The organism is Paraburkholderia sp. JPY419, assembly GCF_050435705.1.
Taxonomy (GTDB): Bacteria; Pseudomonadota; Gammaproteobacteria; order Burkholderiales; family Burkholderiaceae; genus Paraburkholderia; species Paraburkholderia youngii.
This window is the reverse complement of sequence record NZ_JBNDKV010000002.1, coordinates 1-461373: the sequence shown is the minus strand read 5'-3', so window position 1 is coordinate 461373 and position 461373 is coordinate 1. Positions and strand designations below refer to the sequence as shown.

The window sequence follows — 461373 nt, the reverse complement described above, 5'->3', positions numbered from 1 at the left end:
AATCTCGCCTACCAAGTATCGCAGCTGCCCGCGTGGGGCACCGCCCGCGCCGATATGCCCCTCACCATTGAGGTCTCGCAAGCATGACCGTGTTTTCCGTTCGATCTTCTTTTCACCGCGCGGCCGCGTGCGTGGCTGCGGCATTGGCTTGTGCGCTATCTGGGTGCGCGATGATCCACCATGACGGGAAACCGTTTTCGATGATCGCCCCGCAGCAGATCCGCACCGCCGACGACATCCATCTGGCCCGCGATGGCTGGCCACAGGCGCAGTGGTGGAGCGTGTATAACGATCCGCAACTCGATTCGCTGATCGACCGCGCACTGGCGGCCTCACCGACGATCCTGGCCGCCCGCACGCGCGTCGCGCAGGCGAAGTCGGATATCGACCTGGTCCGTGCCGGCACGAATCTGCAGACCACGGCGCTCGCCGCGGTGGATCGACAGCGTGTGTCGTCCAACGGGTTCCTTGGCGCGTACTCGACTGATCAACCGCTGATCGGTGCGACCGGACCGTGGTACACGGAAGGTATCGTCGGACTCGGCGCAAGCCTCGACGTGGATATCTGGGGCAAGCAACGCGCGCAGGTGGAAGCCGCAATCGGCGTGCACAATGCGCGGCTCGCCGAAGTCGCCGCAGTTGAACTCGAAATTTCCACGGATGTCGCGCAGCTCTATTACGGTATTCAGACGACCTATCAGTTGATCGCGCTGCTGCAACAGCTGCACGACGTCGCCGCGTTCGTCGAGGACGCGCATGCCGCTCGAGCCGAGCGCGGGCTGGAGCCGGACACGCAGACCGAGATCGCGCGCGCGCAACGGCTCGCCATCGAGCGGGAGATGGTTGCAGCGCGAGGCCGGGTCACGCAGCTGCGCGAATCGTTGCGCGCGCTCGTCGGTGCGGGCCCCGACGATCTCGTCGAGATCAAGCCGGTGGCGCTGCCGCAGTCGCAGGAGCAACTGCCCTCGACGCTGTCGTACGAGCTGCTCGCGCGGCGTCCTGATTTGCAGGCGATGCGATGGTACGTGCAGGCGTCATTCGACAAGATCGACGCCGCGAAAGCCGCGTTCTATCCGAGTTTTGATATCAAGGCGTTCTTCGGCGTCAACGCGCTGCATCTTGCCGATCTGTTCACGCACGCGAGTCAGCAGATCAATCTGGTTCCTGGCCTGTATCTGCCGATCTTCGACGGCGGCCGGCTGAACGGGAACCTCGGTGCGGCGCGCACCGCGAGCAATGCGTTGATCGCCCAATACAACCAGGCGGTGCTCAATGCCGTGCGCGACGTTGCGGTGACGGGAAGCCGGCTCAGCGAGCTCGACGACGAGGCGGGGCTGCAGTCGCAGAAGATCGATGCCGAATCTTTCGCCGAGGCGAGCGCGCGGGCCCACTATGAGCACGGCCTCGGGAGCAGGCTAAGCGCGATCGAAGCGCATCAGCCGGTGCTGCTGGACCGGATTTCGCTGCTGGAGATCGATGGCCAGCGCTTGAGCCAGGACATCGCGATGTCGAAGGCGCTCGGCGGAGGCTATCGCGACGAGTCGCTTACAGCGGCGCGGGAACCCCGATGATGAATACCGCAGACAACGACACGCTTGCGGCCCCGCCGGCCGAGCCGGCCTCGATCAGGCAGTTCTCGTTGATCTTTCGGGTGCACGCGTCGGTGAAGCGGCAGGTCAACCAACATCTGCTCTCGACGCTCGCCATCACCTACTCGCAGGCTAGCGCGCTCGTGCTATTGACGCGAGGCAGCGAGGTCTCCTGTCAGGACCTCGCCGCGCTGCTGGGATGCGGGACGAGCCGGATATCGCGCTTGATGCAGGAACTGGAAAACCGGCAGCTCGTCGCACGCAGCCGCTGCCGCGTCGATCGACGCGAGCTGCGGTTGGCCCTGACCGCGGAGGGCGCCGCGCTTGCGGCGCGCGTGCCGGCCGTGATGCTCGATGCCGAGCGCGCGCTACTGCGGGTGCTGCCCCACGAAGAGCGCCGCATGTTGAGCAGGTTGCTATTGCGTGTCGTGACCAACTGCGAGCGGTCAGCCCAATGAACGCCGGCGGACCTGGTGGGGAGACGGCTCAACCGTCGCGCCGGTCGTCGTTGGCCCTGAGTTCGAGACCCATGCGGCGCGAAAACGGAACGCGCGGGCGGCGGGACACACGACGCACAGGCACTGCGCAGGTGCGGATCAATTGATGGGTGATCCAAAGGCGTCCCTGTCGATCTTGCCGGATCGCATCATCTACACCGCGCCAGGTATCACGGCGAAGGCGACGTCCCGCCCGGCGATGGTGGTGGTCGTCGGTACGCGGGGCGCGGTGCGGCTCCAAACGGCAGACGAAACCCATACAGCGCGGGTCATACTCGTCGCCCCGAACGTTGTGCGCTCGATCGAAGCTCGTGACGTGGGGCTGTACAGCATCCAGCTGGACGCGGCGAGCGCGCTCGGCCAAAGTTTGTTCAAGAACGTGTTGCGAGGAAAGCGGGTCGTCGACGTTTCGGACCGGGCGGACGGGTCTGTCATGCGAATCGCTGAAGCGGCTCAGAATCAAACACAGGAATGCGAAGCGATGCGCGCGGGTTCACAGCGAATGTTGGACGCGCTGTTCGTACAAGCGGCGAGATCGCAATCGACCGATGCGCGTGTCGACGCGGTGGCCTGCTGGCTTCGCACGCACCTTCCGCTGCGCACGGAGCCGGCGCGATTGGCCGGTCTCTGTGGCCTTTCGGAGAGCCGCCTTGCCCATCTTTTTGCGCAAGCGACCGGAAGTGCGATGCGCGAGTATCTGCTCTGGACCAAGATGCGCAAGGCAGCAGAGATGTTTGCCGCAGGCTCGACGCTGACGGAGATCGCCCATTCGACGGGTTTCGCCGATCTCGCGCATCTGACCAGGACGTTCAAGCGGTACTTCGACCTTACTCCTTCATTTCTCTCCAATCCTGGCCTCGTGCGCGTGCAGGTCAGCAGGGAACTCGTCGGCGGCGGGAAGCCACCGCGCTCGCGCATTGCCAGCAAGCCCCCCGCGCATGACGACGATGGCTCTGTCGCGGACGCCATCGATCGTCCTCCGAAGCCGTTCGTCAGCCGGTAGCGCTGCGAAACGGACGGCGCGCACTGCGTCGGTCGCCCACCCAAGCCACGCTTCCATCACCTTTCGAACCGCTCCCTGCCGCGAGATTCAACGTCGCGCCGCATTGCCATGCTTCTGCGGCGCTCTCTCGACACAGAAGGGTTTTCCCGAACGAGAAACGGCAGTTTCGTTCAAGACGCTGCATGCATGCTCCTACACAATCAGGACTAAGGAAGGCGGCTATTTACACACGCATTGCAACACAAAGCGATTTCGTAGCTGTTTCACTGAAAATCGCGGGACAAATAACTCGAAACTAAATTAGAGGGTGACAAATCGTGAGACGAGGCCATTTCATCGCCGTTGCAAGTGTAGTCGTGGCAAGCGCGAGCGCTCATGCGCAATCCGCCGGAAGCAATGTCGTGGGGGCAGGCTGGCTGCGCCTGGCACCACAAACCTCGAGCGATCCACTCGAGGTCGGAGGACAGGCCGTACCGAACACGGGTGCGAGTGTGGACAACGCAGATACCGTCGGCATTACGTTTACCCATTTCTTTACCGATAACATCGCATTGGAAACGGTGCTCGGTATCCCGCCGAAATTCAAGTTTTATGGGACCGGCGCGCTGGAGGCCCCATCTATCAATCCTCTTGGGGACGTCAGACAGTGGAGCCCGACGCTATTGCTGAAATACTATTTCCTGTCTGCGCAGTCGAGATGGCGTCCTTATGCCGGTTTGGGCGTCAGCTATATCTGGTTCACCAATGCCCATGTGAGTCCCGCTTTTCAGCAATCGCTAAGCCAGCAATTCACCAATGGCCAGAGCGCGTCGTTACCGACCAGTGCCCATGTCGATAGCGAGTGGTCGCCGGTCTTCAATGCCGGGGTCACCTTGAATTTCAGCGAGCATTGGTCGGGCGTTCTTTCGTTTTCCTATCTGCCGTTCGGAACCAAGGCCAACTTGACCACCACGCTTCCTCGCGGCGGAACCGTTCACAGTGTGGCAAAGGTCACTCTTGATCCGCTGGTGACGCTTGTGTCAGTCAATTATCGGTTTTGAGCGCCGGTGACGGTTGCCGCGGCCTTGTGGGATAGAACGTCAGACAGGCCGTTGCGACGTCATTGCGTCGCGCGGCCCTGATCGGGGGCTGGAAAATTCGTTGTAGCTGTAGGTGTTCGTCCAGACAGTACTCGAGTCTGTTCTGCTCCACCAACGAACCGGTGCTGATTTCAACCGGGCGCACAGTGTGCGACCTGGCTTTACGGGCCTGTGCTTGGCCGCCCCTTACCACGACTTCAGGAGACACCCATGCAAGACGCCGTGCGCAATTCGACGCCATTTCCCTACGCCTATCCGCTGCTGATCAAGCAGTTGCTGCACACGTCGTTCGTTCAGGCGCCGAACCAGGAAATCGTCTACCGCGGCGAGTTGCGGCTAACCTACACGGCGCTGCGCGAGCGCATTGCGCGGCTCGCAAGCGGCCTGCACGCTCTGGGCGTTCGCCTCGGCACTACCGTTGCCGTGATGGATTGGGATAGCCATCGTTATCTGGAATCGTACTTTGCGGTGCCGATGATGGGCGCCGTGCTCCAGACGGTCAACGTGCGGCTCTCGCAAGCGGAGATCGCCTACACGATCAATCACGCGCGCGCCGAAGTGCTGATCGTTCACTCTGACTTCCTGCCCGTCGTGGAAGCCATCAAGGACCAGCTGGAAACCGTTCGGACGTTCATTCCTATCGACGAACCGGACAGCGAAGCGTTGGCGGAAACGATCGCGTTCGTAACCGACTACGAGGCAATGCTCGCCGCAAGCGCGTCCACGTATGACTTCCCCGACTTCGACGAGAACACTCGCGCCACCACTTTCTATACGACGGGCACGACGGGCTTGCCGAAGGGCGTGTACTTCTCGCACCGTCAACTGGTTCTGCACACCGTCACGCTGATGGCGGCTCTGGCGAGCCCCGTGTCTGGCCAGCGCTTCCATCGCGGGGACGTGTACATGCCGGTCACGCCGATGTTCCATGTGCACGCGTGGGGCATGCCGTACATCGCGACGGCGCTCGGCGTAAAGCAGGTTTATCCGGGACGGTATGCGCCCGAGCGTCTCATACAACTGGTTCGCGACGAGGGCGTCACGTTCTCGCACTGCGTCAGCACGCTGCTGCACATGATGCTCTCGTGCGACGAAGCAAAACATGTGGATCTAAGCCGATGGAAGATCGTAATCGGCGGAGGCGCGCTGCCGCATGGTCTTGCGCGCGCCGCGCTCGACCGCGGCATCGACGTGTTCGCCGGCTATGGCATGTCGGAGACCTGCCCCGTGCTGAGCCTCGCGCAATTGCCGCCGCGCACGGAGCCACTCGATCTCGACGAAGAAGTGCGCCTGCGCTGCAAGACGGGCTTTCCGGTTCCGCTCGTCGACCTGCGCATCGTGAACGAACACATGCAGGAGGTCGCGCACGACGGCAAGGCGTATGGCGAGATCGTTGTGCGTACGCCGTGGCTCACTCAGGGCTATCTGAACAACGCGGAGGCCTCCGAGCAGTTGTGGGCTGGCGGCTTTCTGCACACACAGGACATCGCGAATATCGACGAGACGGGCAACGTCCAGATTACCGATCGCATCAAAGATGTCATCAAGTCGGGCGGCGAATGGATATCTTCGCTTGAAATCGAAAGCCTGATTTCCCTGCACCCGGGCGTTGCCGAAGTGGCTGTGATTGGCATCAAGGACGACAAGTGGGGCGAGCGTCCCGTCGCGCTGGTCGTGCCGAAAAAGGACGCGCCGCTGAGCGAAGTCGATGTCAAGGAGCACGTGATGGGATTCAGCAAAACAGGGCAGATCTCGAAGTACGCGGTGCCGCAAATCGTCAGGTTCGTCGACGAGTTGCAGAAAACGAGTGTCGGCAAGTTGAACAAGAAGTGGTTGCGCGAACAGTTTTCCTGACTTGTTGCATCTGAAGGAGCATGCACGATGAACCTCAACGAATACAGCATTGCCACGCTCGAAAGCTTTGTCGGCCGCGAACTGGGCGTGTCGGATTGGCTCGCCGTCGATCAAGGGCGTATCGACGCGTTTGCTGCCTGCACCGGCGACCGGCAATGGATACACGTCGATGTCGAGCGGGCGAAACGCGAGAGCCCGTTCGGCGGCACGATTGCGCACGGCTATCTGACGCTGTCGCTGCTCGCGTCCCTGGCGATCGAGATCGGACTGATTCCAGACGACGCATCCGCGGGCCTGAACTACGGACTGGACAGGGTGCGCTTCATGACGCCCGTCAAGGCGGGGTCGCGCGTTCGAAGCCGCGTGACGCTGATGTCGGCGGAAAAAAAGCCAGGCGATCGGATCATCATTAAAACGGTGAACGAGTTGCAGATCGAGGGCGAGGCCAAACCGGCGCTGATCGCCGAGTCACTCGTCATGCTCGCGGCGTAACGCGATGTGATACCCAAGGAGGGGGCGGAGGATGGCGGCAATAGGGAAAATCAAGATGAGGAGTACAGAGGAAGCCTCGGTCCGCAACACGCGGGCGAACGATGCCGCAGCGTTGGCGGCGAACGGCACGCCGGGTCCGAATCCGTTCGTCGGGCTGCGTCCGTGCGACATTCTGGCAACGGTGCAGCAGGTCTGCGCTCAGGCGCTGCGTCAGCCTTCACTCGTGCTTGAGCAGGAAGCGGCGCTCGTGCGCGATCTGATGGAGGTATTCGACGGCAGCGCGGATTGCAAACCGCCAAAAAGCGATAGGCGCTTCAGCGATCCGGCGTGGCGCGACATGCCGATATACCGGATGACGATGCAAGGTTACGTCACATGGTGCAACGCATTGACAGGATTCGTAGACCGTTCCGCCCTCGACGCGAAATCGAAGGATCGAGCGCAATTCGTGCTATCGCTCTTCACCGATGCCGTATCGCCGACCAACACCCTTCTCGGCAACCCGGCGGCGCTGAAGAAAGTGATGGATTCCGGCGGCGCGAGCCTGCTTGGAGGTCTGCGCAATCTCGTGATGGATATACTGCAAAACCAGGGTATGCCCGCGCAGGTGAACAAGACGGCGTTCAAGGTGGGCGAGAACCTCGGCACCTCGCCGGGCGCGGTGGTGTTTCGCAACGAAGTACTCGAACTGATCCAGTACGCGCCCGCGACGGAGCGGGTATTCGCCCGTGCGCAACTGATCGTGCCGCCACAGATCAATAAGTTTTATGTGTTCGATCTGTCCGACGGCAAGAGCATCGTCGACTATCTCGTGAAAAGCGAATTCCAGGTGTTCGTCGTGAGCTGGCGCAATCCGACTGCGGAGCAAAGCCACTGGGATCTCGATACCTACGTGGCCGCGTTACTCGAAGCGATCGCGGCGGTGCGCGAAATCACCGGCCATGACGATGTCAATCTGCACGGCGCGTGCTCGGGCGCGATGACAATTTCTGCGCTGCTTGGTCATCTCGCGAGCCGCGGCGACACGAGCGTCCATTCCGCGACGCTGATGGTCGCAGTGCTCGACAACACGGCGGACTCGCAGATCGGTCTGTTCGCGACGCCGGAAATGATTGCGGCCGCGAAGCAGAACAGTACCTCGAAAGGCGTGCTGGCCGGCGAGGAAATGGGCCGCGTGTTCGCGTGGATGCGGTCCAACGATCTCGTCTGGCACTACTGGGTCAACAACTATCTGCTCGGCAAGGCGCCGCCCGCGTTCGACATCCTGTACTGGAACAACGACGCGACCCGTCTGCCCGCGCGTCTTCATGGGCAACTGCTCGACATCTTCACGGGCAACCTGTTCAGCAAGCCCGGTGCGCTGAGCGTGCTAGGTACGCCGATCGACCTGTCTGAAGTCACGTGCGAGAAATATGTCGTGGCAGGCATGACCGATCACATCACGCCGTGGAAGGGCGTCTACAACACCGCGCGCGCTTTCGGCGGCACGACCCGCTTCGTGCTGAGTTCGGCCGGGCATATCCAGAGCCTGATCAATCCGCCCGGCAACCCTAAGGCGCAGTTTTTCCTCAATCCTGATCTGCACACGGATGCTGACTCATGGCTGGCGAACGCCGTGGCCGAGAAGGATTCCTGGTGGGACGACTGGCGCAAGTGGCTCGCAGGTCAATCGGGCGAGCGCCGCGTAGCACCGGGTGCCGTCGGTAGCGCGCGGAATCCATCTGGCGCGAAGGCACCGGGAACCTACGTAGTGGAAGCATGACGTTCACCATTTTCTTCAACGCAGTCACTATGGAGTCACGACGATGGCATCGACCAGCACGACCAACACGGCCAACCCGATCAGCACGGACAGCACGACCAACCTCACGGGCACGACGAGCATCTTCGGCGAGTACGCAAAGCTCATCGGACAGTTCAAGCTGCCCATCCTCGATGTCAACGCGATTCTCGAATCCCGCAGCAAGGACATCGACGCAATCGCCGAAGCCCACACTACCTCGCTTGCAGGCGTGCGGTCGCTCGCGCAGAAGCAACTAGAGATCGTTCGCACGACGCTCGGCGCGGTGCAGGCGTTGTTCGCTCCCGTGACGCAGTCCGGCGAGCAGCCCATCACCAGCAGGGGAGAGAACGCCAGGCAGACGCTGCATAAAGCGCTCGTCGAGGTTAAGGATCTCGCGGACACGGCTTATCGCGCGCAGTCGGACGCCCTCGCCGTAGTGACCAAACGCGCGGCCGAGGATGTCGAAGAGCTGAAGGCGCGGCTTCTGCCGAAGAAGAAGTAACGCAACGCAGCGCGTGCGGCACGCCGGGGAATGCAAACCCATCCAGAAGAACTTTTGGAAGCCGGAAATGTACATGAGCCCTGAGTCTGACTGCCGCATGCAAATCCGGCTGTTCGATCTGGATGGCCAGACCTTGCGCGTCGCAACGTGGCAGGGCAGCGACGCATCGCCGCCGCTGCTCATTTTCAACGGTATCGGCGCGAATCTCGAACTGGTTGAACCGTTCGTCGCTGCGCTCGACGATGTGAGCGTGATCATCTTCGACGTGCCGGGCGTCGGCGGTTCGCCGACGCCCGTCGTGCCGTACCGCTTTTCGACGTTGTCGGCGTTGACCGACAAGCTGCTGTCGCGTCTCGGCTACGACGGCGAAGTCGATGTGCTCGGCGTATCGTGGGGCGGCGCGCTGGCGCAGCATTTCGCGCATCTGTATCCGCGCCGCTGCCGGCGCCTAGTTCTGGCGGCCACTTCGCCCGGAGTACTGATGGTACCGGGCAAGCTTTCCGTGCTGACGAAGATGATCAGGCCGCGCCGCTACACCGATCCCACCTACATGCAGGAAGTCGGGGCGGACCTCTACGGCGGCGCATACCGGCGCGACGCGTCACTGCTCGAGGCGCACAGCCGGCACATGCAGCCGCCGCGTGGACGTGGCTACCTGTATCAGTTGTTTGCCGTTTCGGGCTGGACGAGCCTGCCGTGGCTCGGCACGTTACGCCAGACGACGCTGGTGATGCATGGCAACGACGACCCGATCGTGCCGCTGATCAACGCGAAGATTCTCGCGGCACGTATCCGTCAAGCGACGCTCTATGTGATCGACGACGGCCACCTGTTTCTGATCTCGCGTGCGAACGAAGTTGCGCCAGTCGTGCACCGGTTCCTGCGGCAGGAGACGCGTTGAGTCTCTCCGGCGGCGGCGACGGCACGCGGCCGGCAACGGGCGATGCACGCGAAGACGACAAGGTTCATGGCCTCGCTCGCATGCGGCGGAGTGCGTCGGCGCTGCTCCTACTGATGAGCGTATTGCTGCTCGCATGTGTGGCGTGGCAGGGCGATCACGCGTGGGTTGCGTGGCCGCGCGCGTTCGCTGAGGCGGGGATGGCGGGCGCGATCGCGGACTGGTATGCCGTGGTCGCGCTGTTTCGCCACCCGTTGGGCTTGCGGCTGCCCCATACGGCGATCATTCCGAAGAGCCAGCCGCGCATTGCGGAGAGCCTCGGCGGTTTCGTAGAAGAGCATTTTCTGCAGCCGGAGCTGATCATCGCCAGATTGCGCGGTCATAATGCGGCGCAGGCGCTCGCGCGCTGGCTGGCGCAGTCGGAAAACAGCCGCGGCCTCGCTGACGTGGTGGCGGATTCGCTGGGGAGGCTTATCGACGGCATGGAGGAAGCGCAGATCGCGTGGCTGTTCGAGCGCATCGTCGCGCCGCAGTTGCGCACGCTCGATGTCGCGCGCGTGGCGGGCGACGCGCTCGATGTGCTGACGCAAGGCGACCGGCATCGGCCTCTGCTCGACCACGGACTCGCGGCGTTTGAAAAGTGGCTGACGTCGAACACCGACATGATAAAGGCCAAGTTCAGCGAGGCGTCAAGGTATACGCCCGCGCCGTTGGACGCTTACATCGTGCGCAAGTTCATCGAAGGCATCCTCGCGCTGCTGCACGAGGTGGCGGCGAACCACGAGCACGCGCTGCGCCGCCAATTCGACGAGGCCTTGCAAACGCTGATCGTGCAGTTGCGAACATCGGCGGCGCATCGCCGGTTCGGCAAGTCGCTGCTGCGCGACTGCATTCGACTTTTTGGCCGGGCCGGCGGCTATCGCGGGCTGCTCGACTGGCTGCGCACGCGCATGGTCGCCGACCTCGGCCGCGAGCAGTCGGCTGTGCGCGACGTGCTCGCGCGCACGCTGATGTCGCTCGGCAGGCGCATCGCCCGCGAGCCTGCGATGCAGCGCCAGCTCAACGTGTGGTGGCTCGAGCTAGCGCGTGAACTCGTCACGCGCTATCGGCATTTGTTATCCGCACTCATCACCGAAGTCGTCAAAAGCTGGAACGCGGGCGAAGTCAGCCGCAAAATTGAAATCGAAATCGGTCGGGAACTGCAATGCGTGCGCATCAACGGAACGTTTGTTGGCGGTGTGGTCGGTGTGCTGATTCATGCGGTAACGCTTGTCGCCTGAGGCGACGCCGTATCAATCGGCCGCCACCGCCTGGTCGTTCCGGCGCAGCCAGACGATAGCGAGAACAGTACGGCGGCGCACTGCGAGATAGTCGTTGTGACGGTTTCCGACGCATCGCAACGCGAACGTCAGCGACGCGACGGCTTCCTCTGTACGGTTCCGTGGCATCGCCAGCGACGCCACTGCGATGGCGCGGAACGTTTCGATCTCCGGCGAGGGCTGTTTCGATGCGGCGGTGCGCGAGCCAGTCAGTCGATTCAGTTGCGTGACGCTTGACGCAGCTTCCGTCACCTGCCTTCCCTCAGATAAAAGGCGGGGGCGCCCGACCTGGACGCCCGAAATCAGTCCGTCCCAGCGGCGCGTGGGCGAGGCTCTCCGCATGATCGAGCAACGTGTAAGCTTGCTCGATGTTCCCCGCTGGCGATGTGCACGGGCACCCGACAGGCGAAGAACGTGCTGTCGAGAAGAACTGCGAGGTCAATCACTGGTATTAGGTCGACCGGGAGATTGGGCCTCGTCGAGCCGTCCCTGTTCGTAGCGGATATGTGCAATCACTGCATGCACAGCGCGGCCGCGATGGGCTATGACACGAATGCCGCTCGGCGAGCCGAATAGACTCGGTGAACTAGCGTCCCGCAAGCAAAAAATGCATCTGCTGCATCTCAGCTTGACTCAGCAAACAGAGCCGGTAGACAGACGCGAACACATTGCGCTGATCTTCCTCGATCCAATCAGGAATCCACAGCGTCGAGTACAGCCCTTCGAGGTTGCCTGCTTTTAACGCTTTCAATCTCGTCAAGCATCTAGCCGCCAACGAGCGACATCCGGACCGTAGGATAGGCCTTGCCGGAGCCGCTCTTGCGTCTATCGTCACGAAGCTCCGAGTATCGATCCATGCGGCGATGCCATTCAACGCGAATGGCGTTGGAGATTTCCTCTACGCAGACCGCGTCCGACAGCCATGGCTTGAGGTCCATGCCGTGCGTCGCGAACAGGCAGTTGTACATTTGACCGTCGGCTGACGCGCGAACCCGGGAACACGAGCCGCAGAATGGACTGGACATGCTCGAGACGAAACCCACCTCGCCTTTGCCGTCGGCGTACTTGTAGCTGACAGCTGTGTCATTAGCGCGGCGAGGCGGCGTGGAAACCAGGGGGAAGGCCGACTCGACGATTTCTCTCGCCTCGTCGCTGGTTAGCACTTTAGATTTCGCCCACGCGCTTGCACCGCCGACGTCCATGTACTCAATGAACCTCACAATGACTCCCGTCCCCCGGAAGCGACGAGCGATTGGCAATATCTGACTTTCATTCACACCGCGCTCGATCACTGCATTGACCTTGACCGGCGCCAGACCGGCCGCCAAGGCGGCGTCGATGCCGTCCAGGACCCGGGTCACCGGAAAGCGGACACCGCTCATGCGCCTGAAAATGGCGTCATCGACACTGTCCAGACTGACCGTCACGCGCGAGAGCCCCGCATTCCGCAGTGCGCGCGCCCTGACGCCCAGGAGCGAACCGTTCGTCGTCAGGGCCACTTCGACCGGTTTCCCGCTTGTCGTCTTGAGTGTTGCCAGCTTTTCAATCAACGTTTCCAGGTTGCGTCGCAAAAGCGGCTCGCCGCCAGTGATCCGAATCTTCTCGACGCCGAGCGAGGTGAACGCTTTCGCCATTTTCACCATCTGTTCAAAAGACAAGAGTGCAGACGATGAAAGAAACGGATAGTCGTTGCCGAACACTTCCTTTGGCATGCAGTAAGCGCAGCGGAAATTGCATTGGTCGATAACCGACAAGCGCAAATCCCGAAGCGGACGGCCGAGGCCATCGCGAGTGTCGGCACGAGGTTCGATCGGCCCTTGGCTTTGGGCCGCGGTGCCGGCTGATGGTGCGTATTCGCTGACGCTCACGACGTGTTCCTTTAACTTGTACGGAATGACCACTGCACGAGTGCTGCGCGAGCAACGATCCATCGCTGGGTCGGAGCGGGCGCGACAAGTGCGTCGACGAAAGGATAGGGCATCCGCGCTGGCGACATGCGCACAGACAGCCTCCGCTCGCGGGAGCACAGTTCGGCGAGGAGGGCGTTATGTCAGGTGCGCGGTGAGCGAACAGGCGACGAGTCGCGCGCCGACGCGATCCCGCAGCACCTTCGAGCCATCCCGAAAAAACAAAAGTGTGTTGTCTACGTGGGCGTTCTTGAGAACTGGGGTTTGCCCTTAATCTACGTTGATCGAAATCACGCTGCCGAGCGGCTTGGCGACGCGAATACGGTCCCCTGCCGTGTTTGCTGTGAAGCAAGCGGCGGCTCGCATCAAGGAGATGATCTTGTCTAAAGCACTGAGCGAAAACACCGGGACCGCCGGGCGCATCGCAGACCACCCGGTCTGCTCCGCAGAGACATTGTGCGTTGGCGTTGTCGGGCTTGGTCGCATGGGAGCCGCGTTTGCTTCCAATCTGATCCGGGACGGCTTCAAGACGGTCGTGTTCGACCGGGATGCGCAAAAGGCGCAAACGCTTGCGCAAGGCCGCGCCGTCGCGGCGGGAAGCTATGAGGCGCTCGCCAATTGCGACGTCGTGGTAAGCATGGTTTCGGACGACGCCGCAATCCGGTCGGTTGCCGAACGACTGTCAGGTGTTCTGGCGACGAACGCGGTGCATGTCTCGATGAGCACGATCAGTCCCGACGCCGCTCGCGAGGCCGCGCACCTCCACTATTCTGTCGGTCAAGGCTATCTTTCAGCGCCGGTCCTGGGAAACCCGGACCTCGCCGCTGCTCGCAAGTTATATATCCTCGCTGCCGGTGCATCCGAGACTATCGCGAGGTGTATGCCGATTCTTGAGCGCCTTGGGCAGCGGGTGTTCGTGCTCGGCGAGGCGCCTGAGTTGGCCAACACGTTCAAGCTGGCCGGTAATGTGCTGACGGCGTCGACGATGCAAAGCATGGGCGAGGTCCTCGCGTTCCTCCGGAAGGCTGGCGTCGACCCGCATGTCGCCTTCTCGGTGCTGACCGAATCGATGTTCGACGGCAAGGTGCACAAGGCCTATGGCGGCAAGATCGTGAATCAGCGCTATGCACCACCCGGAATGACGGTGCCGCTCGCGGTGAAGGACCTGCGTCTTGCGCTCACGGAAGCGGAAACGCTTCGCACTCCGATGCCGATCGCCAGTGTCGTGCGTGACCGTTTGGTCGCTGCCTCCGCGCGGGGGTGGGACGATCTCGACTGGTCCGTGCTTGGCAAGCTCGCTGCCTTCAGCGCAGGCCTGTAGAGTTGGCATAAGGCGGCCGCATAGTTGCACGACGGATTCAGGGACGCTTTGAGCATCGAGTACTGATCCGATCCGCCTCCATTTTTTCCCAAGACTTGAGCCAATGAACGACACGATGACATCGACGGCCAGCTATGAATCGCGCGCGGGGACGCTCTGGATCTGTGTGATTTGTGGATGGATTTACGACGAGTCTGTAGGCGTGCCGGAAGACGGTATCCCTGCGGGAACCGCGTGGCGTGACGTGCCCCATGACTGGGTCTGCCCGCTCTGCCGCGCGGGTAAAGACCAGTTCGCGATGGTGCAACTCTGATGTGGCGGCGCCGGATGCACGGCGCGCCGGAGGATTTGCGCATCTACGCTTTTTCCATATTTCGCTCTCGCCCCCTCAACCCTGTTGTGGTTCTTGACCCGACGCATGGCTCCGGGGAGAACCCTTGAAATTTGATCGGCGGATGCGCGGTGACGTCGCATTCCATTTGAAGCCATTGTTGAAGCATAACGTTTCGGCGCGCAGCGCGAGCTTGGTCATGGTCCTCATATCGACCGCGTTTGCCGCATTGGTAGCGCGCCCGTTCTGGATACAGCTGATTTCGAACGCCTCACACGAGGAGGGTGACGCCAGGGGGCAGCACGTGCTCGCGGTGCCGGCCGCATCGGGGCAGAGCACCCATCGCAATCGATCGGTACTGGCCGCGAGTCTTCCTGGCAAGGCGATCTTTTCGATCCGACACAGATCGTTTCAGACGTCGATTTCCGCATGAAGCAGGTAAAGTACACTGAGGTGACATCCGCTCATCGCGGCTGGCTTCGTCGATTGTTGAGCGCCCACGAGATTGCCGCACTGTTAATGCTCGCTTGTGGACCAGTCGATTCGACCGCCGCCACGGCTGACTTTCTCGCTCTGCAAGAGGTCGGCCTCGTCAGCATGGTCAATGAACGATTTTCGCTTACCGATGCGGGCAGTACCTATCTGCACCTTCTTCGAGAACGTCGCTGATCACGCAACACGCGATTCAAAGCGTGCCGACGCGAATGTCGGCCGGGCCGCAAAAGCGCGGAACACACCGTCCGATGGCGGACGCCGACCTCGATTCCACCGCCCACTGCTTGATCGGTCCGATCGCACTCGCCGCGAAGAACTCCGGGACAGATCTGCGATAGCGTTGTCCGCGTTACTGTGGACCTTGACCATCCTGGCGGCGAGAGCGCGCAACACCTTTGGCCGTATGGTCGCCGGCGCGCATCAACGAACACTCAGACCATGTGCTAATCCGGTTCGGGGGCAGAAGTGGACGCTCCGGTGGCGCAGGCTGTCGCGGCGTGTCGCGGCGCGGCAAAGTCAGGCAGGACCTGTGGGCGTTGCGCGCCGCTACCGGGGCGCAGTCGAATGCGCTGTCGCCCCGAATGTCGGGTTCGTGGAGTCGCGCTTGTCAATTTCGAATACCGCCACCGAGTGACGTAATACGCGCGCCTGCTCGGCCATCGATTGCGCTGCGGCCGCGGCTTCTTCAACCAGCGCGGCGTTCTGCTGAGTGACTTGATCCATCAGACTAACCGCCTGATTCACCTGTTCGATACCGGTGCTTTGCTCGTGGGACGCCGCTGAGATTTCACTGATGATGTCATTCACGCGCTTTACCGACTGAACGGCCTCGTGGATCGTGCCGCCGGCTTGCTCGACGAGTTGCGACCCGGCAGTTACGCGCCCCTCGGATTCGTTAATCATGTCCTTGATCTCCCGAGCGGCCGTCGCGCTGCGTTGCGCGAGCGTACGTACTTCGCCCGCCACCACGGCGAAGCCTCGACCCTGCTCTCCGGCACGGGCTGCCTCGACCGCCGCGTTGAGCGCGAGGATGTTGGTTTGAAACGCGATGCCTTCGATGACGCTGACGATCTCAGCGATCTTGGCAGAGCTGTCGGATATCTGTCGCATGGTCTCAACCACGCGGCTGACCTGCTCTCCGCCGCGCTGCGCGATCCCCGATGCATTGCTGGCGAGAGCGCTGGCCTGCTGGGCGTTGTCCGCGTTCTGACGGACCGCCGCGGTTAGCTCTTCCATGCTCGAAGCCGTTTCCTCCAAAGAGGCGGCTTGTTCTTCGGTGCGCTGCGACAGATCGGCATTTCCCGCCGCGACCTGCTGGGTAGCGGAGGAAATCGACGCGCTTGCGTGCTTGACGCCCGCGACGATGATTGCCAACTGGCCGATCGCATGATTCACCGACCGGGCCAGATCGCCGAGCTCGCCGTGACTACGCGCGTCTATCTGTACTCGCAGGTCGCCACGCGCCAAGGCATTGGCACCATCGACCACACCCTGCAACGGACGGACGATCGAACGGGTTACCAGCGCGCAAAGTATCAGCGTCACGGCCAGCGCCAGCGCCGCGGCTCCCCACATCAGCGCACGCGCCTCGTCATACGCGGCGCCGCTGTCCCTCGCGGAGGCATCCATGACGCTCTGAGCTTGACGCTGTAATTCGTCTTGATGTTCGATCAAGGCATTGCGCAGCGGCATGGCTGTCAGAAGCGCCGCCCGCGCCGCATTAGTGTCATGCGCCGCCAATTGCGCGTAGGCGGGCCTCATCGCTTGCTGGTAGAGCGCATTCGCCTGCAGCACGCCGTCGAACAAAGCTCTGCCCTTCGCAGTGGTGAGTAGGCGAGCGATAGCCTCATAGATCGAATCGCTCTCAGCGGCGAGAGCCTGGGCCTGTTCGAGCGCGGCTTGTTGGGCTTCGGGCGTTGGTTCCTCGAGCGCGAAGTAGGCCAACGCTGCTGCTCGCAGCGTCGCAACCTGAAGCTGGTTCACAAGTTTCAGTTGCTCAGCACGAACGTCGACTATGTCTTGCGTGGTCGCATTCAAACGTGCCATCTGCAGGTTAGCGGTCAAGCAGATGGCCAACAGGAAAGCCAGCACAACAACGAACGTTGCCATCAGTCGTGCACCAATCTTCATCTTCATGCTTCTAACCTTTTTGCGTGGGGAGACAGGCTGGCGAGCCTGCGTCGATCCCCTTGTGAGATCGACAGGCCCGAGGGGAGTCTCTTTAACCGCGCAGGATGCTGGCCACGCCCCTGTTCGTTAGGAAACAAATCACCTTGGACTATCGAAGCCTTGGTTATCTCGAATGTCGGCTTAGGCCGCGCAAAGAGCATGGCAAAAAATGCAAAACAGTTTTGTAAAAAGAGGCCACGCGTCGGTGGCATCCGTTGCGCCTGGAACAGCTGTGACTGGCCGTGTTTTCCTTCGAAGGTAAGCGAAGGGGCGGCACGCTGGAGGTTGGCGATGCGGCGTTGTGCGCTGAGTTCTTGGTGCCCACAGAAAGCTGAGGATTCCACGTGGGCAATCCAGGCGAAGAGGGGTGACCGCAATTGTTGTGTTGCGTTGTTGCTGCGCAATCGCAATCACAATCGCGAGCAGGGGCGTTGCAGCCGTAGCCAGGAACGCTGCGTGACATGCCGTTGCGGCGCATGCGAAGCGCTCTCACGAACGAAGCCAGCGGTGCAATGCTCGCGTACACATGATGCCGCGCGGACGCGAGCGCCGGGATGTCTGGTGGCGCAGTGCAGCTAGCGCTTGCGCCGCTTTTTGATCCGCCGCCGTTCCTCCAGGAAAAAACGCAGACCTCCCAGTTGCTGCTCGAAGTAGCCGCCGGTCGCCATCGATTCCGGCGCGCGCCGGTCGCCGGTAGGCGGATATTCGTTGGAAAAGTCCGCGGTGCCGAACATCATGTCCCAGACCGGGAACACGGCGCCGTAATTGCACGAGTTCCGTCCGGCGGCGCGCAGACCGTGGTGCAGTCGGTGAAAGCGCGGCGATACGAGCAGACGGTCGCCAAGCCAGCCGAACGAGAGCTTGATATTGGCGTGACTGAGGCTTTCGATGAAGCGCATGAACAGGAACAGCAGCGGGAACTGCAGCGGCGGGATGCCGATTGCGAGTCCGACAACGCCGAACCAGATACCGGCGACCAGATCGTCCAGAACATGGTTGCGGTCGTCGGACCAGAAACTCATCTGACGCTGCGCGTGGTGCAATGCATGCAGCGCATAGGCGCTGCGGAACATGTGCGAAATGCGGTGACGCCAGTAGTCGGCGCAGTCGAGAATGAGCGCATATGCGACGAAGGTGGCTACAGGATGCCCAAGCAGCGGCGGAACGAGCATCTCCAGCGTCGGTGGAATATAGCCGTGCGCTACCACGAAGCCATTGACCCACACCTGCAGTTGGTAGAACAGCAGGAAGCTGAACACGGGAAGAATACCGACCCGGTTGAACACGGTATATAGCGCGTCGATCAGCACTGTCTTGCGGTCGTCCCATCGTTCGATCGGAAACAGCGCTTCAAGCGGCCAGCACACCGCGTAGGTAACGACCACCGCGAAAAAGCCGTACACGCCGATGAGCGCCCAATCGAACGACAGCTCTTCCCACTCCATCCAACCGAAGTGGTAGAGGACCGGAAGAATGAGATAGGTGTCGATGCCGCCGGCAAGCATGCTGAACCACCGGTCGAGAAATATCAGCACGGGGCGCCCTACAGAAGTTCGGCCGAAACGTAACCCGGATGGCTCAGTTGCGTGGAGAGAAAAATGCCGTGCGGCGAGCGGCCGACGTCGATGGTGTCGTAGTGACCGGTGTCTGGATCGAGAACGCCAACCTGCTCGCGGAATCGCAGGGTAACCCAGATCTTGCCGTCCGGGGCAATGCTGAGGTCGTCGGGGCCTCCGGCGTGGAGCGGATAAGTGCGGCGTAGCTCCAGCGTAGCCGCGTCGAGCGCCGCGAGGGAACCGCCCACGCGGTTGGTGACATATAGCGTCTTGCGATCGGGAGTCAGAAAGAGGTTGTGCGGACCGATTCCGGTCTTGATGCGCCGCAGGACCGCGCCCGTGACCGGATCGACTTCGGCCACGTGATCCGCGCCCATCACGCAGACCAGCACCTTGCCGTTGTGCCACAGCACGCCCGCAGGAGTCGAGCCGAGTTTCGACTTCCACCGGATCGTCATGGTCTGCAGGTCGAACGATACGAGCGTGCTCGACTCCTGCATCGAATTGAAGCTCCAGCGCGAGTCGGGCGAGAAGTCGAGATGGCTCGGCATTTCCCCCGGAGAAAAGCGCTTGGCCAGCGTCAGGTCGTCCGCGCGATAGATGTCCACGTAGTTGATTCGCAGTGCGTTGATGACGAGGTAACGGCGGTCAGGTGTAAAGCCGAGCTGATACGGGTCGGCGATCTTCTTGTGTCCCAGTGACGTGCCAGTGCGCGGATCGACAATGAACAGCGCGTTGCCGCTGGCGTCCGCAATGTAGAGCTTGCTCCTGTCCGGGGACAGCGCCCAATGACTCGGTTCGCGCATCGTGGGCAGCGTGCGGATTACCGCGCGCGAGGCCATGTCGATTACCGACACGCTCGCCTCCCCCGAATTCATCACGATCGCGAGCGATTGCGGCTCGGCGTTGGCTTTCGCGCTGCGCAGAGACAACCACGGCGCAAGGCCTAGACTGAGGGGAAGGGCGAGACTTTGGCCCAGCAAGGTGCGACGTGAAGTTCTCATGGAAGCTGTAAAGAATTGATCAGCGATAGCGGCGAGATCGCGTTCGGCGGCGGTTCTCGAACGCTGTGTGTTTTCGCACCGCGAGCTGCCGCACATCGGCCTTGCCTGGAAGCGGTGCAGCGTGGCGGCGCGGGCCGTTGATGTGCAAAGCCTGCGCCTTCAGTCCACGCGCACGCCTGAAGGCGTTGCTCCATGTGATGCCATGGTTCAGCGCGACGCCCGTGGGAGACTGCTGATTCGACTATACGATCAACGGTCGCACGCCAGAATTGCGCCGCGCGCAAATGAGCTTTGCGCCAAAGGGATAGCTCGTGGCGGCGCGCGTCGTACAATGCGCTGGCATGCAAGCAGGCAGCATTGCGTGCGTCCTTTTCTTCCTGGAGCGCCGACCAATGGATTATTTCTCCGCGATGCGTGCCTTCTGCTGTGCCGCGGAGGAAGGCAGCATGAGCAAGGCCGCAGCCAAAATCTCCGTCAAGACGTCGACGGTTTCCCGGTACATGACAGATCTCGAGAGGGATCTGACCATCGCGCTTTTCAACCGCTCCACACGGGGACTGGTCCTGACCGAGGCGGGGCGTGTGTTCTACGAACAGGCCGTGCAGGTGTTGAAAAATCTCGAAGACGCACGAGCCGTCACGGCGGCGCTCAACGCTTCGCCACGTGGCTTGTTGCGCGTGACGATGCCCGCCTCGTTCGGCAGGCGTCATGTGATGCGCCATCTTCCGGAGTTTATGGAGCGATTTCCGGAGATCGATGTCGATGCAAGCTTGACCGACGATGTCGTCAACGTCATCGACTCCGGCGTCGATCTGGCAATTCGGATCGGCGCGTTGCCGGACTCTCAACTGATGGCCCGGCGGCTTGCGCCCCACCGGCGCGTGATCTGCGCGAGCCCTGACTACGTCGCCCGGCACGGCGCGCCGGCTACCCCTGGCGAACTCGCCGGTCACGCCGCGGTGCGCTTTTCGCTCGCCGCAGACGACCGATGGGTGTTCGTCCACCGGTCCGCAGCGGCGGATCCGGCAACCGTGACGGTGCGTCTGCAGGGACGCGTCCGCGCGGACGACACCGATGCGCTGCTCGACCTGGCGATTGCGGGCTGCGGCATCGCGTTTCTGCCTTCGTGGGCGATCGGCGAGGCCGTGCGCTCCGGCGCGCTCAGCCAACTGCTGCCCGAGTGGGAGCCACAACCCAAAGCCGCCATGCCGGCGATCTGGGCGGTCTATCCGCCGAAAAAGACCGTATCTACCAAGGTGCGCGCCTTTATCGACTTCTACGCCGAATTGTTCGGCCGGGAAGGATACTGGGACTTCTGAGCGCCATGCTCCCGCGTGTCGCGGTCGCTGACGCGGCAGACAGGCGAAGCCGTCTCTGCGTGCAACGGCCCGCGCGTGGCAAGCCGCACCCTGTGTATTCCGGTGATCAATGCTCCCGCCTTTCGGCCTCGGGTTGGCTATTGCCTCCTGCTGCCGTGGCCCGCTGCTGTTCAACGTGGAGAATTAACACACTTGCTGCGACGAGCGCTATGCCTGCGGTAGTCGTCAGCAACTGCTGCCAGCCATCGGCCATTCCACGTAATATCAGATCGCGCGCGAGGGACGCCATGGCGATGTACAGCGGGAACCGGACTGGCAACTGACCGAGCCGAAGATACCGCACATCCATCGCGAGCACTTCCAGATAGAGGAACATCAACAGCAGATCTGTCAGTGACACGTCACCGGCGCGAATGATTTTCCAGGCCTCTTGTCCGATAGCATAGGCAGTGGCGAGACCGATGATGACGAGACCGAGCAGTTCAATGACACACAGGAAGCCTCCGAAACGCCGGCGCACGCTTTCGGCTGCGCTCTCGATCAAGTTGTGGCGGTTCTTTGTCACAGTCATATGTCAGGTATCAATAACGCAGCAGGCGGATGCCACCGCGTCTTTATCAGCTTTCCTCGACGACAACGGATGCCGAATGGACTCAATCCGTTCAGCTTACCCGCGTGCCTTTGAACCTAAGGTGCACAGTTCTGTGTATGTGTGGAAGGCACAGCCCCTCGCAATTGCGCTCGGGCGGCGCCACGCGTGGTTCCGAAAGCTGCTCGAATCGAATCTAAAAGAATGCGAACGGCTTTCCCGCATCATCGAGAACGCTAAATTTCTTGCACGCTCGAAGCACCCGCACGACGCCGGGCTATTGAGCGCCTCTTCCACTGCTTCTTTCGTGCCGACGTTTGCCGGCAGAACGAATCGCGCACTGGCGCTTCGGCCGGGGTGGGGCTCCGGAGGTTCGCGCGGCCAAAGGCGTTGCACCTTGGGCGTCCAAAGACGCGCGGGCGATGCTAGTGTGCATCTCCTCGAGGCGCTGGGCGGCGAGCCGTCGCCCGGCGATCTGCTCTTCGTTGCGCTCGTTCGCCAGTGCGATACGCTGGGCTGTCACCGCGTCAAGATAGTTCACCGCGCCTGCCACCTAGCAATTGGTCATGAGCTTCAGCAAGAGTTGTGCGGCGGCCGTTGCGCGTTGCTGGCTTTTGGCTTCGTCGGCTAACGTGTTCAGCGCGCTCACCGGTCGGGGCGTCTCGGGTGGGAGGGCCCACCCCAATATGCAAAACACATTTGCGCAACCGGGATTGCCAATTGCCGAACGACGGACCGCACATTTCGGCGAAGTGTCCGCCCCTCGCGCCCGTGCGGCTTGGCAGGCCGCGTGCAAATGACGCTGCGAGACCCGTCGCCGGTTCGCCGACTGACAAGGATCAACGCGCTCGGGTTTCCACTCGTATCTCCCCCAAATCTGACTGCCTAATATTTGGTCGGGTGGTCGACCAGTCGACCAAAATACAAGAATCCAATTAGCCGAACCGCGACGGAAGACGCCGTTGCCGGGAATGGAGGAGACGTTATGTCACTGCAGACGTGGTCAATTTCGGATGGCTCGAGAGGGCGGCTTCGCCGGGTGGTGGGGGATGCGCCATGACCTACCGGTACGACGAAAAGATTGACGGCCCGCTGCCGTTGATCGATAAGGCGGCCCTCGTGGTTGGACTGCGCACCGCGGTTCCTCACATGGAGTTGCTGCATGCGCGCGAGGATCTCAGGCCCTTCGAATGCGACGGACTTTCAGCCTATCGTTGCACCCCGCAGGTTGTTGCGCTGCCTGACAGCGTGGAGCAGGTCGAGGCGCTCCTGAAGTACGCACACCGGCACGGGGTTCCCGTCGTTGCGCGCGGAGCTGGCACAGGCCTTTCCGGTGGCGCGATGCCACTGGAGCGGGGCATCCTGCTCGTGATGGCGCGATTCAATCGGATTCTCGACATCGACGTGGCGGCGCTCACTGCGCGGGTGCAGCCCGGAGTGCGCAATCTCGCCATTTCGCAGGCAGCTGCTCCGCACGGGCTCTATTACGCGCCTGATCCATCGTCACAGATCGCGTGTTCGATCGGCGGAAACGTCGCGGAAAACGCCGGCGGTGTCCACTGCCTGAAATACGGCCTGACCGTCCATAACATCGTGAAGGTCGAAGTCCTGACCATCGAAGGAGAGCGCCTCACACTCGGTGCCGACGCACTCGACGCGCCGGGCTTCGACCTGCTCGCTCTATTCACCGGCTCGGAGGGCATGCTCGGCATTGTCACCGAAGTGACCGTCAGACTCTTGCCAAAGGTTCAAGCCGCGAAGGTCCTGCTCGCGAGCTTCGACGACGTCGCCCGCGCCGGCGCGGCAGTCGCGAAGATCATTGGCGAAGGGATCATCCCCGGTGGCCTGGAGATGATGGACAACCTCTCGATCCGAGCCGCCGAAGACTTTGTGAAGGCGGGATACCCGGTCGACGCCGAGGCGATCCTGCTCTGTGAACTGGACGGGGTACAAAGCGACGTCGACGAGGACGTTGCACACGTCGATGCGATCCTGCGCGAAGCCGGAGCCACCGATGTGCGGCATGCGCGCGACGAGGGCGAGCGTCTGAAGTTCTGGGCTGGGCGTAAAAACGCATTTCCGGCGGTGGGACGTATTTCGCCAGATTACTACTGCATGGATGGCACGATTCCTCGCCGCGAATTGCCGCGCGTGCTGCAGGGAATCGCCGATCTTTCTGCTGAATTTGGCTTGCGCGTTGCCAACGTTTTTCATGCAGGCGACGGCAACATGCATCCGCTCATTCTCTTCGATGCAAACCTACCCGGGGAAATGGACCGCGCGGAAGCGCTTGGTGGCCGAATTCTCGAATTGTGCGTGGCTGTCGGTGGCAGCATCACGGGAGAGCACGGCGTCGGGCGCGAGAAGATCAACCAGATGTGCTCGCAGTTCAACCACGACGAGCTGCGGTTCTTTCACGCGGTAAAGACCGCATTCGATTCCCATGGTCTGCTTAACCCGGGCAAGAACATCCCGACGTTGCATCGCTGTGCCGAGTTCGGCGCCATGCACGTGCATTTCGGCAGGTTACCGTTTCCCGAACTGGAGCGATTTTGATGCGACAAGACTCTCAAGCTCACGACCACAGCGCAGTGCTGATCGAGCAGGTTTGCGAGGCCATCGCAGCGAGAGCGCCGCTTTTCATTCGCGGGTGGAGGGAGCAAACCGTTTCCGGGCCGGCAAGTCGATGCGGCGCCGATCGACACGCGGGCGCATCGTGGCATCGTGAACTATGATCCGACCGAACTCGTCATCACGGTGCGTGCGGGTACGCCGGTCAGCGAACTCGATGACGTGCTCGACGACTCTGGCCAGATGCTGCCGTGCGAGGTCGCGAGCTTCGGCGGGGCCGCGACCGTTGGTGGCATGGTCGCGAGCGGGCTTGCCGGACCGCGCAGACCGTGGGTAGGCTCAGTGCGCGACTTCGTGCTCGGCTGCCGCCTGATTACGGGGCAAGGACGGCATTTGCGATTCGGCGGCGAGGTAATGAAAAACGTAGCGGGCTACGATGTTTCCCGACTCGTGACGGGTAGCTTCGGGTGCCTCGGACTGTTGACCGAAGTATCGTTGAAGGTACTGCCGAAGCCGCGCGCGACGCGACATATTGAAGTCGACATGCCCGCGGCAGCGGCCTTGACCCAACTGGCCGCGTGGCGGCGGGCTGGGCTGCCGATCGCCGGCGCATGCCACGATGGCGCGACCCTCCATCTTCGTCTCGAGGGAGGCGTGGAATCCGTGCGTGGCGCGCACGCGCGCATCGGAGGCGCTGGCACCGACTCAACGTTCTGGCGCGCGCTTCGGGAGCAGCGCTTGTCTTTTTTCGACGATGCGCGCCCGCTATGGCGTCTTTCCGTGCCCCCGACGGCACCGCTCATCGAACTGCCGGGCCCCTGCCTGATCGACTGGGGCGGCGCACAGCGCTGGCTGAAGAGTGACGCGTCCGCGAAGGTGGTGCGCGAGTTGGCGCAGCGTCTTGGCGGCCATGCAACTGGATTTTCCGCCGTCGCCAGCGGCGAAGCGTTTCATCCGCTGCCCGCTGCGCTGATGCGCTATCACCGTGCGCTCAAGCAGCAGCTCGATCCATACGCGATCTTCAATCCCGGCCGCCTCTACGCGGATTTCTGAACGTCAACGCACCTACGCTATGCAAACGAACCTCAGTACCGAAGCAAAGACGCTCGCGCGCGCCGATGAAGCAGAGTCGATTCTGCGCTCCTGCGTGCACTGCGGCTTTTGCAATGCAACCTGTCCGACGTACCAGTTGCTTGGCAACGAGCTCGACGGTCCACGCGGAAGGATCTATTTGATCAAGCAGGTGCTCGAAGGCGAGCCCGTCAGCGAGACCACACAACTGCATCTGGATCGCTGCCTCAGTTGCCGCAACTGCGAGACGACGTGTCCGTCGGGCGTGAAGTATCACACGCTGCTCGATATCGGGCGGGCGGAAGTCGAGCGGCGCGTCGCTCGGCCCGCGAAGGAACGCCTGTTACGTGACGGGCTGCGGCAGCTGATACCCCGGGCCTCGCTGTTTGCGACCGCGCTCAAAGCGGGGCGTGCGCTCAAACCGCTGATGCCGGAAGCGCTGCGGCAGAAGATTCCGGGACCTCAGGTGAAGGCGAAAGCGCGTCCGGCAGTTCGCCATGCGAGGCGCATGCTTTTGGTTGAAGGTTGCGTGCAGCCGTCGCTTTCGCCGAACACGAACGCTGCGGCCGCCCGTGTACTCGACAGGCTGGGCATTAGTGTGACTGCGGTTGCGCAGGCCGGCTGCTGTGGTGCGACCGACTATCACCTTGGCGCGCACGAAACGGGTCTGAACCGGGCGCGCCGCAATATCGACGCCTGGTGGCCCGCGATCACGGCCGGCGCCGAAGCGATCGTAGTGCCGGCAAGCGGCTGCGGTGCATACATCGAGGAATACGGGGACATGCTCAAGCACGATCAGGTCTACGCGCAGAGGGCCCGGCACGTGAGTTCTCTCGCACGCGATCTGGTCGAAGTGCTGAGTGCCGAGCCGCTCGAGACTCTCACTCGGCAGGTAGGACACGGACCGAGTCGTATTGCGTTTCATTGCCCCTGCACGCTCCAGCATGCGCAGAAGCTTGGAGGCGCGGTCGAAGCAGTGCTGCGTCGGCTGGGCTTCGATCTCACCGCTGTCGCGGATGCGCACCTTTGTTGCGGATCGGCCGGCACGTACTCGATCACTCAGCCGGAACTGGCACGCAGACTGCGCGACAACAAGCTCGCCGCTCTCGAAGTGGGCGGCCCGGACGCGATCGTGACCGCGAATATCGGATGCCAGACCCACCTTAATAGCGCGGGCCGCAAGCAGGTGCAACACTGGATCGAACTGGTGGAAGAGGGCTTGGATCAGTCCGCCTGAGCCCTGCAGGCTTAAAACGGAGGCCGCCACAGACTTTTCGGCGCGCGGCGCCTGCTGATGCGCAGCAAGCGAATCGCACGCGTGACAGGACCGGCAGCCTTATACGCCCTACGCGATCGTCAACGGCGCCCCGTCAATTCACACGGCCCGGTAGAACAGGCCAAGGAGACAAAATGAATCCGGCAACGGCATTACCCTCGGGTGCGGTCTTCGCACAGCCTCTCGCGCCAGTGGCGCACTCGCTACTCTTGTCGTTTCTGGTTGCAGCCGTCACCGATCGGGGTTGCGCTCGTCATGCTGGGTGTACTCCGGCGCCCAGCGTGGCAGGCCTCGATCGCGGGCCTGATCTGCGGGCTCGCGATTGCCGTCGGTATCTGGGGCATGCCCGTCGGGCTCGCGCTTAACGCGGTCGCGGCCGGCATGGCGCTCGCCCTGATGCCTGTGATGTGGATCGTCTTCACCGCGCTCCTGCTTTACAACATTGCCGTGAGGTCGGGCCGCTTCGACGAGTTCCGTCAGTGGATGCTCGATCATCTGCCCGACGACAGGCGCCTTGTGCTGCTCGTCGTCGCGTTCTCGTTCGGTTGCTTGCTCGAAGGGATCTCTGGATTCGGCACTCCCGTGGCGATTACCAGTGCACTGCTTGTGGGCCTTGGCTTCCCGGCACTTGAGGCACTCAGCTTCACACTCATCTTCAACACTGCACCGGTGGCTTTCGGCGCACTCGGAGTGCCGATAACGGTGCTCGGTGCGGTGACATCGCTTCACGCCGGAACGCTCGGTGCGATGGTGGGGCGGCAATTGCCGTTCTTCGCGTTCCTGCTGCCGTTCTACGTGATCTCGATCTATGGCGGCGTACGCTCGATCCCGAAACTGTGGCCCGCGCTCGTCGTCTCGGGCGGCAGCTTCGCGCTTACACAGTTTGTAACGTCCAACTACCTGGGATACCAGTTGACGGACGTGCTGTCGTCGCTCACGTCGCTAATTTTGACCATTGGGTTCCTCAAGGTCTGGCGGCCGCAGCGCGACCCTGCTTTTGCGATGTCGCGTCCAGGGACGTATGCACACGGCACCGAGCGCCCCGGCTACGGCGGCTGGATGCCGTGGATCGTCGTATCGGTCGTGGTGATCGTCTGGGTGCACGCGCAGATTGCGTCGATCGGCGAGGCAAAGGTGCAATGGCCGGGCTTGCACAATAGCGTGTTCGTAACGCTGTATCACAAGCCCTACGCTGCGGTGTGGGACGTGCAGCCGCTCGGTACCGGCACGGCAATTCTGGTCGCCGCCATTATTACGGGCCTGTGGACCCGCGTCGGTATCGCCGGCTTTTTTGGCTGCGTGGCGAAGACCTGGAGGCAGACCCGCATCGCTATCGCAACCGTGATGATGATCGTCGGCCTTGCCTATCTGCTCAACTATTCGGGCATGAGCTATACGTTAGGGATGGGCGTCGCATCTACCGGTGTGCTGTTTCCGCTGGTATCGGCGTCGCTAGGGTGGGTGGCGGTGTTCCTCTCCGGCAGCGACACATCGGGTAACGCGCTATTTGGCAATCTGCAGGTTGTGGCGGCGAAACAGCTTGACCTTAGCCCGGTTCTGATGGCGGCAACCAACTCATCGGGCGGCGTCATGGGCAAGATGATCTCGCCGCAGAACATCGCGACGGGCGTGTCGACGACCGAGCTAAAAGGTCAGGAAGGAATTGTGTTCGCGCGGACCTTCGGGCACAGCATACTGTTGACGCTATTGCTCGGCGTCCTCGTCCTTCTGCAACAGCACGTCCTAACATGGATGATTCCCGCGCTGCCACACTGATGGCCGACTGGGCGCGAAAAACCGCGCCCCCACTAGCGGGTGGCGTTCTCACGGATGAACGACAGGTGCGTGACCAAAGCGTTGCGGGCGGCGACGGGATCGTGCTGCTGGATTGCGTCGTAGATGCGCCGATGCTGGTTCATCAGATGGGAGAGATCCGCATCGTGCTTTTCGAAAGCTGAATAGGTTTCCTCGATGGACCGCTGCACGAGGTTGTGCAGTCCGTGCATCACATGAATGAGCACGATGTTGTGTGTCGCCTCTGCGATCTGAAGGTGAAACGTCGCATCGAGTAAAGGCAGGGAAGGCTGGCCCGGCACGACGGCGTAGGGATTGTCCTGCTGAAAAGCGGCGTCCAGTGCGTCTAGCGCCGACTTGATTTTCTTGATGTCGGACTTCGTGGCCCGCACCGCAGCCAGTTCGGCGGCAATGGCTTCCAGGCCGCCGCGCATCTCGAGAATGTCACCGGCCGCCTTGCGGTGGCGCGCCATCAGATGGGCGAGAGGCTCCGCGATCAGCGGGGCGCTCGGGTCGGCAATCACGTAGCCGCCCCCCGTTTTCGCCCGGAGCAGCTTGCTGCCTTCGAGTCGCAGCAGCGCTTCGCGCAACGACGGTCGTGAGACATTGAGCTGCTGCGCGAGATCGCGCTCCGAAGGCAGTGATTCTCCCCCGCGCAGTTTGCCGTCGACGATCAGCTGTTCGAGCTGCTGGCAAATGGCATCGGACAGCCGGAACCGCGTCGGGGGAACAATAGGGGTGTAAGACATGAGCCTCTTTTCCTCTTCTCGCCTTTGGTTATGAGTCTGCAGCGTTGACTGACCGGTACTACGGCCGTGTAGTCCAAGATTCTCACACAAAATCCGCAATGGGACGGAAGGGCGCTTTGCTGTCGAATGAGAAGAGGCCAAGTCAGTTGTTCGCGCGCGTGAATATGGTGCGCAAGGCGCCATTAAACGTTGAAAGGGCCAGCGAAATTAGCATGGTGCCGTGAGAAGAGTAGCCACTGCGCGAACGATCGCGGAGCCGGAGCGGATCGGTGATTCCGAGGCGTCGAACTATAAATACAGGGCACCCGTTGATTTTGGGGTTTGACGAAACTCACGCTGAGACTAGTGTCATGTGCATATTTAACGGACTGAGTCAGGTGAGACGATCGCTTCCCCATCTTTTCGTTCGTCGTCTTTGCGACGCAATATCCAGAGCTGCGCTAACTGCTGCAGAACCTCGTATTCGATGGGCCTGAGCGGCGAATGGCGTATAACTGGCTGCTGAGCGGGACTCCCGCGGCCTTTAGCACGGACCTGTTCGATCGCGCGCGACAGTGCATGTTGGAAAGTCGCATTTTTCTTTGCGAATACAGGCGAGTTCTGGATTACGGCCCCTGCACCCAATAGCCGTCGCAACAGCGATAGCGTCAAGGTGAGGTCGAGTCTCTGATGGCTTCGCATTGACAAGTTGAACCGGCACATCGTTTCCGCGTCTGAGCTGGCAAGGCCGGCTTCGCGCCGCAAAACTTCACTGTCGGCGGCACTAGCGGATGATAGGCAGGCAGCGGCGAGGTACGCAAGGTTCGCTTCGATGGCACGATCGACCGCGTCCAACAACTTTTCGCGGTCTCCGATCGATCGAATCAGCCAGGTTGCCAACAGTGCTGCCAGACAGCCGAGCAGGTTGTTCCCGAGTCGATCGACCGCGTACATCAATTCATTTGCAGGCTTTGCAAAATCGGCGACGAGAACGAACGACGGTGTCAGGAATACGACGTACAGGCTGTAGCTGACTCTGCGGAGTCCCATCGTTAAGCAGATCAGGGGGAACACGACAAGGGAAATGGCGACGGGACTGTGGATCGCCAGGCCAATCGCCGCGGCTAGCAATGCACCCGCGGCGCTGCCGGCTGCCCGCTCCATACTCCTCGTCATGGTCATTCCGCCCGCGGGCTGAAGGACGAATAGCGTCGCCATCGTCGCCCAGTAGCCGAAAGGTATATGGAGACTTCGCACGACTACGAAGGCGGATGTAGTGGCAAAGCAAAGGCGGGCTGCATGCCGCAGACCAACCGAGTTTGGGTGAAGATTGGCGCGCAGCGTTTGCAGCGCGTCGTGCGTCGTTTTTAGCGCCGTACGCCACCAGTTCATCTCTTCCAACGCCGACGGCATCGGCGGCACAAGACTCGATACACCCGTTGAAATGAAGCGGATCGTCAACGTCTGATCCAGCGCGCCTTCGATGCGACGTGCAATGAGAGGCAATCGCGCGCGCAACTCATGGGGAAACGGCGTGACAGGCTTCTCGACCCGTTCGGCGATTCGCGCAAGCAGGCCGGCCAACGCAGCAATGCACCGTACAACCCGAGCGGTGCGCTCAGCCAGGGTCTGATGGTCGGATTCATCCGGTACGCGGCCGTTTTCGAGGGCAGTGGAGATCACGATGAGACTCACGAGGATCCATTCAGCGTCGTCGAGTGCGAGCAGCAGATCGCCCAGCAGTTGACGCCCTTCCAACCGCAACGGTGGCGGCCCGATCAGCGCGCCGCGAGCCGCTTCGAGCGACTGTCTGACCTGTGTCCGGAACTCTGTCGTGCAGAGAGTCCAGTCCTCCTGTGTCGCGCCCGGTCTCGTAGCAAGCGCTGCGATGTCGCGAGCCGCGGCAGAAAGACGCTGATAGACGAGCCGTACAGCATAACGGCTCGCTATGGACGGGTGGATGCGCCAGACGCTAAAGCTGAGAAAGGTCGCCAGCAGGCAGCCGGCGAGATAGATGCCCAGCAGCGATACTCCTTGATGAAGACTGCTGATCGGAGTATCGACCATGACGATACATGTGGTCGCGCTAACCAGCGCAACCTGATAGGCAGCGGGTGCCCAGATCGAGGCGAGGCCAGCGCACAACGACACCACCAGCACGGCGGCACACGCGGCGCTAAAACCAGCCGCAGACGCGAGTGCGGTAAGGCCACCCATCACGGTGGAAATCACGGCAAAGCCAAACATCGAGGCAAAACGCCGACGGGGCGATCCGCCGGCATCTGCGAGGCACGTCCAGAACGCGCCGATCGCTGCCCAGGAAAAAAGGCGGTTCTGGAGCAACTCTCCGACGACGAGCATCGCTGTTGCCGCGCAAGCCGCCCTCATGCCTTCAGATAAGCTCGCTTCCTCCATGGCGAAGGAAACCATCCAGGAGGGTCGCCGCCGTGCTAAGTCCCGAAGGAAAGACCGGCACTGACCCGTTAGTCGGTGAAGCTTGGAAAAGATCATTGTGCCCTCTACTTCGCTCCCGCCAGAACAGTTCGTCGTTCCACCTGCTCGGCGAGTCAATCCGAAGCAATTCTATCCACCGACGCGCGCGTTTGGGCGTACAGACTAGCGATACACAGAGCGGTACAGCGATTGACGAGCATTGCACTGCAACGGCCCGAGTATTGCCGTCCGCTTCATGCACGCATATGCGCGACGTGCCAAAGCGGAGCCGCAGACTATCAACCCGCGGGCCGCAGCATGCCCATCGCGGCAATGGAGAGTTGCAGGTTCGGTACTTCCGCGCGATGCGCGAGACGCCTGTCCTGCGCGAATTCGACGCTACATTTTCAATCCAGCGTTGGCACTGCGCAGGTCGAATGCGAGCGTCGGCAGGGAGGACGGTTATGCCCTTTACGCAAAGGTGATTTCGAGCGAGCGTAGTTCCGCATAGCAAGGTGCAACGCCTATAGTTTGCGTCAACGCTGCCGGCAAAGGTTGGTTGCGGCCGACGACAGCGGTAGCGCCCTTCAAGCAACGCACCTAATTTTTTGGAGAATCCTATGCTTGACAAGACCTCTATTGCGACGCTCAGTCTCCAGGACGACGAAGTCACGCGTGACGCGGAGTATTTCGAATACACGTCCTCTGCAAACCCGATCGGAGCGAAGCTGATTTCGCGCGTGCCGTATCGCACGTTCCTGAACTCGCTCTACGATGACGGCCCTACCCGTATCGTGCCGCTGGACCTTTCGTCCGAACTCGGCGTCGATTATCCGGCTACGGGTCCGGGCTTGATGGCCAGCTTCGTGCGCATTGTCGCAGGCGAAAAGGTGTCCGTGAACCCAAACGCGACCTCACAGGTGTTTTACGTGCTGGAAGGACACGGCACGGTCGCACAGAACGGCACGGCGTTCAGCTTCGGCACCGGCGATTTCTTCTCGCTTCCGGGTGGCGGCGAGGTTGTGATTTCGGCCGAGGGCACCGCACGTCTGTATTACGTCAACGACGGCCCTCTGCTTTCGTATCTGGGCGCCGACTTCTCGCGTGCGCGTTTCACCCCGACGCTGTATCCGGTGGCGCGTGCGAAGGAAGAGCTCGACAAGGTTTCGAACGCGCCGGGTGCAGCTCAACGCAACCGCGTAAGCATCCTTCTCGGTAACGCGCACTTTCCGCAGACTCGCACGGTGACGCATTCGATGTGGGCCATGTTCGGTGTCGTTGCACCGAAGACGATGCAAAAGCCGCATCGCCATCAGTCGATCGCGCTCGATTTCATCCCCAACTGCAAGCCGGGTGTCTATACGCTCGTCGGCACGGAACTGGATGCCAATGGCGACATCGTCGACCCAGTGCGCGTGGACTGGACGCCGGGCATGGCCTTCGTCACGCCCCCTGGCTACTGGCACGCGCACTTCAACGAGTCCGACGAAGCCGCGCACGTTATCCCGCTTCAAGATGCTGGCCTGCAGACTTATCTGCGGTCTCTCGACATCCAGTTCGCGCGATAAACGCGAGGCGGACGGTCCGCCGGTGGCGGCAGAACGTCGCAGTGCTCGACGGACCGACAGAACAGAGATATTCAACGGTAGCGATGCCGCGCTCAGCCTTCGTCCACGCGAGAGCGCGGTGCATTTAATCCGCAGCGTGCCGACGCGGCGGATTCGCGCTTGTCTGTCGCAAAGCAGCCCCCAAGGCGCGCGTCGTCATCTTTCGCATGACGCGACAAAATTGCGTGAAAAGGCGGTTATCAAATGGTTCTGTTCCGGGAGCCGGGTCGCTCCATGTGCGCTTACAACGAAAACTCTCACTGCTTTCCTGCCAGCAACATGTCACTGGTGTTGACCGCTCCTGCCGCAAGTGAGAGTCCCTGTGTGCTTCGTAAATGACCCGTCGCGTAACTTTCAATGAAAGCCCGGTCCTGAAGGCCTCCAACCACCGAGGCAGATCCACGGTCGTAATGGCCTTGATAACGATCGGTTTCGCTGCGTGCATCGCACGTGCCCTTTGGATTCAGGTGCTCGATAGTCGCTTCTACCAATCGAAAGGAGACGAGCGTGTCGACCATGTCATCGACCTGCAGACCGATCGAGGCCGAATCGTCGACCGCAACGGTCGCGTGCTGGCTACGAGCGTCCCAACGATGGCAGTGTGGGCGGACGCAAGCGGGATTCCGGACAATGTGCAGCCAGGCAAGCTCGCCATGCTCGCGCAATTGCTAGGAATATCAGATCAGCAACTGAACACTCAAATTGAAAGCGACAAGACGTTCGTCTATCTGAAGCATCAGATATCGCGAGACGTCGCCCGTCAGGTCGAAGCACTCGCCATCCCAGGTATTTATGAGCTGCCCGAATATAAGCGCGTGTACCCGGAAGGTGCAGTTACCGCTCAGGTGGTCGGTTTCACGGATACGGAGGGCCGGGGCGAGGAGGGTGTTGAACTCGGAGCACAAAGTGAGCTCAACTCGGTGGACGGGAGAGAACTTGTCGTGCGCGATCGGGTCGGCCATATCGTGAGTGACCTCGGGAGCGTAAAGAGTCCTCAACATGGGGCGGATATCGAGCTCGCGCTTGACCGCAGCATCCAGTACATCGCTTACGGGGCCCTCCGGGACGCAGTCACTTCGAGCCATGCAGAAAGCGGATCCGCGATCGTGGTTGACGGACACTCCGGAGAAGTTCTCGCGCTAGCAAATTACCCGAGCTACGATCCCAACGACAGGTCGGCCCTGCGCGGCCCCGCGTTGCGCAACCGCGCCGTGACCGACGTATTCGAACCGGGCTCAATCATGAAGCCTCTAACCGTATCGCTCGCGCTCGACCTGGGTCGGCTTACGCCCAGTTCGATTGTCGAAACCGACGGGCGATTTTCGCTTGACGGCGCGGTTATCACTGACGATGCGAACTTCGGTACGCTTACTGTCGCCCAGGTCATCCAGAAGTCCAGCAACATTGGCGCATCGAAGATTGCCCTGACGATGAAGCCCGAGGAAATGTGGGGGCTTTACTCGGCATTGGGTTTTGGCCGGCAGCCCAAGCTTGGCTTTCCAGGCGCGGCTGCCGGCATCGTGAGACCATGGAGTAAATGGCGGCGAATCGAACAGGCGACGATGTCTTACGGCTACGGCGTCTCGATGTCACTCGTCCAGCTTGCGGAGGCATACACGGTGTTCGCCAACAATGGTCGGCTCGTCCCGCTTACGCTATACAAACGGGATGGTTCGACTGTGGCGGGCACACAGGTATTCACGCAACGGACCACCGACCAAATGCGGGCGATGCTGGAGAGCGTCGTTTCCAAGGGTGGTACTGCGCCGGACGCACAGGTGCCTGGCTATAGCGTGGGCGGTAAAACGGGCACGGCCTACACTGCGACGCGGCACGGCTACGAGCGGAACGCCTACCGTGCATCGTTCGTGGGGATCATTCCGATCCGGAGCCCGAGGCTCGTGATCGCTGTATCTGTAGACAAGCCCCAAGGAGCCAAGCATTTCGGCGGTGACGTGTCCGGGCCGGCGTTCGCCCGGATCGCATATGCAGCGATGCATGAACTTGGCGTGCCACCCGACATGCCCATGCCAGATGCCAAGGACGGCCCAACTGTGAGCGGAGACTTCCGTTAGACCTCGAGGACGCGTTGCCGCAGGTCGATTCGATCGCGAACGCAGATGAGAGGCGTCACATGGGCGCCAGTGTGCCCGAAGTGAACCGGGATGATGTGGCCATAGCAGGGCGTCCGGCAGAATGTACGCAAAGAGATAGAGAACTGCATTGTTTCGTATCGAGTCGCGGCGAGGTGCCTTCGATGAGCAGCGGTTCGTCAAGTGTTATCAAGCTAACCTCTCGACTGATGTGTAAGTCCCTTCGCTGCGACCCAGAGAAATGAACGGTGTCTTTTACCGCGGGCCACGATGGACTGAAGCCGGTCTTGCGTTCGTGACACTTGGACGTCTCACCACATTCGATCCGCTGGGATGATACCAGGCTCATCCTGCATGCGACTTACGCCGTATTGAAGATTGAGAACACGCCCCATCGAACGGATCGGTTGCGTGGATCAACCCGGCACTTTGACTGGCATGTTCCATTCGAAATCCGTGCGCATCATGCTGCGTCGCTTAACCATTGTTGGAGCTACTGAACTGCGGCCCACTTCGCCGTTGCAAGCGCGACCGACACGGCTAGTACAACTTCCTCAGCGCATGCCCTGGAGACGTATGGTGTGAGCATGATGCTCTGCTTTGAAAAAGCGTTGGCAGGCTGGTTGTAAGGACCAGATGTCGATCTAACCGCCAGTGACAGGGGGAAAGAACGCAATTTCGCTGTCTTCGCATACGAGGAAACTTCCTATCACAGTTTGGTGGTTGACGGCGGCGCGGACGGGCCGGCCCTCGCGCAATGCATCTGCTGTTCGTGCGTCGCGCGAGGCTAGCATCGATCGGAGGGCATCGACGGTGAGATGCGGCACTTCGACCACGACGATTTCCTCGCTGATGCCGAGTTGCTCGCGAATGCTCGCGAAGTATTTGATGTTGAGCTTCATCTGTGTTTTCCGTTGCCGTGCGTGCAATGGGACTCGGGGCTCAGCCCCACCGCAGCATCGCCTGTTCGTCGCTTCGTCTCGCTTCTACCCAATCGGACCCGCCGTCTCGCCGATGCTCTTTTTTCCAAAACGGGGCGTGCATCTTCAGAAAGTCCATGACAAACTCACACGCTTCAAACGCGGCGGCCCGGTGCGGCGCTGCTACGACGACCAGTACAACTGCGTCGCCCAGCATAATGCGTCCGGTCCGGTGGACTACTTTTACTGCATCGACTTTCCAGCGAGCAATAGCCTCTTCGACGATGCCCCAGAGCGACTGCTCGGTCATGCCGGGGTAGTGCTCCAATTCCAGTGCGACGACGTCGTCCGAATCGCCGTTATTGCGCACAACGCCGATGAAGTTGACGATGGCACCGACGTCCGGGTTGCGCATGATGGGCGCGATTTCCGTCTGGACGGCGATAGGCTGCTGCTGCACTCGTACTTCGAAGCCCGCCGCTATGCCGGCGCCTGCCGTTGCGTGTTCGTCATCGCTATGGGAATACCGAGTGGACGGTTGGACGGATGACGCGGGGATGAGGGCCGACATGACCATTTCTCCGATATTCGTTTGAAAAGCGTATGTAATAGCTCAACGCTCCACGAGCGACATGCGTACCGTCTGATGTGCTTTTCCTAAGCCCGCTTGTGTCGCATGGCGCTCTGCGCAGATACATTTGGTAGGGTGCAGCAGGGGCGGAGCGCCCTTTCATCATTGGTACGCGCGAGGCACAGTCGTCCGCGTATCGCTTCGCGAGTGCTAGTGCTTGACAGGCACGACCTTGCCGCGGAAGAGGTGGTACTGGTAAAGGTTGTAGCCGATCATAATCGGGAACACCATGCCGATCCCAAGCAGCATGAATGCAAGCGTCGGGCTGTCCGAGGCTGCGGCGTCAACTGTCAATTTGCCCGGCACGATGTAAGGGAACAGGCTGATCGCGAGCCCGACGAACGAGATCACGAAAAGCAGCGTCGAGCCGATGAATGGGCCGCTCTCGCCGCGCATATGAATCGAATAAAGGACGTAGACGAATGCCAAGGCCGCGAAAACCGCAAGTGCGATCAGCAGACTGAAAACTGCGTGTTCATGCCAGCGCGTCACGCCGACCGGACTGACCTTGAATGTTGCCAACGACACGATGAGCGCTGCGACGACTGTCGCGAATGCGGCGGCAGTAGCTTCGCGTCGGGCGGAGCTTTGAATCGCACCGGTCGTCTTTTTCACGACCCACGTGGCACCGAGCAGGCAATAGCCGGATACGACGCCGATCGCGGTCACGGCGACGAAGCCGAGGCTCGAGAGGCCGGGCACGAACCCGGTGAGGACCTTGCCGAGCACGATGCCCTGAGAGATTGCCGCGAGGAGGCTACCGATCCCGAATACCCGGTCCCATACCGTCTTGCTCGAGTGAGCTGCGTGCCGGAATTCGATGGCGGCGCCACGCATGATAAAGCTTGCGATCAGGACCATCACAGGGACGTAGAGGTCCGTGAGGATCATCGCGTAGGCCGACGGGAATGCGCCGAAGAGGGCGCCGCCGAGCGCGACTAGCCAGGTCTCGTTTGCGTCCCAGACGTGACCTATGGACTGGATCATGAGATCACGGTCGTGTTCCTTGCGGCGCAGCAGCGTGAGGATGCCCAAGCCGAGATCGAAACCGTCGGTTACCACGTAAAGCATGAGCATGAGGCCAATCAGCCCAAACCATGCCTGATTTAGCAATTCCTGTGTCGATGCGGATGGCATACTGAAATCCTGTGTTCAAATGAGAATCGGTGGATGCGTTGAAAATCAATATTCGACTGTGTGCGCGACTACATGGCGCTGTGACTCGACCGGTGGCATCAGTGTCAAGTCCGGCCCTTGACGTAGCCAGCGGCGCGCGAAGATGAAAAACGACGTAATCAGCACGACGTAGAAGACCCCGAACATGCTCATGCTGGCCGAGATTTGGCCGGCAGGAATGGCTGAGGCTGCGTGGTCGGTGCGAAGCAGGCCGTAGACGATCCACGGTTGGCGCCCCACTTCACGGACGATCCAGCCGCACTCGACCGCAATGTACGGCAGCGGGATCGCGAGCACCCATGCCAGCAGCAGCTTGCGTCGGGCGAGCAGAGCATCGATGTTGCCGCGCGACTTGCGCAACGCGTAGACCGTCCAGAATGCCAGCACCATGAAAAGGAACCCGATGCCGGCCATCACGCGGAATGTGTAGTACAGCAGCGGAATCATCGGTGGCCGGTTCTCGACGGGAATGTCCTTCAGACCGGTCACCTGGCCGTGGAGGCTGTGCTTGGCGAGAAGACTCAGTGCACCCGGCACTTCGAGCGACCAGTCGTTGCGCTGCTTGGCGGCGTCCGGCCACGCGAGCAACGACCAGTTGGCGCCCGTGCCAGGCGCATTCGTTTCCCAGTGGCCTTCGATTGCTGCGCCCTTGGCCGGCTGCGTGGCGAAGACGTCTACGCCGCTGGAGTCGCCGAGCCAGATCTGGACCGGCGCGACAACGGCCAGAATCAGCAGAGCGAGCTTGAACGAACGGACGAAGAACGCGGGATTACGGCGCTTCAGCAGGAAGTAAGCAGAAATTCCGGCGACAACGACAAGGCCTGTTTCGAGCGCGGCAAACCACATATGCGACACACCCCACGCCATATCGGGATTGAAAATCGCTTTCACGTAGTCGGTGACGACGAGCTTGCCGTCGACCACAGCCACGCCGTCCGGAGTTTGCAGCCATGAGTTCGCCACCATGATCCAGAACGCCGAAAGGGACGAGCCGAGCGCGACCATTGCCGTGGCGAAAAGGTGCACGCCCTTCGGCACACGGTTCCACCCGAGCATCATGACGCCGACGAAGCCGGCCTCCAGCATGAAGGCCATGGCGCCTTCAAAGCCCAGGATGTTGCCGAAGAACTGGCCGGTGTACTCGGAGAAAGGACCCCAGTTCGTGCCGAACTGGAATTCCATCGGGATGCCACTCACAACGCCGACCGCAAAGTTGAGGAGCAGCAGCTTGCTCCAGAATCGCGCGTGGCGATACCAGTCGACATTGCTGGTCCTGACCCACAGGATTTCGACGACTAGCAGGAACGCGGAAAGACTTATCGTGAGAATAGGCCACAGTATATGAAATATTGCGGTCTGCGCGAACTGGCCGCGCGCCAGGTCTAAGGCTTCGACAGACATGAATGATCACCAGGCAGGTTACAAGGGAGGATGCGCCTGGCAGGAGGCGCAACCCGGTTCCTCAGTTGAGAATCAGAATGCGGGCAGGACCGGCGGCTCCGAGGAGCGGTGAAGTAGCACGGGAATCGACTTGGACGTCGGCGTGTTGCAGACGTCGCCCACGCTCGACAGCGGCACGAGCGGGTTGGTTTCCGGGTAGTACGCGCCGATGCAGCCTCGCGGAATGTCGTATTCGACCAGGCGGAAGTGCTCGGCGCGCCGCTCCTGGTTATCGTCCCAGACGGTGGTCAGGTCGACCCAATCGCCGTTGCTGAACCCCAGCATTTCGATGTCGGCGGGATTGATGAAGACGACCCGCCGTTGGCCGAATACACCGCGGTATCGGTCATCGAGGGCGTAGATGGTCGTGTTGTACTGATCGTGCGAGCGCGTCGTCATGAGCGTCATCAGCCGGTCGCCATGAAGCGCCTTGGCGCGGGCGATAGGCGTGTCTCGCTGCACCTCGTGCACGATGAAGTTTGCTTTTCCGGTAGACGTCTTCCAGTCGCGCTCGCGCGAGGCCACACGCAGGTGGAAACCGCCAGGCTGCGCGACGCGCTCGTTGTATTGATCAAAGCCGTCGATCACCTGCTCGATGGCGTCGCGAATCTTCGCGTAGTCGGCGGCGTAGGCGAGCCAGTCGACTTTCGCGTTTCCGAGCGTCGCGTGAGCGATATTGGCCACGATGGCCGTCTCGGACATCAGATTCGGCGAGGCCCGCTTGTTCATGCCGTACGAGATGTGGACCATGCTCATAGAGTCCTCGACCGTGATGCCTTGGGCAACGCCGTTTTGTACGTCGATTTCGGTGCGCCCGAGAGTCGGCAGGATCAGCGCATCCGAGCCGTGCACAAGATGACTACGGTTGAGCTTTGTCGTGATATGCACGGTCAGATTGCACGAACGCAGCGCGTCGAACGTGCGCGGCGTGTCGGGAGTCGCCATGGCGAAATTGCCGCCGAGGCCCAGAAAGACCTTCACATGGCCATCGATCATGTGCTCCACGGTTTCGACTACGTCAAGACCATGTTCGCGAGGCGGATCGAAGTCGAAAACCATTCCGAGCCTGTCAAGAAAGGCTTTCGTGGGCTTTTCCTCGATGCCCACGGTACGGTTGCCCTGCACATTCGAATGGCCACGAACCGGGCAAAGGCCGGCACCTTCACGACCGATATTGCCGCGCATCATCAGCAAATTCGACAGCATATGCACGGTCTGCACTGAATGCTTGTGCTGCGTGATACCCATCCCCCACGTCGCAATGACGCGCTTTCCGTTGGCGTAGATGCGCGCAAGTCCCTCGATCTCTTCACGCGCAACGCCGGATTCGGTCTCCAGCAGCGACCAGGATTCGTTGCGCAGGTCGTCTGCGAACGCGCTGAAGCCTTGCGTATGCTGGCTGATGAACTCGAAGTCGAGGAGCCGTTCCATACCGTTCTCGAGTGCCTTGTCATCTAGTTCGATGAGGTGCTTGGCCACTCCCTTGATCAACGCGAAATCCCCACCCAGCTTGGGCTGAATGAACGTCGAGGCGATCTTTGTGCTGCTCAACGTCAGCATTTCGGCGGGGTGCTGAGGACTCGTGAAACGTTCGAGACCGCGCTCGCGCAGCGGGTTCACCGAGACGATGGTGGCACCCCGCCGCGACGCTTCGCGCAGTTCACCGAGCATACGTGGGTGATTGGTCGCGGGATTCTGGCCGAAGATGATGATTGTGTCGGCGAGTTCGAAATCGTCAAGCGTGACGGTACCTTTACCGATGCCAACGGTAGACGGCAGGCCGCGGCTCGTCGCCTCGTGGCACATGTTCGAGCAGTCGGGGAAGTTGTTCGTCCCGTACATGCGCACAAACAACTGGTAGAGAAACGCCGCTTCATTGCTCGCGCGTCCAGATGTGTAGAACGCCGCCTGGTCGGGAGAGTCGAGTTGCGTCAGGTGCCTGGCGATCAGTGCGAAAGCGTCGTGCCACGCGATGGGCTTGTAGCGGTCGGTGAAGGCGTCGTACACCATTGGATCGGTTAGCCGGCCGTGCTGTTCGAGCTCGTAGTCTGTCTGCTTCATCAGCGATTCGACGGTATGCTCCTCGAAGAACGCCGGTGTAACGCGCTTCGTGGTCGACTCGGCCGCGACTGCTTTAACGCCGTTCTCGCAGAACTCAAAAGTCGACGCGTGCTGACGGTCGGGCCACGCACAACCGGGGCAGTCGAAGCCATCCGGCTGGTTTTGTTTGAACAGCGTGCGGTAGTTGCCACCTGAAACACGTTCTTTAATCAGGTTGATTGCGACATACTTGAGTGCCCCCCAACCCGCGGCGGGGTGATGGTATGCCTCGATTTTTCCCTTTGCCTTTGACTTGCTCATAACCGTGGTTCCGTTGACTTAGCGCGGCAACCTGTGTCGATACCAGACGGCCCGCGCACTGCGTGTAGTTGCGTAAAGAGTAAAAGCAAACGCCGGGTTCAAAGGCACACAGAATCCGGCTACTTGCTGAAGTACAGTTCCAACCGCGGCAACGCGTTTGAGCATCTGTGCTGCATATGCGCTTCTAAAAATCACGAAAATAGACCCGTACTAACGCTCGCGGAAGGTAATGATGTTGTGATCGCCAAGATGTGTACCGCTCGGGTGAGCCGGGTGCCGTCGGTCAGGCGGCCGAGCCAATGGCGCCGCATTAGCATCACCACAGTAGCGCGCCTGTGCCGTGCCAAAGCCGTGCCCGAAGGCCGGCCGCGTTTGCTTAGTGACCAGTCTGTGCAGGGCGATGGCAAGCGCCGGATGGACGAATCATGCCCAACGCGCGGATCGCCGTATCAGCTTCTGTCGACGTGAGCCGTGCCGCTCCGCACACGCTGGGAAGCTGGCCGGACGCCTAGTCAAGATGGTGGGCTATCCGTACATGTTAGGTTCTACTGATTTTCGTCTCGGCTTGTGCGGCCCAATAACTCCAACCCTTGCTCGTTCAGCGTGATCCCGACGATACGCGAAGGAAGCCGACATTCGTCGATTGCCCCCGAGTCAATCAGTGCGCGCAGATAGCGTCGGACGGTGGCGGTCGGCAACCGCGTGTGCTCGGCGAGCCAAGCCGCGGTGACGGCTGTTTCGGGCCGCAACGGACGCACCTGTCTTTCAGCGAGCGCGGTGAGAATGATGTCGACGATCATGTCGCTCACCCGCGGTGAGGGCGGGGTTCCATCAGGTTGCAATTAGGCAGACCTCTGTGTGACGTGTGGCGGGTGCGGTGCGCGATCGACATCAGGTAGCGAGCTATTGTCAGCGACGCAGAATACTTCGCCACCGATCTGCGCCGCATGCACAGTTCGCTGATTCGGTGCGAAGTACAGTGCAACCCGACATCGCATGCACGAGTGGTGGGCGATGCACGCGATCACGAACCGGACAGAGTCGCGTTCGGCGTCACGTATTCGACGAAGCCGTCGCCGCGACAAAAGCTGAGCAGTCGAATGCCCGCGCGCTGCGCTACCGAGATCGCAAGCGAGGTCGGCGCGGAAATGGTCGCAAGCGTTGAAATCTGGAAACGCGCCGCCTTGCGAACGAGCTCGTAGCTTGCCCGACTTGAGAGAAACACGAAACCGGCGAGAGTATCAGCGCGCTCGCGTGCAAGGTATCCGATCAACTTGTCGAGTGCATTGTGGCGCCCGACATCTTCGAAGACCCGAAGAAGTGCACCGTCCGTGCTGCACCATGCCGCTGCGTGGGCACCTCCCGTTTCGCGCATCAGTCTCTGGTGCGCAGGCAAGTGATGCGCAGCGCGACTTACGGCTCTGGCCGCAATATAGTGTGCTGCGCTGGCCTCGTGCAAACGATCCGGATAAAGGTCGAGCAGTTGGATGCTTTCGATACCGCATACGCCGCAACCGGAACGACCCGCAAGCGCGCGCCGCTTGCCTTTCAGCGCCATGAAGGCCTGTTGTGAGATGGTCAGACGCACCTCGGCACTGTCGGGATGTATCACCGCCTCCGAATCGAAAACGTCTGACGCGCGCTCAACGATCCCCTCGCTCAATGCGAATCCCAGAGCGAACAGTTCGAGATCGGTTGGGGTCGCCATCATGACCGCATGAGATATTCCGTTAAAAACGAGCGCCACCGGCAGTTCTTCGACAACGACGTCAGTGCTTCCGCGCGCATCCTCGCGGGTGTGCCTGACAATGGAGCGAGCGACGCTGCCCGTGGTTTCGATGCCTGAAGGTTGACACATATCGCTGTTCCTGACGCGTGACGTTAGCTGAGTTCGTAAAACCGGCCCGGCTGCAGGGCGGGCGGCACATCTTCGCCACACAGTTCGCAGACTGAGCGCTCGATATTGCGAGTCATCGCGTCGAGCGCCAGGCCATTAGGCGACAGGGCGAATGGATCGGAGATTTCTCTGGCGATGGCCTCCAGCGCGATCAGGGTGTAAGAAACGAATACACAGATGAGTGGTGTGGCAAAACCGATCGAGTCGATGAGCCCGAACGGCAGCAGAGCGCAGTAAGCATAGACTGTCCGATGGAGGAGTACCCCGTACGCAAACGGAATCGGTGTCGCGTGAATGCGCTCGCAGCCGCCCACGGCCGCGCCCAGATCGTTCAGTTGTTTGTCCATCACCCACAACAGCGTGTCTGGCAGCGTTCCTGCGCGATTGAGTGCGGCGATGCGATGACGGGCTTCATCCAGCAGTACGATCGGCGTGAATGTCAGGCCATGATAGTTCCGCGCCAGCCCGGGTCCCAACAATCTTTCGATATCGGCTGATGGCTCAGTATGACGAAGCTGATGCTTCAGTGCATACGCGAACGCAATCAGCAAGCGCGAAATATCTTGGCGGTCGAGCGGCCGCGCGTCGTCGGATGCATATCGATTGACCTGCGAAGTGAGGTTACGTGCTGCGATAAGTACCCGTCCCCAAAGGTGCCTCGCCTCCCAATAGCGCTCATAGCTGGCATTGTTTCTAAACGCGAGGAAGATCGCAAGCGCGATGCCGCAAAGTGTGAAAGGCGTCGTGTTGAGCGGAATCTTCTCGCCGAGAATACGTCCATGGGTATACATGGCGAGCGCACTCACCAGGGCAAGAAATGTCAGTTGCGGAATGATTTCCTTAAGGACGGATCCGTGCCATACGAAAAGCATGCGAAACCAGTTAGGTGGGGGGCGGACGATCATTACGAAGAAATCACTATGGGCCCGGGAGGGTGTTGCACCTTCATCGTAGTGGCGGATAGAAGCGTTGGCTCGTGTCCGACTGCGCGCGTCTGCGTCCTTCTGCCGGTTGGGAGCGGCAAGATTAGCTCAACCGGCTAATGCGCCGAATGCACACTTCGGCGCCTGAACGTGGAGCACAGTTTTTCAGTGCGCCGCGTCTTTGTCGGGCTCCGGCCGTTGACCGAGGGCTGTACAGCCGGGCTGGTAAAGACGATGAAAGCAAGGACTTTGTACGATTTCAATGACCGCGCCGCGGTGTCAATCGATCTATGTCACCGTGGCGCGCTGACGCCGGGCTCAGCAACAGCGTGCTGAATTCGTGGATGCGGATGTCGGGCTGGGAAGCCAGTGTCCGGCCTCCCTTTCGACATTTGGGTTGCTTGACGTGTCTTCTCGTTCGATGCTCCCGGGCACGGACGAGGAATGGCTGTGTCGCGATGGTGGAATAAGGACGAGTAAGCCCACGTTACGATGACGATTACTTACATCACCAGTGAACAGAACTGTGCGGCAACTATTCGATTGGTGTCGTCGTCTTTCATTTGCCCTTTGCGGAACATGTGCATGATTTCGATACCGGCGAGGATGATGCGCACTCACCGGAAATCCTTGAATCCCCTCATCGGTTTGATGATGCGCTTGGTGGCACGATGGTCCTGCTCCATGAGGTTGTTCAGGTACTTGTTCTGTCGCATCCTGCTCGGTGTGGGTCGCTCCGCATTGAGCGCCTCGAGCGCAGCCAGATTGGCGCCCGCTCTTGTCGACGGTAATCGTTTCGGGCTCACCGTCGTCCCGCTGCGTGCGCATCGCGACAAGGCCGCCGCGCAGCGTTACTTCGAGAAGGCTATTGCGCAAGTCGACCGTGTTACCTGCCTTCTCGACGGCGCGGTACAGGTACTTCCATTGGCCCTTGACCTTCACATAGGTCTCATCCATGCGCCCGTTCCTGCCAACCGGGCGTATGCGTTTGCGAAATGCCTTGTCGAACAACGGGACGAGGTAGATAACAAGGTTGTAATGGACCGGACCGCGTGCGGTAACGGGGCGCCTGCTACCCTCGCACCGCTTTCTGGACTACCGGTTTTGAACAATGCGAACACCACATAAAGGACTACGTGCAGCGAACAAGCATAGCGGCAGCCGATCGGTTCCTCGCGGTGGAACTGGCCCACAGCATAGTGGCGTTGTAGAGGTGCCGCTGCACAATAACCGCCCGCGCATTCTTGGGGCGGAGTCGTGAGTCAGCTCGCTTCGATACGCATCTTTGCCAAAGTAGCGGAGCGTCTGAACTTTGCCGAAGCGGCAAAGCACATGGGCGTGTCGGCATCCGTCGTCACGCGCAGCGTTGCAAAACTCGAACAGCGCCTCGGCGTACGCCTGATCAATCGGACGACCCGCCGTGTCTCCCTTACCGACACCGGCCAGCTGTACTACAAGCGATGCGTGGAATTGATCGGGCTGCTCGACATCATGGATGAATTTGTCACCTCGGCAAGCAACGAACCTGCAAAATTGTTGAAGATTGCAGCGTCATCGGCTTACGCCAACTCGGATCTCCCCGAAGTGCTCGCCGCCTATCGTCAACGGGAACCGCACACGAGTTTTGAGCTGACGGTGTTCGAAGACATGACTGACATCACAGTCGCGGACTTCGATGTCTGCTTTACCGCGGAACGCCGGTTGCGCGACTCTTCGCTAATCTGCCGCGCGCTCGCGCAGGCTCGCGATGTGATTGTTGCAAGTCCCGACTATCTCTGCCGGCGAGGAACTCCTCATACCCCGGCTGAACTGGCCGCTCATGACATTCTCCTCGTTTCGGATGCGCCAAGTCGCTACTGGGAATTTCGCAGCACATCAGGTACGCACCGCGTAGTTGTTCGACCTGCCTTAAACACGCAAAGCCCAGCTTTGATAAAGCGCGCAGCACTGGCCGGCTTAGGAATCGCCCGATTGTCGATCTCGCTGATAAAAGAGGAGCTCGATAGCGGCATGCTCAAAATTCTGGTGCACGACGCGGAGCTCTGTGGGGACGAGCGTACGTTTTGGATCCTGTACCCGGGACAGCTCTATATGGCTACTGCAGTACGTGGCTTCATTGATTTTGTTGTGGATCGCTACCGCAAAAACAACTAGGGACGCAAGTCCATGACGTCAATGCCGTTGCGATTCATGCAACATGGAACCGGTCAATACTGAATTGCTGTGCCGGTGATTTTTGTTGGTCCTAAAGTGCGGTGGACCGATGCCGCCTATCCCATGTTGAAAACTTTCACTCAACAAACTTGGGGAAATCGGCTCGGAAATTACATACATTTAGGATACGTTTATCTATGAAAAGAATCGTTACCGCCGGAACGGTGTTTGGTCTCGTCATTGCCCCTGTTGCAGCCCTCGCGCAAAACAGCGTGACCTTGTACGGTGTGATTGATGAAGGTCTGAACTACACTAACAATTCCGGAGGTCATTCGGCAGTACAATTGGAGAGCGGCTTCGCGCAAGGCAGCCGCTGGGGCATTAAGGGTTCTGAAGATCTGGGCGGCGGTACCAAGGCAATTTTCCAACTGGAGAATGGGTTCGATGTGAACTCCGGCGCGCTGGGCCAAAGCGGTCGCATGTTTGGCAGGCAAGCGTACGTTGGTATCGCTTCGGAAACGCTCGGTTCGTTGACGATGGGCAGACAGTACGACTCTGTCGTTGACTATCTCGCGCCGCTTACGGCCAACGGTAACTGGGCCGGCTATCTAATGTCGCACCCCTACGACAATGACAACACCGACAACTCGTTTCGCCTGAATAACAGCATCAAGTATTCCAGCAAAACCTATGGCGGGCTCTCGTTTGGTGGTCTCTATGGCTTTAGCAATCAGGCCGGCGGCTTTGCGAACAACCGCGCGTACAGCCTCGGCGCCCAATATGTAGGCGGTCCTGTAACGATTGCTGCGGCATTCATGCAGATCAATCAACCGGGTAGCACGGCGGGTGGCTCGCTCGCGACCGACGATACTGCCTTCTTTGCGAACCGCGAGCAAGTTTGGGGCGCCGGTATCAACTATACGGTCGGCTCGGCGCTTCTTGGTTTTGTTTATAGCCACACGAGCTTGAACGATGCGACGGGTTCAGCCTATGTCGGCAATTTCGCTAACACGGCCAGCAGCCTAAAGTTTGACAACTTCGAGGTGAATGCGAAGTATCAGATAGTAAAAAACGCCTTCGTTGGCGCGATGTATAACTACACCCTCGGTCACTTCCAAAGTGCCGCCGGCGATTCGACACCGAAATGGCATCAGATCGGCCTGATGGCTGACTACAATCTGTCGGTGCGCACCGACGTGTACATCCAAGGCATGTACCAGCATACGGCGGGTGGTAATGCAGTGGCCGCGCCGCTCAACACAGCTTTCATTACTGGCGCAGACTCGCCGTCTACGACGGCCAACCAGTTTATCGCTCGAATCGGAATGCGTCATCAGTTCTAAGCTGTCATGGAACGTGCCGCACGTTCAGTCGTGCGGCATGACGCATAACAAGTTACTGTTTTCTTTGGCGCGTGCAAGTCGAAGGCGCGTCGATTGGTTTCGCAGTCCGGACAGCGATCCCTTTTCGATGTGGTCGCGGACAACACATTCACGGAACGGCAAATAATTGCGGCTATGTGTCCCATGCGGTGACTTTTCGACATAGCCTGCATTACCGCCAACCTTGTTAATGCCGTTCGGTTTGAAGACTCACGCACTGTCACACACAACTGAACGAGTCACTAAATCAAGTGACAAGTCTGCATCAACCTCACCTACGACGAGCGCGCCCACGTTGACGTTGCGCACGGTGATGACGCCGTCGAACGGGGCCGTCGGATGGCGACGCCCGAGAGCAGGAACATCTGCACGAACACGATACAGATGGAGAGGGTCGAGACGAAAGTCGGCACGGCGATCTCGCTCGAGCGTTGAGAAAATTCGCGTGCTTATGTGGAAGTCCCGTATAAATGGCCTATTGAGTGAAGGCAAGGAACCAAGCGGGGCAAGCGCCGGAAATCCGGCGCTAGATCTGGTTTGGAAACCAAGCGGATTAGTCACTTGAGGGTGTACGTCAACGTGCCATACCCAAGTTGGTCGAAGCCACCGTTGGCCGAAGCATAATCGCCGCCGCCTTCCGGGCGCACACGCTGCGCATATGCGGCAACGCTCCGTGCCTTGAGCTTCTTAAGCGGTACATAGTGGTTGTAGAGTTCCCAGATTGGCCGCGTATCGCCTCTCGATGCGGACGTAATCAAACGCTGTGTCGCGAGGCTGTCGGAATACAAGGTATATGGCACTCTTGACCAAGTTTATATTGCGTGGCGTATTCAGGTCCCTTCAGCAGGCCGTCGCGAACTCGATCGGATTGCGCCGAATCCAACGCAGGATCGTCGTGTGAGCGAGCGACAACCCTCGCTCAACCATCATCTTCAACCATCATCTCGACGAGATCGGGCCCCCGAATTGGTCAGCCCCCGCCACTCTCACCGATTCGTAGGGTCGCTATATGAACCACATCCCCCGGGGCGTGTACGTTACTTCGATTGGATGCGTGGACACCGCAACGTTCCCGGACACATTTTCTGTCTGTTTCGATCATAGGCAAAGCGCGACAGGCGCGTGATAGTTCCCACGGAGAGACGGTTGGCGCATGTAGTACGCGAGATATCGTCGTGCCTTGGGCGTGAAGACGATGCGGGAGCGGTTCCCGGGATTCGGGTGATCCGTTTGTGCCAACCCCGAAGGATAATTGCGTGATCCAGAGACACTGGATCGATGCAGAGAGCAGCGTGGCTCCGCTGTGCATCGGCGGCGGCAAGAGTGTGGCGCTCGCGCCAACCTAACGTGATCGAAGCGCGGCTTGCCCGGAGCTGCATACGTTTGCGATGATTCGCGAGCCGCGAGTCAGGCATACGTTTTCAGGCGCCAGCAGGAAGGTGCCATTTTTGGCCGACGTGTGCAAGGTTTCCGGATCAACCAGAGGCATTGAAGCGCGGCGGTGACGGATGCGACTGCTCTCGTTGGCTGGTCGCGTCGAATTTTTTATATGCGGTTCACTCTCGCAGGTATAAACGATGACTAAGCGAATTGCATTGGTGACGGGCGGAATGGGCGGTCTCGGTGAGGCCATCAGCGTACGGCTGTACGACGCAGGCTATACGGTAGTCGTCACGCACTCGCCGGATAACGCAGGCGCAGAGGACTGGCTGGCCAGAATGAGGGAGACAGGACGCGCTTTCCACGCCTATTCCATCGACGTGGCCGACTACGATTCGTGCCAGCGCGGTGCGCAGAAGATCAAGAACGAAGTCGGTCCCGTCGACATTCTGGTCAACAATGCCGGCATTACGCGGGACATGACCTTCAAGAAGATGGAGAAGGTCAATTGGGATGCGGTCCTGCGCACCAATTTGGATTCGGTCTTCAACATCTCGAAGCCGCTGTGCGACGCGATGGTCGAGCATGGCTGGGGCCGCATCATCAATATTTCGTCGGTGAACGGCTCCAAGGGCGCCGTGGGCCAGACCAACTATGCGGCGGCGAAGGCCGGCCTGCACGGTTTCACGAAGTCGCTCGCACTGGAAGTCGCTCGCAAGGGCGTGACGGTGAACACGATTTCGCCGGGCTATCTCGCGACGAAGATGGTCACCGCCATTCCGCAGGAGATTCTTGACACGAAGATCCTGCCGCAGATCCCGATGGGCCGTCTTGGCAATCCGGACGAAGTTGCCGCGCTGATCCTGTTCATGTGCTCGGACGACGCGGGCTTCGTGACTGGCGCGAACATCCCCATTAATGGCGGCCAGCATATGCAATAAGCACGGATGTCCGGCCTGGGTGTCGGAGACGACTTCCAGGCCACCTTTCCAGGGTCTTGCATATCCGTACGAGTTCGCGAGGTTTCCGTGCGCGTTGCGTGGTCACACAGCCACGGTTGTGGATTTGAGGAATGGAACAGGTCAAGTATGGATCAGGTATGGATTGGTCTGGCGATCGGCACATCGACACTCGCCGTTGCGCTTCCGATGGTGCTGGCTCACTACCGGCGCGAAAGACATCGAGCGAGGGTACTTGGCATTCGCAGGCTGGGATATGTGGCTCGCCCTGAGAATGGTGCGAGCGTCGCCACTGGCACCGGCCGGCGCGGAACGGCCCAACCTGACGGGCAGTGCGGCGCGCCAGGGCCTCGTGCCCGGGAGATGATAGCGACTGCGCCGGAGGACGCGTGTCCTCCCGCGGAGTGAACGGGGCCGTACGACTGGAAGTGCACGCAGGCCAGCGCGCTTACCGGGCGGTGCGGTTCGCCCAATGTGGCGGGATGATGAATTGCACCACCAGCCCTGAACCAGGGCACGCATTCCTGTTTGACAATCTTCAATAAAAACAATGACAGCTCATGAGCAGAAGGCGCTGGCCGTCGGCCAGCGGCAACTCAATGTCCGCGCGGAGATCCACAACATGAGGGTTGCCGCGCTGTGGCAAGTGCTCATGCCGATCGCGGGCGAGATCCGGCACGTGAAGATCTCGACCGGACAGGCTCGCGACCATGCCGATTTCACCGTCTCTTTTGGAGCGATCCCCTTGGCGGCGCTGCACACGATCGCGGCCCGGCTGGGCGAGATGACGTGGGTGACGGGCACGACGGTGACGCCAGGCTAATTGCCCGTGCAAACGACGTTTCCTGCGTACCACTCCGCACCTCGACCGGTGTGCAGGGATGCCAATTGATCAACGAGGCAAGGGTTTTCATGAGCAAACAGTTTAAGCAAAGCGCGCTCGCGTATCCCCGGAATCCCAAGCCCGGCAAGACTTCGTCACGCCCACCAAACCGCTCTACAACCAGCTCGATCTTTCGCTCGCGCGTTCGCCAGGCGTCGCCGCGGCCTGTGAGGCGATCCATGCCGATCCGCTCGACGCGCAGAAGTACACCTCACGCAGCAATCTCGTGGGCGTCGTGACCAAAGGCACGGCCGGGCTCGGTCTCGGCAACATCGGCCCGCTCGCGGCCACGCCGGTGATGGAAGGCAAGGGCTGCCTCTTCAAAAAGTTCGCCGGCATCGACGAGTTCGACATCGGGCTTTGGAGACCGATCCAGACAAGCTCGTCGAAGCCAACGCCATGCTCGAGCCGACCCTCGGCGGCATCACCTCGGAGACATTAAGGCATCTTCCGGCACTTGCGCAGCTTCTGCACGATGTAGAAGCACTCGGGCTTACGCCATCGGATTATCTGCTGTATTGCGCATCGACATGTGCTTCCGTCTGCTGATCGAAGTCGATCTGCCGGTGGACAAGGTCGCGCGGCGTTGCGGGCTCGCCAAGCTATTCCGCAGGCTTCTCTCGACCACGTCCACCGAATATCGTGCAAACGAGCGCCGCAGGTTTGCGGGAGAGCTGCCATCTTAACTTCGATCAGTTTTTCTCCAACTGGGCACGGCTGCTGAAGGTCTTGGCGTGATGTTGGCGTCTCTGCCGCTCATTGAACGCGAGATCGCAACAGGGCGCCTCGTGTGTCCGATATCAGGGCCGGTGTTGTGCGGACCCGATTACGTGCTTGTCGTGAACCGTGATCGCGCCGAGGATGACGCGGTTATTGCGTTCAAAAAGTGGATCATGGCGACGGCGGCGCAAAATCCGGTACAGCCGGCCCGAAGCGAACCGACTTGAAAAGGTCATCGAACTGTGCCGTTCACGAAGCGATCGCGGCACCAGCTTTGACGGCGATGGCCCTGAGGGTTTGCGAGCGGGCCTCATGGCCGCTTTGGTATTCTTTGCGGTGATCTGTGCTGCGATCGCGGTGCAGTCACGCAACAGCATGATGACCCACAATTATCGCCCGATGCCACGGCCGCTCTTGCGCTTCGCATGAAAATGCCAATCTTCCGCGATGACCCTGTTAATTGACCACACATGGGTAGTCTGGGCACACCAGGCGGCGAGCGCTGCGGCGAGTCCTTACAAGCCCCGTGGCACTGAGGCGGTCGATCCCAGCGCCGTGCTTGCGAAGCTGCCTGCACCATAGCGGTTCCTTGCTTCACCGGGCTGGAATGCCGCATCGAGGAACGTTTGGGCGCCCGGCAAATACACGGTTCGAGGCGCTTCTGTCGCTGGAGGACTGACGGGTTCGCGCGCGCCATCGCTTAGGGTGCGTGACGGCATCATGTAGCGACGCCCCAGCCTGACGACCTCAGCGCCCTGGTCATCGGCGCTTGACCTCAACGATTCATCGAGACCGACATTGGGAGCCCCTGCAGCGGTGCCGGCGCCGATGGTGGCGACGACCAGGATCGCTTTCAACAGAAGTTTGCCGCGCGATTGCGTTTCGGTTTTGCTGTTCATTTTTGGCTTCATCGTCGGGTCAAACGGGAAACAGGTTATTACGCGGGTAACTGCGTTGTGTGCAAGCGCGTGCCAGTACATTCTCCTCGACACGACACCGGGACATAGTCATTTTTTTATCGCCTGAATCTGATTCCATCTTGAGTCGCTGAGCCATCAGAAACCCATATGCAGCGATACTCAGCATGGCGAGGTGGTGAAAGCCATCTCAGCCACGCCCTTCGTAGTGACCGAGCCCGAACTCCTGTTTGAGGTCCTGATAAGGCGCGACGTATCGACGAAGCCGTCGCCGGGGCAGAAGCTGAGCAGGCGGATGCCAGCCCGTTGGGCGACCTGGATGGCGAGAGAGGTGGGCGCGGAAATCGTTGCCAACGCGGGCACGTGCATGCGGGCCGCCTTGCGAACCAGTTCGAAGCTTGCGCGGCTCGAAAGGAACAGGAAACCGGAAGCCGTATCGGTCCGAGTGCGGGCAAGCCAGCCAATCAATTTTGTCGAGCGCATTGTGACGCCCGACGTCCTCGAAAACATGCAACGGTTCGCCAGCACGGCTACACCATGCGGCCGCGTGGATGCCTCCGGTCTCGCGCATCAGGGTCTGGTGCGCGGGCAACTCGGCCACGGCGCGGGCGACGGCTCGGGCTGCAATGGGTGTCCCGGTCAGGGGCATGCATATGGGTTCTGGATGGAGGTCGAGCAGCGCGATGCTTTCGGTGCCGCAGACGCCACGTCCTGAACGGCCGGCGAGTGCCCGGCGCCTGTTCTTGAGGACCATGAATGCCTCTTGCGACACGGACAGATTAACTTCAATGCTATCACGATGGGTGACCGCTTCCATATCGAACACGTCGGATGCGCGTTCGACGATCCCCTCGCTCAGGGCGAAGCCAAGCGCGAATAGTTCGAGATCGATTGGCGTCGCCATCATGACCGCGTGGGAAATTCCGTTGAAGACGAGGGCGACCGGGATCTCCTCGACAACGCGATCGACACTCGTCGTAGTCGTGCCTTGCCTATGGCGCACTCTCCTGCACGGCAGGCTACCGGTACTTTCCGCGATCGAATTCTCGGACACTAGACGCTCTCCATTAGCTAAGCCCGTAGAACGGGGCAGGTTGAATTGGCGGCGGCACGTTGTTGCTGAACTTTTCGAGCACGGCGCCGGGGCGCTCTTCGCCCTGCAAGCGGACTGGGCAGAACGTTACGTGCGATCGCCGGGCCGTGTGAGGCACAGCTGGGCGAGTTCGAGCAGAGCACAGTTCCAGGCGTAGTTGGCGTTACACCGCCGCGCCTTCGGTCACGGCACTGTTGGGCACGGTACTGATGTCGGCGCGGCCACGTTGATCACGACACTACGTGCTCAATGGAATGGAGCACGTCCAGTACGAGTTCAAGCATTCTTCGTTGTTCCAGTACCTGCCTGGTGGCATCAAGATGGCGCATATGATCGCCGAAAGACAACGGCGCCGGACAGATTCCCATAGAGCTGTTCTACTTGTTGTCACGATAAGTAGTCCTGTTCATATTAAACCTTGTTCAAGCTTCGACCGTTGTCGCGACAAAGCCCCGCTTCACCATGGCAGGGGTCCCCCCACGCTGTCATCGTTTCATAGGCCGGGGCGGTGGCAAGGGCCTGGTAGCGCCCGGGGCCGCTGCACCGCGGCATTCACGGCGAGATGGCGGGTCCGGCCGGCGGGAGGAGCGGGGACGTCGGACAGGCGCCGCCCCTTACGGCGGCGCTTCCTTTCCTCGATTGTGGCGCACTTCGCTCGGGCTCTTGCCGGTCCAACGCTTGAAGGCGTGCCGGAAACTCACCGCATCGCTGAAGCTCAGGGCTTGAGCGATATCTTCGATGCTTAGCGTGGTCGTGTCGAGGTAATCGATTGCAAGCGCCTTGCGCACATGCATGAGAAGTTCACTGTACGACGTGCCCGCAGCATCGAGTTTCCGGTGCAGCGTGCGCGCGCTCATGCACAGGCCCTCGGCGATTGCCTCGATTTCGGGAAACCGCCCTGGGGTCCGCGTCAATTCCTCGTAAACGCGCCGTGTGATCGCAGACTGAGTGCGGCGTTCTTCGAGCAGTTGCGCGCACTGCGACGATACCTGCGCGGCCGTGATCGGGTGGGCGAGCTGCGGCGCGCGCGACAGCCACGCCGCCGGGTAGCTCAGCACGTTAGCCGGTTGGTCGAACGCGACCGGGCACTCGAGCGCCTGGGACAGCAGCGCCGCATGCGCCGGTTGATCTCTAGAGAATTGTGCACGCGCTGGCACGCACCATCCCCCCATGACGTCCTTGATGACGGTCACGTGTACCGCAAACTGCAGGTCGATCAGGAATTGATGCAGCGACGTGTCGAGTTCCGGCAACATGACCTCTTCGCGGGAGGGAAAGAACCAAGAAGCCGTGTCACCCTGTTTGGCCCAGCGAATGTCGAGCATGCCGTTGGCGAGCTGATGAAACTTGACCGCTGAATCAAAGGCCTGAGCCATGGTTTCGGAGCATAGCATCGCGTAGCCAAGCATCCCGTAGCTTGAGGCGTGCAGCAGGCACCCCACCCGCACACCAAGGTCGGAATGGGCATGGAGACGGACTGCGTTTCGCGCCGCCGTCAGGAACTGCAGGGAGGACGTGAGTGCGAAGGGATCGACGATCGCCTCGGGATCGAGGCCCGTACCCGCGAGTATCGCATTCGCGTCCAGCCCCAATTTCGAAGCAGCATCAATCAAGGCGACGAGCTTCGACGGCGAGAAGCGTTTTGCGGACAGCGTCGGAGGCTGCGAGGCGGCAGATAGTCGGGCGGCGGTGGAATGCGTTGCCGTGGTTTTCAGAGTTGCTTTGCGCTGCATGACGAGTCCGATTCGATGCCGGTTCCAGGAATGTGATTGTGCACCCCGAGTGTGGCGTTGCAGGATCGCAGCCATGCCCGGGGGCGTGTACGTCACTTCGACCAGGCACTTGTGCGGCGCAACATTCCCGGGCAGAGTTTATGTCTGTTTCGATCATAGGCAAAGCGTGACAGGCGCGTGATAGTTCCCGTGGAGAGACGGGGTTGGCGCATGTAGTGCGCGAGACACCGTCGCGCCTGCGGCGTGGAGACGATCCGGGAGCGGTTCCCGTGATTCGGATGAACCGTTTACGCCAACCCGGGAAGGATAATTACATGATCAAGAGACACTGGATCGCGTCGTTCGGCTTGCTTCCCGCCGAGATCGACGCCGATCGATACCCCTGCGTGATGTCAACCCCGCATTCCAGCGGGGATCGAGCCTACAGTTGACCCAAGGCGAAATGGCGGGGTTGCCAACCAATGTGAATGTCAATAGTAAGTGGTCGCCCGTTCTCAACGGGGGCATGGATATAGCCTTGGACCGCCTGGGGTAAGCGCTTGAGGTCGAGTGCATTCTTCATGCACTCCAGGATAGCGAACTGCGGCGCGCCGCGGGTTTACGTACTTTCGCAAACGGCGCGCCTGCCGTTGTTTACGTGCAACGTACCGGGCTAGCTGGCGCGCTCGTAATGCCGTGTAGGATGACGGCGAAGCGCGTCGATGTCGATGCCATCGAGCGGCCAGTGGAGCTGCTGTGTGGTCAGCTCGATCACTTCGTGATCGCGTCGCGGCCACACGAAACGGTCCTGCTTGAGCCGGCGCAACAACAGCCAGAAGCCCGTGCGCTCGTACAACAGGAGCTTGATCCGGTTGCATTTACGGTTGCGAAACGCGTACACGGCGCGCGCGAGCGGATCCAGTCGCATTGAATTCTCAACCAGGGCGGCAAGGGTATTGATACCGCACCGGAAGTCGATCGGCTCGCGATGCAGATAGACCCGCAGGTCTTCAGCGAAGCGCAGCATCACCGGCTCCTCAATGCGTCGATCATCGCTGTGAGCAGCGCCGTATCCTGTTGCGTACATGGAAGTTCAAGACTCACCCCGTTGGGCAACTGCGCGACCAGGCGTGATGGCAACGGCGGACGCTGCGAGGCACGCGTCACTTCACGCGCTCGGGGCATTGGCGTCACAGCCCCAGACGCAGGCGGTCTCGAATCCGCGCGCACCGTGTATGGATCTGTGCCGAGTTCACGTCGTCCTGCGCCGACAGTTGCGCCGGGGCGGGGGTGGCAATGGGTAGAGTGCAGATCAGGGCTGTCGTGACGGCAGCGCGAATAAGCGTGGTATGCATGAGAACCTCCGTTACAGTTAGGTGAGAGGCTGAGCCTCTCCTTGCCCTGTACGCAGGCGCGCGTACATTGGATGCATTTTCCTGACGCGTCGAAACGTTGGGTGACTCGACAAGTTCAGGCTCGTTCCAAAGGTCATGCATCGACCTCGGCGACAGGGGAAGAGCGGGCAGACAACGGGCAGCACGTCAAGCGGCACGGGCGACGTAATTGCGGCCGCTCAAGTTGTCTCGGGTAGGCCCCCGCTGCGAAGCGCTGTCTAAGGTTGTCATGTGGCTCACTCCTCGAGTGCTTCACTCGTACGCTCGCAGCCGTTGGTCGGTGCTCTCACGCTTACAGTAAGTCGAGGGCAGGGACGTTGTCGTCGGAAATGAAGGTATTGTTCGCTGCCATGCCGTGTAAGCTTTTCAACTTCAAGAGGTCGGCTATATAGCAGAGGTCGCATTGTAGTTGTGTACCGCGTGCGGCGCCCGAAACCGGCGCAAGCCTATCCTGCCGTACCTCATTTTTAATGTCGTTTTTTATTTACCGCCTAAGCACTTTCTGCGAGGTCGGCCGGGAATATCCGTGAAGCGGCCAGATGCGTTCGCGGGATGCAACCCCTTAGTTGGCTGGTCTTCCTTTGCTCGTCCGCGCATCGTATCTCACGGTGGGGGCTGCCGATTGATCGAGTCTGCATACTGGGCAGGTCGATTTCTGCGACGTGATCCGGTCCACGGTCGATACCTGAATTTCATATGTCTGCGGGGGCTGTGGCTGGAGTCGGCAATCGCATGCGCTGAATCGTTGAGGTCAATTTCGCTTCGCGCGACTGTTGATCTCACAAAATCTGCCGGCTCTTTTCCCGAAGTATGTCGGCAGGGCAACCGGGAGTTCGTGGGGTAGGGGATATAGTCTCCGAGACTATCTGTCTCTGTCGGCTCGCAGCTCTATGGTTCGCATCCTGATGGCCAAACGATTCAGCCGGTTGCCTGTGATCGTTCTGGGCCCGCGCCGTCGTGAAGTCTCCTTCGCTACACTTTCCGGACAACAGCCCGGTCCGCTGCTCGTGCCAAACGTGTCCAAAATATTTCTTTTATTCCAACGCGATCCGTCTGATTCCTTGACGTTCCGATAGCGAAAATCCGGCCAAAAGCAGGTGTTGACGAGATCTTCCTGAGTGAACAAGATGGGATAAAGAGAGCAAGACGGAGCGAGCCATGCCAGTTGCGAAAAGCTATACCCGGGCGCAATGGGATGAGCTTGTCCGCACTTTGGAATCACTGCCGGTCAAGCCAGAGGCCGAGCAGCGCGTCTCTATTACCGATGCGATGAAAGAGATGCGTCTGGTAATCGGTGCGGTGAGGAAGAAGGGATATACGCTGGAAGAGATCGTTGAACATGCACGGAAGAAGGGCGTTGATTTTAGCGTTGGCTCTGTCAAGTACGCCTTATACCCATCGAAGAAAGACAAACCAGCTCGACATTCTGCAAAGGAATCGGCACCAGACAATGCCGCGCCATCGCCTCGTACGAAGAAGGCAAGCAAGGACGATGTACCGCGCGCGGAGGCTGTCAGAGAAAATCAGAAGCAGGATGGGGGAGAGATTGTCAGTAGGCCGGGAAGCATGGTGATGCGTGACGCGTTCTCATTCGAGATCAGGCCTGACACCGAGAACCTTTAGAGGATTCAAATGGACATGACGACTTACCCCATCTATCTCGTCGGTGGTAGCAAGGGCGGCGTGGGCAAGAGCTTTGTTGCGCTCGCGCTGGCCGATTATCTGCTCCGGCGGGATATTCATGCGGCGCTGGTGGAAACGGATACCGCCAACCCGGACGTGATGAAAGCAGTGCAGGATGAGATGCGTTGCATCGCCTATAACCTGGACGATGCAGACGGCTGGATCGGCCTCGTCAATTTCTGCGATGAGCAACGGGACGCGGCGATCGTTGTGAACACTGCGGCGCGGAGCCAGACCGGAGTTGAGCAGTTCGGCGCGACACTTGCCGGTGCGCTTGGCGAGCTTCGGCGCCGGCTTGTTGTCCTGTGGGTGATTAACCGGCAACGCGACAGCCTCGAACTGCTGAGCGCTTTCAGCGAGACGTTCCCGGACGCGGTAACGAATGTTGTGCGTAATGGCTACTTCGGTCCGGCGGACAAGTTCACGCTGTATCAGGGATCGCAGCTTCGCCGTTCCGTCGAATCGCGCGGTCACTCACTGGACTTTCCCGATCTTGCAGATCGGGTTGCGGACGAGCTTCGCAGTCAGCGCATGTCAATCCGCAAGGCGGCGGCGACGATGCATATCGGTGAACGGGTCGAGCTATTGCGCTGGCGTTCGTTGTGCGATGCCATGTTCGCGAAGGTAACGGTCGATGGATAACAGGGAGGGCAGGCCGGTCGATACGCTTGCCTGTCTGTTTCTCGACGTCACGGGTGAATTGCCCGATGACACCAGTGTCCTGAGAATGCGACGGGTGTCCGGCGCACTCAACCTGCGCGACAACGATGCACTGTGGTCCGTGCTGGTCATGCTTGAACATTACGGGCGGCTCTATGAGGCCATGCCGGAACGGATCCGGCAGGCGGGCACGGGCAGTTTCGATGCCGTGCGGGCCGAAGCACGCGCGGCGACGGATGCGCTGATGGAGCAGCATCGCGATGCGCTTGCCCGCTGCAAGGCCACGATCGAACTGGCGGAGCAAATGACCGCCGAGCACGAAGCGCGCTACCGGGCTGCGGTTGCCGCGCTGAACGACGAGGCGCTGGCTACACTCACGAAGCGGGCAGCGAACCACATTGCCCGCGTTGCTGGTAACCGGCTCGTGGGGGCGACGACTGTCGCCGTACGTGAGCAGCAGAAACGGATCGATGTCGCGCTCACGTCATTCGGGCACGTCGCCACGCGGCGACTCGTGCGGGCATGCTATGGGCTGGTCGTCGGTGGGCTCATAGTGATGCTGGCGGCGGCGGGTGCGGGCGCGCTGGCCGGATGGTGGGCAGGCGTGCATTGGGGGCGGGCGGAGGGCTCGCCGTCTGCCCGCTCGGATTACACGTCGTTTGTGTCACCTTCCATGAAGTCAGTGGCGTGACGAAGCACGTTTGCTGCCGTGTCGTTCTGGTCGAAGGCAATCATCGGTGCCCGGTGGCCTTAATCTTCGGCGCGGGCCAAGGGCCATGTGGTAGTGCTGGCCTTCGTTGTATTGCAGATCGGTGGCTTCAACGAAAGTCAGGTAGAGGTCGGGCGAGCCTTCGGCATTTGTGGCGAGCACGGTCATGCGGATGCGGTTGGCCATGATGGGTTTCTCCAGTTCAGTCCGGCAGGCGGCGGATACGGGCTTGCCGCCTGCTTCGCCTCGTTGCCTGGGCGAGGGGTTGCATTACGTCGCGAGCGGGCGGGATTGCGTGCCATTCATGCTGTCCGAAGCCGGGAAAGGCCACGGCGTCAGCGGACTACCGGCGGCGGGCGCAGCTCCTGCGTCGGTGGGTGTGTCGTTGACGTGTTCTGTGCCGTTACTTGCATCCGGTTCCGCACCGGGGGCCTCGCCTTCCGGCGTTTCGTCCGCGCCGTCTCCGGTGTCCGCGTCGTCGCTGTCGGTTCCATCCGCGTCGTCACGGTTTTCCCATGACGATATGGCCGGGAATTCACGATCGGTGAGGATTTCCGGGAGCCGTGTGTCACGAACGCAGACGATAAGCCTGCGGTGCTGTACTGAAGATGGGAGAAGGCCTCCCGAAGTCGGCTTTCAGGAGCAGGCTTCAAACCGCCCGGTGCTGCTGCGCCCAAAAGGCGTGGTGGTGAGCGACCGTGGAAAAGTCATCCGGAGAGGGTGGCAGGTACGTGTTGAGAAGATGAGCGAAAGCAAACCGTCCGATGACGCATCGTTAGAAATCTAAGGTACTGCCAAAACTGGAGCAGGGCTCCCGCTCCAGGATCAGTCGGGACGTCACCTGATTACGGACCCGATGGCAGTCGGTGTATAGGCGGCATGAGCTCAGCACAGGCTTCGGTACGGAACGTGAGAACCTTGTCCTGAATGTGAAGGGAAATGACAAATGGCAGACACCATGAGGAAGAATACCGATGTCAGGGCAAGGGGCGGAGTTGCCCGTAGTAGCGTTGAAGCTCTTGTAATGAGAGCGGAGCGAAGGGGCAACGTTACCCAGTTGACGAAGGTTGCCAACCTGCATCTGCGGGGATGAGCGGCATGAAATCAACAAAACCGCATGAGATTGCGAAGCGCACGGTGTGGGAGGCCTATCAACTGGTAAGGGCCAACCGCGGAGCTGCTGGTGTGGACGATGAAACGATCGCCATGTTTGAGCAGAACCTGTCGAGGAATCTGTACAAGCTGTGGAACCGGATGTCGTCGGGGTCTTATTTCCCGCCGCCCGTGAAGCAGGTTGAGATACCCAAGGCAAAGGGCGGAACCAGGAAACTGGGGGTGCCTACCGTGTCGGATCGAGTTGCTCAAACTGCCGTCAAGCTGATGATTGAACCGATTCTGGATCCGCTATTCCATGAAGATTCATATGGATACCGGCCGGGTAAATCGGCGAAACAGGCGATCGCGGTAACGCGTGAGCGTTGCTGGCGATATGACTGGGTTGTCGAGTTTGATATCAAGGCAGCGTTCGATCAGATCGATCATACGTTGCTGATGAAGGCGGTGAGGCAGCACATTCGGGAGGACTGGATGCTGCTGTACATCGAGCGGTGGCTGACTGCGCCGTTTGAAACAGCAGAGGAGGTTGTGCCTCGCACATGCGGAACACCGCAGGGCGGGGTAATCAGTCCGATCCTGATGAACCTGTTCATGCATTACGCATTTGACAGCTGGATGAAGCGTGAATATCCACGCTCGCCGTTTGCACGCTACGCCGATGACGCGTTGGTTCACTGCCGAACTCGGGCGCAGGCGGAAGTCGTGATGCAGGCTATCGCATCACGGCTTCAGGCATGTGGACTGACGATGCATCCGGAGAAATCGAAGGTAGTGTATTGCAGGGATAGCAATCGCACCGGACAGTATCCGAACGTGCAGTTTACGTTTCTGGGATTTACGTTTCGTCCGCGGGCGGCGGTGAATAAACACGGTCGGCGGTTCACGAATTTCTTGCCGGCGGTGAGTAATGACGCGCTGACACGGATGAGACAGAAGGTGCGAAGCTGGCGGCTACATCGACGGACGTCGGTGACGCTGAACGATCTCGCAGAGCAATGTAACGCGACGATACGCGGGTGGTGGAATTACTATGGGGCATTCTATCGGACGGCCATGCACAAGCTCTCGGTCTATCTGGATTTGAGGCTGGAGCAATGGGCCAGACGCAAATACAAGAAGCTGTCGCAGCGCAAGCGGCGCAGCGTGCTCTGGCTCAGCAAGATGAAAAGAATTTCTCCGCTATTGTTCTACCACTGGCGAATTGTTCGTCGTGCGGTTGGGTAACGGGAATTGATATGAACGCGTCCCGCCCGTGAAACGTCAGCAAACCAAGATCGCCCCTCGCGAACTGACCGTATCAAAGGGCCAAAATGGAACATGATTGAGGTCCGCATAGGCATACCGGAGATCCAGCATGAATCACACAGCGGTGGGCGTGGATATCGCCAAGAACGTGTTCCAGCTGCATTACATCGATCCAGCTACCGGCGAGATCGTAAACAAGCCGATCAAACGGGCGAAGTTTCTTGAGTTCTTTGCAAACCGCGAGCCCTGCTTGATCGGGATGGAAGCGTGTGGCGGTGCGCACCATTGGGCGAGACAGCTCACGAAATTGGGGCACGAGGTGAAACTCATGCCGGGCAAGTTCGCGAAGGCATTCAATATCGGAAACAAGAAGGATGCAGCCGATGCGCGTGCAATATGGCTGGCCGTGCAGCAGCCGAGTAAGCCGGTCGCAGTGAAGACAGAGATGCAGCAGGCGATGCTCGCATTGCACCGGATGCGTGAGCAGCTCGTGAAGTTCCGGACCATGCAGATCAACGGCCTGCGCGGTCTATTGACAGAGTATGGTGAAGTGATGGGCAAAGGGCGTGCTGCTCTCGATAAAGCAATACCGCAAGTACTCGGTCGCGTTGCAGAGCGCCTGCCTGCGGTCGTAATTGACACGCTTCGCGAACAGTGGAGTGGGCTCACGAAGCTCGATGAACAAGTAGCCAGTATTGAACGCCGGATGCGCGAGTGGAAAAAAGAGGATCCGCAAGTGCAGGCCATTGGCCAGATTCCTGGTGTCGGGCTGCTGACGTCTACCGCGGCCGTCGCAACGATGGGTGATGCAAAGGCATTCAGGTCCGGTCGCGAGTTTGCCGCGTGTATCGGGATTGTGCCAAAGCAGAGCGGCACGGGTGGCAAGGTGAACCTGCTCGGCATATCGAAGCGTGGCGACACATACTTGCGCGGGCTGCTGATTCACGGTGCACGCAGTGTCTTGTCGAATTCAAAGAACCCCGGCGAGTGGGTCGAGCAGATGATGAAGCGACGGCCGAAGAACGTCGTGATCGTTGCGCTTGCCAACAAGATGGCGCGCACGATCTGGGCAATGCTGGCTCATGATCGACCGTACCAGAAGGAGTATGTGAGCGTAAAGCCGGCCTGAACGGCTCGCACGCTGCAGGAGTCGTCCCAGGAGATCAACGTTTAAGACAAGGACAGGGTGAACGTCGAAAGGTTGCGCAGCAACGAGTGTGATGACAAACCAGGTAGGACCCGGACTCGCTGAACCTGTATACGGCTCCGAGCTTCGAGCTCGCGACAGGAATGAGGTGCGAGTCAGCGGATTTCATAGAGGCCCGCAGCAAAATTACCGGCTGCAACAAGGCCGGATAGAGAGCTGCAGCCCACCCTGCCAGTCAGACCACGCGAAAGCTGTTGCAAAGCGGGACGCGTTCATAGAGAGCCGTATGAGGCGAGAGCTTCACGTACGGTTCTGGGAGAGCCTCGGGGTGCAACTCCCCGGGGCTACTCACCATGCTGCCTTTGCGAGCCGAAGCTCCGCTGCTGCTGCCGCGTCTGCTTTCTTCATCTTTTCGAGGTCGATTGCGGCCTTGGGTGACACGGCGGCGGACACGACTTCCGCGATACGCGCCTTGCTGACATGATCGAAATACGTCGCACGCGTCGCTGTCCAGTACCGGGTCATGTCCAGGTTCAGCGCACTTGCTAGCGTGTTGATCGCAAGCGGCTTTTCCTCGGCCCCGATTCCGTCGAGCAGGGTGCCGGTGCAGAACGCGAGCAGGTCGAGCAGCGTCGTGCCGGGATCCTGTTCGATCAGCCACGGCAGAAGGTTGCCCCGCTTTACGGGCAGTTCCGCAATCCAGCGCGCCCGCTGCGTTTCGATGGCATTCCATGCGGGGCTGGCGGACAGGTCGTCGGCCGCGCGCAGCAGGCTGTCGTGGTTGTTCTCGCCGGACAGTGCGAAATAACTGCGTGAGGACGCGTGCCCGCAGTGCTCGGGCAGTGCCTTTGGAACCAGGTGGTGCAGCAGGGCGGCGAGCGCTACAGTGGGCTGCGCGACCAGTTCCGCGTGGACGGCAGCGGTGCGGTGTGCCGTGAGCCGCTGGCAGAGTTTCGCGCTGTGGACGGGTTTGACTTTCACAACCTTCGCGCATACGGTATCCGGGCCTTCGGCTGTGGCGGTGCCAGTTGTGGTCGCGCCTGCCGCGTCGAGCGCGGCGCTATTCTCGCGTCGCACGAGGCCGCGTTCGATGACGAGTTCGCCCTGCGGCCCGACGATCACTAATGCACCCGCTTCGGCCATGTGCTGCGCGTCCCATACGAGCGTGCGGCTTTCGAGTGCGATGATCGCGGCATTGACCTGCTCCATTTCGTCGTTGAGCCGGTCGGCTTCCTCGTAGGCATCTTCGTCGCCCTCCGACAGTGCTTCGATCTTTTCAGCCAGTTCGTCCTGCTGCGCGGTGAAGGCGTCCATTTCGCGCTGTTCGTCGTCGGTGTATTGGCGCTGCACCGGGCGCAGCCTGCCGTGGCGGTTCAGTTCGGCAAAATCGCGTTCGACTCGCGTTTCCGTCCAGCCCCATCCCTCGGCCTGGACTTCGGCTGCAGCAGCGTCGAGCTTTTGCGCGACGAGCTTCTGCAGCAGTTCCGCATCGGCGATATAACCGGCGTTCTCGTCGTCGCTGAACAGGTCGCGACGCACGTAGCCGCCCGCTGCTTCATAGGCGGCGAGGCCAACAAAGCGTACGAGACGGCTACGGCTCGCGTCGATCTCGGCGCGCGTGATCGACTGCCGCAGGTAGTTCGGCTGACGTTGCCACTCGTTTGCGTCGAACCATATTTTTTCCTGCGTTTCGTGGTCGTCTGCGAGGGCGAGCGCAGCAAGCTGATCAAGCGTGATTGCGTCGTCGCGCAGCAGCGTGAGCAGTTTGGGCGACACGTTAGCGAGCCTCATGCGACGCTTGACCGTGAGTGGCGAGGCAGAGAACAGCGCCGCGATGTAATCGACACTGCGGCCTTCCTCAGCGAGCATCCGGTACGCGCGCAGCACGTCGAACGGGTCGAGTCCTTCGCGTTCGCTGTTCTCGATCAGCGAAATGGCGAGGGCTTCGCCTTCGCTGACGATCCGCACCGGCACCGGATAGTCCGCCGCGATATGGTTCTGCTCGTAAAGCAGGTCGAGCGCGGCTTTGCGACGCTGGCCCGCGCAGACCCCATACCGGCGCTGTTTGCCCCGCGATCCCTTCATCTCATGGACGACGAGGTTTTGCAGCAGACCCTTTGCCCGGATGCTCGCGGCAAGCGCCGGAATGTTCGAGAGCGGTTTCGTGCGGGCGTTGAGCGGCGAGGGCCGCAGGCTGGAATACGCCACGGTGGCGACCAGCTGTTCGTTGCCGAAGTTGGTTTCGAGCGGCGAAACGGTTTCGTCAGTGGTTGCCGCAGGGGTTTCGACTTGAGATTGCATGACTGACTCCAGAAAATTAGAAAGAAGGTTCCGGGACGGGTCCTGCCGGATTCCATCAGGACGTAACCTGGCTAGGAGTCCTGATGGAACGAGGTGGGGGGACGTTGCCGTCCCTGAGGCGCTTATGCTTTCATCTGGCGCATGGCGTCAGCGAGCATCCACAGCGCGCGGTTGAGCTTCACGTTCTGGTCGATGCCGGTGATCGGGCGAGTCGACATGGCGCGTCCGCTGCGCGAGCGTCCATGCAGCCCGCCCTTCGTGAGGTTTTCCTGCACGCGGTTGAATACGGTCCACAGGTCGTCGCGGCGATCCTCGAAACGGCGCGGTACCAGTAGCTGGCTTTCGGTGACGGGGGCCAGTGCCTCGGCATCGGTCGGGTCGTAGCGCAGCGCAAGGGCGGAACGGGCGAATGCAGCGCGCATGCTGTCCTTCTGCTCGCGGATCAGGTCGAAGCCGTCGAGCACGTCGAAAGCGCCATTGACTACGTTCTGGATGACGTTGCCTTTGTGTGGCACGCGGATATCGGCGATGTTCTCGCCCGCGACCATGCCGTTCTGGCAGACAAACCGGAAGGTGCCTGCCAGCATCTGGTAACTGCTGGTGCCGTCGTGCGAGTTCAGCAGCACGATTTCGTCGGCTTCCTCGCCGGTGATCTGGTCGGCGTGGCGAAGCCGCAGCATGTGTTTTGTGAACTCGCGCTTGCCCTGATCGCGAACACGGGTCTGGCAGATCATGAACGGCTGAAACCCTTCGTTGCGCAGACCGCGCAGGACGTCGATGGTGGGAATGTAGGTGTAGCGTTCGGAACGGCTTTCGTGTTTGCCGTCCGCGAAGATGGAAGGGGCAACGTGGCGAATCTGGTCGTCCGAAAGCGGCGAGTCAGCGCGCAGCATCGGGGAGCCGTAATGGAAAGAGGAAGCGAGTTGCATGGCAGTCTCCACAGTCAAGGTTGAGGACCTGAACCGGGCGATGGAATGTGGTTTGCCCTTGCGGCTGGACACTTTCCGGTGGAACTCGGGGTTGGCTTTGCTGCCGCCTGGCTCCCGGATTCCCGCCCGTGCGACTCGAGGAGCCGATAGCGGGCAGGCGTCAAGGAAAAGGGCGAGGGAGGGGTGCGGGCAACACGGTCCCTCGCCCCTTGATGCGTGGCCGCTATCGGCTACGGTCGCGGGTCAAGGGCGGGAAGCTGGGAGCCAGGTGCATGCCATGCCGTGAGTTGACCGGGCATTAAGGTGTGGTTCTAAGGGCATAGCCGTGAAGGTCGCCCCTCGATAGAAGGCGACGCGGTTGACTGTTGTGCCTTCAATTGCTGACCGACCATCGGCGCAATCGGGTGATTAACGATCGTGCGCGAGTGCAGGCCAAAATACCCCTGTCCTCCTCGGACTGACGGCAGTCCTGCAGCCTTCCGCTTCCACGGCCGCGCGGCCGCCGGCCTCTCTTAGCGAAAGGATCGGGAACTTGCCGACATCGTGACGCGGGGCGGGTTTTCTTTAGGTTTGTTCGACGCCTGCCCATGTCCGCAGGCTCGCGAGCACGCGTCAGTGCATGCGGGCAGGCGTTGGACAAACCAGAAGGGAGGAAACCGCGGAGTGCTCCGATGCGCTCGAGGTTGTGACGGTTATGGTGATTGATAGCCCGCAGTGTTCAGGGGCGTCGCCCGATGAGCGCTCGGACCGTCTGGCAGATGGGCCGTGACGCGGTGACGAAGCGGCGCAGTCGTGCAATCTGGCAGACGGAGCAGTTGTGTGTGAGTCTGCGCGAAGTGCCAGGCGCAAACGTCCACCCGCGGGCCGCATTGCCACCGGGCCGATGGCCGGGTCGCACGTTCAGGAACAGTTGTCTTCATGGCATGCTCCGGGGCGTGGGTGGCGCGCGAATCGGCGCGGTCCGCGCAAGGATATCGGTGATGATCATCGGGGCGCCGCAGTGCCGGCAGATGAAGGCCGGTCTCGTTTCGATGACCGTGTCTTCGGGTGATGCGCTGATCTCTGGCGTGACGTGCAGCAGTTCACGCACCTTCGCGAGACTGGCGCGGCGCACCGGGTTCGCAAGCAGTCCATAGTGACGGATGCGGTGGAAACCACCGGGCAGCACATGCAGCAGGAAGCGGCGCATGAACTCGCCGGCTTCCAGCGTCATGGTCTTGTAGCGGGTGCGCCCCTTCGCACGATAGTCCTTCCAGCGGAACGTCACGCCGCGCTCATCGAACGCAAGCAGGCGCTGGCTGGAGATCGCCACACGGTGGGTATAGCGTGAGAGATACGCGAGTACCGCTTCGGGGCCCGCGAAGGGACGTTTGGCATACACGACCCATTCGCAGGCACGCAGCGGCGCAAGCCACCGCGCAAAGTCAGCCGGGTCGGCGAGTCCGGCACACTCACCGAAGAACTGCAACCGGCCACACTGGTGTGCCTCCGTCAGCGCTTCGAGGAAGCGCCTGCGAAACAGGCGTGGGAGCACGCGCACCGGCAGGAAGAAGCCAGGGCGGCAGGCAATCCACCGCTCGCCATCCGGTGACAGACCGCCACCGGGAACGATACCGTGCACGTGGGGATGATGCGTGAGCGCCGAGCCCCAGGTGTGCAGCACGAGCGTGGCACCGATCTGCGCACCGAGGTGCCGGGTATCAGCGGCGATCGTGCGCAGCGTCTCGGCGGCGATGTCGAACAGCAGTCCGTAGATGACCTGCTTGTTGTACCAGGCGATGGCGCCGACCGGTGCGGGTAAGCGTGAACACGACGTGGAAGTATTCGACGGGCAGCAGGTCGGTCTGGCGTGCCTCGAGCCAGCGGCGTGCGGCACTGCCTTCCTCATCAATCTCCACGTCGGACGCTCCCCGATTCAAGGGGATCAGATGCGCGCGCCACTTTTCATAGTTAGCGTTTACTTCGACGGTGATTCGGGTAGCATCGCTTGTGATCTCGTCACGCAATGCGACGAACTGCGGCCAAAGACCTTTCAATACATGTTCTAGCCAGTTGTCGCTTCCGACATGCCAGTTGGGTACTGCAACTGTGGCTAAAGCAACCTTCTTGCGAAATTCGTCCAAACCATCACCAATAATCAACGCCATGGAACTCCTCGGATCCGATGCCGGACGTCCCCTTTCTTTAAAAATATCGACGTCCACTTCGTGAAAGTCTTAGCCCCCGATATTTCCAGAGACTGCGATTATTTTCGCCAGCGCCTTACTCGAATCTCATTGAGCTTCGACTCTTTCGAAATCTGATCAAGCGCGGCGGTCACGGTGCCTGCTATCGGTTGTGTTTCCGCGCCGCGCATGTGCGCCGCGCGGTACAGGTGATCGATCAGCACTCGCAGAGTGTCGCCCTGATGTTCCCTGAACAATGCGGAGAGGTCATCGGGTGAAGCTTTCAACAGTGACTCTTCCATTCTGTCGTTCCACCCCTTTTCCTCGATCAATAGCATTGCCGCGGACGCCAAATCAAGCGCGCCTTCTTCCACTGTCAACTCTTCCGCGAACCTCCTCTTGAGCGTTTCGTCGTCTACGTCCCGGGACCAGGGCGAGTCGTCGATCCTGAACAGTCCCGGACGGCCTGCGTTGAGTTCCACGTACTTGTCAATCACGGCATCTGCCTCATTGTTAAAGCCGAGTTCGCGAAGCAGCTTGACTGTACTGTTCAAGTTAAGGGGCGATATAACCGTCGCAGCAACCTCGACAGCGTTCACAAACGCGTGCATTAGATCCTCGGCGGTGCCGTCAATTCGGTCGTGAAATATCTTCCACGCCTCAGTAAAGACATCGTCTAACCTTGCTCTGTCAGCAACTGCGTCTAAAGCCTGCGCCTGTTTTGCAAGCTCCGATCCATGCGCGTAACCGTTCTTCAAAATGCACAGCACTTCCATGTCGAACTCGTCGCAAGCTAAAAATCCGCATCCGTGCAGCTTCTCGCGCCACGTCTCCTCGATTGTGTCCTTGCCTACGCCCATGGCGATTGAGTACCAGTTGTAGCTGATGACCTGTTCAGCCGTCGGAAAGCCAATGCCCTGCTCGTATAGTGTTCCGGCGAACACTGCTACGGCGATAGCGGCCTGCTGCTTTACCGCGTCCGTGCAGTTGGGTATCACGTTTTGCACAGTCCGCAGTCCATTCGCGATCTTCTGGACGGTTCGGATATTGTTGATGCCGAGCGTTTCGACGCAGGGGATCGCGAAGTCTCGCAACGGAGTACCAACGGGCAAACCGAGTTCAACGGCTTCGCTCGCGGTGGTCACGAACGCAAGCTTTTTGTCCACGACCTTTTCGCTGGCCTTCTCATACTGCTTTGCACGGTCGCCTAGCTGCGCTTCGTTGAAAAGTAGAATGACCTTGCACTGAGACTCGACCTTAAGTTCTGAAACGAGACCCATCAATTCATCCATCGCGATGCCCGAACCAAGCCGCTCTATGTCATCAATACAAATGACAGTCTTGCTGATTAGTGAGACAGCAATTGTTTCGAGCAGAACCGTGACCTGCTTTCCGCCATAAGGGATTTTCTCGGACAGCGTCGTAATCGTTTTCCAGATAGCATGTCCGCGACCTTTGGCGAGAACATGCTCGGTGCCATCAACGACCTTTCCAAGCTTGTCACGATGCACGGGGAAGCGCCTTGTTTTTATAAGTATCATGGAGCGCAGGTCGCCTATAGACTTTGCGCCGAACGCCGAAACGTACGAATATCGCTTTAACGATTCGCTGCCGGCGTACGACTGGACCAAAGACTGAAGCGCAAACGTTTTGCCTACTCCCCATTTACCACTTATCGCAAGGACTTCTGGTTTTGTACTGTCAAGAAATTCGTTGATTACGCCTTCGATCACGGCCCTGGTCATTTGTTGTTTTCCTAGTTTCTGATTGGTCTGGTGATCAGATATTAGCGCAAGCTACGCATTCAAGAATCGCTCGTCTTTGTCCAATTCTTTTCTCACGCAGTGAGCCTGTCAATTGTGAAAACCAGCTTCAGCGAGCCTCTGTGAGAATTAGTTGGCGAACGCAAATGATAGTCGAGTATCTTGGCTAAGACGTTGGCCGCCCGCAATAGGCATCCAAAGCCGGGCGGAGCGTCGTTACCTCAGGGGGTAACGCAACCGAGATAATTCACCACGGTTTCTCGCGATCTTTATTTTTCATTAACCGCGTAAGCACTTGCTCCATGCAGAACGTGGCTAGCTGTTGACTTAATTTGAATGCCTGCCACAGGTCATTAAGCATGAAGTCTGTGGCCTGATATCTCACCTCGATACTAGGAAAAATATGGAGATCAGACACCGAAATGGGCATCTTCTCCGGTGCGAGGCAATCGGCGACGGCTTCGAATGTTGAGGGTAATCCGTGGTTGTATGGCTTGCGCTTCAACTGACGTTCGTCGATCCCTCGGACGACATTCAATACAGCCTTCAACGAGAGCTCCACCACGTGGCGGCAGTCCTCGATTGCCTTCATATTTTCCGCCAACAGCAGAGAGGTCGCAGAAAGTAGATGACGGTCGGCGGCGGCTAGGAATTCGCAGTACAGGGGGGACTCTCCGTCGCCTTTGATCCTCTCCAATTTCTCGATGCTTACGAAGAAGTTGTAGGCCGCAGTGAAGTGCTGGAAGTATTCCTCAAAGCCCACCGCATCCCTCGCTAGACGCTCGCGCAGCGCCGACGGCATCCCACGAATCTGCTTCAGTGGCTCGATCCGGACAGATCCATAGACAAGAGGCAGGGAGATTTCCCAGAAACTCAGATCGAAGAAGCAAACCGATTGCCTGAATGGTTGCTGCACATGCTTCCCGTACTGAGTGTTTTTGGCGAACCACTCACCAATAACCCGGGTCGCCTCACCCCCAAGGCCGATGCTCTGATTAGACTCGATACACCATAGCCGGTAAGCCTCCATCGGCCGGCGGGCTGGAAGCATGCCATCCCGAGACAGCCTCTCGTTGGTTTCATCTAACCAATGCTCGGATGGCAGCCGAAACGAAGCGCTCTCAAACTCGAACATCTCCTTTTTCCTCTCGCATAAGTAGGTAAGCTTTCCGATCGGAAAATTTATCTGAAAACGGGGAGCCGCTAATCAGGTTCAACGGATAACGGATGAGGCATCGTTTTTTGTGCGTTGTGCAGCTAGTGAGGAAAGTGTTCAACACACCTTGTAGCTGGCCTTCAACTCGCGTATCAACACGCCAAATGCCGCACCGACGTTTCCACTTGGGAATGGAACATAGACCACACCAGATAGGTTCGTGGGGATGGTGACGCCCTCTTCATGCAGAACACAAACGCGAGACCTACCGTACTTAGCTTGGAAAAAAGCCTATCTCGTGCATGACGCGTTCTCGCGCACACGCGCCTTGCCAGCGTCATCCATGTCGTCACCAGTCATCACGATCACAGCGCTATCGCATGAAGACGCGTTGCGCTCCAGTTTCTCGATGATTGTCTGCCCGGCGCTCGGCTCTTGCGCTAGCTCAAGCGTAGCGAGGCCGATGTCCTTCTCGATGTATGCCTGCACCTCGCGCCAGTCGTTTGCGCGACCGTGCGATATGAAAACGCGCTTTGGTTCAGCGGCGGGCTGCGCCGCCGCAGGCTGCGATAGCTCACTGTTCGACCTAATCTCAAACACTTGGTCGATGTCGCGCCCAAGCTGTTCGATCTGTTCACGGCCGTATACGTACTGCGTCTGCCCGCTCACATACACCTGAAGCGTTGGCTCTACGGCTATCTGCTGGAAGTCACCGTAGAGGTCCGCCAGCAGTTCTCTCAGGCGCTCGATGATGTTGGCAGTCTGGTTGAAGTAGTGGCCAACTGCCGTAGGGGCGAACTGCGTGCGCGGCATGCCGGGCTGTCTTGGATGGCTTACAACTCGCTCGGTCAGCAGTCCAGTAACCACCTTGCGCACCCCAGCAAGCTTCGCCATTGCAGCTTTAACGTCATCCATTTCCGGCCTCGTGTTGGTTTAGTCATCGCATGTTACCGACTATTCAACCGCCTTGGCACGACTATGACGTTTCGACTTCTTCTAGTAATACCCGTATCTGGCTAGCGTTACCGTGGAAAATTCTTGCAATCCATGCTTTTTGCATATGGCATTGACCGGTCGAGGCCGTGTGAAAACGCAGGCTCAACGCGGAGTTCGAAAAAGGCGACCCTCCAGATCGCGCTGTGTTGGCTTGGCGGTGCGTTGGGAAGGGTAAAGCGACACCCGAAAACCGAGTACTTTTACGTTTCCACACGGCCTCGGCCAGGTTCGGCCACCGACTGCTTATCCCAGTCTGACATCCCAATGGCAATTGATGCTCAGGTAACCGACGTTCGCGTATGGGATTCCCGTGCGCATGGACCCACATCGGCCTGCCAGTTTCCCTCAACATCGATGCGAAAGGGGACTCTGGCCGCCGTATACCTGCGCTACAATCCTCCACTCACAAATTGATGCTAATAAGAGCACGCGACGGGGATATTGCTATGGCGGTGAAAGTCACTATAACGAAGTTGAAGTCGATTAAAAACCTTGTCTTCGATGTGCCTTCGAAAGGTGCATTCGTCATTACAGGGGCGAATGGGTGCGGCAAGACCTCGCTACTGACTGTGTTACACCGCATGGGGGCCTCGAACGCGTACCAACTTGGGCTGCCGGGGGGGAAGGCCTCGACTGGAATTGATGGCATCGCTGATACAACAATCGCATATGACATCAACAATAAGTCTGTTTCTTACCGCTATAACCGAATGCGATGGTCGGCAACACCACGTTCGAACTCGAAGCTAGTGCAAAACGCATTCTCAGAGGTTCTTTTTCTTAAAGCAGACGCATCCCGCGTAGAACCAACGCAAGAAGAACTGAAAGGAGTCAGAAAGCTGCCTGCTGATGAGCAACTTCGCAGATTTATGAACGCAGTTTTTGACACTGACAAGTTTGACAATCTGCACAAAATTAACCTGCGAGGCCGTGGCTTAGTTGCTCACCTTGTCGATAAGTCTTTGCCTGCAGACAAAAAGAAATCGTGGTATTCCGAGAAGACTTTCAGTTTGGGCGAACTGTGTGTCATGCGTCTCGGACAAAAATTGCTGGCCATGAAAAACGGTGGCCTGTACATTGTCGACGAATTTGAGATGGCGCTCCACCCGGCGGCCCAAATCAGATTATTTCAGCAGATCGAGACCTTGGCTAAGGAGGCGCCGTGTACGGTCCTTGTGTCGACACACTCTTCAAGCCTGATCAAAAGTGTAGGCCGAAAGAATATCATCTATCTCGAGAACGATGCGGGTGAAGTTACGATTCACCGCAACGTCTACCCGACCTACGCGTTGCAACATCTTGCGCTCGACGAGGAAAATGCTCCGGACAGGTTGATTTTTGTAGAGGACATATCTGCGAAGCAGTGTGTAGATGAACTGTGGAAGCGCCATCTTGCTTCCATTGAGGAAAACGGAAACAAAAGCCTGCCAACTGTGCAGACGGCGGTTATTGGTGGTTACAAGGAAGTGCTAAGGTTTTTGGATCGAAGCAAGTCTTTCGTCCCAGCGCTTACGAGAAGAATGGCTGCGATTGACGAGGACTCAAAAGAGGCTTGCCTACCGCCGGTAGTTGAGACCGGCGCTGCCATACCTGAGCTGACTGTGCCGCAGAAACTCTACAAAGATCAAAATCAGCACGTTGTGTTCTTGCCATGGACTCCAGAAAATGGATTGTGTGACCTCATCGCAAGCGACGTCGGAAAACATCGTCAGGGTATTCAAAATTTCACTGGTGCAGCCAATCTGATTCTCCCATTGGAAGTTGTGCGAGCCCATGTCGCGGAAGAAGGTAAGAAACGCCGAGACAAATGCAAGGAAACAGTTCACAACATCGCGGAGCAAATCGCTCAGAAGATGGCTTGGTCCCATGAGCGCGCACATGATGCATTGATGGGATATCTCGTACATGAGTGGTTCAAAGGTAATCACGATGAGGCACGAGCATTGTGCGGCAGACTATTCAGCTGAACGGGATGAGGTAGTGGCCGACCGCCGTGCTTCCATATCGGCCGCACGCGACAGGCTGCGTCGGACGGCCGAAATGGTTCGAGAGTACGCATTCGCTCACATTGAACGAGACATTCCCGATCGCGCAGATTCGAACGACAGGAAAGGGGACTGAAGCGGCCTCACAAACAGCGATGCCTGAACGTCAGCTCAGGCCGAACTCCGCTCCTTCAGACCCGAGGCCCCGGGCAGCCGCCCCTCACGTTGAACCATACACGTGACGGCGGAGGGAGGGCTCCTGCTGATCGGCAATGGTCCAAAAGGTCGCAATCAGGCGCCCATCTGTGCCGCCAGGAGGCCGTGCTCAGACATCGGCGTGCGCTAGACGACATCCCGATGCACGGAAATGACATGTGTACTGGGCACGGATGTCGTCGGTGATCACGCCATCGACTGACAGATCGTAGTCGATGAAGAGTTCCTCCCCGGGTGCGATAGCGGCGAGTGCGTGAATGAACACCCGCTCGCCCGTCTCGATGGCTTCTCAGTTAGGGGAGCAGGCATGATTCAGGAAGCGGGCGCTGTTGCCACCCCGGGTGCCGTCGATCACACGCCCATCAGACAGACAGAACACGAACGTGTGGCCAGCCGCGGAGCGTTGGCGGGCGGCGGCGCGCCGCCAGCTGGTCAATTCCCCCTCGTACTCGATGACCGGCACGCCTGCGGCGATTGGCTGTAGCGCGAACAGTCCCATGCCATGGACGGGAGAACGTCGTGCGGTGATGCGTCGCAATCGCATGGTGTCGCTTCCTTCAAGTGCATCGCTCTTGTGTGTGAAGTGTTAGGGCGTTGCGAGCATATCGCCACGGTCGCTACCGTTCAATGTCTTGTTCAAAAGTGCAACTAACAGTCAAAGTCACCCGGCGTCGAACTCGGGCTTCCCCCTAAAACGAGCTCACAAAAGACGCATAGCAGCCGCCAAAACCTTACGAGACCAGCGACCGATTTGGCCTAGTCAAACGCATACGCCTGTCGGCAGGTTTTTGCAGGAAGCGACGGCCGGGGAGTAAGACAAATGTGCGCGAGTTATCAAAAATCCTAGTGAACTCCGCTCGAGTGTTCGGAACCGATCATCGTCGTAAAGGGACATTGCGATAAGCTCGGCTCTTACTACGGGAGTTCGACGGCCTCTCGCGTCGGGCGATCTAAAAAAAGACAACAAACACCAATGATCCGTCTATGGAAACGCCTGTGGCGGCGGCTGCTGGGTGCCGGTCGCGGCGGAAAACCGCCTGTCGCGATCGAACAATTCGTCGTCGAAGGCATCGCGCAGGAACTGAACCTGCGCGGTGAAGCGCGGCGTCTGGCAGAAGCCGGCTCGTCCGTGATGCTTGGTTCCGGCGTCGAAGCGTCCATTGTTGCTCGCGTCGATAAGGGCCGTCACGTGCGCATCGAAGACGCTGCACGCCGGGCAATCTACCTCGGCGAGCAGTTCGCCTCATATGACGTGACACCACTCGTGGAAGACGCACTGCAATCCGAGACGACGTTCGCCGTTAAAGCCGACGTCCTTCTCGACTAGGCACGTCCGGCGCTGAACCTGCTGAGCGACCGCGCGAGCCGCGCCGAGGCCGACCTGCAGAGCTTCCGGGACAAGCATGGCATTACGCGGGCCGCCAAGTATCCAAAGGGCGGCCAGAAAGCGCTGCACTGTGTTCTCATTCTCGTTCTGGTCACGGTCGAGGCCGTCCTCAATTCATCATTTTTCGCGACCGGGCTCGACACGGGCTTGATCGGCGGGTTTCTTCAGGCCGCGGCGCTGGCATTGCTAAATGTGGGTGTGGCGTTTGTGTTCGGTCGTACGCTCATTCGCAACGTGTTTCATCGTAAGGCCGGTCGCAAGCTCGTCGGCATTGCTTCCTTGGTGGCCGCATTGCTTTCGATGTTGTGCGTAAGCTTCGCGATCGCGCACCTTCGCGGCGCGCTGATTGCCGATCTGCCCTCTCCCGAGAAGGCAGCATTGGTTGCATTGTTGCAGACTCCGTTCGGTCTCGACGATATTCAGTCATGGGGGCTCGTCTGCGTCAGCCTGTTCTTCGCAAGCTTCGCACTGTTCGAAGGACTGCGGATGGACGATCGTTATCCCGGCTATGGCAAGCTCGATCGCGACTTTCTTACGGCGAAGATCGCATATGAAACCCGCCTCTCGGCGGTGCGTCGCAAGATCGAAGAGATCAAACGCGGCGTGACAGACGCACTGGACAAGGCCGCGAGCGAGGCAAAGGCCAACGTTCTTTACCAGGACGTAAACGTCGAGGAACGGAAGTTGGCACAGCATCAACTCGACGTCGCCCTGGCCGAGGCGACGCAATGCAAGGAAGCACTCTTGCGCCTGTTTCAGGCGGAACTACACATGCACTGGAAGGGCATCGCAGCGTTGCCTGATTTTCCGCCGTTGCCGGAGTTCAAGGACATTCCTCTGCCCGACTTCCGCATTGCCGAATGTCAGGCGACGTGCGCGGTGCAGCATGCTCGCGTCGAGGAACTGCTTGCTGCCCAGCCCGCGATCAAGGCGGGGATCCAGAAAGCTTTCGTCAAGAAGTCGGACGGCCTCCGGCCAATCGACGAACAGTTCCGTGCATCGGTCACTGCCGCACGCGCGACTGCTGTGGAGGCTGCCGCATGAAGAACGATCTGTTCGCGCTAGAAGAATCCAGCGGGCGAAGCTATCTTTGGGCCGCGCTCGGCGGGCTCTTTGTCATTGGCGTAATAGCCGCCGCAGCGGCCTGGGTGCTTTTGCGTCCCGCTGGACTGGACAAGCGGTTCTGCCCCGCGAGCGGGCCGGCGGGGCAGATTGTGTTGCTCGTCGACAGAACAGATCCGCTCAGCTTCACGCAGAAGCAAGCCTTCGAAGGACTGCTGGACCGGCTCGTCGCGCGCCGTGTGCCCGCGGGCTACCTGCTTTCGGTATTCGTGCTCGGCGAAGACTATAAGTCGACGCCGAAGCCGGTTTTCAGCCAGTGCAATCCCGGCGACGGAGACGACGCCAGCGAATTTACGGCGAACAAGGCACATCTGAAGAAGCGATTCGAAACGAGCTTCCGCAATCCGATGCTTATGCTCGCCGATCAGTTGCAGACTACGAAGTCGGCGAAGTATTCGCCAATCTTCGAGATGCTCGATATGACCTCGATCAACGGATTTAGAAAGGAAGATGTCAAGGGTCCGCGCAAGTTGATTATCGTATCTGACATGCTGCACAACACACCCGAGTTTTCGATGTATCGCGGGACGCCTGAATTCACGTCGTTTCATGAATCCGATTACGGCCGGAAGATGAGCACGAATCTCAATGGCGTCGACGTCGAACTTAACTATCTGATCAACACACCGCGCCTGCAAACGCGCCGCAACCTGAAGTTCTGGGAAGACTATTTCGCTTCGACCGGTGCGCGCATCGTCGCCGTCACACCTCTGGAGGGCTGATACGATGGACCGTCTCACCGCCGTGCGCGCGCGAAATTTGTTCGCTGTTGCGCTTGTGGTCAAGCTCGCGTCTTCTGCGCTGGGTTGGTATTTGCATTCGCCGTGGATCCTCGGGCTCGCAGTTCCGATCGCCATCATGCTGATCTACGTTCTGATCGGCGTGATCAACCCCGATCCGGCGCTGACACCCGAGAAATTCGCCGACAGTTGCTATTACCTCGGCTTCATCTTCACGATCACGTCGATCATCTTCAGTCTGTTCGACCTGCCCAACATTGGCACGCAGATGTCCGCCATCGCTGTCCGCCTCGGCGCCGCCATGACGAGCACGGTGCTCGGACTTGCCGTGCGTGTTGTGCTCGTCAGCTTTCGGCTGGACATGGACGATGCGATGAAGCTCGCCGAAAACAAGGTCGTCGATGCCACGCATCAGCTTCGAGACCAACTGACGATCGTGCTGGAGAAGCTTCGTGTATTCGAGCGGCAAGTGGACGATACGACGACACAATCCGTCGCCCGCGTCGCGTCTGGCATCGAAGACTTATCGAAATCGTATGGCACGAAGCTGGCGGAATTTTTTGAGCGGCTTATCGACGCGCATACGAAGGCATTCGCACGATCGCAAGAAGACCTACAGGAGTCGAGTGGCAGGCTTACGCGTCTCTTCGATAACTATTCGCTCGGTATGCTGCAGAACATTCAGGGCATAGAGGACCGAGTGATGCAGTTCGCAGATGCTGTAGAGGCGCGTCTCGAACGCACGACATTTCCGGATGACTACTTTGCCCAGGGACTCGCTGAACCGGTGAAGAAGCTCGGAGATGCGGCAGAGAATGTCGCGCGACAAATCGCCGCGGTATCGGGCGAGCTTGATATCGCCCTCGTATCGACACGTGGCTTTAACGCTTCCGTGACGTCGCTCAGCGGCGATGCGCAGTCCGCCGCCGACGTGTTCAGGCAATTGACGCGCGTGCAGCGAAGCATGTTGGACGAGTCGAAGACTCACATCGCCGCGCTCGACGCCACGCAAAAAGCCCTTTCCGCATTGCATGCGAGCGTCGGCGAGCACAAGGGCGCGACGTGGGCCGCCGTACAGATGCTCGCCGAACATGCAACGCGCATGGAACGAGTCGCCGCCGTGCTTCAAGGTGTCGACCAGTCCATCGGATTGGCAGCGCGCGACTGGAAGGTGGAGCGAGAAGCGCTCAAGGCAGCATGCACGGGCGCCGCGGAGGACGCCATACTCACGGTGACAGAGCGGATGGATGATCTCGTGCACGACGTGCAGAATCTCGTCGCGCAAATATCGAAGCTGGCGCTCCCGGCGGCGCAAGATGCGGACGCGCCGGCGCGACACATTGCGATGGGGGGCGTGGCGCGCGCGAACGGACATGCGCCGGAGATCACGCTGCTCAACGGCGCGGCTTCCACCTGAGAAACCCGGGGACATTGCCGTGCGGGCCAAATCCGATCAGATCTTCCAGTTATCGCTGACCGAGATCGCATTCACACTTGCCTTCATTCTGATGCTGTTGCTGGGCTACATGCTCGTCCAGGCGGACGAGCACGCAGCAAAACTGCAGCTTTCTCTCGATCGATTCGGGCAACTCGACTTGCATCGCAAAGCCTTCGACGAAGCACGCAAGAACTTGAGCGAGGCGCTCTCGAAATCGGGCGTGAAGCCCGACGACGTAATTACGTCTCTCGTTGCTGAATCGAAGCTGATCGATGAACGCGAGGCGCTGAAGAGGCAAGTCGACGAGTTGGACAAGGAGCTGAGCGCGCTGACCGAAGTGAAGAAGACGCTCGACGCTGCACAGGACAAGGCTGCGGTCAGAGACGACGCGCGCCAGGCTGTGACCGACGCGCTCGCGTTGAAGGCGAGTCTCGAAAAGCAGATTGGCGATAAGGATGTCGCCAGCGAAGCCACGGCCGCCGTCACGCTCAAGAAGGAAATTGAAAAGCAGCTTCAGGAGCAGTTGGGGGAGTCTTATGCCTCAGTCGAGCAGCAGACGCTTGCCCGTGATCTCGTAGCGGCGCGAAAAGAAATGATCGGCGCACAAGTTAGCAGTGGCGGCGTGATCCGCGTGACAAAGGAGAACGCTGATCTTCGCGGTCAGGTTGCATTTCTCAAAGCGCGGCTCGACGCGCGCGGCGGACGCGACTATCCGCCTTGCTGGGCCGATGAGCAGACTGGAAAGGTCGAGTTCCTGTTCACCATCGAGATCGGTACGGACGGCCTGCGCGTCACACCTGCGTGGCCGGAAAAGCGCCAGTCCGATGCGATGGCATTGCCGGGGGCGTCACGCTTCAAGGAGCCTATGACGGCGTCGCTCACACAGTTTTCATCGGAGATGCAAGGAATCGATCGTATCAGCAAAGAAAAGAACTGCCGGCACTACGTGTACATCAAGAACCGCGTAACCGACCTCGGCTTGTTCAATCGCTCGCGATACGCCATTGAAAACTTCTTCTACAAGCTGGAATTGCGTAGCTAATCCCGGGCTTTCTTCGGAATCGCGTGGCTTGTATGTGATTTGTCTCTACGTTGGACCTGGGCGTGGGTCCGGTTGGACGCAACAGATCGGGAAGAAAGCGGAGCTGACTCTGCAAGACCATTGAAGTTTCTCGATGGCGGATCAGGGAAGTCACTCGGACGGCAGATGCAAGACACTAACTCGAAGAAATCTTAGCGATTTTCATCGCGACGTTTACCAAGCGGAAAGACACCTATGTCTTCGACGGCACGTTTCTGGTGGATGGGGAGAGCGGATGTGATTTCGACGGTTGATCGATTTCGTACCGTGCCATAAAAACAGACCAGGCTTCGAGCAACGTGAACGAAACCGATCCGCATGTGTCGATCGCTTTGATCAATGGCGGCCGTCTCGGACTGTGTATCCGACGCTTCGACGAGCTGCAACGGCGTCAGCGGCTGCATTTGCCCAATGCGGCGACCTGTTGGGATTATGCTTCACTGATCGATGTCGTTCTCATGGACAGCGACTCAGACGCATTTCGCTTCACTGGAAAAACGGTTGCGCAGTGGATGGCGGGGCTGCGCAAGCACAGCACGTCGGAATATGAGCGTTTTCGCAGACGCTACGAATCCACCGTCAATCGACATTTGGCTGCCCTGTCGCGGCGGCCGCGTGACCCCGACAACCACTACTGTGTCGAGCTGAGGGTGCCGCCGCTACGCTCGTCATTGCCAGGACTGATCCGGCTGACGGGCCTGATGCGAGCGAGCGTCAACCAGTGGTTGTCGACGCTGCGTTCTCTCACCTCGAGAGGCCTCAAGCCAGAAGAACTCGAGATGTCCGGCGTGCTCGCGGCTCTGCGCAGCAGACCCGGCGCGGATATGGTGACGCAGGCTCAAATACTTCAGATGATAGACCTGTCGCAGGTCGTCCCGAAGTTCGCTTGCGAGTCTCGCTTCGGCTTCATTGCTCGGTCAGGGTGGAAAGAGGAGTGTCGCAGAATCCCCGAGAGGGAACACAGACGCCGGCGTCTTCTCGGTGAAGGAGTCGACGCACGACATCTCATTCGTTTCCGCCATCGCTCGCTCGGCTGGTCTGTTGTGCATACGCGATACAGCGACTTGGTAACCGAACGCACCTTCTGGTGGAGCGTCCTCGACGAGAACGGGCAGTTCATTGAACAACCGGTGCCCGGGTTCCAAAGCGCCGAGGATGCGATGGCATTCGCCGAAGGTCAGATGAACAAGACGTTCGCTCTATGGGGCAAGGATCAGGCGTTAACGAAGTGGGAGCGGTATTCCCTTCCGGGCGGCGATGACTACCTGGAGGTACTGCTACAGCTCGACGACTGGCCTTACACCTATCGACCACGTCACTATCGCACGCGGAATGTCCTCGTCCACGTCAGGACCAGTGTGCGTCACACTCAGGAAGGTCGGCGAGTACTCTTTCTCGACGAGATTCAAAGTGACTGGCATGCTGACCTGCACGCGGAGGCGAGAGGTGAGGTGTCCGAGCCTCGGCGACCGTCTACGCCCGGGGCTCCGTTCCGGAAGGAATGGCCACTGTTGTCAATGAAACTCATGATTTGGTGGGCGCAGCGTTTGGGGGTCGACGGGTTGGCTTGGGCTTCTGCTGATCTGCAGCTAAGCCGTTGGGGAAAATACGGTCCGCCGGAGATTCTCTATAGAAAGGTGCTTCCCAACGCTGCGCGTTTGCTTGCAACAACACTGTCTCTTACGTTTGACCAGGCAACCTTGTCTGTGAGGGATAGCAAACGTCGGGTCGAGTCGGGTCGCCGCGGATGGGAGGTGCGCAATTGCGACGACGTTCCGGTAACCAAGCCCTTTCGAACCCGCGCTCAAGCCGAGCACTTTGCGGACCTTATCGGCGAATTTTTCGTCATTGACGTGCCCGTATTGTGGATAAATCAGTTGCCGCAGATTTGCTCCATTCCACTTTACGGACTTGGGACAGCCGAAGCTTGGTTGGCTTCTGGCAGCGATCGCTAGTTCCCTTGGCCGGTTGGGCAGTGCATTAAGTTCGGTGGCTTACTGTCCTCCAACTGGAGCAACGCCACCGTTCAAACTCCTCGCGGCTCTTGCGTCAACAAAGTTGACCATAGCCGCCGTAGGCCGAAGGTCCCGCCAGTGGCAGCTCTGGCCGACCAGCCGCCGGCCGGCTCAGTAAGGCAGTTGTGGCCTGACGGTATCGCTGACGGTATCGGCGGGCGCTATGGGAGCCGAATCAGGCCCAGCCTTGGGTTTGCGGCGGGTGGTTGTTAATTGAGTGGGGATCCGCGGCCGGCCATCGGTGTGCGCATTCGTGAGCGACATATCGTGCGAACCGCGGTGTCAATCGACTGCGCCACCTGCCGGCGTTGTTCTGCATAGTCCGTCGATATAGTCCGCCCACTCTTGCATCACGCGGCGACGATCGTCGTCGAAAGTTGTTCTGTCATAGGCCTTCTGTACGTCGCCTCGTTTTGCATGTGCGAGTTGCGCTTCGAGGACGTCGATGTCGATGCCGAGTCGCTCCCGGCCAACGGTCCGCAGCATGCCCCGGAATCCGTGCGTTGCGTGCTTTCCTTTGAATCCCATCTCGCGCAGAGCCTTGCTTAACGCGTCTCGATGCAAATGCGGCGTTTTCTGGCGAGCCGGAGATGGAAACACATAGTGTCCGCGGCCTGTGAGCGACTGCAAGTCGCTGAGCAACGTAACCGCTTGCTTAGGTAAGGGCACAATATGGTCGTGGCGCATCTTCATCCGCACGGCCAGAACATGCCATTCGCCCGCTTTCAGGTCAATTTCGTCCCACGGTGCGGCTGCGATCACCCCGGGGCGTAAGCCCGTGAGCATGGTCAGTTTCAGTGCGGCCCTGGTGATCGGCGACTTATAGGTATTGATAGCTTGCACCAGAGGGACGATATCCGTGGGTTTCGTAATCGCCGGGATGTGGCCTTTCTCGTGTCGCGGGATGACGCCGCGCAGCGACAACGGAACACCGTCCTCCCGCAGGCTATAGTGGATCGCGTACGTCACGATGCCGCCCACGTATTGGCGTGCCTTGGTTGCGAGGTTGGGGGCATGCTCCGCTATTGCTTCCAACACCGGTTTGACTTCCGATGTCGCGAGCGTCGAAATGGGCTTGTTGCGTAGTGGCGGGATCAGGTATTGCCGAACTACGAACTCCGCTTTGCGGTAAGTCTCGTCGGCCCACTCCTTGCGCTTGAACGCGAGCCAATTCTCCGCGACTAGATGGAACGCCCCTTCAGCGGCGCGTTTGCGTGCAGCGGCTTCGGCGCTGCGGTGCTCGACCGGATCAGTACCATCACGCACGAGACTACGCGTGATCGCAGCTGACTTGCGCGCGTCGACGAGTGCAACTTCGGGATACGGACCAAGGCTGAGAAAGTTCTCCTTCCCGGTACTTGGGCGGCGATAACGGAGCAGCCACGTTTTGCTTCCGTCCGGCCAGATGCGTAAGGCAAGCCCGTTCCCGTCTGAGAGCAGGTAAGGGCGCTCGCGCGGTTTGGCAACGCGAAATACGACTTCGGACTTCGGTTCGGCGCGTTTGGGCATCGCTCGGCACCTCAATTCCGTGTATACGCAAGTGTATACGCAAAAATCGCCGATGCCACCGGAATTTGACTGCATCCCGCGGAAACAAAAAACCCCGTAAGACCTTAATCTTACGGGGTTTCTCGGACTTCCCCGGCTTACGCCGGAACAACCGTTGGTGCCCAGGAGAGGACTCGAACCTCCACGGTGTTGCCACCGCTAGGACCTGAACCTAGTGCGTCTACCAATTCCGCCACCTGGGCACGTCTTCAAGCTAGACCGCCATTTTAGCAAGATGATTAAGTTTGTCAATCTCTGCTTCAAACAAACTTGCTTTTCTCATTCGCCCGGTTGAACGCGCAGCGAAGTGATGCAACCGCTACCGAACCACCGTCCTGCTGATCCGGCAATCGAAATAGGAACAGCGATTTCGATTGCCAGGCCTTACACAAAAAAGAGAGCCGCCAGAAGGCGGCTCTACTTTCGAATCTGGTGCCCAAGAGAGGACTCGAACCTCCACAGTGTTGCCACCGCTAGGACCTGAACCTAGTGCGTCTACCAATTTCGCCACCTGGGCAGGTGATGAACTGCAAAGACCGCCATTATAGCGACCGATTCCGACCTGTCAAGCGATTTGCCGAACGCGTTTGAACCTCGCGGCGAGCCGGCGCACGACGCGTCCGAACCACCGGCGCAGGCCCGCGTGGCGCCCGACACGGGTGTTAGAATGCCTCGCAGTAGTTCGTTGGCACGATGCACATCCGGTGTCGCGACGCGAGTGTCGACATGCGATCAGCCAGACGCGCGTCGGCTTCGCGTTGAACGAGCCGAACCCAGGCAGTTTCCTGTGCTAATCGCAGTAGAGCAGTCGAGCAGAAGAGCAGCAAGCAGCAGGTGTAATGACCGAGGCAGCGCAGCCGCCTTACAGATGCAGCCGAGCGCAACTGCGCGCATTAAGCAAACGCCTTCCAGGCCGGACCACATCGCCGACCGACGTCCATGCAACGAGAAAAAATCATCGACAAGCCCTTGAGCAAATTTCCGTATCCGATTCCAAGCCGCGAAGAAATCCTCGGCGTACTGCGCACGAGTGAAACGCCGCTTGCCGCGAACGACATCGCCGAAGCCCTGTCGATCAAGCGCCAGGAGCGCGAAGGATTTTTCAAGCGTCTCGGCGCGATGGAGCGCGACGGCCAGATCCGGCTCGATCAGCGCAATCTCTATCAACTGACTCATCCGTCGAACTTCGTCGCGGGCCGCGTGCAGGGCCATCGCGACGGCTATGGTTTCCTGATTCGCGACGACGGCCAGGACGACCTGTTCCTGCCCAACGGCGAGATGCAGAAGGTCATGCACAACGACCGCGTGCTCGCGCGCATCGTCGGCTATGACCGGCGTGGGCGGCCCGAAGGGCACATCGTCGAGGTCACGGACCGCGCGAACAAGCGCGTGATCGGGCGTCTGCTCAACGAGAACGGCGCGCTGATCGTCGCGCCCGAAGACAAGCGCATCGGCCACGACATCCTGATCACGCAGAACACCCGCAAGGCGAAGGTCGGCCAGGTCGTGGTGGTCGAGCTGACCGATTTCCCGAGCCGTCATTCGCAGCCGCTCGGCCGCGTGGTCGAAGTGCTCGGCGATATCGACGACCCCGGCATGGAAATCGAAATCGCGGTGCGCAAGTACGGCGTGCCGCACGAATTCAGCGAGGCCGCGCTCGGCGAAGCGGCCAAGCTGCCCGACGAAGTGCGCCCGGCCGACATCCGCCATCGTGTCGATCTTCGCGACGTGCCGCTCGTCACGATCGACGGCGAGGACGCGCGCGACTTCGACGACGCCGTCTATTGCGAGCCGGTCAAGGTGGGCCGCGGCGACGGCTTCCGCCTGATCGTCGCGATCGCGGACGTGTCGCATTACGTGCTGCCGCAAAGCGGGCTCGACACCGACGCGATCGAGCGCAGCACGTCGGTGTATTTCCCGCGCCGCGTGATCCCGATGCTGCCTGAGAAGCTGTCGAACGGACTGTGCTCGCTGAATCCGCAAGTCGACCGCTGCGTGCTCGTGTGCGACATGATCGTCACCGCGCGTGGCGACGTGAAGGCGTATCAGTTCTATCCGGGCGTCATGCATTCGGCCGCGCGGCTCACGTACACCGAAGTCGCCGCGGTGCTGACAAACACCAAGGGTCCGGAAGCGACCCGCCGCGCCGCATTGCTGCCGCAACTGCAGAATCTGTATGGCGTCTACAAGGCGCTGTTCACGGCGCGCCAGAAGCGCGGCGCGATCGACTTCGATACGACGGAGACGTACATCGTCTGCAACGCGCAGGGCAAGATCGAGCAGATCGTGCCGCGCACGCGCAACGACGCGCACAAGCTGATCGAGGAATGCATGCTGGCCGCGAACGTGTGCGCGGCGGATTTCCTGAAGCGCAACAAACACCCGGGCCTGTTCCGCGTGCATGCGGGCCCGAGCGCGGAAAAGCTCGAGAACCTGCGCACGTTCCTGCGCGGGATGGGCCTGACGCTCGGCGGCGGCGACACGCCGCACGCGAGCGACTACGCCGCACTGATGGCGCAGATCCGCGACCGGCCGGACGCCTCGATGCTGCAGACGATGCTGCTGCGCTCGATGCAGCAGGCGGTCTACAGCCCCGACAACATCGGCCACTTCGGTCTCGCCTACGAGGCCTACGCTCACTTCACGAGCCCGATTCGTCGCTATCCGGACCTGCTCACGCATCGCGCGATCTACGCGATCCTGCAAGGCCGCAAGTATCAGCCGCAGCCGCCGCACGGCGTCGAGCTCAATACCGCGCTGTCGCCGCGCGCCCGCGCGATGCAGCAGGCCGACGAGGAAAAGCGCGGTGCCCGCGCTCGCACGAACAACGTGGCGATCTGGGAAGAGCTCGGGCTGCACTGCTCGGCCAACGAGCGCCGCGCGGACGAAGCATCGCGCGACGTCGAAGCGTGGCTCAAGTGCTATTTCATGCGCGACAAGCTCGGCGAAGAGTATGGCGGCATGGTCAACGGCGTCACGTCGTTTGGCATCTTCGTGCAGCTCGATTCGCTGTTCATCGAAGGTCTCGTGCATGTGACCGAACTCGGCTCGGACTACTTCCAGTACGACGAGATCAGGAACGAGCTGCGCGGCGAGCGCACCGGCATTCGCTATCGGCTGTCGGATCGTGTGCGCGTGCAGGTGAGCCGCGTCGATCTCGACGCGCGCAAGATCGACTTCCGTCTCGTGCGCGATACGCCGATCAAGCCGCCTGCGCCACGCGGTATGGCGGCGGACAAGGGTGAAGGCGCTGGCCCGCGAGTGCGCGTGTTGCCGTCGGCGGAAAGCGCCGCGTCGGTGCCGGGGCCGCGGCGCAAGAAAGCCGCGCCCGCGCAGAGCGTGGCGGTCAAGGAAGCGCGCGCCGCGCGCGGCGCGGCGAGGAAGCATGGCGTCGCGAGCAAGGCGGCGTCGAAGCAGGCACGCAAGAAGCGCTGAGGCTTTCACAGCGCCGGGACCGCGCGCAGCGGGCACGTGAACGCGTGCCGGTTGCGCGCGGTCTGCCTTTTGGTTTCATCTTCATCACAGTGGCGCGCGTTGAATGCGCGTCCAATCAAAGGTTGTCCAGTCATGGCACGTCATAAGGTTTTATACGGTTTCCACGCAGTGACCGCGCGTATCCGGCACGATGCGTCGACGGTCGAGGATGTCTATTACGACGCGACGCGCAAGGACCGTCGAATGACCGAATTCCTGCAGGCCGCGAAGGACGCGGGCGTGCGTCTGATCGCCGCCGACGAAACGCGCTTGTGGGGTCTCGCGCGCACCGAGCGGCATCAGGGCGTGGTCGCGCGCGCGGGCGATCTGCCGCTCGCGCAGAACCTCGCCGAACTGCTCGACGGCATCAGTGGCGCTCCGCTGATTCTCGTGCTCGACGGCGTGACCGATCCGCACAATCTCGGCGCCTGCCTGCGCGTCGCCGACGCGGCCGGGGCGCACGCGGTGATCGCGCCGCGCGATCGCGCGGTGGGACTGAACGCGACTGCCGCGAAGGTCGCAAGCGGCGCGGCCGACACGGTGCCGTACATCACGGTCACGAATCTGGCGCGCGCGCTGCGCGAACTGAAGGACGCGGGCGTCTGGGTGGTCGGCACGGCCGGCGACGCGGAGAAGAGCGTCTACGAAACGGAACTCGACGGGCCGGTGGCGCTCGTGATGGGCGCGGAAGGCGAGGGCATGCGGCGTCTGACGCGTGAAACCTGCGACGTCGTCATGAACATTCCGATGGCGGGGACGGTGGAGAGTTTGAATGTGTCCGTGGCCAGCGGGGTGTGTCTGTTTGAAGCGGTGCGGCAGCGGGCGGTGAAGAAGTAGTTCTTCTGTCGTCGTTCTTGTTGTTGGTCGATTGATGGCGCCCGGAACGCGGTGGTGGTTTCGGGCGCTTGTTTTGCGTGCGGCGGATGCGGCTATTTGCGCAGAAGGCGCTTTAGTTCCTCAAAAAAGGACTCCGTTGTGTATCCCCATAAGATGGGATCGAAATTGAAACCGTACGTTTCCGAAAATATTTCATCGAGATTCTCACCTGTTTCTTTTTTGAATTTGTCTATTTCGGCCAGCGTAGCCTGGATTTCTTCGGGGGAGCTGTCTCTCTTGAAACACGAGACTATTTCATCCACGGTTTCGCCCCAATATTCTGAATCCTGATTGAGATACGCGCCGAACAGCACGTGGAACTCAGGATATGCGCTTTCGTCGATCATTTCACCAGGTACGATGTAAAAATGTAATAGGGCATTCCGTTGTACTCTTCGAATCTAAAGACGACCTGAATCGTACTCATGTGCTTGAATTCTCCTGTCGCTCGAATGATACCGTAGCCCACTTTTCTTCCGACATCCTGATACAGAACGAGATCTCGCCTCGGATTCGACTGAGCCCAATTCCTGATTTTCGACGTGTTGGACTCCATCACCTTGGAGATGGCCCATTCCGCGGCCGCCAAGTCCCGAAACGACGATACTACTCTTCTCTCCGATTCCAATCGCAGCCTTTCGCGCAACTGCGCCTCAGTCCTCCCCACATGCTTCAGTATCGTATGCCCGCCGTTCCGGCTACCGGCTTTGGCCTCATGCGCATCCAGACTAATCCGCCCCATCGTAATCCGCGCGACGCGCGCGGCTCTGATCGAGCCGATGAGTCCGAACGGCACCGCGATATCGAGCGACACACCAATCTGATTAGCCAGGTCCGGGCGGGCTTTCAGCGACTCGGCGAGCTTCGTCGCGCTTTGCTGTGTCAGCGTAGCCGTGTTCTGGCCCGTCAGCATCTGACGCAGACCGCTCGCCGCCGTGTCCGAGCCATGCACGCCGAACATCACGCAACCGGCCTTGCTTGCCATCGTCGGTTCAGGCAGCGCGCATAGCGCTGCCGCTCCGACCATCTCCGCTACGCCTGCGGCGACCTGCAGGCCGCCCCAGAGCCGGTTGCTCAGCATCTCCGTCTGGCTGATCGATCCGCGCGTCAATATCGCGGCCAGCTGCGGCGCGCTGAGCACCAAGCGCACGCCATCTCCATCGTATTCCTGCGGCATTCCAGAATCCTCTGTGGTCTTGCGGGCCTAAAAACTAGCAAGCACCACAGCGGTTTGATATGGGCGATGGATGATTCTTATGACTCAATGTGTGAAAAGCTGCCCGGCAAATCAGCGGGCTGCACGGCACAAAGCGCACCCAAACCGAACCCTCCCCCCGCCACTCCGGTAAACTATCGGTTTTTCACGCTTTTCCCGCCTCTCCCATGACTCAAGACGAACTCAAGCAACTGGTCGGCCAAGCCGCCGCCGATTACGTGAACGCCAACGTGCCGCAAGGCTCGGTGATCGGCGTCGGCACGGGCTCCACCGCGAACTGCTTCATCGACGCGCTGGCCGCCACCAAATCCCGCTATCGCGGCGCGGTGTCGAGTTCGCTCGCCACCACCGCGCGTCTGCAATCGCACGGCTTCAAGGTGCTCGACCTGAACGAGATCGACTCGCTGCCGGTGTACGTCGACGGTGCCGACGAAATCGATCGCAGCGGTGCGATGATCAAGGGCGGCGGCGGCGCGCTGACGCGCGAGAAGATCGTCGCGTCGGTGTCGGAAGCATTCGTCTGCATCGCCGATGCGAGCAAGGTCGTCGAGACGCTCGGCAAGTTCCCGCTGCCGATCGAAGTCGTGCCGATGGCGCGCACCGCGATCGGCCGTCGCGTGACGGCGCTCGGCGGCGTGCCGGTCGTGCGCGTGACGAAAGAGGGCGCGCCGTTCATCACCGACAACGGCAACGAGATCATCGACGTGAAGGGCTTGAGCATCAGCGACCCGTGCACGCTCGAGGCGCATATCAACGCATGGCCCGGCGTCGTCACGGTCGGCCTGTTCGCGGGCCGCGGCGCGAATCTGTGCCTGCTGGGCACTGACACCGGCGTGCAAACGATCACGTACGGCCAGAATTAAGCGGCTGCATTTCTGTTCGCTCTGACGCGTGTGAACCGCTCCAGCGGTTCACACGCGTTTTTTATTGCGCTCGCCCGCCGCAGCGGCAACCGCGCGCACCTGACGGAAAATGCCTGAACCCGCGCGCAGACCCTTCGCCGTCGATGCTAGCCGCGCGCGATGCCCGCCACGTCAGGTGCCATTCGCCCGCGCAGCGCCCCGATCGCAACGCGTGGCCAAGACTAGCGAGAAGAGGTGACGACGAAAACGTCAGCCGTGGTGCACGGACGAAACCTCAGCAATCAAGCCGTGATTTTGCAGACGCAAACGGACTCTGCGAATTACTCGCGAACTGTCGCACGTCGAATGTGTGCACGCGCACGCACAGTCAGAAACGTGGCACATACACTCTTCTCTAAGGCCAGGTGGCGTTTCGTGACAGATAGGGCGGAATATGAAAGTGGCGATCGTGCACGATTGGCTGGTCGCTCCCGGCGGCGCCGAGAAAGTGCTCGAGCAGATCATCGAGTGCTTTCCCGACGCCGATGTTTTCAGCGTCGTCGATTTTCTCGAAGATCGCACGCCGCTAGCCGGTAAGCCGGTCACCACGTCGTTCATACAACGCCTGCCGTTTGCGCGCACCCGGTATCGCGCCTATTTGCCGTTGATGCCGCTTGCCGTCGAACGGTTCGATCTGTCGAACTATGACCTGATCATAAGCAGTTCTTGCGCGGTCGCGAAGGGCGTACTGGTCGGCCCACAGCAGACGCACATCAGCTACGTGCATTCGCTGATGCGTTATGCGTGGGATCTGCAGCATCAGTATCTGCGCGACGCGAATCTGCTGCGCGGACCGAAGTCGTGGGCCGCGCGGGTCTTGCTGCATTATCTGCGCGGCTGGGACGCGCAGTCGACGAATGGTGTCGATCGTCTGATCGCGAATTCACAATCGGTCGCCCGGCGCATGCTGAAAACCTATCGGCGCGATGCCGCAGTGATTCCGCCGCCGGTCGACGTGAACGAATTCGAACTGCGCGCCGAGAAAGACGATTTCTATCTGAGCGTGTCGCGGATGGTGCCGCATCAACGCATCGATCTGATCGTCGAGACGTTCAACGCGACGCCGCAGCGCAAGCTGATCGTGATCGGTGATGGGCCGCAGATGGCGTCGATTCGCGCGCAAGCCGGACCGAACGTGACAGTCCTCGGTTATCAGCCATTTGGCGTACTGAAGGATTATCTGGCGCGCGCGCGAGCCTTCGTGTTCGCTGCCGAGGAAGATTTCGGCATCGTGCCGCTCGAAGCGCAGGCCTGCGGCACGCCGGTCATTGCGTTCGCCAAGGGCGGGGCGCTCGAAACGGTCGTGCCGGTCGGCGATCCGCATCCGACCGGCGTTTTCTTCGCGCGTCAGACGGCGGTGTCGGTGCTCGACGCGGTCAACCGCTTCGAGCGGCTGAGCGCGTACATCACGCCGGCGGCCTGTCGCGCGAATGCCGAACGGTTTTCGGCCCAGGTGTTCCGGCGAGCGTTCATGGCCGAGGTTACGCGCACGATTGCGGCGGTCGCTCAGGGTCTGCCGGCGGCGGAACTGGGGGAGCAGGTGACGTGGGCGGAGTCCGATCTCGCGACCCGGGAACTCGGCATCGCCAGCGACACGGCGCCGAAAAGCAGGTGGAGGCAATGAGGTGAGGGTCATTCGCTGTTCTTGCCTCGTGGAGTTTTCGATGGGAGAGGGAAGGGTTTTCGTCGTCACGCAGTGATTTCGCAACAGGCAGTAACGAGCCGTTCTGACCAACGCGTCCGGGCGGCTATTGGTGTGGGCGCGTCCGCTTCGCGCTTTGTGTCGGCAGTGCGTATCGCGTATCGCGCGAAACGCACCGCGCGTGCAAGGCGAGCCGCGGCCGGCCATTGTCAAGCAGGCAGGACTGGACTTCAAAAAAACGACATCGGGGTGCGCGCCACGCGCTACGGGCGAGATATTCGCTGGCGCGGCATGCCTCGCGTGGCCATAACGACCTGAAGCAGACGTTCGCTATCGTGACCGCTGAATGACCTCACTGCGAAGTTCGCAGTGCTGGCAATTCGGCGTGCCACGGCGATTCACTACAACAGGCAGTCGTCATTCGCGCGTCATCGATTAACGCGCCGACGGCTTTTGGACGAGGACGAATTTAAACTCATGAATGCCGATCGCCTTCCGGGACCTTTTCCCGATATTGCCGCAACCTGGGCTGCGCTTAAGAGCCAGTTGCCGATCACGCCGATTCGCACCGAAGAGGATTATCACCAGATGGTGCGCATCGCAAACTCGCTGTCCGATCATCTAAGTGGTGACGAAAACGATCCGCTCGCGGATCTGCACGCGATCGTGAAGGAACTGGTCGGTCACTGGCAAGCGCGCAACCTGGCGATTCCAAAAGCGGAGCCGCGCGAGGTCCTGCGCCATTTGCTGACCACGCATGGTCTCAAGCAGAAGGATCTGGCCGGCATCGCGTCGCCGACCGTGGTCAGCGATATTCTCGCGGGGCGCCGCGCGATCAGCAAGAAAGTCGCCAAGGCGCTCGCGGTACGGTTTCAGACCGACGTCAGCCAGTTCCTGTAGCGGCGGTGTCGCGCGGCGGGTCCGTTCATGACGGAGTCCGTCGCGGCTCTTTGTCTTGCGTCAACGATGGCGGCTGTCGATCGGGCCGCCGGAGTTGGCGTTTCTATTTGTAGCGCGCCGCGACGCCGGCAAGATGGCCGCCACCGTCGGAAGCGATCCGCTCGATCGCATGATCAGAACGCGTTGCGGCCGACGAAGCCCTTGAAAACCGTGATGAAGACGATCTTCATGTCGAACCAGAACGACCAGTTCTGAATATAGAAGAGATCGAATTTGACGCGCGCTTCCATCTTCTCGATCTTGGCGGTCGCGCCGCGATAGCCGTTGACCTGGGCCCAGCCGGTGATGCCGGGCTTGATGCGGTAGCGGTGCATGTAGCCGTACACCTGGTCTTTGTACAGATCATCGTGTTCGATCGCATGCGGGCGCGGACCCACCACCGACATCTGACCGAGCAGCACGTTCAGAAACTGCGGCAGCTCGTCGAGACTCGTGCGGCGCATGAAGCTGCCGAGCTTCGTCACGCGCGAGTCATTGCGGGTCGCCTGCGTGATCTGGCCGTGCTCTTCCCGGTGCGCGGTCATCGAGCGGAACTTGTAGATGCAGAACGGCTGACCATCGACGCCCTTGCGGGTCTGCCGGAAAAACACGGGTCCCGGCGACGTGAGCTTGATGCCGATCGCGAGCACGACGAACATCGGCGCGAGTGCGAACAGCGCTAGCGCGGCGAACAGGCGGTCGAACATCAGCTTGGGCCACATCTGCGGCGGCGAGAACGGCGTCGCGCTCAGATTCAGCGTCGGCAAACCGACGACATCGACGATCGCATGATTGAACAGCGACAGACCGCGCACGTCGGGAATGAAGCGCAGATTGACGAAGTCGTGTCTGAAGGTGCGCGTGAAGCGGTAGATCGTGTGTTCTTCGCGAAGTGGCAACGCGAGCCACACTTCGTTGACGCGTTCGTCGCGCACCTTCGTCGCGAACGCTTCCAGATCGGTCAGCACGGGCAGGCGGGCCAGACGCGCGCCAGAGGCGTCGCGGCCTTCTAGGCTAGTGTCGAACACGCACACCGGTTTGAAGCCCGCTTGCGGCGCATGCTCGAGATGCGCGAGCAGCGTGCGCGCAAAGCCCGGTGCGCCGACGATCGCGACGGTGCGCGCGTTCATCCCGCGGCGGCGCACGAAGTGCAGCACCACGTGCATGATGCAGCGGGTCGCAATGATCAGCGCGCCGGAGATCAGCGTCGAATATCCGAACCATAGGCGCGACACCGCATCCATCCGATGCAGCGTGAACGCGAGCACGAGCGAGGTCGCGACGACCACGACCCACGCGGCGGCGATTCTCGCGAGCACTGGCGCGATCGCCTTGCCGCGCCACGTCTCATAGGTGCCGAAGCCCGGAAACAGCAGCAGAACCAGCACACAGTTGAACGCAATCAGAAGGCGCTCGGTATCGCCTAACGCGATTGGCGCGGGAAAGCGGATCCAGTGGGCTAGCAGACCACCTGCAATCACGAAGAGCACGTCGAGACATCGAGAAGTAGCCCTAAACATAGGCAAATCGACCCCGGTCATCGAACGGCGTCCCGCTTATTCGACGGTCTCCGCCTGGCGCAGGCGCGGCAGCAGACGATCGAATTCGCGTTTCACGAGGCCGTAGCATTCGCACGCGCGGTCTTCGAGGCCCTTGCGGTCGAGCACCTTGATATGACCGCGGCTATGATGGATCAGGCCTTCGTCGTGCAGCTTGCCGGCCGCTTCGGTGATCCCTTCGCGGCGCACGCCGAGCATGTCGGCGATCAGCTGCTGCGTGACGGTCAGATCGTTCGACGCGACGCGATCCACTTCGATCAGCAGCCAGCGGCACAGTTGCTTGTTGAGCGCGTGATGGCGATTGCACGCGGCGGTCTGCGCGACCTGGGTCAGAAGCGCGTGCATATACAGCAGCATCAGGCGGCGCAGAAAGTCGGAGCGCGCGAACTGCTGCTTGAGTGCCTGAGCGCTCATCCGGTACGCGAAGCCCGCGCATTGCACCTGCACGCGGTTGGGCATGGTTTCGCCGCCCGTCAGGACCGGCACGCCGGTCATGCCTTCGCGGCCGACCGCGGCGATCTCGACGGAGCTGCCGTCTTCCATCGTCGAGAGCATCGAGATGATCGCGGTGGTGGGGAAGTAAACATGATGGATCCGTTGACCCGAGTCGCACAGCAGTTGCTCGGTGCGCAGATGAACCAGTTCGAGGTGGGGGGCCAGCGCCTGCCATTCGTGCGAAGGCAATGCCCCCAGCAGATGGTTACCGTGCAAATCGGATTGAAGTGTCAACATGATCGGTCCTCGCATGAAAGCCGCGCCGCGCGCGACTCTCTCCGTTTATTTGATCCGATGCCCGCATCCTCGGGACAGGGCCGCCCGGCGGGCAGCTAGGATGACCAGCACCGGCCCCGTTATAGGCCTGTCTGCCACCGCCTCTGTTGTTGCGCTCGTGTGCGGTGGCACTCTGTTGCGTGAAGGTAATAGCGAGGACCGTGCCAACGTCAGGGAAAACGTGTGCTGATGCGGCGCAGCGAACAAACCCGGAGTGCGTCGGAAGGGGAAAAGCGGCTTTTTGTTTCAGTTCTGCACACCCCCTCCGGATGGGGAATGCATCGTATGAAAGCTTTGGGTTTCGGGGAATCCCTTGATATCAAAGGCTTCACGGCCAAAAACAAGAGGGCTGTCGAAGCTGTCTCAGATTTGAACCTGGCGCCGCATGCACGTTTTGAAGCGCTAGACCTGAAGTGTCGGAAATGATTCAGAAGTGTTAAATGAAGTGCGTACGCTGTCGCGCGCGAAGCCTTTCAGAGCCGCTAACAGTCGCGTTCGAGCCAACAGTGACTGTGCGGAGCAGACAGTTCGAGAGGTGCGAAGCGGGCTCTGGCGCGCCTCGCAGGCCTGCGACTAGTTCGGAACCACCACTAGCCGTAAAAGATGGCGGAAAGCGCATTGATCGCGCGGACTTCCCCTTGGGGCGCCGCGCTTGTTTCATCCACTTTAAAGGCCGCGTTTGATGCAGGAGCAACGACTTCTTGCGGCGACGCGGCGAACGCGGTCGGCAACAGCGGTTCGAGCGGAAGCAGCGGCACGATACAGCGCCGGTTCGGCGCGAGATGGAACCAGTCGCGCGTCGCGCGATAGTGCGGATCAGTGATATGAACGAAGCGCGCAAAGCGCTTCGTTTCGATCGCGAGCTGCCAGCCGTTGCCGTCGCCCCGACGTTCGACCTGAACGGTCATACCGAGGTCATCTCGCGCGTGCACGCTACGCTCGGGCAGATGAAACGCCTCGGACACGATCTCGCCGCTCGCGGCTTCGTATAGCGTTGCAATCGTGACATCGTGCGCGCGCGGGCCGAAGCGGTACGCATGCGTCAGATCGAAGAACTGGCCGAGCAGCGCGGCCGCGCTGATGCGTTGCAGGCTGCGCGGCGCAAGCGTCAGCGCGCTTCGCGCGGACGTGACCTTCACGCTGCCGTCGCGCAGACAGACCAGTTCGAGTTCGCCGCTAAACGTTTGCGCACGCTCGTTGATCAGATGGATATCGAGGCCGTTCAGGCCTTCGTCGGTCAGCGTGACCTGCAACGGCTGCAGTGTCTGCGCGAAGCCGTGCAGCGCGCTTTTCGGCCGTCCCGTCGCGTCGATCACGCCCCAGCCCGCGCCCGCGCGCAGGTCCTGCAACTGCCACACGAGGCCGCCGCCGCACGGTGAGCCCGCGCGCCGCCACTCGGCGAACACGTCGCTGATCAGATCGGCAACCACCGCGCGCGACAGATCCAGATAGCGCGCCGTGTCTTCATAGCGCAAGCGCGCCGGCTCGACGCCGTAAAGCGCCTGCAGATAGTGATCGCGCACGTCGTCGAAATCCCAGCCTGCGCCAGCATCGCGCGGCACGGCGGCTTTCCAGCGCGGGTCGTGCGTGTGGATCGTGGCGAGCGCGTCGTGCAGCGTCGCGTCGTCGGGGACATTGGCGAATGCCAGGCATTCGGCGGCGAAGCGCACCTGTGCGCGCCGCACGTCGGCGAGCGGCCGCTGATACGCGCCGACGCCGTAGTAGTGCGTGACGCCCTCGTTAGTCGAAAACGGCCACGCGCCACCCGATGGCGAATTGCTGACATAGGGCACGTCCGCGCGTTCGCGCGCGACGAGCGCGGGCAGCAGCTCGGTAAACAACGGTTGCGCGCGCCGCGCCGCGGGCAGTCCGAACATGGCCGCCTGCTGATCGACCTCGCTGCCCCCGCATAGCACCGCGAGCGACGCGAAGCGACGCGTGCGGGTCAGGAACTGGCTCGCTTCGCGCTCGATCAGTGCGCTGAATGCGGCATCGTTCGGGTAGTCGAAATTCGCCAGCGCGAAGTCCTGCCAGATCAGCAGGCCGTACTCATCGGCGAGCGCATAAAACAGATCTGATTCATAGAGCATCGTGCCGCCGACGCGCAGCATGTTCATGCCGGCGGCGCGCGCGAGCTCGAACGTATGGCGCAACTGCGCTTCGGTGCCTGCTAGCGTGACGAGATCGGCGCTGGTCCAGCACGCGCCGCGACAGAACACGGGCACCTCATTCACGCGCAAGGTAAAGCCCGCAGCATCGGCGCCGCGATCCACTTCGATAAGACGAAAGCCGATCGAGCCTAGAGACTGGCTGATCACGTTGCCGTCGGCGAGTTGCAACGTCAGAGGATATAAAGCGGGCTCTCCGTGCGTGTGCGGCCACCAGCGTTTCGCATCGGGCACGCGCACGTCGCCGGCGAGTGTATATGCATCGCGCCATTGCAAACACGAAACATGGTTGCCGCACGCAAGTGTCGCGCGGCAGGCGGCGTCGTGGGGGTGTACGAAACGTAACGTCAACGAAACAACCCCATCGTCGTGCTCGAGCCGGCTGGTCAGATCAATCGTGTCGAATGCGTGCGGCGCGTCGCCGAGCATCTCGACTGGACGCCACGGCCCGACCGCCTGGATCGGCGGACACCAGCCGGGCATGTGGCCGAGCAGCGTGGTGCGCACGTTGCGAAGCGTCGGCGGCGACACGAGGCGTGGCCGCCAGCGCGCACGCGAGCGTTTGGCCGCCAGCGCCGGCGTCAGCGAGCGAAAGCACAGCACGAGCGTCGCACGGCCATTCAGTTCGATATCCACATCATGGGCGATGAACATCGATGCGCAATCGAGCCGCTTCACATCGTCGAGCCACACTTGCGCGAGCGTCGCTAATCCATGAAAGCGGAGGCGGCGCCGACCGGTGCCGATCAGCGTGACGCGATACCAGTGATCGTCGAACGCGAGCGGTGGCGGGTGATCGACATCGAGCAGACCGGCGGCGCGCCGCGCGCTCGCGACGGTGCCGGGCACGGGCGCGGCGAGCCAGCCTTGCGCGGGCAGATCGGCCGGTGACGCATAGGCGTTGGGTGGGGTGCTCAGACAAGCCCAGCCGGTGTCGAGCCGTTGCGGCCATAGGGAGAGCGCGCCGTCCGCGCGCGGACGGCCGGCGCCGCTCTCGTCAGCCGCCGGATCGTGTGTCGATACATCCACGGTCAATTCCCGGAAAAACCGCGCGGCGGGTGGCACGCGCATCAACGCATTAGCGCACCAGAGCGGCTAGCGGCGGCAGCGTTTGTTCATAGGCGCTTTCAAGCACGTCGAAGCAGTCTTCGCAGCTATCGCGGCGACCACGCGCGATCGCGCGAATCAGCCGGAACTGCATCACCATCGATTCCGACGCGATGCGCTGCGCGGCGGCCGGTATCGTCGGCGGCATCTCGAAGCCTTGCGCGGACAGCCACTGCAGATACTTCGACAGAAACTCGAAGTTCGCACCGAGCTGCCGCATCAGATTGAACGAGTACAAATGGAAGTACGCCTCGTCGCGCCCGAACAGCGTATCGAGATGCGCGGGAAACGCGGCACGCCATTGCGAAATCGGATTGCTCAATGGACGCCGCTCCAGATGCGCGCACAGCAGTTCCGCCGACGCCTCCGCGAGCGCGGTACCTTCGAGCGCGGGCCGCGCCTGCTTGGCGAACTCGACGTACGGAAACAGCAGATCGGGCTGGCCGGTGAAATGCGGCAGCTTGCGAAACACGCCGTCGTAGTCGTCGCCTTCGAGCTGGTGGTAGCCGGTGTTGTGGAAATAGCCGAGGCGGCGCGCGGCGGTATCGACGAAGTCGATGCCGATCGTGGTCTTCGGATGCTCGCTGCGATACGAGGTTGCGCGCGTATCGGGCAGGTAGTAGCCGTCGACTTCGACCAGCACGGTGTGGCCGCGCAATGTCTGCGCGAGCACGCGTTCTTCGAGCGAATCGTAGATCGCGAGCTCCTGCACCTGGGTGCCATACAGCCGTTCGAGATCATCCAGCGGAAACTTGAAGAACGTGAACTGATCGCCTTCGAAATCCTGCGTGACCGTGAACGCGAGCGCCGCGCGCGGATCGAGCCCGAAGCCGTGCAGCAGCTCGATCCATAGATCGACGTAGCAGTTGGTCTCCTGCCACACGCGTTCGCCCTGATGCAATGCGTGCGCTACGTGCTCGCGCGGCCGCGTGCCGGCACGGGGCGCCGCGTGGGTCTCCTGATGCGTCGGCGGATCGCCTGCGCGTCGCGGCAGCGACGAGTTGGCGAGCGAGCCGGCAAGCGCCCAAGTCGGCGATGAGTTCATGCGCGCCCTCCGGCGACGGCTGCGGTTTGCATAGATTGCGCCGCCTGCAGCGCATCCGCGACGCGGCTCCCGGTATCGCCCCACAGCAGCGCGCGCACGTCGTCGGGCCACGCGTCGACGTCGAGCCCATGATGACGGAACAGCGCGAGCGTGATGCGTTCCATGCCGAAGCCGACACAACCAGTATGCGCGGTCGTGCCGTTGTCGCAGGCGATCTTCCAGATCGCGCCGAAGTGGTCCATGTGATAGTTGAACGACAGGCAGGCCGTCTTGCCGCGCGGATCGGCGACCGCGATCAGCAACTCGAACTTGAGCGCCTGCGCGCGCTGGCTATCGGCGACGATCTTGCCGCCGCGGCCGAAGAACGGATCGTTCGCAAGATCGACTTCGACGGGCAAGCCCAGCAGCTTCACGAGCAACGAGCCGCGCTCGATCCACATCTGCCGGAACGCCATCACCTGCTCGGGGCTGCCGAGACGCACGTATTCGCGTTGACGGAACATTTGCATCCGGCCCGGATCGAGCGACGGCTCATGGCGGAAGCAGTACGACAGCACGTCGATCGTGCGGCCGGCGGCGGGCAGGGGGCCGCGCCGCGCCATCACCGGATAGATCGGATAGCAGGCGGCCGGCGTCAGCACGACGCGCGTCGGTTTCTGTTGCGCTAGCCACGCGTCGCCGCGGTCGTCGTCGCTGTCGGCCATCGCATCGTCGAGCGCGCGCAACAGACGGTGATGGCCCATGTCGTCGCCGCAGAACGCATGGATGGTGCCCGCGAGATTCGGAAAGCTCTTCAGGTACTCGCTGTCCTCGAAGTCGGTGCGGCGCATCGCGGGCGGAAAACGCAGCACTTCGGCTTGCTGATCTTTGCCGAGATGCGTAATCGCCACGTTCAATCGATCGATCACGTCCTCGAAAATCTGGCTGCGGCCATACAGTCCGTTTTCGCCGGTGTCGATCAGCAGGCCGGCTGCCAGCATCTCGTCGCGCAGCGTGAGCGAAGGCCCCACGTCGGTGGCGGGGGCCGCCGCGGCAGTGGCAGCAGCGGCGGTATCGGTCATCAGCTTCATTCAGGGTCTCCCCGGCGCGGCAGGACGTTGCGCGAGCAGCAGACTCGCGGTGTTCTGCGCGATACGGTCGTTATTGATCATCAAGGGCGCCGAGTGCAGGTCGCGCAGATGGCGGCCGACGCTATAGGGCGTGCCGTTCTTGTAGCCCGCCATGCCGCAGATCATCAGCACTTCCTGTACGACCTGCAGCGCGGTGCTCGAAATGCTGGTCTTCAGCGTGTTCATGTCCGACGCGAAACCGAGCATCGCCGCGAGCGGGGCGTCCGCCTCGATCGCGCCCTCGCGCGCCTGATGCGCGGCGCGCGCGGCCTCCAGTGCAACCGACAGACGCGCCTGCATCATCTGCAGCAGCCCGACGGCTTCGGCAAGCCGCAGGCCCGCCGGCGGCATGGTGCCGGGCTTCGCGCGCGCCTGCGCGCGGAAAAACGCTTTCGCGCGATTGACCGCGTCGATCGCGATGCCGGTCCACACCGACGCCCACAGCGTGTGCGACACGGGCAGCATGGTCTGATCGGCGATGTCGGCGAACGGCGTCGCAAGAATCTGTTCGGCGAGTCCCGTCGCGACGAGCCGGAAGCCCTCGCTGCAGGTGCCGCGCATGCCCATCGCGTCCCAGCCGCCGCGTCGCTCGAGCTCCGTTTCGGCGCGCAGCGCGACGATCAGCACCTGGTCGGACGCGGCCGCTTCGGCGGTGCGCCGCGCGGTCACGAGGATGCCGTCGGCGTGCGCGCCGTACGAGATCGTCGGTGCCAGCTTCTCGATCCGGAAACGCGCGCCATCGAGCTCGACCGAGCACGCGCTCGTACGCATGTTGCCGCCGATCGTCTCTTCAGATGTCGCCGACGCGAGCAGCCATTGCTGCTCGGCCAGTTGCGCGAGCAGGCTCGCTTGCCAGGCCGAATTGCCGCGATGAGAGTCGATGCACGCGACCTGAATCTGATGCATCGCATAGATCATCGCCGTCGATGCACAGCCCTGGGCGAGCGTTTCGCAGATCGCGCCGATATCGGCAAGCGACAGGCCCGCGCCACCGTAGGCGGTCGGCACCATCGCCGATAACAAACGCTCGGCCTTCAGCGCGCCGAACGCCTCGACCGGAAAGCGCGCGTCACGGTCGACAGCGTCCGCGTATTGCGCGGCGATCGCCGCGCACCGATGCGCTGCAGCACGCCATTCGGGACCGCTGTCGAGCGCGGTCAGCGCCCCGGTGGCGGGGCTCTCGCCAGCGCCGGTCCGTGCGTCGGTAGTCGAGTTCGCGGCCGCCCCGCAGGCCGCCGCGGCGGCCTGATCCAGCAGCGGCGCGCTCATGCTGCCGCCTTGGCCTGCAGCAACTCCGTCATCGCGGCGGCCATCGAGTCGATGCTCGAGAACAGGCGGCGCGTCAGCATACGGTCAGGAATTTCGACGTTGAATTCGTCTTCCATAGCAAGCATCAGATGCACGGTCGCGAGCGATGATAGTCCGGCAGCATAGAGGTCGGCGTCGTCGGCGAGGTTTTCCACCGGGACATCCAGGCGTGCGGATTCTGAAAGGATGCGTCTCAATGCAGTTTTCATGCAGTGCTCCCCCTTATGGTCAAAGGTCTGCCGATAGGTGCCGGGATCGAATGATCGTGGGCGCCTGATTTTCGTAGGTAGATTCGTGCGGTGCGAAGACCGCAGTGTGTGCGCGCGATGGTGCGGTGCGGTGATGCAGGCGGGCTGTGCGAAGCCATCTGCGATACCGGGGCACGTGGTGAGACTGCGCTTCATTGGCTCGTATTTAAGAATCGGCAACCCCGAGCGTCAGTGCGATGGCGCACGGAAGCACGTCTTTCGCGCAGGCTACCGTGTAGTCGATGATGAGGGACCGTCATGGATCGGCCGGCCGTCGCGCACGGCAGGGATCGCCGGTTTCGCCAGGTATTTTGACCGCCGGGGGCGTGATGAACTGGAAAACGCTGGAGTTCGATCAGCTATCTGTACGTGAGTTGTATGTCGTGCTGCGTGCGCGCAGTGCGGTATTCGTCGTCGAGCAGGCGCATGTGTGCCTCGACGCGGACGGTCGCGACGAGCGCGCTTTGCATGTGTTCGCGGTCGACGACATGGCACGTCCAATGCCGGTGCTCGCCTATGCGCGGGTGCAGCCAGGCGATTCGGAAGATCCGGAAGTGACGATCGACAAGGTGCTGACGAGTCCGCTGCGGCGCGGCGACGGCACCGCCGAGATGCTGATCGAGCGCGTGCTCGAAGCGGTCGCGGAACGCTGGCCGGGCCGCGCTACGCGCGTGAGTGCGCCGCTTGGCTTGCGCGGGTTCTACGAGCAGTTCGGCTTTCGCAAAACGGAGGGGCCGTACCTCGAACACGGAATACCGTACATCGGTCTCACGCGTCAGGTGCGTGGCGCTCAGGCGCGCCTCGGGCAGCGGCGGCGCGAGCGCGCCGGCGCATCGTTCGCCAACACGTTCGAACTGTTGTGATGCCGGGGCTCAGCCTTGTGCCCGTCCGGACGACGGCACGAGACGCAGCCAGAGCCGGTAAAGCGCGGCGCGCAATTCGCTGGACCCGCGCAGCGAGATGCCGAAGTTCGCTGCGCTCAACGCGAGCGCAGCGACGATCGCCAACAGCAGCGCGTTGATCGAATCCGCGAGCGCGAGCGCGACGAGCAGAAACGCCAGATGCGCGAGCATGTTGCGCACGATCGTCCACGCATGCAGCCGTGAGAAGGCGAGCAACACCGAGTAATCGAACAGCGCCTTCAACACGACGACGACCGCCGCGCCCATGATGCCGAACCCGTGGATGCCGCACCACAACGCGCCGGTGAAGAACGGCAACTGAAGCCAGCTGACGCTTGCTACCGCCGCGGGATGGGTCTGCGCCTGCAACAGGCTGCCGAGGATGCTCGACTGGCCGCTCAGCCACACGCCGACGATCAGCACGCTCGCGACCGGCGCCGAGGCGGCAAGCTGCGGACCCAGCCACAGCAGCAGGAACGGCTTCAAGGCGAACAGCGCGACGATCACGCACGGCGTAAAAGCGCCATTGAGAAACGCGAGCGCGTGGTGCGCGAGCGCGTCCGCATCCTCGCGCGACGCGGCCGACATACGCGGAAAGAGCGTGCGCACCATCGCGAGCGGCAGCAGGTTCAATCGATTGATCAGGTTTTGCGGCGTCGCGTAGTAGGTGACGAAGCGCGCGCCGAGCAGTCCGCCGACGAACACGCGGTCGAGGGTCGAGGCAATCATGTTGGCGCCGGAAAACATCAGCAGCCAGCGGCCGTAGCGGAACAGCCCGATCATCACGCGCCATTGCGGTAGCCGCATCCGGCGAATGCCGAGCGCGCGAATGGCGGCCACGCCGAGCATCAGGCCGGCGATGAAGCGCGCGATCACCGCGGCCGGAATCACGAACGCCAGCGACGGCGAAAAGCAGAAGATCGCCGCGATCGGCAGCAGCTGGAACAGCGCGGTGCCGAGCATCTGGTTGATGTTGTAGCTCGCGAAGCATTCGACGCCGGTAATCGCACCCGCGAAGACCCACGTGACGTTCGTGATCGGCACCGCGACCGCGATCCACGGCAGGCTCGCCATCACTTCATGCTGGAACGCCGGCTCGATTTTTACGCCGTAGGTGATGTAGACGATGGTGCCGCCATAAATCAGCGCCCCGCCGATGATGCCGGTGCCGAGATTCATGAACCACGCGCTCCAGAAAATCGGTTCGATCGAATCGTCGTTGGTCGCGCGCGCCTTGGCGATCTGGTTTTCCGTCGCGAGGCTGGTGCCCAGATCGAGGACGCTGAAGTAGCCGATCAGCGCCCACACCAGATTGATCACCCCATAGCGCTCGGCGCCCAGCAGATGAATGTAGGCCGGCACGGTCACGAGGGACACGAAGGTCGGCGCGACGGCTCCGGCAAAGTTGATGAAGATGTTCCTGACGATGCTTCGTTCCATGGTCCCTTGTCCGGCCGGTGACGGGCGAGCCTATCGTATGACTTTCCCGTCGGCGCCGTCGCAGGTCTTGCATCTTGCCCCCAGGCGCCGCGTGGCTGTGTGGGTGGCCGTACAGATGGCCGCGATCGGAGGGAGTTAAATGGCAATGGTCATAGGGTAGCGTGGTGGTTGGCCACGAGCCTTGGCGTCGCGCGCGGGCGCGCCCGCACCTTCTCCATCACCTGATGCTCGCGGCACGCGCACCGCAGCCGCCGGCATTCAATGCAGCGCATGAACGACGCGATCAGCCGCGTTTCGGTCCATGCGCGGGGCGTGCTGCACTGCACAGCATGCTCATGGGCACACGCGAGCCCAGCTCGATTCGGAGCCCAAACCAATGTAGCGGGACGCACATATGGGCGACAGCGCCTTTGTTGTAATCACATGAAAAGGAAGAAACGTAAGGAGCGGACAGTGAGACCCATCGTCTTCGACGGCAACTTCGGCTGGTTGCATTCAGCCCACGGCCCGGATGGCGTTGTGATGTGTTCCCCGTTTGGCTATGACACGCTGTGCACGTATCGCGGCATGCGCCGGCTCGCCGAGCGCCTCGCCGCCCGCGGCATACCGGTGCTGCGCTTCGACTACCCGGCGAGCGGCGATTCGGCCGGCGATCCGACCGACGCCGGCCTGTGGCGCGCGTGGATCGACAGCGTCAAACAGGCGGTCGCGCAGCTGCGCGCGGCGACCGGTGTCGAGCGGGTCAGCTTGTGCGGTCTGCGTCTTGGCGGCATGCTGGCCGCGCTTGCCGCGCAGGAACTCGGCGACGTGCACGGTCTCGTGCTGATGTCGCCGGTGCTGTCGGGCAAGACTTATCAGCGCGAATTGCGCGCGCATTACCGGCAGTGGCTGGACGATCCGGCTGCGATGGATTGCGTGGTCGAGCCCGATACCGACGAGTTCGTCGAAGCGTACGGCTTCCGCATGTATCGCGACACGCTGGAAAGCCTGCACACGGCGGATCTGTATCGCGCGACGAGCCGGCCGGCCGCGCGCGTGCTGCTGCTCGATTCACTGAACCCCGTGCGCACCGGTGCGCTCGCCGCGCATTACAGTGAACATGGCGTCGAGCTCGAGCGTCACCCGTTCGACGAATACAGCCGCTTCATGATGGAGCCGCTCGAAAGCGAAATACCGCACGCCGCGTTCGAGACCATCGAGAACTGGCTGCTCGCGGGCAGCACGCGAACCAGCCACGCGGTAGCGCGCGTGCCCGAGCGAGGCGAAGAGCCGGCGGGCGGCCATTATGTCGCGCCGACGCTGCACGAGACGCCGGTATGGCTGAACGACGGCAAGGTGTTCGGCATCTACTGCCGGCCCGACGGCGCCGCGGCGGCGCACGCGCCGGCGGTGCTGCTGCTCAATACCGGCGCGGTGTCGCGGATCGGCAACGGGCGTTTCGGCGTACATTTCGCGCGGCGTCTTGCCCGCCAGGGGATCGCTTCGCTGCGCATCGACGTCGGCGGTGTCGGCGACAGCATGCCGTCATGCGACACGCTGAGCCTCGACGCGCTGTACTCGCAATCGAGCGCCGCCGACGCCGCATGCGCATCGCGCTGGCTCGTCGCGCGCGGTCATGCGGGCGCGGTGCCGGTCGGCATCTGCTCGGGCGCCTATACCGGCCTGCATGCCGCGACGCGCGAACCCGCGGTGGTGGGCGCGGTGATCGTCAACGTACAGAAGTTCAGATGGCACAACGTCTGCGACGAACACGGCAAGCCGATGATCCCGGTGTCCGCGTTCGGGTCGACGCGCAACTACATGCGCTCGATGAAGCAGCCGGGCAAATGGCTGCGCGTGCTCAAGGGCAAGACGGGCGGCTGGGGCCTCGTGCGCGAGCTGGTGGTACGGCAGCTCGCGAAGACCGGCGAAACGCTGGCCGACCGGATCGAGCGGTTGTGCGGCCTCGAACTCGGCGCGCGGGATGAGCGGCACCTGTTCGCCAACCTCGATGCGCGGGGCGTCGACACGCACCTGGTGTTCGGTGTGCTCGACGAAGGCGTCGAGGAGCTCGAGCGCTACTTCGGTGCGCGCGGCACGCGGCTCGCGCGCTTCACGCGCATTCATGTGGCCTTTTGCAAGCACACCGATCACGCGATCCTGTCGTCGGTGGCGCAGGAAAACATCATGTCTTACGTCGAGAACGTCTATCGCGGCGGCTTCACGAAGCTGCGTCAGCCCGACAGCGCCGCGCTCGACGGCGAACTGCACAGGCAGCACCCGGAACACGGTGAGCATCGCGGCCCGGGGGCGTTGCGTCCGTTCGGAGAAGCATAGGGGAACACGCGGCGGACAGAGGGGCACGCGCGTACGACCAGAAACGATTGCGACCACGAGGCACCTGCTGGCGTCATGCCGGCCGGTGAACAGGAGTTGCATTCGAGAGGATCGCAAATGAACCGAATAGTAGAGCCAGGTAATCCGCTGGCGCTGGGGGCTCGAGCCGCAGCCGCGCTTCACGAACTGACCGTGCAACCGGTGATCCTCGTGGGCGACTCCGGTACGAGGCCGTGGCCGCTGTCGCGCGAACGTAATTCGAAGCAACTGGCCGGTCCGATGGACGACCGCGCGCTGCTCGAAGCGACGCTGCGTTGGCTCGACGATGCACTCGACTCGGCCGCGCACGACGCGGCCCGTACCAGGCCGTCCGCCGCGCCGCTGGTGGTCTGCCGCGACGAACCGCGGCTGCCTGCGCTAGAGCGAGTCGAGTGGCGGTACCGCAGGCCTGCGCGCTTGCTGCTCGAACCGATGGCGCGCAACACCGCGCCGGCGCTGAGCGTCGCGGCGCTCGCCGCGCGCGCGTCGGCTGTGGCTGGCGACGATCCGATCCTGGTCGTGCTGCCCACCGATCATCCGAGCGCCGATCACACTGCATTCGGTGCGGCGCTCAACGAGGCGCTCGCGCATGCCTCGCGCGGCGCGATCGTCGCGTTCGGGGTGCCACCGCAGCGCGCGGCGATCGGCTACAGCTATATCCGCACCGCCGCGCCCTTGGGCAACCGGGGCGCGCGGACGATCGGGCGCTTTGTCGAGAAGGCCGATGCAGAGCTTGCCGAGCGCTACTTCGCCGCGGGCGAGTACTGGTGGAACTGCGGCATGTTCGTGGTGCGCGCGTCGGTATGGCTCGACGCGATCGGCTTGTGCCGTCCGCTGATCGCGGCGGCCTGCAAGGACGCATTCGCGGGCGCGAGCATCGACGATGCCGGCGCGGTGCATCTCGCGCGCGACGCGTTCGCCGCGTGTCCGTCCGACTCGGTCGGCCATGCGGTGATGGAGCGCATCGGTACCGACGCGCGTCTTCTCGGCGTGACGGTACCGCTCGGCGCGGGCTGGCCGGACGTCGGCGCGCCCATGCGCGTCAATGGAGGTCAAGCCGAGGAGCCAGCCGATGAAGCGCGGTCGCCGTCATTCGACGAGCGGCGCTTTCGTCATGCGCTCGGGCGCTTCGCAACCGGCGTGGTGGTGATCTCGACCGGCAGCGGCGACAGCCTTCACGCGATGACCGCCAACGCGTTCATGTCGGGGTCGCTGAAGCCGCCGCTGATCGTCGTGTCGGTCGGACATCGTGCGCGCATGCATGCGCGGCTGATGGAAGCCGAGCTATTCGGCGTCAGCGTGCTGTCGGAGGCGCAGGAGTCGCACAGCCGCCATTTCGCGGGCGAGGCGCAAAGCCACCTCACGCCGACTTGCGCACCGCGCTTCGCGGCGGTCGACGGCCTTGCGGGCGTCGTGCTGCTCGAGCACGCGGCCGCGCGCTTCGCCGCGCGCGTGGTGGACCGCCATCCGTGCGGCGACCATACGCTGTTCGTCGGCGAAGTGCTGGTGTTCTCGCTCGACGAGCACGCGCCGCTGCTGTTTTTCGGCGGCCGCTATGCGTCGGTGGCGGCGAGCGCGTCGAACGAGGATTCGGCGTGATGCGATTGCCATCGCATGTTTGTTCGCCCGAGCACGCAATCGCCGGACCACGTCCGTGCAAATCAGACAATTTCGTCACGCCAACGTGCGAATGCGCACTAATTAAACCGGGTAACGCAGGCACGCTTTGACGGGCGAGCTTTGAGCCTGGCGGAACAGATTGCGTTACATGAACGAAACAAATCTTCAGAGGGATAACCCTGTCAGGAAGTGTCCCAACTGGCGCATCCGTTTCGAAGCTAGCAACGTATCGGAAAACGATCCTATTTGCATAAGAGATACGTACGGGCCCTTCATTAACAGGCCACGCGGGGTCAACACCGCTTCGGGGATATGTCATGGAACACGCAAACAAGGATCGCTCGCTGGTGAGCAAGGTGATGGACGGGCTCGTCAGCGGCATCGTCGAGGAAAAGTACGGCGCGATTCTGCCGCCGCAGGATGTGCTGTCGAAGGAATTCGACGTGAGCCGCACCGTGATGCGCGAGGCGCTATCGATGCTGCTCGCGCGCGACATGCTCGACGTGCGCCCGAAGATCGGCACGCGCATCCGGCCCATGAGCGACTGGCGCATGATCGACGAGGACGTCGTCAACTGGCGTTTTCGCGCGAAGCCCGATCCGATGTTTCTGCGTGACGTGATCGAGTTTCGCATCCTGATCGAACCGCGCGCTGCGGCGCAGGCGGCCGCACGCGGCAGTGCCGCGGATGTCGCGGCGATTCGCGAGGCGTTCGAGGCGTTTCGCGTGATCCGTCCGGGCGAGCCCGCCTATCAGGAAGCCGACGAGCTGTTTCACACGCGTATCGTGATCGCGAGCGGCAACCAGTTCTTCAAGCAGATGGCCGCGATCATTCGCGGCGCGCTGTCGACCGTCGCCCCGATCGTGCATGACCGGACCGGGGTGTGGGAGAGCGCGATCGCGTCGCATCAGCGCGTCGTCGAAGCGATCGAGCGGCGCGATCCGAAGGAGGCCGAGATCGCCTCGCTGGCGATGATCGATTACGCGGCCGAGGAGATCGGCGGCCGGTTTTCCGCGGAGCCGCCGGCGCGGGTTTGAGACTCGGTGTGAGCGTCGGTTTGAGCCTGGTTGCTTGAGTGCCTGGCCGCGACAGCGGCGGCGCGGGTCTCGAAGGTCGGTGCGCGGCTGCGATGTCGCATGGTTCGGATTGGCCGGGTTCGCCGCATTCTCAAACGGCATCGGCGACAATAGCGGCTGTTCCGAACCGCATGGACCCTCGCACAACGATGACAGACACGACAGCGGCACCGCAGGCAGCCACCGCCCAACCGACCAATCGGGCAGCGCAGGACACCACTTCATCGCGTGAGATCCGTTGGGGGATCGTCGGCACTGGCCGGATTGCGCGCCGCTTTGCGCAAGGTCTCGCCTTCGTGCCGCGCGCGCGGCTCGCCGCGCTGTGGTCGCGTCGCGTGGAACCGGCTCAGGCGTTCGCCGATGAATTCGGCGGTACCGTTTGCGACAGTTTCGATACGCTGCTCGCGAGCGGCATCGACGCGCTCTATATCGCGACGCTGCAGGACAGCCACGCCGACTATGCGATCGCCGCGTTGCAAGCCGGGCTGAACGTGCTGTGCGAGAAACCCGCGTGTATCAATCGTGCGCAGCTCGAGCGCGTGCTCGAGACCGCGCGCGCTTCGCAACGGCTTTTCATGGAAGCGATGAAGCCGCCGTTCTATCCGCTTTACAGAAGGTTGCGCGAGCACCTCGCGGCCGAACCGATCGGCGAGGTCAGCCTCGTGCGCGCGGGCTGCTCGGTGCCTGGCGTGCCGGCCGATCATCCGTCGCTGTCGTTCGAGCACGCGGGCGGCGCGCTGCTCGATATCGGCATCTACGAGATGTTTCTTGCGGTGGATTGGCTCGGCGCACCATGCGACGTGCAGACCTTCGGCCGGCTCGGCGCCACCGGGGTGGATACGTTCGCGAGTCTGAACAGCCAGCACGAGCGCGGCGGCATCGCGCAGCTATTCTGCGGGCTCGATCTGCATGGCAAGGGCGATGCGCTGCTGATGGCCAAAGGCGGTCACGTGACGCTGCACGAGCCGTGGTGGAACCCGTCGCGCGCGAGCATCCGTTACGCGGACGGCCGCGTCGTCGAACTCGACGAACCGTTCGAAGGCGGTGGTTTGAACTACGAGACCGCGCATTTTTGCGAGCTGATTCGCGCGGATGTGCTGGAGAGTCCGCTGATGCCGCACGACACGTCGCGACAGATGATCGCGATGGCCGACGCTGCGCGCGCGGCGTTGGGGCTGAAGTTCGCTGGCGAATGAGCCACAGCGGCAAAGGAAAAGCAGTGGGCGCCGCTCAGTGCCGCGTCGGCAGGGACAGCCGCCGCTCGTACCAGCGCTGCGCCCACTCGAGCACCTGGCACAGCACCCAGTACACGGCCGCGGCGGCCAGATAGAGCGGCAGCGGCTGATAGGTCGACGCGATCATTTCCTGCGCGCTGCGCAGCAACTCTGTCACCGTGATCACGGACACGAGCGAGGTGTCCTTGACCAGGCTGATCAGGCTGTTCGACAGACTCGGCACCGCGATGCGCAGCGCCTGCGGCGCGATCACGTAGCGCAGAGTCTGGCGCCGCGACAGCCCAAGGCTGTACGACGCGAGCCACTGGCCCTGGTGAATGCCCAGAATCGCGCCGCGCATGCTCTCGGACAGATAGGCGGCGACGTTCGCCGACAGCGCGATCACGCCGGCCGGCGTCGGTTCGAGCGAGATGCCGAAGCTCGGCAGACCGTAGTAAATCACGAAGATCTGAACCAGCAGCGGCGTGCCGCGCATCACGCTCACATAAACGCGTGCGATCCAGTTCAGCGGCCGGCTGTGGCTGATCCCCATCAGTGCGAGCACGGCGCCGCCGATCAAGCCGAAGATCATCGACAGGATCGCGAACTTGATCGTCAGCAAGGCGCCTTGTGCGAGTACCGGCAGCGATTGGAGCAGCAGGGATGTGATGGACATGGGTAGTGTTCTTATTGACGCACAAAGCGCACATCATAAACTTTGGCGCGCGTTCAGGCGCGGGTCGCGCAATGCGGCTCGGGGTATACGTGACGCGCGGTTCGGGTCCAAGGCCCCGCGCGGGCCGCATAAACGCGAAGGGCGGCATCGTGATCGATGCCGCCCTTCGTTTGACTGCACGGGTGTTACTTGATCGGCTTGCTGACGTCGATGCCGAACCATTTGTCCGAGATCTTCGTGAAGGTGCCGTCCGCTTCGAGCTGGGTCATCGCATCCTCGATCGCCTTTGCGAACTGCGGGTTGCCCTTCCGGAACGGAATGCCCGACGGGTTGCCCGGGCCGACGTTCGCGCCGGTGCGCAGCGGCAGGTTCGAGTTCTTCAGCAGGTACGCGAGCATCAGACGGTCGTTCAACGCCGCGTCGAGCCGGCCGGCGGCCAGGTCGCGCAGGTATTCGGGCGCGCCCGGATAGGTCTTCACGTCGATGCCGGGCACCGACTTCGCCATGTCCATGTAGTTCGTTCCGAGACCGACGCCGAGCTTCTTGCCCTTCAGGTCTTCGAGCGACGTGAACTGGCGCGTGTCGTCCTTGCGCTGGATCAGTTGCGCGGCCGAGTACGTGTACGCCGGCGAGAAGTCGAGGGTCTGCTTGCGCGCGTCGGTGATGCCGACCTGGTTGACGATCACATCGAACTTGCCCGCCTGCAAACCGGCGATGATGCCGCTCCATTCGGTCGTGACGAACACCGGCTTCACGCCGAGCTTGGCCGCGACGGCCTTGGCGATGTCGACGTCATAGCCGACCAGCTCGCCCGACGGCGCTTTGGAGTTGAACGGCGGGAAGGTGCCTTCGAGACCGACGCGCAGCGTGCCGCGCTGCTTGACCTGGTCGAGCAGGTCTTCCGCGTGCGCGGCGACGGCGGTCAACGACGCGCCGATCAGCGCGGTGGCGAGGAGTTTCTTCAGCAGGCCAAATTTCATCGTGTTCCTTTGTACGTCTGACGTTTTGACGGTCGAGAGCATAGCAAACGAGACTATCGCAATCTAAATACCGTTTGTTTATGTCTATATGCACCGCCGGTGCGGATGCTTAGCGCAGCGCCTGCGCGCATTCGGCGACGAGCGCCGGACCGCGGTAGATGAATCCAGTATAAAGCTGCACCAGTGACGCGCCGGCCGCGAGCTTCGCTCGTGCGTCTTCCCCCGAGAAGATCCCGCCGACGCCGATGATCGGTACCGCCTCGCCGACTTCGGCGCGCAGCTTGCGGATCACTTCGTTCGACGCGTCGAACACCGGCTTGCCCGACAGGCCGCCGGCTTCGTCCGCATGCGGCATGCCGGTGACGGCAGCGCGCGACAGCGTCGTGTTGGTCGCGATTACGCCTTCGAATTGGTGGCGCAGCAAGGTGTCGGCGATCGACTTGATCTGCTCGTCGTCGAGGTCCGGAGCGATCTTCAGCGCGAGCGGCACGAGCTTGCCGTGCATGTCGGCGAGCCGTTGCTGCTTGTCCTTCAGCGCGGCGAGCAGCGCGTCGAGTTCGTCGGCGCCTTGCAGCTGGCGCAGGTTCTTCGTATTCGGCGACGAGATGTTGACCGTCACGTAGCTCGCGAACGGGTACACGCGCTCGAGGCAGTACAGATAGTCTTCAGCGGCGCGCTCGATCGGCGTGTCGGCGTTCTTGCCGATGTTCAGACCGAGGATGCCGCGATAGCGCGCGGCCTGGACGTTCTTCACGAACTGGTCGACGCCGGCGTTGTTGAAGCCCATCCGGTTGATCACCGCGTTCGCTTGCGGCAGCCGGAACATGCGCGGGCGCGGATTGCCCGGCTGCGCGCGCGGCGTCACGGTGCCCACTTCGATGAAGCCGAAGCCGAGCGCCGCCAGACCGTCGATGCACGCGCCGTCCTTGTCGAGGCCGGCCGCGAGTCCGACCGGGTTGCGGAACGTGAGGCCCATCACGGTGCGCGGCGAATCCGGCACGCGCGCGGCGAGCGCGCCGGCGATGCCGGTGCGGCCGGCGGCGCCGAGCATGCGCAAAGTCAGATGGTGAGCGTCTTCCGCGTCCATGCGAAAGAGTTGGGCGCGAACGAGCGGATAAAGGGAACTGAACACGGGATGAAGCCGGACGGCCGGAAAATAGGAACCCGCCATTTTACCGGCTTTGGGCTTTGATGAGACTGGTAGGGCGTTGCTGGCGGCGAGCAGGGCCCGGCGACGACTCGGCGGACGGCGCTTCGGCTACGGCCTGAGCGGACCGCGTCGTCCATGCATCGGCAGATCGACCGGCGGAAAGTCGATGCTGGCCGGATCGAGCACGCGCCACTCGCCGTCGATCAAGCCTTCGAGCGGCCGGAAATTCGCCTTGTACGCCATTTTCGGGCTTTCGCGAATCCAGTAGCCGAGATACACGTACGGCAGGTTCAGGCTGCGCGCCTGCTCGATCTGCCAGTAGATGTTGTAGGTGCCGAAGCTCGCGTGCGGCAGGTTCGGCTCGAAGAACGTGTAGACCGACGACAACCCGTCGCCGAGGATATCGATCATGCTGATCATTCGCAGCGCGCCCTGTGCATCGGGGCGCGGATCGGGCCGTCCATCGGGACGCAGCGGCGCTGGCTCGCGAAACTCGACGAGCCGCGAGTTGATCCGGCTTTGCAGCAGGAACTGCTCGTACTGGTCGCGGCTGTCGCGATCCATGCCGCCGCCTGCGTGGCGCGCCGACTGATAGCGCATATACAGCGCGTAATGCTCTTCGTCGTAATGCAGCGGCGCGACGGTCGCGATCAGCTCGCCGTGTTTTCTCCACACACGCCGCTGCGTGCGGTTCGGCTGAAAACGCTCGACCGGCACGCGCACCGGCACGCATGCGCGGCAGCCGTCGCAATACGGACGGTAGGTGAACACGCCCGAGCGCCGGAAGCCGGCCTTGACGAGATCCGTGTAGACGTCCGAATTGATCAGGTGACTGGGTGTGGCGACCTGCGAGCGCGCGATGCGGCCGTCCAGGTAACTGCAGGGATAGGGCGCCGTTGCATAAAATTGCAGCGCGGAAAGCGGCGAAAGAGGCAGCTCGTTGGGATGAGTCACGTTGGCAGCTCTCGAAGCGTCTCTGGTAATGCAAACCCGGCGCGCCTGGCGGTTGATGCCGCGATTCGATGGGCGGCGGACCCGGATTCGGCCTGATTTTTCCTACGCCACGCGCACGAGGATTTCGAGCAGGGCGGTCTTGTCGAAGCGCCAAGGAATGGCCGGTGCGCCGACAGACGCGCGAACATGCGCGACGAACGCCTTGCGCGCTATCTCGCGGCCGCCGAGCGACGCCAGATGCGACGTGTTCTGCTGGCAGTCTATCATTTCTATTTCGTGACGTCGCAAGTGCCCGACCAGCGCGGCCAGCGCCATTTTCGAGCCGTCGGTGACGTCGGTATACATCGATTCGCCGAAGAACATCCGGCCGAGCGACACGCCATACAAGCCTGCTACACGCTTGCCCTCGAACCAGGTTTCGATGCTGTGCGCGTCGCCGAGGCGATGCAGCGACGAATAGGCTTCGACGACGTCGGCGGTGATCCACGTGCCGCGCTGGCCGCGGCGCGGCGCCTGCGCGCAGGCGCGCATCACGGCGGCGAAATCCTGATCGACGCGGATTTCCCACGCGTCGTCGCGCAACATCCGCTTGAGCGTCTTGCGCAGCGACGGTGACAGCTTGAATTCGGCGGGGCGCAGGATCATGCGCGGATCGGGGCTCCACCACAACACCGGCTGGCCGTCCGAATACCACGGGAAAATGCCGCGCCGATAAGCGTCGATCAGGCGCGACGGCAGCAGATCGCCGCTTGCCGCGAGCAGACCGGGCGCGCCGCTCGCGGCGCCGAGCGCGCGCTCGACGGGCGGAAACGGATCGTCAGCTCCGAGCCAGGGAACCATGCGCCGCTCAACCTTCGCGCAGGGAGCGGAAGATGTCGCCTGTATGCAGGCCGAAACTGCCGGCCGCGCGGTCGGCGAAAAAAAAGCGCAGCGTCTGGCCGACGGTTGGAAACGCGATCTCGCCCCACGGAATCTCGTGCTCCTCGAACAGCTTCACTTCGAGGCTTTCTTCGCCGGCGGCAATGTCGAGATCGAGCAGCCGCGCCATGTAGAACAGATGCACCTGATGCACGTGCGGCACGTTCAGCAGCGAAAACAGGTTCTGCACCTCGACGCGCGCGCCGGCTTCCTCGAGCGTTTCGCGCGAGGCCGCTTCGGCAGTCGTTTCTCCCATTTCCATGAAGCCGGCGGGCAGCGTCCAGTAACCGTAGCGCGGCTCGATCGCGCGGCGGCACAGCAGCACTTTGTCGTCCCACACGGGAACGGTGCCGACCACGTTACGCGGATTCTGATAATGCACGGTGCCGCAACTGCTGCATACGAAGCGCTCGCGATTGTCGCCCGGCGGAATGCTCAGACTGACGCCGTGGCCGCAGACAGAACAGAATTTCATTGGAAAGGGGACGAGAAAGGGTGATAGGAGTTTATCACCCGGGCGGGCGATTACTGAGGCGCCGGCGGGGACTGCGCGATGGGAGGTTCGATGCGGCGAGCGCCGCCGCGTCTGACACGCTTGACGGTCGATTTTCGAATGCGCTCGTCAGATCGTGGCCACAAAAACAAAAAAGGGTTACACGCCAATGCGTTGTAACCCTTCAAAGATTTCGTTGTGGTTGCGGGGGTAGGATTTGAACCTACGACCTTCGGGTTATGAGCCCGACGAGCTGCCAGACTGCTCCACCCCGCGTCCGTCGAAGAAAAGATTATAGACCAGCCAGACAGACAGCGCAATAGCCATGTAAGGATTGGCTTCATTGCGCTTTGCGCCGCGACCGCTACGTCACCTATCGGAAAGACTCCGGAAAGCCGCGCGCGGACGCTGCGCTAGAATTCAGATTCTCCACGCGGCTCGCCGGATCTTCACGACGGCGACCTCTTCGACTCTGATCCTCCGACCCGTTCTAAACCCCATGGATATCGCTCACGATCTTCAGGTCATCGCTCTTCAGGAAAAGACCCTCGTGTTTCCCCGTTTCGATGCCGATCGTGCGTGGCAAGTCGGCGCGTATTTGCACGAGGTCGCGAAAGCGCGCGGCATTGGCGCCGCGATCGACGTGCGCACATTTGGCCAGCCGCTGTTCTTCAGCCTGCTCGACGGCGCGACGCCCGACAACGTCGACTGGGTGCGCCGCAAGGGCAACACTGTCGCGCAATTTCGCCGCAGCTCGTACGCGATCGGTTTGAAAATGCAGCTCGCGGGTGCGACGCTCGCCGACAAGCACGGTCTGCCGGCCACCGAATACGCATCGCACGGCGGCGCGTTTCCGCTGACGGTGGAAGGCGCGGGCGTGATCGGTTCGATCACGGTGTCCGGTCTGCCGCAGCGCGCCGATCATGAACTCGTGGTCGAAGCGCTGTGCGCGCATCTGGGTCACGATTACGGCAAGCTCGCGCTCGCGAAAAGCTGACGCGATGCGCGTACCCCCGTATGCGCTGCTCGCGATCGCGATCGTCGCCGAGGTCATTGCGACTTCCGCGATGCGGGCCTCGGACGGTTTCTCGCGGCTGCTGCCGTCGATGGTCGTCATGCTCGGCTACGGCATTGCGTTCTATTGCCTGTCGCTGACGCTCAGGAGCATTCCGGTCGGCATCGTCTATGCGATCTGGTCCGGTGCCGGGATCGTGCTGATCACGCTGGTCGCGCTGGTGCTGTACCGGCAGGTACCCGACGTGCCGGCGATCATCGGGCTGGGATTGATCGTCGCTGGCGTCGCCGTGTTGAATCTCTTCTCGAAGATGCAGGCGCATTGAGCGCCCGCGCATGCCGCCTCGGTTGCCGCACGGAACATAAGTCGGCTTATTTGCAGCGCACGATCATCGAGCGGCCTTTCACATTCGCCGACGCCACGTTCGTGACGCTGCCGCCAGCGGTGCCACCCTCGTCGTTATCTTTCGACACGATGTCGTAGCCGGTTGCGCCGCAGGCCTTACCCGCTTGCACGTAGCACGAGGCCCAGCTCGAGCCGGCGTTGGCGCCGCTGCAGTTGACCGCGAAGCCGGTCTGGCCGTTCGGCAGATTTATCAGCGTGGTCGTGTTAGACGACGCGCAGCCGCCGAGCCCCGCGGCGAGCAGCAGCGCGGCGGGCAATGCGGCAATCAGCGACGCGCGACGCACGAAGGCAAGCGCGGCGCTGGATCGGAGGCGGTGGAATCGGCCGGCGCGCCGCGGTTGCGTCGTGAAATGCATCGTGTTGTGTCCTTTCATTCAGATGGAGGTTGCTGCCGGGCTGGAGCCGGTCGGTGTGGAACGCGAGGGCGCGCGCCAAGGCTCAGGTCGCCTCGACGGTGATGCCCGCCGCGCTGACGAGCCGCCGGGCTTCCTCGCCTTCTTCGGTGGCCGCGTCTTCCCAGATGCTGATCGCTTTTGGGATGTCGATCCCATGACTTTCGGCGTACTCGAACCAGCGGTTCGCCGCATCCGGCTCGGGCAGTTCGTGATTCTGCAGAAAATATTTTCCCATATTGCGCTCGCTGGCCTCGAAATGGTGTCGTCATAGTACCTTTTGACAGCATGGAGCATGCCGATGTGAACCGTTCGACCAGCGCGCGTGGCTGACGTGCGGCGCGGCCGCGGTGTGGGGCGAAAGTGCGGCTCGCGAGCGCGCAGAACTTATCGCGCTGTAACGCGCCTTATCGTAATGGGGCGGGCCGCCCGCACACCTCCGGTGCACCGGCGCGCCGCATGCTGAAGCATCAAGGCGGCGCAGTCGCGACTGGCGCCAGCTCCGCAACCGCAACAGGAGGACGAAGATGGCTGAACGGGTCAGTGGCCCTTATCGCGGCTATTACATCAGCGCCACCGCGCGCCTCGTGCCGGGGGGCAGCACGTCGGGCGCGTCGGGCGAAGCGCACGCCAAAGCGGATGGTACTTACGTCGGCTCGGTCAGCCTCGCCGAAGCCGGCCCGGACGATCCGCATCGGATGGAAACGTTGCTCGAACTCGGCGACCGGCAACGCTTCACTAGCGAAGAAGAGGCGCTCGCGTTCGTCGAACGGGCGGCGCGCGAATATGTCGACCGCTTGCTGGATGGGCAGTGAGCGTGTCGGCGATTCCCGCGCGATGCCCTGAATCAGGCGCCCGCGCACGCTGGACCGTGATCCGGCGGCGCGGGTACCATAGCGGAACCCGCGCGGATCGGCGGCGCACAGCGGCTTTCCACGCGTGTTACGTTCCCGCCGCCACCTTTTGATGAGGCGACCATGGAAATCCGTTTTCCCGAAGACGCGCCTGCTTACCGTGACTCCAATCTGACCGTCGTGTTTTCAGCGCTGGTGGACGGTGAGCCGGTGCCGTGCGCGATCTCGGTGGAAGCGCTCGAGGATCATTTCGGCGCTTACAGCGAGGATCTCGACGGCTGGCTGCGTGCGTTCGATGCGGGCCGGCCGCGCATCGAGGCCGTTGCGCGCGAGCATTTACAGATCAGCAACGGCACACCCGTGCTACTCAAGAGTGGTCACTTTCCGCCAGGGCAGATGGCAGGCTGAGCGGAACTTTCCTTCCACCAACGCATCGCCAACGCGTTGCCGCTAATTCACGCCATGCGCCGGCACTGCCTCGCGCGCCGCTTCGAAGCACTGCCTGATCCCTTCCTGATACGAAGTCTTGCTGAACGGCCCGATCAACGTCGCCAGCGCGGAATCGTCGAGCACGATCGGCTCGGTCAACAGATAGTTCATCTCGACCAGTTCGCGCATCAGCGGATTGAACAGCCCGAGCACGCGCAGCATGCCCTTGCCGGCCACCATCAGCTTCGGCTCGCGGCCCGCGAGCGCGTAGGCCTCGTGCGCCACTTCGCGCTGCGTGATCGTGCCGGCGCCGCCGAGATGCCACCAGCGGCCGTAAGCCTCGGGTGTGCGCGTGAGTCGTTCGACCACGGGGCCGACATCCGGCAGAAAGATGAATTCGTGCGGCACGTCGATGGGACCGAGAACCTGTGCGCGCTTACCGGTAGCGGCGCCAACGAAGACACCATGCAACAGGCTGCGCTCAACCCCCGGTCCGTAGAAATCGGGCAGCCGCAATACCAGCGTTTCGAGACCTTTCCGGCCATGCGCGGCCAGCACGAGCTTTTCCTGTTCGAGCCGCATGCGGCCCTTGAACGTGTGCGGCTCGCGCGGATGATCTTCGCGAATCGGATTGCCATGCGCGCGGCCATACGGATACACGGTGCCGATCAGAATGAAGCGCTCGACGCCGGCGGCCGTCACGCCAGCCAGCGTTTTCTCCATCAACGGCGGGTGCTGCGCGAACTGGTCGTAGGGCATGCCGACGAGATAGATCACGGTTTGCAGACCGGCGGCCGCGGCGCGAATCGAGGCGTGGTCGTCGGGGTTCCAGGTGACGATCTCAGCGTGCGGGTCGTCACCGAAGCTGCGTTGCAATGCCTCGCGCGAGCGGCCGACCACCCGATAATCGCGGCCCGCCGCACCAAGCGCCGCGGCAATGCTTTGACCCGCTGCGCCCGCGGCACCGAATAAACCGACCTTTCCCGTGGCTTGCATGACGACTCCTTCAGATGGCGGCGCGACCTCATCGCGTGTGCACGTGGCGACTCAGTTCGACCGATGAAAATGTACTGAACAGTGTTCAGTAAACAGCGTTCAGTTTAATTTGACTTTTCAGTTTGTCAACCTGAAAATTGCGAGTCATGGGAATCGCTGAACGAAAACACCGCCAGAAACAGGCGCTGCGCGAACGCATCCTCGATGCCGCGCGGCGTATCGTCGTGCGCGAGGGCTTTGCCGCGCTGTCGATGCGCAAGATCGCCGACGCGATCGAATATTCGCCCGCCACGTTGTATCTGCATTTCGCGAGTCGCGACGACATCGCGCGGGCCTTGTGCGAGGAGGGTTACGCGCAGTTGCTCGCGACCTTCGTGCCGCTCGTGCAGATCGCAGATCCCGCCGAACGGCTGAAGGCGCTCGGGCGCGCGTACGTCGCGTTTGGCGTCCAGCATCCGGAAACGTACCGGCTGATTTTCATGGAGGATCCGAGCTATACGGGCGCGGCGCTCGGTGGCGCGGCGGCGGGCGCAGGCAAAGACGGCGGAAACGGGGACGATGCAAGCGCGAACGCCGGGACCGGTGGTTCAACCGCGTCCCGAAGCAACGCCGACGACGACCCCGGCGACGCCGCGCTGCACATCATGATCGACGCGCTAGACGAGTTGCGAGCAGCGGGGCGTCTGTCGGCGTCGGTCGCATCGATGGAGTCGGCCGTGTGGGCCGAGGCGTTGTGGGCGAGTCTGCATGGCATCGTCGCGCTGAATCTCACGTGTCCGGTGTTTCCGAGTGCGCCGCTCGAGACGCTCGTCGGCGTAACGCTCGACGCTTGGCTCGGCGCGCCGCAGCCCGTGGCAGCGGGCGCATCGAAGAGCGCCGCAGTGCGCGGCAAGAAAACCGTCGCGCGGCGCCACTCTGAGCCTGCCGAATCCACGGACCCGGCTCCCGAGCCCGCCACCAAACGCAAAGCAGCAGGCCCGTGATAACGTTCAGTTCCACGTCAACCCGCGCCGCCGCGCCCAGCTTTCCATGCCCACGTCCGCCTCGCCCGCCACTAGCGACGAAATCGCGACCCACGTAACCAACCGCATCGGTTTCATCGAACTGGAGCGGCCGAAAGCGCTGAATGCGCTGTCGACGAGCATGATTCGCGCGATCCACGCGGCGCTCGACCAGTGGCGCGACGACCCCGAGGTGCTGGCCGTCGTCGTGCGCAGCCGGCATGAGCGTGCGTTCTGCGCGGGCGGCGACATCCGCTTCATGTACGAGGCGGCGCAACGCGGCGACCAGCAGGCCCGCGATACATTCTTCAGCGAGGAGTACCGGCTCAATCACGCGATCTTCGTGTATCCGAAACCGTATATCGCGTTGATGAACGGCATCGTGATGGGCGGCGGCATGGGCATTTCGCAGGGCGCGCATCGCACCGGCGGCCTGCGCGTCGTCACGCAATCGACGAAGATGGCGATGCCCGAAACCCGTATCGGCCTCTTTCCGGACGTCGGTGCGAGCTGGTTTCTCGCGCGCACGCCCGGCGCTCTCGGCCGCTATCTGGCGGTGACGGGCGAGACGATCGGCGCGGCCGACGCGTTGTACGCGGGCCTCGCCGATGTCTACATCGACGACGCGGCGTTGCCCGCGCTCGTCGCTACGTTGAGCCGCGAACCGTTCGAGCGCGGCGCGGATGTGGTTGCGTGCGTCGAGCACGAAACGCTCGCTTATCAAGTCGCGCCGCGGCCCGAGGAGAGCGCGCTCGCGAAGGCGCGCACGTTGATCGACCGGCATTTCGCGCAGCCCGACGTCGCGCGGATACTCGCGTCGCTCGAACAGGAGCGCAAGCGCGGCGGCGACGCGGCGGAGTGGGCCGAGCGGACGATCGCGGTGCTGCGCGAGCGCTCGCCGCTGTCGATGGCGGTCTCGCTCGAAGTGGTCACGCGCGCGGAGGGGTCGATGGCCGACGTGCTGCGTGTCGATCTCGATCTGACACGTTCGAGCTTCCTGCTCGGAGACACGGTGGAAGGCATTCGCGCGCGCATCATCGACAAGGACAACGCGCCGCGCTGGCGTTTCGCGCGCATCGAGGACGTCAACCAGGCCGATGTGGAGAAGATGTTCGACAGTCCGTGGCCGGCGGACGAGCATCCGCTAGTCGCTCTGCGCGGGTGAACGTGCACTGAGCGTGCACTGAGCGCGCACAGAACACGCCGCCTCGCGAACCCGCCCGCGAAAATCTACGCGTTGCGCGTATTCACGCGCGACGCGCTCATTCCTCGGCCTCGCTCGCCATGAACGCGCGCATGAACACGAGCGCGCCCCAGCCCCACATGGCATTCGCCGCGAAGCCCACCGCGAGGCGCGGCAGCATGTTGCCGCTCGGCCAGATGCCGCGCAGCGGATCGACGACGAACACGCTCGCCGCCGTCAGCACGATGCCGCCGAACACGAACGCCGGTACCCAAGGCGCGTGCCGATGCGGCGCGACGCGCAGCAGCCAGGCCATCAGCACGGCCCAGCACGCGCTCCAGATTGCGTTCGCGATGAATTCAGGCAGGCCGAGCGGCAAAAACGGCGCGGTCGAAAAACCGGTGGGGTCGATCATGCCGGCGGCGTGCATCAGCGCCAGCGTCGATTCGCGGAAGAACAAAGAAGCCAGAAAACCGGCGACGAACGGCAGAATTATTTTGTGCATGCATTGCACCGGCAACGTACTGGCGACGCGAATCGCAACGCCTGTACCGGGTGATTGGAAACGAGCGCCATTATATCGATCGGGGTGCGGCGGCCGCGGCCGCGTGTGTAAAGCGCAACAACCGTATGCGGTAGCGCCGGGCTAATCACGAAAGCGGAATTCCTAAGCTAAAAAAAATCGTTCAAAAGCCGCGGACCGCTCCATAGACTGTTTCCTCATGCAGACGGCGCGGGTGTCGCCGTCATCCGTTAAATCGAGCGCACCACGCGCACGTTGGTCGAGGAAAACCGTCGCAATGTCGAGCCTCATGCCGAATCTCCGTTGCCGCAGGGTCCGCGCACGGTCGTGTTCGCGGTGTCGTCCGCCCGGCGCATAGGCTTTCAGCGCTTTTGCCGGTGGCCTGAGCCCACCGTCCGTTTCGCAATCCTTCAACACCTCGCAGCGCCTTGCCGGTTGCCGGCCCGATGCGCGCGGCCGGCGCTCGCGCCCACCGTTTTCTTTCAAGAGCAGGCAGGAGCAACAACATGAATGTGTTCTGGTTCATTCCGACTCACGGCGACAGCCGCTATCTCGGTACGTCCCAAGGCGCACGCGCAGCCGATTACGACTACTTCCGGCAGATCGCCGTCGCCGCCGATACGCTCGGCTACGAGGGCGTGCTGCTGCCGACCGGCCGCTCGTGCGAGGACGCCTGGGTCGTCGCGTCGAGCCTGATTCCCGCGACCCAGCGGCTCAAGTTCCTTGTCGCGATTCGCCCGGGACTGTCGTCGCCGGGGCTCGCCGCACGCATGGCGGCGACGTTCGACCGGCTGTCGAACGGGCGGCTGCTGATCAACGTGGTGACGGGCGGCGACGCGGCCGAACTGGCCGGCGACGGCGTATTCGTCGATCACGACACGCGCTACGAAATCACCGACGAATTCCTGCATATCTGGCGCAAGCTGCTTACGGCCTCGCACAGCAACGAAGCGATCGATTTCGACGGCGAGCACCTGCAATCGAAAGGCGGCAAGGCGCTGTATCCGCCGGTGCAGAACCCGCATCCGCCGCTGTGGTTCGGCGGCTCGTCGGCGGCCGCGCACGATATCGCGGCCGAGCACATCGACACCTATCTGACGTGGGGCGAGCCGCCCGAAGCGGTCGCAAAGAAGATCGCCGACATTCGCGCACGCGCCGCGGCACGCGGCCGGCAGATCCGCTTCGGCATCCGTCTGCACGTGATCGTGCGCGAGACCGAGGAAGAAGCGTGGGCCGCCGCTGACAAGCTGATCAGCAAGCTCGACGACGACACGGTCGCGCGTGCGCAGGCGTCGTTCGCGAAGATGGATTCGGAAGGCCAGCGCCGCATGGCCGCGCTGCACGGCGGCAAGCGCGGCGGGCGCGAACAGCTCGAGGTGTATCCGAATCTGTGGGCGGGCGTCGGGCTCGTGCGCGGCGGCGCGGGCACTGCGCTGGTCGGCAGTCCGGAGCAGGTGGCCGCGCGTATGAAGGAGTACGCGGCACTCGGCATCGAGACGTTCATCCTGTCCGGCTATCCGCATCTCGAGGAATCCTACCGCTTCGCCGAACTCGTGTTTCCGCTGCTGCCGCAACGCCTCAGCAAGGTCGCCAACGGGCCGCTGTCGGGGCCGTTCGGCGAAATCGTCGGCACCAGCGATCTGCCGAAGGCGGCGAGCGCGAGCTGATCGAGCGGCAAGGAGAAAAGCCAACATGAGTGACACTGCTTTGAAGGCGGCTACGGGGGCAACCCCGCAGCCCGCGTCCACCACGCGCGCTGACGGGTTGCGCCGCTTCGGCGCGCACCTGGTGCCGTGGCTCGCGCCCATCGCGATCCTGCTCGCGTGGGAAATCGCCGCGCGCAGCGGCGCGCTGTCGACACGCGTGCTGCCTGAGCCGCTCGCAGTCGTGAAGGCGGCCTGGTCGCTGATCCAGTCCGGCGAAATGTGGGCGGACGTGAAGGTCAGCACGTGGCGCGCGGTGTCGGGCTTCGCGATCGGCGGCGGCATCGGCCTCGTGCTCGGTCTCGCGACGGGTTTGTTCAAGCCTGCGGAAATCGTGCTCGATTCGACGGTGCAGATGATCCGCAACATCCCCGCGCTCGCGATGATTCCGCTCGTGATCCTGTGGTTCGGCATCGAGGAACAAGCGAAGGTGTTCCTCGTGGCCCTTGGCGTGTTCTTTCCGGTCTATGTGAACACCTTCCACGGCATCCGTTCGGTCGATGCGAACCTGATCGAGATGGCGCGCAGTTATGGCGTCAAAGGTTTCGCGCTGTACCGCCACGTAATCCTGCCGGGCGCGCTGCCGTCGATTCTGGTCGGCGTGCGCTTCGCGTTCGGCCTGATGTGGGTCACGCTGATCGTCGCCGAGACGATTTCCGCGCAATCGGGCATCGGCTACATGACGATGAATGCGCGCGAATTCCTGCAAACCGATGTGGTGGTGGTCGGCATTCTGCTGTACGCGGCGCTCGGCAAGCTCGCGGACATGCTCGCGAAGATCCTCGAGCGCGTGTCGCTGCGCTGGCATCCAGCATATCAGCGAGGAGCAAAAGCATGAGCGCAACGACACTATCGACGACCTTCGGCGGCATCGCGGGCAGCGACCTCGAGACCGAGCTCGCGCAGCCGCGGCTCGCGGATCACGACGCGAACGAGGCCGCGGAGATCGAGCGGGACGGGGCAGCCGGCTTGCAACCCGCCGTTGCATTGGCCCGTAGCGACGCGCGCCCCGCAAGCGACTACGCGGTGCAATTGCGCGGCGTCGGCAAACGCTATGGCGAGCGCGAGGTGCTGTCGGGCTTCGATCTGTCGATCGAGCGCGGCAGCTTCGTCGCGATCGTCGGCCGCAGCGGCTGCGGCAAGTCGACGTTGCTGCGACTCGTCGCCGGTCTCGAAGAAGCCAGCTCGGGCGTGCTCGAAAAACGCGCCGGCAGTGGCGGTCCGCTCGACACCCGCATCATGTTTCAGGATGCGCGTCTTCTGCCATGGAAAAGCGTGCTGCAGAACGTGATGCTCGGCCTCGGCGGCGGCCGGGGCGCGCGCGACGATGCGCGCGCGGTGCTCGCCGAAGTCGGCCTGCTCGAACGCGCGAACGACTGGCCCGCGCAACTCTCGGGTGGTCAGCGGCAGCGCGTCGCGCTAGCGCGCGCGCTCGTGCATCGTCCGCAACTGCTGCTGCTCGACGAGCCGCTCGGTGCGCTCGATGCGTTGACGCGCATCGAAATGCACACGCTGATCGAACGGCTGTGGCGCGAGCATCGTTTCACCGCGCTGCTCGTCACGCACGACGTGCACGAAGCCGTCGCGCTCGGCGACCGGAGTTTTGTTGATCGAGGAGGGCCGCATCGCGCTCGATCAGCCGGTCGCGCTTGCGCGGCCGCGGGCGCGGGCGTCGGCGGGCTTCGCCGCGCTCGAAGATCACGTGTTGCAACGCGTACTCAAAAACGCGCCGAACGACGACACGCTCGCGCATCGCGCGTACGAGCCCTATGACCCGTACGGCTTGCCGGAACCGGGCCGTCTGACGCGGCCGACCGAGGTGCGCTGGGCCGTCTGAGCTTTCCAGCAAATCGATCCCATCTGATCCATTCCGTTATCAACCGCTTCTGTGGAGTTATCTGAAATGAGCATTTCCGCCATCAACGTGCGCAATCAATTCAAAGGCAAGGTCAAGGAAATCATTCGCGGCTCGGTGGTGTCCGAAGTCGACGTGGAGACGCCGTTCGGCATCGTCACGTCGGTGATCACGACGCGCTCGGTCGACGAACTCGAACTGAAAGTCGGCTCGGAGGTGGTCGCGCTCGTGAAGTCGACCGAGGTGTCGATTGCGCGGCTTTGACGACGTTGCGCTAGCGCGAGCGTCGTGCGCAGCGGCTACTTCGCGTTTGCGCCGCTTGCTGGCGGCTCGTGCGACATGTGGTCGTTGGTCGGCTTCGTCGGTCGCTTGATCGGCATGTTGTCCGGGTTGCTCGAACCTCCGGCGCCCGATGCCGCCTCGGGCGGTTTGGCCATCGGCGCATGGCTGTCCGGCGGCGCGCTGGACGCCGTCTGCGCGACGGCGTTCGCGCCGCTCGCGAGCAGCGCCGCCAGCGCTGCAGCAGTGGCCGTTAGGGTGGCCCAATTGCCTCGCTTCATGTCGTTCTCCTTCGATGTCGCGCGTGTCCGTAGACACGCGGCTGTGTGCACGATTCCCTAGTAGCAGACTGTGTTCCGGGGCCGCTGCGGGCGCGCACGCCTGCATCCGCCGATGAAACTTGCTACGATGAATTGAGCATTCCGACGGAGACGGCCATGTCGAAGTCCTTGAGTCCCGAAGCGGTCGAAGCGTTGCGGCGTCTGAACGACGTCGGCGTCGGACAGACGGCGCCCGAAGTCGAGCAGTCCGTCGCGGCGGAGTTGCTGGCATGCGACCTCGTCGCCGAAGCGGGCAGCGGTGGGGTCGAAATCAACTGCAACGGCCGGCAGTATCTTTCCGGCGACTGCAATTGATCCGCTGATCGGCGGCCGGCCGCGCGGCCGGGGTGAAGAGCGAGGCGGCGCGTCGCGGGTGAGTCGCGCGCGTTCGTTTGCCCGCGATCAGCGAAACCACGGAGACGAACATGGAGCCGAAGGGCGTCGACATGGGCGACTATCAGGCGCGTTATGGCGACTATGACATCGAGGTGGCGGTCGAACAGGTGCTGACCGGCGTCAAGGCGCATTTCCGGGTGCTGCGCGACGATTCAACGGTGGTCGACTGGCAGCTCGTGCATATCGATAGCTTGTGGTCCACCGAGCATGCGGCCGCCGAGGCGGCTTTCAGTGCGGCGCGCGAGTTGATCGATGCGGGGCTGGCAAGCTAATGGCGGATAGCCGCGTCGCGACGCAACGGTGCCGGGCGCACTACAGCCGGCGTAAACGCAACTGGGCGCCGGCATCGATACTGCATGCGCGGCGCCCAGTTTGATCGCTGCCTGCAGAGGCAGCGGATCCGACGGTACTGCTACTGCTGGCGGCTTAGTGGCCGAAGTACACCGATTGCGGGCCCGACTTGGACTCGCTGCGCGAGCCCGATTGGGTCGACACGCTATTTACGCCACCGTACGCATTCGATTGCGCGTTGGCGCTTTCAGCAGCGACGGTCTGCGCGTTCTGGCCTTGTTGCGAAGCCGGCGCGCCAACCGACGGACGATAGTACGGCGCCGGACCATAGCCGCTTGCGAAAGCGGGAGCGGCGATCGAGGCGGAAGCGGCAACCAGCAGGGCGGCGATAAACTTGGTCTTCATGGTAGGACTCCGATAACGTTTCGACTGCATTTCAGGAAGATGTTGCAGGAGCCAGTGAACCAGGTGTCTGCAACGTCGATGGAAGGCAGTGTATACCCCTACTATCGAGAATTTGTGCCGATAATCTGAAATTACTATTCCCGATGAAGAAACAATCGTTCAGACGTAAGCGCGACAAGGCAGAGCGGTGATCCGGCCCTGCTGGCCAAGCGGTTTTCGAGGATAGCGAGGAGGCGGGAAGGGGTGATGCGGGCCGGAAGACCGCACGTTCATCATGGAAAACGCAGAAGGCTGCCAGCAAAACGAAAACGGCGTTGTGATTGCTCACAACGCCGTTTGCTTGAATTCTTTGGGGTGGCTGATGGGACTCGAACCCACGACGACAGGAATCACAATCCTGGACTCTACCAACTGAGCTACAGCCACCACTAACATCCGCTTGACTTGCTTTAAAAACCTGTCTCGCCGACGAAGAAACGAGATTATAGGGACTAGATCTGGCTTTGCCTAGTCCTTTATTCAAAAATTTCGAGGGGCTCGCGCAGATGCTGTCTCGCTTCGTCGAAGATGGTCAGATCGCGGGCTGCAAGCCGCTTGCTGTCGGACAAAACTCGCCGCCAACCGCGCGCGCCGGCTTCGCCGCGATACAGCCCGAGCGCATGGCGTGTGATCGCGCCGAGATAGGTGCCGCGCGCCATTTCGGTCGCGCAATACTCGATCAGTTTCGCTTCGACCTCATCGCGCGTCAGGGGCGCCTGCGTTGCCCCATAGAAGCGCGCGTCGACATCGGCGAGCACGTACGGGTTGTGATACGCCTCGCGCCCGAGCATCACGCCGTCGACGTGCTGAAGATGCGTGTCGACTTCGTCGAGCGTCTTGATGCCGCCGTTGATGATGATCTCCAACTGCGGAAAATCGCGCTTCAACTGATACGCGTAGTCGTACTTGAGCGGCGGAATCTCGCGGTTTTCCTTCGGGCTCAAGCCCTTCAGGATCGCGTTGCGCGCATGAACGATGAACACGTCGCAGCCGGCTTGCGCGATCGTGCCGACGAAATCGCGGACGAAGCCGTATTCCTCGACCGTATCGACGCCGATGCGGTGCTTGACCGTGACCGGCACCGATACGACGTCGCGCATCGCCTTCACGCAATCGGCGACGAGTTGCGGCTCGTTCATCAGGCATGCGCCGAACGCGCCGCGTTGCACGCGCTCGGACGGGCAGCCGCAATTCAGGTTGATTTCGTCATAGCCCCATTGCTCGCCGAGCTTTGCCGAACGCGCGAGATCGTCGGGCTCGCTGCCGCCGAGTTGCAGCGCGACTGGCGCTTCGTCGGGGTTGAACGCGAGATGACGCGGCACGTCGCCGTGCAGCAGCGCACCGGTCGTCACCATTTCCGTGTAAAGCCACGTATGGCGCGAAATCATTCGATGCAGCGAGCGGCAATGACGATCCGTCCAGTCCATCATCGGGGCAACGGACACGCGGCGGGGGCTGGGAGTGCGGGGTAAAGACATGGAACGGCCGAGCGGGCTTGAATCAAAACGATAATTTTACCGCAAGGCCAGAAAGTGCCGGGCGCGCTGGAGCCGTGTCACTGTTGCGACGGAGCGGGCACCGGTTCGTCGATGCATCAAGGCCTCAATGCCTGAATGCCTCAGTGTCCATGTCCCCCCATCCCGCCACCACCGGTCCACGCGCTGCCGCCGCCGTGCATGCCGCCGAATCCGCCGCCGTGCCATCCGCCGGCCCCCCCATGCCATCCGCCGTGCCCGCCGTGCCAACCACCGCCATGCCATCCGCCGCGACCGTGCCAATAGCCATGGCCGTAATAGCAGCACGGCCCGCCAAAACCGCCGTAGAAACCAATCGAGCCGTACACCGGCCCGTAGTAAGGCGGTCCGTACGCGTAGGGATAATAGGGTTGCGCATAGCCGTAGTCCGCTGGCGGCGCGACGGCGCATCCGGTGATGCTCGCTGCCACGGCCGCTAGCAGCGTCATCGATGCAATGAGCCTGGTCACGATTTTCTCCTTCACGTAAAACTCAGAAAAACCGCGCGCAATGGAGTTCGGCCGCGTTTGTGTCCGAGCGTTACCGGCGTCGGCGGTGCCGCTGGGCGCTTGGGGCTTCGACCATGCGAGCCGTTGCCGCGACGCTCAACCTTTCCGCCTATCTTCCCGCGTCTGACCGAACGGCGCTGCGGTAACACTTCGTTAACCATTCGAAACGCTACTCAAGGGCACCGCTGCTAACTTCCGTCGGACGATTCGTCTTTTGAGTCGCAAGCGATGCGACGCAGACGATCCGCTGCGGATCGACGTCGAGACGTTGAACAAAGCGGGCGCGGCGCAGTGGAGTGCTCTCGGCGCGGACCATCTGTCACCGCGCCTACGATCAGTTGATGGCCCACTAACGGCGTGTTTTTCCCCCGGGACGTGAGGCTCGAGATCGAATACGAGGAACTGGCCGACGATCTCGAGCCGAACGTGCGTCGCCTGCTCGCGCATCGCGGACTCGAGTGGGACGAACGTTGCCTCCTATTTCACGAGGCGACGCGGCCTGTGAGCGCTGCGAGTTCGGCGCAGGTGCGCCGGCCGTTGTATCGCACGTCGATGCGGCGCTGGCAGCCGCGACGCGGATTGCTCGAACCGCTATGGGAAGGCTTCGGCCCCGAGCTGGCGGCGGCCGGCGCTCAATGCGCGATCACCGACACGTGATGCAGCCACGGGTACACGCCGGCAATGAACGCCGCATAGATCGCCGCCATCGTCACGCCGGCGGCCGTGCCCCACACGTCGCGCGAGGCCGCGCCCTGGCGGAAATGCACGGGTAGTCCGACCACGACGTAGCCGATCACGAAGAACAGGATGACCGCACGCACCGGCGACAGATCGTGACCGATGAAGTCGAGCAACGCGGACAGGTTGAATTGCGACATGGACATACAGGCAGTCACGAAGGCGGGGGATCGCACGGCGCCGGAACACAAGGAAACAGTGGAGTGAACGATGACTGAACCACTTCACTATCGACGTTCCACAGCGCGACGACCTAAGCCGATTAAAGGCCATGCAATCGCGATCCGCAAGGAAAAAACCTGTCTGAATTCGGACTGCCCGACATTGCTTGCAGCCTGCCTGCGCCGCGACGTTCAGCGGGCTTGGCAACGCTTTCACGGAGACGGTTTCAACGCTCGTTGCGCTTCGGTTTGCGCAAGGGATCGAGCAGCGGTTTCAAACCGTTGTGATCGATCTCGTGCATCAACGCGAGCAGCCGGCCGATCTCGCCGGGCGGAAAGCCCTGGCTCGCGAACCAGTTCAAATAGTGGCCGGGCAGGTCGGCGATCACGCGGCCTTTATATTTCCCGTAGGGCATCACGCGCGTGACCAGCAATTCGAGGTGTTCGTGATTCATGGCAACGAAGTCATGATGAAGCGCGCCTCATGAGCGCAAAGCGTGTACTACGCAAATCGCCAGGCGGCGCAGCAACGCATGGCCCCGCATTCTAGCCTTGCTGCAGGTAATGCGCCGGCGTGGTAACGTCTGCGCTTTCCGTTCACCTCTTCAACAGGACAAGTTAGATGGAATACCGCAGACTCGGCGACTCCGACGTGCAGGTCAGCCTGATTGGTCTCGGCACGATGACGTGGGGCGAGCAGAACACCGAGCAGGAAGCACACGCGCAGATCGACTACGCGCTCGATCACGGCGTGAACCTGATCGACACCGCCGAAATGTATCCGGTGCCGCCGCGCGCCGAAACGCAAGGTTCGACGGAGCGCTACATCGGCACGTGGCTCGCGCAGCACAAGAGCGCGCGCGAGAAGATCGTGCTCGCCACCAAGATCGCGGGTCCCGCGCGTCAGCCGCACAATCCGCGCCATATTCGCGGCGAAGGCAACCAGTTCGACCGCAAGAACCTGACCGAGGCGCTCAACGACAGCCTCAAACGTCTGCAAACGGATTACGTCGATCTGTATCAGCTGCATTGGCCCGATCGCAGCACGATGACCTTCGGCCGTGCGTCATATCCGTGGGTCGACGACGCGTACACGGTGCCGATCGAGGAAACGCTGACTGTGCTCGCCGAATTCGTGAAGGCTGGCAAGGTGCGCCATCTCGGCGTGTCGAACGAAACGCCGTGGGGTGTCGCGCAATTTCTGCGCGCGGCCGAAAAGCTCGGCTTGCCACGCATCGTCAGCATCCAGAATCCGTACAGCCTGTTGAACCGCACGTACGAAGCGGGTCTGTCCGAGTACGCGCATCGCGACAACATCGGTCTGCTCGCGTACTCGCCGCTTGCGTTCGGCTGGCTGTCGGGCAAGTACGAAGGCGGCGCACGTCCGGCCGGCGCACGCATCACGCTGTTCGAGCGCTTCGCGCGCTACAGCAAGCCGCAAGCCGTGCAGGCGACCACCCGTTATGTCGAGCTCGCGAAGCGCCACGGCATGTCGCCCGCGCAATTCGCGCTCGCGTTCGTCAACAGCCGGCCGTTCGTGACCAGCAATCTGATCGGCGCGACGTCGCTCGAGCAGTTGAAGGAAAACATCGCGCGAGTGCGGACGTCAAGCTGTCGCCGGAAGTGCTTGCGGAAATCGACAAGCTGCACGAGCTGCAGCCGAATCCGGCGCCTTGATGTCGATGTCGAGGTAAGCGCGACACGCTTGCCGCGGTGGCCCCGGTCGAATGCCGGGGCGGCCGCGGCAGGCACAGCGAATCAATCGGCGCGAGCCGAACTCAAGTCGCGGCCTTTGCCGCATCCACTTCCTCGCGCTTTGCCGCAAGCGGCGAATTCTCGCCGAGATCCCAGAACAGTCCTGCCATCATCTGCAGGCCCTCGCGCACCACCGGGCCGAGAAGGTGCTCGTTCGGCGCATGCTGCGAGCAGGCCGGATAAGAATGCGGCACCCAGATCGTCGGCAGACCGAGCGTGTCGGCGAATACCTCGTTCGGCAGCGTGCCGCCGAGGTTCGGCAGCAGCGCGGTCTTCTTGCCGGTGGTCGCTTCGAGCGACGCTAGCGCCCATGTGACCCACGGATCGTCGGGATCGAGCCGTGTGGCCGGTGCGCCGCGTTCGACGTCGATTTCGACCAGCTGAAAGCCGTGCGCATCGAGATGCGCGCGCAGATGCTTGCCGAGATTTTCCCAATCCGTGCCGACCACGAAACGCAACTGGCAGACCGCGAACGCCGACGGCGGAATCGCGTTGACCGGGTTCTCCGGATTGCCCGCCTTGAAGGCCAGCACTTCGAAGCTGTTCCAGCCGAACACGCGTTCGGGCGCGGAAAGACCCGGCTCGCCCCAGTTGTCGTCGACGGTGGGGTCGCCAGGACCGTCGCCCACCGTGATGTCGGACAGCGCGCGGCGCACGGCTTCCGGGATCGGCGGCGGACGCAGGCCGTCGACTGCGATCACGCCGCGCGCATCGACGAGACTCGCGAGCGCGTTGGCGAGCACCGTTGCCGGATTGCGCAACAGGCCGCCCCAGTTGCCCGAGTGATGCGCGCCGTCGCGCAGGTTCAGCGACAGCTTGAAATTGACCGCGCCGCGCGAGCCGAGAAACACGGTCGGACGACGCGCGGCGAGACGCGGGCCGTCGGAGGCGATCAGCACGTCGGCGGCGAGTTCGTCGCGGTGCGCGCGGCAGATCGCATCGAGCCCCGGCGAGCCGGTTTCCTCGCCCATTTCGATCAGCAGCTTCGTGTTGAAGCCGAGTTTGCCGTCGCGCGCGGCGAGCGTGCACGCGAGCGCGGCGAGGTTGATCGAGTGCTGGCCTTTGTTGTCGGCAGTGCCGCGACCGAACCAGCGCTCGCCAACGACCGTCACCGCCCACGGCGTCAGCGGCGCGCGCCACTGGCTGTCGTAGCCGCGCACGACGTCGCCGTGGCCGTAGATCAGCACGGTCGGCAGATGATCGCCTTCGTGACGGTTCGCGATCAGGAACGGACCGAAACCGTCGACCGGGTTATCGACGATGCGCGTGCTGAAGCCGAGGCGCTCCGCTGCGGGCTGGATTTCGTTGGTCAGATAAGACCGCAGCAGCGCGCCGCGATCGCTTTCCTGGCTTTCGGTGCGAATACCGACGCGGCGGTTCAGGTCGGCGAGAAAAGCGCCGGATTCGAAGTGCCGGGTGGCAAGCTCGATGGCCTGGTGGCGGCTCATGTCGGTGTCTCCAATGCGGGGGATGGGCGAGGCGGCAGAGGGCCGCGGTCCGATGGCAGGGTCTTCGGGCGATTTGTCCGCGATCTCATTGCGATCGATTCTAGAAGCGCGTCATTTTTGTCACAATGATCATGTTTCGAAGCTTGCATTGCCGGAAAGGCAAAGCGTCGTCGCACCGTTGCAACCGATTCGATTGAGGCGTCCCGGATGGCACGTTCACTGCATGGCATCGCGTTGCGTTATTTCGTCGAAGTCGCGCGCAGCGGCTCGCTGAGCGACGCCTCCGAACGGCTGCATGTCGCGGTATCGGCGCTCAGCCGGCAGATCGCGCGGCTCGAGAGCGAACTCGGCGTCACGCTATTCGAGCGGCGTCCGCGCGGCATGGCGCTGTCCGAGGCGGGCGAGCGGCTGCTCGCGTACGCACAACGCAGCCTGCTGGAAGCCGAGCACGTGATGAAGGAGCTCAGCGGTCTCGCTAGCCTGCACGGCAGCCGGATCAAGATCGCGACCGCCGAGGGCTTCGCGGTCGACTTCCTGCCCGCCGCGATCGCGGATTTCCGCGCCGAGCATCCCGGCATCGATTTCACGTTGACTGTGATGTCGCCGGCCGACGCGACCCGGCATGTGCGCGACGGTGACGTCGATATCGCGTTGTCGTTCAGCCTCGCGCCGGAGAAGGGCGTCAAGGTCGAGCACACCGAACGCGCGCCGGTGTTCGTGCTGGTGCGCGCCGATCATCCGCTCGCGGCGCGCGCCAAGCTGTCGCTCGCCGAGGTGAGCCGTTATCCGCTGGTGTTGTCGGAGACCGGCACCACGCTTCGCCAGTTGATCGACATCACCTGTGCGCTCGAAGGCATCCTGCTCGAGCCGGATCTGATCTGCAACAACAGTGGCGCGAGTTATCGCTATGCGCAGAAGTCCGGCGCGATCATGTTCACGGGGCTGCTGTCGGTGCGCGACCGCTATGCGGCCGACGGCTTCGTCGTGATTCCGCTGACCGACCCGCAGATGCGCCAGCGCAATATCCAGGTGCAGACGATGGCGGGGCGCGAGTTGCCGCCGTCGGTGCGGGCGTTTCGCGACCATCTGATCGCACGGATCGCGGATCCGAAGCCGGCCGGGGCTCAGGCCTCGAAGGCGGACCGAGGGCGCGGCAAGCACACGCCGCGGCGCCCGCGAGCCGATGCATGAAATGCGACACATGCCACGCACTAAGCGGCAAATGTTCTCCCTGAATCCGAATCACGACCTAAACTGTGGTGGACGGCAAGGACGGCCCTGAGAAAACGACCCTGATAGTGCGCGCCACGATCAGGGGACACGGCAGAACAATGGCAGTCGAAGCGCGGACCGGCCGCGCAACGCGCGATGCTGCAATGCACACAAGCGGCAATAGATGCACCCAAAAAGAAACGCGGCGCGTCGTCTCGATGGCGCGTTGCCCACAACAGAGCGATAGGACCAACACATCCATGGCGCAACAGAAAACCAATCCGAAACTCGAGCAGGCGCTCACGCGCGGTGATCTCGCGATCCGCCAGGCAAATTCGGCGAGAGCGACCGCGCTGTTGCGTGCGCTCGCCAAGATGATCGTCGATGCGTCGGCGACCATCGGTGTGGAAGCCTTCACATTGATTCACGACGGCGACAAGATTTACGATCCCGCAGATGGTTTATGGCCGCAGGCGCTGCTGATCTCGCTCGACGGTCCGGTCGAGGATGCCGATCCCGACGAATTGCGCACGGTGCGGCTGATCGCGGACGATCCGGCCACCGTGTTCCGGGTCGAATGGCAGCGCGCCGATGGCAAGATCGGGCGTCACGAGGGCGGCCCGTTCGCGACGGTCGCATTCATCTCCGACGTCGACATTCCGTGGACCGATGACGAGGACTGAGCGCGCGACGATAGCAAACGCGCATAGCGACGACCGGCGCGCTCGGCTTACTTCATCATGCGGCGCCGAAACAGGATCGCCGACACGATAAAGCCGCCGACTGCATAAGCGGCCAGTACGCTCACATGCAGCGCCGCGTGCTCCATCGGCCGGCCGAGCATCGCCGGGCGCATCAGATCGACCGCATTGGCGAGCGGCAGCGCGGCGGTCACCGCTTGAGCGGGGCCGGGCAGCTGCGAGATCGGAAAGAACACGCCGGAGAGCAGCAGCATCGGCGTGAGCACGAGCGTCTGATAGAACATGAAAAAGTCGTACGACGGCGCGAGCGCCGTCACGATCATCGCGAGGCTCGCGAACGCGAGACCGGCCAGCACGATGACCGGCAGCGCGAGCAGCATCGACGGAAAACTCGCATAGCCGAGCGCGCCCGCCACCAGCATGATCGCCACTCCCGACAACACCGATTTGCTGGCGGCCCACACTACCTCGCCGAGCACGATATCGCCGAGCGTGAGCGGCGTATGCATGATCGCCTCCCACGTTCGCTGCACGTGCATGCGCGAAAAGCCCGAATACATCGACTCGAAGCTCGCCGACATCATCACGCTCGACGCCACCGTGCCCGCCGCGAGGAACGAGATATACGACACGCCGTCGACGTGCCCGACCATCAGCCCGAGCCCCAAGCCGAGACCGAACAGATAGATCATCGGATCAGCGAGGTTGCCGAACATCGACGCAATCGCGAGCTTCTTCCACACCAGATAGTTGCGGCGCCACACCGCGATCCAGTTCGTGGCATTGGCGGGGAAGGCGCCGAACGGCTCTTGCGCCGATGGCGTGTCGTCGTGGGTTTCGTAAGTGCGTGCGTCCATCAAGTTTCTCGCTGCGGGTTCAGTCCTGCATTTCGCGGCCGGTGAGCCGCAGAAACACATCTTCGAGATTCGCCGGCCGATGCAGATAGCGCAAATCCGCGCGCTGCTTCAGGCGCATATGCACGGGCTGCGCGTCGTACACGTAACAGAACAGTGTCTCGCCGCTGATCTCGGTGCGCTCGGCGAGCGGCGCGAGTTCGTCGCGCAATGCAAACGGATCGGGACCGTAGATCTCGATCACGTCGCAGCCGATCTCGGACTCGATCAGCTCGCGCGGCGCGCCTTCTGCGATCTTGCGTCCTTCCTCGATTATGCACAGTCGATGACAGAGCCGTTCGGCTTCTTCCATGAAGTGCGTGGTCAGCAGGATGGTCTTGCCGCGCGCGAGCAGCGATCTCAGTCGCTCCCAGATCAGATGGCGCGCTTGCGGGTCGAGACCGGTGGTCGGCTCGTCCATGATCAGCACGTCGGGATCGTTGATCAGCGCGCGCGCCAGCGTGAGGCGCCGCTTCATGCCGCCCGACAGTTCGCTCACGCGTGCGTCCGCCTTGTTCTCGAGGCGGGCGAATTCGAGCAGGCCCGGCACCGCCGCGCGACACTGCGCGGCGCTCAGACCGAAGTAGCGGCCGAACACGAGCAGATTTTCACGCACGGTGAAATCGGGATCGAGGTTGTCGAACTGCGGCACCACGCCCACGCGCGAGCGCGCGAGGCGCGCGCGGCCAGGGATCGGTTCGCCGCACAGGCGGATCGCGCCGGCGTCGGGCGCCGCGATGCCGAGCAGCATGCGCAGCGTCGTGGTCTTGCCGGCGCCGTTGGGGCCAAGCAGCCCGAAGCATTCGCCGGTGTTCACATGAAACGACAATCCGTCGACGACCGTTTTTTCGCCGTAGTTTTTCCTGACCTGATGGAATTCGATGGGGGCTGCGGGCATGACTCGAGCGAGGCTCCGGAAGAAGACATAACGTACGCGCAAGACACACAACATACCTGCGACGCACGCATTGCGCACAGGCCGCTTATTCTAGGGTATCGGCCACTGACGCGAGTGGGTGTCCGGGAACGCGTAATGCATGGGATGCGATGCGTTCGCATACGAACTTTTGCGGTGCCACAAACGTGTGCGAACACTGCTCCAGGTGGCCCAACGCTTGTGCAGACGGCTTCAGCACGCACCGACTATGCACTTAGCGTTTTCCATCCCTTGCAAGCCGAATTGCGGCGCACCATGATTGATTCAGACCGCGCTTTCCGCGGAATGGGAGAAGACAGATGGCGAGCTATCAGAAAATCCTGTTGTGCTACGACGGCTCGCGCGAAGGCCGCAAAGCCCTGCGTTGCGGCGCCGATCTGGCGTTGGACCTGAAGGCGGAAACGCATCTGCTGTCGGTAGTAGACATGCGTTCGAGCATCGCGCAAAGCGCGGGCTTATTGACCGATGTGGCCTGCGGAAGCTTCGAAAAAACGGCCCGCGAAATTCTGCAGGAGGGCGTGAACTGGCTGACCGAGCGAGGCGTGAACGCGCAGGGGCATTTCGCATTCGGTCATCCGATCGACGAGATCGCCAATCTTGCCAACGAGTTGCACGTCGACCTCGTGGTGGTGGGACATCGTTGCCGGACCGGTTTGTCGAGGTGGTGGATGGGGGCGGGCAACACGCCGCTGCTCGACCGCGTGTCGTGCAGCATTCTGGTGGCGTGCTCGTCCGCGCAGGAGCAGCAGCAGGCGGCCGCGGCGTAATACGAACAAACTTGACACGCGGCTGGCTTCAATGGCCAGCCCGCGCATCTCCGCAGTTCACGGCTTGAACCTCACTCGTTCAGATTGATCGCCGCGAGCTTCCACGTGACCAGACCTTCGCGACGGAAGATAGCCGAATAGTTCGCGTTGCCTTCCCCGCGGCGGTACGTGACCACAAACTCGTTGAGACTCCGATAGCCGGCCGTGCTTTGACGCCCGGGCGGTGGCGCGCTTGCGTGCGTGGTGGTGTCGCCCGCGGCCGATGCGGCCGGCGCTTCGCCGCCCGCGGCTGGCGGTGTTGACGGTTGCTCGCCCGGTGTGCCGCGCGGCGGCATGCCGTTCAGCAGTGCCGCGACGCCGTCGGGTGTCGCATAGGCATCGACGAGCGGGCCGATCAGTGTCACGCCGATCACCGCGCCGATCGTGGCCATCTTGTTGCCGGCATCCGCTTCGAGGCGGCGCGTCAGCATCGCGCCCACCTGCTGCTTCAGGCTATCGCGCAGCGCAGGGAAGTCGACGTACTGATTGACGGTTTGCACGTCACGCGCGTCTGCCGCGCGTTTGAGATTGTTCACCGCGAGATACGGCGACGCGTAAATAAACCCCAGCGCGGCAATCACGATCACCACGATCAGCGTGATCAGCAGCGGCCGGGTGGCGCTGCCCTGTGTGCGTTTCGGAATGGTCATCGAATGGGACTCCACGTCAGTGATGATCTAACGTCGACCACGGCGAGGTCGAAACGATCCCATCCCACGCGAATCTCTGAACATCCGAAGTGCTTATTGCATGCGTGCTCAGAATTCGCTCAGGCTTCGAACACCGCGCCGTGCACGTTGGCTTCGTCGGCTATGCAACGATCGATCATACGGCATACGGCGTCGACCGTGCCGACCATGATCAGTCGCGACGGTCCATGATAGACCCGCACCGGAGCGCGGCGCGCGGGCTCCGCGATATTCAGCGCCGAATTCAGCGATACGCGCGCAAACGCCGGCAACGACGACGGCAGACCGCAAGCTTCGGCAGGCACGTCGAACAGCGACGGCGTGCGCGCCGCGGGCGCCTCGATCGGCGCGCAAGGCGTGAGCTTGCGCAGATGGCGCAGACGGCCGAACTGGCGAAAAGGCAGCAGGCGGGCAAGGCGTTCCATGAGTCTCTCCAGACGATGCGGCTTGAATGCGCGGCGTAATGCGGGCGTCAATGCGGGCGTCAATGCGGGCGTTAATGCGGCTTGGTTCGGACAAACCGGCGCGAGCGGTCCGGCAATAAAGATCAGAACTCGCTGGGGCGAATCAGCCCGACCGCGATCCCTTCGAGCGCGAAATCCGCGCTGCCGGTTTCCACGAAGATGTTGTCGTAGTCGGGGTTTTCGGCGATCAGTTCGATGCCGTTCGGCCGGCGCTTCAGACGCTTGACCGTCACGTCGTCGCCAAGCCGCGCAATGATGATCTGGCCGTCTTTCGCTTCGCTGCGCTTTTGCACCGCGAGCAGGTCGCCGTCGAGAATGCCGGCGTCGCGCATCGACAGGCCGCGCACCTTCAGCAGGTAGTCGGGCTTGCTCGAGAACAGCGCCGGGTCGCACGCGTAGTGCTGCGAGATATGTTCCTGCGCGAGGATCGGGCTACCCGCCGCGACCCGGCCGATCAGCGGCAATGACAACTGCATCAGGCCCGCATGCGGCAGCGTGAACTGGTGCGGCGCATCCTCCTGCCCGGACAGCAGGCGGATGCCGCGCGACGCGCCGGCCGCGAGTTCGATCACGCCCTTGCGCGCCAGCGCGCGCAGATGCTCTTCCGCGGAATTGGCCGAGCTGAAACCGAGTTCGGCGGCAATTTCCGCGCGAGTGGGCGGGAAGCCGGTGCGTTCGATCGCGCGGCGGATCAGATCGAAAACCTGCTGCTGTCGTGCGGTGAGTTTGGTCATGGCCACTGTATGTATGAACAGGTGACTGTATTTTTATACAGTATTCGGCGCATTTCAAGCTTTACTTTAAGTTCGACACAAGGGGCGCGCTGGGGCGTCGTTTATCGGCGACATGGCGACGATTTCGGCGTCTGAACAGCCGGCGCGTCTGCCGTTACCACTTTTGGGCATTAAAAAATGAAGAAACATTATTTTTAATGATGAAAGCCCTTCGATAGACTGGCTTCCAGTTAGCGCTCATGTGCACGTGACCGCGACGCAAAACAACACCACACGCTAAACAGCGGACACCACGCGGAGAAAGGTTGAAATGAACCATCGGCATATGGGGCTTGCGGCTCGGACCAGAAAACTGATCACGGCGCTTGCCGTCGGCGCGGCGGGTACGCTCGGCATGTTGGACGCAAGCGGCGTCGCGCACGCCGACACCACGCTGCTGAACGTGTCCTACGATCCGACGCGCGAGCTATATCAGGACATCAATCAGGCATTCGGCAAAGAATGGAAGGCCAAGACCGGCGAAGCCGTCACCTTCAAGCAGTCGCACGGCGGCTCGGGCGCGCAGGCTCGCTCGGTGGTCGACGGTCTGCAGGCCGACGTCGTGACGCTCGCGCTCGCATATGACATCGACGCCATCGCGAACAAGGGGCTCGTCGACAAGAACTGGCAGAAGCGTCTGCCGGACAACGCCTCGCCGTACACGTCGACGATCGTGTTTCTGGTGCGCAAGGGCAACCCGAAGCACATCAAGGATTGGGACGATCTGGTGAAGCCGGGCGTGTCGATCGTGACGCCGAATCCGAAGACCTCGGGCGGCGCGCGCTGGAACTACCTGGCCGCGTGGGCGTACGCCGAGCATCAGCCGGGCGGCAACGACCAGAAGGCCAAGGAGTTCGTCAGCAAGCTGTACAAGAACGCCGGCGTGCTCGATTCGGGCGCGCGCGGCGCGACCACCAGCTTCGTGCAGCGCGGTATCGGCGATGTGCTGATCGCGTGGGAAAACGAGGCGTTTCTGTCGGTGAAGGAGTTCGGTCCGGACAAGTTCGAGATCGTGGTGCCGACGGTGAGCATCCTGGCCGAGCCACCGGTCGCGGTGGTCGACAAGGTCGTCGACAAACACGGCACGCGCAAGCTGGCCGACGCGTATCTGAACTTCCTGTATAGCGAGGAAGGGCAGGAGATCGCCGCGCGCAATTTCTATCGTCCGCGTTCGAACAAGGTGCCGGCCGATCTGACCGCGAAGTTTCCGAAGCTGAAGCTGTACACGATCGACGATTCGTTCGGCGGCTGGACCAACGCGCAGAAGACCCATTTCGCGGACGGCGGCGTGTTCGATTCGATTTATCAGCCGCAGTAACAGCATCGCCTGAAGCACGGGCACAGGCAACAAGGGCGCGCCCAATGGGCGCGCTTTCGGCTAACCGGGACCCGGCGGCCAGCAGGGCGGTAGTACTGCAACACCGCAACACCGCAACACGAACAACCGCGCGAGCATCAACCATGAACGAGTATCCAGCATGACCACGTTGACCTTCCGCAAGCCGAGCGCATTGCCCGGCTTTGGCCTGACACTCGGCATCACGGTGGCTTATTTGAGCCTCGTGGTGCTGATTCCATTGGCGGCGACCTTTCTGAAAACCGCGACGCTCGACTGGGACCAGTTCGTGCGCGCGGTGACGTCGCCGCGCGTGCTCGCGTCGTATCGGCTGACGTTCTTCTCGGCGCTCGGCGGCGCGCTGATCAACGCGGTGTTCGGCTTTCTCGTCGCGTGGGTGCTGGTGCGCTACACGTTTCCGTTCAAGCGCATCGTCGATGCGGTCGTCGATCTGCCGTTCGCGCTGCCCACCTCGGTCGCGGGCATTTCGCTCGCGGCAGTGTATGCGGGTAACGGCTGGATCGGCCAGTTCCTCGCGCCGCTCGGCATCAAGATCGCGTTCACGCCGGTCGGTGCGCTGGTCGCGCTGACGTTCATCGGCCTGCCGTTCGTCGTGCGCACGGTGCAGCCGGTGCTCGAGGAGTTCGAGCGCGAGCAGGAAGAGGCGGCCGCGTGCCTCGGCGCGTCGCGCTGGCTCACGTTTCGCCGCGTCGTGCTGCCGGCCGTGTCCCCGGCGCTCTTGACCGGCTTCGCGCTCGCCTTCGCGCGCGCGCTCGGCGAATACGGCTCGGTGATCTTCATCGCCGGCAATGTACCGATGAAGTCGGAGATCACGTCGCTCCTGATCATCACGAAGCTCGAGCAATACGACTATGCGGGCGCGACGGCGCTCGCGGTCGTGATGCTGGTCGTGTCGTTCCTGATGCTGCTGCTGATCAACACGCTGCAGTGGTGGCTGCAGCGGCGCACGAGCCGCGGCAATGCGGGGCCGGCGCCAGTGGCCACGAGCGTCGCGGCAATCGGTGGAGGTGTGCAATGAGCCGTCTTCCGACCATCCCGGCGAGCGGTGCGCGCCGCCCCGATCCGGTCAGCGAACCGCCCGTCGTGCGCTGGCTGCTGATCGGCGTCGCACTGCTGTTTCTCGCGCTGTTTCTGGTCGTGCCGCTCGCCGCGGTGTTCTATCAGGCGCTGAATAAGGGGTTGCGCTTTTACTTCGAAGCGCTCGCCGATCCGGATGCGCTGTCGGCGATCAAGCTCACGTTGCTCACCGCGTCGATCGCTGTGCCGCTTAACCTCGTGTTCGGCCTCGCGGCGTCGTGGTGTATCGCGAAGTTCGACTTCCGCGGCAAGGCACTGCTGACCACGCTGATCGATCTGCCGTTTTCGGTGTCGCCGGTGATCTCCGGTCTGATCTACGTGCTGATGTTCGGCGCGCAGGGCTGGTTCGGCCCGTGGCTCGAAGATCACAACGTGCAGATCATCTTCGCGGTGCCGGGCATCGTGCTCGCGACGATCTTCGTCACGTTCCCGTTCGTCGCGCGCGAACTGATTCCGCTGATGCAGGCGCAGGGCAACGACGAGGAAGAAGCCGCGCACGTGCTCGGCGCATCGGGCTGGCAGACGTTCCGTCGTGTGACGCTGCCGAACGTCAAGTGGGGCCTGCTGTACGGCGTGATTCTGTGCAATGCGCGCGCGATGGGCGAGTTCGGTGCGGTGTCGGTGGTGTCCGGCCATATTCGCGGGCAGACCGACACGATGCCGCTGCACGTCGAAATCCTCTACAACGAGTACAACTTCTCGGCCGCGTTCGCCGTGGCCTCGCTGCTCGCGCTGCTGGCGCTGGTCACGCTGGGGCTCAAGCTGCTGGCCGAGCGTCATATGTCGGCGGAACTGTCGGCGGCGCGTGAGCTGCCCGCGCATGCGGGGCCGGCGCCGGCCGGGGCGTCACAGGCCAATAGCGCACAGTCCGCTTCTCATTCGTTTTTCGTCAACGCCACGCCTGCGTCGCAGCGACATCCGCTCAAGCAAGGAGAGCTGTAAATGGGTATCACCGTTCGTAACCTGCAAAAGCGCTTCGGCGATTTCGTCGCGCTCGACAACGTGTCGCTCGACTTTCCGCCTGGCGAACTCGTCGCGCTGCTCGGGCCGTCGGGTTGCGGCAAGACGACCCTGCTGCGCGTGATCGCCGGCCTCGAATACGCGGACGGCGGCCAGGTCGAGCTGCAAGGTCAGGACGTCGCGGCGGTCGGCGCGCGCGAGCGCGAGGTGGGCTTCGTGTTTCAGCATTACGCGCTGTTCCGTCATATGACGGTATTCGAGAACGTCGCGTTCGGCCTGCGTGTGAAGCCTCGCAAGGAACGTCCGTCGGAGAAGGTGATTCGCGAGAAGGTGCATGAACTGCTGAAGCTCGTGCAACTCGATTGGCTCGCGCAACGCTATCCGTCGGAGCTGTCCGGTGGTCAGCGGCAACGCATCGCGCTTGCGCGCGCGTTGGCCGTCGAGCCGAAGGTGCTGCTGCTCGACGAGCCGTTCGGCGCGCTCGACGCGAAGGTGCGCAAGGAACTGCGCAGCTGGCTGCGCCGCTTGCACGACGATCTGCATATCTCGACGATCTTCGTCACGCACGATCAGGAAGAGGCACTCGAAGTGGCCGATCGCATCGTCGTGCTCAATCGCGGCCATGTCGAGCAGGTGGGCAGCCCGCAGGACGTGTACGACCATCCGCAGACGCCGTTCGTCTACGAGTTTCTCGGCGCGGCGAACCGTCTGCATGGCAACGTCGATGGGCAAGGCTTCGTCGTCGATGGCGCCGCGCTGCCGGTCGCGATCACGGCGGGTTTCAGCGGTCCGGCGTTCGCCTACGTGCGGCCGCATGACCTGCAACTGTATCCGCAGACGGCCGGGCATCGCGACGGCATCGTCGTCGACGTGCGGCGCGTGGTGACGCTCGGCGGCTCGGTGCGCGTCGAGCTCGCCGGTCGCGCGGGCAATCTGCTCGAAGCCGAACTCGATCGCGAAACGTGGCGTGATCTGCAACTCGCGGTCGGCGACGGCGTGACCGCGGTGCCGCGCGCGCTGCGGGTGTTTCCGGCGCAGTGAGATGGCGGCGCCGCCGTGCGGCGCTCGAAGCAGGAGAGAAACGTATCGGCCGTACCGAGTGGTTCCATTTGGCATTTGGCGGCTCTAATAACTCAACTCTGGCAGAACCGGAGACATATCGATGAATTTCCAGCAATTGCGCTTCGTGCGCGAGGCCGTGCGGCAGAACATGAATCTGACCGAAGTGGCGAACGTGCTGTACACGTCGCAGTCGGGCGTGTCCAAGCAGATCAAGGATCTCGAGGACGAACTCGGCGTCGACATTTTCATTCGCCGCGGCAAGCGGCTGACGGGCCTCACCGAACCGGGCAAGGCCGTGCATCAGCTGATCGAGCGGATGCTGCTCGATGCGGAGAATCTGCGCCGCGTCGCGCGTCAGTACGCGGACCAGGACAGCGGCCACCTCGTCGTCGCGACCACCCACACGCAGGCACGCTACGCGCTGCCGAAGGTGGTTCGACAGTTCACGTCGGTGTTCCCGAAAGTGCATCTGGCGCTGCGTCAGGGCAGCCCGCAGCAGATCGCGCAGATGATCATCAACGGCGAGGCCGATATCGGCATCTCGACCGAGGCGCTCGACCGCTTCCCCGACATCGTCACGTTCCCGTGCTATTCGTGGCATCACGTGGTGGTGGTGCCGAAGGATCATCCGCTGGTCGGCCGTGAAAACCTGACGCTCGACGAGATCGCCGAATTCCCGATCGTCACTTACGACCAGGACTTCACGGGCCGCTCGCATATCGACCAGGCATTCGCGAAAGCAGGCGCATTGCCCGACGTCGTGCTGACCGCGATCGACGCCGACGTGATCAAGACCTACGTCGAGCTCGGCATGGGCATCGGCGTGGTCGCGGCGATGGCCTACGATCCGAAGCGCGACACCGAACTCGTCGCGCTCGATACGCAGCATCTGTTCGAGGCGAGCACGACGCGCGTCGGCTTGCGCAAGGGCGCGTTCCTGCGTGCGTACGCGTATCGGCTGATCGAGATGTTCGCGCCGCAATTGAGCGAGACCGATATCGCGGCGCAGTTGCGCGAGGCCGCTTAAGCCTCGCGCTTTCACGCATGGCGGCGCGCGGCGCATCGCTTACAATCGCCGCCATGAATACCTCGACTTCCTCTCTCCCGACTCCTCCCAGCACGCCGGGCTCCACTTCCTCGTTGCCATGCATCGCCGTGCTCGCGACCGGCGGCACGATCGCCGGCGCGGCAGCGGACGCCGCCAACACGTCCGGCTATCAGGCGGGCGTCGTCGGCGTCGATCAGTTGCTCGCGGCGGTGCCGGCGCTGTCGACGGTCGCGCGGATCGCGCCGGAGCAGATCGCCAGCGTCGATAGCAAGGACATGGCGCTGCCGCTGTGGACCACACTCGCGCAACGTATCAACACGCTGCTCGCGAGCGACGACGTCGACGGCGTGGTCGTCACGCACGGCACCGACACGCTCGAAGAAACCGCCTACCTGCTGCATCTGACCGTCAAGTCGGACAAGCCAGTCGTGCTGACCGCGGCGATGCGGCCGGCGTCGGCGCTATCGGCCGATGGTCCGTTGAATCTACTGAACGCGGTGACGGTCGCGGCGCATGCGGCTTCGCGCGGGCAGGGCGTGCTGGTCGCGTTCAACAACCGCATTCACAGCGCGCGCGACGTCGTGAAGACGAGCACCTATGCGGTCGACGCGTTCCAGTCGCCGGAAATCGGTGCGCTCGGTTGGGTGCAGGATGGCCGCGTCGAGATTCAGCGCGGCGTGGTGCGCGCGCATACGCTTGCGAGCGAGTTCGCGATCGATACGGCGTGGCCGCACGTGGAGATCGTCGCGAGCTATGCGGGCGTGTCGCGCATTGCCGTCGATGCGCTCATCGCCGCGGGCGTGCGCGGCATCGTCGTCGCGGGCACGGGTAATGGCTCGTTCCATCAGGCGCTGCAGCAGGCGCTCGCCGAGGCGGTGTCGCGCGGTATCGCGGTGGTGCGCTCGTCGCGTGTCGGCTCGGGGCATGTGATGCGCAACGGCGCCGCCGCCGACGACGCGCTCGGCTTCGTCAGCGCGGGTACGCTGAATCCGTACAAGGCGCGCGTGCTGTTGATGCTGGCGCTGGCAGCGGGCCATACGGCGCCGGCTGCGTTGCAGAAGGTGTTCGATACATACTGATTGACGAATCCGACAGCTGGACACCCGACGACGACGTCTGACCGACCAAGGCTTCCTCGGCGTCGCCGGGTGCCGCTGCGGACCCCACTTGCCGCTCTCAGCCCAGAGCGGCGCGATTTGCCCGTTCCACCGCGCCAGCAGCCGAAGCCGCCGGGCGACGAACGGGCGCCCCACCTGTGCTCATCATTACCGCGCGGATGCCGAAGCCGCCATCAGCGCAGTCGACGACGAGCTCAATCACACAGGAACCACGAAGGCAGACCTCAGGCCGCCTTCGCCTCCTTGCTATCCGGCGTTTGCGCGACCTCGTGATTCGCCATGATCTCGAGCGCGCGCACCATCGCCGAGTGATCCCATGCCTTGCCGCCGTTTGCCGCGCACACGCTGAACAACTGCTGCGCGCTCGCGGTATGCGGCAGCGCGATGCCAAGCTTGCGCGCGCCATCGAGCGCGAGATTCAGGTCCTTCTGATGCAGCTCGATCCGAAAACCCGGATTGAAGGTGCGCTTCGTCATGCGCTCGCCATGCACTTCGAGAATCCGCGATGACGCGAAACCGCCCATCAACGCGCGGCGCACGCGCTCCGGATCGGCGCCCGAGCGCGACGCGAACAGCAGCGCTTCCGCGACCGCTTCGATGTTCAGCGCGACGATGATCTGGTTCGCGACCTTGCAGGTCTGACCCGCGCCGTTCTCGCCGATCAGCGAGATGTTCCTGCCCATCAGCTCGAACAGCGGCTTGGCTAAAGCAAAGGCCTTCTCGGGACCGCCGACCATGATCGTCAGCGACGCGTCGCGTGCGCCGATTTCGCCACCGGACACCGGCGCATCGAGATAGTCGACGCCGAGCGCGGTGATCTTCTTCGCGAACGCCTGGGTGTCGAGCGGCGAGATCGAGCTCATGTCGATCACGAGCTTGCCTCTGCTGAGGCCGGCGGCAACGCCGTCGTCGGCGAACAGCACGTTGGCGACGTCAGGCGTGTCCGGCACCATGATGATGACGATGTCGGCGGCCTGCGCGACCGCGGTCGAACTGGCCACCACGCTCGCGCTCTTCGCGATGTCGTCCGGCACTGGATACGCGCCGTTCACGAACAACGAGTGACCGCCCTTGATGAGGTTGCGCGCCATGTGCGCGCCCATGATGCCGAGCCCGATGAAGCCGATCTTTGCCATGTGTGAATCTCCAGGGTTATAGGGGGCGTGCGTTGAGCGTGACGAGTCTCAAGCCGCCGCATGTGCCGCGCCGCGTGCCTGACCAGCGACGCTTTGCACCCAGCCGAGGCCGGCCTCGGTCGTCGTGCGCGGCTTGTATTCGCAACCGACGTAGCCTTCGTAGCCAAGCGAGTCGAGCAGCGCGAACAGATACGGATAGTTGATCTCGCCGGTGCCCGGTTCATGCCGTCCGGGGTTGTCCGCAAGCTGGATATGCGCGATCTGCGCGAGGTTCTTTTCGATCGTCGCCGCGAGTTCGCCTTCCATCCGTTGCATGTGATAGATGTCGTATTGCAGGAACAGATTGTCCGAGCCGACTTCGCGAATCACGTCGAGTCCATCGCGCGAGCGGTTCAGCGCGAAGCCTGGAATGTCATACGAGTTGCACGGCTCGACGAGCAGCCGGATGCCGGCCTTCTGCAACTCGCGCGCGGCAAAGCGCACGTTCTCGACGATCGTCGCGCGGGCGGTGTCGGCGGAGACGTTCGCGCCCGGAATACCGACGAGGCAATTCAGTTGCGGCACCTTCAACGCGCTTGCGTATTCGATCGCGCGGCCGACGCCTTCCTGGAACTCGGCGACCCGATCGGGCAGACACGCGATGCCGCGTTCGCCGGCTTCCCAGTTGCCCGCCGGCAGGTTGTGCAGCACCAGCTTCAGGCGGTTCTGCTGCAGACGTTCGCTCAACTCGGCGATCGAATACGGATACGGAAACAGGAATTCGACCGCGTGAAAGCCGGCATTGGCTGCTGCCGCGAAACGGTCGAGGAACGGCACTTCGTTGAACAGCATCGTCAGGTTCGCTGCGAATTTCGGCATGGTGCTTTTGTCTCTCAGGTCGGTCAGTGAATGGCGGTGGGCGTGACGGGGCGAGGGCGCGGAGCGTGAGCCAAGCCCTCGCGCATCGTGCGCGCTGAATGCCGCGGGTGCTGCGAACGCGTGACGCTCAATCGAGCAGGCTGATTGCGGTCGGCGCGTCCTCGCGCTTTTCAGCGAGTTCCTCGAACTCGTTGATCGCGTCGATCTCGGTGCCCATCGAGATGTTGGTCACGCGTTCGAGAATCACTTCGACGATCACCGGCACGTTGAACTCGGCGAGCATCGACTGCGCTTTTTGCAGCGCCGGCTTCAGCTCTTCCGGCTTGAACACGCGAATCGCCTTGCAGCCGAGACCTTCGGCGACCGCGACGTGATCGACGCCATAGCCGTTGGTCTCCGGCGAGTTGATGTTCTCGAAGCCGAGCTGCACGCAGTAGTCCATTTCGAACGCGCGCTGCGCCTGGCGGATCAGCCCGAGATACGAGTTGTTCACGACGACGTGCACGTACGGCAGCTTGAATTGCGCGCCCGCCGCGAGCTCTTCGATCATGAACTGGAAGTCGTAGTCGCCGGACAGCGCGACGATCGGCCGTTGCGGATCGGCCGCGCGCACGCCGAGCGCCGCCGGAATCGTCCAGCCGAGCGGGCCGGCCTGGCCGCAGTTGATCCAGTTGCGTGCCTTGTACACGTGCAGGAATTGCGCGGCGGCAATCTGCGACAAGCCGATCGTGCTCACGTAGCAGGTGTCGCGGCCGAACACCTGATTCATCTCTTCATAGACGCGCTGCGGCTTCATCGGCACATTGTCGAAGTGCGTCTTGCGAAGCATCGTGCGCTTGCGTTGCTGGCAATCGGCAACCCACGCGCTGCGATCCTTGAGCTTGCCAGCGGCCTTCCATTCGCCGGCAACTTCGACGAACAGTTCGAGCGCGGCCTTCGCGTCCGACACGATGCCGAGATCCGGGCCGAACACGCGGCCGATCTGCGTCGGTTCGATATCGACGTGCACGAACTTGCGGCCCTTCGTATACACATCGACGCTGCCGGTGTGACGATTGGCCCAGCGGTTGCCGATGCCGAGCACGAAGTCCGATGCGAGCATCGTCGCGTTGCCATAGCGATGCGAGGTCTGCAGACCGACCATGCCGGCCATCAGCGGATGGTCGTCGGGAATCGCGCCCCAGGACATCAGCGTCGGGATCACCGGCACGCCGACCGTTTCGGCGAACTTCACGAGCAGGTCTTCGGCCACCGCGTTCAACACTCCGCCGCCCGATACGATCAACGGCTTGCCGGCATCGTTGAGCAGCGTCAGCGCCGCTTCGATCTGCTTGCGAGTCGCCTTCGGCTTGTAGACGGGCAGCGGTTCGTACGTGTCGATATCGAATTCGATTTCGGCGAGCTGCACGTCGATCGGCAAGTCGACCAGCACCGGGCCCGGGCGGCCCGAGCGCATCAGATGGAACGCCTGCTGGAACACCCGCGGCACCAGCGCGGGCTCGCGCACGGTCACGGCCCACTTGGTGACGGGCTTCGCAATCGCTTCAATATCGACGGCCTGGAAGTCTTCCTTGTACAGACGCGCGCGCGGCGCCTGGCCTGTGATAGCCAGAATAGGAATCGAGTCGGCCTGGGCGGAGTACAAACCGGTGATCATGTCGGTGCCGGCGGGGCCCGACGTGCCGATGCACACCCCGATGTTGCCCGGCTGGGCACGCGTATAGCCCTCGGCCATGTGCGACGCGCCCTCGACGTGACGCGCGAGCACGTGGCTGATGCCGCCGGCTTTGCGCATCGCCGAGTAGAACGGGTTGATCGCGGCGCCCGGCACGCCGAACGCGGTATCGATGCCTTCTTTTTCGAGCACCAGAACGGCGGCGTCGACGGCTCTCATCTTGGCCATGGATGTCTCCTCAATGTCGGTAATTACTCGGTTGAGGGACACTGTAGACCTGCGCCAAAGGTTTGATAAGATCAGTCCGGGTCGCTTATTCCGAAACAAAAAGTATGGAATGGCGTGGCGCCCGGCGCACGGCCAGCATCAGCCCGGCAAGAGACAGGGGAGACGAGCATGGACCGCTTCAAACAGATCGAAACCTTCGTGCGGGTCGCCGATGCGGGCAGTCTCGCGGCAGCGGCGCTGGAGGAGGGCGTGTCGCCGGTGATTCTCGGGCGGCGCATCGACGCGCTGGAGAAGCGCCTCGGCGTGAAGCTGATGTATCGCACGACGCGGCGGCTGGTGGTCAGCGAGGACGGCGCGGCGTTTCTTGAACGCTGCCGCGGGCTCCTCACCGAGTGGGATCAGGCGGAAAACGAACTGAGCGCGGGGCGCCGCGCGGTGAATGGCCATCTGATCGTGTCGGCGCCGGCCGCGTTCGGCCGCAAGCATGTCGCGCCGCTCGCGCCCGCATTTCTGCGCGACAAACCCGGGTTGCAGATGTCGTTCAATCTGACCGACCGGGTCGTCGATCTGGTGCGCGAAGGGTACGACCTGTCGATTCGCATCGGCGGCACGGTCGATCCGAACTTCGTCGCGGTGAAGCTCGCGTCGAACCGGCGCGTGGTGTGCGGTACGCCCGAGTATTTCCGTCGTCACGGCAAGCCGAAGACGCTCGAGGATCTGCCGGCCCACAACTGCCTCGCGTTCAATCTGCAAGGCGGCCAGAACCGCGGCTGGTATTTTCGCCGCAACGGCAAGCTCGCGACGGTGCGGGTGGGGGGCTCGCTCGACTGCAACGATGGCGAACTGCTGCATCGCTGGGTTTCGGAAGGGCTCGGACTCGGCTGGCGCTCGACATGGGAAATCCAGCAGCAGCTTGCGCGCGGTGAGCTGGAAACCGTCCTCGACGAGTATGCGCTGCCCGATTACGACATCCTCGCGGTCTATCCGCAGCAGCGCTACGTGCCTGCGCGGGTGCGCTATTTCATCGACTATCTGAAAGACGTGTACGCAAGCGACGACTACTGGAACGGGCCGTCGTACTAGCGGGCGTGTTAGTTGGCGAGAGGCCCGCGGGCGAGCCCGAACTTTTGGCGATTGCTGGCGGAAGTCGGGAATAAACTGGGTCTATGGCCAGTTCTGCTGTGAAAGACACGTCAGCCCACCACGCGGGGCGCTCGACAGCAGCGACCCGCACGACGCAGCCGCCATGCCCTTGGAGGGACCCACGTGGTCCAGACCGACTCAGACGCCGCCCGCGCGCGGGGCGAGCCTAGTGCCCGCCCCGCCACCGATGCCGATTCCGATGCCGCGAAAAGCCGCCGCTTCCAGCAGCTGGCGTTGCCGCATCTGGACGCCGCATACAACCTCGCGCGCTGGCTGTGCGGCAATCCGAACGATGCCGAGGACGTCGTGCAGGAAGCGTTCATGCGCGCGTTCCGCTTCTTCGATACGTTTCGTGGCGACTCCGCACGGCCGTGGCTGCTCGCGATCGTGCGCCGGACCTGGTACACGGAATGGCGGCGGCGCGCGCCGACGCACGACATGCTCGAATTCGACGAAACGATGGACGACGCGACCCTCGACGGCTGGAGCGCAGGCGGTGACGATCCGCAGACACTGCTGATCCGCGACGAGGATGTGCGACTGGTGCACGATGCGCTGGCGCGTTTGCCGGTCGAGTATCGCGAGGTGCTGATCTTGCGTGAGCTCGAAGAGATGGGATATCGGGAGATCGCGGTGGTGGCCGATGTGCCGATCGGTACGGTGATGTCGCGGCTCGCGCGTGGGCGGCGCAAGCTGGCGGAGGTGTTGATGGCGCAGCAGCGAGGCGGAGGGGATCCGGTAGGCAACGGGCGCAAAGGCGGGCAGGGTAGCCGGCAGGAGGCGCCGTCGGATCGCGACGCGCAGTCCGGGCGACTCGCGAGGTCGGCGGCCACCGCGCCCCCTGCACCCTGCGCCCAGCCGGCAAACAGTTCCGGCGACGGTCGCCCGGCATCGTCGGCGGCCATGCCCGCCACCGCAACAGTGACACAGCTCCGGGCGTTTGCCGACGGCCGGCCCCTCAACATTCCCGGCGCTGCCGCCGACCCCGCTCAGGAGACGCCGGATGGACTGTAACGAAGCACGGCCGCTCCTCGATGCGAATGCCGATCACGAATTGCCGGCGACCGATGCGCGCCGGGTCCAGCAGCATATCGAGAACTGCGACGATTGCCGGCGCGCGAGCGACAACGTGCGCGCGCTGAGCGGCGCGCTGCGCGCGGCGCCGTATCATCGGGCGCCGCAGTCGTTGCGGGCGCGGATCGTGGCGGGCTTGCCCGGCGTCGTCGACGAAGGGGCCGCGACGGCGGCGACGGCGGGCGCCCGACGATCTACCGAAGAAGTCCGCCGCCGGGATGACGCAGCCGGTGACGCAGCAACCTCGGCGTCAGCGTCGCGGGGCGTGGTGGCCCGCGTGGCTCGACGGATGGCTCGGGGGCTTCGGCGGCCCGCTCGGCGCGGGCGGTGCAAACCGCGCGGCCGCGTACGGCGGTCTTGCGGCACTGGTGATTGCGTTGTGCGCGGCCGCCGCGGTCCTGACGCTGACGCTGCATCGTCCGGCCGACTCCTCGCCGTTCACCGACGAACTCGTCGAAAGCCATGTGCGCGCGCAGGTCTCCGGCCGCGACATCGACGTGATTTCGACGGACCGTCACACCGTGAAGCCGTGGTTCAACGGCAGGCTCGACTATTCGCCGCCGGTCGAGGACCTCGCGGCGGCCGGCTTCGCGCTTCAGGGCGGCCGGCTCGACTACCTGGCGCATCAGCGGGTCGCGGTGCTCGTGTACCGCTACGGCAAGCACGTGATCGACGTGTACGTGTTTCCGCAGTCCACGGCGGAGGGCGCGGCGCCGGCGGCGCTCGGTCACGACGGCTACTCGATCGCGCACTGGGACGCGGCGGGCATGACCTGGTGGGCGATCACGGACGCCGCGCCCAATGCGCTCACGGGCTTCGAAGCGGCGCTCCGGGCGCGGTTGCAGAGCGGTAGCCAACGCACGGAAGCGGGTTGAGCGGCTGCCGCGGCCCGATTTCCCCGGATCTGTGTCCCTAAGCTCTTGAAAACACGTCCGATTCCACGGCCGAATCGGCGGAATGCCTTGCAACCCGTCCCCAACCGGGTTACACTTTCGGGCTTCTCACTTGCCGCACCGGTTCCGACGCCCGGGCGGCTTTAATCCACAAGGAGTGTGTAATGCGTCATTACGAAATCGTCTTTATCGTGCATCCCGATCAAAGCGAGCAAGTGCCCGCCATGATCGAGCGTTACAAGAGCACGATCACATCGCACGGTGGTCAGATCCACCGCGTCGAAGACTGGGGCCGTCGCCAACTGGCCTACATGATCGAGAAACTCGCGAAGGCTCACTACGTCTGCATGAACATCGAATGCGACCAGACCACGCTCGACGAGCTGGAACACGCGTTCAAGTTCAACGACGCCGTTCTGCGTCACCTGATCGTCAAGATGAAGAAGGCCGAAACCGGCCCGTCGCCGATGATGAAGGAAGTGCAGCGCGAAGAAGCCAAGAAGTCGGCAGCCGCTCAGCCGACCGAAGCGCAGGCTTAAGACACACTATTTAAGCTACCAGACACGCAGCGTCGCTCCGCTCACGTACACGAAGGCATCTCAAGTACATGAACCGGCTGCAACTCACGGCGAGCGTCGTCGAACGCGAAGCGGTGCGGTACACGCCCGCCGGTGTTCCGATTGCAAGCTGCACGTTGCACCACCGCACGGAAGTCGTCGAGGCGGGCATTGCCCGTCAGGTCGAACTGACCATGCAGGCGGTCGCCGCGGGCGAAGCGAGCGGCAAGCTCGAAAACTGTCAGATGGGCGTCGAAACGCTCTTCACAGGTTTTCTGGCTAAAAAGCACCGAAACGCGCGAACTCTGGTATTTCACATCACAGCATTGCAGGACATTGGAAAGGACTAATCATGCCCCGCCCGACTGGTAAGAAATTCGACAAGCGTCGTCAGCAACAGAACCCGCTCTTCAAGCGCAAGAAGTTCTGCCGTTTCACGGCCGCTGGCGTCGAGTACATCGACTACAAAGACATCGAAACGCTGAAGGACTTCATCGGCGAGAACGGCAAGATCACGCCGGCACGTCTCACGGGTACCAAGGCGCACTATCAACGCCAGCTGGACACGGCTATCAAGCGCGCGCGTTTCCTCGCGCTGATGCCGTACACCGACCAGCACAAGGCCTAACCCGACGACGCGATAAGGAGCATCCGAATGCAAATCATTCTTCTGGAAAAAGTCGTCAATCTGGGTAACCTGGGCGACATCGTGAAGGTCAAGGACGGTTACGCACGTAACTTCCTGATCCCGAACAAGCAAGCTCGCCGTGCAACGAAAGAAGCCCTGGCTGAATTCGAAGTGCGCCGCGCAGAACTCGAAAAGGTCGCCGCTGAAAAGCTGGCAGCCGCTCAGGCTCAAGGCGAAAAGCTGGCAGGCCAGACGGTTCAGATCCATCAGAAGGCTGGCGTCGACGGCCGTCTGTTCGGTTCGGTGACGAATGCCGACATCGCTGAAGCACTGGGCAAGCAAGGCTTCGCGGTGGAAAAGGCGCAGGTGCGTCTGCCGGAAGGCCCGCTGAAGATGGTTGGCGAGCACCCGGTTCAAGTTTCGCTGCACACCGACGTTCTCGTCGATGTGACGGTGGCAGTGATCGGCGAGCACGTCTAAGTCGACCGCTGAGCATTACGCAGGATCAGCGAGCACTTCGCTGGTGAAGGGCAGGGGCCGGGTAACCGGCCCCTGCTTTTTTTGTGCCCCACTATCCGTCGAGTATCCCCGAGTTGGCGTTTTTTCCGCTCGCAGCCGTCGTCGGATTGCCCGATAATTCCTCCCCATGAACGCACCGTCCAAAGATCCCCAACTCGAGTCGCTGAAAGTCCCCCCGCATTCGATCGAAGCCGAGCAATCGGTGCTGGGCGGCCTGCTGCTCGACAACGCGGCATGGGACCGCATCGCCGACTTCCTCGCGCAGAGCGACTTCTACCGTTACGACCACCGCATCATCTTCGAGCACATCGGCAAGCTGATCGCGGCCACGCGTCCGGCCGACGTGGTCACCGTCTACGAAGCGCTCGGCACTTCGGGCAAGGCGGAAGAGGTCGGCGGCCTCGCTTACCTGAACGCGCTCGCGCAGAACACGCCGAGCGCGGCCAATATCCGCCGCTACGCGGAAATCGTGCGCGACCGCGCGGTGCTGCGCCGGCTTGTGTCGGTCGCCGATGAAATCTCCGCCGACGCGTTCAACCCTCAAGGCAAGGAAGTCCGGCAATTGCTGGACGAAGCGGAATCGAAGGTGTTTTCGATCGCCGAAGACGGCGCGCGCGGCACCCAGGGCTTTCTCGAGATCGGGCCGCTGCTGACCCAGGTGGTCGAACGGATCGATACGCTCTATCACACCGCCAATCCGAGCGACGTGACCGGCACGCCAACCGGCTTCGTCGATCTGGACCGCATGACCTCCGGCATGCACGGCGGCGAGTTGATCATCGTCGCGGGCCGTCCGTCGATGGGTAAGACGGCGTTTTCGATGAACATCGGCGAGTACGTCGCGGTCGAGTACGGACTGCCCGTCGCGGTGTTCTCGATGGAAATGCCGGGCACGCAGCTCACGATGCGTATGCTCGGCTCGGTCGGCCGGCTCGATCAGCATCGCATGCGTACCGGGCGTCTGACCGACGAGGATTGGCCGAAGCTCACGCACGCGGTGCAGAAAATGAGCGAGGCGCAGATCTTCATCGACGAAACCGGCGGTCTGAATCCGATGGAACTGCGCTCGCGCGCGCGCCGGCTGTCGCGCCAGTGCGGCAAGCTCGGGCTGATCATCATCGACTATCTGCAACTGATGAGCGGCTCGTCGGCGGGCGAAAACCGCGCGACCGAAATCTCGGAAATCTCGCGTTCGCTGAAGGGCCTCGCGAAGGAGCTCGACGTGCCGGTGATCGCATTGTCGCAGCTGAATCGCGGCCTCGAGCAGCGGCCGAACAAACGGCCGATCATGTCGGACCTGCGCGAATCGGGCGCTATCGAACAGGACGCCGACGTGATCCTGTTCATCTACCGCGACGAAGTGTACAACCCGGACAGCCCCGACAAGGGCACCGCGGAGATCATCATCGGCAAGCAGCGGAATGGTCCGATCGGCCCGGTTCGCCTCACGTTCCACGGTCAATACACGAAATTCGACAATTTTGCGGGCGCGCAGAACTTCTACGGCGGCGAGTGACACGACGCGCCGGGGGCTGTTGTAACGGCGCTGTAGCGAGTGCGGCAATGATGGCGGAACGGTACAATATGGCGGTTTTATGTCAGCCATTACGTGACCCATTTCCAGGATCCCAATGTTCGGTCGATTCATGCCCACCGAGGGCAAGTTCTTTGAAATCTTCAATTCGCACGCAACGTGCATCATCTCGGCAAGCCGCGAACTCGAGCTCCTGATCGACAATCTGCAGGACGCCGAAATCCACAAGCAAAACGTGCAAAAGGCCGAGAAAGCGGCCGACAAGCTCACGCACGAAGCCATCGACCTGCTGCACAAGACTTTCATCACGCCGCTCGACCGTGACGAGATCCACAAGCTGATCACGACGATGGACGACATCCTCGACCTGATGGAGGACGTCGCCACCGCGATCTCGCTGTACGACGTGCAAGCGGTCACGTCGGAGGCGAGCCAGCTCGCGCATATCTGCACGGCGACCTGCGAGCGCGTGCAGTTCGCGGTCAGCCTGCTGTCGGACATGAAGCAGGCGCGCCAGATCCTGAAGGCCTGCGAGGAAATCGACCGGCTCGAATCGGAAGCCGACCGCGTGCTGCGCGCGGCGATGTCGAAGCTGTTCCGCGAGGAAGACGACGTCAAGGCCCTGATCAAGCTGAAGGCGATCTACGAGCTGCTCGAAACGATCACGGACAAGTGTGAGGATGTGGCGAACATCATCGAAGGCATCGTGCTGGAAAACGCATAATGCAATCGATACAACTCGCTATCTGGGTCGTAACCGGCCTGGTTGCCATTGCGCTGGTGTTCGACTTCATGAACGGCTTTCACGACGCGGCGAATTCGATCGCCACGGTCGTATCGACCGGCGTGCTGAAGCCGCAGCAGGCGGTGGCGTTCGCGGCGGCGTTCAACGTCATCGCGTATTTCGTGTTTCACCTGAAGGTGGCCGCAACCGTCGGCAAGGGCACGATCGATCCGGACATCGTCGATCACTATGTGATCTTCGGCGCGCTGGCCGGCGCGATCGTGTGGAACGTGATCACCTGGGTCTACGGCATTCCGTCCAGTTCGTCGCACGCGCTGATCGGCGGGCTCGTGGGCGCGGCGCTCGCCAAGTCGGGCTGGGGGGCGCTGAACTGGGACGGTCTGATGAAGACCGTCGCGTTCATCTTCGTTTCGCCGCTGCTGGGCTTCGTGCTCGGCTCGTTCTTCATGCTGCTGGTGTCGTGGCTGTACTTCCGCACGCCGCCGAGCAAGGTCGACCGGCGCTTCCGCCGTCTACAACTGCTTTCCGCTGGCCTGTACAGCCTCGGTCACGGTGGCAACGACGCGCAGAAGACCATCGGCATCATCTGGATGCTGCTGATCGCAACCGGCTTTGCGTCGATGAAGGCGAATGCGCCGCCGCTGTGGGTGATCGGCGGCTGCTATCTGTCAATGGGTCTCGGCACGCTGTTCGGCGGCTGGCGAATCGTGCGCACGATGGGGCAGAAAATCACGAAGCTGAAGCCGGTCGGCGGCTTCTGTGCGGAGGCGGGCGGAGCGCTCACGCTGTTCACCGCGTCGGCGCTCGGTATCCCCGTCTCCACCACGCATACGATCACCGGCGCGATCGTCGGGGTCGGCGCGACACAGAAGTTGAGCGCGGTGCGCTGGGGCGTCGCCGGTAACATCGTGTGGGCGTGGATTCTGACCATCCCGGCGTCCGCGCTGCTGTCCGGCGGAGCATGGTGGCTGGGTCACCACTTCCTGTAATCACCTTGCGATACAGGCCTGCGCTGCTCGATTTGGCTGGGTCTGGCTAAACAGCACGCGCGGGCTTCGGCTTGATGCCGCCCGTTGCATCGCATCGGTTTCCCTACGCAGTTCGATTGAAAGCGCGCTTGCGTCGTCCTGAGGACCGGCGCGTCGCTCGATCCGTTCAGATCAGCGGTGCGTTTGCGCCGTCCATCGGGATGATCGCGCCCGTCACATAGCTTGCACGGCGGCTCGCGAGGAACAGCGCCACGTCGGCGATTTCCTCAGGCTTTGCGTAGCGGCCGAGCGGCATCCGGGCCTGGCCGCGCGCGAGCGCCTCCTCGTGGCCGATGCCTTGCTGCGCCGCCTCCAGCTGGACCGCTTCCTCGACCCGCTCGGTCAGCGTCGCACCCGGATTGATCGCGTTGATGCGGATGCCATAGCGCGCGTAGTAGTGCGCGAGGCCGACGGTTGCGAGCATCAGCGCCGCGTTGGCCGCGCCGCCCGCGATATGGATGTCGCTCGCGACCTTGCCGCCCATGCCGATGATATTGACGATCGTGCCCGGCTCGACGCCGCCGTTGGCCTTCGCGCGCTGGGCCATACGGCGCAGCACTTCCTGCTGCGGATAAATATACGGGAAATACTTCGCCTCCATCGTCGCGCGAAATGCGTCGGCATCGAGCGTCTCGGGGTCGTACCGGCGCGCGGCGCCGGCGCTATTGATCAGCACGTCGATCGGGCCTACCGCGGCGCTGACTTCTTCGACGATATCGGCGGCACTGTGCGGCTCGTGCAGGTCGGCGCGCGTGCGATGCACGTGGAATCCTTCCTGTTTCAGCTGTTCGTAGGCGCGCGCGAGGTTGGCGGGGTCGCGCGACACGATCGCGACCTTCGCGCCTTCCTGTGCGAAGGCCCGCGCGCAGGCGAAACCGATGCCCTTGCTGCCGCCGGTAATGAGCACCACCTTATTTTTGAGCCCGAGTTCCATGGTCGTTACCCGCCGTCGAAAGAATATCGATGACGATAGCAGATCACGGCCTCAGAAGTTGCCGTTCGCGAAACGGGCGATCGGGTCGTCGCTGCTTTGCGTGGGTGCGGGCGCGCCGTCGGAAGCAGTCGACGCGCGCATCAGCTGCACGGCGCCAGCGCCGTCGGTCTGCTGTGCCTGACGGGCCAGGCGTGCCGCGATGGAAGCGGGCGGCGGCGGTTCGAATGCATCGGCGGCGGCGTCGATCGCGTCGGGTGCGGTTGGCGGGAGGACGCGGGCGGTCGTGGCGGGCTGCATCGGTTGAGCGGGTGAAGGAGCGCCGCTTTCGTACATGCGTGTCTGAGCCGCCGCGACCGGCGGCGGTGCCACGGCGCCCGCCGAGCGCGCCTGCAGTTGCGCGTCGCTGAGGCCCGACGGCGGCGGCTCGAATTGATCGGTTTGCGCGACGGGCGTGCCGCTGCCTGCACCGGTCGGCGGCATTGCGCCGGCATAGGTGGCAGCTGGCCGAACCGCCACCGTCGCCGCGGCGCCCGCGGCAGCGCGCTCCGTTTGCGGCGCCGCCGCCTGATAGCTCGGCGTATCGAATGGCGCGGGCGTCGCCGCCGGTCCCGCCATCCGGCGGATGCCGTCGAAACGCTTCGCCCAGTAGGGATTGGTCAGATAGTCGAGCCGCACCGTGCCGCCGGTCGATGGTGCGTTGACGAAGCGCAGCTTGCCTACGTAGATGCCGACGTGCGAATGCGCGCGCCCCGTCGTATTGAAAAAGATCAGATCGCCGGGCGCGATTTCGTCCGGCTCGACGGATTCGCCGCGCCCGCTCATCTCGGCCGTCGTGCGCGGCAGGTTCACCGACGCCGCGCGCAGCACCACGTAGCGCACGAGCCCGCTGCAGTCGAAGCCGCTGTCGGGCGTGTTGCCGCCCCAGCGGTAGGGCACGCCGACGAGGCTCATCGCCTGAATCGAGATCTCCTCGCGGCCGATGCTGTGGTCGACGAAATGGGGCAAGCCGGGCGGCGGCGCGTGATAGGCGCCGTTCGCGACGACGGTGCCGCCAGACCCGCGCGAGCTCTTCTGCGGCGCGCCGGCGCAGGCGGCGAGCAGCAGGACGGGCAGCAGCGATAGGGCGAGTCGGCGCATGAAGACGGCACGGGCGGTAAGCGCCCATTTACTCACTGACGATGTCGGGATGGTAGCCGCCCAACAAGGCTGCCGCAAGAATTGTTGATAAATTACTTGAAGTTTGTGCGCTAAGTGTTGCCTGCGGAGAACGTCGGCGCAATAAAAAAGCCGCGCCCGGAACGAACCGGACGCGGCTTGCGATGAAAAGCCGGATAGGGACCTCGGAACGCCTAGAGAATCTCCGACGCGTAGTCAGCGAGGCGCGAGCGCTCGCCGCGCGCGAGCGTCACGTGTCCGCTGTGCGCCCAGCCCTTGAAGCGGTCGACCACATAGGTCAGCCCCGAGCTGCCCTCGGTCAGGTAAGGCGTGTCGATCTGCGCGATGTTGCCGAGGCAGATGATCTTCGTGCCCGGACCCGCGCGCGTGACGAGCGTCTTCATCTGTTTCGGCGTCAGGTTCTGCGCCTCGTCGATGATCAGATACTTGTCGACGAACGTCCGGCCGCGCATGAAGTTCATGCTCTTGATCTTCAGGCGCGAACGGATCAGCTCCTGGGTCGCGGCGCGGCCCCATTCGCCGGCGGCGTCGTCGGTTTTTTGCAGCACTTCGAGGTTGTCGTCGAACGCGCCCATCCACGGCTGCATCTTTTCCTCTTCGGTGCCCGGCAGGAAGCCGATGTCTTCACCGACCGGCACCGTCGCGCGCGTCACGATGATCTCGTTGTAGCGCTTGTCGTCGAGCACCTGCGCGAGGCCCGCCGCGAGCGCGACGAGCGTCTTGCCGGTGCCGGCCTGGCCGAGCAGCGTGACGAAGTCGATTTCCGGATTCATCAGCAGGTTCAGCGCGAAGTTCTGCTCGCGATTGCGCGCCGTGATGCCCCACACGTTGTTCTTGTGGTGGCCATAGTCACGCAGCGTTTGCAGCAGCGCGGTCTTGCCGTTCAGCTCGCGCACGAGCGCATGAAACGCGGGCTCGCCGTTCTGCGGCTCCAGATAAACGAACTCGTTGACCAACATCGAAGCGCACAGCGGACCCGTCACACGATAGTACGTGGTGCCGGTTTTGGTGTCCTGCCAGCTTTCCATGCCCTTCGCGTGCCGGGTCCAGAAGTCTTGCGGCAGTGCGCGGATGCCCGTGTACAGCAGGTCGCTGTCCTCGAGCACCTGGTCGTTGAAGTAATCTTCGGCGGGCAGGCCGAGCGCATGCGCCTTGATGCGCATGTTGATGTCTTTCGACACCAGCACGACCTGGCGATCCGCGCGATCGCGCTGCAGCGCGCGCACGACGCCGAGGATCTGGTTGTCCGCCTTGCCTTCGGGCAGCCCTTCGACGGGCTCGATCGCGGTCAGCCGGGTCTGGAAGAACAGGCGTCCGGATGCCTCGCGGCTGCCCAGCCGCGCGAGCGAAATGCCGCCGGTGATGTCGCCCGCGTTCGCGACGAGCGCGTCGAGCGTGCGGCTCACCTGACGCGCGTTGCGCGCGACTTCCGACATCCCCTTCTTGTGGTTGTCGAGCTCTTCCAACGTCATCATCGGCAGATAGACGTCGTGCTCCTCGAAACGGAACAGGCAGCTCGGATCGTGCATCAGCACGTTGGTGTCGAGCACGAAAAGCTTCTGCACCTCGACTGGCGCGGCGCTGGCGCCGCGTTTCTTGCGCGTGGCGGCCGGGGTCGCCGCGGCGGGTGCGGCGGCTGTTTCGGCCGTGGGGTGCTTCGCGCGTGCGACGACCGGCTGCGTTGCGGCCTCGTCGTCCCCGAGCTGCGAGCGCCCGGATGGAACCGGCTGCAACAGCGCGGCGGTCTGTTTGGTCTTGCGGCCACGCGCCGGCGCGGGTTGCGCGGCGGGCGGCGATTCGACGGCGGGCACGGGCCACAACGTGGTGGCGGCGTTGGCGGCGTGCGCCATCGGGGTGGCAACATTGGCGCGGCCGTAATCGGCCGACTCTGCGGATTCCCCTTCACGCGCCTGTTTTTTCGCAGTGGAGCGAGCGGGCGTGACGGCTTTGGCCTTGTATTCGTCAGGCGACAAAAGATTGCCGAGCTTGCTGGGGGGAGTAGGCAAAGGCATGGTTTCCCTCGAAATGATCGGGTCGCATATCGTGCGCCGCCCGTCGCATTCTGACGATGCCTTCATGGGGCACCCAGTCTGCGCGAGGAGGCGCGCATTCGGTCTAGAGATGCCGGTTCGCCTGGTCTTCGATAGGCTCCTTGACGGAAGCGCGCGAACCAGTGAACGAGCGGTCGCGCGCAATTAAAAAAGCCGCCGCCCCGGCATCCGGGGCGAGCGGCTCGACGATGATGCTCGCATTGCGCCTCACGCTCGGAACGGCACCGGTGGACCCGGTCAAGCGGCCGGCAGAGCTGGCGCAGCGGAGAAAAATATGGGGTGGGCAGGCACTCATTGCGGCCCAATATAACGCGCATCAAAGCGCTTGTACAGCCTCCAGAATTTCGTCGACGTGACCCGGCACCTTGACGCCGCGCCACTCCTGGCGCAGCACGCCAGCGGCGTCGATGAGGAACGTGGAGCGCTCGATTCCCCGTACCTCTTTGCCATACATTTTCTTCATTTTGATGACGGAGAAGAGCGCGCAGACGGTTTCTTCCGGATCAGAAATCAGCGGGAAGGGTAGTTCGAGCTTGGCCTTGAAGTTGTCATGCGAACGCAAGCTGTCGCGCGACACGCCGATCACTTCCGCGCCGGCCTTCTTGAACTTCGGATACAGATCGCGGAACTGCAGACCTTCGGTCGTGCAGCCCGGCGTGTTGTCCTTCGGATAGAAATACAGCACCACCTTCTTGCCCCGCAGCTTTGACAGCGTGATTTCGCCGCCCGTCGCGGCGGCGGTGAAGTCGGGGATGGGTTGGTCGACTGCGATGGACACGAGGTTCTCCGGTGGTTGGGGCCGGCGTCGCTAGGTGCCGCGGCGTCGGCCGGTCTGTCGTCGAGGTTGTTGTTGTTCGGGGATTCGGTCGGCGTGCGGCCTTGCGGTTGCCTTGCGGCTGCCAGATCGGCAGGCCACGCGGCGAACGGGCAGGCAGCAAGCGGCGTGCTTACCGACGACGACTTTCGCACCGCGCCGCGGCCCTTCAGGGCTGGACGATCAGTTCGCCGGAGCGCCCCGGGATCTCACCCCACGTAACAGGGTACGAGGGCAGCGTGTCGCGGTCTAGCGTGGCGTAGTAATCGCCCATCGTGGCGAACGTGTGGCCCTGCGCGCGCCAGCCTTCGAGCAACTGTTCGAATACCGGCGCGAGCTTCTGTCCTTCGAGTTCCGCGTGCAGCGTGAACACCTGGTCGTGCGGATTTTTTTCGGTTTGTTTCAGCATCCACGCGGCGACGTTGTGCGTGTCGACACCATCGACACCCAGCACTTCGTCGAGCGTCGGCAGCGTGGTCGGCATCTGCACGTGCTTGAGCGTCCTGCCGTCGACCACCGGCAGATACGGCGAGTGGCCGCGACCATCAGACGCGTAGTGCATGCCCCACGCGTCGATCTGCTCGAACGCGTGGCCGTTCATCTGCCAGCCCGCCGCGCCGTGCGTGACGGGCGGCGTGCCGAATACCTCGATGAAGCGCGCGTGGCTCTGCTGCATTTGCGCGACGGTCCACGCGCGATCTTTGGCGCGCACGTTGTCCTGCCAGTACACGTGATCCCAGGTATGGATGCCGCACTCGAAGCCGGCTTCGTGGATCGCGCGCATCTCGGCCGCGGCCTTCGCGCCGATGTCCGGACCGGGCAGCAGCACGCCGTACATCAGCTGTTTGACGCCGTAATGCTCGACCACCGACGTGCGCGACACCTTCTTCAGAAAACCCGGCCGCAGCACGCGGCGCATCGCCCAACCGGTATGGTCGGGCCCGAGGCTGAACAGGAAGGTGGCGCGCGCCTTGAAACGGTCGAAGATGCGCGCGAGATTCGGCACGCCTTCGCGGGTGCCGCGCAGCGTGTCGACGTCGATCTTCAGGACGATGCGAGCCAAGGATGCGCCCTTATTGCTGTTCGACGAGTGCGCGGGCGTCCGCGACGTGGCCGCGATACGCTTCGAAAATCTTGCGCAGCGCTTCGTCGAAAGTCGACGTGGGTGCCCAGCCGAGTTCCTGCTTCGTGTTGTCGATCTTCGGCACGCGGTTCTGCACGTCCTGATAGCCGTTGCCGTAGTACGCGCCCGACGACGTTTCGACCAGTTGCACTTTCTTGGCCGAGTCCGCGTATTCGGGGAATTCGGCCGCAAGTGCCAGCATCTTGTGCGCGAGCTCGCGCACCGAGAAGTTGTTGGTCGGATTGCCGATGTTGTAGATCTTGCCGGTGGCGACGCCGTTCTTGTTCTCGATGATCTTCATCAGCGCGCTGATGCCGTCGTCGATATCCGTGAATGCGCGCTTTTGCGCGCCGCCGTCGACGAGGCTGATGTTCTCGCCACGTACGATGTGGCCGAGGAACTGCGTGACCACGCGCGAGCTACCTTCCTTCGGCGTGTAGATCGAGTCGAGGCCCGGGCCGATCCAGTTGAACGGACGGAACAGCGTGAAGTTCAGGCCTTCCATGCCGTAGCCCCAGATCACGCGGTCCATCAGCTGCTTCGAGCACGCGTAGATCCAGCGCGGCTTGTTGATCGGGCCGTACGACAGCTGCGATTCTTCCGGATCGAACTGCTCGTCCGTGCACATGCCGTAGACCTCGGAGGTCGACGGAAACACGAGGTGCTTGCCGTACTTGACGGCCGAACGCACGATCGGCAGGTTCGCCTCGAAGTCGAGTTCGAACACGCGCAGCGGCTGCTTCACATAGGTTGCGGGCGTGGCGATCGCGACGAGCGGCAGGATCACATCGCACTTCTTGATGTGATATTCGACCCATTCCTTGTTGATCGTGATATCGCCTTCGAAGAAGTGCATCCGCTCATGATTGACGAGGTCGCCGAGACGTTCGGTCTGCATGTCCATCCCGAACACTTCCCAGTCGGTCGTTTCGAGAATGCGTTTGGACAGGTGATGGCCGATAAAGCCATTCACACCCAGAATCAGGACTTTTTTCATGAATGAGATTGGATGAGCTGGGCGAATTTCGCCGGACTGACGGCAGTCTCGCCGCCATCGTGCTGGTGCCGCAATTCGCGGATGTTGATTGCGCGGCCGTCGCCGCAAATTGCGAAAACGGCATTATCGCTTACGTGCAGGCCCGGGGGCAAATCCGAGCGGAGCGCGCCGGGCACGGCCAGACGCGCGCGTGCAACGATGAAACGATGGCCGTTCAGATCCGTGAAAGCGCCCGGATACGGCGGTGCGACCGCGCGGATCAGGTTGTAGACCTGCTGCGCGGACTGGCTCCAGTCGATGCGGCCGTCTTCCGGTTTGCGGCCGCCGTAGTAGCTGCCGTGCGCGAGATCGTTCGGCAGATGCGGCGCCTCGCCCGCGAGCAGCGCCGGCAGCACGCGCCAGAGCGTTTGCTCCGCGGCGACCGTGACCTTGTCGAAGACCTGCGCGGCGGTGTCGTCGGGGAGGATCGGCACCGGTGTTTGCGCAATGATCGCGCCGGCGTCGGGTTTTGCGGCCATTTCGTGCAGCGTCGCGCCGGTTTCGCTCTCGCCGTTGAGCACCGCCCAGTTGGTCGGCACGCGGCCGCGATACTTCGGCAGCAGCGAACCGTGCATGTTGTAAGCGCCCCGTGCGGCGATCGCGAGCAGATCGGGCGGCAGCATGTGGCGGTAGTAGAACGAGAAGATGAAGTCCGGCCGCGCGGCGCTCACCGCGGCGCGCAGTTCCGGGCTCTTCGGATCGGCCGGCGTGATGACGGCGATGCCGTGCTCGGCCGCCACCGATGCCACGCTGCCGAACCAGATGTTCTCGCTCGGGTTGTCTTCGTGCGTGACGACGAGCACGACGTCGACGCCGCGCGCGAGCAGCACTTGCAGGCAGCGCACGCCGACGTTGTGATACGCGAATACGACGGCGCGCGGCTTCATGGCTGGTGTCCCTGATCGGCGACCGGCACCGGCTGCACCCCTTGCGCGACGGTCTGGCGCGGCGCTTCGGCGACGGCGCCGCCGTCGCGTTCTTCGAGAATGGTCTGCACCAGATAACGCGGCCGCGCACGCACCTGCTGATAGATCCGGCCGATGTATTCACCGAGCAGGCCGAGCGCGAAGATGATCACGCCGAGCAGGAAGAAGGTGATAGCGAACAGCGTGAACACACCTTGAACTTCCGCGCCGATGATGAAGCGCCGAATCAGCAGCAGGACGAACAGCGCCGCGGAGCCTAGCGACAGGATCACGCCGATGAACGACAGCCATTGCAACGGCACCACCGAGAAGCCGGTGACGAGGTCGAAATTCAGGCGGATCAGCGAGTACAGCGAGTACTTCGACTCACCGGCGAAGCGTTCTTCGTGCGCGACCTCGACTTCCACCGGATTCTGCGCGAACGTGTACGCGAGCGCGGGGATGAACGTGTTGATTTCGCCGCAGCGGTTGATCGTATCGATGATGTGACGGCTGTACGCGCGCAGCATGCAGCCTTGGTCGGTCATCTTGATGCGCGTGATGCGCTCGCGCAGATGATTCATCGCGCGCGACGCCTTGCGGCGCCACAGGCTGTCCTGACGCTGCCGACGGATCGTGCCCACGTAGTCGAAGCCCTCGCGCATCTTCGCGACGAGCTTGCCGATTTCCTCGGGCGGATTCTGCAGGTCGGCGTCGAGCGTGATTACGATGTCGCCGCGCGACTGCTCGAAGCCCGCGAGAATTGCCATGTGCTGGCCGTAGTTGCCGTTCAGCAGGATCACGCGCGTCGTGTCGGGCCGCGCGCGGAACTGCCCGGCGAGCAGCGCCGCGGATTTGTCGCGGCTGCCGTCGTTGATGAAGATCACTTCATAACCGGTGCCGAGTGCATCGAGCGCCGGATAGAGGCGCGCGAACAGCGCGGCCAGTCCGGCTTCCTCGTTGTACACCGGAATGATGATCGACACTTCCGGTGCGACGGCGCGATGTTCCGAATAAGTCATGTCCGCTTACTTTCCGTAGTGTTCGCAAATTTCGTTGACCGCGCGGCACACGCGCTCGACATCGCCTTCGTTCATCAGCGTGAAGAGCGGCAGCGTGACGGTGGAGGCGCCAAAGCGCTCCGCGTGCGGGAACATGCCTTCCTTGAAGCCGCGCGCGCGGTACAGGGAAAACAGGTGCAGCGCAGGGTAGTGCACGCCCGAGCCGATGCCGCGCTCCTTCAGTTCGCCCATGAAGCCGGCGCGGTCGATCGACAGTTTTTCGAGCGGCAGCGTGATCTGGAACATGTGCCAGTTGCTGTTTTGGAAGTCCGCGGCGGGCAAGCCGACGCCGAGCTTCACGGCCGCGCCGCCTTCGAGCTGCGCGAAGTACGCGCGCACGAGCTTCTTGCGCTGTGCGATGAAGCGCTCCAGATGCGGCAGCTGGCCGAGGCCGACGCGCGCGGCGACGTCGGTCAGGTTGTACTTGCCGCCGAGCACGTCGCAGTCCATGCCGTCGAAGCCGGTGCGCGTGATGCCCTGCAGCCGGTATTTTTGAGCGAGCACCGCTTCTTCTTCGTTGTTCAGCACGAGCGCGCCGCCTTCGACCGAGGTCAGGTTCTTGTTCGCGTGGAAGCTGAACGACACGATGTCGCCGAGCTTGCCGATGCGCTCGCCGTTCCAGGTCGAGCCGAACGCCTGCGCGGCGTCTTCGATCACGCGCAGCTTGTGCTCGCGGGCGATCGCGTACAGACGGTCCATGTCGACCGGCAAACCGGACAGGTACACCGGCAGCAGCGCCTTGGTGCGCGGTGTGATGGCTTTTTCGAGCAGATCGAGATCGATGTTGCGCGTGACCGGGTCGATGTCGGCGAACACCGGCGTCGCGCCGGTTTCGAGGATCACGTTGGAGGTCGACACCCAGGTGGCCGGCGTCGTGATGACTTCGTCGCCGGGACCGACGCCGGCGATGCGCAGGCCGATTTCGAGCGTCGCCGTGCCGGAATTGAACGTGCGCACCGGGCGGCCGCCGCAGAACTCGGACAGCGCGGCCTCGAACTTCTGGTTCTGCGGGCCGGTGGTGATCCAGCCGGAACGCAGCACGTCGGCGACGCCCTGGATCGTTTCCTCGTCGATCTCGGGTTTGACAAACGGCAAAAACGGGACTTGTGACTGGCTCATGAATGCATCGCTCGATTGAAAGGGGCGCGGCCCGACGGGCGCGAAGTAAACCACAAACTACGCGCAAACCCAAGGCCGCGGCGGAAAAAACGCAACCGTGCAGCTTACCGCGCCCTACCTTACGTCAGGCTTAGGCGGCTCGTGTGCCGCGTGGGTTCCTGCGCGAGGCGCGGCGGCTAGCTGCGCGCGAGCACGACCACGCCGACCAGAATGATGCCGATGCCGACCAGCTTCTGCACCGACATCACTTCGCCGAACAGATACCACGCGGCGATCGCGTTGACCACGTAGCCAAGCGACAGCATCGGATACGCGATCGACACGTCCACACGCGAGAGCCCGATAATCCATACCGCCACGCTGATCACGTAGCAGGCGAGCCCGCCGATGATGGGCGGCTGGGTTGCCAGCTTGAAGCCGATGGGCAGGATGTTCGCACGGGTGAATTCGAAGTGTCCAACGGCATTCGTGCCGGCCTTGAGCAGCAGCTGCGCGCCGGCGTTCAGCGTGACGCCGGCGAGGATGCAGAAGAGGGAAATCGGGTTCATCGAACGGTCTGGTTCTCTAAAGGATTAGGGCTTTGCCGCGGGCGTGGAGGCGGGGGCAGCGGCGGGAGCCCGGTCGGCGAGCGGCTTCATCACCACCACGCGACGCGGATCGCGCGCGATCACCTGCATCGGCACGCCTTGCTTGACGAGGCGCTCGTAGGTCGGCGGCGGGATCAGCGCGAGCGCGTAGCGATCGGCCTTCCAGCGCTCGATCCACGCTTGTTCCGTCGGCACCCATTTTTGCGGCTCGACGGACACGCCGAACGCGAGCTCGTCCGGGTGCGCGACCATGATCATCGTGTGGCCGATGTAGAACGGCAGCGTGTGGTCGAGCACGCCGACCGAGTAGAACGGCGTGTCGGGCGGCAGCTGCGCAAGTTTTGCCTTGATCGCGGGCGCGAGCGGCGCGCCGGAGCTCAGGCGTCCGAACACGTCGTGGCCGGTGCCCGCGATCGTGGCGAGCAGCAGCCAGCCCGAGCCGAACGCGGCAAGGCTGCCGAGGCCGACCCGCGCGTTGGCGCCCACGCCATCCTCGCCGCGGCGGTTCAGCCACAACGCGACCAGCGTGAGCACGAAAGCCACGGCCAGCCCGGCGAGCACCCACACGCGGAATTCGGCGTACAGCGCGGCCGGATTACGCTGGGAGCCGAGGCGCGGCAGGAACAGCGCGGCAAACGCGGCGACCACGAAAAACAGCGCGTAGCCCGCCAGATGCCGGCGCAGCTGCTCGCGCGTGACGAGCGGCAGGTACATGCCGATCAACATCGCGATCGGCGGCGCGATCGGCAGCGTGTAGGACAGCAGCTTCGAGTGCGACGCGCTGAAGAACAGGAAAATGAAGACGATCCACGTGAGCATCAGCGTGACCGGCGCGAAGCCGTTCGGCTGGCGCGGCTGACGCCACGCGTGGCGCACGCTTTGCACGGTTACCGACAGCCACGGCAGGAAGCCCACCAGCAGCACCGGCACGAAGTAGTAGAACGCGCCGGGGCGATTCTGCTCGGGCGTCAGATAGCGCTTGAACTGCTGGACGACGAAGAAGAAGTTCAGGAATTCCGGATTGCGCTGCTGCACGAGGACGAACCACGGCGCGACGATCGCGAAAAAGACGATCAGGCCGCTCAGCAGGTGAAGCCGCTTCCACAGCGCCCAGTCGCGCGCGATCAGCGTGTAGAGCACCAGCACCGCGCCCGGCAGGATCAGCCCGACGAGGCCCTTGGAGAGCACCGCCAGCGCCATCGACGCCCAGCACACCCACATCCAGCCGCGCACGCACGGGAGGCGCAGGTTCGGGCGCTGCGCGAGCAGCAGCGCGCACAGCGTGAGGGTCATCCAGAACGACAGGCCCATGTCGAGCGTGTTGAAGTGGCCCATCAGGTTCCAGTACGGCGCGCAGGCGAGCACGAGCGCCGCGAACACGCCGGTCGCCGCGTTGAACACGCGCGCGCCGGTGAAGCCGATCAGCAGCACGCCGGCGAAGCCCGTCAGCGCGGTATAGAGGCGCGCCTGCCATTCGCCGATGCCGAACCACGCGAACGTCAGCGCGTTCGCCCAGGTCTGCAGCGGCGGCTTCTCGAAGTACTTGTAGGCGTTGTAGCGCGGCGTGATCCAGTCGCCGGTCAGGAACATTTCGCGCGCCATTTCGGCGTAGCGGCCTTCGTCGCTCGGCAGCAGATGGCGCCAGCCGAGCGGCACGAACCAGATCACGGCGAGAACCAGCACCAGCAACAGGATTGCGGTGCGGTTGAGCGGTAGCCTCGACGGCGTATCGTTCATGAAATATCAACCCTTCTTGTTATCGACGACGCGCGCACGGGCGCGGCGCGGGGGCCAGAACGGGGCCGGCGCCGGCGCGGGCTCGCGCGGGATGCGCCGGCGCCGGGCCCGCTCAGGCTTCGATCAGCAACGCGGCCGCGACCTTGCGGCCCTCCGCCATCAGAATGTTGTAGGTGCGGCAGGCGGCCTTGAAGTCCATCGTTTCGACGCCGATGCGTTTCGCGGTGAGCGCGGCGGTCAGCCGCGGGTGCGGAAAGCGCAGCCGCTCGCCGCTGCCGAACACGACCACTTCGGGCGCGGCGTCGACCAGCATCGCGAAATGCTCGGCGCTCAGCTGCTCGAACGACGAGACGGGCCAGGAAATGACCGGCGCGTCCGGCAGCACGAGAATACTGCCCGCGTGACGCACCAGATTGATTTCGACGTAGTCGGCGCCGTAGCCGGTAACGGTATTCAGCGCGCCGCTGGAATCCTGATGTAATTTCAAATTGGTTTTCCGAAGTCGTCGTGAGACGTCATGCGTATTGCCGGCCTGGATGCACGTCGCACAGGCCGTGCGGTTCGACGCGTGTGACACACGAGAAGGCCGAAAAGGCTTGCCGTTGCGGGTGGTGCATTGCGGAAGTCGGCCAAAATCCGCTAAATTATAACTTTTTAGCCGCCTTGCGGCGCCCCTCGCTCAAGTGCCGCCACAAGCCGCGCTGGGCGCATCCGCGTGGCCCACCGGCTACCTGTGCTGGCATCGCCCGCTTTCGCTGCGTTTTTTTCCCCGCGCCGGAACCCGGAAAGCCGCGGCCGCTCGACAGTTCGACCCCATTTCGCAGTTGGCCGCCTTCGGTGGCGCCGCCGCGTCCGAATTCCCGTATCGGTGAATCCGAGCGGCCCGGTGACGTCAGCCGGGCCCCGTTTGCCCAAGGTTTGCCCCAGCCATCAACCAGGATGAAGTGCCCGCCGTGAAACCGATTCTCAAATCCAACAAATTGTTGAATGTCTGCTACGACATTCGCGGGCCCGTCCTCGAACACGCGAAGCGGCTCGAAGAAGAGGGCCACCGCATCATCAAGCTGAACATCGGCAATCTGGCGCCGTTCGGTTTCGAGGCACCCGATGAAATCATTCAGGACATGATCCTGAACCTGCCCAGCTCGTCGGGCTACTCCGATTCGAAGGGCGTGTTCGCCGCGCGCAAGGCGATCATGCACTACACGCAGCAAAAGGGCGTGCACGGCGTCGAGCTCGACGACATCTACATCGGCAACGGCGCGTCCGAGCTGATCGTGATGGCGCTGCAGGGCCTCGTCAACGACGGCGACGAAGTGCTGCTGCCCGCGCCCGACTACCCGCTGTGGACCGCCGGCGTGAGCCTCGCGGGCGGCACGCCGGTGCACTACATCTGCGACGAGTCGAATAGCTGGATGCCCGACCTCGACGACATCCGCGCGAAAATCACGCCGAACACGCGCGCGCTCGTCGTGATCAACCCGAACAACCCGACCGGCGCGCTGTATTCGGACGAACTGCTGCTCGGCCTGATCGAGATCGCGCGCCAGCACGGCCTCGTGATCTTCGCCGACGAGGTGTACGACAAGATCATCTACGACGGCAAGAAGCACACGTCGATGGCGTCGCTGTCCGAAGACGTGCTGACCGTTACGTTCAACAGCCTGTCGAAGAGCTACCGCTCGTGCGGCTACCGCGCCGGCTGGATGGCCATTTCGGGCCTGACCGGCGAGAACCGCCGGCTCGCGAAAGACTATCTGGAAGGGCTCGGCATTCTCGCATCGATGCGGCTGTGTCCGAACGTGCCCGGCCAGTATGCGATCCAGACCGCGCTCGGCGGCTATCAGAGCATCAACGACCTGATCGTGCCGAGCGGGCGCCTGTACAAGCAGCGCGAGCTCGCGTATGAGATGCTCACGGCGATCCCCGGTGTAAGCTGCGTGAAACCGGAAGCGGCGCTGTACATGTTCCCGCGCCTCGACCCGAAGGTGTATCCGATCCAGAACGACCAGCAGTTCATCCTCGACCTGCTGCTTGAAGAGCGCGTGCTGCTCGTGCAGGGCACCGGCTTCAACTGGAAGACGCCGGATCACTTCCGCGTCGTGTTCCTGCCGAACGTCGACGACCTCGCGGATTCGATCAACCGGATCGCGCGCTTCCTCGATGGCTACCGCAAGCGTCACACAGCCTGAGCCGGCCTCGCGTACGATGTGGCGCGTGACGCGGCGCATCAGGCGCGCCGCTCGTGCCACCCCAGACACCCTTTTCAAACCTCTATTAGAAACACACGCTGCATGGAACCGATCAAAGTTGGACTGCTGGGCTTCGGCACGGTAGGCCGCGGCACCTTCACGGTACTGCGCCGCAATCAGGAAGAAATCAAACGTCGCGCGGGCCGCGGCATCGAGATTGCGCGCATCGCCGTGCGCAACCCGGCCAAGGCGACGGCGGCGCTCGGCGGCGAAGCCGGCAGCGTGGCGCTGACCGATGACTTCAACGCGGTCGTCGACGATCCGTCGATCGCGATCGTCGCGGAAATGATCGGCGGCACAGGCATTGCGCGCGACCTCGTGCTGCGCGCGATCAGCAACGGCAAGCACGTGGTCACCGCCAACAAGGCGCTGCTCGCCGTACATGGCACGGAGATTTTCGAGGCGGCGCGCGCGAACGGCGTGATGGTCGCGTTCGAAGCGGCGGTGGCGGGCGGCATTCCGATCATCAAGGCGCTGCGCGAAGGCCTGACGGCGAACCGTATCCAGTACATCGCCGGCATCATCAACGGTACGACGAACTACATCCTGTCGGAGATGCGCGACCGCGGGCTCGATTTCGCGACCGCGCTGAAGGCCGCGCAGGAGCTCGGCTACGCGGAAGCCGATCCGACCTTCGACATCGAGGGCGTCGACGCCGCGCACAAGGCGACGATCATGAGCGCGATCGCGTTCGGCGTGCCGGTGCAGTTCGACCGCGCGTACGTCGAGGGCATCAGCAAGCTCGCCGCGATCGACATCAAGTACGCCGAGGAACTCGGCTATCGCATCAAGCTGCTCGGCATCACGCGGCGCACCGATAAAGGCATCGAACTGCGCGTGCATCCCACCCTGATTCCGGAAAAACGCCTGCTAGCGAACGTGGAAGGCGCGATGAACGCGGTCGTCGTGCATGGCGACGCGGTGGGCACGACGCTGTACTACGGCAAGGGCGCAGGCGCCGAGCCGACGGCGTCAGCGGTGGTCGCCGATCTGGTCGACGTGACGCGTCTGCACACGGCCGACCCCGAGCACCGCGTGCCGCATCTGGCGTTCCAGCCGGACAGCCTGTCGAACACGCCGATCCTGCCGATCGAAGAAGTCACGAGCGGCTACTACCTGCGCCTGCGCGTCGCCGACGTGACCGGCGTGCTCGCCGACATCACGCGCATTCTGGCGGACACCGGCATTTCGATCGACGCGCTGCTGCAGAAGGAATCGGAACTCGTCGACGCGAACGGCAAGGGCGAAACCGACATCCTGCTGATCACGCACGAGACGGTCGAAAAGCAGGTCAACGCCGCGATCAAGTCGATCGAGGCGCTGCAGACCGTCGTCTCGCAAGTCACGAAGCTGCGCATGGAAGCGCTGAACTAGGCCGAACTATGAACTACCTCTCCACGCGCGGCGCCGGAGCCGGCGAGCGCCATACCTTCTCCGACATCCTGCTCGGCGGTCTCGCGAAAGACGGCGGCCTGTATCTGCCGGCCGAATATCCGCGCGTCACCGCTGATGAACTCACGCGCTGGCGCACACTGCCGTATGCGGATCTCGCGTTCGAGATCCTGTCGAAGTTCTGCGACGACATCCCCGCCGACGATCTGCGCGCGCTGACGCGCAAGACCTACACGGCCGCGACCTACTGCAACGTGCGCGACGACGAAAGCGCCGCGCAGATCACGCCGCTGAAGACGCTCGGCGTCGAAGACGGCGCGCCGCTGTCGCTGCTCGAACTGTCGAACGGGCCGACGCTCGCGTTCAAGGACATGGCGATGCAGCTGATCGGCAACCTGTTCGAGTACGCGCTCGCGAAGCACGGCGAAACGCTGAACATTCTCGGCGCGACGTCGGGCGATACCGGCAGCGCCGCCGAATACGCGATGCGCGGCAAGCAGGGCATCCGCGTGTTCATGCTGTCGCCGCACAAAAAGATGAGCGCGTTCCAGACCGCCCAGATGTACAGCCTGCAAGACCCGAACATCTTCAACCTCGCGGTGGAAGGCGTGTTCGACGACGCGCAGGACATCGTGAAGGCGGTGTCGAACGATCACGCGTTCAAGGCGAAGTACAAGATCGGGACGGTCAATTCGATCAACTGGGCACGGGTCGTCGCGCAGGTCGTCTATTACTTCAAGGGCTACTTTGCCGCGACGAAGTCGAATGACGAGCGCGTGTCGTTCACGGTGCCGTCGGGCAACTTCGGCAACGTCTGCGCGGGTCACATCGCGCGCATGATGGGTCTGCCGATCGAAAAGCTCGTCGTCGCGACCAACGAAAACGACGTGCTCGACGAGTTCTTCCGCACCGGCATCTACCGCGTGCGCAAGGCGGCCGAGACGTATCACACGAGCAGCCCGAGCATGGACATCTCGAAGGCGTCGAACTTCGAGCGTTTCGTGTACGACCTGCTCGGCCGCGATCCGGCGCGCGTGCTGCAACTGTTCCGCGACGTCGAGGAGAAGGGCGGTTTCGACCTCGCGGCGAGCGGCGACTTCGCGCGCGTGAGGGAGTTCGGTTTCGTGTCCGGCAGCAGCAACCACGACACCCGCGTCGAGACGATCCGCGACGTGTTCCAGCGCTACGACACGATGATCGACACGCACACGGCCGACGGCGTGAAGGTCGCGCGCGAGCATTTGCAACCGGGCATTCCGATGATCGTGCTCGAGACCGCGCAGCCGATCAAGTTCGGCGAGACGATCCGCGAAGCGCTGCTGCGCGAACCGGAGCGGCCGGCGGCGTTCGCGGGGCTCGAATCGCTGCCGCAGCGCTTCGAGGTCGTACCCGCGGATGCGCAGCGGGTGAAGGACTTCATCGTCGCGAATACCGGCGAATAAGGGCGACCGGCGAGGGCAAGCGGGCCGTGTGGGCTGTTTCGGCTCACGCGGCATCCCGACGCCCACGCCCGCACTACGAAAAAACGCTGGCCGCACCCTCGGCGGCCACGCAGCGAAAATCACAAAAAACTCTCCATGACGCCCGGCCGCCCAGGCTAACGGCATCGGCCGCTACAATGTTCTTTTAACCTGCGGCTTCGACACTCCAGATGTCCACACCCACGCCCCGCGCTCCGATGCTCGCCACTGCCGATGCGTTGGCGATCCTGCTCGACGCCGCGCGAGCGATCGACGGTATCGAAACGCTGCCGACGCTCGACGCGCTGAATCGCGTGCTCGCCACCGACGTCAAGTCGCCGCTCGACGTGCCGCCGATGCACACGAGCGCGATGGACGGCTACGCAGTCCGTATCGCCGATCTCGCGCACGGCAGCCGCCTGCCGGTCTCGCAACGGATTCCGGCCGGCCGTGCGCCGGCGCCACTCGCGCCCAATAGCGCGGCACGCATCTTCACCGGCGCGACGGTGCCCGCTGGCGCGGACGCGGTCGTGATGCAGGAGCAGACCGAGGTGGCCGGCGACGAGGTGACGATCGTGCATCGTCCGCAGGCGGGCGAGTGGATCACCGCGCAGGGCGCCGATATTCGCGCGGGCTCGGTGATCCTGCCGGCCGGCACGCGGCTCACGCCGCAGGCGTTGGGGCTTGCCGCGTCGGTCGGATGCGCGCAGCTCGAGGTGCGCCGGCGCGTGAAGGTCGCCGTGTTTTTCACCGGCGACGAATTGACGATGCCCGGCGAGCCGCTGAAGCCCGGCGCGATCTACAACTCGAATCGCTTCACGCTGCGCGGACTGCTCGAAAAGCTCGGCTGTGACGTGACCGACTACGGCATCGTCGCCGATCAGCTCGACGCGACCCGTGCAACGCTGCGCGAGGCCGCTGAGGCGCACGATCTGATTCTCACCTGCGGCGGCGTGTCGGTCGGCGAGGAGGATCATGTGAAGCCGGCGGTCGAGGCCGAAGGGCGTCTGTCGATGTGGCAGATCGCGATGAAGCCGGGCAAGCCGCTCGCATTCGGCGCGGTGCGCCGTGGCGCGGCGGGCACGGCCGAAACGTTTTTCATCGGCCTGCCGGGCAATCCGGTGTCGAGCTTCGTCACGTTCCTTCTGTTCGTGCGTCCGTTCGTGCTGCGGCTGGCCGGCGTGCAGGCGGTCGCGCCGCGCGCGCTGTCGCTGCGGGCGGACTTCACGCAGGGCAAGGCCGATCGCCGCAACGAATTCCTGCGCGCGCGCGTCAACGCGGCCGGCGGGCTCGAACTGTTTGCCAATCAGAGCTCGGCAGTGTTGACGTCGACCGTGTGGGGCGACGGCCTGATCGACAATCCGCCGAACCACGCGATCAGCGCCGGCGAAACCGTGCGCTTCATTCCGTTTTCCGAACTGCTGAACTGAGGCCGGCTATCCGAGGCATGCGCGGCATGCGCGGCACAAACCGGCGGTATCCCGATGAAGATTGAACTTCGATACTTTGCGAGCGTACGTGAAGCGCTCAATACCTCCGACGAAACCGTCGAGGTGCCCGACAGCATCGCGACCGTCGGCGACGTGCGCGCGTGGCTGCGCGTGCGTGGCGGCATCTGGGCCGAGACGCTCGCCGAAGGCCGCGCGCTGCGCATGGCCTGCAACCACGTGATGACAGACGCGAGCACGCGTATCACCGAGGGCTGCGAGGTCGCGTTCTTTCCGCCCGTCACCGGCGGCTGAGCCGCGCTCACGTGCATCATCACGTCCACGCCAGCGTCACAAGCCTTCAGGAGTCAGCCATGCCCGTTCGCGTCCAGACCGAAGACTTCGACCTCAGCGCCGAGGTGGCCGCGCTGCGCGCGCGCAATCCGAGGATCGGCGCGGTCGCGTGCTTCGTCGGCACCGTGCGCGACCTGAACGAGGGCAGCGCGGTCGAGACGATGGAGCTCGAACACTATCCGGGCATGACGGAGAAGTCGCTCGAGGCGATTGTCGAGCGTGCGCGCGAACGCTGGCCGGGCATCGAGGTGCTGATCGTGCATCGTGTCGGCAAGCTGTATCCGCTCGATCAGATCGTGCTCGTGGTGACGACGGCCGCGCATCGCGGCGACGCGTTTGCGTCGTGCGAATTCGTGATGGACTATCTGAAGACCGAAGCGCCGTTCTGGAAGAAAGAGAAAACCGACGCGGGCGAGCGCTGGGTCGACGCGCGCGTGACCGACGATGCCGCGCTCGCGCGCTGGGGCATCGCATCGGGAAACCAGACGGCGGAGTAGCCGAACCGCGGGCCACGGCGCTGCGGTGGCGCACGCGGCGCGTTTGTGTCAGGCGGGTCGGCGCCGACCGACGTTCACTGGTCCCGTGAGCGTCCGATGATCGGCACCGGAAACGGCTCCCCAGCCGGCCGCGACGGCTGCTCGCTATCGTCGTCGGCATCGCGGGGCCGACGCTTCGGCGCCACCCGGTCGAGCAGCGCCTGCTGCTCCGCCGGAATCTTGTAATCCCAGCCGTAACGGCTCAGCTGCAGGCTCTGCGCAATCCGTAACGCCGGCTCCATGAAACGGACCGCCGCGGCCGGTTGATAGCGCGATTCGACCGTATCCAGGAACAGGTACAGCCAGCGGCTGAAGTGCTGCGGCTCGATGCCTTCGAGCGGCTGATGCACCTGCTGCACGTTGCCGCGATACTGCTTCGCGCCGAGCACGAGGCTGTTCCAGAACGTGCACATCTTCGGCAGATGGTCGTCCCAGCGGCCCTCGAGCTTCGCGTCGAAGACCGGACCGAGCAGCGGATCGGCGCGCACACGATCGTAAAAGCCGTAGACGAGCTCGCGGATATTGGCCTCGGTGGGTTCGGCCGCGCGCTCGACCGGTGGCGCGGCGGGGAAAGACGGATTCATGCGGATTCCAGAAAAATACGTTTGCCGATGGTGGGTGACTGAACTTCGAACCCCCCGTTTTTCTAACGAACGGTTGATGCGGAAAAAGCTACTATTGCTATCCAACACAGTTTTGCAACGCGATTCGAGGAACGACGCCGCCAGCCAATGATGTTAGGGCGCGGCGCAGGTCGACCGCAACCCTTTGCGTCGACGCGGTTATCGGGCACGTTCAATGCGGGTGCTCGCAGCTTTTCAAAGCTATATCGGGACCTATGAGACTTACCGACTATACGGATTACGCGCTGCGCGTGCTGCTGTACCTCGCGGTGCGGGGCGACGGATTATCGACGATTCAGGACATTTCGGAAGCTTACGGCATCTCGAAGAACCATCTGATGAAGGTCGTGCAGCAACTGGGCGAACTGGGCTGGGTCGAAACCGTGCGCGGCCGCAACGGCGGGTTGCGGCTCGCCGCACAATCGCTGTCGCTGACCGTCGGCGACGTGGTGCGGGTCACGGAAAGCGACTTTGCGCTGGTCGGCTGTCTGCCGGACCGGCAAGGCCAACAGCGGCCTTGCGTCATCACGCCGCACTGCCGGCTGCGCGGCGCGCTGCAGGCGGCGAACCTCGCTTTTCTCGCCGAACTCGATCGCTTTTCGATTGGCGAAGTCGCGCAACCGAAAAGTCCGCTCGCGGCATTGCTCGGGTTGGGACCCAACGTTCAGCGGGTGCCGCTGCCGATTCCGGTGGCATCGGATGGCACGCGTGGCGGCAGTTCGGCGACGTTGGGCCACAAGAGCTAGCACATCGGGGCGGCTCCAGGGTGCGCAAACCCGTCCGGCCGCCTCACCGGGGAAGGATCGCGGCAGTTCTTGCGCTCAAATGTTAAATAGTTGCGACCGAGGCCAAAAAAGCGCTTGAAACCCTAATAAATCGCCTCATTTTGGTGGTAATCGAAATTGGAGGTCTCTTGATGAGAATCGACAAACTCACCACTAAATTCCAGGAAGCACTCGCGGACGCCCAGAGTCTGGCGGTTGGCCACGACAATCAGTACATCGAACCCGTTCACGTGCTGGCGGCACTCGTCGCGCAGCAGGACGGCTCCGCTCGCTCGCTGCTATCGCGCGCCGGCGTGCATGTACAACCTCTACAGACCGCACTGAACGACGCGATCACGCGGCTGCCCCAGGTGCAAGGCACTGACGGCAACGTGCAGATCGGCCGTGAACTGACCGGTCTGTTGAACCAGGCCGACAAGGAAGCGCAGAAGCTCAACGACACGTTCATTGCGAGCGAAATGTTCCTGCTCGCGGTCGCCGACGACAAGGGCGACGTGGGCCGTCTCGCGCGCGAGCACGGCTTGTCGCGCAAGGCGCTCGAAACCGCGATCGCCGCGGTGCGCGGCGGCTCGCAGGTGCATAGCCAGGACGCCGAAAGCCAGCGCGAAGCGCTGAAGAAATACACGATCGACCTGACCGAGCGCGCCCGCGCCGGCAAGCTCGATCCGGTGATCGGCCGCGACGACGAAATCCGCCGTTCCATCCAGATCCTGCAGCGCCGCACCAAGAACAACCCGGTGCTGATCGGCGAGCCGGGCGTTGGCAAGACCGCGATCGTCGAAGGACTCGCGCAGCGCATCGTCAACGGCGAAGTGCCGGAAACGCTGAAGAACAAGCGCGTGCTGTCGCTCGACATGGCCGCGCTGCTCGCGGGCGCGAAATATCGCGGCGAGTTCGAAGAGCGCCTGAAGGCCGTGCTCAACGACATCGCGAAGGACGAAGGCCAAACCATCGTCTTCATCGACGAGATTCACACGATGGTCGGTGCCGGCAAGGCCGAGGGCGCGATGGACGCGGGCAACATGCTGAAGCCGGCGCTCTCGCGCGGCGAACTGCATTGCGTCGGCGCGACCACGCTCGATGAATACCGCAAGTACATCGAGAAGGATGCCGCGCTCGAGCGCCGTTTCCAGAAGGTGCTGGTCGACGAACCGTCGGTCGAGGCGACCATCGCGATCCTGCGCGGTCTTCAGGAGCGCTATGAGCTGCACCACGGCGTCGACATCACCGACCCGGCGATCGTCGCGGCGGCGGAGCTGTCGCATCGCTACATCACGGACCGCTTCCTGCCGGACAAGGCGATCGACCTGATCGACGAAGCCGCGTCGAAGATCAAGATGGAAATCGACTCGAAGCCGGAGGAGATGGACCGGCTCGACCGTCGTCTGATCCAGCTGAAGATCGAACGCGAAGCGGTGAAGAAGGAGAAGGACGAAGCGTCGCAGAAGCGTCTGCAACTGATCGAAGAGGAAATCGAACGCCTGAACCGTGAATATTCGGACCTCGAAGAAATCTGGACCGCCGAAAAAGCAGCGGTGCAGGGCAGCGCGCAGTTGAAGGAAGAGATCGAGAAGACGCGCGCGGAAATCGTGCGTCTGCAGCGCGAGGGCAAGCTCGAGAAGGTCGCCGAACTTCAGTACGGCAAGCTGCCGGGGCTCGAAGCGCAGTTGAAGGAAGTCACGCGCGCCGAAGCCGAGGAGCAGAACAGTCCGAAGCGTCCGCGTCTGTTGCGCACGCAGGTCGGCGCGGAAGAGATCGCCGAAGTGGTGTCGCGGGCCACCGGTATTCCGGTGTCGCGCATGATGCAAGGCGAGCGCGAAAAGCTGCTGCAGATCGAGTCGAAGCTGCATGAGCGCGTGGTCGGCCAGGACGAGGCGATCAGCGCGGTCGCCGATGCGATCCGCCGCTCGCGGGCGGGTCTGGCGGACCCGAACCGCCCGTACGGCTCGTTCCTGTTCCTGGGGCCGACCGGCGTCGGCAAGACCGAGCTTTGCAAGGCGTTGGCGTCGTTCCTGTTCGATTCGGAAGATCACCTGATCCGTATCGACATGAGCGAGTTCATGGAGAAGCACAGCGTCGCGCGTCTGATCGGCGCGCCGCCGGGATACGTCGGCTACGAGGAGGGCGGCTATCTGACCGAGGCCGTGCGCCGCAAGCCGTATAGCGTGATCCTGCTCGACGAAATCGAGAAGGCGCATCCGGACGTGTTCAACGTGCTGCTGCAGGTGCTCGACGATGGCCGAATGACCGATGGCCAGGGCCGCACCGTCGACTTCAAGAACACGGTGATCGTGATGACCTCGAACCTCGGCTCGCAGGTGATCCAGGCGATGGTCGGCGAGCCGCAGGAAGCGGTGAAGGACGCGGTGTGGGAAGAGGTGAAGCTGCACTTCCGGCCCGAGTTCCTGAACCGGATCGACGACGTCGTGGTGTTCCATGCGCTCGATCGCTCGAACATCCAGTCGATCGCGCGGATCCAGTTGCAGCGTCTGCACGAGCGGCTCGCGAAGCTCGACATGCAGCTGGTGGTATCGGACGCGGCGCTCGAGCACATCGGCAAGGTCGGCTACGACCCGCTGTTCGGTGCGCGGCCGCTGAAGCGCGCGATCCAGCAGGAGATCGAGAACCCGATCGCGAAGCTGATTCTGGCCGGCAAGTTCGGTCCGAAGGATGTCATTCCGGTCGAAGTGGACGACGGTGAACTGCGGTTCGAACGCGTCGTGCACTGAGCGCGATGGCTGGATGACGCGACGGGACGGGACGGGACGGCGGTAGTCGAGTCGTTCCCGTCAACGTTAAGAAACCGGCAAGAAGGCGACTTCGTTGCCGGTTTTTTTTGCCCGCCGTTTTCAAACCGGGCGTCGACCTCGACCGGCAGCCTGCGCCGCCCTCAGCGCATCGCGCACTGCGTGCTCAAGCGTTGCCTTTGTTGCCGAGCAGCGCCGACAGGCCGCCGAGCGCGCCGAGCACCGTGGTCGCGTTCAGCTTGCCATCGGCCGGCACTTCGCCTTCCGGCGTGGCCGCGTTGACGACGTGCGGCAGGATCTGCGACAGCAGACCCGTCACCTGATCCGGCTGGACGCCGGCCTTGGCGGCGAGGCCGCTCACGGCCTCGGAGCCGAGTACGTTATGCAGCGCGTCGGGCGCGATCGGCTGGTTTTCGCCGTTGCCGACCCACGACGACACGACGTCGCCGAGGCCCTTTTCCTGGAAGCGCTGGATCAGGCCGTTCAGGCCACCAGGCTGGTTGTTGACGAATTCGAGCGCGGCTGCGATCAGCGCTTGCTGGCCGCCGCCTTCTGGCGATTTGCCAAGCAGGGAACCGATGGTGTCGAGTAGGCTCATGACGGTCTCTCTTGAATGCCGGCGCGTGCATGACGGCCGGGCGGGTGACGACGACGCGCGGCTGCGCGTCGCGGTGAAACGCAAGGGCGGCAGCCCCGCCGGCTCAAGCGCCGGACGCAGCCGCGGCGGATGCCGCCTTGCTCTTCTTCGCTTTCTTCTTCGAAGCCTTGGTGCCGGATGCTTCGGCCGGTGCGCTAGCTGCCGCGGCGGCCGGCGCCGCAGCGGCTGCCGCTTCAGATGCAGCGGCCTTCTTCTTCGACTTCGACGGCTTCGCGGCCGACGCGGGAGCAGCCGCGGCCGGCGCTGCCGTCGTGGCAGCGGGCGCGGCGGCGGTGGTTGCCGCGGGAGCCGCCGGCGTCGTCTTCGTGGCCGACCTGGCCGACGTCTTCGCGCCGGTCGGCGGCGCCGACGAGCCGTTGATCGTCAGTCCGGCCGCTTCGAGGTTCTCGACCGATTTCTGGCCGAGGCCCTTCACGCGCGCGGCGAGATCGTCGGCATTCTTGAACGGGCCGTTTTTGGCGCGTTCGTCGAGGATCGCTTTCGCATGCACGGGGCCGATGCCCTTGACCGATTCGAGCGCGGCCTGATCGGCGGTATTCACTTCCACGGCCGCGGCAAATCCGGCCGATAGCGACAAAGCCACAGCGACGCAAAGCATGAAAAGCTTCTTCAGCATGGCAAGCACTCCATTGAGGGCAAAAAGTTAGCCGGGAACGGACGACCTATCCTGTCAGCGGGCGCTGCGTTTAAGCATAGAACAAATCGCAGACCCGATTTGAGATAGCGGTCGATTTATACCGATCGATCGATGACAAGTAAATCCGGCCACACAATCTTTAAAACTTTTAGCCGCATGCAATTCCGGTGAATTTATCGGTCGATACCGGTCGCGATAAAGCGCTTGCGATAAAGAATGGGTAACGCCGGCGGATGACACCGTCCGACGCTTGACTTAGAGTGCACTCGAAGTCCTAACCTGAGTCTGTCATGTCGAAACACTCAACCGCGCTCACCATCGGTCAGGTCGCCGAAACGATCGGCGTATCCACGCACACGCTGCGCTATTACGAGCAGGCCGGCCTGATCCGGCCGGTCGGGCGCACGCAGGCGGGGCACCGGCTGTACTCGCCAGCCGATCTCGACTGGTTACGCTTCGTGATGCGTCTGAAGACGACGGGCATGTCGATTTCCGGCATGCAGCAGATCGCCGCGCTGCGCGCGCAAGGCCATCCGACGATGCGCGAGCGCCGCGACCTGCTGGTCGCGCATCGCACCGCGCTGCTCGCGCGGATCGCCGAACTGCAGAGCAACCTCGGCGCGATCGACGACAAGATCGCGTACTACGAGGCAGCCACGAGCGGCGCGCTTGAGCCCGATCCGGCACGACAGGACGACGAAGCCTCGTCGTCCTCACACGCCAATGAGGACTTGCAATGGACTACGCAGACAACGACCGCTACACGCGCGGATGGGACAAGCTCAGGGAAATCGACGGTTCGGCGGGCGAGCAGGTAATCGCCGCGCTTGCACCGATCGCGCCGGAATTCGGGCGCCTGCTGATCGAATTCGGCTTCGGCGACATCTACAGCCGGCCGCAGCTCGATCTGCGCACGCGTGAGATTGCGACGATCGCGTCGCTCGCGACCCTCGGCTGTGCGCAGCCGCAGTTGAAAGTGCATATCGAGGCGGCGCTGAACGTCGGCTGCACGCGCGAGCAGATCGTCGAGGTGTTCATGCAGATGGCGCTCTATGCGGGTTTTCCGGCCGCGCTCAATGCGTTGTTCGCGGCGCGCGAAATATTCGAGGCGAGGGATCGCGAGGGGGAGGCCGCGTGCGCGGCGTGAGAGGGCTGATCTGCACGGGGAGAGGGATGGCGGATGCAGGACAGCTAGAGTCTCACCCCCCGGTTTCGGGGTGCAACTAACGGTCCCATCAGTTCGATTCGAGGCCTTCCTGAGCCCCCATCGCCTCATACAGCCGAATCAACCCGGACTGCAGCGGTCTTGCGCAAATAGCGCTGGCTCACGATCCGCCAATAAACGAGCAAGCCGGCCCCGGCAATCGCGAGACTGGCGGTATTCGCGACCCAGAAACCGCGCGCGCCGGTGAGCCAGGACGGCGTGAGGCCGGTCGTATCGAAGCCGAGCGCATAGCCGCCGCCGAGCCCGACACCCCACAGCGCGACCGCATAGATGACGGTCGGCACGACCGCGACCTTGTAGGCGCGCAGCACGAACGCGGTCGTGATCTGCAAAGCGTCGAACAGGTGGTAGCAGGCGACGATCAGCACCAGTGGCAACGCCTTCGCCGCGACCTGCGCGTTCGTCGTATAGCCGTCGACGATATACGGCCGCAGCACCAGCACGAGCGCGCCATAGCAGCACGCGAGCGCGACCGCCATCGCGATGCCGTGACGCGACAGCGTGCGCGCCGCTTGCGGCCGATGCGCGCCGAGCGCCTGCGCGACCAGCGTCGACGATGCGATGCCGATCGACAGCGGCGTCATATACAGCACCGCGCCGAGATTGCCGGCGATCTGATGCCCGGCGAGCGTCGTCGTGCCGAAGCGCGCGATGAAGAGCGCCATGAACGTGTACGACGTGACCTCGATCAGATACGACAATCCCATCGGAATACCGAGCCGCAGTTGTGCGGCCTGGCGCTTCCAGACCGGCCAGCAGAATTGCGTGAAGATACCGAGCGCCTTGAAATCGTCGACGCGCGCGAGCAGCAGCATGCCAAGCGCCGCGAGCGCCCAGTTGAGCAGCGTGCTCGCGAGCGCGCAGCCCGGACCGCCCAGCGCCGGCACGCCGAGGCCGCCGAAAATGAACCAGGTATTGAGCGGAATTTTCAGCAGCAGCGCGGCGATCTGGAGGAACATCACGAGCCGCGGTTTGCCGAGCGCGTTGGCAACGGAACTATAGACCCGGAACGCGAGGCCGGCGGGCAGCCCGAACGCGAGAATCCGCAGATACGCGAGCGTGCGCTCGTGCAGCGCGTCGGGCACGTGCGACAACGACAACAGCGGCCCGGGGAAGAACAGGATCAGAAAGCCGATCACGGTCAGCGCGGCGGCGAGCCACCATGACTGGCGCACCTCTTCGCCGATCTCGCCGTAGCGGCGCGCGCCGTACAGTTGCGCGGCGATCGGCTGCAGCGCGGTCAGGATACCGGTCAGGCCGATATAGACCGAGACGTAGATCGACGAGCCGAGACCGAGGGCAGCCAGATCGACGGCCGAGTAGCGCCCGACCATCGCCGTATCGATCACGCCGAACGCGATGATGGCCAGTTGGCCGATCAATACGGGCCACGCGAGCGCGGCGATTTTCCGTACGTCGGCGAACATGGTCAGTCGGGCTTTTTGTGCCAGTTGCGGTGCTTGCCGGGCGGCGGCTTCGGACGGTCGATGCGCACGTACAGGCGGAAGCGCTCGTCGCGGTCGGCCGCGCGGCGGCCTTCCCACACGAGCTTCCAGATGTAGTCGGGCAGCGCGCTCGGGTCGCCGTAGTCCTGCGAGTCCTGACGCAGGATCACGTCGCAGTCCTGGTCGAACGAGAAGTGCATGTCGCCGAAATACGCGAACGTCGCGATCTGCGCATTGCCGAGGCGCACCGGCGAGATGCAGGTGTAGTCATCGGGCAAGTGGTTGGCGATCTGCTGCGCGACGTCGCGATAAGTCCGGCTGTAGTTGACCACCGGCAGCCACAGCGTCATCAGCAGCACCCACATCAGCGTCGTGCCGGCGCTCGACAGCACCACGCTGCGCCACAACACCTTCGGATGACGCGCGAGACGCCAGCGCACCAGCAGGAACCAGCAGACGGTCACCGCGATCGCGCAGATAAACGACAGAATCTTGAACTGCGGCACGAAGCCGGGCGCGAGCCGCGCGAGATTGCGCGCAAGCGGGTGCGGAAAACCGGTCAGACTCGCCACATACACCGCCCACACGAAGCTGCCGAGGATCGTGAAGCTCAGCAGCGCGAACCAGTCGATCGCGTTGATCGCGCCGCGCTTGAGCGTCGGCAGCGCGAAAGTGGCGAGCACCGCGAGCGGCGGCAGCAGCAGCATGTAGAGTCGATTCGATTGATGGCTTTGCAGCACCACGAGCACGAACAGCGGCCCGATCACCGACAGCGGAATCGCCACATGCGGCGCGCGCCGCAAGCCCTTCCAACTGAACCACGACCACAGCGCGAGCGGCCAGGCGGGCCATGTGAAGAGCGGCAGGTTTTTCAGCGCATAGGCGGCGACCGAGCCGGGTGGGCCCGCGAACGAACTCAGGCTCACATGCAGCCACTGGTTCAGATACCAGACGGCGTCGTCGGGGAATGCGGCAAGCGCGATGATCGGCCACGATACCGCGAGCACCAGCGCGACGGGCAGACCCGCGAGCAGCAGCCAGCGCGAACGCGTTTCGCGCACGATCAGCGTCATCGCGAGCGTGCCGAGCAGCAGCGCGCCGACCAGCACCGGGCTGCTCGCGAGCGTGACGAGGCCGATCGCTAGGCCCCAGATCAGCGCGCCCTGGATCGGCTTGTCGATCATGCGCACGAGGCCGTAGACGAGCATCGCGATGCAGACGAACTGGACGAGCTGCGGCGTGGTTTCGTGGCCGCGCTCGGCGAGGCCGAAGCACGCGAGCAGGATGAGCAGTGCGCCATCGGCGAGCGTGCGGCCATAGTCGCGCGGTTCGGGCTCGCCGCCAAACGCGTATTTGAACGGCTGCACTTCGGCGCGCCGGCCGAGCAGATACGCCGCGTACCAGACGAACGCGCAGCCCGCGCAGAACAGCAGGCCGGTGAACACGCGCGACGCGTTGCTCGAGTCGACCCACGGTGCGAGGACGCGGATCGCGCTCGCTCCGAGCCAGTAGCCGAGCGGACCGTCCTCGGTCAGATATTTGCCGACGAGGTTAGGCAGCAGCCAGTCGTGCGCGCCGCCATTCGCCATCGTCCACATGACGCCGAAGCCGGCTGCGTCCTCGTTCTTCCACGGATCGCGGCCGAACAGGCCGAACGAGGCGTAGAGGATACAGATGGCCAGCAGCAGCCAGCGCGGCAACGCACTGGTCGCAGAGGCGGTGAGGCGGACGACAGGTCTCATGCGGTGTGTGGAGTCTGGATAAACGATGCAGCCGGAGCGGTCCGGCAAGTCAGGGCGGGAGGGCCCGTTTCGAGCATCCGGCATTGTAGTCGTGCGGTGCGATGCACGTCACGGCCGGTAACGCCCGGCAACGTCGATGGACAACCTGTAACAGGTGTCGTGAAAGCGCGGTGTGCTGGTTCCGGGTTATGCCATCGCGGGTATGCGACCCAGCGGCCGCCCACGCGCAGGCGACAAAAAAGGGCAGCTCGCGCTGCCCTTTCTGTTTGCTCCGTCGCCGGCCGGAAGCCGGGACCGTCGCGGTATTACTTTGCTGCCTTGCCGGAAGCGCGGGCGCCGAACTTCTTGTTGAACTTCTCGACGCGGCCGGCCGTGTCCATGATCTTTTGCTGGCCGGTGTAGAACGGGTGCGATTCCGACGACACTTCGATCTTTGCGAGCGGGTAGGTCTTGCCGTTGAATTCCGCGGTTTCGCGCGTCTGGATGGTCGAGCGCGTCACGAACTTGAAGTCGTTCGACATATCGATGAACAGGACTTCGCGGTAATCCGGGTGAATGCCTTCTTTCATGGTCTTTCCTTTAATCTGGCGGTAGCCAACCCGCGTGCAGCCTTAAATTAGACTGCCTTCAGGCGCGAGCCACTTGCCTACGGTCGAAAAACCGCGATTATGCCAGAAAATCAGTTGCTTGGCGATTTTTCTGCCACCAGATTCTATTGCGGCGCAAGCGGCGCCCGTTCGCAGCGTCTCAAACCGGCGTGAACGTCAATCCGACGCGCGCTGGGTCTTGCCGGTAGTAGCGCGCGAGCAGCCGGTACAGTTCCGGATACTCCGCCTCGAACGCTTGTGGCTTCACGAACAGCGCCTCGCTGCACACGGCGAAGAATTCCGACGGATGGTCCGCCGCATACGGATCGATCAGCGACTCGCGTTCGAAACGCGTCCAACGTCGCTCGGGCACAGCGTCGACTTTCGCGCAGAAATGATCGTATGCGTAGTCGAACACGTCGGCCCATGCCTGCGCATCGAGCGGCGCGTGCCAGCGGCGCATCAGCGGCGGGTGGCCATCCGCTTCGCCGTTCAGCATGTCGATCTTGTGCGCGAACTCGTGGATCACGACGTTGTATGCGTCGCTGCCGTCGGTCATCTGCGCGTCTTCCCACGACAGCACCACAGGGCCGCCTTCCCACGCCTCCCCACTGGCGTCGTGTTCGATCTCGTGCACGACGCCGTCTTCGTCCTCGACGGTCTTGCGGATCACGAACTCGCCCGGATAGACGATTACGCCAACCCAGCCGCGATACAGATCGAGGCTCAGGTTCAGCACCGGCAGGCACGCCTGAGCGGCGATGCCGACCGTCATCGCATCGGTCAGTTCGAGCTCGTGCGCGGTCGAGAATTCCTTCTGCGCGAGGAAGAGACTCGTCAGCTCGCGTAGCCGCGCGAGATCGGGGGCTTCCAGATGTGTGAGAAAGGGCAGGCCGGCGAGCGTTGCCTGCCATAAGGAATCGTCGATCGCGTAATCGCGCAGCGCGCGCTCGCGACGCCGTGTGCCCAGCCAGTTCGTGAGTTTCGATAGCATGCTTGAGCCCACCTTCAGTCGATCTGTTTTTGCCACGCGGCGAACAGGCCGCCGCATATCGTGACGCCGATCAGAAAATGGAAGCCGTCGAGCGACGCGAGGAAATTGGCCTGCTGCGCGACCGACCGGCTGATCGTCGCGATTCGCGAGCGTGTTCTGATAGACCGAATTGTACGGATTCACGGTCTCCGCGAGGCGACTTTGATGCAGCGCAAGCCGGTGCTGTTCGATGATGATCGCCGAGGCGGTCGCGAAGGAGATGGTCAACTGCCGCACGATGTTTTTCAACCGGTAGCCGTACGTGAACTCTTCGATCGCGAAGATGCGGAAAGTCAGATTCGCGACCAGCTGCGCGATGAACAGCAACACGAGCGCATAGGCGCTCGACGCCCACGCGAGCGCATCCGGCGGTGCATTGACGCCACCCGCGATATAGCTGGCGAAAAAAAACCGCTCGCAATCTGCGAGCGGTTTTTCATGCTGTGCAGTTGCCGGCCGCTACGGCCAGCACGAACGTCGCGCGTTAGCTGCCGCCACCACGACGCATCATGTCGAAGAACTCGGAGTTGCTCTTCGTCTGGCGGATCTTGTCGAGCAGGAATTCCATCGACTCGACTTCGTCCATGTCGTGAATGAACTTGCGCAGCACCCAGATCTTCTGCAGCACTTCGGGCTTGATCAGCAACTCTTCGCGGCGCGTGCCCGACTTGTTCAGGTTGATCGACGGGTAGACGCGCTTCTCGGCGAGACGGCGCTCGAGGTGCACTTCCATGTTGCCGGTGCCCTTGAACTCTTCGTAGATCACGTCGTCCATGCGGCTGCCGGTTTCGATCAGCGCCGTGCCGATGATGGTCAGCGATCCGCCTTCCTCGATGTTGCGCGCCGCGCCGAAGAAGCGCTTGGGACGCTGCAGCGCGTTCGCGTCGACACCACCCGTGAGCACCTTGCCGGAGGCCGGTACCACCGTGTTGTAAGCGCGCGCGAGACGGGTGATCGAGTCGAGCAGAATCACGACGTCGTTCTTCATTTCGACGAGGCGCTTGGCCTTCTCGATCACCATTTCGGCGACCTGCACGTGACGCGCGGCGGGTTCGTCGAACGTGGAGGCGATCACTTCGCCCGCCACCGAACGCTGCATTTCCGTCACTTCTTCCGGGCGCTCGTCGATCAGCAGCACGAACAGCACGACGTCGGGATGGTTCTGTTTGATTGCGTGCGCGATGTGCTGAAGCATCACCGTTTTGCCCGACTTCGGCGAGGCGACGAGCAGGCCGCGCTGGCCCTTGCCGATCGGCGCGATCATGTCGATGATGCGGCCCGTAACGTTCTCTTCGCCACGCATTTCACGTTCGAGCAGCAGCACCTTGTTCGGGTGCAGCGGCGTCAGGTTTTCGAACATGATCTTATGCTTCGAGGCCTCCGGCGGCTGGCCGTTGACCTTGTCGACCTTCACTAGCGCGAAATAGCGCTCGCCGTCTTTCGGCGTGCGCACTTCGCCTTCGATCGTGTCGCCCGTATGCAGATTGAAGCGGCGGATTTGCGACGGGCTGATGTAGATATCATCCGTGCTGGCGAGGTAGGAGGTTTCCGGCGAACGCAAGAAGCCGAAACCGTCCGGCAGCACTTCGAGGGTGCCGTCGCCGAAGATCGTGTCGCCCGCTTTGGCTCGTTTTTTTAGAATGGCGAACATCAATTCCTGCTTGCGCAGGCGGTTCGCGCTTTCGATCTCGAGGCCATTGGCCATCTCGATCAATTGGGACACGTGCAGAGTCTTAAGCTCGGATAAATGCATACGGAGAACCCGCAGGAGAAGGTGCGACGAAATGAAATCTGGGAGGAGGGTGAGCGGAACCGCTCAAAGACTTACACGTCTTTTCGACGTTTTCTGGATTCTAGCATAGCACACGCCAATTTCCGCCAGTGCGGCGGAGTGGCATCTTTGTCGTAAAGCGTGTTGCCGGTTGACAACACGCTTGACCGGCGGGCGCAGTGGTTTGCATCCACCGATGCGCCCGATTCTCGACTGCTCGCGGCGCGCGATCAACCCGCGAGCGCCGCGACGTGCTTCTGTATGTTTACAGGTTGCCGTCGAGGAACGCGGTGAGTTGCGACTTCGACAGAGCGCCGACCTTCTGAGCGGCGACGGCGCCATTCTTGAACAGGATCAGCGTGGGGATGCCGCGCACGCCGAACTTGACCGGCGTGGACTGATGCTCGTCGACATTGATCTTCGCGACTTGCAGACGATCGGCGTAGTCCTTCGCGACTTCGTCGAGGATCGGCGCGATCATCTTGCAGGGACCGCACCATTCGGCCCAGAAATCGAGCAGCACGGGTTTATCGGATTTCACGACGTCCTGTTCGAACGATGCGTCGCTAATATGCTTAATTTGTTCGCTCATTTATGAATACCTCTGTCGGTTCGAGGCCCGCCTGAATTGCTCGCCACGATACGTCAAAAATCGGGAAAATTTCCGTTCGCTTTGCCGCATCCGGAGACTCGCCGCGCGTGCCTGTGAAAATCAGAAAAACCGTCTGAAAAAATGCCGGATTTTCACGGAATACGCGGAAAGAGTCGGGTATGCGGGTCTTTCAACTGGCAGTGTAGCTTAATTCGCTATGCGTTGCCGATGGCGATAGTACTCATTAGGTCAGTGGGGCTAATAGGTCGCCGCCGCGGCGTCGGCCGGTGTCTGCGGCTCACGGATACCGCGTTGCAATCTAAATGGTGGCGGGCGCGGCGAACTCAAGTGCCTTGCGTGGCGGGTGTCGTCGCGGCGGCTGGGATGACGTCGGGCGGCGTGCAGCAAGCGGACGTTAACAGTATGAAGCGGTTCGAAGCGGAGCGTCGTTCGCGTTTTGCGCATATCAACAGTCGCACAATGCGCGCGGCAATGATAGAATCTTTCGTGACGGGCCTCCTCGCATGGAGGGATGGTCAACCTGGTCAGGTCGGGAACGAAGCAGCCACAGCCGTTTTCCACCAGTGCCGAGGGTCGGGCTCGTCACCTTCCTTTGCTTCTTTCTCCGCGGCCGTTCTCACGGATTCTCCGCAGGCTGTCCTCATAGTATTCCCCGCTTCAATATTGATCGTTCGCCGTGTTCCGACTGATCATCGTCGTGGCCGTGTCGCGCGTTCGCGCGTCTTGCCGAATCGGTTTTGCGCGCCATTGTTACTGATACAATTTCCGGATGACCTATCAAGTTCTCGCACGCAAATGGCGGCCGAAGGATTTCGCTTCGCTCGTCGGACAGGAGCACGTGGTGCGCGCGCTCACCCATGCGCTCGACGGCGGCCGTCTGCACCATGCCTATTTGTTTACAGGTACGCGCGGCGTCGGCAAGACCACGCTGTCGCGCATCTTCGCGAAGGCACTCAATTGCGAGACCGGCGTGACGTCGACGCCGTGCGGCGTGTGCCGTGCGTGTCGCGAGATCGATGAAGGGCGCTTCGTCGATTACGTCGAGATGGACGCGGCGAGCAATCGCGGCGTCGATGAAATGGCCGCGCTGCTCGAGCGCGCGGTGTATGCGCCCGTCGATGCGCGCTTCAAGGTCTACATGATCGACGAAGTGCACATGCTGACGAACCACGCGTTCAACGCGATGCTGAAGACGCTCGAAGAGCCGCCGCCGCACGTCAAGTTCATCCTCGCGACCACCGACCCGCAGAAGATTCCTGTCACCGTGCTGTCGCGCTGCCTGCAGTTCAATCTGAAGCAGATGCCGGCCGGCCATATCGTGTCGCATCTCGAACGCATTCTCGGCGAAGAGAACGTGCCTCACGAGGCGCAGGCGTTGCGCCTGCTCGCGCGCGCGGCCGACGGTTCGATGCGCGACGCGCTATCGCTGACCGATCAGGCGATCGCCTATTCGGCGAACCAGGTCAGCGAAGACGCGGTGCGCGGCATGCTCGGCGCGCTCGACCAAAGCTATCTGATCCGCCTGCTCGACGCGCTCGCGCAGGGCGACGGCGCGGCGGTGCTCGCGGTCGCCGATGAAATGGCCTTGCGCAGCCTGTCGTTTTCGACGGCGCTGCAGGATCTGGCGAGCCTGCTGCACCGGATCGCGTGGGCGCAGTTCGCGCCTTCGTCGGTGCTCGACGAATGGCCGGAGGCGGCCGACTTGCGTCGCTTCGCCGACACATTGAGCGCCGAGCAGGTGCAACTGTTTTATCAGATCGCGACGATCGGCCGAAGCGAGCTGGGCCTCGCGCCCGACGAATACGCGGGCTTCACGATGACGCTGCTGCGCATGCTCGCGTTCGAGCCGGCGCCGACAGGCGGCGGAGGTGGGGCGGCGGGAGCCGCTGGCGCGCAGACCGGTGCGGCCGGCGCCGGTGCGAAGCGTTCTGGTGCACCGACGGTTGCCGCGCTGCGCGCGCTGTCGCCTTCGTCCGCGACGGCCATGGCAGCCGCTGCGTCGACTCGCGGACCTCAGGTGGGCGTCGCCGGCGAGGAACCGGGCGATGCGATGAAATCGACCGCGCCGGTTGCAAAGCCGATCGCGAAGCCCGCAGCCGACACCGCGCAAGCTGAAGCAGCGCGCGTGACAGACGCACCGGCTATGTCGGCACGCCCGCTGGCACCTTGGGAAGACTCGCCCCCGAATGATGGCGCCGCGATCGCCGGTTCGACTGCGCCGGTCTCCAACCAGGCTTCTGACCTCGCACCTGCGTCCGCGCCGAGCGCGCTGGCCCGCGCGGAAGAGGCCACGGCACCGGAGCCGGAAGCGCGCCAGGAGTTGACTGCACCCGCTTCAACGCCGGCACCGGCGGCCTCGGCCGACTCCGCGCCGCGTCGCGCGGGCGGCGCGAGCGCCGCGCTCGACGTGCTGCGCAACGCCGGCATGAAAGTATCGTCCGACCGTGGCCGCCCCAACACGCCCGCGGCCGCGAAGCCGGCCGCGCCGGTCGCCCCGAAACCCGCCGCGCCGCGCGTGGTCGTGCCGGTGCCGACCTCCGGTGCGCCACGCCGCGCGTCGCAAGACAGCGCCGCGCAGGCTGCGCCCATCCGAGACGCCCACACCGGCGCAAGCGGCAACGCGCAACAGACCAGCCCGTCGAGCCCACCTTGGGACGACATGCAGCCGGACGACTACATGCCGCTGTCGGCCGCGGACGACGCGTACTTCATTCCGCCAGACGACAACTTCGTGCCGGTGTTCGACCACGGCCCCGACGACGTCCGCATGGGCGGCCCGGCCGCGCAGGCCGCCGCACCGGCGCCGGTCGTCGACACACGCCCGCTGCCGCCCGCGGTGCCGCTCGATCCGCTCGGTTTCACCGGCGACTGGCCCGCGCTCGCGGTCGATCTGCCGCTGAAGGGCATTTCGTATCAGCTTGCGTTCAACAGCGAACTGATGGCGCTTGAAGGCAGCACGCTGAAGCTCAACGTGCCGGTGCCGCAATACGCGGAAGCGTCGCAGGTCGCTAAACTGAAAGCAGCGCTCGTCGAGCGGCTCGGCCAGAACGTCGACGTGCAGGTCGAAGTCGGCCCGGCGCGCCGTACCGCTGCAGCGCACGACGCGAAGCTGCGCGCGCAGCGCCAGCAGGAGGCCGAGCGCGAAATCAGCGCCGATCCGTTCGTGCAGTCGCTGATTCGCGAATTCGGCGCGAGCATCGTGCCGGGCTCGATCCGCCCGATTACCCCGGACGCCGCTCCGAACGGCGCGGCGCCGGCCCACTGATTCATCGTTCGCGGCGTCGTCGCAGCGCGGCGCCGGAATGCCAGATTTCACGCTATCTAGAAGGAGCACGTCCATGATGAAAGGCCAACTCGCCGGGCTGATGAAACAAGCCCAGCAGATGCAGGAAAACATGAAGAAGATGCAGGAGCAACTCGCGCAGATCGAAGTCGAGGGGCAGTCGGGTGCCGGTCTCGTCAAGGTGACGATGACCTGCAAGAACGACGTGCGCCGCGTGTCGATCGACCCGAGCCTGCTCGCGGACGACAAGGACATGCTGGAAGATCTCGTCGCCGCCGCGTTCAACGACGCCGTGCGCAAGGCCGAGGCGACCGCGCAGGAAAAGATGGGTGGCATGACCGCCGGCCTGCCGCTGCCGCCGGGCTTCAAGCTGCCGTTCTAAACCTGCTCTAATTGAGAGCAGGCCGAAGCGGGTGAGCGCCGCGGCGGTTCATTGCCGCGGTGCGAAAGCGCGCCCCGGTCCCCGAGCACCGCCCTGCATCCCGATTCGCCCACCCGAGCACCACCCACGTCGACGCCGATCCGCATGAAACAACCTTCCGCCCTGTCGGCGCTCGTCGAAGCGCTGCGCGCGCTGCCCGGTGTCGGGCCGAAGTCCGCGCAACGCATGGCGTATCACCTGATGCAGCACGATCGCGAAGGCGCCGAAAAGCTCGGCCGCTCGCTGTTGTTCGCGACCGAGCATCTGCGTCACTGCGAAAAGTGCAACACGTTTACCGAAGCGCAGATCTGCGAGGTCTGCCTCGATGAGGAGCGCGATCCGTCGCTGCTGTGCGTCGTCGAAACGCCGGCCGACCAGATCATGCTCGAACAGACGATGACCTATCGCGGCCTCTATTTCGTGCTGATGGGGCGGTTGAGTCCGCTCGACGGCATCGGCCCGAAGGAGATCCATTTCGACCGGCTCGTGAAGCGCGCGTCGGATGGCGTCGTCAAGGAAGTCGTGCTGGCCACCAATTTCACCAACGAAGGCGAGGCCACCGCGCATTACCTCGGACAGACACTGAAGGCGCGCGGCCTTGCCGTCACGCGTCTCGCGCGCGGCGTGCCGGTGGGCGGCGAGCTCGAATATGTCGACGCGGGCACCATCGCGCGCGCGATGCTCGACCGTCGTTCGATGTAGCCATGCGGCTTGCGTTGGCCGGCGTGGTACCCGTGAAGACACGCGTCGTCGCCAGCCGTGCGGACCGTGCGCATGGCGATACAAAACCATGCAACCCACTTGCAGGGGACCAGAGTGAGCACTGTGCACCAACTCTGGCCGACAAAGGAGACTCATGAGCGCCACCCCCGATTCAGGCGCGAGCACCGCACCGCATGACGCACGCGGTCCGCTCGCCGGCGTCAAGGTGCTGGAACTCGGCACGCTGATCGCTGGGCCGTTCGCTGCGCGTTTTCTCGGCGAATTCGGCGCCGACGTCATCAAGATCGAAGACCCCAAAGGCGGCGACCCGCTGCGCAAATGGCGCAAGCTGTATCCGGACGTGGGCGGTACGTCGCTGTGGTGGGCCGTGCAGGCGCGCAACAAGAAGTCCGTCACGATCAACCTGAAAGCCGAAGAGGGCAAAGAGATCGTGCGGCGGCTCGCGAAAGAGGCCGATATCGTCGTCGAGAATTTCCGGCCGGGGCTGCTCGAAAAACTCGGGCTTGGCTATGACGTGCTGTGCGCCGAGAACCCCGGTCTGGTAATGGTGCGTCTGTCGGGCTACGGCCAGACGGGTCCGTATCGCGACCGGCCCGGCTTCGGTGCGATCGCCGAATCGATGGGCGGTCTGCGCCATATCACCGGCTATCCGAATCTGCCGCCGCCGCGCATCGGCATTTCGATCGGCGATTCGATCGCCGCGCTGCACGGCGTGATCGGCGCGCTCATGGCGCTGCATCACAAGCAGGTGAACGGCGGCAGGGGGCAGGTCGTCGACGTCGCGCTGTACGAGGCCGTCTTCAACATGATGGAAAGCGTGGTGCCCGAATACGGCGTCTACGGGATGGTGCGCGAGCGTACCGGCGCGTCGCTGCCGGGCATCGTGCCGTCCAATACTTATCCGTGCAGCGACGGCAGCATCGTGATCGGCGGCAATAGCGATCCGATCTTCAAGCGGCTGATGATTGCGATCGAACGCGACGATCTCGCGAACGATCCGGCGCTCGCGCATAACGACGGCCGCGTGCCGCGCACCCAGGAAATCGACGCCGCGATCGCCGCGTGGCTGTCCACGCGCACGATCGACGAAGCGCTCGCGGTGCTGAACGCGGCGGATGTACCGGTGGGCCGCATCTACAGCGTCGCCGATATGTTCACCGATCCGCAGTTCATCGCGCGGCAGATGATCCAGCGTTTCAAGTGGCAGGACGGCAAGGAAATCACGCTGCCTACGGTCACGCCGAAGCTGTCGGCGACGCCCGGCGAGACGCGCTGGCTAGGGCCGGAACTGGGTGAACATACCGATGAAGTCCTTCAATCACTGGGTTATGATGCTGACGGCATCGCGCGGTTGCGGGCGCAACAGATCGTCTGATGCGCACGGTGCAACGCATTGAGAAGAGCGCTTAAAGCGCGGCGCTGACGCACGATCGGCTCCGCGCGACCGGCAAGCCACACCGTGCCCAAGCGCGTGCGCAACGCGCACCCGGGCGGTCAAAAGCCGGACTAAAAAAATCTGGAGACAACGGACCATGCAACGCAGAACCTTCCTCGCCGGCGGTGCGGCCCTCGCGGGCGCCTCGCTCGCGGCCACACCGTTCGCTTTCGCTCAGGCCAAACCCGAGACCACCAGGGTCGCCATCGCGGTCGGCGGCAAGAACCTGTTCTACTACCTGCCGCTGACGATCGCCGAGCGCCGCAACTACTTCAAGGACGAAGGGCTCGAAGTCGAGATTTCCGACTTCGCGGGCGGCTCGCAGGCGCTGAAGGCGGCAGTCGGCGGAAGCGCCGACGTGGTCTCCGGCGCGTTCGAACACACGCTGCTGTTACAGGCGCAAAAGCAGATGTTCCGTGAGTTCGTGCTACAAGGCCGCGCGCCGCAGATCGTGCTCGCGGTGTCGAAGAAGACGATGCCGAACTTCAAGTCGATCGCCGATCTGAAGGGCAAGAAGATCGGTGTGACCGCGCCGGGTTCGTCGACGTCGATCATGGCGAGCTTCGTGCTCGCGAAAGCCGGGCTCAGTCCGAAAGACGTCGCGTTCATCGGCGTGGGCGCGGGTGCCGGTGCAATCGCCGCGCTGCAGTCCGGCCAGATCGACGCGATCGCCAATCTCGATCCGGTCGTCACGCGCCTCGAGCGCGCCGGCGAAGTGCGCGTCGTATCCGATACGCGCACGCTCGCCGACACGCACACCGTGTTCGGCGGCGACATGCCGGCGGGCTGCCTGTACGCGTCGCAGTCGTTCATCACGAAGAACCCGAACACCACGCAGGCGCTGACCAATGCGATGGTGCGCGCGCTCAAGTGGCTGCAGAACGCGAGCGGCAGCGAACTGATCCATACGGTGCCGGAGAGCTATCTGCTCGGCGACCGCGCACTCTATCTCGACGCGTGGCAGCACGTGCGCGAAGCGATGTCGCCCGACGGCCTGATGCCCGCCGACGGCCCCGCGACGTCGCTGAAGACGCTGAAAGCGTTCGATCCGATGATCCAGAACGCGCAGATCGATCTGACGAAGACGTGGACCAACGACTTCGTGAAGAAGGCGCTGACGACCGTCAAGGCATAAACGACGCGGCGCGCGCGGTCTCCAGCGTCGCCGCGACATCTCCCCGCAAACCCGATCCCTGAAGCGAGCCGTACGATGACCGTTGCTGCCCTGGCGCTCGAAAACATCACCTGCACGTTCGCCGCGCGCGACAACCGCGCGCAGCGCTACACAGCGGTCAAAGACACGACGCTGCGTATCGAGCCGGGCGAGTTCGTGTCGGTGGTCGGGCCGACTGGCTGCGGCAAGTCCACGCTGCTGAACATCGGCGCGGGGCTGCTGCAGCCATCGACGGGCGCGGTCAGCGTGTTCGGCGAAGAGCTCGATGGCCTGAATCGCCGCGCGGGCTACATGTTTCAGGCCGATGCGCTGATGCCGTGGCGCTCGGCGCTCGACAACGTGATGGCCGGCCTGTCGTTTCGCGGCATGTCGGCCGCAGACGCGCGCGCGAAGGCCGAAGAGTGGTTGAAGCGCGTCGGACTCGGCGGCTTCGGCGACCGCTATCCGCATCAGCTGTCGGGCGGCATGCGCAAGCGCGTCGCGATGGCGCAAACGCTGATCCTCGATCCCGACATCATCCTGATGGACGAGCCGTTTTCCGCGCTGGACATTCAAACTCGGCAGCTGATGGAAAACGAACTGCTCGACCTCTGGGCCGCGAAGCGCAAGGCGGTGCTGTTCATCACGCACGATCTCGACGAAGCGATCGCGATGTCGGATCGCGTGGTCGTGCTGTCGGCCGGCCCCGCCACGCATCCGATCGGCGAGTTCCGGATCGATCTGCCACGGCCGCGCGATGTCGCCGAAATCCGTTCGCATCCGCGCTTCGTCGAATTGCATGCGCAGATCTGGGGCGTGCTGCGCGATGAAGTGCTCAAGGGGTATCAGCAGCAACTGACTGCTGTCTAAGTGCCGCGCATACCTGCATGCGCATTAAAAGAGAACACGCATTCAACAATCGTCCGAGGCAATCAAAGTCATGTGGAAGACGTTGCGCCCAAACCGGGCGAATCTGGTGATCTGGCAGTGGCTGCTGCTCGTGCTGTGCTTCGTGCTGTGGTACGTGCTGACGAGCCCGACGCTGGTGCCGCCGTTCTATTTCGACGATCCGAACAAGGCGGCGTTCTTCTTCGGCGAGCCGCAGAAAGTGCTGCAGCGGATCTGGGAGTGGTTCACGAGCGGCGAGATTTATCTGCACCTGTGGATCACGCTCGTCGAGACCGTGCTCGCGTTCGTGTTCGGCACCGCGATCGGGCTCGGCGTCGGCCTGTGGCTCGCGCTCGCGCCGACCGCGAGCGCGTTGTTCGATCCGTACGTTAAGGCCGCGAACTCGATGCCGCGCGTGATTCTCGCGCCGATCTTCGGCGTGTGGTTCGGCCTCGGCATCTGGTCGAAGGTCGCGCTCGGCGTCACGCTGGTGTTCTTCATCGTGTTCTTCAACGTCTACCAGGGCGTGAAGGAAGTGAGCCCGGTCGTGCTCGCAAACGCGCGCATGCTCGGCGCGAACCGCAAACAGCTGCTGCGCTTCGTGTATCTGCCGAGCGCGATGAGCTGGGTGTTTTCGAGCCTGCATACGTCGGTGGGGCTGGCGTTCGTCGGCTCGGTGGTGGGCGAGTATCTGGGCTCGGCGCGCGGCGTCGGCTATCTGATCCTGCAGGCCGAAGGCACCTTCGATATCAACACCGTGTTCGCGGGCATTCTGGTGCTCACCGCGTTCGCGCTGATTCTCGACGCGATCGTCGGGATCGCGGAGCGGCGTCTGATGAAGTGGCAGCCGCGCACCGGAGATACCGAGAAGCTGTGAGTGTGGATCGCAAGCGGCGCGGCGTCCGAAATCGCCTTCGGGCGCCGCGCCGTTTTTCATGCTGCCTGATTGCTTGCGCTACGGCGTGATGACCACCTTGCCGATCACGCGACGCTCGGCCATGTCGCGCAACGCGCGGCCGGTGTCGTCGAGCGAATAGCGGGCGGACACATAGGGCTTGAGCTTGCCTTCGCGAATCCAGCCGGTCATCTGCTCGAATGCCGCGCGGTTGCGCTGCGGCTCACGCCTCGCGAAATCGCCCCAGAACACGCCGACTACGCTCGCGCCCTTGAGCAACATCAGGTTCAGCGGCAGCTTCGGGATCTCGCCGTTGGCAAAGCCGACCACCAGATAACGCCCCCTCCAGCCGATGCTGCGAAACGCCGGCTCCGCATACACGCCACCGACCGGGTCGTAGATCACGTCCGGGCCTTTGCCGTCGGTGAGTGCCTTGATGCGCTCGCGCAGATCCTCGCTGCTGTAGTTGATCGTCGCGTCCGCGCCGTGTTCGACGCAGGTCGCGAGCTTTTCGTCGCTCGATGCCGCCGCGATCACGCGCGCGCCGAGCGCCTTGCCGATTTCGACCGCAGCCAGCCCGACGCCGCCGGCCGCGCCGAGCACGAGCATCGTCTCGCCAGGCTGCAGCGCGCCGCGATCGACCACCGCGTGATGCGAGGTGCCATACGCGAGCGTGAACGCGGCCGCGAGTTCGAACGACACATCGTCGTCGAGCGGCACGCAGGCTGCGGCGGGTGCGAGCGCCTGTTCGGCGAAACCGCCGGAGCCGGTGAACGCGGCCACGCGCGAACCGGGCCTGAACTGCGTGACGCCTTCGCCCACCGCGCGCACGATGCCCGCGGCTTCCGAGCCCGGCGTGAACGGCAGCGGCGGTTTGAACTGGTATTTGTTCTCGATGATCAGCACGTCGGGAAAATTGACGGCTGCGGACTTCACGTCGATCACGACGTGGCCTGGCGGCGGTTCGAGATCCGGCAGGTTATCGACGACCAGGCTCTCGGGCGGCCCGTACTGCTTGCAGCGAATCGCGCGCATCGTGGCTCCATATCGTTCAGGGTTCGCAACGGTTTCGAGTGTAAAGCAAAGCGCACGACCGTACGATTCATTGCGCTGCGGATTGCGACTCAAAGCAGCATCCTTGCGTTCGGCACAAGCCTCCGCGCACCTGAATAAACCCGGCTCGCACGACGCTCGTGCACGCCGTGCAGAGACGCCGACCATGTCGTTCGCGTGCCATCTTTCCTCGGTTACAATCGGCGCATGCGAATCCTACTCAGCAACGACGACGGTTATCTGGCGCCGGGCCTCGCCGCGCTTTACGAAGCGCTGAAGCCGATCGCCGACGTCACCGTGATGGCTCCCGAACAGAACTGCAGCGCCGCGTCGAATTCCCTGACGCTGTGGCGGCCGCTCTCGGTCCTGCGCTCGGCGAATGGCTTCTACTACGTGAACGGCACACCGACTGACTCGGTGCACATCGCACTGACCGGCATGCTCGACCATACACCGGACCTCGTCGTGTCGGGTATCAACAACGGCCAGAACATGGGCGACGACACGCTGTATTCCGGCACCGTCGCGGCCGCCACCGAAGGCATCATGTTCGGCGTGCCGGCCATCGCGTTTTCGCTGGTCGACAAAGACTGGGTGCATCTCGAAGACGCGGCGCGCGTTGCCGCCGAAATCGTCGCGCATTATCTCGAGCGGCCGTTGCCGGGACATCCGCTGCTGAACGTCAATATTCCTAACCTGCCGTATGACCAACTCCGCGGCTGGGAGATCACCCGACTCGGCAAACGTCATCCGTCGCAGCCGGTGATCCGCCAAACCAATCCGCGCGGCGAACCGATCTACTGGATCGGCGCCTCGGGCCAGGCGCGCGACGCGAGCGAAGGCACGGACTTCCACGCGGTCGCGAACGGCGCCGTGTCGATCACGCCGCTGCAGCTCGATCTGACCTACACGCAAATGCTGCCCGCGGCGCGCGACTGGCTACGCGCCGGGAGCGGCAGTTCATGACTGGCGAGCGCGCGAAGCGCTTTCCGCTAGGTCTCGAGGACCTGGTGCGCGAACCGCGCCGGCCCGACGGACGTCCGGGCGAGATGCGCGCGGCGGCGCTCGCGGCGAGCGCGGCGTTGAATGCGCGGCAGCAGTCGGCGAAACCGACGCAGGGCGGCGCGGCCGCACGAGCGCAAGCGAGGACCTCCGCTGCTGCTCAAGCAACGTCAACGCCGGCGACGCGACCCCAGGTGATCCCCCAGGCGAAGACGCAGATCGCTACGTTGGGCACGCCAACCGGAACCACCGGGGCGATGCCGCCGAAGCCGCAGGCCGCGCCAGTCGCAAAGACAGCGGCGAACTCGTTGTCCAGCGCATTGGCGGGTCAGCCTGTCAAGCAAGCACCGAAGTCGTCGGTCAAGCCAGGCAAAACCTCGACGCGTGCGTCTGCACACAGCGCACGTCCGACACCACCACTTCAGCCGCAACCGCAGCAAGGCGCGAAACCCGCGTCGAACGGCGCGCTAGCCGGTGCGATGAGCGGCGCATTCGGCGGCGCAAGCAGCAGCGCGATGAACAACGCCCTCGCGCTGACCTCGGAACGGGTTCGCGAACGGATGGTCGAACGCCTGCGAGCCAATGGCGTCAGCGACCAGCGTGTGCTGAACGCGATGGCGGCGGTGCCGCGCCACATGTTCGTCGATCCGGGTCTTGCCGCCCAGGCGTACGAAGATGCCGCGCTGCCGATCGGTCATCACCAGACCATCTCGAAGCCGTCCGTGGTCGCGCGGATGATCGAACTCGCGGCGGCCGGGCGCGCGCTGAACACGGTGCTCGAGATCGGCACCGGTTGCGGCTATCAGGCAGCGGTGCTGAGCCAGGTCGCGCGCGAGGTTTATTCGATTGAACGCATCAAGCCGCTGTCCGAGCGCGCGAAGACGAATCTGCGTCCGCTGCGCATTCCGAATATCCGGCTGCATTACGGCGACGGGCGGCTCGGTTTGCCGTCGGCTGCGCCGTTCGACGCGATCGTGATCGCGGCTGCCGGGCTCGACGTTCCACAGGCGCTGCTCGAGCAGCTTGCGATCGGCGGACGTCTGGTTGCGCCGGTCGGCTCTCAGGAAGGACAGAGTCAGGTGCTGACGCTGGTCGAGCGCCTCGGGCCCGCGCAATGGCGCGAGTCGCGGCTTGATCGCGTTTTCTTTGTACCCTTAAAATCCGGAGTGATTTGACACCGATGAGTATGTTGCGCGCGATGCAGAGAACCACCCCGAATACCCCCCTGACCGTAACCCAGCGCAGCGTGTGCGTGCTCGCCTTGTCCCTGTTGATGACGGCCTGTGCATCCCGGCTCGACCAGGCGCCCGTCGTCGACCGCTCCGGCGGCGGCGTGCTCTCCACCGCGCAGGGCGCGGCGCAACCGGCGGTGCCGCTCGGTCCGCCGCCGCCCGGCTACTATCGCGTCAAGCCGGGCGATACGCTGTACCGCATTGCGCTCGAAAACGGCCAGAATTACCGCGACATCTCGACGTGGAACAACCTGACCAATCCGAATCAGATCGAAGTCGACCAGCTGCTGCGCGTCGTGCCGCCGGGTGCGAATACCGCGGCCATGACGCCGGGCGTGTCGACCGCCCCGATCGGCAGCACGGGCGCGGTGCAAAGCGCGCCGCTGAACAGCAACGCGCCGGCCGCGGTCGGCGCCGCGATGCCGCCGCTCTACGGCGGCGCGACGAACGGTACGCCCGCCAACGGCGCGGTAGCTGCGCCTCCGGCCAATTCCTCTGCGGCGAACGCCGAGCTAGGCAGCGCGGCGGCGGGCAACGTAGCATTTGCATGGCCGGTGCGCGGTCCGCTGCTCAACACCTTCAACGACTCGACCAACAAAGGCGTCAATATCGGCGGCTCCGCGGGCGAGCCGGTTAAAGCGTCGGCCGATGGTCGCGTCGTCTATGCGGGAAATGGGCTGCGTGGTTACGGCAATCTCATTATCATCAAGCATGATGCAACTTATCTCACCGCGTATGCACACAACCGCGCTTTGATGGTAAAAGAGGGGGACGCGGTAACGAAGGGGCAGAAGATCGCTGAGATGGGCAATAGCGATTCCGACCGCGTGATGTTGCATTTCGAAGTTCGCCGACAGGGTAAGCCAGTCGACCCACTGAAGTATTTGCCGCCGCAATAAGCGATACGACCATGCCGAAATCGAAGCGCCGCCCGCCGCAAGCCGAGTCTGAGACGATCAGCGAAGTCACGTCCGCCGCAGTGGACGAAAGCGGCGCTTCGGAAGTGGAAGAGGAGATCGTCGAGGAGCGCGATCTCGACGAACGCCAGAGCGGCCTCGACGACAGCGAGGGCGCCGACGCGCGCGAAAGCACCGGGGACGCCGTGCCCGACGCCGACGATTTCCGCGCACTGCTGCAGGCCGAACTCACGGCCGACACGATCCAGCATTATCTAAACCGCATCAGCGTGAAGCCGCTGCTCACCGTCGAGGAAGAGCAGAAATATTCGCGCCTTGCCAAGGCCGGCGAGTTCGAAGCGCGGCAGGTGATGATCGAGCGCAATCTGCGGCTGGTCGTCAGCATTGCCAAGGGTTATCTGAATCGCGGCGTGCCGTTGCTCGATCTTATCGAGGAGGGCAATCTCGGCCTGATGCACGCAATCGAAAAATTCGATCCGACGCGCGGCTTCCGTTTTTCGACTTACGCGACGTGGTGGATTCGCCAGAGCATCGAGCGCGCGATCATGAACCAGGCGCGCACCGTGCGCTTACCGGTGCATGTGATTCGTGAGCTCAACCAGGTGTTGCGCGCGAAGCGCCATCTGGAAAAGAACTCGATGAATTCGGGCGAAGCCGCCGAACGCCGTGACGCGAGCATCGATGACATCGCCTATCTGACCGGCAAGACCACCGACGAAGTCACCGACATCCTCGCGCTGAACGAGCACACCGCGTCGCTCGACGCGCCGCTCGACCTCGATCCGGCGAGCAGCCTGCTCGATTTGCTGTCGGACGACCAGAGCCAGTCGCCAGACGCCGAGGTGCAGCATCGCGAGCTCGAAACGCTGACACGCGCATGGCTCGCGCGTTTGTCGGACAAGCACCGCCATGTAATCGAGCGGCGCTTCGGTCTGAATCATATCGAGCCCGCCACGCTCGAGGAGCTGGCCGACGAAATGGGCCTTACGCGCGAGCGTGTGCGCCAGATCCAACAGGAAGCGCTGGTGCGGCTCAAGCGCTTCTTCGCCTCAAACGGTGTCCGCAAAGACGCCGTTCTCTGACCTGATGACACCGATTCTTGTTTTCGACATCGAGACGATTCCCGATGTCGCCGGCATCCGCCGTCTTGAAGATTTGCCCGCGTCGATGAGCGACGCCGATGTCGCCGAGCACGCGTTCGCCGCGCGCCGGGAAAAAACCGGCAGCGATTTTCTGCCGCATCACCTGCAACGGGTCGCGGCGATTTCCTGCGTGTTCCGCGACAACAACGGTTTTCGCGTGCGCTCGCTCGGCACGCCCGAGGACGGCGAGGCGACGCTCGTGCAGTCGTTTTATCGCGTGATCGAAAAGTACACGCCGCAGCTCGTGTCGTGGAACGGCGGCGGATTCGATCTGCCGGTGCTCAACTATCGCGCGCTCGTCAACGGCATTCCGGCCTACCGGTTCTGGGATCTCGGCGAGGACGACCGCGACTTCAAGTGGAACAACTACATCAGCCGCTACCACGCGCGCCACACCGACCTGATGGACGTGCTCGCGATGTACCAGGCGCGCGCGAACGCGCCGCTCGACGCGCTCGCGAAGATGTGCGGCTTTCCGGGCAAGATGGGCATGGACGGCAGTCAGGTGTGGCAGGCGTTCCAGCAAGGGCGCATCGAGGAAATCCGCAATTACTGCGAGACCGACGTCGTCAATACGTACCTGCTGTATTGCCGCTTCCAGTTGATGCGCGGCGGCTTTTCGCCGTCGGAGTATGCTGACGAGATCAACCTCGTGAAGAATGCGCTGGCGCTGGAAACCGCGCCACAGTGGGCCGAGTATCTGGCGGCGTTCGAGCCGTAACGGCGCGCGAGTAGCGCGTCCGCCGGGGCGCCGCGCCGCAATCCGGGCCGCGATCCACACGCGCTCCGGGCGTGGTCCAGACCACGCCACTGGCAAGCTCGGCGCTTGGTCTACAATCTCGCCTTTCCCCATAGTTTGTCAGGAAGTCCGCAGGTGTCCCGAACTGCCCCCCAACGTCGCTCGCCGCGGCGCTCCTCGAAGCATGCGAAGGCGCACGCCCCGGCGCCGGCGCCCGTCATTACCGGCAACGAACCGGTCATCGAAATCGTTTCGCTCGATATGGAAGCGCGCGGCGTGGGCCGCACCGCGAGCGAAGACGGCACGCCAGGTAAGGTCGTGTTCGTCGAAGGCGCACTGCCGGGTGAGCTCGTCAGTTATTCGACGCATCGCAGCAAGCCGAAATTCGAACAGGCCGAAGTCGTCCAGGTGTTCCGCGAAAGCGTGATCCGCACGACGCCGAAATGCACGTACTTCAACATCTGCGGCGGCTGCTCGATGCAGCATCTGGACATGCGCGCGCAAGTGGCGGTCAAGCAGCGCGTGCTCGAAGACAACCTGCAGCATCTGGCGAAGCTGCGCCCCGAAACGGTGTTCCGGCCGATTCACGGGCCGTCCTGGGGTTATCGCTATCGCGCGCGGCTCGCAGTGCGCTATCTGCCGGAGCGCGGCGGCATGCGCATCGGCTTTCATGAGAAGAAGAGCAGCTATATCGCCGATATGAAGACCTGCGAGGTGCTGCCGCCGCATGTGTCGGCGATGCTGATGCCGCTGCGCTTCATGGTCCGCAAGCTGTCGATCTACGACCGTATGCCGCAGCTCGAGCTCGCAGTCGGCTCCTCGGTCACCGCGCTCGTCGTGCGCAACCTCGAACCGCTGACAGCCGCGGACGAGCAGGTGCTGCGCGAGTTCGCGGACGAGCACAAGGTGCAGTTCTGGATCCAGCCGGGTGGTCCCGACACAGTCACGCCGCTTTATCCGCTCGACGTGCAACTCGACTACACGCTGCCGGAATACGGCATCCGCATGCCGTTCAAGCCGACTGATTTCACCCAGGTCAATCACGCGATCAACCGTGTGCTGGTGAGCCGCGCGTTGCGCCTGCTGGCGCCGGCGCGCACGGACCGCGTGCTCGACCTGTTCTGCGGGATCGGCAATTTCACGCTGCCGCTCGCGCGAATTTCGCGGGAAGTGGTCGGCATCGAGGGCAGCGAAGTGCTGACCCAGCGCGCGCTCGCGAACGCGGAGCTCAATGGCGTCGCCGGGCATACGTCGTTCGCGTGCCGCAATCTGTTCGAAGTCACCGCCGACGACCTGCGCGCGCTCGGCCACTTCGACAAGTTCCTGGTCGATCCCCCGCGCGAAGGCGCGCTCGCGATCGCGAAGGCGCTCGCGGAGATCGCGCAGAGCGGCAACGGGCCGCTGCCGAAGCGCATCGTCTACGTGTCATGCGCGCCGGGCACGCTCGCGCGCGATGCCGGGCTGCTCGTGCATGAGGCCGGCTATCGGCTGGTGGGCGCGGGCGTCGTCAATATGTTCCCGCATACGTCGCACGTGGAATCGATTGCGCTGTTCGAGCGCGATTGAGTCTCGCCGCGCGCACAAACGAAAACGCCACGACCTCGGTCGTGGCGTTTTTGTTTTCAGACGACGGTCAGTATGCCGTCGGCGCGTGAGGCGTCAGAACTGCCACCACGACTTCGCGGTGCCGGGCCGTGCGTGGCCGGTCACGTACGGGCTGTCGGGGAAAGTGCCGGCCAGCACGCGGCGTGTGTCGTCAGCGAGTTGCTGGTTGTTCAGCTTCTGGTACGACAGAATCATGATGTGCAGCGCGTCTTCGATGGCCGGCGCGTTCTTGTACTCGCGCAAGGCGAGCTGCGCGCGGTTGATCGCGGCGACATAGGCGCCGCGGCGGTAGTAGTAGTCCGCCGCGTGGACTTCGTGCGATGCCAGCGCATTCACGATGTAGCGCATGCGCTGCGCAGCGTCCGGCGCGTACTTGCTGTTCGGGAAGCGGTCCACCACGACCTTGAACGCGTCGTACGACTCGCGCAGCGACTTCGGATCGCGCTCGCTCATATCCTGGCCCGAGAAGCGGCCGAACAGACCGAGGTCGTCATTGAAGTGGATCATGCCCTTCAGGTAATACGCGTAGGCGATGTCCGGGTGATCCGGGTGCAACTGGATGAAGCGGTCGATGGCCTGGTCGGCGGCGGCGTTTTCGTTGTCTTTCCAGTTGCAGTACGCGACGTTGATCTGCGCCTGCTGCGCGAAGTGGCCGAACGGGTCGCGGCCCTCGAGAAGCTCGAAATACTTCGCGCACTTGCCCCAGTCACCACCGGTCAGGGCGTCGTTCGCCTCCGTATATAATTTGTTGTTGTTCCACGTTGCCGTTTCGTCGGTCTTCTCCGGCAGGCCGTGGCAAGCCGCAACAGCGACGACGGCCGCGGCGCACGCAACGTATCCGGCCACTTTCCGGGCCGCCTTCTTGATGGCAGCCAAATTGATCGCCGCTTCAGTGATGGTGTTCAAGGCTCGCATTTTCCAGTCTAGCTTTACGTCCAGGTGACCCAGATTCAATGACCCGCTCAAATACTCCAGGCACCTCAGGCGCCGGGAATAGCAACAAAGATTATAGCGTAAGCGCCGACCCGGCCGACGCGTTGGGCGTCGATTCCCTCGATGACGATTTCGCCGGCGACGCGCTCGCCGAAAGCGGTCCGCAAGGCTCCGCGGCCACGGCGGCGCCCGTACCCGTGCGCGCGGCCGACGAAGCGCCGCGCAGCGTCGTGGTGCCCGACGAACTGGCCGGCGAGCGCCTCGACAAGGTGCTCGCCAAAGTATTCCCGGAGTTCTCGCGCAGCCGTCTGCAAAGCTGGATCGAGGCGCAGCGGGTGCGTGTCGACGGCAAGCCGGCGAAGATTCGCCAGCCGGTGCCGCTCGGTGCCACGATCGAGCTCGTGCCCGATCTGCTGCCCGAGCAGCTCGCCTTCACGCCCGAGCCGGTGCCGCTCGAGATCGTCTACGAGGACGACACGCTGGTCGTCATCAACAAGCCGGCCGGCATGGTCGTGCATCCGGCGGCCGGCAATTGGAGCGGCACCGTGCTGAACGGACTGCTCCACCGCTATGGCGAGGCCGCGGCGGGTCTGCCGCGCGCGGGCATCGTGCATCGGCTCGACAAGGAGACTTCGGGACTGATGGTGGTCGCGCGCACGCTCGAGGCGCAGACCGACCTCGTGCGTCAGTTGCAGGCGCGCACGGTCAAGCGCCGCTACCTCGCGCTCGTGTGGGGCAACATGCCCGACGAAGGCACGATCGACGCGCCGATCGGCCGCGACCCGCGCGAGCGCACGCGCATGGCCGTGGTGACGGGCGCGGCCGGCAAGCCGGCGCGCACGCATTTTCGGCGCGTGGCCGCGGCGATCTGGCAGCGTCAGCCGGTCACGGCGATCCACTGCGATCTGGAGACCGGGCGCACGCATCAGATTCGCGTGCATTGCGCGCATATCGGTCATCCGCTGCTCGGAGACCCAGTCTACGGACGCGCGCGCGGCAAGCGCTCGGTCACGCCGCTGCCGGACGGCTTCGCGCGCCAGGCGCTGCACGCATGGCGGCTCGGCCTGATCCATCCGAAGACCGGCCGCTCGATGCAATGGCGCGCCGACGTGCCGGCCGACATCGAGGCATTGTCGGCCGCGCTCGGCCTCGGTCGCGACGACGCCGGGGAGTTCGACGACGCGTATGACGAGGACTACGATGCATCGTTCGACGATGGCGCGTACGATGAAGACAGCGACCACGATGAGGACGATCACGCATGAGCGCCAATCTGCCGGAGCTGGGTTTTGCCGATGTCGTGCAGCCCGCATGGAACGTCTCGCCGCGCGTGCGCGCGCTCGTGACCACGCGCGACGGCGGCGTCAGCGACGCGCCGTTCGGCCGCTGGCGCGGCGGCGCCGACCAGCCCGGCGGGCTGAACCTGGGCATGAAGACCGGCGACGATCCGGCCGCGGTCGCGAGCAATCGCGCACGGCTCGTCGCGCTGACCGGTGTTCGCGAAACCGCGTGGCTCGAACAGATTCATGGCGCCGGCATCGTGCGCGCCGAGGATGCAGTCGCGCACGCGCGCGAGCATGGCGTGCCGGCGCGCGCCGACGCGAGCGTCACCGATCGCGCGGGCATCGCGTGCGTCGTGATGGTGGCCGATTGCATGCCGGTGCTGTTGTGCGACGAAGCGGGGCGCGCGGTCGGCGCCGCGCATGCCGGCTGGCGCGGACTCGCGGCGGGCATCGTCGAGCAGACCGCCGCGCGGGTCGCGGCGCTGGCGGGCGTGCCGGCCGCCGAGTTGCATGCGTACCTCGGACCGTCGATCGGGCCCACTGCGTTCGAAGTCGGTGCAGACGTCCGTGACGCCTTCATGACTGATGTCGACGGCGCACAACGCGATGCGACCGCGAAGGCGTTCGTCGCGCATCCCGCGAATGCCGGCAAATATCTCGCCAATCTGCCGGCGCTGGCGCGCTTGCGCCTGCAACGGCTCGGCGTTACGCGTATCAGCGGCGGCGACCTGTGCACGGTCACGCTGCGCGAGCGCTTTTATTCGTATCGCCGTGACCGCGAAACCGGCCGTATGGCCGCGTTGATCTGGATCGACGAACAGGCGCAATCAATTGCCGATTAATTCAGGGTGGCGCGCGCATCTCGTCATATTTTTAGAATCGAACGGTGGTTTCATTCTGCGTGAATGCGCACCGGTTCGAGATTCACGAATGGCACGGCAGGTCCGTCACTGAAGGCCTTCCCCCGGCCTTCAGGCACATCTTTTGTTGCACTGCCGGAAGGATTGCCGATAGCGCGAATCCCCCGCCTGCTCTGTGGGCGAGCGAACGGATAAATACGCTTAAGTGCCATGCGCCGTTGGACTTTTTTGAGTTGCGTGCAGCATGGAACATTTATTCGCAAAAGCGCAATTTGCCATACAGGGAAAACGATAATTAAAAAAATATCGCACCGCGGCAAAATCGGGAGCAAGCATTGACATGCCTTGTGATGGGGAGCAAGAATGTTCCTTCTAAGCTCCTCCTCGTTCATGAGACAGGGTGTGACGAAGTCGCGAGCAATCGCTCCGTGCGCACGAACCTGCCTCTCAACCCGTCCGCAAGGACTTACCGGTCAAAAGCAGGCATGGCAGCATCTCATTCCTCAGCTTCCCCCAGCACGGACTCCTCGAAGGAGCAGACGCAGCAGGCCGGTACGAGCGGTGCATCGTCAGCCGCAGGCATGCAGCAATTTCTCGACGCCTGGATGAACGCCTGGCGTTCGTTCGGCGCTCCGCCCAATGGCGCGGCATTCCAGATGCCTTCAATGCCGCAGATGCCGGACCTCGCGCAGATCACGGCGGGCTTTCCGCAAATCCCGGCATTTCCCGGCATGGCCGACTTCAGCAAGCTGGCCGCCGGCGCGCTGCCGGGGCTGAGCATTCCCACCGCCGCGATTCCGCCCGAGCGTTTGCAGAAACTGCAAGCCGACTATTCGCGCGAGGCGATGGAACTGATCCAGCAGGCCACCACGTCGGCGATCAAGGCGCCCGAGCTCAAGGACCGGCGCTTTAGCGCGGACGCCTGGAGCCAGGCGCCGGCCTACGCGTTCACCGCCGCGTGGTATCTGCTGAACGCGCGCTATCTGCAGCAGATGGTCGACGCGCTCGATACCCAGCCGAAAACCCGCGAGCGCATTCGCTTCGCGGTCCAGCAGTGGACTGCGGCGGCCTCGCCGAGCAACTTCTTCGCGCTGAATCCCGAAGCGCAGAAAACGCTGCTCGACAGCAAGGGCGAGAGCCTGCGCCAGGGTGTGATGAACCTGCTCGGCGACATGCAGCGCGGCAAGATTTCCCAAACCGACGAATCGCGTTTCGCGGTCGGCGAGAACCTCGCGAACACCGAAGGCTCGGTCGTGTTCGAGAACGATCTGCTGCAGCTGATCCAGTACAAGCCGCGCACGGCGACCGTGCGCGAGCGGCCGCTCCTGATCGTGCCGCCGTGCATCAACAAGTACTACATCCTCGACCTGCAGCCCGAAAACTCGCTCGTCGCGCACGGGCTCGATTCGGGCCACCAGGTGTTCCTGATTTCGTGGCGCAACGCCGATCAGTCGATCGCGCACAAGACGTGGGACGACTACATCGCCGAGGGCGTGCTGACTTCGATCGACACCGTGCGCCAGATCAGCGGCCGCGAGCAGATCAATACGCTCGGCTTCTGCATCGGCGGCACGTTGCTCGCCACCGCGCTCGCGGTGGCCGCGGCGCGCGGCGAACATCCGGCCGCGTCGATGACGCTGCTCACTGCGATGCTCGACTTCTCCGACACGGGCGTGCTCGACGTGTTCGTCGACGAGGCGCACGTGCAGATGCGCGAGCAGACCATCGGCGGCAAGAACGGTGCGCCGCCGGGGCTGATGCGCGGCATCGAATTCGCGAACACGTTCTCGTTCCTGCGTCCGAACGACCTCGTATGGAACTACGTCGTCGACAACTACCTGAAGGGCCGCACGCCGGTGCCGTTCGACCTGCTGTACTGGAACAGCGACTCGACCAGTGTGCCGGGGCCGATGTACGTCTGGTATCTGCGCAACACCTATCTCGAGAACAAGCTGCGCGAACCGGGTGCGCTGAGCAGCTGCGGCGAGCCGATCGATCTGTCGAAGATCGACGTGCCGACCTTTATTTACGGTTCGCGAGAAGACCATATCGTGCCGTGGCAAACCGCGTACGCGTCCGTGCCGCTGCTTACCGGACCGCTGAAGTTCGTGCTCGGCGCGTCGGGTCATATCGCCGGCGTGATCAATCCGCCCGCGAAGAAAAAGCGCAGTTTCTGGAAGCTCGAGAGCGACGCGAAGACGCTGCCCGCAAGCGCGGACGAATGGTTCGAAGCGGCGACGGAAGTGCCCGGCAGCTGGTGGCCCGAATGGACCGACTGGCTCGATCAGTACGGCGGCAAGAAGGTGAAGCCGCGCGCCACGCTGGGCTCCGACGAATTCCCGGTCATCGAGCCGGCGCCGGGCCGCTACGTGCGGCAGCGGGAGTAGGTTTCACGCACGGGCCGACGCGCGCGTCCGAAGTTGCTGCGCAGTCGGCCGGTGCATAGGTGTTTGGCAGGTGAATGAGCGTCTGGTTGATGAAGGCGTGAGAGCAACGCAAGTTGCGACGCGATTTTTAACGTAACGGGCTGCGGCGCAGTTTGCCGGGATGCCCTGGGGATATGGAAATGACTGATGTTGTGATCGTATCGGCCGCTCGTACTGCAGTGGGCAAGTTTGGTGGGTCGCTGGCGAAGGTAGCCGCACCTGAACTCGGAGCGGTCGCGGTGCGCGCCGTACTCGAACGGGCCGGCGTGAAGCCGGAACAGGTGAGCGAAGTTATCCTGGGCCAGGTGCTGACGGCGGGCTCCGGTCAGAGCCCCGCGCGTCAGGCGCTGATCAAGGCGGGTTTGCCGTCGGCCGTGCCCGGCATGACGATCAACAAGGTTTGCGGCTCGGGTCTGAAGGCCGTGATGCTCGCGGCCAACGCGATCATCGCCGGCGATGCGGACATCGTCGTCGCAGGCGGCCAGGAAAACATGAGCGCCGCGCCGCACGTGCTGCCGGGTTCGCGCGATGGTTTCCGCATGGGCGACGCGAAGCTGATCGACTCGATGATCGTCGACGGCCTGTGGGACGTCTACAACCAGTACCACATGGGCGTGACGGCTGAGAACGTCGCGAAGGAACACGGCATCACGCGCGAACAGCAGGACGCGTTCGCGGCGCTGTCGCAGAACAAGGCGGAAGCCGCGCAGAAGGCAGGGCGCTTCAACAACGAAATCGTGCCGGTCGAGATTCCGCAACGCAAGGGCGAGCCGCTGCGCTTCACCACCGACGAATTCGTGCGTCACGGCGTGACGGCCGAATCGCTCGCGGGCCTAAAGCCGGCGTTCTCGAAGGAAGGCACGGTCACGGCGGCGAATGCGTCGGGCCTGAACGACGGCGCGGCCGCGGTGCTCGTGATGTCGCTGAAGAAAGCGGAAGCGCTCGGCCTCACGCCGCTCGCGCGCATCAAGGCGTACGCAAACGCGGGTGTCGATCCGAAGGTGATGGGCATGGGCCCGGTGCCGGCTTCGCGCCGCTGCCTCGAGCGCGCGGGCTGGACGCCGGCCGACCTCGACCTGATGGAAATCAACGAAGCCTTTGCCGCACAAGCGCTCGCCGTGCACAAGCAGATGGGCTGGGACACGTCGAAGATCAACGTGAACGGCGGCGCGATCGCGATCGGCCACCCGATCGGCGCGTCCGGCTGCCGGATTCTCGTTACGCTGCTGCACGAAATGCAGAAGCGCGATGCGAAGAAGGGTCTGGCGTCGTTGTGTATCGGCGGCGGCATGGGTGTCGCGCTCGCGGTCGAGCGAGTTTAAAGTACGCTGGGTATGCCGCGCGCGACCGCGACCGTTCGCGCGCGGCCTTCGCCGGCACAGCCGTCTGGCCGCGCCGCACGCCAACTGGCGGTGCGGCGCGCTGCGCTGCAACAGGCGACTCGGGCCGGCAGCGCGCGTTGCCAGACGGTCGCCCGGCGGCAACGTGAACTAGCATCAGGCGAGGCACGAGGCCGCCGGCAGGCGCCTCGACAACGATAACGGAGTGTGGTTTATGACACAGCGAATTGCGTACGTAACGGGCGGCATGGGCGGCATCGGCACCAGCATCTGCCAGCGTCTGCACAAGGAAGGCTTCAAGGTGATCGCGGGCTGCGGCCCGAATTCGCCGCGCCGTGCAAAGTGGCTCGACGAGCAGAATGCGCTTGGCTTCGACTTCGTCGCCTCCGAGGGTAACGTCGGCGACTGGGAATCGACCAAGGCCGCGTTCGACAAGGTCAAGGCCGAAGTCGGCGAGATCGACGTGCTGGTCAACAATGCCGGCATCACGCGCGACGTTGTGTTCCGCAAGATGACGCACGAAGACTGGACCGCGGTGATCGACACCAACCTGACGAGCCTGTTCAACGTCACCAAGCAGGTGATCGACGGCATGGTCGAGCGTGGCTTTGGCCGCGTGATCAACATTTCGTCGGTGAACGGCCAGAAGGGCCAGTTCGGCCAAACCAATTATTCGACTGCGAAGGCAGGCATCCACGGCTTTACGATGTCGCTCGCGCAGGAAGTCGCGACCAAGGGCGTGACGGTCAACACCGTGTCGCCGGGCTACATCGGCACCGACATGGTCAAGGCCATCCGCCCGGACGTGCTGGAAAAAATCGTCGCGACGATTCCGGTGCGCCGCCTCGGTCAGCCGGACGAAATCGGCTCGATCGTCGCATGGCTCGCGTCGGACGAATCGGGCTTCGCCACCGGCGCAGATTTTTCGCTGAACGGCGGCTTGCATATGGGCTGAGCCATCGGCGCGCCGGACCGGATGGCGGCGCGCTCCGGCTCAGATGGTTTCCCCGGCGTCCCGGCTGCGCAATCGATTCGATCGCACAGCCCGGACGCCGTTTCCGCGTTTGCTTAACTCGAGCTTAAAGGCGTTACATGACTACTACTACAAAGAAAACGGCCGAACGACTGATCAAGAAATATCCGAATCGTCGGCTCTACGACACGGAGACGAGCACCTACATCACGCTGACTGATGTGAAGCAGCTCGTGCTCGATCAGGAAGATTTCAAGGTGATCGATGCCAAGAGCAACGAGGACCTGACGCGTTCGATCCTGCTGCAGATCATTCTCGAAGAAGAGAGCGGCGGCCTGCCGATGTTCTCGTCGTCGATGCTGTCGCAGATCATCCGGTTCTACGGTCATGCGATGCAGGGCATGATGGGCACGTATCTGGAGAAGAACATCCAGGCCTTCATCGACATTCAGGCGAAGCTCGCAGACCAGTCGAAGAATCTCTATGAAGGCAAGGCGATGAACCCCGAGGTCTGGTCGCAGTTCATGAACATGCAGGCGCCGATGATGCAGGGCATGATGACCAGCTATATCGAGCAGTCGAAGAACATGTTCGTGCAAATGCAGGAGCAGATGCAGAACCAGGCGAAGACCATGTTCGCCACGTTCCCGTTCACTCCGGGCGGCGCTGTCAATGCGAACAACGCGAGCAATGCGCCGGCTACGCCACAGGGCAATCCGGAGCCGGAGAAGAAGTGAACGAGTGAATGGCGGCGAGGTCCGCTCGGGTCGACGAGGGCTTCGGGGTAGCCCGCGGACGCGAAGCCGACCTTCATGGCTGCAACGGGATCGCGCGACCTGGCTGAGCCAGCTCCTGGCCGTCGGGGTAGCGTTGGCATCCAGCCGCTCCGTTGCCAATCTCCCAGATGGCTCGCACGATCGCGCAGCCACCGACGCGCTACAATACCGGCCCGCGCGTGGGGACGCTTTTCCGTCGGAACCGGATTCAGGCCGCGGTTCAAGGTCCGTTGCGTCCCGCTGCCGGCACATCGCTGCTAGCGCCGTTATCGTTTTCCTTCCGCTGGACCCGCCTTATGTTTCAGACCGTCTCCCTGATCGCGTCCGTGTCTTCCGTTGTGAAGGCCGCACGGATCATTCTTCGCTGATCCGCCGTTCACCCACATCCTCATGAGCCGGCTGTTTCTCGCCCCAATGGAAGGGCTTGCGGACTACGTGCTGCGCGACGTGCTGACGAGCGCGGGCACTTTCGACGGCTGCGTGTCCGAGTTCATCCGCATCACGGGCTCGATGCTGCCGACGCGCGTCTATGAGCGCGAGGCGCCCGAGATCCTGCACGCGAGCGTGACCGCCAGCGGCACGCCGATGGTGATTCAACTGCTCGGCAGCGATCCCGAGTGGATGGCGCGCAACGCCGCGTACGCGGCCACGCTGTCGCCGTACGGTATCGACCTGAACTTCGGCTGTCCCGCCAAAGTGGTCAATCAGCATGGCGGCGGCGCGATGCTGCTCGCTAACCCGAAGCTGCTGAACCAGATCGTCGCGGCCGTGCGCGCCGCGGTGCCGGCCGATATCGCGGTGACCGCAAAAATGCGCCTCGGCGTGTCCGACACCTCGCGGGCGATCGAATGCGCGCAGGCGCTCGTGGACGGCGGCGCGGCCTCGCTCGTCGTGCATGCGCGCACGCGCGACGACCGCTACCGGCCGCCTGCGCACTGGGAGTGGGTCGCGCATATCGACGACGCCGTCGATGTGCCCGTCATCGCGAACGGCGAGGTCTGGACAGTCGCGGACTGGCAGCGCTGCCGCTCGGTCAGCGGCTGCACGGACGTGATGATTGGCCGCGGCGCCGTGTCGGACCCATTCCTCGCGCAGCGAATCCGCGGGCTCATGGACCCGTGTGCGTCGGCCGACGAATGGCCGCAGGTGCTGGGTTCGATCGTCGGCTACCTGAGCAAGCTGCGGGCGCACGGCTCGCTGACCCATGAGCACGGCCGCGTCAAGCAGTGGCTCAGCTACCTGCAGCGGACCTGGCCGCAAGCGGCCGAACTGCATGCGGCGATCCGGCGAGTGCAGGACTCTGACGAAATTCTTTCGGTGATCGGCCAGGCGCTGGCGGCCGCAGGCGCGTCGGCGCCAACGCGTGAGCACGTTTTCAGCGACGAAAATAGCGAGCTGAATCAACCTGAACCGGCTGAACCCATCCCCGTTTGAAGACTAGAATTCAAAGACTTACGAGCGGTGGCGGTGGCGAACCGCTACAATTCATGGTTTAACGTCTTCAAGCGGTTCCCCATGTCTTCCACCCCCTCGAACGCTCCGGCCGCGCCGGGCGCCACGCCGAAAGTCGGCTTCGTTTCCCTCGGCTGCCCCAAGGCCCTCGTCGATTCCGAGCAGATCATCACCCAGCTGCGTGCCGAAGGCTACGAAATCTCCGGCACCTATGACGGCGCGGACCTCGTGGTCGTCAACACTTGCGGCTTCATCGACGAAGCCGTGCAGGAAAGCCTCGACGCGATCGGCGAAGCGCTCAACGAAAACGGCAAGGTGATCGTCACCGGCTGCCTCGGCGCGAAGAAGAGCGCGAGCGGTTCTGGGCTGATCGAGGAAGTGCATCCGAAGGTGCTCGCGGTGACCGGCCCGCACGCGGTCGGCGAGGTGATGCAGGCGGTGCACAGCCATCTGCCGAAGCCGCACGATCCGTTCGTCGACCTGGTGCCTGCCGCGGGCGTCAAGCTCACGCCGCGCCACTACGCGTACCTGAAGATTTCCGAAGGCTGCAATCATCGCTGCACGTTCTGCATCATCCCGTCGATGCGCGGCGATCTGGTGTCGCGCCCGGTCGCCGAGGTGATGCTCGAAGCCGAGAACCTGTTCAAGTCCGGCGTGAAGGAACTGCTCGTGATTTCGCAGGACACCAGCGCCTACGGCGTCGATGTCAAATACCGCACCGGTTTCTGGAACGGCAAGCCGATCAAGACGCGCATGACGGATCTGGTCGCCGCGCTCGGCGAACTCGCCGCGCAATACGGCGCGTGGGTGCGCCTGCATTACGTGTATCCGTACCCGAGCGTCGACGAAGTGATTCCGATGATGGCCGCGGGTCCGTACAAGGGCCATGTGCTGCCGTATCTCGACGTGCCGTTCCAGCACGCGCATCCGGAAGTGCTCAAGCGCATGAAACGCCCGGCCAACGCCGAGAAGGTGATGGAGCGCGTGAAGGCGTGGCGCGAGATCTGCCCGGATCTGACGATCCGCAGCACGTTCATCGCCGGCTTCCCGGGCGAGACTGAAGAGCAGTTCGAGACGCTGCTCGATTTCATCCGCGAGGCGGAGCTCGATCGCGTTGGCTGTTTCGCGTATTCGCCGGTCGAAGGCGCGAGCGCGAACGAACTCGACGGCGCGCTGCCCGACGAAGTACGTGAAGAACGTCGGGCGCGCTTCATGGAAGTGGCCGAGCAGGTGTCGGCGAAGCGCATCGCGAAGAAGGTTGGCAAGACGCTGAAGGTGCTGGTCGACGAGATCAACGCGGACGGCGGCATCGGCCGCACCGCGGCGGACGCGCCGGAGATCGACGGCGTCGTCTATATCGCGCCGTCTACCAAAGCATCGAAGCGCTACAAGGTCGGCGATTTCGTGTCGGTGAAGATCACCGGCGCGGACGGCCACGATTTGTGGGGTGAGGTCTAAGCGATGGCGCTCGGCGTGGCCGCACGGCCTGAAGCTCAAACACCGGACATCCTCGCGCTCGGCGAGGCGATGATCGAATTCAACCAGTCGGCGAAGGATCAGCCGAACTACCTGCAAGGCTTCGGCGGCGACACGTCGAACTTCTGCATCGCGGCCGCGCGCCAGGGTGCGAGGACCGGCTTCGTATCGGCGGTCGGCGCCGATCATTTCGGACGCCTGCTGGTCGATCTGTGGGAGCGCGAACAGGTCGACACGTCGTTCGTGCGCATCGATGCGCAAGCGTCGACCGGCGTCTATTTCGTGTCTCACGGCCCCAACGGCCATGCGTTCGACTATCTGCGCGCGGGCTCGGCGGCGAGCCGCTATGCGCCCGCCGATCTGCCGCGCGACGCGCTCGCGGCGGCGAAGGTCGTTCATCTGTCCGGCATCAGTCTCGCGATCAGCGTCAGCGCTTGCGACGCCGCGCTCGAAGCGATCGCGCATGCGCGCGCGAATGGCGTGCGCGTGAGCTTCGATACCAATCTGCGTCTGAAGCTGTGGCCGCTCGCGCGGGCGCGTGCGGTGATGCTCGAGGCGATCCGCCAGACCGACATCTGCCTGCCGAGCTGGGACGACGTCACCGAACTGACGGGGCTGACCGGCCGCGACGAAATCGTCGATTTTCTGCTGTCGCACGGGCCGAGCGTGGTCGCGCTGAAGCTCGGCAAGGACGGCTCGTATATCGCGACGCCTAACGAGCGACGCGTCGTGCCGGGTCACGTCGTCGATGCGCTCGATGCGACCGGCGCCGGCGACTGCTTCGGCGGCGCATTCATCGCGCGCATCGTTGCGGGCGACGATCCGTTTGCCGCCGCGCGCTACGCGAACGTCGCCGCCGCGCTGTCGACGCAAGGTTATGGCGCGGTCGCGCCGATCCCGTCGCGCGAGACCGTCGAGCGGCTGCTGGCGGGTTAGATGTTACGGAAGCCGCGCGCGGCGCAGCATGGCCCGCGTTGGCGCAATCATCCAGGCGAACTGGAGACAACAGGAGGGGCAAGCGATGCAACGGGACGTAGTGGTGGTAAGCGGTGTGCGCACGGCAATCGGCACGTTCGGCGGTAGCCTGAAGGATTTCGCCCCGACCGATCTCGGCGCGCGCGTCGTGCGCGAAGTGCTCGAGCGCGCGAGCGTATCGGGCGATGAAGTCGGGCACGTCGTGTTCGGCAACGTCGTGCACACCGAGCCGAAAGACATGTATCTCGCGCGCGTCGCGGCGATCAACGGCGGGGTCGCGCAGCATACCCCCGCGCTGACGGTGAACCGGCTGTGCGGCTCGGGCTTGCAGGCCATCGTGTCGGCCGCGCAGAGCGTGCTGCTCGGTGACGCCGATATCGCGATCGGCGGCGGCGCGGAAAACATGAGCCGCGCGCCGTACTCGATGCCGGCAGGGCGCTTCGGTCAGCGCATGGGCGATGCGCGTCTGGTCGACATGATGGTCGGCGCGCTCAACGATCCGTTCCAGTCGATCCATATGGGCGTGACCGCCGAGAACGTCGCGCGCAAGTACGACATCTCGCGCGACGCGCAGGACGCGCTCGCGCTCGAGTCGCACCGTCGCGCGGCTCACGCGATCACGAGCGGCTACTTCAAGGAACAGATTCTGCCGATCACGCTCGCGTCGAAGAAGGGCGACGTCGTATTCGACACCGACGAGCACGCGCGGCTGAACGCAACCGCCGACGATTTCACGAAGCTGAAGCCGGTGTTCGTGAAGGACAACGGCACGGTGACGGCGGGCAACGCGTCCGGCATCAACGACGCGGCCGCGGCCGTCGTGCTGATGGAGCGCAGCGTCGCCGAGCGGCGCGGCGTAAAGCCGTTGGCGCGGCTCGTGTCGTACGCGCATGCGGGCGTCGATCCGGCGTATATGGGCATCGGGCCGGTGCCAGCGAGCCGCAAGGCGCTCGAGCGGGCGGGTCTGACGGTCGCCGATCTCGACGTGATCGAGGCCAATGAGGCATTCGCCGCGCAGGCCTGTGCGGTCAGCAAGGAGCTCGGTTTCGATCCGGCCAAGGTCAATCCGAATGGCTCGGGCATTTCGCTCGGCCATCCGATTGGCGCGACCGGCGCGCTGATCACCGTGAAGGCGCTGTACGAGCTGCAGCGCATCGGCGGGCGTTATGCGCTCGTCACGATGTGCATCGGCGGCGGCCAGGGGATCGCGGCGGTTTTCGAGCGTCTGTGACCGCGCACGGCAGGCCGGCCCGGCATAGGTAGCAAGCAGGAACCAGCAACAAGGATCGACAGGATGCGGGAAGCGAAAGTGACGAAGGGTTCGGTAATGCGGACGTTGCGTCAGCGCGCCGGCGCGGTGGCAAGCGCCGCCGCGCTGCTGTGTGCTGGCACGGTGCTGTGGATGCCGTCGCAGGCGTGGGCGGAAAGCGATGCAGTCAAGGAGCTGGCCGCGCCGCCGCCGATCCAGCTGCCGCTGAAACCGAGCCCCGAGTTCGCGAAGTTTCCGCGCTACGTGGGCACGCTCGGCGCGCGGCCGATCGTGCTGCGGCTCGGGCCCAAGACCGACGATCCTTCCGGCGTGCACGGCGAGTATCAGTACACCGATAACGGCGAAGTGATCCTGATCGCCGGCGATCGCGTCGGCGATACGCTCGAAGTCGAAGAATCGAACGACGGCACGCATATCACCGGCAACTGGGTCGGCAAGTTCGCGGCGGACGGCTCGCTCGAGGGCGACCGCATGAACGTCGACGATTCGAACCCTCAGGAATTCAACCTGAAGCCTCTTGCGGCGGGTCAGGCGGCACCTGCGGCCGCTTCGGCCGGCGCGGCGGCCGCCAAGGCGGCTACCCCCACTCCGCAGCCGGCTGCCGCGAACGGCGCAGTGGCGGCTCCCGCGCCGGCATCCGCTGCCGGCGGGCACCCGGTGGGCGGCGTCAGCAACCTGCAAACCGGCGACTGATGTGTACGCACGCCGGGCATCTTGAGTCGCGCGGCGCGGCGCTTGCTTCAAGCCCGCTTCCCTGTGTATTTCATCGAGCTCCACATGACTGAATCAAAACTCAAACACCGCCTGCAGACCCGCATCGTGCGTGCCGAGGATGACATCACGCCGGGCTTCGAATCGTTCTCGACGCCGGTCACGCGGGCGTCGACGGTGGTGTTTCCCGATCTCGCCGCAATGCGCGCGCTCGACTGGAAAAACGACGCGCAATGGCGCTACGGCCTGCATGCGACGCCGACGCAGATCGCGCTCGCGCAGCGCCTCGCCGCGATCGAGGGCGGCAATCATGCGCTGCTGCAGCCGTCGGGCCTGTCGTCGATCTCGAACGTCTACTTCGGCCTCGTGAAGGCCGGCGACGACGTGCTGATCCCCGATAACGTCTATTCGCCGAACCGCGACCACGGCGACTGGCTCGCGCGCGATTTCGGCATCACGGCGCGCTACTACGATCCGCTGATCGGCGCGGACATTGCCAGGCTGATCCAGCCGAACACGCGCCTGATCTGGATCGAGGCGCCCGGCTCGGTGACGATGGAAGTGCCCGACGTGCCGGCCATCACGGCGGCGGCGCGCGCGCGCAACGTCTTCACTGCGATCGACAACACGTGGTCCGCGGGCCTCGCGTTCCGGCCGTTCGACCACGGCGTCGACATCTCGGTGCAGGCGCTGACCAAGTACCAGTCGGGCGGCGGCGACGTGCTGATGGGCGCAACGATCACGGTCGACCGCGACGTGCATGTGAAGCTGAAAGCGGCGCGCATGCGCATGGGCATCGGCGTGTCCTCGGACGACTGCTCGCTGATCCTGCGCAGCCTGCCGAGCATGCAACTGCGTTTTGCTCAGCACGATCGCGCGGCGCTGTCGCTCGCGGCTTGGTTGAAGAGCCGGCCGGAAATCGTCGCGGTGCTGCATCCGGCGCTGGCCGACTGTCCGGGGCACGAAGTGTACAAGCGTGATTTCACCGGCGCGGGCGGCCTGTTCTCGGTCGTGTTCGACGAGCGGTACAGCGCGGCGCAGATCGACATGTTCTGCGAATCGCTCGAACTGTTTTCGCTCGGCTGGAGCTGGGGCGGCGCGCATAGCCTCGCGATGCCGTACGACATCGCGTCGATGCGCACGGCGGCACAGTGGCCGCACCGCGGCACGCTGGTGCGTTTCTATATCGGTCTCGAAGACGAGGCGGATCTGCGCGCGGATATCGAGCAGAGCCTGGCTAAGCTGGCTTAATACGCGTTAGCCCTGTTCGATACGTCGTGCGAGAAACCCGCCGGGATGTGTTCCCGGCGGGCTTTTTGTTGCGCTGAGTATCGAGCCGACCTGACCGTTTGGCCGAATGTTCGATACGGTTGCGCGACGCTACGATCGTGTGCTTGCCGAATAACGTTGCCGCGCTCGGGGAGGGGCTTCGATGAATCTTTTCTTCTGGGTGTTGCTGAATCTCACGGTGCCGATTGCCGGGCCGATTTTTACGCTTGCGCTCGTTGCGCCCGCGTATGGCTGGCGCGTTGCGAGGACGATGATTGCCGCGTCAGTGAAAGACGGGCAATTGTTCTGGTGTGCGATCGGACCGTGTGCCGCCGATGGTTGGCACGCTATCACATGGGGCGATAAGCTTGTCGATTTTCACGATCTGCCTGGCGGCGTTTCTATTCGCGGCCCTACACATTTACCTCAATTAGATTTATGGGATAGTGCAGCGCTTATACTTGCTCCGTCTCGTGGAGGAGCTTATGAAACAATTTATTCTGTCGCTGGAAATAGGCAAAAATCACGACCGCATCATGAAGGGCGTGTTGATCTTCAACATCCTGATTTCGATCGGCATGTGCGCCCTGTTCCTGCCGGCCATTTTCAACAGATAACAACACAGTTCGCGCATTTCGTTATCGCGTCGGTCGTTGTGCCGACGCGATAACGAACCCCTCGAGCACCAGCCTCAAAACAACCGCAGCAAACCGTCCAGTCCAACGAAATTGAACGACACGCTGGCTGCTTCGCGCACCACCGGCTTCGCGCGGAAGGCAACGGAAAGTCCGGCTTCGGCCATCATTTTCAGATCGTTCGAGCCGTCACCCATCGCAATGGCGCGCGAAGACTCGATGCCGAGCGTCGCGCAAGCTTCGCGCAGCGTGCGCGCTTTCACATCCGCATTGACGATCTCGCCAATCACGTTGCCGGTCAGCTTGCCGTCGACAATTTCGAGCGTGTTCGCACGCGTGAAATCGAGGCCGAGGCGCGCCTTCAGCTTCGCGGTGAAGAACGTGAAGCCGCCCGACACGAGCAGCGTTTTCAGGCCCGCCTGTTTCGCGCCGCCCAGCATGCGCTCGGCGCCCGGCGACAACTGCAGCCGCTCTTCGTACACGCGCTCGAGCGCGCTGGCGTCGAGCCCCTTCAGTAGCGCGACGCGGCGCGTCAGGCTTTCGTTGAAGTCCTTGATCTCGCCGCGCATCGCAGCCTCGGTGATCGCCGCGACTTCGGCTTTGAGCCCACAGAAATCGGCGATTTCATCGATGCACTCGATCGTGATCAGCGTCGAATCCATGTCCATCGCGACGAGCCCGAAGTCGCGAAACTGGAGGTCGGCTTCGACAAACGCGTAGTCGAGTTGATGCGTATAGCAATATGCCTCGACGTCGGCGCGTTGCGCGAGGTTTGCGTCGGCGATGCGAATCGCGCTCTCGTCGATGACGGCGGCGTGCGAGCCGCGCGCGAGCGCGACGAGTGTTTTGTGATGATCGGCGGAAAGGGGGGCGACGCTTTGAATGACGAGGTTCATGGACGACCAGTGACGCGGGAAGAAAGAGGCGCGTGGCGCGCGGAAAATCCCGCTATTGTATCGGTTCCGTGCGCCGCGCCGTCGCGGGCGGCTGTAGCGGACGGGTTTGCCGTGCGCTCCCACAGTGCGCGGTTCATACTGACGCATCGAATCGTGTGGCGCAGTCGTCGTCAGGTTGGCTGAAGTCGGCGTTTCGCATATCGCCGTAACGGAACGGACCGAACAAATACGGTCACACGAACTCGCCACATCACAAGCGCAACAAGACGCCCCACGGAGACAACGCATGACCCCGGCAACCGCCAGCGACGCTTCCTCCCTTGCCCGCGACTTCGATCTGCGTCATCTGAGCCCCGCGTTCTACGCCGATCCCTATCCGGTCTATCACGCACTGCGCACCTACGACCCGATCCGGCGCATGCCCGACGGCTCGCTGTTCCTGACGCGCTTTCGCGACGTGCAGGCGGTCTACCGCGACCCGAAGACCTTCAGTTCCGACAAGACCGTCGAGTTCCGCCCGAAATACGGCGACTCACCGCTCTACGCGCATCACACCACGAGCCTGGTGTTCAACGATCCGCCGCGCCATACGCGTGTGCGCAAGCTGATCGCCGGCGCGCTGACCGCGCGCGCGATCGCGGCGATGGAGCCCGCGTTGATCCGGCTCGTCGACGGCCTGCTCGACGCGGCCGCGCAGCGCCGACGGATCGATCTGATCGGCGAGTTCGCGGCGGCGATCCCGGTCGAGGTCATCGGTAATCTGCTCGACGTGCCGCACGAGGAGCGCGCACCGCTGCGCGACTGGTCGCTCGCGATACTCGGCGCGCTCGAGCCGTCGCTGACCGACGCGCAGTTCGAGCGCGGCAATCGCGCCGTCAGCGAATTCGTCGACTATCTGCGCGGCCTCGTCGCACGACGCCGCCGCGAGCCGGGCGATCCGCAGCACGACGTGCTGACGCGGCTGATTCAAGGCGAGGGCCCGCACGAGCAGCTATCGGAAGCCGAGCTGCTGCAGAACTGCATTTTCATCCTGAACGCAGGGCATGAAACGACCACCAACCTGATCGGCAACGGGCTCGTCACGCTGAGCCAATGGCCTGACGAGCGCGCCGCGCTGCTGCGCGAGCCCGAGTTGATCGGCACCGCGGTCGAGGAGTGTTTGCGCTTCGAGAGTTCGAACCAACTCGGCAACCGCATGACCACCGTCGATACCGAGATCGGCGGCGTCGCGCTCGCGCGCGGCACGCCGGTCACGCTGTGCATCGGCGCGGCCAATCGCGATCCCGAGCAGTTTGCCGAGCCGGACCGCTTCGATATCCGCCGCGATCCGAACCGGCATCTCGCGTTCGGCTTCGGGATTCATCAATGCGCGGGCCTGTCGCTGGCGCGGCTGGAGGCGCGGATTGCAATTGGGCGCTTCGTGCGGCGCTTCCCGGCGTATCACGTCGATGGCGAGCCGACGCGGGGCGGGCGCGTGCGGTTTCGCGGGTTTGCGTCCGTGCCGGTCCTGCTCGATCCTTGATGCACCCCCTGATAGCGCGCGCACTAAGACAGCCGTAGCTTTTGCCGCTTCGTCGCAAGACTTACAGCCTGATGACAGCACGCCGCCGAGCGGACCGGCTCATCCTTTAAGCGTGGCAGTAGCGTAAAACCCACCAAAACTCGGGCACGCTTGCTGCTTCGCCTGATATCTCAGGGCCATGGGACAGGGGGAGCGCGCGATGGCACATATGATCTGGAAGGGCGCAATCAGTTTCGGGCTGGTGCACGTACCGGTGCAGCTCTATCCGGCGACACAGTCGGAGAAGGTCGGCTTCAATCTGCTCGACAAGCGCACGATCGACCCGATCGGCTACAAGCAGATCAACAAGCGCACCGGCAAGGACGTGACCCGCGAGAACATCGTGCGCGGCTTCGAATACGAGAAGGATCACTACGTCGTACTGTCGGACGACGAGATCCGCTCGGCGAATCCCGAGTCGACGCAAACGGTCGACATCCTCGCGTTCGTCGACGCGGCCGACATCTCGTTTCTCTATCTCGACACGCCGTATTACCTGACGCCCGACCGCAAGGGGGAAAAAGTCTATGCATTGTTGCGCGAGGCGATGACGGCCTCGGGCAAGATCGGCGTCGCGAGCGTCGTGCTGCACAACAAGCAGCATCTGGCCGCGCTGATTCCGCTCGGTCCGATGCTCGCGCTGAACACGCTGCGCTGGGCCGACGAGGTGCGCGGTCTGGACGAATTCAAGGTGCCGCCCGAAGGCATGAAGGCCGCCGGCGTGTCGGCCAAAGAACTCGACATGGCGAAAAAGCTGATCGACGACATGAGCGAGACGTGGGACCCGATGCAGTATCACGATACGTTTCGCGACGACATCATGGCGCTCGTCGAGCGCAAGATCCAGGCGGGCAAGACCGAGGAGGTCACCGAGGTGGAAACGCCGCACGAGCCGCGCAAGTCCGCCGACATTCTCGACCTGTCCGATCTGCTCAAACGCAGCCTCGGCCGCGGCAAGGGCAAGCAGGCGGCCACCGGCCGCAAGCGCACCGCCGGCGAGGACGAGGATCAGGCCGATAGCGAAGCCGGGTCCGATGAAGAGCCGGCCGCGCCCGCGCGCAAAAAGGCTCGCGCGACAAGCACCGCGCGCAGTCGCAGCGGTAGCGGCAGCAGCGCCCGCGCCGCATCGAAAACCACCGCAACGTCGCGCAAACGGCGCGCGGCGGCCTGAACGCGCGGCCGCCGCGCCGCTCGCGCTTAACGCACCGGAGTCATCGCCATGAACGACCGACTCGAGGTCTATCACCGCAAGCGCCGCTTCGAAGACACGCCGGAGCCATCCGGCGTGACGACCCGCAAGCGCGCGGCAAGCAAGACGGGCAGGAGCGCGCCGCGTGCCGCGCCCGACACACTGTCCTACGTGATCCAGGAGCACGACGCGCGGCGTCTGCACTACGACTTCCGGCTCGAACTGAACGGCGCGCTGCTGTCGTGGGCGGTTCCGAAGGGACCGAGCCTCGACCCGTCGGTCAAGCGGCTCGCGGTGCACGTCGAAGACCATCCGGTCGAATACGGTACGTTCGAGGGCGAGATTCCGCCCGGCAACTATGGTGCGGGAACCGTGATCGTGTGGGATCGCGGCACGTGGGAGCCGGCGGGCGGCGTGGCCGAAGCCGCGCGGTCGTACGCGGCCGGCAAGCTCAAGTTTCATTTGCACGGTGAGAAGCTGCACGGCGGCTGGACGCTGGTACGCAGCCATATGCGCGGCAGCGGCGACAAGGAGCAATGGCTGCTGATCAAGGAGCGCGACGAGGAAGCGCGCGACGAAAGCGACTACGACGTGCTCAAAGAACTGCCCGGCAGCGTGCTGGCCGACGGCGCGTCGAAAGGCAGGAAAACGAAGCAAGCGAAAGCGCAGACGAAAACGTCGGGCGACGGCAAAGCCACGGGCACAGGCAAGCCAGCGAAGTCCGCCTCCTTGCGCCGCGCAGCCGATCCCAAACGCCCCGACATCGTCGCGACGCGTACCGCGCAGTCGTTGCGCGAACTCGCCGCATCGCCATCGATTGAAGGCGCGGTCAAAGCCACGTTGCCTGCGAGCTTGACGCCGGAGCTGGCGACGCTCGTCGACACTGCGCCGCCTGGCGACGACTGGCTGTACGAAATCAAGTTCGACGGCTACCGGGTGCTCGCGCGCATCGACCACGCGTCAAAGAAGAAGGCTGGTGCGGTCAGCGTTTTCACGCGCAACGGCAACGACTGGACTACCAGATTCAGCAAGCAGATCGAGGCCATCGCCGGGCTCGACCTGCAAAGCGCGTGGCTCGACGGCGAAGCGGTCGTGCTCGATGAACGCGACGTGCCGAGCTTCCAGTTGCTGCAAAACGCGTTCGATGCGCATCGCCCGCAGGACATCGTGATCTATCTGTTCGATCTGCCGTTCCTGAACGGCTACGACCTGCGCGGCGTACCGCTCGAACAGCGCCGCGCGATTCTGCGCGCGCTGCTCGAAGGCGTCGACGATCGCGTGCTGCGCTTTTCGAACGACTTCGCGTTCAGCGCCGGCGAGCTGCTCAGGAGCGCGTGCGACATGGGGCTCGAAGGCATCATCGGCAAGCGGCGCGACAGCCGCTATGTGTCGGGCCGCGCGCCGTCGTGGATCAAGCTGAAGTGCCGGCGCCGCCAGGAGTTCGTGATCGGCGGCTATTCAGAGCCGGCCGGCAGCCGCGAGGCGTTCGGCGCGCTGCTGCTCGGCGTCTACGACGCTGACGGCCAACTGCAGTACGCGGGGCGCGTCGGCACCGGCTTCGACGCCGCGTTGCTGCGCTCGGTCAAACAGGCGCTCGACGCGCACGCGAGCAAGCGCATGCCGTTCGCGAGCGCGCCGCGCGAGCGCAGCCGCACGCCCGTGCATTGGGTCGAGCCGGTCCTCGTCGCCGAATGCAACTTCGCCGAATGGACCAGCGACGGCATCGTGCGCCAGGCCTCGTTCGTCAGTCTGCGCGACGACAAACCGGCGCGCCAGATCGTCAAGGAAACCGCCCGACAAGGAGCCGACGTGCAACAGCAAACCGAAACCGCCGCCGACGATACGCGGCAAACAGGCGCGCCGAAAAAGCGCGCAGCCACGAAAACCGCCAGGACCGCCACGCCCGCCGCGACGGAAAGCGCGCCCGCCCGAACCACGGCAACACGCTCGCGCGCGCAAAGCGAAATCGCCGGCGTGCGCATCTCGCATCCCGATCGCGTGATCGACAAGAGCAGCGGCGCAAGCAAGCTCGAACTGGTGCAGTACTACGAATCAATCGCCGAATGGATGCTGCCGCATCTGCGCGAGCGGCCCGTCGCGCTGGTGCGCGCGCCCGAGGATATCGGCGGCGAGCTGTTCTTCCAGAAGCACAGTCAGAAGCTGTCGATTCCGCACGTCACGCAGCACGAGGGACTCGACCCGGGCCATCCTGCGCTGATCACGATCGACACGCTCGCCGCGCTGGTCGGCGCCGCGCAGATGGGCACCGTCGAATTTCACACGTGGAACGCGCTCGCGTCGAATATCGAAAAGCCCGACCGGATGGTGTTCGATCTCGACCCGGACCCGTCGCTCGGCTGGGAACGGATGGTCGAGGCCGCGCAACTGACCCGCTCGCTGCTCGACGAACTGGGCCTGATGTCGTTCGTCAAGACGAGCGGCGGCAAGGGCTTGCACGTGGTCGTGCCGCTCGCGAAGCAGGCCGGCTGGGACGAAGTGAAGGATTTCTCGCAGGCGGTCGCGCAGCATATGGCGACGACGCTGCCGCAGTACTTCAGCGCGAAGATGGGTGCGCAGAATCGCAAGAAGAAGATCTTCATCGACTATCTGCGCAACAACCGCGGCTCCAGCACGGTGGCCGCATTCTCGGCGCGGGCGCGGCCGGGGCTCGGCGTGTCGGTGCCGCTCGCGTGGGACGAACTCGACAGCACGACGGGCGGCGATCAATGGGGCATCCGCAACGTCCACGAGCGCGTGGACGGCCTCGCAAGCGACCCATGGGCCGACTATGCGAAGACACGTCAGCGCATCACCGCGGCGATGAAAAAACGTCTGGGCGTCGCGTCATGAGTGCTCGTCCAGGTGGCTGAACAACCCGCGAATTCGCCATGCGCACTCAGTGCGCGAACGCGCTTCGCGAAGGAGCAATGCAATGAAAACCCTGCCGCAATCGACTGAGGGCGACTCGCAAGCCGACCCGCACGCGAACAAGGACCCGAAGTCGTTGCAGGAAGCCGCGGCGCCGCTGCCGCATGAAACCGATCAGCATCCGGAGTCACAGCACGAGGACCATCCGCGCCATGTCGGCAAGCAGGCGCATGAGGATATCGAGCATGGCTTGCAGGACACCGACCGCCGCGGCGGCGGCGAGTATCAGCAGCGCACGCAGAACGACTCGCATGCCGATGTGAATTCGGATCGCAAGCAGGGCGGCGCGAAGAGCGGCAAGCGCTGACGCCGCGTACCGGGCGTGACGCCTACGCGCCCGCCAGTCCAACCGGCTCCCGGTCCCAATACGGCGGATCGTCGAAATGCGCGGCGACGAAGTCGATGAATGCGACCGTCTTCGGCGGCACGAACGCGCGGCTCGGGTACACGGCCCAGATCGCGACGTCGTCCGCGAGCGGATAGCTGTCGAGCACACTGACGAGTTCGCCGCTGCGCAGATAAGGCGCCACGTCCCATGTCGATTTCAGCGCGATGCCGAAGCCCGCGAGCAGCGCGTCGCGGATCACCTCGCCATTGTCGGTGACGAGGCGGCCGCTCACGCGCACGTCGAGCGGGCCCGTGGGCGTCACGAAGCGCCAGTCGCGCTGCTCCGACAGGATGATGCACTCGTGCCGCGCGAGATCCGACGGATGATGCGGCGTGCCGTGCGCGGCCAGATAGGCCGGGGCCGCGCACAGCACGCGGCAATTGACCGCGAGCCGCCGCGCGACCAGCGACGAATCCTTCAGCACGCCGACGCGGATCGCGACATCGATGCCCGCGTCGACCAGATCGACCACCTGATCCGTCAGGCGCAGATCGACGCTGACGCCCGGATAGCGGCGCAAAAACTCGCTGATCACCGGCGACACATGCTGGCGCCCGAACGACGACGGCATCGTCACGCGCAGCCGTCCCTGCGGCTCGGCCTGCGCGCGGCCGACCGCTGCGCGTGCGGCGGCGGCCGCGTCGAGCAGCGCCTCGGCGCGCGTCATGAACACTTCACCGTCCTGGGTGAGGCTGATGCGGCGCGTGGTCCGATGCAACAAACGCGCGCCGAGCAGCTTTTCGAGTTGGGCGATCCGAGCGCTCGCGACCGCCGCCGACAAACCGAACTCGCGCCCGGCCGCCGACACGTTGGCGAGCAGCGCGGCGCGCACGAACAGCCCGACATCGAGCAGATCGAGCCGTTCGCGCTCGCTGGGCAGGGACCGGCCAGCCGGAGTTGAATCGTTCATTATTCTGAAAAACCAAAAAATGTTTCAGTGATTATGACTGTTTTAGCAGAATAAGAACCGTCTTACGATTCGGGTCATGCTTGCACATCAACCGAACCCACGAGGAGCAGCCATGAAAGCCGTCGGACTCTACCGTTATCTGCCAATCGATCACGCCGAAGCGCTAGTCGACGTCGAGATCCCCAAACCCGAAGCAAGCGGCCGCGATCTGCTGGTCAAGGTCGAAGCCATTTCGGTGAACCCGGTCGACACCAAGGTGCGCGCGCCGAAGGATAGTGTCGAGAAGACGCCGCGCGTGCTCGGCTGGGACGCGGCCGGCACCGTCGTCGCGGCCGGGCCCGAGGTCACGCTGTTCAAGGTCGGCGATCCCGTCTTTTATGCGGGCAGCATTACGCGGTCGGGCGCCAACAGCGAGTTTCATCTGGTGGACGAACGGATCGTCGGACACAAGCCGGCGTCGCTCGATTTCACGCACGCGGCCGCCTTGCCGCTGACCGCGATCACTGCATGGGAAGCATTGTTCGACCGCCTCGGCGTGTCGCCGCAGGGCGCCGACGCAGGCCGCACGGTGCTGATTTTCGGCGGCGCGGGCGGGGTCGGCTCGATCGGCATCCAGCTCGCCAAGCAGCTCGCCAAGCTGAAGGTGATCGCGACCGCGTCGCGGCCCGAATCGGCGAAATGGGCACGGGAGCTCGGCGCGGACCACGTCGTCGATCACTTCGGCGATCTGTCCGCGCAGATGAAAGAGCTCGGCATCGAGCAGGTCGACTACGTGCTGATCTTCAACGACACCGATCGCAATTTCCCGGCCGCGGCCGAACTGATCAAACCGCAAGGCGGTATCTGCACGATCGTCGAGAACAGCGCCGCGGTGCCGGTCGAATTGCTGAAGGCGAAGAGCGCCGCGTTTCACTGGGAATTCATGTTCACGCGCTCGATGTTCGGCACGCCCGACATGATCGAGCAGCACAAGCTGCTGACCGAGGTCGCGCGCCTCGTCGACGCGGGCACGTTGCGCACGACGCTCGGCGAGGACCTGGGCCGCATCAACGCCGAGAATCTGCGCCGCGCGCATCGGATGCTCGAAGCAGGACGCGCGATCGGCAAGCTGGTGCTGACCGGCTTCTGAGATGAAATCGACGCGCAGAAAGCGCGTCGCCGCAAGCGGGTTAACACCCGAGCCGACACGACACGCGCGGCAGCGCGCTTGGCGTTAGACTGACGACGCAGCATGCCAAAACGGTTGCGTGTCTTGCGGCGAGGCAAGGCGGTGTGAACCGGCCGGGCCTCGGCAGTGCGCGAACAGTGCACGGGCAATCGCGTCGACGCGAGCGCGCAGCGGCACAACAACGAGGTGACAGTATGAGCTTCAGCTTCAAACTCTCCGCCGTTTCGATTGTCGCTTCTCTCGCCTGCGCGCTCGAGCCGGCTGCTCACGCAGCCACGCCGATCACGGTGACCAACAAGGCCGCGCTCGACGGTCCGATCCGCTACACCGTTCGCGTCACGTCGAAACAGTTCGGCAATTCCCAGGAGACCCGCACGATCCGCTCGGGCGAAACGGACGACTTCACGTGGAAGACCGTGCCGCCCGGCGGTCCGGTGCCCGCTACCGACGCATGCCCGGACTATGCGTCGCTGCCGGTCGACGAGAACGGCGCGATGATCCGCCAGACGCAGATCCGTCTCGCACCGGTGGTGGCGAGCGACGGCACCGCGACCGTACAGCTTAGCTTCCAGGCGCAGACGCCGCATGGTGTCAAAACCGTGACGAGCGGAGGCAAGCCGCTCAAGTGTCCGAACGATGTGCGCATGAGTCAGATCGTGCGTTTCACGATGCCGGTCAACGGCACGACGAAAACGCTGACGCTGAACGATGGCACTGAGGTCGCCGTCACCGCGAAGCGTTGAATGGTCGAGCGCGCGCGCCGTGATGGCAGCGTGCGCGAATCGTCACATGCGTTAGCGTGTCATCCCGGTGAGTCATCCTTTGCGTGCCTCACGCTCGACGAGCCGCGCCGGCAAGAACTGATGCTCGGCCGAAAACAGTCGTCGGTACGTGAGCAGCACTGCGCCCACCGTCCCCAGCGCCGACGCCGCCGCGATCAGAAACATGATGACGATCTGATAGCGCACCGCCTGCAATGGCGACTGCCCGGCCAGCACCTGCCCGGTCATCATGCCCGGCAAACTGACGACGCCGACCACCGCCATCTGATTCAACGTCGGCATCATGCCCGCACGCACCGCCTGGCGCGCCGGCGCTTGCGCGGCCTCCCAGCGTGTCGCGCCGAGCGCGAGCGCCATGTCGACGCGGTCGCGCCGCGCGGTCAGTTCCTCGGTCATCCGCTCGATGCCGAGCGATACACCGGTCAGCGTGTTGCCGAGGATCATGCCGAGAATCGGAATCGCATATTGCGGCTCATACCACGGATGGATGCGGATCACGACGAACAGTCCCACCGCGGCCACGAGCCACGAGCTGACCCAGATCGACAGCACGCTGTCGGCGCGTTGTCCGGCATAGGTGTGGCTGCCGCGCTGCGCGCCGGCGAAACCCGCGATCAGCGTCATCACGATCATCAGCGGCAGCACCACGTACCAGCGAGCGAAACTGAACACCCAGCCGAGCACATAGCCGATCGCGAGCAACTGGACCACGGTGCGCACCGCCGCCCATGCGAGCTTGCGTTCGAGATCGAGTTTCAACGCGACCGACACCGCGCCATTCACGACGATCAGCAGCGTCGCGATTGCGACGTCCCACAAGCTCAGATTCTGCAGGCTCATGGGCGGGACTCCCGACGCAGGTCCGCAACATCGCGTTGGTCCGCGTCGCGCCGCACCGTGGTGTGTTCGGCCAGCACGCCGGCGCGCATCGTCAAATGCCGTTCGCTCATGCGTGCCGCCTGCTCGGGATCGTGCGATACCCATATCGATGCGTGAGCGCGAGGCGCGGCATCGAACCATGCCTGCACGAGCGCTTCGATCGCGCGCGACGAAGCCGGGTCGAGCGACGCGGTCGGCTCGTCGAGCAACAACACTTCGGGCGCGAGTTGCAGCACCCGGATCAGCGCGGCGATCTGCGCTTCGCCGCCCGACAATTCGCTTGCGCGCTTGCCGAGAAAGTCCTCGCAGCGGCCGGCCTGCATCGCAAGCGTGGCCGCCCGCGCGCGATCGAAGCGCGCGTCGCGATACGCGCGCAGCTCGAACGGATAGCGCAGATTGTCTTCGACGCTGCCGTCGATCAGCGCGGGCCGCTGCCGGATATACGCGACGCCGCGCCGATAGCGCGGAATCGCCGCTCGCACGAGCGGCGCACCATGCCACAAGATGCGCCCTGCATCGATCGGATCGAGCAGCGCGAGCGCGCGCAGGAACACGCTCTTGCCGGAGCCGGACGGTCCGGTGATCGCGACGCGCTCGCCGGCGCGCAGCACGAAAGTGGTCTGCTGCAACAGCGTCTGGCCGCGCTGCGCATCACGCCGCACGATGCCGTCGGCGAAGAGGAGAGGAACATCGGTCGTCATGGTTTGAACGTCGTGGGGAGGGTGCCGCTTCGATGCCGGCGCGACGGCGTCAATGCGCCGGTCGGTCTGTCGGCAAAGCGTGCGCCATGATAAAACGACGAGGCGCGAATAGCGCACCCAACCCACAACCGGCGCGACGATTCATTGCCACGCGCCAGGCACGATAACTGCTGCACGGTGCACAACGTGGAACAACACGCGGAGCCTTTCAATGGCAGTGTCGAGCAGTATCGGACGACGGGTCGGAAAAATCCTTGCATGGCTGCTGGCGGTGCTCGTCATCCTGATCGTCGCGCTCGTCATCTTCATCCTGACCTTCGACTGGAACCGCGCGCGGCCTTACATCGACGACAAGGTCAGCCAGGCGATCGGCCGGCCCTTCGCGATCAACGGCGATCTGAAGGTGGGCTGGCGTCATGCGGTCGGCGAAACCGGCTGGCGCGGGTGGGTGCCCTGGCCGCGCTTTTCGGCCGCCAACATCATGATCGGCAATCCCGACTGGGCCAAACAGCCGCATTTCGCGACGCTCGACGAAATCGACTTCGAAGTCGAGGTGCTGCCGCTGCTCGCGCACGACATCGTGATTCCGGCGATCAACCTCGTGAATCCATCGGTCGATCTCGAACGTCTTGTAGACGGCCGCAATAACTGGACCTTCAAACTGCCTTCATCGACCGGGCCGTCCGAGTGGAAGCTCGATCTGCACGATATCGCGTTCGCGAAGGGCAATATCGCGCTGTCGGATCAGCAGAAGAAGGTCGAAGTGCAGATGGTCGTCGATACGCTCGGGCAGCCGATCCCGATCGGCGACGCGTTGAAGCAGCAGGAGGCGGCCTCGCGCAGCGCGTCGGCGCAGGCGGTCGGCCGCGCGGGTGCGAGCAGGCTTGCCGCGCAGGCCGAAGCGCAGGCGGCCTCGGCGGCGAAGGCGGCTTCCGAAGCGGCGGCTTCTGGAGCACAGACGCCGGCACAGGCGTCGGCAGCCTCGGGCCCGGCTGCAACATCAGGCGCGCCAGCGACTTCCGGCGCGCTCGCGACGAGCGGCGCCGCCGCGCCAGGTGGTGAAACCGCCAGCGAGAGCGCCAGCACGCCTGCGGCCGTCTCGGCCGCGAGCGGCACCGCACCCGGCGCGCCACGCGCGACGCCGCTCTATGCGATCGCCTGGACCGTCAAGGGCACCTACAACCGCACGCCGCTGTCGGGCAGTGGCAAGCTCGGCGGCGTGCTCGCGCTGCAGGACGCGAACCGGCCGTTCCCGGTGCAGGCCGACGTCAAAGCCGGCGACCTGCATATCGCCTTCGTCGGCACGGTCACCGATCCGGCGCATCTCGCGGCGCTCGATCTGCGTCTCTGGCTGCAAGGCAACAGCATGGCGCGGCTGTATACGCTGACCGGGGTGACCCTGCCCGAGACCCCGCCGTACGCGACCGAGGGCCATCTGATCGGCCGGTTCAAATCGAGCGGCAACGTGTTCACGTATGAAAACTTTACAGGCCGGGTCGGCGGCAGCGATCTGAACGGTTCGTTGACCTATACCGGCCGCCAGCCGCGTCCGCTGCTGCAGGGCGAACTCGAGTCGCATCTGTTGCAGTTTTCGGATCTCGCGCCCGTGATCGGCGCCGATTCGAACGCGAGCAAGGCGAGGCGCGGCGGCGCGGCCGCGCAGCCGAGCAACCGCGCGCTGCCGGTCGAGGAGTTCCGCACCGACCGCTGGAAGGCGATCGACGCCGACGTCAAGTTCACCGGCCGGCGCATCATCAAGAACGCGAATCTGCCGATCACGGATCTGTACACGCATGTCGTGATGACCGACGGCGTGCTGTCGCTCGTGCCGCTCAAGTTCGGCGTCGCGGGCGGCTCGCTCGCGTCGGACATTTATCTCGATGGCAGCGGGGCGCCGTTGAAGGGGCGCTTCGCGATGTCGGCGCGGCATCTGAAGCTCAAGCAACTGTTCCCGAGCTTCAAGACGATGCAGAGCGCGCTCGGCGAGATCAACGGCGACGCGTCGCTGTCCGCGACCGGCAACTCTCCGGCGGCGCTCGCCGCGACTTCGAACGGCGAGCTGAAGGCGCTCGTGACCGAGGGCACCGTGAGCCGTCTGCTGATGGAGGCGGCCGGCCTGAACGTCGCGAACGTCGTCTATGAAAAGCTGTTCGGCAATCGGGACGTGAAGATCAACTGCGCGGCCGCCGATTTCGTCGCGACCGACGGCGTGCTCGAAGCGCGCGTGTTCGCGCTCGATACCGACGACGCGGTGATCAACATCGACGGTCACATCAATCTGCGCGACGAAACGATGGACCTCGGCGTGCATCCGCATACGAAGGGCTTCCGGGTCATTTCGCTGCGCTCGCCGCTGTACGTGAAGGGCACCTTCAAGGACCCGCACGTCGGTGTCAATGCGGCCGCGCTTGCACTGCGTGGCGGCGCGGCGGTCGGCCTCGGGCTGATCAATCCGTTCGCGGCGCTGATCCCGCTGCTCGCGCCGAGCAACAACAAGCCGCTGCCGTGCACGCAATTGCTCGCGCAGGTGCGGCAGATGCCGAAGGCGCCGCCGCCGGGCGTGAAGCAACAGCCGAAGGCGCCGATGTCGCTGGAGGGCGCGCCGGTCAACAAGTCCTCGGGCGGCGCGTCGTCGCCGGCCGCGACGGATCATAATCGCAAGCCCGCGACGCAGTCGCCGGCGAGCGCGGCCGAATACAAGGGCAGCTGATGTTGTCGGGCTTGCCTGTGGACTGGTTGAACTGGGGCCTTGGTGGCGGCCTGTGCGTGATCTTTCGGTGGCTGATCAGCGCGCCGCCCGCGCGCGAGCGCGTCGATGATGCGATGGCCGAATGAATGGCAGGATGCCGCGCGCGCGCAACTGCGCGCGGTCGCCGTCGAAGCCCGTGTTTCAATCAATTAAGCGAACTGGAAAGCAACGCAGCGCGCCACCGAAGACGCCAGCGATGGGTGTCGACATCGGCTGTCGAAACCGCGGATGAATGACGACGAAACGAGCTGTCAGTAACCCTGAACTTCAGGGTCTCTGATCGGCGCTACCGGAGAGAGCGCGGTGTTGCATCGCCCGACGCATCCTGGCGACGCACGCCGCGGCGAGTACCGATCCGCGTCGCGCCGAACTCCGTCAGAATCTTGCCGCGCGCACGACTCGCGAACACGAGGAAGCCGAAGCCGTCGGCCTCGTACCAGTAGCCGCCGTTCTCGAGACCATCGAGCGGTTGCTCCAGTGCGTTGGTAATGGATTCGATGCAGCGCCGCCGCAATTCGGCTGGTGCGGGGTAGGGCGGCTGCGCGCCGCGCACACTGCATAGAAGCACGTCGAGTCCGGGCAGTACGTGTGCATAGAGCACCGGTTCGTCCTGCGCGCGAGCCCGCGCAATCTTGGTGTCGAGTTGACCGAACGGCTTGAAATGCCGCAGAACCGCGAGGAACGACTCGTCGCCGTCCACCTTCGCGCGTCTACGCTTTTTCGGGAAGGACATAAAAATTCGCCTGAAAAAGAATTGCAAGAAACGCTGCGTCCTCATGCGACCACTCCCGGCTTTCGCGCGCCGCACGTCGATCTTTTATAGCATACGACAAGGCCGGATTCACGATGATTCGACGTTGCTGCATCGCTCCACCGCTCCCGCACGAATCATGCCGAACCGCCTCGCCGCGCGCATTCGCATCCCAGCACACCTTGTCTCCATCATAGACGCAGGCGGCGCGGAAAAAACATCCCATCCCAATAAAAAAGTCATTTTTGTGTGGTCGGGCGCTTGCAGGCGCGCCGTTGAAATATCTCTGGTTCACGTCGATAATGGCCCGTCCGGCCGCGCGGCGCCCGCCTTACAGGGCGCCACGGGTGCGCGAGCCCCGCCGTTCGAGTGACAGCCTGAACCACAGCCTGAACGCCCTGACGGAACCATGAAACTATTCACCAAAGGCCTGCTGCTGATCGCGATACCGAGCGTGGTCGAACTCGCGCTGCTCGGGGTCGTCTTCGACACCCAGGAGCGCACCGCGCAGGCCGCGCGATGGGTCGACAACGGCAAGCAGATCCTCTACGAGTCGTCGGCCATCGTCGACCCGCTGCTGCGCCAGGCCGCGCGCGTGCGCACCGCGATGGTAACGGGCGATGCGTCGCTGATCGACCGCCACGCGGTGTGGGTCGAACTGAACGACCGGCTCGCGAAGCTCGATGCGCTCGTCGCCGAAACACCGGCCCAGGCCGAGCGCGTACGCAGCATGCGGCGCGCGATCGGCGCGTATCACGAACAGAGTGTCGCGATCTCGCAGGCTTTGCACGAGGGGCGCAGTCTACGCCCCTATATCGCGCTCGAAACCGGCGAGTTGCCGGAGCAGATCGCCGTGTTCCGCGAGGAGTTGGCCCAGTTCGACGCGGCGGCGTCGGTACTCGATGTCGAGCGCGCGAGCGCGCTCGGCGAGCGTCGTGACCTTCAGCAGCGCGCGCTGATCGCCGCGGCATTCGGCTCGATGCTGATCTGGGCGGTCACCGCCTTCGTGTTCGCGCGCGGGATCGGCCAGCGCCTCGAAGTGCTGACCGATAACGCCGAGCGGCTCGGCAGCGGCCGGCCGCTCGCGGCGCCGTTGTCGGGCAGCGACGAAATCGCCGCGCTCGACACGGTGCTGCATCAGACCGATACGCGCCTGCGCGAGGCGGAAGCCGGGCAGCTGGCCCTGAAGACCGAGCTCGAAGCACGCGCGCGCGAACTGACTGCCGTCAATGAGGAATTGCGCCAGGAAACGCAGGACAACGAGATGTTCATCTACAGCGTGTCGCATGATCTGCGCTCGCCGCTCGTGAATCTGCAAGGGTTTTCGAAGGAGCTGCACGTATCGTGCGACGAACTCGACGGCCTCGTCGGGCGGGCTCGCCTGCCTGAGATCGAAGCGCGGCGCATGACGCAGATTCTGAGTGGCGACGTGCGCGAGTCGTTGCACTATTTGCGCACGGCTGTTGCGCGCGCGGCGGCGATCATCGACGCGCTGTTGCGCATCTCGCGCGCGGGACGGCTCGAATACCAGTGGCAGCGGGTCAGCGTCGGGCGCGCAGTGGCGCGGGTCGTCGATGGGCTGCAAGGCACGATCGACCAGCGCGCCGCGAGTGTCACGGTGCGCGAGTTGCCGCCCGCATGGGGCGATCCGGCGGCGGTCGAACAGATCTTCAGCAACCTGATCGGCAATGCGCTGACTTTTCTCGATCCGGCGCGCCGCGGGCGCATCGAGGTCGGCGCGCTGGCGCCCGAACCCGTCGATGAATGCGAGCCGCGCGCGGTCCGTATGCGCACCTATTACGTCCGCGATAATGGGCTAGGCATTCCCGCCGCGTATCTATCGAAGGTGTTTCGCGCGTTCCAGCGTCTGCATGCAGACGTCGCTAGCGGCGAGGGGATCGGCCTCGCGGTGGTGCGGCGCACGGTCGAGCGGCACGGCGGGCGGGTCTGGGTCGAATCGGCCGAGGGCGCCGGTTCGACTTTTTTCGTGGTGCTGCCCGAGCAGCCCGTGCGCTTCTGAGCGTTGCGCATGCCGGCGCGGACATGGATGACGAATCGTTGGCACGCAGAGCCTATGAATCACGCGCAAACGGCCAGCTTCGTTCTGATCGAAGACGACGACGGCCACGCAACGCTCGTCGAGCGGAATCCGCGCCGCGCCGGCGCGAGTCCGCTCGCTGCTACACACTCGATTGCAAGGTCTACGTTTGCAAGCCGGTCGAATACGATACGTTCATCGAGGCCGTGCGCCGGCAGGTTTTTTCTGCAAGTGGTCAAGCTGCCGCCGGCGCATCGGCTCGAGCCGGCCTGAAGGTGACCGAAAGCCGTTCATGACAACATAAGCACTGACCTTAGCCACAGAGCATCCGCATGACCGAAGAAGTGTCCAAGCCGCAAGCCGCTTATGTGCTCGTTGTCGATGACGACGAGGGCATCTTGCGGCTCGCGCGCAAGTCGCTCGAACGCGCCGGCTGCCGGGTGGCGATCTGCGCCGGTGTCGAGGCGGCCCGCGAGCGGCTCGCGAGCGGCGGCCTCGATCTGCTGGTGCTCGACTATCAGTTGAACGGGCCGGAGACCGGGCTCGATTTCTTTCGGCGCCTGCGCGCGGAGGGTGTGCGCATTCCGGCGATCCTCGTGACCGGCTTCACCGACGAGTCGCGCGTGATCGAAGCACTGCGCGCGGGCGTGTCCGACGTGGTGCCGAAGTCCGGCGACTATCTCGACTATCTGCCGGAGGCCGTGGAGCGCGTGCTGTCGCAGGTGCGGCTGCAACGCGCGTCCGACGAAGCGCTGCTGCTGCGCGATCGCGAACTGCATTACCGCACGCTGTCGGAAACGTTGCCGCATCTGGTGCTGACCTGCGACGCAGCCGGCGATTGCGACTTCCTGTCGAAGCAATGGTACGACTACACAGGCTTGCCCGAACCCAGCTCGCAGGGTCTTGCGTGGCTCGACGCCGTGCATCCCGACGATCGCGAGAAGATCCGGCAAAGCTGGCTCAAGGCCGTGGCGAGCCGCAACGGCGACTATCGGCACGAGATGCGGATTCGCCGCCACGACGGCGAGTACCGCTGGTTCGACGTGCGCGTGGTCGCGCTGCGCGATGCCGAAGGCAACGTCAGCAAATGGTTCGGCAGTTGCACCGACATTCACTCGCAGCGCGAGGCGATCGAGGAGCGCGAGCGGCTGCTCGAGTCCGAGCAGGCCGCGCGCCAGGCCGCCGAAGAGGCGAACCGCGCGAAGGACCGTTTTCTTGCGATGCTGTCGCACGAATTGCGCACGCCACTCACGCCGGTGCTGGCGGGCGCGAGCGTGCTCGAGATGATTGCCGATCTGCCCGAGCAGGCGCGTGCGAGCGTGCGGATGATCCGCCGCAACGTCGAGCTGGAGGCACGGCTGATCGACGATCTGCTCGATCTGACGCGCGTCGCGAACGGCAAGCTGCGGCTGTCGCTGGAAACCGTCGACGTGCACGACGTGATCGACAGCGTGCTCGAACTCTTTCGCAGCGAAATCCAGGTCAAGCAGCAGGACGTGCATGTCGACAAGCGCGCGACGCATCACTACGTGCTCGCGGATCGCGCGCGTCTGCAACAGATGCTGTGGAACCTGATTCGCAATGCCGCCAAGTTCACGCCGGACGGCGGCCATATCTATGTACGCACGCGCGACGAACGCATGCAGGTGCAGATCTCGGTCGAAGACACCGGCATCGGCATCGAGCCGGAGCAGATCGGCAAGCTGTTCAACGCGTTCGAGCAGGGCGACCAGAGTATGACGCGGCAATTCGGCGGGCTGGGTCTCGGTCTCGCGATCACGAAGGCGCTGACCGACGTGCACGGCGGCACCGTGACCGCGCAGAGTCCCGGTCCGCATTGCGGCGCGACCTTCACGATCACGCTGCCGACCGCGGCCGCGCCGGCCACCGCGCCGCCGGTCATCGTGCCGAGCACCGTGCAGCCGGCGAGTTCGCTGACCGTGCTGCTGATCGAGGATCATGCCGATACCGCCGACGTGATGGCCCAATTGATGCACGGCATGGGTCATCAGGTGACGGTGGTTGGGCGCATCGACGATGCGCTTGCGGCGACGCAGCTGCAGAACTTCGATCTGGTTGTCAGCGATGTCGGGTTGCCCGATGGCACCGGCCTCGATTTCATCGAGGCGTTTCGCGAACATTCCGATGTGCCAGCCGTCGCGTTGACCGGCTTCGGCACCGACGAGGACGTGCGCCGTTGTTTGGGTGCGGGCTTTACATCGCATCTGACGAAGCCTGTCAATTTCGGCCAGCTCCAAGCGATGATCGAAAGCGCCGCGCAATTGAAGGTGCAAAAGAATGCGTAAGGCTCGATAAAGGGCAGTGCGCTGAAAGCAAAGTGAAAAGACAAAGGCCTGTTGCGAAGTCAGTCGCAACAGGCCTTTTTCATTTCACTGGCTCAGGTATTTGAAACCGAGCTTTATTTAACAATTAACGCTGCTGGCTTTTCAGCGAATCGCGGATCTCGCGAAGCAGCAGCACGTCTTCCGGCGTCGGCGGCGGTCCCGCCGGAGCAGCTTGCGGCTCCTTGCGCAGTTTGTTGATGAACTTGACCATCAGAAAGATGATGAACGCGAGAATGATGAAGTTGATCGTCGCGGTAATGAACGAGCCGTAACCGAACACCGCCACGCCGGCCGTCTGCAGGTCTTTATACGATTCGGGGTTGCCTTTGTAAGTCGCTGGAATATGGCCGAGGCGAACGAACAGATTGGAGAAATCGAAGCCGCCGGTAGCGAGCCCGACGACCGGCATGATCAGGTCTTTAACCACGGAATTGACAATGGTGGAAAATGCGCCGCCGATAATCACACCGACCGCCAGATCCATCACATTGCCTTTGAGGGCAAATTCTTTAAATTCCTGGATCATGCTCATACACACACCTCCCTGATATGAATAGCCGAATCATACCAACCTGAAGCGGATAGGCTAGTGCCTTGGCCTCGACGCAACAAGTGCATTCGCCGCGCGTCGTTAATGAGGAAACTGTGACTCGCCATGACGCGCACGCTCCAGATGCGCGGCAAAACTGACCGGGTCGATGTTCGCGCCGCACAGCAGCACGCCCACGCGTTTGCCCTGCAACTGTTCGCGCAACGGTCCGAGCAAGGCGGCGGTGGCGGCCGCGCAAGCCGGCCTCGACCGCGAGCTTCAACTGATTGAACAGGATCAGCATCGCTTCGCGCAACTGATCGTCGGACACCGTGACGAGCCGATCGATATGGCGGCGGCACAACTCGTAGCTGTATTGCTCGGTATGCGGCGACATCAGCGAATCGGCGATGCTGTACATATGGCCCATTCTGACCGTATGGTTGGCGGCAAAACTCTTGCTCATCACATCCGATCCTTCGGGTTCGACGCCGTACACGTGGATGTTCGGATTCGCGAGGCGCAGCGCGGTGGACACGCCGGCCGCGAGTCCGCCGCCGCCGATCGGCACGATCACCGCTTCGAGGTCGGGTGTTTGCGTCGCCCATTCGTAGCCGAGCGTCGCCGAGCCGAGCACCGTGCGATAACCGTTGAACGGATGCACGAAATAACGGCCTTCCTCGGCCTCGATGCGTCGCACCAGTTCGAACGCTTCGGCGAGATCTTCCGCATAGACGATGTCGGCGCCGTATGCACGGCACAACGCGACGCGCGCCGGATTCGCCGCGCTGAACAGCACGACCTTCGCGCTGACGCCGAGCCGCATCGCCGCATAGGCGACCGCCACCGCGTGATTGCCGCCTGACACGCAGGTCACGCCCGCGCTCTTCTGCGCGTCGTCGAGCGCGAGCAGGTTCGTAAAGGCGCCGCGCGCCTTGAAGCTGCCACCCGCCTGCAAGAGCTCGAACTTGAAATTGACGACGGTGCCGCGCAGCGACGAGAAGTCGAGCCGGTCGAACACCGGCGTGCGCGCGACCCACGGCGTCAATGCGAAATGCTGCGCGGCGATGTCGTCGAGCGTGGGGATCGGCTCGCCGTCGATCGTGTGATCCGTGTGCTGCTGCATGGCGCTGGACATGGCGGTCGCTCCGGAGTCGTCGATGTCGCTCAGACCCGTGGCGCGGCGCGCAGGTTCACCGCGGCTGCGCGCCGCTGCAACGAGACGGGCTAAGCGGCCTCGACCGACATGCTGTGAATGAACTTGCGCAGGAAGCGCTCGCACGCGACGAGCTGCTCGAGCTCGACGAATTCGTTCGCCTTGTGCGCCTGCTGGATATCGCCGGGGCCGCAGACGATACTCGGAATCCCCGCGTTCGAAAACAGGCCTGCCTCGGTGCCGTACGCGACCTTACGCTTATCCTGGTCGGCCGTCAGCGCGCGCACGAGTTGCGTGATCGCAGCCTGCTCAGACGAATCCAGTCCGGGCGCCGCGGCGATCTTCGTGATCTCGATCGCGGCCGACGGATGCTCGCGCAGCATTTTCGGCAACAGCGTGTCGCGCGCGTAGCTGTCGATGCGCGCGAAGATCTGCTCGGGATCGAGCGTCGGCAGATTGCGGAATTCGAACTGGAACTGGCATTCGGCCGGCACCGTGTTGATCGCGTTGCCGCCCGTGATCGTGCTGGTCTGCGCGGTGCTGAACGGCACGTCGTACAGTTCGTCGAACGGGCCTTGCGCGCGGAACTGGTCGGCCATGTCGCGGATGTGGCAGATCAGGCGCGCCGCATACTCGATCGCGTTCAAGCCCTTCGGCGTCAGCGACGAATGCGCGGCCTGGCCTCGCACGCAGCAGTGATACGCGTTGATGCCCTTGTGCGCGATGATCGGGCGCATGCTGGTCGGCTCGCCGACGATACAGCCGTCCGGCTTCACGCCGCGCTTCATCAGATCGGCGATCATCAGCGGCGCGCCGACGCAGCCAACTTCCTCGTCGAACGACAGCGCGAAGTGGATCGGTTTCGCGAGCCTCGTACGCTGCATCTCGGGCACGAGCGCGAGCGCCGCGCCGATGAACCCCTTCATGTCGCAGGTGCCGCGGCCGTAGAGCTTGTCACCGCGAATCTCGGGCTTGAACGGATCGCTGTCCCATTGCTGGCCATCCACTGGCACGACGTCCGTATGGCCCGACAGCACGACGCCGCCGTTCGTTTCGCCATCGTGCGCGGGAATCGTCGCGAACAGGTTCGCCCATTTGCCGCCCTTGCCGTGCGTCAGCGTCGCGTCGATACCGACCGCGCGCAGTTCGTCGCGGACGGTTTCGATCAGGCCGAGATTCGGATTGCGGCTCACCGTGTCCATCGACACCAGACGGGTGACCCAGGGCAGAGATACCGGAGAAGCGGGAGAAGCGGAGGAGGCGGGCGACTGCGACGATTGCGCTGTTTCAGCGACGTGAGACATGACATGACTCCATCATTTTGTGTCTATCGATCATATCCCATATTGCATATTGGTAAGGTGGCCAAAACGGCCGGCGCGCGTTGGCGCAGCGCAGCATCAATGCAATAAAACGGGGGACGTCCCCCCGTTTTATTGCTGTTTCAGGACCCTCAGCGCGCGGGCGCCGGCGCCGTGCCGCGGCTCGGCGAACCGAGCGCGCGCAAGGTCTCCTTGACCGTCGCGACGCGCACCGCGAGATCCGGGCTGCGCGTTTCGATACGCAGCTTGTCCTGGCCCGCGAGCTTGATGTGCTTGTGCTTCTGCACCATCTCGATGATCCGCATCGCGTCGACGGGCGGATTAGGGATGAACTGCAGGCCGATCACCGCTTCGCCGGCATCGATCTTCGAAATGCCGAGCGGTTTCGCGGCGAGCCGCAGACGATGCGTCTCCACCAGCGCATGCGCCTGCGGCGGCAGCTTGCCGAAGCGGTCGATCAGCTCCTCCTGGATACCGTCGATCGAATCGCTGTGTTCGCAGTTCGCGAGGCGCTTGTACAGCGACAGACGTTCCTGCACGTCGCCGCAATAATCCGACGGCAGGATCGCCGGCGAATGCAGGTTGATCTCGGTGGTCGCCGCGAGCGGCGCGGTGAGGTCCGGCTCCTTGCCGTTCTTGAGCGCCTTCACCGCGTCGTTGAGCATGTCGGTATAAAGCTGGAAACCGATCTCGTGAATCTCGCCGGACTGCTTGTCGCCGAGCACCTCGCCGGTGCCGCGAATCTCGAGATCGTGCATCGCGAGATAGAAGCCCGAGCCGAGTTCCTCCATCTGCTGGATTGCTTCGAGCCGTCGTTGCGCCTGCTTGGTGAGCCCCTGCGGATCATGCACGAGCAGATACGAATACGCCTGGTGATGCGAGCGGCCGACGCGGCCACGCAGCTGATGCAATTGCGCGAGACCGAACTTGTCGGAACGATGGATCAGGATCGTGTTGGCGCTCGGCACGTCGATGCCGGTCTCGATGATCGTCGTGCACAGCAGCACGTTCGCGCGTTGCGCGACGAAGTCGCGCATCACGCGTTCCAGTTCGCGCTCGTGCATCTGGCCATGCGCGACCGCGATGCGCGCTTCGGGCACGAGTGCTTCGAGCATCTGCCGGCGGTTCTCGATCGTCTCGACTTCGTTGTGCAGGAAGTAGACCTGGCCGCCGCGCTTCAGCTCGCGCAGCATCGCTTCGCGAATCACGCTGTCTTCCTCGCGCCGCACGAAGGTCTTGATCGCAAGGCGCTTTTGCGGCGCCGTGGCGATCACCGAGAAATCGCGCAGGCCTTCGAGCGCCATGCCGAGCGTGCGCGGAATCGGCGTCGCGGTCAGCGTCAGCACGTCGACTTCAGCGCGCAGCGCCTTCAGCGCTTCCTTCTGACGCACGCCGAAGCGATGCTCCTCGTCGATGATCACGAGCCCGAGCCGCTTGAACTGCACATCCGACGACAGCAGCTTGTGCGTGCCGATCACGATGTCGACCGAACCTTCGTTGATCTGCTGGATCGCCGCGTTCACTTCCTTGGTCGACTTGAAGCGCGACAGCTCGGCGATGCGCACCGGCCAGTCGGAGAAGCGGTCACTGAAGGTTTGCGTGTGCTGCTCGGCGAGCAGCGTGGTGGGTGACAGCAGCGCGACCTGCTTGCCGCCCATCACCGCGATGAACGCCGCGCGCAACGCGACCTCGGTCTTGCCGAAGCCGACGTCGCCGCACACGAGCCGGTCCATCGGCTTGCCGCCCGTCATGTCGCCGATCACGGCCGCGATCGCGGCGGCCTGGTCCGGCGTCTCCTCGAAACCGAAGCTCTCGGCGAACTTCACATAGTCCTTCGGTTCGAGCGCGAACGCGTGGCCTTCGCGGGCAGCGCGGCGCGCGTACAGGTTGAGCAGTTCGGCGGCGGTATCGCGGATCTGCTGCGCGGCCTTGCGTTTGGCCTTTTCCCACTGGCCCGAACCCAGCGAATGCAGCGGCGCGCTTTCCGGATCGGCGCCGCTGTAGCGCGAGATCACGTGCAATTGCGCGACCGGCACGTAGAGCTTGCTGTCGCCCGCGTATTCGAGGTGCAGGAACTCGGTTTCGCCTTCGCCGAGGTCCATCGTCACGAGACCCATGTAGCGGCCGATACCGTGCTGCGAATGGACCACCGGATCGCCGACCTTCAGCTCGGACAGATCGCGCACCATCGAATCGACGTTGCTCGCCTGTTCCTGGCGGCGGCGTCCCGCGCGGCGCGCGAGCGGTCCGTACAGCTCGGTTTCGGTGATGATCGCGATGCCTTCGCCCGGCACCGCGAAGCCGTTCGCGAGCGGCGCGACGCCGAGCGAGAACGGCGCATCGCTCCTGAGCCAGTCGGCGAAGCTGTCGGCCGAGGCGGGCTTCAGCTGATTGTCGGCGAGCAGTTGCAGCAGCGTCTCGCGACGGCCCGCCGATTCGGCGGCGAACAGCACGCGGTTCGGCGTCGTGCTCAGATACGCTCGCAGTGCCGAGACGGGGTCGTCGGCGTGACGGTCGATCGCGAGGTTCGGCAGAGCGATCGACCAGGCGCCGCCGCCGTTGGTGGGCAGCACGAGCCGTGCGAACGGTTTCGCGAACGTGAAGAAATCTTCGTCCGACAGGAACAGCTTCTGCGGTTCGAGTATCGGCCGGTCGCGGTCGTGCGACAGGAAGTTGAAGCGCTGTTTCGTGTCGTTCGTGAAGCGCCGGATCGCCGCGTCCAGATCGCCGACGAACGCGAGCTGGGAACCGTCGGGCAGGTAATGGAAGAGGGTGGCCGTTTCCTCGAAGAACAGCGGCAGATAGTATTCGATGCCCGCCGACGGCACGCCGTTGCCGATGTCTTTATAGATCGACGCGCGGCTCGGATCGCCCTCGAAGGTCTCGCGCCAGCGGCTGCGGAATGCGGTGCGCGCGGCTTCGTCGAACGGGAATTCGCGGCCCGGCAGCAGGCGCACGTCCTTGACCGGATAGAGGCTGCGCTGCGTGTCGGGGTCGAATGCGCGGATCGAGTCGACCTGGTCATCGAACAGGTCGATCCGGTAGGGCAGCGGGGAGCCCATCGGGAACAGATCGAGCAGCGAGCCGCGCACGCAGTATTCGCCGGGACGCACGACCTGGCTCACGTGCTCGTAGCCGGCGAGCGTCAGCTGCGCCTTCAGCTTCGCTTCGTCGAGCCGTTCGCCCTGCGAGAACGAGAACGTGTAGGCGGCGAGGAACGACGCGGGCGGCATCCGGTATAAGGCCGTCGTGGCCGGCACGAGCAGTATGTCGCAGCGGCCTTCGCCGAGATCGTGCAGCGTCGCGAGACGCTCGGACACGAGGTCCTGGTGCGGCGAAAACGTGTCGTAAGGCAGCGTCTCCCAGTCGGGCAAGAGGCGCACGCGCGCGTCGGGCGCGAAGAAGCCGATTTCCTGCGACAGCCGCTGCGCGTCGACCGCGCTTTCGCAGACCACCGCCAGCAGCGGCATCTTCTCGCGATAGCTGAGATGGTAGCGGGCGATCAGCAGCGCGTCGGACGAACCGCGCGTGCCGTCGAAGGCGAAACGCTGGCCGGCCTTGACGAGCGCGACGGGCGAGGAGGACTGCGAGATTGCGGCGATGTCTGGCATAAAGGAGAGAAAGCGGCTCGGGGCTCACACGACGGCCAAGTTTACGCGTCCACGGGCGTGAATGCGAAGGACGTATTATAAAATCCGTCCTTTACTTTGACCTGGCGGCATCCGCACTCGTGACTTCCCGTCTCTTCGCCCTGATCCCGTGCGCAGGCACCGGCAGCCGTTCCGGCGCCGCGATGCCCAAGCAATACCGCACTGTCGCCGGCCGCGACATGCTGCATTACTCGCTCGCCGCGTTCGACGCGTGCAGCGAGTTCACGCAGACGCTAGTCGTCATCGCACCCGACGACCAGCACTTCGACGCGCGCCGCTTCGGCAATCTGCGTTTCGCGGTGCGGCGCGTGGGCGGCGCGTCGCGCCAGGCGTCGGTGCTCAACGGTCTCCACGCGCTCGCCGAGTTCGGCGCCCACGACGACGATTGGGTGCTCGTGCACGACGCAGCCCGGCCCGGCATCACGCCGGCGCTGATCCGCACGCTGATCGGAACGCTAAAGGACGATGCGGTCGGCGGCATCATGGCGCTGCCGGTCGCCGATACGTTAAAGCGAATCGATCGCACGTCGACCGATGGCCGCATCGCCCGTACCGAGGCACGCGACGGCTTGTGGCAGGCGCAGACGCCGCAAATGTTCCGCATCGGCATGCTGCGCGAGGCGATCCTGCGTGCGCAGGCCGACGGCCACGATCTGACCGACGAGGCGAGCGCGATCGAATGGTCGGGGCATGCGCCGAAGCTCGTGCAAGGCAGTCTGCGCAATTTCAAGGTCACGTATCCGGAAGATTTCGATCTCGCCGAGGCGATTCTGAGCCGCGCCGCCGGTTCGTGATACCTCGCATACGCACGATAGAAAGATTGGGAAAGGCTTTAAAGAAGCTTTAAAAGCTTCAGCACTTGAGGATGTGACGCATATGGATTTCAGAATTGGGCAAGGCTACGACGTGCATGCGCTGGTGCCGGGACGCGCGTTGATCATCGGCGGCGTGACGATTCCGTACGAGCGCGGGCTGCTCGGTCACTCGGACGCGGACGTGCTGCTGCACGCGATCACCGACGCGCTGTTCGGCGCGGCCGCGCTGGGCGATATCGGCCGCCACTTCTCCGATACCGACGCGAAGTTCGCCGGCGCCGACAGCCGCGTGCTGTTGCGCGAATGTGTGGCGCGCGTGAAGGCGGCGGGCTTTGCGATCGGCAACGTCGATAGCAGCGTGATCGCGCAGGCGCCGAAGCTCGCGCCGCATGTCGAAGGAATGCGCGCGAATATCGCGGCGGACCTCGGCTTGCCGATCGAGCGCGTGAACGTCAAGGCGAAGACGAACGAGAAGCTCGGTTATCTCGGCCGCGGCGAGGGCATCGAGGCGCAGGCCGCGGTGTTGCTGGTCAGGAGCTGAACGGGCTTTGGTCTGCGTGACCGGCGGTCCGCTTACAGCGTCGCGCCGCCGATCGTTCGATTGCTCGGACACAGTTCGTCCGTTTGCAGGCCGTCGAGGATGCGCAGCACTTCCTGGGGGTTACGGCCCACGTATAGATTGTTGACCGACACGTGCTGGATCGTGTTGTCCGGATCGACGATATAGGTCGCGCGCAGCGCGACGCCCGCTTCCTTGTCGCGCACGCCGAGCTGGTCGATCAGCTCGCCTTTCACGTCGCCGAACGAGTAGTGGTTGAGCCTGTCGAGCGCCTTGTACTCGCGGCGCCACGCGAGCTTCACGTATTCATTGTCGACGCTGCCGCCGAGCAGCACCGCCTCGCGGTCCTCGAACTCCTTGGCGAGCTTGCTGAAATCGACGATTTCCGTCGGGCAGACCAGCGAAAAATCCTTCGGATAGAAGTAGATGATTTTCCACTTGCCTGGAAAGGACTGATCGGTGATGTATTCGAACGCCGAAACGCCGTGCTCTTCGTGATGGTTAAAGCCCGGCTTCGCGGCAATGACGGTGAACGCTTCGAGTTTGTCGCCTACGGTTTTCATGCAAAGGCTCCTTCGGAAGTCACATAAAGCGGCGTGCTTCGAATCACGATGGCGCGCCATGTCGCGCGCCGTCGGCTCACGCGCTCTTCGCGAGCGGAAACTCGATCGTCACTTCAAGCCCAGGTCCGGGCGAGCGGTTGCGCAGACGCAGCGCGCCGCGATAACGCGCGACGAGCCGCTGCACGATCGCCATGCCGAGGCCCGTGCCATTGGCCTGGGTGCGCGCCGAATTCACGCGGTAGAACGGCCGCGTGACGAGCGCGAGCTGGTCTTCGGGAATGCCGGGGCCTTCGTCGACCACCGACAGTTCGACGCGCGAATGCGACACGCGCGTTTCGAGAATCACGTGTGGCACACCGTCACCGTCGCTGAGACCATATTTGCGCGCGTTCTCGAGCAGATTGCCGACCACGCGCCGCATGTCGGTTTCATCGGCCTCGATCACCGCCGACGGAGCGAGCCGTGTGATCAGCCGCATGCTGTCCTCGCTTTGCATCCGCGCCGCGAGCTCGCTTGCGATCACCGACAGGTCGACCGGTTCCGGCACGCGCTGCACCGGACGCGCGTAATCGAGGAAGCGGCCGATGATCATGTCCATCTGCTCGATGTCGTCGACCATCGCGTCCTTGGTGGCCTGATCGGACGGGCTCATTTCGGTTTCGAGCCGCAGCCGCGCGAGCGGCGTGCGCAGATCGTGCGAGATGCCCGCGAGCATCAGCGCGCGATCGGCCTCGAGCTGTTCGAGGTCGCGCACCATCTGATTGAAGCTTCGATTGGTTTCGGCGGCGACGCCCATGCCGCGCTCGGGCAGCGGCTCGGGCGATTGCCCGGAGCCGACCCTACGCGCGGCCATCGCGAGGCGCGCAAAAGGCCGGTTCACCAGACTCGTGATGAACGCCGCGCCGAACAGCGACAGCGCAAGCGCGAACACGCCCCAGCCGGCCCACTGCAGGCCGGTCGCGTTATCGAGCTGATCGCGATCGAGGGCGACCCAGTAATCGTCGTCGTCGATCTTGAAGCTGATCCATACGCCGTTGATATCGTTGACGCTCTGCGCGATCACCGTGTCGTCGCCGAGACGGCCGCGGATGTCGTGCTCGATCAGACGATTCAGTGATTCGTCGGGCTGGAGTTTGTATTTGTCGGTGGCTTCGCGCGGATACACGCGCACCCCTTCATTGCTCTCCAGATCCTGCAGCAGCGCGCGCCGCAGGTCGGGATCGGAATAGAGGAGTGCGGTGCGCGTGAGTTTGACGATCGCGACGAGTTGCAGAGCCACGCGCTGCGCACGCGGCTCCCGCTCGATCACGCGAAAGCTCTGGAACCACGCGGCGAGACTGACTGCGATCAACAGCGCGATCAGCAGAAAGGTCCGCCAGAAAAGGCCGCCGAACGCGAGCGTCAGGAGGCGCCGGTCGATCCGCATGGGCCCTTCTTATCTGGAGTCAAAGACAGAAACTATATGGGACCGAAGCAGGTGCTTTGCATGGGACCAGATGACGCACTGAAGCGCGAACTCTGATCGACAGCTAAAGCGCCTACTCTGGTCGACATGAAAACGGAGCACAAACTCAGGCTGCGCCGTCGGGAATGAACACGTAGCCGAGGCCCCACACGGTCTGAATGAAACGCGGGCTGCCCGGATCCGGCTCGATCAGCTTGCGCAGACGCGAGATCTGCACGTCGAGGCTGCGGTCGAAGACTTCGTATTCGCGGCCGCGTGCGAGTTCCATCAGCTTTTCGCGCGACAGCGGCTGACGCGGATGACGGGCGAACACCTTCAGCACCGAGAATTCACCGGTGGTAAGCGGAATTTCCTGGCCGGCCTTGGTCAGCGTGCGGGTGGCGAGATTCAGTGCGAACTCACCGAACTCGAACACCTCGGTGGTCTCGGACGGCGCGCCCGGCAACTCGGACGGCGACTGACGGCGCAGCACCGCGTGAATGCGCGCGACCAGTTCACGCGGATTGAACGGCTTGGGCAGGTAGTCGTCGGCACCCATCTCGAGTCCGACGATGCGATCGACATCCTCACCCTTGGCCGTCAGCATGATGATCGGCGTGCGGTCGTTGCTGCCGCGCAGACGCCGGCAGATCGACAGGCCGTCCTCCCCGGGCAGCATCAGATCGAGCACTAGCAGATCGAAGCGCTCGCGCACCCAGAGCTTGTTCATTGACGGCGCATTTTCGGCGACGTAGACGTTGAAGCCCTGCTCACCGAGATAGCGGCGCAGAAGATCGCGCAGGCGTGGATCGTCGTCGACGACGAGGATTTTCGAAGGGTTTTTGGTTTCCATGGTCGGCATCTTAGCGCGATTAGAAAGTGGTGCGCGGTTACACCATTTCTGGGGTTACAGTCAGTTACAAAATTTACCCGCGGTATGGCGCGACGTAAAGTATGCGCGTTTAGACTCCTTTACTGAATGCGGCTGTTCGGTGGATACTTCACTCGACAAAACTCTCGTACCCGGCTGTTACCGGGGTTTGTATACGCATCTGAGGTAGCCGGTTGCCGCGCCACGAAGGGAACAACATGAAGGGAGGGGTTTGGCCAAATGTGCGCCTGAGCGTGATTGCACTGGCGGTTGCCGGTACGCTCGCAGGCACACTGGGCCCGACGCTCGCCCATGCGCAGCCGTCCGCGGATAGAGCGGCGAGCGAGCATGCGCCCCGCTCCGGCAATGGCAAACCCAGCCACCGCCAATCCGAGCATCGATCACCCTGCTTCTGACGTGATGTTGCGTACCGCGGTTCCCCCTGATCTCGATCAACGTCGGCGCGACGGGCATATGACGCCCGAAGAGCGTCGGCTGCTGCGGCAGCATATCGAAGACGCCGTGCGCGAGTTGTACAAGCGTTAGTCTCAGCGCGCGCATCGTCGCGCGGACAATCCTGTTGCACCTTCCGCTTCCACTTCCTGGTCCGCTGCTCTGTTGAGTCGCTAGCAACCGTTCGAGATTTCACGCGCAACGGATCAGCGTTGGCGAACCTTTTCAACGTGTGTGGTGAGCGTCACGCGTCAGCGCGCGCAGCGAAGCGATATCGGCGTCTCCTGACTGGGTGTTCGAGCCCATTCCGATGCGTGCCGAGCGCATCACACGGAGACCGGACCGGCGTCGCGAGCAATAAATGCGGCTCGGACAGCGTTACGAACTATTACGTGCAAGCTGAGTGCGCGCCGGGCGAACACGCCTTCGCCGCCAGTCGAGTTCGTGATGGCCGCGTTGCGCGCATTCGATGCCGGCTACGACGATACCTCGCGGTTCGTCATGGCGCGCAATGGCCGGGATGGCGTACGCTTTGACGTCGCGATCTGGCTCGCGCAGAGGCAACGGGCGGCCCGGCACGCGCCATCATGATCACGACGAGGTGCAGCATGAAACGACGCAGCTTTCTGTCGATGAGCGCGGCCGCCGGCGCATTGCTGTGTTTGCCTCGCGCGCTCGCCGCGCAGGACGCGAACGCTGCGCATTGGCGGGATGCATCGAAAGCGTCGGTTGTGCCGGGGCGCGGTTACGACAACCTGCTGATCCTGATTGAACTCAAAGGCGGCAACGACGGTTTGAACACCGTGATCCCGTTCGCCGATCCCGCGTACTACGCGCTGCGCAAAAACATCGGCATCAAACGCGAACAGATGATCCACCTCGACGAGCGCACCGCGCTGCATCCAGCGTTGCAGCCGTTGATGCCGCTGTGGCGCAGCCGGCAACTTGCGATCGTGCAGGGTGTCGGCTACGCGCAGCCGAACCTGTCGCATTTCCGGTCGATCGAGATCTGGGATACCGCGTCACGCTCCGATCAGTATCTGCGCGACGGCTGGCTCACGCGCGCGTTCGCGATGAAGCCGGTGCCCTTCGATTTCGCGGCCGACGGCGTCGTGATCGGCAGTTCCGAAATGGGGCCGCTCGCAAATGGCGCGCGCGCGATCGCGCTGGTCAATCGCACACAGTTCGTCGGGACCTTGCGACTCGCGACGCCGGTGCCTCAGTTGAAGACCGCGTTTCCTGATGGCGCGTTCGGCAGTTCGATCAAAACGGCGATGCAGGTGCTGGCCGCTTCGGACACCCTGAAGATAGCTGCCGCCGGACGCGCGCCAATGGAGCAGTCTTCGAGCGGCCGAGGTGTGGCCGTGATCCGGCTAACGATGAACGGTTTCGATACGCACCAGAACCAGCGCGGACAGCACGCCGCGTTGCTTCCAACACTTCGCGCAAGCGATGGTGGCGATGCAGGCCGCGCTCGTCGAGTTGGGCCGGTGGAACGATACGCTTGTGATGACGTATGCGGAGTTCGGGCGGCGTCCGCGCGAGAATGAGAGCAACGGCACCGATCACGGCACGGTGGCCCCGCACTTCGTGACGGGTGGTCGCGTGCGGGGCGGTTTGTATGGCGTACCGCCGGTGCTTGCGCGGCTCGACGGAAATGGCAACCTGCCGGTTGGCGTGGATTTTCGCCAGATTTATGCGACGGTGCTCGGGCCCTGGTGGGGCTTGGACGCGTCGACGATTCTGCGGCGGCGGTTCGAGCCGCTGCCATTGCTGCGGGCGTGAGCGGATGGGTGCGAATCGACGCGCCTTGCTGTCAGGCTACTTCGCGCGCCATGCGATCCATAGCTTGCGGATCGGCGTCAACGCGATGCGTTGATGCAGCACGTGATAACCGTCGCGCTCGATTTCATCGAGCAACGCCAACGCGAGCGCCGCGAGCGCGAGCAGCGTGCGCTGGGCACGCCGCGCGCTCGCGGGCACCGCGGCGAGCGCGCTCTGCACGGCATCGCGCGCGCGATGCGTCTCGAAGCGCATCAGCTCGGTGAACGCGTCGGTGTATTTGCGGTTGATCAGATCGGCGGCGGTGACGTTGTAGCGCTGCATCTCGTCGATCGGAACGTAGATGCGGCCGTGCCGCGCATCGTTGCCGGTTTCGGCGACGAACTGCGCGAGCATCAGCGCCTCGCCGAGCGGAGCCGCCCACGTCGACGCTTGCTCGGCATCGTCGGCCGATCCGGCTGCCGCGGCGCGCGACACCAGCGACGCGAAATTGCCGCCGACCCCGCGCACATAGCGCCGCAGGTTCGGATAGTCGAGATAGCGTGCCTGGTCGAGATCCATCTCGAAGCCCGCGAGCAATTCCTGCAGAGCCGGATACTCGGCCTGCGCGTCGGGCAGATAGGCCGCGAGCGCCTTGGACACCGGATGCGACGGCGAACCCGCGGCGAGCGCGGCGATTTCTTTCTGCCACCACGCGAGCTTGGTGCGGCCGACCGCGGGATCGCTCGTCTCCTTGACCGTTTCCTCGAACTCGCGACGCAATGCGAAGAGCGCCGTCAACAGCGGCTGACTGGCTGCGCGGGCCTGGCGAAGCGCATAGTAGGTGCTCGATCCTGGGGGCGCCGCTTTCTGCTGGCAATAGTCGTCGAAATTCACGGAATGAGAGTGTGGGGAAGGGCTGGCGAGAAGGGCGCTGGCGTCCGTTGCGGCGCCCGTCTCGACGAGCCGAAAATTGTAGCATCGGCGCCGCGCGCGCAGATACCGACGGGTGCAGACAAGCGCGAATCAATCGGTTAGAATCTCGCGCTTACGCTTTCGGGCACGTGTTTGGCGCGCATGGAAGTGCACAGGACAATCGGGCATGACGCATCGCGGCGTACCCGGCTGCGAGGGTGGCGAAATTGGTAGACGCACCAGGTTTAGGTCCTGACGCCCGCAAGGGTGTAGGGGTTCGAGTCCCCTCCCTCGCACCATTTATTGGTAGTCAAGAAAAACCCCGTCAAGTCTTTGGACCGACGGGGTTTTTTTTCTTTGCCGCACGGTCTCTGCAAGGCCGCAGGGTTGCCCCGCGGCCTGTCATTGCGGCCGCGCGACTTAGGCGCCCGGCGTTCCCGGCGCCTGCTGCGAACCCGGCAACTCCGCTTGCGCGGCACCTTCGAGGAAGCGGCGCGTCGACTCGAACGCCTGCAGCATCTGATCCGGCCACGGCGTTTGCAGCATCACGGCCTGATGATTTTCAAATGCCGACGACAGAAGCTTCGCCAGTTCCGGCGAACGAAGATGACGCAGCACGACGCTGACCGCGATTGCGGTTGCCTGGCTCGCGCCGGCGGTCTGAAGTTCCGACGCGGTGAGTGCCGCGACCTGTTTGTTGATGTCCACTGAAACGTCCTTGGATGAAAAGAGGGTGAAGGCACGTTGGCCAATGCTCAATTTTGACACGCGCCGCCCAATGCCGTGAAACGGCGCTCTTCAAATGTGGCCGGTGCACCGCGGGTGATCACTCCCGCGCGTTCATCGCGCGAATTACCTTGTCGAGCGCCGCGCCGAACGCGGCCCTTTCTTCTTCGTCGAGACAGTCGAACATATCGCCGTTCCACTTGCGCGCGATCGGCATCACCTTGCGATACAGCGCGCGGCCTTCCTGCGTCAGCGAGACCAGCACGACGCGGCCGTCCGCGGCGCTCGTCTCGCGTTGCACGAGTCCCTGCCGGATCAGCGCTTCGGCTGCGCGACTCGCCTGGCTTTTGTCCAGATTGGCATGACGAGCCAGTTCCATGATCGAGAATGGTCCGAACGATCCCACCGACGCAATCACACGCGCTTCAGGCAGCGTTACGTCGAGCTTCGCCGCGTAGCGCGCGCTGATGCCGCGCTCGGCCAGTTTGTTTAGAACATGCAGACGATACGTGAGGAGTTGCTCGAGCCCGGCTTTGGCGGAGTCCTTCATGGTCACCCCGTGATGTGTGGAACGGTCGTGGCGCTGTGATTGTTGCGGCAACCGTTTCGCGGGTCAACGCACGCCGTATTTCAGCCGCGTCAACTGCTCCGCCTCGTTGGCGAGCAGGCGCGCTGCGTCGCGAATCGCGACGTCGAGCGTGATCGGCCCGGGCGCCGGCGAAAAGCAGCCGCTGAAGTGTTCGGCGAGGCGTGGCAGCGCGGCGGGGTCGACTGCGCCCGACAGCAGCGTGGCGGGCACGCCCGCGGCTCGCGCATGCGCGCACGCGATGAACGGCGCCTTGCCATGCAGCGTCTGTACGTCGGAGCGGCCTTCGCCGGTGATCAGCCAGTCGGCGCCGGCGAGCGCCGCGTCGAGGCCGATTTGCCGCGCGACGGTCTCCGCGCCCGGCTCGAACTGCGCGCCGAGCATATGCAACGCGAAGCCGAGACCGCCTGCCGCGCCCGCGCCCGGCAGGTCGCGCGCGCTGTGGCCGAGCGCGGCTTCGAGCAGATCGGCGAAGCGCGCGAGCGCCGCGTCGATCGGTGCGACCTGTTCGGGCTTCACGCCTTTTTGCGGTCCGAAGATCGCGGTCGCGCCGTGCTCGCCGGTCAGCGGATTGTCGACGTCCGACATACCCACGAACTGCGTGTCGGCAAGCCGCGCGTCGAGTAGCGACGCATCGACCCGCGCCACGCGTGCAAGCTGCTCGGGCGTGCCTTCGAGCGCGTTGCCTTGCGCGTCGAACAGTTGCAGGCCGAGGCCGGTCAGCAAGCCGGCGCCGCCGTCGTTCGTGCTGCTGCCGCCGAGCGCGACGAAAAAGCGCCGCACGCCGGCGTCGAGCAACGCGCGAATCGCTTCGCCCATGCCACGCGTGCTGCGCGCCTCGACCGGCACGCCCATGCCAACTGGGTCCGTAATGCCGACGATTTCCGCCGTTTCGATGATTGCGCTGCCATCCGCGAGCAGGCCTGCAAGCGCCGCGCGCGTCGGGCCGGCCGCGCCGCGCACACTAAGCGTGCGGCGCTCGCCGCCGCTCGTGAGCATGGCGTCGAGCGTGCCTTCGCCGCCGTCGGCCATCGGACAAATGCGCACGCTTGCGTCGGGGCGTGCACGCTGGATGCCGGCTGCCATCGCCTGCGCGACCTCTTCCGCGCTGAGCGAGCCTTTGAATGAATCGGGAGCGATGACGACGACAGGCGAGGGCGACGAATTCGGCATGGTGTCTCTGAGAGGTTTGAGTCGTTGTAAGCGGTTGCTGGCGCCGATGAAGCGACCGGCTGCTGGTGACCGGCGGTAGTAACCCGACCGAGTGCGTTAGCTTATCAGCATGGGGGCGTCGGCTGAATATGTCGAAAGGCATAGGCGGGATCGCCGCAAACCGGATAGCGACGCCAGAGACAAACCACGCTCGTTGTGCCAAAACAACCCGGAAATGCCCCGCAAAACGCGCAGAATGAAGGGAAAACTCGATGCATTCATCGAATCCCGGCTTGGCGCGCAAATAGTTTGCTAAAATATTCGGCTCTTTGGACTCAACCGTGCTGCCGGCGGCCTGCAAGCCCGCGGCGCAGGTGCGTGATCGATGCAATCGGCGCAAATCGATGCGAAGCGACATCGACGGGCAGCACGGAGAAGATAACTGATTCGCTCGAATAATTTTAGGACGATTGAAGCCATGGCTAACGTTGTTGAAAACCTCGGCAAGCTCGAACGCCGCGTGACGATTTCCCTGCCGAAGGATGCCGTGCAGAAGGAAGTGGATTCGCGTATCCGTCAACTCGCGAAGAACGTGCGCATGCCGGGTTTCCGCCCGGGCAAGGTGCCGCTCAAGATGGTCACGCAACAGTATTCGGGCCAGGTGGAAGCCGAAGTACTGAGCGACAAGGTCGGCAAGGAATTCTTCGACATCAGCCGCGCCGAGAACCTGCGTGTGGCGGGTCAGCCGAGCTTCGCGCCGAAGACCGACGCCGCTGAAGGCAGCTACGCGTTCGACGCGACCTTCGAGGTGTACCCGGAAGTGAAGCTGGGCGACGTCGCCACGGCTGAAATCGAGCGTACCACGACCACCATCAGCGAAGCGGAAATCGACCGCACGCTGGACATCCTGCGCAAGCAGCGAGTGCACTTCCACGCTCGCGGCGAAGCCGGCGAGCACGGCGACGGCGGCGCGGACACGGCCGCCAAAGAAGGCGACCGCGTGACGGTCGACTTCGTCGGCAAGATCGACGGTGAAGCATTCCAGGGCGGTAGCGCCGAAGACTTCGGCTTCATCCTCGGCGAAGGCCGCATGCTGCCGGAATTCGAAAAAGCGGCGCTCGGCCTGAAGGTCGGCGAAGCGAAGGAATTCGACCTGAAGTTCCCGGACGACTACCACGGCAAGGAAGTGGCGGGCAAGACGGCGCAATTCACGATCACGGTGAAGAAGATCGAATGGCCGCATCTGCCGGAAGTCGATGGTGAATTCGCGAAATCGCTCGGCATCCAGGACGGCGATCTGACCAAGATGCGCGCCGAAATCAAGGACAACCTCGAGCGCGAAGCGAAGCGCCGCACGCAAGCCATCGTCAAGAATCAGGTGATGGACGCGCTGCTGAAGATCTCGGAACTCGACGTGCCGAACGCGCTGATCGAACAGGATCAGGAGCGCCTCGTCGCTATGGCTCGCCAGGATCTGGAGCAGCGTGGCGTGCCGAACGCGAAGGACGCGCCGATCCCGGCTGCGATGTTCAAGGAACAGGCCGAGCGCCGCGTCAAGCTGGGTCTCGTGTTGGCTGAGCTCGTCAAGGCGAACGGACTCCAGGCGAAGCCGGAGCAGATCCGTGCGGAAGTCGACGAATTCGCGAAAAGCTACGAAGACCCGAAGGAAGTCGTCCGCTGGTATTATTCGAACCAGCAACGTCTTGCTGAAATGGAAGCGTACGTCGTTGAAGCCAACGTCGTCGACTTCGTCCTCAGCAAGGCCAAGGTGACGGACAAGGAAGTGAGCTTCGAGGAACTGGCAAGCGCAACGGCGCAAGCGTAAGCGTCGCTGCAACGGCGTGCCGGCTGTCGGAGCGACCGACGGCCCGCACGCCGTTTTTTTGCGCCGCGAGAGTGTGTGACGTACCGGATCCCGGTCGTGGGTGCACACAAAGACGGCACTTGAATACGGGCTCGTCGCACCAACCTGTGTCTAGCAGCTAATATTCAGAATATTTCCAGACAAGGATCCATTGCATGACCTTTCGCGCCCAAATGCTGGACACGTTGACCTCCCAGTCGTCCCGGGATCTCGAAGCGCAGGCACTCGGTCTGGTGCCGATCGTCGTGGAAACGAGCGGCCGGGGCGAGCGTTCGTATGATATTTATTCGCGGCTGCTGAAGGAACGCATTGTGTTCCTCGTAGGCGAAGTGAACGACCAGACAGCCAACCTGGTGGTTGCGCAGATGCTGTTTCTCGAAAGCGAGAATCCAGACAAGGACATCTACTTCTACATCAACAGCCCGGGCGGCTCCGTGTCTGCCGGTATGGCGATCTACGATACGATGCAGTTCATCAAGCCAGACGTTTCGACCCTTTGCATGGGGCTCGCGGCAAGCATGGGCGCGTTTCTTCTCGCGGCCGGCGCGAAGGGCAAGCGTTTCGCGCTGCCGAATTCGCGCGTGATGATTCACCAGCCGCTCGGCGGCGCGCGCGGTCAGGCATCGGACATCGAAATCCAGGCGCGCGAAATCCTGTACCTGAAGGATCGACTGAATCATCTGCTCGCGCACCACACCGGTCAGCCCGTCGAGCGCATTGCGCGTGACACTGACCGCGACAATTTCATGTCCGGCGATGACGCGCAGGCGTACGGCCTTGTTGACCAAGTGGCGCACAAGCGTCCTTGATCTGGTACGGTTTTGCCACGCTGTTTTGCCCACTGTTGCGGCAAAACCGTCATCGGGCCGGTGGTGAATGTTCAACTTCCGTCCGGGCGTCTGCGGCAAGCGCCGTTATCCTGCTCACTAGCTCTGCCGCGCCCAAACTGCGTGGCGGGGGCAAACGGCGTATTATGTAATCCGGTGTCCGGAGGCTCACACATCTATGGCGGACAAGAAAGGTTCTAACAGCGAAAAGCTGTTGTATTGCTCGTTTTGCGGCAAGAGCCAGCATGAGGTCAAGAAACTGATTGCTGGCCCGTCGGTATTCATCTGCGATGAATGTATCGATCTATGCAACGAAATCATTCGTGACGAGGCTGCAGGCGCGGGCATCGAGGCGGGCTTGTCCAAGTCCGACCTGCCGACTCCGCAGGAAATCCGCGAAATTCTCGACCAGTACGTGATCGGTCAGGAACGCGCGAAAAAAATCCTCGCGGTCGCGGTCTACAACCACTACAAGCGTCTCAAACACCTCGACAAGAAGGACGAAATCGAGCTGTCGAAAAGCAACATCCTGCTGATCGGCCCGACCGGCTCCGGCAAGACGCTGCTCGCGCAGACGCTCGCGCGCCTTCTGAACGTGCCGTTCGTGATCGCCGACGCGACCACGCTGACGGAAGCCGGCTATGTCGGTGAAGACGTCGAGAACATCATCCAGAAGCTACTGCAGAATTGTAATTACGAGGTGGACAAGGCCCAGCGCGGGATTGTCTACATCGACGAGATCGACAAGATCAGCCGCAAGTCCGACAACCCGTCCATCACGCGCGACGTGTCGGGCGAGGGCGTTCAGCAGGCTCTGCTGAAGCTGGTCGAAGGCACGATGGCGTCGGTGCCGCCGCAAGGTGGCCGTAAGCATCCGAACCAGGACTTCATTCAGGTCGATACGACCAACATCCTGTTCATCTGCGGTGGCGCGTTCGACGGCCTGGAAAAGGTCATCGTCGACCGTACCGAGAAGACTGGCATCGGTTTTGGCGCCAGCGTGAAGAGCAAGCAGGACCGCGATGCCGGTGAAGTGCTGCGCGAAGTGGAGCCGGAAGATCTGATCAAGTTCGGCCTGATTCCAGAACTGATCGGCCGTCTGCCGGTGGTTGCCACGCTCGGCAAGCTCGACGAAGCGGCGCTGATGAAGATTCTCGTCGAACCGAAGAATGCGCTGGTCAAGCAGTATCACAAGCTCTTCAGCATGGAGCGCGTCGAACTGGAAATTCGTCCGGCCGCGCTGCAGGCCGTGGCGCGCAAGGCGATCCGCCGCAAGACCGGGGCGCGGGGCCTGCGTTCGATTCTGGAACAGGCGTTGCTCGACGTGATGTACGACCTTCCGCAAATGAAAGGTGTCAGCAAGGTCATCATCGACGACAACGTTATCGACGGCGACGGCAAACCGCTGCTGATCTACGAAGACGCGCCGAAGGTCGCGGGTTCGAACTGATCGGCTTTCGAGTTCTGCGAAAAAGCCGTTCATGGCGACGTGAACGGCTTTTTCGTTTATCGTGTGGTCAGGCTGGTTGTTCTCAACTATGGAGTCACTGAACCTTCGGAGTCACTGAACTTTTCCCACACGCGGAGGCTTGCAAAATTTTCTGCTGGCCTCACCTATCGAACGAACTGATTCCACTCATGGGGAAATGAAATGTCAGGAACCCAACTCCTCCCGCCGGAACGCATTACGCTGCCGCTGCTCCCGCTGCGCGACGTAGTCGTTTTCCCGCACATGGTGATTCCGCTCTTCGTAGGCCGCCCGAAGTCGATCAAGGCTCTCGAAGCAGCGATGGAAGGCGGCAAGCACATCATGCTCGTCGCGCAGAAAACGGCTGCGAAAGATGAGCCGACCGAAAAGGACATGTACGAAGTAGGGTGTATCGCCAACATCCTGCAGATGCTGAAACTGCCCGACGGTACCGTGAAGGTGCTCGTCGAAGGCTTGCAGCGCGCGAAGACGCTTTCCATCGAAGAACAGGAAACGCAGTTCTCGTGCGAAGTCATGCCGCTCGAACCCGACCATGCCGACAGCGCTGAAACCGAAGCGCTGCGTCGCGCGATCGTGTCGCAGTTCGACCAGTATGTGAAGCTGAACAAGAAGATCCCGCCGGAGATCCTGACCTCCTTGTCGGGTATCGACGAAGCCGGGCGTCTCGCGGACACGATTGCCGCGCATCTGCCGCTCAAGCTCGACCAGAAGCAGCACATCCTCGAGATGTTCCCGGTGATCGAGCGGCTCGAGCATCTGCTCGCGCAACTCGAAGCCGAGATCGACATCCTGCAGGTCGAAAAGCGTATCCGTGGGCGCGTGAAGCGTCAGATGGAGAAGAGCCAGCGCGAGTACTACCTGAACGAACAGGTCAAGGCGATCCAGAAGGAACTCGGCGAAGGCGAAGAAGGTGCGGATCTCGAGGAGCTCGAGAAGCGCATCACGGCTGCCCGCATGCCGAAGGAAGCGAAGAAGAAGGCCGACGCCGAGCTGAAGAAGCTCAAGCTGATGTCGCCGATGTCGGCGGAAGCGACGGTCGTGCGCAACTACATCGACACGCTGATCGGCTTGCCGTGGCGCAAGAAGAGCAAGGTCAACAACGACCTGTCGAATGCGGAACGCGTGCTCGACGAAGACCACTTCGGTCTCGAGAAGGTGAAGGAACGCATCCTCGAGTACCTCGCGGTCCAGCAACGTGTCGACAAAGTCAAGGCGCCGATCCTGTGCCTCGTTGGGCCTCCGGGTGTCGGTAAGACTTCGCTCGGCCAGTCGATCGCGCGCGCGACGAACCGCAAATTCGTGCGCATGGCATTGGGCGGCGTGCGTGACGAAGCCGAGATTCGCGGCCACCGTCGTACGTACATCGGTTCGATGCCGGGCAAGATCCTGCAGAGCCTGACCAAGGTCGGCGTGCGCAATCCGCTCTTCCTGCTCGACGAAGTCGACAAGATGGGCCAGGATTTCCGCGGCGATCCGTCGTCGGCGCTGCTCGAAGTGCTCGATCCGGAACAGAACCATACGTTTGCCGATCACTACGTCGAGGTCGATTTCGATCTGTCGGACGTGATGTTCGTCGCGACGTCGAACTCGCTGAACATTCCGCCGCCGCTGCTCGACCGAATGGAAGTGATTCGTCTGTCCGGCTATACGGAAGACGAGAAGGTCAGCATCGCGCAGCGTTATCTGTTGCCGAAGCAGAAGAAGAACAACGGCCTCAAGGATGGTGAGGTCGATGTGACCGAATCCGCGATCCGCGACATCATTCGCTACTACACGCGTGAAGCGGGCGTGCGTTCGCTCGAGCGTGAAGTGTCGAAGATTTGCCGCAAGGTCGTGAAGATGCTTCTGCTGAAGAAGGCGGAAGGCGCGGTGAAGGTCGACGGTAGCAATCTCGACACTTTCCTCGGCGTGCGCAAGTATGACTTCGGTTTGGCCGCAAAGGAAAATCAGGTGGGCCAGGTCACGGGTCTCGCGTGGACGGAAGTGGGCGGCGATCTGCTGACTATCGAAGCCGCAGTGATGCCGGGCAAGGGCAATGTGATCCGCACGGGTTCGCTCGGCGACGTGATGAAGGAATCCGTCGAAGCGGCGCGCTCGGTCGTGCGTTCGCGTTCACGTCGTCTTGGCATCAAAGACGAAGCGTTCGACAAGCAGGATATTCACATCCACGTGCCGGAAGGCGCGACGCCGAAAGATGGTCCTTCGGCTGGTATCGCGATGACGACCGCGCTGGTGTCGGTGTTGACCGGTATTCCGGTGCGCGCCGATGTCGCGATGACGGGCGAAATCACGTTGCGTGGCGAAGTCCTGCCGATCGGCGGCCTGAAGGAGAAACTGCTCGCGGCGCATCGCGGTGGTATCAAGCTGGTGCTGATTCCGGAAGAAAACGTCAAGGACTTGACGGAGATTCCGGACAACGTGAAGAACGCGATCGAAATCGTGCCGGTCCGCTGGATCGACAAGGTGCTCGAACTTGCGCTCGAACGCGTGCCGCAGGCGTTGCCGGAAGAAGAACCGAAGCCTTCGGCGCCGGTTGGTGCCGAGCCGGGCAAGGATGCCGCGACGGACGTCGTCAAGCACTAAGGTCCGAAGCGCATCTGAATGCGCTGACGTCAAAGCATCCAGCAGCGCTGTTGCTCGCTGAAGCAGAAAACCCGCGGTCAAGGCCGCGGGTTTTTTATTGCCCGCACGACCTTGGCGCGGTGTCGCATCACCAGACTGTCCGTTGCAACATACTGTGATGAAAGCGCCCCTCTAAAATCACCTCGATCAGGCTCAACCCCGCTTGACACAAGGGTTTCGGCCGCTTCTAATGGGGCGGCCTGGCGTTAGCGCCGGCCGCGTGGCGGGAGGTGCTGGAAAGCACTGTCACGATTGCCAATAAACATTCACGGGGGTTTTGAATGAACAAGACGGAATTGATCGATCACATCGCACAGCAAGCCGACATTTCGAAGGCTGCGGCCGGCCGTGCGCTCGATGCAGTCATCGCGGGCGTCAAAAGCACGTTGAAGAAGGGCGGATCGGTCACGCTGGTCGGCTTTGGCACGTTCGCGGTCGGCAAGCGCACCGCGCGCACCGGGCGCAATCCGCGCACGGGCGCCGCGATCAAAATCAAGGCAGCAAAAGTTCCTAAATTTAGGCCTGGCAAAGCGCTGAAGGATGCGCTAAACTAATGGGCTTGCTGCTTGAGGAATTGCTTGGCCCGGTTGCATCGTCGATTCATCGGGTGAGCGCCTGCAAGGCAGAAAACACATCAAGCACTGAATCACGAAACGGGTGCTTAGCTCAGTTGGTAGAGCGGCGCCCTTACAAGGCGTAGGTCGGGAGTTCGAGCCTCTCAGCACCCACCAGTTTCAGATTCGGTGGCAGTGTTTTCAGTAGCAAGAGCGCAGTAAAAGGAGTGGTAGTTCAGTCGGTTAGAATACCGGCCTGTCACGCCGGGGGTCGCGGGTTCGAGTCCCGTCCACTCCGCCAGTATCCACGAAAGGCGAACTCCGGTTCGCCTTTTTTGTTGCCCGCTGAGGTAAGATCGGGCGTTCTGTTTTTGGCATCCCTCACGCATGCTCGATTTTTTCCGCAATCACCAACGCCTGATGATGTTCATGCTCATCCTCGTCATTTTGCCGGGGTTGGGTTTTGTGGGTATTCAGGGCTTCCGCGGCTTCTTTGACGAAAGCGCAAACGTCGCGAGCGTCAACGGTCACAAGATCACCCGCGTCGAATACGACGACGCGATGCGCCAGCAGATCGACCGGGGGCGTCAGATGCTCGGTGCACAGTTCGACATGAAGTCGTTCGACACACCGGAGCGCCGCCGCCAGATGCTCGACGGCATGATCGAGCAGCGTGTGCTCGCCGACGAAACGCAGCGTCTGCATCTGACCGCATCGGACGACGCGGTGCGCCGTGCGCTGCTGTCCGATCCGGTGATTTCGTCGCTGAAAAATCCTGACGGTTCGATCGACCTCGAGCGTTACAAGCAGTTGCTCGCGATGCAGGGCATGACGCCCGATCAGTACGACGAGCGCATGCGCTACAACCTCGCGATGCAACAGCTGCCCGCGAGCATCACGGCGAGCGCGTTCACGTCGAAGACGCTTGCGCAGCACCTGACCGAGCTGGCCCAGCAGCAGCGTGAAGTGCAGGGCATCGCGTTCCATCCGCACGATTACGAAGCGAAGATCCAGCCGACCGATGCGCAACTGCAAACGTATTACGACGCGCATCGCAACGACTTCGCGACGCCCGCTACCGCGACGATCCAGTATCTGGTGATGTCGCCGGCCACGCTGGGCGCATCGGTGCAGCCGAGCGACGCGGACCTGAAGAAATACTACGACGACAACATCTCCCACTTCCGCACCGAAGGCGAAGTGCGCGCGAGCCACATCCTGATCGCGGCACCGAAGGACGCGAGCGCGGCCGACAAGGCCAAGGCGAAGCAGAAAGCCGAGGAGTTGCTCGCGCAGCTCAAGGCGCATCCAGACCAGTTCGCGCAGATCGCGCAGCAGAGCTCGCAGGACCCGGGTTCGGCATCGAAGGGCGGCGATCTCGGTTACTTCGGCCGCGGCATGATCGCGGGCGGCCAGGCGTTCGACGACGCGGTGTTCGCGCTGAAGAAGGACGAAATCAGTGGCATCGTGCAGACGGACTTCGGCTTCCACATCATCAAGGTCACTGATGTAAAGCCGGCGGTAACGAAGTCGTTCGACGAAGTGAAAGACCAGATCACCAGGGAGCTGAAGACGCAACTGGCGAGCAAGGCGTTCACCGACGGCTCGGAAGGCTTCACGTCGCTGGTCTATGAAAAGGCCAAGAGCCTGCAGCCGGCCGCGGACAAGTTCAAGCTGCAGATCCAGACCGCGACGGTCACGCCACAGCCGGATGCGAAGCTGCCGCCCGACAGCCCGCTGAACAATCCGAAGTTCCTCGCAGCCGTATTCGCGAACGACTCGGTATCGGCGCACAACAACACGCAGGCCATCGACGTCGGCAACAACACGCTGATCGCCGCGCGCGTGACGGATTACAAGCCCGCCGCCGTGCCCGCCTTCGACGCGGTGAAGGACGCGGTGCGTCAGAAGGTCATCGCCGAGCAGGCGAACGAAGCGGCGCACAAGGACGGCGTTGCGAAGCTGGCCGAGTTCGAGAAATCGAAGGCGACCGCCGGTTTCTCGTCGCCGCTGAAGGTATCGCGCAATGACGCGCAGGGCGTGCCGCCTGCCGCACTGAGCGCGATCTACAAGGTCGATGCGCAAAAGTTGCCGGCCTACGTCGGTGTCGATCTCGGCGATGACGGCTATGCGATCTATCGCGTGAACCAGATCGTGCCGCCCGCGGCCACCGACGCGCAGCATCTCGCCGTCGCGCAGCAGCAGATTGCGCAGGTGGACGCGCAGTCGCAGGCCGAGGCCTATCTGAAGGCGCTGCGCGAGCGCTCGAAGGTGCAGTTCTACGGCACGCTCGACAACGCCGCGCAGATGGCCGACCAGTAAGCCGCCGCAGTAAGCCGCAGTAGGCATTACCTGCCGGTCAAAGCAAAAGCCCCGCAAATGCGGGGCTTTTTTTATCTACGCCCAGGACGACCGTTTCACAGACAGCCGCTGATCGCGCCAGTAGCATCGCTTGCGCCGGCGCCGCCTGCGCGGAAGCCGACCCACGTACCCTTGCCGCTATACGACGGACGGACCACCGCTGCCGCGCCGTTGGGCGGTTGCTGGCCCGGGACGTAGACGTCCATGGCCTGATCGTTGGCCAGGATACTTTGCGAAACGACCTGCTGTTGTGAGCTATCCGCCCATTTCTGCGCGATGCAGGTTGCGACGGCGCGAGGCGGCTGCTGGCTTTGACCCACGGACTGAACCCCGGCCGGCGGTTGAGCCGCGCAGGCCGAGATGGCAACAGTCAAAGCGATTAACGGTAAGTATTTCAACGTTATCTCCTCAGGAGTCGCTCAAGATTGAGCCGGGTGGTACGGAACGCCCCATGCGTCAAACGGCTCGGCGATCCGTGCTCCCCCAAGGTTCCGGAAACAAGTCGTTAGCAGGTGTTTCAGTGCGGCGAACTTGTGCGAAGGAGTGGCTTGACAGCGGGCCACACGTTGTTGAGTAGCAGTGGCTGTGCCTGCTGCGTCGGGTGGATCTGATCGGCCTGGAACATATCCGGTTTATCCGCGATGCCGGCGAGCAAAAAAGGCACGAGCGGCAGATGGAATTCCTTCGACAACTGGCCGTAGAGACCGTGGAACTTTTGCGTATAGTCGGGGCCGTAATTGGGCGGCACGTACATGCCGACGAGCACGACCTTCGCGTGGCCTTGCTGCGCCTGTTCGATGATCGTGCGCAGGTTGGCCTCGGTCGTCGAGAGGGGCACGCCGCGCAACGCGTCGTTGGCGCCCAGCTCGACGATCACGATGCTCGGCTTGAGTCGTTCCATCAGCGCGGGCAGACGCGCGCGCCCGCCGCTCGTCGTGTCGCCGCTGATGCTCGCATTGGCGACGCTATAATCGATGCGCTCTTCGGCCAGACGCTGACGCATCAACGCGACCCAGCCCGTATCGCGGGGCAGCCCGTACTCGGCGGAGATGCTGTCGCCGAGCACGACGATCACCGGCTTCGCGGGTTCGGGCGCATTTGCCGCATGAGCCTGCAACGGTAACCAAACCAGCGCGGCGGCCATCATGGTTGCGCCGAATGCCGCAGTCAGCGCCGCGGCGCGAGCGGCGATGGCGCGCACTTTCAACCTACGCTTCACCATGCCAAACAGAACTGATCCAGTCATTGAAGTGCGGGGTTTGTGCAAGAGGGTTAAGGATGCGACGGGCGAACTCACGATTCTCGATGACATCGATCTTGCCATCGATGCCGGGAGCAGCGTCGCGATCGTCGGTGCATCCGGATCGGGCAAGTCTACGCTGCTCGGGCTGCTCGCGGGATTGGACAGCGCGAGCGCGGGCTCGGTTCGGCTGCTCGGCCGCGAACTCGGCGAGCTCGACGAAGACGGGCGCGCCGCATTGCGCAGCGGCGCGGTAGGCTTCGTGTTCCAGTCGTTTCAATTGATGCCGCATCTGACCGCGCTCGAAAACGTCACGTTGCCGCTCGAACTGCAAGGCGGCATCGGCACACGCGAGGCCTCCGCGCGCGCGCGTGAACTGCTCGAACAGGTAGGGCTCGGGCAGCGCACCGGCCATTATCCGAAGCTGCTGTCGGGCGGCGAGCAGCAGCGCGTTGCGCTCGCTCGCGCGTTCGTCACCCGCCCGAAGATCCTGTTTGCCGACGAACCCACCGGCAGTCTCGACGCGGCCACCGGCCACGCGGTCATCGATCTGATGTTCGAGATGAATCGCGCGCACGGCGCGACGCTCGTGCTCGTGACGCATGACATCGAACTCGCGCGGCGTTGCGACACCACGGTGACGATCGAAGCGGGGCGGCTCGCGTAATGGTCAGCCGGATCGCGGGCATGGGCTCGCGTACCGCCGCGATCATGTGGCCGTCGAAGCAAAAACAAAGCGGGCCGTAGCCCGCTTTGTTTTGTCCAGGGCGCACTATCGCGCACTTCAAACTTCCACTCAGCGCTTCAACGCAGCCCGCGCCCGCGCGATCAACGCCGACGTCGACGAGTCATGCTTCTTCACGTCGGCACCCGCCGCACTCAGATCGGCTTCGACCACCTTGCCGAGGATCTTGCCGAGCTCGACGCCCCACTGATCGAACGGGTTGATGTTCCACACCGACGCCTGCACCAGCACCTTGTGTTCATAAAGCGCGATCAGCGCGCCGAGCGTGCGCGCGCTCAACGCGTCGAGCAGCAGCGTCGCGGTCGGGCGATTGCCGGGGAACGTCAGGTGTGGCGCGAGTTCCGGCTTGTCGGGGCCGGCCACCTTCTTTGCTTCCTCGAGCGTGCGACCCAGCATCAACGCTTCGCTTTGCGCGAAGCAGTTCGCGAGCAACTTCGGATGATGGCTCGCGAGCGGATGCTCGGGCGTCAGCACCGCGATGAAATCGATCGGCACGATCGTCGGGCCTTGGTGCAGCATCTGGAAAAACGCGTGCTGACCGTTCGTGCCCGGCTCGCCCCACGTGACCGCGGAAGTCGCATAGTCGACGAATGCGCCGTCGAGACGCGCGGACTTGCCGTTGCTCTCCATCTCAAGCTGCTGCAGATACGAGGGCAGGAAATGCAGCGCCTGCGAATACGGCGCGACCAGATAGCTCTGCGAGCCGAAGAAGTTGCGATACCAGATGCCGATCATGCCGAGCAGCACCGGCAGGTTCTTTTCGAGCGGCGCGGTGCGGAAGTGCTGGTCCATCTCGTTGGCGCCGGCGAGCAACTCGTCGAATTGCTGCGGGCCGATGGCGATCATGATCGATAGACCGACGGCCGACCACAGCGAGTACCGTCCGCCGACCCAGTCCCACATCGAGAACACGTTCTCTTTCGCGATGCCGAACTTGACGACTTCGGCCGTATTCGCCGACACGCCAACGAAGTGCTTCGCGAGCGCGCTTTCCGGGCAGCCTTTCTGGATGAAAAAGTCGCGCAGCGAGCGCGCATTCGTCATCGTTTCCAGCGTCGTGAAGGTCTTCGAAACGATGATCGCGAGCGTCTCCTCGGGATCGATCTGCTGCATCACGTTGTACAGATCGGCGCCGTCGACGTTCGACACGAAGTGCGTCGAGATCTCGGGCGTCGCCAGATGATGCAGCGCGTGCACGACCATCTTCGGCCCGAGATCCGAGCCGCCGATGCCGATGTTCACGACATGACGAATGCGCTTGCCGGTGTAGCCGGTCCACGCGCCGCTGCGAACCTGTTCGGCGAACGCGGCCATTTTCTTGCGCTCGGCCTGCACGTCGGCAAAGAACGGCGCCTTCGGGTCGGTTGCGCGCAATGCCGTGTGAAGCGCGGCGCGGCCTTCGGTCGGGTTGACGACTTCGCCCGCGAACATCGCGTCGCGGCGCTTTTCGACGCCGGCTTCGCGCGCGAGTTGCACGAGCAGTTGCAGGGTTTCGTCGGTGATGCGGTGCTTCGAGAAATCGGCTGTGAGACCGCCGCCCGCGAACGTGAAGCGTTCGGCGCGGGTGGGAGCGGGATCGTTCTCGGGGGCGAACCAGTCGCGCAGATGCGCATCGCGAATCGTGTCGTAATGCGTCTGCAGCGAGGACCAGGAGGGGAGCGAGTTCTGGGTCATAGCGTCCGTCTAACCAAGGGGCACGAAGGAAGGCGCGCGCATGAAGCGCGGCCGAGAATGATGCGGCGATTCAGTCAGAGCGATGCCACGCGGGCCGGTTCGCGAGCGAGTGCCGACGATACTTCGCGAAAACGCGAGGCGGCGCACGCGCCCGCTGGAGTATCGCCGCGACCCGCAGTCGATCCGACGCGCGGCGCAGGCAACCAGTATAGCGGGGATGCGCTAGGGGCAGCAGTGCGTTGCGCGCGCTCGCAATGATTGGGATGGCGATGTTTCACCGGTCTGAACGGGCGCCGCGAACAAGCCGCGCACGACAGGTCCGTCACGCAGGCGTCGCCGAATAGAACAGCCGGTTCAGCAAGGTACGCACCATCGGTGCCAGCTCGCCGGCCGTCAATCCCGCGGGACCTTGGCCCTGCGCGGTCAGCGTATCGGCGGCGAGACCGTGCAGATAGACGCCCGCGAGCGCCGCCTCGAAGCGCGGCAGGTGCTGCGCGAGCAGCGCGCCGATGATGCCGCCGAGCACGTCGCCGGTGCCGCCCGTCGCTAGCGCGGCGTTGCCGGTTGGGTTCAGCGCGAGGCGGCCGTCGGGCGCGGCAATGATCGTGCCGACGCCCTTCAGCACGACGACGCTCGCGAAACGCGTCGCGAGCGCACGGGCGGCCGCGAGACGGTCGCGCTGCACGCTCGCCGCGTCGCTGCCGAGCAGGCGCGCCGCTTCGAGCGGATGCGGCGTCAGGATGCACGGATCGCCTTGCACGCCGCGCGCGGTGAGTTCGGCGGCGAGCGCAGGGTCTTTGGCGATCAGATTCAGCGCGTCGGCATCGAACAGCTTCGGCACGTCGAGTTTCAGCACGTCGTGCAGGACGCGCGTCGCGCGTTCGCCATGCCCCATGCCGCAGCCGACCGCGAGTGCGTCCATCGAATCGAGCGGCAGCGTGTCGATCGGATGCAGCATCAGTTCGGGGTGCGGTGGATCGTAGGGCGGGGCGCCTTCGCCGAGCAGCGCGACGTGGACCTTGCCCGCGCCGCTGTAGAGCGCCGCGCGCGCCGCGAGGATCGGCGCGCCGCACATGCCGGTGTCGCCGCCGACCACTGTGAGGCTGCCGAAGGTGCCCTTGTTGGTCGCGAAGTTGCGCGGGGGCATGAACGGGCCGAAGAGGTCGGGGGCGCTGAGCTGGATCGCGGCGCGGGGGGTGCCTGTGGCGGCGTCCTGGCCACCGCCGCCGCCGTTGATCCCTGCGGCGAGCCCGATCGGTGCGACCGTCAGCCGCCCGCTGAGGTCGCGGCCCTGCGCGGTGAAAAGCCCCGGTTTCGCGCCGATGAACGTGATCGTGTGGGTCGCATGGACCGCCGCCGCGCCATTGCCGCCGATCACCGCGCCGGTGTCGCTGTCGAGCCCGCTGGGCACATCGAGCGCGAGCACGGCGCCTTGTGTCGGGCGCGTCTTCGTGCGCTGCGACAGCTGCCGCGCGAGCGTTGCGAATACCCCGTCGAGCGGCCGCGCGAGACCGATGCCGAACATGCCGTCGACGAGCCAGCCATAGCCGTCGAGCGAGGCGGGCGGTGCCGCGTCGATCGGCACGCCGGCGGTGCGTGCGGCGTCGAGTGCCCAGCGCGCGTCGGCGGGCTTCACTTCGACCGGCATGCAGACTTCGACGGCGATGCCGGCCTTGTGCAGTTCCGTCGCGACGACCAGCGCGTCGCCGCCGTTGTTGCCAGGACCGGCGACCAGCCATGCGCGCTGCTGCGATTTCGTCACCGACGTGTCCGCGGCGATCCGTTCGAGCAGCCAGCGCGCGGCCGCGTGGCCCGCGCGCGCCATCAGCGTGTGCTCTGGCAGGGCCGCGGCGGCCTGGGATTCGGCGATCCGCAAGTCGGTCAGCGTCAGCAGCGGCAGCGCAAGCGGCTGCGGGTCCCTGAGTGGGGCGGTTAGCGGATCGAAAAGGGTGAGCAGCGAGTTTTCGGCGTCTGTCATGGCGAAACCTGGCGGTGCGCCCGCGGCGCGGCGGGCAGACTGGGGAATCGCTATGGTAGTGCCGATAGGCGCAATGCGTGCGGCTGTTTCGGTGCTGGCGGTGGGAGGGGCGCGATGAACGCGCGGTGTTGACAGCGGGCTGTCAGCCCGCCATCCCCGCGCGGAAGAGCGCGAAACCTTACTGGAACCGCTCCGGCCGCAATGCCGCCAGCGTGTCTGGCGGCAACGTCGGTGTCTGCCCCGACATCAGCTCCGCAACGAGCTTGCCCGCGCCGCAGGCGAGACCCCAGCCCGCGGGCCCATGCCCGACGTTGACGAAAAGCCGCGGATGCAGCGCGTTGCCGATCACCGGCAAGCCGTCCGGCGACAGCACTTTCACGCCTTCCCACGGCAGTGCCGCCGAAATGCGTGCGGCGCCCGGAATCCAGTCGTGCGTCGCCTGGCCGAGCATCGCGAGCGCCTCCTTGGTCAGCGCTTCGCCGAGCGGCTTGTCGATCTGGCTGGCGCTTTGCAGCACCGCGCCGCCCGCGATCCGCAACCGATGGTTCATGCGGCTGATGCCGATGCGCTTGACCGCATCGACGATCGCGACATGCGGCGCGCATTCCTCGTGCGCGATCGGCGCGACCAGCGAATGCAGCCGCAGCGGATGCAGCGGCAGCTTGAGTCCCGCGCGGTCGAGCAGCGCGAGGCTGCCATAACCGGCTGCGACCACAACCGCGTCGGCCTGGACCACGTCGATTTCGCGCGAGCGGGGCGCGCTGTCGCGCGGCGCCAGTTCGACCGCCGCACGTTGATTTTCGAGCCGGATGCCCGTCACCGCGCAATTAGGCATGAACTGCACGCCGCCCTGCGTATCGAGCACCTGTTTGACGAGCTTGGTGAAAAGCGGACAGTTCGCGGTGCGCTCGTGCTCGAACAGCACGCCGCCGGCGAATTCGGGATCTATGGGCACCGCATGCTCGAACGCCGCGCATTCGGCCGGGCTCATCACGTGATGCGGCACCTCGAACTGGCCCAGCAGATCGAGCGCAGCGGCGCTCAACTCCCATTCGTGCGCGCTGCGCACGAGGTACAAGAGACCGCTCGCCTGTTCGAATTCGAGGCCGAAGCGGGCTTCGACGTCGGCCATCGCCTCGCGCGACGATTCGATCAGCGGCCGCAGCAGCGCGTACTGGCGAGCGAACGCCGCGGGTTCCTGCCATGCGCCGAGCTGTTTGCTGAACTGCCGCGCGGCGCCGTTGAAGCCGGTCTTGCTGATCACGCCATTTTTCGCGTTGTAGCGGCTCGCCATGAAGGTCGGGCCGAACCAGACGTCGAGCGGCGTCGGCAGCACGGTGCCGCCTTGTCCGTAAGTGGCGCCTTGGGCGACGGTCGCGTGACGCTCGACGACGCATACCCGGTGGCCGGCCGCGCGCAGCTGATAAGCGGTGGCGACGCCCGCTACCCCGCCGCCAATGACGATGACATCCATGCTCTGATTCGATGTGCCGACGGGCGGCTCGCGCGCGTTCCCGCTGGCTGTGACATGCGGCGCCCCGCCGGGTGAAGCCCGGGCCGCGTGCGCCGATCTGGTGAAACGCGAATGATAGCAGTCAAAGCACCCGCGCGGCGACGCGACGGGCACTCCGGCGGCGCCTCGCGCAGGCAAACGCGGCCCGCCGGCGCGACACCCAGGAGCCCGCTGGAAGCCCGTTCCCGGGGTATAATCTCGGACTTCCTTTCCGCCTCACGTCGCCTGCATGCGCGGCTCTCCGGCATCAATGAGCGACGCAACGTCAAGTCCCATGGCCCACTTCTCGTGTTTCCCCGGCGCTTCGGCCCTTTCCGATTTCCGTCAAACCCGCCTGCTCGACACGCTCACGCGCATCGACCCGAATATCACCGGCGTGCGCGGGCAGTACCTGCACTTCGTCAATGCCCAGACCGAACTGTCCGCTGAAGACAGCGCGAAGATCGAGGCGCTGATGCACTACGGCGATCCGTTCGAAGAAGGCAAGGAACGTGGCGCGGTCGAGACCTTCCTCGTGGTGCCGCGCTTCGGCACCGTGTCGCCGTGGGCCAGCAAGGCAACCGACATCGCGCATCATTGCGGGCTCACGCAGGTGCGCCGCATCGAGCGCGGCGTCGAATACTCGGTGACGCTGAAAAGCGGCCTGCTCGGCGGCAAGAAGACGCTGTCCGACGAAGCGCGCGCGGCCGTCGCCGCCGCGCTGCACGACCGCATGACCGAGAGCGTCGCGCCGTCGCGCGACCATGCGCTGCATCTGTTCGACGAACTGCCGGCCAAGCCGCTGCAAACGGTCGACGTGCTCGCGAGCGGCCGCGCCGCGCTCGAAACCGCCAATGTGGAACTGGGCCTCGCGCTCGCCGACGACGAAATCGACTACCTGGTCGACGCATTCACGAAACTCGAGCGCAATCCGACCGACGTCGAACTGATGATGTTCGCGCAGGCCAACAGCGAGCACTGCCGCCACAAGATCTTCAACGCGGACTGGACGATCGACGGCGAGAAGCAGGACATGTCGCTGTTCAACATGATCCGCAACACCGAGAAGCTGAACCCGCAGGGCACCATCGTCGCGTATTCGGATAACTCGGCGATCATGGTCGGCGGCATGGCCGAGCGCTGGTTCCCGCGCACGCCAGCCGAACTCGGCGCGGGCGAATTGCCCGAGCACTACGGTCGCAGCGTCGAGCTTACGCACACGCTGATGAAGGTCGAAACGCACAATCATCCGACCGCGATCTCGCCGTTCCCGGGCGCCGCGACCGGCGCGGGCGGCGAAATCCGCGACGAAGGCGCGACCGGCCGCGGCGCGCGTCCGAAGGCGGGTCTCACGGGCTTCACAGTATCGAACCTCGAACTGCCGGACGGCGTCGAGGCGTGGGAAAACGCGCGCGACTCCGCACAGCCGCTCGCGCAGCGCAATCCCGCCGACCAGCACGAAGCGTACGGCCGCCCCGACCGCATCGCGTCGCCGTTGCAGATCATGATCGACGGCCCGCTCGGCGGCGCCGCGTTCAACAACGAATTCGGCCGGCCGAACCTCGGCGGCTACTTCCGCACCTACGAGCAGAATGTCGCGGGCCTCGTGCGCGGCTATCACAAGCCGATCATGATCGCGGGCGGTATCGGCAATATCTCCGACCAGCACACGCACAAGCACGATCTGCCGGAAGGCTCGCTGCTGATCCAGATCGGCGGTCCCGGCATGCGCATCGGCATGGGCGGCGGCGCCGCGAGCTCGATGGCGACCGGCACCAACACCGCTGAACTCGACTTCGACTCGGTGCAGCGCGGCAACCCGGAAATCGAGCGGCGCGCGCAGGAAGTGATCAACGCGTGCTGGCAGCTCGGCGAGAAGAACCCGATCCTCAGCATTCACGACGTCGGCGCGGGCGGTCTGTCGAACGCGTTCCCCGAAGTGGTGGACGGTGCGGGCAAGGGCGCACGGTTCGAACTGCGCAAGATCCAGCTCGAAGAAAGCGGCCTGTCGCCGCGCGAAATCTGGTCGAACGAAGCGCAGGAGCGCTACGTGCTCGCGATCGCGCCGGCCGATCTGCCGGTGTTCGAGGCGATGTGCAAGCGCGAGCGCTGCCCGTTCGCGGTGATCGGCACGGCCACCGCCGAGCGTCAGCTGAAACTGATCGATTCAGAGCAGAACGAAGCCGCGCACCAGCCGGTCGATATGCCGATGGAAGTGCTGCTCGGCAAGCCGCCGCGTATGCACCGCGACGTGAAGCGCGTCGAGCGCGCGCTCGAACCGGTCGACTTGACCGGGCTCGCGCTGCAAGAGGTGGCGCAGAGCGTGCTGCGTCATCCGACGGTCGCGAGCAAGTCGTTCCTGATCACGATCGGCGACCGCTCGGTCGGCGGCACGACCGCGCGCGACCAGATGGTCGGCCCGTGGCAGGTGCCGGTGGCCGACGTCGCGATCACGACGATGGATTACGCGGGCTTCAGCGGCGAAGCGATGACGATGTCCGAGCGCACACCGCTCGCCGTCATCAATGCGCCGGCCTCGGGCCGCATGGCGGTCGGCGAGGCGATTACCAACATCGCGGCGGCGCCGATCGCATCGCTCGACAAGCTGAAGCTGTCGGCCAACTGGATGGCCGCGTGCGGTGCGCCGGGCGAAGACGCGGCGCTCTACGACACGGTCAAGGCGATCGGCATGGAGCTGTGCCCGGCGCTCGGTATCGGCATTCCGGTCGGCAAGGATTCGCTGTCGATGCGCACGCGCTGGGAAGACCGCGGCGTCGCGAAGGAAGTGGTCGCGCCGGTGTCGCTGATCATCTCCGCATTCGCGCCGGTCGAAGACGTGCGCAAGCATCTGACGCCGCAACTGCAGCGCGTGAGCGAAGTCGGCGAGTCGGTGCTGATCGCGATCGACCTCGGCCGCGGCAAGCAGCGTCTGGGCGGCAGCATCCTTGCACAGGTCACGCAGCAGGTCGGCGACACGGTGCCGGACGTCGACGATCCGGAAGATCTGAAGCGCTTCTTCAACGCGATCCAGGCGCTCAATAGCGGCGGCAAACTGCTCGCATACCACGACCGCTCGGACGGCGGCCTGTGGGCGACGGTCTGCGAAATGGCGTTCGCGGGTCACGCGGGTGTGTCGCTGAACGTCGACATGCTGGTACTCGATGCAAACCACGAATCGGATTACGGCGACGCGAAGGACTGGGCGAAGCAGACCAGCGGCCGTCGTGAAGACCGCACGCTGCGCGCGCTGTTCAACGAAGAGCTCGGGGCCGTCGTGCAGGTGCGCGCGGCCGATCGCGACGCGGTGCTCGCCGCGCTGCGCGAACATGGCCTGTCGGCGTGCTCGCATGTGATCGGCAAGACCAACGAGCGTGACGTGATCGAGATCTATCGCGACGCGAAGAAGGTCTACGAAGCGCCGCGTGCCGAACTGCATCGCACGTGGAGTGAAGTGAGCTGGCGCATCGCGCGTTTGCGCGACAACCCCGCCTGTGCCGACGCCGAATACGATTCGCTGCTCGACGCAGCCGACCCGGGCATCACGCCGGTGCTGAGCTTCGATCCGGCGGAAGACGTCGCCGCGCCGTTCGTTGGCAAGAGCGCGCGTCCGCGCGTCGCGATCCTGCGCGAGCAGGGCGTGAACTCGCATCTGGAGACCGCCTATGCATTCGATCGCGCCGGCTTCGACGCGCACGACGTGCACATGAGCGACCTGCTCGCGGGCCGCGCGAACCTCGCCGATTTCGCGGGCGCGGTCGCCTGCGGCGGGTTCTCGTACGGCGACACGCTGGGTGCCGGCGAAGGCTGGGCGAAGACGATCCGCTTCAACGCGCAACTGGCCGACATGTTCGCCGCGTTCTTCGGTCGTGAAGACACGTTCGCGCTCGGCATCTGCAACGGCTGCCAGATGATGAGCAGCCTCGCGTCGATGATCCCCGGCGCCGAAGCATGGCCGAAGTTCACGCGCAACAAGTCGGAGAAGTTCGAGGCGCGTTTCTCGCTCGTCGAGGTGCAGGCATCGCCGTCGCTGTTCTTTGCGGGCATGGAAGGCTCGCGCATTCCGGTCGCCGTCGCGCACGGCGAAGGCTTCGCGGACTTCTCGCAGCAGGGTGACAAGTCGAAGGTCGCGGTCGCGATGCGCTACGTCGATCACCGTGGTCAGGCGACCGAGCAGTATCCGTTCAACCCGAACGGTTCGCCCGAGGGCATCACGTCGGTCACGACGGCCGATGGCCGCTTCACGGTGCTGATGCCGCACATGGAGCGCGTGCATCGCGCGGTGCAGATGAGCTGGCATCCGCAGGGCTGGGGCGAGATCGGCACGGACGCGAGCCCGTGGCTGCGTGTGTTCCAGAACGCGCGTCGCTGGCTCGGTTGATGGGTCAGGGGGCTGCCGTCGCGCGCGGCGGCCTCTGTTTGCGGCGGCAGTGCGCCGCCGCTCCAAGAAGCTCGCAGCAACAAAAAAGCCGCCTGTGTGGGCGGCTTTTTTGCTTTCAGGCTTCTTCAGAGCCAGGCGGCGGATTGTCCAAAGACGATCCGCCCGCCGCTGACACTCACTGAATCTTCGCGTTCTTGCGCAGATTCTCTTCGAACGCCTGCAGCTTTTCCTGCTGGATCTGCTGCACGATCTGCGCACGCACCTGCTCGAGCGGCGGCGGCGTGACTGCGCGGATGTCGTCGACACGGATGATGTGCCAGCCGAATTGCGTACGCACCGGCGTGTCGGTCATCTGGCCTTTCTGCAGATGGGCGGCCGCGTCCGCGAATTCAGGCACGTAGGCCTTCGGGTCCGACCAGTCGAGGTCGCCGCCGTTCTTGCCCGATCCCGGGTCTTTCGAGTACTGCTTGGCGAGATCTTCGAAGCTTGCGCCGGCCTTGATCTTCGCGATCAGGTCCTTCGCCTGCTGCTCGTTGTCGACGAGGATATGGTGCAGGTGATATTCCTTGCCGCCTGCTTCCTTGACGAGCGCGTTGTAGCGCGCGGTGACTTCGGCGTCGGTCGGCTGGTTGTTCTTCACGAAATCTTCGATCAGCGCGCGCAACACAACGGTTTGCTGTGCGACCGCGATTTGGGCCTTGATGTCCGGACGGTTCGGCACCCCGCGACGCAGGGCTTCCTGCATCAGGATTTCGCGATTCACGAGCTCTTCGCGCACGGCCTGCTGCAGCTGCGGCGTGTCCTGCTGGCCCTGGTGAACCAGTTGCTGGATCAACGCATCGGCGCGCGACTTCGGAATCGGCGTACCGTTCACGACGGCGATGTTCTGTGCGAATGCAGGTGCGGCCGCGAACGCAGCCAGCAATACCCAGAGGCGGGTTTTCTTCAAGGTCATCGAAAGGTTCCTAGCGGGGCAACAAAGCAAATTCTTCGGGCGTGTACGCCGTGATGGCAAGGGCATGAATGCCGCGCTGCATGGCATCGGCCAGCGCATCATACACCATGCGATGCCTTGCCACGCGGGGCTTGCCGGCAAACGCGACGGCCACGATCGTGACACTGAAATGCCCGCCGGCGGCGGCACCTGCGTGGCCCGCGTGCTGCGCGCTGTCGTCGGTGATGCGGATTGACTCGACGGGTGCGAGCGCGGCCGCGAGGCGCGCCTCGATCAGCGCGGCGCGCTCGGCGGTGGTGGCGTGCATGAACAGGTCGCTCATGTCATTCCTCCTTCATGTACTTCGACAGCCACAGGCTCTGTCCGACGATGAACACGAGCAGGCACCCGGTCGCGCCGAACAGTTTGAAATTGACCCACTGATCGGTCGTGTAGTGATACGCGACGAACAGGTTCAGAAGACCGAGCAGCACGAAAAACACCGCCCAGATCAGGTTCAGCTTGCCCCAGATCGCGTGCGGCAGCGTGATCTGCTTGCCCATCATCGCTTCGATCAGGTTCTTGTTGAAGCCGAGCTGCGACACGATCAGCGCGACCGAAAACGCCCAGTACAGCCACAGTCGGCTTCCATTTGATGAAGGTGTCGTTGTGCAGTACGAGCGTCGCACCGCCGAATACCACGACGACGCCGAGGCTCACCCACAGCATCGGGTCGACCTTGCGGTGGCGGAACGCCACCCACGCGATCTGCACCAGCGTGGCGACGATCGCCACTGCCGTCGCCGTGAAAATGCCCCAGATCTTGAAGGCGACGAAGAACAGGATGATCGGGAACAGATCGAACAGGAATTTCATTATCTGGTCGGGAAGTCGGAGAGTGAGTCGAACGGTGAGTCGAACATTGATGCGCGCCAGCCTGGCGTGCAAGGTGCGCGGTGCCCGCCAACGAGCGGGGGTACCGCATTGAAAGGGCGCCGCGCGCGGTTTCGCGCCCCGGCGCCCGAAGCGGGCAAGGCTGCTGCCGCGCCGCGTTACTTGGGCTCGAATTGTAACGCAGCCGAATTGATGCAGTAGCGCAGACCGGTCGGCGCCGGACCGTCCTCGAACACGTGGCCCAGATGCGCACCGCAGTTCTTGCACTGCACCTCGATGCGCAGCATGCCATGCGAGCGGTCGGTCTTCTCGGCGATCACCTCGCCGTTGATCGGCCGGAAATAGCTCGGCCAGCCGCAGCCGGCGTCGAACTTGGTGTCCGATTCGAACAGCGGCGTGCCGCAGCACACGCAGTCGTAGACGCCGCGTTCCCAGTGATCGTTGTAGCGGCCCGTGAACGGCCGCTCGGTGGCCGCGTGGCGGGTCACCTGGTATTCGATGTCGGACAGCTCCTTGCGCCACTCGGCGTCGCTTTTCCGGACGGCTGGGGCGTCATGCTTGAGATCGTCGGGGTTGCTCATGGTCGGGTTCCTGTCTCGGGTTTGTAACGGTGTTTTCTGGCGGGACGGCCGTGGCGATTCAACTGCAAAGGCGCGTCATGACGAACAGCTCACTTCCAGTGAGCTTGCCCAGTCGGGCGGCAGGCCCGCATACGACGCGTATTCGGGCTGCTCGTCGAACGGACGACGCAGCACGGCCGCGAGCCGTTCCACCTCGGAGAAATCCTTCTCCCTCGCACGCTGGATCGCCGTTTCCGCCAGATGGTTGCGAAGTACGAATTTGGGGTTCACACGATTCATTGCAATGGCGCGCGCAGCGTCGTCGCGTGACTCAACGGCCAGCCGCGCGCGATAGTCGTTCGCCCATGCGTCGAAGGCGGCGCGATCGAGGAACAGGTCGCGTACCGGCGCATCGCCGCTCGCATCGTGTTTCGACAGGCGCGCGAGGTTGCGGAACGTCAGCGTGAAATCGGCGCGGTTCGTGTGCATCGCTTCGAACAGCCGGTTCACGAGCGCGTCGTCGCCGTCGCGCGGCTGTTCGAGGCCGAGCTTCGCGCGCATGCGGTTTTCGAGCGCCGGCGCGAAGCGCTCCTTGAAGCCCGCGAGCACGTGCTGCGCTTCTTCGACCGCCTTGTCGGCGCGCACGCTTTCGTCGTGCTTCTCGCCGAACAGCGGCAGCAGTCCCTGCGCGAGGCAAAAGAGGTTCCAGTACGCGATTTGCGGCTGCAGCCGGTAGGCATAACGCCCCTGCGTATCGGAGTGATTGCAGATGTGGCCGGCATCGAAGCCATCCATGAACCCGAACGGGCCGTAGTCGATCGTCAGGCCCAGAATCGACATGTTGTCGGTATTCATCACGCCGTGACAGAAACCGACCGCCTGCCAGTCGACCATCAGATCGGCGGTAGACCGTACCGCTTCGGCGAGCAGCGCCAGATACGGATCGTCGGCCTCCTTGCAATGCGGATAGAAGCGCTCGATGACGTGATCGGCGAGCGCGCGCAACGCGTCGACGCGATCGTTCGCATAGAAATGCTCGAAGTGGCCGAAGCGCACGAAGCTAGGCGCGACGCGCGTGACCACCGCGGCGGTTTCGATCGTCTCGCGCCGCACCGGCTGGTCGGAGCCGATCACGCACAACGCGCGCGTGGTCGGAATGCCGAGATGATGCATCGCCTCGGAGCACAGATATTCGCGGATCGACGAGCGCAGCACCGCGCGGCCGTCGCCCATGCGCGAATAAGGCGTGCGGCCCGCGCCTTTGAGCTGCAGTTCATTACGCTCGCCGTCGTGTTCAAGCTCGCCCAGCGTGAGCGCGCGGCCGTCGCCGAGCTGGCCGGCCCACACGCCGAACTGATGCCCCGAGTACACCGACGCATAAGGCAGTGCGTCGGCCGGCCAGTCGCGCGTCGCATTGCCGCAGAACAGTTCGAGGAATCCCTGCTCGCGCTCGATGCCCTCGGGCATCCCGAGCCGCGCGGCGGTGTCGGCCGAGAAGCCGACGAGGTAGGGTGCGTCGAGCGGCGCGGCGGGCAGCCGCGTGAAGAAGGGGCCGCCGAGCCGCGCGAACGCGTTGGCTGGGGGTGTGGCGAGTGTGTTGGAAAGATCCGTCAATGCTGCGGATAAGCCTGCAAAGCTTGGGGAAAACGACATGTTGAGCGCCTCTGGATTAGCCGATATTGTAAGTCCGCGCCCGCGGCGCTGCTGGGCGGCCGCCTTCATCGTCCGGGCCATGCTGCGTACGACGCCGCCACGATCTTGCACTTCGCGCTGTTCGGCGCGCTATCCGCTTCACGACCACTCATTCAACAAACCCGACCACAACCCCATCGACACACTAACGAGCCGAGGAGACCCCGCCTTATGACGACGCCGCTGCTGGGCCAGATGATGGACGTGCCGCTCACCGTATCATCGTTGCTCGCGCATGCCGCACGCCATTTCGGCAGCACCGAAATCGTGTCGCGGCGCATCGAAGGCGACCTGCATCGCTACACGTACCGCGATTGCGAGAAGCGCGCGAAGCAACTCGCGCAGGCGCTCATCGCGCTCGGCGTCGAATCGGGCGACCGGGTCGCGACGCTCGCGTGGAACGGCTACCGGCATCTCGAAGCGTATTACGGCACCACCGGCTTCGGCGCCGTGTGTCACACGATCAACCCGCGCCTTTTCCCCGATCAGATCGCCTACATCATCAATCACGCCGACGATGCGTACGTGCTGTTCGACACGACGTTCGCGGCGCTGGTCGACACGCTCGCGCCGCAGTGCCCGCGCGTGCGCGGCTGGATCGCGCTGTGCGATGAAGCGCATCGGCCGCCGATGCAAACGTCGGTGCTGTGCTACGAAACGCTGATGGACGGGCAGGACGGCGGCTTCGACTGGCCCGCGCTCGACGAGCAGCAGGCCTCGTACCTCTGCTATACGTCGGGCACGACCGGCAATCCGAAAGGCGCGCTGTATACGCATCGCTCGACGGTGCTGCACGCGTTCGGCGCGGCGTTGCCCGACTCGATGAGCCTGTCGGCGCGCGACTCGGTGCTGCCGATCGTGCCGATGTTCCACGTCAACGCGTGGGGCCTCGCGCATGCCGGGCCGCTGACCGGCGCGAAGCTCGTGTTCCCCGGCAAGGATCTCGACGGCAAGTCGCTGTACGAGCTGATGGAGAGCGAACGCGTCACGTGCTCGGCCGGCGTGCCGACCGTGTGGCTCGGTCTGCTGAACCACCTGCGCGAAACCGGCGCGAAGTTTTCGTCGCTCGAGCGCACGGTGATCGGCGGCTCCGCCTGTCCGCCCGCGATGCTGCGGGTGCTCGAGGACGACTACGGCGTGCAGGTGATCCATGCGTGGGGCATGACGGAGATGTCGCCGCTCGGTACGTTGTCGAAGCTGAACTGGGAGCAGAGCCAGCGGCCGCTCGCCGAGCAGCGCAAGCTGCTCGAAAAGCAGGGCCATGTGATCTATGGCGTCGACATGAAGATCGTCGGCGAGGACGGCCGCGAGCTGCCCTGGGACGGCGTCGCGTTCGGCGATCTGCACGTGCGCGGGCCGTGGGTCATCGACCGGTATTTCCGCAAGGAAGACTCGCCCCTCATCGACGGCTGGTTTCCGACCGGCGACGTCGCGACGATCGACCCCGACGGCTTCCTGCACATCACCGACCGCTCGAAGGACGTGATCAAGTCGGGCGGCGAATGGATCAGTTCGATCGAACTCGAGAATGTCGCGATCGCGCATCCAGCGGTCGCGGAAGCCGCGTGCATCGCGTGCGCGCATCCGAAGTGGACCGAGCGGCCGCTGCTCCTCGTCGTCAAACGCGCGGGGCACGACGTCACGCGCGACGAACTGCTGGCGTTCTATGACGGCAAAGTGGCGAAGTGGTGGGTTCCCGACGATGTCGTGTTCGTCGACGAACTGCCGCACACGGCGACCGGCAAGCTGCAGAAGCTGAAGCTGCGCGACCTGTTCCGCGACCACGTGCTGCCGTCCGCGCTCGAAGACAGCCGCGACTGTCCGCTGACCCCCGGGCCCAGGGGAAACCCCGTTTAATAATAAATTGAACGTTCGTGCTTTTTCGGTGTATTCTGCGCGCTGATACCGGGACCGTCGCTCGAGAAAGTCTGACAATAATCAGGCTCGATGAACCGGACAGGCGGCGCGCCATGCGCCGCCTCAATGAATGTATGGATCGCACGGAGGCACGCAGATGGCAGTGGACTACACAACTCATGACGGCGTGGCCGTTCTCACGCTGAACAATCCCCCGGTCAATGGGCTCGGTCTGTCGACGCGGGCGGGGATCGTCGAAGGGCTCGAGCGCGCGCAGAACGATCCGGCCATCAAGGCCATCGTGCTGACGGGCGCGGGCAAGGCCTTCTCGGGCGGCGCCGACATCACCGAATTCAATACGCCGAAGGCGACCCAGGAACCGACGCTCGCGACCGTCATCAAGGCCGTCGAAGGCAGCGCGAAGCCGGTCGTCGCGGCGATTCACAGCGTTGCGATGGGCGGCGGCCTCGAGCTTGCGCTGGGCGCGCATTACCGCGTCGCCGCGGCCGGCGCGCAAATCGCGCTGCCCGAAGTGAAGCTCGGCATCCTGCCGGGCGCGGGCGGCACCCAGCGTCTACCGCGCGCGATCGGTCTGGAAGCATCCCTGAACATGATCGTGTCGGGCGCGCCGGTGCTGTCGGAAAAGCTCGCCGATTCGGGGCTGTTCGACCAACTCGTCGCGAATCCCGCCGAACTGGCCGAAGCCGCGCTCGCGTTCGCGCGCAAGGTCGGCGCGCAAGCTGGCCCGCATCCGAAGGTGCGCGAGCGCAAGATCGAACATCCGAACGCGGCCGGTTTCATCCAGTTCGCGCGCAATAGCGTCGCGGCCATCGCGAAGAACTTCCCGGCGCCGCATAAGTGCATCGACGCGGTCGAAGCTGGCGTGAAGGATGGCTTCGACAAGGGCCTCGCATTCGAGCGCGAATGCTTCATCGCGCTCGTGCAGACGCCGGAGAGCCACGCGCTGCGTCATGCGTTCTTCGGCGAGCGCGCCGCGAGCAAGATTCCCGACGTGCCGTCCGATACGCCCGTGCGCGAGATCAATCAGGTGGCCGTGATCGGCGCCGGCACGATGGGCGGCGGCATCGCGATGAACTTCCTCAATGCGGGCATCCCGGTCACGCTGCTGGAAACGAAGCAGGAAGCGCTCGACCGCGGTCTCGCAACGATCCGCAAGAACTACGAGGCGACCGTTAAGAAAGGCAAGCTGAAGGCCGAGGTGATGGAGCAGCGTCTCGCGCTGCTGAGCCCGACGCTGTCCTACGACGACCTGAAGCACGCCGACATGATCGTCGAAGCCGTGTTCGAAGAGCTCGCCGTGAAGGAGCAGGTGTTCCGCCGGCTCGACGAAGTCGCGAAGCGGGGCGCGATCCTCGCGTCGAACACGTCGACGCTCGACGTCGACAAAATCGCCGCGTTCACGAAGCGTCCGCAGGATGTGGTCGGCATGCACTTTTTCAGCCCGGCCAACGTGATGAAGCTGCTCGAAGTCGTGCGTGGCAAAGAGACCGCGAAAGACGTGCTCGCCACCGTGATGAAGCTCTCGAAAAAGATCAGGAAGACCGCCGTGGTGTCGGGCGTGTGCGACGGCTTTATCGGCAACCGGATGATCGAGCAGTACCTGCGTCAGGCGCTCTTCATGCTCGAAGAGGGCGCATTGCCCGCGCAGGTCGACAAGGCCATCGAGAAATTCGGCTTCGCGATGGGCCCGTTTCGCATGAGCGACCTCGCCGGCAACGACATCGGCTGGGCGATCCGCAAGCGCCGCTATATCGAGCGTCCCGACATGCACTACTCGAAGATCGCAGATCGTCTGTGCGAGATGGGCCGCTTCGGCCAGAAAACCGGCGGCGGCTGGTACGACTACAAGGCGGGCGATCGCAACGCGTATCCGTCCGGCGTGGTCAACGAAATGATCGTCGAGTACTCGAAGGAAACCCACTCGGAGCGCCGCAAGATCAGCGACGAGGAAATCGTCGAGCGTCTGGTGTTCGCGCTCGTCAACGAAGGCGCGAAGATTCTCGAGGAAGGCATCGCGTCGAAGGCGTCGGATATCGACATGGTCTATCTGACCGGCTACGGCTTCCCGCTATATCGCGGCGGCCCGATGCTGTACGCGGATACGGTCGGGCTCTACAACGTCGAGCGCGCGATTCGCCGCTATGCGGCGCGGCCGAACGGCGACGCGTGGAAGCTCGCGCCGAGCATCGCGAAGCTGGCGGCCGAAGGTCGCGGCTTCAACGGCTGAGCACGGCCCACTTCAGCACACGTATCGAGCGCTGCGGGTGACGCCCGCAGCGGCTCGCATCAAACGACAGAGGCGGCGCGGTGATGCGCTTTTGAACGCACGGCAGGGAGCCGGCGCGCCACTTCGACATTGCAATTGGAGACACCCATGACTGACGCCGTAATCGTATCCACCGCCCGCACGGGCCTCGCCAAATCGTGGCGCGGCGGTTTCAACATGACGCACGGCGCGACGCTCGGCGGCCATGTGGCGCAGGCCGCGGTCGAGCGCGCGAAGCTCGACCCGGCGCGCGTCGAGGACGTGATCATGGGTTGCGCGAATCCGGAAGGCGCGACGGGCGGCAACATCGCGCGGCAGATCGCGTTGCGCGCCGGCCTGCCGGTCAGCGTGCCGGGCATGACCGTGAACCGTTTCTGCTCGTCGGGATTGCAGACGATCGCGCTCGCGTCGCAACGCGTGATCGCCGGTGAGGGCGACGTGTACGTCGCGGGTGGCGTCGAGTCGATCTCGTGCGTACAGAACGAGATGAACCAACACATGATGACCGACGGCTGGCTCACCGAGCACAAGCCGGAAATCTACTGGTCGATGCTGCAGACGGCCGAGAACGTCGCGAAGCGCTACTCGATCTCGAAGGAGCGCCAGGACGAATACGGCGTGCGCTCGCAGCAGCGCGCGGCGGCCGCGCTCGAAGCCGGCAGGTTCAACGACGAGATCGTGCCGCTGACGGTGCTCGCCGGTGTCGCCGACAAGGCGAGCGGCCGTCTCTACACGAAGGAAGTGACCGTCAGCGGCGACGAAGGCATCCGCGCCGACACGACGCTCGAAGGCGTGTCGAAGATTCGCACCGCGCTGCCGGGCGGCGTGATCACCGCGGGCAACGCGAGCCAGTTTTCGGACGGCGCATCGGCTTGCGTCGTGATGAACGCGACGCTGGCCGAACGCGAAGGGCTGCAGCCGCTCGGCATTTTCCGCGGCTTCGCGGTGGCTGGCTGCGAGCCCGACGAAATGGGCATCGGCCCGGTGTTCGCGGTGCCGAAGCTGTTGCAGAAGGCCGGCCTCAAGGTCGAGGACATCGGCCTGTGGGAGCTGAACGAAGCGTTCGCGGTGCAGGTGCTCTATTGCGCGGACCAGCTCGGTATTCCGCACGACCGCCTGAACGTGAACGGCGGTGCGATCGCGGTGGGCCATCCGTATGGCGTATCGGGTGCGCGGCTCGTCGGCCATGCGCTGATCGAAGGCAAGCGGCGCGGCGTGAAGTTCGTCGTCGTGACGATGTGCATCGGCGGCGGGCAGGGCGCGGCGGGTCTGTTCGAGATCGCGTAAGTCGGGCGCGAACGCGCCTCAAGTAGACGGGCGCCGCGGTGCGACGAGGGACAATGTCGGACCCGCGGCGCCTTGCTTTTATCCACCGTCTTCGTGTCTACTGCGACGCCATGCCCGGCAGGGTCAACATGCCCTGATCGGTGAAGCGTGTCGTGCCGGTCAGGCCGCCCGCGAGCTTGCCTTGCAGCCGGTACGGAACCTGGCCGGACTGCGCGATGTCCGCAAGCCCGAGCGCCTGGCGAACCGCGGCGAACGCGGGCACGGTCAGCGGCACGCTGACGACGGTTTCGCCGAAGCGCGGCACGGTGCCGCTCTGGTCGCTGACACCGCTCGCGAACGGCTTGCCGTTCAGTTCGAGATCGACCGCGATGCCGTTGAAGGTCACTGCGGAATCGTTCGGGTTCTGCACGCGCAGCTTCAGGTTGAAGCGCATCTCGAGGCCTTCGCCGGCCAGCGGCTCGATGCCGGCGACGTTGACGCGCAACGCATCGCCGCCGAGCAGCCCGGCGCATGCGCCAAGCGTCAGCGTGATCGCGCAGGCGAGGTGGAAATAGCGTACGAAGGTGGCGAAACGGCTGAAACGCCGCGTGCGTGGGAAGGACATGACCGGCACCTCGAAGCAGGAAGCGGTTGGTCACGCATTCTAACTGGCGGCGAGGCGTCGATTTTGGCGATCGAGTCGGAGTTCAGGCAGTACGCCGCCACGATCTCGCGACGACGCCAGCGAGACGCCGGACGGTTCGACGCACGAGTTCGCGAAGTTCCGCTGCATTGCCGGGCGAAGCTCGCGCGATCAGCACCGCAGCGCCCGCGCGCGACGCGCGGATCGACATGACGCCGCGTTGGCCGGTGATGAAATGCTCACCTTCGCGCACGATGATCGACGTGCACGGTACGGCGCTGCCGAGCCACGCGAGCGCGTGATCGCGAAATTCGAGTTCGAGATCGCCTTCGACGGCCACGATCGTGGCCCCGGCGTTCAGATCGAGCATGGCGGCCTGGTCGCGCGCGAGGCGTAATGCAGCAGGGCGAGCCGGGATGACAGCGCAGGTCGGAACGGGCATCACGCTTTCCTTCGATTCGTTTTCATGCGGTACAGCTTATTGAGTCCACTGACGTGCGTACAGCGACATCCATCGACGATCGGAACCGATACAGCGAAAGCTTTCGCCATGCTGTATCGGTCCCAATCGTGCCGTTGTGTATCTGTTGTTCCGCGCGGACTGTCCGCACGATTGGCGTATGAGCAAACTGACCTTCGAACCGCGCGACGCGTTCGCTGCCCCTTCAGCGGACCGCCAGCCTCTTTATCGGCAACTGGCCGATCAATATCGCCGCGCGATCGGCAACGGCGTGCTGCGCCCAGGCGACCGCATGCCGTCGATGCGTGCGTTCATGCAGCGGCATGGCGTGAGCCTCGCGACCGCGACCGAGAGCTACCGTGTGCTCGAGCGAGACGCGTTGATCGATGCGCGGCCGCGCTCAGGCTATTTCGTGCGCGTGCCCGCCACGGTGCTGCCCAATGCCTCCGAACCGGATCTGACGATGCCGCCGGGCGAGGCGCAGTTCGTCGGCATCCATGCGACGATTTCGGCGATCGTGTCGAAGTACCAGCGCTATCCGCAGGCGCTCAATCTCGGTGGCGCAACCGCGGCGCCCGATCTCTATCCGACCGATGCACTACAGCAGGCAGCCATGCGCGCGTTGCGCCGCGAGCCCAAGCTGCTGACCTCGGCCGGCCCTGACTTCGGCGATCCGGCTTTGCGCGCGATCATCGCGCGGCGTGCGCTCGAAGGCGGCATCGAGATCGGCGCGGATGAGATCATCATGACGCACGGCGGCATCGAAGCCGTGAACCTCGCGTTGCGCGCGGTGACGCAGCCCGGGGACACCGTCGCGGTCGAATCGCCGTGTTTTTTTGGCCTGCTGCAGGTACTGGAGAGCCTCGGACTGCGCGCGCTCGAAATTCCGGCGAGCCCGAGCACGGGCCTTTCCGTCGAAGCGCTGAACTTCGCTTTGCAAAATCATCGCGACATCAAGGCCGTGGTCGTGGTGCCGAACCTGCAGAATCCGCTCGGCAGCGTGATGCCCGACTCCAACAAGGCAGGTGTCGTCGAGCTGTGCGCGCGTGCCGGCGTCGCACTGATCGAAGACGACCCGTATCGCGATCTCGTCGATGGAGAACCGTCTCCCCGCTCACTGAAGGCCTGGGACACCGACGGCACCGTGATCCATTGCACGTCGTTCAACAAGACACTCGCGCCGGGCATGCGGGTGGGCTGGATCAATGGCGGGCGCTGGCATCCACGCGTGGGCATGCTGAAGTTCGCGCAGTCGCGACATAACGATCAGCTTGCGCAGGTCGTGCTCGCGGGGTTTCTGGGGACGGGCGCCTACGCCCGGCATTTGCGGCGCTTACGCGAGAGCCTGCGGCTTCAGCGCGAGCGCATGGCGGCGGGGATCGCCGCGGCGTTTCCCGATGGCACGCGCTTCACTTCGCCGCGCGGCGGCATGTTCTTTTGGGTCGAGTTGCCGCACGGGTTGTCGTCGGCCGCGTTTTTCGAGGCGGCGTTGGATGATGGCATCCGCGTCATGCCTGGGACCGTGTTTTCGAACACCGGGCGCTTCGATCGTTTCATCCGTCTGAGTTGCCCGAGCGCGGAGCTCGATCTGGTCGATGAAGCGGTACGCCGATTGGGGCGGTTGGCGACGCGCATGACGGAGCGCAATGAGGCGGATGGAGCCAGGCGATAGCCGGTAGAATTTCCCATTTAGCGCCAATGCGTACACCTCGCGGAGTGCCGGGACGCGGCGAATCGATTTCCGAGGTTGCCGGCCACGAACTCCAGACACCGCCATGACCGACCCCACCACATCCGCCACAACAGGCAACCCATCGTTGCCGGAAAGCCCCTTCATCGACCGGCTCGGCGCGCAGTTGCTGCGCGCCGCCGATGGCGTCAGCGAAGTCGTGCTGCCGTTGCAACCCGATCATATGAACACATGGGACGTCGCGCACGGCGGCGTCACGATGACGCTCGCCGACGTCGCGCTCGCGATGGCCGCGCGCAGTCTCGCGGGCGACGGCGTCGGCGTCGTCACCGTCGAGATGAAGGTCAACTTCATGCAGCCGGGGCGCGGCGAGTTGCGCGCGACCGGCCGCGTGCTGCATCGCTCGACCACGATGGCCTATTGCGAAGGCGAGATCCGCGACAGCGAAGGTCACTTCGTCGCCAAGGCGCTCGGCACCTTCAAGTACATGCGCCGCCTCGCGGTGGGCCGCGACGTCAGGCGTCAGCGTCTGCGCAGCGACCCGGCGGCCAGGCCCGGTCCGAGCGACTGAGCCCTCATCGCAATCAACTTCCGACCTGGATTCGACGAATGCAGGTCAATCCCCGACAATCCAAGGAGACGACTTCATGGCCCAGATCAATCGCCAGGTGCTGCTGATTTCGCGCCCGCACGGCGAAGCCACGCCCGATAACTTCAAGCTCGTCGAAACGCCGCTGGCGCCGCTCGCCGACGGCGAAGTACGAGTGCGCAACCATTATCTGTCGCTCGATCCGTATATGCGCGGACGCATGAACGACAGCAAGTCGTACGCGCCGCCGCAGCCGCTGAACGAGGTGATGATCGGCGGCACGGTCGGCGAGGTCGTCGAGACGAGGAATCCGAAGTTCGCGGTCGGCGACAAGGTCGTCGCGATGTTCGGCTGGCAGGAGTACGGCACCTCGAACGGCGCGGGCATGCAGAAGGTCGACGACACGCACGTGCCGCTGTCCGCGTATCTCGGCCCGGTCGGCATGCCGGGCGTCACCGCGTGGTACGGGCTGAACCGCATCATCGCGCCGAAGGCGGGCGAGACGGTGGTCGTCAGTGCGGCGAGCGGCGCGGTGGGCAGCGTGGTCGGCCAGCTCGCGAAGGTGGCCGGCGCGCGCGCGGTCGGCATCGCGGGCGGCGCGGAAAAGTGCCGCTACGTGGTCGACACGCTCGGCTTCGACGCCTGCGTCGACTACAAGGCCGGCAACCTGTACCAGGACCTGAAAGCCGCGACGCCCGACGGTGTGGACGGCTGCTTCGAGAACGTCGGCGGCGAGGGGCTCGACGCGACGCTCGCGCGTATGAACGCGTTCGGGCGCATCGCGCTGTGCGGCTTCATCGCGGGCTATGACGGCCAGCCGCTGCCGCTCAGGCATCCGTCGCTGATGCTGACGCAGCGGCTGCTCGTGCAGGGCTTTATCGTCAGCGAACATATGGACGTGTGGCCCGAGGCGCTCAAGCAGCTCGGCACGCTCGTCGCGCAGAAGAAGCTGCACTATCGCGAGACGATCGCGCAAGGGCTCGACGCCGCGCCCGAGGCATTCATCGGCTTGCTGAAGGGCCGCAACTTCGGCAAGCAACTGGTCAAGCTGATCTGAGCACGACGTCGTCATGCATCGGCCAGCCGCCACTGAAACAGGGAGTCACTCGATGTTCGAATTCGCAGGCAAGGTGGCGGTGATCACCGGCGCGGGCAGCGGCTTCGGCCGCGCGTTCGCGCACAAGGGCGCGGCGCTCGGCATGAAGCTCGTGCTCGCCGACGTCAACGCCGAGCAGCTCGCGCAGACCGTCGACGCATTGCGCGAAGGCGGCGCCGAAGCGATCGCCGTGCCGACCGACGTATCGAGCGCCGCGCAGGTCGAGGCGCTCGCGCGAGCCGCGCTCGCCGCGTTCGGCAAGGTCCACCTGCTGTTCAACAACGCGGGCGTCGGCACCGGCGGCTTCTTATGGGAAGGCTCGGCCAACGACTGGTCGTGGGTGTTCGGCGTCAACGTGATGGGCGTCGCGCACGGCGTGCGCGTGTTCGCGCCGCTCATGCTGGCGCAGAACGAGCCCGCGCATATCGTCAACACGGCGTCGGTCGCGGGGCTGCTGGCGCCGCCGGCGATGGGCATCTACAACGCGTCCAAGCATGCGGTGGTGGCGCTGACCGAGACGCTGTATCACGACCTGAAGCTCGCGCAGGCCGGCACGGACGGCGAGGTCGGCTGTTCGCTGCTGTGTCCCGCCTTCGTGCCGACCGGCATCGCCCAGGCCGAGCGCGCGCGTCCGGACGAGCTGCGCAACGCAAGCCGGCCGACGCGCTCGCAGATCGCTGCGGCCAAGCAGTTGCAGCGTGCGGTGCAGTCGGGCAAGCTCAGCGCCGACGATGTCGCCGACATCGCGTTCGAGGCAATCGCCGCGCGGCGTTTCTATATCATCACGCACCCGGGCATCATGGCGACCGTCAAGCTGCGTCACGAGGATATCGAACAGTTGCGCGAGCCGTCCGATCCGATGTCGCTGAAACCCGAGGTGAAGAACGCGGAGTAGCGGCCGGCTGCGTGGCCGCTGCGCCGGGTCCTCACAACAATTGGCGCGCTGCGCGCCGCGCTGCGCTGTGCGCATCACGTTGCTGAAACCATGCCGCTGAATCCAACGATCGAGCAGGTGCTCGACATGATCGCGCGGGCCAAACGCCCGCAGTATCACCAGATGAGCGCGCAAGCGGCGCGCGCGTCGTACGAGAAAAGCGCGCCGATCCTCGAGATCCCGAGCGCGCCGATGTTCTCCGTCGAAGACCTGCCGGTGCCGACGCGCGACGGCGCGACGATCCGCGCGCGCCTGTACTTCCCGGTCGAGCCGAACTGGGCCGAGCCGCTGCCGGCGTTCGTGTACTACCACGGCGGCGGCTTCACGGTCGGCAGCGTCGACACGCACGATGCGCTGTGCCGGATGTTCGCGCGCGATGGCCAGTGCGCGGTGCTGTCGGTCGATTACCGGCTCGCGCCCGAGCACAAGTTTCCGACCGCGGTCGACGATGCCTTCGATGCCCTTAGCTGGCTGCACGCGCACGCGGCCGAGTTCGGCATCGACGACACCCGGCTCGCGCTCGGCGGCGATAGCGCGGGCGGCACGCTCGCGACGGTCTGCGCGGTGCTTGCGCGTGATGCCGGGATCGCGCTCGCGCTGCAATTGCTGATCTATCCGGGCACCACCGGCCATCAGCAGACCGACTCGCACTCGCGCCTCGCCGACGGCTTCCTGCTGTCGGGCGACACGATCCAGTGGTTTTTCGACCACTACCTGCGCGATAGCGGTGATCGCGACGACTGGCGTTTCGCGCCGCTCGACGGCGCGCGCGGCGCGCCGGATTTTCGCGGCGTCGCGCCCGCGTGGATCGCGACCGCCGAATACGATCCGCTCAGCGACGAGGGCGATGCGTATGCGGAAAAACTACGCGCGCTCGGCAATCCGGTGACGCTCAAGCGCTACGCCGGCATGATCCACGAGTTCTTCAAGATGGGCGGCTTCGTGCCCGAAGTCGGACAGGCGCATGCGGATGCCGCGGCGGCGTTGCGCGCGGCATTCGGCATCGGGTGAGGGTAGTCGTCGCGAAGCGGTGAGCGGCCGGCGGCGAATGCGCCGGCGCGGCGCCGATCAAACGATCACGCCACGCTCATCCGGTCGCGCTCGACGTTGAACGCGAAGCTGCGCTCGAAATCGCCGGGCCGCACGATGCGGTGCGAGCCGTTATCGTCGCTGCGCTCGGCGACCGCGACGCCGATCACGTCGCCATAGGCGGCGACGCGCAGCGCGGTGGTGCTGCGCGTGCCGTATTCCGGCGATTCGATGAATGCCGCCGACAGCACCCGTTCGCGTTCGAGCGGAATACCGGTCGACGGCAACTCGTCGTCGCGCGCGAGCCGCGGATCGCGCATCAGATCGATCAGGCGTTCGAGCGGCGGCATTGCATTGCGCGCGAGTAGGGTGCCGAGCTCGCCGCGCTTTCTGACCAGCTTCGGCCACGCGGTGTCGAGCACCGCGTTCGAGATGCCGTGCGTGCCGGGCGCGAGCAGCGCGGGGCCACTGTTTGCGTCGACGGCGCCGCGATTGCAGTACCACGCGAGCTCACGGCGTGTCCAGTCGCCGACCAGCAGGTTGAAGCCGTTGTAGATGTCGCCGCTTTGCGCGACGTGCTCCAGATAGGCGAGCGGCGTTTCGTGCGGATGGCCGTCGGTGTCGCGCGCGGCGCTCGTGAGCCAGTTGCTGACGAGCGTGCCGCGGGTCGGCGCATCGGCGCGCATTTCGCCCGGCGCGCGGTAATTGGTCAGCGCGGCGAAGCGGCCGTCGCGCGACAGCCCGAGCCACGTGCCGCCGCCCACGAGATCGCGGCCCGCCAGCACGCCCGGCGCGTCGCGCCACCAGCCGATCGGCTCGGCCGTGCGGCGGAAGAACTCATCGCGATTCGCGGCGAGCGTGAACAGCGGACCATCGACCGCATCGGGTCGCCAGTCGAAAACGATCAGGCACATCGGGGAGCATCTCCCGTTCAGAGCATGGGGCGGCCGCCTGATGCCGCAAAGGCAGACGCCAACAAAAGCGACAAAAATCAGACGAGAATAAAGCAGCCAATAAAAAACGGCGCCCGATTGCGCCGCTTCTTACCTGCCCAACGATCAGACCTCGGCCGGCAGCCCGTAGGGCAGCGTCAGGAAGCGCAGCGCGGGGCCGTCGGCCGCGCCGACATGCACGCTGCCGCTGTCGAGCGCCGTGAGCTTGATCTCGACCAGCAGATCGACGCCGCCGCCTTGTGCCGACGCCGCGTTGACGATCATCCCGCACGGCTGGCCAGGATCGTCCGAGTGGAAGAGCTCGGCGCCGGGGCGCACCGTATCAAGCTCGCCGGCGACGTTGGCGAGCGACGTGCGCCGCTTGATCGTGCCGCGATACTGGCTGCGCGCGACCACTTCCTGACCCGGATAGCAGCCTTTGCGGAAATTGACTGCGCCGAGCACGTCGAAGTTGACCATTTGCGGCACGAACTGCTCGACGACCGGCTGCGTGATGCGCGGCTCGCCCGCGCGGATGTCGAGCCAGTCCCACACGGCCGGCGACGCGCGCTTCAACTTGCCGTCCAGCGACGGCAGCAGCGCTTCGACTTGCGCCTTCGGTCCGATCCACAGATAGCGCAGCCGCTCCAACGCGTCCGGCACGCGGATCAGCGTGCCCGCGGTGCCGTCGACCTGCACGTGCACACCATCGGGCAGCGCGTCGAACACGCCCGACAGCGCGCCGCGCACGTCGCCCGCGAGGCCGACCACCGCGAGTTCGCCGCTCGCGTCCACGAGCTTGGCTTTTGCTCGCAGCACGAACATCGACAGGCGCTTTTGCACGGCGGCCTGCACGTCTTTCGATACCAGCAGGCGGATCGTGTCGCCGCTGCGCCAGCTTAGGAACGACGCGAGCAGCCGGCCCTTGGCCGAGCAGTAGCCGGCGAGGCGCGCGTTCGCGGCATCGAGATGCTGGACGTCGTTGGTCAGCTGGGCGTGCAGGAAGCTTGCCGCGTCGTCGCCGGTCGTGTCGATCACGCCGAACTGCGACAGCGGCATGTACGCGCCGTGCTCCAGCACGGCAGCGAATTCTTCGGCCGACGGGCGCGGCAGGATGGGCAGGGCGGCGGGTGCCGCCGCGGCGGGAGCGAGGCCGGAAGCTTTAGCAGGGGCGTTCACGAGCGGTGTGTTCATGGATTCCGGGAACAGTCAATTCTGACTTTGGCTAAGGCAAACAGTTATTATATTCAGTCCAACCCAGTCACGTTTCGCATGACCCTTTTCAAGAAATGTTTCGCAGCCGGCGCGCTCGTCGTTGTGCTGGCCGCGGCGGCCATCGCCGCTGGATACTTCTGGGCCACCCGCCCGCTCGAATTGACCCCGGCGCAACTCGACGTCACCGTCAAACCGCACAGCAGCCTGCGCAGCGTCGCGCTGCAGCTCAATCGCGGCGGCGTGCCGGTCGAACCCGAGCTGTTCATCGCGATGACGCGGCTGCTCGGCCTGCAAAGCGACCTGAAGTCCGGCAACTACGAGTTCAAGAGCGGCATCACCCCCTACGAGGTGCTGCAGAAAATCGCCCGCGGCGACGTCAACGAATACGTGGCGACGATCATCGAAGGCTGGACCTTCAAGCGCATGCGCGCCGAGCTCGACGCGAATCCCGCGCTGAAGCATGACACGCTCGGCATGAGCGACGCCGATCTGTTGAGCGCAATCGGCGCGCCCGAGGCGTCGATCGGCAACGGCGAAGGGCTGTTTTTCCCGGACACCTACCTGTTCGACAAGGACACGAGCGACCTCGACATCTACCGCCGCGCGTACCGGCTGATGCGCGTGCGTCTCGACGAAGCGTGGCTCGCGCGCGCGCCGAACCTGCCGTACAAGACGCCGTACGACGCTCTGACGATGGCGTCGATCATCGAAAAGGAAACCGGCAAGGCGTCCGACCGGGCGCTCGTCGCCGCCGTGTTCGCCAACCGTCTGCGCGCGGGCATGCCGCTACAGACCGACCCGACGGTGATCTACGGGATGGGCGACAGCTACGCCGGCCGCATCAGGAAGAAAGACCTGCAGACCGACACTCCCTACAATACCTACACCCGGATGGGCCTACCGCCGACGCCGATCTCGCTGCCGAGCGTCGCGTCGCTGCAGGCGGCGATGAACCCGGCGCCGAGCAGCGCGCTGTACTTCGTGTCGCGCGGCGACGGCAGCAGCATCTTTTCTGACACCCTCGGCGAACACAACAAAGCCGTGGACAAATACATTCGAGGGCAATGATGGCGCGCGGCAAATTCATAACGTTTGAAGGCATCGACGGCGCGGGCAAGACCACCCATCTGGGCTGGTTCCGCGAACGCCTGGAGGCGAAGCTCGCGCCGAGCGGCCGCTCTGTGGTGATGACGCGCGAGCCCGGCGGCACGCCGCTCGGCGAGCAGATCCGCGAGATCGTGCTGCATCAGAAGATGGACCTCGAAACGGAGGCGCTGTTGATGTTCGCGCTGCGCCGCCAGCATCTGGCCGAGGTGATCGAGCCGGCGCTCACGCGCGGCGACTGGGTGCTGTCCGACCGTTTCACCGACGCCACCTTCGCGTACCAGGGCGGCGGCCGCGGCCTGCCGCGCGACAAGCTGGAGACGCTCGAGCGCTGGGTGCAGGGTGGTTTCCAGCCGGATTTGACCGTGCTGTTCGACCTGCCGCCCGCCCGTCGCCAACGAGCGGCGCAGCGCGGCGCGCAACCCGGATCGTTTCGAGAGCGAGTCGGCGGCGTTTTTCGAGCGCACGCGCGCCGAATACATGCGCCGCGCCGAAGAAGCGCCGCATCGATTCGCTGTCATCGACTCTTCGCAGAGCATCGTGCGTATTCAGAAGCAGCTTGAAGAATTGATCGCAACTCTTTGATTTCAAGATGATATAGCTGATTCTTATAACCACCGGACAAGTTGATTCGCCACCTGAAGTAACGCGTGCAACCAATTGATTCAAAAAGACAAACGATGATATATCCGTGGCAAGCCGATGACTGGAACCGCCTGCAGCAGCTGCGCGGCCACTGGCCGCACGCGTTGTTGCTGCACGGCCAGGCGGGGATCGGCAAGCTGCGCTTCGCGCAGCACCTCGCGCAGGGCCTGCTGTGCGAGGCGCCGCTGCCGAACGGCGAGCCGTGCGGCGCGTGCGCGGCCTGCAACTGGTTCGTGCAGGGCAATCATCCCGACTACCGCATCGTCGTGCCGGAGGCGCTCGCCGCCGAAGCCGGTCTCGCGAACGCCGCGAACGGCGCCGACGACAAGGCCGAAAAAGCCGAGGGCGACGAAGGCAAGAAGACCCGCGCGCCGAGCAAGGAAATCAAGATCGAACAGATCCGCGGTCTGCTCGACTTCGTCGGCGTCGGTTCGCACCGCGGCGGCGCGCGCGTGGTCGTGCTGTATCCGGCCGAGGCGCTCAACGTCGCGGCCGCCAACGCGTTGCTGAAGACGCTCGAAGAGCCGCCCGCGGGCGTCGTGTTCCTGATGGTGTCGGCGCGCATCGACCGTTTGCTGCCGACCATCATCAGCCGCTGCCGTCAGTGGCCGATGAGCGTGCCCGCGCCGGACACCGCCGCGCCGTGGCTCGCCGCGCAAGGCGTCGAAGACGCCGCCGCGCTGCTCGCCGAAGCGGGCGGCGCGCCGCTCGCCGCGCTCGCGCTCGCCAGCGACGAGAACCGTCCGCTGCGCGACTGGACGCTCAAGCAGCTCGCGGCCGGCGCCGGCTGCGACGCATTCGCCTGTGGCGAGGCGCTGCAGAAGCTGCCGGTGCCGCTCGTGCTCGGCTGGCTGCAGCGCTGGATGTACGATCTGCTCGCGCAGCGCACCGCTGGCGCGCCGCGCTATTTCCCGCAGGCGTCGGCCGCGCTCGCGCGTTGCGCCGCGCAGGCCGACGCCAATGCATTCGCACGCTTTCTGCGCACCGTCACGCGCCAGCGCGCGGTCGAAAACCATCCGCTCAACCCGCGGCTCGTGTTCGAGGAACTGTTCATCGGCTATCGCGCGCTGTTTGCGTGAGCCCGCAGCCAGACAGCCTTCCGTCTTATTTCATTCAAGCCAAGCCACCATGAGCCTTTCCTACCGCGACGCCACGCTCGACGATCTGCCCGCGATCGTCGCCATCTACAATTCGACGATTCCGTCGCGGCAGGTCACTGCGGACCTCGAACCGGTCAGCATCGAGAGCCGGCATGCATGGTTTCATGCGCACGGCCCGCAGAAGCGGCCGCTGTGGGTGGTCGAAGATCCGCAGCAGGCGGGCCGCGTGATCGCGTGGCTGAGCTTTTCCGATTTTTATGGGCGTCCGGCCTACCAGCGCACCGCCGAAGTCAGCATCTATCTCGACGAAAGCGCGCGCGGCCAGGGTCTCGGCAAGCAGTTACTGGCGGCTTCGCTCGAAGCGGCACCGGGTCTTGGCATCGACACGGTGCTCGGCTTCGTGTTCGGTCACAATGAAGCGAGCGTGCGGCTGTTCCGCGGCTTCGGCTTCGACGCATGGGGCACGCTGCCGCGCGTCGCGGTGCTGGACGGCGTCGAGCGCGATCTGGTGATTCTTGGCAAGCGCCTTGCGCACGCGAGTTGAGCACGCTACCTAAGCAAGCTACGTGAGCAAGCTACCTGAGCACGCTACCTAAGCAAGCTACCCGAGCCGTCCCAAGCGGCCCCGGCCACGCCGTCGCCCGGCCGCAAAGCCCTTTTTTCGCAGGACCTGACCATGTTTGTCGATTCACACTGCCATATCAACTTCGAAGGACTCGCGGACCGTCTGCCGCAAGTGCTTGACAACATGCGCAGCCATTCGGTGTCGCACGCGCTGTGCGTGTCGGTGGACCTCGAAACGCTGCCGTCGGTGCTGGATATCGCCAGCCGCCATGACAACGTGTACGCGTCGGTCGGCGTGCATCCCGATCACGAGCACATGCGCGAGCCGAGCGTGGCCGAACTGGTCGAACTGGCCGAGCACCCAAAGGTCGTCGCGATCGGCGAAACCGGGCTCGACTACTACCGCCTCGAAGGCCGCTCGATCGCCGACATGGAGTGGCAGCGCGAGCGCTTTCGCACGCACATCCGCGCCGCGCACGCGACTGGCAAGCCACTCATCATCCACACCCGTTCGTCGTCGGAAGACACGTTGCGCATCATGGCCGAGGAGCGCGCGGGCGTGCCGGGCGGCGTGATGCATTGCTTCACCGAACCGTGGGCCATCGCCGAGCAGGCGCTGGCGCAGAACTTTTACATTTCGCTGTCGGGCATCGTCACGTTCAAGAACGCGACCGATGTGCAGGAGGTCGCGCGCCGCGTGCCGCTCGAGCGTCTGCTGATCGAAACCGATTCGCCGTATCTGGCGCCGGTGCCGTATCGCGGCAAGCCGAATGAACCTGCGTACGTCAGTTATGTCGGACGCTTCATCGCGCAGCAACGCGAGATGCCGGACGAGGCGCTGGCCGCCGCAACCACGCAAAACTTCTTCAGGCTGTTCGGAATCGCCACGCCGGCCGGCGTCTGAAAAAGACGAGTAACATCAAAGAGATAGGAAGCTTTCCTAAAGTACCATATGAAAAATATTTCGACGTCGTCCGCTGCTTTCCAACCGCTGTCCGCCGGGCCGGGCGCCCGGGCTCTCGCGCCGGCACGCCGTCTTGCGTGCGCCGCCGCGCTCGCCTGCGCGGCGCTGGTCGCGATGCCCGCGCATGCAGCGCCGATCGACACGCTCATCAAGGCGGTCAAGTTCGACGACGTCAGCGGCGTCAACAAGCTGCTCGCTAAGGGCATGGACCCGAACAGCGTCGACAATCAGGGCATGCCGCTGCTCGTGATCGCCGCCCGCGAGAAATCCGACAAGGTCGCGGCCGCGTTGCTCGCGAATCCGAAAACCGACATCGAGATTCAGGACAAGGCCGGTGAGAACGCGCTGATGATGGCGTCGCTGGTCGGCGACCTGAACCTCGTGAATCTGCTGATCGCGAAGGACGCCGAGGTCAACAAGAAGGGCTGGGCGCCGCTGCACTACGCGGCCGCCAACGGCCACGACGACATCGTCAAGGTGCTGCTCGACCACTCGGCCTACGTCGACACGGGCTCGCCGAACGGCACCACGCCGCTGATGATGGCCGCGCGCGGCGGCCACGTGTCGACGGTCAAGCTGCTGCTCGACAACGGCGCGGACCTGTCGGTGAAAAACCAGATCGGCATGACCGCGCTCGATTTCGCCAAGACCTACAAGGAGCCGGACGTCGTCGAAGGACTCACGGCCCGCATGCAGCAGACCCAGCAGCAGAAACAATGACGCTGTCGGCAGGCGGCGCGGCGGGCCCGCGAGGCCGTGCCGTTTTGCTGCGGTTTTGTCCGAGCCGCGCGGCAGCGGGCCTGCTGCCGCCGTGTAAAACAGTGCAGAATGACGACTTCGGCGCGCCGCGTAGCGCGCCGTCCGGACGCGGCAGAAAGACCGCGTGATAAACAACCCTGGAAAGGAACACCATGCTGCGGGCATTGATTTTCGCCGGCGCGCTTGCCTTGCCGCTTTCGGCAGCCGCGTTTACGGGAGGCGACCTCAACAAGCTGTGCACCAAGACGGACATCGCTTCGCGTAGCGCCTGCGCCGCCTACATAGAAGGCGCGGCCGACGGCATCTTCAACACGATCGACGCGATCGGCGGCACCACCGGTCCGCGCGTCGGCCAGTACTTCTGCCTGCCGCCGGATGCGCGCTCGGCGCAGTTGACCGACGCGGTGCGCAAATACATCGCCGAGAATCCTAACGCCGCGGGCTACAACGCTAGCACGGCGATTTCGCTGGGTCTCGGCAAGGCGTTTCCGTGCAAGAGCGGCGGCTGATCGATAACCACCGCGCATCGAAGAACCCGTTGTAACGCCTGAGGCGCCGTCGAGCGCCTTGGGTGTCGGGGTCGTCGCTCCCGCTGGGGCGCCCCCGCATGTCAGTAGTCCCGCAGGCGCGCCGCCGCTCATCGAGTCCGGAGGAAGATGCCCGTTATGCCTACTATCGACGACTTCTACCGCGTGGCCGCCGCGCCGCTGCATACGTGGCTCGGCGCGCTGATCGTGACGGCATTCGTGACGATCGTGGCGATCGGCGTTCACCGCCTTGGCGCGCGCGTCGTGATGCGTCTAGCGCGACCGCATGCGCTGACGAGCGTCGTGCTGCGCTATATCGACAAGCCGTCGCTGTTCGTCCTCGTGATCCTCGTGTTCGCGTGGGTCTGGTCCGAGGCGCCCGATACCCTCAACTTCATCGAACCGGTGCGCGACATCACCGGCATCGCGCTGATCGCCGCGCTGACGTGGCTGTCGGTGCGCTCGGCCGCGGCGATCGGCGAAGCGATCATCCGCGCTCATCCGCTCGATAGCGCCGATAACCTGCAGGCGCGCCGCATCCATACGCAGGCGCGTGTGCTCGCGCGCTCGGTGATGATCGTGATCGTGATCATCGGTGTCGGCGGTGCGCTGATGACCTTGCCCAATGTGCGGCAAATCGGCGCGAGCCTGCTGGCTTCGGCCGGTGTCGCCGGTCTGGTCGCCGGTATCGCGGCGCGGCCGGTGCTCGGCAACCTGATCGCCGGTTTGCAGATCGCGCTGTCGCAGCCGATCCGCCTCGACGACGTCGTCGTGATCCAGAACGAGTGGGGGCGCATCGAGGAAATCACCGGCACCTACGTGTCGGTGCGGCTGTGGGACCAGCGCCGCCTGATCGTGCCGCTGCAATGGTTTATCGAAAACCCGTTCACGAACTGGACGCGCAACAGCTCACAGATCATCGGCACCGTGTTCCTGTTCGTCGATTACCGGATGCCGCTCGCGCCGCTGCGCGAGGAGCTCGCGCGCATCGTCGAGAATGCACCCGAGTGGGACCGCCGCGTGCAGGTGCTGCAAGTGACGGACTGCACCGAGCGCGCGATGCAGTTGCGCGCGCTCGTCAGCGCGCCCGATTCCGGCCTCGCGTGGGATTTGCGCTGCCGCGTGCGCGAAGGGCTGCTCGATTTCGTGCACCGGCATTACCCGGAATACCTGCCGCGGGCGCGTGCGGAGGTGTCGGCGGAGCTGGAGACGAGCGGCGCTGGCCCGATCGACTGGCTGCCGCGCAGCCGCCAGGCGCCCGCCGGCAGCACCGCCGCGCATACCGAAGCCGATCCGGTGGCGAGCCGCCTCGGCCGCACTGGCGCGGCGGAGGTCCCGCAGAAGGCGAAGGAGCAGGCTTAGCCAGGCGTTGCCGAGCGCCAATTACGAATCGCGCGCCGCGAACGTCGAGCGCGCTCACGCCCTACGATGCCCGGGCACACCGATTGCTCTTTACGGGCGCACCACGCCCGCGCAGTCGGCGCGGCGCAGCGGAAGAACTACGGAGGACATGCACTATGGGCCGATTGATCGTCGTGTCGAATCGCGTCGCGACGCCGACGGAGACCAAGGGATCGGCGGGCGGACTGGCCGTCGGCGTATTCGGCGCGCTCAAGGATGCAGGCGGCGTCTGGTTCGGCTGGAGCGGCGACGTGGTCAGCGAGACGGTCGCCAACGCGGGGCCGATGCTCGAGCAGGACGGCGCGGTGACCTTCGCGACCGTCGGCCTCACACGCAAGGACTACGACCAGTACTACCGCGGCTTCTCGAACGCGACGCTGTGGCCGGTATTCCACTACCGCAACGACCTCGCGCGCTACGAGCGCGACGAGTACGCGGGATATCGGCGCGTCAACGCGTGGCTCGCGCACAAGCTGGTCAAGCTGCTCGAACCGGACGACATCATCTGGATTCACGACTACCATCTGATCCCGTTCGCCGAGGCGCTGCGCAGCGAGGGCGTGACGAACCGCATCGGCTTCTTCCTGCACATCCCGTTTCCCGCGCCGCAGATCCTGCTCAACATTCCTCCGCACGAGGAGCTCGTCAAGTCGCTGTCGTGCTACGACCTGCTCGGCTTCCAGACCGCCACCGACCAGCAGGCGTTCCACGACTACGTGACCCGTCACGCTCGCGGCACGGTCAGCGCCGACGGCATCGTCGAGGCGTTCGGGCGCAAGCTGCGCACCGGCGTGTATCGGATCGGCGTGTTCCCCGACGAAATCGCCGAGCAGGCCAAGCGCTACGAAAGCCGCCAGCATGTGCTCGAACTGAAGCAAAGCCTCGAAGGGCGCAAGCTGATCATGAGCGTCGACCGGCTCGATTATTCGAAGGGGCTGGTCGAGCGGTTTCGCGCGTTCGAACTGCTGCTCGAACGCTCGCCCGAATGGCGCGGCAACGTCACGCTCGTGCAGATCGCGCCACCGACGCGTTCGGACGTCGCGACCTATCAGAAGATCCGCCAGGATCTCGAATACGAGGCGGGGCGCATCAACGGCCGCTACTCGGGGCTCGATTACACGCCGATCCGCTATCTGAACCAGCAGTATGACCGCTGGAAGCTGATGTCGCTGTTTCGCGAGTCGCAGATCGGTTTCGTCACGCCGTTGCACGACGGCATGAACCTCGTCGCGAAGGAGTACGTGGCCGCGCAGAATCCAGACGATCCCGGCGTGCTCGTGCTGTCGATTTTCGCGGGCGCCGCGGCCGAGCTTTCCGGCGCGGTGCTCGTCAATCCGCACGATGCGATCGGCATGTGCGAAGCCTTGCAGCGCGCACTGCAGATGCCGCTCGACGCGCGCCAGCGGCGTCACGAGATCAACATGGCCGCTCTGCGCGAGAACGATCTCGGTGTATGGCGCGACAGCTTTCTCAGAGATCTACGCAGCGTGCCCGTGCGCCGATCGGGCGAGGGTGGGGGCCACAAATGACGACGCGGTGATAGCGCGATGAAGTCGCAAGACCGCGCAAAGCCGGCGCGCGGCCCCGTGTCACCGGATGTAAGCCGTATGTAACAGCACCGAGCAATTGCAAGACCTGCGGCTTTTCTACCGACACCAGGGAATAATCCTCCGTAGCGACGATGCATGCGGCGCTTAGGGCCCGCGTGAATTGATCCCACGTCATGGCGCTGTCATACTCGGCGTCGCCGACGGCATCGCGATTGCGCGGCAGCCGCCGGCTCACGGAGACACAATATGAAGATTGCGCAGATCGCCCCGCTGACCGAATCGGTGCCGCCGAAGCTTTACGGCGGCACGGAGCGGGTCGTGTCGTACATCACCGAGGCGCTGGTCGAGCAGGGCCACGACGTGACGCTGTTCGCGAGTGGCGACTCCGTCACGAGCGCGAAGCTCGAACCGGTGTGGCCGCGCGCGCTGCGGCTCGATCCGGGCATTCGCGACCGCGTCGCGCCGCACATGCTGCTGATGGAACTGGTGCGTCGCCAGGCCGAAGACTTCGACGTGCTGCATTTCCATCTCGACTATTACTCGTTCTCGGTATTCAAGCGGCAGGAAACGCCGTTCGTCACGACGATGCACGGGCGGCTCGATCTGCCCGAGCAGCAGCCGGTGTTCGACACCTTCAACTCGGTGCCGGTGATCTCGATCTCGAATGCGCAGCGTCATCCTCTACCCCAGGCGCGCTGGCTCACCACGGTCTATCACGGCCTGCCGGAGCAGCTCTATACGCCGCAACCGGTCGAGCAGAAGTACCTCGCGTTTCTCGGCCGGATTTCGCCGGAAAAACGCGTCGATACGGCGATCCGCATCGCGGGCCGCTGCGGCATGCCGATCCGCATCGCCGCCAAGGTCGATGCGGCCGACCGCGAATACTTCGAGCGCGATATCCGGCCGTTGCTCGACCTGCCGTACGTCGAGTACATCGGTGAGATCGCCGATCATCAGAAGGCAGAGTTTCTGTCGGGCGCGCATGCGCTGCTGTTTCCGATCGACTGGCCGGAGCCGTTCGGCCTCGTGATGATCGAGGCGATGGCGTGCGGCACGCCGGTGATCGCGTTCAATCGCGGCTCGGTGCCGGAAGTGCTCGAAGAGGGCGTGACCGGGTTCATCGTCGAGGACGAGATCGGCGCGGTGGCGGCCGTCAACCGGCTGCACAAGGTGCCGCGCGCGGGCGTGCGGCGCCGCTTCGAGGAGCGCTTCACGTCGCACCGGATGGCGCGTCAGTATGTGGGGGCGTATCAGTCGGTGATTCGCGCGCAGAAACGCTCGCGGTTCAAGGTGATCGATTCGTCGGGCGCTTGAAGCGGGATCGTTCGCAACTGTTGAAGCGAAGAACGGCGGTGCGCGATGCGGGCGCCGTTTTTTTTCGCGCCTGAGTTTTCTGGCGTATGAGCGCCGGCGTCGACACCGCACAACAAAAAAGGCCGCGCGATGGCCCACACAGGGTCCCTCGCGCGGCCTTCGTCGCGATGCGATCTGGATGCAAGGCCTGCGCGTGTCTCGGGATGCACGCGCGCAGGTGTTCAGCGAAGCGTACCGGGCAACGCGCTCAGATCTTCAGCCGCGAGACCTTCGTGCCTTGCAGCGACACGTCGCCCATCAGACCCGCGTTGGTCAACACGAAAACCTGCACCGGCGCGGTGGCCGTAGTCGTGTCGACGGCGCCGTTCGCGCCGATCTTCACGAGCGCGACCGATGCATCGACGCCGGCCGACCAGCCGTCCGCGTTGCGGAATTTGTCGAGCGAATCCTGCGTCATGAACAGGAAGATCAGTGCCTTCGACTGCGCGCCCGCGGTCAGGCCCAACGAGCCCGACACGGTGCTGTAGTAGCCGACCGTCGCGCCGCCCACTCGCAATGCGCCTTCGCCATACTGACCGCCGACGATGAAGCCCGCCTGTATCACCGACGGGAACACCAGCACGCCGCGCGCCTTCGACACCAGCTCGCGCGAGCCCGGCACGGTCGTGAACAGCCTGGACAGCGTGCCGTCGACGCTGGCGTCGATCGACTGCCGTTTCGAGGCGTTGACATGAGCATTGTCCGGAGTGTTGCCCGTCGTCGTGCACCCGGCGAGTGCAAGGCCTCCGAAAGCTAGCGCAGCGGTCGTCTTCAACATGAAGTGTCGTCTTTGCATCGTTTTTCTCCGTGGTGGATCCGGGGCGCAACCGTGTTGATGTCGCCTGGTTGCCTCTGAGTTATAACACAGCCCGGTCTAAAAGGCGCGTTGCGTGGCAACGCGAAAAGCCTTATGGGACAAGGGTTTGAGGCTAATCGCAAGGTGCTTTTCAGTAACTTTGACCGGCCCGCCGCGTGGCGTCGAAGTACGCGTCGAGCGAAGCTCGGAGGAGGCGAAGCAGACGAGCGCCCGAGGCGCGGCGATTTTGGTGACGCTTCGCCGCAGCCCCGCGATGCGCCTGTTTTTACCGATTTTCGCGTGGCGCGGCGGCCCATCGACATGGAAATGAAAGTGTTGTTTCGACGCAGCAAATGGCAGCGGAGTACCAGCGGCGCGGACGCCGCTCACCCGTGATTCACCGGACTCTTGACCGCGGGCGGGCGCCGCAGCGCGCGGCGCACCACGCCGATGATCGCGCCGATCGCGAACAGGATCGCCGCCGGCACGATCCAATAGCCGACGAACGCGTGCCACAGATACGCGAACAGCGTCGAGCGACGCATGTTGTATTCGTTGATCGCCTCCTGCTGACGCGGCGCGTTGGCGGCCAGCACGTCGGCCGGGCAGCCAGCGGCTTTTGCGTCGTCGGGCTTGCCATGGCAATGCGCGGGCGCGCCGGCGGCGCGCTGCGCCTGAGTGAAATTCCAGGTGGTCAGCGCGCGCTCGAGATCGACCGCGTTGTACGACATCTCCTCGCGGATCTCGTTGACCGCGACGATCGCCACGGGCACAGCCCAAAATATGATGACCAGCAACCACCGCCTTAACCAGCGGTTTTTGTGCTTCGATACCATCCTTGCCTCCGATCGATGCTCAGTAGCACCAACGACAAGATGGCGGCCCCGTTTTGATTGGTTCTATATGTGAGGGAGGGCCGTCTCCGCAGCCATCATAGAAGAAAACGGCGCGTTGCGCCGGTGGGCTACGAAGAAGGGGGCGAGCGAAGCGCCGCGTGGGTGGAACGATGCGCCGGCGCCGCGTCGACAGGCAGGGCGCCGGCTGGAGGAACGGCTACGCGTCTCGCTCAGTTGGCGGGCGCCGACGAGGACAGGCAGGTCTTCATGAACGCCTTGCGATCGTCGCCTTTCTTGTCGCCCGCCTGCTTGTTGCAGGCCTTCATCTTGTCCTGCTGGCTCATCGGCGCGGCGGCTGCCGGCTTCGCGGAAAGACAGGTTTGCATGAACGCCTTGCGCTCGTCGCCCTTCTTGTCGCCGGCCTGCTTGTTGCAGTCGGCCATCTTGGTCTGCTGGCTGTTCGCCGCGAACGCCGGCGATACGAGTACCGCGCCCAACACCAGCGTAGCGATAGCGGATTGGATTTTCATGGGACACTCCATCGGTGGTGAAAACGTTTCTGATCGTTTACGCGCGCGGGCGACGACGGCATCCCTGGGCCCATCGGCGCATCCATTATGGCAAATGCCGTCTGCCAGAACGGCTCGAAATGCGTTCCGGTTGACAGCGGTGCGCGCTCGTTTTCCCTGAGTAGCGGGGAGCAACCGGTGATGCGCCGTTTGAAACGATCGAAATCAACGAGTGCGCGAATTTTGTTATGCAATGCAGATTGGTTGCGCCGACTATTCCTTGCTAATTGAATAGAAATTACGGTTCGAGGTATTTGGATCTATTGCTAGCAGGCAATAAGAATTTCCGCATTGCTGCGAATGCAACTGAATAGAAAAGTGGCATGAAATTCGGCAGAATCCGTTGTGCAGAATCGCGCTCCGATGCATGCCGGTACCGGTGTCAACCTTCATCGTTGCGAGGAGACTTATCATGCATTACCTGTTGATGTACGAGTTGGTACCCGACTATCTGGAGCGCCGCGGCGAGTACCGCGACGCGCATCTGAAACTCGCTTGGGCCGCCGCCGAACGGGGCGAACTGCTGCTGGCCGGCGCGCTCACCGAGCCGACGGACGAGGCGGTGCTGCTCTTCACCGGCACCTCCCCGGCAGTCGCGCAAGCCTTTGCCAAGGCCGATCCGTACGTGCTATCCGGACTCGTCACGCGCTGGCGCGTGCGCGAATGGACCACCGTCGTCGGCGAGCACGCATCGAAACCAGTGCGCCCGTAGTGTCGCTCGAAGCGACTTCAACGTCTTTGCTCTCGCCTCGAACTCGGCGCATGCGCAGCGGCCGCATGCGCCCCTCCGATTGCCTCAATGTCACCGCGCGTGCGCGCCGCCGTTCTTTCGCCGACGCTCGATACCGCTGACCATCAATCATCAAATGGCATAGAAATGCGTGCTGGATTGGCAATTGCATTTTTAAAGCGCATTCTGTTCGGCAATGCTGTATTGTGCTTTGCAATAGGCCCATTCGATGCCAGATAAGCAGGCGGCTTCTGTTACGGCAATACGAGAATCGGACGCAGCGAAACGGAAAAGATTGTTTCTATCCGTAACACTTGTCTCAACTGTACTCATGCAAAGAACGGGATGGTATGCTTCGTGCACAAATTTTCCCGTGCACGAGTGAGACCGCGTTTTGTGCTTCGCAATAGGGAAGAGCCGCACCACGCGTGGGCGGACTGCTCCGGCGAGCCGAACGGATAAAACAAATTTGTGCAACCGAGGGCCGCAAACGGGTCGTGAACGCAGAGAATCCGTGGCAGGCTCAACGCCGCGGCCAGGCCAGGCCGCGTGGAGAAAATCCAATGTTTTTCGATGAGCTAAACAACGACGAATGGGCGCTGCTCGCGCCGCTCGTCTCCGACGAGCCGGCCGTCCGTCTGAACCGGCGCGGCCGGCCGCGCGCCGAACCGCGCATCGTGACGAATGCGGTGCTGTGGATCATGACCACGGGTGAGCCGTGGTCGAAGCTGCCGGGCCGCTATCCGTCCGGTCCCACGTGCCGTCGCCGCTTCGAAGAGTGGCAACTGAACGGCACTCTGCTGGAGATGGTCCGCCTGCTGTCGCAGAGCGGCCGCACCTTCACGTACATTCCCCAACCGGCGCCGCCCGTTATGGCCAGACCCGTCGCGCCGGTTGCGCAAACCCCGAGCCCGCGTGAAGACAACAGTCTGCGCGGCGTGTCGTGGAAGAGTCCCGAGTCGTGGCAGGCGCCCGGCGTCGCGAGTGCGTTGAGCCAATGGCGCACGGCCGATCCGATCGGCGACATCACGCGGCAATTGTCGGGGCTCGGGCCAGCGGCAGTGCCGGCCACGCCCATGGCGACATTCGCGTCGGCCGCGGCGCCAGAGGCGCATGTCGAACCCGCCGCATTCGGCACGGCCGGGACCTTCCCGCCCGACGAGCCGCGCCCGTCGCTGACGATGGCCCTCGCGCCGAGCGGCATGCAGGTCGCCGACTCGCGCGGTTATCTGATCTACGTGGTGGTCGAGGAAGTGCCGAATGCGATGTATCGCGGGTGGGCGGAGATCATCAGGGACGGCAAGCGTGTCGAGCGCTCTGGCCTCGTCGGACCGCGCTTCGAGGATGCGCAGCACGCGCAGCAATTCGCGCTCGACTGGGCACGTCAGTGGATCGATCGCGAATGCGCAACCGACGCGGCGGCAGCCGCGATGACCGAGGCAAGGGCCGCTGAACCTGCGTCGGCAACCGCATCGAGCAGCCCAGTGCAGCGCTCGGCGAGCCGCTCGTTGGCAGGCCTGCGTCATGTGCCGGAACCGGCGTCGATCGATGGCAGCGCCAATCACGGCGCGCCTTTGCACGGGCAGCTGAAGCCATCACTGAATGCATTGCGCGTGCCGCTGCGCCGCTATCCGTCGGACACCGCGAGCGCGGGCGTGACGAGCACGCCCGCGGTGACGCCCGACAGCGGCACCGTGGAGCACTTTTCGGCGACCTACAAAGAACTCATCTCGTACGTGGGATGAACCCGGCGGACCCCGCGGCCGCCTGGCGCCGCCGCAGGGTCCCGCATCGTTATCGCGGCCGGTCGCGCGTCATTGCCGTCCGTACGTATCGTCGAAGCGCACGATATCGTCTTCACCGAGGTACGAACCGGACTGCACCTCGATCATTTCGAGCGGCATCTTGCCCGGGTTTTCGAGGCGATGCGTGGTGCCGAGAGGAATATAAGCCGACTCGTTTTCAGACACGATAAAGCGCTCGTCGCCGCGCGTGACGAGCGCGGTGCCGCGCACGACGATCCAGTGCTCCGCGCGATGATGATGCATCTGCAATGACAGCCGCGCACCCGGCTTCACGACGATCCGCTTGACCTGGAAGCGTTCGCCGGTGTCGACGGAATCGTAGTTGCCCCACGGGCGATGCACCTTGCGATGATTGGCCGCTTCGAGCCCGCCATCCTCGCGAATCCGGTTGACGATCTTCTTGACCTCCTGCACGCGTGATTTATCGGCAACGAGAATCGCATCGGCGGTCTCGACGACGACGAGATCCTGCGTGCCGACGCAGGCAATCAGTCGTCCTTCGGAATGCGCGAAGGTCGAGTTCGCACCTTCGAACATCACGCGGCCGCGGCTCACATTGCGATCGGCGTCCTTCTCGGAGATGTCCCAGATCGCGTCCCACGAACCGACGTCGGACCAGCCGGCCATCAGCGGCACGACCACGCCCGACGCGATGCTCTGATCGGCGCCGAGCTTTTCCATCACCGCGTAGTCGATCGAATTTGACGGCGACGCGCCGAACGCATCGCGTTGCAGCCGGAAGAAGTCGCCGTCCGCGGTGCTGCCCGCGAAGGCCGCTTCGCATGCTTCGTAAATGGCCGGCTGAAAATGGCGAATCGCTTTGAGCCACGTCGATGCGCGCACGATGAAAATACCGCTGTTCCACCAGTATTCGCGTGATTCGACGTAGTGCCGCGCGAGTTCCAGATGCGGCTTTTCGACGAAGCTGTCGAGGCGGTGCGCGACGAGGCGCGCCGATGCATCGGTCTGTCCAACATCCTGCGCATCGTCAGAGCCGAGCGGCGCGCCGATGCGGATATAGCCATAGCCGGTTTCCGCGCGCGTCGGCACGATGCCCATCGTCACGATCCGGCCGGCGGCCGCATGCTGGACGCCGGCGGCGACCGCCGCGTGAAAGCCTGCGCTGTCGGTGACCGCGTGATCGGCGGGCATCACGACCATGATGCCGTCTTCGTCCTGCGCTGCGACGGACAACGCGGCCACCGTCAACGCGGGCGCGGTGTCACGACCTACCGGTTCGAGTATCAGCCGGCTCGGCTTGCCGCTCGTGCGCAACTGTTCGGCCGTCGTGAAGCGTTGTTCTTCGTTGGCGACGACCACGAGTTGGCCAGCGAGCGGATAGCCGGCTTCGAGCCCGTCGAGACGGCGGGTCGTCGATTGCAGCAGCGACTCGTCGCCGAGCAGGCCGATCAGCTGCTTCGGATGCTGCTCGCGCGACATCGGCCACAGCCGGGTGCCCGAGCCGCCCGCAAGAATCACGGGATGAACCTTGAGCTTGACGCTGGTTGCGGTTGGGGAGGTGGACGAAGGGGCGGCGGTGGGCCGGGTGCCGGCGGGCGTGACCGGGGCCGGAGCTGTCATGGTGAACTCTCCTCGAGGCTGGATGAATGCGTCGAGTTTTATCACGAAGTCGAGAATCAATAAAAGCGCGTTAAATACAAATCGGATAAAGCGCACCTCGAATTTATTCGAAATGCCGGAAAAAATGTGCCACCGATTGATTCAAAAATAAAAATTACCTGAAAAAATCGACAAGCATTTTTTTCGCTTAATGATGCGCAAGAATGACGACACTCATGGAGCCGGGCGTCCCCGGCAGAACTGTCGGAAAAAGCGCAGGTTTCGGTGGACAAGGCCTCGGATGGTCGGGTGGGAAACCGCTGTCGAGCCTGATTGCGGCAAAAATTACCTCTCAAAAACGCACAAAAAATGCTGAAATTTTGACCGATACAATTTGAGATTTTTTGCGGCCTTGCCGTGCGAATTTTAATACCGCTTTATTGAGGCATGTACAAGGGTATTCACTCATTCGGCCGCGGTTTTTCCGCGGTGGTCTATTCATGCGCATTCAGTCCAATTCAGCCGCGAGGCAAATGGGAAACAAAAAGCGCAACGGTGAAACCCGCATGCAACACCCATTTCAACCAACCGACGGATCGCACTTTGACTGACGAACAGAGGGGCGGCGCATGCTGAGCGTTCTAGCGAGAATCATCGACATAGCCATGGTCGCGCTCGCCGCGATGGTGGCGGCGGCCGTGCACAGCGGCAGAGCGGTATGGCTCGACGATATGCAAAGCGTGTCGCTCGCGTTCGGCTGCCTGCTCGTGGTGGTGTTCTTCCCGGCGCTCGGAATCTATCAGTCGTGGCGCGGCAAGCCGCTCTACGATCTGCTGTCGCGCGTCACGGGCGGCTGGCTGATGGTCGAAGTGACCGGCGTGCTGATCAGCTTCAGCGTGCACCGCGCCGACAGCCTGTCGCGGCTGTGGCTCGTGTACTGGGCGCTCGCGTCGATCGTGCTGCTGGTCGTCACGAAGGTGATCGTCTATTCGATCCTGCGCGGACTGCGCCGCGAGGGCTTCAATCAGCGCGCGGTCGCGATCGTCGGCGGCGCGCCTTACGGGCGCTTCCTGATCGAACAGATGAAGGGCCGGCCGGAAGCCGGCTTCACACCCGTGGTCGTGTTCGACGAGGACGGCACGATCAATCCATATGAAGACCCGGACGCGGCGCACGCGGTCGCGGGCGTGCCGGTCGAGCGCGACTATCAGCGCATGATCGAGCTGGTGCGCCAGCGCTCGATCCGCGAGCTGTGGCTCGCGCTGCCGATCTCGAAGGAGAAGGCGATCCATCGCTTCGTGATGGATCTGCGCAACGACTTCGTGAACATCCGCTTCATCCCCGATGTCGGCAGCCTGACGCTGTTCAATCAGCCGATGGTCGAGCTGCTCGGCGTGCCCGCGATCAACCTCGCCGCCTCGCCGATCACCGATCTGCGCGTGCTGCCCAAGCGCGTATTCGACAGCCTGTTCGCGCTCGCTGCATTGCTCGCGCTGTCGCCGCTGATGCTCGTGATCGCGCTGATGGTGAAGCTCAGCTCGCCGGGGCCGGTGTTTTTCCGCCAGCGCCGCAAGGGCATCGACGGCCGCGAGTTCGAGATCTTCAAGTTCCGCTCGATGAAGGTCCACAAGGAAGCGGCCGGCCAGATCACCCAGGCGACGCGGCGCGATCCGCGCATCACCGCGGTCGGCGCGTTTCTGCGCCGCACCAGCCTCGACGAGCTGCCGCAGTTCATCAACGTGCTGCGCGGCGAGATGTCGGTGGTGGGTCCCCGTCCGCATGCGCTCGAGCACGACGACATCTACAAGGATCTGGTGAAGGGCTATATGCACCGCTACCGGATCAAGCCCGGCATCACCGGCTGGGCGCAGATCAACGGTTATCGCGGCGAAACCGACCGCATCGAAAAGATGATGGGCCGCGTGAAGCTCGATCTGTACTACATGCAGCACTGGACCTTCTGGCTCGACATCAAGATCGTCGTGCTGACGCTGTGGAAAGGCTTCGCGGGCAGCAACGCCTATTGAACGTGGCGCGCCGGGCTGCGCCGATGCCCTGCATCGCGCGAGCGCATTCCTGAATCAACTTTATTTATCGAGGTGCAATCCATGAACCTGACGATCATCGGTAGCGGCTATGTCGGCCTCGTGACCGGCGCATGTCTGGCCGACATCGGCCACGACGTGTTCTGTCTCGACGTCGATCAACGCAAGATCGACGTGCTCAACAACGGCGGCGTGCCGATCCACGAACCGGGTCTGCAGGAGATCATCGCGCGCAATCGCCGCGCGAAGCGCCTGACGTTTTCCACCGACGTCGAGGCCGCGGTCGCGCACGGTGACATCCAGTTCATCGCGGTCGGCACGCCGGCCGACGAAGATGGTTCCGCCGATCTGCAGTACGTGCTCGCCGCTGCGCGCAACATCGGCCGCCATATGAGCGGCTTCAAGGTGATCGTCGACAAATCGACGGTGCCGGTCGGCACCGCGTCGCGCGTACGCGAAGTGGTCGCCGCCGAGCTAACCGCGCGCGGCGTCGAGCAGATGTTCTCGGTGGTCTCGAATCCGGAGTTCCTGAAGGAGGGCGCGGCGGTCGAAGACTTCACGCGGCCCGATCGCATCGTGCTCGGCTGCGACGACGACGTACCCGGCGAAAAGGCACGCGAGCTGATGAAGCGCCTGTATGCGCCGTTCAATCGCAATCGCGAACGCACGCTGTATATGGACGTGCGTTCCGCCGAGTTCACCAAGTACGCGGCCAACGCGATGCTGGCGACGCGCATCTCGTACATGAACGAGCTCGCAAATCTGGCCGATCGCGTCGGCGCGGATATCGAGGCGGTGCGCCGCGGCATCGGTTCCGACCCGCGCATCGGCTACGACTTCCTGTACGCGGGCTGCGGCTATGGCGGCTCGTGCTTTCCGAAGGACGTGCAGGCGCTGATCCGCACCGCCGCCGATCACAGCGCAAACCTGCGCATTCTCGAAGCGGTGGAAGCGGTCAACGACGCGCAGAAGCAGATCCTCGCGCAGAAGATCGTCGCGCGTCTCGGCGAGGATCTGTCGGACCGCACGTTCGGCGTGTGGGGTCTCGCGTTCAAGCCGAACACCGACGACATGCGCGCGGCGCCGAGCCGCGAGCTGATCGCCGAACTGCTGCGCCGCGGCGCGCGCGTGAAGGCCTACGACCCGGTCTCGATCGACGAAGCGAAGCGCGTGCTCGCGCTCGATCTGAAGGACGTGCCGCAGCAGCATGCGCGCCTGTCGTTCGTGAACGAGGAGATGGAAGCGGCGAGCGGCGTCGATGCACTCGTGATCCTGACCGAATGGAAAGTCTTCAAGAGCCCCGATTTCGATGCGCTGAAGCGCATGCTGAAGACGCCGCTGATTTTCGATGGCCGCAATCTGTACGAGCCGGATGTGCTGCTCGAACTCGGCATCGAGTATCACGCGATCGGCCGGCGCCACGCGTTGCGCAATGCGCCGGCACGGGTCGGCGCGAACGGCGCGATGCATGCGGTGGACCTCGCCGCCGCGGAAACCTCGGGCCGCTGACGCCATTGCGACCGCCGCGCGAGGGAATCCGTCATGTTCGCCAACGTTCTGATCGTGTGTCACGCCAACGTGTGCCGCTCGCCCGCCGCCGAGATGCTGTTCAAGGCGCGCCAGGCGCGCGCGCCGCGCCCGGGCGCCGCGCCGATCGCGTTTCATTCGGCGGGCATTCGCGCGGTGAACGGCCACGGCATGGACCCGGTGATGCGGCGCCTGCTCGAAGAGCGCGGCGTCGCGGCCGGCCTCCATCACGCGCGGCGTCTCGACCGCTCGCTCGTGCGCGCGGCCGATCTCGTGCTGGTGAGCGAGCGCGCGCAGGTGAGCAAGGTCGAAGCGCTCGATCCGTCCGCGCGCGGCAAGGTCTATCCGCTCGGCAAGTGGGAAGCCGATTCGGACGTCGCCGATCCGCACGGCGGCGCGGAAGACGAATACAGGGAGAGTCTCGTGCTCATCGAACATCTGGTCATGGGATGGCTGAAAAAAATATGCTGAAGCAACCCCGCATCGAAAACTCATTCGCGAGCTTGCGCACGAAGCTCGCCGCCTCACTTCTGCTGACGTCTTTTCTGTCGGCCTGCGCAACCGCACCGGGCAATTATCTCGACACGTCGCGGCTCAAGGACAACGATCAGGCGCCGAGCGAAACCTATCCGGTCCATCTGATCGACGCGAACCTGATCATGGCGCAGGCGCAAGCCGCCGCCGAGAAAACCCAGCCGTTGCCGCCCTCGGCGCTGTCCGATCCGTCGCTGTACGTGTACCACCTCGCGCCGCAGGATATTCTCGGCATCACCGTGTGGGATCACCCCGAGCTGACCACGCCGCAGGGCAGCACCTTGTCCTCGGGCGGCAACACCACGCAGACGATCGCCGGCGCGTTGCAGCAGCCTTATACGGCCGCGCTGCCGGGCCAGGCCGATCCGTACGGCCAGACCATCGCCGCCGACGGCACGATCTTTTTCCCGTTCGTCGGCCGCATCCAGGCCGTGGGGAAGACCACCACCCAGCTGCGCGATCAGCTCGCCGCGCGCCTCGTGCCCTATATCCGCAATCCGCAGGTCGATGTGCGCGTGCTGTCGTATCGCAGCCAGAAGGTGCAGGTCACCGGCGAAGTGAAGCAGCCGGGACCGCTCGCGGTCAGCGACGTGCCGCTGACGCTGGTCGACGCGATCACGCGCTCGGGCGGCACCAACCCGGACGCCGACATCCAGCGTGTGCGCCTCACGCGCAACCACAAGCTCTACGTGCTCAACGCCGATCGCATGCTCGATCAGGGCGACACCAGCCAGGACGTGATGCTGCAGAACGGCGACGTGGTCAACGTGCCGGACCGCACCGACAGCCGCATCTTCGTGATGGGCGAAGTGAAGACGCCGACCCAGGTGCCGATCATCCGCGGCCGCATGACGATCGCCGATGCGCTCACGCAAGGCGGCGGCATCCTCAATACCGACGCCAATCCGCGCCAGATCTTCGTGATGCGCGGCATGCGCGAGCATCCGACCACGCCCGAGGTGTTTCGCCTCGACATGACGCAGCCGGACTCGATCATGTTGTCTTCGCAGTTCCAGTTGCAGCCGCTCGACGTCGTGTACGTGGGCACCGCCGCGTCGACCACGTTCAACCGCGTGTTGCAGCAGGTGCTGCCGAGCGTGCAGACGCTGTTCTATCTGAAGCAGCTGACGCGCTGAACGTTTGGGCTGTAACGTCCCGCGCCGCTGTTGTCCGGGCGGCGCGGGATGCGCAACGAAAGCAGAAGTACCGCTGACGCGAAAGCCGAAGCCAACGACACGGGATGGAACAGTGAGCAATCAACTCTCTCCACACATGGCTGGTCCGATCAAGACCGAAGAAGAAGACGTCGTCCTCGGACAACTGGTGCAGGTGATCCTCGACGACATCTGGTGGCTGCTCGCGATCACCGCGGTCATCGTCACGATGGCGCTCGCGTACTGCTACCTCGCCAAGCCGACTTATTCGGCCGATGCGCACGTGCGCGTCGAGCCGTCCGACAGCATGTCGCAGGCGCTCACGCAAACGCAGACCGGTGCCGCGATCACCAGCGGCTCGACGTCGCTGCCGACCGACGCCGAGATCGAAATCATCAAGAGCCGTGGCGTGGTCGCCCCGGTCGTGCAGCAGCTGAAGCTGAACTTCAGCGTGACGCCGAAGACGATCCCGCTGCTCGGCAACATCGCCGCGCGCCTCGCCACGCCGGGCCAGCCCGCACGCCCGTGGCTGGGGCTCACGTCATACGCGTGGGGCGGTGAAGACGTCGAGGTCGATTCGATCGACGTGACGCCGTCGCTCGAAGGCGAGAAGCTGCTGCTGCGCGTGATCGACGCGCAGCACTATGAGCTGTTCGCGCCGAACGGCTCGCTGCTGCTGCGCGGCGAGGTCGGCCAGCAGGCGCAGGGCGGCGGCGTCACGATGGTCGTCAACACCCTCGTCGCGCGCCCAGGGCAGGAGTTCACCGTGGTGCGCTCGAACGATCTCGACGCGATCACCGCGTTCCAGTCGGCGATCACGGTGCAGGAGCAGGGCAAGCAGACCGGCGTGATCCAGATCTCGCTGGAGGACAAGAGCCCGGAGCATGCGGCGCTCGTCGCCAATGCGCTCGCGCAGTCGTATCTGCGGCAGCACGTGTCGAACAAGCAGGCCGATGCGAGCAAGATGCTCGACTTCCTGAAGAGCGAGGAGCCGCGCCTGAAGGCCGACCTCGAACGCGCGGAAGCCGCGCTGACCGCCTATCAGCGTCAGTCCGGCTCGATCAACGCGAGCGACGAGGCGAAGGTCTACCTCGAAGGCAGCGTGCAGTACGAGCAGCAGATCGCCGCATTGCGGCTGCAGATGACGCAGCTCGCCGAGCGCTACGGCGACGACCATCCGACGCTCGTCGCCGCGCGCGAGCAGATGGCCGAGCTGCAGGCGCAGCGCACCAAATACGCGGACCGTTTCCGCGATTTGCCGGCCACCGAAGTGAAGGCCGTGCAGTTGCAGCGCGACGCCAAAGTCGCCGAAGACATCTACGTGCTGCTGCTCAATCGCGTGCAGGAACTGTCGGTGCAAAAGGCGGGCACGGGCGGCAACGTGCATATCGTCGACGCGGCGCTGCGCCCCGGTGCGCCGGTCAAGCCGAAGAAGATGCTGATCATGTCGGCGGCGGTGATTCTCGGGCTGATCGCGGGCACCGGCTTCGTGTTCCTGCGCCGCAATCTGTTCAAGGGCATCGACGACCCCGATCACGTCGAGCGCGCGTTCCATCTGCCGGTGTTCGGCCTCGTGCCGCAAAGCGCCGAGCAGGTGCAGCTCGAAAACAGCTATGCGCGCGGCGGCGAACGGCTGCGTCCGGTGCTCGCGAATGCGCGGCCGAAGGACCTGACGATCGAAAGTCTGCGCAGCCTGCGCACCGCGATGCAGTTCACGCTGATGGACGCGCGCAATCGCATCGTGATGCTGACGGGTCCGATGGCCGGCGTCGGCAAGAGCTTCCTCAGCGTGAACCTCGCGATGCTGCTCGCGCATTCGGGCAAGCGCGTGCTGCTGATCGACGGCGACATGCGGCGCGGCGCGCTCGAACGTCAGATCGGCGGCGCGCAGGAGAACGGCCTGTCCGAGTTGCTGAGCGGGCAGATCTCGCTGGAAGAGGCGATCCGCCCGTCGAACGTCGAGGGCCTCGCCTTCATTTCGTGCGGCCGCCGTCCGCCGAATCCGTCCGAGCTGCTGATGTCGCCGCGTTTGCCGCAGTACCTCGACGGCCTCTCGAAGCGCTACGACGTGATCCTGATCGACACGCCGCCGGTGCTCGCGGTGACCGATGCATCGATCATCGGCGCGTATGCGGGCTCGACGTTCTTCGTGATGCGCTCGGGCATGCACAGCGAGCTCGAGCTGGCCGACGCGCTGAAGCGCCTGCGCGCGGCCGGTGTGCACGTGCAGGGCGGCATCTTCAACGGCATGCCGGCGCGCTCGCGGGTCGGCTACGACCGCGGCTACGCGGCGACCCAGGAATACCTGAGCACGTGAGGCGCGCAGCGTAATCAAGCGCCGACTTCTGCACAACAGGAACCGAGGACATCACGATGAAACTGACGGTACTGGTACCGACTTATCGCCGCCCGGCCGATCTCGCGCGCTGCCTCGCGGCGCTCGAGCGGCAATCGCGCGCGCCCGACGAAGTGATCGTGGTCGCACGCGTCGACGACGACGCGACCCATGCATGCCTGCGCGATCCGTCCACGCGCGGCCGCCTGCCGCTGGTGATTGCGCCGGTGGACATACCCGGCCAGGTCGCGGCGCTCAATCGCGGGCTCGATGCCGCCAGCGGCGACGTGATCGCGATCACTGACGACGACGCCGCGCCGCGCCGAGACTGGGTCGAGCGCATCGCCGCCGCGTTCGAAGCCGATGCGCGCCTGGGCGCCTTGGGCGGGCGCGACTGGGTGCACGAAAAAGGCCGCGTGCTCGACGGCGAGCGGCCGCTGGTCGGCAAGGTGACCGCGCACGGCAAGATCATCGGCAATCATCACCTGGGGGTCGGTGCCGCACGCGAAGTCGACATCCTGAAGGGCGCCAACATGAGCTACCGGCGCGACGCGGTGCGCACGATCCGCTTCGACGCGCGTCTGCGCGGCGCGGGCGCGCAGGTGCACAACGACATGGCGTTCAGCCTCGCGGTAAAGAACGCGGGCTGGAAGCTCGTCTACGATCCGCAGGTCGCCGTCGATCATTTCCCCGCCGAACGTTTCGACGACGACAAACGCGACGCGCAGACGATGGCCGCGCTGCGCAACGCCGCGTTCAACTTCCATCTGATCCTGCGCGACCAGTTGCCGCCGCTGCGCCGCGAAGCCGCGTGGTGGTGGTGGACGCTGGTCGGCACACGGCTTTATCCGGGCCTCACGCATGCGGCGCTCGCGCTGCTGTCGAAGCAGGCGCAGTTGCAGCTGTCGCGCTGGCGCGAGGTGCGCGCGGGCGCCCACGAAGCGCGGCGCGCGCTGTCGAAGAGCGGAGTGTCCGCATGAGTACCAAGGTTCATGTTCATCTGTTCTACGGCGCCGATCCGCGCTTTTATCGCAAGGGCGACGATATCGGCTGTCTGTACGGTTATCACCACGCGGAGTCCGAAGCATTCGCGCTGACCTATTCGCAAGACGCGCGCGAAAGCCGGCCCGTACGGCTCGTGCGTCGCGCGCTGAAGGCCGCGCTCGGCTTCGATTTCATCCATACGTGGCGCAATCGCGCCGAGATGCTGCGCTCGGACGTGATCTGGACGCATACCGAGCAGGAATGGCTGTCCGCCGCGCTGATGCTGCTGCTGTGCGGCCGCAAGGCGGGGCCCGGCGCGTCGCCGCTGCTGCTCGCGCAAAGCGTGTGGCTGCTCGACAAGTGGCCGTCGTACGGCATCGTGCGCAGCTGGCTGTATCGCAAGCTGATGACGCGCGCCGATCGGCTGACCACGCTTGCGAGCGAAAACGCCGAGCTATGCCAGGACTACTTCCGCCGCGACGCGACGCCGCTGCTGTACGGCCTGAACACGCGCGACTTTCCGGTCAATGCGCCGACGCAGTGGACGCCGCGCACGCCGCTGCGCATCGCGGCGATCGGCAACGATCGCGACCGTGACTGGGAGACGCTGATCAAGGCGTTCGGCAACGATTCGCGCTATTCGGTGAAGCTCGCGACGCGGCGGCGTATTCCCGCGTCGCTGCGCGCGTCGAATGTCGAGATCGCGCTGTTCTCCGGCATCAAGAAGCAGCACGAGCTGTACGACTGGGCCGACGTGATCGTCGTGCCGTTGCGACCGAACTCGCACGCATCGGGCATCACCGTGATGCTCGAAGCGGCGGCGGTCGGCAAGCCGATGGTCGCGACCGACGTCGGCGCACTGCGCGACTATTTTCCCGCCGACGAAGCCGCCTACGTGCCGCCGTTCATTCCAGAGGCGCTGCGCGCCGCGGTCGACGGGCTCGCCGCCGACCCCGCCGAGGCGCTGCGCCAGGCGCAGGCAGCCGCGGCCGGTCTGCTCGCGCGCGATCTGACCACCGAGCACTACGCGATGCAGCACGTGCGGATCACGCGCGAGATGCTGAGCGCGCGCGGGCAGGCGAGCGCGCACGCGGCCGCGGCCAGGCACGAGCAACGCGCCGCACCTGCGCGCGAATCGCGCGGAGGCCTCTAGGCGATGTCGACGATTCCGCGCGCGAACCCATTGCCGCCGGCCGGCGCGGGCAACGCCGGCGCCGCGCAAACCAATGTGAGCGGGCTGCTGTCCGGCGCAGCGCGAGAATGGCTGCCGCCGCTGTTGCTGTGGCTGATCACCGCGGTGCTGATCGTCGCGCATCAGGGCACGGTGCTGACGCTCGCGTTTCCGGTGCTCGCGATCCTCACGGGCCTGTGGCTCTACTTCAAGAGCCCGGCGCGCTATATCGGCTTCATGTGGTGGCTGTGGTTCCTGAGCCCCGAAGTGCGGCGTCTCGCGGACTGGTCGAAAGGCGCGTTCACGCCGACCAGCCTGATCCAGGTCGCGCCGCTCGCCGTGACGATGATCAGCGGCCTGTCGCTGCTGCGCTACTACCGGCTGCTCGCGCAGCGCCGTGGGTTGCCGGTGCTGCTGATCCTGCTCGGCCTCGTCTACGCGTTCCTGATCGGCGTGATGTCGAGCGGGCCGCTTGCGGCCACCTACGACCTCGCGAACTGGCTCTATCCGATCCTGATCGGCTTTCACATCATGGCGCACACGCGCCAGTATCCGCAGTACCGCGACACGATCGTGGGCACGTTCATCTGGGGCATGCTGGTGATGGGCGGCTACGGCCTGATCCAGTTCTTCATCATGCCGCCGTGGGACGCGCTGTGGATGCTCGGCTCGCAGATGAACTCGCAGGGCGACCCGGTGCCGATGGGCGTGCGCGTGTTCAGCACGATGAATTCGTCGGGCCCGTTCGCGTTCGCGATGATGGGCGCGATGGTCTTCGTGATGGCCGCGCAGCACCGCGTGCGCTGGATCGCCGCCGGGCTCGGCTTCTTCTCGTTCGCGTTGAGCCTCGTGCGCTCGACGTGGGGCGGCTGGGTCATCGCACTCCTGATCCAGTTGGTGAAGTCGAACAACAAGGTGCGCGTGCGCATCGTCGCGAGCGCGGTGCTGCTCGCCGGCTTCTGCGTGCCGTTGCTAGCGGTCGGTCCGGTGGCCGAACGGATGCAGGCGCGCCTGAACACGATCGTCAACCTGCACGACGACCAGAGCTACGCGGCGCGTAACGAGTTCTACGCGACCTTCGCGAAGACCGCGTTTACCGACGTGTCGGGCGAGGGCATGGGCGCGACCGGCACCTCCACGAAGCTCTCCAACGACGGCGGCCAGCTCGGCCAGTACGGCAACTTCGACAGCGGCGTGATGAACATTCCGTTCGTGCTCGGCTGGCCCGGCACCTTGCTGTACATGTCCGGCATCGTGTGGCTGCTGACCCGCGCGGTGCTCGCGTCGTTCAGGCTGCGCGACGACAAGTTCGTCTCCGCGTGCCTGAGCCTGTGTCTGGCGACCTTCGCGATGCTGGTGTTCACGAACTCGCTGGTCGGCACCGGCGGCCTGCTGCTTTTCATGGGCGCTTTTTCGATTCTTTCCGCGGTTCACTACGAAAAAATGAACCGCGCACGCACGCTATTTCTCCACGGAGGCACGGATTGAGAGTCGCCATAGTCACGCACGTAGTGCGTCATAACGACGGCCAGGGGCGCGTCAATCACGAGATCGCGCGCGCGGCGCTCGACGAGAACATCCGCGTGACGCTGGTCGCGTCGCACGTGGCGCCCGAACTGCTCGCGCATCCGAACGTGCGCTGGGCGCCGGTGAAGATCGGCCGCTGGTGGCCGACCAATCTGCTGCGCCAGCAGGTGTTCGCTCTCAAGAGCGCGCTATGGCTGCGCGCGCATCGGCGCGACTACGACGTGCTGCACGTGAACGGCTTCATCACGTGGATGCGCGCCGACGTCAATACCTCGCATTTCGTGCATAGCGGCTGGTTCGCGAGCAAGTACTACCCGTTCGGTTTGACGAAGGGCGTGTGGTCCGCGTACCAGTCGGTCTATACGCGCTGCAATGCGCTGCTCGAACGCTGGGCGTACCGGCGCTCGAAGGTGATCACCGCGGTGTCGCAGAAGGTCGCCGACGAAATCCGCGCGATCGGCCTCACGCCGCGCAACCGCGTGGACGTGATCTACAACGGCGTCGACACGCAAGGCTTCGCGGCGGCGAGCGGCGATCGCGCAAAGTTTCGGTTGCCGGACGATGCGTTCCTGCTGCTGTTCGTCGGCGATCTGCGCACCCCGCGCAAGAATCTCGGCACCGTGCTCGCCGCATTGAAGCATCTGCCCGAGCACGTGCAGATCGCGGTGGCCGGCTTTCTGCCGGGCAGCCCGTATCCGGAACAAGCGAAGGCGCTCGGCATCGCGCATCGGGTGCATTTTCTCGGGCTCGTGAAGGAGATGCCGGTGCTGATGCATTCGGTCGACGCGTTCGTGTTTCCATCGCGCTACGAGGCGATGAGTCTGTCGCTGCTCGAAGCGATGGCGGCGGGCCTGCCCGTCGTGACCGCGCGCACCGCGGGCGGCGCCGAGATCATCACGCCGGAGTGCGGCATCGTGCTCGACGATCCGGACGACCCGCAGGCGCTCGCTCGCGCAGTCGCGCAACTCGCCGGTGACGACACCGCGCGCCGCGCGATGGGCCAGGCCGCGAGCGAGCTCGCAACCGGCTTCGGCTGGGCGCGCATGGCCGCGCAATACATCGCGCTGTACCGGCAACTGGCCGGGCAGCAGGACAACCGCCGGCGCAGCCGGACGGAGGCGACGGTCGTCGCGCAGAACGATGCGTTGACACTGAATCAACTTGCCGGACAGAAGAGCGTGGAATGAACGCGCGAGCCGCGCCATCGACGCAACGGCATAGCAACTCACCGCAAGCAACACACAGGGGCACACCATCATGACGACTGGCTCAATCAAATCACTGCAGATCGGGATGCACTGGTTTCCCGAACGCGCGGGCGGCCTCGACCGCATGTACTACTCGCTGGTCGGCGCGCTGCCGGGCGCGGGCGTCGCGGTGCGCGGCGTCGTCGCCGGCTCGCCGAAAGTCGCGGCCGATACCGGTGGCGCGATCAACGGTTTCGGCTCCGCCGCGCAATCGCTGCCGTTGCGGCTGATGGCGGCACGCCGCGCGTTGCGCCAGGAGATCCGCAGGTCGCGGCCCGACGTGATTTCATCGCACTTCGCGCTCTATACGTTTCCGGGCCTCGACGTGACGCGCGGCATTCCGCAGGTGTCGCATTTTCAGGGGCCGTGGGCCGACGAGAGCCACGTCGAAGGCGCCGATTCGCTCGGCCAGCGCGCGAAGCGTTATCTGGAGCAGTCGGTGTACGCGCGTTCGTCGCGGCTGATCGTTCTGTCGGACGCGTTCGGCAAGATCCTGACGACGCGCTACGGCATCTCGCCGGAGCGCGTGCGCGTGGTGCCGGGCTGCGTCGACGTCGAGCAGTTCAATCTGCCGATCACGCAGGCCGAAGCGCGTCTGCGTCTGCAATTGCCGCAGGATCGGCCGATCGTGCTGGCGGTGCGACGGCTGGTGCGGCGCATGGGCCTCGAAGATCTGATCGATGCGGTGAAGCTGGTGAAACGCAGCGCGCCCGACTTGCTGCTGCTGATCGCCGGCAAGGGGCGGCTCGAAAGCGAGCTTCAGGCTCGCATCGACGACGCGGGGCTCGAACACAACGTGAAGCTGCTCGGCTTCGTGCCCGATCAGCATCTGGCGGCACTGTATCGCGCGGCCAATCTCAGCGTCGTGCCGACTGTCGCGCTGGAAGGCTTCGGGCTCATCACGGTTGAATCGCTTGCGTCGGGCACGCCGGTGCTGGTGACGCCGGTCGGCGGATTGCCGGAGGCGGTGGCGGGCTTGTCGCCGGATCTGGTGTTGCCGGAGACCGGCGCAGCGGCGATCGCCGCGGGTCTCGCCGGCGCGTTCAACGGCACGCTAAAGCTGCCCGATGAGGATGCATGCCGCCGCTATGCGCGCGAGCACTTCGATAACGCAGTGATCGCGAAGCGGGTCGCGGCGGTGTATGCCGAAGCGATCGCGGCGGACGCACTGCATTGAAGCGCTGTGGGCTAGCGAAAAAAATAGGCCAAAAATAACGGCATTTTTCTGTCGAACTTGAGCCCGGATCAGCCCTGATTCACGAATTTTTCGACCTTATTTTTCAAAACCCCAAAACGTGTGGTCCGGCGTCGACTTCGTCACGTTGACGTCACACATCCGCGACGATAATCCCCGCGCCCGAAAGTACAAAAACACGCGGGCGTCCCGCTCAATGCGTGGACCTTGTATTTTCAGACCTCGGGGATTCTCAGATGACCATCCGTCACCGCATCACGCTACTCGTCATTCTGATGCTCGTCGCGCTATCCGCCATTGGTGGATACGCTGTGCTTCAGACTCGCAACAGCGCCGCCAACGTCAGGCAGGTGACCCAGGGGGTCGTGCCGAGCGCGCTCGCGTCGGCCGACCTCGTGTCGCAGCTCAAGGACGTGCAGCTCGCGATGATGACGCTCGTCTATGCGCCTGACGAGAACATGGTCTCGCAGGCGCGAGACCTGCTGAAGAGCAAGGAAGCGTCGCTGCACGCGGCGCTCGACGTGCAGGCGAAGGCCGCGCAAGGTCAGGCCCAAACCGGGCTCGTGAGTCAGGCGCGCGACAGCCTCGCCAACTATTTCAACGCGGTCAACGACACCGCGAGGATGAAGGCCGACGGCAAGAACGAACTGGCGCAGGCGTATCTGTTCGCGAACGTCGCGCAATACCGCGATGAGCTCGAAGGCATCGTCGAGACGCTGCGAATCGAGAAGAACCGTCAGAAAGACGCCGCGATCGACGACCTGAACAGCGCGCTCGCCACCACGACGACGGCGATCGGCGCCGCGACCGGCGCGGCCATCGTCGTGCTGCTGCTGATCAGCGCGCTGCTGTATCGGCAGATCACCCGGCCGCTGAGCCGCATGCAGGTGGAGATGAGCGAGATCGCGGCAAGCCAGGACTTCACGCGCCGCGTGCCGGTCGGCCGGATGGACGAGATCGGTCATTCGATCGTCGCGTTCAACGGCATGATCGAGAAGATCCAGCAAAGCTCGCTGCAGTTGAAGCAGAAGACCGCCGATATCCAGGCGATGCTGCAAAACATGCAGCAGGGGATTCTGACTGTGGTCGAAGGCGTGATCGTGCATCCGGAATACTCTGCGTATCTCGAGGCCATCTTCGAGACTCGCGAGATTGCGGGCCGTCCGCTGCTCGACCTCGTGTTCGGCGGCACCGGTATCAACAGCGATGAGCTCGCGCAGATCGAAGCGGCGCTGCACGCATGTATCGGTGAAGACAGCATGAACTTCGAGTTCAATCAGCACCTGCTCGTCAACGAGATCGCCAAGCCGATGGCCGATGGCCGCGTGAAGACGCTCGACCTGAGCTGGTCGGCGATCACCGACGAACACGACGTCGTGCAGCGTTTGATGCTGTGCGTGCGCGACGTGACCGAACTGCGCGCGCTCGCCGCCGAGGCCGGCGAACAGAAGCGCCGGCTGGAAATGATCGGCGAGATTCTCGCGGTGAGCCAGGAGAAGTTCCATCACTTCGTCGAAAGTGCGACGGGCTTCATCAGCGAGAACGAGCGGATCATCCGTCAGCATCACGAGCCGAGTCACGAAGCGGTCGCCGAGCTGTTCCGCAACATGCACACCGTCAAGGGCAATGCGCGCACCTACAGCCTTCAGCATCTGACCGGCGTCGTCCACGAAACCGAACAGCGGTACGACGCATTGCGCCGCGCGGACGGCGGCGAAGCGTGGGACCAGCAGCTTCTGATCGACGATCTGCAGCGCGTGAAGGCCGCGCTCGAAACCTACGCGACGATCAACGAAGTGAGCCTCGGCCGCAAGGGCCCGGGCCAGAACGGCGCGGTGGATCGCTACCTGATGGTCGATCGCGAATTGATCCAGAAGCAGTTGGACTTGCTCGAAAGCGCCGATCCGGCCGACCGGGACGCACTCGTGTCGATGCGCGAATCGTTGCAGCGTGAGCTGCGCCTGTTGGGCACCGAATCGATCTACGAAGCGCTCGCGGGCGTGCTCGAATCGCTGCCGTCTCTGGCGGCCGAACTCGGCAAGGAAGCGCCAGTCGTCAGCATCGACAACAACGGTTATCGCGTGCGCAGCGAGGTGAGCAATACGCTGCGTAATGTGTTCACGCACCTGCTGCGCAATTCGGTCGATCACGGCATCGAGCCCGCCGCCGAGCGTATCGCGAACGGCAAGGACGCGGCCGGCGTCATCGAGTTGGAAGTGGGCGTCGACCATCACGCGCTGCAGATCACCATCAGCGACGACGGCCGGGGTCTCGCGCTCGCAAAGATCCGTGCCGCGGCGATCGAACGCGGCTGGATCGACGCCGATGCCGTGCTCAGCGACGAAGCGATTGCCGAGCTGATCTTCCGTTCCGGCTTTTCGACCGCGCAGAGCGTCAGCGAGATTTCGGGCCGCGGCGTCGGCATGGATGCGGTGCGCGATTTCGTGCGGCGCGAGCATGGCCGCATCGAATTGCGTTTCACCGACGATCGTCGCGGCGCCGACTATCGCCGCTTCCAGACCGTCGTGTCGTTCCCCGAGGACTGGGCGGTCGACAGTCTCGATGCGTCCACCGATGCAGCGCGCGAGCGTGACGCGGATGCGGTAGCAGGCTGATCGCCTGATCGATTGAACGAAGCGATGGGAGCAGGTTGTGTTTGAAAGTTATCTTGTGGCCGCAGGCGTTGGCGGTATCGTCTGCGCGCTCGCGACGGGAATTTATTATCGTCGGGGGCTTCGCGCCAGTGCGGAAACGCAGCGTGTCGACACGCTCGCGCGGCAAGCCCTCGAACAGCAACTCGACGCAGCGCTCCAGGCCGGTGAGCGGGCCAACGGCGAGCGCGCCGCCCTGGAGACGATGCTCGCCGATCTGCGCGCGCAGGCCGAGCAGGGCGAGCGGAATCGCGAATCATTGCAGGCGAGCCTCGACGCCGCGAGCACGCGAAGCGACGAATGGCTGCAGCATGCGACGCGGATCGCGCACGAGGCCGCCCGACTGAAGACGCTGACGATCACGTTCGAGCGCTGGCACGAGCAGATGATTTCGCTGATGTCGCAGAACCGCGACATGCACAAAAAGAACCAGGAGCTGTCGTCGATCGTGCAGCACGTGCTGATCGTTTCGCTGAATGCGTCGATCGAAGCGGCGCGCGCCGGCACCGCGGGTCGCGGCTTTTCGATCGTCGCGGGCGAAGTGCGCTCGCTCGCGTCGCGCTCGCAGGAACTGTCGAAGAGCTATCAGGACAGTCTGCATCGCAACGATCTGACGACCGCGGCGACGTTCCAGGACATCCAGGCCGGCGGCAAGATGATCACGGCGTCGCTCGGCGGCGTCGAAGCGCTGGCGACCCAGTTTCAATCCAGGCTCGAGCAGGCCGCAGCGTGATTACCGATCAGGCGTTGCAAAGCATCGCGGACATCTTCTGTCACGCGGCTCGCGCGAGATTGCCCGCGACACCGGGTGATGCGTGCGAGATCAGCGCGGTGCCGAGGTGGGATCGCGATCATCCGCCCGGACCTTGCGCGATGGCGCTGACGATCGCGTCGATCGGTTTTCGTCTGCTGTTCGTGCTGCATTTCAGCAAGGACGAAGCAACGCGCGCGTACTACGCGAGCGGCGACACGACGCGTTCGCTGTCCGAAACGCTGATGGAACTCGGCAACCTGTGCTGCGGCTACATGAACCAGCAACTGGTCGAGCATTTCCCCGATCTCGGCATGTCGACTCCGTATGAATTGAACAGCCGCTGTATCGAGTATCTGGACGAGTTGCGGCCCGATCACGTGTGGGCGTACGAGCTGAAGATCGGCGCTGCGGCCCGGCTGGGCGTGACGTTATGCATATGCGCGCAGGCGCCACTCGATTTCAAGGCTGAACTCGCGGCGGCTGACGAGGCCGCTGGCGAACTCGAACTTTTCTAGCAACACTGCATTCGCAGACTGAAACACGATGAATACCAGCAAGCCCGTCAGCAAGGTGCTCGTGCTCGACGACTGTCCGGCACACGCGCAAGCGCTGAAGCTCTTTTTCGACGAGCACAACCTGATTGCACTGAAGGTGCGCGACAGCAGCCGCCTCGGCTCGGTTCTCGCCACCAATATCGATCTCGGCGGCGTTCTGCTGGCGGACAACTACGGTGGATCGGTCGAACAGGCGGCGACGACCGCCGGGCGGATCAATACGTTGCGCCCCGAACTGCCGGTGATCCTGCGTTCGAGCGGCAACTTGCCCCTCGAACAGCTTCCGAAGCCGTTGAAGAACGCGGCATGCGCGCATTTCTATGGCGCCGATCTGACGGCGCTGCGTGAAGCCGTCGATCAATACATCTTCAGCCTCGACTTCCCGAATGCGCTCGTGCGCGGCATCGCCGAGATTACGGAAGCGCGGCTCGCCACGCTGTTCGACGGCGTCACCGTGCAACGCGACACGCCGAGCGTCGTACGCGATCGCATCATCTTCGGCGAGGTGTTCAGCCTGATTCCGCTCGAAGGCACCTGGTGCCGCGGCTATATGTTGATGCAGGCCGAAGAGGAACCGCTGCTCGGCATGATCGAGCGCGATCGCGCCGCACGCGACCCCGGCATGGGCGCGGCGCAACCGGGCTTTCGCGATCTGAACAACGTGCTCGGCGAATTGACGAATCTGATCTGGGGCGCGTTCAAGGACCGGTTCCTCGCTGCGCGGAACGCTCGCGAAGCGAGCCAGGTGCAGGTGCCTCTGCTCGTCAATCACCAGCACCGCTATATCTCGTTCGGCTCGGACAATCCGCAGTTGCGGTTTCAATACCGATGGAGCCACGCGGCGAGCGGACAATCGGTGTCGATCGACCAGCGCTTCGTTTTCAACCTGAACTGGTCACCCGAAGATTTTTCTGAAAACACGGTGGATGTCGACGATCTGGTCGAGTCCGGCGAACTGGATCTGTTTTGATACTACGCGTCGGTGACGCAAGGGAATGGCTATGGCAAAGATTCTGGTGGTGGACGATTCGAGCACGGTACGCGAAGAAGTGGCGGGCTTTCTGGCGAAAAACGGTCTGGACGTCGCGACCGCCATCGACGGCAAGGATGGTCTTACGAAGCTGAAGACGGATTCGAATATCCGCCTGATCGTCAGCGATGTGAACATGCCGAACATGGACGGCCTGACGATGGTCGAAAAAATTCGCGGCGAACTCGCGAACAAGACCGTCAACGTGATCATGCTGACGACCGAAAGCAGCCCAGCAATGAAGGAGCGCGGCAAGGCCGCCGGCGTGAAGGGCTGGATCGTCAAGCCGTTCAAGGGCGATGCGGTGCTGGAGACGTTCCGCAAACTGGCGGGTTGACGCAATAGTGTGCGGCGAACCCGCCGCACACGGATGCCGTGTTAGAACGTCTCGTGGTGCTCGTTGCGTGCGATGTCCGCCTGCACCATCATCTGGCACAGCTGTTCGAGGGAGGTTTGCGGTTGCCAGCCGAGCGTGTCGCGCGCCTTGTCCGCGCAGCCGATCAGCAGGTCCACTTCGGCCGGCCGATAGAACTTCGGGTTCACGCGCACGAGCGTCTTGCCGGTTGCGACATCGATGCCGGTCTCGCGCTCGTCCTTGCCCGACCATTCCAGCTGGAAGCCGGCCGCCGTGAACGCCATGCGCACGAAATCGCGAACCGTTTCGGTGCGACCGGTCGCGAGCACGAAGGTGTCCGGAGCGTCGGCCTGCAACATGCGCCACATGCCCTCGACGTATTCGAGCGCAAAGCCCCAGTCGCGCTGCGCGCTCAGGTTGCCGAGTTCGAGCACGTCCTGCTTGCCGAGCTTGATCTTCGCGACCGTGTCGGTGATCTTGCGCGTGACGAATTCGCGGCCACGTAGCGGCGATTCGTGATTGAACAGAATGCCGCTGCTTGCGAACAGGTCGTACGACTCGCGATAGTTGATCGTCGACCAGTGCGCGAACAGCTTCGCGACGCCATACGGGCTGCGCGGGTAAAACGGCGTGCTTTCGCGCTGCGGCACGGCCTGCACGAGGCCGAACATCTCGGAGGTAGACGCCTGGTAGAAGCGCGTCTTCGGGCTCAGGATACGCAGGCCTTCGAGCAGATTCAGCGCGCCGACACCGGTCACTTCGGCGGTGGTCACCGGCTGGTCGAACGACACGCCGACGAAGCTCTGCGCGGCGAGGTTGTACAACTCGTCGGCCTGGGTGCCGTCGAGCAGACGCAGCGTCGAGCCGAGGTCGGTGAGGTCGTGTTCGACCAGACGCAGATTCGGATGATCGAGCACGCCAAGCTCACGCATGCGCCAGAAGTTGACCGAACTCGTGCGCCGGTAGGTGCCGGTCACGTGATAGCCCTTGTCGAGCAGCAGCTTGGTCAGATAGGCGCCGTCCTGTCCGGATACGCCGGTGATGATCGCTTTGCGTGGTTGGCTCATAGCTTGCCTTCTAGTTTGTGAATGAAAAAAGAACGGAACGCGCGTAAAAGCGTGGCTCAATGTGTTTCGTCCAGCAGTCGCCGCACCAACGGTTCGACGACTCGATAGTCCTGTTCGGCCTTCAGCCGGTACAACTCCGGTTTCGGATGCGCGCCGTCCGACATCAGCGATTTCCAGTCGGGCAGGCCGCTGACATACGCGTATTGATCGACGAGCGGCACCCGCTGTTCGGCGGCCACGCGTCGCGTCATCGCGACCATCGTCGCCAGCTTCGCGTTGAGCCGGTTATCGGGCATCGGGTTCGAGGTCTGCAAAACAGGCTGCTTGCCGAGTGCTCGCGCCGTTTGCACAAGCGATGTTTCGGCCGAGTAGAACTGCTCGGGCGTCTGGTTTTGCATCACTTCGTTGATGCCGTAGTTGATCAGCACGATTCGCGCGGACGAGGCGGCGAGACGTTCGCGCCACGGCAGGCCCGCCGTCGGTCCCGCGCGGCGATTTCCGGTGCCGTCGCGCAACTGCCAGGCCATCGTGCCGCCGACGCCGTAGTTCGTGACGCGCACGCGCTCGCCGTCATGCGCCTGCAACGCCTGCTGCAGATACGTGGCGGCATTGCGCGCTTGCGGGCCGCAGTGGCCATCGCTGCAGGTGATGCCGAGCGTGGTCGAATCGCCGTACGCGTCGATCAGCACTTGCGACGGCGATGACGTTGGCGGCTCGTCCACGGCCGCGCTCGTTGTCGGCGCGAGTAACGTCAGCGCCGACACGACGCCCAGCACGTGGGCAGCAACAACGGCCAGGCGGTTCATGCGCGGCTTTGCGGTGCTTGCCGCGCAACGCTGGCGCCGGCAGTCGCCGTCGCTCTCGTGCCGCGCGTGGCGAAAATCAGGCGCTTCTCGAACGCGAACCATGTGATGCTCGCGTACACGAGCGTGATCGCGAGCGCGATCACGGCGCTCAGATAGCGATTCAGATGCAGCGGCCACACCATGTACAGCACGCTCAGGTGGATCAGATAGATCGTGTAGCTGATCGTGCCGATATAAACGAGCACGGGGTTGCACAACAGCCGCTTGACGATGCCCTTGCTCTGCAGTGCGATCACCACGATCGACGTGCAAAGCACCAGCGACACGCTATAGAGCCCCGCATTCGACAACGGCGTGTTCGCCGCGCGAAAACGCGGGAAGTGCAGATGCAGCCATGCCAGCACCGCGAGAGCGGCGAGCGCGCCGAGCACCGCGAGTCCCTTGTACGGTTCGAGCGCATTGCGATCACGCCGCACGGCCACCGCGAGCAGCGCGCCGGCCGCGAGCAGATCCATGCGGAACGGCGTCAGGTAATAGATCGGCCAGAACGAATCGAACCACGGCGTCGCAAGCGCGCGCAGCAGCGGCACCAGCACGATCAGCGCCGCCGCCACGCCGCCGAGCAGACGCTCGGGTACGAGCAGGATCACGAACGGCCAGAAGATGTAGAACTGCTCTTCGACCGCGAGCGACCACAGCACGTTGAGGCTTTCGTGACCGCTTTGATTGAGCGCATCGCCGATATTGGTCGCGAAAAACGCGTACCAGTACCAGTGCTGTGCCCACGCGAGGCCGAACAGCACCGACGACACGGCCATCAGCAGCAGGTACGGCGGCAGGATGCGGCGCGCGCGCCGCGCATAGAAATAGCTGAAATACGACTGCTGACGCGACTTGCGATCGAGCAGGATGCCGCTGATGAGAAAGCCGCTCAAAACGAAAAACAGATCGACGCCCATCCATAGCGGCGCTTTCAGCGCGTGCTGCGCGAACACCGCGAGCACGGCGATCGCACGCAGACCGTCGAGTTGCACGATGCGGGAATGGGAGGGCGCGAGGGGCAATGCGCTGGCTGTCATGAACCGTCCATGGTGTAAAGCGGATGGGCCGGGCGAAGGGCCGCGCGGTTCGCAACGGATAGCCGGCGAACAGGCGCGCGCTTCGCGTCGCAACTGAAGTGCAATCGATTCTAGGGAAAAGAAAATCGAGAAAAAATCTATTGGAATGGGTTAATTGAATCAGATTGAAACAGGGTATTTCTTTGGCCATTCCAGAAAGATTTATATGGTTATGTGGCGGGCGCCGGGCAGTCCGCAATAAATGCGTATTGCGTAATCCCACATCGCTACGAACGGAAGATCGCGGCGACGGAGGCGCGCGCGACGCCGCGGCTTTCGTTTTCATCGATTTTTAAATTCATTTCTTTTGCGACATATAAGCGAACGAATATTTTTGAATTATTTTCGACTTTCGTCATTGCATTTTTTCCGCGTAACTTAGTCGTGCGGACGGCTGCCTTCAGGCGCCGCGTTTCAATCGGTTGCGCTTCGTTTCGCCTTACCACATCACTGATTTTCGCCCCGAGCGGGCACGGGTCCGCGTGCATCGCGTTGACCGGACATCGACTGGAGGTTCCGCCTTGCGCCGCATCACGTTCAAAAGCTGGTTCGCCCTGACAGCCTGCGCCGCCGGCGTCGTCGCCGCAACGGCCGTTCTGCCGGCTCGCGCCGAAACCGCGTTGAACGCGAAGACCTCATGGATCGGCAACAGCTTTGGCTTCGGCGATGGCACATGGACGCAGATCAACATCACCGCGATCGCGGTCACGCCGGACGGCAAGGTCTATACGAACGCGCCGTGGGATGAAAGCGGCGCCGAAGCGAGCGTCTATCAGGACGGCAAGATGCTCGGCTTCGCGGGTGGCACGCATGGCTGGGGCAACGCCGGCGGCAATGCGATCGCGGTCAACCGCAAATATGCGTTCGTCGCGATCGCGGTCGGCAATGAGAAGGGGCACCTGGTCGAGCCGGGCGTATGGCCGGACAAGGGCAAACAATGGTTCGGCATTTCGCGGCGCCTGATCGGCGAGCCGAAGCGCGTGGCCCCGTTTCAGCCCGCCGCCAAAAACGCGGACCCGCATGCGCAGCTAGCGGCCGGATTTCTGATGATGAACGAAGTGCCGACCGGCACGAACGCGGAGATCGGCGGACTCGCCGCGAACGACACGACGCTGTTCGCGGCCAATACCGCGCGCAATAGCATCGAAGTCTACGATGCCGAGTCGATGCAGCAGAAGGCGACGTGGAGCGTGCACGAGCCTGGACGTCTCGCGCTCGCACCCGACGGCACGCTCTGGGTGCTGAGCGGCACACGCAGCGATCGCGCGCCGGGCATCGAGCATTACGCGGCGACCGGTCAGCGCATCGACGAGAGCATCACGCTGCCGGCCGACACGGTCGCGGTCGACCTCGCCGTCGATGCGCAAGGCCGCCTGCTGATCGCCGACAACGGTCCCCGCCAGCAGGTGCTGTTTTTCACGAAGCGCGACGGCCGCTACACGGCGTCCGGCACGCTCGGCGAGCGCGGCGGCATTTTCAGCGGCGTCGCGGGCAAGCCGGGACCGTCGCGATTCAACGGCTTGACTGGCGTCGGTGTCGATGCGCGCGGCAATGTGTACGTATCGACCAATGGCATCGGTCCGCGTTACGAGCCGATCGGCGCGGGCCTCGGCGCGACGCTCGAAAGCTACGCGCCGGACGGTAAGCGCAACTGGCAGGTCGAAGGGCTGCTGTTCGTCGACGGCGCGTGGATCGATCCGGGCCGGCCCGACAGCGTCTATACCGGCAACAAGCGCTTCGAGCTAGATCTGTCGAAGCCGTCGGGGCAGGACTGGAAATACGCGGGATTCCTGTCGAATCGGTTCAAGTACCCGGACGATCCGGTGTTCCATACCGACCAGTATCCGGGCCTGCCGATCGCGCGGCGGTTGAAGGGGCGCACGTTCCTCTATCTGAGCGACATGTATGCGGACCATCTGAAGATCTATCGCTTCGATCCGCAGCACGACGGCGAGAGCGCGATTCCGTCTGGATTTATCGCAGGCCGCGAGCGCGCGGTCACGAAGGTGCCGAATGCGCCGCCGGGCGGTGACTGGATCTGGCGCGACACGAATGGCGATGGACAGTTCGAGCGCGACGAATACACGCTGAACACGAGCGGCACGAAGCTCGCGGGCGGCTGGGGGTGGTGGGTCGATACGGCCGGCGACATCTGGCGCACTCGGGATACGAAGGGCATCTATCGCTTCCGTTTCGGCGGACTCGATCCGAAGGGCAACCCTGTCTACTCGTACTCGAACCTGGCGCAGTACCCGGTGCCGGCACCGTTCAGCGAACTGCATCGCGCGATCTACGAACCGGACACCGACACGATGTACGTAAGCGGCTATACGGCCGATATGCCGACCGCGCAGGGCTTCTGGAAGGAAGTGGGGCGTGTGCTGGTGCGCTACGACAAGTGGTCGAGCGGCAAGCCGGTGCAGCGTTACGCGATCGACTTGCCGTGGCAGACGCAGAGCAAGCCGATCGCGACGATCATCGGCGTCACCGTCGAGGGGCAATACGTGTTCGGCGTCGAGCCGGTCGGCGCGGTGCACGTGTGGGACAAGGATAGCGGCAAGGAACTCGGCGTGATCCGGCCGGGCCCCGAAGTGGGCCGCGCGTCGGGCTGGGTCGACGTGCCGAACGGCATCAGCGCGACGAAGCGCGCCGATGGCGAGTACCTGGTGTTCGTCGAGGAAGACGCGCGCGGCAAGGTGCTGATGTATCGCTGGAAGCCTTGAGGCGCATTGGCCTCGCTGACGCAGCCCCGCACGCAATCTAACCGCAAAACCCAAGGGATTCGATGGACAAAGGCATTCTCAGGAACGTAGCGATCAATTTTTTCGGGCTCGTGCTGCCGACGTTCGTGTCGCTCGTGACCGTGCCGGCGTATATCCGGCTGCTCGGCGTCGAGCGCTACGGTGTGATCAGTCTCGTGTGGACGCTGATCGGCTACTTCGGGATTCTCGATCTCGGCATGAGCATGGCCGCGCAGAACCATATTTCGAAGGCGCGCGCGTCGGGCGATCAGCGGGAAAGCGCGCGCGTGTTCTGGAGCGCGACGTGGCTCAATCTGACGACCGGCGTGGTCGGCGGTTTGATCATCTACTTCGGTGCGTTCCTGTACACCGCGTATTTCACGAAGGTGTCGCCCGAGCTGCAGCACGAAGTGTATATGGCGCTGCCGTGGCTCGCGGTCGCGATTCCGATCGCGAACGTGTCGTGGGTGTTCGCGGGCGCGATCAATGGCGCGGAACGCTTCGGCGTCTACAACACGAATCAGACCATCGGCACGTTCCTGTTCCAGCTTCTGCCGCTCGGTGCCGCGTTGTGGCTCGGCGCGACCTTGCAGAATGTCCTCGCCGCGGCCGTGGTCGCGCGGATTCTCGCGGCGCTGCTGCTCGGCCGCTACGCGCTGAAAGTGCTCGAGATACGCAGCATTGAACCGCCGCAGCTCGGCGTCTCGAAAGGGCTGTTCAACTTCGGCGGCTGGATGCTGATCGCGAGCGTGACGACGATGGTCGCCGATTCGCTCGATCGCGTGATGCTCGGATCACGCCTCGGCGCGCGTTTCGTCACGTACTACACGGTGCCGCAGAATCTCGTCACGCGTCTGAACATCGTGCCGACCGCGCTGGTACGCACGCTGTTTCCGCGGCTGTCGGCGGTCGGTCGCGCGGATGCCGACACGATCACGCAGCAGTCGCTCGAATTTCTCAACGGCGTGTTCACGCCGGTCGCGCTCGTTGCGATGCTGGTGCTCGAACCGTTCCTGCATCTGTGGGTCGGCAACGAGATCGCGACGGTCGCGGCGCCCGTCGGCCGCATCATGATCGTTGCCGTGTGGCTCGTCGGCCAGGCGAACGTGACGCGCATCCTGATTCAGTCACAGGTCAATCCAGCCACCGCCGCGCGCATCGGGCTCGTCGAGTTGCCGCTATTCGCCGGCGCATTGTGGCTCGGGATCACGCATTTCGGGCTGACGGGCGCGGCGGTCGCGGTTTCCGCGCGCGCACTGTTCGACTACGCGGTACTGCTGCATTTCGCGGCGATCCGCGCGCGCCAGATCGTGCTCGACATGCTCGCCCATCTCGCCTTCCTGCTCGCCAGCCTGTGGCTCGCGAGCTTCCTGCCGAGCCTCGCGCTCGCGATCGCCGCTGGTTTGCTGATGGTCGGCGCGAACGTCGCGTGGTCGATCACGATGACGCCCGCCTTGCGCAATCTTGCGCGTTCACTGCTATTGCGACTGAATCCGAGGAAAAGCGCATGAATCACGACGTCCTTGAAAAAAACCTGTTGAGGCCTGCGACGCGCGGCGCTCTCGACGAACTGACGAGCGTGCCCGGCATGCAGCCGGCAGTGCGCCGTACCGCGCCGCGCGCGGACAGAAACGTGCGCATTGCGATCGTGCACGATTGGCTCGTCACCTACGCGGGCGCGGAGAAAGTGCTCGAGCAGATAATCGCGTGCTTTCCCGATGCGGACCTGTTCAGCCTCGTGGATTTTCTCGACGATCGCAGCTTTCTGCGCGGCAAGACGGTGACGACGTCGTTCATCCAGAAACTGCCGCTCGCGCGCAGCAAGTACCGCGCGTATCTGCCGCTGATGCCGCTCGCGATCGAACAGCTCGACGTGTCGGCGTACGACGTGGTGATCTCGAGCAGTCACGCGGTCGCCAAGGGCATTCTCACCGGTCCCGACCAGGTGCATATCAGCTACGTGCATTCGCCGATCCGCTATGCGTGGGATTTGCAGCATCAGTATCTGCAGCAGTCGAAGCTGACCAACGGCCCGAAGTCGGCGCTCGCCCGGCTGATTCTGCATTACATACGCAACTGGGATATCCGCACGTCGAACTCGGTCGACGGCTTCATCGCGAACTCGGCGTTCATCGCGCGACGCATCAAGAAGGTGTATCAGCGCGACGCGCAAGTGATCTTCCCGCCGGTCGATGTCGACGCGTTCACGCTGTGCACGCAGAAGGAAGACTTTTATCTGACCGCGTCGCGGATGGTGCCGTACAAGAAGATCGATCTGATCGTCGAGGCGTTCGCGCGGATGCCCGAGCGCAAGCTCGTCGTGATCGGCGACGGACCCGACATGGCGAAGATCCGCGCGAAGGCGGGGCCGAACGTCGAGATCATGGGCTATCAGCCGTTCAAGGTGCTGAAGGACCGCATGAGCCGCGCGAAGGCATTCGTGTTCGCGGCCGAAGAGGACTTCGGCATTTCGGTGGTCGAGGCGCAGGCTTGCGGCACGCCGGTGATCGCCTACGGCAAGGGCGGGGCGCTCGAAACCGTGCGCGATCTGTCGGAGCCGAAGCCGACCGGCATGTTCTTCGATGAACAGGATGCCGACTCGATCATCGCTGCCGTGAATCGTTTCGACGAGCTTGGGCACCGGTTCCAGCCCGAGCATTGCCGCGGCAACGCCGAGCAGTTTTCGGCCGCGCATTTCCGCGAGCGCTTTTTCGCGCAGGTGCGCGCGGCGGTGCCCGCGCTGCGCGCCGCGACGCTGCCGCCCTTTACGCCATATCGGCCGGGCGCGCAGAGCGCCGCGAACGTGCCGCGCATTCTCGCCGTCGATCAGAGCGGCGTGCTCGGCGGCGCCGAGCTGTCGCTGCTCGAAATCGTCAAGGCGCTGCGCTCGCGCATCGAGGTCGTGCTGTTCGACGACGGGCCGTTCAACACCGCGCTCGCGAAGACCGGCGTCGAGGTCTCCGTGCTCGATGCCGGGGTGCTGAAAAACGTGCGCAAGCAGGGCGGTTCGCTGCCGAAAGGTCAGGCATTGAAGGGGCTCATCTCACTCGTGCGTGCCACCGCGAAACGGGCGCGCAAAGCGGACGTGATCTACGCCAATACGCAGCGTGCGATGGTGATTGGCGCAGTGGCCGGCAAGCTCGCGAGACGGCCGGTGGTCTGGCATTTGCGCGACATCGTCAGCGCCGAGCATTTCGGCGGCAAGCAGCTCGCGATCATCAAGTGGTGCGCGCGGCTCGGCCTCACGCACGTGATCGCCAATTCGGCCGCGTCGGCGCAGGCGTTCGCGAAGCTCACGCGGTTCGACGGCAAGCGCATCGACGTCGTATTCAATGGGATCGACGCGGAGCCGTTCGACGCGTTGCGCACGGTGCCGCAAGCGGTGCTGCGCGAGCGCCTGAATCTGCCGCGCGACGCGTTCCTCGTCGGCTCGTTCAGCCGCCTTGCGCGTTGGAAGGGACAGCATGTGTTGCTCGAAGCGATGGTGCTCAATCCGCAGATGCATGCGGTGCTGGTCGGCGCGGCGTTGTTCGGCGAGGACCAGTACGAAATGGAACTGCGGGCCTTCGTTGCCGCACACGGGCTCGGCGAGCGGGTGCATTTTCTCGGCTTCCAGCACGATATTGCCGCCTGCATGTGCGCGGTCGATGCGGTCGTGCATACGTCGATCACGCCGGAACCGTTCGGCCGCGTGATCGTCGAGGGGATGCTCGCGCAGCGGCCGGTCGTGGCGTCGCGCGCGGGCGGCGTCCTCGAAATCATCGAGGACTATGAGAACGGCGTCCTGTGTACGCCGGGCGACGCGCATGCGCTCGCTGATACGCTCGCCGAATTGCGCTCGAACGGCGACTTGCGCGACAAGCTGGTCGAGAACGGCTATCGGACCGCGCATGAGCGTTTCGGCACGCGCAGCTATGTGGATGGGGTCGCGGGGATTCTGAAGAGTGTGGCGGGGCGGTAGAGCGGCTTTTTTTTTTGCGCGAGGGTAGACAGGGGCTTGGCCAGTCCTTGCTTGGCGTAACGGGGCGGAAGTCGAAGGGCTTTCGCTCCGTTTTTTTGCGCCGCATTCAACGACACCACGTATGCCCCCGCAAACCGTCGTGGTCCGGGTTTTCCGCGAACATCACCGCGCGTGCATGCGCAGAGTGACGTCGAACCCCCTCGCGCGGCGACTAGTAGATTACTCGCTCAGAAGGCGCTTCAACTCGTCAAGGAATGAGGCTGTAGTGTGGCCCCACAGATTAGGATCAAACCGTGAACCGTAATCTCTTTCGAACGCAGAATCCAGGTCGGACGGATGTTCACTCATGAACGAATTTATTTCATCAATTATTTCTTTTCGGTATTCCGGTGAACTATCAACTTTATAGCATGCGGCAATTTCAGAGATTGTGTTTCCCCACGAATCAAAATCTTCATTGAAATACGCGCCGAAAAGCTCATACATTCTGGGGTAGCGGTCAGATAACATTGTCCATCCCTTAGCCCACGTGCGCAGTTAATATGTAATACGGCATATTGTTATATCCTTGAAACTTCAGAACTACCGTGACTAGAGCGGTGTTTTTTACGCGAGGGTAGACAGGGCTTGGCCAGTCCTCGCTTGGCGTAACGGGGCGGAAGTCGAAGGGCTTTCGCTCCGTTTTTTTGCGCGCCGCGCGCGTGGCACATAACAACCCTCGCGCGGCGATCGGTGGATTACTCGCTCAGAAGACGTTTCAACTCGTCAAGGAACGAGGCCGTAGTGTGCCCCCAAAGACTCGGATCGCAATGGCTTCCAAAGAGATCATGAAACGCCATATCCAGACAGTTTGAGTTGAGCTTCTGGAATCGGACGATCTCTTCCAGCATCGCGACTCTTTCGTCCTCGTTCATCCCCGCTTTATAGGAGAGAACGAGTTCCGGTATTGAATTCCCATAGATCGAATAGTCCTCATGGAATCGTCCCATGATCAACTGTTCGAGATTGTTGTACGTCCCGTAGTTCATGACTGTGCTGTGGAATGTTACGCGACAAGCATCGCTGTCAGGACATAATAAGGCATGCCATTGTACGTCTGATAGCGGAGGATCACTTTGACCCGGCTCGCGGGTCTATATTCTCCTGATTTTCTGCTCACCACATTTCCAACGTTTCTTCCAACGTCTTCGAATAGTGTTAAATCGTTACGCGGTGCTCGTGTCCACGCCTTGATTTTGGTGGCATTGACGCGCATCGCTTCCGTAATAGCCCATTCTGCCTGCCTGATATCTGCAAATGATGATGCCGCGGCGATGTGCAAGTCGCGTTTCAGGCGTTCCCTGAGCCATGCCTCATCCTTCTCGACGTGCTTCAGAATCGTATGCCCACCAAGCCCTGGATTAACGGCCCTGGCCTCATGCATTTGCAGATTGATCCGGCCCATCGTCACGCTGGCCACGCGTGCAGCCTTGATCGAGCCAGCGAAACCAAACGGCACGATCATATCGACTGACAGGCCGATAATATTCGCCATGTCGGGACTGGCCTTCATCGCCTCAGCCAGTTTCGTCGTACCTTGCTGGATCAGCGTGGCGGTATCCCGGCCTGTCCAGATTTGGCGTACACCTGCCGACACCGTATCTGAGCCATGTGCTCCGAACACAACACATCCGGTCTTGCTTGCCATCGTCGGTTCCGGCAGCACGCAAAGCGCTGCCGCCCCAACCATTTCCAGTACCCCGCCGACTACCTGCAAGCCGCCCCATAGCCGGTTGGAAAGCATTTCGGTGGGGTTGATCGACTGACGGGAGAGCACCGCAGCCAGTTGAGGAGCACTGAACACCACGCGCACGGCGCCCGAATCCTGTTGATACGACATCCTGAATTCCTCTGTAGCGATTGGGGGTGCCACGCTAGCAGGCGAATACAGGGATTTGGAATGGGCGATGGATGATTTTTGTGTCGTCTTTGTGCGCGTCAATCAATCACCCGCGCAGGGCGAGCGCCTTTTCGCGGCCGGTCGCAATCGAAACTTCGGGATGCATACCTAAGCCCCCGTCGCGGCACTTGGCCGTTACGGGGCTGACACAGCGCAGGGTGTACTCACGCCTTGAGACTCGCCGACCACTTCATCGCGGGCATTTCGACCAGCCGATAGAAGACATAGGCAGCCGGCACCGCGACCAACATATAACCAAACGACGGCCAGATCGACACCTGCAGCGACGAACGAAACAGCCACGCCGAGAGCAGCACGAAGATCGGCAGATGAATCAGATACAGCGAGAAGCTGAAGTCACCCACGCGGGACAGCAAGCGCGACAGCGCGCGCGACCCAGTGCGAAGCAGCGCGAGCACGCCACTCCTTTCGTGTTGCGGGTCATTGGGCACATCGAGCGCCTTGTACAGATAGCACGCGAAGCCAAGCGCCCAGATCTGGAACGCCCCATACTGGCCGAAATGAAACGCGACGCAGCCTGCCGCGATCAATCCCCCCGCCAGAACGTACAGCAATGCGGGCGCGCGCGCCTCTCGCGCGTTGCGCGCCCTGACATCGGCGATCCACGCACCGAGCATCCACGAGAACCAGTACGACGTGAAGAACTGCAGATCATGTCGCTCCAGCCCATACGCGGACGCAACGTTGATCACCGCGACGAGCGCGAGCACGGCGTTCATGCCGATGCGCCGCCGCAGCGCGAACAGCAGCGGATAGATCGCATAGAACTGCACTTCGAGCGAGAGCGTCCACAGCGCGCCGTTCGAGCCGTACGTTTTGCCCGCCACGCCCTGCAGCGAAAACAGATTGACCAGAAACGACTGCCAGCCGATCTCGCGAATCTTGTGACTGACGGGCGGCAATTGCAGGCTCAGCGAATCGAGCGCGAAGGTCAGAACCAGCGCCGCGAGCAGCACCGGATAGATGCGCGCGAAGCGCCGCAGCCAGAAGTTGCCTGCATCGAGCCGGTAAGCGGGATTGCCCGCGAGCCGCAGCGCGCCGCCGCGATGGATGCAGTAGCCACTGATCACGAAGAACATCGGCACGCCGGCCGAGCCCCATGCGATCGGAAACGTCAGATACGCGGCGAGACTGCTCGGACTCAGCGAATGTCCGACGCTTTGATGAAACGCCTGCATGCCGACCCACACGATCTGGCGGCAATGAAAATAGGCGACCAGCAGTGCGGCGAAACCTCGCATCGCGTCGATCACATGCTCCTTGCCGACGCTATCGGTACGCGCGTCGCTGCGAGCGTGCAGCGCGGCCGGGTTTTTCTCGGGGCGCGGCAGCGGGGAGAGGGGCAGGGATGAGCCGGCGGCATCCAATGCTGGGTCGCTCATACGCGGTCCTTATCTGAAGCGGAAAAGAGAAAAAATCGACGCGGAATCGGCCTTCGAGCGGGCGTCCTTGCGCACCCCGCGACGCACCCATGCTAGAGCACCACAATCCCACAAAATGATTAAAAAATTGCGGTTTCGAATTGAATCGGAATCTATTTTGTGACGAATTGTAATTACGCAGCGATGTATCGAGCGTCGAATTATTTATCGCTTTTGTCGTGCTAATTTAGATCAAGGATTCTCTGACCCGAGGTGAAGTCATGAACCTGCATTTACTGGCCGGCATCGCCGTCCTGCTGATCCTGGTGGCCGCCTCCGCCTACCGCGACGCCTTGCGCAACGAGCCGATCCGTCGCTACAGAATGAACCCAGGCAAGCTGCCGCCCGTTGACGAACAGGACTGACGTGCTGCCGAAGCCGGTCGCCAGATCGCCAGACGGGCCACGCCAAGGGCTGTCCGAAAGGCAAGACTTTCGGATTTTGTCATTCGGCGCCTGGCAAAATATATGCGTAACAAGTTACTCAATTTTTCGCAATATCGCATTGCGATCGATGCATGAATTATCCGAATTAAATCGGAGAAAGACCGCTTCCGTGAACCTCGCAGATTTTTCTGCTAGTCTTGCGCCGACATCGATTGGCCGCCAGGTCCGCGAACACACCAACTTCTAACCGATGTGGGAATGCCTACCATGCTGAAAGTCACCAAAGCCGTGTTTCCCGTAGCGGGCCTCGGGACACGATTCCTGCCGGCTACCAAAGCAAGTCCGAAGGAAATGCTGCCGATCGTCGACAAGCCGCTGATCCAGTACGCGGTCGAAGAAGCGATCGCCGCCGGCATCACCGAGATGATCTTCGTGACGGGCCGCAGCAAGCGCGCGATCGAAGATCACTTCGATAAATCCTATGAGATCGAGTCCGAACTCGAAGCGCGCAACAAGCAGAAACTGCTCGATCTGGTTCGCAGCATCAAACCGGCCAACGTCGACTGCTTTTACGTGCGCCAGGCCGAAGCGCTCGGTCTCGGCCATGCGGTGCTGTGCGCCGAAAAACTGGTGGGCGACAGCCCGTTCGCGGTGATACTCGCCGACGACCTGCTGCATAGCTCGAAGCCTGTGATGAGCCAGTTGGTCGATACCTTCAATCACTATCACAGCTCGGTGATCGGCGTCGAAACGATCGCACGCGAGGACAGCCGCTCGTACGGCGTCGTCGACGGCCGCGAGTGGGAAGACAACGTGATCAAACTGTCGGGCATCGTCGAGAAGCCGGCGCCGGACGAGGCGCCGTCGAATCTCGGCGTGGTAGGGCGCTACGTGCTGATGCCGACGATCTTCAAGCATATCCGCGCGCTGAAGCCGGGCGCGGGCGGCGAGCTGCAACTGACGGACGCGGTGCAGTCGCTGCTGACCGAAGAGCAAGTGCTCGCGTATCGCTACTTCGGCACGCGCTTCGATTGCGGCAGCAAGCTCGGCTATCTGAAGGCGACCGTCGAATTCGCGCTGCGCCATCCGGAGGTGAAGGCTGAATTCGAGGCGTATCTGCAGGCGTATATGCAGAACGAAGCGCCAGCCGGCGAGGCGGGGCAATTGACGGTAGAAGCCGCGTGAACTCACGAGGCCCTGAAATAAACAATGGGCGCCGCGTTGCGCGGCGCCCGTTGTCGTTCTGCAGGACGGCCTCAACCTTGCTGCTTCACCTCGAGCCGGAACTTGTGCAGCAACGGCTCGGTATAGCCGTTCGGCTGCTGGCGCCCCTCGAATACGAGCGCTTGCGCGGCCCTGAACGCAACCGTGTCGAAGCCCGGCGCCATCGGCTGGTAGAGCGGATCACCGGCGTTCTGCGCGTCCACGACCTTGGCCATGCGCTTGAACGTCTCCTCGACGAGCTCGCGTTCGATCACGCCGTGATACAGCCAGTTGGCGATGTGCTGGCTCGAAATACGCAGCGTCGCGCGGTCTTCCATCAGGCCGACGTTGTGAATGTCCGGCACCTTCGAGCAGCCGACGCCCTGATCGATCCAGCGCACCACGTAGCCGAGAATGCCTTGCGTGTTGTTGTCGACCTCGGCGCGGATTTCTTCGTCGCTCCATTGCGCCTTTTCGACGACCGGAATCGTCAGCAGGCCATCGAGCAGTTCGTCGTACACCTTCGCGTAGTCGGTGCGTTCGAGTTCCTGCTGGACCGCCTGCACGTCGACCTGGTGATAGTGCAGCGCGTGCAGCGTCGCCGCGGTAGGCGAGGGCACCCACGCGGTATTCGCGCCAGCCTTCGGATGGCCGATCTTCTGCTCGAGCATCGCGTGCATCAGGTCGGGCATCGCCCACATGCCCTTACCGATCTGCGAGCGCCCGCGCAGGCCCCCGCTCAAACCGACCAGCACGTTGCTGCGCTCGTACGACGTGATCCACTTGCTCGACTTCATGTCGCCCTTGCGGATCATCGGGCCTGCTTCCATCGCGGAGTGCATCTCGTCGCCGGTGCGATCGAGGAAGCCCGTGTTGATGAACGCGACGCGCGCCGACGCTTCGGCGATACACGCCAGCAGGTTGACGCTGGTGCGGCGCTCCTCGTCCATGATGCCCATCTTGAGTGTGTTGCGCGGCAGCTTCAGCAGGTCTTCGACGCGCGCGAACAGCTCGCTCGCGAACGCGACTTCGGCCGGGCCGTGCATCTTCGGCTTCACGATATAGATCGAGCCGGTGCGCGAGTTCAGCTTGTTCTGACGGTCTCGCAGCGCGCACAGCGTCGTGATGACCGCGTCGAGAATGCCTTCGGGAATCTCGTGGCCGTCTTTGGTCAATACGGCCGGGTTGGTCATCAGGTGGCCGACGTTGCGGATGAACAGCAGCGAGCGGCCATGCAGCTTGAGCTGCGACTTGCCGTCCGCGCCGGTGTACTCGCGATCCGCGTTGAGCCGGCGCGTGAAGGTCTTGCCGTTCTTCGTGACCTGTTCGGTCAGGTCGCCGTTCATCAGGCCGAGCCAGTTGCGATAGAGCTGCACTTTGTCGTCGGCGTCGACGGCCGCGACGGAGTCCTCGCAATCGATGATCGTCGTGACCGCCGCTTCCACAACGACGTCCTTCACATGCGCCGCGTCAGTCTTGCCGACCGGATCGTTCGCATCGATCTGGATCTCGACGTGCAGGCCGTTGTGCTTGAGCAGCACCGCCGACGGCGCGCTCGCGTCACCCTGATAGCCGACCAGTTGCGCGGGTGTCTTCAGCGCGGTAGTGCCGTTCTTCAGCGCGACCACGAGCTGGCCGTTCTCGACGCTATAGCGCGTCGCATCCGCGTGCGAGCCGTTCGCGAGCGGCGCGGCCTGATCGAGGAACTTGCGCGCATACGCGATCACCGCGGCGCCGCGCACCGGGTTGTAACCCTTCTGCTTTTCCGCGCCATCCGTTTCGGGGATCGCGTCGGTGCCGTACAGCGCGTCGTAAAGGCTGCCCCAGCGCGCGTTCGCGGCGTTCAGCGCGTAGCGCTGGTTCGACAGCGGCACGACGAGCTGCGGGCCGGCCTGCTCCGAGATTTCGCTGTCCACGTGGTCGGTCGTGGCCTCTACGCTGGCGGGCACGGGCACGATGTAGCCGATGCCTTCGAGAAACGCACGATACTCGCGCAGATCCCGCACCGGGCCGGGATGGCTCCGATGCCAATTGTCGAGTTCGCTTTGCAGGCGGTCGCGCTCGGCGAGCAACGCCCGATTTTTTGGCGCCAGCTCGTGCACGAGGGCGTCGAAACCCGACCAGAAGGCGGCGCTGTCGATTCCGCTGCCGGGCAGGGCTTCGGTTTCAACGAACTGGTCGAGGTTGGCGGCGACCTGCAGTCCGCCGCGCGGGTTCATCTGAGTCATCGACTGCTCCATCTGTTATGGGACCGATGAGGGGGCATCGGTCCGCGTTGAGCCACGGGATTGCTGTGACGCGCGGCGCTTTAAACGCCGAGCGCCTGAATGCCGGCCTTCGCGATCTGCGCATCCTGCTCCGACTTGACACCCGACACGCCGACCGCGCCGACCACATGGCCGTCGACGATCACCGGCACGCCGCCTTCGAGCGTGCCCTGCAACGGTGCGCTGAGGAATGCGGTGCGGCCGTTGTTGATCATGTCTTCATACACCTTGGTTTCGCGCCGGCCGAGCGCCGCGGTGCGCGCTTTCTCGGTCGCGATATACGAGGTGGACGGCGCCGCGCCGTCCAGACGCAGCACCGCGAGCGGATGGCCGCCGTCGTCCACGACCACGATCGCGACGGCCCACCTGTTCTTCTCGGCTTCCGCGCGCGCGGCATCGACGATGCGAGTCGTCTCGGCGACGGTCAACACGGGTTTGGTCAGCATAATGAATGTCCTGTCTCGGTGAGGGGAAGGTGGCGTCTTCGGCTTCTTTCGGTAACGGGTCGATGCGGCGCCTGCGCGCGCGTTTCGCAGCTCTGTCGCATGCCGCATGCCGCATGCCGCGCGCCGGCGCCTGCCTGATCTGAAGATTCTACTTCCCGCCGCCCCAGCGCGGAACGGCAGCTTCCCTGGTCGCCATCACCGATACACGCGCAGCGCTTTACAATCGCGTCTCCACCCAAAAACCGCGCTTCCCACGAGATCTCAGACCATGCCAACCATCAGCGAGCTGTTCGTCTATCCGATCAAATCCTGCGCCGGCATCCCGCTCGATGCGGCGCGCCTGCTGGCGACCGGCCTCGAATACGACCGCAACTGGATGATCGTCGATCCCGAAGGCGCGATGTTCACGCAGCGCGCGTATCCGCGCATGGCCCTGATCAAGGTCGAACTCGGCGCCGAGGATCTGATCGTCAACGCGCCGGGTATGCGTGAGCTGCGCACGCCGCTCGATGCCGCGCGCCTGGCCGGCGCGGCCCGGGTCGCTACCGCGGTGTGGAGCGACGCCGCCTACGGACTCGATACCGGCGAAGCAACGGCGGCGTGGTTCACGGAGTTCCTCGGTCTGCCCGCGCGCTTGCTGCGCTTCGATCCGGAGCGTGAACGCATCGTCGATCCGGACTACACGAACAGCACCGGCGGTGCGACGACCTTTTTCGCCGATGGCTTTCCGCTGCTGGTGGCGGGCCAGGCCTCGCTCGACGATCTGAACGCGCGCCTGAACCGCAAAGGCGCGCCGTCGATTGGAATCGATCGCTTTCGGCCCAACATCGTGCTCACGGGCCTCGATGCCTATGAAGAGGACTATGTCGAGACGCTCGCCGTCGACCCGGATGCGGACTCGAGCGCGCGGGTCGAGTTGCGTCTCGTCAAGCTGTGCTCGCGCTGTCCGATGCCGACCATCGATCAGGCGCGCGGCGCGCCCGATCCCGACTGGCCGAACGAGCCGACCGACACGATGCTCGGTTATCGCGTCAGCGAACGCTTCGACGGCGCGGTCACGTTCGGCAACAACGCGCTGGTCGCGAGCGGGGCCGGGGCCTGGCTGCGGGTCGGGCAGCAGGTCGACGCGGAGCTCGGGTTCGGCGATTGATTGGCGAAAGGCGGGCGAGGCCCGCTTCGATCGGATCTCAGGCCGCCCGCGCAATCGCCGGCGCGGGCAGCGTCGTTTCTCCACCTTGTTCGCCGCGACCTTCGCGTTCCCAGCAAGGCGCTTCGGCGCTCTCGCCAACCGCATCGCCCACCAGAATCACCGCCGGACTGCCGAAGCCCGCGCCGAGCGCGTCGGCGGCGAGCCGATCGAGCCGCGTCAACAGGCGCCGCTCGTCGCGGCCGCCGGCCCACTGCACGACCGCGGCCGGCGTGTCGGCCGGCAGGTGCGCGAGCAAGGCAGCGGCGATGCCGTCGATGCGCCGCATGCCCATATAGATCGCCAGCGTCGTGCGCGTCGCGGCGAGCGCGGCCCAGTCCGGCTCGCCGTGATCTTCGGTGTGCGCGGTGATGAAGCTCACGCCGTGGCAGTGCCGCCGATGCGTGAGCGACATGCCGAGTCCCGCCGCGGCCGCGAAGCCCGACGAGATGCCGTTGACGATCTCCACCGCGAGGCCCGCGTCGCGCAACACCGCGAGTTCCTCGCCCGCGCGGCCGAACAGCAGCGCTTCGCCGCCTTTGACGCGCACCACGTGCAGCCCCTTCAGCGCATAACGCCGCATCAGCCGCTCGATGAACGCCTGCGGCGTCGAGCGGCAGCCGCCGCGTTTGCCGACGCGGATCACGCGCGCCCGCGGCGCGAGCGTCGCGATCTCGGGATTCGCGAGGTCGTCGAGCAGCACGACGTCGGCGGCCGCGAGCGTCTTGACGGCTCTCAGCGTCAGCAAGTCGAGGTCGCCTGGGCCCGCGCTCAGTAGCGTGACCTTGCCGATGTTGGTGTTCATGTTGTGTCCTTGTGCCGTGGGTTTCTCGTGGCTCGAAACGAAAACGGCGTCCGCCCGTGAAGATCACGAGGGGACGCCGTTGTCCATTGCATTGCCGGTTGACGGTTGAGTCTGCGCATCGCGACGACGTTGCCGCGACGACGTTGCGCAGGACCGATGCAAGGACCACGCCATCGATCGAATAGCGGCACGCAAGACGTTGCCACACGCTGCGATTCACGCGGAAAACAGCGTCACGATCGCACCTGCGTGCACCTTGGTTTCGCACGTCGACAGTGCTGCGCCGCACCATCCCTGTGCCTTGCCGCATCAAAACGCGTCGCGCTCGGGGTGCGCTTCGGAGCCGCGCGATTTGCGGTAAACCCACGCCACACCGTGCTTTGCGGCGCATCGATCTAAATTGGCACAGCCTTTGCAAGAAGCGTTGCCATCGAACCAACGTGGGTTCGTCGCGCTTGCAGCAGAAAGCAGCGCTCCGCAGCACCCCAACAGGACAACGGCGTCCCCCGGATTCAGCTTCGGCTGGATTCGCGGGACGCCGTTTTTATTTCCGCAATCGCCTTCGCCAGACACCAGAGGACAGCGCGCTCATGAAAATCATCGTTATCGGTCACGGGATGGTCGGCCACAAACTGGTCGAATGCCTGGCGCTTCAGGACGCGCACGATCTCGACATCACGGTGCTGGGCGAAGAATCGCGACCGGCCTACGATCGCGTGCATCTGTCCGAGTTCTTCTCGGGCAAGACCGCCGAGGACCTGTCGCTCGTCGAGCCCGGTTTTTTCGAGCGCCACGGCGTGCAACTGAAGCTGAACGCGCGGGCCGTCGCGGTCGATCGCGACGCGCGCACGGTGACGGTCGCGAGCGGCGAAACGCTGCCTTACGACCGCCTCGTGTTCGCAACCGGCTCCTATCCGTTCGTGCCGCCGGTGCCGGGCCGCGAGCGCGGCGACTGCTTCGTCTACCGGACGATCGACGATCTCGAAGCGATGCGCGAATGCGGCGCTCGCTCGAAAACGGGCACGGTGGTCGGCGGTGGCCTGCTCGGTCTCGAATGCGCGAAGGCGCTGCGCGATATGGGCCTGCAAACGCATGTGGTCGAATTCGCGCCGCGCCTGATGGCGGTGCAGGTCGACGACGGCGGCGGCCGCGTACTGCGCGGCCGGATCGAAGAACTGGGCGTCACCGTGCACACGCACAAGAACACGACGGCGATCGTCGACGGCGAAGCGGGCACGCACCGCATGCAGTTCGCCGACGGCAGCCATCTCGACACCGACATGATCGTGTTCTCCGCGGGCATCCGTCCGCGCGACGATCTGGCCCGCGCATGCGGCCTCGATCTGGGCGCGCGCGGCGGCATCGTCATCGACGACGCGTGCCGCACCAGCGATCCGCACATCTACGCGATCGGCGAATGCGCGCTGTGGGGTGGTCAGTTGTTCGGGCTCGTCGCGCCCGGCTATGACATGGCCCGCGTGGTCGCGAAGCAGTTGCTGGGCGACTCGGCCGAATTCGCGGGTGCCGACATGAGCACCAAGCTGAAGCTGATGGGCGTCGATGTGGCCAGCATCGGCGACGCGCACGGCAATACGCCGGGCAGCCGCACCTACCAGTTCAGCGACGAGCGCAAGCAGATCTACAAGAAGCTCGTCGTGTCCGATTGCGGCAAGTATCTGCTCGGTGGCGTGATGGTCGGCGACGCGAGCGAATACGGCACGCTGCTGCAGATGATGCTGAACCGCATCGAGCTGCCCGCGTCGCCCGAATTCCTGATCCTGCCGCAAGCGGACGGCAGCGCGAAGCCCGCGCTCGGCGTCGAGGCGCTGCCCGCGGCCGCGCAGATCTGCTCGTGCAACAACGTGTCGAAGGGCGAGCTGTGCGCGGCTGTCTGCGCCGGCGCGACCGACATCGGCGCATTGAAGAGCGCGACCGGCGCGGGCACCTCGTGCGGCGGCTGCGTGCCGCTCGTCACGCAAGTGATGAAGGCCGAGATGAAGAAGCAGGGCCTCGCGGTGAACAACCACGTCTGCGAACACTTCCCGTATTCGCGCCAGGAGCTTTACCACCTCGTGCGCGTCGAGGGGCTGCGCAGTTTCGGCGCGCTGCTCGCGAAACATGGCCGCGGGCTCGGCTGCGACATCTGCAAGCCGGCGGTAGCCAGCATTCTCGCGTCGTGCTGGAACGAATTCGTGCTGAAGAAGGAGCACGCGTCGCTACAGGACACCAACGACTACTACCTCGCGAACATCCAGCGCGACGGCACTTATTCGGTCGTGCCGCGCATGCCGGGCGGCGAAGTGACGCCCGATGGCCTGATCGCGGTCGCGCAGGTCGCGAAGAAATACGGCCTCTACACGAAGATCACCGGCGGTCAGCGGGTCGATCTGTTCGGCGCGCGCGTCGAGCAATTGCCGTCGATCTGGGAAGAGCTGATCGCGGCCGGCTTCGAATCGGGCCACGCGTACGGCAAATCGCTGCGTACCGTGAAGTCGTGCGTCGGCTCGACGTGGTGCCGCTATGGCGTCGGCGATTCGGTCGGCCTCGCGGTCGAACTCGAGAATCGCTACAAGGGGCTGCGCACGCCGCACAAGATCAAGTTCGGCGTGTCGGGCTGCACCCGCGAATGCGCGGAAGCGCAGGGCAAGGATGTCGGCGTGATCGCCACCGAGAAGGGCTGGAATCTGTACGTGTGCGGCAACGGCGGCATGAAGCCGCGTCACGCGGAACTGCTCGCCGCGGACCTCGACCAGGAAACGCTGGTGCGCTACATCGACCGCTTCCTGATGTTCTACGTGCGCACCGCCGACCGGCTGCAACGCACCAGCGTGTGGCGCGACAACCTCGAAGGCGGTCTCGACTATCTGATCGACGTGGTCGTCAACGATCGCCTTGGCGTTGCCACCGAACTCGAAGCGGAGATGCAGCACGTGGTCGACACGTACGAGTGCGAATGGAAGAAGGCCGTCACCGATCCCGAAACGCGCAAGCGCTTCCGCCATTTCGTCAACAGCGACGAGTCCGATAGCAACGTCGCGTTCGTCGAGGAGCGCGGACAGATCCGGCCGGCCACGCCCGCCGAGCGGCAGGCGCCGCGCATCGAGATTCCCATTGTCGTCGAGACGGTTTGACCTCAACCGATTCCCGCTTAACTCAAAAGGAGCCCAGTCATGAAGAACGAACGCTTGCCCCGCGCCTGGACCGCGATCTGCGCGCTCGACGACATCGTGCCGAACACCGGCGTTTGCGCGCTCGTCAACGGCGAGCAGGTGGCCGTGTTTCACGTCGAAGGCGGTGAATTGGAGTCGCCCGCCGAGCCCACGGTGTACGCGATCGAAAACTTCGATCCGGGTTCGCACGCGGCGGTGCTGTCGCGCGGACTCGTCGGCAGCCTCGGCGAGCGCATCGTGGTCGCGTCGCCGATCTACAAGCATCACTTCGATCTGCGCACCGGCGAATGCCTCGAAACGCCGTCGTATTCGGTCAGCGCGTTTGCGACGCGGGTCGAAAACGGCCAGGTGTGGGTCGCGGTTTGAGGTAACGGCCTCGCTTCATCGTTCAGAGTTCTAACCAGATCATTCGCGCATGTCTGATACCAGCGTAAAGAGCGTGTGTCCTTATTGCGGCGTCGGTTGCGGCATGGTGCTGCACGTCGAGGACGGCCAGGTCGTGAAGATCGCCGGCGACAAGGAGCATCCGGCCAACTTTGGCCGGCTCTGCACCAAGGGGCAGTCGGCTCACGTCGCGCTGCGCAAGTCGGGGCGTCTCGAAGGCGCGTTCGTGCGTCATGCGCGCGATGAAGACCCGGCGCCGCTGCCGATGGCCCAGGCGTTGAGCGACACCGCGGCGCGTCTGCGGCGTGTGATCGACGAGCATGGTCCCGATGCGGTGTCGTTTTACGTGTCGGGGCAGATGTCGCTCGAAGCGCAGTATCTGGTCAACAAGCTCGCGAAGGGCTTTATCGGCACGAACAATATCGAAGCGAATTCGCGCCTGTGCATGGCGAGCGCGGCGAGCGGCTACAAGCTGTCGCTCGGTGCGGACGGTCCGCCCGGCTCGTATGAAGACTTCGATCACGCGGATCTGTTTTTCGTCAGCGGCGCGAATATGGCCGACTGTCATCCGATCCTGTTCCTGCGCATGATGGATCGCGTGAAGGCGGGCGCGAAGCTGATCGTCGTCGATCCGCGCCGCAACACGACCGCCGAGAAAGCAGACCTGTTCCTGCAGATCAAACCCGGCACCGACCTCGCGTTGCTGAACGGTCTGCTCCATCTGCTGCACGAAAACGGCGCAACGGATGCGGCTTTTATCGCCGAACACACCGAAGGCTGGGACGCGATGCCCGCGTTTCTGGCCGAGTACCCGCCGGAGAACGTCGCCCGCATCACGGGCCTCGCCGCTGACGACATCCGTCGCGCCGCGCAGATGATCGCGTCGGCCAAAGACTGGATGAGCTGCTGGACGATGGGCCTGAACCAGAGCACGCACGGCACGTGGCACACCAATGCGCTGTGCAATCTGCATCTGGCGACGGGCCGCATCTGCCGGCACGGCAGTGGACCGTTCTCGCTGACGGGCCAGCCGAACGCGATGGGCGGCCGCGAAATGGGCTACATGGGTCCCGGTTTGCCGGGTCAGCGTTCGGCGCTGGTCGCTGAAGATCGCGCGTTCATCGAGGCGCTATGGGGCATCGCTCCGGGCACGCTCAAAGCGGACGCGGGCAACGGCACGATCGACCTGTTCGCGCGCATAGCCGCGGGCGACATCAAGGCGTGCTGGATCATCTGCACGAATCCGGTCGCGACCGTCGCGAATCGGCAGACCGCGATCGCCGGTTTGCGCGCGGCCGAACTCGTGATCGCGCAGGACGCGTTCCTCGACACCGAAACGAATCGCTACGCCGACGTGCTGCTGCCAGGCGCTTTGTGGGCCGAAGCCGAAGGCGTGATGGTCAACTCGGAGCGCACTCTGACGCTGATGCAGCAGGCCATCGAACCGCCCGGCGCGGCGTTGCCCGACTGGCAGATCATCGCGCGGATCGCGTGTGAAATGGGCTTTGCCGATGCGTTCAGCTATGCGAGCGTCGAGGACGTGTTCGCCGAACTCACGCGCGCGGCGAACCCGGCGACCGGCTACGACCTGCGCGGCGCGAGTCATCGCCGCTTGAAGGACGCACCGCTGCAGTGGCCGATCGCGTCGGCGGATTCGTCCGAGCGCAATCCGCTTCGCTATCTGAATGACGGCGTGAGCCAGACGCTTAGGGGGGCTGAAGATGGCAGCCGCCCGCGCATTGCTTTTCCGACCGCGAGCGGCAGGGCGAAGTTTTTCGCGCGCGCGTATCAGCCCGCGGCCGAGTTGCCCGATCGCGAGTTTCCGATCGTGCTGAATACGGGCCGCGTGCAGCATCAATGGCACACGATGACCAAGACCGGCAAGGTCGCGATGCTCAACAAGCTGAACCCGGGACCCTTCGTCGAGATTCATCCGGACGATGCGGCCGAACTAGGCATCCGCGCGAAAGACGCGGTCGAGATCCGTTCGCGGCGCGGCCGCGCGGTGCTGCCCGCCGTCGTCACCGATCGGGTGAGCGCGGGGCAGTGCTTCGCGCCGATGCACTGGAACGACGTGTTCGGCGACGAGCTTTGCATCAACGCGGTGACCAACGACGCGGTCGATCCGGTTTCATTGCAGCCCGAACTGAAAGTCTGCGCGGTCGCGCTGAGTCCGGTAACGGCCGATCGCATCGCGGACACACGCAACGACGACGCGCTCTCTACTCCCGCCGACGCAGCGGCTCTTGCGCCCAGCGCCAAGGATCAACCCATGCCTCGTATCGAAGCCCTCACGACTTTGCTGCAATTGCCGCCCGAGCCCGTGCCGATGCCCGCGCTCAGCGATCCGGAGCGCGCGTATCTGGCCGGGTTCGTCAGCGGCCTGCGTTCGTCCGAAGCGCAAGGCCTCGACAACGTGCCGGTGCTGCCGCACAGCGCACCGTTCGATGCGGTGAAGCGGCTCTATGTCGATGGTCTGCTTGCCGGACTGTATAGTCGCAGCGCGACGACGGCCCGGGCTTCAGGCGCTGCATCGCCGCCGAATGCCGCGCAGGAAGAGGCCCGCGAATCGGGCGTGCGTATCGTGCGCACCCGGCCGAAGGTCACGCTGTTGTGGGCCTCGCAAACCGGCAACACCGAATCGCTGACCGAGCGTTACGCGACGCGTCTGATGGAATCGGGCTTCGAGATTCGCACCGCGTGCATGGCCGACTATCCGTTCGCAGCGCTCGCGAAGGCGCAGTACGTGTTGCTGATGACCAGCACGTTCGGCGACGGCGATGCGCCCGACAACGCGCAGGACTTCTGGACGCATCTGAACGCCGCCACGGCGCCGCGCCTCGACGGCGTGCGCTTCGCGGTGCTCGCGCTCGGCGATCGCAACTACGATCAGTATTGCGGTCACGGCCGTCGGCTCGATGAACGGCTCGGCGCGCAGGGCGCGCTGCGTCTGACCGAGCGCGTCGATTGCGACATCGAATATCAGCCGAGCGCAGATGCATGGCTCGAACGCGTGATCGTCTGTATCAAGCAGGCGGATGCCGCGCTGCATGCGGTGCCGCCGGGCGGCATGATCAACGCGGTGGTGGGCGCGGTGCCGACCAAGGCGCGGCCGGCCGCGTCGCGCATCGTCGGCAATTTGCGACTGAACCGGCAGGGCGCCGTGAAGGATACGCGCTACGTGTCGCTGCAAACGGGCGAGACCAACCTCGAATACGAAGTGGGTGATGCGCTCGGCGTGTGGCCCGAGCAACTGCCCCGAACTCGTCGACGAACTGATCACGCTGAGCGGTCTGCACGCTGACGCATCGGTGCACGTCACGGGTATCGGCGACATGCGCCTCGCCGATGCGCTCACCAAACACTACGAGATCGCGCGGCCGAGCGCCGAAGCGCTTGCGCTGGTCGCCGCGCGCAGCCGCAACGGCGCGCTGGGCGATCTGCTCGCGCCCGAACGCAAGGCGGATCTGAAGCAATGGCTATGGGGACAGCAGCTCGCCGACGTATTGCACGAGTTTCCGGTGAGCCTCTCGGCCGCCGAACTAACCGGCATGCTGAAGCGCCTGCAGCCGCGCCTGTATTCGATCGCATCGAGCCCAAAGGCGCATCCGGGCGAGGTGCATCTGACGGTATCGGCGGTGCGTTACAGCAATGGGCGGCGGCACCGCAAGGGCGTGTCGTCGACGTTTCTCGCGGATCGCGCAAGCGACACCGACGTCCCCGTGTTCGTGCAGAAGTCCGCACACTTTCGTCCTCCTCATCACTCGGACACGCCGATGATCATGGTCGGTCCCGGCACCGGCATCGCACCGTTTCGCGGCTTTCTGCACGAACGGCAGGCACGCGGCGAACGCGGACGCAACTGGCTGTTCTTCGGCGAACAACATGCCGCGACCGACTTCTACTATCGCGACGAGCTCGAAGCGATGCGCGCGAGCGGTCTCTTGACCCGACTCGACGTCGCGTTCTCGCGCGACCAGGCCGACAAGATCTATGTGCAGGACCGCATGCGCGAACACGGTGCGCAACTGTGGGCATGGCTCGAAGACGGTGCGCATTTCTATGTATGCGGCGACGCGAACCGGATGGCACGCGATGTCGACGCGGCGCTGAAGGACATCATCGCGACGCACGGTGGCATGAGCGAAGAGAAAGCACTCGAATACGTGAGCCGTCTGACGCGCGAAAAGCGCTATGCACGCGACGTGTATTGAGACGCCGACGCGTTTCGAAAAAAGCCTTAAAACAAGGCCTCAAAACACACAGCATGATGGCATGACGCTTGCATATCGAGTCCCGGTTAAAACTCCGGGCGACATGCCGGTGCAAAACACAAGTAACGCAGCAACCGGACTACCAGGCATTTTATTTACCGAGGATCTCTGATGAAAAACGTGATGCACTCCCTGCGAAGCGGCGATTGGCGCGCACTGGTCGCCTGCTTTCTGTATTTCGACACGGGCTTCACCGTCTGGGTGCTGTATGGGCCGCTCGCGCCGTTCATCAGCAAGAGCATCGCGATGACGCCCGCGCAGCAGGGTCTGCTGGTCGCGGTGCCGGTGTTGTCCGCGGCGATTCTGCGCGTGACGCTCGGCAATCTGTATCAGTCCGCGCAGGGCAAACGCATTGCGTTGATGGGCGTGTTGCTATCGGCGGTACCGACGATCGTGCTGCCGTTGCTGCAATCGGTGCCGTCGTACGAAATGCTGCTGGTGCTCGGCGTGTTCCTCGGCGTCGGCGGCGCCAGCTTCGCGGTCGCGCTGCCGATGGCCGGCAGCAACTATCCGCCGAAGGTGCAGGGCCTCGTGTTGGGCCTCGCCGCGGCCGGCAACATCGGCGCGGTGCTCGACGGCTTCCTGTTCCCGCAACTGGCGACGCGCTATGGTTGGCAACTCGCCGCGGGCGGCGCCTTGCCGCTGCTCGCGATCGCCGCGATCACGCTGTACTTCTGGGCCAACGACGCGGGCGTCAAGACCGGCAGCGTGCTGCGCGCGTTCGGCAGCTTCGCGACGACGCTCGCCGGCCTGATCGTGCTCGTGCTGCTCGTCGAAGCGGGGCTGTTCGGCGCGGGCAAGACCGGCGTGCTGCTGTTGCCGGTGGTCGGCGCGCTGCTCGCGATCGCGGTGCTGCCGCAACGCTACCGCTCGGTGCTCGCCGAGCGCGATACGTGGGTCATCATGCTCGTCTATAGCATCACGTTCGGCGGTTTCGTCGGCATGTCCTCGTATGTGTCGCTGCTGCTGACCAACCTGTATCAACTGTCGAAGATCGACGCGGGTCTGTTCATGGCGCTGCTCGCCGCGACGGGTGCGATGGTGCGTCCGCTCGGCGGCCTGATTGCCGACCGCGTGTCGGGCGTGCGCGCGCTGACCGTGCTGCTCGCGATCATCGCGATTTGCGACTTCCTGTTCGCGACGGCGATGCCGTCGTTCGCGGGCGGCATCGCATTGCTGCTGTGCATGTACGTCGCGTTTGGCCTCGGCAATGGCGCGACGTTCCAGCTCGTGCCGCATCGCTGGGCCGGCCGCACCGGTCTGATGTCCGGCATCGTCGGCGCGGCGGGCGGCATCGGCGGCTTTTATCTGCCGGTCGTGATGGGCATCGCGAAGGAGAGCACCGGCAGCTATCAGATGGGCTTCGCGACGTTCGGCACGCTGTCGGCGTGCGCGTTCCTTGCGATCGTCGCGCTGCGCCGGCCGTGGATGGCGTGGTCGATGCAGACCGGCGTGATGCATGCGCATGCGACGGAGTGAGGCACGGCGCTGACAAAAGCGCAGTCGAATGCTTGCATATTGGTCGCGGCGTTTCTAATATGCAGCCAGGAGGCTGCATATGAACTCATCGACCGATCGCATCGAAAAGCAGATTCTGTTGAAGGCGCCGCGCTCGCGCGTGTGGCGCGCGCTGGCCAACGCCGAGGAATTCGGCAAATGGTTCGGCGTGAACCTCGCCGGCAAGCAGTTCGTCGCCGGGCAATCCACGCAGGGGCACATCACCTATCCGGGCTACGAACAGCTGGTGATGGACGTGCTGGTCGAGCGTGTCGAGCCCGAGCATCATCTGTCGTGGCGCTGGCATCCGGCCGCGATCGACATCACGATCGACTACACGCCGGAGCCGACCACGCTCGTCGAATTCGATCTGAGCGAGGTCGAGTCCGGCACGCTGCTGCGGGTCGTCGAATCGGGCTTCGACCAGTTGCCGGTCGGGCGCCGCGCGGAAGCGTTCCGGCTGAACGACGGCGGCTGGGGACAGCAGATGGTCAATATCGAACGATATGTCGGCGCGAGTTAAAGCGGGCTCCGCGAAGGCGGGTCTCAAGGCGGCGACGCTGCGCAGTTCGGCGGCGGTGTTCGCCGCGCTCGGTGACGAGACGCGCCTGCGTCTCGTCGCGGCATTGTGTGCGGGCAGCCCGATGTCGATCGCGCAGCTGACGGCCGGCACCGACATCACGCGGCAGTCGGTCACGCAGCATCTGCAGGTGCTGGCCGACGCGGGGCTCGTCCACGATGTGAAGGTTGGACGCGAGCGCCTGTGGGCGTTCGAACCCGCGCATCTCGACGCGGCGCGCCGCGCGCTCGACGCGATTTCGCGGCAATGGGATCAGGCGCTGCTGAAGTTGAAGACGATGGTCGAGGAATAAAGGGCGGGGCGGTCGCGGCGATTGCGCGAACCGAATAAAGATGACGCGCGACGGCGCGTACCGCATTTTTTACCGACTGCAAGCGGCGCATCCTGCCCGGCAAGGGCGGAACAATGCAAAAGGGGCCAAAGATCGGCCCCCTAAACCACCGCAAAAAAGGAAGAAAAACCAGCCCGCGGCTAATCGGCGATCCGCTTGTCGGCTAGCGCGCTCTGGCAGTCGGCTATCACCTGCCGGACGAGCCGGGCTTGTGGGTCGAGTTCGTCGGTATCGAGAATTTCCTCGACCGCGTCGCGCGCCCAATCGGCATCGACGAAGCGCGCGTGGCGCCGCGCGATTTCGACGGCGGTGGCAGACAGCTTCGCAATGCACAGCCAGTCGGCTTCGCGCGCGCGGCGGTCGAGCCACTTGTGCGCGGACTGCACGTGAAACGCCGCGTCGGGCCAGTCTTCGTTCAGATAATAAGCGCCGAGGCTTCCGCATGTGAGCCAGCACAACAGCTCCAGGCGGTCACGGGGACTCAGATGTTGGCGTACATCACTCATGGCGACGCTCGCTGCAGTAAATGGCTTCCCGGTGAGGCCGGCGGGCGCCGTCCTCCGCTGTTTTATAAACATTAGCATGCGGAATTCCCGGGCGGCAATTCCTGACCAACCCTAGCGTGCGGCACCGCAACAGGCGGGCTTTCGGGCGATGCATCCGCGACGTGCGCCGGCCGCCCCGATCGAGCCGGAGCATCCGCCGGAGCCCCGCCGCGCAGCGCTCAGCGGCTTGTGGTGGTTTCCGGGCGCGGACTCAGCGTCGGCCACGCGTCGCGACGATGAAAAGCCGCGGAAACGGCAGCAGCACCGTGCCATCGGCGAGCGCCGGGTAGGCTTTGGCGATTTCGTCGCGATAGCGTTGAAGAAACGCGCTGCGTTCGGCGTCGTCGAGCGCGGCGAGAAATGGCCGCAGCGCGCTGCCCTTGAACCATTCGACCACTGCGTCGGGGCCCGCGAGCGGGTGGTGATAGACCGTGCGCCACACGTCGACGCGCGCGCACAGCGGCTTGAGCAGCGCGTAGTACCAGTTCGCGTCGTGGCGCACGGTGCGCTCGACGCCCGTCAGCCTGGGCGCCCAAGGCCCGTCGGCGGCGATTTCGCGCAGCAGCCGGTGCGCCGGTTCGTCGAGATTGACGGGCATCTGCACGGCGAGGCTGCCGCCCGTGGCGAGTTTTGCCACCAGCGCGGGGAACAGCCGCTCGTGGTCGGGCACCCATTGGAGCACCGCGTTCGCGAGGATCACATCGAACGGGCCGCGCGCGTCCCACGTCGACACGTCGCCGACGTCGAAGCGCAATTGCGGCAACCGCCGACGGGCCGCCGCGATCATGTCGGCCGAGCTGTCGATGCCGCTGACCGACGCGCCCGGCACGCGCTCGGCCAGCACCTCGGTCGAGTTGCCCGGTCCGCAGCCGATATCGACCGCGAGCCGCGCCCCGTCCAACGGCACCGCCGCAAGCAGATCGCGCACCGGCCGAGTGCGCTCGTTCTCGAATAGGGTGTACTGCTTCGCGTGCCAATCGCTGTGCTCGTTCGTGGTTTTGTCGGTCATCTTGTGGCTCCTTTGCAAGGTTCGTTGCGGCCATTCTCGGCCGCTACCAGTCCCGAGTAAAATGAATTTATGATTCCGATTACTTCATTTTTCTAATGAAAATCGACACGCTCGGCGTGCAGGCATTCGTCGCGATTGCCGATCGCGGCAGCTTCCAGGGCGCGGCGGATTCGCTGCACGTCACGCAGACGGCGATCACGCAACGGCTGCGCAAGCTCGAAACCTATCTCGGCGTCACGCTGATCGAGCGCACCACGCGGTCGATGGCGCTCACCGAAATCGGCCGCAGTTTTCTGCCGCAGGCGCGCCGGCTGCTCGGCGAACTGGCCGACGCGCTGGTCGAAATCCGCGAAACGGGGATCGCGCGACGCGGCGACGTGTCGATCGCGTGCGTGCCGACCGTCGGCGTGCAGTATCTGCCGCGCATCTTGCAGGCGTATTCGGCGCGCTATCCGCACAATCGCATCAAGATTCTCGATCATGCGTCGTCGGCGGTTGAGGAGGCCGTGTTGCGCAGGGAGGTCGAGTTCGGCATCAACATCGCGCGCGAGCATCATCCGGATCTCGCTACCGTGCCGCTCACCGAAGACCGCTATGTGCTGATCTGCCATGAAGACCATCCGCTCGCGAAGCGGCGGCGCATCGCGTGGCGGCAATTGCAGGCGTTCCCGCTGATTTTCGCCGGCGAGGTCAGCGGCAATCGCGCTCTGCTCGACGTCGCGTTGGCATCGAGCGAACTTGCGCTGCGGTCGTTCTACGAGGTACAGCGCAGTTCGACCGCGGTCGGGCTCGTCGCGCAGCGTGTCGGCGCGGCCGTGGTGCCCGCGCTCGCGCTGCAGAAGGGCGCGTATCCGAGCGTGCGCACGGTCGAGCTCACGCAGCCGACCGTGTCGCGCACGCTGGTGCTGGTCGCGCGCAAGACCGCGCAGTTGTCGCCGGCCGCGCAGGCGCTGTACGACATGATCCGCGAACAGGCGACGCTGAAAAGCGGATGACGCCGCGCCGTGTGCAAGGCAAACTCACTGGCTGCTAAGTTTGATTCCTCCAACCCGTTCTACCGACGCGACACACAACAACCGATGCTGCAAATACTCGGCAAGACCACCTCGATCAACGTGCGCAAGGTGCTGTGGACCTGCGCGGAACTCGGACTTGCGTTCGAACAGGAAGACTGGGGCTCGGGCTTTCGCTCGACCGATGTCGCCGAATTCCGCGCGCTCAATCCGAACGCGATGGTCCCCGTGATTCGCGACGGCGACTTCGTGCTGTGGGAATCGAACTCGATCATCCGTTACCTCGCGAACCGTTATCGCGGTGACGCGCTGTATCCGGCCGATCCGGTCGAGCGCGCGCGCTGCGATCAATGGATCGACTGGCAGGCGAGCGAATTGAACCGCTCGTGGAGCTACGCGTTTCTCGCACTCGTGCGGCACTCGCCCGAGCATCAGGACCCGCGGCAGATCGCCGCTTCGTGTGCGAACTGGTCGAAGCATATGGCGATCGTCGAGCAGCAACTCGCGCGCACCGGCGCGTATATCGCGGGCGACGCGTTCTCGCTCGCCGATATTCCGATCGCGCTGTCCGCGAACCGCTGGCTCGAAACGCCGCAGCAGCACGACGATTTGCCGGCGCTGGCCGCGTATATGGCGCGCCTCGCCGAGCGCGACGGGTATCGCAGGTATTGCCGCAACGGCACGCCGTAATCGTTGATTCGCGCGCGCGTCGGCAAACCCGCCGATGCTGGCAGCTGCCGCCTTGAATGCTTACGTATTACTTTCGAATTGCCGTGATCGACGGCTTCTGCGCGGTGCACCCGCGTCGCCTACAATGGCGCCCATTTAGCGACATTGAAGGTCCAACGATGCGGGTAACTAAATTCGCGCTGGCTGCGCTGACGGCGTGTTTCACTCTGAATGCGAGTGCCGAGATGACTGCCGCCCAGTACAAGAAATGGGCGCACGCCGACAACAACTCGATCTATGCGGCGTACATCACCGGCACGATCAACGCGTTCGGCTGGGCGAACGGCGACCTGGTCTCGCGCAAACAGCGGCAGCTGTTCTGTCCGCCAGAAACGCTCGCGATCGGCAACCAGACGGTTTATCCGCTGCTCGATGCGTTCTTCGCGAACCACCCGGGCATTTCCGACGATTTTCCGATCGGGCTCGCGATTCTGCGCTCGTTGCAGGGCGCGTATCCGTGCTGACGTGTGGGTGGAAGAAGTGAGGGGACGGAGTTAAGGGAGGGGATCAAGCGGGGGTAACAGGAGGGGCGAACTCGCGAAGCGGGGCCGCCCCTCGGTGGATCAAACCTGGACGAGATTCGGAATCCGCACGTCCGGATTGACGTCCGCGTCGTAATCGACGCCCTTCATTTCAAAGCCGAACAGACGCAGGAAATCGCTCTTGTAGCCGGCGAAATCGGTGAGTTCGTAGATGTTGTCGTTGCTCACCTGGTTCCACAGCTCCTGCACGCGGCCTTGCACCTGCGGATCGAGTTCCTTGTAGTCCGCGCGCAGACGGCCTTCGTCGTCCAGATGCGGCTGGCTGCCATAGAGGCTGTCCTTGTACAGGCCGTACACCTGTTCGATGCAGCCTTCGTGCGTACCTTTTTCCTTCATCACCTTGAAGAGCAGCGACAGATACAGCGGCATCATCGGAATCGCCGAGCTTGCCTGCGTGACGACCGCCTTCAGCACCGCGACGCGCGCGTCGCCGCCGTTGGCCGCGAGCTTTGCGCGGATGCCGAGCACCTTCTGGTCGAGATCCTTCTTGGCCGCGCCGATCGAGCCGTTCCAATAGATGTCGTGCGTGATCTTTTCGCCGAGGTAGGTGAACGCGGTGGTCTTCGCGCCGTCGGCGAGCACGCCGGCTTCGGCCAGCGCGTCCATCCACATCTGCCAGTCCTCGCCGCCCATCACCGCGACCGTCTGCGCGATCTCTTCCGGCGTCGCCGGTTCGAGCACGGTTTCCTTGATCACTTCCTTGTCGGTGTCGATGCCGCGCAGGTTGACCGCCTGGCCGATCGGCTTCAGCACCGAGCTGAACACCTCACCGGTTTTCGGATGCTGGCGCTTCGGCGCCGCGAGGCTGTAGACGACCAGATCGACCTGGCCGAGATCGCGCTTGATCACTTCGATGGTGCGCGCCTTCACTTCGTCGGAGAACGCGTCGCCGTTGATGCTGGTCGCGTACAGGCCTTCGGCGTTGGCGAACTTCTCGAACGCCGCGGTGTTGTACCAGCCGGCCGTGCCCGCCTTGGTTTCGCTGCCGGCGCGCTCGAAGAACACGCCGAGGGTCGACGCGCCCGAGCCGAACGCGGCGCTGATGCGCGCGGCGAGGCCATAGCCGGTAGACGCGCCGATCACGAGCACCTTCTTCGGCCCGTTGGCGATGGGGCCGCGTGCCTTCACATACTCGATCTGTTCCTTGACGTTGGCTTCGCAGCCGGTCGGATGGGTCGATACACAGATGAAGCCACGCACACGCGGTTTGATGATCATGAAGCACCTCTTGTCGGAATTGGCGACATTATAGTGGCCCCGCCGGGGCCGCACGCCATACCGCGAATGGGGCAAAAATCAGCGCACTCCCCACATCTTGGTACGATTGCGCCTTTCCCAGCCGACGACAGCACGTGAAGCGCCTCTTTTCCTCCTTTCTGGCGGCCCTCGACAAAGGGCTGACCCTCGCGAACCCGCTGTTCGCGAAGGCCGCGTGGCATCTGCGCCACCCGACCCGCCGCACGTTCGCGTGGGGGCTCGCCGCGCTGCCGCTGCTGTTCGTGCTGTACGTGCTGCTGCTGATTCCGTTCACGCCGAGCATCGGCGACATCCGCAAGGCGAAGATCGAGCAGCCCGCGCAGATCCTGTCGGCGGACGGCAAGCTGCTCGCCGAGTTCAAGCCGTCGAACCGCGAGTGGGTCAAGCTGACGGACATCTCGCCGAACGTCGTCAACGCGCTGATCGCGACCGAGGATCACCGCTTCTATCAGCATTTCGGGCTCGACTGGCGGCGCACCGCTTCGGCGGCGCTGCACACGTTCTCCGGCGACCGCCAGGGCGGCTCGACGATCACGCAGCAGCTCGCGCGCAATCTGTATCCCGACGAAATCGGCCGCGCGCCGACGCTGACGCGCAAGCTGAAGGAAGCGATCACCGCACTGAAGATCGAGGCGTTCTACACGAAGGACGAGATCCTCGAAACCTACCTGAACACGGTGCCGTTCCTGTACAACGCGTACGGCATCGAAATGGCCGCGCGCACCTATTTCGACAAGTCCGCGTCCGAGCTGAACGTGCTCGAAGCGGCGACGCTGACCGGCATGCTGAAGGGCAACGCGTACTACAACCCGGTGCTGAACCCCGAGCGCGCGTTGCAGCGGCGCAATACGGTGCTCGCGCAGCTGGTCAAGTACGGCAAGCTGACGCCCGCGCAGTACGACGGGCTCGCCCGCAAGCCGCTGCGTCTGGACTTCGAGCGCCAGATCGAGCCGCCCGGACCCGCGCCGCACTTCACGCAGCAACTGCGCAAATGGCTGGTCACGTGGGCCGATCGCAACGACTACAACATCTATTCCGATGGGCTCGTCGTGCGCACGACGATCGACTCGCGCCTCCAGGCAATGGCGACTCAGGCGGTCACGCTGCAGGGCAATCAGTTGCAGAACATCGCGAACTCGGCGTGGGGCACGCGCGCCGGCTGCTCGGCCGACAAAGACCTGCTGCGCACGTTCCTGCGCGAGACGCCCGACTTCCGCGCGGCCAAAGACACGGGCCTGTCCGACGACGACGCGCTCAAACACCTGCTCGCCGATCGCAAGCTCGTGCAAGGCGTGTGCGATACGAAGACGCGCGTGCAGGCCGACTTCCTCGCGATGGACCCGCACACCGGCGAGATCAAGGCGTGGGTCGGCAGCCGCGACTTTGGGGTTGATCCGTTCGATCACGTGCAGCAGGCGCGCCGTCAGCCGGGCTCGACGTTCAAACCGTTCGTCTACGCGGCGGCCTTCGAGGCCGGCGCGAAGCCCGACGACAAACTGCCGGACAATCCGGTCCAGATCGAACTCGCCGGCGGCGAACTCTGGAAGCCGAACGACGAGGACGAGCCGAGCGGCGGCATGATCAGCCTGCGCGATGCGCTCGCGTATTCGCGCAACCGCATCACCGCGCAGGTGATGGAGTCGGTCGGTCCGAACCGGGTCGCGAAGCTCGCCCGTGCGATGGGTGTGCGCGACAGCCAGCTCGACCCGGTGCCGTCGCTCGCGCTCGGCACGAGCCCGGTCACGCTGAAGGAAATGGTGTCGGCGTACGGCACGATCGCGAACCTCGGCGGCTACGTCGAGCCGCTGATGGTCACGCGCATCGAGGACCGCAACGGCAACCTGCTGGCCGAATTCAGCCCGGCCACCCCGAAGCGCGAGTTGCCCGCCGACTCGGCGCGCACGCTCGTCGACGTGATGCGCGACGTGGTCAGCCGCGGCACCGGCGCGAGCATCCGCACGCGCTTTGGCGTGCGCGGCGACGTCGCGGGCAAGACGGGCACGACCCAAGGCAACGCGGATGGCTGGTTCATCCTGATGCAGCCGCAACTGGTGGCGGGGGCGTGGGTCGGCTTCAACGACAGCCGCGTGACGCTGCGCAGTGACTACTGGGGGCAGGGCGCGCATAGCGCGCTGCCGATCGTCGGCGATTTCTTCCAGCGCGCGCAGCGCTCGCGGCTCCTCGACAGCCACATGAAGTTCGATACCGCGCAGCAGCCCGGGTGGTTCGCGGAGCGCGCCGAACGCTTGCGCAACTGGATCGAGAGCCTGTTCACGCGCACGCCGGCGCAGCCGGACAAGCAGGTCGTGGCGCGTGCTCCGGCGCGGCGCGCGCCGGTGCAGCCATCGGCGTCCGCCGTGGCTGCTCCGGCGGCGTCAGAGGCAGCGGGCGCGTCCGCGGTGCAGGGCGAGGTGCGCGAGTTGCCGCCGTTGCTGCCGGCGCCTGGGTCGGGGTCGGGGTCGGAAGGGGCTCCGACGACGCCGCCCGCTAATGCCGTCGACGGTGAAACGCATGGCGGCGGTGCGGCCGCGCTCGCGCCGACCCCGACGCCAGACGACGTCGTGCCGCCCGATGCGGGCGCTCAGGGGGGCGCAGGGTCGAACAACAGCAGCGGGGCGAACTGAATGCGACCCGGGCGCGCTGCCCGGGTGCGTATCGAACTGGGTGAGCCAGAAGGCTAAGGTCTCGCGACGCCCGTTTCACCCGGCGGCCGCGCATGCGGATTGCCATGCGCCGTCTCGAGCGACGTGTCGTGATGCAGCAGCAACACCGCCGCCACACCGATCAGCCCCGCGCCCGCGAGGCATAGCAGCCCGGCGCCGAAGCCGCCGGTGCTGTCCTTGATCCAGCCCATCGCGAACGGGCCGAAGAAACCCGCCAGATTGCCGAGCGAATTGATCGCGGCGATGCCGCCCGCGGCCGCGGCGCCCGACAGGAACGCGGCCGGCAAGGTCCAGATCACCGGCAGGCAACCGAAGATGCCGAAGCCGGCAATCGATAGCGCAATCATCTTCAGCACCGGATTGTCGAGTCCGGCCGAGACCGCGATGCCGCCCGCCGCAATGAACAGCGCAATCGCGACGTGCCAGCGGCGCTCGAGGTGGCGATCCGAATGCCGCCCCCACACGATCATGCCGATGAGCCCGACGACGTACGGCAGCGACGTGACGAAACCCGTCTGCAGATTGGTCAGACCGAATGCTTTCACGATCTGCGGCAGGAAGAAGCTCAGGCCGTAGTTAGTCGCATTCGCGCCAAAATAGATCAGCGCGATGGCGAGCACGCGCGGATTGATCAGCGCTTCCTTCACGCTGAAGTGGCGCACCGCCTCGCGATGCTCGCGCTCCTGCTTCTGGCGCGCGATCAGCCATTCACGCTCCTCGGTGCTGAGCCAGGTGGCGTCGGCGGGCTTGTCGGTCAAATAGAGCAGCACTGCGACCGACAGCAATACTGCGGGCGCCGCCTCGATCAGATACAGCCACTGCCAGCCGCCGAGTCCACCGATGCCGTCGAGCGACAGCAGTGCGCCGGAGATCGGGCCGCCGATTACAGTCGACAGCGGAATCGCCGCCATGAAATAGCCGACCACCCGCCCGCGATACGCGGCCGGAAACCACAAGGTCAGCAGAAAAATGATGCCCGGGAAAAAACCGGCCTCGGCGACGCCAAGCAGAATGCGCAGGCCGAAAAACACGTGGGCGGGCGATAGTCCGGTGAAGCGCGAGATGTCCGGGATGAAGGCCATCGCGCCCGCGAGTATGCCCCACGAGAACATGATCCGCGCGATCCAGCGGCGTGCGCCGAATCGTTCGAGCAGCAGGTTCGACGGCACTTCGAAAAAGAAGTACGCGAGAAAGAAAACGCCCGCGCCGAAGCCGAACGCGCTCGCGGACAGATCGAGCGCCTTGTTCATCTGCAAGGCCGCGAAGCCGACGTTGACGCGATCTAGATAAGCGATGAAGTAGCAGAGCATCAGAAACGGTATGAGCCGCATCGTGACGCGATGAAGGGTACGTGATTCGAGATCCATATGTGTCTCCTCCGGTTCGGCGACCGGTGTATGCCGCTATGTGGTGGGGTCCGTCCGCGGTTCGATATGCCTGTCTGTCGAGCAGGCATCGCTACAGACTAAACGCTCACAAGGGATTCCGGAAGTCTTTTGTGAACCACACGGTCCGCTCATTGCCGATGTGGTCACGGCATTGTGGTCATGTCCATTGTTAAGAGCCGCGCAACAGTGTTTTCGGTTGTATCGGCTGATCTTGCGCGAACGATTCCGGATAATCACTGCCTGATTAATCGGTTAAAAATGCAGGTGATCCACGATGTTGAATCAGAGTTCGGACGGTCTTGCCGAAGCGTGCACAACGGTGCGCGTATGCGAAGCCGACGGCGTCGCGCGAGTGGCGAGCGCAGCAAGGAAGAGGGCGCCGCTGCTCACGCGTGTGCGCGGAGCGCTCGCGGTGGCGCTCGCGGGCGCGAGTCTCGTCGGCTGCGCGTCGAGCACGGATGTGGTCGCGAGCGACAAGCCCGGCAGCTACACGGTCGCCGCGAGCGCGACCGGAGGACGCATGGCCTGGGCGCGCGCGCACGAACTCGCGATGAACCAGGCGCGCGACTACTGCGATCGTCGCGGCATGCAAAGCAGCGTGAACAGGGAGACGGTCAGCGGTGTCAGCGCGATGACCGAACACGCGTCGTCGGTCAGCTTCGAGTGTCATCCGCGCTTCTGATGCCGCGTTGCGCGCAGCTCGTTGCACCTGCATCGATGCGCGCGCGCGGCGAGCGCCGCCGCCCGATGACGATTACTTTTTATCGAACGTCACCAGGTGCTGGTCGTTCGTGTCCGCGACGAAAATCGCGAGCAGTTTTGCCGGCTCGGTCGTGCTCGCGTTCTCGCTGACCATGTGATGCGCGCCAGGCTTCTCGGTCCACGATTCGCCCGCATGGTAGACGCGCTCCCCGCCGTTATCGACACGGCTGCGGATCGCGCCCGACAGCACATAGCCCACCACGAACGCCTGGCCATGCCGATGCGGCGCCGACTTGCCGCCCGGCGCATAGTCGACGATGAGCGCGGTCACCGTCTTGCCCGGCACGTTCGCGATCGGGACGGCGAAGGCGGGGGCGATGGTCTCGTGAGGGGCCGCGCTCGCCTCGGCGGTGTCGGCGGCATAGGCGGACTGCCACGTGCCCGTGATCGCGGCGCCGGCGAACAGCGCCGACGCGAATAGAGTGCGGATCGTATTCATAGCTTCACTCCGCGTCAGCCTGGCACAACGCCTCGGCTTGCCGGTTTGCCACGCGTTCGCCTTGTGCCCACTGCACCGCAACCGCGGCCAATTCTCCACGCGCGCGTTCGAGCGCCGCGGCTCGCGCTTCGGGATTGGCGAACTGCAGCGGCTGCGCATCGACGAAAGTCGGCGCGGCGACGCCAAGAAAACCGAATGCAGCCTTCAGCGCCGGCGTCAGCGCATCCATCGATTCATACGGCGAGCCCGCGCGCAGATCCGCGCCGCGGCTCGTGATGAACACCACCTTGTGCCGGCCCAACTGCCCGACGATGCGACCGTCTTCCGCGTGCAGGTAGGTCACGCCGGTCCGCGTGACGCTATCGATGAACGCCTTGAACGCCGACGGCATCGACCAGTTGTACATCGGCATGGCGAACACCAGCGCGTCGGCGGCGAGCAGGCGCGCGCATAGCGCATCCGATGACGCCAGCGTCGCTTTCATCGCCGCTGTGCGCTCTTGCGCGGCCGTGTAGGTGGCGATCGCGAACGCTTCGGAGACGTGCGGTGGTGTGTCGACTGTCACGTCCAGATAGTCGACATCGAACTCGACGCGCTCTCCGCGCAGACGCTCGAGAAAATAGCGGGCGAGCGCGCGGGAATTGGATCGCTCGCGCTTCGCGCTGGCGTCGACGTGCATGATCTTCATGGGGGCCGTCCTTGCGGTGAGTTTAATGTGAGCTCAGGTTAGACGGTCAACTGGCGTGGTGGAATAACCGGTTTTGTGGAATTGGAGGTAGCCACTTATGCCGCTTATGCGCGCTGTTACGACTCGCGTGATTTGGCGTTGGTCGAGCGTTTGACGAACGGTCCGCCTGAGAAACCCGCCGTTGCGCGGCCTTGCGCGGATGATTTTTCGCGGGCGCGGCGGGCAGGGCGCGCGGACGTTTTTTCCATTCGCGCCGTCTCGATCTGCAGCGACAGCGCGTCGATACGCTGGCGTAACAGGTCGGTCGCAGCCACGCGTTCAGCCAGCAACGCGTCCTTTTCCGCGAGCTGTCCGCGGGTCTCGGCATGCCGCGCAGCCGAGGCAGCCAGTTCCGCCTTTATTGCGGCCAACTCGTTGCGCAGCGCGTCGCGCTCGGTTCGCGATTCGGCTTCGAGCGTCGCCGCCCGCTCGTGACTCGCCTGAAGCTCCTTGCGCAGACGTTGCGCCGCGGCCCGTTCACCGTCGATTTCGAGCAATGCGCGCTTTTCCGCAGCGGCGAGCCGCTGCTCGTTCTGCTCGTGCGAACGGCGCAGTTTCGCGAGTTCGTCGGCGAAATCCCGGCGGGCATCGGCGAGCGCGGCGGCGCCTGCCGCGGTTTCTTCCTTCGATGCCGTCAGCTGCGCCGTCAGCATATCGTTGGCGGTCTGCAGTTCGACGATGCGCGCCTCGAGCCCGGCGAGCCGCGCGCGCAGGGTCGCGGCGTCGTTGGCCGACTTTTCGGCCTGCTCGACGGCTTCCTGACGCTGCCTGTCTAGTTGCTCGGCCTGTTTTTGCGCCGCGGAGATTTGGGCGTCGGCGTCCTGCCTGAACACGTCTAGCGCAGCGTTCGCGGCGTCGCTCGACAGACGCCACAGCTGCGCCGCGAACTCGCCGGCGGCCGTTGCGACCTCGGCCGGCAAATCCGGACGGCCGACATCGACACGCGTTTTGTCTCGCACGTCGGTCCAGAAATCGCGCAACGCCTTGGCCGGCGCGCTCATGCTCCCTTTACGCACCAATTGGTACAGGCGGTTTGCGGTCGGCGTTTCGCCGTAGCGGAAAAACAGCAACGCACAGACTTCGCGATAAAGCGTCTGCGTGTCGGACGCATTTTGGCGGGCGACTTCGATGTCGGCTTCGAGGGTCATGGTGGTACCGGCTGGAAATATGGATTCCGTTGATAATACAACGTAAAACGCAAGAAACGCTACGCACCCGCGTCACAAACACGACATTAGTACTATAATGTCGTGTGCATGTTTATTTAAGCTTTGTCGAAATTTGTCATGTGGAATCCACAGCCGGGGAACCTAAACTTCCAACTTTTTAGCGCCTCAAGGCAGTTTTGCACTTCGATAGTGCATTACTTGAGCGAGTTGACGAGTTGCGTCCGGGAATTGCCTCCCCGCGAGAATGCTGCACTTTTCCGTCGGGCAACACATAACCTCAAATGGTCTTCCAGTCGAATAACTCAAAAATGCATTAACTTAGGAGCGTGTCGAATCTCGCGGTCGAGCGGCCCGATTTACGGTGATTGGCGACTTTTGAGTGGGACAACTCGAGGTTGTACAAGCCGGAGATGTCTGAGATGACGCGGCGTAGCAGCGACAACAACCAACGTGCAAACACGGCGGCACCCGCGGTGGCGGGCAGACCGTTGCCGTTTGAAGAGCTCGCTGAAGCATCAACTCGCGCTTACGAAAAGGACCCGCACGGCTACAACCGCACCCCTTCTCGAAATGTGCACGCTCGATGATGCACTAACCGACGTGAACGCTCTCAACGCTTGACTTCGCACCTATGACGAGGGGTCTCGTACGCAGCGCGCATACGGAAAGGAACTCGACCGCTTCTACGCGTGGCTCACGATCTTGCAGCGAAAAGGACTCGCCTCTGTCAGGACGGAAGACATCGAGGCCTACGACGAGTTCCTGAAGGCCCCACTTCCAGACCGGTGCGGCAAGCGCAACGGGCGGCGGTCAATGGGTGACTGGCACCCGTTCGAAGGTCCGCTGTCTGAGCGCAGCAGGTCGTATGCCCGCAGGGTCATCGGTGGTTTCTTTGGATGGCTCGTCGCGATAGGTAACCTCGTCAGAGATCCGTTTGTTGTCAGTGCCCGGCATCACCGACAGAAGAATGATGCGGTCCGCCATGAAGCGGCATCCACCACGAGCGTTCTAACCCTATCTACGTTTCGGAGATTCGCGAACGTCATCCGCTTTGCAGGACACGACTATTCCGGCAGGAGCGTATTCTCTATCAAACGCTGACCCGCGCTACAGCCCGCCATAAGTGCAGTCGCTTCCGTTCCGAAAGGCTTCCAGGTGTCTTCCATCAGGCGGATAGGTGATATCAGCGAAGTTGGCACCCCGTTAGCACCAACGGATACGATTGCGACAAACCCCCTCGGCGGTGACAGCACAGCGCTGCCTGACGGCTCCCACACGGGCTCAAGTTCGACGGTTATTTCGAAACCTTTGTACGGGTAAGTCCTTTGCATACGGTGCGGCAGATTGGTTCTTCGGCGGGCTGGAGCATACGCATTATGTGTCTCTCTAACCTGAAGAGAGCCTTAAGAAACAGATCCACAGAAATACGTGAAGAACTCTCTTTGAGCGCGCAGGTCCGGTTTGTGACGATATGATGCATTGCTGGTGCGCTCGATACCTCACACCCCAATAAGTATGGCTACTCGCGCAAAATACTGGGCTCCGCTCGTTGCCCCGCACCGAACGATTTCTACGCCGCGCTAACGTGCCGCAATTCACCGACGATCGTCTGTGGGTTCTTCAGCAGGTTGTAGATCGGGCAAACCGCCTCTACCGCTTCATGCAGTGCGCGAATCGCTTCGGGTGGTTCTGGCGACACGATATCTAGCGTGTAGCGGATGTTATGCGGAAAGATCGGCACATGCTCGAAGCCCGGTTGCTGTGCGAGCGGATGCTGGTCACCGGTCACCTCCACATCGATCGAATCTATCTGCAATTGCCGCTCGGCGGCCTGAATCAGCGTGATATGCGTCAGGCAACTCCCCAGCACTCCGAGCTGTAATTCAGGCGACGCTGGTCCGAGGTTGTAACCGGCGAAATCGGTGGGACTGTCGCTGATGACCTGGAAGTCGCGGATACGGATTTCGCGTACGCCGCTGCGTCCCAAGGCTCGCACATTGGCTTTCAGCTGGTTAGCCTTGATATTCGGGTCGTTGCGCGCCGCTTCGCGTTTGGCGAGCCATGCAATGCGTTTCTGCTGAAGGTACTCGTTTAGCGTCGTCATGAATGAATGGTTCGGTCGGTCGTCGATACTGCGAGTGAGGATTCGGCGCACAGCATAGCCGGCTACCGTGGATCCACGAACGAAGCGATTCTGCTTTGCTTAAATCCATCCGTCAGTTTCGGCGGCCCCAACCAACGCGCATAAGAATATAAGTTATTGTTTGTTGTCCAATTGATTTATTCACCGGTACATTTTTTCGATCGCGCAGCCACACAAAGTTGCTGCTCTCAATCGAACTCTGTACGTCAAAGCATCGGCTATGTCCGTAAATGCCGATTTTCTTCGGCCACGTGCGTGCAACGAAGTCATGCAGCGCCGATACGTTCCAACGATTTGCTGGCGTCGTGCGGCTTCACCGTTTGCACTGTTGTTTGCCTGGCAAATTGCATGTTGGGGCTTCCGCTTGTCCGGCACCAAACTTTATTCGACCGGCGCGCTTTTCGCCGACTATGTGTCGACCATTGGCCAGGACCAGCAGGGTCGCCGGACTGTGGCGGTGGTGCCGGCCGGTCACCCAGGTATGAAGATCATCGACGACTGGCAAAGGCTTCGGGCAGAAAACCACGGCAAGCGGGACTGTGATTTTCGACGATGTGTGGGTGCCCGCGCTCAACGTGCTACCGATCCACCAAAGCTACGAGCACTGGCCGCAAAACGCGGTCACGCAGGTCAGCCATGTTGGCATCGACGCGGGCATTGCGCGCGCGCCGCGATCGACGCGACGATCGCCTTTATTCGCGAACGCGACGCGGCTTCGTCGTCGAGCGCCGCCCTGCCCCTCGGCGCCGATCCGTAGGCGATCCATCAGCTTGGCGAATTGACGACGCGTCTGCACGCTGCCGAAGCGATGATGGAACGCGCCGGCCGCGAGATCGATCGCTGCCTCGCCGATATCGGGCCGGACTCGATTGCGGCCGCGTCGATCGCCGTAGCGCAAGCCAAGGCATTGACCAACGAAATCGCGATCGAAGCGAGCAGCAAGTTGTTCGAATTGGCCGGAACCCGCTCGACGCATCCGTCGTTCAATCTCGACCGGCACTGGCGCAACGCTCGGGTTCACACCGTGCACGATCCGGTGCGCTGGAAATACGCCGCTGTTGGGAACTTCTATCTCAACGGCGTGCGCCCTTCACCCACCGGTCAGACTTGAAACCCGCACGCGCTTCTGAAGCGATTAGCTTCTTCGACTTCCAGCCGGACCTCGAATTCTTTGGCGCGCGCGTACTCCCGCTGCTACGTGAAGCGGGCCTGCGCCTCTGACTGCCCCGCATCTCCGAATTCAAAGGTGATTAAATGAGCCGACTCTGGTACACCCGCTGCCCTGCCCCGACTCCGTTCGGCATACCCATACAGAAAGGCTGCCTCGAACAGGAATTCGCCGCCTACGGCATCGACGTCAAAGCGCTCCAGGACGCCGACGACGCCACCGTGCGGCGCTCGCACTTCACGCACACGCAGCCATGGTCGTTTCGGCAGGGTGGCAATATTTCCCGCACTATGGGCGCTTTCGCAAGGTAGCGATACACGACTGATTGGCCCGAGCTGGGTGGATGAATTTCAGGCGCTGATCACGCTCGACCGGCAACTCGATGCCAGCGCGCAAGCGCTGGCAGGACGCCGCTTCGGCTTTCCACTCAATACACGCGCAAGCGTGGTCGATTTCCATCGCGCGACTGTCCGATCGCATCTTGCGGGACGCAGCCCAATCCAGCTACCGCGCTATGCAATCGACAATCCATTACTGGCGTTTCGGCGGCAGGCTTCGCATACTCGCTGACGACCCTACTGCGGAGCGCTCTCGTCATGTCTCTTTCAATCGACCACATCGTGATCCGCGTGCAGGATCTCGAGCAGACCATCGCCGATTTCACTACGCTTGGCTTCACCGTGCAACGCGGCGGCACGCACGCCGACGGCGCCACACATAACGCGCTGATCGGTTTCGCCGATGGCAGCTACGTCGAACTGATCGCCTTTCTGCGCGACGCACCGGAGCATCGCTGGTGGGACGCTAGCCGTCGCATAGGAGATGGTTTCGTCGACTACGCGCTGCTGCCGCAATCGGTTGCCAGCACCATCGCCGCGGCACGCGAACGAGGTCTCTCTTATGACGGCCCGCTAGCCGGCGGACGTCTGCGCCCCGATGGCGAGCGCCTCGAATGGCAGATCGGCAAGCCGTCGAGTGCGGATCTGCCGTTCCTGTGCGGCGACGTGACGCCGCGCCACCTGCGCGTGGCCGAAGGCGACGTTCGCCATCATGCGAACGGGGCGCACGGCGTCGCGAACATTACGCTTGCGGTGCACGACCTGGATGCGAGCCTCGCACGATATCGCGCGCTGCTCGGAGAACCCTACGTGCAGCGCGCGCCGCTGCCTGGTTACGACGTCGCATTGGGGATCCTGTCGCTTGGCGCGACGACGCTCACGCTTGCAAGCCCGGCCCGCGAAACCCGTCCGCCAGCCGAAGGTCTTGCCGCCGACCTTCGGCACCACCTCGCCTCGCGCGGCGAAGGGGTTTTCGCGGTCGCCCTGGAGACGTACGTCGATGGCGCCGCGCGGCGCCTCGAGCGTACGCTCGCCCATGGCGCCACCATCGAACTGGTAGCAAACCCGTCGATCCGACGCGATCGATAGCGTCGCGCGCGAGCGAAACACCAGGCGACCCGGCGCCGCTCACGACGCCGTCTGCGCCGCCAGCGATCCGCCGAGATAAGCGTCGCGGATACGCTGGTCGCCGAGCAATTCGCTCGCGGTGCCGGACAACACCACGCGCCCCGTCTGCAGCACGTAGCCGCGATGCGCGATCTGCAGCGCGAGGCTCGCGTTCTGCTCGACCATGAAGAACGTGATGCCCTGCTGGTTTACGGTCTGGATCAGTTCGAGCACCTTGTCGACGTATAGCGGCGACAGGCCCATCGTCGGCTCGTCCATGCAGACTAGCGCGGGACGGCTCATCAACGCGCGCGCCATCGCCAGCATCTGCTGCTCACCGCCTGAAAGCGTGCCGGCCCGTTGGGTCAACCGCTCTTTCACGCGCGGGAAAAGTTCGAGCATGCGTTCGTAGTCCTCGCCGATGCCCGCGCGGTCGTTGCGCGTGAACGCGCCCATCAGCAAGTTTTCGCGCACGGTCATGTCGCCGAAAAGCCGCCGGGCCTCCGGCACCGAAGCGATCCCTCGCCGCACGATCTGCGAAGTCGGCAGACCGTTCAACGGCTTACCGTCGAAGCTGAGGGTGCCGGCTCGCGGTTTGTGCAGTCCAAGAATCACCTTCATCGCCGTCGATTTGCCGCTCGCATTGCCGCCCAGCAGGCTGACGATCTCGCCGCGCCCGATGCTGAGATTCACGCCGAAGTGCACCTGGACCTGTCCGTAGAACGTGTCGATCTGTTCGAGTTTCAGCAACGGCTCGGTCATGGCGGCTTGTGTGGAGACGAATGGGTTCGGCGCAACCAGATGCAGATTTGATGTTTTCACGCAGCCGCCGTTTCGTTACGGCCGGCAGCCGCGCCGACCTGACGGTGTCCAAGGTAGGCCTCGATCACGGCGGGGTCGTCGCGCACCTCGGCCGGCAGCCCGGAAGCGATTTTGCGGCCGTCTTCGAGCACCAGCACGCGATCGGAAAGCTGCATCACCAGGTCCAGCTTGTGTTCGATAAGCAGGATGGTGAGCCCGTCGCGTTTGAGTTCGAGTATTAGTTCGAGCATTTCGGCGGTTTCGGACTCGTTCATGCCAGCGGTCGGTTCGTCGAGCAGAAGGATGCGCGGCCGCAACGCCAGCGCGCGCGCAATCTCGACACGCCGGCGGTTCGCATACGACAGGCTATGCGCCGGCTGATCGAGACGCGGCGACAGGCGCGTACCGAAGCGCGCCAACAGCGCCGTCACTTCTTCGCGCAGCGCGGCGCTTTCGCGACGTACCGATGCAGGCCCGACCAGCGCGCGCAACGCTTCCGCGAATGCCCCCACGACCGGCCAGCCACAGCGCGTCATCGCAAGCCTCGCATGCGCGCCGATCAGCACGTTATCGAGCACGCTCAGATTGCCGAATACCCGTCCATGCTGGAACGTGCGGGCGACGCCGCGCGCGGCAAGCTGCTCGGGCGCCATGCCGGTCACGTCTTCGCCGGCGAATCTCACCTCGCCGGCGTCCGGCGCGTCGATACCGGTCAGCAGATTGAACAGTGTGGATTTGCCGGCGCCGTTCGGACCGATCACGCTCACGCATTCGCCGCGCGCAACCGACAGGCTCACCTCGTCGACAGCCACGAGACCGCCGAAACGGCGCGTAACGCGCCGCACGTCGAACAGGATATCCGTGCCGCGTGGCAAAGAAGATGTCATGGTCGCCTCCGTCATACCGAACCGAACAGCCCTTGCGGCCGGAAGCGCACGAGCAGCAACAAAATCATCCCGTAAATCAGCATCCGGTAGTCGGCGGCAAAACGGAACAGTTCCGGCAGGCTGATCAGCGCCACCGCACCGGCGACCGCGCCGATCACGCTGCCGAGACCGCCGAGAATGACCATCGTCAGCGCAAGGATCGACACTTGCGAGTCGAAGGTCTGATAGTTGATATAGCTGTACAGGTGCGCGGCGATCCCACCGCCGATGCCAGCCGCGAGACCGCCGCAGGCGAACGCGATCGCCTTGTAGCGATTGGGGCGGATGCCATACGCGCGCGCAGCCACGTCGTCCTCGCGGATCGCGCGCCACGTGCGGCCCAGGTGCGAGTTCAGGAGCCGCGCCTGCAGCAGTGCGAGCAGCACGAGCATGGCGAGTGTGAACCAGTAGACGGCGCGCACGCCCGTCAACTGCCAGCCGAACAGCGACAGCGGGGCAATGCCGGTGATGCCCACCGGACCGCGCGTCAGGCTGTCCCAGTTGAGCACCACGAGGCCGATGATTTCACCAATGCCAAGCGTCGCAATCGACACATAGTGGCCGCGCAGCCTGAACGACGGGTAAATCAGCACCGTGCCAATCGCCGCGGTGATGAGGCCGGCGAGCGGAATCGTCAAAGCCGGCGACCAGCCCAGATTGACGGACAGCAGCGCCGACGCATAGGCGCCGATCAGCAGCAGCGCCGCATGCCCTAATGAAATCTGCCCGACCGTGCCCGCGACGAGCGTCAGACTGAGCGCCAACAGCCCATAGATCCAGCCGTTGGTCAGCGTCTGCAGCACATACGACGACGGCACGACGAGCGGCAGCACGAAGGCGAGCGCCACTAGTGCCACGATCGTGCGAAGCGGAACGTGCAGCGCGCGGCGGTTCGACAGAAACGTGCCGGTCAGCGGCTCGGGCGGCAACCGGCGGCTCGCGCTGAAGAGACCATTTGGCCGCCACACGAGAAACACCAGCAGCAGCACGAACGCGAACAGGTCGCGATAGCTGGTGCCGAACAACGCGACCCCGTAACTCTCGACCAGACCGAGCAGCAAGCTGCCGGCGATCGCGCCGGGCACGTTCCCCAAGCCGCCGATCAGCAAGGCGACGACGCCTTTCAACGTCGCCTGAAAGCCCATCGCCGGATCGATGCTGTTGTAGTACATGCCGACGAGCAAGCCGCTCAAGCCGCCGAGCCCGCAGGCGATCGCAAACACGGCCTGATTCACGGCATTCACATTGACACCCATCTGCTGCGCGGCATCGCGATCCTGCGCGGTCGCGCGTACCGCCCAGCCGAGCCTCGTGAAGCGTAGGAACATGTACAGCACGCCCGCCGCGCCGATGCCGATTGCCGCAATCAGCAGATCGAGCGAGCCGATGGCGGCCCCGCCGAGCGACAGCGTCCAGTCGGGCAGCGAACTCGGCACAGGACGTGGATCGGGCCCGAACACGATCTGCGCGAGCTGGTCGAGTACGAAGCTGATACCGATGGTGGCGAGCAGCGGCGCAATACGGGCCGCGCCTTGCAGCGGCCTCAGGCCGAGCCGCTCGATCAGGATGCCGAGCAGCGCGCAGCCCGCGACCGTCGCGAGCAGCGCCACGGGCAGCGGCAAGCCGAGCCGCGTCAGACACAGCCAGCCGATGAAGCCGCCCACCATATACACGGAGCCGTGCGCGAAATTGATCAGATGCGATACGCCAAAGATCAGCGCGAGGCCGACCGCGAGCAGCGCATAGATATTGCCGACGATCAGGCCGTTGATCGTGTAGTCGAACCACGCAGTCATGGCGTATGCACGGCGCTCGCGCCGTCCCACAGAGCGAATTTGCCGTCCTTCACGACGAGCTCGAGATTCTTCGCGCCAGCCACGCGGCGCGTCTGCGGATCGAACCTGAACTTGCCGAAGATCACGCTCGGTACATCGCTGATCTTCGCAAAGCCGTCGTGCACGGCCGCGCGATCGGCACCGTAGCGGCGAATCACTTCGCCCGACAGAATCATCGCGTCGTACGCGCGCGCGGCGAAGGTATCCGGATCCGCGCCGTATCTGGCGCGGTAGCGCTGCACGAAGCTTTGTACTTCAGGACGCGGATCGCCGGGGAAGAAGTTCGATTCGGTGTAGACGCCGTTCACCGCAGGGCCGCCAAGATCGAGAAACTTCGGTGAATACACCGAGCCGACCGCCGCGATTGGCGTGCTCACACCGCCCGCTCGCGCCTGGCGAACGATCTGGGCACCGTCGGAATAGTAGGAGATCAGCACGATCGAATCCGGCTGTTCGCTTCGCACGCGCGTGAGCGTCGCGCGAAAATCCTTTTCGTTCGGTTGATACGCTTCCGCCGCGACGACCTGCGCGCCGTCCGCGGTCGCGGCCTTCGCGAAGATGTCCTTGCTGGTGCGGCCCCAGTCCGTGTTCAGATAGAGCACGGCGATTTTCCTGAAGCCGAGTCCTTTGGTCACATAGTGCGCGAGCAGCGGCTGTTCCTCGGCCTGGCTGATCGCGGTGCTCCACATATAGTCGCCGCCCTTCGTGAAGTCGGGATGCGAATTCGTGAAACCGAACTGCACGAGACCCGCGCGCTGATACACCGGCGACGCGGCCATCGACGCACCGCTCGACAGATCCCCCAGTTCCAGCAGGATGCGGTTGTCGTCGGCGAACTTCTGTGCGATGGCTACGGCCTGACGCGGATCGCTGCGGCTGTCCTCGAACTCATAACTGAGCGGATGGCCGTTGATCCCGCCGTTGCCGTTGATCTGATCGAGCGCGAGATCGAAGCCGCGCTTCCATTGCTCGCCGTACTGCGCATCCTGGCCGCTCAGCGGTCCGGTCACGCCAACCCAGTAAGGATCGGCCGCGTGCGCCACGGGCATCACGCCGCAGGTTGCAAGCGCCAGCGCGCCGGCCAGGTGAAGCAGTGTGCGGGTCGCACCACGCTTGTTGTTCCACAGAATCGACATACAGGTCTCACGCCTTCGAATCGAGTGAGGCCATGTAACCATGTCGCGCGGACGCGGGCCAACGAAGATACGCGACGAAGCTTATTCCGTTGCATCAGCAAAGCTTTTGACGACGAATGCCGAAGCACTTCAGAAGCGCACTCGGCACAGCATCGGATGACGAAGACGCCTTGTTTCAAGCGCTTTTCCACGATCGATGATCGTAGTGAACCAACCGCTACGGCACACATAGGCGTCGGCGATCCGTCGTTTTCGTCAATTACATAGCGGAATTTATTATAAGAACTGCGCATTCAAGCGCTCCTAAAATGCACCCATCACATGGATGAGGCATTGCATGGAGTTGCATCAACTCGAAGCATTCTCGGCAGTCATGTCGACGGGCAGCATGACCGGGGCCGCTCGTATGCTTGGCCGCTCGCAACCCGGCATCACGAGAACGATCCAGGATCTCGAACAGGAGATCGGCTACGCGTTGTTCGACCGTAAAGGACCTCGCGTCACGCCGACGAGCCGCGCGTTCCGGCTATATGGCGAAGTCGAGCGCTCGCTGATCGGCCTGGCCGCTATCGAGGCCAGCGCGCGGGCGATCGGCCGCGACGAGGCAATGCCATTGCGCGTCGTTGCGACACCCGCGCTCGCCGCGACATTGGTGCCACGCGCAATCTCGAAGCTCGCGCAGGCAAGCGCACGCGTCGACACGCAATTGCGCAGTGCGTCCGCCGAGCAGGTCGTCGAGGCGTTGCTGTCACGTTCCGCCGACATCGGCATCGCGACATTGCCGCTGGATCATGCGGCGCTTGACGTGCACTACATCATCGAGGCGCCCTGCGTCGCGGTGCTGCACCGAAACGATCCGCTCGCGCGCGATGCCGTGCTGCGACTCGCGCGGCTCGCGGGCAAGCCGGTCGCCACGCTGGCGAACCGTTATCGTCTGCGCAGCCGCATTGATCGCGCATTCCACGAGGCCGGCGTCGCGCTTCACGTTGCACTCGAAACCAATGCGTCGCTGAATGCGATGATGGCCGCGCAACAGCAGATCGGCGTCGCGATCGTCGATCCGGTGACCGCGTTCGGCATGCGCGTCGCGGACGTCGAGGTCAAAGCGCTCGATGTGCCCATTCCGTTTTTGTATGGCGTCGTCACGCTTTCCGGCCGTCCCCGCAGCGACGCCGTCAACGCAATGATCGATACGCTCGCGGAGGTATCGCACGGGCTGCTGCCCGGGGCCATGCGTCACGCAGCGTCACGGCATGGCGCGCTGGTTGCCCACGACCAGGCGGATGGAGCGGAAACCGCCGCCCAATCGCCCACTTTCACTCTCCGCGACATCGGGACCACTGCATGAGCGCCACGACTCCTTTCCACGCCGCTGCCGGACTGACCGCGCTCGAAGCGCGGCTTCGCGAGGATCTTGCCTGGCTGGAGCTTCCCGCGCCTTCGTGGGTGCCCGCGCGGACATCCGCCGGCCAACCTGTGCTCGATGTCGCCATCATCGGCGCTGGCATGGCCGGGCTGACCGCGAGCGCCGAATTGCGCCTGCTCGGCATCCACAATCAGCGGCTCTTCGATCAGGCGCGGCCCGGTCAGGAAGGACCTTGGATCACCTACGCGCGGATGCAGACGCTACGCTCGCCCAAGCAACTGACGGGGCCCGCACTGCGCTTGCCCGCGTTGACGTTTCGCGCGTGGTACGAGGCCCAGTTCGGCCGCGAACAATGGCGCGCGCTCCATAAGATTCCACGCGTGCAATGGATGGACTACCTGCGCTGGTATCGGCGCGTGCTCGATCTGCCGGTGTCCAATGACACGCGCGTTGAGAAACTGCAGACGCGCGGCGACGGTCTGATAGAGCTTGCGCTGCTGCGCGGAGCGGTCAACGACCGCAAAGATGCGCGGCGCGAAACCGTGCTTGCTCGTCATGTCGTGCTCGCGACCGGCCGTGAAGGGCTTGGCGGCCCGTACGTTCCCGACGTGGCCCGCGACATTCCGCGGCACTTGCGCGCGCACTCATCGGACCCGATCGACTTTGCCGCGCTGCGCGGCAAACGTGTCGGTGTGGTCGGCGCGAGCGCATCCGCGTTCGACAACGCCGCGAGCGCTCTTGAAGCGGGGGCCGGGCGAGTCGATCTATTCGTGCGGCGCGCCGCGCTGCCCCGTATCAACAAACTGACCGGCATCGGTAGCCCCGGCCTCGTTCACGGGTTCGCGAATCTGCCCGACGCCTGGAAGTGGCGCTTCCTGCACTATTCGGCGCAAACGCAGGCTCCACCGCCGCGCGACAGCGTGCTGCGGGTCGCCGCTCACGCGCAGGCTAACCTGCACCTGGCGAGTCCGCTGACGGGTTTGCGCCACGAAGGCGACACGATCGTCGTCGACACGCCCCGAGGGCAATACACCCTCGACTACCTGATCTTCGCGACCGGCTTTCACTCGGAAATCGACACGCGCGACGAATTTGCGCTCATCGCGCCGCACGTGCGCCGCTGGCGCGACCGCTTTACACCGGGGGCGGAATTGCCTAACGAAGAACTCGCCAGCTCGCCGGACCTCGACCGCAACTTCGCCTTCCAGGAACGCGTTCCCGGGGCCTGCCCAGCGCTCGCGCGCATTCACTGCTTCAATCACGCAGCCAGTCTGACGCACGGCAAGGTCGCCGGCGACATCCCCGCGATCAGTGACGGCGCGCAGCGGCTCGCGCGCGCGATCGCCGCAATGCTGTTCGACGCCGACCGCGATACGCACTACGCGGCGCTGCAAGCCTTCGACACCGCCGAACTCGCGGGAGACGAATGGGACGACGCCGATGCCACTGCCGACACGATGCCCGCCGACAACGCTGCCCTCTAATGGACCCACATCTGATGTCTTCATCCGCTGATTCCCGAACGGCTCCCGTGGCCGATGACTTCGTCGCGCAACTCGCGGGATTGGCGCCCGACGGCGCGACCGCGGCTCTGCGCGCGTTTCGCGGCGACGCGACCCGTTATACGCAAGGCAGCCACGACGCGCTGTTCTCGACCGATGTCGCCGATCTGACGCTTCGCGAACGTCTCTTTGCGGCGTGGTATGCGGCGCTGTTGTCGAATGCGGAGCAGACGGCACTCGCATATCGCGAGCGTCTGCTGACAGTGGCGGCCGCGGCTGACGCGCAAACTGAAACCACGAGGTCGCTCCTCGATGCAATCGCCGCGCAGCGCGCGGTTCCTGTCGCGTCGATGGCGACGACGGACCAGCGGCTCGCCGCGATCCTGCGTCACACGCAAGCCTTGACGCTGCGTCCCGCCGCGACCGGCAAGCCGGCGCTCGGAACACTGCAGGCTGCCGGCCTCACGACGCGCGCCATCGTCGCGCTATCGCAGCTCGTCGCGTTCGTCACGTATCAAGTGCGGGTCGTCGCCGCGTTGCGCGCATTGGAGGCACGAGCATGAGTGCGGATCACGGCTTTACGACGCAAACCCTCGGCTGGTCCGCATGGCTCGATACGGTCGCGCTCGAACAGGCATCGCCCGAGCAGACTGCGGTACTCGAAGCGAGCCACCCGCAAGCGAAGACTTCCGATTACTACCTGTTGCTGGCCCACGAAGCGGAAATCCTGCGGCAACGATCAGGCGCGTTCAATAGCATCATGTATGCGCCGGGCGGTTTGTCGCGAGCGGAGCGCGAGCTCGCGAGCACGGTGGTCTCGCGTGTCAACGGATGCGTGTATTGCGCGTCGGTGCATGCGCAGCGTTTCCAGCAACTCGCGAAGCGCGAGGACGTCATCCAGCAGATCTTCGCCGCTCCTGAAACGGCGGGTACGACTGAACGGGAGCGCGCGATCGTTCGATACGCGATCGATCTCACGTTGCAGCCGCAGGCGCTCACGCCGGAATCGCTCGATGCGCTTCGCCGCGCGGGACTCGACGATGCACAGATTCTCGATCTTAGCCACGCGATTGCGATCTTTGCCTGGGCCAACCGTTTGATGCTGACGCTGGGCGAACCGGTGTTTCCGGCCTGACCGGGAGCGCCGCCGCATCGACTTCGCAGTAGTGCGGTGCCAAGCGAATGGATATGACAATCGCTTCGTTGCCGCACGATGCGATGCGTTAGAGACTTGCAGTCCCACTCACTCCGAGAGAATCCGTCATGTACGCCTCGCGTTTCTCCGCGCTGCACCGGCGACTTTTCACGCTCGCCGGCGCGGTAATTGCCTTCTCTTTTTCCGCCGTTTCTTCTGCGGCGCCTGCCAGCGGCGAGCCGGTTTTCTTCGGTGTCAGCGGACCGCTGACGGGTCCGAACGCGCAATACGGGGCACAGTGGAAAGCCGGCTTCGACCTCGCGCTCGATGAAATCAACCGCGACGGCGGCATTAACGGCCATCCGCTGCAGTACGTGTTCGAAGACAGCCAGAGCGATCCGCGCCAGGCGGTCGCGATCGCGCAGAAGTTCGTCGACGACAAGCGCATCCTGATCGAACTCGGCGACTTTTCGAGCCCCGCTTCGATGGCGGCCTCGCCGATCTATCAACGCGCGGGCCTCGTCCAGTTGGGCTTTACCAACTCGCACCCGGACTTCACGAAAGGCGGCGACTTCATCTGGAGTCCGTCGGTCAGCCAGGCGGATGCGCAACCGCTGCTCGCGGATCTGGCCGTCAAGCAGGGCTTCAGGCGAGTCGCCGTGCTGTTCCAGAACACCGACTGGGGCCGTGCGAGCAAGGACGTGTTCGTAAAGGCAGCCGCCGCGCGGGGGGCGCAGGTGATCGCGACCGAAGGTTATCAGCCCACCGACAAGGACTTTCGCGCAACGCTGCTGCGTGTGCGCGATACCAAGCCCGACGCGCTCGTGCTGATTTCGTACTACTCGGACGGCGCGCAGATCGTGCGTCAGGCCCGCACGGGCGGCATCACGCTGCCGATCGTCGCAGCGAGTTCGGTGTACTCGCCGAAATTCATGGAACTCGGCGGCGATGCCGTAAACGGCGTGACCACCAACACGAGCTTTTTCCCCGGCGACCGGAGCCCCGAAGTCCAGCGCTTCGTTCGCGACTTCGAAGCGAAATATCATCACGAGCCCGACGCGTTCAACGCGTTCGCCTACGACGCCACGATCATTGCCGCGTATGCGTTGCGCACGGGCGGACTCGATCGACGCGGCGTGCGCGATGCGCTGCCGAGGCTGCATGACGTGCCGAGCGTCGTCTTCGGCAAGGCGACGTTCGATCCGGCGACTCGACGCGTGATCGGTGTGAAAAGCGTCAATCTCGTCGTCGAGAATGGGCAGTGGGCGCTGCTTGGCAGCAAGCCCGCACTGGCGGCCAGGTAGCGGCAGGCACATTCGCGCGGGCCGCCTGCCGATGCGGCCGGGCGCGATTCGCCTTATGCGGAAAAGAACCGGTTCTCAGGCCGTGGCAGCCCAAGATTCTCGCGCAGGGTCTTGCCTTCGTACTCGCGCCGGAAGAGCCCCCGCTTCTGCAACTCGGGAATGACTTTGTCGACGAAGTCGTCGAGGCCGGCCGGAAGATGCGAGAACATCACGTTGAACCCGTCCGAGCCCTCTTCCAGCAACCACTGCTCCATCTGATCTGCAATCATCCGGGCGGTGCCGATCATCTCCAGCCCGGAGTATCCGCCGATGCGCTGCGCGAGCTGACGGATTGTCAATCCATCGCGCTGCGCCCATTCCACGACTCGTTGCCGCGCGGTACGGCTTGCGTTGGTCTCAGGAATTTCCGGCAACGGGCCGTCCGGATCGAGACCGGATACGTCATGCCCCAACGCGATCGACAACGAAGCGATGCCGCTCTCGTAGTGGACCAACGTATCGAGCCGCTCACGCGTTTCGCGCGCCTCTTCGAGCGTATCGCCCACCACGACGAAAGCCGCCGGCAAAATCTTCATGTGATCGCGCGAGCGGCCGAGTTTCTCCATGCGGCTTTTTACGTCGGCGTAGAAACGCTTCCCGTCTGCCAGCGTGGTTTGCGCGGTGAACACGACTTCGGCCGTTTCCGCGGCAATCTGCCGTCCCGCCTCCGATGAGCCCGCCTGCACGATCACGGGCCAGCCCTGAATCGGCCGGGCAATATTCAACGGACCGCGCACCGAGAAGTTCGCGCTTTTGTAGTTCAGCACGTGCAGCTTTTGCGGGTCGAAGAATGTTCCGCTCGCCGTGTCGCGGATAAAAGCGTCGTCGGCCCAGCTATCCCACAGACCTGTGACCACGTCGAAGAACTCGCGGGCGCGCCGGTAGCGCTCGTCGTGTTCGACGTGCTCGTCGAGGCCGAAATTGAGCGCCGCGTCTGGATTCGATGTCGTCACGAGATTCCATCCAGCGCGGCCACCGCTGATATGGTCGAGCGAGGCGAACCGCCTTGCGACGTGATACGGCGCGTCGAATGTCGTGGACGCGGTCGCGACGAGACCCAGCCGCTCGGTGACCGCCGCGAGCGCGGGCAGCAGCGTGAGCGGCTCGAACGAGGTGACCGTGTGGCTGTGCCTGAGGGCGTCGAGCGGCATGTTGAGCACCGCGAGGTGGTCGGCCATGAAGAACGCATCGAAGCGGCCACGCTCGAGCGTCTGCGCAAAACGCTTCAGATGCCCAAAATTGAAGTTGGCATCAGGATAGGCGCCAGGGTACCGCCATGCACCGGTGTGGATCGTCGTGGGGCGCATGAAGGCGCCGAGGCGAAGCTGACGTGACATGAATCGACCTCAATCGAGAACAGGGTCGCGCCAGTGTAATGCGGCCGCGCTGACGCTGCCTGGCGGCAACTCGATTTCGATTTGCAGACCGAAAGCAGCGACGTTCAATGTCCGCCGTATGCAGGCGCTTTATGCCTGACGCGCTGCGCACGGACGAATCGATTTCCTTCCTCGAGTGCTTTTCATATGCGCAAACATTGGTTGGATTTGCGCTGGCGCCGACTTACCGTCCTGAATCTGGCGCCGTGGAGCGCACTGTCAACAGTTACCTATCAGGAAGGAAATAACAGATGAGCCTACGCCCTTTACATGATCGAGTGATCGTCAAGCGTCTCGGTCAGGAGACCCGCACCGCGTCTGGCATCGTGATCCCCGACAGCGCCGCGGAAAAGCCCGACCAGGGCGAGATCCTCGCTGTCGGTCCCGGCCGCCGCGGTGACGATGGCAAGCGTGTCGAACCGGACCTGCAGGTCGGCGATCGCGTGCTGTTCGGCAAGTACGCGGGCCAGGCGGTAAAGGTCGACGGCGACGAATTGCTGGTGCTGCGCGAGGAAGATATCGTCGCAGTCGTTCAAATTTGAGGAGAAAGCAAACATGGCAGCCAAAGAAGTCGCTTTCAGCGACAACGCGCGTTCCAAACTGGTTGAAGGCGTCAACCTGCTCGCCAATGCGGTGAAAGTGACGCTCGGGCCGAAGGGCCGCAACGTCGTGCTCGAACGCAGTTTCGGCAGCCCGGTCGTGACGAAGGACGGCGTGTCCGTCGCGAAGGAAATCGAGCTGGCCGACAAGGTGCAAAACATCGGCGCGCAGCTCGTCAAGGAAGTTGCGTCCAAGACCAGCGACGCCGCGGGCGACGGCACGACCACCGCGACCGTGCTCGCACAGGCGATCGTGCGCGAAGGCCAGAAATACGTCGCGGCGGGCCTCAATCCTCTCGATCTGAAGCGCGGCATCGACAAGGCCGTCGCCGCGGCCGTCGACGAACTGAAGAAGATCAGCAAGCCCACGACCACCAGCAAGGAGATCGCCCAGGTTGCGACGATCTCGGCGAACGGTGAAGAATCGATCGGCCAGCGCATCGCCGAAGCGATCGACCGGGTCGGCAAGGAAGGCGTGATCACCGTCGAAGACGGCAAGTCGCTCGCGGACGAACTCGACGTTGTGGAAGGTCTGCAGTTCGACCGAGGGTATCTTTCGCCCTACTTCATCAACAACCAGGACCGGCAGCTCGCCGCACTCGAACAACCATTCGTGCTTCTGCACGACAAGAAGATCGCGAACATTCGCGATCTTCTGCCGATACTGGAACAGGTCGCAAAGTCCGGCCGGCCGCTTCTGATCATCGCGGAAGACGTCGAAGGCGAAGCACTCGCGACGCTCGTCGTGAACAATATTCGCGGCATTCTGAAGACGGTCGCGGTGAAGGCGCCAGGCTTCGGCGATCGGCGCAAGGCGCTGCTCGAAGACATCGCGATCCTCACCGGCGGCCAGGTCATCGCTGAGGAAACCGGTTTGACGCTCGAGAAAGCGACGCTCGCCGAACTCGGCGAGGCCGCGCGCATCGAGGTCGACAAAGAAAACACCACGGTTATCGACGGCGGCGGAGAGAAGGCCAGCATCGAAGCTCGCGTCAAGCAGATTCGCGCGCAGATGGCGGAAGCAACCTCGGATTACGACCGTGAAAAGCTGCAGGAACGTGTAGCCAAGCTCGCCGGCGGCGTCGCCGTCATCAAGGTGGGCGGCGCGACGGAAGTCGAGGTGAAGGAGAAGAAAGACCGCGTCGATGATGCGTTGCACGCGACACGCGCCGCTGTCGAAGAAGGCATCGTGCCGGGCGGCGGTGTCGCGCTGATTCGAGTGAAGCAGGCGATCGCCGCACTTCAGGGCGCGAACGCGGATCAGAACGCCGGCATCAACATCGTGCGTCGCGCGCTCGAAGAACCGTTGCGCCAGATCGTCGCCAATGCGGGCGAGGAACCGAGCGTGATCGTCGCCAGGGTGGCCGAAGGCAGCGGCAACTATGGCTACAACGCGGCCACGGGCGAATACGGCGACCTCGTCGAAACCGGCGTGGTCGATCCGACGAAAGTCACGCGTACGGCCTTGCAGAACGCAGCCTCCGTGGCGAGCCTGCTGTTGACGACCGACGCCACCGTGCACGAAGCGCCGAAAGATGCGGCAGCGGCTACATCGCCGGCGGGACCTGGAGCCGGCGGTCCGGGCTTCGACTACTAATCGAACTGCTCGAGCCTGCTGACGCCGTGAGGCGTCGGCGCAACGCGCCGCGCATCGCGACCGTCGATGCGCGGCGCTTTGTTTTGAGGGGCCAAGCTGCAACCGCTTCGTGTGCCCTGCCCCGATCCGGATTCAATCCGTCACGGCTTCACGCTGGTAGCGCGACACCGGCGGTCGCAAGCCGAGATGCTCGCGCAACGTGCGGCCTTCGTATTCGTGGCGAAACAGGCCTCTGCGCCGCAATTCCGGCAGCACGAGCCGGATGAAGTCGTCGAGACTGTTGGGAAGCAACGCCGGCATCACGTTGTAGCCGTCGGCGCCGTAGTTGACGAAACGCTCCTCGAGCGCATCAGCTATCTGCTGCGGCGTGCCGACCAGTTGCCAGTGCCCGCGTGCCCCAGCCACGCGCAGATAAAGCTCGCGGATCGTCAGGTTCTCGCGCCGCGCCAGTTCGAGGGTCAGCGACTGGCGGCTCTTGCTCGCGTTGGTTTCGGGTAGTTCGGGGATCGGCCCGTCGAGCGGATAGCCCGACAGATCGAAGCCGCCGGTCAGCGTCGATACCAGCGAGAGACCGACCGCAGGGTCGATCAGTGCCTGCAGCGCATCGAACTTTTCGCGCGCCTCGCGCTCGGTCTCGCCGACGATTGGCATCACGCCCGGCATGATCTTCAGGTCGTCGGGCTCGCGACCGTATTGCGCGAGACGACCCTTCACGTCAGCGTAGAACGCGACCGCATCGTCGAGCGTCTGCTGCGCGGTAAAGATGACTTCCGCGGTGCGCGCCGCGAGCGCCTTGCCCGCTTCCGACGACCCGGCCTGCACGACGACGGGCCGCCCCTGCGGCGAGCGTTCGACGTTCAGCGGTCCGCGCACGTTGAAGAACTCGCCGCGATGATCGAGCACATGGCGTTTCGCGGGATCGAAGTAGCGTCCCGCTGCCTTGTCGCGCACGAACGCGTCGTCGTCCCAGCTGTCCCACAGTCCGTCCACCACTTCCGCGAATTCGACGGCGCGCTCGTAGCGCCGCGCATGCGCGAGATGTTGGTCGAAGCCGAAGTTCTTCGCCTCGTGCGCGCTCGACGACGTGACCAGATTCCATCCTGCGCGCCCCGCGCTGATGTGATCGAGCGACGCAAACTTGCGCGCGATGTGATACGGCTCGTTGAAGGTCGTCGAAGCGGTGCCGACGAGGCCGATACGTTCGGTCAACCCGGCCAGTGCCGAGAGCAGCGTGATCGGCTCGAACTGGGCCACATAGCTATGCGCGGTGCGACTCAGGAAATCGACATTGTCGCCGCGCGTGCCCGAGCCGTCGGCGAGAAAAATCAGATCGAACTTCGCGGCTTCCGCTGCCTGGGCAAGCTGCACGTAGTGGCGAAGGTCGCGGCCGGCATCCGCGCGCGCGTCAGGATGACGCCACGCGGCGATGTGATGTCCGGTCGGATAGAGAAACGCGCCGAGGCGTAGGTGTCCTTTGCGTTGGCTCATGATCTGTACGAGTCCTTGATCTGGCGGTAAGGCGGCGCAACCCTATGCGCTGTCGCGCCAGCGTTGCGGGTTCGGTGGACGGTTCAGTCCGAGATGCTCGCGCAGCGTCGTGCCCTCGTATTCGCTACGAAAGATGCCGCGCTGCTGCAGGATAGGCACGACGCCATCGACGAAATCACGTAATCCGCCGGGCAGCGCATCGGGCATCAGGTTGAAGCCATCGGCCGCGCCGCCGTCGAACCAGCGCTCGATGTCGTCCGCGATCTGCTCTGGCGTGCCGACGATCACCCGGTGACCGGTGCCGCCCGCCAGCGCACGGATCAGGTCTCGTACGGTGTGACCATGACGGCGCGCCTCGGCGAGCGTCGCGTGAAAAAACGTGTGGTTTCCGTTGCCGCCGCCGGGCAGCGCGAGATCGTCGGGCAACGGCGCGTCGAGCGTCAGACGCTCTACGTCGATGCCCAGCGTACCCGCGAGGCGGTTCAGGCTGTAGCGCCACGGAATCTGCTCGACGAGTTCATCGCGCCGGCGCAATGCTTCGCTGTGAGTCGCGCCGATGATCGTCGTCAGACCGGCGAGCGCCTTGACGGCCGGGCGGCCATAGGCGGCTGCCCGCTCGTTCAGATCGCGCCGGTAAGCCGCCGATTCCTCGAATGATTGCGACGCGGAAAAGACCGCTTCCGCATGACGGGCTGCCAGCTCCCGGCCATCTGCCGACGCCCCCGCCTGCACCACCACAGGATGCCCTTGCGGGGAGCGCGGGAGGTTCAGCGGCCCTTGTACGTCGAAGTAGCGGCCGCGATGCGCGATCGCATGCACTTTTGCAACGTCGACGAAACGGCCGCGGGCTTTGTCGCCGACGAACGCGTCGTCCTCCCAGCTATCCCATAGCGCCTTGACCACTTCGGTGAATTCGGCGGCCCGCTCGTAGCGTTGCGCATGGTTCGGTACCGCGTCGCGGCCGAAATTGCGCGCCGATGGCAGGTCGGCGGTGGTCACGACGTTCCAGCCGGCGCGGCCGTTGCTGACGTGATCGAGCGTCGCAAAGCGCCGGGCGATGTTGTACGGCTCGTTGTAGCTGGTCGATGCGGTGCCGATCACTCCGATGTGCGTCGTCGCCGCCGCGATGCTGGCGAGCAGTACCGTCGGTTCAAGCGCGGTGATCGGGCGGAAGTCGATCTGGTCGACGATCGCTGCATTGTCGGCGAGGAATACCGCGTCGAGCTTGCCGGCCTCGGCGATCCGCGCGACGCGAACGTAGTGATCCACATCGACGAACGCGCGTGGCTCGGCCTCGTCAAGCCGCCATGCCGAGGGCACGAAACCTGAGTGCAGAATGTTGACGTTTAGATGCAGGCGGCGCCGCGCGGCGCGTGCCGGAAGACGACTCATCAGCGATGTCCTCGCGTTGGATCAGTGGACTTTCGGAAAAGCGTGCCGCTCGGCGAGCAGGTCGAGAATGCGGCGCGGATCGGTGACGAAGCGTCGCTCCCCGAGCGAATCCGCATCGGCGGGCGCGGGCTGTTCGTCGCCGAACACGAGCGCGGGCAGCCCCTGATGCGCTTCATCGAGCGCTTCGATCACGGCCTTGCGAGGCCGCTCGAACGGCACGCGCAGCACGTCGAGCCGTCCGACGCGCGCGGGGTCGCTCGCAAGCAGCCCTTCGATCGGCGCGCCATGCGGACAGATAAAGCGTTCGCCGGGATGATGCGGGTCGGTGAATCCCGGTTCCAGCAGGATCAGAAGGTCTCGGCTCATTGCGCAGGTTTCCTCAAAAAATGTGCTACCGGACTGGTTGGCAGGCTGGCGGCGCTGTCTCGCCGCCAGGAGAATCGCGGATTGATATGCCCCACTCGGCGTTGGTTAGAACACGCGTCCTTCCGTCAGATGCGTCGTCACGCCGTTCAGCTCGTAATCGCCGATCACGCGAGCCTTATGCAACAGCGGGTTGTGGTTGAAGATCGTGCGGAGATTGCGCCAGTGCCGGTCGTAGTTGTGCGCGCGCGACGTCGCCGACGCACCGCCCGCCTCAAACATGCGCTCCGCCGCGTAAAGCGCGAGCTTGCTGACGACCAGCTGAGTGCGTGCAGTCGCGAGCGCGCCATCCAGCACCAGCGCCGGCGCATCGGCGGTGCCCTCGCGGATCGCCCGCGCCGAGCGGTCGAGCACGCGTGCGTTATCACGAACTAGCGCATCGATCGTATGGCTATGCGCACCCAGATCGCCGATCACCTGCTGGATGAAGGCATCCTCGCGCGCGGAAGGCGCGGGGCTGTGCAACGCGGGACGGCCATGCCGCAACACATAGTGCTTCGCATCGGCGACGACGTTGCGCACGATGCCTGCCGCCACCGCCACCAGATGCAGTTGCCGCAGCGCGCCGCCGTGACGCCCAACGAGCGTCGTCTGCACGCGCGGCGTCACTTCGTCGTCGCGAACCAGCAGGTTGTCGAATTCGAGGCTGCCGCTTGCCGTCATGCGTTGCCCCATGCCGTCCCAATCGTCGAGGACGCGCAAGCCTTCGCGCTTCACCGGCACGATCGCGAGCACCGGGTCGCCGTTCTCGTCCTGCAGGTTCAGGCGCGCGAAGTCGGAGAACGCCGTGCCGGTCGCGTAGTACTTGCGGCCGCTTAGGCGGTAGTGCACACCGTCGGGGCGCAGCTGGGTCGTGATTTCGCCGGGGCGCGCGGTGCCCAGTTCAGTGGAGGCGCCGCCGAAAATCGCGCCATCGGCGATGCGCTGAATCTGGATCTCGTTGAACGGCGTGCGTGGCGACAACAGCAACGCTTCGACCTGATCGAAGTGGATGCGCAGTGCGTGCGCGAGATTGCTGTCCGCGGCCGCAAGCGTCGCGATAACTTCGAACTCGTCCTCGAGCGAACCGCCGAGTCCGCCCCATTCGAGCGGCAGGCGCAGGCGTGTGAGCCCGGAGCGGCGGAACAATGCGAAACCGTCGAACGGCAATTCGCGGCGCGCCTCCCGTGACGCGGCGTCTTGCGCAAGGGCGTGCGCGAGCGCGGGTAGCGACGCGAGCGCGGTATTTAGGCGCTCCTGCGCAGCGGTGTTATGTTGATCGGATTCAGCCATTCGTCGTTCCTCGTACTGGACAGGCAGACCGGCATACTTGCGCCGGGCGTCGGACTTCATCGACAGGACAGCGTGCCAGTATAGGGACGCGTATCGGTGCGGATAACAACCGATTTGCGCTTACGTTATTCGCCTGCCTGCAATGACAATGCGACGACCTCCATGCGCGGCGCAAAAGCCGTCACGCCCGCTTGTCGCATCGCGGACGGCTGCCAAAGAGATGTCACCCGAGCGTCGACGGTGACGTGAGGATGAAGGTCCGCTTTACGGCTGAATATACAGATCGGCGAAGCTGCCGCGAATCCCCTCACCCGTCGGCGCATAGTCCTTCACATTCTTCGCAACGATCGTGATGCTGGGATTCGCGCCGAACTCGATCGATGGGATGTCCTTCTTGACGAACTCAGGTTCCAGCAGGCACTCGCCAGTGGTCGCTTGTACCGGGCACTGCCCCGAGGCCCGGTACATGGCGACCTGTCTCGCGATAACGTCTTGTTCGCCTCTACGGCCGGCTCGGACAACCGAACCGGCGTGGAAAAGCTGTCGGGCTTTTTCGATTTTTACTTCGCGGGAACCGATGTATTCATATGACTGGTGCATCGATCGCCAGTCCGGAGCACTGCTGCCCGCCATGGCCACTGCCTTCGTCGAAGCTTATGAGCGCGCTCGCCCGTTCAGCTCGCTGGAGCGACGCTACTTGCCCGCAGTGCTCAGAGCGGCGGCTTTGAGGTTTTGGCTATCGCGCCTGGAGGATTTTCACTTCCCCCGCGAATCGGCATTGCTCCATGCACATGACCCGGATCACTTCTTTCGCGTGCTGTGCCGTCACCGGTGCTCATCACTTTCCTCATCCCAGGACGCAAGCACGTTGACATGATGAAAAAGGCTTATCAATTGCGCGATCTGATTCGAGCCGACAATTTCATCAATGGCGAGTGGGTTCCCGCCGCAAGCGGCAAGCGCTTTGCCGTGACCGATCCGGCAACGGGCGAAATCATCACTGAAGTCGCGGACAGCGGCCCTGCCGATGCGCAAGCCGCCACCGATGCCGCCGCGCGCGCCTTCCCCGCCTGGCGGGATACCTTGCCGAAGGAGCGCGCCGCCGTGCTGCATCGCTGGCATGCACTGATCCTTGAACACGCGGATACGCTCGGGCATCTCATCTCGCTTGAACAGGGGAAGCCATTTTTGGAAGGGCGTGGCGAGGTCATGTACGGCGCGTCATACGTCGCATGGTTCGCCAATGAAGCAACACGAATCTACGGCGATATGATTCCGCAGCAGCAGCAGCAGCAGCAGCAGCAGCAGCAGCAGCAGCGCGGCAAGCGCATGAGCGCGGTGAAGGAACCGGTAGGGATCGTCGCGGCAATTACGCCGTGGAATTTTCCGCTCGCGATGATCGCGCGCAAGATCGCCCCGGCGCTCGCGGCAGGCTGCACGGTTGTCGGCAAGCCGGCTGAGGACACGCCGCTCACCGCGTTCGCGCTGGTCCTCCTCGCACACGAAGCAGGCGTTCCCGCAGGCGTGCTCAATCTCATCAGTACGTCGCGAGACAACGCGTTTGAGTCCGTCAAAGACTGATTGGACGACGGACACGTGCGCAAGATCACTTTCACCGGTTCAACGCCGGTAGGCAAGTATCTGGCGCGCGAGTCGGCGGGGACGCTGAAAAAGCTTTCGCTCGAACTCGGCGGCAATGCGCCTTTCATCGTGTTCGACGACGCGGATCTCGAGGCCGCCGTCGCGGGGCTCATGGCATCGAAGTTTCGCAACGGCGGGCAGACGTGCGTCTCCCCGAATCGCGTGTACGTGCAAGCGCCGGTATACGATAGGTTCGCCGATCTGCTCACCAAGCGCGTCGCCTTCCCTTGCATGGAAGCCGTGGCTGTCAGCGTAGTCGATGCACCGCATCGCACACGACAACTTGTGCAAACGGTGGCGAGAAACGATGCGTTCGCCAAGTGCAAAGCAATGGACCGCGCACACTGAAGGGGCATGCGGATGACGAACGGCAATTTAGCCGACGGGCGGCCCCAGTTTCATCGATCAGGGTGCTGACAAATCTGCGCGGACGCCAGCCGATTTCCTATACTGCATCGACTGGCCCCCCTACCCTGGAGCGAACATGAGCGTGATGAAAGGTCGTGTCGGGCGCACGAGTCCGATGGGCGCATCGCTTATGACGGATGGCACCGGCTTTCGCACATGGGCGCCCAACGCAACGGCCGTGTTCGTCGTGGCGGGTGCGGCGCTCGAACCGACGCTCGCGCAAGCAGGCTGGCAGCCCGCGTCGGATGACGCAATGGAGCCGCTCGGCGATGGAACGTGGGGCGGCTTGCTGCTGTCGATCAAGGAAGGTGATCCTTACCTGTTCTACGTCGAAGGTGTGGGCGGCAGCGGATGGAAACGCGATCCCTTCGCGCGCGAACTCAGCTTTGCTCCAGCCTATCCGGCTTCCTGGTGCCTCGTGCGCGATCCGGCGACTTATCCGTGGCATGACAGCGCGTGGCAACCTCCCGCCTTGCGCGAGTTGATCGTCTACCAGTTGCATGTCGGCACATGGTGGGCGGAAGACGAGCGAGGCAATGACGTGCGCGCCGTACGCAGCGGTACGTTCCTCGATGTTGTGGCGAACCTCGACTACCTGCTCGCCCTCGGCATCAACGCCATCCAGCTACTACCGATCCAGGAGTTCGAAACGGGTTATAGCTTGGGGTACAACGGCACGGATCCGTATTCCCCCGAAATTCCCTATTGCGTTTCACCCGACGACCTGCGCCGGCGGCTTGCCGAAATCAACGCGATGCTCGCCGGTAAAGGTCAGCCGGCGCTGACGCAAACGGACCTGACACCGGGAATCAACCAGCTCAAATGCCTCATCGATCTGTGCCATTTGAAGGGCATCGCTGTGATTCTCGACCAGGTGTATAACCACGCGTTCGGCCACGATAGCCGGGGCATGTTCGACCCCAGAAGTATCTGGTTCTACGACTGCCAGCAAGGTCCTGATCCCAATCGAAGTCTCTACTTTACTGACCAGACATGGATAGGACCGATCTTCGCCTATTGGCAAGACGGGGTCTGTCAGTTCCTGATCGACAATGCGCGGTTCTATCTGACCGAGTATCACGTCGACGGCCTTCGTTATGACGAAGTCAGTGCCATTGTGAATCACGGCGGTGAAACGTTCGCGCAACACCTGAGCGAAACCGTGCGCGCGACGCGACGCTCGGTGGTGCAGATTGCGGAGTACTGGAACGGCGATCGGCCACGCGCGGTCGAGCCGCCTCCTGGCGGCTTGGGCTTCGACGCCGAACTCGCGGACGGCATGCGAGACAGTGTGCGTGCACTGCTCAAACAGAGCAGTTACGGTTTGTCGGCGAGCCTCGACCTGTCCGCAGTCGCAGACGCTTTGATGGCGACACCCGTCGAGGCATGGAAGCTCAACACGTGCCTCGAAAATCACGATCTGACCTACGCGGGCCATGTCGGCGCAGCGCGGCTGCCGTTTCTCGCGGATTCGAGCGACCGTCGCTCGTGGTATGCACGCAGCCGCGTACGCGCGGCCACGACGCTACTGCTTTGCGCGCCGGGCATTCCACTGTTGTTCATGGGCCAGGAGTGCCTGGAAGACAAGAACTGGAGCGACGACCGCAGCACTAACGGACTTATCTACTGGGCGGGGCTGACGGCGGCGGACCCGTCGATGCGCGATTTTCTGCGTTGCTCGACGGATCTCGTACACTTGCGGCTCGCGTTGCCGGCACTATGCTCCACAAGCGTGCGCGTATCCCGCGCGAACGATTTCGACCGCGTGCTGGTCATGCATCGCTGGATCGAAGGTGTCGGCAGCGACGTGATCGTCGTGGTGAGCTTCGACGAACTCCCCAAGCATGCATATCAGATCGGACTGCCGACGGCAGGGACGTGGCGCGAAGTGTTCAATAGCGACGTCTACGACGGCTATCCGAATCCCTCACCGGTTGGCAATGGTGGCAGTGTCGACGCATCTGGGCCGCCATTGGATGGTTTTGTGGTGTCCGCATGGCTCGAGGTGCCCGCGACCGGCTCACTCGTTTTCGCGAGGGGCTGATCCCGACCGTCGACTGCCTGACAGCTTGGGTTAGCGTGGTTTGCAGGGAATTGGTCAAGCCAAGAGCTCAAAAACGGAAACGACATCTTCGATTGCTTGAGACCATGTCGCAGCTCAGTTTCCGAACGCGTTCCCCGCGGCAAAGCTGTTTTCAACACGCGTAAGGGTCCTGCGTCCGCTGAACTGAAGTGCCCTCGATTTGCGCCTGGCGATGCCCTACCCCGGAAGGGCCCCCGTCGTACCGGGTTGTTTGCTTTTGCGGCGCAGTTCTTCGGTCGTTTCGCCTCCGCCGTCCGGCAGCCAGCCCCGGCGGCTGAATCACGTGATTGATCGCGATCCACGGGCTCTTCGCGTTGAACATATCGCGAACCAGCGTGGCCCAGTGCTCGAACTCGACGACGAGCGGGTTGCGCGACGTGATCGGCGTCACGAGACCGTAGTGACACGGTTCGTCAGCGCTTCTTCCACGTGGGATGGCGGCCGCCGCCGTGACCGCGCACGCGGCAAGAGTCGTGTAATCGTTAATGGCGCGTCTCGCGCCGACTGAAGGGTCCGGCGGAAAATAGGGGCACCCCCACGCCGACGCTCCCTTCTACGTAATGTGAACCGGTCAGGGAACCCTCCGCCCGGAGCACAGAATTGGACGGGCATGGGACCGCGTAGCAGCTTCAATCCCACCTCGATAAATGGAAACCGCTTTCGTTAATGGAGCGTGCGGTTAGAAAAGACGTTCGAGGATTGCCGTGCTGCGGGACCGATTTTTGCTGCGCCGGATATCGCCGGGCACATCGTACGCGGCAAACATGCGCGCTTTGTCGATCACTAGTGTTAGCGAGCTTTTGGCGGAAGGCGAAACCGCGCCCAGTTCGACAGTCGGAGTGATGCACTTGGGTAAGTTGCCCCGCCGAGGAGACGACAATGACAACGAAGGCTTTGGGCCGGCGGTTCGTGCCGGCGTTTGTACTAGCGATCGGCCTTGCCGGGTGTGGCGGTAGTGGCGATCCGGCCGGAACATCGGCACAGGAGAAGGCGGTAGCCGGCTCCGCGGGTCTAACCTCGGACAGTGCGTCGGCCCCTTCCGCAATCGTCAAGCTACAGCGCTACAACATTGATCCGGCGAAAGTCTTCGTCGCAGGTATCTCCTCTGGCGGTTTCGCGGCAGTGCAGATGCACGTTGCTCACTCGTCTACCTTCAAAGGAGCCGCTGTTTACGCTGGCGGGGTGTATTGGTGTGCAGGCGCCGGAGGAGCCGCCACAGCTTTGGCGAACTGTGGCGGCGAGACGCTACCGACGAATCAGGCGTCGTATAACAGCACGCTGGTGCCATCCGAGGCGTACCTTGACGCGCAATCGTCCCTCGGGACCATCGACCCGGCGACGAATCTGCGTGGACAGCCGGTCTATCTGTGGTCCGGCACGCTGGACGAGGTCGTCAATCCACGTGAGATGGCCGACCTCGACTCGGAATACGCACATTACGGAGCGAACGTCCATTTTGACAATATGTTTCCCGCCGAGCACGGCTGGGAATCGCCTGACGGCGAACTTGCGTGCGGCACTCTCGGGAGTCCCTACATGGTGCGCTGTTCGGCCAATGGCGAAGTCTACGATTCAGTCAAAACGTGGTTGACGATGTTCTTCGGCCCATTGAAACCGCGCGAAAACGGAGCGCTGAAGGGTACGCTGTCTTCATTCGATCAAACGGAGTTCGGGGCGTCCGAAAACGTTTCGATGAGTTCGACAGGCAGCGTTTTTGTTCCCCAAGCCTGCGCGAAGGGTGAAACGTGTGGATTCGTGCTCGCTCTGCACGGCTGTCTGCAGGAGGCATCACTTATCGGAAACCGCTGGGTCACCGAGGCCGGCATCAACGAATGGGCCGACACGAACAAGCTTGTGGTCGTGTATCCCGACACGTTCGCGTCGTCTGCGCCGGGGCCGACCAACCCGAACGCATGCTTCGACTGGTGGGGCTACTCCAATCAATACGACCCGAACTACGCGCTCAAGAGCGGCTTGCAGATGTCCGTGCTCTACGGGATGGTGCAACGCGTGACTGGCCGACCGTAGGGTCGTCCTGGTACGGTTCGACCCGGGCGCCGATGGCCGCCGACAACACTATCAACGGAGCGGATTTCGGTTTATTTCAGTCCACCGTCCCCCTCCTCTGCCTCCTCCGCCCCCGTTCCGGGATTATGAGCGGCGGCTAACTATGTGGGCCACAAGTTGAACGGTTACTTCGGTGCAAACTGTGATGGCGTCGTTGCGGCTGAGAAGATTGATCAAGAATTCGCAGTTGGCGAATTCAAGCATTCCGATGGCAAGCGCGCCAGCGGCGGGACAACCAATCTTCCCGCTTACGGGATCTGGCCTGTGGCGTCTGACAGCAAGAGGTCCACTTACCGAAACCCATGAGTATCCCGGCACGAACTCTCCCATTGGGTGCGGTGAAAATTCTTTGTATTACTTCACATTTACGATCTCACGTGCGCGTCCATAACTTATAGCGCCCGTGATATCTGTGTGCTCCTCTGGAGTGGCGCATGCATGCGTTCAAAGTCCTACGCGGACGACGTCTCACGGTCTTCACATGCTCGGGTGACCTTTTCGCCCGCCTGCGTTCGAACTGACCGTGGCGGTAATTGCAGATTGTCACTTAGAGCCGACAGTGAACCTTGTGGCTGGCGGACTTGCCGGCAGGCGCAGGTCTATGGTCGACCGTTCATCCCCAAGAGGTGACCTTCGCCCAATAGGGGATCCGCCGGCCGAACTGGGTCGACCTGCCGCGATCATCCGTTGCGGGCCGGCAAGAGATTCTCAATTCAGCTACCGGACCGGTTTGGCCAACTGGGGGCAGAAGACGAGACGCCCAAATCGCTCCGTGCTCCACAAATATCGGCCTATCTGTCGTTGGCCGACCTTAACGGATCTCGGCAGCAGAAAGGTCGCGCTGATGTGTGGCAATCTGCCATCTGTTTCCCCACGGATCTCTTACCATCGCTCGCCTGTCGCCGTATGGCATGTCGGTCGGAACTTCGAGTGAGATCGCATTCGCCGCAATCGCCCGCTCGTAGGTCGAATCGGCGTCCTCGACGTAGACATACAGAAACGCCGGCATCGGATCGCGAAGGCCGTCTCCGCCGCTAACCATCACCACAGAATCGCCGATCACGATTTCGGCAGGCCGCCCGTGATGGAATTCGCCCTCTGCCTGAAACACCATCTTGATGAATGTGATCAGGTTTTCCGGATCGCTTACGACGATTCGGGGCGTGACGGTATGCCATCCATCGGGCCGAAATTTACCCATGTTGGGCATGCTCGGAAGAGATTCGCAAGGGCATTGTCCTCCGAGCGCCGGATGTCCGCAAAGGGTGGTCGGGCTCAGCCGACCAAGTCGGACAGCACTCGGCCAGCTGCAACCTTTCGCCGCCGATAGCAGTCTGCCACTCGCGTGACCGTCATGCTTCGTCATCGGTCAGACGGCCGTGGAGACCCCAATGTACTCACTCGGGGCTTCTACCGGGCTGTGTCAGCGTAGTCGGCGCTCCGGTCCCTGCACCTTCAGGTTGTAAGTGAAGTCCGTGTCGTCCCGCCTCCCACCGCAACGCGTTCGCCCGCCTCAGTGTTTGCAAATGCGGCGCAGGGTATGGTTCTTGCGCACTCGTAGCGATGCCCGCGAATTTTCTCCCAATGTTCGACCGCGAGTCTCGCGGCTCGCGGCGGAAGCTTTGATACGGTTCAACTATGACGATCAGCACAAGCCCCGCTGCGGCTCGGCACATGGAGCACGATGCCAGCCATTTCGTCCAGTTCTACGAGTCCGACCTCGAATTGATCGAAGACGTCGGTGCGTTTTTGCAACGCGCGCTGAACGCGGGCGGGGTTGCAATCGCGATCGCCACCGCCGATCACATTGCCTCGATGGCATTACGGCTCGACGCGGCCGACGCTGCCAGGCGTTGTAAGGACGATGCCATTTTCGTCGACGCGCACACGGCGCTCGACGGCTTCATGGTCGACGGGTGGCCGGACGAAGCGCGCTTCATGTCGACGGTCGGGGCGCTCGTCGCGCGGACCGTGCGACGGGGGCAGCCGGTGCACGCGTTCGGTGAGATGGTCGCGATCCTGTACGCGCAGGGCCTCGGTGAAGCAGCGCTGCATCTGGAACACCTGTGGAACGGACTCGCCCGCGAGCACCGGTTCTCGCTCTTCTGCGCGTATCCGGACCGGGAGTTCATCGGCGCGGAGCATACGCTGCTATTTCGTCACATTTGCGACGCACACCAGCACGTATTCCTTACCCGTACGTTGCGCGACGCGAGCGCTCACGACCTGCACCTGAGGCTTGCGCTCGCGCAGCAGCGGGCGACGTCGCTCGAAGACGAGATGCGCCGCCGAAAGAGCGCCGAGCTTCAGCGGGATGCCATGCTGATGAATTCGCCGATCGCGTCGGCCCTGCTGCTCGGCAACCGGCATACCTTCCAGTTGACGAATCCCCGCTATCTCGCGATGGTCGGCCGCGCGGACCTGATCGGCCTCCCTTATCTCGACGCATTTCCGGAGGAGGCGGGCGGCGCGACTGTCGCCGCGCTGCAGCGCGTGTTCGCCGATGGGGTGCCGATCGTCCATGAAGAGTATCGGACAAACAGGCCCGGCGACACGGACGAGCGCGTCTATACGCTTCATTTCGAACCGTTGCGCGCGTCTTCCGGAAACGTCGACGGCGTGATCCTCAGTGCGGTCGAAGTGACCGGCTATGTACGCGCACGTGAGGCCGTCGAGAAGTCGCGCACCGAGCGCGAAGCACTGCTCGCGGATCTGCGCAACGCGAACGGTGCAAAAGATCGATTTCTCGCGATGCTCGGCCATGAGCTTCGCAATCCGCTCGCGCCGATCTCGACGGCGCTCGCGCTCGTGCGCAAGCAGAACGGCGGCAAGACCGACAAACAACACGAGATCATCGAGCGTCAAGTGGCGCATCTATCGAGGCTCGTGGAGGACCTGCTGGACGTGAGTCGCATAACCCGCGGCCCTATCGAACTGGCGCGCGAGCCCGTGCCGATCGCGACGGTGCTCGCGCGCGCGGTCGAGGCAGCGAACCCCGTGCTCGAACAGCGCTCGCAGACCTTGTCGCTGGACCTCGCAGACGATGGCGGCATCGTCTGCGGTGACGCATTCCGTCTCACTCAGGTGTTCGGTAACCTGCTGAACAACGCGGCAAAGTTTACGCAGACGGGTGGGCGCATTCATGTGAAAGCCGTGACGAGCGCCACCGAAATCGTCGTGTCGGTGGCGGATAACGGCGTCGGAATCAGCGCGGATTTGATGCCGCGCATGTTTTCGTTTTTCGAGCAGGGAGAGACGACGATCGACCGCTCGAACGGCGGGCTCGGGGTTGGTCTGGCGCTGGTGAAGAACTTTGTCGAGCTGCACGGTGGCACGGTCGTCGCAAGCAGCGACGGACCGGGTAGGGGCGCGACGTTCACCGTCACTCTCCCGCTCGCACCGGCGCCCACGACCGACTGCGTGGAGCAGCCGGCCGTGCCGCATCCGCTCGGCAACGGAGCGCGTGTGCTGCTGGTCGACGACAACAAGGACGGCCTCATGGCGATGGAAGCTTATCTCGTCGAGATGGGGTTCCACGTAGCGACGGCGACCGATCCGGCGACCGCGCTCGAGGCGGCGGCGGCATTCTCGCCGGCGTTCGCGATACTCGACATTGGTTTGCCCGGAATGGACGGTTATCAGCTCGCCCGCGCGCTGCGCGCACAGCACACGGTGGCGCCTGTCAGGATGTTCGCGCTGACCGGCTACGGGCTGACCGACGACCGCAGGCGTTCGAACGAAGCAGGATTCGAGCGGCATTTCGTCAAGCCGGTTGCGCTTGCGGAACTGGTCGAAGCGCTGACCGGAGCATCCCGCGCGGAGCGGGCTTCGGTGTAATGGATTTCTTCAAATCAGTTCGCTATTTTAATGCTTATACAAAAGGCAGCGTTATCTGAAGAGGACACTTGTTGACAACGGTTGGATCAGGGGACATCCGCTCACGCAAGTGAAGAGGATCCAGTTGCGGGGAATATGGCTACTTTCCAGACTCACCGACAGATGCTGCCCTACTCCTCGTGCGCGCGGTATCCATTCCAACATGATTGCCGCAATAAGGCGGGTTATGGCGACATTCCGCACGCCCATGTCCGGCCAGCCAGATCCCGTCGCTGCCCGATGTGACGTGTCCCGCTGCCCTTGTTCGTTATGACGTCGCTTCAATGGCGGCTTCCGAGGTATGACGGCTGTCGATGTTGACATCGGGATCGGCAGCAGTTCGGCCAATGCCGACGTTGAACGAACGCCGCTCACGCGGCTGGTCAACGACTCGGACCGGTCATTCGTCAAAAGCCCGAATCGAACGGCGGCGACCATTCTGACGAATGGGTGAAATCGACCCACTTCGGACGATGGATCCCGTGCTATCTCAGAGGCGCCTCCTAAAGTACAGCTGCCATTCGTTCTGGAGATCCGGCGCGCGTCTTCGCCGCGAGGACGGACTAAAGTGGGCGTGGGGCGTTATATGACTGTGGCGGGGCGGCCATCATGACTCAGATAAGGCCGTCAGACGAGCTTGCCAGGATTGACCGGAACATACGGGATTGCGAACGACGTATCTCAGAGCAAAAGCACCGCCTCGAGCCGATCAAACAGCGCGCGCACAATCGCCAGGATGCCGAACAACTATACGGAAATTTGATCGCTATCCTTCACGCGCTTCAGGAGCTTCGTGACGTGGTCAAGAAGAAATAGAAGAGCAAAGGAGCGATGTATCGAGATTGCTTCAGCAAGTCAAAATTCCGCCTTCTGATCGGACGGCGAGGCCGATCCCGCTCGCCCCCCCGGTGCGCAAGGCCGCGCGAACGCTGACCATCGAATCAAGCGCACCCAGGCGCAGTTCCCAAATTTCGCTGAGTTGGTGGAAACTCTGACCGGTCCCGCAGAGCAAATCGACGCCCGCGCCTTTGCAGACCGGCGCGCCGGCCTCCCGCGCGATGGTGCCGATCGCCCGGCCTTCGATCTGCGCGATCGCGCGCGCTGCTATGCGTGTCCAGTTCAACATGCACACATAGCCGGCTGGGCATACAGGCTGCGGATCGCCGCGCTCGCACTGGAACGTCAACCAAGGACTCGGCGAAATCGGAGCGACAATGAATATGTATTGCGCTGCACGTATGCACGCGCGCACGCAGGCGGCGCGGACATGTCGATCGGCGCTCGATCCCGACATCACGGAGGCATAGGCTCGCGATGAACTTTCGTCAGTTTGAAGCGCTGTACTGGATTACACGGCTCGGCAGCTTCCATGCGGCCGCGCAACACCTCGACACGTCTCAGCCGGCGATCTCCGCGCGCATCCGCGAGCTGGAGCAGGAGCTCGGCGTGACGGTGTTCGACCGCTCGGGGCGCAAGGTGCGGCCCACGCCGAAAGGGCATGAGCTACAACATTACGCAACGCAGATCATGGCCATCGCCGCCGAGATCCAGCAGCGCGTCGGCACGCGCGAGGCGCTGTCCGGACGCATCCGGCTCGGCCTGCCCGCCGCGCAGGCGCTCACCTGGCTGCCCGGTTTGCTCGAGCGGGTCGCGCAGACCTATCCGGGCCTCGTCGTCGAGTTCACAGTCGAAACCAGCGAGCTGCTAGAAGCGCTGATGCGCGAAGGGCGCCTCGACGTCGCCGTGCTTGCCGGGCCCGTGAGCTTGCCGAACGTCACGGCCGAATCGCTCGGCCAGGTGCCGATGGCGTGGCTATGCAGTCCCAGGCTGACCGTGCCGCCGCGCCCGATGCGCGCGGCCGAGCTGGTGCTGTGGCCCGTGATCTCCGCACAGGAGGGCACGCGTCTGCACGCCGCGACGATGGAATGGTTCCGCGCGGAAGGCGTCGAGCCGGCGCGCCGCCACGCATGCTCGAGCCTGCCCACGCGGATCCAGCTTGCGGTGCAGGGTTTGGGCATCGCGCTAGCCTCGCCCGCGGCGGCGCGGCGCGAGCTCGAGGAAGGCAAGCTGCAGCATGTGGCAACCGTTCGCCCGCTGCCGTCGCTTGAATATGTGATCGCGTATTCGGATATCGACCCATCGCCGGCGGGTCGGATCGTAGCGGGCATGGCCAAGGCCTTGATCGCGCAGAAGCCCGACCTGCAATCGTTTTATTCGTACTACGCCGACTCGGAGTCGCCGTCGTAGTTATCGTCAACGATCAATCATTTTTATCAATTACCGGTATTTTCCCGCAATTCGTATAAAAACCGTTGACCGTAGATAGCGGCGGCACCTAGTCTGAAAAACATCGTGCGGCCTCGAGTGGCGGCAAATGCGATGGAGGAGACGGTGGTGCGTCCGGTGATGAAACTGTCGATTGCGGGACTGCTTCTGATGCTCGGCACGGGGCTGCCGGTGAGCGGCGCGCAGGCCTCGGAGATACGCGTCGGCTTCATTCAGGATGCGCTGACGCTCGACCCCGCGAACCCGGGCGACCGCAATACCGAGGTCATCATCCGCAACATGTACGACGGCCTCGTGACGCGCGATCCCGCGATGAAAGTCGTGCCTCAGCTGGCGCAATCGTGGCGACAGCTCGATCCGGTCACCTACGAGTTTACGCTGCGTCCCGGCCTGCATTTTCATGACGGCTCGCCGCTCACCGCCAAGGACGTGAAGTTCGCGCTCGACCGCGTGCTGATCGGCAAGATCGGAGGCCAGACCAATCCGCGGCGCGACCTGCTCGGCCCGCTCAAACGCGTGGAAATTGTCGACCCGCTCACGGTGCGCCTCGTGCTGTCGGTGCCGTGGCCCGTGTTGCCGGCGATGTTGCCATTCGAGGAGATCGTCAGCGAGGCGTACGTCAAGAAGAACGGCGACCAGGGCCTCGTCACCGAGGAGGACGGCACCGGTCCGTTTCGCCTCAAGCAATGGGATCGCGGCGACACGATCGTGATGGAGCGCGTGCCCGACTATTACGGCGGCTCGCCCGACATTCCGCCGGCCGGCCCTGCCCACGTGGACCGCGTCATCTACAAGATCATGCCGAACGATGCGGCGCGAGTGTCCGCGCTGCTCGCGGGCGATGTCGACATCATTAACTCGCTGCCCGTCACGAGCATCCGTCGCGTCGAGGCTGACCCCGACACGCGGGTTGAGACCGTCAACAGCACGCGCACGTTCTTCGTCGCGATCAATACGGCAAGGCCGCCGTTCAACGATGTGCGCGTGCGGCAGGCGTTGAACTATGCGGTGGATCGCAAGCTGATCGTCGCCAAGCTGCTGGATGGCCTCGCGACGCCGCTGAACGGCGTGCTGAGCCCCGACGCGTTCGGCTTCGATCCTAACCTGCCCGACTATCCGTACGACCCGGCCAAGGCCCGCGCGCTGCTGGTCGAAGCGGGCGTGCACGACCTGCACTTGACGATCGATACCGATGGCGCCAACAAGGGCGTCGCGGAGGCGATTGCGTCGCTGCTGTCGAGGTCGGGTATCACGGCCAAGGTGCAGGTCTGGGAGCTCGCGGTGCTCACGCCGATCTGGCGCAACGCGGCCAAGCGCAAGGATCACGACTTGCTCCTCACGTCGTGGGGCAATGCGACGCTCGAGCCGTCCGACATCATGATGCCGACGATCCGCAGCGGCGGACGCGCGAACACGGCGGGCTACTCGAATCCCGAAGTGGACAAGCTGCTGGACTCCGCCGAGACCGAGCAGGATCGCGACAAGCGCCGCGCACTGTACTTCAAGGTTCAAGAACAGGTGCATGCGGACGCGCCGTGGGTGTTCCTGTGGCTGCCGCGCGACGTCTACGGCGTGTCGAAGCGCGTGCACGGCTGGAGGCCGCGGCCGGACGGCATGATCGACCTGTCGCGCGCCTCGGTGGAGTAGCCACGATGCGACTTGCCAAGCGCTTCATTCACCTGGTGGCCGTGCTGCTCGTCACGAGCCTCGTCGTGTTCGCGATGATGTGGGCCACGCCCGGCGACCCCGTGCAGGTGATGCTCGGCGATCAGCGCGTGTCGGTTGAGCAGGTCGTCGCGCTGCGCCACGACATGGGGCTCGATCTGCCGCCGGCGGCGCGCTATGTCAGCTTCGTCTGGCGTGCGCTGCACGGCGATTTCGGGCGCAGCTTCTTCCATCATCGCGCGGTGCTCGGCGTCATTGCCGAGCGGCTGCCCGCGACGATCGAGCTCACGCTCGCCGCCGCGGTGCTCGCGCTTCTCATCGGCATTCCGCTCGGCTTGATCGCGGGCGTAAGACGCGGCAGCGTGCTCGACCGGCTAACGAGCGTGGGGTCGCTGGTCGGCGTATCGATTCCGGGCTTCTGGCTCGGCCTGATGTTGATGGTGGTGTTCTCCGTGACGTTGCATCTCTTCCCAGTCTCGGGGCGCATCAGCTACGACGCGCGGCCGCCCGAGATCACGCATCTGCTACTGCTCGACAGCTTGATCGCCGGACGGCTTGATGCGTTCGGCAATGCGCTGCGGCACCTCGCGCTGCCCGCGCTCACGCTCGCGATACCGATGGCCGCCGTGCTGATGCGCGTGACGCGCACCTCTGTGATAGACGTGATGCGCTCGGACTATGTGCTCTTCGCCGAGGCCAAGGGATTACCGCGGGGGCGCGTGCTGCTGCTGCACGTGCTCAAGAACGCGCTCGCGCCCGCCGTCGGCGTGACCATGCTCGAGATCGGCGCGCTGCTCGGCGGCAACATGATCGTCGAGACGATCTTCTCGTGGCCCGGTGTCGGGCGGCTGGTGGTCGAGGCGATCTTCGCGCGCAACTATCCGCTGGTGCAGGCGGCGGTGCTGCTTTATGCCGTGACGTTCGTGATCCTTAACTTCATCGGCGACCTGCTGTACGGCGTACTCAATCCACGTATCCAATCATGAGCGAGACCCTGACACTGTCCCCTTCGGCCCAGGCGTTGCTCCGTTTTCGCCGCGACTGGTTCTCGTTCGCCTGCGGCGTGTTCGTGCTCGCGGTCGCGGCGGCGGCGCTGCTCGCGCCGCTGATCGTGCCGCACGATCCGAGCGACTCCGACTTGCTGCGGCGCCTGCAGCCCCCCGCCTGGATGGCGGGCGGCGACTGGGCGTTCCCGCTCGGCTGCGATGGGCTTGGCCGCGACGTGCTGTCCCGCCTGATCTACGGCGCGCGCATCTCGCTTGGGATCGGCGTCGGCGTGGTCGTCATGTCGACGCTGATCGGGACGATAGCCGGCGCGCTCGCGGGCTTCTCGCGCGGTGTCGTGGACGCGGTGCTTTCGCACGTCGCGGACGTGCTGCTCGGCTTTCCGTATCTCGTCTTCGCGATCGGCTTGATGGGCATGATGGGACCCGGCATCTTCAATATCGTGCTGACCCTCGTGCTGAAGGAATGGGTGGTGTCGTTTCGCGTCGTGCGCGGCGAGATGCTCGGCGCGCGCGAGCTCGACTACGTGGAGGCCGCCCGCGCGCTCGGCTGCTCGCGCCTGCGCATCGTGTTCGGCGAGGTGCTGCCGAACATCCTGTCGCCGGTGCTCGTCGTCGCGACGACCCGCATCGCGAGCGTGATCATCATGGAGGCGAGCCTCTCGTTTCTCGGCCTCGGCGTGCAAGCGCCTGCGGTGTCGTGGGGCGGGATGGTGTCCGACGGGCAGGACTTCATGCCCGACGGCTGGTGGGTTGCCACCATGCCGGGGCTCGCGATCCTGCTGCTCGTGCTCGCGATCAACCTGGCGAGCCAGGGCATGCGCGAAGCGTTCGATCCGAGGCTGCACCGATGAGCGCCGCGCCCATTCTGCGCATACGCGGTCTGCGCACGCAGTTTCCGACTGACCGCTCGCTGGTCCGCGCCGTCGACGGTGTCGATCTCGACGTCCATCGCGGCGAATGCCTCGGCGTGGTCGGCGAGTCCGGCTCGGGCAAGACCGTGACGTTTCTCTCCGCGCTCGGCCTGATTGCGCCGCCGGGCGTCGTGAAAGCCGACAGCATCGAATGGGAGGGCCGGGACATCGCGCACCTGAGCGCGGCGGCGATGCGCGCGCTGCGCGGGCGCGAGATCGCACTGACCATGCAGGACGCGCTGACCGCGCTGAACCCGGCGCTGACGATAGGCACGCAGATCAACGAAGTGCTGGTCGCGCACGGCGCGGTTCATTCGGCCGCGGCGCGGCGGCAGCGCGCGCAGGAGCTGCTACATCTGGTCGGCATTCCCGAGCCCGCATCGCGGCTGCGTGCGTATCCGCATCAGCTCTCGGGCGGCATGCGCCAGCGCGCGATGATCGCCGTGGCGCTCGCTTGCGCGCCGAGGCTTCTGATCGCCGACGAGCCGACCACCGCGCTCGACGTCACCGTGCAGGCGCAGGTGCTCGAGCTGCTGTCTGAATTGCGCATGAAGCTGAACATGAGCGTCGTGCTGATCACGCACAACCTCGCGGTGGTCGCGGAGCATTGCGACCGCGTCGCCGTGATGTACGCGGGGCAGGTCGTGGAGACGGGTCCGGCGGCGCGCGTGATCGCGGAGCCGCGGCATCCGTATACCGCGGGGCTGCTCGCCTCGCTGCCCGCGCTGGAGCATCCCGAGCTGCCGTTGACGCCGATGCCCGGCCGCGCGCCGGACCCGGCGCGCTGGCCCGAGGGCTGCCGCTTCGCGGAGCGCTGTCCGCTGCGAGAAGCCGCCTGCTCGGCGCCTCAGCCGCTGCGCGCGGTCGGCGACGGCGAGGCGCGCTGCTGGAAGGCGCGGGAGGACGCGCCGACGGTCGAGGACGCGAAACTTCGGGAGAACGGAGCATGAGCGCGCTGCTGGAAATGTCGGGCGTGAGCCGCGATTTCACGATGCACCGGTCGCTGTTGGACAAGTTCGCGGGCCGCCCGGCGGAACGCGTGCGGGCCGTGACCGACGTCGATCTCGCGATCGCGCCGGGTGAGTGCCTGGGACTGATCGGTGAGAGCGGCTGCGGCAAGAGCACGCTCGGCAGGCTCGCCCTGCGGCTGCGCGAGCCGACAGCGGGCGCGGTGCGGTTCGCCGGGACCGATCTCGGCGCACTCGATGCGCCAGCCCTGGCCGCGCTGCGCCCGCGCATGCAAATCATCTTTCAGGATCCCTATGCATCGCTGAATCCGCGGCGCAACGTGGAGGAAATCGTCGGGCTGCCGCTGCGGCTGCACGAGCGGCTGACGAGAACCCAGCGCCGGGAGCGCGTGATGGAAGCGATCGAGTGGGTCGGCCTGGGCGCGCAGCATCTGCAGCGCTATCCGCACCAGTTCTCGGGCGGACAGCGCCAACGCGTCGGCATTGCGCGGGCCCTCGTGCTGCGGCCGGAGTTCGTCGTCTGCGACGAGCCCGTGTCCGCGCTGGACGTCTCCGTGCAGGCGCAGATCGTCGCGCTGCTCGCGCGGCTGCGCAAGGAGCTCGGTCTCGCGTATCTGTTCATCTCGCACGACATCGCGGTTGTGGCGCACCTGAGCGATCGCATCGCGGTGATGTACCTGGGCCGGATCGTGGAAAGCGGGCCGGCGCGGGCGATCGTCGATGCGCCGCGCCACCCCTATACGCAGGCGCTGCTGTCGGCCGTGCCGCGCGCGCACGGGCCGCGCCTCGAGCGCATCCGGCTCGCGGGCGATCCGCCCTCGGCGCTCCATCCGCCAACCGGCTGCGCGTTCCATACGCGCTGTCCGCACGCCATGCCGATCTGCAGCAGCGTGACCCCGCCGCTCATCGAGACGGAGCGCTCGCGCTTCGTCGCCTGCCACCTGTACCCGGCGTCGGCGCCGGGCGGCCTGGCGCCCCATCCACAGAAGGAGATCACGACGTGCAATCCCTGAAGATCATCTGCCCGAACGGCCATCTCGGCTTTGCGCCGCTGAAGCCCGAGAGCTTCGAACTCGGTGTGCGCGCCGCGCCGCACTACATCGCCGCGGATTCCGGCAGCGACGACGTCGGCCCCGGGCCGCTCGGCTCCGATACGTCGACGAGCCCGCTCGCCTGGCAAACTCAGGACCTCGAAGCGATGCTGCTCGCCTCCCGGCGCCTCGGCGTGCCGATGATCATCGGCTCGGCGGGCGACACCGGTACGAACAGCCGCGTCGACCGGTATCTCGCGATCATCCGCGAGCTCGCCGCGAAGCATCGGCTTGCGCCGTTCCGGCTCGGCTGGTTCTATTCGGACGTGCCGAAAGACCGCGTGGCGGCCGCCATGCGCGTGGGCAGCGAAGTCGCGGGCCTCGATGGCCGCCCCGCGCTGACCGAGGCCGAGCTGGAGGCGACCGAGCGCATCGTCGCCGTGGCAGGCGTGCATCCCTACATCAAGCTGCTCGAAGCGGGCGCGGACGTGATCATCGGCGGCCGCAGCAGCGATTGCGCGATCTTTGCCGCGCCCGCGATCCGCCACGGGTTTCCCGAGGCGCTCTCCTACTATCTCGGCAAGGTGCTCGAGTGCGCCTCGTTCTGCGCCGAACCGTATGGTGCGAAGGAGACCGTGCTGGGCGAGATCACGCGCGACGACGTCCGCGTGACCGCGATGCATCCGGCGCAGCGCTGCACGGTCGCTTCGGTGGCCGGCCATGCGATGTACGAGCGCTCGAATCCGTTTCATGAGTACGTCGCGGGCGGCTTGCTCGACATGACCGATTGCCGCTACGACCAGTTCAACGAGCGCACAACGCGCGTGACCGGTCCGCGCTTCGTGCCCGCCGAGACGTTTCGTGTGAAGCTGGAAGGCTCGGGCAAGGTCGGCGAGCGCTACGTGGGCCTCGTCGGCATACGCGATCCCTACTCGATCGCGAACGTGGATGCCGTGATCGGCTGGGCGCGCCAGCAGGTGCGCGAGCGCTTCGGCGACACGGGCTACGAGCTGCACTACACGGTTTATGGACGCGACGGGGTGATGGGCGAGCTGGAGCCGAAGCGCGCCGAGCCTGCGCACGAACTGGCGATCCTGGTCCAGGGGGTGGCGCCGACCGCACACATGGCGGAGGAAGTCTGCCTGACCGGCAGCCGCCAGATGTTCTACGCGCGTCTTCCCGAGGTGCAGGGGACGGCAGGGTCCGTGGCCTTTCCACTCGACGAAGTGATGCGCGCGAGCCCGGCATATCGCTGGACGCTGAACCATACGCTCGAAGTCAAGGATGGCCTCGAGCTGTTCCCCACCTTCGTCGAGCCCATTTCGGCCTGAGGAAAACGACCATGCAGATGACGACACTTTCGGCGCTCGCGAAAACGGTGCGCAGCAAGAATGCCGGCGTGGATAAGATCACGTTCGACGTGATCTTCCGCGACCGAGAGATCTACGAGCATGTGAAGCGCTGCCGCGTGCTGACGCGCGAGACGGTCGCGGCGCTGTTCTCGATTCCGGATTCGCGCATTTCCGATTTCGTCGAGTTCGATCCGGCGTATGCGATCAAATTCACGATCTATCGCTTGAAGCCGAGCGGCAGCGCCGGGGATGCGGACATTTTCGGCTCGCAGCAATACGCGCCGTTGCTGAGCGTGGCGGTGCCGGCACCGTGATGCGTGTCGGGCGGTCCCCATAGTGGACGGTCGCACCTCTGACGTGGATCACGCGACTTCGCGCGCAGCGCGCCATCACAAACGCGGGCCCGACAGCTTCGCCAACGTGCATTCCGTCGACATCAACCGGGCTCGCCGCACCTCACCATCAACCCGCCGCCGCGCGCAATCTCTCCTTCTGGCCGCAGAGGGACACTCCGCGGTTTCCTCCCTTCTGGTTTGTCCAACGCCTGCCCGCATGCGCTGACACGCGCTTGCGAGCCTGCGGATATGGGCAGGCGTCGAACAAACCTAAAGAAGAGCAACATTCGTCTTCGCCATTGGAATGGCCGTTTACTGAGCGGAACCGACGCCTGAACGTTAGAGCGACGCGACGGGCGAATGAGACTTCCTGGCCGGTTGTACGCATTCAGCTCCCGTCATTTGAAAGCCGCCGTTCCCTACGGCAGCGGCAGCTTTGTGACGCCGTATCTGAATGGGTACAACCGGCCATCTTCGGCCAATCGCCCGCATCGCGAACAAGGTGGGAAGGGATTACGGGGCAGAACGGCTGCGGCGATGTTCGAACGCATACGCCGGCCTCGCGCCGGTCACTGAAGGCGTTCTGGCACGGCCACGGCGCGTCATCTGCCTATGCTCGCGCAGCACGCGGGCGAAGGTCGATTCGCTGCCGATGTACACACCTTCGTCACCCAGCATCGGCACGATGCGCGCCGGCGGCATGTCGGCAAAGCGCGACTCATTGGCAACGCGCAGCACGTTTGCCCGCTCCTCCGGACTCAAGGCGTGCGCGGGCAGCGGGCGCGTCGCGCCGGGCCGGGCGTCGCCCTTGACGAGCCCCTCACAGGCCTTCCAGCGCTGCAGGGTACGCACATCAATTCCGGCGCACTCGCACGCCAGACGCAGGCGTGCGCCAGCCACATTTGCCGATTCGATTTCCCGGGCCAGTCGTTGGCGATCCTCGAGGCCGATCATTCGTCGTCGCCCTTGTCTGTGTTGAAGATCGCCCCGAGTTTTTTTGAATGTCTTTCCGTAACGCGCCAACTCGCTCTCTCTTTATCGCCCCCAGATCCAAGTTTATCCAGGCGACAACCATTCTGACGCGGGGGGACATGATCGGTCTCCTAGGGCGACGAACCGCCATCTGACATGTCGCAGCGCGCTCAGTGGGTGCGCCGTGGCGGGCGGAACCGCATATCCACTCAACGCAGCCAGAATTCAGGGCCGCCATCGAGCCGCACTCGGATACGGATGTTCGTTGCCCCAGTCCGTTAGTTCGTTCGGTTGCGCATCCCGGTTACAGCTGGCTGGAATTATTTTTTCGCGAGAAAGCACTTGCTGCAGTTCTTGCGAGCGTCCTGCGCCGTTCCTCTCAAAGCTTCACGCAAAAGATTCGATTGGTGTAACCGGCGTTCAGAATCAGGCGAATTAGCTGGTGTATCCACGACGGATACCACTCAACTCAATCACTGGAGAACGTCCATGTCCGCAAAAACCACTGTTAGTTCGGCCCTGCTCGCAGGTGCCATTGCAAGCCTCCTCGCTTCGGTCGCTCATGCCGCGCCGCTCACGAAGGAAGAAGTGAGCGCCGCCATGGCCGCACACAAGGAAAAGTGTTTCGGCGTCGCGCTAAAGGGGCAAAACGACTGCGCCGCCGGCCCAGGCACAACCTGCCAGGGAACGTCGACGGTCGACTTCCAGGGCAACTCGTGGAAATTCGTCCAGGGCGGCACCTGCGCGAGCATCGTCGTGCCGGGCGGTGGCCACGGTTCGCTCACGGCGATCAAGTCCTGATCTCGACTTCGACGAAAGGGGGGACGGTCATGAGCACCTCCACGCAATCAGCGGCGAGTTCCGGCCCTCCCCTTCGCGCAGCGCCGGGGGCGGCCGGACTTGCGGGCACCAGCTTCAAGCACGAACATTTCGCGGCGATTCTCGAACACGGGCTGCAGGACGGCTTCTTCGAAGTGCACGCAGAGAACTATATGGGCGCTGGCGGGTTTCCGCACCACGCGTTGAGCGCAATCCGCGAGCGCTATCCGGTCTCGCTGCACGGTGTATGCATGTCGATCGGCGGACCGGATGGGCTCGACGCCGGCCACCTCGCGCGCTTTGGTGAACTGGTCGCGCGCTACGAACCAGCGCTCGTTTCCGAACATCTCGCGTGGTCCTCGCACGGTGGTACGTTCTTCAGCGATCTGCTGCCACTGCCTTACACGAGGGCGACGCTCGACCAGGTCTGCGAGCACATCGATCAAGTGCAGGAAGCCATTGGACGTCCGATGCTGCTCGAGAATCCATCGACGTACGTGGCGTTCGCCTCGTCGACGATGACCGAAACTGAGTTCATCCGTGCTCTCGCACAGCGCACTGGCTGCGGGCTGCTGCTCGACGTCAACAACGTTTTCGTCTCGGCGACCAATCACGGTTATCAAGCACGCGCTTATCTCGCGGATTTTCCTCTCGAATATGTCGGCGAGATTCACCTGGCCGGCCACAGCGAGCAACACGACGACGAACACGCGCCGTTGCTCATCGACAGCCACGACCGCGCCGTAGCCGATCAGGTATGGGCGCTCTACCGCGATGTGATCGCGCGCACCGGACCGATGCCCACGCTGATCGAATGGGACAGCCAGTTGCCTGCATGGTCCGAACTGCGCGCACAAGCACTGGCGGCCCGGAGAATTGTTTGTGAACTTGCCGGCAAGGATGCAACAGAGTCCGATATATATCACCCGAAGCGCGTCGGCCATGAAGCCTGAGCAATCCACGATCGACTACGCGACGGCCTTCGCGCCGGGACTGACGAACCCCGAACTCGCCACGCCGACAGGCATCGTGGCTGGGCACGGCAAGGGCATCGTCAAGCGCTACAACGTCTATCGCAACAACGTCACGGTCAGCCTCATCGATGCGCTGGCCGCGATCTATCCGGCCGTGCAGCGCATCACGGGCGTCGAGTTCTTCCGCGCGATGGCCCGCTTTCACGTGCGAGCAACGCCACCGGCTTCACCGCTGTTGTTCGAGTACGGACGCGATTTTCCGTCGTTCATCGAAACCTACGAATACGCACGTCACATGCCCTGGCTTGCGGATACAGCACGCATCGAGCGCGCGTGGCTAGACGCGTATCACGCCGCGGATGCCGTACCGCTCACGGCCGAGGCATTCGCGAGCATCGATCCGGGTTCGCTCGCGCAGGTGCGCTTCGTCCCGCATCCGGCCGCGCGCATCGTGCGCTCGCGCTACCCGGCCGTCGCGATCTTCGCAATGAACCGGGCGCCCGGCCCCGTCACCACGCTGCATTCGAGCGACGCAGAAGACGCGCTCGTCACGCGGCCCGAATACGACGTGATTGTCCGGCGCCTGCCCGCGGGCCGCGCGGCGTTTCTCGTAGCACTCCTCGAGGGCATCCCGCTCGGCGCCGCCGCGCAGGCCGCCTTCGATGAGAGCGACACCTTCGATCTGGCGGCCAGCCTGGCCGCGATGATTTCGGCCGGCGTGTTCGCCGCCGTTCAACTGGGAGCGTAATCACCATGCAAACTCGACAAGACTCCAGACCGTCCTTTGCGGGCAACGTCGCGCACGCGATCGGATGCGCCCGGCGCTTCATCGAACGGCTCGCACAACCATCGTTCGCGCAACTCGTGCTGCGCCTCGCGCTGGCAGTGCCCTTCTGGAAATCGGGCATCCTCAAGTGGCACGGTTTCCTGCAGCTCAACGACACGGCCATCGATCTTTTCACCGACGAATTCAAGCTCCATCTTCCCGGCGGCCCGTATCCGTTCCCGGCGCCCGCCCTTTTCGCGTTCCTCTCCGCGTGCGGCGAGGTCGGGTTTCCGGTGCTGCTCGTGCTCGGATTCGGAACGCGCTTCGCGGCCGCCGGATTACTTCTGATGACGTGCATCATCGAACTGACAGTGCCGGACGGCTGGCCGATCCACATCACGTGGGCTGCCATGGCGCTCGGCATCGCCGCGTGGGGTCCCGGCGTGATATCGATCGATTATCTGCTCGGTGACCGCGCGTACCGCTCATGAAAACGCGAGAACCGCTCGCCCAGCGCGCGTGCGACGTGTCGCCCGTCGAGTGCAACGCCGCCGGCCCGAGTGCGGGCCCGCTGGCCGGTGCGCAGGAATCGCTCGTCCGTTCGCTCCGTTGCCCGGAGATGGTGGTCCTGTCCTGGGGTGTTTGGTACGTGCTCGCGATCGTCATCACGACCGCAGTCGGCCCGGCCGTCGCGCCGCATTGTCTGCGCTGGTGAGCTTTGCGCCGACGCCCTGTTTGCCGTGATGGTTCGCTCGAAATGGTGCCGTATGCTCCGAAATGCCTTCAAATACCTGCTCCGCTTCGCTCCCAAGGTACGCGCGCTTTGCATGCCGTGGCTTCTTCTTGCCACTCGCGTCTGGTTCGGACAGGTCGTGCTCGTGCAGCAGATCATGGCCATGGCGGAAAGCCATCAAGGCGGTGTAACCGGCGCCGGATTGCATGCTCCGTCCAGCGTTGAGACAGCGCTGCACGGGATCGTGCCGCTCCTGCTCACCGCTGGCCTCCTCACCCGGCCCATAGCGCTGGTGTTGCTCGTTGGTGGATACGGATCGATCACCCTCGGTCCGGGCGGCGCAACGCTTGTCCTGCTCGCGTGGCTGGTCGTGCTGGGTCCAGGCACGTTTTCCCTCGACGCGATGCTGGGGCGGGGCCTCGCGTGGGTTCCCCTTGGGCCGGTCCGGCAGATCAGGAAATTCTATGAGCTGATCGAACGATATGTGTCACCTGCGCTGCTGCTCGTTTCGCGCGCGGGCATCGCGGCATCGCTCTGTCTCGCTTGCGCATCGACGCCTTCCCTGTTCGAGCCGGCCGTTCATCACAGTCTGGCAACACTGTTTGTCTATCCCTCATGGATCGCCGCGATGCTCGCATTCTGCATCGCTTTCGGCTGCATGACGCGACCGGCGATGTTCATCTATGCCGCCATGGTTCCACTCGCTGGCATAGCGATGTCCATGGACGACCGGCTCGCAATTCTTCTCGTGCTACTTATGTTTGTAGCCACGGGGCCCGGCGTCATTTCGGTGGATCAGTTATTTGCTCACTGGGTGCTCAACAGCCCGGGCAGCGCAGAAGGCGGGTTGGATCGGCATCCACATGTCGTGGTGGTAGGCGGTGGCTTTGGTGGGATCGAGGCAGTTCGCGGTCTGCGCAATTCGCAGTGCCGGATCACCCTCATCGACCAGCGGAATCATCATCTGTTTCAGCCACTGCTGTACCAGATCGCGACTGCAGCGTTGTCGCCCGGGGAAATCGCAACGCCGATCCGAAGCCTCTTTCGCGGACAGCGAAACGTACTGGTACGTCTGGGAAGAGTCACGGGCATCGACACCGCCGCCCGCGAAGTGCTAGTCGGCGCAACCCGCCTGGAATTCGACTATCTCGTACTGGCGACCGGCGCACGTCACAGTTACTTCGGCAACGATCATTGGGCGCCGTACGCGCCCGGGCTAAAGAGCATAGAGGACGCAACCTCAATCAGGAGCCGTCTGCTACGGGCATTTGAAGAGGCGGAAACTGCTGCCGACGAAGCAGCCCGTGCCGCGTGGCTGACGTTCATCGTCGTTGGCGGAGGACCAACGGGTATCGAGCTGGCCGGCGCCATCGCGGAACTGGCGCACCATGGGATGGACCAGGAATATCGCACCTTCGATCCGTCGAAATCGCGTGTCATTCTGGTTCATGCAGGGCCCCGCGTTCTGCCGACTTTCCCGCCCTCCCTGTCTGCAGCCGCGGAACGCTCCCTTCGAAAGCTGGGTGTCACGGTCCACCTCAATACCAGGGTGCTGGGCGTGGATGAGGATGGCGCCGATCTCGGTAAAGATCGAATTGCATCCCGTACCATCCTGTGGGCTGCCGGGGTGGCCGCGTCTCCGGTTGCCAAGTGGCTAAACCAGCCTGAGGACGCGTCCGGACGAATCAAGGTGAACGACGACCTCTCTGTTCCGGCAGTAGAAGGCGTCTATGCAATTGGCGATGCCGCTTCGAGTCTGGGCTGGAATGGAGCATCGGTACCGGGGTTGGCGCCTGCCGCCAAACAGCAGGGAAAATATGCCGCGCGGGTTATCGACGCGCAGCTTGCGGGTCGCCCTCGTCCACCTCCGTTTCGATACAGACATTTCGGAAGCCTCGCGACGATCGGGCGTCAGGCCGCAGTGGCGGAAATCGGCCCCATCCGCATGTGGGGTGCGCCAGCGTGGTGGTTCTGGGGCGCCGCACATATCGCGTTCCTCACCGGTGGCCCAAACAGGTTGAAGGTCATTCTGGATTGGCTGTGGGCCTATGTCACCTACCGACGCAGCACCAGACTCATTACCGATCCGGCTTCCGACAGGCGCTCGGATTGATATTCGCAGTGCGCACACCGGCGCTTACTGCGCTCTGAGCCTCGCCTGCTGAAGCTCGCGCTTCATGCCTGACGGCGACCAGTTTGCGCCTGCTTACCCGCCATCCCGGATCGTCTGCGCCTCACGCGCATACCGCATAGGTGACCGGCCGACGTGCCACGTGAAGGCAACGCTGAAGGTGATGGTAGAGCTGTAGCCGCCACGTTGCGCAATCTCGGCGATGCGGCCGTGAATGCGGCGCAGCAGATTCTTCGCGAGCGCAGCAACCGTCCACGGCTTCGTCGGGTGCTCGTGCATTTCCCGGATCGCACCCGCGAGGCGGCTGTCGGACAGTCCCGCGCACGAGGCCCGGTGGCGAATATTTTCCCGCCGTGGATCGCAGTGCATCGATGAGCAGCAACTCCGGAAGGCAAGAGAGGACGCCTTCGCGCGCGGGCCGCTGCCCGCTTGATTGTTCGTGCACAAGTTGCATGAGTGTGGTCAGCCGCTGCTGGCCACGGACGTGCCCGCGTTGCGGTAGCAGCGAAACCAGCAGGGCTGAACCCTGCAATCCGAAGTTGCAGTGGCCCGCTCATATGCATCAACGAGGCAAGTGCGAACCGGCCGGGGCCGCCGATGCACGCGGCCATGGAATAAACTCCTGTTTCCTGTAACCGGCACCCTCGATGAAGCGAACTATGGATATCTCCGCGGCGCAGGCGAAGGAGTCGCATCTGCGCGCCCTGTTCCTGCGCGGCCTGGACGGCAATGGTGCCGCATACCGGCAATTTCTCGTGGAACTGGGCGCGCACTTGCGTGGCTTTCTGCGGCGGCGGCTTGACGATCGCGCGGCCGATGTCGAGGATCTCGTGCAGGAAATATTGCTGGCAGTTCACAACGCAAGGGACACCTACCGCGCCGAGGAGCCGCTGACCGCATGGATCCACGCAATCGCACGCTACAAGCTGGCAGATTACTTTCGGGCACGCTCCCGCCACGACGCGCTGAACGATCCGCTCGACGACGCGTTCGAATTGCTCGCCGCACCTGATCTCGAGCCGGCGCAAGCAAAACGTGACGTAGTAAAGCTGCTGGAGCAGTTGCCTGATCGCCAGCGTCTGCCGATCATGCATGTCAAACTCGAAGGACTATCCGTGACGGAGACCGCGAAGTTGACCGGCTTGTCGGAGTCGGCGGTCAAGATCGGTGTGCATCGTGGGCTCAAGGCGTTGGCTGCAAAGATTCGAGGAACGCGATGAAAACGGATGAATTCATTTCCCTGCTGGCGACCGGCGTCACGCCGGTGGACCACCACGTGCTCGCGAAGCGCTTTTGCGTCGCAGTACTGGTCGGTGCGGCGGGTGCGACACTGATCACGGCGACGCTGCTCGGCATCCGGCGTGACCTCGCCGAAGTCGCACTCAAGCCGATCTTCTGGGCCAAGACCGCGCTGCCCTTATGTCTGATGATCGGCTCGCTGTGGATGTCGACCCGGCTCTCGCGGCCAGGCGTGCGCGCGGGTGGCAGCCGCTGGCTGATTGCTGCGCCGGTCGCGGCAGTGTGGCTGGCGGCAGCGTATGTATTGATGGCTGCGCCGAAAGACGCTCGGCTTGCGATCGTGCTCGGCGAAACCTGGCGCGTCTGTCCGGTCCTTATTGCGATTTTGTCGGTTCCCGGCTTTGTTGCCGTGTTTTGGGCGCTCAAAGGACTGGCGCCGACGCGGCTCGCCGTCTCGGGTGCGGCAGGCGGCTTGCTGGCCGGTGCCACTGCGGCGCTCGCGTATTGCCTGCATTGTCCGGAAATGGGCATCCCGTTCTGGGGTGTCTGGTATTTGCTAGGGATGCTGGTACCGACGGTAATCGGTGCTCTGCTCGGCCCGCGTCTTTTGCGCTGGTAAGCACCTACCCGGTTATAACGGCCTTCGAAATTCCACCGCTTCGTCCGGCAGCAAGCGGCGCCATATCGTCAGATATTCGCTCGCCGCTTCGTAGCTCTCATCGTGCGACATGAACACGCCGTCGGCGGCGGGTTCCTCCGCGTCGCCGCCCGGCATCACGTTGAGCAGCAGGCGTCCGCCGGTCGCCGCATCGAGCGTCGCCGCCGCGCGCGCGGCAACGCTCCGCCCGCCGAGCGAAGTCCGTAACGCGACCGGAACAAACGTCGCGTCAGCGGCGCGCCGCTCGCCGCGACCACAAGGGTCGAGGCGGCCGCTGCCCGTGGGAATCGGCACACCGTCTTAGCCACGCAGGGCGGCAGCGACACCGATTTCGCCGAGGTAGGCCATGGTCGGGGCTCGTCCGCTCGACGACACGCCGAGATAGCGCGTGTCGCCCGATGTCGGCAAAAATCAGAAGATGTCGGGATTCATCAAAGTGTCAATGCGGAAGTGGAAGAGCACTGCTCGGGGCGCCGCCCGGACCGGCCCAGGTAAGCATCGCGCAACGTCTCCAGGTCCAGCAGTTGCGCGGCGCTGCCCTGCGCGACCACTGCGCCGTTCTCAAGCACGTAACCGCGGTGGGCATAGCGCAGCGCCACCGTTGCGTTCTGCTCGGCAAGCAGGAAGCTGACGCCTTCCCGATTGAGCGAGGCCACGATCTCGAAGATCTCCTCGACGATCTGCGGAGCCAGACCCATCGACGGTTCATCAAGCAGAACCAGCGTCGGTCTGGCCATCAGCGCGCGCCCGATCGCGAGCATCTGCTGCTCGCCGCCCGACGCGTAGCCGGCCGGCAGCCTTCGGCGCAGCTTCAGCCGCGGGAAGGTCGCATAGATCCGTTCGAGATCCGCTTCGAGCTCCGCGCGCCGGCCACGCCGCACGAATCCGCCAAGACGCAGATTTTCCTCGACGCTGAGATGGCCGAAGCAGCGGCGCCCTTCGAGGACCTGTACAAGGCCGCGCTCGACGAGTCGCCACGGCTCATCGCGGGCGATGTCGACGCCATTGAACGCAATGCGCCCCGACGTCATCTCGCCGCGTTCGGCATGCAGCAGGCGCGAAATTGCTTTCAGCGTGGTCGTCTTGCCGGCACCGTTGCCGCCGAGCAGCGCGACGATCTCGCCGGCGTCGACGTGCAGCGATACGTCATGCAAAGCCACAATGATCTGCTGCCATGACACGGCGAGTGAGGTCGCTTCGAGCAATCGGGCAGCGGCCATCGCTTAGAGCTCCTTCTGGCAGTCGCGAGGCGTGATGCCTTTTTCCTTCGCATAAGCGTTCGCCGATTTTTCGATGATCGGCCGCAACAGTGCGCGATCGGCCTGGACCCAGTCGCTGATGACCTTCCAGTGTTGTCCGTCCCATTGCTGGAAGCGCACCGCCCCGCCGCCTTCGTGGTCCTCGCAGGTCAGCTTCAAAGGCTGGACCAGGCCAAGCGCGCCCAGCTGTTTGAGTCGTGCGTCGTCGAGGTTCAGATGTTCGAAGCCCCAGCGGACCTGCTCGCCGCTCAACGGTTTGTTGCCGAACTTCTTCTGCGCGGTGCGCAGCGCTTCGACATTCAGGATCCCGTTCACGACGCCAAGGTTGTAATAGACCGTGCCGAAGCGTGCCGGATCCTTCAGATCACCGTTGCCGGCCTTGATCACGTACTGGTCGATCGCCTGAAGCACCGGATATTCTGTTCCGGACGGGTGTGTCGTGATCGAGATGAAGCCCTTGGCCGCCTCACCCGCGGGTCGAACGTCTTCTTCCGAATTGCTCCAGATATTGCCGATGATGTGATCGGTCGGATAACCGACCTTCTGGGCGCTTTTCAGCGCCACGGGATTCATCACACCCCAACCCCGCAAGATCACCCAGTCCGGTGCGATCTGGCGGATCTTCAGCCACTGCGAGCCTTGCTCGTTGCCCGGATGCGGTACCTCGATCTGCGTGACCTCGAAACCATACTTCTTCGCGAGCAGTTCGACCACCGGAATCGTTTCACGTCCATAAGGCGAGCCGTGGTAAAGCACGACGATCTTCCTGCCTTTGAGGTGCTCCAGGCCGCCAGAGCGTTGTCCGATGTAGTTCACGATCGCCGACACTTCGCTGTACGGATTGAGCTGCAGCGGGAACACATATGGGAAGACCGCGCCGTCGGTCGAATCGGTCCGGCCGTGATTGATCGTAATCAGCGGCAGCTTGTCTGCGCTCGAGCGATCGAGTGTTGCGTAGGCAATGCCGACAGACAACGGATTGGTTGCCGCGGTCGGTGCGCCGTCCGGACCGCTGTTCTTCAGACGTTCGTAGCACTCGACGCCCTTCTCGACCACGTACTCCGTTTCGCACTCTTTCCAGACCAGCTTGACGCCGTTGACCCCGCCGTCGCGAGCATTGATCAACTTCATGTAGTCGATAAAGCCGCCGAAGAATCCCGTGCCGCCGGCTGCATACGGTCCAACCCGATAGCTTTGCAGCGGAAAATATTCGGTTCCGCCGGCATGCGCCTGCGATATCGCCGCACCGGCTAGTGCCACGCTCGCCGCGAACAGGCGCAGAAGTTTGCCAGGTCCACCGGCGTTGAGTCGAGTAATGTAATTAGCCATGCTGATGTTTTCCGTCTGATTGATGAATCGAAAGCTGGGAAGATTCAGGAAGGACTGTGTTAGCGCCCTTCCTGCCGTCTCGTTCGGCTGCGGCGCGCAACCTGAACGAGCCGGGCGAGACCATCGGGTTCCTTGATGAGAAACACAATGATCAAGGTGCCAAAGATGATCTTTTGCAGGTTCTGCAACTGGTCGGCCCCAATGCCGATCTGTGCGAGCGCGGTCGCGGCATTCGACAGCAGGATTGGCAGCAAAACGATGAATGCGGCGCCGTAGAGGTTGCCGCTGATACTGCCCATGCCGCCGATAATGATGATGAAAAGAACCTGAAACGACAGATTCAGACTGAAGCCGTCCGGCTCGACCGTACCGAGGTAGGCGAATGCCCAAAGCGCTCCCGCTATGCCGAGCACGAAGGAACTGAGCGCGAACGCAAGCAGCTTGCTCTGTCCTACCGGAATGCCGATCACGCGTGCGGCGATATCCATGTCGCGCACCGCCATCCAGCGGCGGCCGAGATCGCTGCGCACGACACTCGCGCCGAGCAGGAACAGCACCACCACGACGCCGAGCACGAACAGATAGCGTGCGGCCGGTGTATCGATTTGCCAGTGGCCGATTGCAAGGCGCGGCGCGCTAAGCACGCCCGACGTATCGTTATTGGAGAACCAGCTGACGCGAGTAAAGATCCAGACCACGAAGAACTGCGCGGCCAGGGTCGAAACAATCAGATAGAAGCCGCGGATGCGCAGGCTCGGCAAACCGAACAGCACCCCTACTGCCGCGCTGATGCAGCCACCGAGCAGCAGTGCAACAGGCAGCGGCAGCGCGGGTAGCCGGACCAACAGGTTATAAGCCGCGTACGCTCCCACCGACATAAAGGCGGCCGAACCGAGCGACAACTGCCCGGCATAGCCCGTCAGGAAGTTCAACCCCAACCCTGCCAGTGAAAGAATCAGGAATGGGACGAGGATCGCGTTGAGCCAATAATCGTTGGAGACCAACGGCACGGCCACGAACGCTACCAGTACGAGCGAGAACGGCGTCAGCCAGCGCTTGAGATCCGCGCGTCGCGCGTCGAAGGTTGTGCGGGTCAGTTCCATCTTGTCTCCATCAAACGCGTTCCACCGCCGGTTCACCGAACAGCCCAGCCGGGCGAGCCAGCAGGAATAGCATCGCGATGACATAGGGGAACCAGTTCTCGATGCCATCGCCAATGACTGCGCCGAGATAAACCTCAGCGAGCTTTTCGCTAGCGCCCACCAGCAGTCCGCCGACGATCGCGCCAGTGATCGACGAAAATCCGCCGATGATCAATACCGGCAGCGCTTTCAGGACCACCAGCGACAGCGAGAACTGCACGCCCAGACGCGCGCCCCACAGTAGTCCCGCGACGAGGCTCACGAAGCCGGCCAGTGCCCAGACGATTGCCCAGACCTGTGGAAGCCGCACCCCGACCGCGAGCGCGGCCAGCGGATCGTCGGCGACCGCGCGCAGCTTCAGGCCGAGACGCGAATAGCGGGTCAACGCGCTTAGCCCGATCACCAGTGCGCCGGCGACAGCCGCCGCGAAGAGGTCGAACTTACTGATCATGACGCCGCCCAGGCGCAACGGCTTGTCATCGATACCCAGCTCGAGCCCGTGCACCTGTGCTCCCCATAACAGTTGCGCGGCCCCTTCCAGGATCAGACTCAGGCCGAGCGTCGCCATGAACAGCGTGATCGGTGGTCGATTGACGAGCGGCCGCAGCACCAGCCGTCCGGTGAGCACCGCAATGACGACCAGCGCCGCCAGCGTGATCAGGATCGCGAGCCACGGGGCGATCCCGCGTTCGACCATGCACACATAGGTCAGCGCGCCAAACAAGCACCAGCGCTCCCTGAGCGAAATTAAAGATCCCGGATGCCTTGTAGATCAGCACGAAGCCGATCGCAACGACCGAATACATCGCACCGGCAAGCAGGCCGCCCACCAATACTTCGACAAAGAATTCCATCGACTGGTCCCTCAGGCGTGGACTGACGTGCTCGCGTCGTGACGCGTACCCAGGTAGGCCGCTAGCACGTCATCATTCGTGCGGACCTGGTCGGGCGTGCCGTCCGCGATCTTTTTCCCGTAGTCGAGCACCACGACATGATCGGACAGTCCCATCACGACGCCGATGTCGTGCTCGATCAGTACCACCGTGACACCGAACTGCGAGTTCACATCGCGTATCGTGCGAGCCATCTCCTGTTTCTCGGCCGCATTCATGCCCGCCATTGGCTCGTCGAGCAGCAGAAGGCGCGGCTTGGCGGCGACTGCACGCGCCAGTTCGACGCGTTTTTGCAGCCCGTAAGGCAGCGTGCCTACGGCGGCGTCGCGGTAGCGCTCCAGCTTCAGTGCATCGATCACCTCACTCGCATACCTGCGTTGCTCTGCGTCGTCCCGGCGCGCGCGCCCGACGTGCAAAACCTGCTCGATCCAGCTGCTGCGCCGATGCAAACTGCGGCCCGTCAGCACGTTGTCGAGCACGCTCATGCGGCGGAACAGCGCGAGATTCTGGAACGTTCGCGCGATACCGAGGTGAGCGGCACGGTAGGGATCGATGCGTCGATACGCGAGGCCGTCGAAGCGAACGACTCCCTGTTGTGCCCGATACACGCCATTGATCACGTTGAGAAGCGAACTCTTGCCTGCGCCATTCGGACCGATGAGCGCGCAGATTTCTCCGCGCGCCACCGAGAAGCCTATGTCGGTTATCGCCTTGACGCCCTTGAACGATAGCGAGATGTGTTCAAGGGCGAGCAACGGCGCTGCCGAGGTAGTCGCCTGCGTCATGCCAGGGCCGGCTGACGACGGCTCTCCAGTTCGCGAACCAGCGGAAGCACTTTGGCGCCGAAGTATTCGACTTCTTCGATGAAATGCAAGAAGCCGGTCAGTATCAGATCGACGCCGATCGCCTTCAGTTCGACGATGCGCTCGGCGATCTGCTGCGGCGTACCGATCAGATTGGTGCGGAAGCCGTCGTTGTACTGGACCAGATCTTCAAATGTGGATTTCGCCCAGTTGCCCTCGCCTTCAGGGGATGCGCTACCGGCCTGCTTGACCGCGTCGCCGAACGCATGGACCGCTTCCACATGTGCGTTGGCAATGATGTCGTCGAGCACGGCACGCGCTTCGGCTTCCGTGTCACGGGCGATCACGAACGCGTTCACGCCAATGCGCACCTGATGGCCGTTCGCTGCGGCCTTGGCGCGAATATCATCGATCTGCGCTTTGAGGTTTTCAGGCGTATTGCCGTTCGTGAAATACCAGTCGGACACACTCGCTGCGTTGTCGCGGGCTGCGCGCGAGCTGCCACCCTGAAAGATTTCGGGGTGCGGCTTTTGCACCGGCTTCGGACTCAGCGTGTAGTCGTTGAAGCGGTAGAAGTCGCCCTTGAACGTGAATTTGTCCTGCGTCCAGATCCCCTTGAGCGCCTGAATGAATTCCTTGGAACGGCGATACCGTTCATCGTGCTCGAGCCAGGGTTCGCCGATCGCGGTGAATTCGCCCTTAAACCAGCCGCTAACGACGTTGATCGCGATCCGGCCATTCGAGATGTGATCGATCGTCGCGAGCTGCTTGGCGACCACCGCGGGATGCCACGGTCCGGGCAAAATCGCTGCAAGTACCTTGAGACGGGTCGTGGCGTGCAGCAACGCCTGGCTGAACGAGACCGACTCGTGCTGATGCTCGGCGCCATAGCCGGCCGTAAAGCGGATCTGGCTCAGCGCGTACTCGAAGCCTGCCCGTTCGGCGGCCTGGGCGAGACGCTGGTTGTATTCAAGGCTCCAGTCGGTGCGTTGTTCGATCGTGCTGACTACCAGGCCGCCGCTTACATTCGGTACCCAGTAAGCGAATTTGACGGCGTCTTGCGAGGTGGACAGGTTATGTGTCATGGAAGCAGATCTCGTCGAAATAGGAATGGTGTTACAGGGCAGATGTCATGCTGCGATCTGGACGTCGGCACGGCGCGGCCGTTGCGCGATCAGTGGCGCGGCACGCTCGATCGCGAGCGCGATGCGCGCGCTCAGCAGCGGACTGCTGACGCGGTGGTCATTGAAATCCGCCTCGGATCCATACACGCCGACAGGAAGCGTATGGGCCTGGAAAAAGCTCAGCAGTGGTCGCAACTGGTGGTCGATCACCAGCGCATGCCGCTCGCTGCCGCCGGTGGCAGCAAGCAGTACTGGCACGTCGAACAAGGTTTCGTGATGAACCAGATCGAAAAGATGCTTGAAGAGGCCCGTATAGGATGCGCGGTACACCGGGCTTGCAACGATCAGCGCGTCGGCTGTCTCGATCGCGCGCAAATGGGCTTCCAGGTCGCGGCTGGCACTCACGCGCGAAAACGTACGCGCTAGCGGTTCGGAGATTTCACCGAGATCCACGAGGTGAGAATGCACGTCGTGCTTATCGGCTACGAGCGCACGCTCGAGCCCCGCGAGCAAACTAACGGTAAGGGCACGCGTTCTCGAAGGTTGTTGCAAGCTTCCCGAAACCGCGACGATACGTAATGGTGTGGTCATAACAAGTCCTCTCATCCTCGAAACGCACCGTACTCTCGGGAATTCGATCCGGCGACGGTGTGGGTTGATGTAACGCAAGCAATATGCCAATTGCGATGTGTTTCGCGACTACCGCTGAAAACCCCGGCGATCAGGCTTGGACGGCCTTTGAAAATTCAATACGACAGGTCATTCGCTTAGTAACGCAAAGCATATTCATCGAGCGTATGAACGCTGTGGAGCAATCTGCTTTCGGTGTGCTGCCAGGCGAACAGCAGCAATTCAGATATGAATAGAAAAACGGTTTGAGAATGCTTTCGTTGAGCGCCCAATTGCCCAAGTCCCGGACCTTGTAGTCGATCGGATCATGCAAGGTGTGCATGGAGTCGGGGTTCCCCCACCGTCAACTGCTGGACCAGCAGAATGTGAGCGAACTGCTCCTGGGTCAGCAACGCCGTGACGGATATGGGAGCCCTTTAACACCGCGCCGCTGCGCAAGCAACATTTGGACTTTGAATATGAGAAATCAATGTTTCCAGCGCCGCAGCGGAGGTGGAACACTTGCTGCTCGATCAGCAATCTGGACCAGCGTCGTTGCACAATCGGGCCTCGAACGGGCTCTGTCGTAAAGCGGGCGGTCCAGTCCATACAGATGGCCCAGCTCGTCTCCAGTCCAGCAAACCACGAAGAGCCGCACCCATCGGTGCAGCACCTGCATGAGAACGCTCGAGCGCGCTCGACGCCACAGCAGATCGCCGCGGATCTCGCCGCCCGCTTTTCGTTGACCGCGGTCGAACGGGATCAGCGCGGCGGGACGCCAAAACCGGAGCGCGACGCGCTGCGCGCCAGTGGCCTGCTGGCTCTCAGCATTCCATCTGAATATGGCGGACGAGGCGCTACCTGGCAGACGACCCTCGACGTTGTCCGCATCATTGCTGCGGCCGACGGCTCGCTCGCGCACGTATTCGCGTTTCATCATCTGATGCTCGCGACGGTACGGCTGTTCGGAACCGAGCAACAGTGGGGATCATGGTTCGAAAAAACGGCCCGCCACGACTGGTTCTGGGGCAATGCACTCAATCCGCTCGACGACCGGACAATCAGCCGGAGCCGCGAGGACTGGCTCGAATTCTCCGGCCAGAAGAGTTTCTGTTCGGGGGCGCTCGACTCGGAAATGCTGATCGCGTCCGCGCGCGACGCGCTGACGAACGCGTTTCTGGTAGCCGCCTTGCCAACGCAACGCAGCGGCATCGCGGTCGCGGACGACTGGGACAACATCGGGCAGCGTCAGACTGACAGCGGAACCGTGACCTTCGAAAGAGTCCGGGTCGATCATCATGAAGTGCTCATCGAACCCGGCCCGCTGTCAACGCCGTTCGCATGCTTGCGGCCGCTTATCGCGCAGTTGAGCCTTGCGCACGTTTATCTCGGCATTAGCGAAGCCGCCTTCGAAGACGCTCGTCATTACACGTTGAATGAAGCGCGTCCGTGGCCGGCGTCGAAGCTCGCAAGCGTCGGCGACGATCCCTACATACTCGGCCAGTACGGCGAGTTCTGGGTCGGACTCGAAGCCGTGCGGACGCTGGCTGCACGGGCCGCTGTCCGGCTCGACAGCGCATGGGCCCGGGGCAGCGCGCTGAGCGAGGCTGAACGCGGCGAAGTCGCGCTGGCAATAGCGACCGCGAAAGTCGCTGCCGCGCAGACAGGACTCGTCATCTGTACCCGGATGTTCGATGTCGCCGGCGCACGAGCGACGCACGGCTCGCTTAGGCTAGACCGCTACTGGCGCAATCTGCGCACTCATACGCTGCATGATCCTCTTGCCTACAAGATGCGGGAAATTGGCGAGTGGGCCCTCAAACGAACCTATCCGACGCCGAGCTTCTACTCATGAACGCCTCTCTTACCGACGTATGGGACAACGGCCTCGTTGAGCCGGTCTCTCCCGCTGGCGCACTGCCCCATGTGTACAGCCTGCCGAATGCGCGCGGGCTGAGCAAGTCGATTCGGGGGCGCGCACAAGTGTTTGTCGATCCGCGCTCGCTGGCTCTGCTTGAACGGGTGCAAAGGGTCGCGCCGAGTGACGCAAACATTCTGATCTCCGGCGAAACGGGTACCGGCAAGGAACTGATTGCCCGTCACGTGCATGGTCTCAGTCAACGTAAGGACAAGCCGTTTGTCGCCGTCAATTGCGGCGCGTTCTCCGAGACGCTGGTCGAGAGCGAGCTGTTCGGGCACGAGAAAGGCGCGTTCACCGGTGCGTTCAGCGCGAAGCCAGGCTGGTTTGAAGCAGCGAATGGCGGCACGCTGTTTCTGGACGAGATCGGCGATCTGCCGCTGTCGATGCAGGTCAAACTGTTGCGCGTGCTGCAGGAGCGGGAGGTCGTGCGGCTTGGCTCGAGACAGAGCCTGCCAATCGACGTGCGCGTGGTGGCGGCGACCAACGTCCATCTGCCGCAGGCGGTGGCCGCCGGCCATTTTCGGGGCGACCTTTACTATCGGCTTAACGTCGTCCAGCTGGACGTCCCGAAGCTCTGTGAGCGACCCGGCGATATCCTGCCGCTGGCGCGCTATTTCATCGACGATTACCGCGGTCGTCTCGGTTACGGGCCGCGCGAGATCGCGCCACAGGCGGAGCGCAGACTGCTAGCGCATCGCTGGCCCGGCAATATCCGGGAACTGGAAAACGTCATTCATCACGCACTGCTGGTGGGCCGCCACGATACTTTGCAGGAAAGCGACGTACAGCTTGTGGCGTGCGCCCCACCCGCAATCGATCGCCTGCCACGTCCTGACGCACTGACACAGGACGCACAACAGGCCCTCGAAGCCGCTTTGCGAGACCTTCTCGAGACCGAACGCGAAAATCTGTTCGAAGACATCGAGAATACCGTCATCAGGGTTGCATATGAGTACAGCCACCGCAACCAGATTCAGGCTGCAAGGCTGCTGGGGATCAGTCGCAACGTGCTGCGAGCAAGGTTGATTCGGGCGAAGGAGATTGCCGCGCTCAAATAACGGGCAGCCTGCATAGCCGCGCATCGCGCGGCTTGCTTCCCCCTCGCGTTTCTCGCGGCCTTCGCTAGGCAACTGACTCGTTCGCGGCTGATTCCGTCGTGGTCGGCCCCGCCCCGATCTGCCATACATAAGGCGGTTCGGTCCGGTTGATTTCCCAATCGCCAACGATCCTCGCTTTGTAGATTAGCGGGTTGTGCGATGCCGCGGTTCGGGCATTACGCCAGTGGCGATCGAGACGGCGGGCCTCGCTGGTGCCCGATGCGCCGAGCGCGTTGAACAGATCGGTCGTAGCTTTGAGAATCAGCTCACTGACAACGACTTGTGCGCGCGCGGAGTCGAGTTCCGCTGCGATGTTGGCTTCGTGCTCAGTCTCCGCATTCCCGCCGAAACGTGCTTCGTAGGCGCTCTGAGCCGCCTCCGCTGCCTGAACGGTAGCCGCCTCGGCCGCGAAAACGCGCGCGCCTATCTCGCCGACGACCTGCTGCACCTGTGCATCGCGGGCGACCGACGGCGCGTTGCCGTGACTGAAAATGCGGCGGCGTGAGCGGACCTCGTGCGAGACGTCACGCAGCGCGGCTCGGCCCACGCCGGTCAGCACCGCCAGCAGCACGAGCTGATAGAAGGCAGTCTGATACTTGAAGCGGGTGGAGAAATCAATGATGTCCTCCGCCTCGACGAGTGCCGAGTCGAAACGGGTGGTGCCGCTGCCTGTCGAGCGCTGACCAAAGCCATCCCAATCGTCGCTGCGAGTGACACCGGGCTGGTCGGTGCGGACCGCCGCGATGACGTTGCGCCCATCGTCGTCGAGCTGAGCGAATACGTCGATCCAATCCGCGAAAATGGTCCCTGTGGAGTAATACTTCTCTCCTGTGACGAGCCAGCGCTCGCCGTCGCGTTTGACGCGGGTTTGCACCTCGCCGATCGAGACATTCCCGACTTCGGTCCAGGCGTTACCGATGATCTCCCCCGCTACGAAACGAGCAAACCAGCGCTCGCGGTTTGCGTCAGCTGGAGCATTCAGCCGATCCTCCACGAACGCAAAATGCCCGCGAAGCGCCTGTGGCAGGTTCGAATCCGCCTCGCCCAGTTCGATCAGCAAACGGATCAAGTCGGGCAAAGATGCGCCTGCGCCACCGTGTTCGACCGGTATGCGAACGGCGCCGAAGCCTGCCTCCTTGAGCCACCTGATTGGGTCATAAGGCAAAGCGCGTCGTTGCTCGCGATCGAGCGTGCCATCCGCGATCTTCTGAAAGATCGGCCGGAAACGCGCGGATAGTTGCTCGTAGTCCGCACCGCGGGACAAGGAAGCGAAGGCGAGGACGGGTTCGGTTATATCAGATCGATGCAAAGTAGCCATGTGTTCTCCGGAGTGAAGGCGCGCCTCCATGAAGCCTCGCCATGCCATAAACACCTGCACATTGCGTACCAGTTCGCCAGACCCAAGCACGTCGGCGACGGCCCAGTTTTTCCCGCAAGCACCGTGCTGTTCAGACAGCAAAGTGCTGCGTGTAAGCTGATAGAGCCGCAGTCAACAAATTGGATGCTACTGTACGGCCTTTGTCGCGCGTGCGTCTGCTCAAAGGATCTTGGAATTCGTCAGCACGCCCCCTTTTCACAAATAGCCGCCGATCCTCCGGCGCAAGCCTCGCCCCGACGTCAGATATCGCCGATCGACAGTGGCAATTGCGGTTCGCTCACGCCCCCGGAATTAATCAGCCTGACGTAGCTCACATATCTCGCCTCGGCGAGCGTCTGGGCAGCCACCAAACTCCCGGGCAGCGGCGCCCTCAACTCGTTAGGCAAAATATCCGTCAGCAGCTGTTGATAGAGCACTCGGGCCGCTGGATCGCGGTAACGGTTGTCGAGTTCCAGTTGCCCTGCCGTCGTCGCATAGTCGTAGTACTCGAGTTGGCTTCGGCCCGAGATGGTCGTCGACTCCGGTGCCCAGAACGAATAGGTGCCAAGCTTGTTCGCCTGACTGCGTACACCAATGATATGCGTCGGCGTACTGGCCGCGTTTGGTATGTACGAGTCAGGCAGTGTTTCGTCGGTCGTGAAGGTGACAAAGGGCCGGCCGGCTGCCGAATCGCTTTTCAGCATCGGAAGAAGATCATGCCTGCCGCCGTACAACTGCGCGTAGTCGCCCGTTAGCCAATTGCGGTTACCGCCGTTGCCTATCGTCACCAGCATCGGAAGAATGTCGACTGAAGAAGTCAAGCCGTCGCGGACCTTGTCGACCTCGCCCACATAATGTCCCGTAGGATCAACCACGATCAACGGGATGTTGTACGCCTCTTCGTAGCATGTCGAGGTCTTGCCGGACACCATACCGTGCGCGCCAGCGTATTCGCCGTGGTCGGACGTCAGGATAATGATCGTGTTGCGCGCGACATCGTGAGGCAGCGAGTGGACGATCTCGCCAATTCGTTCGTCGACGTCTGTCAGTATCTGCGTGTACGACTCGAGGCTACGCTTCCAGTAACTGAATGGCGATTTGCCGATCCCTTTCGTCACGCCCTGGATCGGCACAGGATATTCAGTGATGACGAAGTCAGCGCTATCCGGATCATCCTGAACACCACCCCATATAGCCTCCTGGATCATTCTGTTGAACGCCTGCGCTGCCGGCTTGGTGCGCTGGATGCGATCCGCCGACTCCCAGTTCGGCGGGACCGCCGCGTACGCCAGCGTCGGTGGATTCTTGAGTGGATTGGTATTCCAATCGTAGTTCGGCGGCCCTACCGTGTAGTCCCGCCATTGCTGATAACCGTTGGGGTTGCAGTTCGAGTTCGCGAAATAATCATGGTAAGTCTGGAATTCCGTTCCCGCCGGGAAGAACTCTTTGTCGTGAGGGTTCACGAGGCCTACGGTCAAACACCAGGGTGCTTCGTTCGGCTTACGCTGGCCGAGCCACACTACCGCCTGATTGGCGATGTACTCGTCGCTGTAGTACAGGTTGGGAATATCGCCGACGGTGCCCTGCAGGTTGCTGCCAGTTGGATCAGGGAAAGTCATCGCCTGAAATCCGTACTCCTGAAGCTCGCGCTGCCCCTGGACGGTGACCGACAGGTGCCATTTCCCGATGTAGGGCGTCGAATAACCGAGGTTGCGCAGCAGCTTGCCATAAGTCGGAAACACCCGGCTGAGCGTTGGTTGAAGCGAACCTTTACTTGACGGATTATCGAAGATAGTCGTCAGCACCCAGGTTTGCTGCGAGTAAAGACCAGTGACCAAAGTGCCACGTGCTGGCGTACATGCGGAGGCGGCCGTGTAGTGTCCGGCGAACTTAACGCCCCTTCTCCACAGGGAATGCGTTTGAGGCATGAAATGCCTGAGGAAGTCGCCCGGACTGTTGATTCCCGCCGGGAACACACGCGGGTAGCGCATCTCGTCAAGCAGAATGAACAGAATGTTGGGGGTTCCCTTGTGCGCGGCGTCGCCCGTGGCCGCCCCGGATGCGCCAAGCGCGAGCTTCGGCGTAGTCAGTGCGGCGCCAATCGCCGATGTCTTCTTGATAAATTCGCGACGGTCCATAATCGTTTCTCCATGTTAGTTAGAACGACGAAGGCATCTGCCCTGTCGCGTTGCAGCGCAGTGGAGGCGATTCAATCAGCGTTGATTTATATGAAGAGACCTCTGTTCGGTCTCCTCTGAATTGTCCGGTTAAAGGGACGCGCGGTCCGCTTTTCTGAATTGATGTTTTCAGACCTGAGCCGGCAAAGGGAGGATGCGGGGAAGGCTGTGCGTTTGATGCTAGTTTCTTCTGCAGGCGACGGAAGAGGAAACGTCGAGATATGTGCGGTAGCGCACATTGTTCTGTTGCCGTCCCGGCACCGCCAGTGATGATCGCTTCGCCTGCGGTGAGACGGCTAACGTCGGCGGCCAAGGTTATCCACCCAACCGGACGGCTGTCCGCTCAGCGCAAGCCGCCCACGCTGCGCCCGTTGAAAGTGGGCAACGAGCCGTTCAGCGGATCGAAGGAGGTCGGCGGTTTCGGCGGCGCGCTCAGCGTGTTCGTGTAGTTGCGCACGACCGGCGGCAAATAGAAAAACTGCCAGCCGCCATAGGTCTTCTGATTTTCGAAGTCCTGATAGAGAAGCGGAAAACCAGCGCGTTTGATCGGCAAGTCGGTGGAACTGCTATACACGCCGTATATACGCGCGCCCTGTTGCATAAAAATCCAATCGTTCTTACCGGTCACCGGATCCGGATAGGCGCGGCGCAAATGATGCAGCGGCGCCGGAAAACGCGAGTCGTCGAGCAGTTCGTCGATCGACGCCGGCAGCGCCCTTCCAGCGCGGTAGTAGCGAAGAATCGCGAGCCGGTACTGATTGCCCACGAACAGCAGTTGCCGCTCCCGTTCGCGCTGCCGCTCAAGCGACCACACGTCGAGCGCGCCCATCAATGCGATCGACATCAGCATCAGCGCAATCAGGAGCGCCAGCAGAACCATTCCATTTTCGCGAGCGACAGGGTGACGTCTGATTGCCCGGGGGCTCACATCGCTCATTGCGCCGCTCCCGCCCGATCTTTCGGCAGCCCCTGCGGACTGCTCGCCGGCATGACGTCGTACACACCCGTCTTGCTCTCGTCAGGCGATGCCACCGCCGCCCATTTATCGTCACCGTTGACGGGATCGACCGGAATTGCGCGCAGATAGTGCCTTGTCACCAGATCGTCGAGCGTGTCCGGGTATTGGCCGTTGTCGCCATAGTATTTGTCGATGGCGTCACGCATCACCGCCAGGTTCTGTTGACGCACTTGCTCCTTGCCGCGCTCGATACTGTGCATGTAACGGGGCAATGCAACCGTCAGCAACAGACCGATGATCGCCATGACGACCACCAGTTCAATCAATGTGAAGCCTCTGGCTTTACGCGCGCGCACGCTTGTCATGATGCGGCTCACCACTGTTTGTATGGAATGCCGTTGATGCCGACCCGATCGGATTTCGATGTCACGTCGAACACGTCCTTACCGGCGCGCGAATTGCCGGCGGAACCGTTGTCCGCGTCACCGCCCTCGCCTGGATCCGGTGCCTCGCCAAAGGCGCGCACGTTCCACGTGTCCTCGGCCGCAATATCCGCGTCGCCCGTAAAGAACGGATCGCGGGGCACGCGGCGAAGAAACATCAACAAGCCGCCTTTGGGATCTTTCGCATTCTTCACGCCCGTCACCATCACGGTCAGCGAGGGCGGATAGCCGGATGCATCCGCCTCCCGCTCGATCAGGCCGGTGTCGCTCGCTTCCTTGTAAGCGTCCAGTGCGGTGCGAATCTCACGCAGCGCCGCGCTCAGTTGCTGCTCCTTCTGACGCTGCACGATCAGTTCCGAGAACGGCATGATCGCGAGCGCCAGGATGCCGACAAGCGCCAGCGTAATCACCAGCTCGATCAGCGTGAAGCCGCGCTGGCGAGCGCCAGACCGGCGACGCGAAGCCAATGCGTCCGCCTGCGCTTTCATGGCTCAGTAACCACCGTTCTGAATCGGACGCAGCGGGTTGTCGCTCGGCATATCCCCTGGCGGCATCACGACGTTCCCCGGCGGAAACGCGGGCGGCGGAGCCGGCGCTTGAGCGGGTGCAGGAGCGGCCGCGGGGGCCTGAGCCTGAGTGCCTGGCTGTGCCGCATTCGCGTCTGGGGCCGCAGCGCTCTCAGCCCCGCTCTGCTCCGCTCCCGGAACCGCCACGGGGCCCGGCGGCGCCGCTGGCACGCTCGGCAGTGTCGAGAAACGGCCACCGTAGGGCGCGGGCGGAGGCGTGGTGCGCGGCGCCGGCGGCAGTTGGCCGAACGAACTGGTCGGCGGCACCGTGCCGGAACCCTGCGCAGCGGCTTGGGAATCGCGTGACGCCCCTGTCGTGCCGCCGCCGACACTGCCGGGCGCACGCACCGCGGGAACCGGCACTTGTTGAGCCGCCTCGGCGCCCACCGGATCGAGCCGCAACTGCTCCGCATGCACATTCACGTCGGTCCCCGACCACAGCTCTTGCGTATCGGCGTCGGCGGATTGCTGCGGACGCACGATATGCGGCGTAATCTGCAGCACGATTTCCGTCTTCAAGTGGTCGCCGTTGTGATTCGAGAACAGGCGCCCGAGCACGGGCAACTGTCCAAGCCCCGGCACTTTGTCGGCGGTCACGCGGTCCTCATCCTGAATCAGGCCGCCGAGAATCTGGCTCTCGCCATCGCGCACCCGCAAACTCGTCGACGCACTGCGCGTGCCGATCTGATAGGCGAGCGAAGTGAGCCCCGTTGACGAGTTACTGTTGGAAATCGTCTTGGTGATGTTGCTGACTTCGAGGTTCAGCTTCATACCCACGTCGCCGTCACGGTAGACCTGCGGCTCAACCTCGAGCTTGATACCGACATCGAGGTACTGAATGGTTTGTGCGAAAGACGGCCCGCTCGTGCTCGGCGTGCTCGAACTCGAAATCACCGGTACCTTGTCGCCGATCAGGATCCGCGCCTTTTCCTTGTTGCGCGCGCGAATGCGCGGGCTCGCCAGCAGGTTGGCATCGACGTCGCTGAGCTTGAAGTTCGCTGTGGCCGACAGACCGCTGACGTTATATGCATTGAGCGGCAAATGACGCAACGCGCCCCACGTGTCCACGGTAGACGGCGTCGACATCGTAAATGTATTGGGCCACTCGATACCGAGGTCGGTCAGCCGGTCGTGGGACACCTCCAGAACCTTCACTTCCAGCATCACCTCGGGCTCCGGCAGATCCTGCGCCGCGATCATATCCTCGGCGACGCGAATCGTATCGGGCGTGCCCCGGATCGTGACCGTATTGGCGCGCTCGTCGACGACGACCTCCTTGATCTTCAACAGGCTTTTCAATAGCGACTGGACCTGCTTGGCTTCGACGTTCGACAACTGGAATGTGCGCACTTTCAGCTCCTGGTACTCGAGCTGCTTCGCAGCGGTAGCCGGGTAGATGAAAAGCGTGTTCGCGTTGAGCTGTTTCTTGTCGAGCTGGTTCTGCATCAGGATCATGTTGACCGTGTCCTGCAGCGACGCGTTGGTCACGAAGATCGTGGTCTTCAGATCGGCACGCACGTCCCGATCGAAGATCACGTTCAAGCCCGAGGTCCTCGACAACGCTTCAAACACCATCCGTACATTCGCGTCGCGGAACTGCAGCGTCACCGGTGTGCGCATGATCGACGAAGCCGCAATGTCCTCATCTTTCGCCGCACGTTGCTGCTGCCGTTTTTCGTCGATCTCCTGCGCCATCTGCAGCGCCATCGCATTGGTTGGATTCTGGGCCAGCACGCGGTGAATGCGTTCGGAAGCCAACGTATATGAACCGCGCCGCATCATCCGGTCGGCCTCCTGCAGCGAGACCAGATCGCGGCGATCCCGATCGATCGCTGCGCCGATATTGCGCCCGCGTTCGCTGTTCGGATCGAGCTGGCTGGCCGCGTAGAGCTTCTGGATCGCCACATCGAATTGATAGCTCTGACGCAACTGGTCGGCTTCGTCGAGCAGCGCATTGACCTTATGATCGCGATCGCGCAGATAGTTGAGCTGCAACTCGGCGTTGGTCGGATCGCTCTCACGGGTCGGCGGATGAATGCAGCCGCTGAAGGCAAGCATGGTTGCGATGCTCAGCAACGCGAGCCGCCCCGCGGCCCAATTGACCGTGGGACGCTGGTCGCCAGGCGATCTGGCAGCCGACAGATGTTTGCACGAGCCGCTGTCACCGTGGCGGCTCTCACCCCGGTTGCGTGCGGTTTTCATTTATTGTCCTTCGCTTGCGTGGTTAGTATCTGTCTCTCATTGAGAGGCAGATAAGTCAGCACGACGCCACTCTCCGAAATCGACTCGATGCGATACTGCGCGTCGATGACTTCACCCGGCGAAACGATCAGCAGGCGATCGCCGTTGCTGAGGAAAACCTGGGGTTTTGCCGCTTTGGCGTCGAGTTCGCCGAGGTAGGTAAACGGCACGGGCGGCGCGGTGGGCGGCGCAACGGGCTCCGGTGGCGCGGGGGTCACGACCACGGGCGGCGGTGGCGGCAGCCACGACGACGCGGCGAACGGATTGTTCGCCGATTCAAGCGAGAGTGGCGTGCGCAGTGCCCGGAGTTTGTCGCGCGCTGTCGGTGCTGATTTCGCTGACCCGGTCGTTTTGACAGGAGTCGGCGAACTCGCTGAAATTGCTGAACTCGCGGCGTTTGTCGCATTCGCCATGCTTGCCGGATGCGCTGCGTTCACTGTGCTCGCCACACTCGCGACATTCGGTGCACTTGCCACAGCCGGCGCAGCAGCCGGCACCGCACCAGCCGCACGCGCCGCCCCGTCGCGATGCAAGGCAACCATCCGCAGCGCAGCCCCGCTGCGAAGCGCGCCTGTCAGCGCAGTCACGACCGTCGGCGTGCGCAGCACGGGTTTCAGCTCACGCAAAGCCATCCCTGCCGCAGCGATCGCGCAGACCATCAGCAACGCGCGGCCGACGAGATCGGGCTTCATGGCTGCGCTGCCCGATAGACGAGTTCGAAGCGCACCCGCGCATCCAGTACGTTGCCATCTACCGCGGGGCGCTCGACATGGATCTCGCGCAACGCCGCGTTCGGTACGTTATTGAGCACCGACGCCAGAAAACGCCGGATCGCACCATACTGATCCTTGACCGGCAGCAGCATCTGATAGCGCACAAAATGCGCGCTTGAATCGTTGGTCACGAGATACTCGGCCGAGCCGAGCGTCAGGTTGCTGTCGTGCGCCTGGGCGAGGATCGTCGCAATATCGTCGGCGCTCTGCGCGAAACCCGGGAACAGTTCGGGTAACGCATGAAGTGAAATCGCGTCGACAACCGCCGCACGCTCGGCGTCGGCATGACGCGCCCTGGCGGGGTGCGCAAGACGCTCGGAGTCGCGCAGCTCGTGCGAATCGACGTTTGCGTCGACTCGCATAGCCGCTACGGCGACCACCGCCGCCGCCCCCAGCAGCAATGCGCCGAGCAAGCCCGGCAGTCCGAGCGTGCGCCGCAGCTCGAAACGCCACGTGAGCAACCTGTCCTCCATCCGAGCGCCGTTCATGACTTTCTCCAGACGGCGGTGATCTGAAAGCGCACCGGCGTGCCAGGCACATTGGTTTCGATAACGTGATCGTTGAGCACGGCTTCGCGCAACAGCACACTGTCCTGCAGATACCGGAGGTACGCGATCATCGCGTCGAAGTTCTTCGCTTCCGCCGTGATACGGATCTGGCTTTGCGCAGGACTCTGATCGATGCCTATCAGCGCGACGTCGTGGTCCGGATAGTCCTCGACGATCGACAGCAGGTCCTGCCACGGCACGGTCAGCTCGCGCAACACCGCGAGGCTCTGGTTCTCCGCGAGCCGCGTGGCCGGCGTCGGCGGCGTCTTCGCGGAGTGCGATTCCGCAAACAGCCGGCGCCGCTGCGCGTCCTGTTGCGCTTGCACGCGGTCGCTTTCGTCATAGGCGTGCCAGAGCCGTTCACCACTCACCAGCAACAACAGGCTGCCGACACACAGCAGCACCATCCCCGCCGGAGCGCCCTGCAAGCGGCGACGGCCAAAATCGATGTGAAGGCGGGGCATCATCGTGCGGCCTCCATCAAACGATACGCGACCGGCTTGTCCATCGCCGGTTGCGCGACGCTCTGCGTCGCGCAAAAGCGCCCCTCGAATGGCGCAGGATCCAATTCGGCGCCGCACAGACATATTCTGCATTCCTCGCGTTTCCCGCTCGTTCGTCCGGCGAGACGCTCGAACGATTGTTCGGCGCGTGCGGCGATCCGCTCGGCGTCGCTGGCGTCGCCGGGAAAAATACGCTGCGAGTCATAGGCGACCCAACGGTTCTCCTCGAACAGCACAGCCTGCATCAGCGTGTCCGCGACGAACAACAGCAGCGCCGTGCCGGCACCGGCGGCGGCGTCCTGCACGCGATTGAGCAATTCTGGCAGACATAGCTTGAGAGACCGGACGTCGACGCCCGCCGCCATCCCCGCATCGTGGATGCCGTCGTGCAGCGTGCAAGCGATGGCACTCGCGAAGACCGCATGGCCCCCGCGCTGCACCGAAAAGCGCACCTGCACGGACTCGGCCTCGATGCCATACAGATCAGAGAAGTGAGCGAGCACGATCTGGTTGGTTTCGCTTGCGCTCAGTGTGCGGAAGTCGCCGCGCAAGATGGCGTGGCTCGCCCAGAAATCGTCCAGCATGATGTGCGCCTGGCGTTTGACCAACACCGTGCGCGCCGTCTGCCCGGCGTCGGCGGCTAATGCAATGTTCAACGCGTCGAGCACGCCTCTTTCGGTGAAGCACTGCTCGTCGGGAATGGCAACGCTCGTGGGTTCCGCAAGCGCTGCGGCCTGACGGCGCGCAACCCTCCAGCGCGGCGCCGTCGCCGCCATGACCAGTTCGCGTGTACCGACGCCGATGGCGAGCGGACTATTCAACCATGGTGACACGGTTGATCTCCTCGAGTGTGGTTTCGCCCTGCTTCACGAGCGAGAGCGCGGCCGTGCGCATGGTCTGCATCCCATAGCGCAGTGCGGCTGCCTTGATGTGCCCAAGTGGCGCGCGCTCCGATAACAATTGCCGCAACTCGTCGTTCATGCGCAGCGTTTCCGCGACCGCGCGCCGCCCGCGATAGCCGCTGCCACGGCAAGCCGCGCAGCCAGCGCCGTGGCGAAAGCGGTAGCTGCCCACGTTGTCCGGATCGATGCCGGAACGGGCCAATGTGTCTCGATCGACCGTGTCGTCCACCACGCAGTCGGCACAGCACTGGCGCAACAGCCGCTGCGCGATCACGCCATTCAGGGCCGACACGAAGCTGTACGGATCGACTTCCATGTTCGTGAAGCGGCCTATCACGTCGAACACGTTGTTCGCGTGCACCGTCGTGAACACCTGGTGTCCGGTCAACGCCGCCTGCACGGCGATTTGCGCGGTTTCAGGATCGCGGATTTCACCGACCATGATCTTGTCCGGATCGTGCCGCAGGATCGATCGCAATCCGCGGGCGAACGTCAGTCCCTTCGCTTCATTCACCGGTATCTGCAGGATGTCTCCCAGTTGATATTCGACTGGGTCCTCGATCGTGACGATCTTTTCCAGGCCGTCGTTGATCTCCGTGAGAATCGCGTACAGCGTCGTTGTTTTGCCGCTGCCCGTCGGCCCCGTCACCAGCAGCATTCCGTAGGGCATGGACGCCACCGAGCGCATGAAGCGCGTATCGTCGCTACGAAATCCCAGTGTTTCGAGTGTCAATCCGCCCGGCGCCTGCGAAAGCTGATAACGGTCGAGAATGCGCAGGACCGCATCTTCGCCGAACTGGTTCGGCATGATCGACACGCGAAAGTCGATCTCGCGGCCCGCGTACACCGCCTTGAAGCGACCGTCCTGCGGCACGCGGCGCTCCGCGATGTCGAGTTCGGAGATGACCTTCACACGCGACAGCACCTGGTCCGCGACATCGCGTCCCTCGGCACGGCCGACCACGGTCAGCACGCCATCCACCCGGCACTTGATCTTCAGCCCGTTTGCACGGCATTCGAGATGGATGTCGCTCGCCATCATCTTCAACGCGTCGTAGATGGTGGAGTTGAGCAGACGCACCACGGCGCTGTCGTCGCTGCTGATGCCCTGCAACGTCAGCGCGAGCGAAGCGGGATCGGCGGTGTGCTGCACCTCATCGTCGAGGGCGAGCGAATCCATCGCGCGCACGTCTTTTTCGCGCATGGCGAGCCACGCAGTGAGGTCACCGACGCTCGCCAGCGCCCAGCTATACCGCGAAGTGGGCCGCGCACGCATCCGGTGCTCCATCACGCCGCGCGTGCGGGCGTCGAGCGGATCGGCGATCACGAACAGCAGCGCGCCGTTCCGATCCGGCTCGCGAAAGCACACGCATAGCCGGGTGGTGGCTTCGACGAACGGCAGTACCTCGAAATCCGCTTCCAGCCGGTTCAATTCCTGCATGCCGATCGACTTCATGCGGAACTGCCCGGCGAGCCGAACCACCATTTCGTCGGCGCTTAGCGACGCCTGCACCATCAACTCTTCCAGTGCGCGAATGCCCGAGCCGTGCCTGTCGCTGAGCGCGCGCAGCGCGTCACGCAATTCAACGCCCTCAGATTGCGGTGCCTCGCTGATCGTATCCATGCGTTTCCCCTCGACACGGCCTACTGGATGCTCGACGCAATTTCAAAGATCGGCATGTACATCAACACGACAATCCCTCCGATCACCACGCCGATGAAAATCATCATCGCCGGCTCGATCAGTCGCGAAATCAGATCGATCGTGCGCGACACTTGCGCTTCCTGGAATGCGGCGATTCTGTCGAGAACAGGACCCAGGCCACCGGTCTTCTCAGCGACGGTCAGCAAGCGATAGGTAATCGCGTTGGCGAGACCCGCTTGCTGGAACGCGTCGGAGATCCTCGCGCCATTGCGTACCTGCTGCATGGCACTTTCCACGGCCGTCTGATCGGCCCGGCTCACCAGTCCACTGGCGAGTGTGAAGGCACGCGTGGCGGGAATGCCGCCTTCGACCAGCATCGCTGTAGTGCGAAAAAACTGCGACTGGCGAAACACGCGGAAATGCAGACCAATACCCGGCAATGCGAGCAGGCGATCCGCGATCCAGTTGCGCGCCGCGACCCGGCGCAGCGTGACGCCGACCGTCACCGCCATCACGGCTAGGCTCACAGTGATGGCCATTCCGTGGGCATGCACCATGCCGCCCCAGGCCATCAGCAACTGTGAGAGCAGCGGCAGCTCGCGTCCGCTATGCTCGAGCAGGGTCGCAAAGCGCGGCACGACGAAACCCAGCAGAAACAGCACGACGGCCGCGCCTACGAGCAGTAGCACCGATGGATAGATCGCGGCCGACACCACGCGGCCGCGCAGTTCGTGAAGCAGCGCACTGTTGCGTGAATAGCGCGTCAGACTGTCGGCAAGACCGCCGGTCTGTTCACTCGCTTTCACGCACGCCACGAGGATAGGGGGAAACACGCGGCTTGCATGCTCGAGCGCCGCGGACAGCGAGTGCCCTTCTTCGAGCTGCCGCAGCAGATCGCCATAGACCTCCGCCGACGCCTCGCGGCGCTCATTGCCGCGTAGCGTGCGCAATGCGTCGATCACGCCGACGCCGGCATCGAGCAAGGCCGCGAGTTCGCGCGCGAACAGCTCGACGTTGAATTTCGCGCCGGGCATCGCGCTCCAGCCAGACCGGCGCTGACCTCGCGCTTGCGCGCGTACCGACACCACGCGCAATCCCCTTGCGCGCGCGAGCGCTATCGCGGCTGCGGACGAATCGCAATCGACGCGAAGCGTTTGCACTGAACCGCTGGTATCGAAGCCGCGCAGCAGGTACTTCACGTCGATTCTCCTCGCTGAGAGCCCCACTACCAGGACGTGACGTTCGTGTTCTCACCGGTGCCGCCGACCTTGCCGTCCTTACCGAGCGAGTACAGGTCGTAGTCGCCATGCTCGCCGGGCGAGCGGTAATGGTAGGGGCGACCCCACGGATCCGGCGGCACCGCTTTCTGCAGATACGGGCCACTCCAGTTCGTTGCGTCCTGAGGTTTGGTCATCAGCGCCTGAAGGCCTTCCTCGGTCGTCGGATAGACGCCCATGTCGAGCCTGTATTGATCGAGCGCCTTGCTCAACGAGTCGATCTGGGCCCGCGCGATCTTGGTGTTCGACTTGCCAACCTGTTCGAAATAGCGCGGCGCGACCAGCCCCGCGAGCAAGCCGATGATGACCATGACCACGAGCAGTTCGAGCAGCGTGAAACCGCCGTTGCGCCGACGTGCATCGCCAATGCGTGGAGGGAGCGTCACGCTGCTGCGCATGGCGGCCCTGATCGGAATAGATTCGTTGCGCACGGTGCCCCCTTTCTGTCGACCCACCGGCCCGATAACACCAGAGCCGTTTTGCTCATTCTTGTTCAGGTGGACACCGGCAAGAAGTAGGGAGACCAGACCAAAGGGATGGGTAAAGACCCTCCAGTTCCCGCGTCCTTCACAGGAAGCGATCGAGCGCGCGTGCCGGTTTCGACAACGGCAGCACACCCATGTCGAGCGCGATCAGCACGAGGCCGGTGACGTTCGTCACGTCGAGCTTGCGCATCAGGCTCGCGCGGTGCTTTTCGATGGTCTTCGGGCTGAGTTGCAGATACTCGCCGACCTGCCGATTGGTGCAGCCTTCCGCGACAAGCCTCAGCACCGCGCGTTCGCGAGCGGTCAAGGTGTGCCATAGCTGCGCATGGCGCGAAACGCCTGGCAGCGGATCGCACGATACGCCGTTCCCGGCATGCTGTTCGAACGCGGGGTTGCGTTTGCCCTCCATCACGAGGCGCATTTCGCCGACGAGTTCTTCGAACGAGGCGTCCTTGATCACGTAGCCATCGGCGCCCGCCGCGAACGCCTCCTGCACGTGTTCGTCGCTGCTGTAGATCGTCAGCGCGATGATCCGTACCTGCGGCATCCGATACTTGATCACGGCAATGGCCTCGATGCCGCTCATGCCAGGCATCGAGAGATCCATCAGGATCAGATCGGGCCGGATGGCCCAGGCGAGACTGCACGCGTTGATACCGTCGGTCGCCTCGCCCGCGACGGTGTAGTCAGGCAGGGAGGACACCATCGTACGGAGACCGCCGCGCAACAGATGCTGATCCTCGGCGATCAGTACGTGATAAGTCGTCGCCACTTTGCTCGCTCCTGGCGGCCCCCCATGACTAGTTCGAAGCGACGACGTCGTGGTAAGCACCCAGCAATTCGGCCGGCGTTGCGAGACCGTCCAGACGCAGCCACGGCTTGCCGGGTGCCGCGCGGAAAAAGACCACGGCGGTGTGATTCATCTTGTCGCCACGATAGACGTTGAACGCGCGTTGAGCCGCGATACTAGCCTCGACGGTGCCGGTGTAGTGCTGCCACTCGGGGCCGGCATCGAAGCGGGCGGCGTAGGCCTTCAGGCGGGCGGTCGTGTCCTCTTCGGGATCGATCGAGATCGACACGAGATGAACCTTGTCACGGTCGGCGCCGAGCCTCGCTTGCAATTCCTCGAAGGTTTGACTGACCATTGGGCATATCGTCGTGCAACTCGTGTAGATGAACGTCAGGATGACCGGACGGCCGTCGTTCAGCTCGTCGGGGAGCGAAACGGCTTTGCCGTCGTCGCGAACCAGCGTCACCGCGGGCAGTGCGTATTGCGCAGTCGAGCGCACCGTGCCCGTGGTCATGTCATGGTGGTGATGCATGTGCATCGCGGTGTCGTGGGCCATCTCATGGGCCATCTTCCCGGCAGGCGCCGGCTGCATGTCCGTCGCCTGATGATGTTGCACCTCGATCGCGGCGCCATCGGCGACGTCTTCGGCAGTCGCGGCCACGGCGCCGACGCCTGTCAGCCCTGCGCCGGTCACCACGAGCGCGCCGATCATCCATGTGCGGTTCGTCTTCATCGGGGTCTCCTGAGACAATGGAATGGCAATGGCGCGATGCAAGAAGCACAGCGGCGCGCCCGGCCGTTCAATTCAGTCTCATGAAATCGCCCGCGCACGTCATTGGATAAAGTCCCCCAAAGCGCGGTAGGGTACGTCTACCAGCGGTAACATCCACCCCGCATAAAGCGGAGTGTCCCCCGCGTGATGTGCGTAGTTGTCCCGTTGGCAGAGCGACGTGCGCGGACCTACAATTTTATAACCAATGCTTAAGGTTTCCTTAAGCAAACTCGCTGGGGAGATCCCATGCAGGCACCTCCGCCCGCTGCGCGGCAACTGAGGTTGCGCGACCTTGTCGATGCGATGCGCAAGCTTGGGATCGCGGCGCGACTCGACGAAACGCGACTGGACAACGTCACTGACGCGCGCGGCGCCGCGCTTGCGATCCTGTCGGCGCATGGCGCGTTCCTGTCGGTGAACCGCAGCGCCGCAGCGTTGCTCGGATACGCGAACGGCGAACTCGTCGGCCGCTCGCTGCTGGACATGGCGCCCGAGGGCGAACGCGCATCGCTCGCCGCCCAGCTATCGGTCGATCCCGCTCACGACTTTGCTCCGATCACCACGATGCTGACCTTGCGCAATGGCCGTCCCACCTTGCTATTACTGCACCGCCAAGCGATCGCGTCCGACGAGGCGCAGCAGAAACCGCCCGATGGGCAAGCCGCGCAACTGATGCTCTTCGAGGAACCCCTTGCAGCCGATGCTTCGCTGGCGCCTGGCGTCCATCTCCCCAAAGCGGCGGCCCGCGATCGGCTGAAGTATCTGATGATCGGTCAGCAACGCGAGCGTCAACGCCTCGCCGCCGAACTGCACGACGGTCTAGGCCAGGCGCTCACGCTGATCAAGCTGATGGTCGAGGACTCGCGCATGCGCCTGCGTCGCGGACAAGCCGAAGACGCCGCGCAAAAGCTCGACGCCACCGTCCTGCAAGTGCGCGAGGCGATCGGCGAGATGCGACAGATTTGCGGCGAACTTCGTCCGCTAGCACTCGACCGGCTGGGTCTCGCCGTCGCGTTGAACACGCTGTGCCGGCGCGTCGAGCGCAGTGCCGAAGGCCTGGCGGTGAACTTCCGCTGCGACGTCGACGACCGCGATGTGCCCGACTACCTGAAGGCGGACATTTTCCGCCTCGCTCAGGAAGCGCTCAATAACATCGTCAAGCATGCAGCGGCAACCGAGATCCGGCTCACCCTGCAACGGATCGACACCGGTCTGCTGCTCACCGTTCAGGACAACGGCACCGGCTACGATACGCGCCCCCTGTCACCTGAAGACATTGGTTCGATGGGCCTCGGCCTCGCCGGCATGCAACACCGTGTCGAATCGCAGGGTGGCTTTCTCTCGATCCACTCTTCCGACGCCATCGGCACACTCGTATCGGCGAGTTGGACGCTTTGACGGAAACCGCCGGCTCGCCCACGTGCGCTGCCCTCATCCGGCTGCTGGTCCACTGAGCCTCGACGCAGGCAGTTCCTCGACATCGCCGGGTGCCGCTGGCGGCTCCGGGTGCGCAACCGGCGGCTGGACTGGCTTGTCGGAATCGCGTTCCGCGCATTTGGTCGCGAGCGAAGTCAACAGCCCCATGCTGATCGCGACCAGCACGAGTTCCGTCAGATTCTCGATGGCGAGCTTGTGCATCACGCTCGCCCGATACTTCTCGATCGTCTTCGGGCTGAGGTTTAGATATTCTCCGACCTGCCGGTTGGTACGCCCTTCAGCAATCAGCTTCAGCACACTGCGCTCGCGCGCCGTGAGAATGTCCCACGCGTTCTTCGGCGCCACTGCTTCGCGGCCGGTAATGAAAGAATCGACCATGTAGCCGTACACATCGGCGCTCAGATGCTTTTTTCCCTGCATCACCGCGCGCATCGCAACAATCAGTTCGTCGAACGAAACATCTTTCAGCACATAACCGTCGACGCCCGCACGCAGCGCTTCACGCACGTACTCTTCGTTTTGATGCACGGTGAGCGCCAGGATACGCACGTGAGGCGAACGGCGCTTGATCGCCGCGCTCGCGTCGATGCCGTTCATGCCGCGCATCGACAGATCCATCAGGATCAGATCAGGATTGAGCGCCATGGCGAACTGGCAGGCTTGCTTGCCGTCCGTCGCCTCTCCGACAACAGGGAATTCGCCTTGTGCTGACAGCATCGAGCACAATCCTTTTCGCAGCAGATCATGATCCTCGCTGACCAGGACGCGATATTTGGTATTCACGATCCCCAACTCCTCGTTAGAGCATGGACGGTTGATTTATCAACCGTAAGCGCCTGTGGCAGGACGATTTTTCTTCTTTCAAATATTTCTTTCTGATTCCTTGGATATTTCTTTCCACGAAATTAATATATCCTTACTTTGACTTGACACATTTTCTTGACCACGCCTAATTGGCTGTGCGGCCTTGCTGTGCAAGGTTCGCGCCATCTGGCTCGGGACCTTTTCCAGATTCGGGAAGCACCTCGGGAACTTTAAGTTTGATTAACCAAGTTGGCGAAAAACGTTTCAAAACAGATACGTTCGACGGAAAAACTGATTTTGGTAAAAATAGGAATAAAGCAGGTCTTTCCTGTGTTTCGTGCATGCGAGGCAGTACAAACTACGCCATCCGTCCCTATCGGAACTATTTTCCTTCCTTGAAGCGAATGACGAACAGTAGCCAAGCCTGACGGATCTCACGATTCGTTACAGACGTAACATTTCTGCAATTCAGAAAATACCCCTACTCGACGCACCTCCAAAAGTAGGAGGGTGCCCCATTGCTCAGGTCCTTTTGCGCGACTCACAATGACGACGCGGAGGGATGTCGAACATGCGCAAGCGCTCTTCTTTGCTGTCGGCGAGTACGCTTCGGGCGGTCATGATGACCGTCGGCATGACATCAACTGGGCTCGCGCATGCGGACATCTTTGGCGCGGTCGACAGCCAAGGTACGATCGTCCTGACCAATACACCGGGCACGGCGGGACTGCGCGTGATCGTCGCGGGAGACCCGCCGCCCGAGCGAAGTGCGAAACGTACAAACAGCACATTCAGCGCCGTGATCGAAGAAGCAAGCCGCACCTTTCGCGTGGCGCCCGAACTGCTGCGCGCGGTGATCGACGTCGAGTCGCGCTACAACCCGAATGCCGTATCGGACAAAGGTGCCCAAGGTCTCATGCAGTTGATGCCCGACACCGCGCGGCGCTTTTCGGGCGGCAACATGTTCAATCCGCGCGACAACGTGCTGGCAGGCGCGCGCTATCTACGCTTCCTGCTCGATCTCTTCCAGGACGACATGGAACTTGCGCTGGCCGCGTACAACGCGGGCGAGAACGCCGTGATTCGGGCCGGCTATCGCATCCCTTCGATCCCCGAGACGCGTCTGTATGTGCCGCGCGTGCTGGACCGCTACCGGCGTCTGCTGACGGTCAGCGGCTGATGCGCGCCGGCGGCGCTGTCATGTCGCCCTGCCCGGCTGCTACGGCACGATCCACGCGCTATCGGCAACGACACGCGTGTTCCCGGGTTGCGCAAAGCGAACGAGATAACCGCCCTTCGACGCAAAGCGCTGACCCGGCGCGAGCGTCAGGCGCGGATAGTAGCCCGTCAGGATCCGATGGTCGAGCATGTCATCGACGCGTTCTACCAGGTAGTCTCTGACGAACGCATCGACCATGTGACTGAGGGTCTCGGCGAGCAGCCCGCACGCGAGATAGGTATCCGCCTGAACGCGCTCGTCGACGACCTGAATATGCCTGATCGCGAACCAGCCGAACGCGTAATCGACACGCACGCGTCGTCCCTCGGGCAGATCGACCGGATAGGCGATACGCGCGGCGTCGCGCCAGCTTTGCGGCAAGGGTATGCGGTCCAGGCCACCCATCAGTCCCGACACAAAGACCTGAGTCGAAGCGGGCGGCTTGCCTGCGACCGCCGCGATATCAGGTGGCCGCAGCCACAGCACCAGCGCATCTGTTCCACGCGCACCGCGAAGCGCTTCGGCAACGCTATCGCCCGGCGCGAGCCTGTGGCTCGATACGCTCACGCCGTGGTCCTTCAGTGCGCTCGCGAGCGCAAGCGCCGCCGCCTCGCCGCTGTCGCCCGCGCGATACACCTGGCGAACGGTCTTCACCATGCCAGCCGGTGAGCCGCTATTCGCGTCGAGAATACGCTTCGCGATCAGCCCGGCCTCGAGCAGAACGCCCTTCGAGAAATACATCGAGTAAAAGTCCTGGTCGGTCTCGACTGGCACGTCGACGTTGGGAAAGAGGCACGGCACCGCTTCCTGCTCGCAGAAGTCGTGAACGGGCGCCCAGTTCTTGCCGCCGATTCCCGACAACACCGCAAATACGGGTTGCTGCGTCAGATACGCCTTCAACTGCTCGTGCCAGGTCTCGGGTGGGCCGTGCAGTTCCCACACATGCAACTCCCAGCGTCGGTTGACCATGAACATCATCTTGCGCGAGGTGCGCAGCGGCGGCGTTGCGCCGAGCGGCGAAGCGTTCTTGTCGGCGAAATAGTGTTCCAGCACGTCGAGCATACCGCGCCGTTTCACCGGATCCGCGTCCGGTGTGATGATCGTCGCGAAGTGCAGCACGGTATCCGTGACGCCCGGCGCCCTGCGCCGGTCGAGCCGCTTCAGATAGCCGATCAACGCCGCCATGTCCGCGTCGTTCAGCGCGAACTGCGGCATCAGATTGCTGAGTGGCTTGCCCTCGGAGTCGACGCCTTCGCGGATCGCACGGGCGATCGTCGCGTCCGTGTACGGCTCGCGATTGGCCCGCATGCCGTCGACGTAGGGTATCTCCAGCTCCTCGGGATTCTGAACCCGCGGGTGGAACAGATACTGCCCGCTGATCGGTGGAATGGTGCTGTTGCCTTCGCGCGCGCCGAGCCCGCTGCGCCGGTGGCAATTCATGCATGCGACGGCGGCGCCTTGCATGCGCACGCCGCCATCGTGGCTCGCTCGAACCGCTTCCCCGGAGCCGGCAATGCCGCGCTGGTAGATCGACTCGCCGGCATCGATGGGAGGCGCGCCGCGCGCTTGTTGCACGCCGGCCAGCAGCAGCGCGGCAAGCGCGGCCGCTATCCCAAAGAATCCGGCGCGGCGCATGTCTAAGGAACCGGCCGGACCGGCGAGCCGCTCGCCGGCGAGGTATCGGCGCCGATCGTGACGGAAGCGTGCCGCCCCTGCCAAACAGGTTTGGCGAACGTCAATCTGTCGAGGGGCGGATTGAGCGTGACCTTGTCGATCACCAGCCGGTCTTTCCTATCCGTCCCGACCGGGCCGCTTTCGATCACGAACGGAATCCGCACGCCATCCACGTCCCTGAAGTCGCGATACATCACCTCGACGATCGCGGGCTGGCCCGAAGGACCGCGCGCCTCGCGATCGGACTTCACATCGAGGAAATTCTGCGCGTCGACCCACACGTGGCGCGTCGCGCCGGAGGGCAAGCGCAGCGACAGACGATAGGTATCGCGTCCTTCGACCTTGTCGGTGCCTTCGAGTGCGACGTCGATGCCCTTCGCGGCGTGATCGAGCAACGGGCCGTCGATGACCTGCGCGTCGCGCGCGAACTTCACTTCATCGCTCGTATAGGGGCGCACATCCGGACCGCCGCTTCCCGACGGGCGCACTTTCCAGCCTTCCTTGCCGTCGAATACGTGCACGATCATCTGATTGGCCGCCGTGACCTCGAAGCGAGTAAGGTCGGGACGTTTCAACGTGAGCATGAACGGCAGATTCGACGTGGGCGCATTCGGACTGTCCACGTGCCCGACCCACTCCATCGACATGACCTTGCGCCAGGCATCTGCGCCGCCGCGAGCCTCGGCGTTCCTCACGACGATTTCCT

400 protein-coding genes, 7 tRNA genes, 1 other RNA gene and 27 pseudogenes (1 of these 435 only partly in view) are annotated in these 461373 nt (G+C 63.5%); 240 read left to right on the top strand and 195 right to left on the bottom strand.

The window, feature by feature from the left end; genetic code table 11:
- The 11 genes from QFZ91_RS08375 to QFZ91_RS08325 form a co-directional block, all read left to right on the top strand.
- A protein-coding gene (locus tag QFZ91_RS08375; RefSeq protein WP_429566937.1) for an FUSC family protein crosses the window boundary here: on the top strand, positions 1 to 87 show its 3' portion. The gene continues 2010 nt to the left of window position 1, outside the view; only the last 87 of its 2097 coding nucleotides appear in the window; its start codon lies off the left edge, out of view; its stop codon occupies positions 85 to 87.
- Complete coding sequence (locus tag QFZ91_RS08370) at positions 84 to 1571, top strand: MdtP family multidrug efflux transporter outer membrane subunit (protein WP_429566936.1); 1488 nt, start codon at positions 84 to 86, stop codon at positions 1569 to 1571. The genes QFZ91_RS08375 and QFZ91_RS08370 overlap by 4 nt, the downstream gene beginning before the upstream one ends.
- Positions 1568 to 2047: a MarR family winged helix-turn-helix transcriptional regulator gene (locus QFZ91_RS08365; protein ID WP_429566935.1), complete on the top strand. Its 480-nt coding sequence runs from the start codon at positions 1568 to 1570 to the stop codon at positions 2045 to 2047. Before QFZ91_RS08370 ends, QFZ91_RS08365 begins: the two co-directional genes overlap by 4 nt.
- 145 nt (positions 2048 to 2192) lie before the next feature.
- Positions 2193 to 3089, top strand: coding sequence for a helix-turn-helix domain-containing protein (locus QFZ91_RS08360; protein ID WP_429568609.1), 897 nt, complete (start codon positions 2193 to 2195; stop codon positions 3087 to 3089).
- Between the two features lie 317 nt (positions 3090 to 3406).
- Positions 3407 to 4129 (top strand): OmpW/AlkL family protein, encoded by a 723-nt coding sequence (locus tag QFZ91_RS08355; protein WP_429566934.1) that lies wholly within the window; start codon positions 3407 to 3409, stop codon positions 4127 to 4129.
- 249 nt (positions 4130 to 4378) lie between these two features.
- Positions 4379 to 6022, top strand: coding sequence for a fatty acid--CoA ligase (locus QFZ91_RS08350; protein ID WP_429566933.1), 1644 nt, complete (start codon positions 4379 to 4381; stop codon positions 6020 to 6022).
- A 27-nt stretch (positions 6023 to 6049) separates the two neighbouring features.
- Entirely contained in the window at positions 6050 to 6514 is a 465-nt protein-coding gene (locus QFZ91_RS08345; protein WP_429566932.1) for a MaoC family dehydratase, read from the top strand.
- A gap of 55 nt (positions 6515 to 6569) precedes the next feature.
- Complete coding sequence (locus QFZ91_RS08340; protein ID WP_429566931.1) at positions 6570 to 8276, top strand: alpha/beta fold hydrolase; 1707 nt, start codon at positions 6570 to 6572, stop codon at positions 8274 to 8276.
- 43 nt (positions 8277 to 8319) lie between these two features.
- Positions 8320 to 8799 carry a TIGR01841 family phasin gene (gene phaP, locus QFZ91_RS08335; RefSeq protein ID WP_429566930.1) on the top strand — a complete coding sequence of 160 codons (480 nt, stop codon included), beginning with the start codon at positions 8320 to 8322 and terminating at the stop codon, positions 8797 to 8799.
- Between the two features lie 67 nt (positions 8800 to 8866).
- Positions 8867 to 9700, top strand: a complete 834-nt coding sequence (gene phaZ, locus QFZ91_RS08330; RefSeq protein WP_429566929.1) for a poly(3-hydroxyalkanoate) depolymerase — start codon at positions 8867 to 8869, stop codon at positions 9698 to 9700.
- On the top strand, positions 9697 to 10977 hold the full coding sequence (locus tag QFZ91_RS08325; RefSeq protein ID WP_429566928.1) for a DUF445 domain-containing protein: 1281 nt from the start codon (positions 9697 to 9699) through the stop codon (positions 10975 to 10977). The genes phaZ and QFZ91_RS08325 overlap by 4 nt, the downstream gene beginning before the upstream one ends.
- A 12-nt stretch (positions 10978 to 10989) precedes the next feature.
- Here QFZ91_RS08325 and QFZ91_RS08320 read toward each other — a convergent pair whose 3' ends face one another.
- Both QFZ91_RS08320 and moaA read right to left on the bottom strand, forming a co-directional pair.
- The gene (locus QFZ91_RS08320) at positions 10990 to 11268 is read right to left on the bottom strand and encodes a hypothetical protein (protein WP_429566927.1); all 279 of its coding nucleotides are present in this window, start codon (positions 11266 to 11268) and stop codon (positions 10990 to 10992) included.
- A 512-nt stretch (positions 11269 to 11780) separates the two neighbouring features.
- The gene (moaA, locus tag QFZ91_RS08315) at positions 11781 to 12947 is read right to left on the bottom strand and encodes a GTP 3',8-cyclase MoaA (protein WP_429566926.1); all 1167 of its coding nucleotides are present in this window, start codon (positions 12945 to 12947) and stop codon (positions 11781 to 11783) included.
- 355 nt (positions 12948 to 13302) lie between these two features.
- Here moaA and QFZ91_RS08310 point away from each other — a divergent pair, with 355 nt between their 5' ends.
- The 4 genes from QFZ91_RS08310 to QFZ91_RS08295 all read left to right on the top strand — a co-directional run bounded on the left by QFZ91_RS08310 (position 13303) and on the right by QFZ91_RS08295 (position 15244).
- The gene (locus tag QFZ91_RS08310) at positions 13303 to 14244 is read left to right on the top strand and encodes an NAD(P)-dependent oxidoreductase (RefSeq protein ID WP_429566925.1); all 942 of its coding nucleotides are present in this window, start codon (positions 13303 to 13305) and stop codon (positions 14242 to 14244) included.
- Positions 14245 to 14347: 103 nt separating this feature from the next.
- A complete protein-coding gene (locus QFZ91_RS08305; RefSeq protein ID WP_429566924.1) occupies positions 14348 to 14557 on the top strand; it encodes a rubredoxin in 210 nt (69 codons plus the stop codon).
- A gap of 124 nt (positions 14558 to 14681) precedes the next feature.
- Positions 14682 to 15008 (top strand): hypothetical protein, encoded by a 327-nt coding sequence (locus QFZ91_RS08300; RefSeq protein ID WP_429566923.1) that lies wholly within the window; start codon positions 14682 to 14684, stop codon positions 15006 to 15008.
- Complete coding sequence (locus tag QFZ91_RS08295) at positions 15005 to 15244, top strand: hypothetical protein (protein WP_429566922.1); 240 nt, start codon at positions 15005 to 15007, stop codon at positions 15242 to 15244. The genes QFZ91_RS08300 and QFZ91_RS08295 overlap by 4 nt, the downstream gene beginning before the upstream one ends.
- 372 nt (positions 15245 to 15616) lie before the next feature.
- On the opposite strand, the gene QFZ91_RS08290 is transcribed toward QFZ91_RS08295, so the two are convergent.
- The 4 genes from QFZ91_RS08290 to QFZ91_RS08275 all read right to left on the bottom strand — a co-directional run bounded on the left by QFZ91_RS08290 (position 15617) and on the right by QFZ91_RS08275 (position 19727).
- On the bottom strand, positions 15617 to 17206 hold the full coding sequence (locus QFZ91_RS08290; protein ID WP_429566921.1) for a methyl-accepting chemotaxis protein: 1590 nt from the start codon (positions 17204 to 17206) through the stop codon (positions 15617 to 15619).
- The gene (locus QFZ91_RS08285; protein WP_429566920.1) at positions 17203 to 17583 is read right to left on the bottom strand and encodes a hypothetical protein; all 381 of its coding nucleotides are present in this window, start codon (positions 17581 to 17583) and stop codon (positions 17203 to 17205) included. The genes QFZ91_RS08290 and QFZ91_RS08285 overlap by 4 nt, the downstream gene beginning before the upstream one ends.
- Positions 17584 to 17814: 231 nt before the next feature.
- A complete protein-coding gene (locus tag QFZ91_RS08280; protein WP_429566919.1) occupies positions 17815 to 18774 on the bottom strand; it encodes a sterol desaturase family protein in 960 nt (319 codons plus the stop codon).
- Between the two features lie 8 nt (positions 18775 to 18782).
- Positions 18783 to 19727: a beta-propeller fold lactonase family protein gene (locus QFZ91_RS08275; RefSeq protein WP_429566918.1), complete on the bottom strand. Its 945-nt coding sequence runs from the start codon at positions 19725 to 19727 to the stop codon at positions 18783 to 18785.
- A gap of 464 nt (positions 19728 to 20191) precedes the next feature.
- On the opposite strand from QFZ91_RS08275, the gene QFZ91_RS08270 reads away from it, so the two are divergent.
- Positions 20192 to 21118: a LysR substrate-binding domain-containing protein gene (locus tag QFZ91_RS08270; protein WP_429566917.1), complete on the top strand. Its 927-nt coding sequence runs from the start codon at positions 20192 to 20194 to the stop codon at positions 21116 to 21118.
- 106 nt (positions 21119 to 21224) lie between these two features.
- Here the strand turns inward: QFZ91_RS08270 and QFZ91_RS08265 are convergent, their stop codons facing one another.
- Complete coding sequence (locus QFZ91_RS08265) at positions 21225 to 21689, bottom strand: phosphate-starvation-inducible protein PsiE (protein WP_429485544.1); 465 nt, start codon at positions 21687 to 21689, stop codon at positions 21225 to 21227.
- Positions 21690 to 21765: 76 nt separating this feature from the next.
- On the opposite strand from QFZ91_RS08265, the gene QFZ91_RS08260 reads away from it, so the two are divergent.
- From QFZ91_RS08260 to QFZ91_RS08240, 5 genes and pseudogenes are all read left to right on the top strand, one after another.
- A complete protein-coding gene (locus QFZ91_RS08260; RefSeq protein ID WP_429566916.1) occupies positions 21766 to 22338 on the top strand; it encodes a hypothetical protein in 573 nt (190 codons plus the stop codon).
- Between the two features lie 425 nt (positions 22339 to 22763).
- On the top strand, positions 22764 to 24263 hold the full coding sequence (gene glcD / locus QFZ91_RS08255; protein WP_429566915.1) for a glycolate oxidase subunit GlcD: 1500 nt from the start codon (positions 22764 to 22766) through the stop codon (positions 24261 to 24263).
- Positions 24263 to 25331: pseudogene (glcE, locus tag QFZ91_RS08250) on the top strand (glycolate oxidase subunit GlcE). The gene glcD and the pseudogene glcE overlap by 1 nt, the downstream one beginning before the upstream one ends.
- Before the next feature lie 19 nt (positions 25332 to 25350).
- The gene (gene glcF, locus QFZ91_RS08245; protein ID WP_429566914.1) at positions 25351 to 26586 is read left to right on the top strand and encodes a glycolate oxidase subunit GlcF; all 1236 of its coding nucleotides are present in this window, start codon (positions 25351 to 25353) and stop codon (positions 26584 to 26586) included.
- Positions 26587 to 26759: 173 nt separating this feature from the next.
- Positions 26760 to 28401 (top strand): annotated as a pseudogene (locus tag QFZ91_RS08240) (L-lactate permease).
- Positions 28402 to 28433: 32 nt separating this feature from the next.
- Here QFZ91_RS08240 and QFZ91_RS08235 read toward each other — a convergent pair.
- A complete protein-coding gene (locus tag QFZ91_RS08235; RefSeq protein ID WP_429566913.1) occupies positions 28434 to 29309 on the bottom strand; it encodes a FadR/GntR family transcriptional regulator in 876 nt (291 codons plus the stop codon).
- 219 nt (positions 29310 to 29528) lie between these two features.
- The gene (locus tag QFZ91_RS08230) at positions 29529 to 31577 is read right to left on the bottom strand and encodes an FUSC family protein (RefSeq protein WP_429566912.1); all 2049 of its coding nucleotides are present in this window, start codon (positions 31575 to 31577) and stop codon (positions 29529 to 29531) included.
- A 623-nt stretch (positions 31578 to 32200) separates the two neighbouring features.
- Here QFZ91_RS08230 and QFZ91_RS08225 point away from each other — a divergent pair.
- The gene (locus QFZ91_RS08225) at positions 32201 to 33148 is read left to right on the top strand and encodes a cupin (RefSeq protein WP_429566911.1); all 948 of its coding nucleotides are present in this window, start codon (positions 32201 to 32203) and stop codon (positions 33146 to 33148) included.
- Positions 33149 to 33597: 449 nt separating this feature from the next.
- Positions 33598 to 35262, top strand: coding sequence for a peptidoglycan D,D-transpeptidase FtsI family protein (locus QFZ91_RS08220; RefSeq protein WP_429566910.1), 1665 nt, complete (start codon positions 33598 to 33600; stop codon positions 35260 to 35262).
- A gap of 662 nt (positions 35263 to 35924) precedes the next feature.
- On the opposite strand, the gene QFZ91_RS08215 is transcribed toward QFZ91_RS08220, so the two are convergent.
- The 10 genes and pseudogenes from QFZ91_RS08215 to QFZ91_RS08170 all read right to left on the bottom strand — a co-directional run.
- Positions 35925 to 36182: a MoaD/ThiS family protein gene (locus QFZ91_RS08215; protein ID WP_429566909.1), complete on the bottom strand. Its 258-nt coding sequence runs from the start codon at positions 36180 to 36182 to the stop codon at positions 35925 to 35927.
- Positions 36183 to 36222: 40 nt separating this feature from the next.
- A complete protein-coding gene (locus QFZ91_RS08210; protein ID WP_429566908.1) occupies positions 36223 to 36771 on the bottom strand; it encodes a molybdenum cofactor biosynthesis protein MoaE in 549 nt (182 codons plus the stop codon).
- Positions 36772 to 36981: 210 nt separating this feature from the next.
- Positions 36982 to 37968, bottom strand: coding sequence for a cytochrome d ubiquinol oxidase subunit II (gene cydB / locus QFZ91_RS08205; RefSeq protein ID WP_429566907.1), 987 nt, complete (start codon positions 37966 to 37968; stop codon positions 36982 to 36984).
- Between the two features lie 45 nt (positions 37969 to 38013).
- The gene (locus tag QFZ91_RS08200; protein ID WP_429566906.1) at positions 38014 to 39408 is read right to left on the bottom strand and encodes a cytochrome ubiquinol oxidase subunit I; all 1395 of its coding nucleotides are present in this window, start codon (positions 39406 to 39408) and stop codon (positions 38014 to 38016) included.
- A gap of 72 nt (positions 39409 to 39480) precedes the next feature.
- A complete protein-coding gene (locus QFZ91_RS08195; RefSeq protein ID WP_429566905.1) occupies positions 39481 to 41808 on the bottom strand; it encodes an FdhF/YdeP family oxidoreductase in 2328 nt (775 codons plus the stop codon).
- A gap of 545 nt (positions 41809 to 42353) precedes the next feature.
- Positions 42354 to 42608, bottom strand: coding sequence for a hypothetical protein (locus QFZ91_RS08190; protein WP_429566904.1), 255 nt, complete (start codon positions 42606 to 42608; stop codon positions 42354 to 42356).
- A gap of 224 nt (positions 42609 to 42832) precedes the next feature.
- The gene (gene fdhD, locus QFZ91_RS08185) at positions 42833 to 43666 is read right to left on the bottom strand and encodes a formate dehydrogenase accessory sulfurtransferase FdhD (protein ID WP_429566903.1); all 834 of its coding nucleotides are present in this window, start codon (positions 43664 to 43666) and stop codon (positions 42833 to 42835) included.
- Positions 43667 to 43689: 23 nt separating this feature from the next.
- Positions 43690 to 44610, bottom strand: a complete 921-nt coding sequence (locus tag QFZ91_RS08180) for a bestrophin family protein (protein ID WP_429566902.1) — start codon at positions 44608 to 44610, stop codon at positions 43690 to 43692.
- Positions 44611 to 45245: 635 nt separating this feature from the next.
- On the bottom strand, positions 45246 to 45434 hold the full coding sequence (locus tag QFZ91_RS08175) for a DDE-type integrase/transposase/recombinase (protein ID WP_429566901.1): 189 nt from the start codon (positions 45432 to 45434) through the stop codon (positions 45246 to 45248).
- 66 nt (positions 45435 to 45500) lie between these two features.
- Positions 45501 to 45657 (bottom strand): annotated as a pseudogene (locus QFZ91_RS08170) (DDE-type integrase/transposase/recombinase); the annotation flags it as partial.
- A gap of 228 nt (positions 45658 to 45885) precedes the next feature.
- Between QFZ91_RS08170 and QFZ91_RS08165 the strand changes: the two are divergent.
- Positions 45886 to 46782: a LysR family transcriptional regulator gene (locus QFZ91_RS08165; protein WP_429566900.1), complete on the top strand. Its 897-nt coding sequence runs from the start codon at positions 45886 to 45888 to the stop codon at positions 46780 to 46782.
- Between the two features lie 197 nt (positions 46783 to 46979).
- Entirely contained in the window at positions 46980 to 48125 is a 1146-nt protein-coding gene (locus tag QFZ91_RS08160; RefSeq protein ID WP_176108768.1) for a porin, read from the top strand.
- Positions 48126 to 48721: 596 nt separating this feature from the next.
- On the opposite strand, the gene QFZ91_RS08155 is transcribed toward QFZ91_RS08160, so the two are convergent.
- Positions 48722 to 48952: a hypothetical protein gene (locus tag QFZ91_RS08155; RefSeq protein WP_429566899.1), complete on the bottom strand. Its 231-nt coding sequence runs from the start codon at positions 48950 to 48952 to the stop codon at positions 48722 to 48724.
- 67 nt (positions 48953 to 49019) lie between these two features.
- Positions 49020 to 49100 (bottom strand): annotated as a pseudogene (locus tag QFZ91_RS08150) (IS6 family transposase); the annotation flags it as partial.
- 641 nt (positions 49101 to 49741) lie between these two features.
- Here QFZ91_RS08150 and phbB point away from each other — a divergent pair.
- From phbB to QFZ91_RS08125, 5 genes and pseudogenes are all read left to right on the top strand, one after another.
- Positions 49742 to 50485 (top strand): acetoacetyl-CoA reductase, encoded by a 744-nt coding sequence (gene phbB, locus QFZ91_RS08145; protein WP_429566898.1) that lies wholly within the window; start codon positions 49742 to 49744, stop codon positions 50483 to 50485.
- A gap of 568 nt (positions 50486 to 51053) precedes the next feature.
- Positions 51054 to 51326: a hypothetical protein gene (locus tag QFZ91_RS08140; protein ID WP_429566897.1), complete on the top strand. Its 273-nt coding sequence runs from the start codon at positions 51054 to 51056 to the stop codon at positions 51324 to 51326.
- Positions 51327 to 51415: 89 nt separating this feature from the next.
- A pseudogene (locus QFZ91_RS08135) lies at positions 51416 to 51830 on the top strand (NADP-dependent malic enzyme); the annotation flags it as partial.
- Between the two features lie 42 nt (positions 51831 to 51872).
- Positions 51873 to 52072, top strand: a pseudogene (locus QFZ91_RS08130) (hypothetical protein); the annotation flags it as partial.
- A gap of 51 nt (positions 52073 to 52123) precedes the next feature.
- Positions 52124 to 52333, top strand: coding sequence for a hypothetical protein (locus QFZ91_RS08125; protein WP_429485529.1), 210 nt, complete (start codon positions 52124 to 52126; stop codon positions 52331 to 52333).
- Positions 52334 to 52621: 288 nt separating this feature from the next.
- On the opposite strand, the gene QFZ91_RS08120 is transcribed toward QFZ91_RS08125, so the two are convergent.
- The 6 genes and pseudogenes from QFZ91_RS08120 to QFZ91_RS08095 form a co-directional block, all read right to left on the bottom strand.
- Complete coding sequence (locus QFZ91_RS08120) at positions 52622 to 53005, bottom strand: hypothetical protein (protein ID WP_429566896.1); 384 nt, start codon at positions 53003 to 53005, stop codon at positions 52622 to 52624.
- Positions 53006 to 53024: 19 nt separating this feature from the next.
- Positions 53025 to 53267 (bottom strand): annotated as a pseudogene (locus QFZ91_RS08115) (IS701 family transposase); the annotation flags it as partial.
- 11 nt (positions 53268 to 53278) lie between these two features.
- Positions 53279 to 54077 (bottom strand): annotated as a pseudogene (gene fdhD, locus QFZ91_RS08110) (formate dehydrogenase accessory sulfurtransferase FdhD); the annotation flags it as partial.
- 653 nt (positions 54078 to 54730) lie between these two features.
- Positions 54731 to 55849 carry an AraC family transcriptional regulator gene (locus QFZ91_RS08105; RefSeq protein WP_429566895.1) on the bottom strand — a complete coding sequence of 373 codons (1119 nt, stop codon included), beginning with the start codon at positions 55847 to 55849 and terminating at the stop codon, positions 54731 to 54733.
- Positions 55850 to 56501: 652 nt separating this feature from the next.
- Positions 56502 to 56855: an IS66 family insertion sequence element accessory protein TnpB gene (tnpB, locus tag QFZ91_RS08100; protein ID WP_176108761.1), complete on the bottom strand. Its 354-nt coding sequence runs from the start codon at positions 56853 to 56855 to the stop codon at positions 56502 to 56504.
- Between the two features lie 163 nt (positions 56856 to 57018).
- On the bottom strand, positions 57019 to 57183 hold the full coding sequence (locus QFZ91_RS08095; protein ID WP_429566894.1) for a hypothetical protein: 165 nt from the start codon (positions 57181 to 57183) through the stop codon (positions 57019 to 57021).
- Positions 57184 to 58380: 1197 nt separating this feature from the next.
- Between QFZ91_RS08095 and QFZ91_RS08090 the strand changes: the two genes are divergently transcribed.
- Genes QFZ91_RS08090 through QFZ91_RS08080 form a run of 3 tightly spaced genes read left to right on the top strand, consistent with a single transcriptional unit; the run spans position 58381 to position 60256 of the window.
- Positions 58381 to 58845: a hypothetical protein gene (locus QFZ91_RS08090; protein WP_429566893.1), complete on the top strand. Its 465-nt coding sequence runs from the start codon at positions 58381 to 58383 to the stop codon at positions 58843 to 58845.
- A 9-nt stretch (positions 58846 to 58854) separates the two neighbouring features.
- Positions 58855 to 59547 carry a protein mobD gene (locus tag QFZ91_RS08085; protein ID WP_368593990.1) on the top strand — a complete coding sequence of 231 codons (693 nt, stop codon included), beginning with the start codon at positions 58855 to 58857 and terminating at the stop codon, positions 59545 to 59547.
- Entirely contained in the window at positions 59540 to 60256 is a 717-nt protein-coding gene (locus QFZ91_RS08080; RefSeq protein WP_429566892.1) for a hypothetical protein, read from the top strand. Before QFZ91_RS08085 ends, QFZ91_RS08080 begins: the two co-directional genes overlap by 8 nt.
- Here QFZ91_RS08080 and QFZ91_RS08075 read toward each other — a convergent pair.
- Positions 60245 to 60460: a hypothetical protein gene (locus QFZ91_RS08075; protein ID WP_429566891.1), complete on the bottom strand. Its 216-nt coding sequence runs from the start codon at positions 60458 to 60460 to the stop codon at positions 60245 to 60247. The two genes, QFZ91_RS08080 and QFZ91_RS08075, sit on opposite strands and share 12 nt — an antisense overlap.
- Before the next feature lie 912 nt (positions 60461 to 61372).
- Here QFZ91_RS08075 and ltrA point away from each other — a divergent pair.
- Both ltrA and QFZ91_RS08065 read left to right on the top strand, forming a co-directional pair.
- A complete protein-coding gene (gene ltrA, locus QFZ91_RS08070; protein ID WP_429566890.1) occupies positions 61373 to 62614 on the top strand; it encodes a group II intron reverse transcriptase/maturase in 1242 nt (413 codons plus the stop codon).
- Between the two features lie 130 nt (positions 62615 to 62744).
- A complete protein-coding gene (locus QFZ91_RS08065) occupies positions 62745 to 63764 on the top strand; it encodes an IS110 family transposase (RefSeq protein WP_429566889.1) in 1020 nt (339 codons plus the stop codon).
- A 366-nt stretch (positions 63765 to 64130) separates the two neighbouring features.
- Here QFZ91_RS08065 and QFZ91_RS08060 read toward each other — a convergent pair whose 3' ends face one another.
- The 6 genes and pseudogenes from QFZ91_RS08060 to QFZ91_RS08035 all read right to left on the bottom strand — a co-directional run bounded on the left by QFZ91_RS08060 (position 64131) and on the right by QFZ91_RS08035 (position 73011).
- Positions 64131 to 66083 (bottom strand): ParB/RepB/Spo0J family partition protein, encoded by a 1953-nt coding sequence (locus QFZ91_RS08060; protein ID WP_429566888.1) that lies wholly within the window; start codon positions 66081 to 66083, stop codon positions 64131 to 64133.
- Between the two features lie 122 nt (positions 66084 to 66205).
- The gene (locus QFZ91_RS08055; protein WP_429566887.1) at positions 66206 to 67012 is read right to left on the bottom strand and encodes a DUF932 domain-containing protein; all 807 of its coding nucleotides are present in this window, start codon (positions 67010 to 67012) and stop codon (positions 66206 to 66208) included.
- A gap of 916 nt (positions 67013 to 67928) precedes the next feature.
- A pseudogene (locus QFZ91_RS08050) lies at positions 67929 to 68895 on the bottom strand (IS91 family transposase); the annotation flags it as partial.
- Between the two features lie 362 nt (positions 68896 to 69257).
- Positions 69258 to 70922, bottom strand: coding sequence for a P-loop NTPase fold protein (locus QFZ91_RS08045; RefSeq protein ID WP_429566886.1), 1665 nt, complete (start codon positions 70920 to 70922; stop codon positions 69258 to 69260).
- A gap of 265 nt (positions 70923 to 71187) precedes the next feature.
- Positions 71188 to 72075, bottom strand: coding sequence for a hypothetical protein (locus QFZ91_RS08040; protein ID WP_429566885.1), 888 nt, complete (start codon positions 72073 to 72075; stop codon positions 71188 to 71190).
- Between the two features lie 312 nt (positions 72076 to 72387).
- A complete protein-coding gene (locus QFZ91_RS08035) occupies positions 72388 to 73011 on the bottom strand; it encodes a TIR domain-containing protein (RefSeq protein WP_429566884.1) in 624 nt (207 codons plus the stop codon).
- Positions 73012 to 73538: 527 nt separating this feature from the next.
- Between QFZ91_RS08035 and QFZ91_RS08030 the strand changes: the two genes are divergently transcribed.
- Positions 73539 to 75059 (top strand): ATP-dependent nuclease, encoded by a 1521-nt coding sequence (locus QFZ91_RS08030; RefSeq protein ID WP_176108751.1) that lies wholly within the window; start codon positions 73539 to 73541, stop codon positions 75057 to 75059.
- Between the two features lie 343 nt (positions 75060 to 75402).
- Here the strand turns inward: QFZ91_RS08030 and QFZ91_RS08025 are convergent.
- Positions 75403 to 75837 (bottom strand): annotated as a pseudogene (locus tag QFZ91_RS08025) (SET domain-containing protein).
- A gap of 429 nt (positions 75838 to 76266) precedes the next feature.
- Here QFZ91_RS08025 and QFZ91_RS08020 point away from each other — a divergent pair.
- From QFZ91_RS08020 to QFZ91_RS07995, 6 genes are all read left to right on the top strand, one after another.
- On the top strand, positions 76267 to 76620 hold the full coding sequence (locus QFZ91_RS08020) for a hypothetical protein (RefSeq protein WP_429566883.1): 354 nt from the start codon (positions 76267 to 76269) through the stop codon (positions 76618 to 76620).
- Between the two features lie 207 nt (positions 76621 to 76827).
- Positions 76828 to 77724 (top strand): hypothetical protein, encoded by an 897-nt coding sequence (locus QFZ91_RS08015; protein ID WP_429566882.1) that lies wholly within the window; start codon positions 76828 to 76830, stop codon positions 77722 to 77724.
- The gene (locus tag QFZ91_RS08010) at positions 77721 to 78524 is read left to right on the top strand and encodes a hypothetical protein (RefSeq protein WP_429566881.1); all 804 of its coding nucleotides are present in this window, start codon (positions 77721 to 77723) and stop codon (positions 78522 to 78524) included. The genes QFZ91_RS08015 and QFZ91_RS08010 overlap by 4 nt, the downstream gene beginning before the upstream one ends.
- Positions 78487 to 79959 (top strand): hypothetical protein, encoded by a 1473-nt coding sequence (locus tag QFZ91_RS08005; RefSeq protein ID WP_429566880.1) that lies wholly within the window; start codon positions 78487 to 78489, stop codon positions 79957 to 79959. Before QFZ91_RS08010 ends, QFZ91_RS08005 begins: the two co-directional genes overlap by 38 nt.
- Positions 79859 to 81022, top strand: coding sequence for a hypothetical protein (locus QFZ91_RS08000; protein WP_429566879.1), 1164 nt, complete (start codon positions 79859 to 79861; stop codon positions 81020 to 81022). The genes QFZ91_RS08005 and QFZ91_RS08000 overlap by 101 nt, the downstream gene beginning before the upstream one ends.
- Before the next feature lie 338 nt (positions 81023 to 81360).
- Positions 81361 to 83016, top strand: a complete 1656-nt coding sequence (locus QFZ91_RS07995) for a hypothetical protein (protein WP_429566878.1) — start codon at positions 81361 to 81363, stop codon at positions 83014 to 83016.
- A gap of 342 nt (positions 83017 to 83358) precedes the next feature.
- Here QFZ91_RS07995 and QFZ91_RS07990 read toward each other — a convergent pair whose 3' ends face one another.
- From QFZ91_RS07990 to QFZ91_RS07980, 3 genes are all read right to left on the bottom strand, one after another.
- Complete coding sequence (locus tag QFZ91_RS07990) at positions 83359 to 84585, bottom strand: tyrosine-type recombinase/integrase (RefSeq protein ID WP_429566877.1); 1227 nt, start codon at positions 84583 to 84585, stop codon at positions 83359 to 83361.
- A gap of 155 nt (positions 84586 to 84740) precedes the next feature.
- Positions 84741 to 84827 (bottom strand) — tRNA-Leu (locus tag QFZ91_RS07985).
- Between the two features lie 227 nt (positions 84828 to 85054).
- Positions 85055 to 85141, bottom strand: a tRNA-Leu gene (locus tag QFZ91_RS07980).
- A gap of 422 nt (positions 85142 to 85563) precedes the next feature.
- Between QFZ91_RS07980 and rnr the strand changes: the two genes are divergently transcribed.
- Positions 85564 to 88059: a ribonuclease R gene (gene rnr / locus QFZ91_RS07975; RefSeq protein WP_429566876.1), complete on the top strand. Its 2496-nt coding sequence runs from the start codon at positions 85564 to 85566 to the stop codon at positions 88057 to 88059.
- Positions 88060 to 88191: 132 nt separating this feature from the next.
- Positions 88192 to 88935 carry a 23S rRNA (guanosine(2251)-2'-O)-methyltransferase RlmB gene (rlmB, locus tag QFZ91_RS07970; RefSeq protein ID WP_429566875.1) on the top strand — a complete coding sequence of 248 codons (744 nt, stop codon included), beginning with the start codon at positions 88192 to 88194 and terminating at the stop codon, positions 88933 to 88935.
- Between the two features lie 92 nt (positions 88936 to 89027).
- On the opposite strand, the gene QFZ91_RS07965 is transcribed toward rlmB, so the two are convergent.
- Both QFZ91_RS07965 and QFZ91_RS07960 read right to left on the bottom strand, forming a co-directional pair.
- Positions 89028 to 89321, bottom strand: a complete 294-nt coding sequence (locus QFZ91_RS07965) for a contact-dependent growth inhibition system immunity protein (RefSeq protein ID WP_429566874.1) — start codon at positions 89319 to 89321, stop codon at positions 89028 to 89030.
- Positions 89318 to 90151 carry an RNase A-like domain-containing protein gene (locus tag QFZ91_RS07960; protein WP_429566873.1) on the bottom strand — a complete coding sequence of 278 codons (834 nt, stop codon included), beginning with the start codon at positions 90149 to 90151 and terminating at the stop codon, positions 89318 to 89320. Before QFZ91_RS07960 ends, QFZ91_RS07965 begins: the two co-directional genes overlap by 4 nt.
- Before the next feature lie 206 nt (positions 90152 to 90357).
- Between QFZ91_RS07960 and rpiA the strand changes: the two genes are divergently transcribed.
- The 3 genes from rpiA (at position 90358) to QFZ91_RS07945 (ending at position 93634) form a co-directional block, all read left to right on the top strand.
- Positions 90358 to 91053: a ribose-5-phosphate isomerase RpiA gene (gene rpiA / locus QFZ91_RS07955; protein WP_429566872.1), complete on the top strand. Its 696-nt coding sequence runs from the start codon at positions 90358 to 90360 to the stop codon at positions 91051 to 91053.
- 433 nt (positions 91054 to 91486) lie between these two features.
- On the top strand, positions 91487 to 92716 hold the full coding sequence (locus QFZ91_RS07950; RefSeq protein WP_429566871.1) for a glycosyltransferase: 1230 nt from the start codon (positions 91487 to 91489) through the stop codon (positions 92714 to 92716).
- Between the two features lie 495 nt (positions 92717 to 93211).
- On the top strand, positions 93212 to 93634 hold the full coding sequence (locus QFZ91_RS07945; RefSeq protein WP_176377931.1) for a helix-turn-helix domain-containing protein: 423 nt from the start codon (positions 93212 to 93214) through the stop codon (positions 93632 to 93634).
- A gap of 173 nt (positions 93635 to 93807) precedes the next feature.
- On the opposite strand, the gene QFZ91_RS07940 is transcribed toward QFZ91_RS07945, so the two are convergent.
- The 7 genes from QFZ91_RS07940 to QFZ91_RS07910 form a co-directional block, all read right to left on the bottom strand.
- On the bottom strand, positions 93808 to 95193 hold the full coding sequence (locus QFZ91_RS07940; RefSeq protein WP_429566870.1) for an undecaprenyl-phosphate glucose phosphotransferase: 1386 nt from the start codon (positions 95191 to 95193) through the stop codon (positions 93808 to 93810).
- 36 nt (positions 95194 to 95229) lie between these two features.
- The gene (locus QFZ91_RS07935) at positions 95230 to 95964 is read right to left on the bottom strand and encodes a Crp/Fnr family transcriptional regulator (RefSeq protein ID WP_062123840.1); all 735 of its coding nucleotides are present in this window, start codon (positions 95962 to 95964) and stop codon (positions 95230 to 95232) included.
- 629 nt (positions 95965 to 96593) lie between these two features.
- Positions 96594 to 99242, bottom strand: a complete 2649-nt coding sequence (locus QFZ91_RS07930; protein ID WP_429566869.1) for a glycosyl hydrolase 2 galactose-binding domain-containing protein — start codon at positions 99240 to 99242, stop codon at positions 96594 to 96596.
- 7 nt (positions 99243 to 99249) lie between these two features.
- Positions 99250 to 100323 (bottom strand): DUF1839 family protein, encoded by a 1074-nt coding sequence (locus QFZ91_RS07925; RefSeq protein ID WP_429566868.1) that lies wholly within the window; start codon positions 100321 to 100323, stop codon positions 99250 to 99252.
- On the bottom strand, positions 100320 to 101393 hold the full coding sequence (locus QFZ91_RS07920; protein ID WP_429566867.1) for an amino acid--[acyl-carrier-protein] ligase: 1074 nt from the start codon (positions 101391 to 101393) through the stop codon (positions 100320 to 100322). Before QFZ91_RS07920 ends, QFZ91_RS07925 begins: the two co-directional genes overlap by 4 nt.
- Positions 101394 to 102701, bottom strand: a complete 1308-nt coding sequence (locus tag QFZ91_RS07915) for an acyl-CoA dehydrogenase family protein (RefSeq protein ID WP_429566866.1) — start codon at positions 102699 to 102701, stop codon at positions 101394 to 101396. It abuts the gene before it with no gap.
- Positions 102698 to 102949, bottom strand: coding sequence for an acyl carrier protein (locus tag QFZ91_RS07910; RefSeq protein WP_176119958.1), 252 nt, complete (start codon positions 102947 to 102949; stop codon positions 102698 to 102700). Before QFZ91_RS07910 ends, QFZ91_RS07915 begins: the two co-directional genes overlap by 4 nt.
- 368 nt (positions 102950 to 103317) lie before the next feature.
- On the opposite strand from QFZ91_RS07910, the gene QFZ91_RS07905 reads away from it, so the two are divergent.
- A complete protein-coding gene (locus QFZ91_RS07905; protein ID WP_429566865.1) occupies positions 103318 to 103851 on the top strand; it encodes a GNAT family N-acetyltransferase in 534 nt (177 codons plus the stop codon).
- 9 nt (positions 103852 to 103860) lie between these two features.
- Here the strand turns inward: QFZ91_RS07905 and QFZ91_RS07900 are convergent, their stop codons facing one another.
- Positions 103861 to 105330, bottom strand: a complete 1470-nt coding sequence (locus tag QFZ91_RS07900) for an oligosaccharide flippase family protein (RefSeq protein WP_429566864.1) — start codon at positions 105328 to 105330, stop codon at positions 103861 to 103863.
- A gap of 453 nt (positions 105331 to 105783) precedes the next feature.
- On the opposite strand from QFZ91_RS07900, the gene QFZ91_RS07895 reads away from it, so the two are divergent.
- The 5 genes and pseudogenes from QFZ91_RS07895 to QFZ91_RS07875 all read left to right on the top strand — a co-directional run bounded on the left by QFZ91_RS07895 (position 105784) and on the right by QFZ91_RS07875 (position 111577).
- Entirely contained in the window at positions 105784 to 107646 is a 1863-nt protein-coding gene (locus tag QFZ91_RS07895) for an alpha/beta fold hydrolase (protein WP_429566863.1), read from the top strand.
- A 75-nt stretch (positions 107647 to 107721) separates the two neighbouring features.
- Positions 107722 to 108705 (top strand): annotated as a pseudogene (locus QFZ91_RS07890) (sugar phosphate nucleotidyltransferase); the annotation flags it as partial.
- Between the two features lie 15 nt (positions 108706 to 108720).
- Entirely contained in the window at positions 108721 to 109284 is a 564-nt protein-coding gene (locus tag QFZ91_RS07885) for a flavin reductase family protein (protein WP_429568608.1), read from the top strand.
- Between the two features lie 338 nt (positions 109285 to 109622).
- Positions 109623 to 110342 carry a FadR/GntR family transcriptional regulator gene (locus QFZ91_RS07880; protein ID WP_368597323.1) on the top strand — a complete coding sequence of 240 codons (720 nt, stop codon included), beginning with the start codon at positions 109623 to 109625 and terminating at the stop codon, positions 110340 to 110342.
- 188 nt (positions 110343 to 110530) lie between these two features.
- The gene (locus QFZ91_RS07875) at positions 110531 to 111577 is read left to right on the top strand and encodes a Gfo/Idh/MocA family protein (protein ID WP_429566862.1); all 1047 of its coding nucleotides are present in this window, start codon (positions 110531 to 110533) and stop codon (positions 111575 to 111577) included.
- 34 nt (positions 111578 to 111611) lie between these two features.
- Here QFZ91_RS07875 and QFZ91_RS07870 read toward each other — a convergent pair whose 3' ends face one another.
- The 7 genes from QFZ91_RS07870 to QFZ91_RS07840 all read right to left on the bottom strand — a co-directional run bounded on the left by QFZ91_RS07870 (position 111612) and on the right by QFZ91_RS07840 (position 117042).
- Positions 111612 to 112271 carry an amino acid ABC transporter permease gene (locus tag QFZ91_RS07870; protein ID WP_176108727.1) on the bottom strand — a complete coding sequence of 220 codons (660 nt, stop codon included), beginning with the start codon at positions 112269 to 112271 and terminating at the stop codon, positions 111612 to 111614.
- A gap of 185 nt (positions 112272 to 112456) precedes the next feature.
- On the bottom strand, positions 112457 to 113251 hold the full coding sequence (locus tag QFZ91_RS07865; RefSeq protein ID WP_429566861.1) for a cystine ABC transporter substrate-binding protein: 795 nt from the start codon (positions 113249 to 113251) through the stop codon (positions 112457 to 112459).
- Positions 113252 to 113360: 109 nt separating this feature from the next.
- Positions 113361 to 114383, bottom strand: a complete 1023-nt coding sequence (locus tag QFZ91_RS07860) for a quinone-dependent dihydroorotate dehydrogenase (protein ID WP_176108725.1) — start codon at positions 114381 to 114383, stop codon at positions 113361 to 113363.
- Between the two features lie 126 nt (positions 114384 to 114509).
- A complete protein-coding gene (locus QFZ91_RS07855; RefSeq protein ID WP_429566860.1) occupies positions 114510 to 115355 on the bottom strand; it encodes an arginyltransferase in 846 nt (281 codons plus the stop codon).
- A 102-nt stretch (positions 115356 to 115457) separates the two neighbouring features.
- Positions 115458 to 116195 carry a leucyl/phenylalanyl-tRNA--protein transferase gene (gene aat, locus QFZ91_RS07850; RefSeq protein WP_429566859.1) on the bottom strand — a complete coding sequence of 246 codons (738 nt, stop codon included), beginning with the start codon at positions 116193 to 116195 and terminating at the stop codon, positions 115458 to 115460.
- A gap of 7 nt (positions 116196 to 116202) precedes the next feature.
- A complete protein-coding gene (locus tag QFZ91_RS07845) occupies positions 116203 to 116748 on the bottom strand; it encodes an NUDIX hydrolase (RefSeq protein WP_176377918.1) in 546 nt (181 codons plus the stop codon).
- 217 nt (positions 116749 to 116965) lie between these two features.
- Positions 116966 to 117042 (bottom strand) — tRNA-Met (locus QFZ91_RS07840).
- Between the two features lie 223 nt (positions 117043 to 117265).
- Between QFZ91_RS07840 and QFZ91_RS07835 the strand changes: the two genes are divergently transcribed.
- Positions 117266 to 117763, top strand: coding sequence for a heme-degrading domain-containing protein (locus QFZ91_RS07835; protein ID WP_368582814.1), 498 nt, complete (start codon positions 117266 to 117268; stop codon positions 117761 to 117763).
- Between the two features lie 4 nt (positions 117764 to 117767).
- Entirely contained in the window at positions 117768 to 118106 is a 339-nt protein-coding gene (locus QFZ91_RS07830; RefSeq protein ID WP_429566858.1) for a DMT family transporter, read from the top strand.
- Between the two features lie 46 nt (positions 118107 to 118152).
- Here the strand turns inward: QFZ91_RS07830 and QFZ91_RS07825 are convergent, their stop codons facing one another.
- Complete coding sequence (locus QFZ91_RS07825) at positions 118153 to 118542, bottom strand: hypothetical protein (RefSeq protein WP_429566857.1); 390 nt, start codon at positions 118540 to 118542, stop codon at positions 118153 to 118155.
- Between the two features lie 82 nt (positions 118543 to 118624).
- Positions 118625 to 118816 (bottom strand): hypothetical protein, encoded by a 192-nt coding sequence (locus QFZ91_RS07820; RefSeq protein ID WP_176377915.1) that lies wholly within the window; start codon positions 118814 to 118816, stop codon positions 118625 to 118627.
- Between the two features lie 289 nt (positions 118817 to 119105).
- On the opposite strand from QFZ91_RS07820, the gene QFZ91_RS07815 reads away from it, so the two are divergent.
- Together QFZ91_RS07815 and QFZ91_RS07810 are read left to right on the top strand one after the other, a co-directional pair.
- Entirely contained in the window at positions 119106 to 119393 is a 288-nt protein-coding gene (locus QFZ91_RS07815; protein WP_176377914.1) for a hypothetical protein, read from the top strand.
- 162 nt (positions 119394 to 119555) lie between these two features.
- Positions 119556 to 119840 carry a DUF1488 domain-containing protein gene (locus QFZ91_RS07810; RefSeq protein WP_013089272.1) on the top strand — a complete coding sequence of 95 codons (285 nt, stop codon included), beginning with the start codon at positions 119556 to 119558 and terminating at the stop codon, positions 119838 to 119840.
- Positions 119841 to 119882: 42 nt separating this feature from the next.
- On the opposite strand, the gene QFZ91_RS07805 is transcribed toward QFZ91_RS07810, so the two are convergent.
- Complete coding sequence (locus QFZ91_RS07805) at positions 119883 to 120857, bottom strand: NAD-dependent epimerase/dehydratase family protein (RefSeq protein ID WP_429566856.1); 975 nt, start codon at positions 120855 to 120857, stop codon at positions 119883 to 119885.
- A 146-nt stretch (positions 120858 to 121003) separates the two neighbouring features.
- On the opposite strand from QFZ91_RS07805, the gene QFZ91_RS07800 reads away from it, so the two are divergent.
- Both QFZ91_RS07800 and QFZ91_RS07795 read left to right on the top strand, forming a co-directional pair.
- Positions 121004 to 121840 (top strand): TetR/AcrR family transcriptional regulator, encoded by an 837-nt coding sequence (locus QFZ91_RS07800; protein WP_176377912.1) that lies wholly within the window; start codon positions 121004 to 121006, stop codon positions 121838 to 121840.
- A 46-nt stretch (positions 121841 to 121886) separates the two neighbouring features.
- Positions 121887 to 123023, top strand: coding sequence for an enoyl-CoA hydratase/isomerase family protein (locus QFZ91_RS07795; protein WP_429566855.1), 1137 nt, complete (start codon positions 121887 to 121889; stop codon positions 123021 to 123023).
- Between the two features lie 97 nt (positions 123024 to 123120).
- Here QFZ91_RS07795 and QFZ91_RS07790 read toward each other — a convergent pair whose 3' ends face one another.
- On the bottom strand, positions 123121 to 123546 hold the full coding sequence (locus tag QFZ91_RS07790) for a hypothetical protein (protein ID WP_176108714.1): 426 nt from the start codon (positions 123544 to 123546) through the stop codon (positions 123121 to 123123).
- Between the two features lie 162 nt (positions 123547 to 123708).
- Positions 123709 to 123855, bottom strand: a complete 147-nt coding sequence (locus QFZ91_RS07785) for a hypothetical protein (protein ID WP_176119944.1) — start codon at positions 123853 to 123855, stop codon at positions 123709 to 123711.
- Positions 123856 to 124070: 215 nt separating this feature from the next.
- Between QFZ91_RS07785 and ssuD the strand changes: the two genes are divergently transcribed.
- From ssuD to QFZ91_RS07765, 4 genes and pseudogenes are all read left to right on the top strand, one after another.
- Positions 124071 to 125231, top strand: coding sequence for an FMNH2-dependent alkanesulfonate monooxygenase (gene ssuD / locus QFZ91_RS07780; RefSeq protein ID WP_429459480.1), 1161 nt, complete (start codon positions 124071 to 124073; stop codon positions 125229 to 125231).
- A 25-nt stretch (positions 125232 to 125256) separates the two neighbouring features.
- Positions 125257 to 126105: an aliphatic sulfonate ABC transporter permease SsuC gene (ssuC, locus tag QFZ91_RS07775; RefSeq protein WP_429566854.1), complete on the top strand. Its 849-nt coding sequence runs from the start codon at positions 125257 to 125259 to the stop codon at positions 126103 to 126105.
- Positions 126102 to 127104 (top strand): annotated as a pseudogene (locus tag QFZ91_RS07770) (ATP-binding cassette domain-containing protein). Before ssuC ends, QFZ91_RS07770 begins: the two are co-directional and overlap by 4 nt.
- Before the next feature lie 66 nt (positions 127105 to 127170).
- Positions 127171 to 127386 (top strand): TOBE domain-containing protein, encoded by a 216-nt coding sequence (locus tag QFZ91_RS07765; protein ID WP_008922916.1) that lies wholly within the window; start codon positions 127171 to 127173, stop codon positions 127384 to 127386.
- 35 nt (positions 127387 to 127421) lie between these two features.
- Here the strand turns inward: QFZ91_RS07765 and QFZ91_RS07760 are convergent, their stop codons facing one another.
- On the bottom strand, positions 127422 to 127682 hold the full coding sequence (locus tag QFZ91_RS07760) for a hypothetical protein (protein WP_176119940.1): 261 nt from the start codon (positions 127680 to 127682) through the stop codon (positions 127422 to 127424).
- Between the two features lie 156 nt (positions 127683 to 127838).
- Here QFZ91_RS07760 and QFZ91_RS07755 point away from each other — a divergent pair, with 156 nt between their 5' ends.
- On the top strand, positions 127839 to 128036 hold the full coding sequence (locus QFZ91_RS07755) for a hypothetical protein (protein WP_368717901.1): 198 nt from the start codon (positions 127839 to 127841) through the stop codon (positions 128034 to 128036).
- 110 nt (positions 128037 to 128146) lie between these two features.
- A complete protein-coding gene (locus QFZ91_RS07750; RefSeq protein WP_368717902.1) occupies positions 128147 to 128389 on the top strand; it encodes a DUF6566 family protein in 243 nt (80 codons plus the stop codon).
- 154 nt (positions 128390 to 128543) lie between these two features.
- Here the strand turns inward: QFZ91_RS07750 and QFZ91_RS07745 are convergent, their stop codons facing one another.
- The 4 genes from QFZ91_RS07745 to QFZ91_RS07730 form a co-directional block, all read right to left on the bottom strand.
- Positions 128544 to 128813 carry a hypothetical protein gene (locus QFZ91_RS07745; RefSeq protein ID WP_176377905.1) on the bottom strand — a complete coding sequence of 90 codons (270 nt, stop codon included), beginning with the start codon at positions 128811 to 128813 and terminating at the stop codon, positions 128544 to 128546.
- Between the two features lie 350 nt (positions 128814 to 129163).
- Positions 129164 to 129239: transfer RNA gene (locus QFZ91_RS07740), tRNA-His, on the bottom strand.
- Between the two features lie 89 nt (positions 129240 to 129328).
- The gene (dusA, locus tag QFZ91_RS07735; protein WP_429566853.1) at positions 129329 to 130330 is read right to left on the bottom strand and encodes a tRNA dihydrouridine(20/20a) synthase DusA; all 1002 of its coding nucleotides are present in this window, start codon (positions 130328 to 130330) and stop codon (positions 129329 to 129331) included.
- Positions 130331 to 130470: 140 nt separating this feature from the next.
- On the bottom strand, positions 130471 to 130836 hold the full coding sequence (locus QFZ91_RS07730) for a hypothetical protein (RefSeq protein WP_176377903.1): 366 nt from the start codon (positions 130834 to 130836) through the stop codon (positions 130471 to 130473).
- A 396-nt stretch (positions 130837 to 131232) separates the two neighbouring features.
- Between QFZ91_RS07730 and QFZ91_RS07725 the strand changes: the two genes are divergently transcribed.
- The gene (locus tag QFZ91_RS07725) at positions 131233 to 131532 is read left to right on the top strand and encodes a hypothetical protein (protein WP_429566852.1); all 300 of its coding nucleotides are present in this window, start codon (positions 131233 to 131235) and stop codon (positions 131530 to 131532) included.
- Here the strand turns inward: QFZ91_RS07725 and QFZ91_RS07720 are convergent.
- The gene (locus tag QFZ91_RS07720) at positions 131508 to 131753 is read right to left on the bottom strand and encodes a hypothetical protein (protein WP_176367880.1); all 246 of its coding nucleotides are present in this window, start codon (positions 131751 to 131753) and stop codon (positions 131508 to 131510) included. The genes QFZ91_RS07725 and QFZ91_RS07720 overlap by 25 nt on opposite strands.
- Before the next feature lie 248 nt (positions 131754 to 132001).
- Entirely contained in the window at positions 132002 to 132229 is a 228-nt protein-coding gene (locus QFZ91_RS07715) for a DUF3820 family protein (RefSeq protein ID WP_429566851.1), read from the bottom strand.
- Between the two features lie 167 nt (positions 132230 to 132396).
- On the opposite strand from QFZ91_RS07715, the pseudogene QFZ91_RS07710 reads away from it, so the two are divergent.
- Positions 132397 to 133451, top strand: a pseudogene (locus QFZ91_RS07710) (NADP(H)-dependent aldo-keto reductase).
- 101 nt (positions 133452 to 133552) lie between these two features.
- Here QFZ91_RS07710 and QFZ91_RS07705 read toward each other — a convergent pair.
- Positions 133553 to 134977, bottom strand: a complete 1425-nt coding sequence (locus QFZ91_RS07705) for a M20 family metallopeptidase (RefSeq protein ID WP_429566850.1) — start codon at positions 134975 to 134977, stop codon at positions 133553 to 133555.
- Positions 134978 to 135184: 207 nt separating this feature from the next.
- On the opposite strand from QFZ91_RS07705, the gene QFZ91_RS07700 reads away from it, so the two are divergent.
- Positions 135185 to 136168, top strand: a complete 984-nt coding sequence (locus tag QFZ91_RS07700) for a LysR family transcriptional regulator (RefSeq protein ID WP_429566849.1) — start codon at positions 135185 to 135187, stop codon at positions 136166 to 136168.
- Positions 136169 to 136449: 281 nt separating this feature from the next.
- Complete coding sequence (locus QFZ91_RS07695; protein WP_013089291.1) at positions 136450 to 136872, top strand: hypothetical protein; 423 nt, start codon at positions 136450 to 136452, stop codon at positions 136870 to 136872.
- Positions 136873 to 136919: 47 nt separating this feature from the next.
- Here QFZ91_RS07695 and QFZ91_RS07690 read toward each other — a convergent pair whose 3' ends face one another.
- Together QFZ91_RS07690 and nodI are read right to left on the bottom strand one after the other, a co-directional pair.
- Positions 136920 to 137747, bottom strand: a complete 828-nt coding sequence (locus tag QFZ91_RS07690; protein WP_429566848.1) for an ABC transporter permease — start codon at positions 137745 to 137747, stop codon at positions 136920 to 136922.
- 19 nt (positions 137748 to 137766) lie between these two features.
- Positions 137767 to 138681 carry a nodulation factor ABC transporter ATP-binding protein NodI gene (nodI, locus tag QFZ91_RS07685; protein ID WP_429566847.1) on the bottom strand — a complete coding sequence of 305 codons (915 nt, stop codon included), beginning with the start codon at positions 138679 to 138681 and terminating at the stop codon, positions 137767 to 137769.
- Between the two features lie 338 nt (positions 138682 to 139019).
- On the opposite strand from nodI, the gene QFZ91_RS07680 reads away from it, so the two are divergent.
- Positions 139020 to 139487: a universal stress protein gene (locus tag QFZ91_RS07680; RefSeq protein ID WP_013089294.1), complete on the top strand. Its 468-nt coding sequence runs from the start codon at positions 139020 to 139022 to the stop codon at positions 139485 to 139487.
- Between the two features lie 71 nt (positions 139488 to 139558).
- Here QFZ91_RS07680 and QFZ91_RS07675 read toward each other — a convergent pair whose 3' ends face one another.
- From QFZ91_RS07675 to lexA, 3 genes are all read right to left on the bottom strand, one after another.
- Positions 139559 to 140176, bottom strand: coding sequence for a DUF2939 domain-containing protein (locus QFZ91_RS07675; RefSeq protein ID WP_429566846.1), 618 nt, complete (start codon positions 140174 to 140176; stop codon positions 139559 to 139561).
- A gap of 119 nt (positions 140177 to 140295) precedes the next feature.
- A complete protein-coding gene (locus QFZ91_RS07670) occupies positions 140296 to 140640 on the bottom strand; it encodes a hypothetical protein (protein ID WP_176367783.1) in 345 nt (114 codons plus the stop codon).
- A gap of 122 nt (positions 140641 to 140762) precedes the next feature.
- Positions 140763 to 141413: a transcriptional repressor LexA gene (gene lexA, locus QFZ91_RS07665; protein WP_008922406.1), complete on the bottom strand. Its 651-nt coding sequence runs from the start codon at positions 141411 to 141413 to the stop codon at positions 140763 to 140765.
- A 310-nt stretch (positions 141414 to 141723) separates the two neighbouring features.
- On the opposite strand from lexA, the gene QFZ91_RS07660 reads away from it, so the two are divergent.
- The 6 genes from QFZ91_RS07660 to QFZ91_RS07635 all read left to right on the top strand — a co-directional run bounded on the left by QFZ91_RS07660 (position 141724) and on the right by QFZ91_RS07635 (position 148035).
- Entirely contained in the window at positions 141724 to 142770 is a 1047-nt protein-coding gene (locus QFZ91_RS07660; protein ID WP_429566845.1) for a sulfate ABC transporter substrate-binding protein, read from the top strand.
- Positions 142771 to 142930: 160 nt separating this feature from the next.
- Positions 142931 to 143827 (top strand): sulfate ABC transporter permease subunit CysT, encoded by an 897-nt coding sequence (cysT, locus tag QFZ91_RS07655; protein WP_429566844.1) that lies wholly within the window; start codon positions 142931 to 142933, stop codon positions 143825 to 143827.
- On the top strand, positions 143824 to 144828 hold the full coding sequence (gene cysW, locus QFZ91_RS07650) for a sulfate ABC transporter permease subunit CysW (protein WP_429566843.1): 1005 nt from the start codon (positions 143824 to 143826) through the stop codon (positions 144826 to 144828). The genes cysT and cysW overlap by 4 nt, the downstream gene beginning before the upstream one ends.
- Positions 144829 to 145887 carry a sulfate/molybdate ABC transporter ATP-binding protein gene (locus tag QFZ91_RS07645; RefSeq protein WP_429566842.1) on the top strand — a complete coding sequence of 353 codons (1059 nt, stop codon included), beginning with the start codon at positions 144829 to 144831 and terminating at the stop codon, positions 145885 to 145887.
- Between the two features lie 121 nt (positions 145888 to 146008).
- Complete coding sequence (locus QFZ91_RS07640) at positions 146009 to 146935, top strand: CysB family HTH-type transcriptional regulator (RefSeq protein ID WP_013089301.1); 927 nt, start codon at positions 146009 to 146011, stop codon at positions 146933 to 146935.
- 53 nt (positions 146936 to 146988) lie between these two features.
- A complete protein-coding gene (locus QFZ91_RS07635) occupies positions 146989 to 148035 on the top strand; it encodes an asparaginase (protein WP_429566841.1) in 1047 nt (348 codons plus the stop codon).
- Positions 148036 to 148298: 263 nt separating this feature from the next.
- On the opposite strand, the gene QFZ91_RS07630 is transcribed toward QFZ91_RS07635, so the two are convergent.
- The 3 genes from QFZ91_RS07630 to gcl form a co-directional block, all read right to left on the bottom strand.
- Positions 148299 to 149210: a 2-hydroxy-3-oxopropionate reductase gene (locus QFZ91_RS07630; protein WP_429566840.1), complete on the bottom strand. Its 912-nt coding sequence runs from the start codon at positions 149208 to 149210 to the stop codon at positions 148299 to 148301.
- 48 nt (positions 149211 to 149258) lie between these two features.
- Complete coding sequence (gene hyi, locus QFZ91_RS07625) at positions 149259 to 150068, bottom strand: hydroxypyruvate isomerase (protein WP_429566839.1); 810 nt, start codon at positions 150066 to 150068, stop codon at positions 149259 to 149261.
- A 127-nt stretch (positions 150069 to 150195) separates the two neighbouring features.
- Positions 150196 to 151971 carry a glyoxylate carboligase gene (gene gcl, locus QFZ91_RS07620; protein WP_429566838.1) on the bottom strand — a complete coding sequence of 592 codons (1776 nt, stop codon included), beginning with the start codon at positions 151969 to 151971 and terminating at the stop codon, positions 150196 to 150198.
- 168 nt (positions 151972 to 152139) lie between these two features.
- Here gcl and QFZ91_RS07615 point away from each other — a divergent pair, with 168 nt between their 5' ends.
- The 11 genes and pseudogenes from QFZ91_RS07615 (at position 152140) to QFZ91_RS07565 (ending at position 160053) form a co-directional block, all read left to right on the top strand.
- Positions 152140 to 153054 (top strand): LysR family transcriptional regulator, encoded by a 915-nt coding sequence (locus QFZ91_RS07615; RefSeq protein WP_429566837.1) that lies wholly within the window; start codon positions 152140 to 152142, stop codon positions 153052 to 153054.
- A gap of 183 nt (positions 153055 to 153237) precedes the next feature.
- Positions 153238 to 154128, top strand: coding sequence for an RNA polymerase sigma factor (locus QFZ91_RS07610; RefSeq protein ID WP_429566836.1), 891 nt, complete (start codon positions 153238 to 153240; stop codon positions 154126 to 154128).
- A pseudogene (locus tag QFZ91_RS07605) lies at positions 154118 to 154180 on the top strand (hypothetical protein); the annotation flags it as partial. The gene QFZ91_RS07610 and the pseudogene QFZ91_RS07605, both read left to right, overlap by 11 nt.
- A 238-nt stretch (positions 154181 to 154418) precedes the next feature.
- On the top strand, positions 154419 to 155063 hold the full coding sequence (locus QFZ91_RS07600) for a hypothetical protein (RefSeq protein ID WP_429566835.1): 645 nt from the start codon (positions 154419 to 154421) through the stop codon (positions 155061 to 155063).
- A gap of 182 nt (positions 155064 to 155245) precedes the next feature.
- Complete coding sequence (gene rpsF, locus QFZ91_RS07595; RefSeq protein WP_013089311.1) at positions 155246 to 155620, top strand: 30S ribosomal protein S6; 375 nt, start codon at positions 155246 to 155248, stop codon at positions 155618 to 155620.
- A gap of 68 nt (positions 155621 to 155688) precedes the next feature.
- A complete protein-coding gene (priB, locus tag QFZ91_RS07590; protein ID WP_176108684.1) occupies positions 155689 to 155988 on the top strand; it encodes a primosomal replication protein N in 300 nt (99 codons plus the stop codon).
- A gap of 2 nt (positions 155989 to 155990) precedes the next feature.
- Positions 155991 to 156266, top strand: a complete 276-nt coding sequence (gene rpsR / locus QFZ91_RS07585) for a 30S ribosomal protein S18 (protein ID WP_008922421.1) — start codon at positions 155991 to 155993, stop codon at positions 156264 to 156266.
- 27 nt (positions 156267 to 156293) lie between these two features.
- Entirely contained in the window at positions 156294 to 156746 is a 453-nt protein-coding gene (gene rplI, locus QFZ91_RS07580) for a 50S ribosomal protein L9 (protein WP_368717915.1), read from the top strand.
- Between the two features lie 166 nt (positions 156747 to 156912).
- A complete protein-coding gene (locus QFZ91_RS07575) occupies positions 156913 to 158301 on the top strand; it encodes a replicative DNA helicase (RefSeq protein ID WP_176108683.1) in 1389 nt (462 codons plus the stop codon).
- Positions 158302 to 158416: 115 nt separating this feature from the next.
- Positions 158417 to 159043, top strand: coding sequence for a DUF47 domain-containing protein (locus tag QFZ91_RS07570; RefSeq protein ID WP_429566834.1), 627 nt, complete (start codon positions 158417 to 158419; stop codon positions 159041 to 159043).
- Complete coding sequence (locus QFZ91_RS07565; RefSeq protein ID WP_429566833.1) at positions 159043 to 160053, top strand: inorganic phosphate transporter; 1011 nt, start codon at positions 159043 to 159045, stop codon at positions 160051 to 160053. Before QFZ91_RS07570 ends, QFZ91_RS07565 begins: the two co-directional genes overlap by 1 nt.
- 166 nt (positions 160054 to 160219) lie before the next feature.
- Here QFZ91_RS07565 and QFZ91_RS07560 read toward each other — a convergent pair whose 3' ends face one another.
- The 12 genes from QFZ91_RS07560 to QFZ91_RS07505 all read right to left on the bottom strand — a co-directional run bounded on the left by QFZ91_RS07560 (position 160220) and on the right by QFZ91_RS07505 (position 173122).
- Positions 160220 to 161026, bottom strand: a complete 807-nt coding sequence (locus QFZ91_RS07560; protein ID WP_429566832.1) for an SDR family NAD(P)-dependent oxidoreductase — start codon at positions 161024 to 161026, stop codon at positions 160220 to 160222.
- A 51-nt stretch (positions 161027 to 161077) separates the two neighbouring features.
- The gene (locus QFZ91_RS07555; RefSeq protein ID WP_429566831.1) at positions 161078 to 162163 is read right to left on the bottom strand and encodes an NlpC/P60 family protein; all 1086 of its coding nucleotides are present in this window, start codon (positions 162161 to 162163) and stop codon (positions 161078 to 161080) included.
- Between the two features lie 212 nt (positions 162164 to 162375).
- Positions 162376 to 164214, bottom strand: coding sequence for a PhoH family protein (locus QFZ91_RS07550; protein WP_429566830.1), 1839 nt, complete (start codon positions 164212 to 164214; stop codon positions 162376 to 162378).
- 355 nt (positions 164215 to 164569) lie between these two features.
- Positions 164570 to 165031, bottom strand: a complete 462-nt coding sequence (locus QFZ91_RS07545; protein WP_176377882.1) for a peroxiredoxin — start codon at positions 165029 to 165031, stop codon at positions 164570 to 164572.
- 205 nt (positions 165032 to 165236) lie between these two features.
- A complete protein-coding gene (locus tag QFZ91_RS07540) occupies positions 165237 to 166130 on the bottom strand; it encodes a polysaccharide deacetylase family protein (RefSeq protein ID WP_176377881.1) in 894 nt (297 codons plus the stop codon).
- Between the two features lie 10 nt (positions 166131 to 166140).
- The gene (locus QFZ91_RS07535; protein ID WP_176108676.1) at positions 166141 to 167187 is read right to left on the bottom strand and encodes a bifunctional UDP-4-keto-pentose/UDP-xylose synthase; all 1047 of its coding nucleotides are present in this window, start codon (positions 167185 to 167187) and stop codon (positions 166141 to 166143) included.
- The gene (locus QFZ91_RS07530) at positions 167184 to 168113 is read right to left on the bottom strand and encodes a formyltransferase (protein WP_429566829.1); all 930 of its coding nucleotides are present in this window, start codon (positions 168111 to 168113) and stop codon (positions 167184 to 167186) included. The genes QFZ91_RS07535 and QFZ91_RS07530 overlap by 4 nt, the downstream gene beginning before the upstream one ends.
- Positions 168110 to 169153 carry a glycosyltransferase gene (locus QFZ91_RS07525; protein ID WP_176119907.1) on the bottom strand — a complete coding sequence of 348 codons (1044 nt, stop codon included), beginning with the start codon at positions 169151 to 169153 and terminating at the stop codon, positions 168110 to 168112. Before QFZ91_RS07525 ends, QFZ91_RS07530 begins: the two co-directional genes overlap by 4 nt.
- Before the next feature lie 6 nt (positions 169154 to 169159).
- Positions 169160 to 170311, bottom strand: coding sequence for a DegT/DnrJ/EryC1/StrS family aminotransferase (locus tag QFZ91_RS07520; protein WP_429566828.1), 1152 nt, complete (start codon positions 170309 to 170311; stop codon positions 169160 to 169162).
- 176 nt (positions 170312 to 170487) lie between these two features.
- Positions 170488 to 170859, bottom strand: a complete 372-nt coding sequence (locus tag QFZ91_RS07515; RefSeq protein ID WP_013089326.1) for an SMR family transporter — start codon at positions 170857 to 170859, stop codon at positions 170488 to 170490.
- A 24-nt stretch (positions 170860 to 170883) separates the two neighbouring features.
- Positions 170884 to 172635 (bottom strand): glycosyltransferase family 39 protein, encoded by a 1752-nt coding sequence (locus tag QFZ91_RS07510; protein ID WP_429566827.1) that lies wholly within the window; start codon positions 172633 to 172635, stop codon positions 170884 to 170886.
- 112 nt (positions 172636 to 172747) lie between these two features.
- Positions 172748 to 173122 carry an Mth938-like domain-containing protein gene (locus QFZ91_RS07505; protein WP_176377877.1) on the bottom strand — a complete coding sequence of 125 codons (375 nt, stop codon included), beginning with the start codon at positions 173120 to 173122 and terminating at the stop codon, positions 172748 to 172750.
- A gap of 457 nt (positions 173123 to 173579) precedes the next feature.
- Between QFZ91_RS07505 and QFZ91_RS07500 the strand changes: the two genes are divergently transcribed.
- The 6 genes from QFZ91_RS07500 (at position 173580) to QFZ91_RS07475 (ending at position 180017) form a co-directional block, all read left to right on the top strand.
- Positions 173580 to 174827 (top strand): pyridoxal phosphate-dependent aminotransferase, encoded by a 1248-nt coding sequence (locus tag QFZ91_RS07500; RefSeq protein ID WP_309235140.1) that lies wholly within the window; start codon positions 173580 to 173582, stop codon positions 174825 to 174827.
- A 102-nt stretch (positions 174828 to 174929) separates the two neighbouring features.
- Positions 174930 to 176261 (top strand): homoserine dehydrogenase, encoded by a 1332-nt coding sequence (locus tag QFZ91_RS07495; protein WP_429566826.1) that lies wholly within the window; start codon positions 174930 to 174932, stop codon positions 176259 to 176261.
- An 8-nt stretch (positions 176262 to 176269) separates the two neighbouring features.
- Positions 176270 to 177721, top strand: a complete 1452-nt coding sequence (gene thrC / locus QFZ91_RS07490) for a threonine synthase (protein WP_368612142.1) — start codon at positions 176270 to 176272, stop codon at positions 177719 to 177721.
- A 236-nt stretch (positions 177722 to 177957) separates the two neighbouring features.
- Positions 177958 to 179169: a molybdopterin molybdotransferase MoeA gene (locus tag QFZ91_RS07485; protein WP_429568607.1), complete on the top strand. Its 1212-nt coding sequence runs from the start codon at positions 177958 to 177960 to the stop codon at positions 179167 to 179169.
- Between the two features lie 54 nt (positions 179170 to 179223).
- Positions 179224 to 179481, top strand: a complete 258-nt coding sequence (gene moaD / locus QFZ91_RS07480; protein WP_429566825.1) for a molybdopterin converting factor subunit 1 — start codon at positions 179224 to 179226, stop codon at positions 179479 to 179481.
- Positions 179482 to 179540: 59 nt separating this feature from the next.
- On the top strand, positions 179541 to 180017 hold the full coding sequence (locus tag QFZ91_RS07475; protein WP_176377874.1) for a molybdenum cofactor biosynthesis protein MoaE: 477 nt from the start codon (positions 179541 to 179543) through the stop codon (positions 180015 to 180017).
- 74 nt (positions 180018 to 180091) lie between these two features.
- On the opposite strand, the gene QFZ91_RS07470 is transcribed toward QFZ91_RS07475, so the two are convergent.
- Positions 180092 to 180640 (bottom strand): group III truncated hemoglobin, encoded by a 549-nt coding sequence (locus QFZ91_RS07470; protein ID WP_429566824.1) that lies wholly within the window; start codon positions 180638 to 180640, stop codon positions 180092 to 180094.
- A 254-nt stretch (positions 180641 to 180894) separates the two neighbouring features.
- On the opposite strand from QFZ91_RS07470, the gene QFZ91_RS07465 reads away from it, so the two are divergent.
- Together QFZ91_RS07465 and clpB are read left to right on the top strand one after the other, a co-directional pair.
- Positions 180895 to 181425, top strand: a complete 531-nt coding sequence (locus QFZ91_RS07465; RefSeq protein WP_429566823.1) for an Rrf2 family transcriptional regulator — start codon at positions 180895 to 180897, stop codon at positions 181423 to 181425.
- A 170-nt stretch (positions 181426 to 181595) separates the two neighbouring features.
- Complete coding sequence (gene clpB / locus QFZ91_RS07460) at positions 181596 to 184193, top strand: ATP-dependent chaperone ClpB (protein WP_176108662.1); 2598 nt, start codon at positions 181596 to 181598, stop codon at positions 184191 to 184193.
- A 184-nt stretch (positions 184194 to 184377) separates the two neighbouring features.
- On the opposite strand, the gene QFZ91_RS07455 is transcribed toward clpB, so the two are convergent.
- Both QFZ91_RS07455 and QFZ91_RS07450 read right to left on the bottom strand, forming a co-directional pair.
- Positions 184378 to 184893 (bottom strand): YidB family protein, encoded by a 516-nt coding sequence (locus tag QFZ91_RS07455; RefSeq protein WP_429566822.1) that lies wholly within the window; start codon positions 184891 to 184893, stop codon positions 184378 to 184380.
- Positions 184894 to 184912: 19 nt separating this feature from the next.
- Positions 184913 to 185485, bottom strand: a complete 573-nt coding sequence (locus tag QFZ91_RS07450) for a ComEA family DNA-binding protein (protein WP_429566821.1) — start codon at positions 185483 to 185485, stop codon at positions 184913 to 184915.
- 311 nt (positions 185486 to 185796) lie between these two features.
- Here QFZ91_RS07450 and QFZ91_RS07445 point away from each other — a divergent pair, with 311 nt between their 5' ends.
- Positions 185797 to 186324 (top strand): MerR family transcriptional regulator, encoded by a 528-nt coding sequence (locus tag QFZ91_RS07445; RefSeq protein ID WP_176119896.1) that lies wholly within the window; start codon positions 185797 to 185799, stop codon positions 186322 to 186324.
- On the top strand, positions 186243 to 186653 hold the full coding sequence (locus tag QFZ91_RS07440; RefSeq protein ID WP_176108658.1) for a carboxymuconolactone decarboxylase family protein: 411 nt from the start codon (positions 186243 to 186245) through the stop codon (positions 186651 to 186653). Before QFZ91_RS07445 ends, QFZ91_RS07440 begins: the two co-directional genes overlap by 82 nt.
- 125 nt (positions 186654 to 186778) lie before the next feature.
- Here QFZ91_RS07440 and QFZ91_RS07435 read toward each other — a convergent pair whose 3' ends face one another.
- The 7 genes and pseudogenes from QFZ91_RS07435 to trxA form a co-directional block, all read right to left on the bottom strand.
- Positions 186779 to 188158, bottom strand: a complete 1380-nt coding sequence (locus tag QFZ91_RS07435) for an MATE family efflux transporter (protein WP_429566820.1) — start codon at positions 188156 to 188158, stop codon at positions 186779 to 186781.
- A gap of 2 nt (positions 188159 to 188160) precedes the next feature.
- Positions 188161 to 189918: an ArnT family glycosyltransferase gene (locus QFZ91_RS07430; RefSeq protein WP_176377868.1), complete on the bottom strand. Its 1758-nt coding sequence runs from the start codon at positions 189916 to 189918 to the stop codon at positions 188161 to 188163.
- A gap of 305 nt (positions 189919 to 190223) precedes the next feature.
- A complete protein-coding gene (locus QFZ91_RS07425; protein WP_012400355.1) occupies positions 190224 to 190487 on the bottom strand; it encodes a type B 50S ribosomal protein L31 in 264 nt (87 codons plus the stop codon).
- A gap of 178 nt (positions 190488 to 190665) precedes the next feature.
- A complete protein-coding gene (locus tag QFZ91_RS07420) occupies positions 190666 to 191499 on the bottom strand; it encodes a zinc-dependent peptidase (protein ID WP_429566819.1) in 834 nt (277 codons plus the stop codon).
- Between the two features lie 14 nt (positions 191500 to 191513).
- Positions 191514 to 191871 (bottom strand): annotated as a pseudogene (locus QFZ91_RS07415) (MFS transporter); the annotation flags it as partial.
- A gap of 151 nt (positions 191872 to 192022) precedes the next feature.
- A complete protein-coding gene (gene rho / locus QFZ91_RS07410) occupies positions 192023 to 193291 on the bottom strand; it encodes a transcription termination factor Rho (RefSeq protein WP_008921615.1) in 1269 nt (422 codons plus the stop codon).
- 283 nt (positions 193292 to 193574) lie between these two features.
- Positions 193575 to 193901: a thioredoxin TrxA gene (gene trxA / locus QFZ91_RS07405; RefSeq protein ID WP_013089343.1), complete on the bottom strand. Its 327-nt coding sequence runs from the start codon at positions 193899 to 193901 to the stop codon at positions 193575 to 193577.
- A gap of 509 nt (positions 193902 to 194410) precedes the next feature.
- On the opposite strand from trxA, the gene ffs reads away from it, so the two are divergent.
- The 8 genes from ffs to QFZ91_RS07365 all read left to right on the top strand — a co-directional run bounded on the left by ffs (position 194411) and on the right by QFZ91_RS07365 (position 202702).
- Positions 194411 to 194509, top strand: an RNA gene (gene ffs, locus QFZ91_RS07400) — signal recognition particle sRNA small type.
- Between the two features lie 182 nt (positions 194510 to 194691).
- Positions 194692 to 197187 (top strand): DNA polymerase III subunit gamma/tau, encoded by a 2496-nt coding sequence (locus QFZ91_RS07395; RefSeq protein WP_429566818.1) that lies wholly within the window; start codon positions 194692 to 194694, stop codon positions 197185 to 197187.
- Between the two features lie 73 nt (positions 197188 to 197260).
- Positions 197261 to 197587 (top strand): YbaB/EbfC family nucleoid-associated protein, encoded by a 327-nt coding sequence (locus tag QFZ91_RS07390; protein WP_008923976.1) that lies wholly within the window; start codon positions 197261 to 197263, stop codon positions 197585 to 197587.
- A 144-nt stretch (positions 197588 to 197731) separates the two neighbouring features.
- Positions 197732 to 198328 (top strand): recombination mediator RecR, encoded by a 597-nt coding sequence (gene recR / locus QFZ91_RS07385; protein WP_018418135.1) that lies wholly within the window; start codon positions 197732 to 197734, stop codon positions 198326 to 198328.
- A 154-nt stretch (positions 198329 to 198482) separates the two neighbouring features.
- A complete protein-coding gene (locus QFZ91_RS07380) occupies positions 198483 to 199724 on the top strand; it encodes a CaiB/BaiF CoA transferase family protein (RefSeq protein ID WP_429566817.1) in 1242 nt (413 codons plus the stop codon).
- A 157-nt stretch (positions 199725 to 199881) separates the two neighbouring features.
- Entirely contained in the window at positions 199882 to 200919 is a 1038-nt protein-coding gene (locus tag QFZ91_RS07375; protein ID WP_429566816.1) for an ABC transporter substrate-binding protein, read from the top strand.
- A 75-nt stretch (positions 200920 to 200994) separates the two neighbouring features.
- Positions 200995 to 201807 (top strand): ABC transporter ATP-binding protein, encoded by an 813-nt coding sequence (locus tag QFZ91_RS07370; RefSeq protein WP_429566815.1) that lies wholly within the window; start codon positions 200995 to 200997, stop codon positions 201805 to 201807.
- A 70-nt stretch (positions 201808 to 201877) separates the two neighbouring features.
- Positions 201878 to 202702, top strand: coding sequence for an ABC transporter permease (locus QFZ91_RS07365; RefSeq protein ID WP_176108650.1), 825 nt, complete (start codon positions 201878 to 201880; stop codon positions 202700 to 202702).
- Between the two features lie 78 nt (positions 202703 to 202780).
- Here QFZ91_RS07365 and QFZ91_RS07360 read toward each other — a convergent pair whose 3' ends face one another.
- Complete coding sequence (locus QFZ91_RS07360; protein WP_368612134.1) at positions 202781 to 203755, bottom strand: NADPH:quinone oxidoreductase family protein; 975 nt, start codon at positions 203753 to 203755, stop codon at positions 202781 to 202783.
- 225 nt (positions 203756 to 203980) lie between these two features.
- Between QFZ91_RS07360 and surE the strand changes: the two genes are divergently transcribed.
- From surE to rlmD, 6 genes are all read left to right on the top strand, one after another.
- Positions 203981 to 204739 carry a 5'/3'-nucleotidase SurE gene (gene surE, locus QFZ91_RS07355; protein WP_013089351.1) on the top strand — a complete coding sequence of 253 codons (759 nt, stop codon included), beginning with the start codon at positions 203981 to 203983 and terminating at the stop codon, positions 204737 to 204739.
- Entirely contained in the window at positions 204736 to 205950 is a 1215-nt protein-coding gene (locus tag QFZ91_RS07350; protein ID WP_429566814.1) for a protein-L-isoaspartate(D-aspartate) O-methyltransferase, read from the top strand. Before surE ends, QFZ91_RS07350 begins: the two co-directional genes overlap by 4 nt.
- Before the next feature lie 5 nt (positions 205951 to 205955).
- Positions 205956 to 206906, top strand: a complete 951-nt coding sequence (locus tag QFZ91_RS07345) for a peptidoglycan DD-metalloendopeptidase family protein (protein WP_176368878.1) — start codon at positions 205956 to 205958, stop codon at positions 206904 to 206906.
- A gap of 11 nt (positions 206907 to 206917) precedes the next feature.
- Positions 206918 to 208006 (top strand): RNA polymerase sigma factor RpoS, encoded by a 1089-nt coding sequence (rpoS, locus tag QFZ91_RS07340; protein ID WP_176119886.1) that lies wholly within the window; start codon positions 206918 to 206920, stop codon positions 208004 to 208006.
- 4 nt (positions 208007 to 208010) lie between these two features.
- Positions 208011 to 208787: a 3'-5' exonuclease gene (locus QFZ91_RS07335; RefSeq protein WP_176108645.1), complete on the top strand. Its 777-nt coding sequence runs from the start codon at positions 208011 to 208013 to the stop codon at positions 208785 to 208787.
- A 153-nt stretch (positions 208788 to 208940) separates the two neighbouring features.
- On the top strand, positions 208941 to 210371 hold the full coding sequence (rlmD, locus tag QFZ91_RS07330; RefSeq protein ID WP_429566813.1) for a 23S rRNA (uracil(1939)-C(5))-methyltransferase RlmD: 1431 nt from the start codon (positions 208941 to 208943) through the stop codon (positions 210369 to 210371).
- 93 nt (positions 210372 to 210464) lie between these two features.
- Here the strand turns inward: rlmD and QFZ91_RS07325 are convergent, their stop codons facing one another.
- A complete protein-coding gene (locus QFZ91_RS07325; protein WP_176377859.1) occupies positions 210465 to 211325 on the bottom strand; it encodes an outer membrane protein assembly factor BamD in 861 nt (286 codons plus the stop codon).
- A gap of 38 nt (positions 211326 to 211363) precedes the next feature.
- Here QFZ91_RS07325 and QFZ91_RS07320 point away from each other — a divergent pair, with 38 nt between their 5' ends.
- The 13 genes from QFZ91_RS07320 (at position 211364) to QFZ91_RS07260 (ending at position 226824) form a co-directional block, all read left to right on the top strand.
- Positions 211364 to 212608, top strand: coding sequence for an RluA family pseudouridine synthase (locus QFZ91_RS07320; RefSeq protein ID WP_429566812.1), 1245 nt, complete (start codon positions 211364 to 211366; stop codon positions 212606 to 212608).
- On the top strand, positions 212605 to 213468 hold the full coding sequence (pgeF, locus tag QFZ91_RS07315; protein ID WP_429566811.1) for a peptidoglycan editing factor PgeF: 864 nt from the start codon (positions 212605 to 212607) through the stop codon (positions 213466 to 213468). Before QFZ91_RS07320 ends, pgeF begins: the two co-directional genes overlap by 4 nt.
- Positions 213469 to 214067: 599 nt before the next feature.
- Positions 214068 to 215873: a class I poly(R)-hydroxyalkanoic acid synthase gene (gene phaC / locus QFZ91_RS07310; protein ID WP_429568606.1), complete on the top strand. Its 1806-nt coding sequence runs from the start codon at positions 214068 to 214070 to the stop codon at positions 215871 to 215873.
- Positions 215874 to 216052: 179 nt separating this feature from the next.
- Positions 216053 to 217234 (top strand): acetyl-CoA C-acetyltransferase, encoded by a 1182-nt coding sequence (locus QFZ91_RS07305; protein WP_429566810.1) that lies wholly within the window; start codon positions 216053 to 216055, stop codon positions 217232 to 217234.
- A 232-nt stretch (positions 217235 to 217466) separates the two neighbouring features.
- Complete coding sequence (locus QFZ91_RS07300; protein ID WP_429566809.1) at positions 217467 to 218207, top strand: 3-ketoacyl-ACP reductase; 741 nt, start codon at positions 217467 to 217469, stop codon at positions 218205 to 218207.
- Positions 218208 to 218344: 137 nt separating this feature from the next.
- Complete coding sequence (phaR, locus tag QFZ91_RS07295; protein WP_176108638.1) at positions 218345 to 218962, top strand: polyhydroxyalkanoate synthesis repressor PhaR; 618 nt, start codon at positions 218345 to 218347, stop codon at positions 218960 to 218962.
- Between the two features lie 429 nt (positions 218963 to 219391).
- Entirely contained in the window at positions 219392 to 220435 is a 1044-nt protein-coding gene (locus tag QFZ91_RS07290) for a tRNA dihydrouridine synthase (protein ID WP_429566808.1), read from the top strand.
- Positions 220436 to 220516: 81 nt separating this feature from the next.
- On the top strand, positions 220517 to 221911 hold the full coding sequence (rimO, locus tag QFZ91_RS07285; protein WP_026228021.1) for a 30S ribosomal protein S12 methylthiotransferase RimO: 1395 nt from the start codon (positions 220517 to 220519) through the stop codon (positions 221909 to 221911).
- A 3-nt stretch (positions 221912 to 221914) separates the two neighbouring features.
- Positions 221915 to 222865 carry a sugar kinase gene (locus QFZ91_RS07280; protein WP_429566807.1) on the top strand — a complete coding sequence of 317 codons (951 nt, stop codon included), beginning with the start codon at positions 221915 to 221917 and terminating at the stop codon, positions 222863 to 222865.
- A gap of 85 nt (positions 222866 to 222950) precedes the next feature.
- Positions 222951 to 224135 carry a beta-ketothiolase BktB gene (bktB, locus tag QFZ91_RS07275; protein ID WP_429566806.1) on the top strand — a complete coding sequence of 395 codons (1185 nt, stop codon included), beginning with the start codon at positions 222951 to 222953 and terminating at the stop codon, positions 224133 to 224135.
- Positions 224136 to 224198: 63 nt separating this feature from the next.
- The gene (locus tag QFZ91_RS07270) at positions 224199 to 224867 is read left to right on the top strand and encodes a hypothetical protein (protein WP_429566805.1); all 669 of its coding nucleotides are present in this window, start codon (positions 224199 to 224201) and stop codon (positions 224865 to 224867) included.
- 84 nt (positions 224868 to 224951) lie between these two features.
- A complete protein-coding gene (locus QFZ91_RS07265; protein ID WP_429566804.1) occupies positions 224952 to 226136 on the top strand; it encodes a cystathionine beta-lyase in 1185 nt (394 codons plus the stop codon).
- Between the two features lie 181 nt (positions 226137 to 226317).
- The gene (locus QFZ91_RS07260) at positions 226318 to 226824 is read left to right on the top strand and encodes a hypothetical protein (protein WP_429566803.1); all 507 of its coding nucleotides are present in this window, start codon (positions 226318 to 226320) and stop codon (positions 226822 to 226824) included.
- Between the two features lie 21 nt (positions 226825 to 226845).
- On the opposite strand, the gene serB is transcribed toward QFZ91_RS07260, so the two are convergent.
- Positions 226846 to 227685 (bottom strand): phosphoserine phosphatase SerB, encoded by an 840-nt coding sequence (gene serB, locus QFZ91_RS07255; protein WP_429566802.1) that lies wholly within the window; start codon positions 227683 to 227685, stop codon positions 226846 to 226848.
- 286 nt (positions 227686 to 227971) lie between these two features.
- Here serB and QFZ91_RS07250 point away from each other — a divergent pair, with 286 nt between their 5' ends.
- From QFZ91_RS07250 to QFZ91_RS07235, 4 genes are all read left to right on the top strand, one after another.
- The gene (locus tag QFZ91_RS07250) at positions 227972 to 229207 is read left to right on the top strand and encodes a cytochrome P450 (protein WP_429566801.1); all 1236 of its coding nucleotides are present in this window, start codon (positions 227972 to 227974) and stop codon (positions 229205 to 229207) included.
- 199 nt (positions 229208 to 229406) lie between these two features.
- On the top strand, positions 229407 to 230417 hold the full coding sequence (locus QFZ91_RS07245) for a Ku protein (protein WP_429566800.1): 1011 nt from the start codon (positions 229407 to 229409) through the stop codon (positions 230415 to 230417).
- 48 nt (positions 230418 to 230465) lie between these two features.
- A complete protein-coding gene (gene ligD, locus QFZ91_RS07240; protein ID WP_429566799.1) occupies positions 230466 to 233285 on the top strand; it encodes a DNA ligase D in 2820 nt (939 codons plus the stop codon).
- Positions 233286 to 233367: 82 nt separating this feature from the next.
- On the top strand, positions 233368 to 233670 hold the full coding sequence (locus QFZ91_RS07235; RefSeq protein WP_176377847.1) for a hypothetical protein: 303 nt from the start codon (positions 233368 to 233370) through the stop codon (positions 233668 to 233670).
- Between the two features lie 22 nt (positions 233671 to 233692).
- On the opposite strand, the gene QFZ91_RS07230 is transcribed toward QFZ91_RS07235, so the two are convergent.
- On the bottom strand, positions 233693 to 234661 hold the full coding sequence (locus QFZ91_RS07230) for a LysR family transcriptional regulator (RefSeq protein ID WP_429566798.1): 969 nt from the start codon (positions 234659 to 234661) through the stop codon (positions 233693 to 233695).
- Between the two features lie 112 nt (positions 234662 to 234773).
- Here QFZ91_RS07230 and QFZ91_RS07225 point away from each other — a divergent pair, with 112 nt between their 5' ends.
- Both QFZ91_RS07225 and QFZ91_RS07220 read left to right on the top strand, forming a co-directional pair.
- Complete coding sequence (locus QFZ91_RS07225) at positions 234774 to 235790, top strand: zinc-binding alcohol dehydrogenase family protein (RefSeq protein ID WP_429566797.1); 1017 nt, start codon at positions 234774 to 234776, stop codon at positions 235788 to 235790.
- 233 nt (positions 235791 to 236023) lie between these two features.
- Positions 236024 to 236572, top strand: coding sequence for a DUF6013 family protein (locus QFZ91_RS07220; protein ID WP_368597400.1), 549 nt, complete (start codon positions 236024 to 236026; stop codon positions 236570 to 236572).
- 72 nt (positions 236573 to 236644) lie between these two features.
- Here QFZ91_RS07220 and QFZ91_RS07215 read toward each other — a convergent pair whose 3' ends face one another.
- On the bottom strand, positions 236645 to 237451 hold the full coding sequence (locus QFZ91_RS07215; protein ID WP_176119868.1) for an ABC transporter permease: 807 nt from the start codon (positions 237449 to 237451) through the stop codon (positions 236645 to 236647).
- Positions 237448 to 238191 carry an ABC transporter ATP-binding protein gene (locus QFZ91_RS07210; protein WP_429566796.1) on the bottom strand — a complete coding sequence of 248 codons (744 nt, stop codon included), beginning with the start codon at positions 238189 to 238191 and terminating at the stop codon, positions 237448 to 237450. Before QFZ91_RS07210 ends, QFZ91_RS07215 begins: the two co-directional genes overlap by 4 nt.
- Before the next feature lie 211 nt (positions 238192 to 238402).
- On the opposite strand from QFZ91_RS07210, the gene QFZ91_RS07205 reads away from it, so the two are divergent.
- Complete coding sequence (locus tag QFZ91_RS07205) at positions 238403 to 240901, top strand: AsmA family protein (RefSeq protein ID WP_429566795.1); 2499 nt, start codon at positions 238403 to 238405, stop codon at positions 240899 to 240901.
- 325 nt (positions 240902 to 241226) lie between these two features.
- Here QFZ91_RS07205 and QFZ91_RS07200 read toward each other — a convergent pair whose 3' ends face one another.
- The gene (locus QFZ91_RS07200) at positions 241227 to 241718 is read right to left on the bottom strand and encodes a hypothetical protein (protein ID WP_013089382.1); all 492 of its coding nucleotides are present in this window, start codon (positions 241716 to 241718) and stop codon (positions 241227 to 241229) included.
- Positions 241651 to 241986 (bottom strand): hypothetical protein, encoded by a 336-nt coding sequence (locus QFZ91_RS07195; RefSeq protein ID WP_157646264.1) that lies wholly within the window; start codon positions 241984 to 241986, stop codon positions 241651 to 241653. Before QFZ91_RS07195 ends, QFZ91_RS07200 begins: the two co-directional genes overlap by 68 nt.
- A gap of 114 nt (positions 241987 to 242100) precedes the next feature.
- Between QFZ91_RS07195 and QFZ91_RS07190 the strand changes: the two genes are divergently transcribed.
- From QFZ91_RS07190 to QFZ91_RS07180, 3 genes are read left to right on the top strand one after another with little or no spacing between them, the layout of a single operon-like run.
- Positions 242101 to 243711, top strand: coding sequence for a sensor histidine kinase (locus QFZ91_RS07190; protein WP_429566794.1), 1611 nt, complete (start codon positions 242101 to 242103; stop codon positions 243709 to 243711).
- A 54-nt stretch (positions 243712 to 243765) separates the two neighbouring features.
- Positions 243766 to 244002, top strand: coding sequence for a hypothetical protein (locus QFZ91_RS07185; RefSeq protein WP_429566793.1), 237 nt, complete (start codon positions 243766 to 243768; stop codon positions 244000 to 244002).
- 59 nt (positions 244003 to 244061) lie between these two features.
- Positions 244062 to 246035 (top strand): response regulator, encoded by a 1974-nt coding sequence (locus tag QFZ91_RS07180; protein WP_429566792.1) that lies wholly within the window; start codon positions 244062 to 244064, stop codon positions 246033 to 246035.
- A gap of 124 nt (positions 246036 to 246159) precedes the next feature.
- On the opposite strand, the gene mscL is transcribed toward QFZ91_RS07180, so the two are convergent.
- The 4 genes and pseudogenes from mscL to mfd all read right to left on the bottom strand — a co-directional run bounded on the left by mscL (position 246160) and on the right by mfd (position 252692).
- Positions 246160 to 246606: a large conductance mechanosensitive channel protein MscL gene (gene mscL, locus QFZ91_RS07175; RefSeq protein WP_429566791.1), complete on the bottom strand. Its 447-nt coding sequence runs from the start codon at positions 246604 to 246606 to the stop codon at positions 246160 to 246162.
- Between the two features lie 99 nt (positions 246607 to 246705).
- Positions 246706 to 247741: pseudogene (locus tag QFZ91_RS07170) on the bottom strand (threonine/serine dehydratase).
- Between the two features lie 89 nt (positions 247742 to 247830).
- Entirely contained in the window at positions 247831 to 249063 is a 1233-nt protein-coding gene (gene argE / locus QFZ91_RS07165) for an acetylornithine deacetylase (RefSeq protein ID WP_429566790.1), read from the bottom strand.
- A 149-nt stretch (positions 249064 to 249212) separates the two neighbouring features.
- The gene (mfd, locus tag QFZ91_RS07160; RefSeq protein WP_429566789.1) at positions 249213 to 252692 is read right to left on the bottom strand and encodes a transcription-repair coupling factor; all 3480 of its coding nucleotides are present in this window, start codon (positions 252690 to 252692) and stop codon (positions 249213 to 249215) included.
- Positions 252693 to 252811: 119 nt separating this feature from the next.
- On the opposite strand from mfd, the gene ispD reads away from it, so the two are divergent.
- Positions 252812 to 253525, top strand: a complete 714-nt coding sequence (ispD, locus tag QFZ91_RS07155; protein WP_176119859.1) for a 2-C-methyl-D-erythritol 4-phosphate cytidylyltransferase — start codon at positions 252812 to 252814, stop codon at positions 253523 to 253525.
- Positions 253526 to 253607: 82 nt separating this feature from the next.
- Complete coding sequence (gene ispF, locus QFZ91_RS07150) at positions 253608 to 254087, top strand: 2-C-methyl-D-erythritol 2,4-cyclodiphosphate synthase (protein WP_429566788.1); 480 nt, start codon at positions 253608 to 253610, stop codon at positions 254085 to 254087.
- A 32-nt stretch (positions 254088 to 254119) separates the two neighbouring features.
- On the opposite strand, the gene QFZ91_RS07145 is transcribed toward ispF, so the two are convergent.
- The 3 genes from QFZ91_RS07145 to ompR all read right to left on the bottom strand — a co-directional run bounded on the left by QFZ91_RS07145 (position 254120) and on the right by ompR (position 256974).
- Complete coding sequence (locus QFZ91_RS07145) at positions 254120 to 254668, bottom strand: peroxiredoxin (RefSeq protein ID WP_368597406.1); 549 nt, start codon at positions 254666 to 254668, stop codon at positions 254120 to 254122.
- A gap of 76 nt (positions 254669 to 254744) precedes the next feature.
- Complete coding sequence (locus QFZ91_RS07140; RefSeq protein WP_013089393.1) at positions 254745 to 256094, bottom strand: ATP-binding protein; 1350 nt, start codon at positions 256092 to 256094, stop codon at positions 254745 to 254747.
- 145 nt (positions 256095 to 256239) lie between these two features.
- Complete coding sequence (gene ompR / locus QFZ91_RS07135; protein ID WP_006048917.1) at positions 256240 to 256974, bottom strand: two-component system response regulator OmpR; 735 nt, start codon at positions 256972 to 256974, stop codon at positions 256240 to 256242.
- 227 nt (positions 256975 to 257201) lie between these two features.
- Here ompR and QFZ91_RS07130 point away from each other — a divergent pair.
- From QFZ91_RS07130 to QFZ91_RS07120, 3 genes and pseudogenes are all read left to right on the top strand, one after another.
- Positions 257202 to 257529: pseudogene (locus tag QFZ91_RS07130) on the top strand (hypothetical protein).
- Between the two features lie 354 nt (positions 257530 to 257883).
- Positions 257884 to 258027, top strand: a complete 144-nt coding sequence (locus tag QFZ91_RS07125) for a hypothetical protein (RefSeq protein WP_368717830.1) — start codon at positions 257884 to 257886, stop codon at positions 258025 to 258027.
- 17 nt (positions 258028 to 258044) lie between these two features.
- Positions 258045 to 259221 (top strand): annotated as a pseudogene (locus tag QFZ91_RS07120) (DUF1501 domain-containing protein).
- A 36-nt stretch (positions 259222 to 259257) separates the two neighbouring features.
- Here the strand turns inward: QFZ91_RS07120 and QFZ91_RS07115 are convergent.
- Entirely contained in the window at positions 259258 to 260094 is an 837-nt protein-coding gene (locus QFZ91_RS07115) for a squalene/phytoene synthase family protein (protein WP_176108607.1), read from the bottom strand.
- Between the two features lie 230 nt (positions 260095 to 260324).
- Between QFZ91_RS07115 and QFZ91_RS07110 the strand changes: the two genes are divergently transcribed.
- A tRNA-Leu gene (locus tag QFZ91_RS07110) sits at positions 260325 to 260411 on the top strand.
- A 121-nt stretch (positions 260412 to 260532) separates the two neighbouring features.
- On the opposite strand, the gene QFZ91_RS07105 is transcribed toward QFZ91_RS07110, so the two are convergent.
- The 3 genes from QFZ91_RS07105 to QFZ91_RS07095 all read right to left on the bottom strand — a co-directional run bounded on the left by QFZ91_RS07105 (position 260533) and on the right by QFZ91_RS07095 (position 262597).
- Positions 260533 to 260820 carry a hypothetical protein gene (locus QFZ91_RS07105; protein ID WP_176108606.1) on the bottom strand — a complete coding sequence of 96 codons (288 nt, stop codon included), beginning with the start codon at positions 260818 to 260820 and terminating at the stop codon, positions 260533 to 260535.
- Positions 260821 to 260938: 118 nt separating this feature from the next.
- Complete coding sequence (locus QFZ91_RS07100; protein WP_176108605.1) at positions 260939 to 261388, bottom strand: MarR family winged helix-turn-helix transcriptional regulator; 450 nt, start codon at positions 261386 to 261388, stop codon at positions 260939 to 260941.
- 63 nt (positions 261389 to 261451) lie between these two features.
- Positions 261452 to 262597, bottom strand: coding sequence for a glycerate kinase (locus QFZ91_RS07095; protein WP_429566787.1), 1146 nt, complete (start codon positions 262595 to 262597; stop codon positions 261452 to 261454).
- Positions 262598 to 263054: 457 nt separating this feature from the next.
- On the opposite strand from QFZ91_RS07095, the gene tig reads away from it, so the two are divergent.
- From tig to QFZ91_RS07055, 8 genes are all read left to right on the top strand, one after another.
- On the top strand, positions 263055 to 264401 hold the full coding sequence (gene tig, locus QFZ91_RS07090) for a trigger factor (RefSeq protein ID WP_429566786.1): 1347 nt from the start codon (positions 263055 to 263057) through the stop codon (positions 264399 to 264401).
- Between the two features lie 194 nt (positions 264402 to 264595).
- Positions 264596 to 265249 (top strand): ATP-dependent Clp endopeptidase proteolytic subunit ClpP, encoded by a 654-nt coding sequence (gene clpP, locus QFZ91_RS07085; RefSeq protein WP_013089401.1) that lies wholly within the window; start codon positions 264596 to 264598, stop codon positions 265247 to 265249.
- A gap of 196 nt (positions 265250 to 265445) precedes the next feature.
- Positions 265446 to 266717: an ATP-dependent Clp protease ATP-binding subunit ClpX gene (gene clpX / locus QFZ91_RS07080; protein ID WP_013089402.1), complete on the top strand. Its 1272-nt coding sequence runs from the start codon at positions 265446 to 265448 to the stop codon at positions 266715 to 266717.
- A gap of 201 nt (positions 266718 to 266918) precedes the next feature.
- Positions 266919 to 269339, top strand: a complete 2421-nt coding sequence (gene lon, locus QFZ91_RS07075) for an endopeptidase La (protein ID WP_018432018.1) — start codon at positions 266919 to 266921, stop codon at positions 269337 to 269339.
- Between the two features lie 320 nt (positions 269340 to 269659).
- A complete protein-coding gene (locus QFZ91_RS07070; RefSeq protein ID WP_008923411.1) occupies positions 269660 to 269932 on the top strand; it encodes an HU family DNA-binding protein in 273 nt (90 codons plus the stop codon).
- Between the two features lie 101 nt (positions 269933 to 270033).
- Positions 270034 to 270109, top strand: a tRNA-Val gene (locus QFZ91_RS07065).
- 47 nt (positions 270110 to 270156) lie between these two features.
- Positions 270157 to 270233 (top strand) — tRNA-Asp (locus QFZ91_RS07060).
- Between the two features lie 86 nt (positions 270234 to 270319).
- The gene (locus QFZ91_RS07055) at positions 270320 to 272254 is read left to right on the top strand and encodes a SurA N-terminal domain-containing protein (RefSeq protein ID WP_429566785.1); all 1935 of its coding nucleotides are present in this window, start codon (positions 270320 to 270322) and stop codon (positions 272252 to 272254) included.
- A gap of 95 nt (positions 272255 to 272349) precedes the next feature.
- On the opposite strand, the gene QFZ91_RS07050 is transcribed toward QFZ91_RS07055, so the two are convergent.
- Both QFZ91_RS07050 and QFZ91_RS07045 read right to left on the bottom strand, forming a co-directional pair.
- On the bottom strand, positions 272350 to 272691 hold the full coding sequence (locus tag QFZ91_RS07050; RefSeq protein WP_368597414.1) for a hypothetical protein: 342 nt from the start codon (positions 272689 to 272691) through the stop codon (positions 272350 to 272352).
- A gap of 119 nt (positions 272692 to 272810) precedes the next feature.
- On the bottom strand, positions 272811 to 273515 hold the full coding sequence (locus QFZ91_RS07045; protein ID WP_176367321.1) for an arylesterase: 705 nt from the start codon (positions 273513 to 273515) through the stop codon (positions 272811 to 272813).
- Between QFZ91_RS07045 and QFZ91_RS07040 the strand changes: the two genes are divergently transcribed.
- Positions 273514 to 274200 (top strand): ABC transporter ATP-binding protein, encoded by a 687-nt coding sequence (locus QFZ91_RS07040; protein WP_176108599.1) that lies wholly within the window; start codon positions 273514 to 273516, stop codon positions 274198 to 274200. The two genes, QFZ91_RS07045 and QFZ91_RS07040, sit on opposite strands and share 2 nt — an antisense overlap.
- 129 nt (positions 274201 to 274329) lie before the next feature.
- Here the strand turns inward: QFZ91_RS07040 and pgi are convergent, their stop codons facing one another.
- From pgi to QFZ91_RS07025, 3 genes are all read right to left on the bottom strand, one after another.
- Positions 274330 to 275952, bottom strand: coding sequence for a glucose-6-phosphate isomerase (gene pgi / locus QFZ91_RS07035; protein WP_429566784.1), 1623 nt, complete (start codon positions 275950 to 275952; stop codon positions 274330 to 274332).
- Positions 275953 to 276274: 322 nt separating this feature from the next.
- Complete coding sequence (locus tag QFZ91_RS07030) at positions 276275 to 277930, bottom strand: NAD(P)H-hydrate dehydratase (protein ID WP_429566783.1); 1656 nt, start codon at positions 277928 to 277930, stop codon at positions 276275 to 276277.
- Between the two features lie 178 nt (positions 277931 to 278108).
- A complete protein-coding gene (locus tag QFZ91_RS07025) occupies positions 278109 to 279404 on the bottom strand; it encodes an FAD-dependent oxidoreductase (protein ID WP_429566782.1) in 1296 nt (431 codons plus the stop codon).
- A gap of 313 nt (positions 279405 to 279717) precedes the next feature.
- On the opposite strand from QFZ91_RS07025, the gene purL reads away from it, so the two are divergent.
- Entirely contained in the window at positions 279718 to 283800 is a 4083-nt protein-coding gene (purL, locus tag QFZ91_RS07020; RefSeq protein ID WP_429566781.1) for a phosphoribosylformylglycinamidine synthase, read from the top strand.
- Between the two features lie 175 nt (positions 283801 to 283975).
- Here purL and QFZ91_RS07015 read toward each other — a convergent pair whose 3' ends face one another.
- The 5 genes and pseudogenes from QFZ91_RS07015 to QFZ91_RS06995 form a co-directional block, all read right to left on the bottom strand.
- Positions 283976 to 284755, bottom strand: coding sequence for a peptidylprolyl isomerase (locus QFZ91_RS07015; protein WP_429566780.1), 780 nt, complete (start codon positions 284753 to 284755; stop codon positions 283976 to 283978).
- Positions 284756 to 284765: 10 nt separating this feature from the next.
- Positions 284766 to 285077, bottom strand: a complete 312-nt coding sequence (locus QFZ91_RS07010; protein ID WP_013089413.1) for a BolA family protein — start codon at positions 285075 to 285077, stop codon at positions 284766 to 284768.
- A 1-nt stretch (position 285078) separates the two neighbouring features.
- A pseudogene (locus tag QFZ91_RS07005) lies at positions 285079 to 285610 on the bottom strand (septation protein A).
- Positions 285611 to 285786: 176 nt separating this feature from the next.
- Positions 285787 to 286209: a peptide-methionine (R)-S-oxide reductase MsrB gene (gene msrB / locus QFZ91_RS07000; RefSeq protein ID WP_429566779.1), complete on the bottom strand. Its 423-nt coding sequence runs from the start codon at positions 286207 to 286209 to the stop codon at positions 285787 to 285789.
- A 75-nt stretch (positions 286210 to 286284) separates the two neighbouring features.
- Positions 286285 to 287841 (bottom strand): protein adenylyltransferase SelO, encoded by a 1557-nt coding sequence (locus QFZ91_RS06995; protein ID WP_429566778.1) that lies wholly within the window; start codon positions 287839 to 287841, stop codon positions 286285 to 286287.
- 210 nt (positions 287842 to 288051) lie between these two features.
- Here QFZ91_RS06995 and QFZ91_RS06990 point away from each other — a divergent pair, with 210 nt between their 5' ends.
- The 3 genes from QFZ91_RS06990 to QFZ91_RS06980 all read left to right on the top strand — a co-directional run bounded on the left by QFZ91_RS06990 (position 288052) and on the right by QFZ91_RS06980 (position 293311).
- Positions 288052 to 289737 (top strand): 3-(methylthio)propionyl-CoA ligase, encoded by a 1686-nt coding sequence (locus QFZ91_RS06990; RefSeq protein ID WP_429566777.1) that lies wholly within the window; start codon positions 288052 to 288054, stop codon positions 289735 to 289737.
- A gap of 157 nt (positions 289738 to 289894) precedes the next feature.
- Positions 289895 to 291985 carry a 3-hydroxyacyl-CoA dehydrogenase NAD-binding domain-containing protein gene (locus QFZ91_RS06985; RefSeq protein WP_429566776.1) on the top strand — a complete coding sequence of 697 codons (2091 nt, stop codon included), beginning with the start codon at positions 289895 to 289897 and terminating at the stop codon, positions 291983 to 291985.
- A gap of 147 nt (positions 291986 to 292132) precedes the next feature.
- Positions 292133 to 293311, top strand: coding sequence for an acetyl-CoA C-acyltransferase (locus tag QFZ91_RS06980; protein ID WP_429566775.1), 1179 nt, complete (start codon positions 292133 to 292135; stop codon positions 293309 to 293311).
- A gap of 97 nt (positions 293312 to 293408) precedes the next feature.
- Here QFZ91_RS06980 and QFZ91_RS06975 read toward each other — a convergent pair whose 3' ends face one another.
- Both QFZ91_RS06975 and QFZ91_RS06970 read right to left on the bottom strand, forming a co-directional pair.
- Positions 293409 to 293915, bottom strand: coding sequence for an LEA type 2 family protein (locus QFZ91_RS06975; protein WP_368597426.1), 507 nt, complete (start codon positions 293913 to 293915; stop codon positions 293409 to 293411).
- A gap of 82 nt (positions 293916 to 293997) precedes the next feature.
- Positions 293998 to 294375 (bottom strand): hypothetical protein, encoded by a 378-nt coding sequence (locus QFZ91_RS06970; protein ID WP_429566774.1) that lies wholly within the window; start codon positions 294373 to 294375, stop codon positions 293998 to 294000.
- 178 nt (positions 294376 to 294553) lie between these two features.
- Between QFZ91_RS06970 and QFZ91_RS06965 the strand changes: the two genes are divergently transcribed.
- From QFZ91_RS06965 to QFZ91_RS06945, 5 genes are all read left to right on the top strand, one after another.
- The gene (locus QFZ91_RS06965) at positions 294554 to 296065 is read left to right on the top strand and encodes a PLP-dependent aminotransferase family protein (protein WP_429566773.1); all 1512 of its coding nucleotides are present in this window, start codon (positions 294554 to 294556) and stop codon (positions 296063 to 296065) included.
- Between the two features lie 103 nt (positions 296066 to 296168).
- The gene (locus QFZ91_RS06960; protein ID WP_176108587.1) at positions 296169 to 296654 is read left to right on the top strand and encodes a PaaI family thioesterase; all 486 of its coding nucleotides are present in this window, start codon (positions 296169 to 296171) and stop codon (positions 296652 to 296654) included.
- A gap of 76 nt (positions 296655 to 296730) precedes the next feature.
- A complete protein-coding gene (locus tag QFZ91_RS06955) occupies positions 296731 to 297729 on the top strand; it encodes an NADP-dependent oxidoreductase (RefSeq protein ID WP_429566772.1) in 999 nt (332 codons plus the stop codon).
- Positions 297730 to 297781: 52 nt separating this feature from the next.
- The gene (locus tag QFZ91_RS06950; protein WP_429566771.1) at positions 297782 to 298663 is read left to right on the top strand and encodes an SDR family oxidoreductase; all 882 of its coding nucleotides are present in this window, start codon (positions 297782 to 297784) and stop codon (positions 298661 to 298663) included.
- A 90-nt stretch (positions 298664 to 298753) separates the two neighbouring features.
- Entirely contained in the window at positions 298754 to 299713 is a 960-nt protein-coding gene (locus tag QFZ91_RS06945; protein ID WP_429566770.1) for an alpha/beta hydrolase, read from the top strand.
- A gap of 65 nt (positions 299714 to 299778) precedes the next feature.
- On the opposite strand, the gene QFZ91_RS06940 is transcribed toward QFZ91_RS06945, so the two are convergent.
- Positions 299779 to 300645, bottom strand: a complete 867-nt coding sequence (locus QFZ91_RS06940; protein ID WP_176108583.1) for an NRDE family protein — start codon at positions 300643 to 300645, stop codon at positions 299779 to 299781.
- A 144-nt stretch (positions 300646 to 300789) separates the two neighbouring features.
- Positions 300790 to 301857 carry a YgfZ/GcvT domain-containing protein gene (locus QFZ91_RS06935; protein ID WP_429566769.1) on the bottom strand — a complete coding sequence of 356 codons (1068 nt, stop codon included), beginning with the start codon at positions 301855 to 301857 and terminating at the stop codon, positions 300790 to 300792.
- 78 nt (positions 301858 to 301935) lie between these two features.
- Between QFZ91_RS06935 and mltG the strand changes: the two genes are divergently transcribed.
- The 10 genes and pseudogenes from mltG to QFZ91_RS06885 all read left to right on the top strand — a co-directional run bounded on the left by mltG (position 301936) and on the right by QFZ91_RS06885 (position 311806).
- Positions 301936 to 302946, top strand: a complete 1011-nt coding sequence (gene mltG / locus QFZ91_RS06930; protein WP_176377812.1) for an endolytic transglycosylase MltG — start codon at positions 301936 to 301938, stop codon at positions 302944 to 302946.
- Positions 302946 to 303567, top strand: a pseudogene (gene tmk / locus QFZ91_RS06925) (dTMP kinase). The gene mltG and the pseudogene tmk overlap by 1 nt, the downstream one beginning before the upstream one ends.
- A 95-nt stretch (positions 303568 to 303662) precedes the next feature.
- Positions 303663 to 304706 carry a DNA polymerase III subunit delta' gene (locus QFZ91_RS06920; protein WP_429566768.1) on the top strand — a complete coding sequence of 348 codons (1044 nt, stop codon included), beginning with the start codon at positions 303663 to 303665 and terminating at the stop codon, positions 304704 to 304706.
- 49 nt (positions 304707 to 304755) lie between these two features.
- A complete protein-coding gene (locus QFZ91_RS06915; protein WP_368588928.1) occupies positions 304756 to 305271 on the top strand; it encodes an N-acetyltransferase family protein in 516 nt (171 codons plus the stop codon).
- Between the two features lie 132 nt (positions 305272 to 305403).
- Complete coding sequence (locus tag QFZ91_RS06910; protein WP_429566767.1) at positions 305404 to 306195, top strand: TatD family hydrolase; 792 nt, start codon at positions 305404 to 305406, stop codon at positions 306193 to 306195.
- A gap of 48 nt (positions 306196 to 306243) precedes the next feature.
- Entirely contained in the window at positions 306244 to 306975 is a 732-nt protein-coding gene (locus tag QFZ91_RS06905; RefSeq protein WP_429566766.1) for an ankyrin repeat domain-containing protein, read from the top strand.
- 191 nt (positions 306976 to 307166) lie between these two features.
- Positions 307167 to 307523 (top strand): Rap1a/Tai family immunity protein, encoded by a 357-nt coding sequence (locus QFZ91_RS06900; RefSeq protein WP_176108572.1) that lies wholly within the window; start codon positions 307167 to 307169, stop codon positions 307521 to 307523.
- Positions 307524 to 307679: 156 nt separating this feature from the next.
- Entirely contained in the window at positions 307680 to 308903 is a 1224-nt protein-coding gene (locus QFZ91_RS06895) for a mechanosensitive ion channel family protein (protein ID WP_429566765.1), read from the top strand.
- A gap of 155 nt (positions 308904 to 309058) precedes the next feature.
- Positions 309059 to 310471 carry an alpha,alpha-trehalose-phosphate synthase (UDP-forming) gene (gene otsA / locus QFZ91_RS06890; RefSeq protein WP_176377805.1) on the top strand — a complete coding sequence of 471 codons (1413 nt, stop codon included), beginning with the start codon at positions 309059 to 309061 and terminating at the stop codon, positions 310469 to 310471.
- A 267-nt stretch (positions 310472 to 310738) separates the two neighbouring features.
- Positions 310739 to 311806: a glycosyltransferase family 4 protein gene (locus QFZ91_RS06885; protein ID WP_429566764.1), complete on the top strand. Its 1068-nt coding sequence runs from the start codon at positions 310739 to 310741 to the stop codon at positions 311804 to 311806.
- A 247-nt stretch (positions 311807 to 312053) separates the two neighbouring features.
- Here QFZ91_RS06885 and QFZ91_RS06880 read toward each other — a convergent pair whose 3' ends face one another.
- From QFZ91_RS06880 to QFZ91_RS06870, 3 genes are all read right to left on the bottom strand, one after another.
- Complete coding sequence (locus tag QFZ91_RS06880; protein WP_176377804.1) at positions 312054 to 312641, bottom strand: BPSL1445 family SYLF domain-containing lipoprotein; 588 nt, start codon at positions 312639 to 312641, stop codon at positions 312054 to 312056.
- Between the two features lie 386 nt (positions 312642 to 313027).
- Complete coding sequence (locus QFZ91_RS06875) at positions 313028 to 313477, bottom strand: hypothetical protein (RefSeq protein WP_429566763.1); 450 nt, start codon at positions 313475 to 313477, stop codon at positions 313028 to 313030.
- Positions 313478 to 313707: 230 nt separating this feature from the next.
- Positions 313708 to 314007, bottom strand: a complete 300-nt coding sequence (locus tag QFZ91_RS06870) for a PsiF family protein (RefSeq protein WP_018431983.1) — start codon at positions 314005 to 314007, stop codon at positions 313708 to 313710.
- A gap of 451 nt (positions 314008 to 314458) precedes the next feature.
- Here QFZ91_RS06870 and QFZ91_RS06865 point away from each other — a divergent pair, with 451 nt between their 5' ends.
- From QFZ91_RS06865 to QFZ91_RS06855, 3 genes are all read left to right on the top strand, one after another.
- Entirely contained in the window at positions 314459 to 314758 is a 300-nt protein-coding gene (locus tag QFZ91_RS06865) for a YciI-like protein (RefSeq protein WP_176367301.1), read from the top strand.
- 87 nt (positions 314759 to 314845) lie between these two features.
- Entirely contained in the window at positions 314846 to 315016 is a 171-nt protein-coding gene (locus QFZ91_RS06860) for a hypothetical protein (RefSeq protein ID WP_429566762.1), read from the top strand.
- 323 nt (positions 315017 to 315339) lie between these two features.
- Positions 315340 to 316521: a transposase gene (locus QFZ91_RS06855; protein ID WP_429566761.1), complete on the top strand. Its 1182-nt coding sequence runs from the start codon at positions 315340 to 315342 to the stop codon at positions 316519 to 316521.
- 69 nt (positions 316522 to 316590) lie between these two features.
- On the opposite strand, the gene QFZ91_RS06850 is transcribed toward QFZ91_RS06855, so the two are convergent.
- A complete protein-coding gene (locus QFZ91_RS06850; RefSeq protein WP_429566760.1) occupies positions 316591 to 318162 on the bottom strand; it encodes a mannose-1-phosphate guanylyltransferase/mannose-6-phosphate isomerase in 1572 nt (523 codons plus the stop codon).
- Between the two features lie 203 nt (positions 318163 to 318365).
- Here QFZ91_RS06850 and QFZ91_RS06845 point away from each other — a divergent pair, with 203 nt between their 5' ends.
- The 16 genes from QFZ91_RS06845 to QFZ91_RS06770 all read left to right on the top strand — a co-directional run bounded on the left by QFZ91_RS06845 (position 318366) and on the right by QFZ91_RS06770 (position 337186).
- Complete coding sequence (locus QFZ91_RS06845; protein ID WP_429566759.1) at positions 318366 to 318539, top strand: hypothetical protein; 174 nt, start codon at positions 318366 to 318368, stop codon at positions 318537 to 318539.
- 231 nt (positions 318540 to 318770) lie between these two features.
- The gene (locus QFZ91_RS06840) at positions 318771 to 320168 is read left to right on the top strand and encodes an undecaprenyl-phosphate glucose phosphotransferase (protein WP_429566758.1); all 1398 of its coding nucleotides are present in this window, start codon (positions 318771 to 318773) and stop codon (positions 320166 to 320168) included.
- A gap of 81 nt (positions 320169 to 320249) precedes the next feature.
- Positions 320250 to 321695 (top strand): UDP-glucose dehydrogenase family protein, encoded by a 1446-nt coding sequence (locus QFZ91_RS06835; protein WP_429566757.1) that lies wholly within the window; start codon positions 320250 to 320252, stop codon positions 321693 to 321695.
- Between the two features lie 33 nt (positions 321696 to 321728).
- Positions 321729 to 322184, top strand: coding sequence for an exopolysaccharide biosynthesis protein (locus QFZ91_RS06830; RefSeq protein WP_018431976.1), 456 nt, complete (start codon positions 321729 to 321731; stop codon positions 322182 to 322184).
- A complete protein-coding gene (locus QFZ91_RS06825; RefSeq protein WP_429566756.1) occupies positions 322163 to 323383 on the top strand; it encodes a polysaccharide biosynthesis/export family protein in 1221 nt (406 codons plus the stop codon). Before QFZ91_RS06830 ends, QFZ91_RS06825 begins: the two co-directional genes overlap by 22 nt.
- A gap of 136 nt (positions 323384 to 323519) precedes the next feature.
- Positions 323520 to 325718, top strand: a complete 2199-nt coding sequence (locus QFZ91_RS06820; RefSeq protein ID WP_429568605.1) for a polysaccharide biosynthesis tyrosine autokinase — start codon at positions 323520 to 323522, stop codon at positions 325716 to 325718.
- 56 nt (positions 325719 to 325774) lie between these two features.
- Positions 325775 to 326716, top strand: coding sequence for a glycosyltransferase family 2 protein (locus QFZ91_RS06815; RefSeq protein WP_429566755.1), 942 nt, complete (start codon positions 325775 to 325777; stop codon positions 326714 to 326716).
- Entirely contained in the window at positions 326713 to 327873 is a 1161-nt protein-coding gene (locus QFZ91_RS06810; RefSeq protein WP_429484658.1) for a glycosyltransferase, read from the top strand. Before QFZ91_RS06815 ends, QFZ91_RS06810 begins: the two co-directional genes overlap by 4 nt.
- Positions 327874 to 327876: 3 nt before the next feature.
- Positions 327877 to 329379, top strand: a complete 1503-nt coding sequence (locus QFZ91_RS06805; protein WP_429566754.1) for a glucose-6-phosphate isomerase — start codon at positions 327877 to 327879, stop codon at positions 329377 to 329379.
- Positions 329376 to 330605, top strand: a complete 1230-nt coding sequence (locus QFZ91_RS06800) for a glycosyltransferase family 4 protein (RefSeq protein WP_176377793.1) — start codon at positions 329376 to 329378, stop codon at positions 330603 to 330605. Before QFZ91_RS06805 ends, QFZ91_RS06800 begins: the two co-directional genes overlap by 4 nt.
- 70 nt (positions 330606 to 330675) lie before the next feature.
- Complete coding sequence (locus QFZ91_RS06795) at positions 330676 to 331842, top strand: glycosyltransferase family 4 protein (protein WP_429566753.1); 1167 nt, start codon at positions 330676 to 330678, stop codon at positions 331840 to 331842.
- Positions 331843 to 332096: 254 nt separating this feature from the next.
- A complete protein-coding gene (locus tag QFZ91_RS06790) occupies positions 332097 to 334475 on the top strand; it encodes an ATP-binding protein (RefSeq protein ID WP_429566752.1) in 2379 nt (792 codons plus the stop codon).
- A 37-nt stretch (positions 334476 to 334512) separates the two neighbouring features.
- Positions 334513 to 335244 carry a methyl-accepting chemotaxis protein gene (locus QFZ91_RS06785; RefSeq protein WP_429566751.1) on the top strand — a complete coding sequence of 244 codons (732 nt, stop codon included), beginning with the start codon at positions 334513 to 334515 and terminating at the stop codon, positions 335242 to 335244.
- Positions 335241 to 335780, top strand: coding sequence for a hypothetical protein (locus QFZ91_RS06780; protein WP_429566750.1), 540 nt, complete (start codon positions 335241 to 335243; stop codon positions 335778 to 335780). The genes QFZ91_RS06785 and QFZ91_RS06780 overlap by 4 nt, the downstream gene beginning before the upstream one ends.
- A 28-nt stretch (positions 335781 to 335808) precedes the next feature.
- Positions 335809 to 336789, top strand: coding sequence for a chemotaxis protein CheX (locus QFZ91_RS06775; RefSeq protein ID WP_429566749.1), 981 nt, complete (start codon positions 335809 to 335811; stop codon positions 336787 to 336789).
- 31 nt (positions 336790 to 336820) lie between these two features.
- Positions 336821 to 337186: a response regulator gene (locus QFZ91_RS06770; RefSeq protein WP_368717865.1), complete on the top strand. Its 366-nt coding sequence runs from the start codon at positions 336821 to 336823 to the stop codon at positions 337184 to 337186.
- 41 nt (positions 337187 to 337227) lie between these two features.
- Here the strand turns inward: QFZ91_RS06770 and gmd are convergent, their stop codons facing one another.
- The 4 genes from gmd to QFZ91_RS06750 form a co-directional block, all read right to left on the bottom strand.
- Positions 337228 to 338271 carry a GDP-mannose 4,6-dehydratase gene (gene gmd, locus QFZ91_RS06765; protein ID WP_429566748.1) on the bottom strand — a complete coding sequence of 348 codons (1044 nt, stop codon included), beginning with the start codon at positions 338269 to 338271 and terminating at the stop codon, positions 337228 to 337230.
- A gap of 56 nt (positions 338272 to 338327) precedes the next feature.
- Entirely contained in the window at positions 338328 to 339077 is a 750-nt protein-coding gene (locus tag QFZ91_RS06760; protein ID WP_429566747.1) for an SGNH/GDSL hydrolase family protein, read from the bottom strand.
- Positions 339074 to 340156 (bottom strand): acyltransferase family protein, encoded by a 1083-nt coding sequence (locus tag QFZ91_RS06755; RefSeq protein ID WP_429566746.1) that lies wholly within the window; start codon positions 340154 to 340156, stop codon positions 339074 to 339076. Before QFZ91_RS06755 ends, QFZ91_RS06760 begins: the two co-directional genes overlap by 4 nt.
- A 266-nt stretch (positions 340157 to 340422) precedes the next feature.
- The gene (locus tag QFZ91_RS06750; RefSeq protein WP_429526117.1) at positions 340423 to 340554 is read right to left on the bottom strand and encodes a hypothetical protein; all 132 of its coding nucleotides are present in this window, start codon (positions 340552 to 340554) and stop codon (positions 340423 to 340425) included.
- 162 nt (positions 340555 to 340716) lie between these two features.
- On the opposite strand from QFZ91_RS06750, the gene QFZ91_RS06745 reads away from it, so the two are divergent.
- The 3 genes from QFZ91_RS06745 (at position 340717) to QFZ91_RS06735 (ending at position 346897) form a co-directional block, all read left to right on the top strand.
- Positions 340717 to 342918, top strand: coding sequence for a hypothetical protein (locus QFZ91_RS06745; RefSeq protein ID WP_429566745.1), 2202 nt, complete (start codon positions 340717 to 340719; stop codon positions 342916 to 342918).
- Between the two features lie 62 nt (positions 342919 to 342980).
- A complete protein-coding gene (locus tag QFZ91_RS06740; protein ID WP_429566744.1) occupies positions 342981 to 344447 on the top strand; it encodes a flippase in 1467 nt (488 codons plus the stop codon).
- On the top strand, positions 344444 to 346897 hold the full coding sequence (locus tag QFZ91_RS06735; RefSeq protein ID WP_429566743.1) for a glycosyltransferase family 4 protein: 2454 nt from the start codon (positions 344444 to 344446) through the stop codon (positions 346895 to 346897). The genes QFZ91_RS06740 and QFZ91_RS06735 overlap by 4 nt, the downstream gene beginning before the upstream one ends.
- Positions 346898 to 347116: 219 nt before the next feature.
- Here QFZ91_RS06735 and QFZ91_RS06730 read toward each other — a convergent pair whose 3' ends face one another.
- The 4 genes from QFZ91_RS06730 to QFZ91_RS06715 form a co-directional block, all read right to left on the bottom strand.
- Positions 347117 to 347383, bottom strand: coding sequence for a contact-dependent growth inhibition system immunity protein (locus QFZ91_RS06730; RefSeq protein WP_429568604.1), 267 nt, complete (start codon positions 347381 to 347383; stop codon positions 347117 to 347119).
- 251 nt (positions 347384 to 347634) lie between these two features.
- On the bottom strand, positions 347635 to 347925 hold the full coding sequence (locus QFZ91_RS06725) for a contact-dependent growth inhibition system immunity protein (protein ID WP_429566742.1): 291 nt from the start codon (positions 347923 to 347925) through the stop codon (positions 347635 to 347637).
- A 17-nt stretch (positions 347926 to 347942) separates the two neighbouring features.
- Positions 347943 to 348776, bottom strand: coding sequence for an RNase A-like domain-containing protein (locus QFZ91_RS06720; protein ID WP_429566741.1), 834 nt, complete (start codon positions 348774 to 348776; stop codon positions 347943 to 347945).
- Positions 348777 to 349000: 224 nt separating this feature from the next.
- Entirely contained in the window at positions 349001 to 350239 is a 1239-nt protein-coding gene (locus QFZ91_RS06715; RefSeq protein WP_429566740.1) for an acyltransferase family protein, read from the bottom strand.
- Between the two features lie 260 nt (positions 350240 to 350499).
- Between QFZ91_RS06715 and QFZ91_RS06710 the strand changes: the two genes are divergently transcribed.
- Positions 350500 to 350643, top strand: coding sequence for a hypothetical protein (locus tag QFZ91_RS06710; protein WP_176108538.1), 144 nt, complete (start codon positions 350500 to 350502; stop codon positions 350641 to 350643).
- Between the two features lie 288 nt (positions 350644 to 350931).
- Positions 350932 to 351849 (top strand): UTP--glucose-1-phosphate uridylyltransferase GalU, encoded by a 918-nt coding sequence (gene galU, locus QFZ91_RS06705; protein WP_429566739.1) that lies wholly within the window; start codon positions 350932 to 350934, stop codon positions 351847 to 351849.
- Between the two features lie 71 nt (positions 351850 to 351920).
- Here the strand turns inward: galU and QFZ91_RS06700 are convergent, their stop codons facing one another.
- Both QFZ91_RS06700 and QFZ91_RS06695 read right to left on the bottom strand, forming a co-directional pair.
- The gene (locus QFZ91_RS06700; protein WP_429566738.1) at positions 351921 to 354095 is read right to left on the bottom strand and encodes a malate synthase G; all 2175 of its coding nucleotides are present in this window, start codon (positions 354093 to 354095) and stop codon (positions 351921 to 351923) included.
- A gap of 80 nt (positions 354096 to 354175) precedes the next feature.
- Positions 354176 to 354580 (bottom strand): heme-binding protein, encoded by a 405-nt coding sequence (locus tag QFZ91_RS06695; protein ID WP_429566737.1) that lies wholly within the window; start codon positions 354578 to 354580, stop codon positions 354176 to 354178.
- A gap of 268 nt (positions 354581 to 354848) precedes the next feature.
- Here QFZ91_RS06695 and QFZ91_RS06690 point away from each other — a divergent pair, with 268 nt between their 5' ends.
- The gene (locus QFZ91_RS06690; protein ID WP_429566736.1) at positions 354849 to 355730 is read left to right on the top strand and encodes an MOSC domain-containing protein; all 882 of its coding nucleotides are present in this window, start codon (positions 354849 to 354851) and stop codon (positions 355728 to 355730) included.
- A gap of 37 nt (positions 355731 to 355767) precedes the next feature.
- Here QFZ91_RS06690 and cobA read toward each other — a convergent pair whose 3' ends face one another.
- On the bottom strand, positions 355768 to 356571 hold the full coding sequence (gene cobA / locus QFZ91_RS06685) for a uroporphyrinogen-III C-methyltransferase (RefSeq protein WP_429566735.1): 804 nt from the start codon (positions 356569 to 356571) through the stop codon (positions 355768 to 355770).
- A gap of 590 nt (positions 356572 to 357161) precedes the next feature.
- Here cobA and nirB point away from each other — a divergent pair.
- The 6 genes and pseudogenes from nirB (at position 357162) to QFZ91_RS06655 (ending at position 366768) form a co-directional block, all read left to right on the top strand.
- The gene (gene nirB / locus QFZ91_RS06680) at positions 357162 to 359702 is read left to right on the top strand and encodes a nitrite reductase large subunit NirB (protein WP_429566734.1); all 2541 of its coding nucleotides are present in this window, start codon (positions 357162 to 357164) and stop codon (positions 359700 to 359702) included.
- 39 nt (positions 359703 to 359741) lie between these two features.
- Positions 359742 to 360107, top strand: coding sequence for a nitrite reductase small subunit NirD (gene nirD / locus QFZ91_RS06675; RefSeq protein WP_429566733.1), 366 nt, complete (start codon positions 359742 to 359744; stop codon positions 360105 to 360107).
- A gap of 49 nt (positions 360108 to 360156) precedes the next feature.
- A pseudogene (locus QFZ91_RS06670) lies at positions 360157 to 364339 on the top strand (molybdopterin-dependent oxidoreductase).
- Between the two features lie 171 nt (positions 364340 to 364510).
- A complete protein-coding gene (locus QFZ91_RS06665; protein ID WP_429566732.1) occupies positions 364511 to 365878 on the top strand; it encodes an MFS transporter in 1368 nt (455 codons plus the stop codon).
- Between the two features lie 79 nt (positions 365879 to 365957).
- Positions 365958 to 366419: an SRPBCC family protein gene (locus QFZ91_RS06660; protein WP_429566731.1), complete on the top strand. Its 462-nt coding sequence runs from the start codon at positions 365958 to 365960 to the stop codon at positions 366417 to 366419.
- On the top strand, positions 366403 to 366768 hold the full coding sequence (locus tag QFZ91_RS06655) for an ArsR/SmtB family transcription factor (RefSeq protein WP_429566730.1): 366 nt from the start codon (positions 366403 to 366405) through the stop codon (positions 366766 to 366768). Before QFZ91_RS06660 ends, QFZ91_RS06655 begins: the two co-directional genes overlap by 17 nt.
- 179 nt (positions 366769 to 366947) lie before the next feature.
- Here the strand turns inward: QFZ91_RS06655 and QFZ91_RS06650 are convergent, their stop codons facing one another.
- Complete coding sequence (locus QFZ91_RS06650; protein ID WP_176108526.1) at positions 366948 to 367313, bottom strand: hypothetical protein; 366 nt, start codon at positions 367311 to 367313, stop codon at positions 366948 to 366950.
- Between the two features lie 250 nt (positions 367314 to 367563).
- Complete coding sequence (gene tam / locus QFZ91_RS06645; RefSeq protein WP_429566729.1) at positions 367564 to 368361, bottom strand: trans-aconitate 2-methyltransferase; 798 nt, start codon at positions 368359 to 368361, stop codon at positions 367564 to 367566.
- A gap of 95 nt (positions 368362 to 368456) precedes the next feature.
- On the opposite strand from tam, the gene QFZ91_RS06640 reads away from it, so the two are divergent.
- The 3 genes from QFZ91_RS06640 (at position 368457) to QFZ91_RS06630 (ending at position 370567) form a co-directional block, all read left to right on the top strand.
- A complete protein-coding gene (locus QFZ91_RS06640; protein WP_429566728.1) occupies positions 368457 to 369356 on the top strand; it encodes a LysR substrate-binding domain-containing protein in 900 nt (299 codons plus the stop codon).
- Between the two features lie 84 nt (positions 369357 to 369440).
- Positions 369441 to 370064 carry a glutathione S-transferase family protein gene (locus QFZ91_RS06635; RefSeq protein ID WP_176377768.1) on the top strand — a complete coding sequence of 208 codons (624 nt, stop codon included), beginning with the start codon at positions 369441 to 369443 and terminating at the stop codon, positions 370062 to 370064.
- Between the two features lie 224 nt (positions 370065 to 370288).
- Positions 370289 to 370567, top strand: coding sequence for a hypothetical protein (locus QFZ91_RS06630; protein ID WP_246392042.1), 279 nt, complete (start codon positions 370289 to 370291; stop codon positions 370565 to 370567).
- Positions 370568 to 370666: 99 nt separating this feature from the next.
- Here the strand turns inward: QFZ91_RS06630 and fabV are convergent, their stop codons facing one another.
- Complete coding sequence (fabV, locus tag QFZ91_RS06625; protein WP_429566727.1) at positions 370667 to 371863, bottom strand: enoyl-ACP reductase FabV; 1197 nt, start codon at positions 371861 to 371863, stop codon at positions 370667 to 370669.
- 134 nt (positions 371864 to 371997) lie between these two features.
- Here fabV and QFZ91_RS06620 point away from each other — a divergent pair, with 134 nt between their 5' ends.
- Positions 371998 to 374526, top strand: a complete 2529-nt coding sequence (locus QFZ91_RS06620) for a penicillin-binding protein 1A (RefSeq protein WP_429566726.1) — start codon at positions 371998 to 372000, stop codon at positions 374524 to 374526.
- A gap of 53 nt (positions 374527 to 374579) precedes the next feature.
- Here QFZ91_RS06620 and QFZ91_RS06615 read toward each other — a convergent pair whose 3' ends face one another.
- Entirely contained in the window at positions 374580 to 375932 is a 1353-nt protein-coding gene (locus tag QFZ91_RS06615) for an MFS transporter (RefSeq protein ID WP_368717429.1), read from the bottom strand.
- 295 nt (positions 375933 to 376227) lie between these two features.
- Here QFZ91_RS06615 and QFZ91_RS06610 point away from each other — a divergent pair, with 295 nt between their 5' ends.
- Positions 376228 to 376635: a hypothetical protein gene (locus QFZ91_RS06610; protein WP_429566725.1), complete on the top strand. Its 408-nt coding sequence runs from the start codon at positions 376228 to 376230 to the stop codon at positions 376633 to 376635.
- A 72-nt stretch (positions 376636 to 376707) separates the two neighbouring features.
- Here QFZ91_RS06610 and QFZ91_RS06605 read toward each other — a convergent pair whose 3' ends face one another.
- The 5 genes from QFZ91_RS06605 to QFZ91_RS06585 form a co-directional block, all read right to left on the bottom strand.
- On the bottom strand, positions 376708 to 377154 hold the full coding sequence (locus QFZ91_RS06605; RefSeq protein ID WP_429566724.1) for a cupin domain-containing protein: 447 nt from the start codon (positions 377152 to 377154) through the stop codon (positions 376708 to 376710).
- Positions 377155 to 377158: 4 nt separating this feature from the next.
- Positions 377159 to 377842 (bottom strand): FMN-dependent NADH-azoreductase, encoded by a 684-nt coding sequence (locus QFZ91_RS06600; protein WP_429566723.1) that lies wholly within the window; start codon positions 377840 to 377842, stop codon positions 377159 to 377161.
- Positions 377843 to 377958: 116 nt separating this feature from the next.
- Positions 377959 to 379029 carry a DNA-binding protein gene (locus QFZ91_RS06595; protein WP_429566722.1) on the bottom strand — a complete coding sequence of 357 codons (1071 nt, stop codon included), beginning with the start codon at positions 379027 to 379029 and terminating at the stop codon, positions 377959 to 377961.
- A gap of 831 nt (positions 379030 to 379860) precedes the next feature.
- The gene (locus QFZ91_RS06590; RefSeq protein WP_429566721.1) at positions 379861 to 380034 is read right to left on the bottom strand and encodes a hypothetical protein; all 174 of its coding nucleotides are present in this window, start codon (positions 380032 to 380034) and stop codon (positions 379861 to 379863) included.
- Between the two features lie 586 nt (positions 380035 to 380620).
- Positions 380621 to 381154 carry an OsmC family protein gene (locus QFZ91_RS06585; protein WP_429566720.1) on the bottom strand — a complete coding sequence of 178 codons (534 nt, stop codon included), beginning with the start codon at positions 381152 to 381154 and terminating at the stop codon, positions 380621 to 380623.
- 307 nt (positions 381155 to 381461) lie between these two features.
- On the opposite strand from QFZ91_RS06585, the gene QFZ91_RS06580 reads away from it, so the two are divergent.
- From QFZ91_RS06580 to QFZ91_RS06565, 4 genes are all read left to right on the top strand, one after another.
- A complete protein-coding gene (locus QFZ91_RS06580; protein WP_429566719.1) occupies positions 381462 to 381950 on the top strand; it encodes a hypothetical protein in 489 nt (162 codons plus the stop codon).
- Positions 381951 to 381953: 3 nt separating this feature from the next.
- A complete protein-coding gene (locus QFZ91_RS06575) occupies positions 381954 to 382304 on the top strand; it encodes an acyl-CoA dehydrogenase family protein (protein ID WP_429568603.1) in 351 nt (116 codons plus the stop codon).
- Positions 382305 to 382447: 143 nt separating this feature from the next.
- Positions 382448 to 382672 carry a hypothetical protein gene (locus QFZ91_RS06570; RefSeq protein WP_429566718.1) on the top strand — a complete coding sequence of 75 codons (225 nt, stop codon included), beginning with the start codon at positions 382448 to 382450 and terminating at the stop codon, positions 382670 to 382672.
- A gap of 285 nt (positions 382673 to 382957) precedes the next feature.
- Positions 382958 to 383788 carry a VOC family protein gene (locus QFZ91_RS06565; protein ID WP_429566717.1) on the top strand — a complete coding sequence of 277 codons (831 nt, stop codon included), beginning with the start codon at positions 382958 to 382960 and terminating at the stop codon, positions 383786 to 383788.
- A gap of 39 nt (positions 383789 to 383827) precedes the next feature.
- Here the strand turns inward: QFZ91_RS06565 and QFZ91_RS06560 are convergent, their stop codons facing one another.
- From QFZ91_RS06560 to QFZ91_RS06545, 4 genes are read right to left on the bottom strand one after another with little or no spacing between them, the layout of a single operon-like run.
- Complete coding sequence (locus QFZ91_RS06560; RefSeq protein ID WP_429568602.1) at positions 383828 to 384568, bottom strand: ABC transporter ATP-binding protein; 741 nt, start codon at positions 384566 to 384568, stop codon at positions 383828 to 383830.
- A 56-nt stretch (positions 384569 to 384624) separates the two neighbouring features.
- The gene (locus QFZ91_RS06555) at positions 384625 to 385494 is read right to left on the bottom strand and encodes an ABC transporter ATP-binding protein (protein WP_368622297.1); all 870 of its coding nucleotides are present in this window, start codon (positions 385492 to 385494) and stop codon (positions 384625 to 384627) included.
- Positions 385495 to 385505: 11 nt separating this feature from the next.
- A complete protein-coding gene (locus QFZ91_RS06550) occupies positions 385506 to 387329 on the bottom strand; it encodes an ABC transporter permease (RefSeq protein ID WP_429566716.1) in 1824 nt (607 codons plus the stop codon).
- Entirely contained in the window at positions 387326 to 388504 is a 1179-nt protein-coding gene (locus QFZ91_RS06545; protein WP_429566715.1) for an ABC transporter substrate-binding protein, read from the bottom strand. Before QFZ91_RS06545 ends, QFZ91_RS06550 begins: the two co-directional genes overlap by 4 nt.
- A 337-nt stretch (positions 388505 to 388841) precedes the next feature.
- Here QFZ91_RS06545 and QFZ91_RS06540 point away from each other — a divergent pair, with 337 nt between their 5' ends.
- The 5 genes from QFZ91_RS06540 to QFZ91_RS06520 all read left to right on the top strand — a co-directional run bounded on the left by QFZ91_RS06540 (position 388842) and on the right by QFZ91_RS06520 (position 393811).
- On the top strand, positions 388842 to 389852 hold the full coding sequence (locus QFZ91_RS06540; protein WP_429566714.1) for a LysR family transcriptional regulator: 1011 nt from the start codon (positions 388842 to 388844) through the stop codon (positions 389850 to 389852).
- On the top strand, positions 389849 to 391354 hold the full coding sequence (locus QFZ91_RS06535) for an NAD(P)-binding domain-containing protein (protein ID WP_429566713.1): 1506 nt from the start codon (positions 389849 to 389851) through the stop codon (positions 391352 to 391354). The genes QFZ91_RS06540 and QFZ91_RS06535 overlap by 4 nt, the downstream gene beginning before the upstream one ends.
- A 14-nt stretch (positions 391355 to 391368) precedes the next feature.
- Positions 391369 to 391935: a hypothetical protein gene (locus tag QFZ91_RS06530; RefSeq protein WP_429566712.1), complete on the top strand. Its 567-nt coding sequence runs from the start codon at positions 391369 to 391371 to the stop codon at positions 391933 to 391935.
- Positions 391932 to 392507 carry a peroxidase-related enzyme gene (locus QFZ91_RS06525; protein WP_429566711.1) on the top strand — a complete coding sequence of 192 codons (576 nt, stop codon included), beginning with the start codon at positions 391932 to 391934 and terminating at the stop codon, positions 392505 to 392507. Before QFZ91_RS06530 ends, QFZ91_RS06525 begins: the two co-directional genes overlap by 4 nt.
- Before the next feature lie 128 nt (positions 392508 to 392635).
- Positions 392636 to 393811, top strand: a complete 1176-nt coding sequence (locus tag QFZ91_RS06520; RefSeq protein WP_429566710.1) for an ABC transporter substrate-binding protein — start codon at positions 392636 to 392638, stop codon at positions 393809 to 393811.
- Between the two features lie 53 nt (positions 393812 to 393864).
- Here QFZ91_RS06520 and QFZ91_RS06515 read toward each other — a convergent pair whose 3' ends face one another.
- Entirely contained in the window at positions 393865 to 395187 is a 1323-nt protein-coding gene (locus tag QFZ91_RS06515) for an LLM class flavin-dependent oxidoreductase (RefSeq protein ID WP_429566709.1), read from the bottom strand.
- A 290-nt stretch (positions 395188 to 395477) separates the two neighbouring features.
- On the opposite strand from QFZ91_RS06515, the gene QFZ91_RS06510 reads away from it, so the two are divergent.
- Both QFZ91_RS06510 and groL read left to right on the top strand, forming a co-directional pair.
- The gene (locus QFZ91_RS06510) at positions 395478 to 395768 is read left to right on the top strand and encodes a co-chaperone GroES (RefSeq protein ID WP_026228878.1); all 291 of its coding nucleotides are present in this window, start codon (positions 395478 to 395480) and stop codon (positions 395766 to 395768) included.
- A gap of 13 nt (positions 395769 to 395781) precedes the next feature.
- On the top strand, positions 395782 to 397422 hold the full coding sequence (gene groL, locus QFZ91_RS06505) for a chaperonin GroEL (protein WP_176377748.1): 1641 nt from the start codon (positions 395782 to 395784) through the stop codon (positions 397420 to 397422).
- Positions 397423 to 397554: 132 nt separating this feature from the next.
- On the opposite strand, the gene QFZ91_RS06500 is transcribed toward groL, so the two are convergent.
- The 4 genes from QFZ91_RS06500 to QFZ91_RS06485 all read right to left on the bottom strand — a co-directional run bounded on the left by QFZ91_RS06500 (position 397555) and on the right by QFZ91_RS06485 (position 401997).
- A complete protein-coding gene (locus QFZ91_RS06500; RefSeq protein WP_429566708.1) occupies positions 397555 to 398910 on the bottom strand; it encodes an LLM class flavin-dependent oxidoreductase in 1356 nt (451 codons plus the stop codon).
- A 42-nt stretch (positions 398911 to 398952) separates the two neighbouring features.
- Positions 398953 to 400302, bottom strand: a complete 1350-nt coding sequence (locus QFZ91_RS06495; protein ID WP_429566707.1) for an LLM class flavin-dependent oxidoreductase — start codon at positions 400300 to 400302, stop codon at positions 398953 to 398955.
- Between the two features lie 21 nt (positions 400303 to 400323).
- Positions 400324 to 400668: a DUF3088 domain-containing protein gene (locus QFZ91_RS06490; RefSeq protein WP_429566706.1), complete on the bottom strand. Its 345-nt coding sequence runs from the start codon at positions 400666 to 400668 to the stop codon at positions 400324 to 400326.
- Between the two features lie 105 nt (positions 400669 to 400773).
- Positions 400774 to 401997: an acyl-CoA dehydrogenase family protein gene (locus tag QFZ91_RS06485; protein ID WP_176377745.1), complete on the bottom strand. Its 1224-nt coding sequence runs from the start codon at positions 401995 to 401997 to the stop codon at positions 400774 to 400776.
- 270 nt (positions 401998 to 402267) lie between these two features.
- On the opposite strand from QFZ91_RS06485, the gene QFZ91_RS06480 reads away from it, so the two are divergent.
- The 3 genes and pseudogenes from QFZ91_RS06480 to QFZ91_RS06470 all read left to right on the top strand — a co-directional run bounded on the left by QFZ91_RS06480 (position 402268) and on the right by QFZ91_RS06470 (position 406090).
- Positions 402268 to 402588: a phosphotransferase gene (locus tag QFZ91_RS06480; protein WP_429568601.1), complete on the top strand. Its 321-nt coding sequence runs from the start codon at positions 402268 to 402270 to the stop codon at positions 402586 to 402588.
- 285 nt (positions 402589 to 402873) lie between these two features.
- Positions 402874 to 403860: pseudogene (locus QFZ91_RS06475) on the top strand (aldehyde dehydrogenase family protein); the annotation flags it as partial.
- Positions 403861 to 404122: 262 nt separating this feature from the next.
- Positions 404123 to 406090 (top strand): alpha amylase C-terminal domain-containing protein, encoded by a 1968-nt coding sequence (locus QFZ91_RS06470; protein ID WP_429566705.1) that lies wholly within the window; start codon positions 404123 to 404125, stop codon positions 406088 to 406090.
- 216 nt (positions 406091 to 406306) lie between these two features.
- Here the strand turns inward: QFZ91_RS06470 and QFZ91_RS06465 are convergent.
- Positions 406307 to 406547, bottom strand: a pseudogene (locus QFZ91_RS06465) (sterol desaturase family protein); the annotation flags it as partial.
- Between the two features lie 461 nt (positions 406548 to 407008).
- Here QFZ91_RS06465 and QFZ91_RS06460 point away from each other — a divergent pair.
- Positions 407009 to 408157 (top strand): extracellular catalytic domain type 2 short-chain-length polyhydroxyalkanoate depolymerase, encoded by a 1149-nt coding sequence (locus tag QFZ91_RS06460; protein WP_429566704.1) that lies wholly within the window; start codon positions 407009 to 407011, stop codon positions 408155 to 408157.
- An 850-nt stretch (positions 408158 to 409007) separates the two neighbouring features.
- On the opposite strand, the gene QFZ91_RS06455 is transcribed toward QFZ91_RS06460, so the two are convergent.
- Complete coding sequence (locus QFZ91_RS06455) at positions 409008 to 409406, bottom strand: VOC family protein (RefSeq protein WP_429566703.1); 399 nt, start codon at positions 409404 to 409406, stop codon at positions 409008 to 409010.
- Positions 409407 to 409870: 464 nt separating this feature from the next.
- On the opposite strand from QFZ91_RS06455, the gene QFZ91_RS06450 reads away from it, so the two are divergent.
- Positions 409871 to 412033, top strand: a complete 2163-nt coding sequence (locus QFZ91_RS06450; protein ID WP_429566702.1) for an ATP-binding protein — start codon at positions 409871 to 409873, stop codon at positions 412031 to 412033.
- A gap of 886 nt (positions 412034 to 412919) precedes the next feature.
- Here QFZ91_RS06450 and QFZ91_RS06445 read toward each other — a convergent pair.
- A complete protein-coding gene (locus QFZ91_RS06445; RefSeq protein WP_429566701.1) occupies positions 412920 to 413198 on the bottom strand; it encodes a hypothetical protein in 279 nt (92 codons plus the stop codon).
- Between the two features lie 188 nt (positions 413199 to 413386).
- Between QFZ91_RS06445 and QFZ91_RS06440 the strand changes: the two genes are divergently transcribed.
- From QFZ91_RS06440 to QFZ91_RS06405, 8 genes are all read left to right on the top strand, one after another.
- Positions 413387 to 414319, top strand: coding sequence for a LysR family transcriptional regulator (locus tag QFZ91_RS06440; protein ID WP_429566700.1), 933 nt, complete (start codon positions 413387 to 413389; stop codon positions 414317 to 414319).
- A gap of 159 nt (positions 414320 to 414478) precedes the next feature.
- The gene (locus QFZ91_RS06435) at positions 414479 to 416005 is read left to right on the top strand and encodes an ABC transporter substrate-binding protein (protein ID WP_429566699.1); all 1527 of its coding nucleotides are present in this window, start codon (positions 414479 to 414481) and stop codon (positions 416003 to 416005) included.
- A gap of 5 nt (positions 416006 to 416010) precedes the next feature.
- On the top strand, positions 416011 to 417009 hold the full coding sequence (locus tag QFZ91_RS06430; RefSeq protein WP_429566698.1) for an ABC transporter permease: 999 nt from the start codon (positions 416011 to 416013) through the stop codon (positions 417007 to 417009).
- Positions 417006 to 417881 carry an ABC transporter permease gene (locus QFZ91_RS06425; protein ID WP_429566697.1) on the top strand — a complete coding sequence of 292 codons (876 nt, stop codon included), beginning with the start codon at positions 417006 to 417008 and terminating at the stop codon, positions 417879 to 417881. Before QFZ91_RS06430 ends, QFZ91_RS06425 begins: the two co-directional genes overlap by 4 nt.
- Positions 417878 to 418891 carry an ABC transporter ATP-binding protein gene (locus QFZ91_RS06420; protein ID WP_429566696.1) on the top strand — a complete coding sequence of 338 codons (1014 nt, stop codon included), beginning with the start codon at positions 417878 to 417880 and terminating at the stop codon, positions 418889 to 418891. The genes QFZ91_RS06425 and QFZ91_RS06420 overlap by 4 nt, the downstream gene beginning before the upstream one ends.
- Positions 418888 to 419922: an ABC transporter ATP-binding protein gene (locus tag QFZ91_RS06415; protein ID WP_429566695.1), complete on the top strand. Its 1035-nt coding sequence runs from the start codon at positions 418888 to 418890 to the stop codon at positions 419920 to 419922. Before QFZ91_RS06420 ends, QFZ91_RS06415 begins: the two co-directional genes overlap by 4 nt.
- Positions 419910 to 421271: an acyclic terpene utilization AtuA family protein gene (locus QFZ91_RS06410; RefSeq protein ID WP_429566694.1), complete on the top strand. Its 1362-nt coding sequence runs from the start codon at positions 419910 to 419912 to the stop codon at positions 421269 to 421271. The genes QFZ91_RS06415 and QFZ91_RS06410 overlap by 13 nt, the downstream gene beginning before the upstream one ends.
- 17 nt (positions 421272 to 421288) lie before the next feature.
- Positions 421289 to 421606, top strand: a complete 318-nt coding sequence (locus QFZ91_RS06405; RefSeq protein WP_429566693.1) for a DUF4387 domain-containing protein — start codon at positions 421289 to 421291, stop codon at positions 421604 to 421606.
- A 597-nt stretch (positions 421607 to 422203) separates the two neighbouring features.
- On the opposite strand, the pseudogene QFZ91_RS06400 reads toward QFZ91_RS06405, so the two are convergent.
- Positions 422204 to 422626 (bottom strand): annotated as a pseudogene (locus QFZ91_RS06400) (IS3-like element ISAzo10 family transposase); the annotation flags it as partial.
- Positions 422627 to 423088: 462 nt separating this feature from the next.
- On the opposite strand from QFZ91_RS06400, the gene QFZ91_RS06395 reads away from it, so the two are divergent.
- From QFZ91_RS06395 to QFZ91_RS06370, 6 genes are read left to right on the top strand one after another with little or no spacing between them, the layout of a single operon-like run.
- Complete coding sequence (locus tag QFZ91_RS06395) at positions 423089 to 423400, top strand: BufA1 family periplasmic bufferin-type metallophore (protein ID WP_176377740.1); 312 nt, start codon at positions 423089 to 423091, stop codon at positions 423398 to 423400.
- 29 nt (positions 423401 to 423429) lie between these two features.
- On the top strand, positions 423430 to 424371 hold the full coding sequence (bufB, locus tag QFZ91_RS06390) for an MNIO family bufferin maturase (RefSeq protein WP_429566692.1): 942 nt from the start codon (positions 423430 to 423432) through the stop codon (positions 424369 to 424371).
- Positions 424361 to 425140, top strand: coding sequence for a DNA-binding domain-containing protein (locus tag QFZ91_RS06385; RefSeq protein WP_176377738.1), 780 nt, complete (start codon positions 424361 to 424363; stop codon positions 425138 to 425140). The genes bufB and QFZ91_RS06385 overlap by 11 nt, the downstream gene beginning before the upstream one ends.
- Positions 425141 to 425145: 5 nt before the next feature.
- Positions 425146 to 425649, top strand: coding sequence for a DoxX family protein (locus QFZ91_RS06380; RefSeq protein ID WP_176377737.1), 504 nt, complete (start codon positions 425146 to 425148; stop codon positions 425647 to 425649).
- A complete protein-coding gene (locus tag QFZ91_RS06375) occupies positions 425646 to 425873 on the top strand; it encodes an NrsF family protein (protein ID WP_429566691.1) in 228 nt (75 codons plus the stop codon). The genes QFZ91_RS06380 and QFZ91_RS06375 overlap by 4 nt, the downstream gene beginning before the upstream one ends.
- Positions 425874 to 425925: 52 nt before the next feature.
- Positions 425926 to 428004 carry an NAD(P)/FAD-dependent oxidoreductase gene (locus QFZ91_RS06370; protein WP_429566690.1) on the top strand — a complete coding sequence of 693 codons (2079 nt, stop codon included), beginning with the start codon at positions 425926 to 425928 and terminating at the stop codon, positions 428002 to 428004.
- 93 nt (positions 428005 to 428097) lie between these two features.
- Here the strand turns inward: QFZ91_RS06370 and QFZ91_RS06365 are convergent.
- Positions 428098 to 428575, bottom strand: a pseudogene (locus tag QFZ91_RS06365) (cupin domain-containing protein); the annotation flags it as partial.
- Positions 428576 to 428669: 94 nt separating this feature from the next.
- On the opposite strand from QFZ91_RS06365, the gene QFZ91_RS06360 reads away from it, so the two are divergent.
- Both QFZ91_RS06360 and QFZ91_RS06355 read left to right on the top strand, forming a co-directional pair.
- Positions 428670 to 429242: a sigma-70 family RNA polymerase sigma factor gene (locus QFZ91_RS06360; protein WP_176377735.1), complete on the top strand. Its 573-nt coding sequence runs from the start codon at positions 428670 to 428672 to the stop codon at positions 429240 to 429242.
- Positions 429239 to 429880 (top strand): DUF1109 domain-containing protein, encoded by a 642-nt coding sequence (locus tag QFZ91_RS06355; RefSeq protein WP_176377734.1) that lies wholly within the window; start codon positions 429239 to 429241, stop codon positions 429878 to 429880. Before QFZ91_RS06360 ends, QFZ91_RS06355 begins: the two co-directional genes overlap by 4 nt.
- A 27-nt stretch (positions 429881 to 429907) precedes the next feature.
- Here the strand turns inward: QFZ91_RS06355 and QFZ91_RS06350 are convergent.
- The 8 genes and pseudogenes from QFZ91_RS06350 to msuE form a co-directional block, all read right to left on the bottom strand.
- A pseudogene (locus QFZ91_RS06350) lies at positions 429908 to 430327 on the bottom strand (LLM class flavin-dependent oxidoreductase); the annotation flags it as partial.
- A gap of 23 nt (positions 430328 to 430350) precedes the next feature.
- Complete coding sequence (locus QFZ91_RS06345) at positions 430351 to 431139, bottom strand: ABC transporter ATP-binding protein (protein WP_429566689.1); 789 nt, start codon at positions 431137 to 431139, stop codon at positions 430351 to 430353.
- A 3-nt stretch (positions 431140 to 431142) separates the two neighbouring features.
- Positions 431143 to 432507 (bottom strand): ABC transporter substrate-binding protein, encoded by a 1365-nt coding sequence (locus tag QFZ91_RS06340; protein ID WP_429566688.1) that lies wholly within the window; start codon positions 432505 to 432507, stop codon positions 431143 to 431145.
- Between the two features lie 59 nt (positions 432508 to 432566).
- The gene (locus QFZ91_RS06335) at positions 432567 to 433610 is read right to left on the bottom strand and encodes a branched-chain amino acid ABC transporter permease (RefSeq protein ID WP_368717460.1); all 1044 of its coding nucleotides are present in this window, start codon (positions 433608 to 433610) and stop codon (positions 432567 to 432569) included.
- A 10-nt stretch (positions 433611 to 433620) separates the two neighbouring features.
- Positions 433621 to 434503 (bottom strand): annotated as a pseudogene (locus QFZ91_RS06330) (branched-chain amino acid ABC transporter permease).
- 11 nt (positions 434504 to 434514) lie between these two features.
- A complete protein-coding gene (locus tag QFZ91_RS06325) occupies positions 434515 to 435327 on the bottom strand; it encodes an ABC transporter ATP-binding protein (protein WP_429566687.1) in 813 nt (270 codons plus the stop codon).
- A complete protein-coding gene (gene sfnG / locus QFZ91_RS06320) occupies positions 435324 to 436430 on the bottom strand; it encodes a dimethylsulfone monooxygenase SfnG (RefSeq protein ID WP_176377729.1) in 1107 nt (368 codons plus the stop codon). Before sfnG ends, QFZ91_RS06325 begins: the two co-directional genes overlap by 4 nt.
- A gap of 45 nt (positions 436431 to 436475) precedes the next feature.
- Positions 436476 to 437060: an FMN reductase gene (gene msuE / locus QFZ91_RS06315; RefSeq protein ID WP_429568600.1), complete on the bottom strand. Its 585-nt coding sequence runs from the start codon at positions 437058 to 437060 to the stop codon at positions 436476 to 436478.
- Between the two features lie 631 nt (positions 437061 to 437691).
- Here msuE and QFZ91_RS06310 point away from each other — a divergent pair.
- Both QFZ91_RS06310 and QFZ91_RS06305 read left to right on the top strand, forming a co-directional pair.
- Positions 437692 to 438933 carry an acyl-CoA dehydrogenase family protein gene (locus QFZ91_RS06310; protein ID WP_429566686.1) on the top strand — a complete coding sequence of 414 codons (1242 nt, stop codon included), beginning with the start codon at positions 437692 to 437694 and terminating at the stop codon, positions 438931 to 438933.
- The gene (locus QFZ91_RS06305; protein WP_429566685.1) at positions 438930 to 440057 is read left to right on the top strand and encodes a sigma-54 interaction domain-containing protein; all 1128 of its coding nucleotides are present in this window, start codon (positions 438930 to 438932) and stop codon (positions 440055 to 440057) included. The genes QFZ91_RS06310 and QFZ91_RS06305 overlap by 4 nt, the downstream gene beginning before the upstream one ends.
- Positions 440058 to 440121: 64 nt before the next feature.
- Here QFZ91_RS06305 and QFZ91_RS06300 read toward each other — a convergent pair whose 3' ends face one another.
- From QFZ91_RS06300 to QFZ91_RS06230, 15 genes are all read right to left on the bottom strand, one after another.
- Positions 440122 to 441414 (bottom strand): acyl-CoA dehydrogenase family protein, encoded by a 1293-nt coding sequence (locus QFZ91_RS06300; RefSeq protein WP_429566684.1) that lies wholly within the window; start codon positions 441412 to 441414, stop codon positions 440122 to 440124.
- Positions 441415 to 441713: 299 nt separating this feature from the next.
- Entirely contained in the window at positions 441714 to 443591 is a 1878-nt protein-coding gene (locus QFZ91_RS06295; RefSeq protein WP_429566683.1) for a sulfatase-like hydrolase/transferase, read from the bottom strand.
- A 382-nt stretch (positions 443592 to 443973) separates the two neighbouring features.
- Positions 443974 to 444510: a type II secretion system protein gene (locus QFZ91_RS06290; RefSeq protein ID WP_429566682.1), complete on the bottom strand. Its 537-nt coding sequence runs from the start codon at positions 444508 to 444510 to the stop codon at positions 443974 to 443976.
- A gap of 53 nt (positions 444511 to 444563) precedes the next feature.
- Positions 444564 to 444953, bottom strand: coding sequence for a type IV pilin protein (locus QFZ91_RS06285; protein ID WP_429566681.1), 390 nt, complete (start codon positions 444951 to 444953; stop codon positions 444564 to 444566).
- 8 nt (positions 444954 to 444961) lie between these two features.
- On the bottom strand, positions 444962 to 445519 hold the full coding sequence (locus QFZ91_RS06280; protein WP_368717465.1) for a type II secretion system protein: 558 nt from the start codon (positions 445517 to 445519) through the stop codon (positions 444962 to 444964).
- 3 nt (positions 445520 to 445522) lie between these two features.
- Positions 445523 to 447799: a secretin N-terminal domain-containing protein gene (locus tag QFZ91_RS06275; protein ID WP_429566680.1), complete on the bottom strand. Its 2277-nt coding sequence runs from the start codon at positions 447797 to 447799 to the stop codon at positions 445523 to 445525.
- Positions 447796 to 448530: a hypothetical protein gene (locus tag QFZ91_RS06270; RefSeq protein WP_429566679.1), complete on the bottom strand. Its 735-nt coding sequence runs from the start codon at positions 448528 to 448530 to the stop codon at positions 447796 to 447798. Before QFZ91_RS06270 ends, QFZ91_RS06275 begins: the two co-directional genes overlap by 4 nt.
- Positions 448527 to 449099: a hypothetical protein gene (locus QFZ91_RS06265; protein WP_429566678.1), complete on the bottom strand. Its 573-nt coding sequence runs from the start codon at positions 449097 to 449099 to the stop codon at positions 448527 to 448529. Before QFZ91_RS06265 ends, QFZ91_RS06270 begins: the two co-directional genes overlap by 4 nt.
- Positions 449096 to 449626: a PilN domain-containing protein gene (locus QFZ91_RS06260; RefSeq protein ID WP_429566677.1), complete on the bottom strand. Its 531-nt coding sequence runs from the start codon at positions 449624 to 449626 to the stop codon at positions 449096 to 449098. Before QFZ91_RS06260 ends, QFZ91_RS06265 begins: the two co-directional genes overlap by 4 nt.
- Entirely contained in the window at positions 449623 to 450495 is an 873-nt protein-coding gene (locus tag QFZ91_RS06255) for a hypothetical protein (RefSeq protein WP_429566676.1), read from the bottom strand. Before QFZ91_RS06255 ends, QFZ91_RS06260 begins: the two co-directional genes overlap by 4 nt.
- Positions 450476 to 452188 (bottom strand): GspE/PulE family protein, encoded by a 1713-nt coding sequence (locus QFZ91_RS06250; RefSeq protein ID WP_429566675.1) that lies wholly within the window; start codon positions 452186 to 452188, stop codon positions 450476 to 450478. Before QFZ91_RS06250 ends, QFZ91_RS06255 begins: the two co-directional genes overlap by 20 nt.
- 20 nt (positions 452189 to 452208) lie before the next feature.
- Positions 452209 to 453408, bottom strand: a complete 1200-nt coding sequence (locus QFZ91_RS06245; protein ID WP_429566674.1) for a type II secretion system F family protein — start codon at positions 453406 to 453408, stop codon at positions 452209 to 452211.
- 26 nt (positions 453409 to 453434) lie between these two features.
- Complete coding sequence (gene gspG / locus QFZ91_RS06240; protein WP_176378121.1) at positions 453435 to 453884, bottom strand: type II secretion system major pseudopilin GspG; 450 nt, start codon at positions 453882 to 453884, stop codon at positions 453435 to 453437.
- Between the two features lie 169 nt (positions 453885 to 454053).
- Positions 454054 to 454743, bottom strand: coding sequence for a response regulator (locus QFZ91_RS06235; RefSeq protein ID WP_429566673.1), 690 nt, complete (start codon positions 454741 to 454743; stop codon positions 454054 to 454056).
- Positions 454744 to 454771: 28 nt separating this feature from the next.
- On the bottom strand, positions 454772 to 455353 hold the full coding sequence (locus tag QFZ91_RS06230) for an SCO family protein (protein WP_429568599.1): 582 nt from the start codon (positions 455351 to 455353) through the stop codon (positions 454772 to 454774).
- A gap of 426 nt (positions 455354 to 455779) precedes the next feature.
- Here QFZ91_RS06230 and QFZ91_RS06225 point away from each other — a divergent pair, with 426 nt between their 5' ends.
- Positions 455780 to 456931 (top strand): histidine kinase, encoded by a 1152-nt coding sequence (locus tag QFZ91_RS06225; protein WP_429566672.1) that lies wholly within the window; start codon positions 455780 to 455782, stop codon positions 456929 to 456931.
- A 33-nt stretch (positions 456932 to 456964) separates the two neighbouring features.
- Here the strand turns inward: QFZ91_RS06225 and QFZ91_RS06220 are convergent, their stop codons facing one another.
- On the bottom strand, positions 456965 to 457753 hold the full coding sequence (locus QFZ91_RS06220; RefSeq protein ID WP_176108491.1) for a response regulator: 789 nt from the start codon (positions 457751 to 457753) through the stop codon (positions 456965 to 456967).
- 592 nt (positions 457754 to 458345) lie between these two features.
- Here QFZ91_RS06220 and QFZ91_RS06215 point away from each other — a divergent pair.
- Complete coding sequence (locus QFZ91_RS06215) at positions 458346 to 458954, top strand: lytic transglycosylase domain-containing protein (protein WP_429566671.1); 609 nt, start codon at positions 458346 to 458348, stop codon at positions 458952 to 458954.
- Between the two features lie 39 nt (positions 458955 to 458993).
- On the opposite strand, the gene QFZ91_RS06210 is transcribed toward QFZ91_RS06215, so the two are convergent.
- Together QFZ91_RS06210 and QFZ91_RS06205 are read right to left on the bottom strand one after the other, a co-directional pair.
- Positions 458994 to 460628 (bottom strand): c-type cytochrome, encoded by a 1635-nt coding sequence (locus QFZ91_RS06210; protein WP_429566670.1) that lies wholly within the window; start codon positions 460626 to 460628, stop codon positions 458994 to 458996.
- A 2-nt stretch (positions 460629 to 460630) separates the two neighbouring features.
- Positions 460631 to 461373: hypothetical protein (locus tag QFZ91_RS06205; protein WP_429566669.1), on the bottom strand; the 743-nt coding region annotated here is incomplete at its 5' end.

Bases quoted from the DNA above. Each gene is read 5' to 3' on its own strand.
- QFZ91_RS08370 (WP_429566936.1), top strand. From the start codon at position 84: ATGACCGTGTTTTCCGTTCGATCTTCTTTTCACCGCGCGGCCGCGTGC.
- QFZ91_RS08365 (WP_429566935.1), top strand. From the start codon at position 1,568: ATGATGAATACCGCAGACAACGACACGCTTGCGGCCCCGCCGGCCGAG.
- QFZ91_RS08360 (WP_429568609.1), top strand. From the start codon at position 2,193: ATGGGTGATCCAAAGGCGTCCCTGTCGATCTTGCCGGATCGCATCATC.
- QFZ91_RS08350 (WP_429566933.1), top strand. From the start codon at position 4,379: ATGCAAGACGCCGTGCGCAATTCGACGCCATTTCCCTACGCCTATCCG.
- QFZ91_RS08345 (WP_429566932.1), top strand. From the start codon at position 6,050: ATGAACCTCAACGAATACAGCATTGCCACGCTCGAAAGCTTTGTCGGC.
- QFZ91_RS08340 (WP_429566931.1), top strand. From the start codon at position 6,570: ATGAGGAGTACAGAGGAAGCCTCGGTCCGCAACACGCGGGCGAACGAT.
- phaP (WP_429566930.1), top strand. From the start codon at position 8,320: ATGGCATCGACCAGCACGACCAACACGGCCAACCCGATCAGCACGGAC.
- phaZ (WP_429566929.1), top strand. From the start codon at position 8,867: ATGTACATGAGCCCTGAGTCTGACTGCCGCATGCAAATCCGGCTGTTC.
- moaA (WP_429566926.1), bottom strand. From the start codon at position 12,947: ATGGATCGTTGCTCGCGCAGCACTCGTGCAGTGGTCATTCCGTACAAG.
- QFZ91_RS08305 (WP_429566924.1), top strand. From the start codon at position 14,348: ATGAACGACACGATGACATCGACGGCCAGCTATGAATCGCGCGCGGGG.
- QFZ91_RS08295 (WP_429566922.1), top strand. From the start codon at position 15,005: ATGAAGCAGGTAAAGTACACTGAGGTGACATCCGCTCATCGCGGCTGG.
- QFZ91_RS08290 (WP_429566921.1), bottom strand. From the start codon at position 17,206: ATGAAGATGAAGATTGGTGCACGACTGATGGCAACGTTCGTTGTTGTG.
- QFZ91_RS08270 (WP_429566917.1), top strand. From the start codon at position 20,192: ATGGATTATTTCTCCGCGATGCGTGCCTTCTGCTGTGCCGCGGAGGAA.
- QFZ91_RS08265 (WP_429485544.1), bottom strand. From the start codon at position 21,689: ATGACTGTGACAAAGAACCGCCACAACTTGATCGAGAGCGCAGCCGAA.
- QFZ91_RS08260 (WP_429566916.1), top strand. From the start codon at position 21,766: ATGGACTCAATCCGTTCAGCTTACCCGCGTGCCTTTGAACCTAAGGTG.
- glcD (WP_429566915.1), top strand. From the start codon at position 22,764: ATGACCTACCGGTACGACGAAAAGATTGACGGCCCGCTGCCGTTGATC.
- glcF (WP_429566914.1), top strand. From the start codon at position 25,351: ATGCAAACGAACCTCAGTACCGAAGCAAAGACGCTCGCGCGCGCCGAT.
- QFZ91_RS08230 (WP_429566912.1), bottom strand. From the start codon at position 31,577: ATGGTTTCCTTCGCCATGGAGGAAGCGAGCTTATCTGAAGGCATGAGG.
- QFZ91_RS08225 (WP_429566911.1), top strand. From the start codon at position 32,201: ATGCTTGACAAGACCTCTATTGCGACGCTCAGTCTCCAGGACGACGAA.
- QFZ91_RS08220 (WP_429566910.1), top strand. From the start codon at position 33,598: ATGGCCTTGATAACGATCGGTTTCGCTGCGTGCATCGCACGTGCCCTT.
- QFZ91_RS08215 (WP_429566909.1), bottom strand. From the start codon at position 36,182: ATGAAGCTCAACATCAAATACTTCGCGAGCATTCGCGAGCAACTCGGC.
- QFZ91_RS08210 (WP_429566908.1), bottom strand. From the start codon at position 36,771: ATGTCGGCCCTCATCCCCGCGTCATCCGTCCAACCGTCCACTCGGTAT.
- cydB (WP_429566907.1), bottom strand. From the start codon at position 37,968: ATGCCATCCGCATCGACACAGGAATTGCTAAATCAGGCATGGTTTGGG.
- QFZ91_RS08200 (WP_429566906.1), bottom strand. From the start codon at position 39,408: ATGTCTGTCGAAGCCTTAGACCTGGCGCGCGGCCAGTTCGCGCAGACC.
- QFZ91_RS08195 (WP_429566905.1), bottom strand. From the start codon at position 41,808: ATGAGCAAGTCAAAGGCAAAGGGAAAAATCGAGGCATACCATCACCCC.
- QFZ91_RS08190 (WP_429566904.1), bottom strand. From the start codon at position 42,608: ATGATCGTCGACATCATTCTCACCGCGCTCGCTGAAAGACAGGTGCGT.
- fdhD (WP_429566903.1), bottom strand. From the start codon at position 43,666: ATGTGTCAACCTTCAGGCATCGAAACCACGGGCAGCGTCGCTCGCTCC.
- QFZ91_RS08180 (WP_429566902.1), bottom strand. From the start codon at position 44,610: ATGATCGTCCGCCCCCCACCTAACTGGTTTCGCATGCTTTTCGTATGG.
- QFZ91_RS08160 (WP_176108768.1), top strand. From the start codon at position 46,980: ATGAAAAGAATCGTTACCGCCGGAACGGTGTTTGGTCTCGTCATTGCC.
- phbB (WP_429566898.1), top strand. From the start codon at position 49,742: ATGACTAAGCGAATTGCATTGGTGACGGGCGGAATGGGCGGTCTCGGT.
- QFZ91_RS08140 (WP_429566897.1), top strand. From the start codon at position 51,054: ATGACAGCTCATGAGCAGAAGGCGCTGGCCGTCGGCCAGCGGCAACTC.
- QFZ91_RS08125 (WP_429485529.1), top strand. From the start codon at position 52,124: ATGTTGGCGTCTCTGCCGCTCATTGAACGCGAGATCGCAACAGGGCGC.
- QFZ91_RS08120 (WP_429566896.1), bottom strand. From the start codon at position 53,005: ATGAACAGCAAAACCGAAACGCAATCGCGCGGCAAACTTCTGTTGAAA.
- QFZ91_RS08105 (WP_429566895.1), bottom strand. From the start codon at position 55,849: ATGCAGCGCAAAGCAACTCTGAAAACCACGGCAACGCATTCCACCGCC.
- tnpB (WP_176108761.1), bottom strand. From the start codon at position 56,855: ATGCTGCGCTTCGCTGAAGACCTGCGGGTCTATCTGCATCGCGAGCCG.
- QFZ91_RS08095 (WP_429566894.1), bottom strand. From the start codon at position 57,183: ATGCATACCACGCTTATTCGCGCTGCCGTCACGACAGCCCTGATCTGC.
- QFZ91_RS08090 (WP_429566893.1), top strand. From the start codon at position 58,381: ATGCCAGTTGCGAAAAGCTATACCCGGGCGCAATGGGATGAGCTTGTC.
- QFZ91_RS08085 (WP_368593990.1), top strand. From the start codon at position 58,855: ATGGACATGACGACTTACCCCATCTATCTCGTCGGTGGTAGCAAGGGC.
- QFZ91_RS08080 (WP_429566892.1), top strand. From the start codon at position 59,540: ATGGATAACAGGGAGGGCAGGCCGGTCGATACGCTTGCCTGTCTGTTT.
- QFZ91_RS08075 (WP_429566891.1), bottom strand. From the start codon at position 60,460: ATGGCCAACCGCATCCGCATGACCGTGCTCGCCACAAATGCCGAAGGC.
- ltrA (WP_429566890.1), top strand. From the start codon at position 61,373: ATGAAATCAACAAAACCGCATGAGATTGCGAAGCGCACGGTGTGGGAG.
- QFZ91_RS08065 (WP_429566889.1), top strand. From the start codon at position 62,745: ATGAATCACACAGCGGTGGGCGTGGATATCGCCAAGAACGTGTTCCAG.
- QFZ91_RS08060 (WP_429566888.1), bottom strand. From the start codon at position 66,083: ATGCAATCTCAAGTCGAAACCCCTGCGGCAACCACTGACGAAACCGTT.
- QFZ91_RS08055 (WP_429566887.1), bottom strand. From the start codon at position 67,012: ATGCAACTCGCTTCCTCTTTCCATTACGGCTCCCCGATGCTGCGCGCT.
- QFZ91_RS08045 (WP_429566886.1), bottom strand. From the start codon at position 70,922: ATGACCAGGGCCGTGATCGAAGGCGTAATCAACGAATTTCTTGACAGT.
- QFZ91_RS08040 (WP_429566885.1), bottom strand. From the start codon at position 72,075: ATGTTCGAGTTTGAGAGCGCTTCGTTTCGGCTGCCATCCGAGCATTGG.
- QFZ91_RS08035 (WP_429566884.1), bottom strand. From the start codon at position 73,011: ATGGATGACGTTAAAGCTGCAATGGCGAAGCTTGCTGGGGTGCGCAAG.
- QFZ91_RS08030 (WP_176108751.1), top strand. From the start codon at position 73,539: ATGGCGGTGAAAGTCACTATAACGAAGTTGAAGTCGATTAAAAACCTT.
- QFZ91_RS08020 (WP_429566883.1), top strand. From the start codon at position 76,267: ATGATCCGTCTATGGAAACGCCTGTGGCGGCGGCTGCTGGGTGCCGGT.
- QFZ91_RS08010 (WP_429566881.1), top strand. From the start codon at position 77,721: ATGAAGAACGATCTGTTCGCGCTAGAAGAATCCAGCGGGCGAAGCTAT.
- QFZ91_RS08000 (WP_429566879.1), top strand. From the start codon at position 79,859: ATGCGGACGCGCCGGCGCGACACATTGCGATGGGGGGCGTGGCGCGCG.
- QFZ91_RS07990 (WP_429566877.1), bottom strand. From the start codon at position 84,585: ATGCCCAAACGCGCCGAACCGAAGTCCGAAGTCGTATTTCGCGTTGCC.
- rnr (WP_429566876.1), top strand. From the start codon at position 85,564: ATGCAACGAGAAAAAATCATCGACAAGCCCTTGAGCAAATTTCCGTAT.
- rlmB (WP_429566875.1), top strand. From the start codon at position 88,192: ATGGCACGTCATAAGGTTTTATACGGTTTCCACGCAGTGACCGCGCGT.
- QFZ91_RS07965 (WP_429566874.1), bottom strand. From the start codon at position 89,321: ATGATCGACGAAAGCGCATATCCTGAGTTCCACGTGCTGTTCGGCGCG.
- QFZ91_RS07960 (WP_429566873.1), bottom strand. From the start codon at position 90,151: ATGCCGCAGGAATACGATGGAGATGGCGTGCGCTTGGTGCTCAGCGCG.
- rpiA (WP_429566872.1), top strand. From the start codon at position 90,358: ATGACTCAAGACGAACTCAAGCAACTGGTCGGCCAAGCCGCCGCCGAT.
- QFZ91_RS07950 (WP_429566871.1), top strand. From the start codon at position 91,487: ATGAAAGTGGCGATCGTGCACGATTGGCTGGTCGCTCCCGGCGGCGCC.
- QFZ91_RS07945 (WP_176377931.1), top strand. From the start codon at position 93,212: ATGAATGCCGATCGCCTTCCGGGACCTTTTCCCGATATTGCCGCAACC.
- QFZ91_RS07940 (WP_429566870.1), bottom strand. From the start codon at position 95,193: ATGTTTAGGGCTACTTCTCGATGTCTCGACGTGCTCTTCGTGATTGCA.
- QFZ91_RS07935 (WP_062123840.1), bottom strand. From the start codon at position 95,964: ATGTTGACACTTCAATCCGATTTGCACGGTAACCATCTGCTGGGGGCA.
- QFZ91_RS07930 (WP_429566869.1), bottom strand. From the start codon at position 99,242: ATGCGCGTGCCACCCGCCGCGCGGTTTTTCCGGGAATTGACCGTGGAT.
- QFZ91_RS07925 (WP_429566868.1), bottom strand. From the start codon at position 100,323: ATGAACTCATCGCCGACTTGGGCGCTTGCCGGCTCGCTCGCCAACTCG.
- QFZ91_RS07920 (WP_429566867.1), bottom strand. From the start codon at position 101,393: ATGAAGCTGATGACCGATACCGCCGCTGCTGCCACTGCCGCGGCGGCC.
- QFZ91_RS07915 (WP_429566866.1), bottom strand. From the start codon at position 102,701: ATGAGCGCGCCGCTGCTGGATCAGGCCGCCGCGGCGGCCTGCGGGGCG.
- QFZ91_RS07910 (WP_176119958.1), bottom strand. From the start codon at position 102,949: ATGAAAACTGCATTGAGACGCATCCTTTCAGAATCCGCACGCCTGGAT.
- QFZ91_RS07905 (WP_429566865.1), top strand. From the start codon at position 103,318: ATGAACTGGAAAACGCTGGAGTTCGATCAGCTATCTGTACGTGAGTTG.
- QFZ91_RS07900 (WP_429566864.1), bottom strand. From the start codon at position 105,330: ATGGAACGAAGCATCGTCAGGAACATCTTCATCAACTTTGCCGGAGCC.
- QFZ91_RS07885 (WP_429568608.1), top strand. From the start codon at position 108,721: ATGCGCGTCAATGGAGGTCAAGCCGAGGAGCCAGCCGATGAAGCGCGG.
- QFZ91_RS07880 (WP_368597323.1), top strand. From the start codon at position 109,623: ATGGAACACGCAAACAAGGATCGCTCGCTGGTGAGCAAGGTGATGGAC.
- QFZ91_RS07875 (WP_429566862.1), top strand. From the start codon at position 110,531: ATGACAGACACGACAGCGGCACCGCAGGCAGCCACCGCCCAACCGACC.
- QFZ91_RS07870 (WP_176108727.1), bottom strand. From the start codon at position 112,271: ATGTCCATCACATCCCTGCTGCTCCAATCGCTGCCGGTACTCGCACAA.
- QFZ91_RS07865 (WP_429566861.1), bottom strand. From the start codon at position 113,251: ATGAAATTTGGCCTGCTGAAGAAACTCCTCGCCACCGCGCTGATCGGC.
- aat (WP_429566859.1), bottom strand. From the start codon at position 116,195: ATGGTTCCCTGGCTCGGAGCTGACGATCCGTTTCCGCCCGTCGAGCGC.
- QFZ91_RS07845 (WP_176377918.1), bottom strand. From the start codon at position 116,748: ATGAAATTCTGTTCTGTCTGCGGCCACGGCGTCAGTCTGAGCATTCCG.
- QFZ91_RS07835 (WP_368582814.1), top strand. From the start codon at position 117,266: ATGGATATCGCTCACGATCTTCAGGTCATCGCTCTTCAGGAAAAGACC.
- QFZ91_RS07830 (WP_429566858.1), top strand. From the start codon at position 117,768: ATGCGCGTACCCCCGTATGCGCTGCTCGCGATCGCGATCGTCGCCGAG.
- QFZ91_RS07825 (WP_429566857.1), bottom strand. From the start codon at position 118,542: ATGCATTTCACGACGCAACCGCGGCGCGCCGGCCGATTCCACCGCCTC.
- QFZ91_RS07820 (WP_176377915.1), bottom strand. From the start codon at position 118,816: ATGGGAAAATATTTTCTGCAGAATCACGAACTGCCCGAGCCGGATGCG.
- QFZ91_RS07815 (WP_176377914.1), top strand. From the start codon at position 119,106: ATGGCTGAACGGGTCAGTGGCCCTTATCGCGGCTATTACATCAGCGCC.
- QFZ91_RS07810 (WP_013089272.1), top strand. From the start codon at position 119,556: ATGGAAATCCGTTTTCCCGAAGACGCGCCTGCTTACCGTGACTCCAAT.
- QFZ91_RS07805 (WP_429566856.1), bottom strand. From the start codon at position 120,857: ATGCAAGCCACGGGAAAGGTCGGTTTATTCGGTGCCGCGGGCGCAGCG.
- QFZ91_RS07800 (WP_176377912.1), top strand. From the start codon at position 121,004: ATGGGAATCGCTGAACGAAAACACCGCCAGAAACAGGCGCTGCGCGAA.
- QFZ91_RS07795 (WP_429566855.1), top strand. From the start codon at position 121,887: ATGCCCACGTCCGCCTCGCCCGCCACTAGCGACGAAATCGCGACCCAC.
- QFZ91_RS07790 (WP_176108714.1), bottom strand. From the start codon at position 123,546: ATGCACAAAATAATTCTGCCGTTCGTCGCCGGTTTTCTGGCTTCTTTG.
- QFZ91_RS07785 (WP_176119944.1), bottom strand. From the start codon at position 123,855: ATGAGGCTCGACATTGCGACGGTTTTCCTCGACCAACGTGCGCGTGGT.
- ssuD (WP_429459480.1), top strand. From the start codon at position 124,071: ATGAATGTGTTCTGGTTCATTCCGACTCACGGCGACAGCCGCTATCTC.
- ssuC (WP_429566854.1), top strand. From the start codon at position 125,257: ATGAGTGACACTGCTTTGAAGGCGGCTACGGGGGCAACCCCGCAGCCC.
- QFZ91_RS07765 (WP_008922916.1), top strand. From the start codon at position 127,171: ATGAGCATTTCCGCCATCAACGTGCGCAATCAATTCAAAGGCAAGGTC.
- QFZ91_RS07760 (WP_176119940.1), bottom strand. From the start codon at position 127,682: ATGAAGCGAGGCAATTGGGCCACCCTAACGGCCACTGCTGCAGCGCTG.
- QFZ91_RS07755 (WP_368717901.1), top strand. From the start codon at position 127,839: ATGTCGAAGTCCTTGAGTCCCGAAGCGGTCGAAGCGTTGCGGCGTCTG.
- QFZ91_RS07750 (WP_368717902.1), top strand. From the start codon at position 128,147: ATGGAGCCGAAGGGCGTCGACATGGGCGACTATCAGGCGCGTTATGGC.
- QFZ91_RS07745 (WP_176377905.1), bottom strand. From the start codon at position 128,813: ATGAAGACCAAGTTTATCGCCGCCCTGCTGGTTGCCGCTTCCGCCTCG.
- dusA (WP_429566853.1), bottom strand. From the start codon at position 130,330: ATGTCTTTACCCCGCACTCCCAGCCCCCGCCGCGTGTCCGTTGCCCCG.
- QFZ91_RS07720 (WP_176367880.1), bottom strand. From the start codon at position 131,753: ATGTCGCAATTCAACCTGTCCGCGTTGCTCGACTTCATCGGTCACGAT.
- QFZ91_RS07715 (WP_429566851.1), bottom strand. From the start codon at position 132,229: ATGAATCACGAACACCTCGAATTGCTGGTCACGCGCGTGATGCCCTAC.
- QFZ91_RS07705 (WP_429566850.1), bottom strand. From the start codon at position 134,977: ATGAGCCGCCACCAGGCCATCGAGCTTGCCACCCGGCACTTCGAATCC.
- QFZ91_RS07700 (WP_429566849.1), top strand. From the start codon at position 135,185: ATGGCACGTTCACTGCATGGCATCGCGTTGCGTTATTTCGTCGAAGTC.
- QFZ91_RS07695 (WP_013089291.1), top strand. From the start codon at position 136,450: ATGGCGCAACAGAAAACCAATCCGAAACTCGAGCAGGCGCTCACGCGC.
- QFZ91_RS07690 (WP_429566848.1), bottom strand. From the start codon at position 137,747: ATGGACGCACGCACTTACGAAACCCACGACGACACGCCATCGGCGCAA.
- nodI (WP_429566847.1), bottom strand. From the start codon at position 138,681: ATGCCCGCAGCCCCCATCGAATTCCATCAGGTCAGGAAAAACTACGGC.
- QFZ91_RS07680 (WP_013089294.1), top strand. From the start codon at position 139,020: ATGGCGAGCTATCAGAAAATCCTGTTGTGCTACGACGGCTCGCGCGAA.
- QFZ91_RS07675 (WP_429566846.1), bottom strand. From the start codon at position 140,176: ATGACCATTCCGAAACGCACACAGGGCAGCGCCACCCGGCCGCTGCTG.
- QFZ91_RS07670 (WP_176367783.1), bottom strand. From the start codon at position 140,640: ATGGAACGCCTTGCCCGCCTGCTGCCTTTTCGCCAGTTCGGCCGTCTG.
- lexA (WP_008922406.1), bottom strand. From the start codon at position 141,413: ATGACCAAACTCACCGCACGACAGCAGCAGGTTTTCGATCTGATCCGC.
- QFZ91_RS07660 (WP_429566845.1), top strand. From the start codon at position 141,724: ATGAACCATCGGCATATGGGGCTTGCGGCTCGGACCAGAAAACTGATC.
- cysT (WP_429566844.1), top strand. From the start codon at position 142,931: ATGACCACGTTGACCTTCCGCAAGCCGAGCGCATTGCCCGGCTTTGGC.
- cysW (WP_429566843.1), top strand. From the start codon at position 143,824: ATGAGCCGTCTTCCGACCATCCCGGCGAGCGGTGCGCGCCGCCCCGAT.
- QFZ91_RS07645 (WP_429566842.1), top strand. From the start codon at position 144,829: ATGGGTATCACCGTTCGTAACCTGCAAAAGCGCTTCGGCGATTTCGTC.
- QFZ91_RS07640 (WP_013089301.1), top strand. From the start codon at position 146,009: ATGAATTTCCAGCAATTGCGCTTCGTGCGCGAGGCCGTGCGGCAGAAC.
- QFZ91_RS07635 (WP_429566841.1), top strand. From the start codon at position 146,989: ATGAATACCTCGACTTCCTCTCTCCCGACTCCTCCCAGCACGCCGGGC.
- QFZ91_RS07630 (WP_429566840.1), bottom strand. From the start codon at position 149,210: ATGGCAAAGATCGGCTTCATCGGGCTCGGCATCATGGGCGCGCACATG.
- hyi (WP_429566839.1), bottom strand. From the start codon at position 150,068: ATGCCGAAATTCGCAGCGAACCTGACGATGCTGTTCAACGAAGTGCCG.
- gcl (WP_429566838.1), bottom strand. From the start codon at position 151,971: ATGGCCAAGATGAGAGCCGTCGACGCCGCCGTTCTGGTGCTCGAAAAA.
- QFZ91_RS07615 (WP_429566837.1), top strand. From the start codon at position 152,140: ATGGACCGCTTCAAACAGATCGAAACCTTCGTGCGGGTCGCCGATGCG.
- rpsF (WP_013089311.1), top strand. From the start codon at position 155,246: ATGCGTCATTACGAAATCGTCTTTATCGTGCATCCCGATCAAAGCGAG.
- priB (WP_176108684.1), top strand. From the start codon at position 155,689: ATGAACCGGCTGCAACTCACGGCGAGCGTCGTCGAACGCGAAGCGGTG.
- rpsR (WP_008922421.1), top strand. From the start codon at position 155,991: ATGCCCCGCCCGACTGGTAAGAAATTCGACAAGCGTCGTCAGCAACAG.
- rplI (WP_368717915.1), top strand. From the start codon at position 156,294: ATGCAAATCATTCTTCTGGAAAAAGTCGTCAATCTGGGTAACCTGGGC.
- QFZ91_RS07575 (WP_176108683.1), top strand. From the start codon at position 156,913: ATGAACGCACCGTCCAAAGATCCCCAACTCGAGTCGCTGAAAGTCCCC.
- QFZ91_RS07570 (WP_429566834.1), top strand. From the start codon at position 158,417: ATGTTCGGTCGATTCATGCCCACCGAGGGCAAGTTCTTTGAAATCTTC.
- QFZ91_RS07565 (WP_429566833.1), top strand. From the start codon at position 159,043: ATGCAATCGATACAACTCGCTATCTGGGTCGTAACCGGCCTGGTTGCC.
- QFZ91_RS07560 (WP_429566832.1), bottom strand. From the start codon at position 161,026: ATGGAACTCGGGCTCAAAAATAAGGTGGTGCTCATTACCGGCGGCAGC.
- QFZ91_RS07555 (WP_429566831.1), bottom strand. From the start codon at position 162,163: ATGCGCCGACTCGCCCTATCGCTGCTGCCCGTCCTGCTGCTCGCCGCC.
- QFZ91_RS07550 (WP_429566830.1), bottom strand. From the start codon at position 164,214: ATGCCTTTGCCTACTCCCCCCAGCAAGCTCGGCAATCTTTTGTCGCCT.
- QFZ91_RS07535 (WP_176108676.1), bottom strand. From the start codon at position 167,187: ATGAAAAAAGTCCTGATTCTGGGTGTGAATGGCTTTATCGGCCATCAC.
- QFZ91_RS07530 (WP_429566829.1), bottom strand. From the start codon at position 168,113: ATGAAGCCGCGCGCCGTCGTATTCGCGTATCACAACGTCGGCGTGCGC.
- QFZ91_RS07525 (WP_176119907.1), bottom strand. From the start codon at position 169,153: ATGACTTATTCGGAACATCGCGCCGTCGCACCGGAAGTGTCGATCATC.
- QFZ91_RS07520 (WP_429566828.1), bottom strand. From the start codon at position 170,311: ATGAGCCAGTCACAAGTCCCGTTTTTGCCGTTTGTCAAACCCGAGATC.
- QFZ91_RS07515 (WP_013089326.1), bottom strand. From the start codon at position 170,859: ATGAACCCGATTTCCCTCTTCTGCATCCTCGCCGGCGTCACGCTGAAC.
- QFZ91_RS07510 (WP_429566827.1), bottom strand. From the start codon at position 172,635: ATGAACGATACGCCGTCGAGGCTACCGCTCAACCGCACCGCAATCCTG.
- QFZ91_RS07495 (WP_429566826.1), top strand. From the start codon at position 174,930: ATGGAACCGATCAAAGTTGGACTGCTGGGCTTCGGCACGGTAGGCCGC.
- thrC (WP_368612142.1), top strand. From the start codon at position 176,270: ATGAACTACCTCTCCACGCGCGGCGCCGGAGCCGGCGAGCGCCATACC.
- QFZ91_RS07485 (WP_429568607.1), top strand. From the start codon at position 177,958: ATGCTCGCCACTGCCGATGCGTTGGCGATCCTGCTCGACGCCGCGCGA.
- moaD (WP_429566825.1), top strand. From the start codon at position 179,224: ATGAAGATTGAACTTCGATACTTTGCGAGCGTACGTGAAGCGCTCAAT.
- QFZ91_RS07475 (WP_176377874.1), top strand. From the start codon at position 179,541: ATGCCCGTTCGCGTCCAGACCGAAGACTTCGACCTCAGCGCCGAGGTG.
- QFZ91_RS07470 (WP_429566824.1), bottom strand. From the start codon at position 180,640: ATGAATCCGTCTTTCCCCGCCGCGCCACCGGTCGAGCGCGCGGCCGAA.
- QFZ91_RS07465 (WP_429566823.1), top strand. From the start codon at position 180,895: ATGAGACTTACCGACTATACGGATTACGCGCTGCGCGTGCTGCTGTAC.
- clpB (WP_176108662.1), top strand. From the start codon at position 181,596: ATGAGAATCGACAAACTCACCACTAAATTCCAGGAAGCACTCGCGGAC.
- QFZ91_RS07450 (WP_429566821.1), bottom strand. From the start codon at position 185,485: ATGCTGAAGAAGCTTTTCATGCTTTGCGTCGCTGTGGCTTTGTCGCTA.
- QFZ91_RS07445 (WP_176119896.1), top strand. From the start codon at position 185,797: ATGTCGAAACACTCAACCGCGCTCACCATCGGTCAGGTCGCCGAAACG.
- QFZ91_RS07440 (WP_176108658.1), top strand. From the start codon at position 186,243: ATGGACTACGCAGACAACGACCGCTACACGCGCGGATGGGACAAGCTC.
- QFZ91_RS07435 (WP_429566820.1), bottom strand. From the start codon at position 188,158: ATGTTCGCCGACGTACGGAAAATCGCCGCGCTCGCGTGGCCCGTATTG.
- QFZ91_RS07430 (WP_176377868.1), bottom strand. From the start codon at position 189,918: ATGAGACCTGTCGTCCGCCTCACCGCCTCTGCGACCAGTGCGTTGCCG.
- QFZ91_RS07425 (WP_012400355.1), bottom strand. From the start codon at position 190,487: ATGAAAGAAGGCATTCACCCGGATTACCGCGAAGTCCTGTTCATCGAT.
- QFZ91_RS07420 (WP_429566819.1), bottom strand. From the start codon at position 191,499: ATGCTATCGAAACTCACGAACTGGCTGGGCACACGGCGTCGCGAGCGC.
- rho (WP_008921615.1), bottom strand. From the start codon at position 193,291: ATGCATTTATCCGAGCTTAAGACTCTGCACGTGTCCCAATTGATCGAG.
- trxA (WP_013089343.1), bottom strand. From the start codon at position 193,901: ATGAGCGAACAAATTAAGCATATTAGCGACGCATCGTTCGAACAGGAC.
- QFZ91_RS07395 (WP_429566818.1), top strand. From the start codon at position 194,692: ATGACCTATCAAGTTCTCGCACGCAAATGGCGGCCGAAGGATTTCGCT.
- QFZ91_RS07390 (WP_008923976.1), top strand. From the start codon at position 197,261: ATGATGAAAGGCCAACTCGCCGGGCTGATGAAACAAGCCCAGCAGATG.
- recR (WP_018418135.1), top strand. From the start codon at position 197,732: ATGAAACAACCTTCCGCCCTGTCGGCGCTCGTCGAAGCGCTGCGCGCG.
- QFZ91_RS07380 (WP_429566817.1), top strand. From the start codon at position 198,483: ATGAGCGCCACCCCCGATTCAGGCGCGAGCACCGCACCGCATGACGCA.
- QFZ91_RS07375 (WP_429566816.1), top strand. From the start codon at position 199,882: ATGCAACGCAGAACCTTCCTCGCCGGCGGTGCGGCCCTCGCGGGCGCC.
- QFZ91_RS07370 (WP_429566815.1), top strand. From the start codon at position 200,995: ATGACCGTTGCTGCCCTGGCGCTCGAAAACATCACCTGCACGTTCGCC.
- QFZ91_RS07365 (WP_176108650.1), top strand. From the start codon at position 201,878: ATGTGGAAGACGTTGCGCCCAAACCGGGCGAATCTGGTGATCTGGCAG.
- QFZ91_RS07360 (WP_368612134.1), bottom strand. From the start codon at position 203,755: ATGCGCGCGATTCGCTGCAAGCAGTACGGGCCGCCCGAGAGCCTGGTC.
- surE (WP_013089351.1), top strand. From the start codon at position 203,981: ATGCGAATCCTACTCAGCAACGACGACGGTTATCTGGCGCCGGGCCTC.
- QFZ91_RS07350 (WP_429566814.1), top strand. From the start codon at position 204,736: ATGACTGGCGAGCGCGCGAAGCGCTTTCCGCTAGGTCTCGAGGACCTG.
- QFZ91_RS07345 (WP_176368878.1), top strand. From the start codon at position 205,956: ATGAGTATGTTGCGCGCGATGCAGAGAACCACCCCGAATACCCCCCTG.
- rpoS (WP_176119886.1), top strand. From the start codon at position 206,918: ATGCCGAAATCGAAGCGCCGCCCGCCGCAAGCCGAGTCTGAGACGATC.
- QFZ91_RS07335 (WP_176108645.1), top strand. From the start codon at position 208,011: ATGACACCGATTCTTGTTTTCGACATCGAGACGATTCCCGATGTCGCC.
- QFZ91_RS07325 (WP_176377859.1), bottom strand. From the start codon at position 211,325: ATGCGAGCCTTGAACACCATCACTGAAGCGGCGATCAATTTGGCTGCC.
- QFZ91_RS07320 (WP_429566812.1), top strand. From the start codon at position 211,364: ATGACCCGCTCAAATACTCCAGGCACCTCAGGCGCCGGGAATAGCAAC.
- pgeF (WP_429566811.1), top strand. From the start codon at position 212,605: ATGAGCGCCAATCTGCCGGAGCTGGGTTTTGCCGATGTCGTGCAGCCC.
- phaC (WP_429568606.1), top strand. From the start codon at position 214,068: ATGCAGCAATTTCTCGACGCCTGGATGAACGCCTGGCGTTCGTTCGGC.
- QFZ91_RS07305 (WP_429566810.1), top strand. From the start codon at position 216,053: ATGACTGATGTTGTGATCGTATCGGCCGCTCGTACTGCAGTGGGCAAG.
- QFZ91_RS07300 (WP_429566809.1), top strand. From the start codon at position 217,467: ATGACACAGCGAATTGCGTACGTAACGGGCGGCATGGGCGGCATCGGC.
- phaR (WP_176108638.1), top strand. From the start codon at position 218,345: ATGACTACTACTACAAAGAAAACGGCCGAACGACTGATCAAGAAATAT.
- QFZ91_RS07290 (WP_429566808.1), top strand. From the start codon at position 219,392: ATGAGCCGGCTGTTTCTCGCCCCAATGGAAGGGCTTGCGGACTACGTG.
- rimO (WP_026228021.1), top strand. From the start codon at position 220,517: ATGTCTTCCACCCCCTCGAACGCTCCGGCCGCGCCGGGCGCCACGCCG.
- QFZ91_RS07280 (WP_429566807.1), top strand. From the start codon at position 221,915: ATGGCGCTCGGCGTGGCCGCACGGCCTGAAGCTCAAACACCGGACATC.
- bktB (WP_429566806.1), top strand. From the start codon at position 222,951: ATGCAACGGGACGTAGTGGTGGTAAGCGGTGTGCGCACGGCAATCGGC.
- QFZ91_RS07270 (WP_429566805.1), top strand. From the start codon at position 224,199: ATGCGGGAAGCGAAAGTGACGAAGGGTTCGGTAATGCGGACGTTGCGT.
- QFZ91_RS07265 (WP_429566804.1), top strand. From the start codon at position 224,952: ATGACTGAATCAAAACTCAAACACCGCCTGCAGACCCGCATCGTGCGT.
- QFZ91_RS07260 (WP_429566803.1), top strand. From the start codon at position 226,318: ATGAATCTTTTCTTCTGGGTGTTGCTGAATCTCACGGTGCCGATTGCC.
- serB (WP_429566802.1), bottom strand. From the start codon at position 227,685: ATGAACCTCGTCATTCAAAGCGTCGCCCCCCTTTCCGCCGATCATCAC.
- QFZ91_RS07250 (WP_429566801.1), top strand. From the start codon at position 227,972: ATGACCCCGGCAACCGCCAGCGACGCTTCCTCCCTTGCCCGCGACTTC.
- QFZ91_RS07245 (WP_429566800.1), top strand. From the start codon at position 229,407: ATGGCACATATGATCTGGAAGGGCGCAATCAGTTTCGGGCTGGTGCAC.
- ligD (WP_429566799.1), top strand. From the start codon at position 230,466: ATGAACGACCGACTCGAGGTCTATCACCGCAAGCGCCGCTTCGAAGAC.
- QFZ91_RS07235 (WP_176377847.1), top strand. From the start codon at position 233,368: ATGAAAACCCTGCCGCAATCGACTGAGGGCGACTCGCAAGCCGACCCG.
- QFZ91_RS07230 (WP_429566798.1), bottom strand. From the start codon at position 234,661: ATGAACGATTCAACTCCGGCTGGCCGGTCCCTGCCCAGCGAGCGCGAA.
- QFZ91_RS07225 (WP_429566797.1), top strand. From the start codon at position 234,774: ATGAAAGCCGTCGGACTCTACCGTTATCTGCCAATCGATCACGCCGAA.
- QFZ91_RS07220 (WP_368597400.1), top strand. From the start codon at position 236,024: ATGAGCTTCAGCTTCAAACTCTCCGCCGTTTCGATTGTCGCTTCTCTC.
- QFZ91_RS07215 (WP_176119868.1), bottom strand. From the start codon at position 237,451: ATGAGCCTGCAGAATCTGAGCTTGTGGGACGTCGCAATCGCGACGCTG.
- QFZ91_RS07210 (WP_429566796.1), bottom strand. From the start codon at position 238,191: ATGACGACCGATGTTCCTCTCCTCTTCGCCGACGGCATCGTGCGGCGT.
- QFZ91_RS07205 (WP_429566795.1), top strand. From the start codon at position 238,403: ATGGCAGTGTCGAGCAGTATCGGACGACGGGTCGGAAAAATCCTTGCA.
- QFZ91_RS07200 (WP_013089382.1), bottom strand. From the start codon at position 241,718: ATGAGGACGCAGCGTTTCTTGCAATTCTTTTTCAGGCGAATTTTTATG.
- QFZ91_RS07190 (WP_429566794.1), top strand. From the start codon at position 242,101: ATGAAACTATTCACCAAAGGCCTGCTGCTGATCGCGATACCGAGCGTG.
- QFZ91_RS07185 (WP_429566793.1), top strand. From the start codon at position 243,766: ATGAATCACGCGCAAACGGCCAGCTTCGTTCTGATCGAAGACGACGAC.
- QFZ91_RS07180 (WP_429566792.1), top strand. From the start codon at position 244,062: ATGACCGAAGAAGTGTCCAAGCCGCAAGCCGCTTATGTGCTCGTTGTC.
- mscL (WP_429566791.1), bottom strand. From the start codon at position 246,606: ATGAGCATGATCCAGGAATTTAAAGAATTTGCCCTCAAAGGCAATGTG.
- argE (WP_429566790.1), bottom strand. From the start codon at position 249,063: ATGTCTCACGTCGCTGAAACAGCGCAATCGTCGCAGTCGCCCGCCTCC.
- mfd (WP_429566789.1), bottom strand. From the start codon at position 252,692: ATGCCAGACATCGCCGCAATCTCGCAGTCCTCCTCGCCCGTCGCGCTC.
- ispF (WP_429566788.1), top strand. From the start codon at position 253,608: ATGGATTTCAGAATTGGGCAAGGCTACGACGTGCATGCGCTGGTGCCG.
- QFZ91_RS07145 (WP_368597406.1), bottom strand. From the start codon at position 254,668: ATGAAAACCGTAGGCGACAAACTCGAAGCGTTCACCGTCATTGCCGCG.
- QFZ91_RS07140 (WP_013089393.1), bottom strand. From the start codon at position 256,094: ATGCGGATCGACCGGCGCCTCCTGACGCTCGCGTTCGGCGGCCTTTTC.
- ompR (WP_006048917.1), bottom strand. From the start codon at position 256,974: ATGCCGACCATGGAAACCAAAAACCCTTCGAAAATCCTCGTCGTCGAC.
- QFZ91_RS07125 (WP_368717830.1), top strand. From the start codon at position 257,884: ATGGCCGCGTTGCGCGCATTCGATGCCGGCTACGACGATACCTCGCGG.
- QFZ91_RS07100 (WP_176108605.1), bottom strand. From the start codon at position 261,388: ATGAAGGACTCCGCCAAAGCCGGGCTCGAGCAACTCCTCACGTATCGT.
- QFZ91_RS07095 (WP_429566787.1), bottom strand. From the start codon at position 262,597: ATGCCGAATTCGTCGCCCTCGCCTGTCGTCGTCATCGCTCCCGATTCA.
- tig (WP_429566786.1), top strand. From the start codon at position 263,055: ATGGCTAACGTTGTTGAAAACCTCGGCAAGCTCGAACGCCGCGTGACG.
- clpP (WP_013089401.1), top strand. From the start codon at position 264,596: ATGACCTTTCGCGCCCAAATGCTGGACACGTTGACCTCCCAGTCGTCC.
- clpX (WP_013089402.1), top strand. From the start codon at position 265,446: ATGGCGGACAAGAAAGGTTCTAACAGCGAAAAGCTGTTGTATTGCTCG.
- lon (WP_018432018.1), top strand. From the start codon at position 266,919: ATGTCAGGAACCCAACTCCTCCCGCCGGAACGCATTACGCTGCCGCTG.
- QFZ91_RS07070 (WP_008923411.1), top strand. From the start codon at position 269,660: ATGAACAAGACGGAATTGATCGATCACATCGCACAGCAAGCCGACATT.
- QFZ91_RS07055 (WP_429566785.1), top strand. From the start codon at position 270,320: ATGCTCGATTTTTTCCGCAATCACCAACGCCTGATGATGTTCATGCTC.
- QFZ91_RS07040 (WP_176108599.1), top strand. From the start codon at position 273,514: ATGCCAAACAGAACTGATCCAGTCATTGAAGTGCGGGGTTTGTGCAAG.
- QFZ91_RS07045 (WP_176367321.1), bottom strand. From the start codon at position 273,515: ATGGTGAAGCGTAGGTTGAAAGTGCGCGCCATCGCCGCTCGCGCCGCG.
- pgi (WP_429566784.1), bottom strand. From the start codon at position 275,952: ATGACCCAGAACTCGCTCCCCTCCTGGTCCTCGCTGCAGACGCATTAC.
- QFZ91_RS07030 (WP_429566783.1), bottom strand. From the start codon at position 277,930: ATGACAGACGCCGAAAACTCGCTGCTCACCCTTTTCGATCCGCTAACC.
- QFZ91_RS07025 (WP_429566782.1), bottom strand. From the start codon at position 279,404: ATGGATGTCATCGTCATTGGCGGCGGGGTAGCGGGCGTCGCCACCGCT.
- purL (WP_429566781.1), top strand. From the start codon at position 279,718: ATGGCCCACTTCTCGTGTTTCCCCGGCGCTTCGGCCCTTTCCGATTTC.
- QFZ91_RS07015 (WP_429566780.1), bottom strand. From the start codon at position 284,755: ATGACCTTGAAGAAAACCCGCCTCTGGGTATTGCTGGCTGCGTTCGCG.
- QFZ91_RS07010 (WP_013089413.1), bottom strand. From the start codon at position 285,077: ATGAGCGACCTGTTCATGCACGCCACCACCGCCGAGCGCGCCGCGCTG.
- msrB (WP_429566779.1), bottom strand. From the start codon at position 286,209: ATGAGCAACCCCGACGATCTCAAGCATGACGCCCCAGCCGTCCGGAAA.
- QFZ91_RS06995 (WP_429566778.1), bottom strand. From the start codon at position 287,841: ATGTCGTTTTCCCCAAGCTTTGCAGGCTTATCCGCAGCATTGACGGAT.
- QFZ91_RS06990 (WP_429566777.1), top strand. From the start codon at position 288,052: ATGACGACGCCGCTGCTGGGCCAGATGATGGACGTGCCGCTCACCGTA.
- QFZ91_RS06985 (WP_429566776.1), top strand. From the start codon at position 289,895: ATGGCAGTGGACTACACAACTCATGACGGCGTGGCCGTTCTCACGCTG.
- QFZ91_RS06980 (WP_429566775.1), top strand. From the start codon at position 292,133: ATGACTGACGCCGTAATCGTATCCACCGCCCGCACGGGCCTCGCCAAA.
- QFZ91_RS06975 (WP_368597426.1), bottom strand. From the start codon at position 293,915: ATGTCCTTCCCACGCACGCGGCGTTTCAGCCGTTTCGCCACCTTCGTA.
- QFZ91_RS06970 (WP_429566774.1), bottom strand. From the start codon at position 294,375: ATGCCCGTTCCGACCTGCGCTGTCATCCCGGCTCGCCCTGCTGCATTA.
- QFZ91_RS06965 (WP_429566773.1), top strand. From the start codon at position 294,554: ATGAGCAAACTGACCTTCGAACCGCGCGACGCGTTCGCTGCCCCTTCA.
- QFZ91_RS06960 (WP_176108587.1), top strand. From the start codon at position 296,169: ATGACCGACCCCACCACATCCGCCACAACAGGCAACCCATCGTTGCCG.
- QFZ91_RS06955 (WP_429566772.1), top strand. From the start codon at position 296,731: ATGGCCCAGATCAATCGCCAGGTGCTGCTGATTTCGCGCCCGCACGGC.
- QFZ91_RS06950 (WP_429566771.1), top strand. From the start codon at position 297,782: ATGTTCGAATTCGCAGGCAAGGTGGCGGTGATCACCGGCGCGGGCAGC.
- QFZ91_RS06945 (WP_429566770.1), top strand. From the start codon at position 298,754: ATGCCGCTGAATCCAACGATCGAGCAGGTGCTCGACATGATCGCGCGG.
- QFZ91_RS06940 (WP_176108583.1), bottom strand. From the start codon at position 300,645: ATGTGCCTGATCGTTTTCGACTGGCGACCCGATGCGGTCGATGGTCCG.
- QFZ91_RS06935 (WP_429566769.1), bottom strand. From the start codon at position 301,857: ATGAACACACCGCTCGTGAACGCCCCTGCTAAAGCTTCCGGCCTCGCT.
- mltG (WP_176377812.1), top strand. From the start codon at position 301,936: ATGACCCTTTTCAAGAAATGTTTCGCAGCCGGCGCGCTCGTCGTTGTG.
- QFZ91_RS06920 (WP_429566768.1), top strand. From the start codon at position 303,663: ATGATATATCCGTGGCAAGCCGATGACTGGAACCGCCTGCAGCAGCTG.
- QFZ91_RS06915 (WP_368588928.1), top strand. From the start codon at position 304,756: ATGAGCCTTTCCTACCGCGACGCCACGCTCGACGATCTGCCCGCGATC.
- QFZ91_RS06910 (WP_429566767.1), top strand. From the start codon at position 305,404: ATGTTTGTCGATTCACACTGCCATATCAACTTCGAAGGACTCGCGGAC.
- QFZ91_RS06905 (WP_429566766.1), top strand. From the start codon at position 306,244: ATGAAAAATATTTCGACGTCGTCCGCTGCTTTCCAACCGCTGTCCGCC.
- QFZ91_RS06900 (WP_176108572.1), top strand. From the start codon at position 307,167: ATGCTGCGGGCATTGATTTTCGCCGGCGCGCTTGCCTTGCCGCTTTCG.
- QFZ91_RS06895 (WP_429566765.1), top strand. From the start codon at position 307,680: ATGCCTACTATCGACGACTTCTACCGCGTGGCCGCCGCGCCGCTGCAT.
- otsA (WP_176377805.1), top strand. From the start codon at position 309,059: ATGGGCCGATTGATCGTCGTGTCGAATCGCGTCGCGACGCCGACGGAG.
- QFZ91_RS06885 (WP_429566764.1), top strand. From the start codon at position 310,739: ATGAAGATTGCGCAGATCGCCCCGCTGACCGAATCGGTGCCGCCGAAG.
- QFZ91_RS06880 (WP_176377804.1), bottom strand. From the start codon at position 312,641: ATGCAAAGACGACACTTCATGTTGAAGACGACCGCTGCGCTAGCTTTC.
- QFZ91_RS06875 (WP_429566763.1), bottom strand. From the start codon at position 313,477: ATGGTATCGAAGCACAAAAACCGCTGGTTAAGGCGGTGGTTGCTGGTC.
- QFZ91_RS06870 (WP_018431983.1), bottom strand. From the start codon at position 314,007: ATGAAAATCCAATCCGCTATCGCTACGCTGGTGTTGGGCGCGGTACTC.
- QFZ91_RS06865 (WP_176367301.1), top strand. From the start codon at position 314,459: ATGCATTACCTGTTGATGTACGAGTTGGTACCCGACTATCTGGAGCGC.
- QFZ91_RS06860 (WP_429566762.1), top strand. From the start codon at position 314,846: ATGTCACCGCGCGTGCGCGCCGCCGTTCTTTCGCCGACGCTCGATACC.
- QFZ91_RS06855 (WP_429566761.1), top strand. From the start codon at position 315,340: ATGTTTTTCGATGAGCTAAACAACGACGAATGGGCGCTGCTCGCGCCG.
- QFZ91_RS06850 (WP_429566760.1), bottom strand. From the start codon at position 318,162: ATGACAGCTCCGGCCCCGGTCACGCCCGCCGGCACCCGGCCCACCGCC.
- QFZ91_RS06845 (WP_429566759.1), top strand. From the start codon at position 318,366: ATGACGACACTCATGGAGCCGGGCGTCCCCGGCAGAACTGTCGGAAAA.
- QFZ91_RS06840 (WP_429566758.1), top strand. From the start codon at position 318,771: ATGCTGAGCGTTCTAGCGAGAATCATCGACATAGCCATGGTCGCGCTC.
- QFZ91_RS06835 (WP_429566757.1), top strand. From the start codon at position 320,250: ATGAACCTGACGATCATCGGTAGCGGCTATGTCGGCCTCGTGACCGGC.
- QFZ91_RS06830 (WP_018431976.1), top strand. From the start codon at position 321,729: ATGTTCGCCAACGTTCTGATCGTGTGTCACGCCAACGTGTGCCGCTCG.
- QFZ91_RS06825 (WP_429566756.1), top strand. From the start codon at position 322,163: ATGGCTGAAAAAAATATGCTGAAGCAACCCCGCATCGAAAACTCATTC.
- QFZ91_RS06820 (WP_429568605.1), top strand. From the start codon at position 323,520: ATGGCTGGTCCGATCAAGACCGAAGAAGAAGACGTCGTCCTCGGACAA.
- QFZ91_RS06815 (WP_429566755.1), top strand. From the start codon at position 325,775: ATGAAACTGACGGTACTGGTACCGACTTATCGCCGCCCGGCCGATCTC.
- QFZ91_RS06810 (WP_429484658.1), top strand. From the start codon at position 326,713: ATGAGTACCAAGGTTCATGTTCATCTGTTCTACGGCGCCGATCCGCGC.
- QFZ91_RS06805 (WP_429566754.1), top strand. From the start codon at position 327,877: ATGTCGACGATTCCGCGCGCGAACCCATTGCCGCCGGCCGGCGCGGGC.
- QFZ91_RS06795 (WP_429566753.1), top strand. From the start codon at position 330,676: ATGACGACTGGCTCAATCAAATCACTGCAGATCGGGATGCACTGGTTT.
- QFZ91_RS06790 (WP_429566752.1), top strand. From the start codon at position 332,097: ATGACCATCCGTCACCGCATCACGCTACTCGTCATTCTGATGCTCGTC.
- QFZ91_RS06775 (WP_429566749.1), top strand. From the start codon at position 335,809: ATGAATACCAGCAAGCCCGTCAGCAAGGTGCTCGTGCTCGACGACTGT.
- QFZ91_RS06770 (WP_368717865.1), top strand. From the start codon at position 336,821: ATGGCAAAGATTCTGGTGGTGGACGATTCGAGCACGGTACGCGAAGAA.
- gmd (WP_429566748.1), bottom strand. From the start codon at position 338,271: ATGAGCCAACCACGCAAAGCGATCATCACCGGCGTATCCGGACAGGAC.
- QFZ91_RS06760 (WP_429566747.1), bottom strand. From the start codon at position 339,077: ATGAACCGCCTGGCCGTTGTTGCTGCCCACGTGCTGGGCGTCGTGTCG.
- QFZ91_RS06755 (WP_429566746.1), bottom strand. From the start codon at position 340,156: ATGACAGCCAGCGCATTGCCCCTCGCGCCCTCCCATTCCCGCATCGTG.
- QFZ91_RS06750 (WP_429526117.1), bottom strand. From the start codon at position 340,554: ATGACGAAAGTCGAAAATAATTCAAAAATATTCGTTCGCTTATATGTC.
- QFZ91_RS06740 (WP_429566744.1), top strand. From the start codon at position 342,981: ATGGACAAAGGCATTCTCAGGAACGTAGCGATCAATTTTTTCGGGCTC.
- QFZ91_RS06735 (WP_429566743.1), top strand. From the start codon at position 344,444: ATGAATCACGACGTCCTTGAAAAAAACCTGTTGAGGCCTGCGACGCGC.
- QFZ91_RS06730 (WP_429568604.1), bottom strand. From the start codon at position 347,383: ATGTATGAGCTTTTCGGCGCGTATTTCAATGAAGATTTTGATTCGTGG.
- QFZ91_RS06725 (WP_429566742.1), bottom strand. From the start codon at position 347,925: ATGAACTACGGGACGTACAACAATCTCGAACAGTTGATCATGGGACGA.
- QFZ91_RS06720 (WP_429566741.1), bottom strand. From the start codon at position 348,776: ATGTCGTATCAACAGGATTCGGGCGCCGTGCGCGTGGTGTTCAGTGCT.
- QFZ91_RS06715 (WP_429566740.1), bottom strand. From the start codon at position 350,239: ATGAGCGACCCAGCATTGGATGCCGCCGGCTCATCCCTGCCCCTCTCC.
- QFZ91_RS06710 (WP_176108538.1), top strand. From the start codon at position 350,500: ATGAACCTGCATTTACTGGCCGGCATCGCCGTCCTGCTGATCCTGGTG.
- galU (WP_429566739.1), top strand. From the start codon at position 350,932: ATGCTGAAAGTCACCAAAGCCGTGTTTCCCGTAGCGGGCCTCGGGACA.
- QFZ91_RS06700 (WP_429566738.1), bottom strand. From the start codon at position 354,095: ATGACTCAGATGAACCCGCGCGGCGGACTGCAGGTCGCCGCCAACCTC.
- QFZ91_RS06695 (WP_429566737.1), bottom strand. From the start codon at position 354,580: ATGCTGACCAAACCCGTGTTGACCGTCGCCGAGACGACTCGCATCGTC.
- QFZ91_RS06690 (WP_429566736.1), top strand. From the start codon at position 354,849: ATGCCAACCATCAGCGAGCTGTTCGTCTATCCGATCAAATCCTGCGCC.
- cobA (WP_429566735.1), bottom strand. From the start codon at position 356,571: ATGAACACCAACATCGGCAAGGTCACGCTACTGAGCGCGGGCCCAGGC.
- nirB (WP_429566734.1), top strand. From the start codon at position 357,162: ATGAAAATCATCGTTATCGGTCACGGGATGGTCGGCCACAAACTGGTC.
- nirD (WP_429566733.1), top strand. From the start codon at position 359,742: ATGAAGAACGAACGCTTGCCCCGCGCCTGGACCGCGATCTGCGCGCTC.
- QFZ91_RS06665 (WP_429566732.1), top strand. From the start codon at position 364,511: ATGAAAAACGTGATGCACTCCCTGCGAAGCGGCGATTGGCGCGCACTG.
- QFZ91_RS06660 (WP_429566731.1), top strand. From the start codon at position 365,958: ATGAACTCATCGACCGATCGCATCGAAAAGCAGATTCTGTTGAAGGCG.
- QFZ91_RS06655 (WP_429566730.1), top strand. From the start codon at position 366,403: ATGTCGGCGCGAGTTAAAGCGGGCTCCGCGAAGGCGGGTCTCAAGGCG.
- QFZ91_RS06650 (WP_176108526.1), bottom strand. From the start codon at position 367,313: ATGAGTGATGTACGCCAACATCTGAGTCCCCGTGACCGCCTGGAGCTG.
- tam (WP_429566729.1), bottom strand. From the start codon at position 368,361: ATGACCGACAAAACCACGAACGAGCACAGCGATTGGCACGCGAAGCAG.
- QFZ91_RS06640 (WP_429566728.1), top strand. From the start codon at position 368,457: ATGAAAATCGACACGCTCGGCGTGCAGGCATTCGTCGCGATTGCCGAT.
- QFZ91_RS06635 (WP_176377768.1), top strand. From the start codon at position 369,441: ATGCTGCAAATACTCGGCAAGACCACCTCGATCAACGTGCGCAAGGTG.
- QFZ91_RS06630 (WP_246392042.1), top strand. From the start codon at position 370,289: ATGACTGCCGCCCAGTACAAGAAATGGGCGCACGCCGACAACAACTCG.
- fabV (WP_429566727.1), bottom strand. From the start codon at position 371,863: ATGATCATCAAACCGCGTGTGCGTGGCTTCATCTGTGTATCGACCCAT.
- QFZ91_RS06615 (WP_368717429.1), bottom strand. From the start codon at position 375,932: ATGGATCTCGAATCACGTACCCTTCATCGCGTCACGATGCGGCTCATA.
- QFZ91_RS06610 (WP_429566725.1), top strand. From the start codon at position 376,228: ATGTTGAATCAGAGTTCGGACGGTCTTGCCGAAGCGTGCACAACGGTG.
- QFZ91_RS06605 (WP_429566724.1), bottom strand. From the start codon at position 377,154: ATGAATACGATCCGCACTCTATTCGCGTCGGCGCTGTTCGCCGGCGCC.
- QFZ91_RS06600 (WP_429566723.1), bottom strand. From the start codon at position 377,842: ATGAAGATCATGCACGTCGACGCCAGCGCGAAGCGCGAGCGATCCAAT.
- QFZ91_RS06595 (WP_429566722.1), bottom strand. From the start codon at position 379,029: ATGACCCTCGAAGCCGACATCGAAGTCGCCCGCCAAAATGCGTCCGAC.
- QFZ91_RS06590 (WP_429566721.1), bottom strand. From the start codon at position 380,034: ATGGCGGACCGCATCATTCTTCTGTCGGTGATGCCGGGCACTGACAAC.
- QFZ91_RS06585 (WP_429566720.1), bottom strand. From the start codon at position 381,154: ATGACGACGCTAAACGAGTACCTTCAGCAGAAACGCATTGCATGGCTC.
- QFZ91_RS06580 (WP_429566719.1), top strand. From the start codon at position 381,462: ATGCAGCGCCGATACGTTCCAACGATTTGCTGGCGTCGTGCGGCTTCA.
- QFZ91_RS06570 (WP_429566718.1), top strand. From the start codon at position 382,448: ATGAGCCGACTCTGGTACACCCGCTGCCCTGCCCCGACTCCGTTCGGC.
- QFZ91_RS06565 (WP_429566717.1), top strand. From the start codon at position 382,958: ATGTCTCTTTCAATCGACCACATCGTGATCCGCGTGCAGGATCTCGAG.
- QFZ91_RS06560 (WP_429568602.1), bottom strand. From the start codon at position 384,568: ATGACCGAGCCGTTGCTGAAACTCGAACAGATCGACACGTTCTACGGA.
- QFZ91_RS06555 (WP_368622297.1), bottom strand. From the start codon at position 385,494: ATGACATCTTCTTTGCCACGCGGCACGGATATCCTGTTCGACGTGCGG.
- QFZ91_RS06550 (WP_429566716.1), bottom strand. From the start codon at position 387,329: ATGACTGCGTGGTTCGACTACACGATCAACGGCCTGATCGTCGGCAAT.
- QFZ91_RS06545 (WP_429566715.1), bottom strand. From the start codon at position 388,504: ATGTCGATTCTGTGGAACAACAAGCGTGGTGCGACCCGCACACTGCTT.
- QFZ91_RS06540 (WP_429566714.1), top strand. From the start codon at position 388,842: ATGGAGTTGCATCAACTCGAAGCATTCTCGGCAGTCATGTCGACGGGC.
- QFZ91_RS06535 (WP_429566713.1), top strand. From the start codon at position 389,849: ATGAGCGCCACGACTCCTTTCCACGCCGCTGCCGGACTGACCGCGCTC.
- QFZ91_RS06530 (WP_429566712.1), top strand. From the start codon at position 391,369: ATGTCTTCATCCGCTGATTCCCGAACGGCTCCCGTGGCCGATGACTTC.
- QFZ91_RS06525 (WP_429566711.1), top strand. From the start codon at position 391,932: ATGAGTGCGGATCACGGCTTTACGACGCAAACCCTCGGCTGGTCCGCA.
- QFZ91_RS06520 (WP_429566710.1), top strand. From the start codon at position 392,636: ATGTACGCCTCGCGTTTCTCCGCGCTGCACCGGCGACTTTTCACGCTC.
- QFZ91_RS06515 (WP_429566709.1), bottom strand. From the start codon at position 395,187: ATGTCACGTCAGCTTCGCCTCGGCGCCTTCATGCGCCCCACGACGATC.
- QFZ91_RS06510 (WP_026228878.1), top strand. From the start codon at position 395,478: ATGAGCCTACGCCCTTTACATGATCGAGTGATCGTCAAGCGTCTCGGT.
- groL (WP_176377748.1), top strand. From the start codon at position 395,782: ATGGCAGCCAAAGAAGTCGCTTTCAGCGACAACGCGCGTTCCAAACTG.
- QFZ91_RS06500 (WP_429566708.1), bottom strand. From the start codon at position 398,910: ATGAGCCAACGCAAAGGACACCTACGCCTCGGCGCGTTTCTCTATCCG.
- QFZ91_RS06495 (WP_429566707.1), bottom strand. From the start codon at position 400,302: ATGAGTCGTCTTCCGGCACGCGCCGCGCGGCGCCGCCTGCATCTAAAC.
- QFZ91_RS06490 (WP_429566706.1), bottom strand. From the start codon at position 400,668: ATGAGCCGAGACCTTCTGATCCTGCTGGAACCGGGATTCACCGACCCG.
- QFZ91_RS06485 (WP_176377745.1), bottom strand. From the start codon at position 401,997: ATGGCTGAATCCGATCAACATAACACCGCTGCGCAGGAGCGCCTAAAT.
- QFZ91_RS06470 (WP_429566705.1), top strand. From the start codon at position 404,123: ATGAGCGTGATGAAAGGTCGTGTCGGGCGCACGAGTCCGATGGGCGCA.
- QFZ91_RS06460 (WP_429566704.1), top strand. From the start codon at position 407,009: ATGACAACGAAGGCTTTGGGCCGGCGGTTCGTGCCGGCGTTTGTACTA.
- QFZ91_RS06455 (WP_429566703.1), bottom strand. From the start codon at position 409,406: ATGCCCAACATGGGTAAATTTCGGCCCGATGGATGGCATACCGTCACG.
- QFZ91_RS06450 (WP_429566702.1), top strand. From the start codon at position 409,871: ATGGAGCACGATGCCAGCCATTTCGTCCAGTTCTACGAGTCCGACCTC.
- QFZ91_RS06445 (WP_429566701.1), bottom strand. From the start codon at position 413,198: ATGTTGAACTGGACACGCATAGCAGCGCGCGCGATCGCGCAGATCGAA.
- QFZ91_RS06440 (WP_429566700.1), top strand. From the start codon at position 413,387: ATGAACTTTCGTCAGTTTGAAGCGCTGTACTGGATTACACGGCTCGGC.
- QFZ91_RS06435 (WP_429566699.1), top strand. From the start codon at position 414,479: ATGAAACTGTCGATTGCGGGACTGCTTCTGATGCTCGGCACGGGGCTG.
- QFZ91_RS06430 (WP_429566698.1), top strand. From the start codon at position 416,011: ATGCGACTTGCCAAGCGCTTCATTCACCTGGTGGCCGTGCTGCTCGTC.
- QFZ91_RS06425 (WP_429566697.1), top strand. From the start codon at position 417,006: ATGAGCGAGACCCTGACACTGTCCCCTTCGGCCCAGGCGTTGCTCCGT.
- QFZ91_RS06420 (WP_429566696.1), top strand. From the start codon at position 417,878: ATGAGCGCCGCGCCCATTCTGCGCATACGCGGTCTGCGCACGCAGTTT.
- QFZ91_RS06415 (WP_429566695.1), top strand. From the start codon at position 418,888: ATGAGCGCGCTGCTGGAAATGTCGGGCGTGAGCCGCGATTTCACGATG.
- QFZ91_RS06405 (WP_429566693.1), top strand. From the start codon at position 421,289: ATGACGACACTTTCGGCGCTCGCGAAAACGGTGCGCAGCAAGAATGCC.
- QFZ91_RS06395 (WP_176377740.1), top strand. From the start codon at position 423,089: ATGTCCGCAAAAACCACTGTTAGTTCGGCCCTGCTCGCAGGTGCCATT.
- bufB (WP_429566692.1), top strand. From the start codon at position 423,430: ATGAGCACCTCCACGCAATCAGCGGCGAGTTCCGGCCCTCCCCTTCGC.
- QFZ91_RS06385 (WP_176377738.1), top strand. From the start codon at position 424,361: ATGAAGCCTGAGCAATCCACGATCGACTACGCGACGGCCTTCGCGCCG.
- QFZ91_RS06380 (WP_176377737.1), top strand. From the start codon at position 425,146: ATGCAAACTCGACAAGACTCCAGACCGTCCTTTGCGGGCAACGTCGCG.
- QFZ91_RS06375 (WP_429566691.1), top strand. From the start codon at position 425,646: ATGAAAACGCGAGAACCGCTCGCCCAGCGCGCGTGCGACGTGTCGCCC.
- QFZ91_RS06370 (WP_429566690.1), top strand. From the start codon at position 425,926: ATGCTCCGAAATGCCTTCAAATACCTGCTCCGCTTCGCTCCCAAGGTA.
- QFZ91_RS06360 (WP_176377735.1), top strand. From the start codon at position 428,670: ATGAAGCGAACTATGGATATCTCCGCGGCGCAGGCGAAGGAGTCGCAT.
- QFZ91_RS06355 (WP_176377734.1), top strand. From the start codon at position 429,239: ATGAAAACGGATGAATTCATTTCCCTGCTGGCGACCGGCGTCACGCCG.
- QFZ91_RS06345 (WP_429566689.1), bottom strand. From the start codon at position 431,139: ATGGCCGCTGCCCGATTGCTCGAAGCGACCTCACTCGCCGTGTCATGG.
- QFZ91_RS06340 (WP_429566688.1), bottom strand. From the start codon at position 432,507: ATGGCTAATTACATTACTCGACTCAACGCCGGTGGACCTGGCAAACTT.
- QFZ91_RS06335 (WP_368717460.1), bottom strand. From the start codon at position 433,610: ATGGAACTGACCCGCACAACCTTCGACGCGCGACGCGCGGATCTCAAG.
- QFZ91_RS06325 (WP_429566687.1), bottom strand. From the start codon at position 435,327: ATGACGCAGGCGACTACCTCGGCAGCGCCGTTGCTCGCCCTTGAACAC.
- sfnG (WP_176377729.1), bottom strand. From the start codon at position 436,430: ATGACACATAACCTGTCCACCTCGCAAGACGCCGTCAAATTCGCTTAC.
- msuE (WP_429568600.1), bottom strand. From the start codon at position 437,060: ATGACCACACCATTACGTATCGTCGCGGTTTCGGGAAGCTTGCAACAA.
- QFZ91_RS06310 (WP_429566686.1), top strand. From the start codon at position 437,692: ATGGCCCAGCTCGTCTCCAGTCCAGCAAACCACGAAGAGCCGCACCCA.
- QFZ91_RS06305 (WP_429566685.1), top strand. From the start codon at position 438,930: ATGAACGCCTCTCTTACCGACGTATGGGACAACGGCCTCGTTGAGCCG.
- QFZ91_RS06300 (WP_429566684.1), bottom strand. From the start codon at position 441,414: ATGGCTACTTTGCATCGATCTGATATAACCGAACCCGTCCTCGCCTTC.
- QFZ91_RS06295 (WP_429566683.1), bottom strand. From the start codon at position 443,591: ATGGACCGTCGCGAATTTATCAAGAAGACATCGGCGATTGGCGCCGCA.
- QFZ91_RS06290 (WP_429566682.1), bottom strand. From the start codon at position 444,510: ATGGTTCTGCTGGCGCTCCTGATTGCGCTGATGCTGATGTCGATCGCA.
- QFZ91_RS06285 (WP_429566681.1), bottom strand. From the start codon at position 444,953: ATGACAAGCGTGCGCGCGCGTAAAGCCAGAGGCTTCACATTGATTGAA.
- QFZ91_RS06280 (WP_368717465.1), bottom strand. From the start codon at position 445,519: ATGAAAGCGCAGGCGGACGCATTGGCTTCGCGTCGCCGGTCTGGCGCT.
- QFZ91_RS06275 (WP_429566680.1), bottom strand. From the start codon at position 447,799: ATGAAAACCGCACGCAACCGGGGTGAGAGCCGCCACGGTGACAGCGGC.
- QFZ91_RS06270 (WP_429566679.1), bottom strand. From the start codon at position 448,530: ATGAAGCCCGATCTCGTCGGCCGCGCGTTGCTGATGGTCTGCGCGATC.
- QFZ91_RS06265 (WP_429566678.1), bottom strand. From the start codon at position 449,099: ATGAACGGCGCTCGGATGGAGGACAGGTTGCTCACGTGGCGTTTCGAG.
- QFZ91_RS06260 (WP_429566677.1), bottom strand. From the start codon at position 449,626: ATGATGCCCCGCCTTCACATCGATTTTGGCCGTCGCCGCTTGCAGGGC.
- QFZ91_RS06250 (WP_429566675.1), bottom strand. From the start codon at position 452,188: ATGGATACGATCAGCGAGGCACCGCAATCTGAGGGCGTTGAATTGCGT.
- gspG (WP_176378121.1), bottom strand. From the start codon at position 453,884: ATGCGCAGCAGCGTGACGCTCCCTCCACGCATTGGCGATGCACGTCGG.
- QFZ91_RS06230 (WP_429568599.1), bottom strand. From the start codon at position 455,353: ATGCAGCCGGCGCCTGCCGGGAAGATGGCCCATGAGATGGCCCACGAC.
- QFZ91_RS06225 (WP_429566672.1), top strand. From the start codon at position 455,780: ATGCAGGCACCTCCGCCCGCTGCGCGGCAACTGAGGTTGCGCGACCTT.
- QFZ91_RS06215 (WP_429566671.1), top strand. From the start codon at position 458,346: ATGCGCAAGCGCTCTTCTTTGCTGTCGGCGAGTACGCTTCGGGCGGTC.
- QFZ91_RS06210 (WP_429566670.1), bottom strand. From the start codon at position 460,628: ATGCGCCGCGCCGGATTCTTTGGGATAGCGGCCGCGCTTGCCGCGCTG.